The following is a 461,373-nucleotide window of genomic DNA, read 5'->3' as shown; positions in this document are numbered from 1 at the left end:
AGGCGCTCGTGGACCGTCTCGAACAGAGTCGGCGCCGTCGTCCCTTCGGCGACCGTTCCGCGCGGCAACGTCACTGTTCGCCGGTCGGCCGGGCCTTGTTCGGGGGTCGGGTCGATCACCGACGGCGGGACGAGCAGGGTCAGCTCGCCGGTCAGGTTCCGGCTGGTCGCGTCGTCGATCTGGATCGTCATGTTGAAGCCGCGCGAGACCCGCTTGGTCGGTTCCCACAAGGCTCGGGTGATCCGGGTGTTCTGCTCGGTGCTGGACGCGGTGGTCGACGTACTGCGGTCCGTTCCGACGCTCCCGTCGCGCGGCGCGTCCGTGGTGAACGATCCCCCGGCGTTGCCGCCGTACGTCCTGGTCCTCGTAATGCTTCGGCTCTGCTCGAGGTAGTTGTAGATCTGCAGGATCGTGAGCGCGTTGGCGTTCGCGTCGCCGCGCATCGTGATCGGGCCTTCGTACTTCAGGTTGATCCGCACCGTGACCTGGCGACCGCCGGCGGTCGGGTACTCCGTGACGAAACCGCGCGGGCTGATCAGGTCGTCGACGTGTCCGTGCCAGCGGAGTCCTGCGAGGTCACCGCGGAGTCCGGCTGTCAGGACAGGATCCTCGAGCGCCTGATCGTCGAGGGCCGCGAGCACCTCGCGATAGAGGTCGGTCTCGTGGCCGTCGGGGTCCTGGACCGACGACTCGTCGATCATCGCGGCACCCATCGTCGTCGTGTAGAACTGCGGCAGTTTCACCTCGACGTGCTGTTCGGCCAGGTACTTGGCGGCGGGCAGCAGCACGTCGAGCGTCGAGAAGGCCCCGGCGGTGAGTCCGACCAGCTTCCGCACGACCGGCGCCACCGAATTGTGCTGCGTGTCGGCCGCATACCGGGTCAGGACCGAAACCGCTGTCCGCTTGTCGAGCTCGAGCTTTCCGTCGCGCAGGCGTTCGACGACCTCGGCAACCTTTGCGGCCGGGAGAGCAAGCTTTCCGCGCCCGTAGAGCCGCAGGACATCGCGTTCCGGGATCGTCAGCATGACGGTGCCGTCCGGGAGCTCCACTTTCTCGGCGCCTTGCAGTTGGGCGGTGAGGGCGAGGCCGGCGACGAACTGGTAGTGCTGGCCGGTCCGGATGACGAGTCGTTCCACGCCGTTGATCTGCGTCTCGGTCCGGTTGTCCGACCGGCTGGTGGAACCGCTACCGGTCAGCGAGCCGCTGTACGACGTTCCGCCCGGCTGGATCGTGCCGTCGCCGCCGTTCACCAGCACACTCCCGCCGGCCGACGTACCGGTGCTGATCGTCGTGCTGCCCAGCGTCAGGTTGATCTCGCCGTTCACGGGGTTTCCGAAACCGATGTACTCGAGATTCCGCAGTGTCGAGGTGACCGTCAACCGGGCGCGGCCGCTGGTGATGCCGCGCTGCACGATCGCTTGCTTGGGATTCGACGGCACCGGGGTCACCAGCAGGCTGGTCCGGTACGGCGCAACCAGTAGCTCGGGTCGCGCCGCCAGGTTGCGTGGGTTGAGGAACGCGCTCAGGTGGTGCAACGCCGAACTGTCGGCACGCGCGAGCTGCGGAAGAACGCGAATCAGCCGCGCCACCGGGTTTCCGGCATCGATCGCCTGGAAGGTTGCTGACCGCAACAGCAGGGGATCGACGTCGCCGTCGATCGACATCGCCGGATCGGCACCGGTCGGACAGAACTCACTGTCGACGGAGAGCCGGGCGCTGCCTTCCGCTTCGGCGATCGGTGTCGACTCGTCGGTCAGTTCGGTGACGACGAGGTTGTGCGCGACCTCGAAGACGGCGACCTTCGCCGTACTCTCCGTCAGCGAGACACGGTTGACCGTACTGCCTGCACCCCAGCTGATGACGCGGCCGAGCGACGTACGGGCGCCGGTCAGGCCGCCTTCGGGGTCTTGGCCGCTGTTCTGGGGCTTGTTGCCGAGCCCGGCTTTGAACTGCCAGGGCAGGCTGTTCGACCAGCTGCCGGAGCGACTGGTGGTGTTCGAGCCGATGTCGAGGTTGACCACGGTCTCACCGGTGGTGAGACCAACGAATTCGGACCTGCCCGGCAGGATCCGGATCCGGTACGTGTGCTGCTCCGGCGAACGGCCGGTGCGGTGCAGGTCGAGCCGGAACAGGATGCCTTCCTGGGCGGCGATGTCGTAGCCGGTCTCCAGGCGATGCCGCGACAGTTGCTGCGTCACCCGTTCGAGGTTCGCGAGCTGGCTCGCGGCGAGGACCGGGTCCTTGCCGCCGAGATCGCCCCTCGGGATCAGGCCCTTCCCGGTCAGATGCTCGAGGAACTGCTTCAGGACCTTGTCGGCGCCGGTCAGCTCCTGCACGAGCGCCGGACCCGCGCCGCGGATCCGGTTCATCCAGACCGGGAGTTCGAGCGGCTGCTCCTGCGGTTGCGGATCGCCGCGGAGCACCAGCCGCTTGTCCTTGCCGCACGTCGGTTGCCCGTCGTCGCCGCGGACGATCGCGGCCGCCGGTACGGGTACGCCGTACCGGAACGCCTCGTTCTCGGGCATCCGCAGTACGGCGTCGCCTCCGGTCGTCAGCGTGAAGGTGTCGCGCTTGTCGACCCGGTGGATCGTGAGGCGGTGCTCGAGACGGAGCTTCAGCCCGATGGTCGGCTGGACCCGTTGGACGCTCGGGTGGATCGCCACGTCCCCGGTGTTCACCGAGACGTCGTGGCCGGTGCTGCGGCCTACCTTCCCGCTCGGGCCGAGATCCCAGGGTGAACCGTGCAGGTCATGTATCGGCATTCCGTCCGCCGAGATCGCGTACGAGTCGCCGGCCGATCGGGTCACGCCTCCGGACGTACCGGAGAAGCCGACGCGGAGACGCTCGATCTTGTGGTCCTTCGAGCTGTCGCCGAGCAGCGTGACCTGCTCCCACACTGCGGTGGTTTCCAGTTGGGCGTACGCGACGACCCGGCCACCGCTGGTGATCGGCCGCGTCAGCCCGCCGGGCCGGGTCGCCTCGGCCAGGCGACCGGGGGCGTCCTCGGTGAGCAGGCCGCGCAACTGGTCGTGGCCGATCCGGTCCAGCCGCCCCAGTCGTTGCCGTAGGCCCGTAATCGCGCGGTCGGCCAGTTCGGTCAGGCCGTCGACCCGGGAGGCGACGTGTTCCGGAAGGTCGGTGTTACGTTGTCCGCCGGTTTCCGCGATCGTCACGGTGTCCGTCGGCGGGCCGACCGTGTACGCGTGGCTGATGCCGAGATCGAGCGTGTCCGTCGTGCCGGCCACCACGTGCGGCTCCGACCAGGCGCCGACGGCCGACGTACGGATCCGCCAGGACCAGCGCGGTCGGTCGGAGCGGAAGCGGAGGATCTCGCCCTGTATCACCTCGACCGATCCGGGTAGCCCGTACTCGGTCGCGCCGCCGGTCGTGCTCTGACCGAAGTTCTTCGAGTACTCGATGCTCGGCGAGACGATCTGCGCAGCGGCCTTGAGCGGGTTGTGGTCCGGCAGCGCGGACAACACCGGGCCGAGTTTCAGCGACCCGTTGAAACCGTACGACTGAGTGGTCGTCGTGGCGAGGCCGGTGCCGCCTTGGACGAGTTGGCCGAGCTGACCTTCCTCGAACTTCACCGGATGATTCAGGACCTCCCGCAACCGGTTCGGGTCGAGGGTGAGTTCGAACTGGGTGAGCTCGGAAACGTCTGCTCGCGGGTCGTTTCCTACCGTCAGGACGAACCCGCCCGGCGAGAGCAGGGGGCGGGTCTCCGCGCGGAGCATCCGGTGCAGCAGTTCCGGGGTGTAGCGGAACGTGTTTCCTGTTGCGGACAGCGCGTGATTGAGTTCGTCCGCCAGGAGTGTCAGATGTGGGAGGTCGCCGGAGACGATTGCCGTCTGCAGAACGTCCTTCGAGGGCAGGCTTTCAGCGAGACGCTGCTCGTACAGGGCTTCGGCTTGCTTCGCGGTCACCAGCGTCGCGGCGTTCGGGTTGTCGCGGAACGTCTGCCAGGCTTCGCGTGCGCGATCACCTTCGCGCGCTGCCGTCGTACAGGCCGCGGCGATCACGATGTGACGGTCGTTGCCTGCGGCACCGGTCTCCGTACGTGCGGCGGCTCGGGTGATCAGCTCGGTTTGCTCGCGCTGGATCGCGTTGACGCGCATCAGCGCGTATGTCGGCCAGTCGATCGGGATCTGCTTCTGCTGGAGCAGGCGGGCGGGAACAGCACGGGCCTGATCGGCCGTCAGAGTCCGGAGGAATTCGACGCGCGCCTTGAGGGCGTTGGCAGGCTTGCGTTCGGCGGCGGAGACCACGTCGGCGGCGATGTCGGTGAGGAGCTTGCCGACCGTGGCGTGCGCGCGGATCTGCTGCAGGGACAACGGGCCGTACCGGCCGGCGGTCGACAGGTGGATCCGGGCGGCGATCAGCGCGGCGTCTTCCGATTCAGCGCTCGGCTTGTGGTGCAGGCCCGGCGCCCAGGTCAGGTCGCTGAGGTTGCGGGCGTGGATCGGGTCGTGGTGGAGGACGGAGTCGCTGACCGGTCGGTCTTGTGGGCCGCCGAGCCGGATGTGCGGGTCGACGCCGAGCTTGTGGAGGGCATCGGCGTACTGGGTCAGCGTGGTCGAGATCGCTACCAGTACGCCGCTCAGCTCGTGGAGTTCGGTCGGTTCGCCGTTGTCGTAGCGCTTGAGCAGCCGTTGGCGTTCGGCGTCGAGGCCGGCGAGTTTGTTCAGCAGGCGGCTGAGTTCGGCGGAGCCGTGGTCGTCACGGCGTTCGGAATCGACGAACAGACTGAGTTCGGTGCTGGGAGCGGGGCGGGTACGGGGTGTTCTGCCGGCGATCGCATCCGCGATGTGGCCGATCTCTTGGGCGGCGTCGGCGGCAGCAGCGCGTTCGCGGTCGAGCTCGTCGGCGGCGCGTTGCTCGGCGCCGCGGTCGCGTTCGGCGAGGTCGGCCTTGACGCGCATGCGGCGGCGCAGGTACCTCGCGTAGAACGTGACGGGCTGGAAGGCGCCGGCCGCGGCGGCTTGCCACAGGTAGACCGGGTCGAGGTGGAAGCTCTCCACCATCCACGCCGCGACGCCGACTCCGGAGCCGGCGATCGCCGCGGCGCCAACGGCGTACCAGCGCCGGTTCGTGGTGGCTTCGCGGTCGGAGTGCAGTACCGGCGACCAGGGCGGGAGCGCGGGGATCGCCATTGTTCGCTGGGGTTCCGCGGTCAGGAGCTGGTCCAGTTGGGCCAGGAGCGGGTCGTTGATCTCGTCGGCCCGCGCCTGCACCTCGATGCGGAGCAGCTCCAGCCAGTTGTGCATCCGCCGGTCGAACGCGTGCCGGTTCGCTTCGGCGTGGAAGGCTTCGACGATGCCGGATACGGCGCCGATGGTTCCTAGGCGGGCGAGGGCTTCCAGCACGGCGGCTGTCGAGGTGGCGAGCTGTTGCTGTACGTAGACGCTGGTGACGCGGTGCGCCATCGGTACGACGCCGAGCAGGAGTTCTCGTACGGCGAAGTAGCGCTTGGCCGGAATCACGCCGCGGCCGGTGTGATCGGTCGGCGCCTCGAAGGCGAAGCTTGCCTTGGGCATCGGCTTTCCGAGTTGCTCGGCCAGAGCCTCCAGGCGGACGAGGTAGTCTGCCGTACTCCGCAACTCGTCGACCAACTGCCGCCAGCTCCGCCATTGGTAGTCGCGGGTACGGCGCTCGTCGTCGAGAGTCGCCTGATGCCGGGCGAACAGGTACTGCGCCGACCCGACCACCGCCACGGCCAGCCCGATCGTCGCCCCGACCACGACCGGCGAAACCACCATCGCCATCGGAATGGCAGCCGCCGCCACCGGAACAGAACTCCGCAACGGAAACATCCACCACGGCGTCGTCAGCGCGGGCACTTTCGTCTCCGGAACCCCCAACTCCCCCCGCCGCACAACCGGGCCGGTGGTCTGAAGGTGTTTATGGGCGGTGTGGATGGCGTTGGTGAGGGTTGCTCGTTGGGGGGCTCGGGTGGATTCGTCGAGGGTTCGGCGGTAGGTGCGGCGAGCGGACTTGACGACTTCTTCGCGGGCTTCGACATATCGGTTGACGACCGTGCGGAACGGGACCGCGACGACCGCGCCGGTGAGGACGGCGGCGGCCAGGCCGACCCGGCCGCTGCCGGCCAGTACGGCGGCGGAGGCGGTGCCGGTCGGAACGGTTTCCAGGAAGCCGAACATCAGGTCGGCGCGCAGGCCGGGGATCGACTTCGCGCCGGCGTCGATGGCGCGGCCGGCTCGCTGGAGGAGGCTCGGCTTGAGCGCATGCACGGCGGCCGCGAGGTCGTGCGGAAGGGCCGCGCGGAGATCTTCGTGCGCGACTACGCCCAATGCGTTGGCGAGCTCGGAGAACTGCCGTGCTGCAGCGCGGCCGTCCTGCTGCAGGAGCCAGCGAAGACGGTCGAACGCTGCTGCCACCGACTGCCGGTCCCTGGGGCTGATCGCGTGCCCGAGCGCATCGGCGTCGAGTCGCCCCAGCTCCGCGGCCTTGTCGGGTCCGTACCAGTTGACGAACTGCCGCAGCAGCGGCTGCTCGCGGAGAACGGTCAACCGACTCACCGAGTGACCCCGCTCCGGCGAGACCTCAGGCTGCTTCGCGAAGTGCTTGAAAAGCCCGTGCACGAACCGATCCACGGCAGGATCAGGCCCACTCGACGGCCGGCTCGCGAGCCTCGGCAGCTGGGTCGGAGTGAAGGCGGCTGGGTCCGTCCAACCGTCTTCCAGCTCGTCGGCCCTCGTCGAGCGGACCTCATGCTGGATGGCGTCGACCCGTCGCTGCAGGGCGGGAGACAGCTGACTGCCCAGTTTGCCGAGATGCTGCAGGAGGAGCCGAAGCTCCCGACGGTGGTGACGCGGCTGCTCGCCCTGCTCGATGCGAGCGACCAGATAGGCGACTTCGGCTTGCCGGCCGGCCAGAGGCACACCCCGGTACGCCGCCACCATCCCCGCGATCGCGTCCGCGAGCGCCCGCCCGACGACCTCGTCGCGTACCTGCGGCGACAAGGTAATAGTTGCCCAGTGCATCGAGTCCGCCGTACGTTCCCACCGGACCGGGCCGGCGTTGGTGAAGTCGCCGGCCACCTTCAGTTCGGCGGTCAGCTCCGCGCCGCCCCAGAAGGTGATCGTCAGCCGATTCGCCGCGATCGCGATCGCCCGGACATCATGGACCACGCCAACGGCCGCGGCGACCTGCGGCAGTGCACGCTCGACGGCGGACCAGACAGCGGCCGGGTTCGGCGTACGGCGTCCGTCACCGCGGAACTCGCTCCGGTGAATGCTCCCTGCACCGCCACGCGGCTGATCCCGATGCACCCGTCGATCACGACCGGTCGAAGCACGCTTCACGTTGTCGAACGCGGTCTGCAGCAGGCGGTCGGTGAGCTGAGTTGTCGCGGCTGCGCCCGGAAGCGGTTCGAGCCCGGTCGAATCGGTCGCGTGGAACATACCGCGCTCGGCCACGGTTCCTTGCAGCTCGACCGCCGGGTAGTAGCCGAGGGCATGCAATCGTCGCACGTACTCGTGGACCTGAAGAACGGTGTCGAGCGTCGCCGCGTCCGCCGCCGCTTCGACTGGTTGCACGGCGAACCCGACGTACCGGGCGCCGTCGATCTCGGTCGTGACCAGCCCGCCCGGAACCGGACCGTACCCGGTGCGAGCGGCGACGTACGCCCGCTCGAGCTCGGCGACCACGCGCTCGCGGGCCGCTGGAGTGTCCGGGTAGAGACTCGTGGCCGGACCATCCGTCGCGGTGGCCCAGTCGTACGACGGCGGCTGCAGGTCGTCCCGTGGCGCCGGGGACGTGCGGGGCTGACCGATCGGGGTGAAGGTGTGCCCGGCCGCCGCCCAGGCGATCCACGCGTCGACGACCTCCAGTGGATTGGTCCTGGACGGCTTGAAGATACCGAGGTCCGCGCCCGGCGGCAGCGGAATCGTGAGCGGGCGGACGCGGCCCACGTCGTACACCCAGAACCGTCCGTCGGCGTCGATGCCGAACTGCAGGTCGCCGATCGTCACGTTGTTGGCGACCATGAACGCGCGGATCTTCAGCAGGCTGTCGAGACTCGCCTGGGTCGCGCGCAGCGCATCCGGCGCGGCGAAGTCCGGGACGCTGACCCAGACGTCGCGACTGATCCGCGGGAAGCGATCGGCGACGAACGCGTCCCGCCCGAACGCGGTGGTGTAATGCACCGGAGCGATGACCTCGGCCGCACCAGGTTTCGCCAGCAGCCCCTCGATCCGGTCGAGCTGGGTGAAGAACGACACCTCGACGGTCGGCAGCGCGATCAGCACGACCTTGTCGTAGAACGCGAACGCCGCCTTCGACCCACCGATCCCGAGCAGCCGGCCGAGGTGCGACTCGAGCTCGATCGGCACGCCGGCCGGATTCTCCTTCGTGTACAGGACGAACGTACCGTCCGGACCGCACTCGACCCGACCGTCGGCCGCGGGAAGTGGCTGCGGGTCTAGCGTTTCCCAGCCGTTCGCTGTACGGATCGTGACGTCGACGCCCATGATGTCCGCCACCCGCTGCGCAAGCTCCCGCGACGCACCGTCGAGCACGATCGAGACACCTTGGTACAGGTCCGTCATCACCGCAAGGTGATGCGGCGTCAGCCGAGCACCCTCGATCTCGAAGTGGTTCCCGTCGGTGGCGGTGACCAGAAAGCGTTTGACCCGGGTTTCCGGCAGCACCGCCGCAAGCGCCTGCTCGTCGGCTGTCCCATTCAGCAGATCGTCGTACGACCTCTCGACGAGACCGGTCGTGAACGCGGGCAGACCCTCACCGTCGTACTTGTCGTCCACCGCCGGCCGAACCCGCGCGATGTTCGGCCCCGGACGCCCGGTCCGGGTACGCACGACGGGCGAGGCGTCGGACACCGGCCGGTTCCGGCGAATCGCGCGGACCAGGTCGCGGATGTACCCGAAGAGCGGTTCGAGTTCGTGCTGGTGGCGCGCGCCGGCGAGACGTTCGTTGCTGATGGCACCGATACGGTGAAGGACAGTACCGAACCTGCCGGCGAGTACGGCATTCCAGGCCTGAACGACGCGGGACGGCACCTCACCTTCGGCCAGTCGGGCGAGGAACTCCTCGGCACGGACATCCGGCGGCTGGTCGGCGTACAACTCCTCGATCTCCGCCGACAACTCCGGGACCAGGCCGCGGAGCTCGTGCACCTCGGCAAGCATCGCGGCACGGTCCTCCGGGCTGAAGAGCCGCCACCCGAAGTGCCCGACCACCTCGTGCCAGACGGTCGCCCGGATATCGTCCGGCGACTGGAGGTCCTGGGCGGACAGGTAGACGACGCCGGTCGCGTCCTCCATCCGGAAGTACCCAGGACGCCGACCGACCGCCGGCGCGATCCCGTGGCCCCGCACCAACTCGAGGTTGTTCGCTCCGACCACGAACCTCAGGGCGAGCTGGTCCGGCAGTCGCATCCCCATGCGGACCAGCTCTACGGCCTGCTCCACGGCCGCCACGGTCATCCCGCCCCGGACGGCCGACGCCTCGAGAAGCCGGGCACGTCCCTCCTCGCGGCGGGCGTTCTCGATCGCGGCCCTGATCAACTGGTCGCGGATGTCAGCGCTCTCGAGCCCGAGTCCGTGATCGGCGCGCGCGATCTGCTGGTACAGCGGGTCGTCGAGCAGTTCCTTGACGTCGGCCAGGTCGATCATCCGGAGGTTCCCGGTCTCGGGATCGACCAGCGGCTGCAGCTCGCCGGCCGAGTGGTAGCCGTCGTCGAGCAGCCGGGCCAGGTACTGGTGCAGTTGCAGCACGGTGTCGAAGGTGACCGCGCGACGGGCGCGTGCGACCTCCTCGACCGCATCCGGCCCGGACGGCTGCGGATCGTGCACCATCGCGCCACGGACCCGGCTCATCGCCATACCGAGGTAGCGCTTGTCGCCCACGTGTGCCCGCACGAGTCCGTACGGCGTCGGTCCGTACCCGGTGCCCGCGGCGGCGACGACTCCGCCGAACTCGTCCGCGATCTCCTGCCGTTGCTGCTCGTCGTTCCGGTCCGGGAACAGCTTGACGATCCACTCGCTGCCGTCGCGCCGGATCGAGTACACACCGGAGTTCTCGTCGAGCGTGACGATCTGTCCGGGCCGGCCGCTGGTGCTCAGCGGTTCCGACACGTCGGGCTCGCCCAGATCGGTCGCGTCGGCCCAGCCGTACGACGACCAGTGCTCCACGGGCACCCGATCCGGCGATCCGGCGATCGGGGCGCCGAGTTCGACGGCCCGGCCGAAGAGATCGTCGTACCGGCGCCAGCCGCGAACCTCGGCAAGCAGTTCCGCGGGTTCGAGCGTGCGTAGGCCAGGGCTTTCGAGAAGCGGCCGCAGACCTTCGATCAGCACCGAGTCGTTACCGGTCAGCTGCTTGATCGCATCGACGACCTGGTCCTGGTCGGCGGCCGAGAGACCTTGGTAGGACGTGGCGTTCTGCAGGACGCCTGGGATATCGGAGGCCGGTTCGTACCCGGTACCGGAATCGCCGGGAACGCGGCGGTTGCGGGCTGTGTCGTCGTGGAGTTCCGGTGTGGGGGCGGTGGTGTGGGTTACGCCGAGGGCGCTGAGCGTGGCCGCTTGGGAGGCCAGTTGGGCGGATTCGACGGCGGTGAGGTATTTGTTGCGGGAGGCAACAGTGGGATTGTCGATGTACGCGGCGGCGGCCTCCAGGGCGTCGGGGTGGCGGCGGAACAGTTCGTCCTGGTGCGATGCGTACAGCGACGCCTCGCCGGGGGCGCCTTGGCGGCCGGCTCGGTTCAGTGCCTGGATGGTGCCGCGCGGGGACTCGGCGTCGTGGAAGCCGACGCGTACGGCGAGTCCGCCGCTGACGGCTTCGCGGCCGTTGCGGCCGGTGAAGACCCGGGCGTCGGCGTCCGGGCGGTCGCCGTACTGGAACGCGTCCGGGGCCAGCTCGATGTCGATGCCGCGGCCCAGCACCTTGTTGCCGATGGTGATCGTGCCGCGTTCGCCGGCCTGCTTCCAGATCCTGCCCATCTCCGCGTCGAACGTACGGTCGGCGATGAACCCGGCCATCCGCTCGGCGTTCACCACCTCGATGCGGACGCCGGGGAGGTCCTTGAGACGTTCGTTCAGCAGTCGCTGGACGAGGGCGACCTCGTCGTTGTGTTCGGTGACGATCGCCTGCGGGCGGCCGGTCGACGGGTCGCCGTTCTTGGCCAGGTCGGCGATGGCCTGGTCCACGATCGCCCGGTACTTCTCCTCGATCGTCGCGAAGTGCTGTGGCGGGCGGGACTCCAGCTTCGGGTCGTTGAACCTGTCGATCTCGACGACCCGGCCGACCTTGTCCTTGCCGTACAGGTCACGGATCGCTTGCTCGGCCTGCTTCGCCGTACCCGACATGCCGCTCACATGCTCGTAGCTGTCGAGCAGCTTGCGGGTCGTCACCGCGTTGGTGTGGGACGGGTCCGCCCGTACCTCCAGGCCGTGCTGTGCTTCGAGGGCTTGCGCGACGTCGGTCCACCGCTGTTCGAGGAGCGTCTCGCGGTCGACCAGCGGTTCACCGGAGTGCTTGCTGACGATCAGTACGGTCTCTTTGTCGCCGATCGTCGCGCGGATGTAGTCGCGGCCTTCGCGTAGTCCCCAACGAGCCTGCGCTGCGTTCTCCAATCGCGTGACCTGCTTGGCGAACTGACGCGCCGCCGGGTCGACGCCGGTCAGCTCGGCGAGCTTCTGGCGACCCTCCGCGGTGAGTTCCGGGCCTTTGCCGTTGATCGGCTCGCCGCGGCTCGTCAGCCCGAGGTCGGCGTGGTCGAACTTGCCGCTGTCGAGGGCCCACTTCGCGAGCATCACCTGGGCTTCGGTCTTCGCCGACGCCTTGCCGGCCGCGCCGGAGCTGTGGGTGTAGCGCTGCGCGGCGAGTTCGACCGCGACGGCGTCGACCTCGTCGACGATCACGTCCTTGCCGGGGACCCGGTGGCCGCGGCCCATCGCCCAGCCGAACGACGCGACGTCGCCGACGTACACGGTCCGGCCGCGGGGCTTTCCGTACCGTACGGCGGGATCGACGTGGATGACGTCGTACCCGAGCGGCTCGAGGACCTTGCGGAACTTCGCGTACGCCTGCGCGGACAGGCTCCGGTTCGAGGTCATGAAGTGGACCGGTCGATCGGCGGCGATCATGCCGAGGGCCACCGCGGCGACGGCCGTCTTGCCTTCACCGGTCCCCATCTGAACGAGCAGATCCTCACGGAGGGCCAGTTCGGCGTGCAGCTGCGTCGACTTGAGCGCGAAGCCCCAGCCGTCTTCGGTGCGGTGGATGAGCTCGTGGATCGACAGCTGGAGCGCCTCGTCGCGGGTCACGTTCTCCCCCAGCGCGTCCTTGAGCACGTCGAGTTTGCCCTCGCTGAGGTGCCGGAGCTCGACCGGGCTGAGGCGCGACATGACGTAGTCGAGCTTCGCGGTCAGGTACGAGAGCCGGTGGGTCTCGGCGGCGAGCTTGGTGGTTGCTACTTCGGCTTCGGCATGCTTGGCCGCGGTCAGTTCCTCGTGCGCGGTCTTGTGGTGCGCTTGTGCTTCGGCCACGCGTTCGCGCAGTTCGACCGCGTGCGAGCTGTCGTCGGCCTTGCCGTGTTTGGATTCGTGCTTCTGGAGTACGCGTTCGGCGGTCTTCAGTTCCTTGTCGGCGTGCTTGGCCGCCTGCTCGGTTTCCTTGACCGCGCGCGCCTTTTCCACGGTGGCTTCGTGGTCGGCGTGCGCCGTGTTCGCGTTTGCCTCCCGGCGCTGGACCTCTTGCCGGTGTTCCTGCCGCTGAGTCCAGTCCTTCACCGCTTCAGGTTTGACGGGCCGGGCGGCGGTCGCCGCCTTTTCCTGCGTGGTTGGTTTGGCAATCTGTTCTGGTGTTTTGGCCGTCGCCGCTTCGGGTGCGGTGGCTACAGCGGCCTGCTGCGTGCTGGCGGCCGCGCCTGTTTCCGTACGTGACTCGGCGCCGGTGCTGTGGGAGTTCGTGTTCGCGACGTTCGTTTCAGCGTGCGACGACTCGAGAGCGGGTTTGACGGGCTGCTGGGGCGGGTCGGGCGGCCGGTGGTCGCCGCCGATGGTCGAGTGGTCGCGGACCGCTGCCACCTCGACGGGTTCGGCATGCGGTGGTATGTCGGTATGCGGGCTGTGGGACCCGCCGCCCAGTACGGCCGCGCCCATCACCGCCGACTTCCAGACCTCCTCGAAGGTGGGCAGCTTGTGCGTGACGACCAGCGAGTTGGCGGCCGGCATGCTCACCGCCATCGACGTGGCACCGGCGGCCCGGCGACCGAGGAACTGCAGTCCGCGCCCGTTCAGCGCGTCCACCTTCCGGGCGGCCAGCCCACCGAGCCGGCCCAGCCCGATGCTGCTCGCGATCGCCAGCGGCGTCGCCACCGCGGCGATCTCGGCGGACTTCTTCGTCTCGTCCCAGTTCCAGCCGTCCTCGTGGGTGCCGTCCGGCCCGGTGCGGCCCGACTGGTTGGTGAGTACGCCGTACGTCTGCGCGATCGTGTTCGGTGCCAGCCCGTACGCGCCCGCGCCCACGGCGGCGAGCGCCAGCCCGCGGACCACCCTGGCCGGGGTGAGCGCCGCCGTCTTCGCGGCCCGCGCGGTGAGTGCGGCGACCGCCTTCTTCATCGCGTTCTTCGCCCCGTTGTGGATGAAGTCCTTCAGCGCCTGGCGGAACGCCTGCCGCATCCCCAGCGAGATCGCCTTGCCGGCCGGGATCGCGAACATCAGGATGCCGATCGCGATCTGCGCGATGATCAGCACCTTGGTCCGGACGATGGTGTCCGCCTGGTCCCGCAGGTACTGCGCGAGGTCCGCGGCTGCCGCCGCGATCGACTCGGCGCCACCGAAGTCCTTGTCGGTGCCGTAGGCAAGTACCTGCGCCGCGAGTGCCCGGCCGGCCTCGCCGTTCCAGGCAGCACCGATCGCCGTCGACGCCTCCCGGCACCCGCCGGCCACGGTCGCCCGCAGTTCGGCGGCGATCGCGTCGTACTGCCGGGCGTACTCGCGGAGCGCGTCCTCGTCGCCCTGCGGCCAGTCGTCCGGGTCGACCCCGACGATCGCGCCGAGGAACTCGACGATCGGATGCCAGATGCTCACCTCAGCGACCCGGTGTCGGGGCGGGCGGCTGCGCGTCGGTCGGCAGCGGTTTGCCGTTCGGTAGCAGGCCGAGGTCGGCGGCGCGGAGCGCGTCCGCGTTATGCCCGTCGACCTGCGCCACCAGGTTGGCGGACGCGGAGACCCCGTCGGAGATGTTCATCAGGCTCTCCTGCAGCGACGTACCGGCGTCGATCAGCGCGGCCGCGCGGGCACTGAAGCCCTGGAAGATCTCGACCCCGGTCTCGTCACCGCCACAGGCCGATGCGACGGCTTCGTGGCTGATCCCGTTCAGTGCATGAGCGAGCGTTGCACCGCTGCTCGACCCGAGCTGCAGCAGCTTCTCGGCCGCCCGGTACACGGCATCCAGGTCGACCTCGGTCATGACAGCCGCTCCGCCAACTCGGCGTACCGGGTGGCCAACTTGGCGGCCATCATCGTACTGGCCTCGGACAGCGTTGCGAGGATCGCGGCGGCCAGACCTTGCGGGTCCTGGGTGCGGAGGACGTCCGGGTCGAACTCGAGCTCGCGGACGTCGCCGTGGGCACCGATCGTGACCTTGATCAGCCGGTCCGGCGAGACCGCGGTCGCGGTGAGCGTGTCGAGCTCGGCCTGGACCGCGTTCATCGCGGACAGCGAGCGTTCGAGCTCGTTGTGCAGGCCGAGCGCGGCCAGTTCCTGGCCGAGTCTGAACTCCGACGGTTCCATGGGACCAGGGTCCGGTCCGGAACGCGATCGTGGTCAGCCCTTGGCCACAAGGGGTCAGAACCCGTGGCCAGATCGGGCCGGGGCCTACCGTCGCGAACGTGATGACTGTCAGAGCTCGCTTGACCGCGATCGCCGCCGTCCTGTTGGTCGCGGGTGGTCCGGCGACTGCGTCCGCCGTACCACCGGCCGGAATGTGTCAGTCCGCCGAACCGGGCGGCACCCCGGTGAACAAGTTGCCCTGGGCACAGACCTGGCTCGCGCCGGAGCGGGTCCCGCCCGGCATCACCGGCCGCGGCGTGACCGTCGCCGTGATCGACTCCGGCGTGGACGCCGATCATCCGCAACTCCGCGGCGCGGTCCTGCCCGGCCGCGACCTCCTCACCCCAGGCGACACCCGGGCGAACTTCGACTGCGTCTCGCACGGTACGGCGGTCGCGAGCATCATCGCGGCCCGTCCGGTCGCGGGGATCGGGTTCCGCGGCATCGCGCCCGGCGCCCGGATCCTGCCGATCCGGGTGAGTGAACGCGATGCCAGCGAACAGCAGGGCGAGGCCGTCGACGCGACGGTGTTCGCCGGCGCGATCCGGTACGCCGTCGACGCCGGCGCCTCGGTCATCAACATCTCGCTGTCGATGTACGTCGACCAGAAGCCTGTCCGCGACGCCGTCCGGTACGCCGAGCAGCACGACGCGCTGATCGTCGCCGCGGCCGGGAACGCCCACGCCCAGCAGGGACCGGATCCGGTCACCTACCCGGCGGCGTACCCGGGCGTCCTCGGCGTCGGCGCGATGACGATCGACGGCAGCCGGCTGCCGAACTCGCAGGTCGGCCCGTACGTCGACATCTCCGCGCCGGGTGGGGGCGTACTCGCGGCGACCCGCGTCCGCGGCCACCGGTACTACGACGGCACCAGCTTCGCGGCGGCGTTCGTGAGCGGTACGGCGGCTCTCGTCCGTTCGGCCGATCCTCGGCTGCCGGCCGCGGCGGTGGCGCAACGACTCATCGCGACGGTGACGCCCGCGGCCGGACCGGCGGATCAGTACGGCGCCGGTGTGGTGAACCCGTACCGCGCGGTGCAGGACGTTATCGCGACGGCGAAGCCCGCGGTACTGCCGCGAGTCCGTCCCGTGAAGGTCGATGCGGCAGCGGAACGGCGTACCGCTGCTTGGGATCGTTCTGTGTCGGACGGTCGCCGGATCGCCTTGCTCGCAGGGGTCCTGGCCTTGCTGGCGCTGGTGGTGGCGGTCGTCGTACCGCTCGGCCGTCGACGCGGCTGGCGCACATGACAAAGCCCGGCCGCGTGGTGGGCCGGGCTTTGTCGAGGATCAGCAGCGGGTGACGGCGTCGGCCGCGGTGGCGTCGGCGCGCTTCATGCCGATCCACGACTCGTCCATCGCGTCGCCCCGGCGCCGCAGCACCAGGTTGATCTCCTCGTTGGCCTGCGTCCAGAGCCGCTGCACTTCCTGCAGTTGCGGCGAGCCCTGCTGGCTGCTCCATGCCGCGAGCAACTGCTGCATCGCGGTCTGGAACTGCCCCTGCAGCTCGGTCACCTTCTGGTTCGCGCCCACCATGTCGAGCGCGCCCTGCGCCATCCGGTCGAACGGGTAGTTGAGCAACATTGTTCCTCCTCAGAGAACGGTGGTGTCGATCGCGCTGCCGGTGCCGAGATGGCTGAACACCTGCTGGCTGTTCGCGTCCTGGGACTCGTAGGCCACCTTCGAGGTGGTGATGCCGTCGGACATGCCGTGCAGCTTCCGGCACAGCCTGTCCACCGCTTCGAGGTGGTTGTGGTGGCCCTGCCAGAACGTGTTCTTGATCTCGCCGTCCATCGGCGTCAGGCTGCTCATCGCGCTGTCGAGCGACGTCATCACCGCCTTCAGGGCGTCGCCGATCCGGGCGGCTTCGGTGGCCGTCCGCACCATTCGATCGAGTTCGGTCTCCACACCGGCCATGGTGTTCCTCCTTGCTGGGTTGCCGGTACGTGATCACCGGTCGGTGCCACGCTGGTCTTGTTCCTGACTGCGGTCAGATCCGCCAGAGGTCCTCGTCGAGGACGTCGCGCTCGACGGGACGGGCCACCGACCGCTTGCGTTTGCGGAGCGGTGGCACGCCGGCGGCGGCCCGCGACTCGCCGTTCGTACGTCCCTGCAGCTCGGACTGCACGCCGTGCCGGCGGAGCCGCTCTCCCTCGCTCTGCTCGGTGGGAACGTTGAAGCCGGGCCGCCGCCCGTTGGCCGCACCGGGTCTGACATCTCGTGGTCCGTTGCCTCCGGCCCCCATACCGCCGTTCTGCGGCGGGTACATCGGCGGCGTGCTCTGCTGCGTGGTCGGCGAAGCGGTTGCCGACTTTCCGGAAAGCGTCGGCTCGGCGCCGGCCGAACCGGCGACGGTCGCGGACTTCTGCACGGGCGTCGTACTGCGTTCCGTCGCGCCGGACAGGTGGCCCAGCGAACCGCCGCCACCACCACCGATCGGTACATGGCCCGAGCCCGTGACCGGTGGCAGCGACGTCTCCGGGTGGAAGGTCGGCGCGGTCGTGGTGCCCGCACTCCCGGCCAGCGCGGGCTGGTCGGGCAGCAAGCCGTCGGTCAGGCTCGGTGTCGTCGGCACCGTCGTGGTGGCAGTGGTCGTACTACTCGGGTCGACCAGTTCCTTCGCGTGCTGCGCGAGCGTGATCCACTTGTCGAGGTTCTCCGGCACCTTCCCGATCAGGTCGATCCCCTTACCGACGACGTCGATGACCTTCCCGGCCTCCTCGACCGGATCCTTCGCCTCCGGCTGCTTGTCGTCCGGCTTCTTGTCGTCCGGCGCCTTCTCGTCAGGCGCCTTGCCGTCGGTGGTCTTCGCCGAGTCGCCGCCGTTGGCCTTGTTCTGGCCATTCCCGTCCCCGGTGTCCTGCGTACGGTCCTTCGCGACGACCGGCCCCATCCAGTCGTGCTGACCGAACACCTGCTGCACGCCGTCCAGCGCGCGGACCAGCCCGTCCGACAAGAGGTTCATCTCGATCGCCGCCATGAACCCTGCGTCGTTCATCTCCCGCATGCCCGCCTCGACCACCGGTCCGTCGCCGGAGTTGGCCTTGGCCTTCGCGTCGTTCCAGTACTGCAGCAGGTGGTCCATCGTGCCGGCCGCGCCGTCGAGCATGTCGGCGGCGCCGTTCAGGCGCTGCGCCACCCCGGACGCCAGTTGCTGCCAGGTACGCAGGAAGTTCACGCCCGCGGTGACCTCGCCGCTGAAGCTCTGCCAGCCTTCGGAGCCGGTGCTCTGCTGCCAGATGGTGACCTTCCGCAGCGCGCCGTCGAGATCGCCGGACGCCTGGGTGAGCGAGGTACCGAGATTCGTCCAGCGTTGCGCGTGGGCGCGCCAGGTTCCGGACGGCTGCGCCTTGTACTCGGCGTACATGTTGTCGACGTCCCGGCGGCCCGCGTACGGACCGGCGGCTTCGAGGAAGAAGTTCATCGGGTGTTCCCCAGCATCAGTTGCTCGAAGGTCGGAACGGAGTCACCGGACGCGGGCGGCGGAACCGCCGGGGCCGTCTCCGCGGTCCGGTTGCCACGCAGTTGCTGGTGTTCCGGGTCCCAGACCTTCTTGAACTCGTCCGCGTTGACGTGGTCCTGGCCGTCGAACCGCTGCGCGATGTCGCTGGACAGCCGCTGGAACGCCTGCAGGCCGCGGTGGGCGCGATCGAGGTAGTACTCCGCGGCCGTGACGACCTTGCCGTACGTGTCGGCCGCTTTCTCACTGCCGTGGATACCGCCCTGCAGGTCGCCGCCCGTGTCGCCGTCGAGCCCGGGGACCTTGATCGCGCCGGCGTCCTTGCTGAACTGGTACAGCTCGGGTGCGGAAAAGGAGAGGTCGCTCATTGTTCTCCGTCCGGGGGTTGCGGGCACTCGACCAACTGGACGAGTTGGGTGTCGCCGCGGCGGCCGACGAGGCGGCCACGGCCTGGTGGGAGGGTTTCGGGTTTGACGGCGCCGAGCAGCGGGCCCTCGGACTTGTCGCCGCTGAGCAGCAGGCCGGGGGTACCGAGGTCGCGCATCCGGGCGATCAGCGGTTCGTAGACCGCCCGCCCGGCGCCGCCGCTGCGTCGGGTGACGACCAGGTGCAGACCGATGTCGCGACCGTGCGCGAGGTAGTCGATCAGGCCTCCGAGCGGATTGGAGGTCTGACCAACGACCAGGTCGTAGTCGTCCACCAGGACGTGGATCTGTGGTCCGGTCCATTCGCCGGACTGGCGGCGTTCGAGCACCGGGATCAGGTCGGCGACCATCGCCTCGACGCCGCGCGGTTCGGAGAACGTCCCCATCACATGTGCGCCGGTGAGCCGCAGCGATCGGCGGTAGTCGACCAGGATGATCCGCGCCTCGGTCGGCTCGTACCGCTCGGTGATCGACCTGGCGAGTCTGCGGAGGAAGCCGGTCTTCCCGGACTCGGTGTCGCCGAACAGCAGGAAGTGCGGGTCGGCCTCGAAGTCGATCGACGCCGGCCCCAGGTCGCCTTCGGCCAGCCCGATCGGTAGGCCCTCGGCCGGCGTTCTCCGCAGTACGGCGGCCAGTTCGTCCTCCTGCAGTTGCAGCGGGAGGAGCCGTACGCGCGGTGCCCCCGACACCGGCCAGGCCGCGGCGACCTGGGCCGCGAGGCCGGGGTCCGGGGTGGCGACGACGAAGTGCTGCGCCTTGTCGGCCAGACCACGCCCGGGCTTGTCGGCCGGTACGCTCATCGCGGCGCGGCGGTCGATCACCGAGTCGGACGGGTCACCCAGCCGCAGTTCGATCCGGGTACCGAACAGGTCGCGGATCGTGCCGCGCAGGTCGAACCAGCGCGAACAGCTCGCGATCACGTGCACGCCGTACGCGAGTCCGCGGCCGGCGATCTCACCGAGGGTCGCCTCGAGGTCCTCGAAGTCGGAACGCAGTACGGGCCAGCCGTCGACGACCAGGAAGACGTCGCCCCACGGGTCGTCGGAGAACTCACCGGCCGTCCGTCGTTCCCGGTACGAGGCCATGCTCTCGATGCCGTGCTCGGCGAAGTACCGCTCCCGTACGGCAAGGACCTGCTGTACCTCGGCGATCGTCCGGCGGACGGCGCCTACGTCGAGGCGCGGCGCGACGCCGCCGACGTGGGGCAGTTCGCGGAGCGCGGCGAGCGACCCGCCACCGAAGTCGAGACAGTAGAACTGCACCTCGCGCGGCGTGTGGGTGAGCGCGAGGGCCGAGACCAACGCGCGGATCGCCGTGCTCTTGCCACTGCGCGGACCGCCGACCACTACCGCATGGCCTGCCGCGGCACTCAGGTCGACCACGAACGGGTCACGGCGTTGTTCGAGCGGCTTGTCCACGAGGCCGATCGACACGCGGAGCTGCCCGCCTGCACCGGCAACGGTGAGGCCTCGCTCCGGATCGACGGTCAACACCGGCAGCAGGCTGGTGAGCGCCGGCGGATCGTCCAGCGGTGGCAGCCAGATCTGATGAGCCGGTTTCCCCTTGTTTTCCAGGCGATCCACGAGGATGTCCAGCAGCTTCTCGCCAACACCGTCCTCTTCCGGCTGTTCCTCTACCTCGGCTGCCGGCATGGAGACGTAGGCACTGGTGTACTCCGCTACGTCGTCCGGGGTGTCGCTGGAAACCATGCGAGTTGCCGCCCGGTGTACACCGGACACATAGGCCGACCGGAAACGCACCAGCGTCTCAGTACCGATCTGCAGGAAGCCGTGTCCCGGTGCCCGCGGCAGCTCGTACGCATCCGGGATCCCCAGCACCACGCGACTGTCCATCGCGGAGAACGTCCGCAGACCGATCCGGTACGACAGATGCGCGTCCAGACCGCGTAGCCGGCCTTCTTCCAGCTTCTGACTGGCCAGCAGCAGGTGTACGCCGAGCGCGCGGCCCAGGCGGCCGATCTGGTTGAACATGTCGATGAAGTCGGGCTTCGCCGACAGCAGCTCGGAGAACTCGTCGCAGATCACGAGCAGCGTCGGTACTTCGGGGAGGTCGGCTCCGGCCGCTCTCGCCAGCTCGTACTCGCGGACGGACTCGTAGTTGCCTGCCCGCCGCAGGAGCTCCTGCCGACGGATCAGCTCGCCACCGATCGCGTCGGACATCCTGTCGACGAGTGCGAGCTCCTCGCTGAGGTTGGTGATCACCGCGCTGGTGTGCGGCAGCCTGTCCAGCTTGGTGAAGGTCGCACCGCCCTTGAAGTCGACCAGTGCGAAGTTCAGGCTGTCGGAGGAGTGCGTGGCGGCCAACGCCAGTACGAGGGTCCTCAGCAGCTCGCTCTTGCCGGATCCTGTCGCACCGATCAGCAGGCCGTGCGGCCCCATGCCGTCCTGGGCAGACTCCTTCAGGTCGAGCTCGACCGGCGTACCGTCCGCAGTAACGCCGAAGCGCACGCGTAGGCGGTCTCTGTTCGGCCTGGGACCCCAATGGCGGGCAGGGTCGAAGCTGTACGGGTCTCCGAGACCCAACAGGTCCGTCAGACCGAAGACCGACGCGAAGCTCTCTTCCTCGCTGCCCGCAGACAGCCTTAACGGTGCAAGGAGACGAGCCAGGGCATCCGCATCAGCAATGGTGAACGTGTCCGCCTTACCGACCTCAGACTCGCCGTCCATGGTGACGCTGGTAAGTGCCCCGTCTTCGGCTATGTCCAGCAACACAGAAGAGCGGTCAAGCAGCCGCGGTGGTTGCGTAGCGAGGTCTATGACGCTGACCCCTTCGACACCGTTGCCTGTCATCAGGTGGTCAGAGCCGGCCACGTCACCGTCATCGATCAGTACGACTATGTGCGGACCGTCCACGCGGCTCGTACCAGCCGGGTCGAACCGGGGCCGCTGCGCCAGCAGGTCTCCGAGTACCGACTCCAGGTCCGGGACGCTCTTGCTGATCAGCCGGATCGGACCGAGTGCGTCGGACTTGTCCGGGTGGTGTGCGTGCGGCAGCCACTTGAGCCACTCCCAGTCCGCTCGTGCCTCCGGACCGATGACAGCTGTGATCAACAGGTCGTCAGGCGAATGGAACGTCGCCAGCTGTGCTACCAGGGCACGGGCCAGGCTACGAGCGCGGTCCGGGTCGCCGTCGACGTACACACGGGCAAAGCCACGCAACGCCATGGCTACAGGCAGTCCGGGTACGGAGGAGTACGTCGTGATGAAGCGACGCAGTGCCCCCGCCGACAGTGGCTCCAGCTCCTCCAGCGGGACCGTGTCGGGTGGAGCGACCGGTGTGGCCAGCGGCTGCGCTCCCGTACCGACACGGACGATGGCGAAGTCGGTGTCGTTGCGGCGTCGCTCCCAGAGGCGGTAGCTCTCCACCAACGTCCACAGCTGCGTCGGATCCGGATGCAGGTACGACAACGCCTTCCGCTGCTGTCCGACGGCTCGTCTGGCGCGGATCCGCTGCTGTGCCAGGTGCCTGAGATATCCGCGCCGGGCGCGGGCCATCTCGCGGCGCGGTGCGCCCTGCCCGGCGAACGCGACCGCGGCCATGCCCAGCGCGGACAGGCCGAACAGTCCGCCGACGATGTAGCTCATCTTGCCGCCACCGCCGAGCGTCGAGTACATCAACGCCATCGCGCCGCCACCGGCGAGCATCGGCACCATCATCACGTACTGCGACAGCTGCTTGCTCGCCGGCTGCGGCAACGCCGGCGGCGGATCCAGCGTGACGTCGCCGCTCGGCAACGCGGGACCCTCGCGCCGCGGCGGCCTGCTGACGATGACTGTCGACATGACTTGGACGCTAAGCGGCACGGCGGGCGTACAGGAGGCTGCGGCCACTTGCTGACTGTCCACAAGCTGCAAGCACCGGGCCGTGCGATGCCGTGCGTGCCACGGTTGCCGACGTGAGCATTCGTGGACTGGTCAAGGTCACCATCGACGCGCCCGAACGCCGCATCGACCTGGCACTGCCGGAGCGGTCGACGGTGGCCGAGGTGCTGCCCGGCATCCTCCGGCACGCCGGCGACGACCTCGCCGATCTCGGCGCACTCCAAGGCGGTTGGGTACTGCGCCGCCCCGACGGCGAGGCCCTCGAAACCCATCTCGACCTGGCCGGACAGGACGTCCGGGACGGCGAGATCCTGCACCTCGCACCGGCACACCAGCACTGGCCGGAGCTGGAGTACGACGACCTGGTGGACGCGATCGCGACCGACGCCCGGTCCAGCGGGCGCGCGTGGACGCCAGGTGTTTCCCGATGGTGTGGACTGATCGTCGGCGCGGTCGCGCTGCTGCTCGCCCTGTATCTCCAGCACGACGCACTGTTCGCGCTTGCCGGCGCGGGTGTGCTGATGGCCGTCGGTGTCGTCCTGTCGCGTGCGGTTGGCGAGCCTCTTGCCGCAGCGACGGCCGGCGCGTTGTCGCTGGTGTTCGCAGTAGTTGGCGGCGCAGCCCTGGTTCCAGGGTTTGGAACACCTCAGCTGACGGCGGGTGGTGCCGCACTGTTGCTCTTCGGCCTGCTCGGGTATGTCGGGATCGCTCGCCATACCGCAGTGTTTGTCGCAGCAGTCACCGCGGGCGTGTTGGCGGTCGTTGCTGGATGGCTCGCGTCTGCTGCTGTTGTAGCTGCCATTGCGGTCGCCTTGATTCCAGTGGCGGCACCACTGGCCATGCGGATCGGACGGCTACCTAAACCCGTTCTTCCGACCAGCACCGCGGACTTGTTGGCTGACGCGCCGCAACCACCACGTCGACTCGTACATGCTGCCGTACTGCGGTCTGCTGCTCTTTACACAGGGATCCTCGCCGGGCTCGCTCTTGCCCTCGCCTGCTGTCTCTACGTGCTGTCTTCTTCGACACCGGGACGAGTACTAGTAGTGCTGATTGTCGGCATCTGCTTGCTGCGGGCGCGGCTGCTACCCGTTGTGATGCATCGGCTCAGTCTGACCGGTACTGGTCTCGTAGGACTCGGCTGCTTGCTCGTGCAGTCGCCGTACAGCCTGTTGCTGTTCGCTGCGGTCGCGGCGTTCCTTGGGCTCTGGTACGCGCGCCACAAACCAGGGGCGTACTTGGCCCGGTACGCGGAGCTCGCCGAGATGGTGCTGGTGCTGCTGGTCGTACCGATCGTGCTGTGGGTCCTCGGGCTGTACGCGTACGTACGCGGGCTGGGTGGGTGACCGATGGCGTCCAAACGGGATCAGCTGCAGTCGCACCAGTTCGTCAAGCAGCGGATGACCCATGCGTTGTTGTTGCGCGAGACGGACCCGGAGTACCCGCCGTTCCGCCGCGGCATCGTGGCGATGATGGTCGGCATCGGGCTCGCCGTACTCGTACTGGTGGGCTGCGGCGTGTACGGGCAGCTGTCACCGGGCGGGAAGACGACGTGGAAGTCCGGCGACCGCGTCATTGTGGAGAAGGAGACCGGCACGCGGTACGTGTATCGCGACGGGGTGCTGTACCCGGCCGCGAACTACGTGTCGGCGTTGCTGCTGCTGAACAAGTACAGCGCTCCCTTGACGGTGTCGGCCAAGTCGCTGCTCGGTGTACCGCGTGGTCAGCGCGTGGGGATCCCGGACGCACCGGACTCGTTGCCGGCGAAGGGACGGCTGCTGTCGAGCGGCTGGTCGATGTGCGCCAAACCGACCGTGGATTCTTCGGGCAGTCCGTCCGTGCAGTCGGTCCTCCTGGTCGGCACTGAGCAGTCCGGTGTCGCCGCGGACTCCTTGCTGGCTGTCGGGCCGGGCGGCCATTACCTGATCTGGCACGGCTACAAGCACCTGATCCAGCAGCAGGCGACCGTGGCCGCAGCGCTCGCCTTGAACGACGAGGCATGGCTGCGGGTTCCGTCCGTGTGGCTGGACCTCGTCCCGTCCGGTCCCCCGCTCGGCCCGATCTCCGTGCCCGGTGCTGGGACCCCGTCCGCGCTGCTACGACCAGGGCGAGTCGGCACGCTGTACGTCGTACAAACCTCGACCGGTCAGGGACAGTACTACCTGCTGCAACGGGACAAGCTGGTAGCGATCACCTCTCTGCAGTACGACGTACAGCGGACCGCGCCCGCTACGCGTAAGGCGTACCCGGGTGCTGTGCCGCAGGCTGTTGCACTGGACCCGGCCGTGGTGGCACAGGTCTCGGGTGGTGTTGGTACGGCTCCCTCTGACTCTGCTTTGCCTCCCACCAGGCCGACGTTTGCGCGGCCGGACTCGTCTGACGTGTCTGCGTGCGCCGTGTTCTCCGGTGGTGAGTTCGTACCTCGGTTCACCCTCGCTGGTGATCTGCCGGCGACAGGTGACGCCGGGGTGACCGCAGGACGCGGACCAAGTGGTCTGCCGCTCGCTGATGTGGTCGTCGTACCGCCAGGGCACGGGGCCGTCGTCGAGTCGATGGCATCGCCTGCACAGCCCGCTGGGTCAGGAGCGCTGTCGTTCGTGAGTGATCTCGGGCGGCGATACCAGCTGGCCAGTCACGACGTACTCGGTGTTCTCGGCTACGACCAGGCGCCTGTGGTGCGGCTGCCCGCGGAACTGATCAGCCGGCTCCCTGCGGGTCATGCACTCGACCCGTCCGCTGCGACGTATCCGATCGGCCCCTGACAGATCTAGGAGGAACTATGGATATCGGAACACTGACCGTGGTGCCCGACGAGCTGCGGCAGTTCGCGGCCCTCGCGCCGCTCGCTACCGTCACGCCCGTTTCCGGCACGGTCCAGGCGACGCCGCCACTGGCCGGTCCGATGCCGGAGAGCGCGACCGTCGAGGCCCACGTCCGGTTCTGCGTCGAGCACACCGGCACGGTGACGCTGCAGGCCACCGACGGGATCGCCTCGCTGATCGAGTCGGCACTGTCGATCGCCGGCCGCTTCGAGTCCACCGACCAGGCGAACGCGACAGTGCACCGTGCACTCGCCGACGAGCTGCGGAGCTGACCATGGGCGCGTACTTCGGAATGGAACTCAACGCGATGGCCGCGATGCTCTACGGGCAGCGCGCGGAACCCTGGCACGCGGGCGCGGACATGTGGGGCTCGGCCTGCCAGCAGCTGCTCGCGACCCACGGCGACCTCGGCGCGGCCAACGCTGCCATCGCCACCTGGCCGCTCAGCATCGGCTCGATGTCGCAGCTGGCCTTCAACGGCCAGGTCGTCGGCAGCCTCGCGTCCCTCGGCGAGTGGGCCGCGTACACCGGCGCGATGTCCGCGGCGCTACGGCTCGGCGGTACGGCACTGAACGCGGCGCAGGCGGTGATGCCCGCACTGCAGAGCGGGTACGACACGGCCGTGTCGCTGAGCGCCGTGCCGATCATCGGGCCGTTCGCGGCGCAGGTCGCCGTCGGGCTGCAGCAGGTCGGCGCGGGGATGATGGAAGCGGTCGGGGTGGTCATGCAGGCACCGACCGCGGTGCCGACGCCGACGCAGGGATGGCAGGGGCCTGGCGGTAACGGTGCACCGGTGCCGGCCTCGCCTGCGCCGTCGGTGCCGGTGACGGACGTGCTGGATGCGGCAGGCAAGCTGTTCGACACGATGAACAAGGGCGCGACGCTGCTGACGACGGTCAGCGGACTCGCGTCCAGCGGTCTTGGTACGAGCGGTCTCGGCAGTAACACCAAGCTGCCGCAGCTGCCGGGGACGCTGATCCACCCGGACCTGCCGACACTGGCCGGTGCAACCACGACGATGCCGACCACGCTTCCCGCGACGGTCGGGGTATCCGCGGCGACGTCGGCCGCGGTGCCGGGCGGCGGTATCCCCGCCGCGGTGCTGGCCGGCTCGCTCGGCACCCTGACCAACTCGGTCCGGCCGGTCACGGGTGGGCTGGGATCAGCGGCAGGTGCACGAATCGCAGCCGGTACCGAGCCCGCGCTGGCAGGCAGTACGGCCCGCGCCACCGCGTCGGCCGCCGCCGCACGGGCCATGCCGGCGATCGCCCCACCTCCGGGCGGCGGCGGTGGCGGCGGATCGAACGAGCCCCGGTCCGGCAACAAGAAGAAGCGCGACGCTCTGCGCGACACCGGTGTCCAGCCCGAGCTGCAAGGCCGTACCGCGCAGGAAGCACCTGAGCAGTTCACCCTGCCGCCTGTGCGTCGCCGTATGGCCGCAGGTCCTGTCCTGGACGACGAGCTCTTCACATGACCACCGCGTCCACCTCAGTCCCACAGGTTCCGACCGCAGCCACACCGGTCGCAACGACGACTGTCACGAGTACGGTCGCTCCACCTCGTACTGTCCCGCCACGGCCACAGCCCCGCCCGCTCGCACGACCGCAGGTGCCAGTAGCTCCCGCACCTGCACCACCTGTCCCAGTCGTAGTGCCTTCGCCCGTCGAGGTTCGGCGGGTGCTTCGCGTACGGCCGGGGCAGATCGTGTGCTGGCAACTGGTGGCCGGTCTTGTCGCGGCCTCCATCGGTCGCGGCTGGCTGACCACTGCGCTCGCCGGACTGCTCGGAGTGGTCACCGTTGGCTTGACGGCGACCTGTCGGCGGGGCCTGTGGTCGTACCAGTGGCTCTCGTTGGCACTGGCGTACCTGGTCCGCGGTACGCGCTTCGTTGCACTGGAGGGCGCGCGCGGTGAGCTCGAGGACGGAGCAGGAACCATCGTCCGGTCCGAGGGCATCACCGTGCTGCTCGAGACCGACGTACCTCCCGAACTGACGCTGACCGAACTGCTGGACGAGCACACCGGTCTGCGGCTGAAGCTGCTGCGCCGCCCCGGTCGTGCCTGGATCGCCCTGACCGCGCTCCGGTCCACAGACCGTCCACAGGACACCGAGCTGGAACTGCTGCTCGCCAACACGGTCCGGCGGTTGACCAGGCGGCTCCGTCGCCGCAGCTTCCGGGCCGTACCACTCGGACCGGACGAGCTGACCGAGGTACTCGCCGGCCTGACCCCGGATCAGCTCACCGAGGAGTGGGATGCGCTCGCCGTCGGTCCACGCCGTTTCCGGATGTACGCCGTACCCGCGCACCTCGCTCTGGAACAGGCCGGTGCGGTGGCTGTGAGCACGTCCAGCGACCTGGAGCACGCCCTGGTACTGGCTCCCGCAGACGCTCCGCTGACGGCGGAGGCCGTACCGCAGACCGGTCGGCACCGGACGGCGTTCATCGCTGCCCTGCCCTGATACATCGGCTGTATCAGGGCCGCTGGACAGCCGCTGTATCGCCGCGACCGGCGCTGTATCGAGCGTGGACAGCGGCGAGATCCGCGCTGGACGGCGGGTCGGGATGGTTCTGGTGTTCACCACCGAGTCCGTCCGACTCACCGATCCCAGCGAGGTGTCCCGTGTCCCAGTCAGAGCCCGTCGAAGGCGCTGCCTACCCCCGTGCCGTCCGCTTCCCCCGTGCCTTGAAGTCCACCCCCTCCGGGTTGCGGCTCGCCCACCTGGGCGTCGACGCGATCGCCGAGCGCACCTACTTGGTGGTGCTCGAGCGGCCGTGCTGGACCGCCACCGAACTCGGCGAGCGGCTCGGCCTCGACGACGAGTCCACCCATGAGGTCATCCGGCACCTGACCGCTCTCGGCCTGCTGTCCCGGGGCAGCTCCGGCGATGTCGTCCGGCCGCTCAACCCGCGGCTCAGCCTGACCGCTCTGCTCGCGGAACGGGAAGCGGACCTCGCCCGGGTCACCCGCGACCTGGAACGCAGCCGGGTGGCCGCAGCTGAGATCGCCGGCGAGTTCGCCCGCCGGCACCCGGCGCCGCTCGGCGACGGCAGCGGCGCGCTGGACTGGGCCGGCAGCCCGGCCGCGGCCCAGCGCACCATCGAGGGCCTGCTCAAGTCCGCGTCCGGCGAGGTCCTGGTGAGTACGCCGGCGACGGCCGCCCTGGCCGACCCGATCGCGGGCCTCCGCGAGCTCGGCACCGGCGTGCTGGCCGCACCGGTTCGCTACCGCATCCTGGTGCCCGACGCCGCGCGTACAGACCCGATGCTGGCGCGGCGGCTGCAGCAGCTGACCCGCAACGGCGCCCAGGTCCGTACGGCGACCTCCGTACCGCTCTGCGCGATGATCGTCGACACCGCGACGGTGGCGCTCCCGGCTGACCGCACTGGTCGCGGAGCGGTCAGCATCCTCCGGCTGGCGGCAGCCGTCGGCGCAGTGACCGAGCTGTTCGAACGGGTCTGGCACGCGGCCACTCCGCTGCGCCAACCGACCGGTCTGGGTGACGCGTCCGGTCTGACCGTCCGCGAACGGGAGGTGCTCTCGCTGCTCAGTGACGGCGGCACCGATGCCTCCGCGGCCGCGCAGCTCGGCGTCTCGGTCAGAACGGTCCGGCGGATGGTGTCCGAGATGATGGCGCGTCTCGGTGCGCAGAGCAGGTTCCAGGCAGGCCTGAAGGCGTCCGAGCGCGGCTGGGTGGGTACGCGATGAGCCGCACGCTGCTGGTGTCGCCGGAACGTCCCGGTGCGTACCCGAGCATCGGTGCCGCCGTACTCGACGCACCCGACGACGCCGTCATCTCGATCGCCGCCGGTGTCTACCGCGAAACCATCGACCTCGCCGACCGTTCGGTGACGCTCTCCGCGAACAGCGACGACGTGGTCATCGACGCCACCACCTCGGCGGCCCCCGTACTGCGTGTGGCGGGCGGCCGGCTCACCCTGCGGGACGTGACCGTCCGGGCCGGAGACGCACCGGCGCTGCAGTTGGAGGGCGGCACACTGCACGCCGAGCGATGCGAGCTGTCGGCAGGCTTCGGTCCGGTCGTACAGGTGACCGGTCCGGCCGAGGTGTCCGTGTGGCACTGCCAGGTATCCGGCGGCGAACACGGCCTCGTGCTGGAGGACTGCACCGCGAAGATCGAGCACACCTCCGTGAAGGGGGTGTCCGCCGACGGCGTCATCGTCCGCTTGGGCGCAACCGTCGTACTGCACGACTGCCAGATCACCGACTGCGGACGCCGCGGCATCTACGCGTACCAGTACGGCCGACCGACCGTAGAGGCCTGTGAGATCACCGGTACGTCGGAAGCGGGTGTCCTGATCGCCTACGACTCCACAGCGGTACTGCGTCACACGGTGATCCGTGACGCCTCCGGGCCCGCCGTGGCGTACGGCCGACGCTGCAGAGGTGAGGTGGTGTCCTGTCGTTGGGAGAACACGGCTGAGCCGGCGCTGGAGCTCGCAGAGCCTGAGCTGGTTTCGGTGGAAGAGCTAGCCGTTCGTGTGACCACAGACGAACCCACTGGTGCGGACGTCGAGTCCCTACTGGCCGAGCTCGACGCCATGGTCGGCCTGGCAAGTGTGAAGGACGAGGTACGCAGCCTGATCGACGAGATCCAGGTCAACGAGTGGCGGCGACGCGCCGGGCTGCCGATCGGCAGTCTGAGCCACCATCTGGTCTTCGCGGGCGCCCCTGGTACCGGCAAGACGACCGTGGCGCGGATCTACGGCAAGCTGCTCGCGGCACTCGGCGTACTGCCGAAGGGGCAGTTCAACGAGGTGGCGCGGCGAGACCTGGTCGGGCAGTACCTCGGTCACACCGCCGAGAAGACCACCACTGTCTTCGAGGACGCGAACGGTGGCGTGCTGTTCATCGACGAGGCATACGCCCTGTCCCGGGCCGGTGCGGAGAACGACAGCTTCGGCCAGGAAGCGATCGACACCCTCGTCAAGCTCATGGAGGACCACCGTGACGAGGCCGCGGTGATCGTCGCCGGGTACAGCGACGAGATGCTGCGCTTCATGGACGCCAACCCCGGCCTGGCCTCCCGGTTCTCCAAGACGATCGACTTCGAGAACTACTCTCCGGACGAGCTCACGCTGATCGTGCAGCGCATGGTCGCGGCCCAGGAGTACGACCTGGAGGACAACGCCGAGCCCATCCTGCAGCGGCACTTCGCTGCCGTCTCCCAGGCCGCGAACTTCGGCAACGCCCGCGACGCCCGCCGGCTGTTCGACCGGGTCCGCAAGGCCCAGTCGCAACGGTTGCGCCGACTCGGCGGCATGCCCGGCATCAACGAACTGCGCACGTTGCGGCTCGACGACGTGACCGTAGCAGTCTCATGACACGGGCTCGAGCACGGCGACGTACTGCGCGAGCAGCGTTGACACTCCTTCGAGCAACTGGGGCTGCTCCCCGAGGGTGGCCTGTACTTCGCAGTGCGCCCACAGCGACGGCGCCACCCAGCCCCACTGCCACAGCTCGTACGTCCGTTCGTCCACGACCGCCAGCGGCGCAAGCCCTTGAACGCCGATGGCAAACCGGTCCGGCTCGTCCGGATGATTGCCGAGCCCAATGAACAACGGCAACAACCGGTACTGCTGCGCGAACGCAGTCACATCGTCCACCCGTACGAGCAAGCCGCGACGTACCAGCTCGTCCACGTGCGGCAGTGCTTCGTCGCCGGTGGCCTGGTGCGCCAGGTCCCACGTCTCGAACTCCGCGTCGCTCAGGTGCTCGGCCCTGCGGCCGACCCGCACCACGTTCGCACCGGCGCCATGTCCGACCGGGAAGATCACGGTTGCTCCTCTGTCGTGGCCAGGTCGAGGCAGGCGGCGCTGGGCGAGAGCAGCGCGTGCAGAGAGCCCAGTACGGCGCTGAGGTCCACCTCGTGTTCTTTACATGCGAGCAGCAGATTGGGAGACAGGTGAGACGACAGCCAGAGCCCGTACATCGCCTCCGTCATCGCGGTCAGCGGGAGTTCAGTCGTACCCGCTCGGAACAGCACGGGGGCCTCTGGGGTGTTTCCGAGGCCCAGGTGCAGCGGGAGCAGTCTGTGACGTGCTGCGAAATCGTCCGGGCTCGCCAGGTCCACCTCGGCCAACATGCCTTTGGTCAGCAGTTGGTCGATGCTGTCCGGGATCTCGTGACGGGTCAGCAGGTCAACGACACGCCCACGCTCCCACGGGCTGCGGTCGTCGGTCAGGCCGTGCGCCAGCGACCAGGCGGCGAACTCCTCGTCGGTCAGCCCGACGATCTCCGCACCCAGCCGCACCTGGTGGACGCGGTCTTCCGCGGTGTAGTACGTCCCGAGGCTGTGGCCGATCGGGAACAGCAACGTGGTCATACACGTCACAGTGGCAGCTGGCTCCTGCCGTGGGAGGTTGCTTGCAGCATGTGGCCAGAGTGTGTCCACAGCGGCCTGCGCCGCGGCAGACGACCTGTTCGCGCGGAAGGATGGAGAACGTGACAGACACCGTTCCCGGCTGTACCGACGTGGAGTTGGTCCGGTCCGGACTCCCTCAGGTGTACCGGTGCCTCCGGCAAGGGACCGTCGTCGGCGCGCTGGTGTACCCGGTTCGCGTCGACGCCGGTACAGCTGCCACGTTCGCGAAGCAGGCGAAGACACTGCAGGGCGTTGACCACCCACACGTGGCCAGGGTCTTGGAGGCAGGTCTGACCGACGGCTACCCGTACCTGATCACTACCGCGGACGCAGGAACGCTTGCGGACCGCTTGCGCGATCAGCTCCGGTCACCTGCAGACCTGGCTGTGCTGGGCCAGCAGCTCGCCGAAGGCCTGGCAGCGATCCACGCGGCCGGTCTGGTCCACGGTGGCCTCACGCCCGGGGCAGTGGTGATGCTGCCAGATGGCCGGCCACAGCTGTCTGCGTTGACGCTAGGGCTCAGCCAGCACACCGGCCACGCGGCCCTGAACTCTCCGAGCCAGCTGTATATCGCACCGGAGACTCTGCGGGACGGCACGCTCACAGCGTCCTCAGACCTCTACGCGCTCGGTGCAGTGTTGTACGCCGCCATCAGCGGGAAGCCTCCGCTTGCGGCCCGCATGGGTGAGACCGCCGGCGAACACATCCTGCGGGTCCTGAACGAGCCGCCTGCACGTCTCGACGTACTGCCGGACTCGTTCGCCGGGCTGATCGCGCGCCTGCTCGAGAAGGACCCGGCCAAGCGACCGGGGTCCGCCGCGGAGGTAGTAGCCGCGCTGACGGCGCTCGCGGCGTCGACAACGCCGATTCCTCCGGCGCGGCCGGTTCCCACTGTCACCAAAGCAGCGCCGGCGATGCCGCTGCGGCCGCGGCCGACCGTGCTGAAGCGCAAAGACCTCCCTTCGTGGCCTCAGGCAACCAACCCACCGGCGGCCCCGTCAGTCCCGCCGACACCACCGTCGACACCGCCGACACCGCCGCCTGCGCAACCGCAGCGGCAGTCCGTGGCTCCTCCGGCTGGGCCGCCGCCTGTCGTCGCGTCGCCTATTGTCGCGCCGCCTGCACAGCAGACCTCAGGTCCGGCTGCGCCGACGCCTCCCAAGCGCCGCAATCGGCTGCTGGTGGCCGGAGGCATCGTCCTTGCCGCTGCACTGGTGACGACGTTCGCCCTGGTCAACCGCAAGGACCAGGCCGAGGACCCGCCGATCAGCGCGCCCACCTCGACCCAGAGCACGCCCGTACTCGTCGTCACGCTCAACCCGCCTGCTGACCACAGCACGTACGTCGAACTGACCTGGAGCGGCCCGGCGGACGTGAACTACGCGGTCGTCGTCGCCCAGCCCGGCAAGCAGACCGAGACCACACTGGTCTACAAGCGAACCAAGTACCGGGTCTCTGTGGTTCCAGGCGTGCCGTACTGCTTCGCGATTCAGGCAACGGACGGGATCAACCCGGCCCAGTCGCAGACCCGCCCGATCCGCGACGCGCAGTGCGAGGGACGCTGATCAGCCGAGCAGGCTGCGCGCGTTGAGCGTCGTCCGGATCCGCTGCGACAACCGTCCCTCGGCCAGGCCTCGTCGTGCCTTCCGGACAGCGGACCACGCGAACTCCCGGTCCGGGTCGGAGTCCTGCCCCGACCAGAGCGCCCGGTCCAAACAGCCGGCCAACAACGTCATCGCCTGCGACACCGCACCGTCAGAGTCCCGTGCCACGTCCCGTGCGGTCGCAGCTGGCGTAACACGTATGCCGTGATCCCGGAGCAGATCACGGGCCTCCGCCCACGCTCCGAGCGTCCCGTGCCTGCGGCGACGCTGACGACGTACGGCCTTGGCCAGCGGGACTCCTAGCAGCCAGAGCAACGCCGCGACGACGAGTACGCCAACAAGGATCACCAATGCAGTCCAGCCCGGGAAGTGATAGGTCGTGGGGGCGTTCGGCCCGGGCAGCGTCGGCTCGGACTGGTGTTCGCGTTCGATCTCCTTCGTGGACGGCAGCTGCTTGCGTACAGTCTCGGCTGCACCGGCCAGACCGCCAGTGCCTGCCTTGGACATGGCCGTACCAGTCGGGTCCAGCGGCACCCAGCCGACACCTGTGACCGCCACCTCGGGCCACGCGAGCACGTCTCGGTTGCGGATCACGTACGTGCCGTCAGGGCTCGCGGTGTCCGGTTGCTTGAACCCGACAACCAGCCGCGCCGGCAGACCGAGCAGACGGGCCATCACGACGTACGCGGCCGCGAACTGTTCCGACGTACCGCGCTTGCTTTTCGTCAGGAAGTAGTTGAGCTGCGCGTACCCGTGGCCGGTCGGCAGGTTGTCGCCGGTGGCCAGCTTGTAGTTGGTGCGCAGGTACTTCTCGAGCACCAGTGCAAGCTCGAACGACGGCCGAACGTCGCCGGCGATACCGCGAGCCAGGTCGTCGATTCCGGTCGGCACCTCGCCGAGGTCGTCGCCGCTGGCCAGATCCGAGTCGACGCCCGCCGATGCCAGCGCGTCCACGTCGACTGTGGGCTCGGCCCAGTTCACGCGGTACTGCGACGGATTCGACTGCTCCGCGAGCAACGCCCCGGACGAGGGGTCGACCAGCAACGGCCGGTCGTCCACCACGGACAACGTCCGGCTCTGGCTAGGCAGCCACGGCAAGGACCAGTCGGCGAGCGCTACGTCCGCGGACTGCCGCCGTACGGGCACGGTCACATGCGAGTCGAGCGGTAGCTCGCGTCCAAGCCGCTGGAACTTCGGTGCGGCCGTCCACGTCACGCCGTCGAACCTGTCCAACGCAATGACCGGCCAACGATCCACAGGTCCGGTAGCGCGTGCCGTGAACACCACGGTGTCCGGAGAACGCAGCCGTGCAGCGATCTCGGTCAGCGGATTGCTCAGCACAGTAGGCGAATCCGGAGGACTCGGCTTCGGGAGGTGGACCGCTGTAGACGCCGGCAATGCCACACCGAGTGTGCTGGCACCAACTGTCATCGCAGCGAGCGCGGCGATCAGCCGGACCCAGGAGCCGCGGTCGCTAGGCCACTCCAGCAGGACCAGCGCACTGCAACCAGCCAGCGCCAGTCCCGCGATCAGCGCATCCACGCCGCTCACAGTGACGTACGCCTGGGAGAGGCCAGCGACTACGAGAGCAGGGAGCAGCGCCAGCAACCGGGAGCGTTGCAGGACGCGTGCACCGATCAGGCAGGCAAGAAGAACGAGCAGTGGTACGAATGCGACCAGGTCAGGCACCGGACTGGCCGGCCAGGTCGACTCCAGCGTCCGACGCCAGCCGGACGTCGCTGCATCCCACAACGACAGCGGGCGACGCGCAGCGCCAGGGATGACGGCGAACAACACGACCACGCCACCGGCCAGTGTCAGCGGGACCCGCCAGCGGGCGAGCTGCGGGCGGTGCAGAACCGATTCCTCAACCAGGTAAGCGATTACGGCGACAGCCAGCATCGGCCAGAGTACGGCCGTCGTACCGAACAGCGGCGAGAACAAGAGGCCGGCTACGAGTGCAGCCGCGAGCACACCGAGGATCGGTAACCGTCGGGTCATGCCGGTACGGCGTTCCAGGCGTCTACTGCGTTCTGAGCGTTGTCGGCGTGGATGAGGTGCACTCCGGCGGCAGTGTGCAGCGCTGACTGCTCATGCGTCACGTCGATGTACACCACGGGCCGGTAGCTCGACTTGAGGCTCGGTAGATCTAGGGCGTCACCGGTCAGAACCACGAGCGCTCCACCGTCCCTGGTAAGTGGGAGCGACTCCAGCAAGTTGGCTGTGGTCGCCGACTGCTCGACTGTGGCGAGCTCGTCGAGCAGATCGCTGACGGACTGTACGTCGTGATCCGTACCGCAGGGTGTGGTGAGCCGCAGCCGCTGGCCGTACTGTGCAGCGACAACCAGTACCGACGCAGCCACCGAGACAGCAGTGTCGAACTGCTCAGCGGTCAACACCGACGTACGCGTGTCCAGCAACACCTGCAACCGTGGCTGATCCGGGTCGACGTACTCACGCACCATCAGCCGCCCTGCACGCGCAGACGCCTTCCAGTGCACGTGTCTGACCTCATCGCCCGGTACGTACTCACGGAGACGGCGTAGGTCGATCGATCCGCGCAGCGGTCCCGCGGACACCGGCCCTTCGAAGTGGTGCCGCTGGCGGATCCCAGACGCCGTACGAGCGGCGTACCGCTTCGGATGCACCAAAAGCGTTGCAGCGCTACCGATCGACACCCGACACGACACCAGGCCGAACGGGTCCTGCCTTCGCAGTAGGAGCGGTCCCACTGACACAGGACCTCTGCGCGATGTCGGCAGCTCGTAGTGGTACGTCGCAACACCACTGGGCGCCAGGGCCGCTACAGAGACCTCGGACTGATGTGGGCCGGCGGTGTCAGCGGCAAGGAACGCCGGCTGTCGCCGAGAGGATTCGTTACGCACCACGAGCCGCGCCAGCGCCGGCTGCCCGCACTCCACCCGGTCTGGGTAAAGCACACGCTCCACCGTGACCTTAGGACGCCGCACTACAGTCAGCACGCTCACGAGGACCGCAGCAAGTCCCGCACCGGCCAGTACACGCAGCAGCGGGTACCCGAGCAGCTGTCCCGCGACCAGTAGAGCAAGAGAACCGCTCAGCACTCCCCAGGCTCGTAGCGTGAGCCGTGTGCTCATGACACGACGCCAAGAGCCCGTTTGAGGTCACGTCGTACCGGATTGCCCGGCGCAGGAGTGTCTTCGAGTACGTCGTCCACCACGCTCTCCGCCGTACGACGGGCCAACGTCGCGTCCGCGGTCAGCACCAGGCGATGCGCCAGAACAGGGTGGGCGATGTTCTTGACGTCGTCCGGCGTCACGAACGACCTGCCGTCCGTGGCCGCGATCGCCCGCGCAGCACGGACCAGAGCGATGCTGCCGCGCGGACTGGCGCCGTACCGGACCGCGCTGTGCAGACGGGTCGCCGCGGCGAGGCGGACGGCGTACGCCATCACGGCCTCGTCGACGTACACGGACTTGACCGCGGCTACGACCGCACGGAGCGTCTCCGGGTCGATCACCGGCTCCAGGTCGTCCGGCGTCGGGCCGGCGCCGTCCAGCGCGACCACCTCGACCTCGGCGTCGTGATCCGGGTAGCCCATCTCGATCCGGAGCAGGAAACGGTCCAGCTGCGCCTCGGGCAACTGGTACGTGCCTTCCATCTCGATCGGGTTCTGCGTGGCCAGCACCATGAACGGGTCCGGTACGCGATGCGTGTTCGCGTCCACGGTGACCTGCCGCTCGGCCATCACCTCGAGCAGCGCGGACTGCGTCTTCGGCGTACCGCGGTTCACCTCGTCGGCGAGCACGACGTTCGCGAACACGCCGCCCGGGTGGAACACGAACTTGCCCTGGCCCTGTTCGTACACCACCACACCTGTGATGTCCCCCGGCAGCAGGTCAGGGGTGAACTGGATCCGGCTCCAGCGGCCGCCGATGCTGCGCGCGAGGCTCCTGGCCAGGCTGGTCTTGCCCAGGCCGGGCAGGTCCTCGATCAGCAGGTGCCCGCCGGCGAACAGCGTCGACACCGCCAGCCGTACCACCTGCGGCTTGCCGCGGATCACGCGCTGCACGTTGGCGGCGATCAGCTCGTACGCCTGCTGCGGATCGATGTCTCCCACTACCTGTCCTTCCGTCGCCGTGCGGTACGTCGTACGACCGCGGCCGGAGCTACTGCCGGAGCGCCTGAGGTCGGAGTCGCCGTCGTAGAGCCCGCCGTACCGGTCGCGGTCGCACTACTGGAGTTGTTGCGCTCACGGGTGACGGTCTTGACCGTGAAGGTGAGCTGGAGCGCTGTGAGCCCGGTGTAGCGCGTGCTTCTCGTGGTGACGGTCCTGTCAGCCTGGCCTGTCGCTGAGACGACGTAGTGCACCAGCTGGCCACCGTTCAGGTTCGGGGCGGTCCAGGTCAACGTCACCGAGCCCTTTCCGGGTGTAGCAGTCACCTTGGGCGCAGCGGCCGGGCCGTACGGGTACACAGTCCGGGACGCCGCGGAGCGTGCCGACGTACCGGCACTGTTCTTGGCTGTCACCCGGTAGCTCACGGCCTTGCCCTTGGCCGGGTTGAGCGTCGTCGACGTCAGGTACGTCGGTACGTCGGTCTTGGAGCCGTCCGAGCCGAGCACGGTGTAGCCGGACAGCGTGTAGTCCGTGGTGCTTGGGGAGGTCCACGAGACGTCCACGGAACCGTCCGGCTTAGCAGTAGCCGTCACCTTGGTCGGCGGGCCCGGGGGCTCGGCGGAGCCGTTGATCGAGATCACCTTCGAGTCCACGGCCGGGCCGGTACCGACGCGGTTCGTCGCGGACACCGTGAAGATGTAGCCGCCACCGTTGAGCAGCTGGCCGAAGCTGTGGCTGCGAGAGCTCCCGGAGACGTTCACCGAGCCGGACGCCGGCAGACCGACGACGAACGTACCCGGCGCGACGCGGAAGCTCACCTTGTAGCTGGAGACCGCGGCGCCGTTCGCCCGGGCCGCATTCCAGGTCACGGTCGCCTTGCCGTCGCCCGGCTTGGCGGTCACTCCGCTCGGTGCGCCGGGAGCGGCCGCGGGTGGAACTGTCGGCTTCGTCGTCGGCTTGACGGTCGGCTTCGACGTCGGTCGATTGGTGGGTTTGTCCGTGGGCTTCGTCGTCTCGGTCCGGCCCGGTTTCCGTTCCGGCGGCGTGACGGTCTCGGTGGCGCGCGGCTTGCCGATCGTCACCTGGATCGGCGGCAGGATCGGGCGGTGGGTCGGGGTGGACGTCGGCGTACTGCTCGGGGTCGGCGTGTTCGTCGGCGTAGGGGTCGGCGTCGGCGACTCGGAGGCCGTCGGGGACACCGGCTTGTTGCCGCCGTCGACGTCCACCTCGCTGACCGAACCGTCGCCGTCGACCACGGTGACCACTTCACCGGTCTCGTCGTCGATGTACAGCCGCCCGTCCTGCCCGGCCGTGACCCGGGGTCCGCCCTTGTGGTCGCCCTTCTTCTTGCCGAGATCGTGCGTGTGCAACGGCTTGCCGTCCGCGGCGAACGTCCGTACGACCCGCTTGTCCGTGTCGAGCACTGCTACAGCCGCTCCGGTCGCTGCGACCGCGTCGTACCGTCCTGGTGGGAGGGTGATGCTCTCGGCAGCCTTGGCACCGGTAGCGTCGACAAGCAGCAGCCGCTGACCAGCCAGGATCGGGATGCGTCCGTTGACATCGGACTGCGCTACGACAGAGGTAGTCGGGAGAGCGCCGCTGACGTCCATCGGCTGCGCATGGCCGGCCTTGTCGCCGGTCAGCGGCGTGAGGGTGCGCTTGCTCAGGTTGGCGAACGCGGGCTTGCCCGCGACGCTCAACAGCGCTCCGGCGTCACCTGCCTGCGCAGGAAGCTCACAGGCCAGCGTGGTCGACGTAGGCGCCAGCTTGCAGAAGTGGTCCGCGTCGCGCAGCCAGAGCGCGCCGTCCGCGGTAGCGACCGCACTGGACACCACACTGCCCACGGTCACCGTCTGCTGCTGGTCACCGAGGCGGACGATCTGACCGTGTTGCCGGTAGATCAGGTAGGGGCCGCTCTGGGCCTCGATACCGATCGGTTCCTCCGGGATGCCGATCCGGACCGTGGTCTTCACCCGCAGGTCCGACTTGCCGAAGACGATCACGCCGTCTTCACGGACGACGTACCCGTTGGTGGCGCCCTGTACGACCTGGCTACCGGCCTCCGCCTGGACACCACGGACCTCGGCGTCGACGTTCTTGCCGCCGCCGTCGACCCGGAAGACCGCGCCGAGAGTGGCGTTGTACACCCAATGCCCGGCCTGCTGGAACGCCACCGCCGGGGCACCGCGGCCCAGCGCCGAGTACCCGATGAACGTCCCGAGGACCAGGGCCGCGATCGTCCACCACGCGACGGGGCGGCGGATCGCACGGGCGAGGCGAGTCATGAGGCTAACGTGCCTTTCCTTTGTCCAGCTGCGGTACAGCGGCGATACATCCGGCCGGTGGCTGACCTCAAGAGGCCACTGTGGAGCGGGCCGGGTCCTCAGGTTCGCCCAGGTCAGCCAGGGCTTGGCGGGCTTCTGCGGCAGTGGGGCCTTCCGGCAGGAGCCGCAGTGCGCGGCGGAAGTACTCCGCGGCCTGCTGGCGGGCACCACCACTCGCCTCGGCCATCGCCAGGTTGATCAGTACGGTCCCCTCGGCGTCCCGGTCGTCATGTACTGAGGCGATACCCAGGGCGGCTGTGAACTCGGTCCGTGCGGCGCTGATCCGGCCGGCCCGTGTCAGGGCGCTGCCGAGGATGTTGCGGCTGATGAGCTCGCCGTACCAGTCCTTGCTGTAGCTGGCCGCACCTGCGACGACAGCGACCAGCGGGGTCCAGTTGGGGACATCACCGCCGATCTCGACGTACTGGTGCAGTGCACTGGTCAGCAGCCATGCGTTGGTCACGTCCTCGTCCGCCAGCAACTGGCGGACAGCACCGGCGACCTCCACGTGCCGCGTGTCGAACCACTGGCGCGCTGCAGCCGCATGCTCTCCATCCAGCGCAGCCGCAGCGTCCAGCACGGTCCGTACGTACGCCTCGGGTCCGGCCTTCGGCTTCTCATCAGGTACGTTGGCCAGCAGCTCCTGCTGAAGTCCGCGGAGCTCCGGGCCCGGTTCAGTACCAAGCTCATCCACCAAGGCAGCCCTGGCTTTCTGGTACGTGGCCAACGCGTCAGCGCGGCGCCCTGCGTCCCGGTAGGCGACCAGGAGCCGTACCCAGTTCGTCTCGCGCAGCGGGTCTTCAGTGGTGAGGCTCTTGCACAAGGCCACTGCGTCGGCGAACCGTGCCGTACCGATCAAGGCATCAGCCAACCGCTCACGCACGGACCAGTGCAGCTCCGTCAGCCGAGTCACCTCCGGCTGGTGCTGGTCAGTGACGAGCCCCTCGTACGGCGTACCCCGCCAGAGCGACTGCGCCTCCTCCAGGTGCTTGAGCCCTGTACGGGCGTCCCCTGCCGTCAGGGCGTCCCCACCTGACGTCAGCAGCACCTGCATGCGATCGGAGTCGAGCTCGCCGGCCTCGACACGGATCCGGTACGCCTTGGAACGACTCTCGATCCGCTGACCGTCCACACCGAGCGGCGGGAGCGCCCTGCGGAGCTGCCAGATGTACGTACCGATGTTGCGCTCGGCCGACACCGGCGGCGTCTTGCCGGACCAGACCGTGTCGACGATCTCCCCGACACCGACCCAGGTGTTCGCCTTCACCAACAACAACGCGAGCAGCGCCCGAGGCTTGTCGGCACGGATATAGCGCACCGCATCGGTGCCATCGATCTCCACCGGCCCCAACACCCGGAACAACACCGCCGCACCACCTCCACACCCCTGGCCTCAACGAACCACTCCGACGCACCCCTCGCCCAGCCGGTTCCACACCCACCGCCCGCACTCCACTACAGAAGGTAGTTACCCACCACTCCTCCATCAAACCGGACCGGTGGGTCAGACTCCGCCGCTCGACCTCACAGCAGCGGGTGGCATCCCACCTCCGAGCAGGGATGCCACCCGCGTCCAACGGGGCTACCGGTCAGTTCACTCCGACCACTGGAACTGCCAGCCCGGAGCACACGGCCACTCCGGAGCACACGTCGAGTCCGGATCCCGGTACCACACGTCGGACACCGCGTACCCGTAGTGCCGGTACACGTTCTGCTTCTGGATGCACTCGTCCTGGGTCGCACAAGTGACGGTGTGAACGCTCTCGGTCTGCGCCTGAGCCACCGCCGCACCGCCGGCGACCACAGCCACCACGGCGGCTCCCATCGCCACCATCCGCCCGACCAATCTCATCAGCAAGAACCCTCTCACTCGACAATTAGTTGCCCTACGCAACACGACCGCGACCGTAGCGCCCCCCACACCCCCACGCAAACCTTTCGACACAGCCCGAAACAAACTTGCCCTAGGCAACCGAGGGTTTGCGAACCCGCCACCCCCTTGACTTCTTCTCCGGATCCTGAATACTTAGGTATATGCCTAAGTATTCGGCCGGGACCGACGACGCCGCCGACCTCGACCGGATGTTCCGCGCCCTGGCAGACAGCACCCGGCGAGCAATGGTGAGCCGGCTGACCCACGGCCCAGCCTCGGTCAGCCAACTAGCCGAACCGTTCGACGTCGCCCTACCCACCGTCGTCCAGCACCTACGCATGCTCGAGGACGCCCAGATCGTGTCGTCCGAGAAGGTCGGCCGCGTGCGTACGTACCAGCTCGTACCCGACGCACTGGTCCCGGCCAACGCCTGGATCGTCGCCCACCGCCGCCCGCAGGAGCGGCAACTCGATCGCCTGGGCAACCAACTCACAGGAGGACCGTCATGACCACTCACTCCCAAACCCACGCCACCTTCGTACTCGAACGCGACTACCCGGTCCCCGTGGACCGAGTCTGGGCAGCCTTCGCCGACCCCGAACTCAAACGCAAATGGTTCGGCAGCGACGACTTCATCTACACCGACCGCACCGACGACTTCCGAGTCGGCGGCACAACAACCGACGACGGCTACGACGGCGAGGGAGGCCCCTTCTCCCAATTCCACGCCACCTACACCGACATCAAACCCCACGAACGAATCGTCTACACCTACGACATGTGGCTGAACGGCGCCCACGCCTCCACCTCAATCACCACAATCGTCTTCACCCCCACCCCCACCGGCACCCACCTAACCTTCACCGAACAAGGCGTCCACCTGGACAACGTCCACGGCCCCGACGCCGCCTCCGGCCGAGAATCCGGCACCGCCACCCTCCTAGAAACCCTCGCCAAGGTCCTCACCCCAACCCCCTAACCCAAACCAGGCCGACGTCGGCGCCCGGAACCGACCACCTGCTCTTACGCCAGACATACAAGGGATCGGTAGGCCACGTGAGACTCGGACCCACAAACCCGGCGGTGAAGGGGCAATGATTCCGAGTGGCCAGCCTCGCTAGGCGTCAGAGGCCAGATTTGGAATACCTCTAGCCACTCCACCAGAATCGGCATCAGTCCGCACGAGGGGCGATGCGCTCGCGGATCTGTGTCACCTCCGCTTCATCGAGCGCCAGCCAGCCGATCTTCATCGCGATCAAGAGATAGGCCTCGATCGCGTTCAGGTGGATCGACACCTGCTCGATCTCATTGCCATCGGACAGTTCATCAGCGTGCTTGAGCCGCTGTAGAGCCGTCCTGGCAACGATGAGACCTGCGACGGCCGCCTCGTGTAGGGGCGACCGCATGCGCAGCGGGCCGCCTCCGTACATGAAGCACATCGCCTCGCCGCGCTTACTCGGACGCTCGGTGCCACTGGACGTTGTGTAGATCAGCTCGGTATCCGATGGGCAGTTCTGCTTGATCCAGGCCAGGACCGCCTGTTCGTCGAACGCCTTGCGCAGAAGCCGGTCGACGAACTCGATCAGCGAGTTCGCCGCCTGGGACACCGGATCGGCTGAGTGGGCCAGAGCATCCCGAGCGCCTTGGAGCTTTCTGCTGAGCATTGCACTCAGGTCCAGCACCATCTCCCGCACACCAGCCGACTGGCGTTGCTGGAGCTCGGCGGTGAGCTCCGCGAGGCTCCGATCGTCGGCCGCCTCAGGTGATGGGTCGAGCCGGGCGATATCGTCATGAAGCTCGACCAGAATGGCCAGCGCCGACCCTGCAAACACCTTGACCTGAGGCAGTTGCGAAAGCTGAGCCGGGCTCAGTGGCGCGACGCTGTTGTCAAGGGTCAGAGCGAACGGCATCCCGAACTGAAGCGCCCGGCGAATCGCGCCGACCACGGTCGCGAGGTCGTTCTGCAATGCCAGCCGCAGACGATCGTACTGCACCTCATTGAGAAGCAGTCGCAATCGTTCGTGTCCCGCTGAGGTGCCCAGCTCGTTTATCCAGAGCGGGATCCGGTCGGTATCGACCGATGCGATGGCCGCGCCCAGCTGCTCGATCCCGTCATCGCCGCCGGGTGGAAGACTGAACTCTTCAACCAAGGCAGTCAGACGATCTTGCCATGGCCGCTCATCGTTCTGATCAGTCAAAACAGCCGCCAAGGTCACAGACAGATCGATCAGGAAGATCGCCGCGTCGGTCAGGTCCAGAGTGGCCCTAAGTCCTTGCGGCAGTTCGGCCAGTTGCCCCGCCAACGCGGACAGTCCCAACGGCTCATAGGCCTGTATCACCTACCCCAACCTCCGCCCCGCGCCGCAGTCAGCGAAATGCTCCCTTGGATGTCAGAGCATAGGCGGAGATTTCGCCCGATGGGATCGTGTTCGATGCGGAGGCGCACCACCGAGCGACCTTCGCGTACGATCCGGCAACATCACAGCAGCACGCAGGGACCTCGAGGAGCGCAACCGCGAATCAACGCGGGGCAGGAGCCAGCAAGGAACACGCCGCGCCGGGCAGACAAGCGAATTGGCAGCTACGTTTGGATGCCGTACAACGAGGGATGCACAGGTCCAGGGGAGGCAGTGTGCAGCAGGACATGATTCAGGGCAAGGCGGTCACGATCCAGGAGGTCTTCACTGCACGGCAATACCGGCTTGACAGCTACCAGCGTGATTACACGTGGGGTCGCGAGGACATTCGCCGGCTGATCGAGGATCTTCGCACTAAGTTCATGAAGAGCTGGAGCCTGGAGCACGATCGCGAGGATGTTGCCCGCTACAGTCCATACTTCCTCGGGCCCTATGTCTATCACGACGACGCTCACATCACCTTCCTGGTAGATGGTCAGCAGCGGATCACGACGCTCCACCTGATGCTGATCTACCTGCGCGAGCTCCTCCACGCACAGGATCTCGAAGGCGAGGCAGCCCATCTCAGCAGCCTGATCCAGTCACGCAAGTTCGGCAAGCCTGTATACACGCTCGATATCCCAGACCGCGGCCCGTTTCTTGAGCAAGTGTTCAGCGCGCAGGATTACGCCCTGCCCGATAACGCGCCAAGTGACCTTCGCCGCCTTTGGGAAGGGGCGCGCGTACTTCAGGAAGAGTTTCCGGACGAGCTTCGCGGCGATGCGCTGCCGTACTTTGTGGACTGGCTGCTGGACGGGGTCTGCATGGTGGGCATCCGAGCGGCGACTTCCGAGCAGGGATGGGAGATCTACGAGTCGATGAACGACCGAGGAGTACGCCTCGGGCCGATTGATCTGCTCAAGAGTTTCCTGCTATCGAAGATCGGGGCCGAAACGAGCGGCGTTGATAAGCTCTGGCGGCAGATGGTCTCCGACCTGGCAGGGATCGATGTGAACGCGCCGAGCGAGTTCATCAAGACTTTCCTGATCAGCCGTTATGCAGACGTAAGCATGGAGCCGGGCGACAAGCCGACCGACGTCGAGCGCATCAATGGCCCATTCCACGCCTGGGTCAAGGACAATGTGGAACGTCTCGGCCTGCACAGGTCATCGGATTTCCGTGGCCTGGTTGACGATCTTGCCAAGTACTCCGAGCGCTTCCGGACGCTCGCAGCAGCGTTCACTGCCTATGACCGCGGGCTCCAAAGTGTCTACTTCAACGCATACAACGGCATCAAGTCCCAGGCTGCGCCCATCTTGGCTGCCGTCGAGCCGAAGGACGACTCCGCAATCTTCAAGACGAAGGCGCGGCTGATCGCCGACTACCTCGACCTCTTGTTCGCCCGCCGAATCGTTAACGATCTGCCCTCGTCGGGGCTCGACAGCTACGCGGCGCGCCTGGTCGAAAGGGTGCGTGGCGGCGTCAGCGCGGACAAGCTACGCACGATCCTTGCCGAGGAGGTCTCCGCGCTTGACTACGACTTCAAGAACATGAAGGCGTACGGCCTGCGGTCGAACAACAGCGGTCAGGTCCGGTACCTCTTGGCACGCCTCACCGGGTTCGTCCAGACTGGCTGTGGCTTGAGTGATGACATGGCCGCCTACCTGGACACCAGTCGCCCTTTCGAGATCGAGCACATCTGGGCGAACCACTTCGAGCGGTACCAACCGGAGACGAACACACGCGCCACGTTCGACGCGTACCGGAACCGCCTCGGCGCGCTGCTGCTCTTGCGGAAGTCGGATAACGCAAGCTACCAAGACCTCCCCTACGAGAAGAAGGTCGAGTACTACCAGCGCCAGAACCAGCTAGCAGGCTCCTTGCATACTGGCCACCGGGAGCGGAACCCGACCTTCAACAGATTCGCAAAGCAGTACAAGCTCGACAGATTGCTCCGCGCCTTTGCGAAGTTCGACAAGAAGGCGATTGACGAGCGTCAGACCCTGTACCAACGGTTGTGCGAAGTTATCTGGGACCCGGCCATATTCGGCGCCGTGCCGGCGCCCACTGCTAAACGGCCAGATCCGTCCCGCACGCGGACCCGGGCACGTTACGACGTCAGCGTCGCGGATCTCATCACCAAGGGTCTTCTTTCCGCTGATGCAGGGCTTGTCGGTCAGCGCCGCGGTCAACGTTTCCAGGCGCAGATCCTCGCCGACGGCCGGATCCAGGTGGCATCCGGCGAAACCTTTCGATCTCTGTCCGGCGCGGGCGAATTTGTCCTGCAGACCAAGGCATGCCCTGGATGGAACTTCTGGCAGACAGAGGTCGACGGTCGGCTGGTGCCCCTCATCGACATCCGCCGCGACGCCCTGGAGAAGGGCCTTGTCTGACACCTTCACGTGGACGGTTCGACGAGCTGGTAACGCCGGAGTCCAGGACACGAGCATTAGCGGTAGATTGGCGCGCTTGTGGACTGCTCGTTTACAGACCTCACGCCGAGCCCCAATTCCTCCAACGCGGGCACAAATCACACGGCGAGACGTCATCCCGGCGCGGACGACAGCCTAGCCCTGATCCTCCATCTCAAGACAACGAGCATCAGATGTTTGTTCGGTCGTGAAAATCGGCCAGGACAGGTCTTGGGAGACCTGGAGGAAGCACCTGGCGCATTGAGTCGATCAAGTTTTGATCGGCAGGGCCTACGGGCGGCTCAGTAGTTCTCCCGTATGTACGCATAGGTCCTGTCGAACAGTTGCCCCTTGACCGGGAGACTGTACTCCTTCAGCGCAGTTCGGAGCTCTCGGCGGACACGTTTGTCGCCGGCGTCGCTTTCGGTCCATCCGGTGTACGCAACCTCCACAACTATCCGGTCGATGCGAAAGACAATGTCCGGCACGATCTTGTGCAACCCCGGAGGTGTGTTCTCCTCGACGATCTGGGTCAGAGCCCCACTCTTCGGATCCGCCAGTCTCTCCAGGGCTTCGTCGTCACCCGACTCGAAGGCGCGGTCGGCGGCGACGACATCCTGCGCGATTCGCAGCGCTTCCTCGAGGAAGGACAGGGAATCCTCCACGTTCTCGATTGCCTTGGTGCGCAGCTTCTCGATGCGGTCCGCCAGCGACTGATACACCGGGCTCCCGGTCTCGGCAAGGCGGCGCTTGAGCCGAGCCTCAATCGAGTCCAGCACCTCCTGGTAGATGTCGCCTTCCTTCTGCTCCGGCGACTCTCGTCCTGTAATCTTCAATTGCTCCGCGATCCGCTTCACCAGCGCCAAGCCTGCGGCATCGAGTGTGACCGTCTTCGACGGCATTGACTTCACGCTGACCTCGGACATGTAGCCGTGGATCAACTCGGTAGTCTTTGCGCCGAGACGAGCCCACAGGAACGCTTTGGTGACGTCCTTTGGCCGGATCGACTCGTACACCTTTGCGAGCCAGAGGTACTGCTGCTTGAACGGAGAGAGCATCAGGTGCGGATCGAGGAACTCCCACACAGTCTGCAACGCAACGTAGGTCTCGATGAAGTCTGTGCGCTGGGCGCTCTCCTCCGGGATCCGCTCGTACGCCTCGGCGAGCGATTCAAACGACGAGTCTGTCGTGTCAATTCCCTCGAACAGATGTAGGAGGCGCGTGAGGTCAGCGACGAACTTGCCTGCCAGCCTCGAGGAATCAGTGATGTTGAGCTCGTCCTCTTCGCCTGTAGCCACTTGCGGTCCGGCGATCGCAATACCGATAGCTTTCGCAAGGCCGATGTAGTCGACGACACGACCGTAGTCCTTGCGCTGGCCGGTGATCGGATTCTTCCAGGGCCGGTTGGGACGCGTGATGGTCTGAAAGAGATTTGTCTCCTTGGCAGGCTTGTCGAGGTACAGCACGCCCTCGATCGGCGCATTGAAGCCGGTCATCCACTTCGCCGTGACGACGACGAACGACATCGGGTCGTCGACCTTCTTGAAGCGACGCTTCACCGCCTCCTCCTGCTCTGGCGTGAGCAGATACCGCTTGAACTCCTTCGGCGTGTCCTTGGAATCCGCGACGTGCATCACGACCCCGGCCTCGCGTGGCCGACCGTCTGGCATTACGGCTGATCGACGCTCCAGCTCAGTCTGAATGGCATGCGCGTAGGCGACGACGAGGCGCTGGTTGTAGGCCACCACCTGCGCCTTCTGGCCAAGCGGCGCGACGTAGGTCAAGAAATGGTCGACGATGTCGGTACACACAGCAGCGACGCGCTCCGGGTTGGAGAGGATCGTCTCGATGTGCGAGGCCTTGCCGGATAGATAGACCTTGTCGTCCTCATCCAGGTTCTCCTCGGCCGCGAGTTCCTCGAACGCCTCGTCCAAAGCCCTCTTGTCGAGGTTGAACCCGACCGCTCGTCCCTCGACGATCAGCGGCTTGGTGAATCCGTCGGCGATCGACTGTTCCGGCGTGTACCGCGACATCACGAAGTCCGGATCCGACGGATCGCCGAACAGCTTGAAAGTCGAGCGGTCCTTGTCCTCGATCGCGGTGCCTGTCGCGCCGAAAAACTTCGCATTCGGCACTGCCGCGCGCCACGCGTCGCCGAGCTTTCCCTCCTGGGAACGGTGCGCCTCGTCGACGAGAACGACGATGTTCGATCGGTCGTTGAGGTGGCCTGCTTCAGCGAACTTGTGCACCGTCGTGATGACGACGCCCGGCTCGCCTCTGCGGAGCCACGCGTGAAGCTCTCGCCTGTTGCTGGGCACCGTCATCCGGGGCATACCGGCTGTCTCGAACATCTCCGCTGTCTGCCGGACCAGATCCTTGCGGTCAGCGATCACAATCACTGTCGGCGCGTCACCGAACGTCGCCGTTACCGCCTCGTCGCGCAACAGACGAGCCGCAGCGAACGCCATCAACTCCGTCTTCCCGGAGCCCTGGTGATGCCAGATCAACCCACCCGGCCGGCCCGCAAGCACCTTGGCGTGGATAGCAAGCGCCGCCTCAAACTGCGGGTATCGCGGCAAGAACTTCACATCGATCTCGGACGCATCCCGTGCATGACGGAACATCACTAAGTCCTTGAGGATTGTCAGCACCGCCTCCGGCCGCAGCAAGAGCCGCGCCGCGCGCTCCACACGAGCCGGCCCACTTACTTTCTTCGGATCGTCCTCGGTCGACCCCCACGGTGCCCAGATCTCCGAGTCAGGATCCGGAACGGCACGGATCGGAGCCATCCGGAACTCGAGGCCCTCAGTAGCAACGTTGAAGAGGTTCGGCGCGAAGAAGTTCGGGTACTCCTCCTCGTAAACGTCGTGAATGTCCTTAGCGGCGTTTACCCACGAGACCGCGTGTCTCACCGGCGTCTTTGTCTCAGCGACCACGAGCGGGAACCCGTTGACGTAGTAGACGACGTCGAAGCGGCGAGGCTTGACGGCGCCTGCGATGGTGACCTCGTCCGCGACGGTGAATCGGTTGTTCTCCAGGTCGTCGAAGTCGACGAGCCGCCGGGGCACATGCTTGCCATCGATGGTCGGGAACGAGTGGTCACCGCGAAGCATCACGGTCAGCCGCTCGTTTGCCGCAACCAGCCCGTTGTGAGCATCCAAGGTCACTTGGTTGACCTCGTGCAACACGAGGTCTGCGGACTCGGGATCGTCCACAAGTTCCGGATTCAACGCGAGCAGAGCTTCGCGTGCCCAATCCTCGATGACGACATCGTGATCGTCACGAGGCAGCTCGTCGCCAGGGATGCATTCCCAGCCGGCCTCTTCAGCCCACTCCAGCAGGGATCGCTGGATCGTGCTGGCTTCGGTCCAGCCCATGTCAGGCCACCTTCTCCAGGAGTGCGTCGTAGGACTCCGGGATCTCGATGTCTCGATTTAGCAGGGCCTCGAGCAGCACCGACCTGAATGACCTGAGGCGGTTTAACTCGCCCTTGAGCGCGGTCAGCGCGGCCTCGAGCGCGCGGAACTCAGCAATTACGCGCAGCTGAATCGCCGGCTCTGGTAGGTACACGGGAGAGTCCAGCAATCGCGTGCGATTGAGCGTCCGGTTCCGACCTGCTCCACCAGGAGAGCAATCTCCCAAGAGCGACAGGCCATCCTGAGTTGAGAAGTAGTAGCGGAAGAAGTCAACGTCGCCGCCGTCGGCGCGCTGGTACGTGGGGAATCGATGAGAGGCGCAGTGACCGTGTACACCCGTCGGAACGATCGCAACTGCGCCTTCCCAAGCAAAGACAATGTTGATGACGAGATCACCCGGCTCTACCCAGTACACCTTCTTTGAGCCAAGGCCCTCTCCCGTGACGGGCTCCTTTGTGAACACACCACGCCCGTGTGAACGGATACCGATCTGCTTGTACAAGGCCGACGGCTCGACGACGACCGGGCGCTTGACCTCCGTAAGAACGTCACCCAGACGAATCGCGGGCGTCGTTTCGCTGAACTCCCGATATGTGGACGCTAGGTGCACGGCCCGCACGCCCGCCAAGTTTTCTACTTCAGTCGTCAGAGACCGCACGTGTTCGTCCACGGCGGCCATGACATCGACGATGCGGCGCTGCGTTCGGAGTGGGGGGAGCAGGACCTGCATCGCGCGAGCCCGGGTCGAACCGATGTGCAGGATGTTCGTGCCGCTTGCGGCGTCCCGAAACGCGCCGGACTCGAACGCCCACCGGCACCATTGAAGCGCGAATCCGATGTCCGAGACCCCTGGCACCGACCGATACCTCAATAGCGTGTTCTGAAAGCAGACGTCGCCCCGAAGTTCCTCGTTCCAGGCAGAAGCCATCCCAACAGCGTGATGGCTGGCGCTGCCTTCCGATACAAGGACGTCGCCTCGCTGCAGGCGGAAGCGTTGTCTTTCCTCCGGCGTGAAGTCCATCTGCTTGACGTCATCGAGAGCGAGGTGCCCGTTCCCGACGTTGGCCGATCGAAGATAGGGGGTCATGTTTGGTCCGGTCGCACGCCCAGGAGACCGCTGCCGCCCTATTTGGATCGAAAATGCCTCATCTGCCCTGACGGTTCGCCACTCAGTCACTCTGGAACCTCAAACATGTTCAGGTTGATCCCTGCAGCAGCGAGCCGCTCGAACATCAACGTCTCGGTCTCAACGCGCCTCTGGCGTGCGTCCGCATATGCGACGAGTGCCGTGCCGAGATCAGCGGTCTCCTCTGCCGCGACCTTGATGTACCGACCGATGTTGAGGTCGAAGCTATTCTCCCTGATCTCGTCGAACGGCACCAAGCGGACGTTCGACCCGCCGTCGGCTGGGTCCTCGCCGGTTCTGTACGCCTCGATGAGAACCTTGACATCCCTGTCAGTCATCCGATTCTGGTTCTTGCCCTTGTCGAAGCGGGCAGACCCGTCGACAAACAGCACATGATCCTTACGATCGGCTGGCTTCTGATCGCGGAAGATCAGCAAGCAAGCCGGGATCGTAGTGGAGTAGAAAAGGTTCGGCGGCAGACCGACGACAGCCTCGAGCACGTCCTTCTCGATCAGGCACTGCCGGATCCGTGCCTCCGCACCGGCACGGAAGAGAACACCATGCGGCATAACGATGCCAACGCGACCACTACCTGCCTTCATCGACGAGACCATGTGCTGGACGAACGCATAGTCGCCGTTGTTTGCCGGCGGCACCCCGCAGATGGCGCGCGGGTCGGAGGACCAGCGGTCAGCTCCCCAGTTGGACAGCGAGAACGGCGGATTGGCTATCACCGCGTCGAAGGTGCGGACCGCGCCGGTGGTGTCCTTGAACGCTGGCGAACGGAGGGTATCCCCGCGCTTGATGTCGAAATCCTCGATCTCGTGCAGGAACAGGTTCATCCGGGCGATCGAGGCGGTGGTCAGGTTGATCTCCTGGCCATACAGACGCAACGTGCGGTGATCCTTGCCTGACTCCCGCAGTTGGTTGATGGTCGCGACAAGCATGCCGCCGGATCCGCAAGCCGGGTCGTAGACTGACTCCCCCGGGTCGGGCTGGAGGATCCCGACCAGCAAGTTGACGACCTCGCGCGGCGTGAAGAACTCCCCGGCCTTCTTCCCGGACTCGTCGGCGAAGTTCTTCAGCAAGTACTCGTAGCCGGCGCCGAGCAGGTCGTGGGACACCGTTGACGGGTCGAGCCGGATCTGGTTGAAGGCCGTGATGAGCCCCAGCAGGGCCGACTCGGGGATACGGTCCTTGTTGCCCCACGACGCGTCTCCGAACACGCCTGCCAGCGACCGAGGATTCGCCTTCTCGATCCGCTGGAATGTCTTGGCGATCCCCGCACCGAGGTTGGCGATCTTCCCGGTGACCTCGCTCCACAACGTCCCTTGGGGCAGCTCGAACCGGTGGAAGTCGGCCTCGATCTCGTCGTCGAGGTCGTCGCCGTACTCGTCGAGCGCTTCATCGTGCTCGTAGACCCAGGTGTCGCTGATCCACTTCCAGAACAGCATCGGGAAGACGTAGGTCTTGAAGTCTGCCGGGTCGACGGGACCACGGAGGGCGTTCGCAGCGGCCCACAGCCGGGATTCGAGCTCTTGCTGAGTGATCGTCACAGAGATGAGGTCCTTCGCGGTGAGTCGGTACCCCAAGTATGAGGGAGGGCATCGACATGACACGGGAGATCGACACCGCAGGCAACGGCGCCTGCCTCTCGCTACTCTGACGGGCTGCGCGCAACTGGGTTGGGCCGGCTCCAGACGGCCGTGCAGGATCGGTTCACGCGAGCACTGCTGCCGGCTACCTGGTGCTGGCCGTGCTTGCCCAAGCCGGAACGTAGAGAGCCGCCGGGCAGGTCAGTGAACTCGGTCGGAGTTGCTGTCGAAGAACTGCAGCGCGGTGTCGAGACCCAGACGTCGATGTTGCGGTCGGCTGCCGCCACGCCCAGGCAGACCTGTTGACAGTTCACACAGACAACGCCGGTCCGCCTGGCCCGCCGTGCGGCCCAGATGCCGCCACCCGGCCGGAATCGGCGCCGGAGACCTCGATCCGGCGCAGCGAGGTGACCGGCGCGGCACGGCGTGTGTAGGCACCGGTCGGCCGCGTCGTCATGCCGATCGCCTGGTGCGGCCAGCGGTGGTTTACTCGGAGTCCAGGCGACCAGTTCGGCCTGAGCGGTGGCCCGGTCGGGAAAGATCCGGTCGGTGCGGAACTCGATATCAAGCGCCAGGCGGAGCCGTTCGATGCTCCTATGTTCGTCAAGCTGCAGTTGGTGTGATGTCCGTGGGAAGGTCTGGGGTGGTGAGTCGGGGCAGGTTGTTGTAGATCTCTCGGGCGATGTAGCGCTTTAGGCAGCGGATGATCTCGCGCTTGCTCAAGCCTTTGGCGGTGCGGCGTTCGACGTAGTCGCGTGTGGCTTGGTGGTGTCGTATGCGGACGATGGTGACGATGTAGAGCGCGCTGTTGGCTGCTCGGTCGCCGCTGCGGCTGAGTCGGTGCCGGCCGGTGGTCCGGCCGCTGCTGGCCGGCTGTGGTGCGACACCACAGAGCTTGGCGAAGGCGGCCTCGCTGTGGATTCGCTCGGCGTTGTCGCCGGCTGTGACGAGGAACTGTCCGGCGATCTCGACGCCGACACCGTGCAGTGCAAGGAGCTCGGGAGCAGCGGCGCGGACGAGGGCTTCGATCTGCGTGTTCAGGGTCTTGATTTCTTCGTCGAGCGACTTCCAGCGGCGGGCCAGGTCGCGTAGCGCCGTCTTCACTCCGGCCATCAAGAGCCGGCCAGGTTCGGAGATCAAGGCGAGGAGGTTGTCGGATTCTGGCCGCAGGCGCAGGCAGCGGTTGACCAGGGTGCGCTTGGTCAGCATGACCAGTTCGTCGCGTAGTGGTGAGGGTGCGCCGATCATGACGCCCCACAGCGTGTTGAAGGCCTGAGTGCGGGCCTTGACCGCGCTGGCACGGGTGACCCGTAGGGTCCGGATGACCTCGACGGTGCCGGACTTCGCCTTAGGAACCGCAGTCGATGTCTGGCCGAGCACAGCTCGAGCGATCTGCTCGGCGTCGAGCCGGTCGGACTTGCCGTCCATGCGCCGGGCCAGCCGGTTGGGCCGGTTGACCTCGACCACGCGAAGCGCCTGGGAGGTGAGGAAACGGGTCAAGGTTGCGCCGAAGGACCCGGTGCTCTCGACCCCGATCGCGACGATCGTCCCGTGGGTCTGTATCCACGCGAGCAACTCCCGGTAGCCGCGATCGTTGGCCCTGAACTCGTGGTGTCCCAGGAGTTGGCCGTGATCGTCGACGACCGCGGCGTAATGGGTGTGCTTGTGGGTGTCGATACCACCGATGACCTGGCTGATGGGTGGCTCGGCGACAGGCTGGATTGTCATGCTGGGATCCGCTCTTCCGTGAGGACTGTGCTGACGAATCTGACGGATGGAGCGAACCGGCCGGGCGGACGACAGGTCTGTGACGGGGCTTCTGATCCAAGCTCCTATCAGGTCAGTTCCGCCTGGCCGGTGCGCACCACGGCGCTGCACCGGAGCCGGCCGACAAATCGAACGCAGGACACCATGGTCATACCTTGGCCGGGGTCAGACCGGACCGGTGCAGCACCGAGCCAAGTCTTCACACACTTTGCCGGTGATGGGTGAGCGGGGTTGGGTGAGCCGGTGGGTGATGCCGTTGTCGCGGCAGACCCGGTCAAGCAACACTCCGCCGGCGGAGGCGGCGCGGCCGATGCGACCCATCACCGACATTCTCGGTCCTACCCGCCTCGTACTTCGCCGGCCAGGCGTGCAGGGTCTGCCGCGGCACCCCGAACCGCGCCGCTGATCACCGCCGGCACGGCCCGATACCTCTGCTCAGCCACGCTCATCTCCCGCATACCGGGAGTGTCAACAATCAACCGAGGCAACCGTCAACCATCAGCCGAAAACATGTAAAGCCTCAACCGAGGACGATCTGTCGTCCATCAGCCGAGGCCGTACAGGAAAGCGGTAGGCCCCGTGGGACTCGAACCCACAACCCGCGGATTAAAAGTCCGCTGCTCTGCCAGTTGAGCTAGAGGCCCTCAGTTGGTGAGGGGAACAGTGTGTCAGGTTTGGGTGGGGATTGCTTGGTGGGGGGCGGGGGTTAGGGGTTGCGGGTGGGGGTGGGGGGTGGTATGGATCGGAATTCGCCTGGAAGCGCCGGGTGCTGGCAGTCCTGCCGCGGGGGGAACCGACGGTGGGGTTGGGGGGATGGATCGTGTTGTTGGTTCGTGTTGTGGTGGGGTCGGTTGCCGTGGTGTTGCTTGCGGCGGGGTGCGGGGCAGATGGGAGCAGGTCGGCGGTGGGTGAGTCGGCGGGGCCGGTCAGTACGCGGGTTGCCGTGTCGTCGCCGGTGAGTAGTGCGCCACCAAGCGGGACGCCGTCGGTCAGCGCGGGGCCTGGGACCAGGTCCACCCAGACGGAGCCGGTCGCCAGGTCCACGCCGACGAAGAGGATCACGACGACGGAGGTCGTGGAGTTCCGGGTGATTCCGTTCAAGAAGAGGACGGTTACGGACGACTCGGTGACTAAGGGTGAGAAGAGGGTGCGTACGGCGGGGGTGAACGGGGCGCGGCGGTTGACGTATCGGGTGACGTATGTGGACGGGGTGCAGACCGCCAAGCGGTTGGTCCGGCAGGAGGTGGTTAAAGAGCCTCGGACGCAGGTGACGGTGGTCGGGACAAAGGTGGATGAGCCGGCTCAGTCGAATGACTGTGATCCCAACTACTCCGGGTGTGTGCCGATCGCGAGTGACGTCGACTGTGCGGGTGGGAGCGGGAACGGGCCTGAGTACGTGCAGGGTCCGATTGAGGTGATCGGGACCGACATCTACCGGCTCGACGCCGATCATGACGGGATCGCCTGCGAGTAGCTACCCGACCCGTGCGCCCTGCGGTCCGGTCTGGCGGCGGGTGGCGGTCGCCTCGAGGTCGACTGCGATGGCCGGGCGGACGAGGGCCTTGTGAAGGTGTTCCGGTTGGCGTGGCAGGTGGGGTGGTTGAGGGTGGTTCGGGGCGGTGGCGTGGAGGGTGCCGTTCGAGGTGGTGAGGGGGACGGGGATCGTCAGGGGTGGGTTGTGCTGCGGAGCGTCAGGTTGCCGGCGAGGTTGTAGGGAGTGGCCGAGAGGGGTTTGACCTCGGTCGACTCGAAGGTCATGACGGGGTGGGTTCCGGTCGAGACGGCGTCCTTGCGGAGTTGAGTGAATCGGCGGGGTTGCCGGTGTCCGGGCTGTTGAGGTCGGCGGTCAGCCAGGTGAGGTCGGGGCGTGCGCTGCCTTCGAAGGAGGTGGAGTGGGCGGCGGTGGAGCCGATCCGGGTGCGGGCCGGTAGCTGAGGCCATGCACGTACGACGGGACAACTGGGTCAGCCGATTACTCCGGTGGTGATTCGGCGGGGGGTGATGGTGAACATTGCGTCTTCGGGTGGGTTGGCTAGGTAGGCTGCGCGGTCTTCGGGTTGGAGGTACTTGGTCACCATCGCCTGCAGTAGGCCGGGGTCCAGGGGGTGCAGGGTGGCGGTGCCTTGCATGTTGACGTAGGAGGCGGTTGGGCCGGCGGCGGTTTGGATTGAGAGGGAGAGTTGGTCTGAGCCGGAGCGGAACAGTCTGGTTTTCTTGGAAGCAGAAGGTGTCATCACCTGGAAGCGGTTGTCGTCGGGCAGGTGGTGGAACCAGACCGGTGTCACGTGTGGGGACCAGCCGGGGTCGTCGATCGCGAGGACCGCGATCAGGGGGCGGGCCAGGAAGGCGGCTATTTCGTCGTTGGTCATCGTTCGAAAGGCCATGTCGGCAGCCTCCCACTCGGCACCGACATACTTCTTGCATGCTGACGTACGTCCTGAACTCGGAGGATCTGGCCGGCGTACGGTTTGCGGTCTCGCCGGTGGCGGAGATGGTGTTGTCGTTGCGGGCGTTGCGGGATCCGGGGCGGTTCCCGTTGCAGCTGGGGTGGGTGCGGGCCGTCCAGTCGCGGGCGAAAGAGCTCGACTGGGACGTACTGCGGTGGCTGGTCAACGACACCATGGGGAGCCCGGACTTTCTCACGCCGCGGCCGACGTCGCCGCTCACGCAACTGACCGACGAACTGGACATCATCGCCAACGTCGACCCAACCACGTTCTACCAGCAACTCACGGCAGTACACGGTGAGTTCCCGGAAGGTCTCAGCACCAACAGCGTCGTTGAAGCACTCAGTCACTACTGGCAGACGATGATGGCGCCGTACTGGAACCGCATGCGCACGCTGCTCTCCGCTGACATCAGCTACCGCGGCCATATCCTCACGCAGCACGGGACAGGCGCGATGCTGAACGGCCTGGGCCCTGCCATCACGTACGCCGACGGGCTGCTCAAGGTGGATCGAGTAGCCGAGCGAAGCCGTACCGAGGAGATCAAAGGACGCGGCCTGGTACTTCAGCCGACGCTGTTCGGACCACATGCGGTCATCCCGTTCGACCCTGGTGCCGACCCGCTGCTCGGCTATCCCCCGCGCGGTCAGGCGAACCTGTGGTCCGTGGTCGAGCCCCCGTCCCATCAAGATCTCGCGCAGCTGATCGGTACGCCCAGGGCCCGCATCCTCGACCTGCTGACGTACCCACGCACCACGACAGACCTGGCCGGCGAGCTACAGGTGACCCCGTCCGCGGTGAGCCAGCACCTCCAACTGCTGCGTCGTACCGGGCTCGTGGAACCGCACCGCACCGGCAAGCAGGTCCTCTACCGGCCGACCGAACTCGCCGCGTTGCTGACCGGGACCGACCTGAGCCGTTGACACCGCCGTAACCCACCGGCAATATTTGCGAAAGCGATTTCGCATCACCGAGCATCAACGTCGAGGCAGCCGACGTCCAGCCACTTCATCACGCCCCGAAACAGGAGTCGGCATGCGACGTACCCTTGCGCTCGCTTTCGCAGCGCTGCTCATCACCATCGGCACCATCACCCCAGCCCACGCCGCGACCCTTGCTCTCACCCCGATCACCCTTGGCAACGTGTTCACCGACGGCCAGCCGGTCAAGGTCGGCCTGAACACCGATGCATCGTCCGTCACGTGGTCCGCGGCCGACGTCAACGGCACGGTCGTGGCCACGGGAAGCCAGGCCGCCGCCAGTACGCTGCAGGTGTCCGTCGCCACCCGCGGCTGGTACCAGCTGACAGTCCAGGCGGGTACGGCGACCGCACAGACAACGTTCGCCATCCTCAGCCCGCTCAGTACGGCAGCAGTCGCCGGCCTGAGCACCAGCCGCGTCGGCGACTTCGAGAACACCGCCGAGGGCTGGACCTTCTACCCAGGCAGTGAATTCCCCGGCGCGACCGGGAGTTTCGCGCTCGACACCACCGACGAGCACTCGGGCAGCAGCTCCGGAAAGCTCTCCGGAAACTTCAGCGCCGGTGGTGCGTACGTCAGCGTCAACCGCCCGCTGCCGCTGACTGCCGCGACCAGCGTGAGCTTCTGGGCGAAGACGCCGAACCTGTCGTTCCTCACGTTCCGCATCACCGACTCCACCGGCCAGGTTCACCAGCAGCGCCTGACGTTGTCTGGGGCAACCGATTGGCAGCCGCTGAGTGTGACGAAGTTCGACGGCGGCAAGCAGTACGTGCACTTCGGCGGCACGAACGACGGCGTCTGGCACGGTCCGGCGAAGTCGATCGAGGTCGTGCTGGACAAGGGCGCGATCAGCGGCGCGACGAGCAGCAGCGTCAACCTCGACGACCTGACGCTCAACACGCTCGCGGCCACGCCGACGACACCGCTCGGCGACTACGAGAGCGCCGCGGAAGGCTGGTCGTTCTACCCGGGCAGCGAGTTCCCGGGCGCGACCGGCAGCCTCACCTACGACACCGCTTCGCCGCACGCCGGCGCCCAGTCCGCCAAGCTCAGCGGCGACTTCAGCGGTGGCGGAAACTACGTCGCACTCCAACGTACGCTCGTACCGATCGATGCCAAATCCCTCAATTTGTGGGTGAAATCCAGCCAACTCTCGTCGATCGGCCTGCGCGTGACCGACGCGACCGGTCAGGTCCATCAACAACGGCTGACGATCTCCGGCACCGGATGGCAACAGTTCAACGTCACGAGGTTCGACGCCGGCAGCGGATACCTGCACTTCGGTGGTGCCGACGACGGCATCTGGCACGGTCCGGCGAAGGCGATCATGCTGACGCTGGACAAGAGTTCGATCAACGGCGGCGGTACGACGGCCTCCGTCAACGTCGACGCGGTCGCCGCGACGACATCCCCGACGTACCAAGGCGCCGGTACGCACTTCGCCGGGACGTGGAGCACGGACCCGGTGCCGCTGCTCGTCCAGTCGGGGGCGCGGACCGCGCGCGACGAGGCGTACTGGTCGGCCGTCGAGAGCACCGTCGGCACCTACAGCTTCCCGGCGAAGTACACGTCGTACCTGCAGTCGTTCCAGTCCAACGGGCTCGACCCGTTGCTGATCGCGGACTACGGCAACGCGAAGTACGACGATGTGGCGAACAACGACGTCGACGCGCCGTTCACCGACGCCGGCCGGGCCGGCTTCGCGAACTACGCGGACAAGCTGGCGACACAGTACCCGCAGGTCCAGAACCTGGCGATCTGGAACGAGTGGGACGTGAACGCCGCCGGCCCGTCGAACTTTACCCCGGACAGCTACCTTGCGTTGCTCAAGGCAACGTATCCGAAGCTGAAGGCGAACCACCCGGGGCTGACGATCGTGGGCGGCGGTGACACCGACGTCACCCAGCAGGCGTGGTTCCAGCAGTTCTGCCAGCTCGGCGGACTGAAGTACCTCGACGTGGTGTCGATCCACCCCTACAACTACCTGAACGCGCCGGAGAGCCTCGGCACGTTCATCGACCAGGTGCGGGCGACGATCCGGCAGTACAACGGCGGCGTGGACAAGCCGATCTGGATCACCGAAGCCGGCTGGTACACCGGCGCCGGCAGCGCGGCGCCCGTGCCCGAGCCGACGCAGGCGATGTACATGGCCCGCGAGATGCTCAACGTCCCCGGACACGACGTCGACCGCTTCTACATGTACGACTTCAAGAACGACGGGATCAACCCCGCGGCTCAGGAGGACAACTTCGGCCTGATCCACAACGAGTCCGACGCTCTCGGCAAGTACACGCCTAAGCCCGCGTACGTCGCGTACTCCACCGCGGCGCGGCAGCTCCGTGGGGCGACATTCCTCGGGAAGGAGTACCCCGGGAACGGGCTGATCGACCAGGTGTACGCGGCCAACGACGGTACGCCGTTCCGCGCGATCTGGGCCGCGAGCGGCTCGAACACGACCGTGACGGTGAACGCCACCGGCCCGGTCCAGGTCACCAGCCTGTACGGACTGACCACGACGCAGACGCCGAACGCGAACGGCCAGATCACCGTCACCGTGGGTGTCTGGCCGACCTACATCTCCGGAGCAACCGTCACCTCGATCACCGCACCGTAGCTGTCCACGCCACCCTCCCGGTCGGAAAAGGCCGGGAGGGTGAGCTACAGTCGATGCTGTCCGCGGGAGCTCGCAGGGAGTGGGCTGAGAGGGTGACTGGCCGTCGCCGACCGCTGAACCTGACTCGGGTAATTCCGGCGTAGGGAGGAAGCATGGAGTCGGTGTGGGTGAACGGTACGACGGTCGACGTGCCGCCGGACAAGTCGGTGGCGGAGCTCGTCGACGAGTACTCCGACCGCAGCACCGGGATCGCGGTCGCGGTGAATCAGAGCGTGCTGACCAAGGCCGAGTGGGCACGCACCACGTTGCGTCCAGGTGACCGGGTCGAGATCGTCAGCGCGACGCAGGGAGGCTGAGATGGACGATCCACTGGAGCTCGGCTGGCGGACGTACGCCTCCCGGCTGATCATGGGCACCGGCGGTTCCGCCAACCTGGAAGTGATGGAAGAGGCATTGATTGCCTCCGGCACCCAACTGACCACGGTCGCGATGCGCCGCCTCGGTACGGGCCACGAGGGCTCCGTGCTCGACGTACTGAAGAAGCACAACATCGACGTACTGCCGAACACCGCAGGCTGTCACACCGCAGCCGAGGCCGTACTGACTGCGAAGCTGGCCCGTGAGGCGCTGGAGACCGACCTCATCAAGGTCGAGGTCGTGGCCGACGACCACCTGCTACTGCCTGATCCGATCGAGCTGCTGGATGCCGTGGACGCCTTGGTCGCGGACGGTTTCACCGTTCTCCCGTACACCAACGACGACCCGATCCTGGCGCGTCGCCTCGAGCAGGCGGGCTGCGCGGCGGTGATGCCGTTGGCCGCACCCATCGGTTCCGCGCTCGGCATCCGCAACCCGCACAACATCGCGCTGATCGCCGAGGCGGCGAACGTCCCGGTGATCGTGGACGCCGGTATCGGTACGGCGAGCGACGCCGCACTGGCGATGGAGCTCGGCTGCGACGCGGTGATGCTCGCGACCCCGGTGACCCGCGCGGAGAAGCCCGCGCTGATGGCCGCCGCGATGCGCGACGCCGTCTCGGCCGGCCGCAACGCCCGCCTCGCCGGCCGGGTCCCGCGCCGCTGGCAGTCCGCGCTCGCGTCCTCCCCTACAACCGGCCTGCCAACGTTCTAGCCTCGCTCGCGTCCAGCGGACGATCCAGCAGTACGGCGGTCAACGACAGCGCGAGCTGCTGATTCGGTTGGAGCGCCAACGGTTCGTCCCACGCGAGCGCCGGGCACGCACCGACGTACGCCGTCGTCCGCAGGAACCACGGCCACACCCGCTCGGGCTGTACCAGCAGCAAGCTGACATCGCCTTGCACCAATGCGAGCCACGGACTCGACGACCCGAAAGCCGCCTCGACACCGGCGCCGTCCGCGCTCAGCACGGTCGTCTCCACGAGCGGCAGCCGCCAGAAGATCCCGCCGTACCCGGCACCCTCGCGGCCGGTCGTCGACGGGCTGTCGATGCGGATCGAGCCGTACCGGGCCGTCAGCACGCTCCGCCAGTCGAGCCGCCAGCCGCCGAACGCGAACGCCCCGGTGAGACGCCGCTGCTCGACAAGCTGCGGCCGGCCCTGCTCGTCGTACCAAGTGATGTCGTCGATCAGCTCGCGGTCGTCGATCGTCACGCCGCGGCTGCGTTGCTGCCCGTGGTTCGTCAGCAGGGTGGGACCTTGCCCACGTACGTACGTCCGGGCGCCCCAGTGCGACGTCCCGTTGACCTCCGCGACGGCGAGCGAGACGCCGTAATGGTGGCGGTGGTCGACCGGGCTGGCCTCGGTCAACGGATGGCCGCCGAGGGTCCGGACGGGATGCAGGTACGGCCGGGGCGCGTGTACCTGCGGCATCCGCCGGCCGAACTCGTACCGCGCGAGCATGCCCGCGGAACTTCCCAGCTCGTAGATGTCGCCTTGCTGCTGCCACCCGATCCGGTCGTCCGGCGTCGCGGACCGCCGCGCCTGCGGCACCGGCCCGGTACTCGCCCGGACCGCCAGCCGCAGCTCCGGTACGTCGGCCACCGCGCCGGCCGGCCCCGCGATCGACGCGAGCAACCGCTGCCAGGCGAGCTCACCGAGATCCTTCTGCGGCACCCGTACGGTCGTCAGCGACGGTACGGCGAACCGTGCCAGCCCGATGTCGTCCATCCCGGTCACGGACAGGTCGGTCGGTACCGCGACGCCGACCTCGTTCAGCCGGGCCAGCAGGCCGAACGCGACCAGGTCGTTGAACGCGACGACCGCCGTCACCCGCGCCTCGAGCACCCGTTCCACCGCGGCGTACCCGTCCTCGATCGACCAGCCGCACTCGAGCCGGACCAGGTCCAGCCCCGGGATCTCCCGCTCGGCGACGTCGAGCGCCTCCAGCCGCAGCCGGTTCGAGGCGCTCGCGGCCGGGCCGGACAGGAACGCGAGCCGCCGGTGCCCGAGCCCGACCAGGTGGTCCACCACGATCCGGACGGCGCGGCCGTAGTCGACGACGACGGACGACACCTTTGCCGGGCCTTGCCGGTTGACCAGGATCACCGGCTGGACCTGAGGCAGCAGTTCGACCAGCCGGTCCTCGTCCATTCGCGGCGAGACCATGATCAGCGCGTCGCAGCGGCGGCGCGCCTCGATCGCGATCGCCGCCTCGGCCTCCGGATCCTCGTCGGTCTCGGCGACCAGCACCTTGTACCCGGCCGCGGCGGACGCGTTCGTGATCCCGCGCAGGACCTGCTGGAACAGCGGGTTGCCGAGGTCAGGGACGACCAGCGCGACCATGTTCGTCCGGCCCAGCGACAGGCTCCGGGCCAGGTCGCTCGGCCGGTAGTTGAGCTGCTCCGCGGCGGCTCGTACCCGCTCGACGATCTCGGGTGCGACACTGAGACGGCCGTTCATCACCCGCGACACGGTGGCCCGCGACACCTCGGCAAGCCGCGCCACGTCGGTGATCGTGATGGTGTCCTTCGGTGTCCGACCCACCCCGGCATCCTCCCTGATGGAAACCGGTTTCTCAACCCCCGATCCGGGGCGACGTCCGATCAGAAATGGCCGTAGACGTGATTGGTCTGGATGTGCGCCTGCGAAGTACTGCCGGGGATATTGGCATACAGGTCGCACCAGATCTCGTCTTCGTAGAGACCAAAATGGAATGCGCCACCGAGCGGCGCTGTCGGCGAGGTCTGGACCGCGAACCCGCCGCCCGGCGGGTACGCCACGATCGGATTCGCCGAGTACTTGTCGAACGTACCGGTGAATGCGACGCGCGGTTTGTTGCGCAGGTAGTAGTCCCGACCCGAACACTTGATGTCGACAGAAGCCCCGTGATCAACCCAGTACTGCGGGTCGTCGATGGTCACGAATCCATTGATCGTGAGCTTGACGCTGATGGTTTCCGGCGTTGTCGTGTGATCACGGACGATGGCAGCACTGAGATTCCCCCACATCTCAGTAACCTGCCCAGCCGAAGCCTGTGCCTGAGGAACGAGCCCAGTCATCACCAAAACGACAGCGCCAATGCCACCACCCAGCATTCGACAGAATCGGGTACCGGCTTTTTGAAAGGGGATCGACGCGGGCTGGCTATGAGCACGCCGGCGCAGGGCCCGAACTACGACCTTCCGATCAAAAGACGTGATTCGTCCGAAAAACCGCATGTGAACCACTCCCAAGGATACTTGCATACAAATCGCACCAGATGTCATCCCGGTAGTATCCGCCATTGAACAGATTGCCGAGCGACGAGTTGGTCGAAACATGGACGGCAAATCCGACCCCCGGACCGGTAGGCCACGATGTCTCTGCCGAATATTTGGCAAACCTCTCGCTGAACACGATTTTCGGTCGAGAGGATACCAATAGGCCGTTCCCGGACACTCGATGCGGACAGACGCGCCGTGGTCGATCCAGTCCTGAGGATTGTCGACTGTCACGAAGCCGTTAGTTCTCAGCTCCACGCTGGTGGTTTCCAGCACGGTCCTGTGGTCACGGATGAAGGCGACATTGAGATCCCCCCATCTCCGTGATCCGACCACCCGACGCCTGTGCCTGCGGGACAACCGCCGCCATTGCCAGAGCGGGTCCTCCAGACCCTACCAACGATGCGGGCAGGCCAGCCGGAAATTGCTGAGTGAAAGACGAAGAGAGCCGCCTCCTTCGACTCGTAAATTAGACCGTCCGGCCGTTCATGGAGTGCCGCACTCGATCCGAGTCAAGGATTGGCAACTCATTCGGAACCGTTGATGGCCGACAGCGCGGACTCCTGGCGTCGTCTGACGATCATGAAAGTGCGAAATCTCGAGGCCGAATTTCCATCAAAACCACCAGTTGACAAAATTTGTCCGCGTGTTGGTTTGCGCAGTATTGCCGGGAATATTGTTTACCTTCAGCGTGCACCAGATCTCGTCCTGACCGTCATTGCGGCTCGATGTATTGACGTCAAATAATCCACCGCGGGGCGCGATCGGTGCGGAATGCACGATGAACCCGCCTCCAGGTAGGTACGCCACCAGCGGATCCGCCGAATTCTTGTCGAACACCTTGTCGAAGACAGTCTTCAAGGCACTGGAATTGTCGTAGAGCGCCAATCCGTAGCACGTAACATGTACGGAAGCGCCGTGATCGAGCCAATACTGGGGATCGTCAACCGTCACGAAACCATTGATACTGAGCTGGACGCTGACGGTTTCTGGAGTGGTTCTGTGATCACGAATGTAGGAAGCATCGAGGCCGCCCCACGTCTCGGTGACCCCACCTGGCATTGCATGCGCCTGAGGAATGACAGCCGCCGTCGCCACGGCGAGACTGCCGATACCAACTCCCAAGATTCGGGCTAGTCGCCCCACAAATCTGCGAGTGACAATCAAGAGAAGTATCTCCTTTCAGTTAGAACCATCCGTAGATGTGATTCGTCTGGGTATGAAGCTGCGCGGTACTGCCGGGAATTCTGCCCACAGACAAGTCACACCAGATCTCGTCCTCGCCTCCATTGATGGCGCTTCGATTGACATTGAAAGCGCCACTGTCAATTACTGCCGTAGGCGATGCGTGGACCATGAATCCACCACCAGGTGGGTACGCCACAAGAGGCTCAGCGGAGTTCTTGAAGAACGTCTTGCTGAATAGCATCACCTTTCTCGAGCCACCATAATTTCCGTATGACCAGCCAGTGCAGGTGACAGACACGGTCGCTCCATGGTCGATCCAATATTGCGGGTCATCGACCGTCACGAAGCCATTGACGCTCAACTTGACGCTGACAGTCGTCGGTGTGGTCGTGTGGTCATGAACAAAGGCGGCGACCTCCAGTTCACCCCACGTCTCGGTGACCCCGCCCGGCGTAGCGTGCGCCTGAGGAATGCCCGCTCCGACCGCCACCGCAAGGGCGCCGACGGCGACACCCAATCTGCGCGCCAGCTGACCGGTGCTCTTTCGAGGGAACATCAAGGGACGACCTCTTTCGAGCTTGGACCGGACATTTCGCCGACCTGTGGTTGGCAGCGGGCGACACCCTCGCAGGATCTGCTTGAATCTCACTGAAGGCGCGATGAACCGTGGACGGAGGAAACGGGTGACTGAACTGGAATACCCGCAGGTCCGGGGCGTTGCCCCTGGCAACGGTTACAGCCATGTGGTGACCGGAACCGGCCAGTGGGTGGCGGTGTCCGGGCAGCTGGCACTGGATGCGGACGGCACGCTGGTCGGCGCCGGCGACGCGGGCGCACAGGCTGAGCAGGTGTTCGCGAACCTCGAGCGCTGCCTGGCCGCGGCCGGTACCACGTTCGAGAGCGTGGTGAAACTGACGTTCTTCCTCACCGACGTCAGCCACCTGCCGGCGATCCGCACGGTCCGCGACAAGTACATCCCTGGCCCGAAGCCCGCGAGTACGGCGGTACAGGTCGCCGCGCTGGCCGTCCCCGGCGCCCTACTCGAGATCGAGGCCTACGCGATCATCTGAGCAGGTCGACCGCGCGGCGGGCGGCTTCGCCGATGGCGGCGTCGACGCGGGGCTGGCGGAAGTCGCCGCGGGCGGCGAGCGTGAACACCGCGATCGCGAACGCCGCACCGCCGGGGAGCGTGACCACGCCGACCTCGTGGCGGAGTGCGCCGAACGTTCCGGTCTTCCCGGCGACGCGTACCTCGTCGTGCGGGAAGCCGGACGCCAGCCGGTGCAGGAAGAGCTGCCGGTGCATCGTCGCCTTCACGAACTCGGTCTGCTCCGGCGACAGCAGTTCGCCCGCCCACAGCCGGCGCAACAGCAACGTCAGGTCGCGGGCCGTACTCGCCGAAGCGTTCGCGGCCTCGTACACGCCGGCCGGGTCGGTCCGGTCGTTGTCCGCCAGTACGGCGAGGGCGGCGTCGGGGTCGTTGGTGCCGGTACGGCGTTGCAGGTCGCGCAGGTTGCCCGCAGTACCTCGGCGTACCCATGTCCTGTGCAGGCCGAACTCCGTGAGCATCACGGCCAGGCGGCGGAGGCCGACGAGGTCGAGCAAGGCGTCCGCTGCGGCGTTGTCGGAGACGGTCATCATCGAGAGCGCCAGGTCGCGGAGCGATGCCGTGACCGGGTCCGCGAAGAGCGAGAGGCCGGTCGGGCCGGCGGTCTTGTTGGTCGGGACGAGGGTGTGTTGCTGCCGTGCATCGAGTTCACCCAGGTCCACCAGGCGGCAGAAGCCGGCGAGCAGCGGGAGCTTGTAGACCGAGGCGAGTGGCACGATGCCGTCGGCGTCGAGTTCGATCGTTGCGTCGGGGTCGTCCAGCGCGACCGCGTGCAGCCAGCCGCGGACGCCGGCGTCGTCGAAGACCGAGCGGATCCGGGCGTTCACGAGGCGAGCGCTTCGGTGAGGCGGTCGATCACGTCGTTCGGCCGGAGGAACGGCGTACGGGTCCGCGACCAGACGAGCCGCAGCCGCAACGGCAGCGGATCCCCCGCCAACTGATGCCTCCGTACGCCGGGCGCGTTGAGCGACGGATCTGCCGTCACCACGATCGCCTGCCCTGCGGCGGCCATCGCCAACCCGGCCCGCTCGTCCGTCACCACCACGGTCCCACCGTCCGGCCGATGCAACGCCAACGTATCCAGGAACAAGTCGCGAGCCGCCGGCGCCTCACCCCGCGATCGCACCGCAACCGGCAACCCCTGCAGCTCGCGCAGCGCCACCACGTCCCCAGCTACACGGCCGTCTGTCGGGACGAGGACCCAGGTTGGGAGGAGGGAGACCGGGCCCGCTTCCAGGCCGTCGAGGACTGTGGGGTGTTGTACGACGGCCAGCGTCAGGCGGCCTGTGGTCACCTGGTTGACGAGGGCGGTTGTTGGGGCGCTCACCACCGTGACGCGGCTGCCTGGGATCACCTCGCCTGCGGCCTTCGCGACTGCGGCGCCGGCCGAGGGCGGTACCTCTGGTGCGAGGCCCAGGCGGATCTCGGGGCCTTCCGGATCGCGGGCGACCGCGGCCTGGTGGAAGTCCTCGAGCGAGGTGAGTGCTCGGCGGGCGTACGGGAGTAGGGCGACGCCTGCTGGTGTGAGTTCGACCCGACCTGCGCCGCGTTCGAACAGCTTGGCGCCGATCAGCGCTTCCAGGCGGCGGAGGCCCTGCGACAGGGGTGGCTGGGTGATGCCGACGACGCGCGCGGCGTCGCCGAAGTGCTGCTCCTCGGCGAGTGCCACGAAGATCTGCAGGTGCCGTTCAGTCAGCATCAGGACCTGGCTGACCTGCGGTTATATCTTCAGACAATTGGCACATGCGTAAGAGCATATTCGACAGGGTCCTCGGCGCTCGCCTTGACTGAGGTGACAGGACGAGCAGAGGAGACAGCGTGAAGGTGAGTCGAAGAGGCATGCTGACCGGCGCGGCAGCCGTTGGCGCAGCAGGTGTGATCGGTCTAGAAGGACAGGCAACAGCTGAGGTCGGGCGCGAGCCGGTGGAGTTGACCTGGTTCGGGACGCATGCGTGGCAGATTCGGTGTGGGAAGAATGTCGTGCTGACGGATCCGTGGCTGACCCGGTTCAAGACGGGGACGTTCACTCCGGAGGGTGCCGATCCGAAGACCAAACTTGTGATCAAGCCTGAAGTTATCGACAAGCACCTGACCAGCGCGGATGCGATCCTGGTTCACCACGGGCACTACGACCACATGACCGACGTACCGTACGTCGCGAAGAAGACCCAGGCGACCGTGCTCTGCACCGAGACGCACGCGAACCTGCTGCGCGCGATGAAGACGCCGAACGACCTGGTCTCACCGGTCCGCGGCGGCGAGTACCTCCCGTTCGACGGCTTCACGATCGAGGTGTTCCCGTCGCTGCACTCCTGCGGCGGCAAGCGGCACACGTACGCGTACCCGGGCTACCGGTACGACGTCCCGCCGCGCCCACGCGTGATCGAGGACCTGGTCGAGGGCGGCACGCTGGCGTACGTGATCACGATCGGCGGCCTGCGGATCCTCAGCCTGAGTACGGCGAACTTCGACCCGAACGCGCTCCGCGACCTCCAGGTGGACGTCGTACTCGCGGCCCCCGGCGGCGAACCCGGCATCACCGACCGCCTGCTGCGCACGATCAAGCCGGTCCGCAAGGTGATCGCGACCCACTGGGACGACTTCGACAAACCCCTCGACGACCCCGGTATCCCCTGGACCGACCTCACCCCACTACGCACGTCCGCACAGAAAGCAGACGCCGAGTTCGCCGTCCTCGACCACCTGCAGAAGCTCACGCTCTGACGCGGTAGTGGTAGCGCGAGACGGTGTGGAAGCCGAGGCGTTCGTAGAGGGCTCGGGCCGGTGCGTTGCTCTCGACGACCTGTAGCCAGACGCGGTCGACGCCCAAGGTGATTGCCTTGTGCAACAAACCGTGGATGACCGCCTGGGCGAGTCCTTGGCGGCGGTGCTGTGGGTCGACGGCGAGGCAGTACAAGCCCGCCCAGTCGTTGACCAGGGCGAGCCGGCCGATCGCCTTGACCGGTTCGCCGGACGGGATCACGGCGTACAGTGCCCGTGCCCGGTTCAGGATCTGCCGGGCGGCGGCCTGCGCCGCGGATCCGCCGCGACCGTCGACGGCCCACCAGAAATCCATCCAGGCGTTGTCCGGCGCCGCGGATATATTCACCGGCACCGTCGGTTCTCCGAGCTGAGCCAGCACGTCGGAGACCTCGGCGCCCATCACCAGCGTCGGGTTGCGGAGCTCGTACCCGCGCGCCGCGAGCCGGTCGTCGAGGTCACTGGGCTGAGCCGCCGGACCGACCTGGAAGGACGTCGCGATGTCGTGCGCGGCATACAGATTCTCCACGTATTCCAAGGCTTTGCCGAGGTCGAACGGCGTGCTCTTGGGCAGCACCGAGTTGGCTCGCAGCGTGACCCCGGCGTTGCGTCGGACCAACCAGCCGTCCAGTTCGGTGCTGTGCGCGGCGGGCCAGCCTTGGTTCATCAGGGAGTCGATGCGAGCTGCGGCGATCACTCGATCAAGCGTAGAACCAGCCGGATCGAATTGCAATCAATTGGATAATTATTCACGATCCCGAGCGGACGGCCGCAACCGCCTCCGCGAGCAGTTCGATGCCCTCGACAACTTCTTTGCGACTGAGTGACCCGTACCCGAAGACCAGCCCGGCCGGCCCGTCGCCGCCGACCCAGTACGGCTGCAGCCCGTACACCCCGAGCCCGCGTGCCAGCGCCGCCGCCCGCAACGCCTCCTCGGACACGTCCGGCGGCAGGTACGCCATCACGTGCAACCCGGCCGACACCCCGACCGGCTCCAGCTCCGGCAGCCGCGCCGCCAGCCGTTCGACCAGCGTGTCCCGCAGCTCCCGGTACCGCGGCCGCATCCGGCGCAGATGCCGGTCGAACTCACCGCGTGCGACGAAGTCCGCGAACGCCAACTGGTCGAACACCGGCGACCCGCGATCGTCCATCAGCTTCGCCTGGGTCATGGGCTCGACCAGCGCCGACGGCAGGATCAGCCACCCCAGCCGCAGACCGGGCGCCAGCGTCTTCGAGGCGGTCCCGGCGTACGCGACCCGGTCCGGTGCCAGCCCCTGCAGCGCACCGATCGGCTCCCGGTCGTACCGGTACTCCGCGTCGTAGTCGTCCTCGATCACCAGCCCGCCCCACGCCACCAGCGCGGCCCGGGTCTCCGCCGACGCCACCGCTCCGGTCGGGAACTGGTGCGCGGCGGTCACGAGTACGACGTCCGCGCCCGACCGTTCCAGCGCGACGACGTCGATACCGGTCTCCAGCACCGGTACGCCGACCACCTCTAATCCGACCGCCTCCGCAACCTCCCGCAGATCGTTGTCAGACGGATCCTCGACGGCCAGCCGGCGACGCCCCGACGCGGCCAGTACCTGCAGCAACAGCCGGGACCCCTGCGCGAACCCGTTGCAGATCAGCATGTTCTCCGGCCGCGCCGCCGTTCCGCGCACCCGGTTCAGGTAGTCGGACAGCGCCGTACGCAGCTCGATCGTCCCGCGTCCGTCGATGTAGGCGAGGCTGCGGTACGGCGTCTCGTTCAGCACGCGGCGTACCGATCGGAGCCACGCGGCGCGCGGGAACCGCGACACGTCCGGCCGGCTGTACCGGAAGTCGATCCGCGGCGGCCCGGCCTCCGGCGGTCTGGCCGGCGACGGCGAGACCACGGCGATGTCCGCGACCTGGGTGTAGCCACCGCCCCGGCTGATCAGGTACCCCTCGGCGACGAGCTGCTGGTACGCCTCGACGACCACGCCGCGGGACAGGCCGAGGTCCTGCGCGAGCGCCCGGGTCGACGGCATCACGGTGTCGGCGCGCAGCAGACCGCCCCGGATCCGGGTCCGGATCGCGCTCTCGAGCTGCTGGTGCAGCGGCACACCGTTGTCCCGCTGGAGCTCGACCAGGAGTTCGCCGGCTCCGGAACTGGTCCTCATTCGGCTCACAGAACTGGACCTTATCGGCGGACCGGCGCGCTGTCAGGGTTATCAGCAGAAACCGATTGGAGAGTGAGAGCGATGACCTACCTGACTGCGGGTGACGCCGGCTACGACGAGGCACGAACCGTCTGGAACGCGATGATCGACCGGCGGCCGGCGGTGGTCGCGCGCTGCTCGACCACGGCGGAGGTTGCCGAAGCGGTCCGGTACGGCCGGGCGCACGAGCTGGAGATCGCGGTCCGTTGCGGCGGGCACAACATCGCCGGACTCGCCGTACCGGACGGTGGACTGATGATCGACCTGACCCCGATGAACGCGGTCCACGTCGACCCCGAGCAGCAGCGGGCATGGGTGCAGGGCGGGGCGCTGCTGGGCGAGCTGGACAAGGTGGCGCAGGAGTACGGGCTGGCGACCACGGCCGGGAACGTCTCGCACACCGGCGTCGGCGGGCTGACGCTCGGCGGCGGGATGGGGTGGCTGGCGCGCCGGTTCGGACTGGCCTGCGACAACGTGATCTCGTACGAGGTGGTGACCGCGGACGGCTCCGTCGTGACCGCGAGCGCGGCGGAGAACACCGAGCTGTTCTGGGGGCTGCGGGGCGGCGGCGGGAACTTCGGGATCGTCACGTCGTTCGAGTTCCAGCTGCACGAGGTCGGCACGCGGGCGCTGATCGTGGAGTTCACGTACCCGGCGTCGGCCGGTTTCGAGGTCCTGCGGGGTTGGCGGGAGCTGAACGCGCAGGCGCCGCGGGAGGCGACGTTCACGGCGAGCATTGCCGCCGATTCGGTGACGGTCGGGTACGTGTGGGTCGGACCGGGCGGTGACGAGCTGCTGCCGGCGTTCCGCGCGCTCGGGCCGGTCACCGACGAACTCGTCGAGGAGACGACGTATCTGGAGCTGCAGACCCGGGACGACAACGTGCAGGGCCACCGGTACCGGCGGTACTGGAAGGGGCACTACTTCAAGTCGCTGCCGGACGAGGCGCTGCGGGCGCTGCTGGCCAACCCGGGTGTCGGCGCGAGCCTGCAGGCGTACGGCGGCGCGATCGCCGAAGTACCGGACGGCGACGCGGCTTTCAGCCACCGCGACACGCTCTTCGAGTTCGTCACCGCGACCCGTTGGGAGGACCCGTCCGAGGACGAGACCCGGATCGGGATGCTGCGCGAGTACGCCGCGACGCTGGCCCCGTACGCGAACGGCGCCTACGTCAACACCCTCAACGAGGACCCCATCCAACGAGCCTTCCCACCGGCGAAGCTCGAACGCCTCGTCGCCCTGAAAACAACGTACGACCCCCACAACGTCTTCCACCTCAACCAGAACATCAAGCCCGGCGAGCCCTCCACCGAGTCCGCTGCCTGACTGGTACCCCTGGGGAGTGGATTTCGAGCGGGTCTTCGCGGACGTCGCCCGGACGATCGAGGGCGCCGGCGTCGTCATCATGGCGATCGGCCTCGCGGTCGTCCTGGTGCGGTACTGCTACGACGTGCTGCTCCGGAAGACCCCCGGCAGCTACCAGCAGCTGCGGGTGAACCTCGGCCGGGTGATCCTGCTCGGCCTGGAGATCCTGATCGTCGGGGACATCATCCGGACGATCATCGTCGAGACCTCGGTCCAGAGCGTGCTGGTGCTCGGGCTGATCGTGGTGATCCGGACAGTGCTCAGTTTCGCGCTCGAAGTCGAGATCTCCGGGTCGTGGCCGTGGCAGGCGCGCCGCCGGGACGCGGCATGATGGGTATGTGACTACTGAGTTGACGCCGGAGTTGGCTGCGGCGATCGAGGATGGGTTCGCGCGGCGGGATCGGGCGAACATGGGGCCGACGATCGCGTTCTTCGAGAAGCTGCTGGCCGAGCATCCGGACAACCCGTACGTGCTGTACGAGGTCGGCGGGTCGTACGACACCGCCGGGCAGGAGGAGACCGCCGTCGGGTACTACGAGCGCGCCCTGCCGGGGCTGAGCGGGGAGACGCGGCGGAAGTGCCTCCTGCAGTACGGCAGCACGCTGCGGAACCTCGACCGCTTCGACGAGTCGCTGGCGATCTTCAAGCAGGCCTGCGCGGAGTACCCGGAATCGGACTCGCTGCGCGTGTTCAAGGCGCTCACGCTGCACGCGGCCGGCCACCAGGACAAGGCTCTCGCCACGCTGCTGCTGGTGATCGCGGACAAGGTCGACACCGCAGACATCAAGCGCTACGAAGCGGCGATCCGAGGCAACGCGGACTACCTGGCCAACCTTTAGGCCTTGCGGGCGACGCCGCCGTAGATGGCGTCGCGGACGCCCGGCTCCGGCTCCTCGTCGACCCGGCCGCCCGGAATGTGCCAGTCGACCAGCCGGACGACGCCGGGGTCGAGGATCTCCATCTCACCGAACAGCGACGAGATCTGCGCGACCGACCGGAACGCCAGCGTCGGGAACGCGTGCTTGACCTTCTCCATCAGCTCGGTCACCAGGACGTCGACCGCGCCGCCGTCGCCCGGGTTGCACGCGTGCGTGATCGCCAGGTACGACCCCGGCGGCAGCGCGTCGACGTACTGCTGGGCGATCCGCAGCGTCTCGTCGTAGTCCGCGATGTGGTGCAGCATCAGCGCCATCACCAGCGCGACCGGCTCGCCCGGCGACAGCAGGTCGGCGATCGTCTGGTCCGCCAGCACCTCGTCCGGCTTGGTCAGGTCGGCCGCGACGAACTGCGTCCGGTCGTTGTCGAGCAGCAGCGCCCGCCCGTGGGCGACCACCGACGGGTCGTTGTCGACGTACACCACCGAGCAGTCCCGGTGCGCCCGCTGGGCGATCTGGTGGGTGTTCTCCGCGGTCGGCAGGCCCGAGCCGGCGTCGATGAAACGCCGGACACCGCGCTCCTCGGCGAGCCAGGTGACGACCTCCTTGAGCCAGCGCCGGTTCGCCCGCGCCCACTCCGGGGCCTCCGGCGCGATCTTCATGATCTGCCGGTACAGCTCGCGGTCGGACTCGTAGTTGTCCTTGCCGCCCAGGAAGTAGTCGTAGACCCGCGCCACGCTCGGCCTGGTGGTGTCGATGCCGTGCGCGATCAGCCCACTCTCGTACATCGGCTGATCGGTCACGCTCATCTCCTCGCATCAGGGCTACTACGAGCCTAACGCACAGAGAGTCAGCGTTTCACCACGGCGTGTTCAAAGCATGTAAAACCTCGACACGCAAGGGGTTCTCAGCACGCGCACGCGATCCCGCGCGGCGCCGTCAGCGGGTCGGATTCGCGCCGCTCGATCCCGTCCGCGGTCTCGACCGGCAGCCCTTCGCGGACCCAGTACTCGTACCCGCCGATCATCTCCTTCACCGGGTACCCGAGCTTCGCGAACTCGAGCGCGGCCCGCGTCGCCCCGTTGCAGCCAGGCCCCCAGCAGTACGTCACGACCGCGACGTCGGCCGGTACGACGCTAGCCGCCCGGGCCGCGATCTCCCGCGTCGGGAGGTGGACGGCACCCGGCACATGCCCCTGGTCCCAGCTCTCCTGGCTACGGCTGTCGATCAGCACCCACCCCTGCACCCCGGCCCCGACGTCCGCGGCGACATCGGACACATCCGTCTCGTAGGCCAGCCGACCGGCGAAATGCGCGACGGCGGCCTGATCGATCTGCTTGGTCATGACGCCAAGCCTGAAAGATTCCGCCGGACGACAACAGTGGCAGAAATGCCCTACTACATCAAGATTCAGCCACGGGTGATCTTGGCTCGCGCCCGGGCCACCTTGATCGCCTGCTTGAGCGTCTCCACGTCGTACGCCCCGTAGTGCCGCTGGCCGTTGACGAAGAACGTCGGCGTACCGGACACGCCGCTGGTGTCCGCCGACTCGACGTCCTGCGCGACCCGGGCCGCGGCCACGTGCCGCTTCACGTCGTCGTGCAGCCGATCGGCGTCCAGGCCGAGCTGTTCCGCGTACCCGATCAGGTCCTTCGGCTGCAGGTTCTCCTGGTTCGCGAGCAGCAGGTCGTGCATCTCCCAGAACGCGCCCTGCGCGGCGGCCGCCTCCGCCACCTCCGCCGCGATCTGGGCCCGCGGGTGTACGTCGGACAGCGGCAGGTGCCGCCAGACGAAGCGCAGGTCGTCGTCCTGCAGGACGTCGCGGACGATCGGCTCCGCGCGCCCGCAGTACGGGCACTCGAAGTCGCCGTACTCGACCAGCGTCACCGACGCGTGCTCCGGCCCGCGGATGTGGTCCCGCTCCGGGTCGACCGGGTCGGTCAGATCCTGCAGCTGCTCCGCGTCGCCGAGCAGCGCGAGCGCCTTCTTCGGCGGGGACAGCAGCTTGGCGGCGCGGAACACCACCCAGGTCAGCGCGGACGCGACGACCACCGCGGACAGCAGTCCGACCTTGGCCTCGGCCAGCTGCGGCCCGTCGAACGCGATGGTTGCGATCAGCAACGACACGGTGAAGCCGATGCCGGCGATCGTGCCGCTGCCGAGGACGGCGGCCCAGCCGACGCCCGGGCGGATCCGGCCGCCGGTGACCCGTTCGAGCAGCCAGGACACGGTCGTCACCGCGACCGGTTTGCCGACGACGTACCCGAGCAGGATGCCGAGCGTGATCGGCGACCTGAACGCGGCCCCGAGGAAGTTCGCGTCGATCGTGACACCGGCGTTCGCGAGCCCGAACAGCGGGACGATCAGGTAGCTGGTCCACGGGTGGTACAGGTACTGCAGGCGCTCGTTCGGCGAGATCGTCGTGGTCAGGCCGACGGTCGCGGAGCGCGCCAGCTCCGGCGTCGGCTGCTCACGGAACAGCCGGAACAGGCCGGTCGCCTCCTCGAGTTCCTCCCGTCCGGGCGAGTACGCCGGGGCGGTCAGGCCGATCGCCAACCCGGCGACCACGGGGTCGACGCCGCTCTTCAGGAGGGCCGCCCACATGAGTACGCCGAGTACGACGTACACCCAGGGCTTGCGAACCTTCAGCACCGCCAGCGTCAGCACGATCGCGAACGCGACGATCGCCAGGACCAGCGGCATCAGCTTGACGTCCTCGCTGTACACGACCGCGATGACGACGAGCGCGAGCAGATCGTCGACCACGAACACGGTCAGCAGGAACACCCGCACCCGATCCGGTACGCCGCGCCCGACCAGCGCCAGCAGCCCGAGCGCGAGCGCGGTGTCCGTCGACATCGCGACACCCCAGCCGTGCGCGCCGTCGCGGCCCGCGTTGAACGCCAGGTAGATCAGGACCGGCGCCACCATCCCGGTGATCCCGGCCAGCATCGGCAACACGAACCGTGACCGCTCGCGCAGATCCCCCAGGTCGAACTCCCGCCGGGCCTCCAGCCCCACCACCAGGAAGAACAGCGTCATCAGCCCGCTGTTGATCCAGTCCCGCAGGTCCAGCCCCAGCTCCCGGTGCCCCACCGCGATCGACAGGTCGGTCCGCCAGAACGCGTCGTACGTGCCCGGCGCGACGTTGGCCCATACCAACGCCACCACGATCCCCGCCGCCAGAACCCCCGAGCTTCCCGCCTCGGTCCGCAGGAACGCCCGCAACGGCGCGGCGAACTCTCTCCGCCAGTCAGTCCGCCCACCCAACAGACCAGCCACGTCCGCCATACGCACACTCTAAACGGAGCGAACAGTTTCCCGGGGCGGCTAACACCTTCGGGTGTCCGGGCTGCATGATGTGCGTGCCCTACTGCAGTCCATGCCCTGGAGATTCCAGTGACTGAGCCCGATCTCGCCAACTCGGCGGACACCTTCGCCCGGCTGGCGATCGAGCTGCACGATGCGCCGGGGGTGGAGGAGACGATCGAGGCGGTGGTGCAGTTCGCGCAGCAGGCGTTGAGCTGTACGCACGCCGGCGTCGCGCTCTACACCCGCGGTTCGCAGGCCGAGATCGCCGCCGTGACCGATCCGGTCGTGACGCGGTACTACGAACTGCAGATCGCCGCGGAGAGCGGTCCGCTGATCACCGCGCTGCGTGAACGCAGTACGGTCCTGATCCGCGACACCAGCACCGACGAGCGCTGGCCGGACCTCGCTGCCTCGGGCATCCGGAGCGTTCTGGACGTACCGCTGGCAACCGGTGACGCACCTCGCCATCCGGTCGGCGTCCTCGGGCTGTACAGCGACGAGCCGGACGCGTTCACGGCCGACGACGAGGCGATCGCGCACATCCTCGCGCAGCACGCGTCCGTCGCGGTGGCGTCGGCGCGGCACGAGGAGACGATGGCGCAGGCGGTCGACGCGCGGAAACTGGTCGGGCAGGCGATGGGGATCCTGATGGAGCGCTTCGACGTGGACGGCGACCGGGCGTTCGCGATCCTCAAGCGGTACTCGCAGGACACCAACACCAAACTGCGCGACGTTGCGCAGCAGCTCATCGATACGCGCAAACTCCCGCACTGAACCCGAACCTGACACCGTTGTCCGCATCCCACCGGCGGCAAACCGTTGCATACTGCGAGGTGAGCCTGACGCCGGGACTTGTGCGGCCAGTACCGCGGACCGGGTCACGTCCCGGCGTCTCAAATCTGGCACGGCTACGCTGGCGCAATGGGTGAGTGGCGGCCGTTGGCGGGGCCCTCGCGGCAGGTGGCGCTGGAGATCCTGCTGGACGGGCCGCTGTCGCGTGCCGAGCTGTCCCGCCGGGTCGGCCTCTCGCCGGGCAGCCTGACCCGGTTGACCAAGCCGATGGTCGTGTCCGGCCTGCTCGTCGAGGTCGAGGGCGGTCCCACCGACGCGCGCGTCGGCCGGCCCTCGCAGCCGCTGGACCTGGACGCGAACGCGCACCACTTCGTCGGCGTCAAGCTCACCGGCGACTCGGCGATCGGCGTACTGACGACGCTGCGCGCGGACGTGCTCGCCACCGTCGAGCGCCCGATCACCGACGCGACGCCGTCAGCGGTCGCCGAGCTCGTCCTCGAGGTCGTGGACGAGCTGCAGGTGCAGGTACCGGGTGGCCGGGCGCTCACCGGGCTCGGCGTCTCGATCGGCGGCCGGGTCGCGAACCGGTCCGAGGTCCGCTGGGGCCCGTACCTGAACTGGATCGACGTACCGTTCGGGGAGATCCTGGCCGCGCGCACCAACGTCCCGATCGTGCTGGCGAACGACCTCACCTCACTGACCGAGGCCACGCACTGGTTCGGCGCCGGGCGGAACTCGGATCGCTTCATCCTGGTCACGGTCGGCGCCGGCGTGGGCTACGGGCTGGTCGTCCACAACAAGGTCGTCGAGAGCCCCGACGTTCAGCTCGGCCTCATCGGGCACTACCTGCTGCTGCCGGACGGACCGCCGTGCGAGCGCGGGCACCGCGGCTGCGCCCTCAGCCTGTTGACGGTCGGCGCCATCACGAGCCAGGTGGGTACGGCGCTGGGCCGGACAGTTGGGTACGACGAAGCGCTCGACCTCGCGGCGAAGGGTGACCCCGCCGCGCGCGAGATCGTCGGCCGCGCCGGTCGCGCGCTCGGCAAGCTGATCGCGGCCGCGGCGAACTTCACCATGCCGGAGCTGGTCGTCCTCGGCGGCGAGGGCGTCCGGCTCGCCGAGGTCGCGCGCGAGGACCTGCTGGCCGGTCTGCACGCCGACCGGCATCCGTCGGCGGCCGAGCTGCCGATGGTGCAGCAGCCCGCGGACTTCAGCGAGTGGGCCCGGGGCGCGGCGGTGGTGGCGATCCAGACCTTCGTGCTCGGGATTGAGTAACTGCCTATTTCGCGATAGTCAGTTACACTTACGGTCATGATGAGGCGATGGCTGGAGGGCTGGCGGCTGTGCCGCGGCCTGGAACCGGTGATCGAGTACGACGACGCGTACGCCGCCGTGCTGCGACTCCCGGGGCGCGAGCGTGAACTGTTCACCCGTACGGACGACCCGGCGACGGTGGCTCGGCTGGCCTCGCAGTTGCCTAGCGACACCTGGTTGACCGTGACGACGCAGGCCGGCGAGAAGGTGGCCGCGCAACTTCTGGCGGCGGGGGCCAGGCCGTTCGAGGAGCACAAGACTCTGATGTCGATCGACCTGCGCCGTCATCCGCGGCGGGTCAGCACCTATCAGCTCGTCCGCTCGAGCGACGGGCCTTTGGAGTACGTGCGCCTGCTGGCTCCGGATGGCGCGGTCGCGGCTCACGGGATGATGGCCGTCGTCGGGTCGGGCGCGGTGATGCACGACATCCAGACCGACCCGGAGCATCGGCGGCGCGGGCTGGGGAGCGTGGTGATGGGCGCGCTGGCCGAGCGTGCGGTCGCGCGCGGCGCGCAGACCGGGCTGTTGATGGCGACGGCCGACGGCTTCCACCTCTACACGAAGCTCGGCTGGGCGGCCGAGGCGACGATGGTGACCGCGTCAGGTGTTCGCCTTGGCCCGGTGGGCGGCGACCTTGGTCCGGTTCTGACAGGCCGTTGAGCAGAACCGCTGCGTGCGGTTCCGGGTCGAGTCGAGGAAGAGTTCGTCGCAGCGTACGGCCTCGCAGCGGCGGACCCGTTCGAGTTCGTCGCTGCCGAGCAGCGTCGCGACGGCGGTGGCGAACTCGGCGAGCCAGCCGTTCGCCTCGTCGGGGGGCCCGAAGTGCAAGTGCCACGGCTCGCCTGCGGTGCGGGTCAGCCGTGGCGCCGCGTTGGTCTTCGACAGCAGTTCGTTGACGAGCGTGGCGGCGCGGTCGACGTCGGGCAGGGCGGTCAGCGCTTCGTACAAGATCTTGGCGCCGGTCTCGTAGGCAGCCGGATCCACCTGCGGGACTCGCTTGGTGGTCAGCCGGAGGACGTCTTCCACCGCCTCGACCGACGGCGCGGTCGCCGGGCGGCCTCGGCGCATGGGTGCGCCGAAGGTGTTCGCCAGCGCAATCGCCGCCGTCAGCGAGTCCCTGAGATGGTCCGTGGCTTCCACAGGATCCAGTATCGGCGAAAAGTTCGGCGGACCGGGCCAATTCATTCACCGGGATGAGCAGCGTCATACCAGGGTCGTAGTCGGCGCGGGCAGACATCCGTCCGCGCTCCGATGATCCGAATCGTTGCCGGAAACAACAATGACTGCCATGTACCTGGTCCAGTCCCACCACCGCCCGGTCACCCGTGGGATCGCCGGACTGTCCGAGGCGGTCGTCGACCTGTCCGCGGTCCGGGAGAACGTCCGCAGCTTCCGGGAACGTGTTCCGCAGCAGCTGATGGCGGTCGTCAAGGCCGACGCGTTCGGGCACGGCGCCGTACCGGTCGCCCGCGCCGCAGTCGAGGCCGGTGCGTCCTGGCTCGGCGTCGCGCAAGCCGGCGAAGCGCTGGAACTGCGCGCGGCCGGGATCCGCGTACCGATCCTGACCTGGCTGTACGACGCGGCGGAGCTCGTGTTGCTCCGGGATGTCGATGTCAGCGTCTCGACCGTCGCGGAGCTGCAGCGGGTCGTATCCACACCATCGGTTCGGTACGTACATCTCAAGCTGGACACCGGTTTGCACCGCGCCGGCAGTGCACCTGACCAGTGGATCGAGCTCACCCGAACGGCGGCGCACTACGAGGCGCTCGGCGCCGTCACGGTCCGCGGGATCTGGTCCCACCTCTCGCACGGCGCTTCCGCCGACACCGTGCAGAGCAGGTGGCAGCTCCAGTTCCTGCGGGCTGGGGTGCGGCTCGCGCGGCGGGCCGGGCTGCGGCCTCAGGTCGTACATCTCGCGAACTCGGCCGGGGCGGTCACGCTCGACGCGCCGGACACGGACCTAGTCCGGATCGGCGCCGGTCTGTACGGGATCGACGAGCTGGACATGGGGTTGCGGCCGGCGATGCGGCTGATGAGCAAACTGGTCCAGGTACGCCGGATCCGCGCAGGCGAAGGCGTCTCGTACGGCCACGACTTCATCGCCCAGCGAGACACCACAATCGCCCTGATCCCCCTCGGGTACGCCGACGGCATCCCCCGCGTCGCCAGGCCGGCGAGCGTGCTGTGCCGGGGGGTGCGGATGCCGGTGGTCGGGCGGGTTGCGATGGACCAGTTCGTGGTTGATGCAGGCGACCTTGCGGTTGAAGTTGGCGACTCGGTCACGGTGTTCGGGGACGGTTCCGCGGGCGAGCCGACCGCGCAGGACTGGGCGGACTGGGCGGGCACGATCCCGCACGAAATCTACTGCGGAATAGGAAGCCGGGTTCCGCGACGGTACGAGGCGGTGGGACGGTGAAGATCGCGGTGGTGATGGGTGGTGCGAGTCCGGAGCACCAGGTATCGCTTGCCAGCGGCAAAGGAATCGTGAAGGCGGTCGAACTGCTCGGCCACACGGCGATCCCGATGGTGATCGATGCCGACGGCAACTGGGTCGACGGTCAGCACGAGGCGATCGAGATCCTGCAGGCCTGCGACGTCACGATCCCGGCGCTGCATGGCGAAGGTGGCGAGGACGGCCGGCTGCAGGGATTCTTCGAGCAGCTGCACATTCCGTACGCCGGCAGCGGTGTCGCCGCCAGCGCGGTCGGTCTGGACAAGCAACTGACCAAGGCGATCCTGCAAGCGCACGGCATTCCGGTCACGCCGGGCGTCATGTTGCGCGGCACCGAGCTGACCGACACCGAAGCGATGCTGCAGAAACTGAAGGTGGCCGGCCTGGACTTCCCGCTGTTCGTGAAGCCGGCGAGTGGCGGGTCGAGCTTCGGCGTCACCCGCGCGACGAACCTCCCGACCCTGTTGACCGCGATCGCCGACGCCGCGCCCGACGTACTGGTGGAGCGGGAAGTGGTCGGCCGCGAGATCGACGTTGCGGTGATGGAGTTCCCGGACGGGCGGATCGACACCGCTCCGGCGTTGGAGATCCACGCCGATCCGGACCAGCCGTTCTTCAACGCGACCGCGAAGTACGACAGCAGCGCGACGCGGTTCGTCGTACCGGCACCCATCGACGACGTACTGGCCGCGCGCCTGCGTACTACCGCGATCGAGGTGTTCGAGGTGCTCGGGTGCGCGGGGCTGGCGCGGGTCGACTTCTTCGTACCGGGCGACGGGGTGCCGGTGGTCAACGAGATCAACACGTTCCCCGGCTTCACGCCGGCGTCGCAGTTCCCGCGGATGTGGGCCGCGGCAGGGATGTCGTACGTCGAGATCGTCGACAATCTGATCCGTACGGCGGTGGCGCGCGGATGACGGTTCTCCCGGACACCGTGCTGCTCAGCGACGAGCGGATCACCGCGATCCCGGCGATCGAGAACGGCGAGCCGCTGGTCGACCTGTTTACCAGAGGATTGTCGACAGTCGGACAGCAGTTCGCGCGGGAGAGTGTGGCGGATCGGCTCGCGGTCGCGGACACGTTCCTGCCGGCTGGTATTCGGCTGCACGTCGTCGAAGGGCTACGGCCGGTGGAGAGTCAGCAGGAGATCTACGACAGGTACCGGGCCGAACTCGAGCGGCTCCATCCGGGGATCTCGGACCGCGACGTCCACGTACTGGCCAGCCGGTTCGTGTCACCGATCGAGGTCGCGCCGCATGTCGCCGGCGCGGCCGTGGACCTGACGCTGATCGGAGCGCACGGTCCGCTCGACCTCGGTACGCCGATCGACGCGACCCCCGAGCAGAGCGACGGCGCCTGCTTCTTCCCGGCGCCGAACATCACCCGCGAGGCACGGACGAACCGGACGCTGCTGGCCGACGTACTGACAGCGGCCGGCTTGGTGAACTACCCGACCGAGTGGTGGCACTGGTCCTACGGCGACCGCTACTGGGCCTTCACCGAGCACCAACCGAGCGCACTCTACGGACCGTCGGCACGCGTTGATAGTTGTCGCCTATGAGTTGATAGGTAGCGTTGCTTTGACTGGGGGCTACTGGCGACGGAATGTTGTATACATGACTAGTGAGGTTGCGGTCGCTGCCCCCGTTCGTGCTCAGCGGGTTCGCGAGATTGCCACGGAGCTTGGTGGTCTGCGGGGGGCGCTGATACCGATCCTGCATGCGGTGCAGGAGGAACTCGGGTACGTCGATCAGCCTGACGTCGCGGTGATCGCCGACGTACTGAACCTCGCCGTCGCCGAGGTCCACGGTGTTGTCACGTTCTACAAGGACTTCCGCCGTACTCCACCTGGTCGGACCACGGTCGCCATCTGCCAGGCCGAAGCGTGCCGCGCGGTCGGTGCGGTTCCGCTCGCCGAACACGCCCAACAGTCCATTGGGTGCAGCTTCGGCGAGACCAGCGTCGACGGCCGGGTAACCCTCGAAGCGATCTACTGCTTCGGCAACTGCGCACTCGGACCAGCTGTTCAAGTAGCCGGCAAACTCCACGGGAGAGTGACGCCCGCCCGCCTGGACGCCCTCCTCGGGGAGGCCCGATGAAGGTCTACGTACCGAAGGACTCTGCTGCTCGGTCTGTGGGAGCGGACGAAGTCGCTGAACGGATCGCAACAGCTCCAGGGGTGGAATTGGTGCGGACTGGGTGTCGGGGGATGTTGTGGTTGGAGCCGTTGGTGGAGGTGGAGACGGAACGCGGGCGGGTGGGGTATGGGCCGGTGGGGGCTGAGGATGTGGATGGGCTGGTGGCCGGCGGGATGCTCGGCGGTGCGGAGGTCGGGCCGTACCTCGGGCTGGTGGAGGAGTTGCCGTGGATGCGGCGGCAGGAGCGATTGACGTTCGGGCGGGTGGGGGTGGTTGATCCGCTGTCGACGGCGGACTACGAAGCACACGGTGGGTTGGTGGGGCTGCGGAACGCGTTGGCTTTGAAGCCGCGCGACGTGGTCGAGAGTGTGGTCGAGTCCGGGTTGCGCGGACGTGGTGGGGCGGGGTTTCCGACCGGGATCAAGTGGCGCACCGTGCTCAACGCGGACGCCGACCTGAAGTTCGTCTGCTGCAACGCGGACGAGGGCGACTCCGGCACGTACGCGGACCGGATGCTCATCGAGGGCGACCCGTTCACCCTGATCGAGGGGATGACGATCGCCGCGTACGCCGTCGGCGCCGCGGAAGGTTACGTCTACCTGCGATCGGAGTACCCGGACGCCGTCGCGACGCTGAAGGCCGCGATCGAGCAGGCGCGGGAGGTGGGCTGGTTGGGGCCGGACGTGCTCGGCTCAGGGTTCGGCTTCGACCTGCAGGTCCGCGTCGGCGCCGGCGCCTACATCTGCGGCGAGGAAACCTCGATGCTGGAAAGCCTCGAAGGAAAACGCGGCATGGTCCGCGCCAAGCCGCCGATCCCTGCCCTACAAGGACTTTTCGGCCGTCCGACGGTGGTCAACAACGTGTTGTCATTGGCAACCGTTCCGGTGATTCTCGCCGACGGCCCCGACGCCTACAGCGCGTACGGCACCGGCCGGTCCCGCGGCACCAGCGTGTTCCAGCTCGGCGGGAACGTCGCCCGCGGCGGAATCGTCGAGACCGCCTTCGGCATCACCCTCGGCGAACTGGTCGAGGACTTCGGCGGCGGTGCGGCGTCCGGCAGGCCGGTACGGGCGGTCCAGGTCGGTGGTCCGCTCGGCGCGTACCTGCCGGTCGACCGGTTCGGGCTGCCGATGGACTACGAGGCGTTCGCACAGGCCGGCGCGATGGTCGGGCACGGCGGGATCGTGGTGTTCGACGACACCGTGGACATGGCCGCGATGGCGCGGTTCGCGTTCGAGTTCTGCGCCGCCGAGTCGTGCGGGAAATGTACGCCGTGCCGCGTCGGCGCGGTCCGCGGCGTGGAGACCATCGACCGGATCGTGGGAGGAGAGGAACGGCAGCAGAACCTCGTTCTGCTCGAGGACCTGTGCGACCTGATGACCGACGGCTCGCTCTGTGCGATGGGCGGCCTGACCCCGATGCCAGTACGCAGCGCCGTCCGCCACTTCGGAGAGGACTTCGAAGCATGACTCTGCTCAAGGAACCCGACTTCGGCACGCCCGCCCGCGCGGGTGCCGCCAACGTTGAGCTGACCATCGATGGTGTCACCCTCAAAGTGCCGCCGGGAACGTCCGTTTTGCGAGCCGCGAAGGAAGCGGGGATCGACGTACCCAAGCTGTGTGCGACCGACAACCTGGAGGCGTTCGGGTCGTGCCGGTTGTGCGTGGTCGAGATCGACGGGATGAAAGGCACCCCGGCCTCCTGTACGACGCCGGTCGCCGACGGCATGGTCGTCCGTACGCAGAACGACCGGCTCGGCAAACTCCGCCGTGGCGTGATGGAGCTGTACATCTCCGACCACCCGCTCGACTGCCTCACCTGCTCCGCGAACGGCGACTGCGAACTCCAGGACATGGCCGGCGTCACCGGCCTGCGCGAGGTCCGGTACGGCTCCGGCGTCGCCGCCGGCGCGAACCATATGGACGCGCCGACCGACACCTCCAACCCCTATTTCGACTTCGAGGCGTCGAAGTGCATCGCCTGCTCGCGGTGCGTTCGCGCCTGCGACGAAGTACAAGGCACGCTCGCCTTGACGATCGAAGGGCGCGGGTTCGACTCGAAGGTCGCCGCCGGCGCCGGAGTGCCGTTCTTCGAGTCGGACTGCGTGTCATGCGGCGCGTGCGTGCAGGCGTGCCCGACCGCGACGCTGCAGGAGAAGTCGGTGGTCGAGCTCGGAATGCCGACGCGGACCGTGCTGACCACCTGCGCGTACTGCGGCGTCGGCTGCTCGTTCAAGGCCGAGCTGCGCGGTGACGAGCTGGTCCGGATGGTGCCGTACAAGAACGGCGGCGCGAACGAGGGCCACTCGTGCGTGAAGGGCCGGTTCGCGTTCGGGTACGCCGGCCACCCGGACCGGGTACTCGAACCGATGATGCGCGAAACGATCGCGGACGAGTGGCGGACAGTGTCGTGGGACGAGGCGATCTCCTTCACCGCACGCCGGCTGCGCGAGATCCAGGCCGGGCACGGTCCGGGGTCGATCGGCGCGATCACTTCCTCGCGGACCACGAACGAAGAGGTGTACGCGGTCCAGAAGCTGGTGCGGGCCGTCTTCGGGAACAACAACGTCGACACCTGCGCCCGAGTCTGCCACTCGCCGACAGGGTACGGACTGAAGCAGACCTTCGGGGAATCCGCCGGCACCCAGGATTTCCGTTCCGTCGACGAGTGCGACGTGATCCTGCTGATCGGCTCGAACCCGACCGACGCGCACCCGGTGTTCGGCTCGCGGATGAAGCAGCGGCTCCGGCAGGGGGCGCAGCTGATCGTGATCGACCCACGCCGGATCGACCTGGTGCGCTCGCCGCACGTCGAGGCGGCGTACCACCTCGAGCTCGCACCCGGAACGAACGTCGCGATCGTCAACGCGCTGGCCCACGTCGTCGTCACCGAAGGTCTGGTCGACCGGGAGTTCGTGAACAGCCGGTGCGAGGACTTCGAGGCGTGGGAAAGGTTCATCGCGCAGCCGGAACACAGCCCCGAAGCGGTTTCCGAGATTACCGGCGTAGCGGCGGAGAAGATCCGCGCAGCGGCCAGGCTGTACGCGACCGGCGGAAACGCCGGAATCTACTACGGTCTCGGCGTCACCGAGCACAGCCAGGGCTCCACGATGGTGATGGGCATGGTCAACCTCGCGATGGCGACCGGGAACATCGGCCGGCCGGGCGTCGGCGTGAACCCGATGCGCGGCCAGAACAACGTACAGGGCTCCTGCGACATGGGCTCGTTCCCCCACGAGCTGCCCGGCTACCGGCATGTCTCCGACGACGACGTCCGCGACATCTACCAGAAGCTCTGGGGTACGCCGATCCTGAACGAACCCGGGCTGCGGATCCCGAACATGTTCGACGCGGCGATCGACGGCTCGTTCAAGGCGCTGTTCGTGCAGGGCGAGGACATCGCCCAGTCGGACCCGAACACGCAGCACGTCCACGCCGCACTCGGCGCGCTGGAACTGCTCGTCGTCCAGGACCTGTTCGTCAACGAGACCGCGAAGTTCGCGCACGTTCTGTTGCCGGGGACCTCGTTCCTGGAGAAGGACGGCACGTTCACCAACGCGGAGCGCCGGATCAACCGGGTCCGCCCGATCATGGCACCGCGGACCGGGAAGCAGGAGTGGGAAATCGTGTGCGAGCTCGCGCAGGCGATGGGCTACCCGATGCACTACGACTCGGCCGCGCGGATCATGGACGAGATCGCGCTGACGACGCCGACGTTCGCGGGCGTCTCGTTCGGGAAGCTCGACGAACTCGGGTCGATCCAGTGGCCGTGCAACGTCGAGCATCCGGAAGGTACGCCGATCATGCACGAGGACGAGTTCACCCGCGGCAAGGGCCGGTTCATGGAGACGATGTACGTGCCGACGTCGGAGCGGTCGACGCGGAAGTACCCGTTGATCCTGACCACCGGGCGGATCCTGTCGCAGTACAACGTCGGCGCGCAGACCCGGCGGACGGCGAACGTCGCCTGGCATGCCGAGGACGTACTGGAACTCCATCCGCACGACGCCGAGGTCCGCGGAGTGACCGACGGCGATCTCGTCGCACTGTCGAGCCGGGTCGGGCGGACCGAACTGCGCGCGCGGATCTCGGACCGGATGCCGGTCGGCGTCTGCTACACCACGTTCCATCATCCGGTGAGCGGCGCGAACGTAGTCACCACAGACAACTCGGACTGGGCCACCAACTGCCCCGAGTACAAGGTCACCGCCGTCCAGGTCGACCTGCTCCCGACCTCACCCGCGACCGGCACGGTCCGCCAACCCGCCGCGGCCCGCCAACCCACATCAGCCCCCGAACCCGCGGCATCCCGCGAACCCGCGGCAGCCGCCGAGCCGGCGGTTGCCGGGGGCAACCGATGACCGTGGGCGTCCCGCCGTACGTCCGGCTTGCCAACGAGATTGCGGCGCAGTTCGCGCACCGCTCGCGTACGGACGCCGCGACGGCGATCGCCAACCACCTGCGGGCGGTCTGGGACCCGCGGATGAAGCAGGCCCTGATCGACCACGTCAACTCGGGTGCCACCGACCTCGACCCGGCCGCCGCGCTTGCGGCCCAGAAACTCCAGGCACTGTGACCGGCGGCACGTGCGCCGCCGGGCGGGGTCGGGTCGACAATGCCGGGATGGTTGGAGAGGGTTGGGGTGTGGAGGACAGGCCCGGGGTGACGCGCGCGCACCGGCATCGGGACGCGGTCGAGTGGGACGTGGCTCGACGGCTCGCGCATGCCGTGGCACGGCCGGGCGTGGTGGTTTCCAAGCCCCTCGACGACGCGGACGGGTGCGTGCTCGGTACACCGCTGGTCGCGCCCGTCGCCGTACCGCCGGTGGACCGGTCCGCGATGGACGGGTACGCCGTCCACGGCGACGGACCGTGGCGGATCATCGGCCACGTCGAGGCCGGCGCCGCGGATCCCGGAACGCTCGAACCGGGCGAGGCCACCGGGATCGTCACCGGTGCGACGGTGCCCGTCGGCGCGACGTCCGTCGTACGGACCGAAGACGTGATCGTCACCGGCGACCAGCTGGAAGGACCGGCCAAGGAGGGCCGGCACATCCGCCGCGCCGGCGAGGAGTGCCGCCCCGGCGATCAACTGCTCCCCGCCGGAGTAATCGTCGATCCGGCCGTACTGGGGCTCGCCGCGACCGTCGGCCTGAACCGCTTGACGGTCATTCCGAAGCCGACCGTCGCCGCGGTCATCACCGGCAACGAACTCGTCCACCGCGGCCCCTCCGCCCCCGGCCGCGTCCGCGACGCGATCGGCCCGATGCTCCCAGGCCTGATCACCCGCGCCGGCGCGCAGAACGGCGTACTCACGCATCTACGGGACGACCGCGACGAACTGGTGAAAACGATCCAGGAAACCCAGGCCGACGTTGTCCTTGTCTCCGGATCGTCAGCTTCCGGACCCGCCGACCACCTCCGCGCCGTCCTCACCGGCCTCGACGCGGAGCTGATCGTCGACGGCGTCGCCTGCCGCCCGGGCCACCCGCAAGCACTCGCCCAGCTTCCCGACGGACGCCTCGTCCTCGGCCTCCCGGGCAACCCGCACGCCGCGCTCGTCGCGTTCCTGACGCTCGGCGTCGCGGCCATCACCCGGATGCGCGGCCTCCCGCTCCCCGAACTCGCGAACATCGCCGTACCCGGCGGCATCACCTGCCACCCCACGAACACCCGTCTGGTCCCGGTCCGCCTCACGCCGCAAGGCGCCGTACCGGTCGGCCACGGCGGCGCGGCCATGCTCCGCGGCCCCGCGATCGCCGACGCGCTCGCCGTCGTCGCACCCGGCCCGTCCGAGGCGATCGCCGCCCGGCTGCTCCCGGTCGACCCGGGCACCAGGTGGTACTTCGGCTGAAATGTCGAGGTGACCGCGATGCCTACGATGTCCCGGGTATGAACGACTACGGAGTGACCGGTGCGACCACCGGTGTCGAGGTCCTGATGCACCTGCCGATCCACGAGCTGTGGTCCGGCGTTACCGCGATCGAGCGGTACGGCGAGTGGAGCCCCGAGTGCTACTACGGCGCGTGGCTCGAGCCCCGTGCACGTTTCGAGGCGCGGAACCGGTTCGCGGGTGGGCTGGAAACGTACGTGACCTGTACGGTCACCGTCTTCCAGGAGCCGAAGCGGTTCGGCTGGGACGTGTACGGCGGCGAGGAGCTTCCGCTGGCGCACTGGGAGTATGAGCTCGTGGATCGCGGCGCGGAGACGCTCGTACGGCAGACGTTCACGCACGGTCCCGGGGACAGCGGGCTGCGGATGGGCGTCGTGAAGTACCCGGATCGGGCTGCCGAGATCATCCAGGGACGGCTCGACGAACTGGCAGCGAACATGCGTACCACGCTCGCCGCGATGGAAACCGCCCTCAGCTGATCAGGACGCCTCGCTGGCTGCCTCCGGCGGCGGAGCGGTCCACAGGCAGTCGGCCTGGCCGGCGTCCAGCGCCTCCTGGTAGCAGCCGACCTTCCAGGTGATGACGTTCAGGCATTCGTTGAGCGCAGCGAGCTGCTCGCTCACGTAGTCCTGATGACTCTTCAGCAGCGCCAGCCGGTCCGCCTCGTTCCCGGGACCCTGCCGGACCAGGTCCGTGTACTTGCGGATCGTGTCCAGCGGCATCCCGGACGAGCGGAACTTGATGCACATGTCCAGCCACTCGACGTCGTCCTCGGTATAGACCCGCCGCCCGTTCGACTCCCGCCGTACCGCGCCCGCCAACAGCCCCTCACGCTCGTAGAACCGCAGCGCGTGCACACTCAGCCCGGTCCGCTCCGCCACCTGCCCGATACTCAAGCCAGCCATACCCTCACCTTAGATCAACGGTTTCAGCGCCGAGAGGGCTTGATGTACGTCGGCCTGCGTCGTGTAGATGTGGAACGACGCGCGGAGCTTGCCGTCGCGGACCGCCGCGCGGATGCCGGCCGCGGCGAAGGCCTCCTGCGCGCCGGGGAGGTTCGTACTGACGATCGCGCTGTCGGACGGTTCCAGGCCGAGGCCGGCGCGGAACTCGTTCGCGAGCCCGAGGTTGTGGCGGTTGATGGTCTCGACGCCGATCTGTTCGACCAGCTCGAGCGCGGGCGCGGCGCCGACGAAGCTGAACCAGGCCGGCGACTGGTCGAAGCGGCGCGCGCCGGGATCGAGCTCCATCGCCGGGCCGTAGTACGAGCCGTGCACGTCGCGGGCCGCGTACCAACCGGCCGCGGACGGGCGGCACCGCTCCTGCAACCGCGGCGACAGGTACCCGAGCGTGGCGCCGCGTGGCGACATCAACCACTTGTAGGTGTGGGTGATCAACGCGTCGATACCGTCCACGCGCAGCGGGAGCCAGCCCACCGCCTGGGTCGCGTCGATCACCACCAGCGCGCCGATCTGCTTGCTGGCGGCAACTACCGCCGGCAGATCGAGGACGGCGCCGGTCGACGACTGCACCGCACTCACCGCGACCACGTCGATCCCCGGCGTGATGGACGCGACCAGGTTCTCCGACGGTACGGCGACCACCTGGACGCCGCGATCCGCGTGCACCTGCCACGGGAACACGTTCGACGTGAACTCCACGTCGTCCGTCAGCACCTTCGCGCCGTCCGGAACCGCGTACGCGATCGGCGCCACCGCCGCGGAGACCGTACTCCCGACGAACACGTCGGCCGCGTCCGCACCGACCAGCCGGGCGAACGACTCGCGCGCCCGCGTCGTCGACTCGTCCCACGGCTCCCAACTGGTCGCGCCGACCCGCCAGTCGGCCAACGCAGCCTGCAACGCCTCCCACGCCACCCGCGGCGGCAGCCCGTACGACGCGGTGTTCAACCAGCCCGGCTCCGGATCCCACATGTCCATGCGCACCACCTTAGGCAGGACTTGACCTAGACAACGCTCTAGCTCCTAGCGTCGGGGCACCGACAACGAAGGAGCTGCAGAGATGCGATACCGCACGCTGGGTGCTACCGGGATCGAGGTCAGTACACACTGTCTCGGGGCGATGATGTTCGGCGCGGTCGGCAACCCCGACCACGAGGACTGCGTCCGGATCATCCACGCCGCGCTCGACCAGGGGATCAACTTCGTCGACACCGCGGACATGTACTCGGCCGGTGAGTCCGAGGTGATCGTCGGCAAGGCGCTCAAGGACCGGCGCGACGACGTCGTACTCGCGACCAAGGTGCACTTCCCGTTCACCGAGGGCCGCAACCGCAGCGGCAACTCGCGGCGCTGGATCACCCGCGCGGTCGAGGACAGCCTGCGCCGCCTCGGCACCGACTGGATCGACCTGTACCAGATCCACCGGCCGGACCACACCACGGACATCGAGGAAACCCTGTGGGTGCTGAGCGACCTGGTCAGCGCCGGCAAGATCCGCGCGTTCGGCTGCTCGGCGTTCCCGGCCGAGGACATCGTCGAGGCGTACCACGTCGCCGACCGGCGCGGGTACGGCCGGTTCCGGACGATGCAGCCGACGTATTCGATGATGGCCCGCGGCATCGAACGCTCCGTACTCCCGACGTGTCGCCGGCTGAACATGGGCGTGCTGACGTACAGCCCGCTCGCGTTCGGCTTCCTGTCCGGGAAGATCCGCAAGAACCAGCCGATCGACATGACGTCGGGCCGGGCCGCGATGGCCCCCGAGCGCTTCGACCCGACGCTGCCCGCGAACGCCGTGAAGTACGACGCCGTCGAGCAGTTCGCCGAAGTTGCCGACGGCATCGGTACGACGCTGCCCGAACTCGCGATGGCCTTCGCCACCACGCATCCCGCGGTCACCTCGGTCATCTCCGGCCCCCGCACCATGGACCAGCTCAACGGCCTGCTCAAGGCCGCCGACCTCACCCTCGACGACAAGACCCTCAACCGCATCGACGAGATCGTCCCACCCGGCACCGACCTGTACCGCGCCGACATGGCCTGGCAACCCCAATCCCTCAGCGACGTCGACCAACGCCGCCGCCCGTCGGCTGAGCGCTGATCCGCTTCGACGGTCGTATCGTGGGTGATGAACCCAGGGAGGGTGCCATGAGCTTTGACAGGCCCGGTTTGCCGCATCCCGGTCATGAGCTGGATCCCGCGGTCGAGGATGCCCTGCGTGAGGAGGGTGTCGAACTGACCGATGACGACGAGCCGGATGTCCCTGAGCACCCGGGTGGGCCGTCGGCCGGGCCGCAGCCGAACCCGCCACGCCGTCCACCGCACGACAGCGCGGACTGAGCTCTCGGCTACCGTGGCGGCCATGGGGACGCCGTGGCGGTGACGAGATGGCGGTGACGATGCGCGACGTCGCGCGCGAGGCCGGCGTGTCTCCGAAGACCGTGTCGAACGTGATGAACGGGTACCCGTACATCCGCGAGGAGACCCGGACCAAGGTGCTGGCCGCGATCGACGCGCTCGGCTACCGGATGAACCTGTCCGCCCGGAACCTGAAGTCCGGGCGGACCGGGGTGATCGGCCTGGCCGTGCCCGAGCTGAGCCTGCCGTACTTCGGTGAGCTCGCCGACCAGGTCATCGACGCGGCCGACGAGCACGGCCTGACCGTGATGATCGAGCAGACCGGCGCGGACCGGGACCGCGAGCTGACCGTACTCGCACGGCCGCGCGGTCACCTGGTGGACGGCCTGCTCTACAGCCCGCTCGGCCTCGGCCAGGACGACATCGACCAGCTGAAGTCGAACACGCCGATGGTGCTGCTCGGCGAGCGGATCTTCCACAGCCCGGTCGACCACGTGATGATCGACAACGTCCCCGCCACCAAGGCCGCCGTCGAGCACCTGCTCGCGATCGGCCGCCGGCGGATCGCTGTCCTCGGCATCCACCCCGGCGAGAAGGTCGGCACGGCCGCGATCCGGTACGGCGCGTACGCCGAGACGCTGGTCGAACACGGCCTCGAGGTACCGGCGGAGCTGGCGTTCCCGGCCGGCCGCTGGCACCGCTCGACCGGCGCGGAGGCGACCGAGCGGCTGCTCGCGTCCGGCCTCGACTTCGACGCGATCCTCGGCCTGAACGACACCCTCGCCCTGGGCGCGCTCCGGGTCCTGCACCAGCACGGCCGCCGGGTTCCCGACGACGTCGCGGTGGCCGGTTTCGACAACATCGACGAGGCCAGCTACAGCAACCCGACCCTGACCACGGTCGACCCGGGCCGCGCGGAGATCGCCCGGAAGGCGGTCGACCTGCTGGTCCGCCGGATGGCCGGCGACGACTCCGAACACCAGGAGATCGCCGCCCGGCACGAGCTGCACATCCGCGAATCCACGCTCGGCCGCAGCTGACGTCTTGACGCTCCCGGAGCCTCCGTGCGATCTTCTACACCGATGTACTACATCGGTGCAGAAGCGTCACCTGGAGGACTGAATGCCCTCTTACTCCCCTGGGCGTCGAGCAGTACTTGGTGGCCTGCTCGGCGCGTTCGCTCTGACCGGCTGCGGAACCCTCCGCGGCAAACCCAAGGTCCGGGAATGGAACCTGTTCGGCGGCGGCGACGGCGCCCGCCTGCTGCAGATCCATCAGCAGTACGTCGCCGAGCACCCGGACGTCGCGTTCCAGGCGCACACGCTGGCCTGGGGCCCGCCGTTCTACACCAAGCTCGCGATGTCCGCGGCCGGTGGCCGGGCGCCCGAGGTCGCGACCATGCACATGTCCCGGATCAAGGGCTTCAGCCCGACCACGATGCTCGACCCGATCCCCGTCGACCTGCTGAACGCCGCCGGGGTGCAGCAGTCCGACTTCCTGCCGGCCACCTGGGACCGCTGCGTGGTCGACGGCAAGCTGTACGCCGTACCGCTCGACCAGCACCCGTTCGTGCTCTACTACAACACCGAGATCTGCAAGCAGGCCGGGCTGCTCGGCCCGGACGGCAAGATCAAGCCGGTCAAGGGCGTGACCCCGTTCCTCGACATGCTCCGGGCGGTCAAGAGCGTCACCGGGAAGTACGCGGTCTCGGTCGACACCACCAGCCCGTGGCGGCTCTGGTACACGTTGTACGGCCAGCTCGAGGGCAAGTTCTTCAACGACGACGGCACCCGGCTGGTGCTCGACGACGCCAAGGCGCTCGAAGCCCTCGACCTGATCTCGAAGCTCGCCGCCGAAGGGCTCACGCCGCGGTCGGCGAACTACGCGGCGCTGGTCGCCCAGTTCAGCAACGGCGACGCGGGGATGAGCTTCAACGGCGAGTGGGAGGTCACGACGTACCAGACCGCGAAACTGCCGTTCAGCATGGCACCGTTCCCGGTCGTGTACGACGTACCGAAGTTCCAAGGGGACTCGCACACGTTCGTACTGCCGCACCAGTCGCACCGCAACGCCGACGACACCAAGGCGACCGTCGAGTACATCGCGTGGATGCTGAAGCACAGCGCGGAATGGGCGGCCGGCGGGCACATCCCGGCGTACCAGCCGGTCGTGAAGAGCCCGGAGTACCTGAACCTCAAGCCGCAGGCGGAGTACCGCAGCGTGGCGCCGGACGTGCTGTACGACCCGGACGCGTGGTTCAGCGGCTCCGGCGCCCAGCTGGAGAACGAGGCGGCGGCCGCGTTCAGCGGGATCGCGAGCGGACAGGCCACCCCGAAGGCCGCGCTCGCGCAGTTCAAGGCCGCCACCCAGAAGCTCCTCGACACCCCGTCCCCGGTCTGACAGGAGGACCCCCTGATGGAAAGAGCGGACTGGAAACAGCGCTGGGGCGGGCTGTTCTTCGTCGCACCCTTCCTGCTGCTGTTCGTCGTCTTCATGCTGTGGCCGATCGTTTCCGGCTTCTGGAACAGCTTCTTCAACACCAGCCTGGCCGGCGTCAAGCACGAGTTCCTCGGCCTGCAGAACTGGCGGGACCTGTTCGGCGACCCGGCCGTCTGGTCGTCGCTGAAGAACACGCTCGTCTTCACCGCGATGAGTACGCCACCACTGGTGATCGTGGCGCTCGTGATGGCGTTGCTCGCCAACCGCAAGGGTCTGCTCGGCTGGCTGCTGCGGTTCTCGTACTTCGCTCCGTTCGTGCTCCCGGCCACCGTCGTGACGCTGATCTGGGTGTGGATCTACCAGCCTGGGTTCGGCCTGGTGAACGGGCTGCTGACGGCGGGCGGGTTCGCCGAGATCGACTGGCTGAACACCGACAACCGCGCGATGCTGGCCGTGGTGATCACGACCGTCTGGTGGACGGTCGGGTTCAATTTCCTGCTCTACCTCGCTGCCCTGCAAGGGATTCCGGAGCAGGTGTACGAGGCGGCCGCGATCGACGGCGCGAACGGCCGGCAGCAACTGTTCCGGATCACGCTGCCGCTGCTGAGCCGGACCACCGGGCTGATCGCCGTCCTGCAGCTGGTCGCGTCGCTGAAGATCTTCGACCAGATCTACCTGATGACCAACGGCGGGCCGAACTACGCGACCCGGCCGATCATCCAGTACATCTACGAGTCCGGCTTCACCAGCTACCGGATCGGCTACGCGTCGGCGATCTCGTACCTGTTCTTCGCGATCATCGTGATCGTCGCGGTGGCGCAGTTCAAACTGTTCTCCGGCCGAGGGGAGTCGGCATGACCGCCGTGCTGGAGTCCGCGACGTCGGCCTCGCCGACGACCAGGCCCGCCCGCAGCGGACCGGTGAAACCGCGCTGGACGTTCGCCGGTACGGCGACCACCGTCGGCGCGGTGATCCTCGCGATCGTCTGGGTGGTGCCGTTGCTCTGGGCACTGGACACGTCGCTGAAGCCCGAACCCGAGACCACCCGCGCGCCGATCACGTGGTTCCCGCACTCGCCGACCACGGAGGCGTATCGCAGCGTCATCGCCCAGGGCGACCTGATCCGCTGGTTCCTCAACAGTACGGTCGTCTCGATCCTCGTGACGGCGCTGACGCTGGTCGTCTCGGTGCTCGCGGCGTACGGATTCTCGCGGACGTCCTTCCCGGGCCGACGGGTGATCTTCGGCGTGATCATCGCCGGCATCCTCGTACCGCCGCAGGTGCTGATCGTGCCCCTGTTCCAGGAGATGACCCGGCTCGGCCTGGTCGACACGTACTGGGGCATCGTGCTGCCGCAGGTCGTCGCGCCGGTGATGGTGTTCGTGCTGAAGAAGTTCTTCGACGGCATCTCCCGCGACTACGAGGACGCCGCCCGGGTCGACGGCGCGTCCCGGTGGCGGATCGTCTGGAGCGTGATGGTGCCGATGTCGCGGCCGATCCTGGTTGCCGTCGGCATCTTCACGTTCATCGGGGCCTGGAACAACTTCCTCTGGCCCTTCATCGTGACCACCGACCCGTCAATGATGACGATCCCGGTCGGCCTCGCCAACGTGCAGGGCTCGTACGGCCTGCGCTACGCCCAGATCATGGCCTCGGCCGTGCTGGGCGGTCTGCCCTTGCTGATCGTCTACGCCTTGTTCCAGCGCAACGTCGTCCGCGGTGTCGGCGACGCCGGGATCAAGGGCTAGACACCTATGACAGGAGCCACCTGGTGCCCTCTGCCACTCTGACCATCGACCCCGCGTTCACGATCGCGCCCGTGAACCGGCGGACCTTCGGGACGTTCGTCGAGCACATGGGCCGGTGTGTCTACACCGGCATCTACGAGCCCGGCCACGCGACCGCCGACGAGAACGGATTCCGCAAAGACGTCCTGGAACTGACCCGGGAGCTCGGTGTTTCCGTGGTCCGGTATCCCGGCGGGAACTTCGTTTCCAACTACCGCTGGGAGGACGGCGTCGGACCGCGGGACCAGCGGCCGCGCCGCCTCGACCTCGCCTGGCATAGCATCGAGACCAACGAGTTCGGGCTGGACGAGTTCAACCAGTGGTGCGCGAAGGCCGGCGTCGAGCCGATGATGGCGATCAACCTCGGTACCCGCGGTGTCCAGGAGGCGCTCGATCTACTCGAGTACACCAACCACCCCGGCGGCACGGCGATCTCGGATCTACGCGAGTCACACGGCGCGTCGCCGTACGGCATCAAGCTCTGGTGCCTCGGCAACGAGATGGACGGGCCGTGGCAGGTCGGCCACAAGACGCCGGCCGAGTACGGCCGGCTCGCGGCCGAGACCGCGCGGGCGATGCGGATGATCGAGCCGGAGCTCCAACTGGTCGCGTGCGGGTCGTCGTCGTCGAAGATGCCGCTGTTCGGGACCTGGGAGCGGGACGTACTGCGCGAGACGTACGAGTTCGTCGACTACATCTCGTGCCACGCGTACTACGGCAACGACGACGGTGACACCGCGTCGTTCCTGGCGTCCGCGGTGGACATGGACCACTTCATCGATTCGGTCGTCGCCACCGCGGACCACGTCGGCGCGGAGCTCAAGAGCAGCAAGAAGATCGGCATCTCGTTCGACGAGTGGAACGTCTGGTACGGCGAGCGCTCCCGCCGCACCGACGGGCCGGCCGACCAGTGGGAGGTGGCGCCGCGCCGGATCGAGGACGAGTACAACGTCACCGATGCGGTTGTCGTCGGCAACCTGCTGATCTCGTTGCTGCGGCACAGCGACCGGGTCGGCGTCGCCTGCCTGGCGCAGCTCGCGAACGTGATCGCGCCGATCATGACCGAGCCCGGCGGCGTGGCCTGGCGGCAGCCGACGTTCCACCCGTTCGCGATCACTTCCCGGCTCGCGGCCGGCCAGGTGCTCCGGCTCTCGACCGACTCCCCCACGGTGCACACGGACCGGTACGGCGACGTGTCGGCCGTGGACGCGGTGGCGACGTACGACGAGGGCAAGGTCGCGGTGTTCGCCGTGAACCGCTCGACCGAGGGTCCGGTCGAGGTCACGATCGACGTCAGCCGGACCGGTGTCACGTCGGTCGACGAGGCCGTGATCGTGCACGACGCCGACCCGCTGGCCACCAACTCGGCCGCGCACCCGGACCGCGTTACCCCACAACCGGCCGACGCGCGGCTGGTCGACGGCCGGTTGACGATTACGCTACCGGCGATCAGCTGGACAGCGCTTTCTCTGGCTTGATTGCCTCAGACTAGGTGCCCGTGAGCACTCAGTCCGACGTTGCCGAGACCAATCGGCTCGAAGCCTTCAGTGACGGCGTCTTCGCGATCGCGATCACCCTCCTCGTCCTCGAACTGCACGCCCCCGAGCTCGAGGAGGGTCAGCGGTTGTGGCCGGCGCTGCTGGACGAGTGGCCGCAGTTCGCGGCCTACCTGGCCAGCTTCGCGATCCTCGGCATCATGTGGGTCAACCACCACTCGATGTTCCGGCAGATCCAGCGCGCCGACCGCGGGCTGATGTTCCTGAACCTGTTGCTGCTGCTGTGGGTGACGCTGCTGCCGTTCCCGACCAGCCTGTTCGCCGAACACCTCGAGGACGACAACGGGCACGTCGCCGGCGCGGTCTACAGCACGACGCTGACGCTGGCCGCGATCGCGTTCAGCCTGATCTGGTGGTACGTGCTGCGCCACCACCTGGTCGAGCACACCATGTCCAAGGCGGAGATCCGCAAGTCACTGATCCGCTACTCGGTCGGCACCGTGATCTACGGGGCGACGATCGGGCTCTCGTTCGTGTCCGCGCAGCTCACCTTGGCGGTCGTGTTCCTGCTGGCGCTGTACTACGGGTTCGAGCAGGTCAGGACCCGCGGCGGAACTGCGTGATGTAGATGCCCGGGGCAACTTCGAGGCCGCCCGTCCTCGTGTAGCCCCGGGACAGGTAGAGGTTGACCGCCGGGGTGTTCGCGGATCCGGTGGAGACCTCGCTGACCGGGCGCGGCTCGAGTTCGTCCAGGTGGTCGAGCAGCGCCCGGCCGTGGCCGCGCCGGGCATGCCGCGGATCCACGATCAGCCGGGAGATCTCGACGGTGCGGTCGTCCGGCAGCTCGTACGCGACCGCGCCGACGAGCTGCGTACCGTCGTACCGGCCGAGCCAGAACTCGGTCGAGGCCATCAACTCGTGTAGATCCTCCTGCAGGGGAGGGATTCCGTCGAACCCGATCAGCTCCGCTTCCACGGCGTACGCGGCGTGCTGGATCTCCAGCAGCCGTTCGGCGAGGTGGCGGTCGGAAAGGTCGAGCGAGGTGATCACGGGCGCCAGGTTACGCGGCCTTCCAGTACCCCAAGGACTTCACGCGGTGCTTGGGGACCGCGAGCTCCTTGAGGACGTACGAGGTGAGGGCGCGAGTGGTCGTGGTGTCGCAGGCGATCCAGACGAACGCGTCCGGCGTGACGAAATCGCGGAGCTCGGTCTTGACGTTGGCGACCAGGTCCTGCCGCGGCACGGTCCGGAGGTCGTGGTGATCCGCAATCCGGAACGGCAGCTCGCGGTCCGCCTCGTGGGTGGTCTCGAACCAGATCGTCGCGGGCAGTTCCGGCGCGGCCCCGAGCAGCGAGTTGATCGCGGGCAGCGACGCCGGGTCGCCGACGACGAGCAGCCTCGGCGGCAGCGGATCCGGTACGTCGAACCCGGTCCCCTGCACCGTGGCCTCGATCGTGTCGCCGGGCTCGGCCTTGCGCGACCAGTCGCTCGCACACCCGTCGTGCAGCGCGAACTCCAGGCTGAACGTGCCGGCCTCGACCTTCGGGTCGACCAGCGTGTACGCCCGCTGGTGCGGTTTGCCCGCGTTCTCGAACCACAGCCGCACCCACATCGTCGGGTGGACGCCGATCTCCTCGAGTAGACCGCCGTCGGTGAAGTGCACCCGGCGATAGCGTTCGGTGACCTGCTCGGCACCTGTCACGGTGAAGGTGAAGTCCTTCGCGCGGAACAGCTTGAGCACCACGCCTTCCCAGCCGTGCCTCACGATGGACCTCCAGCGAGAATTGCAGTTGGCATTGCCGATAGCTGCCGCGTAAGTTAGCCAAGCCTAACCTAATCGATGTGGGGGATGTTTGTGAACGCGAGGGTGTTCCGGGACACGTACGGCGTACCGCACCTGCAGGCCGGGGACCCGCTCGCGCTGGTGTACCTGCAGGGCGTGAACGCCGCTCGCGATCGCGCTTGGCAGCTCGAGCTGGAGCGCCGGCGTTGCCTCGGGACGACCGCCGCGTTCCTCGGGGCGGAGGCGGTCGCGTGGGACGTGTTCGCGCGGCAGGCGCGGCTGGCGGACACGGCACAGCGGTGCTTCGAGTCGCTCGACGCGGAGACGCAGGAGTGGGTGTCGGCGTACGTCGACGGGGTGAACCACGCGCTGCCGGGCGGGGCGCTCCGCGCGCCGGAGTTCGCCGAGACCGGGCTGACGTTGCAGAAGTGGGAGCCGTGGACGCCGCTCGGGATCTGGCTCGCGGTGCACATCCTCTTCGCCGGCTTCCCGTCGAAGCTTTGGCGTACGCACGTCGCCTCGCTGCTGGGGGACGAGGCGCTCGAGTTGTTCTCGTCGGAAGGTCCGCATGGCGCGGGGAGCAACGGGTGGTTGATCCCTGGTTCGCACACCGCTTCGGGTTCGGCGATTGTTGCGGGTGATCCGCATCGGTACATCGAGAGCCCGGGGGTCTACCAGCAGATCCGGCTGACGTGCCCGGAGTACGACGTACTCGGGCTGGCGGTTCCGGGGATTCCGGGGCTGGCGCACTTCGGTCACACCGGGACGGTCGCGTGGTCGATCACGAACGCGATGGCCGACTACCAGGACCTGTACGCCGAGCGGCTCCGGCGGACGTCTACTCGTGTAGAGGCGTTAGGCCCGGACGGCTGGGAGCCGGCCACGGCGCACACCGAACTGGTGGAGGTCGCCGGCGCGGACCCAGTCGAAATCGAGGTCATCGAAACCGAGCGCGGCCCGGTAATCATGAACGCCGCCGGCGCGGACGGTAGCAGCGCCGACGGGGGTGGCGCGGATGGCGGCGCGTTCGGGGGTGGTGGCGGCGCGTTCGGGGATGTGGTGGCGGTTTCGTTGCGGTATCCGCCGCGGGTGACTGGGCGGCTTGGGTTCGAGGTGATGGGGCGGTTGCTGCGGGCAACCACTGTCGAGGATGTGGACGCCGCGTTCGACGAGTGGGTCGAGCCGGTCAACGTCGTACTGGCCGCCGACACCGCGGGTGGGCTGCTGCACCGGACGGCCGGGGTCGTGCCGCGGCGGGAGCGGTCGAACATGCTGCGCGTCGTTCCGGCGTGGGAGCCCGGGCACGAGTGGGACGGCTGGCTGGAGCTGCCGCGGGCCGACGTGGACGGGCCGGCCGTGATGGCCAATGCCCGTGAGCTGGCCGCACCGCTCGGAGTCGAGTTCGCGGCACCGCATCGCGCGGACCGGATCCGCGAACTGGTGAACGCGCGCACCGACTGGTCGGTCGACGACATGCCGGACATCCACCGCGACACCTACCTCGGCTCAGCCGGCTCCATCCTCGACCTGCTGTTCGGACTCGTCGACCTGTCCCCCCAGGCAGTTGCCCTCCGCAACGAGCTGCTCGGGTGGGACCGGCGGATGGACGCGGACAGTACGACGGCCTCGTCGTACGCCGCCCTCCGCAAGGCGCTGATCTCGCGGCTCACCGACCACTTCACGGTGCTGGAGGACGCCGACGTCGCGGACATCTTCACGCCGTGGATGGATCCGCTGACCCACGTCTCGTACGCACTCGAGAACCTGGTCGCGACGGACCTGATCCCGCAGGTCAACCTCCGCTGGCTCGCTCGCGAGGCCCTGGAAGAGGTTGCGGCGAACGGCCCGCGACCACCGTGGGGCGAGACGCATCAGCTCTCGCCGCTGCACGCGCTGCGCGGGCCGGTGTTCGCGGCGCACGAGGAGCCGATCGACCTCGGGCTGTCCGGCGACCATCACTGCGTGATGTCCACGTCGAGCATGCCCGGGTTGACGGACGTGTGCATTCGCGCGTCGGCGGCCCGGTACGCCTGGGACCTTGCCGATCGCGGGGCCAGCCGCTGGATCGTCCCGCTCGGCGCGTCCGGCGTACTCGGCGATCCCCATCACCATGACCAGCTCCCGCTCTGGCTGAACGGCTCCCTCGCACCTGCCACCGGGTCCACACAGCGTGAGGTTCCAGATTTCCGTGTCGCCGTCGACGGCTTCGGCACTGTCCGCATCGACGAGGCCGACCCAGAGCGCGATCTGGACCTGATCCACGAATGGGTCACGGCGGAGCGGGCGGTGTACTGGGGAATGCAGGCGCTGTCGCGGGACGAGATCGCCGCGACGTACCGCTTCCTGGACTCGGTGCCGACGCATCACGTGTACGTCGTGCGGCTGGACGACATACCGGTCGCGCTACTGCAGACGTACGACCCGCAGGCGGATCCGGCCGGCGCGGCGTACGACATCGAGCCGGGCGATCTCGGCGTCCACCTGCTGATCGCGCCCGGCGACCCACGCCCCGGCTTCACCGGCCACCTGATCGAGGCGCTCGCGACCTTCGTCTTCGAACATCTCGGCAACCCGCGCATCGTGGTCGAGCCCGACGCCCGCAACACGGCCGCGATCACCCGCTTCCACCGCAGCGGCTTCACCCTCGGCCCGCAGTCGAAGATCACCTACCCCGACGGCACCACGAAGGCGGCCCAGTTCGCGTTCTTGACCGTCAGTCCTTGACGGCGAGCACCGCGGCGATCAGGCGTTGGTAGTCGGTCAGGTCGTCGGGTTCGTCGTCGTTGCGCCACTCGACGGCGGGGACCAGGCCGGGCTCCAGGACGGTGAAGCCTTCGCCGTAGAGCGCGAGGATCTCGTCGTCGGTGCGCCAGCGGCCGCGGCCCAGGGAGCCCTGGAGGACCTGCTCCAACTGTTGGCTGCGGGGGTCGTTCTCGCTGCGGAAGTGGCTGATGAAGACGTGGCTGCCGGCGGCGATGCGGTCACGCCAGAAGGCGACGATCGCGGCCGGGTCCTCGTCGTCGTTGACGTGGTGCAGGACGGCGCTGAAGATGACGCCGACCGGCTTGCCGAAGTCGATCAGCCGGACGGTGTCCTCGTTCTCGATGATGCTCTTCGGGTCGCGCAGGTCGGCCTGGATGACGGTGGTGTTGTCGTTCTCGGCGAGCAGCGCGCGGCCGTGGGCAAGCACGATCGGGTCGTTGTCGACGTACACGATCTTGGTCTCCGGCGCGTACCGCTGCGCGACCTGGTGGACGTTGTCCGCGGTCGGCAGCCCGCTGCCGAGGTCGACGAACTGGCGGATCGGCGTCGTCCGGACGATCTGGTCGACCGCGCGGACCAGCGCGCCCCGGTTGTCGTACGCGATCACCCGGGAGCCGGGCAGCTCGTTGATGAACCGGTCGCCGAAGGCACGGTCGATGGCGAAGTTGTCCTTGCCGCCGAGCAGGTAGTCGTAGGTCCGGGCGATGCTGGGCTTGGTCGTGTCGAAGCCCGGGAACGGGGGCTTCTCGTCTGCGTCGGCCATCGCGCGGAGTCCTTCCTAGTGGTGACAGCAGTCACTCTATGCGAGCTCGAAACTACCTCGCTCCCGACCCCGGCCTGTCCCGCCGTGTCATCGAAATGTCATCGCTGCGCGGGACCGTGGGCGGATGAACGGTCATACCGCCTTTACCGTGGAGGTCCCGCTCCGATGACTGTCACCATGCTCAAGTTCCAGCAGGTCCCGGCGCACACCGGGCTCGCCGAGCTGCTCGCGTCCGCCGAGGACGAAGTGGTCGCGATGAACACGTTGTCCGGCCCGGTGTTCGGGCCGCGCGACGTCAAGCCCGGCGTGCGGTACCGGGCGATCTTCCCGGACCACACGCGGATCAGGCCCGCGGCCGGACTGGGTGCGCTCGCGCTGGCCGGGGTCGCGGTCCGGACGATCCCGCAGGTACCGATGAACGCGATCGTGATCGACGGATCGGTCGCCGTACTCCCCGCCGACACCACCAACGGCAGTGTCGCGGTACTGCGACTGACGAGCGTTGTCGTGACCGCGTTCGAGTTGTTCGAGCGGATCTGGCCGGACGCCGTACCGCTGACCGGCACCTACGTACCGGACGAGGCCGGCCTGTCGCTGCGGGAGCGGGAGCTGCTCCGGCTGCTGGCACTCGGCGCGACCGACGAGGTGACGGCGGCACAGCTCGGCATCTCGGTGCGGACGGTTCGCCGCACTGTGGCGCAGCTGATGAACCGTCTCGGTGCCCGGAGCCGCTTCCAGGCAGGCATGAAGGCCGCAGACCGCGGCTGGCTGCTGGAGGGCGCGTGGCCGGCGCAGAGCACTCTGGCCGACGACGTGATCACCGCCGCCGGCTGAGGGACGTACGAGTTCAGTTCAGTGTGTGCTTCGGTACCACCTGGTGGCCGGACGGACGGCGCTCGTGTGTGCTGGTCTGCGCGGTGGTCGCAGTGTCGTGCACCGCGTGGTCCGGGGTGCGTGGCGCCGGGCAGACAGGGCCGTGGTGGATCGGACCACCGCCCAGCTTCCGGCTCTTCCACTGCTTTTCTTCGTAGTCGTAGTAGGTGTCGACGCCTCCGACTGTCATCCGGTCCTCCCGTCAAACCCCCCGGTCCCCTGCTGGCTCATCCACAGTCGGTCACGAAGGACCCGGGCACAAGCGATTCCGGAAATCACCACGGATCAACACGCTCGAACGCCGAGTTCTGTTGGAATGACCCACAAACGTGCTGTTTGTCCGGTAAATCTCACACCGCGACGATCGCGACGCCGTGACCCGGCAACCAGAGGCCGTGGTCCACGACCTCCGCGGCGCCGAACGACATCACCAGGTACTCGGGTTCCTGGTCCAGCGGCACCAGCGCACTGTTCGCACTGAGGTTCGCGACCACCCGCAGGCTGCCGCGCCTGACCAGCAAGGAATTCTCGTCGAACTCGATACCGACGGAGCCGAGCGAGTCGTCCCGCAGTTCCGGCATCCGGGCGCGGAACTTCAGCAGATGCCGGTACCACTCGAGCACCTCCCGGTGCGGCGCCTCGTCCGGCTCGGACCAGTCCAGCACCGAGCTCCGCCAGGTCTCCGGGTCCTGCGGGTCCGGAATGTCTTCGGCGTCCCACCCGAACTCCGCGAACTCCCGCCGCCGCCCGGTGCGCACAGCGTCTGCCAGCGCAGGCTCCTGGAAGTCGGTGAAGAACCTCCACGGCGTCGATGCGCCCCATTCCTCACCCATGAAGAGCATCGGCGTGTACGGCGACGTGAGGACGAGCGCTGCGCCGATCGCGAGCTGCCCCGGGGTCAGCGCCGGCCGGTCGCCGAGTGCGCGGTTCCCGATCTGGTCGTGCGTCGACGTGTACGCCAGGAACTGCCCGCCGCGGTGCGTCCGCGGATCGACCGGGTGTCCCCACAGCTTGTGCCGGAAGGTCGAGTAGCTCCCGTCGTGCAGGAACACCTTCGTCAGCGTCTTGGCGAAGACCGCGGGATCGCCGAAGTCCACGTAGTACCCGAACCGTTCTCCGGTCAGCAGCGAGTGCAAGGCGTGGTGGAAGTCGTCGTTCCACTGCGCAGTCATTCCCTTGCCGCCCTGAGACACAGGGTCGACCGTGCGCGGGTCGTTCAGGTCGGACTCGGCCACCAGGCCAAGTGGTCGTCCTAGCTCCTTCGACAGGGCTGCTGTTTCAGTAGCGAGCTGCTGGAGGACGTGGACCGGGCTGTCGTCCACCAGCGCATGTACGGCGTCCAGACGCAGCGCGTCGATGTGGAAGTCGCGGAACCAACGCAGAGCGTTGTCGCAGATCCACCGGCGTACCTCGGTGCTCCCCGTGTCGTCCAGGTTGACGGCCGGACCCCACGGCGTGTCGTGGTTGGTGGTGAAGTACGGACCGAAGCTACCCAGGTAGTTCCCACTCGGTCCCAGGTGGTTGTAGACCACGTCCAGGCACACAGCGAGTCCTGCGTCGTGACAGCGGTCCACGAAACGCTGCAGCGCCTCGGGTCCGCCATACGGTGCGTGGACCGCATACAGGTCGACGCCGTCGTACCCCCAGCCGTGCACGCCGGGGAACGCGGCCACCGGCATCAGCGAGACCACCTCTACGCCCAGCACGGCCAGGTAGTCCAAGTGCTCCGCAGCGGCGTCCAGTGTGCCTTCGAGCGTGAACGTACCGATGTGCAGCTCGTAGAAGACGGCACCGCGTACGTCGCGGCCGGTCCAGCTGTCGTCGCTCCACTCGAAGCGGTCCGCCTCGAACACCCGGCTGAACCCGTGCACACCGTCGGGCTGCCACGGGCTGCGTGGATCCGGGAGCGGGTCGCTGCCGTCGACGGAGTATGCGTAGTCGGTGCCGTGGTGAGCCTCGACCACATGGCGTTCCCACCAGCCGTCGTCGACGAAGCGCATCGGCAGTACGCCGTCCCGCAGTACCAGGTCGACGTTGGTTGCCTTTGGCACCCAGACGCGGAACGTGTGCATGTCAGCTCCTGACCAGCAAGGCGACGGGCAGGTCCGCGAGTAGGTCGGCGATGCCGGCCGCGCCCGCGACTTCACGGCCGGTCAACACGTTCTTCCACTGGCCACTGGGCAGTACGACCGTGCTGTCACCCCAGCCGCCCAGACGCTGCAGCGCTGCGGGCAGCCGGGTCGCTACGGTGATAACGGCGTCGCCACGTGCGAACGCGACTGCGTGTCCGTTCGACGTCGGTAGTGGGGTGTAGCTCCCCGCGAACGCGTCCGGGTACTGCCTGCGGATACGAAGCGCTCTGGACGTCACCAGCAGCTTCTCGTCGGACAGGTCGTCCGGCTTGCCTCCTGCGTCCAGGTGCTGCAGCCGCTCGATGCGGCGTGCGTAGTCCACCGGGCGGCGGTTGTCGGGGTCTACGAGCGACAGGTCGACCAGCTCGGTCCCCTGGTACACGTCGGGTACGCCGGGCATCGTCAACTGCACGAGCTTCTGTCCGAGTGTCGCTGCCCGTACGTAGTCGTTTTGGTTGTCCGTAAAGCGCCGTACCGCGTCAAGGACGGCCTGGTCGTGGAGGACCGCCGTGGCGAAGGCCGCGACGGTCTGCTCGTATTCCTCGTCCGGTGAGGTCCACGACGTGAGCCGCTTGGCCTCTCGGATCGCCTTCAACAAGTAGGCCTGCATGCGGTCCTCAGCGAGCGGACCGTCGTCCCAGGTGCCGAACAGGGTCTGCCAGAACAGGTACTCCGTACTTCCGTCCAGCAACGGACTGCGGTGGTCCTCGGACAGGCGGCGCCACTCGCGAATCGCCTCCGACCACGCGGCTGGCCGCTCCGACAGCACCCCCAGGCGAGCACGTACGTCCTCCGAGCGCTTGGTGTCGTGCGTGGAGAGCGTGGTCATCGTCTTCGGCCAGTGCTTGTTCAACCGGGACGCGTACGCGTGGAACTCCTCCGGCGAGACACCGAAGTGCTCCGGGTCCCCACCGACCTCGTTGAGCGACGTGAGCCGCAGCCACCGGTAGAACGCCGTGTCCTCGACGCCCTTGGCCATCACCGGACCGCACGTCTGCTGGAACCGTACGATCAGTTCGGCCCGCGCCTGCTCGTCGATCGTGCTGGTCTCCCGCCCGAGCAGCAGATGCAGTACGACGTCCAGCGTCGCCTGACGGTCCTCGTCGAGATTCGCCCGTGCTTTCTCGGCCGCCCGCTCCATGGCAGCAACGGCTGTGGCGGGCGCCTCCTCACCAGGGACGACGTACGCGCGGTAGACGTCGAAGTGGACGAGCAGCTCGGCCACAACCTCGTGGAACGCCCGCCTGGTGTGGTCACGCAGGCGCACGTCGTCCTGGCAGATGCGTGCGAGTAGCTCGACCAGGCGATGCACCTCGGCGTACTGACCGTGCTGGACGATCTCGCGCTTGGCCTCCTCCACCACCTGCCCGAAGTCGGCCGGTGCGCCGGTGAGCTCGGAGTGCAGTGCTGCCAGCGGTGCAGCACCCGCGGGGTCGATGAACAGACCGCCGACGCGGAGCAGCGCGTCGTAGCCGGTGGTGCCTGCGCAAGGCCAGTCTCTCGGGAGCTCCTCGTCGCCTTCGAGGATCTTCTCCACTACGACCCATGCGCCGCCGGTCCGCTCGGCCAGGCGGCGCAGGTACCCACGCGGGTCGGCCAGGCCGTCCGGGTGGTCGATGCGGTAGCCGTTGAGCTTCCCCTCGTGCAGGAGCCCCAGCAGAAGCTGGTGCGTCGCGTCGAAGACCTCCTGCGTTTCCTGACGTACTGCGGCCAGTGTGTCCACGTCGAAGAAGCGCCTGTAGTTCAGCTCCTCGTCCGCGACCCGCCAGTGCGCCAGCCGGTACCACTGCTCGGTGACGAGCTCCTCGATGGGCAGACCCTCAGTACCAGGACGCAAGGGGTACTCGTGGTCGTAGTAGCGCAGTACGTCGCCGTCGACCGACAGCTCGTTGTCCGCCAGCACCTTGCCGATCCGCTGCCCCAGGACGGCCATCAGCAACGGCTGGTTTCCCGCGCCCCAGTCGACGTCGAACCAGTCCGCGTACTGCGAGCCAGGCCCGAGCCGCAGTACCGACCACAGCGCCTTGTTGAGACTCTCCGGTGTCGGTACGGCGACGTGGTTCGGCACGACGTCCGCGATCGCGCCGAGCCGGTGCTGCGCCAGCCGCTCCGAGAGCCGGTCGAACGCGGGCCGGCCGCCCATCGGCTCGGACAGCCGGCTGTGGTCGACCACGTCGTACCCATGGGTGGAGCCGGGGGCCGCCTGGAGGACCGGCGACAGGTAGGCGTGCGAGATCCCGAGGCTCGCCAGGTACGGGACCATCGCCGCGGCGTCGTCGAAGCCGAACTCGGCGCGGAGCTGGAACCGGTAGGTGGCCTGCGGGACCTGGTTCATCCGGCGGCCTGCCTCGGGCGCGTCATCACCAGCGTGCTGCGGGCCTCCAGCTTCACCGTCGAGCCGGCCGCGTGCGCGTCGGTGTCCCCGGTGCCGGTCGGCGTGGTCGTGTCCACCACGACCGTCCAGCTCTCGCCGTACTCCTCAGGCGGGAGGAGGAACTCGACCGGTTCGAAGTTGCCGTTCAGCAACACCAGGAACGAGTCGTCGACCACGGGCTCACCCCGTGGATCGGGCTCCGAGATCGCGTCACCGTTCAGGAACACCGCGATCGCGCGGGCGTCGTCGCGCTGCCAGTCTCCGTTCTGCATCTCGGTGCCGTTCGGGGTGAACCAGACCAGGTCGCCGAGACCGTCGATTCCCGTGTCGCCGTGGAAGAACCTGCGGCGGCGTAGCACCGGGTGGTTGTTCCGTAGCTTGACGAGCGCCCGGGTGAACTCGAGGAGATGCTTCTGCGGCTCCTGCAGGTCCCAGTCGATCCACGAGAGCTCGTTGTCCTGGCAGTAGACGTTGTTGTTGCCCTGCTGCGTCCGTCCGAGCTCGTCGCCGTGCGCGATCATCGGCACGCCCTGCGAGATCAGCAGCGTGGTCAGGAAGTTGCGCTCCTGCTTGGCGCGCAGCCGCAGTACCTCGGGGTCGTCGCTGGGACCTTCGGCGCCGCAGTTCCAGGAGCGGTTGAAGCTCTCGCCGTCCTTGCCACCCTCGCCGTTCGCCTCGTTGTGCTTCTCGTTGTACGAGACCAGGTCACGCATCGTGAAGCCGTCGTGGGCGGTGATGAAGTTGATGCTCGCCAGCGGGCGGCGACTGTCGTCCTGGTACAGGTCGGACGAGCCGGTCAGCCGGGACGCGAACTCGGCCAGCGCGTACTTCTCGCCCCGCCAGTAGTCCCGGACCTGGTCGCGGTACTTGCCGTTCCACTCGGTCCACAGCGGCGGGAAGTTGCCGACCTGGTAGCCGCCGTCGCCGACGTCCCACGGCTCCGCGATCAGCTTCACCTGGCTCACCACAGGGTCCTGCTGGACCAGGTCGAAGAACGCCGACAGCCTGTCGACCTCGTGGAACTGCCGGGCCAGCGTGGCAGCCAGGTCGAAGCGGAAGCCGTCGACGTGCATCTCGGTGACCCAGTAGCGCAGCGAGTCCATGATCAGCTGCAGTACGTGCGGGTGCCGCATCAGCAGGCTGTTGCCGGTGCCGGTCGTGTCGTAGTAGTGCGACTTGTCCTGGTCGACCAGACGGTAGTAGGCCGCGTTGTCGATGCCTTTGAACGACAGTGTCGGACCGAACTCGTTTCCCTCGGCGGTGTGGTTGTAGACGACGTCGAGGATCACCTCGATGTCCGCCTCGTGCAGGGCCTTCACCATCGCCTTGAACTCGGTCACCTGCTGCCCGCGGGTCCCGGTGGACGCGTAGGCGTTGTGCGGTGCGAAGAAGCCGATCGTGTTGTAGCCCCAGTAGTTCGACAGGCCGATCTCCTGCAGATGGCCGTCCTGCGCGAACTGGTGGACCGGCATCAGCTCGATCGCGGAGACCCCGAGCTCCTTGAGGTGCTCGATGATCGCGGGGTGCCCGATGCCGGCGTACGTACCGCGGATGTTCTCCGGCAGGCCCGGATGCGTCTTGGTGAGACCCTTGACGTGCGCCTCGTAGATGACCGTCTCGTGGTACGCGTGGCCCGGCGGGCGGTCGTTACCCCAGTCGAAGAACGGGTTGGTGACCACCGAGAGCATCGTGTGCTCGCGGTTGTCCATGGTGTTCAGCTCGTCCGGCTTCGCGAACCGGTAGCTGAACAGCGACTCGTCGCCGTCGATCTGCCCGTCGACCGCCTTCGCATACGGGTCCAGGAGCAGCTTGGACGGGTTGCAGCGGTGGCCCTCGGCCGGGTTGAACGGGCCGTGCACCCGGAAGCCGTACCGCTGTCCCGGCTGCACGCCCGGCAGGTACGCGTGGTGCACGAAGCCGTCCACCTCGGTCAGCTGGACCAGTTGTTCGGTTCCGTCGTCGCCGAGCAGCGACAGGTCGACTCGTTCGGCTACCTCCGAGAACACCGCGAAGTTCGTCCCGGCGCCGTCGTACGTGGCGCCGAGAGGGTAAGGACGACCAGGCCATTTCTGCACCTGACGACAGTAGCCACCCAGACCCCCGGTAGCCGCACGGCGTCGGGTTTCGGTCCTGAGAATTCATCAGGTAAGGGCTTGCATGAAGTTGCAAGAGATGGAACGTCCCAATTTTCCTTCGATTCCGCTAAGCTCCAACGCTTGTGAAACCGCCTTCCCCCCGGCGGCCCGTCTTCCTGGATGCGACCGGGCGTCGTCGTCGAACGATCCGAAGAACCGGGGCCTTCCTGGCCGTGCCTACCCTCGGTTACCTGGTCCTCATGGGCAGTAGTTTGCTCGGCGGACCACGACTGGACACCCCGCTGATTCCCGCTCCGGCCGCCGTCAGACACCGGCCGACCAAGGCGCCGGTCGAAGCTGCGGCGGAGACGCCCAAGCCGACCTCCCCGACACCCACCGACGCACGGTCCGAACAGTCGAGTACGCCGTCCGGCAACTCGTCGACACCGCCTCCGTCGACGAGCACCACGACCCCGACCTCGGCACCGCCGACCATCGTGCAGACAGGTACACCGGTACCGCCCCCGTCCATCGCGCCGACGGCCGTGCCGACCGGTACGACGACGGCCCCGGGCCGCACCAACTCGCCGACAACGGCACCGACCACTGCTGCACCGACGGCCACGACGACGCACGGCAACAAGCCGACCGCCCCGCCGGGCAAGAACAAGACGCCCACCCCGTGAGCCGTCCGGCCGCGCGGCGGGCGAAGCAGGTACCACTCCGGACGCACTGGATCGTCCTGACCATGCTGCTCGTGTGCCTGTCGAGCATGCTGCTGCTGAACGGCTACACGCACCACATGTTCGGCGCGGCACCCGACGGCGCGGTCCGCTCGACCGGCGGGAACGCGGCCGTCCCACGGCAGATCGTCAACGGCGGACCGGTCATCGACGCCACCGCCGGCACACCTCGCTCCGTCTCGCCGAAGGCCCGCACCATCGCGATCACCTTCGACGACGGACCGGACCCGGTGTGGACGCCGAAGATCCTGGACGTACTGCGCGCGCAGCACGTGCACGCGACGTTCTTCGTGGTCGGCACGGAGGTCGCGGCACATCCCGACCTGGCCCGCCGGATCGTCGCCGAAGGCCACCAGCTCGCTGTGCACACCTTCACCCACGCGAACCTGTCGAACGCTGCGCCGTGGCGACGCTCGCTGGAGCTCAGCCAGAGCCAGTTGATCCTCGCCGGCGCCACCGGGGTGAGTACGACGCTGCTCAGGCCGCCGTACTCCTCGGAGCCGAGCGCGCTGACCGACCGCGACTGGGCAGCGCTGGAGCAGACCCGGAAGTCCGGGTATCTCGCGGTACTTACCAGTCAGGACAGTGAGGACTGGCGGCGTCCCGGAACGAACCAGGTGATCGCCAACTCGATGCCTCGCAGTACTGCGGGACAGATACTGCTGATGCACGACGCCGGTGGCGACCGCAGCGAGACCGTGGAAGCACTGAGTAAGCTGCTGCCACGGCTGAAGGCCCGTGGCTTCCGCTTCGCCACTGTGAGCGAAGCGGTTGGTCTACCGGACCCCACGCGCAAGGCCGGTCCCTTGGACCGGGTCCGTGGTCTGGTGCTCATCTGGGTGATGCGAATCAGCGACTGGATCCTGAGCGTCATCGGCTGGCTCTTGTACGCGGCCGGTGCGCTGAGCGTGCTACGGGCCATCACCACGGTCGTCGCAGCCCGTCGCCATGCACGGATGCGCAACTGGTCGTACGGGCCACCAGTGACGGAGCCGGTCAGCGTGATCGTCCCGGCGTACAACGAGAGCGCCGGCATCGAGGCAGCGATCCGCTCGCTCGTCGCCTCCGACCATCCGCTCGAGGTGATCGTCGTGGACGACGGTTCCACGGACGGTACGGCGGACCTCGTGGAGTCGCTCCGGATACCGGGCGTGCGCGTGATCCGCCAGGCGAACGCGGGCAAGCCCGTCGCGCTGAACACCGGCCTGAAGGCGGCCCGGTTCGAGCTGATCGTGATGGTCGACGGGGACACCGTGTTCGAGCCGGACGCGGTTCGCAAGCTCATCCAGCCGTTCGCGCATCCGTCTGTCGGTGCGGTGTCCGGCAACGCCAAGGTGGGTAACCGTGGCGGTCTGATCGGTCGCTGGCAGCACATCGAGTACGTGATCGGCTTCAACCTCGACCGCCGGCTGTTCGACCTGGCCGAGTGCATGCCGACCGTGCCCGGTGCGGTCGGCGCGTTCCGTCGTACCGCGCTGGAGCGGATCGGCGGGCTGAGCGACGTGACGCTCGCCGAGGACACCGATCTGACCATGGCGCTCTGCCGTGACGGGTGGCGGGTGGTCTACGAGGAGAGTGCGATCGCGTGGACCGAGGCACCCGCGTCGATGGGTGCGCTGTGGCGGCAGCGGTACCGCTGGTGCTACGGGACGCTCCAGGCGATGTGGAAGCACCGGGGTGCGATGGTGCAGCGCGGGCGGGCCGGGAAGTTCGGGCGACGCGGGCTCACGTACCTGATGCTGTTTCAGGTGCTGCTGCCGTTGCTGGCGCCTGTGGTGGACGTGTTCGCGATCTACGGACTGATCTTCCTCAACCCGGTGCGGGTGCTGTCCGTGTGGGCCGGCTTCGTGTTACTGCAGGTGGCGATGGGTTTCTATGCGTTCTGGTTGGACGGGGAACGCCCTGGTCCGCTGTGGACGCTGCCGCTCCAGCAGTTCGTCTACCGGCAGCTCATGTACCTCGTGGTCATTCAGTCGGTCTTCACCGCGCTGGCGGGTACCAGGCTGCGTTGGCAGCGCATGGAGAGGTACGGAAGTTTGCAGGCGCCAGTCGTTCGCTAACCTAAAGCGATGAGATTCTCACGGGGAGTACTTGTGGTTGCCGGCTTGCTGACCCTCACGGCCGGCGCCAAGCCATGCATCGTCGGCGGCACGGTAACCAGCACCAGCGAGGCGCCTTGGGTGATCGCGCTGAACACCACGCAGTCCAGCTCCTCCAGCGGGCGCTACTGCGGTGCTGCACTCGTGAAGCCCGACAAGATCGTCACGGCCGCGCACTGCATGGACGAGGCGACGTCGACGTACTACGCGGTGCAGGGCCGGGCCGACCTCGGTGACCCCACGGTCGGGCGCGTATCGGCGATCAGCAAGGTGTGGATCGCCCCCGGGTACAACACGAAGAACAACCGCTACGACGTGGCCGTACTGACACTGGCGAAGCCGTTCACCGGGGTCCCGGTGCTACCACTCGAGACCCGGGCGCGAGCAGACGCGGCCGGTGCAGTACCGACGGTTTACGGTTGGGGCGACACGCAGGACACCGGGCCTGACGAGACACTGCAGAAGGCCGCAGTACCGGATCTCGGCGACAAGACGTGCCTCGCGAACAAGAGCTACGTCGCCAACGGGTACGCCGCCGCGACGAACGTCTGTGCCGGGTACCTGCAAGGAGGCACCGACGCGTGCCAGGGCGACTCCGGCGGACCTCTTGTGCTCAATGGGCGTCTGCTCGGGGTGGTGTCGTGGGGGCAAGGCTGTGCGCAGCCCGGCAACCCCGGGGTGTACGCACAGATCGCACCCGTGGCCAAGGCGTTGCTGCAACACTGAGGGCATGACCGAACCCGTCCGCGTCATCAAGGCCGGTGACCTGGTCGCCGCCGACCCGACCTCCGGCATGCTCCGGATGCGGGCCTTCGAACTGCCGATCCTGTGGGCCGGCCAGGTCGTCACCGAGCCGGGGGCGATCTCCGGCTGGCACCACCACGACAAGAACGAGAGCAGCCTGTACATCGTCTCCGGTGTCCTGCGGCTCGAGTTCGAGGGCTCCGACGAGTACCTGGACGCGGTCGCCGGCGACTTCGTACACGTACCGGCGTTCACCGTGCACCGCGAGAGCAACCCCGGCCGCAACCCGTCGCTGGCCGTGATCGCAAGAGCCGGCGGCGGCATCCCCACCGTAAACGTCGACGCACCACGCTAGGCCAAGCCTGCCCGCCCAGCCAACGCCGTCACGCGCCGGCGAGCGGCACGTTGACGACCTCGCCGACCACGACCGTCATCGGAGTCTTGAGTGCCGCGGCATCGTCATTGGCTGCTTCCAGCTCTGGCGAGCGTAGAGCCGTCTTCAGGTGATCGGCGTCGTAGAAGTCGAGGTGTGCCGTCAGGTACAGGTCTGGATCGCCGGCGAGGCCGCGGGGCTTGGTCCAGCTGAAGGCGGATAGGTGTGGAACCTGCATGACGAGCGGTACATGCTTGGTGAGGTAATGCGAGTCGAACGCCTCAGGGTCGGCGGGTGTTGCGTACGAGATGGTGATCCGCTGCATGTGATCGGCTCCTTGTCAGTTCTGTGGCCAGGTCTTGGCCACAAGAGTCAGGACGTCATAGGTGGCGACCGGTTGGTCGTCTCCATTGGTGACGACGGCGTCCCATCGCACTTCGCCGTATTCGGCGGAATCGCGCGGTGTGATCTCCTTGACGGTCAAGGTGACTGCGATGCACTCGCCGGCTCTGACCGGCTTGATGAAACGCAGTCCGTCGACGCCATAGTTCGCGAGTACCGGACCCGGTGCCGGGTCGACGAAGAGTCCTGCGGCCAACGAGACCACGAGGTAGCCATGGGCAACGATTCCGCCGAACAGCGGGTTCTTCGCTGCGGCTTCAGGGTCGGTGTGAGCGTAGAACGTGTCGCCGGTGAACTCGGCGAAGTGTTCGATGTCGTCGAACGACACAATGCGTGGCGCGGAGGTGATGCTGTCGCCGATGCGCAGCTCCGCCAGACTCTTGCGGAACGGATGCCCGCTGTCGTTGTTGCGCGGAGCTCCAGCAGTCCATCGCCCAGTGATGGCGGTCAGCTGCCGTGGTGATGCTTGGACAGCGGTACGTTGCATGTGGCGAAGGACGGCGCGAACGCCACCGAGCTCCTCGCCGCCACCCGCGCGACCTGGGCCGCCGTGGACCAGAACCGGCAGCGGCGATCCATGGCCGGTCGACTCGCGACCGTTGTCGCGGTCCAGCACGAGGATCCGGCCGTGCCACGGCGCCAGACCGGCGACAACTGTGCACGCTACGTCGGTGTCGTACGTGACGAGCGAGCCCGCGAGGCTCCCCCGACCACGGGCAGCGAGCTCGACGGCCTCATCCACGGTTGAGTAGCTCAGTACGGTGCTCACCGGACCGAACGCTTCTACGTCGTGCGGCTCGGCTGCTCCACGGGCAGCACGTAGCAGGACCGGTGACATGAAGGCGCCGCGCGCAGCATCGCCGGCGACGGCGTCGACCCGGTCCGGTGCTCCACACACAATCTTGGCGGAAGTCGTCAATGCGTGGATCGCCTTGCGGACCTCGTCCCGCTGCGCAATCGAAACGAGGGCACCCATCCGGACTTCCGCGTCTCGCGGGTCGCCGACCCTGATCTCGGTCAGGCGAGCTCGGACAGCCTCAATCACGTCCTGTGTCATCGTGTCGGGCACGATGACACGCCTGATAGCTGTGCATTTCTGACCGGCCTTGCTGGTCATCTCGTCGACCACTCCGTCAACGAACAGGTCGAACTCGATGTCGTCGATCGTGACGTCTGGCCCAAGCATCGAACAGTTCAATGAATCGGCTTCGACACCGAGTTGCACGCCGCCGTTCACCACGCTGGAGTGGGTCCGTAGTAGGAGCGCGGTGTGCGCCGAGCCGGTGAACGCCACCGAGTCCTGCACAGTCAATTCGTCGAGCAGGCCGGCATAGCTCCCGGCGAGGAACTGCAGCGCTCCGGCGGGAAGAATGCCGGACTCGATGATCCGCCGAGCCACGAGCTCAGCAAGATAAGCGGTCTGAGCTGCGGGCTTGACGATCGTGGGCAATCCGGCGAGGAACGCGGGTGCAAGTTTCTCGAGCATCCCCCAGACGGGGAAGTTGTATGCATTGATCTGCACTGCGACGCCGGGCCGCGACGAGTAGAGGTGCTGGCCGACGAAGGAGCCGCCGCGCCCAAGTTGCTCAAGGCCACCGTCGACGACAACGGTGTCGTTCGGTAGCTCCCGGGAGCCCTTGCCGGCGTAGCTGAACAGCGTGCCGAATCCCCCGTCGATGTCGATGACCGAATCGCGGTGCGTCGCGCCGGTACACGATGACATCTCGTACAGCTCGTCCTTGACGCCGTTGGCCGGGTCGGACAGGTACTTCGCGAGTGTCTTCAGAAGTGCGGCGCGCTCGTGGAAGGTCAGGCTGCGGAGGGCCGGCCCGCCAACAGTGCGGGCGTACGTGGTCATCTCCCCCAGGTCCGGACCACCGTTGGTGATCCGGGCTACCTCCTGACCTGTGCTGGCGTCGAGCAGCGGCCGGCCCTCGTCACTTGCACGAAACCAACGCCCGGCGGCGTAGCTCTCAAGCGTCCTACTCACGTCGTCGCCATCCTCCGAGTTCACCTGGACACGCAGCAGTCGCCAACGCGAAATGCACGTCGGCGACTGCGCACAGGCTGCATTGCAGGACTGAAGCGCCGCTGAAGTCGTGGTCAAGCCCTGAGCAGGGTCATCTCAGCTGAAGCGTTCGTAGGCCGGTTGGGTCAGGAAGTCGACGTACTCGTCGGCGAGTGCGACCTCGAGGAACAGCGAGCGGGCCGCGGTGTAGCGGTCCGGATCGCCGAGCTTGGCGATCTCCTCGTCGGCGATCCGCTCGACCAGTTCGGTGGTGACGGTATCGCCGGTGTCCAGGACGACCTCGTTCCGCCGCCACTGCCAGATCTGCGAGCGCGAGATCTCCGCGGTCGCGGCGTCCTCCATCAGGTTGAAGATGCCGACCGCGCCGGTGCCCTCGAGCCAGACCGCCAGGTACTGCACGGCGACGCTGACGTTGTTGCGCAGGCCCTCCTCGGTTACCGCACCCGGCGTCGCGGCGACGTCCAGCAACTGCTCGGCCGTCACCGCGACGTCCTCACGGAGCCGGTCGACCTGGTTCGGGCGGTCGCCGAGGACCGAGTCGAACACCTCGCGGGCGGTCTCGACCATGCCCGGGTGCGCGACCCAGGACCCGTCGAAGCCGTCGCCGGCCTCCCGGGTCTTGTCCGCCTTGACCTTCGCGAACGCCACCTCGTTCACCGCCGGGTCCTTGCTCGGGATGAACGCCGCCATCCCGCCGATCGCGTGCGCGCCGCGCTTGTGGCAGGTCCGGACCAGGAGCTCGGTGTACGCGCGCATGAACGGCACGGTCATCGTCACGCTGTTCCGGTCCGGCAGCTGGAACGCCTTGCCACTGGTGCGATGCGTCTTGATCACACTGAACATGTAGTCCCAGCGGCCCGCGTTCAGGCCGGCGGAGTGCTCGCGGAGCTCGTAGAGGATCTCCTCCATCTCGAACGCCGCCGGGTACGTCTCGATCAGTACGGTCGCCCGGATCGTGCCGCGCGGGATCCCGAGTGCCTCCTGGGCGGTCACGAACACGTCGTTCCACAGCCGCGCCTCGAGGTGCGACTCCATCTTCGGCAGGTAGAAGTACGGTCCCTGGCCGCGGTCGAGCTGCAGCTGCGCACACGCCACGAAGTACAGAGCGAAGTCGACCAACGATCCCGAGGTGGGCGAGCCGTCCACCAGGATGTGCTTCTCCGGCAGGTGCCAGCCGCGCGGCCGGACCACGATCGTCGCCAGCTCGTCGTCCGGCTTCAGCGCGTAGCTCTTGGTGTCGGTGCTGAAGTCGATCTTCCGGGTGATCGCGTCCAGCAGGTTGAGCTGACCGCCGACCACGTTCTCCCAGGTCGGCGTGTTCGCGTCCTCCTGGTCGGCCAGCCAGACCTTCGCGCCCGAGTTCAGAGCGTTGATCGTCATCTTCCGGTCCGTCGGCCCGGTGATCTCGACCCGCCGGTCGACCAGCCCCGGAGCGGCCGGCGCGACCCGCCACTCCGGGTCGTCGCGCACGTCCTTGGTCTCGGACAGGAACCCCAGCTCCGTCCCGGCCGCGATCGCCGCGACCCGCTCCGCCCGGCGGCCGAGCAGCTCCCGCCGGCGCGCGTCGTACGCACGGTGCAGCGTCTCGATCAGCCCGAGCGCACGCTCACTCAGAATCTCCTCGTACCGATCGTGCAGCGGGCCGGTGACGTCGACTGACACTGGGTGCTCCTTAGGTGAGAACTACGATCTCGTGGTCCGTGATTCGGTATACCAACACGGTAATCCAGCCGTCGCGCTGCTGCACGTCCACCTCCTCCCGTGAGACGAGGAGCCGCGCCCGGGACGCGTTCACCCTGAGCGACACCGCGAACGGGCCCGCGGGCGTGAGCTCCTCCAGCCGGCCTCGCCACGCGCCGCCCTGGTCGAGGTTGACCAGGTGCAAGATGTGCCGGTCCCCTTGCCGGTAGAGCTGGCAGTCGAGTACGCCGGCGCCGTCGACGCGCAGCGGGATGCCGTCGTGGCGTACCAGGTTGGCGAGCAGCCGGCCGTGGTCCGGATGGTGGTGCTTCGCGTACTGCCGGTCGAGATCGGCCGCCAGGTACGCCGTCCGCCCACTGCGGACCAGCGCCGGTACGTCGGTCCGTGGTTCCGCCATCCACGACTTCTCCGGCGGGTAGATCGGGAACGGCGGAATCCAGGTCAGCGCTTTCCTGGCGTCGGTCTCCACCGCCTCGAGCTGCCCGCCGAACGGCAGCACGTCGGTGTCGCCGTCGAACACTTCCCGGTCCTCGATCCGCAGGTAGCTGTGTGAGTCGTACGTCTCCCAATCACCCAGCGAGCCGTCCCCGTAACGCTTCCCCTGATGCCGTACGCCGAGCAGTTCGCCGACCGCCCAACGATCCCGACGGTCGCCCCACTCGTCGTAAAGCCCCGATTCCCCAGTCACGACAAGCTTCCCACCGCTGGCGACATAAGCCTCCAGTTGAGCGCACTGCTGGTCCGTCAGCACGCCCACGTTCGGCACAATCAGCACCTCGAACCGCTGGTCTACTTCATTGGTAGGCAAGTACGGAACCCGCGCCCTGACCAGCGCATCCGCCCATCCCCGGTAGGGCAACTGACTGACCTCGACCGGCTCGCCCTTCCCATGGAAGTCCACGCTGAGCTGGCTCCACAGCAACCCGACACTGGCAACCGGCTCACGATCGACCAAGTACTCCTCGTGCTCCGCATGCCACTCGAACAACGGCTGCGCGGTCGCGTACTGCCGCCGGTCCTCGTGCACCGACCCGATGTGGTGCCACCACGGCTGGATCCCGCCGGCCCAGCCCTCGATCGCCCACATCCGGGCCTCCGGCGCGGGTTTGCTCCCGAGCCGGAACGTCGGCGTCCCCGCGTCGTACATCGCCGTACTCTCGGGGATCAGCGTGTCCCACCCGAGCATCCCGTGCAGCCGTTTTCCGGAATCCGCGTTCGCCTGGAAACCGGACTCGTCGTGCCGCCACTGCGAGTCCAGCATGAAGATCCGCGCCCGCCGGCAGATCTCCGCGTCGTCCCGCAACCGTTTGCTCTGTGCAACGACATCGCCGCCGTTCATCCCGATCCACAAACAGTCCGGGCCGCCGGCCGCGGTCGTCACCGCGTTGTTCAGCTCCCAGACGTCGAGTCGTCGTTGGTAGCTCCAACGGATCCAGCGCTTGTACAGCGAATCCTCCCAGTCGGCCGCTTCCGGGAGTTCCTGCCCGAAGCTGTCCCGGCAGTTCGGGCAGTAGCAGATCGAGTCGCGGCCGAGCCCGCTCCAGCTGTTGTCGGTAAGCCCGTCCGGTGCGGTCCGCTCGATGATCTCCTCGAGGATCCCGGTCAGGAACTCCCGGTAGTACGGTCCGGTCACGCAGGCGACGTACAACTCACCGGCCCGGTAAGGGTTGCCGTCGGCATCGATCGCGAACCAGTCCGGATGCGCGTCGTACAACGGCTGATGCGCCCGGTTCGAGTCCATCCGCGCCAGCACGGTCAGCCCGTCCGCACGGGCCAGTTCGACGATCTCCCCGTACAGGTCACGGTCGCCCAGGTACTCCGCCCGGTGCTGCAGCTCGAACCTGCTCGGGTAGTACGCGACGATCCCGCCCGCGTTGACGATCACCCCCTGTACCTTCGTGCGGCGCCACTGCTGCCGCCACCATTCGGCGTCGTACCTTGCCGGGTCCTTCTCGGTCAGGTTCGTCTGCGCCCAGCGGAAAGTCCTTTGGTACCAGGGCTTCACGACAGTCCCCGGACCGCATCCCCCGCACCGGACAGGTTCTCCAGCAGCATTTCCGAGTACTTCCGGCTCAGCACGACGCCCTCGGCGCCGCCGGCGAACGCGGCCAGCGTCGCGTCCCGCACGGACTCCCGGGTGCACCGGGTCAGCTCGCCCTCGTTGTCGTCCCAGTTGATCTTGGTACCGACGTCCCGCGGCTTCTCCAGCCCACGCTGCTGGGCGACCCCGACCGGGATGTCGATGTCGATGCCCGGGTAGATCTTGCTCTGGCCGCCGACCCCGGCGACGGCCCGCTCGGTCTCGCGCCGTACGTAGTCCGCGCTGAAGCCGGTCCGGGGCAACTTCTCGTACGCACCCTCGTCGAGCTGCAGCAGCTTCATCATCAACGGGTACACGTCTTCCGGCTCGGCGTCCGCGAACAGCGCACCGCAGATGCTCTTCACCCAGGTGAAGAACCGCGGCCCCGCGCAGTTGTTGTAGATGACCACCTTGATGAAGTCCGAGAACTTCGCCATCTCGGTGTAGTCCTGGTCGGCGCGGTAGAACGGGCTGAACGAGATGTTGTGGTAGACGTGCCACCCGACCTGCACCTCGGGGGAAATCGCCTTCGCCACACCGTAGATGTCGCGGTACAGCTGCCGCTGGCTCTCGGTCCACAACGTCTGCCAGGCCAGCACTTCGGGGAAGTTCAGCAGGATCCGCCAGAACGTCACGAACGCGCCGTCGACCGGTCGCTCACCCGCGCCGACCCGCTGGTTCCAGTCGACCAGCTCGCGGTACCCCTGCATCGCCCGATTCACGTCGATGCCCCGTTCGCGCGCGACCGCCCGGCAGTGCGGGCAGAAGCAGCCGATCTCCGAGACGTCGACCGTGCCCTGCATCAGCATGTTCAACGGACCGGGGCGCTCCGAGCACCACGCCAGACCGTCGAGCTGATAGCTCTGCACGTAGTCCTCGACGAACCCGAGATGCCAGTTGCGGTAGTCCGGGTTGTTGAAGCACGGCCGCCGCCCCGGCCGCCCCCACGCGTCCACCTCCAGCACCTTGGCGAAGTTCGGGTACGTACGCAGCTCGCGGGCGCCGCCGCTCTCCTCCATCCAGGCGAACGACTGCATCCCACGCTCCCGCGCCTTCGGGATCACCTCGCCGAGCAGGTCCAGCTCCGGATGCTCGGGCGCGCGGCCGACCGCGCCGAGCACGGTGTTCCCGTAGTACTGCGGGTGCGGCGTCGCGTAGTTCCCGCCGACCCAACCCAGGTCGTACTCCTGGCCGCCGTGGTCCGGGATCGGATGGCCCGGGATCTGCCGGCCGCCGGTCCCCCGGGTCCAGGTCGGCGTGGCCAGGAACAGCGCGTTCACCGCGCCGCGTTCGGCCAGGATGTCGAGTGTCCGGTCGACGCCTTCGTCGACGAACGAGATGGCTCCGATCTGCATGGCAACGAGCCGGTCCGGCACGGTGCTCACCCCTTCATTCCTGTCATCGTGATGCCCTGGATGAAATAGCGCTGCGCAAAGAGGAAGACAGCGATCACCGGCACGACCGAAACCGTCGCACCGCACATCAGCAGACTGACCTGGGTGAAGTACTCGCCCTGGAACTGGGCGAGCGCCACCGGCAGCGTCTGCAGGTTCTCGGAGTTGATGTAGATCAGCGGACCGAACAGGTCGTTCCACGACTCGAGGAACGTGAACACCCCGATCGCGGCCAGCGCGGGCTTGGTCTGCGGCAGCATGATCCGCCAGTAGATTCCGAACGTGGACGCCCCGTCGATCTTCCCGGCGTCCTCGAGTTCCTGCGGCACGGTCAGGAAGGACTGCCGCATCAGGAACGTCGCGAACACCGGCGTGAGTACCTTCGGCACCCACAGCGGGTACTGCGTGTCCACCCACCCGATCTGCCGGAAGACGATGTACTGCGGGATCAGGTAGGCGATTCCGGGAATGATCGAGGTGGCCAGCAGCACCATGAACGCGGCGTCCCGGCCGGCGAACCGCAGCCGCGCGAACGCGTACCCGGCCATCGACGCGACGATCAGGATCCCGATCACGTTCAGCCCGGCGAGCTTGACGCTGTTCCACAGGAACACCGGGATCAGCTCGAACACCTGCCGGTAGTTGTCCCAGTGCGCGTCGGTCGGCAGGAACTTCGGCGGCACGCTCAGGACCTTGGCCTCCGGCCGGAGCGACGCGCTGATCATCCACACCAGCGGCGCGAGGAAGACGACCGCGAACAAGGACATCACGACGTACTGCGATGTCTTCGAGACGATTCTCATGTGTAGAACACCCACCTCTTCTGCAGCTTCCACTGCAGGTAGGTGACGGCCGCGATCACCACGAACAGGATCCAGGCCATCGCCGAGGCGTAGCCGACCTTCCCGTAGCTGAACGCGTTCTGGTAGATGTTGAAGATGTAGACGCTGGTGGCGTGGCCGGGCCCGCCCTTGGTCATCACGTAGATCAGGCCGAACACCTGGAACGACGTGATGAACTGCGTGATCAGCAGGAACAGGAAATGCGGTGTCAGCAACGGCAACGTGATGAACCGCAGCCGTTGCCACGCGCCCGCACCGTCGATCCGCGCGGATTCGAAGTACTCGTTCGGCAGGCCCTGCAGACCGGCGAGCAGGATGATCATCGGGTAGCCGATGCCCTGCCAGACGCTCACCATGATCACCGCCGGCATCGCCCAGCTCGAGCTCGACAGCCATTGCGGGCCGTGGATCCCGAGCTGACCGAGCAACCCGTTGATCACCCCGTCGTCCGGCTGGAAGAACCAGAACCAGACGAAACCGATCGCGACCACGTTGGTCACGTACGGCGCGAAGTACGCCGTCCGGAAGAACGCGACGCCACGGATCGGGCGGGCGCACAGCAACGCCAGCACCAGCCCGATGCCGATCGTCAGCGGAATGCTCGCGAGCGTGAAGTACACCGTGTTCTCGAACGTCTGCAGGAACAGCGGATCCTTGCCGAACAGGTCCACGAAGTTGTGCAGCCCGACGAACCGCGGCGCGGAGATGCCGTTCCAGTCGGTCAGCGAGGCGCCGATCGAGACCAGGATCGGGAAGAACTGGAACGCCACCACCCCGACCACGATCGGGCTGATGAACAGCCAGCCGGTGAGGTTCTGCTTGCGCCGCGCCCGCCGGATGTCGGCCCGGTGGACCGGGCCGGCGGTGTCGCGCGCCATCGTGATGGTTGCCATCGACAATCAACCCTTCAAGGCGTTCTCCACCTGTGGCTTGACCTGCTGCAGGACGTCGGCGACCGGTTTCTCGCAGTTGTAGGCGGGGTCCAGCGCGGGCCGGTACAACTCGCGGGCACCGATCGTGTTCTTGGTCTGGTTGGTCGCGGTCAGGTGCTTCGCCGCCTCGGCGAACAACCCGATGTGCGCCGGCGCCTTCCCGTTCGGCGCGAGCTGCGCCGCGGCCTTCAGGTTGATCGGGGTAAATGCACCGCCCTGCAACAGGATCTTGCCGCCGTCCTCACTCGCGAGGTACTTCAGCAGGTCCCAGGCCGCATCCGGGTTCTTCGCCTTCTTCGGGACGCAGAACACGATCACGCTGGACTCGGTCTTCTGCTCGACGTCGGCCGGCGGCGGAGCGACGTCCCAGGTGAAGTCCTTGACCGTCTGCCGCAGGTACGGCACGGTGCCGAAAGTCGCGAACATCATCGCGAGCTTGCCCTGGGCGAACAGCTGGTTCTGAGCGTTGTCCTGCTGGAGCGCCGACCACGGCGGCTGGACCTTGTCCTTGCAGGTCAGGTCGGTCGCCCACTGCAGTGCCTCGGCCTCCTTCTGCCCGGACAGCGTGAACTGCGTGCCGTCCTTGGAGAAGATGCCGGTCTCGCTGCCGTGGTTCACCGTGAACGTCTGCTCGTAGCCGGTGTCCAGGTAGACCAGCGCGCCGTACTGGTTCTTCGCCGGGTCGGTGAGCTTCTTCGCCCGGTCCTCGAAGTCGGACCAGGTCCAGCCGTCGCGCGACCAGGTCGTCGGCGGCAGCGGTACGCCGGCCGCCTTGAACAGGTCGACGTTGTAGAAGATCAGGCGCGGCTGGTAGCCGAGCACCCATGCGGTGTGCGAGCCGTCCGGCTGCACCGGGAAGTCGAACGTCTCCTTGGCGAACTGGGCCGTGTCCAGCTTGTCCTTCTCGATGTACGGCTTCAGGTCCAGCAGCGCGCCCTGCTGGGAGAAGCCGCGGACGAAGTCGTCGTTGATCCGCATCACGTCCGGCGGACTGCCACCCGCGATCAGCGTGCGCATCTTGGTGTCGTACTCCTGGGTCACCGCGGGCTGGATCGTGACCTGCGTCCCGGACTGCTTCTCGAACGCCTGGATCGCCTGCTCCAGCGGGTTGCCCTTGACCTGCTCCCAGTTGAGGAAGGTCAGGCCCTTCTTGCCGCCACCGCTCGCGCTGCCGTTGCCACCACAGCCGGCCAGTAACCCAGCGGCGGTCAGTCCCGTCAGTCCGGCGAGAAACCTGCGGCGGTCCAGGGAGGGAAGTTGTGTCTGCACCGGAATCTCCCATCCACTTAGGGATGAATACGTATACACTCGGCTCTGAATACGTATACACAGCTCAATCGGAGTGGTCAACGGCTCGGACGGACACTCTTGAGTAGGGTTCACATCCTGGGATCGAGGGGAGGCACAGATGTCACGACCACCGACGAGCCGCGATCTGGCACGCCTGGCGGGGGTGTCGCAGGCGACCGTGTCACGGGTGCTGAGCAACAGCCCGAAGGTGACCCCGGAGACGCGGGCGCGGGTCCTGCAGGTACTGAAGGACGCGAACTACACACCGAACGCGCTAGCCCGCGCGATGAAGACCGGCCGCACCGACACCATCGGCGTCTTCATGACCCGCGTGACCAGTCCGTTCCACGCCGAGCTGCTCGACGAGATCGGCCGGGTGCTGAGTTCACTCGGCCTGCACATGATCCTGTGGAACATCGAGCACGACCCGGAGGAGACCGTGGCCGAGGTGCTGCACCAGCGCCTCGTCGACGGATTCGTACTGACCTCGGCGACGTACGACTCGAAGCTGCACACGATGGCGCTCGCGTCCGGGACCCCGACAGTGCTGCTGCACCGCGGCATCGACGACCTGGACTGCGACCAGGTCGTCGGCGACAACTGGCAGGGCGCGTACGACGCCGGCCGCTACCTGGTCGACCACGGGCACACCGACATCGGGCTGGTGACGCTGGCCCCCACCGGGAACACCTCCCGCGACCGCGATCTCGGCTTCCGGGCCGCGCTCGCCGACGCCGGCGTGAAGATCAAGCCGAGCAACGTGGTCACAGTCGCAGTGCCGCACGCTGCCGGGCACGCCGCGGCGGTCAAGCTGCTGTCGCGGAAGAAGCCGCCGACCGCGATCTACACGGTCACCGACCTGCTCGCGTTCGGCATCCTCGACGGTGCGCGGGCGAGCGGCGTCCGGGTGCCCGACGACCTCTGGGTGATCGGCTTCGACAACACCGAGATGGCCGCCTGGGAGGCGTTCGACCTGACCACGGTCGAGCAGCCGGTGCACGGCATCGTCGAGACCGGCATCCGGCTGCTCCGCGAGCGGATCGCCGACCCGGACCGCCCGACCGAGGTGGTGACGCTGCCCTGCCCGCTGGCGATCCGCGGCTCAACCGCGAACCGACACTAGTGCCCGTCCGGCGATCCGGCGCCGGCCCTAACCGAGCTTCGGCAGCACCTCGCGCAGCACGTCGGCGTGTTCTGCCGGCCGGGCGAGACCCATGTTCATCGTGTTGATGCAAAGGTGCGTCGCGCCCAGGTCGCGCCAGGCCTCCGCGAAAGCGCGCCAGTCCTGCTCGGGAACCGCCCCCAGGGTCAGGCGTGCCTCGATGCCGATCGACGCCGGGTCGCGCCCGGCATCCTCGGCCGCCTGCCGGATCAGTGCGATCTGCCGACGGGCGGTGTCGTTCGGGGCGGACTGCGGCATCCAGCCGTCCCCGATACGGCCGGTACGGCGTAGTACAGCGTCCGCCGTCCCGCCGAACCAGATCGGGATCTCGCGGCCGGGCAAGGGATTCAGGCCGGCCTCGTCGACATGGTCGAACTTGCCGTCGTACGAGACGACCGGATCCGCCCAGAGCCTGCGGAGCAGCTCGACCTGTTCGGTGAGCCGGGCGCCGCGCTTCTCGAACGGTACGCCGAGCGCGTCGTACTCGACGCGATTCCAGCCGATCCCGACCCCGAGCCGCAGCCGGCCGCCGCTCAGCACGTCGACCTCGGCCGCCTGCTTCGCGACGAGCGCGGTCTGCCGCTGCGGCAGGACGAGTACGCCGGTGACCAGCTCGAGCGTCGTCGTGATCGCCGCCAGATACCCGAACAGCACGAAAACCTCGTGGAACAAGGACTTGTCGGTGTACCCGGTCCAGCCCGGCCGGTTCGCCGGATCCGCGCCGAGGACGTGGTCGTAGGCCAGCACGTGGTTGTACCCGGCCGCCTCCACCGTCGTCGTCCAGTCCCGGACCACGGCGGGATCCGCCCCGATCTCGAGCTGCGGAAACACCGCGCCGATCTTCACATCGCCTCCAACAGGTCGATCAGTCCGTTCACCGCGAGATCGAAAGGCTCGGTCGAGCCGGCCGCACGGGCGAGTACGTACCCACCCTGCAGTACGGCAGCAATCGTGGCCGCGGTCCGCTCCGGATCGAGCGACTCCGGGTACTCGCCGTTTCGCTTGCCTTCAGCAACCACTTCCGCGAGCTGTTCCCGCAACCAGGCAAAGGTTTCCGCGATCGGTTTCCGCAGTTCCGGATCCGCGATCACGTCGGGATCCGCGGTCAACCGCCCGACCCGGCACCCCTTCAGCACGTCCCGCTCGCGACCAAGGTACGCGCCGATCCGCTCCCCCGCGGTACCCGCACCGCCGAAGTGCTCCGCGGCCGCGGCCCGCAACTCCGCCGCCGACCGCTCGATCGCCACCTTCGCCAACTCCGCCTTCCCCGCGAAGTGGTGATACATACTCCCCTGCCCGGCCCCCGCCTCCCGCTGAATAGCCTTCGGCGAGGTCCCCACATACCCCCGCTCCCACAACAACTCCTGCGTACTACGAATCAACCGCTCAACCGTCTCCACCCCCTCACTGTACCCAGAGGTACAGCAAGCGATCTCCACAAATCACTTGCCTCAAGGTAACTGCGCAGTCACACTCTGCTGGGGGACCCCGGACAGCCGGGGCAGTTGAATACTTGGGGGAACACGGATGGGGACCGTGGTACTGCGGCATGCCCGCTTGATGATTCTTGTGCTGATGATCACCGGACTGCTCGGGCTCCGGCCCGCGGAGGCGGCGGTCCGCGCGGCGACGGTGGATCCGGACGGCTTGGCGGATGCACTGCTCGGCGGCTACATGGTGGTCACGGACAAGGAGGAACCGAAACATCTGGTGACCAGTGCGGAGGCCCTGGACTGGCGGGCCGCGCATCCGGCGGCGACCGCCGACGAGATCAGTGCGCATCTGGCCGCCACCGAGACCGTGATCGACACGAAGGTCGCCGACTATCTCTGGACCCGGAACGCCGCCGAGGCGGTAGGTGCCGCGATCGAGGCGATCCGCAAGGCGCCGGGCGCCGAACCGGCCGGGCCCAACGTCGCGAAACTGATCTACTCGATCGTCGGGACGAACAACCCGTCGCAGTCCGGCAAGGCTCCGGACCGGATCAGCGGGGCGCAGCAACAGATCGCCTGGAACGCGGAGTACTCGACGGCGCAGACGAGTGTCTGGGCAGCCGTCGCGCAGACGGCTCGCGCGGACGCCGCCTTCAACAGCGGCTGGAACGCGACGCTTGGCTCCCCGCTGCACGTCAGCGCGGCGGCGAGCGGAGTCACCCTGGCCGGCACGGATCAGTTGAAGAACACGCTGGACTTCCCGAAGATCCTCGACCAGCAGGGACATCCCGACCAGTACAAGCTGGCGACGACCGAGCAGTTCAGGATCCTGACCGACAAGTTGTACGAGGCCCGCAAACAGGACCTCGGCACCCTCGAGGAGGCGGTCAAGGACAGGCCGGCCGGTACCTCGATGCCGGAGCCCACGCCGGAGCAGCGCGCCGAGGCGAAGAAGGGCGCGGAGGAACGGGAAGCGAGGATCAACGACGCGAAGGCCGGCCTGACCGGACTGGCGTTCCTGGCCGGTGTGGTCGACCAGGACCTCGCCCGGGAGATCAAGTTGTTCGGCGACGGCGCGATCCAGATCGCCCAGGCGGTCGACAAGGTGATCACCTCGGCTCAGCTGGTGAACACCGCGTTCTCGCTCGCCGCGGTCGGCCTGACCGGCAACTTCATCGGCGCGATCAGCACGCTGGTCACGTTGTTCGCCGGTGCCGGCTCGGACGTCAACAAGAAGATCCTGGACGCGATCACGGCGCTCAAGCAGCAGATCGCCGATCTGCAGGTCCATCTGGACAAGCAGTTCGACCGGATCGACCGGAAGCTGAACGGTTTGTACCTCGCGATGATGGGTCAGTTCGCCCGCATCAACGACAACGTCAAGGACGTACAGGAGCAGGCTGGTTCGATCTCGACCAACCTCGCGAACGTCGAGAACCAGCTGCAGGTGCTCGGAGTCTCGTTGATGCGCGCGATCCAGGCGCTGGCCGAAGGCAAGCTCTGGGAGACCACGGACGCGCTGATCGACTACAGCTACTACCGGCCGGGCAGCTCGCTCACCAAGGATCAGTATCTGCAGGGCGAGACCGCGTTCTACACCGCCGGCACGACAACGGCCGCCTCCGACACGTTCGTCGTACCGGAAGACGCGTACTCCGATGTGAACGCGAAGGTCGGTGAGGTGCTGGACCAGTACGGGCCGTACGGATCGATCTCGTTCCTCGGCGCCTACGCGAAGAAGAACCTCGACCCCGGCTTCCAGGAACAGGGACGGGTCGGCAACTCGTCGGTCTGGGAGATGGCCGCGAACGGGTACAGCCTGCTGTCGAGCCAGAACCCGGCCCTGGCCAAGGGCGTCCTCCCGGCCCGTGCCGGCTTCGTCATCACCGCCGGCCGCGACATCCGGGACTACGCCCAGGCGTTCAGCGCGCCCGGGCCTGACGGTACGACGAATCCGCTGTTCGGCCGGCTGCTCGGCAACTACACGGCACAGACCGTGAACCTGGCGAACGCGATCCAGAACCGGGAGTGGAAAGTCCGGGACGGAAAGGAGTACGGGCTGTTCGACGGCCCCGAGCAGTCCGTCCCGACCGACGGACTCGTCAGCCCGCAGAACACGCCGAAGTGCGGCGGAGGTGCGAACCTCCTGACACCGGAGAACGTGAGCGGCAAGGATCTCGCCGCAGCCGAGCAGTTCGCCCGGTACGCGCACCCGCAAGGCCCGAAGTACGACGTCTGCTGGAGCGCGGACTGGATCAACAAGGACGAGCGTTCGCACATCACTGGGCCGTTCCTGATCACAGTGCGCTCCGCGGATCTGCAGGTGAAGTTCACCGAGAGCCTGACCTGGCCGGGCAGCCCCATCAAGGTCGCCCGCACCACGACGAAGGTCGTCGAGGATCACGTCGACTACCAGACCTGCAAGCAGTACTGGCAACAAGGGCCGCAGGAGTGCGGCCCGGTTCTGGAGCCGACGCAGCCGCTGCTCGACAACTGGGAGAAAGGCGACCGTACGACATTCCAGAAGGATGCGGCTGTCGACGTACCCGCCGACGCCGAGGCCGATGCCGTGGCGCGGATGACCGAGTTCCTGAAGGGCAAGCGGATCCAGCACTACCAGGAAGCCGCCGACGCCCTGCGAACGGATCCGGCCGCTTCGGCCGACCTCAACCTGACGGTCAAACTGCTGCGGGCCTACACCCAGCTGGGTTTCCCGCGGGCCCTGGAGACCGACGACACCTTGCGCGCCCTGCTGTTCGGCGATCACTCGATCTACACCGACAATGCGGACGAAGGCTTCACTGTCGCGGCACTGCTCGACGCGGCGGCGAGCAACCTGGCCGCGGGAAAGCCGCCCGAGCAGCAGGATCAGCTGGAGGGTACCGACGCCTGTCAGCGGCTGCCCGGGCTGCAAGGCAAGGATCCGTTCGCGGCCTGCCTCAGTTGGAGCGCCGCCGTACGGCTGAACCGGCTGGCCGGCGTGTATGCCGCGCACTTCAAGTCTCGCTGGCAAGGCGTCGACGAGACGCTGCCGCTCGTCCAGACCGCGATGCGCAATCTGCGGTTGGTCACGGACACCGTCAACCCCGGTTCGGCACCGGGCGCACCGGCCGATGACCTGCCGGTGAGCTCGCCGGCACTCGCGACCTGGTCGCCTGCGACGCCGTCCGCGACGACGCCCGCGCTGGACGACACGCCTGCCGTGGTCACGTTCAAGGGCGTGCAGTTCGCACTGTGGCGCGGCAAGGACGACGGACTGTACCTGTCGTCGACAGCCGACGGAGTGTCCTGGAGTGACGCGGTACAGGTCCTCTCGGGACGTACGACAACGGGCCGCCCGGCGCTTGCCGTACAAGGCGACACGTTGGTTGCGTCGTGGACCGAAGGCGGCGGAGTCTTCACCGCGACGAGTCCCGACGGCGTCAGCTGGTCGGCGCCTGCCCAGGTGACCAACCAGTCCGCCAAGCTCGCAGCAGCCGGCGCGGCAGGACCGGCGCTCAGCACACTGGGCAGCAAGGTGTTCGTTGCCTGGGCCGGCGGATCCGGTGTGTCGATCGCGTCCAGCACAGACGGCCGCACTTGGTCGGCTCCCGTCGCCGCCGGTGACGCACACACCGGAGTCAGCCCGGCGCTGGCGACGTACGCCGGCCGGCTCGTCCTGGTCTGGCAGGAGGCCGGCGTGTTGAAGTCGGCGTCCAGCCCGGACGGCGGTAAATGGGTGCCCGGCGCAACCATTGGCGGCTCCAACGGACCGGCCACGCTGACAGCCGGCGACGAGTTGTACGTCGCCTGGAAGGGGGCTGACGGGTTCCGGGTCTCGGCAACGCCGGACGGTTCCACCTGGACACCGGCGGTCGGGGCTGACGGTTCGGGAGACACCGCGCCGGCGATCAACGCGTTCAACGGCAGGCTGTGGCTCAACTGGGCGGGCGGCGCCGACCGGCTGTGGTCGTCGTACGCGAGCCGGATCCAGCTTCCTCGGATCGCCACCTCGATCGCCTTCGACGGCCGGCCACGGATCACCAACGGTGCGGCGGCCGAACTGCGCGCCAAGCTGGCCGAAACCTCAGTCGGCGCGCTGGCCCGACGCTCCGTGGCCCTGACCCTGGGCACCGGGGCGAACGAGCAGACGTGCTATGCCACGACCGATTTCACCGGCCGGGCACACTGCACGATCGACAAGGTCGACCAGCCGCTGAACGGTCAAGGCACGGTGCCGGTGGCGGCGTCGTACTCCGGTGACCGTGGACACGATCGCGCGGTCGCGCGGGATACGGCGCAGCTCGAGTACGTCACCGGACGGGCGTTCGGGCTGTCGGCGACCGTGAACCTGGCCCTGGTCAAGCTCGACCTACCGCCTGCGCCGGACACCGGGGAAGTACGCACTACCGGGGCCGGGGTGACGGCGCCTGCATGTACGGCCACGGTGTCGGCGATCGTCATCACCGCGAGCGCATTGTGCGCCAAGGTCACGACGGCGACCGGACCGAGCACAGCGACGGCGGTCAGTACGGCGGACAGCGTCCGGATCGGGATCCCCGGTCTCGACGTGATCGAAGTGTCCGGCTTGATCGCGACGTCGACGAGCACCTGCAGCACGGCGACCGGTACGACAGCCTTGACGCTGAAGGTCGCGGGCAAACCGGTAGCCGTGACCGGTGCGCCGAACTCCGGGATAGATCTCGGTGGCACTGCCCGGCTGGTGATCAACGAGCAACTGCCGGTGCAAGGCGCTGACCACGGGCTCACGGTCAACGCCGTTCACCTCACTGCCTTGGGAGGCACGGTGGACGTGATCGTCGGATCGACGACCAGCGCCGCACACAACTGCGGCTGACGAGATCGTTGCCCCCACCGCTACTGGCCGGTGGGGGCAACAGCCGTCAGCTGACGGTGACGATCTTGGTTGGGCTGTAGGTCGTGGCGTGGTCGGCGTCGGCGGGGAACCAGACGCGGTAGGCGATCTTGCCGCGGGCGGCCGGCTTGATGCCGAAGGCGTACTTGCCGGAGCTGCTCAGCTTGACCGATGCGATCGACTTCCAGACCTTGTTCCCGTACTGCTGGAGGTAGACCACCTTGCCTGCGTGCGCCGGGGTCACGTAGCCGCTGAAGGCGGTGGTCTTGCCCAGCCTGATGGCCGTCGGAGACAGCACCGCCGAGATGGCCGGGCGCACCTGGACGGTGAGGTCGGCACTGCGAGTGCCCATCAGGTCGGCATTACCGGGGAACGTCAGCATGTAGACCGACGAGACCGTCGGCTTGGTGGTGACCGCAAGCGTCCCGGTGGACGACGTCTTCAGCGCCGCAAGCAACGTGAACTTCGACGACGTCTTCGGCCGAACGTAGACGTTCACCGGCAGCCCGGCGTACACCTTGTTGTCGATCCGCACCGTACTGCCCTTGATCGTGACCGCCCCGCCGTACGTGATCAACGTCGACGTAGCCGCAATCCCCGACTTCATCCCAAGCAACTGCTTGACGGCAATCGGGCTGTAGTGCCCAGTCCGGTCCACAACCCACCCGGCGTAGGTGTAGGTCGTGTTCTGCGCCAAACCGGTGTTCTTCACCGCGGTCCCGCTGCCCGCGTACACCAAGGTCCCGGTCGTCGGCGTCGGGGCCTTGCTCCCGACATTCCGCCGCACGATCACCTGGTCGAGGTCCGGCGTGGGCGGAATCGTCCACGACAGGTTCGCTGCCAGGTAGGCGCCGCTACCGCTGAACACAGTCAGCTTCTGCGGAGTCAGGTCAACCGTCGAGAACACACTGCTCCACCCTGAGTCGCGGGAGTTGGGGGCGAACGCCCCGAGCGTCACAGTGATCCGGTACGGCGTGGCCTCGGTGAGCGGTGCGTTAGGCGTGATGGTCGCCTTGCGGCTCGTGGCGTCGTACGCGACCGTACTCGGCACGACGGCGCCGGTCTTCCCGTTCTGCAGGAACACCGTGTCCGAGGTGATCCGCGCCGGATCCATGTCGTTGGCGAACGTCACGGTCGGCGTGCTGGTCAACGGAGCACCGACACCGAGATCGGCCGGTGCCACATCCCGGACCGGGTACGAGTACTCCAGCCCGAGTCCCACCGAGCCGCCCTCGCTGACAGTCAGCGTGTACGGCCGCGTGTCGCGGGAGCCGTTGTAGTTGCTGACGGCGATGTACGTGTCACCTGGCTGCACTGCGACGGTGGTCTTCACCGTGAGCGGCCCCCAGCTCGGCGGGTTGGTGTCGGGATACGGCTTGATGTCCCCACCCAGCGCGTAGAGGTTGGAGTCGAGGACTGCGAGCCGCGGACCGAAGTTCGACGTGTACTTGTCTTCGTTGAACTCAGGGCCGGTCAGGCTCACCGTCAGTTTGCGGGCGACGTCCGAACTCACCTTGTACCAGTCGGTCTCGCCCTCGGTGTTGATCGTCGCGCTGACCGATCCCAGTGAGATCGGGGTCGCGCGAGCCGGCTGGTCGTTGCCGTCCGGAGCGTTGACGGGAAAGTCGGGCGCCCACTTGCCGCCCAGGGCCGCGTACGCGTCGACGATGCCGTGACCGTAGTACGGGTCGATGCCACGCGGGCCGGCGTCGCGGGCGAGGCTCTCGACCCGCTGCGCGACCTGGGCGGGCGTGAACGTCGGCCACTTGTTCTTCACCAGCGCCGCGATGCCCGCGACGATCGGCGCGGAGCAGGACGTGCCGGTGCAGTACCAGTACGGCTCGTACCCAGCCGGAGTCAGCGCCCGCGAACCGGTGGTGAGGATGTCCACGCCCGGCGCGGCGACATCCACCCAGTCGCCGTACGAGCTGAAGTCGGTGAGCACGCCGCCTGCGTTGGTCGCGGCGACTGCGATCACCTCCGGGTACGACGCCGGGTACTGCAGCGCACCGTCCCCGTCGTTGCCTGCGGCCACGACCACGGTGACGCCCTTGGCGTACGCGCGAGCGACGGCGTCGTGCAGAACCGGGTTGTCCTCGGGGCCGCCGAGGGACATGTTGATCACCTTGGCACCGTGCGCGACCGCCCAGTCGATGCCCTCGGCGATGTCCGCGTCGGACCCGGAGCCGTCGGAGCCCAGTACCTTGACCGGCATGGCCTTGACGTTCCAGCCGACGCCCGCGACGCCGATGCCGTTGTTCGCGGCGGCAGCGATGATGCCGAGCGTCATGGTGCCGTGGCCGTGGTCGTCGACCGGGTTCGGACGGGTGCTGGAGACCGCGTTGTAGCCGGGGACCAGGTGCCCGACGAGGTCCGGGTGGCCGGCGTCGACACCGGTGTCGAGGACCGCGACGATCTGGCTGCCGGTCGACTTGGACAGGTCCCAGGCCTGCGGGACGCGGACGGTGTTCAGGTACGTCTTCTGGTCGGTCGCGTAGTACTCGTCGTTCGGGACGGCGGAGATGTGGCGCTTGTAGTTCAGCGAGGCCAGCTCGACCGTCGGGTCGGCCTTGACCTTCTTCAGCAGGTCCGGCGCGGGCAGGTCACTGGTCAGCTTCACGACGTTCGAGCTCACCGAGTCGTCGGCCGTCGCGCCGTACCGCGACACCGCGGCCCGCCGGTTCGCGGCGGTCGCCTTCGGCTTGAACTTCACCATCACGGAGTGCGCGTCGTACTCCGCCTTGTGCTTCCCCGCCGCGAACGGCGGCCGGTACGGGCGCGGCTCGGCCGCCGACCCGCTCGACCCGGTGACGACCACCACGCCACCCGCGATCATCGCCGCAGGCATCACCAGCCGCAGCAAACGCTTACTGAACACCACAACTCCCAAGGGCTTCGAAAGGGGCGGAACAGACCGATTCGGTCTGGTCCTAAATCGTTGGAAGACCCCTCGGCGTTACAGCCCCATGATTCCGGCGTGTGCCGGGCGGCGTGGCTGGGGCGGTTGCGGCGCGTCCGTGCGCAGAATGGCTCGGGTGACCAAAGTCTCCCGGTGGGTGCATGCGGTGATCGCGGCGGTCATTCTCGTGTCGCTGGTGATTCAGTTGGTGCTGCTCTTCACCGGTGGCGCGGACGCGAACTCCGGAGACAGCGGCACAGCGGTCGGGCTCGGGACGCGGTTGTGGCGGCTGTTCAGCTTCTTCACGATCCAGAGCAACCTGATCGTGCTCGGGGTCGCGATGGCTCTGGTACTGCGGCCTGCGCGGGACGGCGCGTTCTGGCGGGTGTGCCGGCTCGACTCGCTGCTCGGGATCGTCATCACCGGGCTGGTGTTCGCCATCGTGCTCGCCCCGCAGGTGCACCTGACCGGCGCGGCCCTGGCGGCAACGATCGGTTTCCACTACATCTCCCCGTGGACGACGCTGGCCGCGTGGCTGTTCCTGGGGCCGCGCCCACGCCTGACGTGGCGCGCGGTCGCCTTCGCCTTCATCTGGCCGGTCGCGTGGCTGATCTACATCTTCACGCAGGGCGCCTTCTCCCACTGGTACCCGTACCCGTTCCTGAACGTCACCACAATCGGCCTAGCCACAGCCCTCCGCAACGCCACCTTCGTCCTGATCTTCGGCTTACTACTAGCCGCCGGCCTCAAAACCCTAGACACCAAACTCCCCGCCCGCACGTGAGAACCATCCAAATCGAGCCCTACGACGCGGAGTGGCCCGAACGGTTCACCAACTCGGGACTGCTCTACGCACAGCCCTGGGTGACGTAGCCCCTCGCATCGACCACATCGGCTCCGCGTACCCCTGGAGTCGCTCGGCTACGTCTACCGCGCGGCGTACACCGAAGCCAAAGTCCCCTGGTTCTGGCAAACCATCCAACGAGCCGACACCTGGTCCCAACAATCCGCCCGGGAACCCGCCCCCACCGACGCCTGACAAAGACCGCCGTCACCAGCCGATCCGCGCGCTCAGCCCGGCGGGTTGTTCCCACCGCTGGCGGGTTGTTTCACCGCTGACGGGTTGCAACCCGCCAGCGGTGACATAGGCTGCCACGCAAGACCTCCCCAGCTGCTGAAGACGCAAGAGACAGCCAGCCGCACAGCGACGCCCTTTGCGGTGACCCACCTGCTCTCACGCACCACAAACACCCCCGCGGTCGCGCAGCACGCCACGACGACCTCCTCGGCCGCCGGAGGCGCAAAAGAACAGCCGCCGCGGAGCGGTGTCCTTTGAGGTTCTCCAGCCGTGCTATTCACCACAGCACCTCGCGGCGGCTGCCCCAGCCCGGCAGGACCTTCCCGGCCGCGCCGCAGGCGCCATAGGAACTGCCGCCGCGGAGCGGTGTCCTTTGGGGTTGTTGGAGGGATGTCACAGCTGGTGGATGGGCGGTTGCTGGTGGGGACCGATAGTCTCGGGCGCCATGAGCACCTGCGTCGCCATTGCGGTGATTACCTTCAGGCGACCTGCTCTGTTGCGGGGGTTGTTGACGAGTTTGCAGGCGCAGGAGCTGGGTGCGAACTCGGACTACTCGATCCGGATCGTCGTGGTGGACAACGACGCGGAGGGGTCGGCGGCGCGGGTGCTGGAGGAGTTCGGGGACGGTACGCCGTACCCGATCGAGTCGGTGGTGGAACCGGAGCCGGGGATCCCGTTCGCCCGGGAGCGCTCCGTCGAGCTGTGCTGGAACGACGACGCGCTGATTTTCGTGGACGACGACGAGGTCGCGCCGCCCGGCTGGCTGCAGACCCTCCTCCAGGCGTGGGAGACCACCGGCGCCGACGTGGTGACCGGCCCGGTGAAGGGCAACCTGCCGCAAACAGCACCGCAATGGAACGCGTACAGCGACGTCCACGACTCCACCGGCCGGCACACCACCGGCGAGGAGCTCCGCAAGGCGTACACGAACAACACCCTGGTCAGCCGCCGGGTGTACCACGCCGTCACCCCCGGCTTCCACCCCGCGTTCCGGTATACCGGCTCCAGCGACCTGCACTTCTTCCTGCGCGTGCACCGGGCCGGGTTCCGGATCGTCTGGTGCGAGGAGGCGTGCATCGCCGAGGAGGTCCCGGAGGCGCGGACGACGCTGCGCTGGCTGGTACGCCGGGCCTTCCGCTCCGGCAGCGGCGACACGATCAGCCGGTTGCTGATCCGCCCGGGCGCGGTCAGCTACGTACTCGTCCTGGCCTATGCTTCGGCCCGGGTGATCTCGGCGTTCGGGCTCGCCCTCGCCGGGCTGCTGCTCGGCCGGAAGACGCACCTGCTGAAGGCAGTCCGCCGGTTCTTCTCGGGCGTCGGTAGTCTCGCCGGGATAGTTGGGATCAACCATGACGAGTACCGGGAACGGCACGGTTCGGCCGACGGTGGCGGAGCTGTGCCGGGCGATCTGGACCGTGGAGCGCGACCTGGAGCTGCTGACGTGGCAGATCAGGGGGATGCATCCCTGGCCGATCATCCGGATGCGCGTCTTCCATGAGCTGACCCGCCGCAGCGGCATCCACGGCGCACCCCATCCGGTACGCCGGTCGCCGTACGACAAGGCCGCCCTGGTCGCGAAGCACGTCAGCGGAATCGTCACCCGCAGCCCGTTCCCCGGCCGGTACGACGCCCTGGTCGTCCCGCACCCCAGGAAACCGAACGGTGTCGAGATCTACACCGACGAACTCCGTACGCTTCTCGGCGGCAACGCGCTGATCCTGGACTCCGGGATCAACGGCGTACCGCTGAAAGGCAGCAAGAACCTCGACTTCTTCACGTCGGCGGCCGGCGCGCTGCACCGCCGCACGGTCGACGACCGCGGCATCCAGCAAGCCCTTGAGAAACAGACCGGTGTCCGGGTCCCGATCGGTGCGCTGCTCGCCCGCGAGATACCGAAGCACACAAGGCTGCGGGCGCTCTACCGCGTACTGCTGAAGAAGCACCGGATCAAGACGGTCTACCTGGTCGTCGCGTACTTCCACCAGCACATCGTCGGCGCCGCCCGCGACCTCGGGATCCGGGTGGTCGAACTGCAGCACGGCGCGATCAGCCCGTTCCACCTCGGCTACAGCTACCCGGGCCGCCCGGTGGTCGCGGATCAGCCGGACGAGCTGTGGTGCTTCGGTTCGTACTGGACCGACGTCGCGGACCTCCCCGCAGGCATGCGCACCGAGGTGATGGGCGCCCCGTTCCTGCCGAAGCCCGGGCTCAAGAAGAAGCATGCCGTGTTCCTCTCCCAAGGCACGATCGGTGCCGAGCTGATCCGGACCGCGGCCGCGGTCGCCCAGCAACACCCCGACCTCGAGGTCCTGTACCGCCTGCACCCGAGTGAACGCCGTGAGGACTACACGATCCCCGAGACCGTCCAGCTCTCCACAGGCGGCAGCACGCTCGACCTGCTCGCGACCGCGACGTACCAGGTCGGTGTGTCCACCACAGCGCTCTTCGAAGGCATGGCTCTCGGCTGCCGTACGGCTGTAGCTGACCTACCCGGCCACGAGTACTTGGAGCCCGCTATCGCCAAGGGCCACGCCCTACTGATGCAGGACCCCGCCCAGCTCACTCAGGCACCGCTCTGCGACGACCCGAGCAGCTACTACGCACCCAGCGACCTCTCACGGCTCACGGCCCAGCAGCCCTAGTAGGCGGTCCTGTAGCGGGGCATCCGCTGGTACGGGTACCTCGGGGCCGTACACCTCGACCGCACCTGGCGTGCGGTACTTCGCCATCAGCTCCGGCGGGACCGCGACCGCGGTCGCCCAGAGCCGTTCGACGTCGAGCGGGTCCATCAGCTCGTCCTGGCCGGTCGCGCGGGCCAGGTCCCAGCCGTGCAGCACGAGGTCGTCGGAGACCACCTCGTCGATGTGCCGCTCGGTCGTCATCGGGCCGGCCGGCGTGTCGGTCTCGGTCAGCGCGGCCACCGGGTCGTCGAGTACGTCCTCGATCGCGGCCCGCGCCTCCTGGAACGCGGTCAGCGGGTCGTCCGAGGGCTCTAGCTTGCGCGCGACCGGCGTCAGCATCACGCCGTGCATCGTGACGACATGCTCGACCACGTCCCGCGCCGTCCACTTGGCGCACGGTGACTGGTTCCCCCACTGGTCCGCCCGGACCGCCGCGACCTTCCGCTCGAAGGCCTCGGCCCGCCGGCGGTACCGCTCCGCGATCTCGCCCATGCAGGCATCGTGCCGAACTGTCCATGGGGCCGTCTAGCGTCCGGGGCATGCGGATGGTGGAGCTCGGGCGGACAGGTTTGAAGGTCAGCGAGCTCGGGCTGGGGCTGGCCTCGCTCGGGGGGATGTTCGCGGCGGTTCCGCAGGAGCAGGCGGTGGCGACGATCGACCGGGCCTGGGAGTTGGGCGTACGGCTGTTCGACACCGCGCCGGTGTACGGGTACGGCCTGTCCGAGCAGCGGGCCGGGCTGGCCTTGCGCGGGCGGCCGCGGGACGAGTTCGTACTGGGTACGAAGGTCGGCCGGCTGATCGAGCCGGGCGGGCGGGATCCGCAGCCGATCTGGGCGGAGCCGCCGCCCGGGATCGGGCCGCGGCTCGACTACTCCTACGCCGGTACGATCCGCTCGTTCGAGGCGAGCCTGGAGCGGATGGGGATCGACCGGGTCGACGTACTGCACGTCCACGACCCCGAGCTGGGCGCGTCGGCCGAGACGTTCCGCGCGTTGTACGAGCTGCGCGGGCGCGGTACGGTCCGGGCGATCTCGCTCGGCGTCAACCACGCCGACGTCGCCGCGCGGTTCCTCCGTGAGACCGACGGCGGCCCGGACCTGATCCTGCTCGCCGGGCGGTACACCCTGCTCGACCAGTCCGGTGCGGACGAGCTGCTGCCGTTGTGCGAGAAGTACGGCGTCGCGGTGCTGGCGGCCGGGGTGTTCCAGGGCGGCGTACTCACCGAAACGGCACACGGCACGCCGCCTGGGTACGCGCGGGTTCCACCGGAGGTGCTGCGGCGGATCGACGTACTGCGTGAGCTCTGCCGGGCGTACGACGTACCGCTGCCGGCCGCCGCGCTGCAGTTCCCGCTGACGCACCCCGCCGTACCGGCCGTCCTCGTAGGCGCGCGCAGCCCACAGGAGATCGCGGACGCGGCGGCGTGGCATTCACAGCAGATCCCAAAAGCGTTCTGGACCGCATTAAGGTCAGCGCTATGAGGTACATGCTGCTGCACAAGACCAACGACAACCTGGAGGCCGGCATCCCGCCGGATCCGGAGATGCTGGAGCGCGCGGACGCGGTGCTCGAGGAGATGCGCCAGGCCGGGGTGCTGGTGCTCGGCGAGGGGCTGATGCCGAGCTCCCGCGGCGCGCGCGTGACGTTCCCGGTGCCGGGTCAGCCGCGGGTGATCGACGGACCGTTCGCGGAGACCAAGGAACTGGTCGCGGGCGTCTCGATCATCCGCGTCGACTCGAAGGAGGAAGCGGTCCGCTGGGCCCTCCGCTTCGCCGAGGCCGACCCCTACACCCCGATCGACATCCTCGAAATCGCCGACTAGCGCTCTCAGGTGAGGTTGGTGGCTGCCCAGGTCGGGATGTCTTCGTGGCGGATGGCGGCGGCCATCAGGTCGGGGAACTTGTCGGGGGTGCAGGCGAACGCGGGTACGCCGAGTTCGGCCAAGGCGGCCGCGTTCTCGGCGTCGTACGACGGGGAACCCGAGTCGGCGAGCGCCAGCAGCGCGATCACCTGTACGCCGGACTCGACCAAGGAACGCGTCCGCCGCAGCATCTCCTCCCGTACGCCGCCCTCGTAGAGGTCCGAGATCAGTACGAGCACCGTGTCCGCGGGCTTCGTGACGAGCTCCTCGCAGTACGCCAGCGCCCGGTTGATGTCCGTACCGCCGCCGAGCTGTGTCCCGAACAGCACGTCGACCGGATCCTCCAGCTGGTCGGTCAGGTCGACGACGGCCGTGTCGAACACGACCAGCGACGTCCGCAACGTCCGGATCGACCCGAGCACCGCGCCGAACAGCGACGCGTACACGACCGACTCCGCCATCGACCCGGACTGGTCGATCGCGAGCACGATGTCGCGCTGCACGCTGTGGTTCCGCCGCGCGTACCCGACCAGGCGGTCCGGCACGATCGTCCCGAGCGTGGGCGAGAAGTGCTTGAGGTTGGCCCGGATCGTCCGGTCCCAGTCGATGTCCGAATGCCGCGGTCGCGCGGTCCGCCCGGCCCGGTCCAGCGCACCGGTCACCGCCGCCCGGGTCCGCTCCGCGAGCCGCGCCTCGAGCTCCGCGACGACCCGCCCGACCACCTCGCGCGCGGTCTGCTTGGTCTCCTCCGGCATCACCTCGTTCAACGCGAGCAGCGTGGTGACGAGATGTACGTCGGGTTCGACCGCGCCGAGCAGCTCCGGCTCCATCAGCATCCGGGTGATCCCGAGCCGCTCGACCGCGTCCCGTTGCATGACCTGTACGACCGTGCTCGGGAAGTACTGCCGGATGTCACCGAGCCACCGCGCGACCCGCGGCGCCGACGACCCCAACCCGGACGCCCGCTGGGTCCCCGAGCTCTCGCCCGCGTCGTACAACGCGGCCAGCGCGGCATCGACGGAACGGTCTTGGGACGACAGCGTCGTACCCGTCTCCTCTTCCGCCTCCGAACCAAGAACCAGGCGCCACCGGCGCAGACGCTCGTCGTTCATGCGACCCCCAGCAATCGCGCCACGACCGGCAGCGCAAGAGCAGCCAGCTCGGCGTCCAGCTCGTTGTCATCAGCAACAACCGCCGTAGCGGGATCGGCCAGCACCCGCGCCCGCGACCCGATCGACCGGCGCTCCGGCGCCGCGAACGTCCCGAACGTACGCCGCAACAACGGCAGCACCTCGACGAACGCATCGTCCGGGATCCCGCCCAGCCAGGTGTCCACCAACGCCAGCAGTCGCTCGTCGTGCACCAGCAACAACCCGCCACCGGCGAGGAACCCCTCGACGTACCCGGCCGCGTCGGCCGTCGGCGTACCGGGCGACAAGGACCGCCCGAGCCGCAGCTCGACCTCACGGTCCGGCAACCGCGACGTGTCCAGCATCAACCGCGTCAACCGCCCCCGGATCATCGGCGGCACGGACGCCCGATCGCTCAACCCTTGCAACGTGTTCAACCACTCCGTACGGACGTCCTCGGCGAGCAGCGCGGTCGCGTCCTGGACGCCGTCGATCAACTCCTGTACGGCGGCAGCGGCATCCGGGTCCAGTCCGTGCACCGTTCGCGCGAGGCCCGCGCACACCCGCGACACCATCCGCCCCGCGACGGAGGCGAGTCCGGCGGTGTCCGTTCCGCGTACGTCGCCGTACCGCGAAGCTCGCGCCAGCGAGGGGAGCGCCGCCATCAGGTGCCCGACGTCGGCGTCGGCCGCGGCGCGGGTGTCGATGCCTTGCAGCAAAGGAGGTAGCGCGTCGGCGAGGTCAGCGAGCAGCGACCTCTCCAGCGCGGCGGTCACGTCGGCCAGCGTGGTCGAGTCGGCGGCCTTGAGCATCACGGTCGTCGCGGCACCGAGCACCGTCGTACCGTGGGCGCCCGCGGCGACGAGTTCCACCTCGAGCCCGGGATCCCATGCCAGCCGCCACATCTCGCGGAACGTGCCCTGCGCGCGACGTTCGTCCACGGTCGGTACGCCCCAGTCAACGCCGAGGATCCGCAACCGGTGCAGCAGTCTGGACTTGTCCAGGTCGTTCGGCTTCCGTAGGTCGAGCTCGATCACGCGCTCGGCCGCGTCCCGCTTCATCCGCAACCGTCGCGCATGCGCCGCGAAGTCTGCCGCGACCGGCGCCTGCGGCGTCTCACCGGGGACCGACCCGAGCAGCTCTCCGACGACCGCCTCGCGGGTGACGAGATCCAGCAGTACGTCGTTCCCGCCGCAAAGGACTGCCCGCGTGGCCTCGGTGACTTCGCTGAGGCCCGCGAGTGGACGTTCGCGCAAGGCCGCCAACGTGTCGGCGAGACGGACCGCTTCGATCACGTGCGCGCTCGACACCGGGAGGTCCTCGTCGCGCAGTACCTGGGCCACCTTCGCGAGCCAGCGCGTGGTGATCTGGTCGGGCGCCGTGAACAGATGGTGGTACCAACCAGGCGACGTGATGCCGGCGCCGTACCCGCTCGTCGCCGCCAGCCGGCCATGCGTCCACGGAACCCAGGTGCAGGCGACACGTCGCTTCGGCAGACCCTTCAGGATCCGCTGGTCATGTGTTGCCGGAGGCAACGGTAGTTCGAGGGCCGGCACATGCCAGGCGCCGCAGACGACGGCGATCCGTTCGAATCCTTCCCGTTGCGCCTTGCGGATCACGGTCCGCATGTACGCCTCGCGTTGCGCCTCCCGTCCGGTCGCTTCCTCGCCGTGACGGAGTTCGCGCATCGCGTCGGCGATCACCGTGAACGGTTCGGCGCCGTCGCGGCGGGACTCGATCACGTCGTCCCACCAGCGCTCCGGGTCGTCGTACCCACCCGCCGCGGCCAGCGTTCCAAGAGGGTCTGTCGAGGACGAACGTCCGCCCGCCGAGGCGAACTGCTGCGCCGCGGGCAGGTCGCAGAACCGCACCGGCACCCCGGCGGCCAGTCCGTACCGGATCGCCTGCCACTCCGGGCTGAACACCGCGAACGGCCAGAACGCGGCCCGCGTCGAGTCGTCGACGGCGTACGCCAGGAGAGCGACCGGCGGCTCCATCTCCTCCGACGCCGCCAGCTCCACCAGCTTGTCGGCCTCCGGCGGGCCCTCGATCAGGACGATGTCCGGCGCGAGCTCCGCCAGCGCGGCCGCGACCGCCCGCGCCGACCCCGGCCCGTGATGCCGGATCCCCAGCAAATGAAGGGTCATCCGGAGATCTCTCGGCAGGCCCGGTAGAACGGCGCCCAGTCGTCGCGTTCGCGGACCACGGTCTCCAGGTACTCCGACCAGACCACGCGATCAGCCGACGGGTCCTTGATCACCGCGCCGAGGATGCCGCCCGCGACGTCGGTCGGACGCAGTACGCCGTCGCCGAAATGCGCAGCCAGCGCGAGGCCGCCGGTGACCACGCTGATCGCCTCCGCGGTCGAGAGCGTGCCGGACGGGGACTTGACCGCCGTCCGGCCGTCCTCGGTACGGCCGGAGCGCAGCTCGCGGAAGATCGTGACGACCCGGCGGATCTCGTCGAGGGCATCGTCCGGCTGCGGCAGTTCGAGCGCCGAGCCGAGCTGGGCGACGCGCCGCGACACGATCTCCACCTCGTCCTCGGCCGAATCGGGCAGCGGCAGCACGACGGTGTTGAACCGGCGGCGCAGCGCGCTGGACAGTTCGTTGATGCCCTTGTCCCGATCGTTGGCAGTGGCAATGACGTTGAAACCCTTACGGGCCTGGACCTCGGTGGCCAGCTCGGCGATCGGCAGCGTCTTCTCGGACAGGATCGTGATCAGCGCATCCTGTACGTCGGACGGCATCCGGGTGAGCTCCTCGATCCGGGCGATCTTCGCCTCGGTCATCGCGCGCTGCACCGGACTCGGGACAAGCGCTGCCTCACTGGGGCCTTGGGCAATCAACTGGGCGTAGTTCCAGCCGTACCGGATCGCTTCCTCGGCGGTGCCCGCGGTGCCTTGCACGAGGAGGGTCGAGTCGCCGCTGATCGCAGCCGCCAAGTGTTCGCTGACCCAGGTCTTCGCGGTGCCCGGTACGCCGAGGAGCAGCAGCGCGCGGTCCGTCGCGAGCGTGGCGACGGCGACCTCGACGAGGCGGCGCGGGCCGACGTACTTCGGGGAGATCTCGGTCTCGCCCGCCTTCCCGCCGAGCAGGTAGGTGACGACCGCGCTCGGCGAAAGATCCCACGCGGGCGGGCGCGGTTTGTCGTCGTTCGCGCGCAGGGCCCGCAGTTCGTCGGCGTACTCGACTTCCGCGTGCGGGCGCAGTACCTCGGTCATTTCAGCTCCTCGTACATTTCACGACGGAAGTTCAGAGTCTCCACCAGCCGGCGCCGCCAGGTGTCTTCGTCGCCGGGGGCTTCCCTGGTGATCGGATGGTCGAGTACGTCGGGTGGTACGGCCCGCGCCGCGATGCTAGCGAGCCGTGCCCAGGCGCGGATCGTCCCCACCTTGGCCAACTGGTCAAGAATCATCTCGGCCAAGGGCGCAGGCCAAGGAACCGGCAGTCCACCGACCAGTTCCGCGACGTCCACGGTGTTCCGCAGTACGTTCACCGCCTGAGCCCACTCGTCGGCCGGCAACAGCCGCAGGAGCTCCGCCGGATTCCGGCTACCGGTATTCGCGGTTGCCGCCAGCAACTGCCGGGCCCACTCGACGGAACGCTCTCTGATCGCGGCCTCGGTCCACGCTGACTGCAGCACGTCCGGGGCGCAGCCCTCAACCGGCGCTTGGAGCCAGGTGAGGTCCATCTCGGACAGTGGTGTGTCGGCAACGATCTGGTGGAACCACCATGCGCGCTTGCCAATGCCCTCCGGGTTCTGCGAGTCGATGCCGTCTCGCTCCATCGACTGTGTGAGGGTGCGCGGGAGATCGACCGCGAGCACGCCTTGCGTCGGCGTCAGGTGTGCATGCAGCCGAGCAGCCATGCGTACGCCGTACTGCGACCCCGGCAACCGGGCGAGCATTCTCGCCGCGACCCGGCGTACCTCTCGCGAACGATCGTCGAGCGCGGCCTCGAGAAACTCCTCGTCCGCCAACGAAAGCCCCTCCGCGAACAGCCCGAGGAACTCGGTCCGCGTCAACGCTGCTTCGTTCGGCCACACCTCCGCCAGCTCCACCCGCGCAGCTGCCGGGTCCTGCCGGCGCAACGAGCGCAGCCACGTACGTCGCTGCACCGCGTTGCCGTGCGTCCAGGCCTCGGGATCGTTGCTCTCGGCATCCGCCGCGTACAGGAACCGCCACTCCGGATTCAGCTCCGCCAACCACCGTGCCCGCCGACCGGCCGCCGCGATCACCAGCGGCCGGTACTCGGGCCTGGTACGCGCGAAGTCCGCCAGCGCCGGGAGATGCTCCGGCGGCACACCCCATCCGTACCCGTCGGCCGCCTGCAACCACTCGCCCAGCGCCCTCGTCTGGAATCCACCGAGCATCGCCGCCAGCCGCCGTACCGCTCCGGGCCGCGGCAACGGGCGGTCCTCACCACCCGCGGACTCCAGGGGCGTGAGGTCACGCAACGGCTTCCGGCCGGCGCGTTTGTACAGCGTCGCGAGCGCCGCCGCGTCGAGCAGGCCGCCGTCGCCGAGCCGCTCGCGTACCTGCTCCGGCAACTCGTCGAAGTCCGCCGGCCGACGGTCCGTACCGAGCAGCATCGAGCTGACCAGCCCGTCCCAGCCCTTCACAGCGTCACCGGCCGGTCGTTGTGCCAGCAGGTCATCGGACGGAGGCCGGCGCGGTTCCACTCGGCGGCGACCGTAACCGCGTCACCGGCCGAGACCGCGAGCAACTTCAGCGGATCCCAGCCGCTCTGGATCTCCAGTCCGTCGCCGGTCTCGTCCACCAGCGCCCAGCCATCACCGTGCCGTGCGGGGCGGACATCTTCGAGGACCAGTGGCCAGCGTTCGTTCCACGGGTCCGCGGCGAGGGCCTCGACGTACGACGCCAGCGCCTGGCGGACGGTGAGACCGGCGGGGCGCGGGGCCGGGGTCCGCGGATCGGTCTGGGTGAGCAGCGCCCGCATCGGAAGGGCGCCGGGGTAGTACGAGAGATCGCCGGGGACGTACTCACCGGGACGCGCCGGCAGCGGGTCCAGCGGCCGGCCGGCGGCTGCGAACGTGAGGATCAGCCCGATCCGCCCAGTAGTTGCCCCGCGCAACCATACGCGCCGGACGGTCAACCGGTCGTCGGGTTCGACGACGCGGCCGAGCATCAGCCAGTCGTCGTGGAGCTTCTCGCCGTCGGCCAGTACCCGGGCGGTTTCCGTCGGCCAGCCGATGCGCGTCTGCACGGTGTCGGCGAGCGACGGCGGGAGATCCGGGAGGTGCGCGTGGGCCGCGACGATCAGGTGGATGAGCGAGAGCTCCTCGAGCAGCTCACCCGGCCAGCCGTGACCGCGTCCGACGACGGCTGCCGCGCGGCGTACGGCACCTGCGACGCCCGGCGCCTGCGCGTCGACCATCCGCGCGGCGAGCCGGTGCAGCTCGCCGTACGCCCGCTGGTCGAACCCGCCCAACCCCTGCCGCACCTGGTCGTCCAACCAGCCCGCCAACTCGGCGAGCCCCGCCGAAACCCGATCTGCCCGCCGCGCAGCCCGCTCCTGCGCCGCCACCGGATCGGACACCTCCCCCGGCTTCCGCTCGGCACGTTCCGTCCGCTGCTCGATCCACCCGGACACCCACTCGGGCTCGTCCCCGGGCGTGACCTCGCCCCGCGCCCACAACACCATCAACCCGAGCGCGTGCTTACAAGGAAACTTCCGCGAAGGACAGGAACACTTGTACGCCGGCCCGGCCAACTCCACAGCTGTTTGGTACGGCTGCTTTCCGCTGCCCTGGCACAACCCCCACAGTGCGCGATCGCTCGCACCGGTGCCCGTCCACTTCTCCAGCCGGGCCAGCCCCTGACCGGCCTTCGCGGACGCAGGATCAGACGCCAGCCCCAGCACCTGCTCCACGTCCCACAACCCCACGCCACTCCTCCCACCCGCCACTACCCGAAGCATGCCACCCACCCCCGACAGACGACCGCCTCAGGTGCCGGGTCGCCACGCCATCACAATCCGCCCGCCGAGCGCCTGGCTCGCCTCGCGTGCGGGCTGCGGGACGGATTGTGATGGCCCTCAGGTCCGCCACTCGTCTCAGCCGAACGGCTGCCGGTGGTGGTGTTCCTCGGGGTAGCCAGTGGTGTGAGTCGGGGCGTGGGTCTGGTGGGTGCGCGCCGCGCCGGGGTGCTCGTCCGGGTGGGCCGCCGGTGGGGTGGCCGCCCCCGGTGGCTCAGCCGATACCGCGGTGGTGGGCGCCGCGGGTGGGCGGGGAGTGTCGGAGAGGTTGTCTCGGATTGTGCCGAGGAGGCGGTGTTCTACGGCCTCCAGTTCCGCGATGCGGGTGCGGATCTCCTGTTCCTCGGCGCGGGCCTCGGCCAGGAACTGGTCGGCCTCGGTCCGAGCGATCGTACGCAGGGTGTCGGCCTCTGCGCGGGCTGTCGTACGGACCGATTCGGCGTCGGTGCGGGCGGTTTCGCGGAGGTGGTCGGCGGTGCGTTGGCTGGCGCTCAGGACGCTCAACTCGTAGCGGCGGAGTTCGTCGACGAGTTCGCCGGCGGGGCGTTGGGAGTCGAGGATCGTGGCGGCCGGGTGCGGGATGTCCGTGTCCGGAAGGGTGTTCTCGAGGGCCGCGATCTGCTGGTCGACCCGGGTGAACAGGTCCGCGACGTCGGTCCGCATCTGCCGGATCGTGTTCGCCGCCGCCTGCACCCGCTCGCTCGCCTCCCGCTCACGTTCCCGCGCCGTACGTTCGGCCGAGGTGATCACGTCCAGCGCAACCATCGCAGCGCGCTCCGCCGGATCGTCCGGAACTGTCACAGCTTCTTCCTCCGAGTCAGCGGCACCCATCGCGACCGTACGGCGGAGCGGAACCTCGCGGATGAACAGCATCGCCAGCAAGCTCACCGCGGCCGCGCCGGCGGCGATGACGAAGATCCGCCCGGTGGCATCGCCGTACGCGTGCCGCACGATCTCCTGCACCGGCCCCGGCAGCGCGTTCACGTCGAGGACGCTGCCGGACCCGCCCTGCGCAGCGGCCGCCGCGGCCGGCCCGAGATCGCGCAGGTGTTCGGTGATCAACGTGGTCACCCGCGTCGCCAGGATCGCGCCCAGCACCGACACCCCGACCGCACCACCGAGACTCCGGAAGAACGTGACCGTCGCCGACGCGGCACCGACCTCGCTGACGTCGACGGTGTTCTGCACCGCGAGTACCAGGTTCTGCATCGTCATGCCCATGCCGATGCCCATCCCGAGCATCCCGAGGCCGACGTACCAGTACGGCGACTCGTGGTCGATCGTGCCGAGGACGCCGAGGCCCGCCGTGAGGAAGAGCCCGCCGATCACCAGGTACCGCTTCCACTTCCCGAACCGGGTGATCAGCTGGCCGGAGCCGACCGACCCGAGGAACGACCCGAACATCATCGGGATCGTCAGCAACCCGGCCTCGGTCGCGCTGTACCCGCGGGCGACCTGGAAGTACTGCCCGAGGAACACCGCGCTGCCGAACATCGCGATCCCCACCGCGAGGCTCGCGACGATCGCCAGCGCGGTCGTCCGTTCGCGCACCACCCGTACCGGTACCAGCGGCTCGGCCGCGTGCGTCTCGACCACGACCGCCAGCAGGGCAAGTACGGCCGTACCGCCGAGGTATGCGCCGGTCTGCCAGGACCACCACGGGAAGTGCTCGCCCGCGAACGACACCCAGATCAGCGGCAGGCTGGCCGCGCCCGCGATCAGGATCGCGCCGAAGTAGTCCATCCGCACGCGACGCTTGACCACCGGCAGGTGCAGGAACTTCTGCAGCACGATCAGCGACACCACGGCGAGCGGTACGCACACGTAGAAGCACCAGCGCCAGCCGAGCCACGAGGTGTCGACGATCACGCCGCCGACGAGCGGACCGCTGACGGTGGCGAGCGCCATCACGGCGCCCATGTACCCGGAGTACCGGCCGCGCGAGCGGGGTGGGATGGCGGCGCCGATGATCGCCTGCGCGAGCGCCATCAGCCCGCCCATCGCCAGACCCTGCAGGACGCGAGCGCCGATCAGGAACGGTACGTTCTGGGACGCGCCGGCCAGCCCCGAGCCGATCACGAACGCCACGATCGCGAGCTGGACCAGCAGCTTCTTGCTGATCAGGTCGGACAGCTTGCCCCATACCGGCGTGGACACGGTCATCGCGAGCAGGCTGGCCGTGACCACCCAGGTGTACTGCGTCTGCGTACCTTCGAGGTCCGCGATGATCGTCGGCAGCGCGTTGCTGACGATCGTCGAGCTGAGGACCGCGGTGAACAGCGCCGCGAGCAGCCCAGCGAGGATCTCGAGGATCTCCCGGTGCGAGAGCTCGGCGTTGCCGGTCGCGGCGGCCGGTGGTGCGGGAGGTGCGGGCTCCTCCGGTTCGGCGAACCTGGAGCGGTAGTGCGTGGTCTGGGTGGCAGACATCAGCTTCCGTTTCGTACGGCGGGTCGCGTCGACCGGGGCAGCGCGGTACGCACTGTCCCGGGGCGGAAACGGCTGACTTGGGGTCCTCACCCAGCCCGATATTTGGTTGCAACTACCAACTTTAATCCCGCACCGTCAGCAACTGTTCACCGGGAGCCATCAAACAGTTGTCGGATGAATTATGAGACGGGCTCTCCTCGGAAGGCGATTTCCCCCGTACGATCCGGTGCTTGTTGAGTAATCAACACCCGGTCTCCGGCGGAGCTGTCAGGGCCCGCCGGAGACCTTCTCACCCCGAACGCCACCACCAGCCCGCCCTCACCCGAACGCCGACCCTCACCCGAACGCCGATCAGCCCGTCCTCAGCCGAACGCCGACCAGCCCGCCCTCACCCGAACGCCGCCACCAGCTCGCCCAGGCACTCCAGCGACGGCCCCACTGCGGTCAGCAGGTTCCCAGGGGCAGTCCTGGGCGGACTGAACGGTCCCATCCACAAAGCACCTTCGGCCGCTTCACAAGCAGTCCCATACACGACAGTCCACGCCGGCGACCCGGTCGTCATCTCCACCACCGCCGCCTCGAAGTCCCCGATCGCCCGGCCCAGAACCGGTTCGAACCCGGCCTCACGGCAGGCAGCGACGAGGTGGTCGCGCAACCACACATCGTCGGCCGGCAGCCGGAGCGGAAGATCGGCGAGGTCGACCAGCTTCACCCCGTCATCCGATCTGTACGCGGTCGGCACGAGAACGGAGAGCGGATCGCGCCACAACTCCACTACCCGGAGATCGGCGGCTGCCACATCTCCGCGGACGAATGCGACATCAAGCGAGCCCGAACGTAGCGCGGTCAGATACTCCGCCGTGGTCCCAGAACTAAGTTGGATGTCGAGGTCCGGGGTGTTCGTGCGGAGGGTGGTCAGGCCGCGTTCCAGGCGAGCGCGGAGGCCGGGAGCGGTGCCGATGCGCAGTACGCCGGAACGGCCGGAGGCGAGCCCGGCGGCGACCTCCCCCGCGTGATCCGCTGCGGACAGGACGGCGCGGGCCTCGCGGAGCATGCGTTCGCCGTCGCCGGTGAGGCGGACGTGGCGGGACGAGCGGTCGAGAAGTCGCAGGCCGAGTTCGCGTTCCAGCCTGGCGACCTGCTGGCTGACCGCGGGCTGGACGATGTTCAGCCGTTCGGCGGCCCGGCCGAAGTGCAGTTCCTCGGCGACCGTGACGAAGTACCGCAGCTGCCGCAGCTCCATCGAACACCCCCGGCGATCACGATTCCTTATCGCTGCCCAGCGTAACTGCGTCTGGGTCGGCGGCCCGGTCGCCCGTTGACTGGTGGACATGAGGATCGGACTGTGGATCGACGAAGAAGGCAAGACCATCGACGAGATCGGCGCCGCCGCGAAGGCCGCCGAGGACGCCGGCATCGACCGGATCTGGTTCAGCCAGCGGCTCGGCTGGGACGCGCTGACGCTGATCGCCGGTGTCGCGCCGTACACGACGACGATCGGGTACGCCGTCGGTGTCGTGCCGGTGTACCCGCGGCACCCGCTCGCGCTGGCGGCGCAGGCGCTCAGCGTGCAGGCGCTGACCGGCAACCGGCTGACGCTCGGCGTCGGCTCGAGCCACCCGCACATGGTCGAGGGCATGCTCGGCCTGTCGATGGAGCGCCCGGCCGCGTACGTCCGCGAGTACGTCGAGGCGCTCGGCCCGCTGCTCACCGGTGCGCCGACCGAGTACGCGGGTGAACGTGTGACCGCCCGCGGCCAGGTCACCATCCCCGGCACCGAGGCGCCCGAGCTCGTCCTCGCCGCGCTCGGTCCGCGGATGCTGAAGACCGCCGGCGAACTCACCGCCGGTACGACGACGAGCTGGGCGACCCCGAACGTGATCGAAGGCTTCATCCGCCCGACGATCGACCGGGCCGCAGCCGCTGCCGGCCGCCCTACACCACAGGTGGTCGCGGGTACCTGCGTCGCGGTCACCGACGACCCGGACGCGACCCGCGCCTGGATCCGGGACCACTACGGCGTCGCCGGTTCGATGCCGTCGTACCGCGCCGTCCTTGATCGCGGCGGCAACGCCGGCCCCGAGGACACAGCGGTCGTCGGTGACGAGGACGCCGTGGCGAGGCAGCTCCAGCAGTACAAGGACGCCGGTACGACGGAGTTCATGTTCTGCCCGGTCGGTACCGGCGCGGAGGTCGAACGGACGATCGCGTTCGCGCTCGACTACGTGTAGAGCGGGAGATCGGCAACCTGGTTGCGAAAGCAGTTTGCTGAAACCCCTTTAAGGAAAGGGCTTTCAGGCTAGGAGGAACGGACCGAGCTGTGGTCGACCCAGACGAGATGACCGTGGTGACTGACGAGAACCTCGTCGGTCCCGGCCGTCCCGGTCCGGCGGCCGAGTTCCTGGCCGGCGATCCAGCGACCACCGATCAGGATCTGCACCGCGATCGGCCGCGCCGGGGAAGGGGCTACGGGCATGGCACCTGCTTCGGGACAGGGGCGGATGATGGAGGAGGAAGGTTTGAGGGGCTGGTTTCCCAACCAGACGCAAGCCTACAACCGCACAATGACCGACCGTTAGCGGTAACTCGAAATCGTACGGAGCCTCATGTCTGCACTGATGCCGCGACTCCGTCGCGGCGGGTCATGGGGCTGTAACTCCCGTTCTTCCCTCGTCGCTCCGGTCGCTTCGCTCCCTCCGCTCCTCAGTCCAGAACGGGAGGCCCCATGACCAGGCCCATCTTCGTAGTGCAACTGCACGATGCCAGGCGCTTGCACTACGACGTACGGCTGGAGGTGGACGGGGTGCTGAAGTCGTGGGCGGTGCCGCGCGGGCCGTCGCTGGATCCGATCGTGAAGCGGCTCGCGGTGTTCACCACGGACCATGATCTCGAGTACGCGTCGTACGAGGGCGTGCACCGGGACGCGCAGTACGGCAGCGGTGCGGTGATCGTCTGGGACGCGGGCGTCTACACGAACCTCACCCGCGACGACCGGCGCCAGCTCGTCGACCCGGCGGAGGCGATCGAGCGCGGACACTTGAAGGTGCAACTGCACGGCGTCAAGCTGAACGGCGCCTGGGCATTCACCCGGACGAACGGCGACTGGCTGCTGGTCAAGGTGAAGGACGCGGACGCCGATCCGGCCCTCGACCTGACCGTGGCCGAGCCGCGTTCCGTGCTGAGTGGTCTGACCATCGAGGAGATGGCCGCCACCTGAGTCCACATCCGGCCATCCGGTTTCACGTTCCACGGCTTGACCGTCCGCGACCCGCTTCCGACACTCGTGCGTAGTTGTGCCCACCTCACCGCCCCGGAGGACAACAATGCGCACTCCCGCCGCCCTACTGTCCGGCGTGCTCCTGGCCGCCCTGCTCCCGCTGCCGGCCCGCGCCGCACCACCCACGGTCTGGACCCACAACGCGTCCGACCGGCTCTTCCCGTACGACGCCCGCCCGGCCGGCGCACCGACGACGATCGACCTGTACGCCGCCCGCAACGAGACCGAGGCCGCCCAGGTCGCGATCCGCCCGGCGGCTGCCGTCCAGAACGTCTCGATCACGACCACCCCGCTCACCGGTCCCGGCGGCGCGACGCTGACCGACATCACGGTGCGCCGCGAGTACCTGCACCCGGACGTCGTACCGATCGGATCCAACGTCGAGATCCAGGGCACTGGTTCGGCGTACTACGACGCGCTCGTCGAGAACACGCCGCGGACGCTGAACGCCAACGTCACCCAGCCGTACCACTACAGCGTCCACGTCCCGACCGGCGCGACGCCCGGCGTCTACACAGGCTCCGCGACCGTGCAGAGCAGCGCCGGGAACACCGTCGTACCGGTACGCGTCACGGTCTATCCGTCGACGATCCCACCGACCAATCAGTCGACGTTCCGGATGAACAACTGGACGACGTCGGCGGGCTGGGACTACACCGGCACGATCAGGGCGATCCCCCTGCAGTACGGCGTACAGATGTACGACGAGAACTGGTGGCGGGTGATCACCGCGATGGCCCGCGACCACGCGAAGCACCGGAACAACGTGGTGTTCGCGGACTTCCAGGCGCTGCTGATCCCGAACACCACGATCGATGCTGCGGGCAACTACTCGTTCGGCTGGCAGTCGTTCGACCGCTTCATCAAGATCTACCAGGACGCGGGCGCGCTGCAGTGGATCCACACCCCGCACCTGATGAACGCAAGCGGCTCCGGTCACGGCCCGCAGCTCGAGATGCTGCAACGCGCGGCCGACGGATCCACCCAGATGGTCCCCGTGCCGACAGGCACTCCCGTGGCGACGGCGTACCTGGACAAGCTGTTCGGCGCCCTCAAGCAGCACCTCGACCAGCTCGGGCTGACCGACGTCTTCTACATGAGCGCGAACGACGAGACGACCGTCGCCGCGGACCGGGACGCCGCCAACTGGTTCTACGACATCTACCGCCGGCACTTCCCGAACCCACGGCTGAACGAGGCCCAGCTCTCGATCATGAACCCGCCGACGAACGTCACCGCGAACACCCCACTGCTGGACCTCTACGAGAACAACGCGGGCTACTTCCAGAACGACAAACTGAACGGCAAGGAGCTCTGGCTCTACAACTGCACCGTCCCACGCGGCACGTACCTGAATCGCTTCATCATGTCGTACCTCGCCAGCACCCGCCTCACCCCGCTGCTCGCCTGGAAGATCGGCGCTGTCGGCTACCTGCACTGGGGCTGGAACTACTGGTACGGCGGTAACGAGACACCGATCGACACGTTCGACGGCGCCCAGACCGGCGACGCGTACCTGGTCCGACCGAACAAAGCCGCGTACGACATCTACGACAGCATCCGCAGCGAGGCGCAGCTCGACGGGATCGAGGACTACGAGCTGTTCACGCAGCTCGCCGCGACCAAGCCCGTACTGGCGAAAGCGCTCGCCAACTCGTTGCTGACGAACTCGTTCACCGCGGACAAGTCCGGCGTCGCCTCGGACACCGTGCACCGCCAGGTCCTCGACGCACTCGCCGCGGGCGGCCCGGACCAGGTCTATCCGTACGCCGACGACTTCGCGAACGGCTCGCAGTCGTGGCAGCCGAAGGGCGGCACCTGGTCCGTCTCCGGCGGCGCACTCACCCAGACCGACACGTCCCAGTGGAACTACGTGGCCGGCCTGGAGGCGCGGGCGTACGGGAACGTGGCGGCCTCCGTCGACCTGCAGATCCGCGGCGTGAACACGAATGGCGGCGACACGAACTGGGCCGGCCTGGTGATCCGCAGCCAGAACCCGACCGACTTCGACACCGGGTACCTCGTTGCCCAGCGCAACAATGGCGAGGTGTTCGTGTACCGCAGCGGCAAGACCATCGCCTCCGCTGCCGCGCCGTATGTGAAGGGTCAGTTCAACCGGCTGCGGGTGGTTGCGCGCGGATCCAGGATCACGGTGTATGTCGGGACCACGCAGGTGCTGTCGGTGACCGATCCGTCCTTCACGGCGGGCGGATTCGGGCTCGCCAGCGGCGGCGTGAACGTTGCCTTCGACAACGTACGGATCAACCCGGACGTGAACCCGGCCGAGGGTGCCGCGGTCACCGTGTCGTCGACGTACGACCGGGACGGCTGGAGCGCCGGCGCCGCGGTCGACGGCCGGCGTACGTCGGACGCGTCGTCGATGGGATGGACGAGCGACGTCGGTCCGAGCGCAACCTTCAACCTGGATCTGGGAGCGGTCCGGTCGATCGGCCGGGTCGACCTGTACCCGCGGACCGACAGCGGCAACGTCGGCGCCGGGTTCCCGGTCGACTACACGGTCGCGGTGTCGGCGGACGGGTCCGCGTGGACGACGGTCGCGGACCGGAAGGACCAGGCGCGGCCGAGCGGCGTCCAGACGGTGCCGTTCGCGGCGCGGGACGTACGGTACGTGCGGGTGACCGGTTCGCGGTTGAGTCCGGATCCGTTCGGGGCGACGCGGATGCAGTTCGCCGAGGTGGAGGTCGCGGGCGGGAACCTCGCGGCCGGCCGGGCGGTGAGCTCGTCGACGTCCTCGGAGTACCCGAACGAAGGCTGGCTGCGGTCGAACCTGACCGACGGCGCGCGGCAGTCGCGGCTGTGGAACACGATGGGCTGGACGAGCGAGTCCGTACCGGCCGGGTCGGCGCAGTCGGTCCGGGTCGACCTCGGTGGGCCGAGTCTGATCAGCCGGGTGGAGCTGTACGGGCGGTCGGACGGCGCGAGTACCGGGCAGGGTTTCCCGATCGACTACACGGTCGAGACGTCGCTGGACGGAGTCACCTGGACGACTGCGGCCACGGTCAGCGGTGCGCCACAGCCGGGTGCGGCTCCCGTGACGCACACCTTCCCCGCCGTCTTGGCGCGGTACGTGCACGTGCGTGGGACCCAGCTGCGGCCGGACGGAGAAGGCGGCTACCGGATGCAGTTCGCGGAGCTGGAGGTGCGGTGACGGCTCACCAGCCGTTGATGTGCAGGACGTCGTCCAACGGCTGACGCGGCGCGGGCTTGAAGCTGGTCCCGATCGAGTACGCGGTCGGGATCAGCACGGTCTGCCGGATGTCCTCTGGGAGACCGAGCAGCTCTTGGACCTCCTGCTCGTACGTCAGGTGCAGCGTCGTCCAAGCCGTACCGAGACCGCGGGCCCGCGCTGCAAGCATGTAGCTCCAGGCTGACGGCAGGATCGACCCCCAGAGACCGGACTGGTTCCCGGCGGGCAGTGTCTTCGCCTGGAGGCAAGGGATGACCAGCACCGGCACCTGCCCCATCCGCTCACCCAGGTAGGCCACACTGTCCCCGACCCGGCGCTGCACGGGCCCTCGCTCCGGGTCCTCCGCGTGGAGCTTCCCGGCGGCACCAGGACCGGCCAAGTACTGCTCCACAGCCCGCCGGTAGTACTCACCAACCGCGGCACGCTTGTCGGCGTCTGTGATCACCACCCAGTGCCACGTCTGGCGATTGCTCCCCGACGGCGCCTGCAGCGCAATCTCGATGCACTCCTTGACCACCTCGAGCGGCACCGACCGCTCGAGGTCGAGCCGCTTGCGGACCGTACGAGTCGTGGTCAGCAGCTCGTCGGGATTCAGGTCGAGTGTGTAGGTCACGTGGTCGATGCTCTCACTCGAAGGGAGCCGGGTCGCCGGCGCCGACGCGGACCACCTCGGCGACGTCGTCGGAGAAGTCGACGACCGTGGTGGGTTCGATGCCGACCTCACCTTCGATGACGGCGTCGATCTGGTTGTCGAGTTCTTCCTTGATCTCCCAGCCCTGCGTCATCGGTTCCTCGTGACCGGGAAGCAGCAGCGTGCTGGAGACGAGCGGCTCGCCCAGCTCGGCGACCAGCGCCTGCGTGACCACGTGGTCCGGGATGCGCACACCGACCGTCTTCTTCTTCGGGTGCAGCAGCCGCCGCGGGACCTCCTTGGTGGCCGGCAGGATGAACGTGTAGCTGCCCGGCGTGGCTGCCTTGATCGACCGGAACACCGCGTTGCTGATGTGTACGAACTGCCCGAGCTGCGCGAAGTTCTCGCACACCAGCGTGAAGTGGTGCCGGTCGTCGAGCTGCCGGATCGTCCGCATCCGGTCGATCCCGTCCCGGTTCCCCAGCTGGCAACCGAGTGCGTAGCACGAGTCGGTCGGGTACGCGATCAACCCGTCCGCGCGCAGCAGCTCCACCACCTGCCCGATCGACCGCCGCTGAGGGTTCTCCGGATGGATATCGAAATACCTGGCCATGACCGCCGAGCTTAGGCTATTTCAGCAGCGTGAGCGCCGTGCTGAAGGCCGAGTCCCGGCTGCCTGACAGCTCGGCCGGTGTGAACACCGGGCGGCGGATGTCCGGCGGGATCCCGGCGCCGTCGTACGTCGTCCCGCGCGCGGTCAGGTACTCCTCGTTGGGCAGGATGTACTTCCAGCCGTTCGGCAGGGTTCGGTCCATCGTGTCGGAGAAGACGCCCTGGGTGTTCTCGCCGACCCGGATCGGCCGCGGGGTTCGGTTCATCATCGCCATCGTGAAGGTCTCGCCCGCGCTGACCTGCGAGCCGCCGGTCAGGAGCACCATCGGCCCGGTGAACCGGGATCGCCGCGACGGCACGACGTACGCCGCCTGTGGCGCGGTGAACGCGGTCGGGTCGGCGGGATCGTTGCGGTTCCGTTTGGCGTAGGCGAAGTACGGGTGGGCGGTCAGCCGGCCCGCCAGGTCGAGACCGAGTTGGTCCGACCCGCCGCCGTTCAGGCGCAGGTCGAGGATCAGCTTCCGCGGCCGGGTCGCCAGGATCGTGTCCAGCGTCCGGTCGAGCACAGCCCGTTCGGCCGGGTAGTGCGGGGTGTCGCCGTACCCGAGGAAGCCGATCACCCGTAGGTACCCGATCCGGCCGGGCAACTCGGCGTACCCGATCAGGTCGTTGGCGTACGACGTGTAGTGGACGCCCTTCAGCGCTGTGTGCTCGATGTACGGACGGATGACCGTCTTCTCCATCTCCAGACTTGGAAACGTCGTCCCCGGCCGGACGCCGACGAAGACCTGATCCGGCGTACGGATGCCGGTATGGGCGTCACCCAGCGGCCGGATCATCGCGGTCAGGATGTCGTAGAGGCCCGCCTCCGACGTCACCTGTGGGCGGTACTTCGCCCGGACCGCGTCCCAGTCGATGCCTTTGGCCGCGAAGAACGGGTAGTTCTCCGCGAACGTGGTCCAGAACTGGTCGAAATCGGCCAGCGGACCGGTTGCCCCCGGCTTCGAGCACTGCGCCGGGAGCTTCGCCAACCGGCGCAGATGCTTGGTACCGACATCGCCCTCGAGCCGCATCGCGGCGCGATCCCGGCGGGTGGTGAACGTGAACGACTGCTCGCCGTCCGCGGTGAAGCTGTCTCCGGCCCAGCTGTACTCCGCAGCCTCCGGCGTACAGCTGATGCTGGTGGTGTCGTAGAGCCTCGCCTTGTTGTTGTCGACAGCAACGATCGTGCCGTACCCGTCCAGCTGCCAGATGCCGTCGCGCGCCGACGCCGCAGTCGCTGCCGACGAAACCGACAACGGCGCCGCGACCAGCCCGGCGGCGACTCCGATAGCGATCAGTGAACTTCGGGCGGGGGTTCTCGATCTCATGAAGTCAGCCTGCTCGCGGCCGGATACCGCGACCAGCGGGCAACCACCCCATCCAGGGGTGGAGCTAGCACTACTTCGCCAGACCGATCGGCAGCGCGGTCACCACCAGGTTGTCCTCGTAGCCGCCGCGAGATGCGTCGTAGGCGCCGGTGCAGGTGATCAGTACGAGCCGATGGTCGACCGTCTGGTCGAAGGCGCCGCTCTTCGTGGCGAGGGCGTCCTTGCGGACCGATTCGATCGACGTGACCCGGTACGACGCCACGTGTCCGGAGCCGCGCAGTACGACGACCTCACCGCGTCGTACGCCGAGCAACCGGGCGAAGAACCCGAGACCTTCGGTCTTGGTGTCGACGTGGCCGGCCAGCACGACCGAGCCGTACGGGTCACCGGCCTCGGCGCCGCCGTCCCACCAGCCGACGTTCTGCGCCTTCGCGGGGACCTGGAGCAGGCCGTCGACAGTAGTTGCCGTGAGCACCGATGCGCTCGCGCCGCCGGGCAGCACCACCTGCTCCGGCACGAACCGGATCCGCTGGCTCGGCGCCGGCGTACCGATCCGGCCCGGCGGCGCGGACAGCGACGTACTCGGCTGCGGGACCGGCGGCGTACCAGCGGTCTCGAAGCCGAACGTGGTCGTGGGCGCGGGCGCAGCGCTGCCCACCCCGGCCGAGCACCCGGCCAGGGCGAGGCAGCACAGCGCCGTACCCAGCAAGCTCCGCTTCAGCGACGGACCACCTTCCGGCCGGTCAGCACCGCGATCCCGAGCAGCGCGACGAACGCCAGGACCCACAGTCCGGACTGACCGGCAGGGCTCTGCACCTGGTTGAGCCCTGCCGCCTGTCCACCGGTTCCGGTGTTCACCACGTGCGGCTTGTCCGACCCGGTCGCCGGCACCTTGATCGTGCCGAGCGCGACCGTCATCGTCTTCTGGCTCGGCGCACCGATCGCGAACACCCGGGTCAGGTAGCCGGCCTTGACCGGCAGGTCGAGCGGCCCGAGTACGACCGGCGAGGTCGCGCCGGTCGGCACGATCTCCACCTTGTACGTCGCGGCCGGGACGACCACGTCGAGTGATTCCCCGTTCGCGACGTTCTGGAAAAGTACCTTTCCGTTCACCCGAATGTCAGCCGGACCTACCGCGGCGTCATGGGCGACCCGCAATCCGGCCTTGTCCTTCGGCACCGCGGCGAGTTTGTTCGGGTACGTCGTCAGCAATGGCGCGCCGGTCGGCGACACCGGCTGGTGAATGACCACGTCCAGACTGGCACCGGCACCGGCCGTGACCTCGCGCTGGATCACCACCGTACTGCCCTGCTTGGCGGTGACCATCCGCTTCCCGGCTGCTACCGCGAACGGCCCGACCAGCTTGCCACCGGTCACTCCGGTTGCGACCTGACGCCCGTCCACGCTGATGTCCAAGGTCTTCCCGGGCAGCCCCTGGACGAAGTACAGGTTGGCGCCGGCAGCTGCCTCGGCGGGTGCCGGGAGTGCCACCGGAGCTGCCGCGACCACTGCCGCGAGTAACAACGGAAGCACTCTTCGAATTACCGAACCGTGAATTCTCGAAACATTGCCGTGCACCGCCCGAGATTGCCCGGACACACTCCGTCTCCGCATTTGTCTCCCCCTCTTCGCGTACCGGAAAATACTGCGAGAATTGCCCGTCCCCATGAATTCGGGCGTATCCTAAACACCTGTTCGACCCGGCCGCCAGGGGTACGCGGAAGTCTTGTAAATCAGGCGGCCCAGGTCCGTCTGCTGGGGGTGACATCGGGGGTGCAGAAGCGGGCCCGATATCTGGCCACGGTCGCGCTGGTGCTGGGGTACAGCGCGACCGTGGCCTGTTCCGGCTCCGCCGGACCGACCGCGCCGAGCCCGGGGCTCGGCACCGAGCGGCCGTCGACGCCGGCGCCGGAGACCAGTACGAGCGGGCAGACCAAGCCCGGCGTGGACCTGACCGTCGTACCGCACCGGGACGGCTCGTTCGACATCACCGAGAACGTGCTGCTGCCGCAGTCGACGAACATGCTGCAGCTGCAACTGCCCTCGTCCGGCGACCAACTGCCGGGGATGATGTCGCCGACCAGGCCGCGGGTGACGAACCTGAAGGTCGTCGCCGACGACCAGCCCGTGCCACTGCAGACCACCACCGTGCCGGGCGCCGACCTGATCCCGTTGACCGTCGCGGCATCGAAGCTGCAGCTGACGTACCGGCTGTCCGGCTCCACGGTGTTCGCGTCGCCGTCGGAGACGAACCGCGCCGGCGCGGCGATCCGGCCATTGACCGCGAACACCGACGGCTCGCTGCCGACCGACATCACCGTCACGTCCGGGCTGCTGAACGCGGTCTGCCCGTTGCTGAGCGAAACGCGCTGCGCTGTGGGCGATCCGCCGCACCTGACGATCCAGTCGGGCATCCCGGCCGCCAAGGCCCTCGTGGTACTGCAGCTCGATCTGCCACGCTGACCCCTATGAGTGATGAACGGATCGCGCTGGGCACCGCCCGCGGACGGTGGGTCCTGGCGGCGACGGCACTGGGGTCGGGGATGGCGTTCCTGGACGGGACGGTCGTCAACGTCGCGCTGCCCGTGATGGGCCAGGACCTCAATGCGGACATGGCCGGTCTGCAGTGGATCGTGAACGGCTACATGCTGATGCTCGCCTCACTGGTGCTGCTCAGCGGCTCGCTCGGCGACCGGCTCGGCCGGCGGCGTACGTTCGTGGTCGGGGTGATCTGGTTCGCGGTCGCGTCGGTCGTCTGTGCGTTCGCGCCGAACCTCTCGGTGATGATCGCGGGCCGGGTGTTGCAGGGCATCGGCGGTGCGCTGCTGACGCCGGGCAGCCTGGCGATCCTGCAGACGACGTTCCAGCACTCCGACCGCGGCAAGGCGGTCGGCACCTGGTCCGGCCTGACCTCGGTCGCGGCAGCCGTCGGTCCGTTCGTCGGCGGCACGCTCGTCGACAGCGGGTACTGGCAGCTGATCTTCCTCCTCAACGCACCGATCGCGCTCGTCACGGTCCTCGTCACCCTGCGGCATGTGCCGGAGACCCGCGACGAGGAGGCCGGCGGCAAGCTCGACTTCACCGGCGCGATCCTCGCGACGATCGGCCTGGCCGGGCTCACGTACGGCCTGATCAGTGCCGGCGACCACGGCTTCACCGATCCGATGATCCTGACCAGCCTGGCGATCGGCGTCCTCGCCTTCGCCGGGTTCGTCGAGGCCGAACGGCGCAGCTCGCACCCGATGCTGCCGCTGAACATCTTCGCCAACCGCCGCTTCACCGGCGCGAACCTGGTCACGGTCGTGGTGTACGGCGCACTCGGTACGGCGACGTTCCTCGTCGTGGTCTACCTGCAGACGGCGCTGCACTACTCGGCACTCTGGGCGGGCGCGTCCCTGCTGCCGATGACGCTGCTGATGTTCACGTTGTCCGGGTACGCCGGCGGGCTGGCGGACCGGATCGGCGCGCGGATCCCGATGACGGTCGGCCCGGTACTGATGGCCGGCGGCTTCCTGCTGATGCTGCGGATCGACGCCGGCTCGAGCTACGTCGCCACCGTGCTGCCGGCCGTCGTACTCCTCGGGCTCGGCCTGGTCGCGACGGTGGCGCCGCTGACCGCGACCGTGCTGTCCTCGGTCGAGGACCACCACGCCGGAATCGCGTCCGGTGTGAACAACGCGGTCGCCCGGTCGGCGCAGCTGATGGCGGTCGCGGCGATCCCGATGGCGGCCGGCATCACCGGCGACTCCTACCGCAACCCCGTTGCCTTCCACAACGGCTTCGGCAACGCGCTGATCATCTCCGCGGTGCTGGCCGCGGCCGGCGCCGCGATCGCCTGGTTCACGCTCGGCACGCCTGGACAGCCACGCGAGGTGCACCACCACCCGCACTGCGCGCTCGAGGCGCCGCCGTACGCAGACAGCAAGAACTGATTTGTCGACTTGTTCCCAGCGGTTTTAAGATACGGTCGTGCTAAAACAGAACAGCTCGATGCCCAGGGTGTGGCTGCGGGCGGCGTTCGGCGCCGTCGCGATGGGAGTCGCACTCGGCTGCGCGGGGGCGGTCTCGGACCTGGTCGGCAATCGGTACGTCCCGGCGGCAGTGTGTGCACTTGTCGCGGTGCTGCTGATCCGCCCGTACCGGCGCCGGACAGAGCTCGGGCTGGTGGACGCACTGCGCGGCTTCGTCACCGGGGTGGTGGTGACCGGCGGCAGCGCGGTCCTCGTGCTGGGAGCCGGAACCCTTGCCGGGTGGATCTCCTGGGGCCGCCTCCACCTGGGTGACCTGCTCGTGTTCCTGATCACCAACGCGGTGATCGCGACTCTGCTCGAGGCGTTCCCCGAGGAGATCAGCCTGCGCGGTCACACCTGGACGGCACTGCGTTCGCGCTACCGCGGGGCGATCGCGGCCATCGGTACGACGTTGCTCTTCCTCGTCGTGCCGGGGTTGTCGTCGCTGGTTCAACTGATCCTGAGACCGTCGTCGACCGAGCTGAGCCTGGTGCCGGCCGGCCAGGACCCGGTGACGTACCCGATCCTGCTGACACTGTTCGGTTTCACCTTGATCGCGGCCCGGCAGGCGACCGGGTCGTTGTGGACGAGCATCGGTACGCACCTGACGTTCCTCACCGTGAACCGGCTCACCATCGACGGCGCGACCCGGGACACCGGCTGGTCGGCCGACCTGGCGAGTCCCGACGTACTGCTGCTGATCCCCGGCTACCTGTTGCTCGCGGCAATTGCCTACCGGATCCTCGGTACGGCGAGGTACCGGGCGCGGCTGTCCGGGTCGAGGCGCTCGATGGCGTAGCGGAGCATGGTCCGCGGCATCCGGCCTGCGTACTCGTCGAGGAACACGCGCAGCTCGGCCTCGTCGACGCGCTTGCCGGCCTCGCGGAGCATCCAGCCAGACGCCTTGTGGATCAGGTCCTCGCGGTCGCCGAGTACCTCGACGGACAGCTTGTACGTGTCGGCGGTCTGCCCGCGGTTGATCAGGTACTGCGTGGCAACCAGCGCGATCCGCCGTTCCCACAGCGACGTCGAGCGGACGAGTTCGTACAGCGGGTCGCGGGGCTTGTCGAGCAGGTATCCGCCGACGACCTGCGGGGCGCTGCAGTCGACGAGATCCCAGTTGTTGATGTACGCCGTACCGCGCAGGTAGATCTCGTACAGCGCCCGCAGCTCGGCCGGGTCCGCCGTACGGGGCTTGAGCGCTTGGGTCGCACGATCGGCCAGCAGACACAGGATCGTCAGGCGATGCTCGTGGATCGGGCTGGTCAGCGCCTGCTCGAGCTCGTCGAGCGGCAGGCCCGCGCGCAGGTACGGCTTGAGGATGCCGCGGATCGTCGAGAGCTTCACGCCGATCATCCGATCGCCGTGACCGTACTCACCCGGCCCGAGCTTGAAGTACCGCGCGAGGATCCCGGCCGTCGCCGGGTCGGCGGCCGCGTCGACGTCGGCGAGCAGTTGCTTCGTGCTCATACCGCCTTGTCTATCATCGGTTTGCTTGACTCTGACAGCGCTTACACCGCCGGAGGTCACGCTCCGGGGTCATCGTCGACGCAACCGTTGTGACGCCTGCGCGATCAGGCATACGGTGTGTGGGCAGGGCAGTTCCATTTCCGCCAGGACCCGCGTTCGTGGCGCTACCCCGGGGGAGACCCGCCCGTGACCAGCATTCCCGAGCCGCGGGACGGCATGATCAAGACCACCTTCGACGCCGTCACCGACGAGCTCGAACCTGGCGTGCTGCTGGTCCGGATGTCGGGTGAGATCGACATCGCCAGCACCGAGTTCGCCGCCGAGGCGATCCGGGCGGCGGTCGCGCCGCCGGCCCGGCTGGTGCTGATCGACGTCTCCGCGGTCACGTTCTGCAGCTCGGCCGGCCTCGGCAACCTGGTCGAGGCCCGCAACCTGGCCGGCCGGCACAACATCACCCTCGCACTGGTCGGCGTCGGCCGCCCGGTGGACCGCCCGCTCACCGTCACCGGCCTCGGCGGCCAGTTCCGGATCTACGGCACGGTCGCGGAGGCGCTCGCCGATCGCTGACCCGGCCGGGCCGGGGTGGAATCGATTCCAGGTGTGCGCTTAGGGTGCTGCCGTGATCGTGCACACCATCGAGGACACCTGCCTGGTGTACCTGCTGGCCGACCCGGCGACCCGGTCCGCCGTCGCGATCGACGCCGGCAGCGGGCGCTGGCTCGAGCGGCTGGCGTCGTACGGCGTGGACGTGGTGACCGACGTACTCGTCACCCATCACCACCGCGACCAGGTCGAGGGACTGCCGTTACTGGCGGCCACGGGGACACGAGTCTGGGTGCCGGAGAACGAGGTCGAGCTGATCGCGGACGCCGACCATCACTGGCAGCGACGAAACCTGGCGAACGACTACGATCTGCACACGGATCGGTTCTCGTTGCTGTCGTCGGCGCCGGTCACGGGTGTCATGAAGGACTACAGCACGTCTGAGATCGGGCACCTGTCGGTACGGACATTGCCGACTCCCGGCCATACGCCCGGCAGCGTCAGCTACCTGATCGATGGCTACGCGTTCACGGGCGACCTCATCCACAGTCCGGGGAAGGTGTGGTCGGCCGCCGCGCTGCAGTGGTCGTACGTCGGCATGGAGGGCGCCGCGATGACGATGGCCTCTCTGCTCCAGCTGCTCGACCACCAGCCACGGGCTTTGTTGCCGAGTCACGGCACCCGCATGGACGACCCACTGGCCGCCGTGACAGCCACGTGTGCGGCGCTGCAGGACCTCGTCACCGTACGACTCGGGACACCGAGCGGTTTACCGGCCAAGCTCGAGGATCCGTACGTCGAACTCAGCCCGCACCTGCTGATGAACCGGACCAGTGAGTCCCGCAGCTACGCGCTGCTGAGCGACTCCGGTACGGCGCTACTGATCGACTACGGCTACGACTTGACGACCAGCATCCCCACCGGCGGACCGCGACACGTCGTCCGGCCGTGGCTGCCGAGCCTGCGCGCACTGCAGCGGGACTACGGCATCGAGCGCGTCGAGGTCGCGATACCGACGCACTACCACGACGACCATGTTGCCGCCTTCAACCTGATGCGCGAGGTGCACGGCACCGAGGTATGGGCGTCCGCTCCGGTCGCGCACGTCCTCGAGAACCCGGCGCACTACGACCTGCCCTGCCTCTGGTACGAGCCGATCCCGTGCGCGCAGCACGTTGCGAACGGCGCCGCGATCCGCTGGCGTGAGTACGAGCTGTCGATGCACGCGTTGCCTGGTCACACGCTCTACGCCTCGGCCATCGAGTTCGAGGCGGACGGCCGGCGAGTGCTGGCGACCGGCGATCAGCAGACCGGGAGCTGGTCACCCGATGGCGTCGCGGAGATCCCGAACTTCCAGTACGCGAACGCCTTCGCGGCCGAGGACTACGTGGCGTCGGCCGCGCTCTACCAGCGGCTGCAGCCCGAGCTGATGATCTCCGGGCACTGGGACCCGCGGGCCGTGACACCGTCATACCTGGACGAGTTGACGCGGCTGGGAGACGAGGTCGCCCGCGCGCACCGGGCGTTGCTGCCCCCGTCTGACCCGGTGTTCACGGGCGCCGTGCGCATCTCGCCGTACCGGGTCGACGCGGTGAACGGGCGGCCGTTCAGCGTGCGAGTCAGCGTGCCGGCCGACCTCGTGGTGCCGCCGGGGTGGGAGTGCCGGCGCGTCGACGCTTCCGAGTTCGTGGTGGTCCCGCGGGTGGATCAGCCGGTACGCCGGGCGCGGATCGCGGCCGGGATCACACGGGACGGGATCTACCTCGGCCAGCTGGCCGAGGCGCTGGTCGACGTACACCTTTCCTGAGAGGAACCCTGTGGACTACACCGTGGACGTCGAGAAAGCGTTCGCCACCGTCAGCCGGAACGGGAGGGAGCTGTTTCGGCTGCGGTTGTTCGCCTCGCTCGACACGATCGGTGGGCTCGACGAGAGCTCGTCGCTGGAAGTCGAGTCGGTGAGTGACGGCGTGTGGCGGGTGACCGCCCGCAGTTCGGTCTGGGAGAGCAGGGTGACGACGACGCGGTTCCTGCCGGACCGGATCGAGACGCAGACGACGGTGACCGGTCACGGCCGGCTGACGGACGTACATCTGCTGGGCGGTCGGCGTACTCCTCGCGGGTTCCTGCCGAGCGGGTCGGGGCTGCGGGAGGTTTACTCGCCCAATCCGGACCATCCGACGCGGGTCCTCCGGGAGGCGGTCGAGCCGGCCACGATCAGCGTGTGCGGCGAAGGTGGCGAACCCGGGATCGAGCGCTGGTTGTTCACACCAGCACCGTGGTGCTTCGCGGCGACGGCAGGCGCCGCGGAATGGATGGGCTTCAGCCTGGTTGCCCCGGTCGCGGAGCAGAACTTCACCAGCTACCACTATCAGCCGGTGACTGCTGGGTTCAGTCTGCAGCTCGACTACGAGGGCCAGACTGCGGTGGACGGGACCTTCACGACACCGCGGCTCGTCGTACACCTCGGTGGTAGCTCACCGGAGGACGTGCTGGTGGAGCATCGCGCCTTGCTGGACGCTGCGGGCGTCGTGCCAACGCGTGCTGCGGAACGGCCGCCGTGGTGGTCTGGAACGATCTTCTGCGGCTGGGGTGCTCAGTGCGCGCTGGGGGTCCGGACTGATCAGCCGCCGCAAACACTGGCGACGCAGGCGAACTACGACTCGTTCCTGACGACACTGGCCGAGCACGGGATCGTGCCGGAGACCGTGGTGATCGACGACAAGTGGCAGGCGTCGTATGCGACCTGCCGGCCCGACCCGTCGAAGTGGAGCGATCTGAAGGGCTGGATCGCCGGACGGCACGCTGCCGGACAGCGCGTGCTGCTGTGGTGGAAGGCGTGGGACGAAGAGGGCGCCCCGGTCTCTGCCTGCGTGACTGATCCGACCGGCGCGCCGGTCGGGCTCGACGCGGAGGCGCCGGACTGCATCAATCTCATCACCGACGCTGTCACGTACATGCTGTCCGCTGACGGCCTGGACGCCGATGGGTTCAAGATCGACTTCACCGCGCGGACACCGTCCGGTTCGTCGTTGCAGCACGCGGGACCTCGCTGGGGTACGGCCTTGCTGCACGAGCAACTCCGCCTGGTCCACGACACCGCGAAGCGGGTCAAGCCGGACGCCCTGGTGGTCACCCACACTCCGAACCCGGCATTCCTCGACGTGACGGACATGATCCGGCTGAACGACGTACTGCACGACCACTCGGCCGAGCCGGGATATGTGGCTCGTCACATGCGCTACCGGGCCGGTGTGGTTCGTTCCGTACTGCCCGAGCTGGGCGTGGACACCGACGGGTGGATGATGCCGACACACGCGGAGTGGCGTGGCTACCTGGAGATTCAGGACTCGCTGGGAGTGCCTGCGCTGTACTACGTGGACGGCACGGACACCGACCGCTACGACTTCCGCTCTGATGACTTCGACGCTGTCAACGACACGTGGAGCCGGTACAGGGCGGGACTGAGGATTTAGACTGCGGGCCATGAGTCCCCGGGGGCAGGCCGCGCGTGCGGTGTCACAGCCGGTGCGCCGTCCGACCGTGCAGGACGTCGCACGGGAAGCCGGGGTGTCTCCGTCGACGGTGTCACGGGCGCTGCACACCCGCGGCTACGCGTCGCCCGCCGTACGGGCCAAGGTCCGCGCGGCGGCCGAGCGGATCGGGTACGTCACAGACCACAACGCGCGCAACCTCCGCAGCCGTACCTCGACGTCGATCGGCGTCTTGATCTCGGACTTGCGGAACCCGTTCTACGCGGACCTCGCGGCCGGCATCGAGGAGGAGCTCCGCGCGGCGGAGTACCAGATGGTGCTGGTCAACGACAACGGCGACCCCGCGGAGGAGATGCAGGCCGCCGAGACGCTGCTGGCGATGCGGGTGCCCGGCGTGATCGTGACGCCGGTGACCGCGAAGTGCCCGCAGGTGCTGCAGGACAACGGCGTGCACGTGGTCTGCGCGGACCGGGAGCTCGGACGGTCGAACAGCGACCTCGTCCTGAGCGACAACAAGAGCGGTTCGGAGGCGCTCACCGAGCACCTGATCGCGCTCGGCCACACCCGGATCGGGATGCTCATCGACGAGACGAAGTGGTCGACCGGCGCCGGGCGGCTGGCCGGCTTCCGGGCCGCGCACGCCGCGAACGGTCTCGAGATCGACGAGAACCTGATCGCCTACACCAGCTTCGACGCGGACGCGGCGCGGCGGACGACCCGGAAGCTGCTGAACGACCACGAGGTCACGGCCGTCATCTCGGCGAACAACGTGCTCGCACAGGGCGCATTGGCCGAGCTGAAGGACCGCAGGATCAAGATCCCGCGGCAGATCAGCCTGGCGGCGTACGACGACGTGCCGTGGATGTCGCTGGTCCAGCCGGCGCTGACCACGGTCGACCAGAGCACCGTCGAGATGGGCCGCAGCTGCGCCCGCCTGCTGCTCGCCCGGATCCGTGGCGAACTCCCGGCGCGCCGCCGCCTGGTCAAGGTGCCGGCCCGGCTGATCGTCCGCGGATCGACCGGTCCCGCGCCGCGCTGAGTTGTCCACAGGCGGCTCGCCGACGTCTTGACGACGTGTCCGTCGGGCCCTTACGGTTCCTGCAATCCGGAAATGTGGCATCGATACCACATTCCGCCGCTCGTCCCCTGTCGACGTGAGGAGCAACCAATGAAGCACCTGCGCCTTCCCGTGGTGCTCGTGGCCGGTGCGCTGGCCCTGACCGCCTGCGCCGGCGTCGGGAAGAAGGATGCCGGCGGCGGGAGCAGCGATCAGAGCTCGGCCGGCTCGACCCCGACCGGAACCCTGAAAATCATGGGTTTCGGCGGCGACGACGAGGTCGCGCAGTCGCGGGTCACCGCGTTCAAGACCGCCTTCCCCGGTGTCACCGTGCAGAACAACAAGGGCGACTTCGACGCCCAGCAGTTCCTCACCGCGGTGTCGAGCGGCAACCCGCCCGACGTGGTGTACATGGACCGCAACCTGATCGGCACCTATGCCGCGAAGGGCGCGATCCAGCCCCTGGACGACTGCATCAAGAATTCTGGAATCGATACCACACAATACCGGGAAGCCGCGATGAACCAGGTCCGGCTGAAGGACAAGACCTACGGCATCCCGGAGTTCTCCACCGTCTCGGCGAACCTGGTCAGCGAGACCGCGCTGAAGTCGGCCGGTGTGTCGGTCGCCGACATCCAGACCACCGACTGGGACAAGCTCGAGGCGACCGCGAAGAAGCTCTACAAGGCGAAGAACGGCCGTCCGTCCCGGATCGGGTACGACCCGAAGATGCCCGACTTCTTCCCGCTCTGGGCGATGGCGAACGGTACCGAGCTGGTCAAGCCCGGCGGCGAGCCGAACCTCAACGACCCGAAGGCCGTCGAAGCACTGCAGTACACGATCAAGCTGATCGACGACCAGGGCGGCTGGTCGAACTTCAAGACCTTCCGCGACACGTTCGACATCTTCGGCGCGAAGAACCAGTTCACCAAGGACCAGTTGGCCGCGTTCCCGATCGAGAACTGGTACGTGAACGTTCTCCTCGACGCCCGCGCGAACGGGTTGAAGCTGCAGTCGACGCCGTTCACCGACCGGCAGGGACAACCGATCAGCACCGCCGGCGGCTCGGCCTGGGTGGTCCCGAAGGGTGCGAAGAACCCGAACGCCGCCTGCCAGTGGGCGAAGACCATGACCTCGGTGGAGACCTGGCAGAAGGCGGCCGAGGCCCGGATGCAGACCGTTGCCAAGGACAAGACGTTCTTCACCGGTCTGTTCACCGGTAACAAGGTGGCCGACGACAAGATCAAGGCGGAGTACCTGAAGCCCACCGGTGACGCCGGTTTCGACGCCGCGATCAAGAACTACTACGACGTCCTCGACACGGCGAAGGCGCTGAACCCGTCACCGGCCGGCGCCGAGATCGACGCCGCCTGGAAGAGCGCAGTGGCCAAGGCGCTGGCCGGCTCCGCCACCCCGCAGGCCGCTCTCGACCAGGCACAGAGCGAGGCCAAGGCCGCCTTCGACAAGGCCAGCCAGGGCTGACATGACCACGACTGTCGAGCGTTCGGCGAAGCGCGAGCAGACACCGACCGCGCCTCGCCGGCGACCGAAACGCAGCCCGCTGGCGAAGCGCGAGGACCGGGCCGGCTGGCTGTTCGTCTCGCCCTGGGTGATCGGATTCCTGATCTTCACCGCGGGACCGATGATCGCCAGCCTCGTGCTGTCGTTCACCGACTACCAGATGATCCAGGCACCGCACGCGGTCGGGCTGGACAACTACCGCGAACTGTTCGACGACCCACGGGTGCTCAAGTCGCTCAGCAACACGTTCGTCTATGCCGCGATGTTCGTTCCGCTCGGCACGATCTTCGCGCTGGCACTGGCCATGATGCTGCAGCGGGTAGGTAAGGCCGGCGGCTTCTTCCGTACGGCGTTCTACCTGCCGGAGATGACGCCCGCGGTCGCTGCGGGCGCGATGTTCCTGCTGCTGCTCAACGGCCAGCAAGGACTGATCAACAAGGTTCTCGGCTGGTTCGGCATCAACGGACCGAACTGGACCGCCGATCCGAACTGGCTGAAACCGTCGCTCGCGATCGTCAGCCTGTGGACCGTCGGCGGCACCGTCATCATCTACCTGGCCGCGCTGAACGGCGTGCCCAAACAGCTCTACGAGGCTGCCGAGCTGGACGGCGCCGGTCCGGTGACCCGGTTCTTCCGGATCACCGTGCCGATGATCTCCGGAGCGCTGTTCTTCACGGTGATCACGCACACCATCGCGGCGATGCAGATGTTCGACCAGGCGTACACGATGTTCTACGGTCCGCAGCAGAAGGCGACCGCTTCGGACGAGTCCCTGGTGTACATGGTCTACCTGTTCCAGAACGCCTTCCAGTTCTTCAAGATGGGCTTCGCCTCGGCGATGGCCTGGCTGTTGTTCGTGATCATCATGCTGATCACGTTCGTTCAGGTCCGGATCGGCAACCGGTACGTGTACTACCACGGGGACCGCTGATGACCATCGCCTGGAAACGTCTTCCGTTCTTCGTGTTCCTCGCCTTGGCGACGGTGGCCTTCGTGTATCCACTGGTGTGGCTGGTGTCCGCGTCGCTGAAGCCGCGGTCACAGGTGTTCGACAACCGGCTGATCCCGGCGATCTTCCAGCCGTCGAACTACGTCCAGGTCTGGGACGCCGCACCGGTGCTGCGCTGGCTGCTGAACTCGCTGACGGTCGGCTTCATGGCGGCCGCGACCGTGACGCTGTCGAGTGCGCTGGTCGCGTTCGGGTTCGCGTACTTCCGCTTCCGCGGGCGGAACGTCGCCTTCGGCATCCTGTTGTCGACGATGATGCTGCCCGGCGCGGTGACGATGATCCCGGTCTACCTGATCTGGAACAAGCTGGGCATGATCGACACCCAGATCCCGCTCTGGGCACAGAACCTGTTCGGCTCCGCGTTCTACGTGTTCCTGCTCAGGCAGTTCTTCCTCGGCATCCCGCGCGAGCTGTTCGAAGCGGCCAGGGTCGACGGCTGTAGCTACTTCGGGCTGTTCCGGCGGATCGCGTTCCCGCTGTGCAAGCCGGCCCTGGTGATCGTGTTCGTCTTCGAGTTCAAGGCGAGCTGGTCGGACCTGCTGAAACCACTGATCTACCTGCAGACCCCGGACTACTTCACGATGCCGCGCGGCCTGAAGCAGATCATCGACTCCTTCGCCCTCTCGGGCCACTACGAGTGGGAGATCGCCATCGCGGCGAGTGTGCTCGCCGTGTTGCCGATGATCGTGCTGTTCGCCTTCGGCCAGCGGTACATCCTGGACGGCGTGGCCACGACCGCGCAGAAAGGTTGAGTGTGACCCAGCAACAGCCCGTCCTCGCTCTCGACGTCGGTGGCACCAAGCTCGCCGCCGGTGTCGTCGCCCGCGACGGCACCGTGCAGTCCTACTGCCAGGTCGAGACCACGGTCGACGAAGGACCGACAGCGGTCGTCAAACGCCTGCTCGACCTCGGCGAACAAGCAGCAACCGAAGCCGGCATACCCCTCGCCACCCTCCCCGGCAACACCGTCACCCGCCGAGCCCCGGGTCCACCCGCGGCCGCGGGTCCGATCACGGGCGCGGGGCCGCTTGCGAGTGCGGGGCCGCTCACGAGCGCGGGGGCGGTCGCGGGTGCCGGCGCGCTTGCTGCGGTTGGGGTCGGGTGTGGGGGGCCGCTCGAGCCGTCGACCGGGGTGATCCTCGGGCCGCCGGGGCTGCCCGGCTGGGACGCGGTGCCGCTCGGCCGGCTGGTGGCGGAGCGGTTCGGCCTCCCGACGTACGTCGAGAACGACGCAACCGCGGCGGCACTCGGTGAATACCGATGGGGCGGCTGGGGTGTCGAGAACCTGGTCTACCTGACCGTCTCGACCGGCTTCGGCGGCGGCATCGTCACCTCCGGCAAGCTGTTCCACGGTGCCGCCCGGCAGGGTGGCGAGCTGGGGCACGTGGTGATCGACTGGCAGGGTCGCCAGTGCGGCTGCGGCGCCCGCGGCTGCGCGGAGGCGTACGTCTCCGGCACGTCGATCGCCCGCCGCGCCGCCGAAGCGGCCGCCGGAACGGACTCGCCCCTCGCCGGTCTGCAGCCCACCGCGAAGGACGTCGCGGAGCAAGCACGTGCGGGCGATCCGGTCGCACGCGCGGTCTGGGACGAGACCACGGCCATGCTCGGACGGATGGTCGCCGTACTGATCAACGTCTGCGAACCCGAACTCGTCGTCCTCGGCGGCGGTGTCACCCGAGCCGGCGCACAACTGCTCGACCCGGTACGCGAGGCCGCGCTGCGGCAGGCGATGCCACCGGCCGCGCGGGCGTGCGACGTCGCGCTGAGCCGGCACGGTGATGCGGTCGGGGTGCTCGGCGCAGCCGCCATCGCTTACGAACGCCTGGGGGAATCATGAGCACCCGACTGCAGGGCCTGCTCGACGGACAACTGGACCGGCACTCAGAGGTTGCCGCGGCAATGCGCGCCCAACTACCGGAGATCCAGGGCGTGGCCGACGAGCTCATCCGGCGGCTTGCCGCCGGCGGAGTGCTCTATACCCTCGGCAACGGCGGCTCAGCGGCGGACGCGCAGCACCTGGCCGGCGAGCTGATCGGCCGCTACCTGCGAGAACGCCGACCGCTGCCCGCCGTTGCGCTGATCGGAGATGCCGCGGTCGTCAGCTGCATCGCGAACGACTACGCGTACGACGACGTCTTCGCCCGGCAGGTCACCGCTCTCGTCCGGCCGGACGACATGGTCGTCGGATTCAGCACGTCCGGGACCTCGCCGAGCGTGGTGCGAGGCCTCGCGGCCGCGCGGGCCAACGGAGCCTGCTCCGTGGCGTTCACCTCGGTCCGCGGCGAGGACCTCGCGGCGCAGGCCGACCTGGCGGTCGTCGTACCGGCCGAGGAGACCGCCCGGATCCAGGAGATGCACGTCCTCGCCCTGCACCTGGTCAGCGAGCTGGTCGACCGCTGGGCGTCCGAGCTCGAGGAGCCGTCATGAGAGGCCCGCTGCACATGATCGGCAACGCACACATCGACGCGGTGTGGCTCTGGCAATGGCAGGAGGGGTACCAGGAGGTGCGCGCGACGTTCCGCTCCGCGCTGGATCGCATGGACGAGTATCCGGACTACGTCTTCACGGCCGACTCCGTCGCGTACTTCAGCTGGATCGCGGAGCACGATCCCGGACTGTTCGAGCGGATCCGCAAGCGGGTCGCCGAGGGCCGGTTCGAGATCGTCGGCGGCTGGTGGGTGGAACCGGACTGCAATCTCCCGGGCGGCGAGGCGTTCGCCCGGCACGCGCTGTACTCGCAGCGCTGGCTGGCCGAGCACCTCGGCGTGATCGCGACGGTCGGGTGCAACGTCGACCCGTTCGGTCACAACGCCAACCTGCCGCAGCTGCTCAGCAAGGCGCGGCTCGACTCGTACGCGTTCCTGCGCCCGCAGGCCCACGAACTGGAGCTGCCCGGCCAGAAGTTCTGGTGGGAGTCGGCGGACGGCTCGCGGGTGCTCGCATACCGGATCCCGCACGAGTACTGCTCACCTGGCGGCGAGATCTCCGGGCATGTCACGAAGGCGCTCCAACAGTTGCCGGTGACAACCGAACCGCTGATGGTGTGCTACGGCGTCGGCAACCACGGCGGTGGCCCGACGATCGAGAACATCGAGTCGATCAAGCAGCTCGCCGAGCGTGACCTCTATCCGGACCTGTTCCCGTCGACCATGCGCCGGTTCTTCGACGAGGCACGCGGCTTCGACGATCTGGCGGTGCACCCGACCGAGCTGCAACCGCACGCCATCGGTTGCTACGCGGCGCACTCCGGCGTGAAACGGCAGAACCGGTTGGCCGAGCAGGCGCTGCTGGCGGCCGAGAAGTGGTCCACCGTCGCCTCGGCGGTCAGCGGCATGCCGGATGCGACCCGCGAGCTCGGGCACGCCTGGAAGCAGGTGCTGTTCAACCAGTTCCACGATATCGCCGCGGGCACTGCGATCGAGCCGGCGTACGACGACGCGCGCGACCAGCTCGGCGAGGCGAAGTCGATCGCCGCGCGGCTGGCGAACCGTTCGATCCAGTCGATCGCGCGGCAGATCGACATCCCGGCCGAGTCGGCGATGGTGCCCGTCGTCGTATTCAACCCGCACGCGTGGCCGGTGGCCACAACCGTGGAGCTCGAGCTCGGGTACCCGGCTCCGTTGCGGGGCGCGATCGAGCTCCGCGAAGGCCTCGACGGGCCGGTGCTCGACGTCCAGGAGGTCCGGTCCGCGGCGACCGCGAACGGGCGCCGCCGGATCGCCTTCCGCGCATGCGTTCCCGCGCTCGGATATCAGCTGTTCACGATGCGCCCCGGCGACTCGTCGTACTACCTCGGCGCCGCCGCCGACGATCGGCTCACGCTGGACAACGGCGTGGTGCGGGCGGAGCTCGACCGGCGGACGGGCTGGCTGAAGACGCTCGCGGCCGGTGACGGCCCGAATCTGCTGGCCGCCGGCGTGCCGCACGCCCAGGTGATCGACGACGACACCGACACGTGGAGCCACGGAGTCCGGTCGCTGTGGAAGACCAGCGGTGTCTTCGCGGTCCAACGCGTGCGGCGGCTCGCGGACGGCCCGGTGCGCCAGCTGATCCGGGTCGAGTCGTCGTACGGCGAGTCCCGGCTCGTCGAGGAGTTCGTCCTCGATGCAGAGTCGGCCGCGCTCGAGATCCGGGTGACGGTGGACTGGCGTGAGCGGCTGAAGGCGCTCAAGTTGTGCTTCCCGTTCGCCGTCGCGGACGCGGTGGCGACGCACGAGATTCCGTACGGGTCGTTGGTCCGCGAGCAGAACCGCGAGGAAGTGCCGTCGCACGCCTGGGTCGACGTCTCCGGCAACGGCGGCGGCGTCGCAGTACTGAACGACGGCAAGTACTCGTTCGCCGTCGACGGCACGGCCGACGGCCGATCCGTGCTGGCGATGACGGCCGTCCGGTCGCCGGTCTACGCGTGGCACGACCCCCGGCAGTTGGACGACGACGGCGTGTACGAGTACCTCGACCAGGGGATCCAGCGCTTCACGTACCGGCTGCTGCCGCACGCCGGGGACTGGCGCGCGGCCGGCGTGGTCCGCGGCGCCGCCGAGCTCAACCAGCCGGCTACCCCGTTGATCGAGTGCTTCCACGACGGTCCACTGCCACCGTGCCGCTCCTACCTCGGCGTGACGGGCAGCGACCAAGTCGTCGTCTCGGTCGTCAAACGCGCCGAGGACAACGACGGCGCCACGATCCTGCGCGCGTACGAGATCGCAGGGGCCGCCGCCGAGGTCACGATCGACGTACCGTTCCTGAACCGATCGGTCCAGACCAGCTTCGGTCCGTACGAGATCAAGACGCTACGACTCCCCGCGGACGCCGGCGCCGACGCGACCGAGCTGGACCTGATCGAGTGGGACCCGACGCAACCACCACCGATCGGCTGAGCCCGTGCAAGTACGCCTGGAGTCTCCGGACGGATCGCCGCTGAGCGACGACGGCTGGAGCGTGGAACTCAACGTCAGCTCAGGTAGCCCCCAGCTCGTACGTCTGCGCGTACGGTTCGACGGACCGGAGCCGGTCGACACGCGCATCCGTTTCGAGGTGCCGGTGCCGGACGGTCCCCCGCACTGGTTGATCCCGGGGCTCTTCTATGGCGCCAACCGTGATCCGTCCTGCATGCGTCTGTACCCGCGGTACGCGCCGGGCGAGCTCGACTCGGCGACGCTGACCGCGGACCAGTGGGCGTTCCGCGCGGACCGCGCGGCGACACCGGCCATCTTTGCCTGGGGCAACGAAAGCGGCGTCGCGCTGACCGTTGCCGCCGACACGTCGCTCGGCCTCAGCGGACTCGGACTAGGCGCCAGGCCCGGGCGACCGGCGTCGATCTGGGTCTCGCTGCCCTACCGCGAAGAGCCGTTCAGCTACGTCGGCGAACCGCGCGGTGTCGCGCCGCTGGCCCAGGCGTACACCTGGCAGCCCGGCGAGAGCCATGAGCTCGATGTCTGCCTGTGGACACTGCCGGCCGACCGGCACAGCTACGCGCCGATCCTCCGCAGCCTCCGTGACCGGGAACGGGCAGCGCAGCCACCGGTCACACCGTGGATCGACATCGCGCAGGCGGCCGAGTTGACGTCGTACGGCCTCTGGCGCTGGCACTACCGGGAGGATCCGGCGGTGCTCATCGAGACCGCATTGTTCGACCGCGAACTGGCCGCGGACCTGGGCGATCGCGGCGACCGGCTCGCGATGCACGTCGCCTGGGTCAGCGGGATCCCGTACGCACACGGCTTGCTGCGCCACGGCCGGCGCGTCGGCAACCAGACGTACGTCGACGCGGGGACGGCCGTCATCGACCACATCACCCGCAACCTCACGCCGGCCGGCACCTTCTTCGGTACGTGGTACGCCGAGCACGGCTGGAGGGGGTCGTGGACGCCCGTGCCCGGCGGATTGCACGCCCGGACGTTGGCCGAGGCGACGCTGTTCACGATTCGCGCGCTGACGGCCGAGCCGATCGATCACCCTGACTGGCGGGCGGCAGCGCTGAGCAACCTCGAGTTCGCCCTGTCCGCACAAGATGCCGAGGGCAACTTCGGCAGCCTGTACCACCTCGAGACCGGCGAGGTGTTGTCCCGTAGCGGAGCCGCCGGGCTCACCTGGGTCGCCGCGATGGCCGAAGCGTACGAGCTGTTCGGCGACGAGCGTTACCGTACGGCGGCGCTCCGCGGTGGGCGGTACTACGCGTCCTTCGTCCGTTCCGACAGTCTGTGTGGCGCGCCGGAGGACGTGGACCTCGCGCCGACATCCGAGGACGGTTACGCGGCGTTGTTCGCCTACGTCGGGCTGCACCGGATCGACTCGGTGCACGAGTGGCTCGAACTGGCCCGGTATGCCGCCGATTGGATGCTGACGTTCCGCTACAGCTACGACGTACGGTTCGCTCCCGACACGGTCCTCGGCGCGTACGGCTTCCGCACCCGCGGCGCCGACCAGGCCAGTCCGTCGAACCAGCATCTGCACAACTACGGCCTGATCTGCACAGCCGAGTTGGCGACCCTGTCCGCGCTGACCGGTGACGACAGCTACGCGGTCTCGGCCGCCGAGCACCTGAGGTTCGCCCGCCAGTTCGTGGCCCGCCGTGACGGCGACTTCAACGCCCGCCGGGGCATGGTCACCGAGCGGTACTACCAGACCGAGTGTTTCGGCCCACCCGGCGCGCTGCTCACCCTCTCGCACTCCTGGTGTATCGGCGTCCTCCTGCTGGCCTGCGAAGACGTGCTGACCCGCAAGGACCTTCCCGCCGTCGAATGGTGAGCGTCACACCCAGGAGCTGCCAGAACCGCTCGGTAAGTGCAGTCCGTCGCCAGGTTGACACGCCGGGTGGTGAGCTCGGTGTCGCGGCCGGGCGGTACGCCGGTCCCGGTCGCCGCGGTGATCCCGATAGCATCGACCTGCTGTCCCACCGACGCCGAGTGCCGTCACCTGCACGACCCTAAACCGGCGATGCGATAGCTTTCGGTGTCTCCGACGAAGGAAAGTCATGGGTGAGCTAGCCAAGATCGTGGTCGTCGTACCGACCTACAACGAGCGGGAGAACCTGCCCGTGCTGGCCGGGCTGCTGTCCGACCTGAACCTGCCCGGCCTGGAGCTCCTGGTTGTCGACGACAACTCCCCCGACGGTACGGGCGACGTCGCCGACGAACTGGCGAAGGAGTCGCCGGAGAAGGTCGGCGTACTGCACCGGACCGTGAAGGACGGACTCGGCCGCGCGTACGTCGCCGGGATCACCCGCGCGCTCGACGAGGGTGCCGACATCGTCATCCAGATGGACGCCGACCTGTCGCACCCGGCTTCGGTCATCCCGACCATGGTCGACATCCTGCGTACCACCGACGCCGGCGTCGTGATCGGCTCCCGGTACGTCCCCGGCGGCTCGGCCGCCGCGGAATGGGGCTGGCACCGGCGGGCACTGTCCGCGTGGGCGAACTTCTACGTGAACGCGATCCTGCGCCTGCACGTCAAGGACGCCACGGCCGGTTTCAAGGCCTGGAAGGCGGACACCCTGCGCTGGATCGACGTCGCCTCGATCGCCAGCAACGGGTACTCGTTCCAGGTCGAGATGAACTACCGCACGGTCAAGCGCGGCCTCAAGATCGCCGAAACCCCGATCCGCTTCGAGGAACGCACCGAGGGCGTCTCCAAGATGTCCCTCAAGGTCCAACTCGAATCCGCCCTGATGCCCTGGAAACTCCTCTTCGGCCGCTCCTGACCGACTGCTGTACAGCGGCTGTCCGGCGGAGCGCGTACGCCTGCGGGTCAGCCGTAGCCGAGCTCGTGCAGCCGGGCATCGTCGATGCCGAAGTGGTGCGCGATCTCGTACACGACCGTGATGTTCACCTCATCCACCACGTCCTCGACGGTCTCGCAGATCTTCAGCGTCGGATTGCGGTAGATCGTGATCCGGTCGGGGAGCACGCCGCCGTAGTAGTGCCCGCGCTCGGTCAACGGGATGCCCTCGTAGATCCCGAGCAGCTCCGCCTCCCCCGCCGGCGGCTCGTCCTCCACGAACACCGCCACGTTGTCGATCAGCCCCGCGAGCTCCTCCGGCACCTCGTCCAGCGCCTGCGAAACCAACCGCTCGAAGTCGGCCCGGCTCATCTCGATCACCCCACCAGTATCTCGTTTTGGAAGCTGGCGCGGTCTCCTCTATGCTTACGGCTGTCCCTGGAGCTTCGGCTCCCGCGGGTCCGAGTCCCCATCGTCTAGTGGCCTAGGACGCTGCCCTTTCAAGGCGGTAACGCGGGTTCGAATCCCGTTGGGGATACGGCGAAAGCCGGTGCAAAACCTAGCTCGAGGATGCTGTAGGATCATCGAGTCGCAAGGCCCAGTGGCGCAGTTGGTTAGCGTGCCGCCCTGTCACGGCGGAGGTCGCGGGTTCGAGTCCCGTCTGGGTCGCCAGGAGAAGGCGGCGGTGTCCAAACACCGCCGCCGAACTTTCTCCCCGGTCAGGTAGCTCAGCCTGGTAGAGCGTCCGCCTGAAAAGCGGAAGGTCGGCGGTTCGAGACCGCCCCTGACCACCACTTCTCTCGCTGCTTGAGGGGGAGCTTTCTCCACATGGGACAGGCGCCCGACAACCTCGTCGCTCTGCTTCTCGCCCGCGGCTAACTCACGCGCTCTCACCCATCCGTTCAGTTGCGAGCTGGCGCTGCCTACACCCCAGACGGTATGACGTGACTCCATCGTGCTGACGGGGTTGCGGGTCGGGAGCCGATGTCAATTCCTACCTCGATCAGGAGCCCAGTGCAGACACCGCATTCTGGGTCAAGGCCGCGATGGCGGTGAATGGCTGCGGCCTCGCGATCTCGAAGGCGGGTGAATCCTCTCAACCGGACAGATGACGGATCCGGGCACGAGTTAGCGCGACGCCGAGGCTCGCGTTCGATCACGGGCCGAGTCGCCGCGTACGGTCTCGCTGGTAGCAGGCGCCCAGGTCGTCGAACCTCTCGGCGAGGGCGGCAAGTCCCCGGGCATCGCCGTTTGCTAAAGCTTCGGCGCGCTGAACGAGAGCCATGGTCACTGGATTGCTCGCAGAGTGAGCCCGCGCCGAGGCCAGCCGCCGGTCAAGATCCGAAACCCTGATCAAGGCCGCTGCTTCGGCCCACGCGGCGGCATACCACGGTCTCCACATCAGGGCGGTCGGGCTCGCGGTCCAAGTCGGGTCGCCCAGGTCAGCGGCGAGCCGTGCCCAGGCCTCATGAGGTCGATTGCGATCCAGCAGGAGCCAGGCGTCCAAGGTCGGTGCCCATCCGACGTCCGGACGGTCCGGCGGAGTCAGCGGCCCGTCAAGAAGATGCTCGGTGACGCCTCGCCAGATCTCACGCTCGCTGTCGTCGCCGAGGAGGCCATGCGCCAGAGCAACCGAGTATGCACCGACAGCCAGCGTCGAGGCGCGGTGTTTGCCGGCCCGCGTCCACGAGGCGAGGAAGCGGTCTCCGCGTTCGGTGGCTCCGACCAGGTCTCCTACAAGGACGTCGACCTCAAGCCGACGGGCAAGCGGAGGGTGGACGTAGTCGCGGTAACAGGGGAGGGCCGCGAGGCGCTCGGCGAACGACGTCGCGCCCGGAAGGTCCCCCGCAGCCAATGAGACCTCACATCCCATCAGTAAGTAGTCGTTGAAGGCGTATGCCGTGGCCGCGCTTAATGGCAACGGATCTATGAGGACGCCGCGGGCCTGCACTGTGGCGAGCGCATCCGTGTAGTCGCCGCTCAACAGCTGGCTGTAACAGATGCGGTCGAACGCAGCCGACCCGACGACCGGCTCCCCTACAGCAATCGCGTGATCGGCTGCGCGCCGTAGCGCTGCCACCGACTGAGGATGATCGTCCACCGGACACATGGCAGTGACCGCCAGGACCGTGGCCTCGGCCGCCGAACCGGGCCGCACCAGCCGCCGCGCCTCCGCGAGCCAACTTTCGATCTCGCCTTTCTCGGGTGGATTGGCCATGATCCCCGAGTGGAAGGCCGCGTAAATCACCGACCAAGCGAGTGCGCCACCAGCGGCGTCTGGATCCGAACCCAAGGCTGCTGCTTCCGTCGCCTCGTCCAGCAGCCGCAGGGCTTCGTTACCTACCAGTCGAGCCGCGGCAGCCCCGGCGGCTTTAAGAAGGAGACTCGCGCGATCGTTGGCGTCCGTCACCGCGGTGGCTGCCACGGTCTCAAAGCGTCGCTGCGCCTCCTCCAGCCGACCCCGCTGTACCAACAGCTCTGCGAAGAGCTCGCCGAGGTCCCTGACGTCTATCGGTCGGGTGAGCGCGACACGAGTCTCGACGGCGAGCTCGTCGAACCGCTCGCACCACGCGTCGTCATGCGCGACCGGCCCTAGCGCGTGCAGGCCACCCGACAACCATCGCGCGTGGCTCCGCTGCACCTCACTAGCCCCGTCCGCCAGAAGGTCTGCAGCGTATTGCCGTACGACCTCCTGAAAGTGGTACCGCGTCGGGTTGCCGGGTTCGACGTACAGCAGGTGCTGGTCGGCCAGCGTCGCTAGAACACGTGCAGCATCCGCGACCGCGTGCTCGGGCCATGCGACCGTGTGTGCGGCAGCGACGGTGAACGGCGCAGCAAAGACGGAAAGCGCTGCGAACAGCTCCCGGCAGGCGTCGTCGAGCAAGTCGACGCTCCAGCTGATGGTGGCGCGGAGAGACCGCTGACGCGCCCCGTCTCCGGAACCGAGCAGCTGCAGAGGGTCTCCGAGTGCGGCCGCCAGCCCGTCCAGGCCCAGGAGGGGGTATCGAGCCGCAGCAAGCTCGATCGCCAAGGCCATCCCCTCGAGCTGGCTGCACAGCTCCGCCACTCGTGGGTCGTAAGGTACGGTCGCACCCGCTGCTTCGGCGCGAATGCGGAAGAGCTCGCTCGCGTCATCCGCTGCGAGACTCGGCAGCTCGTATACCCATTCGTTCGGCGACCGGAGCGGCGCGCGGCTGGTCGTCACGATCGATAGTCGAGGGCAGTCCTCGACGAGCCGGGCCAGATAGCTCGCCACCTCCGGTAGCAGGTGCTCACAATTGTCCACGACCAGGATTCCGTCCGAGCGACTGAGCCGGTCGGTCAACGTGTCGCCGAGCGATTGTCCTGGTGGCTCCACGACCCCAACCGCCGCGGCCACCGCCGCCACGACGACTTCTGGCGCGGCAACCTGGCTGAGATCGACGAACCACGCGCCATCGGGACGGGCGGTGGCGACTTGCTCCACGGCATGGATCGCCAGCCGGGTCTTCCCGACGCCGCCCGGCCCAGTCACGGTCACCAGGCGGTGGGCCTCCACACAGGTACGTAGCTCGGCTGTCTCCGGGCTGCGCCCCACGAATCGGTTGGCCGAGCTGGGCCAGCGGTGGAGGCACCGCGGTCTCAGAAGGTTAAGCTCTTCGGCCCGCCGCGCCAGCGCACGTCGATCGGGCACGCCGAGCTTGCGGATGAGTGAAGAGACATGTGACTCGACGGTGCGTACCGACAGCGAGAGTCGCGTTGCGATCTCAACATTCGTCAAGTGTCCGACTACCAGGACGAGAACGTCGCGCTCTCGGTCGGTCACTCCCGATATCGGAGCCATCGCAGTCGTCATCCTTCAGAGTGTTGCGCGTCCAAGCGCCGTTGACCAGCGACGCCAGCCGTGCCATCTGAAGCGCAGGCTGTGCCACCTAGACAGGATCCGTGGTGGGCACGGATGCGGGGCTGCACTAGTAGCGCGACTCTCGGCTCGCAGAAGCCAGCAGGACGAGATCCCGGGAGGCACGATGACATTCGACGCACTTGCGTACAAAGAGACGACCAGGAGGCAGTGGGAGGATGCCGCTGAGGCCTGGCACCGCTGGGGACCGACGTTGGAGAAATGGCTGGGCGAGGCCACCGCGGCGATGCTGGACGCCGCCGGCGTCGCTGCTGGCTCGCACGTGCTGGATGTCGCCGGCGGCGCGGGCGGCCAGGCTATGTCGGCTGCTCGACGGGCCGGGTCGGTCGGTCGGGTGACGGTCACCGATACCTCACCGAGAATCCTGTCATACGCCCGACGTACGGCCGACGCGGCTGGCTTCTCGCAGATCACGACATACGAGGTGGACGGCGAGGAGATCGACAGCAAGTGGTGCGAGGAATTCGATGCAGCGATCTGCCGATTGGGGCTGATCTACTTTCCAAACCGGGTAAGGGCTCTGCAGGGCATCCGATCCAGCCTCATTGACGGCGGGCGCTTCGCGGCCATCGTCTACTCAACTGCCGAGCGGAACGGCTTCTTCTCCACGCCATTCGCGTTGATCCGGAGCCGCGCCGGGCTGCCCTCACCATCTTCTGATCAGCCGGGTCCGTTCTGCCTGGGCGAGCCGGCCGCGGCGCGTCAGACACTTCGTGACGCCGGATTCCACGACGTGAGGGTCGATACAGTCGTCGCGCCATTGCTGCTCCCGTCGGCCGCCGACTGCGTGCGTTTCGAACGCGAGTCCTTCGGTGCTCTCCATCACATGCTGTCGGGCTTGAAGGAGCCTGAACGGCAGCAGATCTGGGTGGACGTCGAGTCGGCGCTGCAGGTCTACGAGACGAAGGCGGGGTTCGTCGGTCCGTGCGAGCTCCACGTCATCTCGGGTGCGCGATGAGCAGCGGTTTCACTGTGGCCGCAGTCCAGGCGGCGTACGTATTGCTCGATCGGGATGCCACGGTCGCACGCGTAGAGCAACTAGTGACCGACGCTGCCATGACGGGAGCGGAGCTCGTGGTGCTACCCGAGGCCTTCGTCCCCGGGACGCCGCTGTGGATCGACAGCGGCCCGATCTGGGCCGGCGACGGCCCGTGGTACGCAAAGCTCGTTGAACAAGCCGTCGTCGTGCCCGGTCCAGTAACCGCGGCACTCGGTGCGATCGCCCGAGCCAATCGGGTTCACTTGGTGATCGGGGTGCAGGAGCGGGAGCCGTACGGCACCACTATCTACAACACTGTTCTCTACTTCGGCGCCGACGGCCGGCTGCTCAACAAGCACCGCAAGCTCGTCCCGACCGGTTCCGAACGGACCGTTTGGGGTCAGGGCGATGGCTCGACCCTGGACGTCGTACCGACGCCGCTGGGTCGACTGGGCGGGCTGACCTGCTGGGAGAACTACATGCCGTTGGCGCGGTTCCACCAGTATGCGCAAGGCGTGGAGGTGTGGCTGGCACCGACCTTGGCTCGCGGTGACGGCTGGGTGGCGACCATGCAGCACATCGCTCGCGAGGGCCGGATGTGGGTTGTCGGAGTCAATCCCTGTCTGCGATACGACCAGATCCCGGCCGACCTTCCGGACCGGAGTCGGATCGCGCCCGAGCCCGCACCGGGTGACGGAGAATGGATCGAGCCTGGCAACACCTTGATCTGCGACCCCAGCGGGCAGCTGGTCGCCGGACCCTTGCGGCATGCGGAGGGGATCCTCACCACGAGGATCGACCTCACAAAGGTGGCCGAGCTCCGCCGGCTCTTCGACGTGTCAGGTCACTACCACAGGCCGGACATTTTCAGCCTCACAGTGGACACGCGGCCGAGGCCAGCCATCACGACCGTGACCGCTCCCCAACCGTCAGAGACCGATGACGGCCAGAACAGTGATCGCGGAGGGGCGTCGTCAGCACACCGACATATCGGATGATGTGGAGTTGCGCACTATGTCGATGTGGATGGTCGCGTTTCATGACGAGCTTGCTGGCCGCCGCAACGAACTCGGAGGCCGCCGATTGTCGGCCGCGCCAGCCACTTGAGTGAGCTGCCAGCGGTCATCGTCGACCTCTCACAGCAACATCGCGCCCTGCCCGCACGGATGCCTAACGTGGGCGCCAGGCCCAAGACGCGGAGGAATTCCGTGCTTGCTCCCTCGGACTTGCCCTCGCCGAGGAGGGAAAACCGACCTCCTGCCGGGTGTCGGCCTCAAGCTGAGCGTTCTTGGCCGCAGCCGTGGCCTGCGCCAAGAACCCGCGGGCATGGACGAGTTGGTGTCGCATCCCGTGCTGGCGTCCCTGTCGGAACAAACTCGTCGACTTGCTTCAGCCCCGCCAAGTAGGGCGCTGGTCAGAATCGATCCGCCATAGACGATTGTTGCCGATGGCTTCATTGGCAGCTGAAGCGAGAGCGACACCGCACCGGCGGGTGCCCCAGCAACAGCCAGTGCCAACTGACGGCCCGGCAACCACGAGGAACTTTCCTTCCCAATCGCCCGGCGTTCGGGCTGTGGATCTAGGGTGCGAGGCATGACACGGTATGTCGACGAGGATATGAGTGGTGCAGAGTTTCGGGAGTGTGATCTCACCGGGGCGCGCTGGATCGGTGTTGTCATGCAGGACGCGGTGATTGATGGGCTCGTCACGAATCTTGTGGTGAATGGGGTGGAGGTCAGCGGGTACGTCGAGGCGGAGCTTGATCGGCGTTATCCGGTGCGGGAGTTGATCCGCTCCGACGAGCCTCGGGAGCTGCATGAGGCGGCCCGTCAGTTGCACGCCGGTTGGGGCGCCACGGTCGAGCGGATGCGCCGTACACCGGGGATCGAGCGTCGGAGCGTGAACGACGAATGGTCGGCGGTGCAGACGATGCGGCACCTGGTGTTCGTGCACGACTCGTGGTTCCGGCGATGCTGCCTCGGGTCGACCGAGCTGTTCACGCCGATGGGTATCGGGCCTGACGTCGAGCCTTACCGGGAAGGGCATGGGATCGACCGCTCGCTCGATCCGGCGCTCGACGAGATCGTGCGCGTACGGGACGCACAGGCCGCCGAGCTAGAGGCGTGGCTCGAGGAAGTCACCCCCGAGCAGCTCGCCGCGCCGGCGCCGGTGCCCGAAGACGACGTATGGCCGCCGTACGCCCGCGGTCGCTCGGTCGGCCGGTGCCTTCGCACAGTCCTCAACGAGACCTTCGAACACCACGGCTTCTGCGTCCGCGACCTCGCGCTGATCGAGGCACAAGACGCCGAGTAGGACTCGACGAATACCTCGATCGGGGCCCGGATTTCTCCCAGTTGTCCGCGAGTCGTGTGGCTTCAGTTGGCTTCAGGTCGACTTCGGTACTACGGTAGAGCTACGGTGTAACTACGGTCAATCGCCAGTTTGTCAGGAGCAATGGGGCGAGGGAACCGCGTAGCAGGGCCCAGCCGTCGCAGACGGGAAGGCTTTCGGGTGACCCCCGGAAGCGCAGTACAGCAGGGCTCGGTGAAGTCGGTAGAGCGGGGTGTAGGGTCCGGCGGTCCTGGACGCCCGCACTTGGTTGACCATTTTCGGGAGTGACAAGTGGCCCCTTCTCCAGAGGCCGTAAGACTCGCCAGGCGGCTCCGCGACCTGCGGGCGTCGGAACGACTCACGCAGAAGGAACTGGCGCGAGCGCTCAGCGCCGAGGTCCGGATCGCGGTGGCGACGATCAGTTCGTGGGAGTCCGAGACCAATCCGAAGCTGCCGCCGGAGGAGCGGCTGCGATCGTACGCGCTGCTCTTCGGGACGAACCCCGTCCCGAGCCGGGTGCCGCGCGAGCAGGACCTGACACCTGCCGATCGCGAGCGCTTCAACACGCTGCACCGCGAGTTGGTCAACCTCCGCGACGACATCCGCCACCAGCAGACCAGCGCGCCGTCGTCGAACAGTTCGTACACCTTCGACTTCGAGTCCGGCCGGATCACGCTGATCTGCCCGGAGGTCCCCGAGGACGGACGCTCGAGCCTGGGCCAGGAGGACAACCCGAACTTCACGAAGCTGTACAAGTACGCCGACCTCGACGCGCTGATCGAGATGTGGGGCCATGTCCGCGCCTCGAACCCGGAGCTCAGGGTCCGGCACCGCCTCCCGTCGGAGGTCAGCGCGGACCACCTGTCCGGCCACCTCATCCTGATCGGCGGCATCGCCTGGAACCGGGTGACCAGCCGGCTGCTGCGGGTCCTGGACAACCTTCCGATCCGGCAGCTGTCCGTACCGGATCTGGCCGACGGCGAGATCTTCCGGTCCCGGGACGGCCGCGAGTACCGGCCGGTCTGGGAGGAGAGCAAGGACCCGGAGGACGACGCGCCGACGCGGGCCGAGCTCGAGGCGGACCAGGCCCAGGACGCGTGGCGCGGCGACACTCGCCGCGAGCTCGTGGAGGATGTGGCGCTGTTCGCACGGCTCCCGAATCCGTTCAATCACAGCAGGACCATCACGATCTGCAACGGCGTCTACAGCCGCGGTGTGCTCGGCGCGGTCCGGACACTGACCGACGACTCCGTACGCGAACGCAACGAGGCCTACCTGGCGGATCGGTTCCCAGGTGGCGTCTTCGGTTTGTTGATGCGGGTCTCGGTGGTCAACGGCGAGGCCGTCACCCCGGACCTGGAGATCGCGGACAACCGGCTGTTCGAGTGGTCGCCGGAGGATGAGGCCGAATGAGCTCCCAGGCCCGGCAGATCCAGTCCTCGCACCAGAACCTGCTCTGCGACAGCTCGGCTTCGCTCACCGCGACCGCGAACACCCTCCCGGACGCGATCGTCGTACCGGCCGCGCGCCGGGCGTCGGAGCTGCAGCCCGTCATCTCGCTGGCCGCCCGGCTGGACATACCGCTGCTCATTCTCTGCAGCCGGGATGCACAGGTCGGACAGGTCGTCAGCCGCGTACGGAAGACCTTCCGCGCGCAGGCCCTCGTGATCGAGGTGCCCGAGAACTACCAGCCGCCCTGCCCGGAGCCGCTGACCTCCGCGCAGCGGTTCCACGACGTCTCGGCCAATCGCTCCAGCGACCTCAGCGCGAAGCGCAACATCGGCCTGCTGCTCGGCCGGCTGATGGGCTGGAAGAAGATCCTGTTCATCGACGACGACATCAGGGCACTCAATCCGCTGCACGTCCGGCGGCTGGCAAGCAGCCTGGACAGGTATCCGGTCGCGTCGATGGCCAGCCGGGAGTACCCGGACAACTCGGTGGTCTGCCACGCGCGGCGGATCGTCGGGTTCAAGCAGGACGTGTTCGTCAGCGGCGCCACCCTTGGCGTCAACCTGCAGGCCCCGAATCTCTCGTTCTTCGCCGATGTCTACAACGAGGACTGGTTCTTCTTCGCCCGGCACGCCGCGGAGCGCGCGCTGGCAAAGACCGGCGAGGTCAGCCAGCTCGCGTACGACCCGTTCGCGGATCCGCAGCGGGCCGCCCGGGAAGAGTTCGGCGACCTCCTCGCCGAGGGGCTGTACGCCACGCTGGAAAGCGGATCGCAGAGCTTCGACGACCACCTGCTGACCGCGATGAGCCCGGGGCACTGGAAGGAGTACAAGGAACTCCGCCTGCACACGATCCAGCAGACGATCACCCGGCTCGACCAGGTCGGCAGCCGGCTCACGACCGACGACTACGACCGGATGCGGGCGTCGCTGACCACCGCGGGCGAGCTGGCGGACCGGATCTCCCCGGACCTGTGCGCGGACTTCATCGAGAGCTGGCAGAAGGACGAGAAGCGCTGGCAGGGGATGTTCCAGAAGCTGCCGTCGACGTTGAGCCGGCGCGATGCGCTCGCGGAGCTCCAGCTCACCACGTGGACGTCCTGCGGGTACGGGCTACCGACCGAATCGCAGGCGGATCTCGCGGCGGCCGGAGCCGTCTGCTAGCAGCTGGCGTTCGCCGGTGGGGCTGAAGCCGAGGCGGTCGTACACCTGACGTGCGACCGCATTGGTGTCCAGCACCCAGACCCGCCATTCGGTGACGGCCGGTTCCTCGGCGGCGAGCTGGCCGAGGATCGCCCGGAGTACGCCGTTGCGGCGGTACCGCGGGTCGACCCAGACCGACTCGATGTGCCGCTCGTACGCCGGTCGGCCGGCCACCCGGACCGAGCTCGCCAGCCCGACGATCCGGGCCGCGTCCCGGGCCACCACCCAGTGCATCCGGGTGAACCGTTCGCGCCAGCCGGCTTCACCGACGCCCACCTCGTCCTCGTAGTCGGCGAGGTACGCCGACGGCGAGTCCTTCAGCGCGCGGAGGCGAACCTCCCGGGCGAGCGGCCAGTCATCGGCACCGAGCATGGCGAGTTCCAAGGTCCCGGACCCCTTCGGGAGATGGACAGCTTGTGCATCCATACCAGTGTCGCCGTTTCGCCCGATCACCAAACCGGCGCGCGGACAATGTCACACCGAGGGACCGGTTTCAGCGGCAGATCGCCTGGTCGACGAACGCGTCGACGGACGCGTCGGGGTCGGTCCTGAAGTTCGGCGTGACCGCGACGGTGACCTGCCGCCGGGTGTCCTCGGTGGCGTACGAGTAAGCCTGGTACGCGAGCGCGTCGCCGTCGTTGCCGTACACCTCGACGCCGCACGCGGTCCGATGCCAGGACAGCCCGAGGCCGTACGTACCGCCCCTGCAGGAGGCGCCGAGCAGGCGGCGCTGCACCTCCTCGCCGTACGTCCGGCCGGTGACCTTCTGGATGATCTCGCCGACGAGCAGGTAGTTCGTGTTCGAGCAGTCGAACCGCGTTGCAACAGGCAGCTGTACGTCCTCCACGTACAGCTGCCGAGTGTGGTTGCTGTGGGCAAGTTAGGCGGCGGCGGTTGCTTCGGTTAGTTGGTCTTGGGTGGGTTGGAGTTGGGGGGTGGCGAGGGTGAGGAGGACGTTGGCTACTGCGAAGGCGGCGGCTGCGAGGAGGCCTCGTTCGTAGCCGGACTGGAGAGCCTGGAGTTGAGTGGCGCCGTGGGTCAGCTCGTTGGTGGTGTGGGTGATGGAGAGTGTGGTGACGATCGCCAGGCCGAGTGCGCCGCCGACCTGGTACATCGCGTTGACGACCCCGGACGCGGCGCCGGCTTCTGCGGGCCGTACCTCGGAGACCGCGTTGATCTGGCCCGGTACGCCGACCCCGATGATGCCGAAGCCGAAGACGATCAGGCCGGGGAGGAGCTGGCTCGCGTAGCTGCCGGTGGCGTCGGCCTGCGAGAGCAGGAGCAGACCACCGAGGCTCAGGACCGCACCGCCCAGCTGCACGGTGCGCGTACCGAGGCGCTGTACGAGCTGTGAGGCGAGTACGGCGCCGACGATCGCCGCGCCGCCCATCGGCAGGAAGTGGATGCCTGCCTCGAGTGCGCTGTCGCCGCGGACCTGCTGCAGGTAGATCGCGGTCAGGAAGAACATCGAGAGGAAGCCGGCGCCGTTCAAGGCCAGCGAAGCACCGGACACACTCAACGCCCGGGAGCGGAACAGCCGCAGGGGTACGAGCGGCGCGGCCGAGCGAGCCTCCACGAAGACAAACGCGGCCAGCAGGATCACGCCCGCGGTCAGTACGCCGATTACCTCGAACGAACCCCACCCGGAGGGCTCCGAGCGCACTACGCCATAGACAACAGCCATCAGCCCAGCAGTGCCAAGGACAGCACCAAGTGTGTCGAACGTTCGACGGCCGACGCTGTGGCGCAGATCCGGCACGAAGAACGGGATGAGTGCGACCAGGGCGATCACGATCGGGACGTTGACGAAGAAGACCCACTGCCAGCTCAAGGAATCGACCAGTACGCCGCCCGCGACGACACCGAGCGTGCCGCCGAGACCCGCGAGGCCGCCCCAGACGCCCATCGCGATGTTGCGTTCGCGACCGTGGGCGAACGTCATCGTGAGGATGGCCAGTGCTGCCGGTGAGAGCAGCGCGCCGCCGAGGCCCTGAACCGCCCGCGCGCCGATCAGGAACTCGGGCGAGTTGGACAGCCCCGCGATCAGCGAAGTCGCGCCGAACAGGACGAGGCCCGCGGTGAAGACCCGGCGCGGGCCGAGCAGGTCGGCCATCCGGCCGCCGAGCAGCAGGAATCCGCCGAAGAGCAGGGTGTACGCGTTGATCACCCACTGCAGGGAGTCGGCGGAGAAGTGCAGGTCCGCCTGGATGTGGGGCAGCGCGACGTTCACGATCGTCACGTCGAGCACCACGATGAACTGCGCGAGAGCCAGCACCGCCAGGGTGGCCCAAGGACTGCGTCGCATCGCCGTACCTCATTACCGAGAGTCAGGTCTACGCCGTATGTATACGGCGTAAGCTTACGCAGTAGACACTAGGTCTACGGTGTAGACTTGTCAACGTGATCACCAAAGAGACCGCCCGCCGGCTCGATCCGGAGCGGGTCGTGGACACCGCGCTGGCCATCGCCGACGACGAGGGGCCGGCCGCTGTCTCGTTCCGGAAGCTGGCCGCCCAGCACGACGTCACCCCGATGGCGCTGTACCGGCACTTCAAGGACAAGGACGACCTGCTCGCGGCGCTCGGCGACCGGCTGCTCGACGACGTCGTACTACCCGACCCGACCGACGAGCCGTGGGACACGCAGCTGCACGCACTGCTGACCGCGTTCGTCGACGCGCTCCGCGGGCACCCGCGGCTCGCGGACCTCACGCTGGCCCGGATCCTGGTCGCCACGCCAGGTCTCGCCTTGGCCGAGCGCGCGCTCGAGCTACTGACCGAAGGCGGCTTCTCCGTCGACGACGCGGCCGAGGTCGGACGGCAGTCGATCTGCTCGCTGATCTCGCTGGTCACCACGGATCCGATCGCCCGCGAGGTGAGCGACCCGGAGGCCCGGGAGGCCTCGTTGCGCCGCAAGCGGGCGTCGCTCGGCGCGCTCTCGCCCACCGAGTACCCGCTGATCACGTCGGCGGCCGGCGCGCTGATCTGCCCGTCGTCGAGCGAACGGTACTACGCGATCGGCGTCGACCTGGTCGTCGCCGGCGTCCGCGGCCTCCGGGATCAGCGACGCTGAGACCGGGTGTCTGAGCGACACGAACCGGCCGGAGAGGACTACGCTCCGAGACGGAGCGATACCACTCTCTATGGAGGTACATCGATGGCGGGGAAGTTCGAGCTGTACCAGGACAAGTCCGGTGAGTACCGGTTCCGCTTGAAGGCCGGCAACGGCGAGATCATCGCGACCAGCAGTGAGAGCTACAAGACCAAGGCTTCCGCGCTGAACGGGATCGACTCGATCAAGAGGAACGCCGCCGACGCGAACGTCGACGACCAGACCGACTGAAACCGCAGGAAAACAAGGGGTTCTCCGCCACCGGTGGAGAACCCCTTCAGTTTTCAGACCCCTTCGGAGAACACCACTCCGCGAATCTCCACGCCGAGTCCCTCGATGCCCGCGTCCGGGATCATCGCGGCCAGCTCGCAGGCCCGTTCCCGGGACGCGACGTCGATCAGGTAGTACCCGCCGAGGAACTCCTTCGACTCCACGAACGGCCCGTCGGTGACCGCCGGTACGCCGTTGCGCACCTTCACCACTGCGGACTCCGACGGCTGGGTCAGCGCGACCGTGCTGTGGAACTCGCCGGACGCCTTGATCGTGTCCATGAACTTCTGGTGCCCGGCGCCGATGGCCTGCTGCTCCTCCTCGGGCAGCGCCTCGAGCACGTCGGTGTTGATGTTGAGGATCAGTAGGTACTTCACGATGTCTCCTTCGGACCCGGCCCCCGCCGATCGGGTGCCTTCACCCATCAGTACGGAGCGGGCCGGTGCGTCTTGACATGCGTCTGCGGTCAGGAGCAAATTCCGTCCCGGAGGTAGCTTGCCAGATCGGCGGAGGTCAGCTGCCCAGCCCGTTTGGTCGTCTGCATCACGTACAGCCAGCGCGGATCCTTGCTGTCCGCACGTGCGCTCGACAGGTACCACACGGTCTGGCCGGAGGCCGTCCACTGGTCGTAAACACCGTCACGGTCGAAGTCGCATCGGAAGTGTCCGCGTTCACCGAAGTAGTCCGTGTTGAAGATATTCTGGAAGGCGTAGAGACCAGTTTCCGTCTGCGAGTATGCCTTGGCCCGGGTCTGCGTAAAGATGTTGTTGCCGACATTCATTCGGTCGGACGGAGTGCCGCGCAGCCATACCCCCAGCTCGCCTTGCGAGGCGACAATACTGTTCCAGCGAATGTCGAAGAACTCGCCGGCCGGGCCACAGTTGTAACTCCCGCCACCACAATTCTTCAGTGCATGCACATCGAAATCCTGCCCATATTTCGGCCCATTGAGATCATGGTAACCAGGCGCAAGAATCAGATTTTGGTACGCCAGGTAGCCCGTTCCGGGGTCACCGGTAGCGGCGATCGAGTGGGTGTTGTGGTAGAACTCGTTTCGCTCGATCCGCGCATACGCCCCGGTTCCCACCACAACGCCGTAGCCGGCGGAGCCCGCACCATCGGTCGGATGCTCGTTCCGGTAGATCGCATTGTCATGCACCCACGCCATACCGGCCGATCTACTCATGCGCTGCTTCCCGTCGAGCACTCTGATCGCGGCCCCACTCCATCGATAGAGCTCGCTGTCCTTGATTTCGACGTTGGTGCTCGACTCGATGCTGATGCCGTGCGAGCTCGGTTTGCCGATAGCATCCGCCGGCTGCTTCAGCCCGCCGTCGAGCCGGATTCCGCTGACCAGTACATAGTCCGCGGTCGTGGTGTCGTAGTCGTTGCCGATCAGGAACAGCGTGTAGGGCGAGGTGGTCGTGAACAGGCGCGGTCCGCGCGGATAGGCAGGCGATCTTTCGCCGAGGATCTGCACGGCTGGTGCAATCAGGATGTCTCGCAGACCGCTGAGGTTGAGGTTGACGCCGGGTGCGATCCGCACCCTGGCGCCTGTTGTGCGGACCCCCTGAAGAAAGAGGCTCACCTGGCTGCTGTCAGTGATGTCATACACCGGAGCTGAAGACTCCAAATAGCCGGGCAGCTTTGTCCAGTTCGACCAGGTACCCGAGATCTGCCACCGCTGATAGACCGCTCCACCTGGATAGGCGCCGAACACCTCGACCGAGCCGCTGCTGTTGGTCGCTGCGGACACCGAGTTCAGCAGGCCGCCTTGGCCGAAATCGACCCACCCCGACCAGCTACTCGAATTCGGGGCGGTCTGCGATTCCTGGAAAACAAGGTACTGACTGTTGGTGCCGAACAAGTTCAGTCGTCCATCGGCGCCACGAGCGACCGCGATCGATGTCAGCGTTCCGTCCATCAGCGACCAGCCCGACCAGTTGTTTGTGTTCGCGGCGGTCTGCGACATGTGGAGGATCCGTCCGAGGTCGTCGAGGCCGAACAGCTCTACGCGTCCATCAGCGTTCGCCCCGGCGGCCACCGAACGAATGTTCAGGGGTTGCCCGGGCTGGCCGGCGAGTTCCCACGCCCCCCATGTATCGGAACCAGGTGAGATTTCGCTCCTCCGGAGCACGTAGCCCTGGTCAATGGTGATGAAGAGGACCAATCTGCCATCACCGTTAGGCGCGACCGCGATCGATTGTGCTGGTGCGCCGGGATACAGCATCTCCGTCGCGGTCTCCCACATGTTCGAGTTGGGCGCCAGCTGCTTCGTGCTGAAGACTCGTCCGCCGCCGTTCACGCCGAACAGCTCGATACGCCCGCCTGCATTCGTCTCGGCAGCTACGGATCGCATCTGCACCTGGCTGACCGTCTCCCAGCCACTCCAGGTGTGCGAACTGTCCAGCTCGCGACGGTGCGACACGAGATCGTGCGAATCTGAGCCGAACAGCTCCAGCCGGCCGTCGGCATTCCGCGCCGCAGCGAGAGTTCCGTGGCTCCAGAGCACGCTGGCCTTGGCCGGCTGCGCAGATACCAGCACCGGCGCGAACAATCCGCCGAGTCCGACTGCTGCCGTCAGGAGCACCACAAGGGCTTTACGAACGGCGCCGGTTCGCGCCGAGCCTAACTCGAGCATGAGATCACCTTCCGTCACTTTTAGTCACGTAAGTGAGAGCGGTTGTTCCCCGTGACTACGCTGCTGCGAAGGTAGGCGTCAGGCATGGATCATGCCTGATAGGCAGCTGAATCGCGCTGTTGCGGCCGCCGGTGCGAGCGGCATCCGCTGGACACTCGTAGCGAAAATCGACCCTCAGATCGTAACGGAGAGTAATTATGATTGTCGCTGGCTCGCCCTCGCCCAGTGACATCGCCCGCGGATACCGTCGGGTCGTGCTGAGTCTCACAGATGTCCAGGCCGCCGCCGACCGGCTCGCCGGGGTTGCGCACCGTACGCCGGTACTCACCTCGCGGACGCTCGACGAGCGGGCCGGGACGCGGGTGTTCCTCAAGGCGGAGAACTTCCAGCGGATCGGGGCCTTCAAGTTCCGCGGCGCGTACAACGCGATCAGCCGGCTCGATCCGGAGCAGCTCGCCGCGGGCGTCGCGGCGTACTCGTCGGGGAACCACGCGCAGGCGGTCGCGCTGGCAGCTCGGCTCGCCGGTACGTCGGCGGTGATCCTGATGCCGGCGGACGCGCCCGCGACGAAGCTGGCCGCGACCCGCGGGTACGGCGCCGAGGTGGTGACGTACGACCGGTACACGCAGGACCGGACCGCGCTGGCGCAGGAGCTGGCGGCCGAACGCGGGCGGACGCTGATCCCGCCGTACGACCACTACGACGTGATGGCCGGGCAGGGCACGGTCGCGCTCGAGCTGATCGAGGACGTCGGGCACCTCGGCGCGCTGCTCGTCCCGGTCGGCGGCGGCGGACTGATGGCAGGCTGCGCGACCGCGGCGACGATGATGTCACCGGGGATCCGGATGATCGGCGTCGAGCCCGCGGCGGGCGACGACCACGCCCGCTCGTTGGCGGCCGGGGAGCGGGTACAGATCGACGTACCGCGGACGATCGCCGACGGGCAGGCGATCGCGACGCCGGGCGAGCTGACGTTCGCGGTGAACCGGAAGCTGGTCGAGTCGTTCGAGCTGGTCAGCGACGCGGAGATCGTGGCCGCGATGGCGTTCGCGTTCGAGCGGCTGAAGATCGTGCTGGAGCCGAGCGGGGCGAGTGCGCTGGCGGCGTTGCTGGCCGGCCGGATCCACGGGCTGTCGGAGCGCGTCGGAGTGGTGCTGTCCGGCGGGAACGTGGGCCTGGAACGCTTCCGGGAACTGCTCGAAACTAGCTGAACGCGCAAGGACTTTAGGGTGCCCTGGCCACCCTCTGTGCCCGTTGTCACAGAAAGCCACTGGCGAATGTGACCGGGGTCACATCGAAGCTGTGAATTGCCGCCTGCGCCCCGCTCAGACGCGCTCAGGACACCTGGTGTTCACCCAGGCTTGTTGAGCCGTCAGAGGCCCTTTCAGGGCCTTTTGAGAACGACATTGTGGATCTGAGGGTTTGCGTCGTGATCGTTCTGTTATACAGTCGTCGGCGGTTCGGTAACCAACACGAACCGCACACGAGTCAACGCCGAGCTCCGCCAGGCTCGTGTGCTCCCCTCGAATACCAATGGCGGAGGTGGGGGACCCAGGAAGTTGGGTCTCGACCGTGAGTGGTCGAAACCCTGGGGTGAAGTCCGCGGGAGCGGACCGGGCTATGAATCCCAGCCCGAACCCGACAGCTAACTTCACAGGCGTCGGGAGACAACCATGCCCGTCACTGCCCGACGGACGTCGCTTTCGCGCGCCGTCAACGCTGAGTCCAGTACTGACCGGCCCACCGGCCGGACCCTGGCGAAGCACCGCCGCTCCTCCCGTCCGGGGACGCCCCGGGCCGCAGCCGCCGTCCTCTCGGTCGGCCTCGCCGTCGGTGGTGGAGCCGCACTCAGCCTGACCACGACCGCCGCCCCGGCGTCCGCGTCGACGACCGCCATGACCGCTGCCCAGCAGCGGGGTCACACCAGCATCCCGAGCCGGCCCCTCCTCCGGCTCGGTGACTCCGGCCCGACCGTGAAGTACGTCCAGAAGGCCCTGCACCTGGGTCCGGACGGGTACTTCGGCAGCAGCACCGTCCGGATCCTGAAGAAGTTCCAGACGTCCTGGGGCCTGAAGGCCACCGGTTACACGGACAAGAAGACGTGGGGCCGGCTGACCTACGCCGCGAAGCACAAGGTGCTCTACGGCAACCACGCCGCGGCGACCGGTACGACGACGTTCCGGGCCAAGGTGCTCCGGGAGGCCGCCAAGCTCAAGGGCACGCCGTACCGCTACGGCGGCACGACCACCCGTGGCTTCGACTGCTCCGGTTACACCGGCTACGTCTACAAGTACGCGGGCAAGAAGCTGCCGCGTACGGCGCGTCAGCAGTACGCGGCGACCAAGCACATCAGCCGCAGCGCCGCGAAGCCGGGCGACCTGGTGTTCTTCCGCAACGGCGGCGGTGGCGTGTACCACGTCGGCATCTACGCCGGCGGGAACATGCTGTGGCACTCCTCGAGGCCGGGCCGCCCGGTCGCGAAGGCGAAGATCTGGACCAGCAGCATCGCCTTCGGGCGCGTCTGAGTCCTGACCGGCCGGCGCCCTTCCCCCAAGTGGGCGCCGGCCGGTCGTCAGCGTCCTGTCCCCCCAGGCACGCTGACCCGAAACCGGTTCGAGCCGTCGATCCCCCACCCCTCCGACGGCCGGACCGGTTTCTGTCTATGCTGACCGGCGTGAAGCGCCTGACCGTGGGGTTCTGGATCGTCGCGGTCGCGTTGGAGAGCTACGGCACTATGCACGCGATGTCGGACAAGGCGCGTGCGGCCGGGAAGCCGTTCTGGCGGGTCCTGTTCTCCGGCCAGGAGTTCTTCATCTGGCACAGCGCCCCCGGGTGGTACTACCCGGTGCTGATCGGGCTCACGGTCTTCACCGGAGCCCTCACCGCCGTGTACGTCTTCTCGCGCGACTGATCAGTCGAGCAGACCGGCCTCGTACGCCAGGATCGCCACCTGGACGCGGTTCGACGCGTCCAGCTTCACGAGCGCCCGCGAGACATGGGCCTTCACGGTGGCCTCGCTCATGAACAGCTTGCGGCCGATGTCGGCGTTCGGCAGGCCGCGGCCGACCTCGACCAGTACCTCGCGCTCGCGTTCGGTGAGCTTGCCGATCCGCTCCTGCGCGGCGCGCTTGCGGTCCGCCCGCGGATCGCCGGCGAAGTGCCCGATCAGCCGTCGCGTCACCGCCGGCGACAGCATCGCGTCCCCGGCCGCGACGACCTTGATCGCCTGGACGAGTTCGCGCGGCGGCGTGTCCTTCAACAGGAACCCGCTCGCCCCGGCCTGCAACGCCCGGAACACGTAGTCGTCCAGATCGAACGTCGTCAGTACGACGATCCGCGGCGGGTCCGGCAGCGCCTGCACCTCCCGGGTCGCGGCCAGCCCGTCCAGCCGCGGCATCCGGATGTCCATCAGTACGACGTCCGGCTGGTGTTGCTTGACCATCGCGGCCGCGTCCGCGCCGTCCTCGGCCTCGGCGACCACCTCGAGGTCGGGGTCCGACTCGAGGATCATCTTCAGCCCGGCCCGCACCAGCGCCTCGTCGTCAACGATCAGCAGCCGTGTCATCGTTCTCCTTCGTCCACGAGCACTGGCTCGCTGTCCTGCCGATGGTCGTCCCACGGTATCCAGGCCTCGACCTGCCAGCCGCCGTCCGGCGTCGGCCCTGTGGACAACCGGCCGCCGGTCAGCTGCACCCGCTCGCGAAGGCCGACCAGCCCGGCGCCGGCGCCGGGCAGCAGTGAACCAGCAGCCACCGGCCGTACGTTCGTCACCCGGACCGTCACCCCGGCGCCACGCGCGCCGTGTACCTCCACGTCGGTCGCCGCGCCACGGGCGTGCTTGTGGACGTTCGTCAGCGACTCCTGGACGACCCGGTAGACCGTGCGCCCGACCAGTACCGGTACGTCGTCCGGCAGCGTACCGGCGTACCCGACGGTCACGCCCGCGTCCCGCGACGCGGTGATCAGCCGCTCCAGGTCGGACGCCTTCGGGATCGGGGCCAGGTCGGCGCCGGCCACGCTGACGTCGGTCCGCAGTACGCCGAGCACCTCGCGGAGGTCCTCCATCGCCTGGCGGGCCGTCTCGCGGATCAGCCGCGCGGAGCCCTCGACCTTGTCCGGGCCGACCGTCGGGTTCACCTCGAGGCCGCCGGCGTGCAGCGCGATCAGCGAAACTTTGTGCGCGAGGACGTCGTGCATCTCCTGGGCGATCCGGGACCGCTCGCCCAGGCGGGCCTGCTCGCTGCGCAGCTCACGTTCGGCCTCGGCCCGCTCGGCGCGGTCCCGCAGCGATGCCATCAGGTCGCGGCGGGCGCCGACATACGCGCCGACAGCGACCCACGTGCCGACCAGGAACGGGCCGGTGAACGCGGACACCCAGATCTGGTTGCGGTTGCCCAGGGCATGCAGCACGTAGGCGGCGTACGCGGCCAGACCGAGGACGGCGAGTGCGTAGTCGCGGCGTCGGATCGACAACGTCAGCAGCGCGAGACCCATCGGGACGAAGATGCCCCCGGTGAGCATCGCGAGCACGGCGATCGCGGTGACGGTCACCGGAAACCGCCGGCGCCAGAACAGCGCGACCGAGGCGACGATGCCGGCACCCAGGACGTACCAGTCCTTGGGGCTCCAGCCGCCTCCGCCGGACGCGGCCTGGGCGACGATGCTCAGCAGGCTGAAGCCGACGTAGAGGATGTCGCGCAGTCGCGGGGCATGCCTGATCCACCAGGCGTACCACCCGCGCAACCGTCGCATTCCGTCACTGTAGTTCGACCGGCGACGCGATCACGTCCCCCTTCCGGGTGGGTTCGGGCGCCGGACGGACAACTTTCGTAGGGGGTCGGAGCAGCCGGTCGTCCGATGTGCCGAGGGGGTCGGTGACGGTTGACTCGACGTCATGATCACCGTCGAGAACCTGACCAAGCGCTACGGCAGCACCACGGCTGTCCAGGACGTCTCGTTCACCGTCCAGCCGGGGAGCATCACCGGCTTCCTCGGGCCGAACGGCGCCGGCAAGTCCACCACACTGCGGATGCTCACCGGGCTGACGCCGCCGTCCTCGGGCACCGCCACCATCACCGGCAAGCGGTACGCCGACCTGCCGAACCCCGGCCGCGTCGTCGGGGTGATGCTGGACGCCGCCGCGCAGCACCCGGGCCGGACCGGCCGCGAGACCCTGCTGCTGAACGCCAGCCTTCTCGGCGTGCCGAAGACGCGCACCGACGAGATGCTCGAGGCGGTCGGCCTCAGCCACGCCGCGAAGCGCCGCGTCGGTCAGTACTCGCTCGGCATGCGGCAGCGGCTCGGTATCGCGAGCGCCCTGCTCGGCGACCCGGCCGTACTGATCCTCGACGAGCCGGCCAACGGCATGGACCCGGAAGGTATCCGGTGGATGCGCGGGCTGCTGCAGGACTTCGCCGCGCGGGGCGGCACCGTGATCCTTTCCAGCCACCTGCTCGGTGAGGTCCAGGCGACCGTCGACCGGCTGGTCGTGATCGGCGGCGGCCGGATCGTCGCCAACGGCTCCCTGGAGGAGCTGCTCGCCGGTTCCGGCACGCTCGTCCGCGGCCTCGACCCGGCCGGTCTGCGGACGGCGCTGACCGCCGCCGGTCTGCCCGTCGAGCCGGCCGGCGACGGTCACGGCGGCGCGCTGCGCGTCGACGCCACCGCCGAGCAGGTCGGGCGCGCCGCCGCCGCTGCCGGTCAGATCCTGCTCGAACTCCGCCAGAGCGACGGTGCCGGCCTGGAGGACCTGTTCTTCCAGCTCACCGCCGCGCCCGCCGCCGCCTGAACCCACCTTCTTCCTGGAGACCTTGATGACCACCGTGACCGACGTCGCACCGGCGACGAACGCCAAGCACCGCAGCGAGGTGGCGACCAGCCTGCCGCCCGCCCGCGGTCAGTCCTTCCTGAAGCTCGTCACGATCGAGCTCCGCAAGTCCGTCAACACCCGCAGCGGCCGGGTGCTGATCGCCGCGATCCTGCTGGTCGCTCTGGCCGCGCTCACGTGGCAGGCCACCCATCTGCCGTCTCGGGGCGCCGGATTCGACGGGTTCCTCGGGGCCGCGTCCACCGGGGTGATGCTGTTGCTGCCGGTGATCGGCGTGATGGCGATGACGTCGGAGTGGACCCAGCGGACCGCGCTGACCACGTTCACGCTGTCGCCGCGCCGGGTCCGGGTGCAGCTGGCGAAGTTCGTCTCCGCGGTCGTGCTGAGCGTTGTCGTGATGACCGGCGTCGTAGCGGTGGCGCTCGCCACCACGGCCCTGACCGGTGCACTGACCGACCGCACGATGTCGTACGCCGATCTCGGCGGGCAGCTGCTCGGGGCGTACCTGACCGTCGCGCTGAACGTCGTGATGGGTGCCGCCTTCGGTGCGGTGATCCCGCAGACCGCGGTCGCGCTCCTGGCGTTCTTCATCGCGCCGACCGCCTGGTCGCTGGCCGGCCCGGCGCTGTTCAAGGACAACGCGAACTGGCTCGACGTGTTCGGGGCACTCGGCCGGATCGCGGAGCGTGACCTGCACGGAATGGTGCCGGAGACGCTTACCGCGGTGGGGGTCTGGATCGTCCTGCCGACCGTCGTCGGACTGTGGGCAAGCTCACGTCGCGAAGTGAAGTAGCGGCGTCCGAACGCGGCGGGGTGGGCCGGTTTGAGGGGATCGGCCCACCTCGCCGATGCTGTCATCGGACCTCTTCGGGGCCGGGCGAGGGGGCGGTGCGTGTGTCGATCCTCAGCTCCGGGTATCCTTGAACCACGATTACTGACGACTGATCCGTGGGCGCCACGCAGCGTACCCGGTTGACTTGTGCGAGGGGGTCGACGCTATGGGGCGCGGCCGTGCAAAGGCCAAGCAGACGAAGGTCGCACGCGACCTGAAGTACCGCACCTGGGACACCGACTTGGACCAGCTCAAGCGAGAGCTGTCCGGTGACCAGGGGGGCGACCGTTCTGCGAACGGCGACAACGACGGCGACGACTACGACGCCGACGACTACCACCCCCGTCGGTAAGCAACAGCCCGGCTGAGCTGCTCAGGCGCCCTCTTCGGGGTGGCTGAGCAGTTCACAGTGCGCCGACGTGTTCCATCACAGCAGCATCACCCTGTGGCGGGACCAGCGAACCAGCCGCCCGAGGCGTCGGACGGCTGGGCTCCGGACCCGCCCGCAGGTGGTCGGCTGATCAACTGGCGTCAACACCTCGCCCGGCTCGGCTGCTCCTGACGTCAAAGCCTGGTCCGGTTGGGCTGGTCCTGGCGTCAACGCCTCGCCTGGTTGGGCTGGTCCTGGCGTCAGCGCCTGGTGCGGCTGGGCGCTTCTGGCGTGAGCGCCGTGGCCGAGTGGGCTGCTCCTGGCGTCAGCCCCGCTGGGCTGGTCGGCGCTGTTCTCCGGCCTGGTCTTTCGGCTGGACCTAGTGCGCGTAGCTGCCTTCGAGGGTGACGGTGCCACCTGCTGTTTCGGTGACCTCACCACAGACCCAGGCAGGGATGTCGCGGGCCGCCAGGGCCTGGATCGCGGCGTCGGCCGCCGACGGATCCAGTACGGCGACCATCCCGGCGCCCATGTTCAGCGTCTTCTCGAGCTCCGGCAGCGCCACGTCGCCGAGCAGCCCGACCAGGCCGAAGATCGGCGCCGGCGTCCACGTCGACCGGTCGATCCGGACCGACAACTGGTCCGGGATCACCCGTGCGAGGTTCGCCGCAAAACCACCGCCGGTGATGTGCGACATCGCGTGCAGCGGCCGCTCGTCGGCGCCGTTCAGCTCCTGGATCAGCTCCAGGCAGTGCTTCGCGTACACCCGCGTCGGCGTGAGCAGCACCTCGCCGAGCGACGTACCGAGCTCCGGCACCGTCCGGTCCAGCGTCCACTTCGCGCGGTCGAAGAACACGTGCCGCACCAGGCTGTACCCGTTCGAGTGCAGCCCGGACGACGCCATCGCCAGTACGACGTCACCTGCGCGTACCCGCTCCGCGCCGAGCACCTCGTCCGCCTCGACCACACCGGTCGCCGCGCCGGCCACGTCGTACTCGTCCGCCTCCAGCAGGCCCGGGTGTTCCGCGGTCTCGCCGCCGACCAGCGCCGTACCGGCCTCGACACACGCCTCCGCGATGCCCTTCACGATCTGCGCGATCGTCTCCGGCACCACCTTGCCGGTGCAGATGTAGTCGGTCATGAACAGCGGCTCCGCGCCGCACACGACCAGGTCGTCGACGACCATCCCGACTAGGTCGAACCCGATCGTGTCGTGCTTGCCGAGCTTCTGCGCGATCGCGACCTTCGTCCCGATCCCGTCCGTCGACGTGGCCAGCAGCGGCCGCCGGTACGACGTCAGCGCGGTCGCGTCGAACAGCCCGGCGAACCCGCCGAGCCCACCGACCACCTCCGGGCGGGTCGCCTTCGCCACCCACTCCTTCATCAGCTCGACGGCCCGGTCACCGGCCTCGATGTCGACCCCGGCGGCGGCGTAGCTCGCCCCTTCGCTCACTGTTCTGCTCTCCCTGTCTTCCGGCTGCGATTACGGCCGGCTGAGCGCGTCGGCCGCGCCGGCGCCACCGGACACCGTGGCCAGACCGTCCGCGTCGGTCCGTACCGGGTCCTCCAGCAGGTGCTTGCCGAGCTGCTCGGGATCCGGCAGCGCGACCGGGTACACCCCGTCGAAGCACGCCCGGCAGAGCCGGTCCATCGGCACCGTGGTCGCCTCGACCAGACCGTCCAGGCTGATGTAGCCGAGCGAGTCGGCGCCGAGCGAACGGCAGATCTCCTCGGTGTTCAGCCCGTTCGCGATCAGCTCGGCGCGGCTGGCGAAGTCGATCCCGTAGAAACACGGCCACTTCACCGGCGGCGCGGTGATCCGTACGTGGATCTCCTTCGCGCCGGCCTCGCGCAGCATCCGGATCACGGCCCGCTGGGTGTTGCCGCGGACGATCGTGTCGTCGACGACCACCAGGCGCTTGCCCTCGATCACCTCGCGGAGCGGGTTCAGCTTCAGCCGGATGCCGAGCTGGCGGATCGTCTGGCTCGGCTGGATGAACGTCCGGCCGACGTACGCGTTCTTCACCAGGCCGGAGCCGTACGGGATCCCGGACTCCTCGGCGTACCCGATCGCGCCCGGCGTACCGGACTCGGGGGTCGCGATCACCAGGTCAGCCTCGGCCGGGTGCTCCTGGGCCAGCTTGCGGCCGATCTCGACCCGGGTCGAGTAGATCCGCTGGCCGGAGATCTGGGTGTCCGGGCGGGCCAGGTACACGAACTCGAACAGGCAGCCCTTCGGGTCCGGCTCGGCGAACTTCGTCGACCGGAGGCCCTCGGCGTCGATCGCGACGATCTCGCCCGGCTCGACCTCCCGGATGAAGCTCGCGCCGACGATGTCGAGGGCGGCCGTCTCGCTGGCGATCACCCAGCCGCGCTCCAGCCGGCCCAGCACCAGCGGGCGGATGCCCTGCGGGTCGCGGGCCGCGTACAGGGTGTTCTCGTCCATGAAGATCAGGCTGTAGGCGCCCTTGACCTTCGGGAGGATCTTGGCGGCGGCCTGCTCGATGGTCAGGTCCGGGTAGCCGGCCAGCATCGAGGTCAGGATGTCGGTGTCGCTCGAGGCTCCGTGCTTGGCGTTCGCCTTCGCGTGGTCCACCTCGGCGTCCAGACCGAGATCCAGATCACCCTCGCCGTTCAGACTCGCGGCGAGTTCGCTGGTGTTCGTCAGGTTCCCGTTGTGCCCGAGCGCGATCGAACCGGTCGCGGTGGACCGGAACGTCGGCTGCGCGTTCGCCCACACGCTGGACCCGGTCGTCGAGTACCGGCAGTGACCGATCGCGATGTGCCCTCTGAGAGACGCCAGCGTCGCCTCGTCGAAGGCCTGGCTGACCAGCCCCATATCCTTGTAAACCAGGATCTGGCTCCCGTTACTGACCGCGATCCCCGCCGACTCCTGCCCCCGATGCTGCAAGGCGTAGAGCCCGAAGTACGTCAGTTTGGCAACCTCTTCCCCCGGCGCCCAGACCCCGAAGACGCCACAAGCGTCCTGCGGACCCAGATCCTGCGGGTCGAGTTCATGAGTAAGCCGACCATCGCCACGAGCCACACGAGCAGTCTACGGGACGCTCGGGCTTGCCCCGTCAGTCACCAGCAGATGGCGCAGGGCTTGTCGCCTGTGTCAGCGGCAGAAGCAGGCGTCGGAGCAGCGACCACTAGGAGCAGAGCGACACTGACCACGGTCAGCAACTTCTTGATCACGTATCGTCCCTTCAGAAAGAATCCGAACCAACATTGACTGCTCAATGTCGACGCACTCTGTATATGGTCGGTTCCGACAAGTTCTGGAGGAGAAGGATCGTGCTTGAGCCGCTGGGGGTGGACGAAGCCACTTTCGCGGTCTATCACGCCCTTCTCAGCCACCCAGACAGTACGCCTGAGCAGATTGCCTCGCTACTGCAGAAGCCGCTGGCGGATGTCCAAGCACTGATGGACAAGCTCCGCCTGCTTGAGCTTCTGGTGCCGACCTGGACCAATCCGGATGGGGAGCACGCCGTCCATCCGCGCGTCGGCCTGTCAGGCCTAGCCGAGAGGCGCCGTACTGAGCTGAACAAGATGCTGGGCGAACTCAAGGAGGCAGAGGCCTCGGCGGAGGTGATCGCCGAGCAATACAACGAGTTGCTGACCTCCCGCAGTACTGGTGATGTCGAAGTTCTCAAGGGCCGCGCCAACGCGTCCAGGCGGATTGAAGAACTCGCCCTCAAGACGCGAGAGACCTTCTGGGGGCTGATACCGGCGCACTTCGACGAGACCATGCCCGCGTCGGAGAAGTCCCCGGACACAGAGGTGCTCAGGCGCGGCATCAAGATGCGAACCGTCTACCTGCAGAGCATGACTGAGTCGAAGCAAGCGCAGGGGTATGCCGCGACTATCCACCGGCTCGGCGGCGAGGTGCGTGTCACGCCGACGCTGCCCATGCGCCTGCTGCTATTCGACGAGGAGGTCGCGGTCATGCCGATGGATCCGGAGAACCCGACCGCAGGCGCCGTCATTCACCGCACCCCAGCCGTTGTCTCCGTGGCCCTCGCGCTGTTCGATGCGTACTGGTCCCGCGCGACCGAGATGTTCGACCCGGACGACCGCGACGACGAAACGCCGCTCACCCCGCACGAGTCCGAGGTCCTCCGCCTCCTCGCAGGTGGCGCCAAGGACGAGCAAGTAGCCCGCCTCCTAGGCATCTCCCTCCGCACCGCCCGCCGCATCACCGCCAACCTCTCCGAACGCCTAGACGCCGCCAGCCGCTTCGAACTCGGCGTAGCAGCCGCGAAGCGCGGCTGGGTTTAGCAGCGTTGTTCGACTCCTCAGGCCTGACAGAGGACTTGATCGCCCTCTACAAGACCCTGCTGCAGCGGCCCGACCTTGGGCGCGCGACGCGACTGAACGAGCTTGCTGACGAGCTCGGCCGGAGCGAGGGGGAAACGAGCCACGATCTGCAGAAGCTGCGCGACTTGGGCTTCGTGGTTCCGAGTTGGATCGAGGGGATGGAGTATCCACTGGATCCAGCACTGTCCTTCGGGCGCCTTGCAACATGCCGGCAGCAGGAGATCGACGCCCTGACCGAACAACTTCGCGCGGACCAACTTGCTGCAAGCCGGTTCACCGCAGACCTGGCGAACTACCTCGTCCAGCGAAGGACTGGCGATGTCGAGATACTGGAAGGACGCGAACTCGCCAACCAACGAATGCTGAGGTTCCGGCCACAAAAGTCAGTGTGGGGAATTGCCCAGGACACGCCAACAACAAATTGGAACCCTGAGACATTCACCGACCGGCAACATCTCGAGCGAGGCGTTGAGATTCGGTACATTTATCCAGAATCTTACTGGAAGCGGCCAGGGGTACGGGAAATTCTGGAGTTCATCACTGGTCTTGGCGGAAAGATTCGCATTGCACCATCCATTCCATTTCGTCTGACGATCCTGGACTACGAATCGGCAGTGATCGGCATTGACCCAGAAGACACCTCTCGCGGCGCTGCCATCCATCACAGTCGCGCCGTTGTACGGATGGCGATGGAACTGTTTCTGAGCTACTGGGACCGCGGGTTCGAGCCGTTTACTGAGGAGCTGTGGGCTCGGGACGGTGGGATCAGCGCTCAGGAGGCTGAGTTTCTTCGGCTTCTGGTGCATGGGGCGACTGATGAGCAGGTGGCTCGGAAGCTTGGGGTTTCTTTGCGGACTGTGCGGCGGATTGCGGCGAAACTTAGTGAGCAGGTGGGGGCTTCGGGGCGGTTTGAGTTGGGGGTTCGGGCGGCGCAGCGGGGGTGGGTGGAGTAGTTAGCCCCAGTCCCAGGCTCGGGTGTGGTGGCGCATTGTTGCTCCTTCTGGTTGTTGGTTGTGCGCCGCCCGAAACTCCCGCCGGACGGAAGTCAAACAGATGGGGTTGGGGGCAACAACGAGTTCACGTGGCCGGGGGAGGTCGTTGGCCGGGGGCGGCCATGGGCGTGACCGGCAGGAGGACAGGACGTATACGTCCACTACTCGTCGCGGCACGCTGGGGTTTCCGTTCATTTGCCCGGTCGAGGCCGATACGTCCTGTCGTCGTGATCGGGCGACGCGCTGGGCCGGGCGTCGGCGAGGCCGAGTTTGCGGTAACTATTCGGCACCAGGCGCCGAATAGTTACCGCAAACAGCTCGGCCAGTCCCGGGGCGACCGAGCGCGCGACCCGGCCGGTCCGCGAGCCGCCCGAGTGCGCGGCACGGCCGAGTGCGCGGCACGCCCGAGTGTGCGGCACGCCCGAGTGTGCGGCACGCCCGAGTGTGCGGCACGCCCGAGTGCGCGGCACGGCCGAATGTGCGGCACGGCCGAATGTGCGGCACGGCCGAATGTGCGGCACGGCCGAGTGTGCGGCTCGGCCGGGGTGGAGTCGGGCGAGCGGAGTGGGTTAGACGGTTTTTAGGGCGGCGAGGAGTTTTGTGAGGGAGTCTCGGGCGTCGCCGAAGAGGAGGGTGGTTCGGGGGTCGTAGAGGAGTTCGTTCTCGATGCCGGCGAAGCCGGGGCGCATGGAGCGTTTCAGGAAGATGACTCGTTGGGCTTCGTCGGCGTTCAGGATGGGCATGCCGTAGATGGGGGCCGACGGGGTGTTGCGGGCGGCGGGGTTGACGACGTCGTTGGCGCCGACGACGAGGACGACGTCGGTGGTCTTGAAGTCGCCGTTGATGTCGTCCATCTCGCGGAGTTGCTCGTACGGGACCTGGGCCTCGGCGAGCAGTACGTTCATGTGGCCGGGCATCCGGCCCGCGACCGGGTGGATGGCGTAGTCGACCTTGACCCCGCGCGCCTGCAGTTCCTCGACCAGGTCACGCAAAGTGTGCTGCGCCTGCGCGACGGCAAGACCGTACCCGGGCACGATGATGACCTTGTTCGCGTACCCGAGCAGGATCGCGACGTCCTCCGGACCACCCGAGATCACCGGCCGGTCCGATGCCGTACCAGCACCCAGCGTCGACCCACCACGCACGGCACCGAAGAGGATGTTGAACACGGACCGCCCCATCGCGTCCGCCATCAGCTTCGTCAGCAACGTACCGGCCGCGCCGACGAGCGTGCCCGCCACCAGCAGCAGCGTGTTGCCGAGTACGTAACCGCCCGCCGCCACCGTCAACCCGGTGAAGGCGTTCAGCAACGAAATCACGATCGGTACGTCAGCTCCCCCGACCGGCAGCACCAACATCACGCCGATCGCGAGACCGACGAGGCAGAGCAGTACGCCGACCCACACGCGCGGGTCCGACACCAGCCACACGCCGAGCGCGATGCCACCCAGCAGCGACGCGACGAACAGTACGGGCAGACCGGGGAACGTCACCGGCCGCGTCGTCATCAGCTCCTGCAGCTTCGCGAACGTCACCACCGACCCGCTGAAGCTGATCGCACCGACGAGGATCGTGAACGCCGTGGCGATCGCCGCCACGGTCGCGTCCGCCGAGACCTCGCCGAGTTCGAGCAGCGCGACCAGAGCGGCCGCGCCACCGCCGACACCGTTGAACAAGGCAACGAGCTGCGGCATCTGGGTCATCTGTACGCGCCGCGACCCGACCACACCGCCGATGGTGCCGATGATCAGCGCGATCAGGATCGGCGCCAGGTGGTTCGGCTTGTAGGCGGCGAACGTGATCAGCACCGCGAGTACGGCACCGGCCGCGCCGATCAGGTTGCCGGACCGTGCGCTACGCGGCGACGACAGCGCCTTGAGCGCGACGATGAAGCAGACCGCGGAGACCAGATAGCCGATCTGGGCCCAGGTGGGGATCACTTCTGCAGCTCCTTCTTGCGGGCCCCCGGACCTTTGAACATCTCGAGCATCCGGTCGGTGACCACGAATCCACCGACCATGTTCACTGTCGCCAGTACGACGGCCAGCAGCCCGACGATCATCACGATCACCGAGTCGGTGGCGCCGGTGACGATGATGGCGCCGACCAGGATGACGCCGTGGATGGCGTTCGCGCCGGACATCAGCGGGGTGTGCAGGGTCGAGGAGACCTTGCTGATCACCTCGACTCCGACGAAGGCCGCGAGGACGAAGATCGTCAGCAGCGCGATCGATTCACTCATGCCTGCGGTCCTTCCAGAACGGCGCGGGTCGGCTCGTGCAGGATGCTGCCGTCGTGGGTGACGCAGCAGCCGCGGACGATCTCGTCGTCGAAGTCGGGGTCGAACGCGGCGTCCCGGGTCATCAACCGGATCAGGTTCGCGATGTTCTGGCCGTACAGCCGGGACGCGGGGCCGGCCATCTGGGACGGTACGTTCGCGCCGCCCCAGACCAGTGCGTCGCCGATGGTGAGTTCGGTACCGGCGACCGAGCCCTCGACGTTGCCGCCCTGCTCGGATGCGAGGTCGACGACGACCGACCCCGGCTTCATCTGCTCGACCATCGACCGGGACACCAGCATGGGCGCGGTCCGGCCCGGTACGGCGGCGGTCGTGATCAGCGCGTCCGCCGCGGCGACGTACGGCGCGAGCAGCTCACGTTGCAACTGCGCGCGTTCGGGAGTCATCTCGCGGGCGTAGCCGCCCGGTCCGTCCAGGGTGCCGAGTTCGAGCTCGATCGGTACGGCGCCCATCGACGCGATCTCCTCTGCGGCGGCGGTGCGGACGTCGTACGCCTTGACGACCGCGCCGAGGCGCTTGCAGGTGGCGATCGCCTGCAGGCCGGCGACACCCGCGCCGAGGACCAGGACCTGGGCCGGCGGGACGGTACCGGCGGCAGTCATGTTCAGCGGGAAGAACCGCGGCAGCCGTTCGGCGGCGACGATCGCGGCCCGGTACCCGGCAACGAGCGCCTGCGAGGACAGCGCGTCCATCGACTGGGCCCGGGAGATTCGCGGGATCAGTTCCATCGCGAACGCGGTCAGCTTGGCCCGCATGGCGGTCCGTACCACATCCGGCGGGTTGGTCGGCAGGAACGACATCAGCGCCGTACCGGCGTGCAACCGCTGCAGGCGTTCGCGTTCCAGCGGTTGCACCGAGGCCACGATGGTGGCGGCGTGGTCGGCGCCCCAGGCAACCTCGGCGCCGGCCTCGCGGTACTGGTCGTCGGAGAACAGGGCGCGTTCACCGGCGGCCGGCTCGACCGCGACCTCGTACCCGAGCTCGATCAGTTTCGCGACATGTTCCGGCACCAGCGCCACCCGGCGCTCGGCCGGTCTGGTCTCCCGTACGACTGCGATCTTCACTCGCCGAAACCTATGCCAAACTGTGGGTCGCCGGAAAGCCTCATCACGACTGCTCGGACAGGTTTCGCAGCAAGAGGGCCTCGGCGAGGCAGACCTTGCGGAACTCGGCGAGGTGCAGGCCCTCGTCGATGCCGTGCGCGCGGGTGTCCGGATCCTCGACGCCGGTGACCAGGATGGTCGCCTCCGGGAAGGCCTCCTGGAACTCGGCGATGAACGGGATCGAGCCGCCCATCCCCATGTCCACCGGCTCCACACCCCAAGCCTCCTGGAAGGCCGAACGGGCCGCCTCGTACCCGGCGCCGCGGGCGTTCACGCTGCACGGCTGACCGGTCTGGCCCTCGGTCACGGTGACCTTCGCACCCCAGGGCGCATTGTTTTCCAGGTGGTCTTTCAAAGCGGCGCTGGCTTTCACGGCGTCGTCACCGGGCGCGACCCGCAGGCTGACCTTGGCCCGGGCAACCGGTACCAACGTGTTGCTGGCCTCGGCGACCGACGGCGCGTCGATGCCGACGATCGAGACGGCCGGCCGGGTCCAGAGCCGGTCGACGAGCGAGCCGGAACCGGTCAGCCGGACGGAGTCGAGTACGGACGACTCGGCGCGCAGCCGGTCCTCCGGGTAGACGACGTCCGCGGCCCGTGACGCGTGCAGGCCGTCGACCGCGACGTCGCCCTTGTCGTCGTGCAGGGTCGCGAGCAGCCGGCACAACGCGGACAGCGCGTCCGGGATCGGTCCGCCGAAGAGGCCGGAGTGGACGGCGTGATCAAGCGTTCGGACCTCGACGTACGACTCGACCAGGCCGCGCAGCGACACCGTCAGCGCCGGCCGCCCGACCTCCCAGTTGCCGGAGTCGGCGATCACGATCGCGTCCGCGGCCAGCTCGTCGGCGTACTCGTCGAGCAGCTGCAGCAGGGTCGGCGAGCCGATCTCCTCCTCACCCTCGACGAACACCGTCACACCCACCGGCAGATCGTTGCCGAAGGCCCGTACGGCGGCGAGGTGCGCGGCGATCCCGGCCTTGTCGTCGGCGGCGCCCCGCCCGTACAGGCGGTCGTCGCGCTCGGTCGGCACGAACGGCTCGGAGGTCCACTGCTCCACCGGACCGGTCGGCTGGACGTCGTGGTGCGCGTACAGCAGGACGGTCGGACGCCCGGCCGGCGCCGGCTTCTTCGCGATCACGGCCGGCGCACCGTCGCCGGCGCGGACGATCTTGACCGTGAACCCCTCGGCCTCGAACAGCGCCGCGGTCGCCTCGGCGGACCGCTGGACGTCGGCCGCGCGGGCCGGTTCGTAGCTGACCGACGGGATCCGGATGAGGTCCTCGAGGTCGGCACGGACACTGGGCAGAACGCGGTCGATCGCCGCGGACAGATCGGTCATGAGGCCTACGGTACGGCGTCTGTTCCCGAACCCGACGCCCAGTTCACCTGGTCATGTCAATAACTGCCGTCTTACTCTGAAACTCTCGAAGGTTTCCGCCCAACCGAAGAGGATCTCATGAGCAGACTTGCGATCGTCAGCGCCCTCGCCGTCACGGCCGCCGCCCTCGTCCCCGCCCTTCCGGCGAGTGCCGCGATCAGTTGCGACACCTCGACCAGCGGGGGCTCCACCTTCTACGACGGGCCGTCGGCGTCCTACAAGTACGACGCCCGGTTCAGCAACAGCGCGAGCATTCCGAACCTCAGCACGTACACCCCGCAAGGCGCCGGTACTTGGTACGACTGGGACGGCTCCGGCAAGAACCTGCTCTTGGTCGCGGCGTACCGCGACGGCGCCGACTCGGAGATCTACGGGATCGATCCGTCCACCGGGTCCACGGTCGGCGTGGTCGCGATCGCGGAGTCCCACGTCGGCGGGATCACAGTGAGCAAGGGTTGGGCCTTCGTGTCCGGTCAGGGCAGCAGCATCCGGAAGTACAGTCTGACCGAGCTGCGGGACGCCTTGAAGGCCGCGGGTACGCCGTACCTCGCACAGGTCGGGACTGCGCGGGATGTGGCCGGGGCGTCGTTCATCGGGAGCTACGGGGACTCCTTGTTCGCGGGGACGTTCAATGACACCGGCCGCGGGACCATGTACGAGTACAAGATCGCGGACGACGGCACGCTGACCACGGTGGCCGGCGCGTGGGAGGTACCGACCAAGACGCAGGGACTGACCGTTACTGCGAACCACTTCATCTACAGCACGTCGTACGGGCGTGGGAATCGCAGCAACATCTACGTGGTGAAGCGCGGTCAGAAGGACCTGGATGCGGCCGCACTGAGCTGCTTCCGGGCGCCGAGCATGACCGAGGGCATCACGGAGTACAACGGGACGGCCTACCTGGTCTACGAGTCCGGTTCGTACCTGTACGCGTCGGACCCGGCGACGTTGAACGTGATCCCCCGCATGCACAAGGCAACCATCAGCTCACTGACGTCCCTGGTGCCTTAGGAGTACTTCGCGGAGTCCAGCACGTCGGTCCGGGTCTTCTCGTCGTTGGCCCGGACCTGAATGTGCAGCAAGGTGTTGTTGCCGACCAGCCGGTACTGCTCGACGATGCCCGGACTCGTTCCGCAGCTGAGCTGGAACGTCGCAGAATCGCTCTGCACGTCCGACCTGCTCACAGTGCAGCCTGACGGAGGCGTGACACTTCTCGGCACCGCTGCCGCGTTCATGACTCCTAGGAAGACGCCCTCTGTCGCAGCGTCTGTCTGCCATTTCGCGGTGTTGCTGCTGACCAGCAGAGACTGTCCGTCAGCAACAGCCTTCTGCCCCCACGCGCGCGGGACATCCACTGTGAGCTTGTCGTTCTTCACCTCGACAGGGCGAGTCAGGACGTACTCGTAACCCCCGTATCCGCCTGCTGCTGCTAGGACTACTGCGGCGAGGGCTGTGAAAACGCCTGCTCGGCGGGAGCGCCTGGGCTTGCTGGGGACTGTCGGCTCGTTGGTGCTGGCCAAGGCGGTTGCCTGGTCGACCGGTGCGCTCGTTCCTGTCGGCGCGGGCATCTCTGCGGCCGGCACCAGCCGCGCGGGGACCTTGCCAGTCGTGTGCGCCTCGCGCAGAGCGTTGAGGAAGCTGTCGAGGTCCGGCCAGCGCTCGTCCCGGTTCGGTTCGAGTGCACGCCGTACGACCACGTCGATCGCGTCCGGCACGTCCTCGCGGATCGTGGTCATCGACGGCGGTGGTGCGTCGATCTGCATCACCGCACCGAGGCTCGCGACCCCGTGCGGCGCCTGGCCGGTGAAGGCGGCGTACGCGACCGCGCCGAGCGAGTACAGGTCGGCGCGGTGGTCGAGACGTTCGCCCATCACCTGTTCCGGTGCGACGTACGCCGGGGTGCCGCCGGGCATGGTGATCCGGGAGACCTCGGCGAGCGACTTGCCCAGGCCGAGGTCGGACAGCATCGCGCGGTCGCCGCTCGGGTCGGTGCGGAACAGTACGTTGGCCGGCTTCACGTCCCGGTGCAGGACGCCGCGCGCGTGCAGGTGCTTCAGGCCGCGGCCGACCTGGGTGATGATCCGGACCGCCTCGGCGAACTCGAGCGGGCCGGCCTTGATCCGGTCCGCGAGCGTGCCGCCGTCGGCGTACGTGAGCACCATGAACGGACGGCCGTCGTCGGCCTCGCCGATGTCGTGCACGCCGACGACGTACAGCGAGTCGACCTTGCGCAGGAACCGGCCCTCGGCCAGGAACCGGCGCCGGACGTCCTCGTCCTCGACCCAGTTCTCGGACAGGACCTTGACCGCGACCTCGGCGTCCAGCTGGTCGTCGCGCGCCAGCCAGACGGTCGCGAAACCCCCGGCACCCACCCGGCGGACCAGGGAGTACCGGCCGATCCGGGATGGCTGGTCCATGGCGCAATTATGCTCGATCCGTCCTGCGACTCGTTCGCTGGAGTGAACAAAGCGGCATTTCCGGGCGTCACAGTCCCCGACAGCGGGTGGCCGGGCACCCGCCCCGACCGTGGTCCGCCGCACGGTCCCGTACCGACTGTGACCCCGACCACGAACGTTCCGAGGAGATCGCCGATGCGAAGGCAGAACGGCCGTCTGGCCGCCCTGGTCGCAGCTGTCGCCGTCGCCGCCGTCGCGGGCGGTGGGGCGCTCGCGTACCGCCAGGGCCCGCGGGCCAACGCGGAAGGCGCAGCCGCCGCCCCGCTGTCGACGTCCGCGTCGACCGCCCGGACCACGCCGGCCACAAGCGCCGGCAGGACGACGCCGACGCCGACACCTTGGACAGCCACCGCCGGACCGGTGAAGACCAAGATCGACCTGAAGAAGCTGCCCACCGGTCGCGCACCACAGATCACGTACCTCAGCGGCCGCACCATCCGCGGCGGCGCCGGCGAGAACGTCACGGTCCCCGGAACCACGGAGATCCAGGAGGTCGCCCGGCTCGGCTCCTCCTCGCTCGCCGTCGTCACCAAGGGCTTCGGCAACGAGATGCTCACGCTGGACAGCACCGGCAAGATCACCCGCCACACGCCCGACATCACCCAGCTCGTCACCACGGCAGACGGCAGCGCGGCCGCGTACGCCGGTACGAAGCTGAAGGACACCGGCGAGCAGCTCCCCGGCGTCACGATCTACGCCGCGCAGGCAAACTCCCAGTACGACCTGCAGATCACCGTCCCCGGCATCTGGAACACCACGCTGCACGCGTACGTCGACGGCAAGGTCTACTTCGACGGATCAGCAACGCAGGACGGCCCTACCGTCCTGTACGAGTGGACTCCGGGCGAGCCGAAGCCCGTGATCCTCAAGGCCGTACCAAGGCCGCTCGCGGTGTCCAGCGCCGGCACGGCCGCTTCACTGACCACTATTGCCGACCAGAGCAGCTGCAGCAGCCTGCTGACTGTTCCTACCGGCAAGCGGCTGTGGCGGACCTGCGACTACATGATCACAGGCTTCACGCTGGACGGTGCGACTGTCATCGCGGGCTCGAAGTACCAGGACGGGTACGGCGACGGCATCACGGCCGCACTGGACGGCAAGAGTGGGGCCTTGCTGCACGAGTGGTCCGGCGTCTTCCGGCAGGCGGTCCCCGAGGACGACCAGCACCTGCTACTGCTTGCCGACGACGGCGAGGGTACGCCGGCCTCGATCGTCCGCTGCACCATCTCCACCGGCGCTTGCGAGTTGGCGACGCAGCCGGCCAAGGGCAATCTGCTGATCGGCGCCTGAGTTGACGACTCCGGCCTCGCGTTCGTCCGTCGGTCGGTTGATCGCTGTCGTGGTAGTCACGGCCGTGGTTGCTGTCGCTGTCGGCGGGGCGATTGCCGCCCGGCAAGGTCCGACGACAGGGACGGCGCTGGAGGCCGCACCACTGGGCGGCACCACGAGCAGCACGCCGACCGCGACGCCGAAGTCCTCGCCGAAACCGTCCGCAAAGCCCACGCCGAAGCAGACACCGGCTCAGACACCGACGCAGACCCCGTCCGCCCAGACGACACCGTCCTCCTCCGGTCCGGTTGCTCTCGAGGCGGGCAAGCTGGCTCAGGGCAACGGTCCGCAGCTGACCTACCGCTTGGACCGGACCGTACTCGGCGCCGGCAAGGAGCAGAAGGTCCCCAGCTCGGGCAGCCTGATGGACGTGGCCCGCCTGGGCAGCAGCGTGCTCGCGACGACCGCCGGCGGCGAACTGCTGAAGGTCGACTCGGGCGGTGCGGTGGTACGTCGTACTCCGCATGTCATGACGCTCACCGGCACACCCGATCAGTCGGCCGTGGCGTACGCGACCACGCCACCGGTGGTCGTAGGCGAGCAGACGTACGGCTCGACGCTCTACGCGGAAGGCAGCTCACAGAGGTCCTTGGAGCTCCCGGACGTGCAGAGCATCTACGTACTCGCCTACGCGAAAGGGACGGTCTACTACAAGGCCTCCGTCAAGGGTGCCGAGCGGACGCTGAAGCTCTACACCTGGACTCCAGGCGACGCGAAGGCCGTCCTGGTGAAGACGGTCGCCGGTGACGCGATGGCGGTCTCTGACGACGGCCGCTTGGCCTCCGCGCTGTCGGACAACGGCTGCTCCACGGTGGTGGAGATCGCGACAGGTAGGAAACGGTTCAAGACCTGTGACTACAGGGTCTCCGGGTTCACTCCGGACGGCTCTGTCGCGATCGCTACACCCGCGTACGGCGACAGCTACTGCAGCAACATCATCACTGCGCTGGACTCGCGTAGTGGTGCCGTACAGCGCCAGTGGAGCGGTTGCTTCTACCGGGCTGTCGCAGAGGACGAGCAGCACGTCCTGATGGTTGCTGTCGTGGCCGGTGGTGGCCAGGACCCGAACACCAAGAGCACCGTGGTGCGCTGTTCGCTGGACACGGCCACATGTGAGCGGGCAACCGCCGTCGTAGCGGCCAAGCAGATCGACTTCGCGCGCGGCTAGTCTGCTTTGGGCAGATGTCCCTTCAGGACAAGGGCCTTCAGGGCAGACTGCACCTATGACGATTGCTGTGCTGGCTGACATTCATGGCGTGCTGCCTGCGCTGGAGGCGGTGCTGGCCGAACCAGACGTGCAGGCGGCTGACCTGGTCGTGTTGGCCGGGGACATCGCCAGCGGGCCGCAGCCGGTGGAGACACTCGACGTGTTGACCGGCCTGGGCGAGCGGGTGGTGTGGGTACGCGGGAACGCGGACCGCGAGCTGGTGGAGATGGTTCGCGGGACGTTCGTCGGTGAACCACCGGACGCGGTCAGTCCGTGGGCAGCTGCGGAGTTGCGGGCGGATCAGGTCGAACTGCTGGCCGGGCTCCCGTTGACCGCGACGATCGGGGATGTGCTGTTCTGTCACGCCACGCCCCGCGACGACATCGAGATGGTGCTGGTGGACAGCCCGATCTCCCGTTGGGCGCAGGTGTTCACCGGACTGCCCATGGAGATCAGGACGGTCGTCTGCGGCCACACGCACATGCCCTACGCACGCCAGGTCGACCGGCGCCAGGTGGTGAACGCAGGCAGCGTCGGCATGCCGTACGGCGCTCCTGGTCCCACGTGGGCGCTCCTGTCCGAGCACGGCGCACAGCTGCGCTACACGCCCATCGACGTCCACAAGGCAGCAGACCGGATCGTCAGCGAGTCCTCGTACCCCGGGCGGGAGGAGTGGGTGGCGGAGTACCTGCTGCATACGTACTCCGACACGGAGGCGCTCGAGGCATTCAGGCCGCGCACTGAGGGCTCAGGGGGTTGAGCGGTTACCGTCAGGGGGTGTTCGCGCGCCGGCGGAAGCATTTCGGGACTCCGGCCGACAAGGCGACGTATGCAACCCTGCATACCGCCTCGTTGGCCAGCCCACACCTGCGCGAAGGCCTGACCCCTGCCGCGGCCGGCAAGGCCAGCCGCCATCTGCGGGACCTGCTGGGTACGGCGGCCATCGCGATCTGCGACTCGTCCGGCGTACTGGCCTGGGACGGCGTCGGCGGACCGTACGAGAGCAACCACCGCCGCGACGCCAAGGACCTGGCAGCGCCGACGCTCCGCTCGGGCCGTACCGCTGTACTGGGCGCACACGACGTGGCATGCGGGGACCCGCAGTGTCCGATCCGTACGGCAGTCGTCGCCCCGATCGTGACCGAAGAACGAGTCGTTGCGGTGCTGGTCGCGTACAGCAACAGCACGTCGGCCGCGCTCGTCCGGGCGACTGAAGAGGTCGCTCGGTGGGTGTCAGGGCAAGTAGAACTGGCCGAGCTCAACAAAGAGCGGACGCGCGCCATGGAGGCAGAGCTACGCGCGCTACGCGCTCAGATCAGCCCGCACTTCATCTACAACGCCCTGGCCGCTATTGCGTCGTTCGTCCGTACAGACCCGGAGCGGGCGCGTGAACTGCTCCTGGAGTTCGCTGACTTCTCCCGGTATGCGTTGCGGCGCGGCGGCGAGTTCACGACGCTGGCGGACGAACTGCGCAACGTGGAGCGATACCTGGTGCTGGAGCAGGCTCGCTTCGGCGAGCGGCTCAAGGTGTCGTTGCAGATCGCTCCCGAGGTGCTGCCGGTGGTCATCCCCTTCCTGGTGGTACAGCCCCTGGTGGAGAACGCGGTCCGGCACGGCCTCGAGTCCGGGGCCGGATCGATCACGATCCGCGCCCGGGACCGGATCAACGAGGCTGAGATCAGCGTCGAGGACGACGGCGCCGGCAGCGACCCGGAGGTGATCCGGGCGGCGCTGTCCGGCGGTTCCAGCAGCGACTCGGTCGGCCTCGGGAACGTCGACGCGCGGCTCCGCCAGGTGTACGGCGACACGTACGGCCTGGTCGTGGAGACCGCGCTGGACGCCGGGACCAAGGTGACGTTCCGGATCCCCAAATACTCCTCAGGGGTGCATGCGTCCCCTTAGAGTTCGCTCTATGGCCGACTCTCCCCTGCGCGCGCTGGTTGCGGACGACGAGGAGCCTGCGCTGGCCGAACTGGTGTACCTGCTGGGCCAGGATCCCCGGATCGGCGAGATCCGGACCGCGTCGAACGGCCCGGACGCGCTGAAGATCCTGCAGGCGACCGACCTGGACGTGGTGTTCTGCGACATCAAGATGCCCGGGCTGGACGGGATCGACCTGGCACGGGTGCTGTCCAAGTTCGCGAGCCGGCCGCAGATCGTGTTCGTGACGGCGTACGACGAGCACGCGGTGGCTGCGTTCGACCTGGAGGCCACCGACTACGTGATGAAGCCGGTCCGGCAAGAGCGGCTGGCGGAGGCTGTACGCCGCGTGGTCACGCAGGGCGCACCGACCGCGCTGCAGTCACCGGACGAGACCGAGGACGAGGTGATCCCGGTAGAGCTCGCGGGCATCACCAGGTTCGTCCAGCGCTCCACCGTGCGGTACGTCGAAGCCCAGGGCGACTACGCACGGCTGCACACCGGCCAGAACTCCCACCTCGTACGCATCCCGTTGAGCACGCTGGAGGAGCGCTGGCACGACGCGGGCTTCACGCGGATCCACCGGAGCACCTTGGTCGCTCTACAGCATGTGGACGAGATGCGGGTGGACGGCGGCCGCTGCTCGGTACGAGTCGGTGACGACTGGCTCCCGGTCAGCCGGCGGCACACCCGCGAGCTGCGCGACCTCCTGGTTCGTTCCCGATGAGTACGCCGGAGGGACCGCGCCGAGTCCGCGTCACCAGCCCCCGGGCGAGCGCAGCCCGCCGTCCACTGACTCCTACTGGCACACGCGAGATCGACGAGCAGACCCGGCTCGGCCAGGTATACATGCAGTCTCTGGTGCAGTCACAGCTGCGTCTGACGCTCGCTGTCATCGGCGGCGTGCTGCTGATCCTCGGCAGCATTCCCCTCTTGTTCTGGCTGGTCCCTCCGACGCGCACCCTGTCCGTACTGGGTCTCCCACTCCCTTGGGTGATCCTGGGCATCCTGGTGTACCCCGTGGTGTACGTCGCGGCGCGCATCTACGTCCGCAACGCGGAGCGGATCGAGGCGGAGTTCACCGAGTTCGTAGGGCGGCAGTAGCAGATGTCCTCCGCGATCAGCGTGGCTGCGATCGGCCTGGTGGTACTGGCGACGATCGGCATCGGGCTGTTCGGTCTGCGGATCTCTCGTACCACCAGCGACTTCTACGTCGCCAGCCGCGCGGTCTCGCCCCGCTGGAACGCGTCAGCAATCAGCGGCGAGTACCTGTCCGCTGCGTCCTTCCTGGGCGTCGCAGGACTGGTACTGGTCAACGGCGCAGACATGCTGTGGTTCTCTGTCGGGTACACCGTCGGCTACTTGATGCTCCTGGTCCTCGTAGCCGCTCCACTACGCCGGTCCGGTGCCTACACGTTGCCGGACTTCGCAGAGACCCGCTTCGAATCCGCGGCCGTACGACGGATCTGTGCCGGACTCGTGGTCGGTATCGGGACGCTCTACCTGCTTCCGCAACTGCAGGGCGCCGGACTGGCCGTGCAGACCGTTACGGGTGCACCGCCACAGGTCGGCGCAGCCGTCGTCGCAGTCATCGTGGTGATCAACGTCGCCGCGGGCGGGATGCGGTCGATCACGTTCGTGCAGGCGTTCCAGTACTGGCTCAAGCTCACCGCACTGGCCGCGCCGATCTTCGTCATCCTGCTCCTGTGGCACCAGCCGACCGGCGTCCTCGATTCACTGCACGGCGCGGCGGCCGAGTGGGCCGAGCCGCTGTCCCGGGCGGGCGGCCGCGACCATCCGCTGTACGCGACGTATTCGTTGCTCTTGGCCCTTTGTTTCGGGACGATGGGCCTCCCGCACGTCCTGGTCCGCTTCTACACCAACCCCGACGGCCGCGCGGCTCGTCGTACCACCGTCGTCGTGCTGGCGTTGCTCGGCCTGTTCTACCTCTTCCCGCCGATATACGCCGTACTCGGCCGGACGTTCGCGCCGGACCTGGTCAGCACCGGCGGGGACACCGTCGTACTCGAGCTGCCTGGACGCGTTTTCCCCGGTACCGCAGGGGATCTGCTCGGGGCGCTCGTCGCGGCGGGCGCGTTCGCGGCGTTCCTGTCGACGTCGTCGGGGCTGACCGTCGCGATCGCGGGCGTGATCGACCAGGACCTGTTGCGGAGCCGGCTGCACCGCTGGACGGCCGGGGACTACGTCGCGGTGAACAGCTTCCGGATCGCGGCGCTGTTCGCGATGGTCGTGCCGTACCTGGCGTTCACGGTGACCGGTGCGCTGAGCCTCGCCGACACCGTCGGACTCGCGTTCGCGCTGGCGGCGTCGACGTTCTGCCCGTTGCTCGTACTCGGGATCTGGTGGCGGCGGATGTCGACCACCGGCGCCGCGGCCGGGCTGGTCGTCGGCGGGATCGCGGCCAGCGCGGCCGCCCTGGTGAACGTGTCCGGCGCGCCGCAGGGCGGCTGGCCGCGCGCGCTCGTCGGTCAGCCGGCCGCGTGGACGATGCCGCTCGCGTTCGTCACCGTCATCGTCGTCTCGAAACTCACCCCGGACCGGATCCCGGCCGGCACCGCCCGCAGCATGGTCCGCCTGCACACCCCCGAAGCCGTCGACGTCGACCGCGGACCTGCACCACTCACCAACCGCTCGTCCAGCGCCTCCCGCCCACCGCGCCCCACCTGACGCCCGCCGCCGTCGGCGGGATGGTGAGTGGTGGGCGTCCGCCGTTCGTCGTGCGGTTCCTACCGTTCGTCGCAGTTGAGTGATCCACCGAACGACTGGTGTGCTCCGCTGAGCGACCGGTGCGCGCCGGTGCTGTCACCACGGGCGTGACCCAGGCCACAGTACGGACAAGCCGGCTCCGAACCGCCCGGCGTTGTCCCCGTTGGAGGCCTGCGATGAGTGAATCCACTCGCGATCCGGACCTGTCGTCGTACCGGGATGTCCAGCTCTCACCGGACTTCTCCGAGCTGCGCCGCCGGTTCCGCCGTTTCGTGTTCCCGATGACCGCACTGTTCCTGGTCTGGTACTTCGTCTACGTCCTGCTCGCCGACTACGCACACGGCTTCATGTCGCACAAGGTCGGCGGGAACATCACCGTCGCGCTGCTGTTCGGCCTCGGCCAGTTCGTGTCGACGTTCGCGATCACGCTGATCTACGTCCGCTGGGCGGACCGCCGGCTCGACCCGGACGCCGAGAAGCTGCGTCACCAGATCGAGGGAGCACCGCAGTGACCGCCCCACTGATGTTGCCGCTGGCAACAGTAGGCAACCCGACCGTGAACATCCTGATCTTCGCGCTGTTCGTGCTGGCCACGCTGGCGATCGTGTTCCGGGCGTCCCGGAACAACAAGACCGCGGCGGACTTCTACGCCGGCGGCCGGTCCTTCACCGGCCCGCAGAACGGCATCGCGATCTCCGGCGACTACCTGTCGGCCGCGTCGTTCCTCGGCATCGCCGGCGCGATCGCCCTGAACGGGTACGACGGCTTCCTGTACTCGATCGGCTTCCTGGTGGCATGGCTGGTCGCGCTGCTGCTGGTCGCCGAACTCCTCCGGAACACGGGCCGGTTCACGATGGCCGACGTACTGTCGTTCCGCCTCAAGCAGCGGCCGGTCCGGATGGCGGCCGCGATATCGACCCTCGGCGTCTGCTTCTTCTACCTGCTGGCGCAGATGGCAGGCGCCGGGGGTCTCGTTGCACTGCTGCTCGGCGTCGACAGCAAGACAGGTCAGAGCCTCGTGATCGCCGTGGTCGGCATCCTGATGATCACGTACGTGCTCGTCGGCGGCATGAAGGGCACCACCTGGGTGCAGATCGTCAAGGCCGTCCTGCTGGTCATCGGCGCCGGACTCATGACGCTCTGGGTGCTGGCGAAGTACACCTTCAACCTGTCCGGTCTGCTGGGCGCGGCGGTCGACAAGAGCCCGGCCGCCGGCGAGAAGCTGCTGAGCCCCGGCCTGCAGTACGGCCACACCGGCGTCACAAAGCTGGACTTCATCTCGCTCGCGCTCGCCCTGGTGCTCGGCACCGCCGGCCTGCCGCACGTACTGATGCGGTTCTACACCGTGCCGGACTCGAAGGAAGCGCGCCGCAGTGTCAGCTGGGCGATCTGGATCATCGGCATCTTCTACCTGTTCACGCTGGTGCTCGGGTACGGCGCCGCCGCGATCGTCGGACCGGACCGGATCAAGGCGGCCCCCGGCAAGGCGAACTCTGCCGCGCCGCTGCTCGCGTACGAACTCGGGGGCGAGGTGCTGCTCGGGATCATCTCGGCAGTCGCGTTCGCGACCATCCTCGCGGTGGTGGCCGGGCTGACGATCACCGCGAGTACGTCGTTCGCGCACGACATCTACGGCCAGATCATCAAGAAGGGCCAGATCAGCGGCGACGGCGAGGTCCGGGTGGCGCGGCTGACCGCGGTCGTGATCGGCATCGTCGCGATCGTCGGCGGCATCTTCGCGAACGGGCAGAACATCGCGTTCCTGGTGGCGCTCGCGTTCGCGGTCGCGGCGAGTGCGAACCTGCCGACGATCCTGTACTCGCTGTTCTGGCGGCGGTTCAACACCCGCGGTGCGCTGTGGAGCATCTACGGCGGTCTGGCCTCGACGATCATCCTTATCGTCTTCAGCCCGGTCGTCTCCGGCAAGGTCGACGCCAAGACCGGCAAGAGCCTGTCGATGATCACCGACACCGGTGTCGACTTCCACTGGTTCCCGCTGGACAACCCCGGCATCATCTCGATCCCGCTGGCGTTCCTGCTCGGTTGGCTGGGCACCGTCACCAGCAAGGAGCCGGTCGACGTCGACCGCTTCGCCGAGATGGAGGTCCGCTCCCTCACCGGTGCCGGCGCCGAGAAGGCGGTGTCGCACTAGAAGAGACCTGTCAGGCAGGCCCTGCTGAATCGACGCGAACCTGCCTGACAGCCCTACCCCCGCCCCAGAGACGGGCCCGGCACCCTCCCGCCCGGGCCCGTCTCTTGTTGCTCAGAGGTGGAATTCGAGGGTCGGCCAGAGTTCGTAGAAGGCTTCGCGGGAGGTGTTGCCGCGGACTTCTTCGGTGGCGTGCAGGCGGCCGTAGGTGAAGGGGTTGCCGCCTTCGGCGTAGACCTCGAGGGCGAGGCGGTGGAGGAGTTCGCGGGAGACGACCGAGTCCTGGTGTTCGCCGAGGATTTCCTGGACCTGTTCGGCGCGGGCGGCCAGCTCGGTGGCCTCGTCGGCCAGGACAGGGACGGCGGATTCGGCCGCGTAGCGGAGGCGTTTGGCGGACTTGCGGACCTCGTGGAGTTCGTGGTCCTGCTCGGCGACGGTCTCCGCCTGCTGCGAGCGGCGTACCGCCTTCCGCATCCGCTTGCAGTCGTGGGTGAGCAGGTCCCCGATCTGCTTGCGGGCCTTGCGGTCGTCGCCGGTGATCGGGGGCTTGGCGATCAGGTCGTCGAGCGCGTCCAGCAGCCGGAAGTACCGCGGGCTCTCCAGCGCGGCGAGGGCGGCGGCGCGGCCGTCGCGGTAGACACCGCGGAGGTGGTCGTCGATGCGGCCGGCGACGCGGCCGATGACCAGCTCGACGGGTTGTTCGGCGACCTCGGCGGCGAAGTGCTCGCGTTGGACCTCGGCATCGCGGGCGGCGCCGAGTTCACCGGCCAGCCATTTCAGTTCGGCCCGGAGCTCGTCGCCGGCGGCGCGGTCGACCACCGGACGGTACGTCGCCAGCGCCGAACGCAGCCGCCGGGTCGCGACCCGGAACTTGTGGATCGAGTCCGGTACGTCCCGCCGTACCTCGGGGTCGCGGTCCCGGATCGCCTGCACCTGCGCGCCGGCGTACGCGCGGAACAGGTCCGACGTCAACGGCTTCTTCGGCAGCTCGAACGGGTCGTACCCCGGTACGCGATCGCCGAGCGCCCGCGCCAGCTTGCTCGGCCCGCTCGCGGGCCGGGCGCCTGCCCGCAGCAACAGGTCACCCGCATCGGACAGCAGCGCGCTGTCGCCGCCGACCAGCTCGACCTCCCACTCGCGCCAGCTCTCCGGCTCGCCGCCGGTGACGGTCGCGGTCACCTGGTCGTCGGCAACCTCCGCGAGCACACCACCGTCGGCGTCGAGCAGCCGATGCACGATCCGCCGGGTGTTCAAGGTGACGACCGGCAACAGCGGATGGTCGCGCACATGGACGCGGACCGTACGGACGACCGCGATCGGCACGCTCCGCGTCGAGCGGCCGAGCGGGTGATGCACCTCCAGCCGTTCGCCCGACGAGACCGGGAGCTTCACGTGCCAGCCGTCGTCCTCGCCGCCGGTGCGCCGCCGCAGCGTCACCTTGTGCGCGGCCAGGTCGAGGTCGGCGGTGTCGTAGTACACCGCCTCGAGGTCGAGCTCGACCGGTTGCGCGACGCTCGCCACCCCGGGCAACTCGTGCAGCGCCGGCAGGATCACGCTGTCGTCGACGTCGTACTTCGTCTCGATCTCGAGCTGCTCGGTGGGGGCCATGCCACTTGTTTACCAGGCGTTCATGAACGCGCCCTGAGATCGTCGACCAATCGTTGCAGATCGCGGTCGACCGGGGCGCCGACGGTGGCCCGGAGCTGGCGGCGCCGGTTCCGGTTCAACGCACCGCAGATCACGGCGATCAGGATCAGGAAGGCAATCATGTCCGGCCCACTCCCTTGAAGAACGTGTAGTGAAAGGTGCCGCCGGGCTCGGCGGATCTCGACAGGTCGCGAATGCCGGCGGCCCATTCGGCAGCGGTCAGGAGGCCTGCGGCGACGGCGCGTTCGCGGACGGACTCGACCATCGCGATGAAGGTCTTGCGGGTGAACCCGTCGACGAGGTGCGGCAGGTTCTGGTCGGCGTACACGGTCCGCGGCTCGGCCCGTACGTCGGCGTACCCGGCCTGTTCGAGCAACGGCTGGAGGCGGCGCCCGATCAGCGAGTCACCGCCCGCGGCGGCCTGCAGGTCGACGAGGCAGTCGATGACGGCCTGCGCCCGCGGGCTCCGCGGATGGAAGAACGCGGACCCGTGGTCGCCCTCGATGACGGTGATCGTGCCGCCCGGCTTCAGCAGACCGCGCAACCGAACCAGCGCGGCGACCGGATCGGCGAGGTGTTCGAGGACGAAGCAGACGAAGACGTGGTCGAACTTCTTGTCCGGCAGCTCGTGGAGATCCAGCAGCCGGAAATCGACCTCGGCGAGCGCGGCGACGCGGGCCTTGGCCTGCGCGAGCGATTCCTCGGAGATGTCGATCGACACGAGTTCGATGGCCGGGCTCCGGGTAACGAGCTGGACGGTCTGCGCGCCGACCCCACAACCTGCCTCGAGGACGCGGCTGCCAGGTGGGTACGTCGTACCGCCGTGCAGCAGGTCGGCGAGCGTACCGGCCTGGTCGGTCAGGCGGCGGGTCTCCGCCGGGGTGTAGCCGTGGACGTAGTCGGTTCCCATACCTCAACGGTCGCGCCACAATGGTCCTGTGAACAGGTCCAATTCAGGGATAAGTGGCCGGTCCAAAGGATCGGACTTCCTGCAGCTCGACCCGGCCGAGGCACCGGCCGGCGGGCTCGCCGACTGGCTGACCGACCGCCTCCGGACCGCAATCTCGATGGGCCATCTGCCGGTCGGCGCGCGGCTGCCGTCGACCCGCACCCTGGCCGCGGACCTGGGCATCTCCCGCGGCGTGGTCACCGAGTCGTACCAACGGCTGACCGAGGACGGCCACCTCGCCGGGCGGGGGCGAGCCGGGACGATCGTGGTTGCCGTCCCGCTGGCGAACCGAACGACAGGACGTAGTCGTCTACGTACACCGCCTCGCCCGCCTGGCGCGACCGACGCAGCGGGCCGAACCGCGGACACCTCCTGTCGTTCGGTACCGGACCTCGACATCTTCGACAACCTCCGGTCCGCCCCGGCCCGGATCGATCTGACCCCTGGCGTGCCGGACCTGGCTGCCTTCCCCCGAACGGCCTGGTTGCGGGCCGAGCGGGCGGTGCTGACAGACCTGGAGGCGGCCGAGTTCGGGTACGGCGACCCGGCCGGGACCCCGGCGCTCCGGCGGGCGGTGGCCGGGTGGCTGGCGCAGTACCGCGGGATCGCGGCCGACCCGGAGGACCTGATCATCGTCGCCGGTGTCGCTCAGGCGATCGCGATGGTCGCGCAACTGCTCGGCCGGCACGGTGTCGACGAGATCGCCGTCGAGGATCCCGGCTCGCTCGGATCCCGCCAGCACCTGCAGGGCTGGGGCATGCGGACGCCGCCGATCCCGGTCGACGAGCGCGGCCTGCAGGTCGACGTACTGCGGAAGTCCGGCGCGTCCGTGGTGATGGCGACACCGGCCCACCACTTCCCGACCGGAACGGTCCTCGACGGCGAACGCCGGCGCGAACTCGTCCAGTGGGCCACCGACGGCGGGCTGGTGATCGAGGACGACTACGACGCCGAGCACCGGTACGACCGCCCGCCGGTCCCCGCACTCCGCGCGATGCTCCCGGACCAGGTGATCTACGTCGGCAGCGTCTCCAAGCTGCTGGCGCCCGCGCTGCGGATCGGCTGGATGCTGGCACCCCCGCAGTACAAGGACGAACTCATCGGCCGCAAGCGCCTCGCCGACCTCGGCAACGCGGCTCTCCCGCAGCTGACCCTCGCGCAACTGATGGAGTCCGGCGAACTCGAACGCCAGCTGCGGTTCCTCCGCCGCCGGCATCGGACCCGCCGCGACGCGATGGTCACCGCGATCCGCAACCACTTGCCCACCGCAACCATCCACGGCGCCGCCGCGGGCCTGCACCTGACCATCACGTTCGACGAGGGCGACGACACGACGCTGGCCGCCGCCGCGCTGCAACAAGGCGTGAAGTGTCACCCGCTCTCCTGGCACTGCCAGCTCCCGCACGCGCCCGGTCTGGTCCTCGGGTACGCCGCCCGCACCCCGACCGAGATCACCGAAGCGATCGCCACGATCGCGAAGGTCTGCTGAGCAGGTACAGCAGGTACGGCGCACCGAGAAACGCCGTCACCACACCGACCGGCAGCACCGTCGGCGCCACCACGGTCCGCGCGATCAAGTCGGACGCAACCACGAGCAACGCCCCGATCGCTCCTGGGACAAGCAGTCCGGTACGCCGTGGAGCCAACTGCGGCGCCACCAACGCCACGAACCCGATCGGCCCGGCCGCCGCCGTCGCGAACGCCGCGAGCCCCACGCCGAGCGCGATCAACGCACCACGCGCCAGCTCGACCCGCACTCCCAACGCCCGCGCGACGTCGTCTCCGAGCTCGAGCAACCGCAGCTGCCGCGTCAACACAACCGCCGCCGGCAGCCCAACGCCGACCGTCCCGCCGACCAGAACGACGTCCGACCACGACCGCCCGGCAAGACTCCCGGCCAGCCACATCGACGCACTCTTCGCGGTGTAGATGTCCGCGAGCGTCAGCAGGTACGCCGTCAACGACCCGATGATCGCGGTCACGCCGATCCCGACGAGCACCAACCGGTGGCCCGCGATCCCGTCCCGATACGCGAGCAGGTACACACTGATTGCCGCCAGCAACGACCCGAGCAGGGCTCCGAACGGGATCCACCCGCTGCCGAGGACGGTGATCATCAGGACCGCGGCCAGCGCCGCGCCGGCGTTGATGCCGATCAGGTCCGGGCTCACCAGCGGGTTCCGCGCCAGCCGTTGGAAGATCGCGCCGGACACCGCGAACGCCGTACCGACGCCGATCCCGACCAACACACGCGGCAGCCGATTGCCGACGACCACGTCGTACGTGATCAACGTCCCGTGCCCCGCGAGCGTTCGCAGTACGTCGGCCAGGGACAACGCGAAGTCGCCCTGGGTCAACGCGAAGGCTCCGACCACCAATGTGCACAACCAGGCGGCCGTCGCGACCGCGAAGCCCTTCACAGCGCGGCCGTCCGCCGGCGCCGAACCAGCGCGATGAACAGCGGGGCGCCGACGATCGCGGTGACGATCCCGACCTGCAGCTCGGCCGGCCGAGCGACGAACCGTCCGACAACGTCGGCCAACAGCAGTACCGCCGGGGCGAGCAGCATCGACAACGGGAGGATCCGGCGCTGGTCGGGCCCCAGGAGCAGCCGCGCGACGTGCGGTACGGCGAGCCCGAGGAACCCGATCGGCCCCGCGATCGCGGTCGCCGTACCGGCGAGAACGACCACGGCCAGGCCGGCGAGTACGCGGACCAGCAGCACCCGGGTGCCGAGCGCGCGGGCGAGGTCCTCGCCGAGCGCGAGCTGGTTCAGCGACCGGCCGAGCACCAGCGCAAGACAGGTGCCGACGGCAACGAACGGTACGGCCTGCGCGACGACGGAGCCGGAGGCGAGCGACAACGACCCGACCACCCAGAACCGGTACTCGTTCAGCGTGGAGAGGTCCGTCAGCGTCGCGACCGACGTGAGCGAGCCGAGCAACGCGGAGATCGCTGCCCCGGCCAGCGCCAGCTTCACCGGCGCCGCGCCGCCGATCAGGTACACGACGACCGTCGCGACCAGCGCGCCGCCCAGCGCGAACCAGACGTACCCCGTCAGACTGTGGACGCCGAACACCCCGATCGCCGCGACGACCGCGACCGCGGCGCCGGCGTTCACGCCGAGGATCCCGGGGTCGGCCAGCGGGTTCCGGGTGACGCCCTGCATGACCGCGCCGGACAGTCCGAGTGCGGCGCCGACGAGCAGCCCGGCGACCGTCCGCGGCAATCGCAGGTACCGGACCACTCGATCGGTGTCGCTCCCGCTGAAGTCCGCGAACGCTCGGTACACCTCGCCAGGTCCGATCCACTGGTTGCCGACGCACATCGACAGCACGACCACGACCGCGAGCAGGCCGACGAGGCCCGCAGCCCGTTTCACTTCACCAGGTCGGGATGCAGGAGGTGGCCGAGGTTCTCGGTCGTGTACGCGCCCCGGACGCCGGCCGAGTGGTTCGCGAACAGCCACGGGATCACATGCTTCGAACGCACCGCCTTGAGGTTCGCGAACGCCGGGTTGGCGAGCATCCTGTCGACGTCCGGCTGGGCGGCCGCCGGCGTCAGCGACGCGTCGCAGCAGCCGCTGATCAGTACGTAGTCCGGGTCCCGCCTGATGAACTCCTCGACGCTGATCTTCACGTTCCGCTTCGAGGTCAGGTCGGCGAACGCGTTCACGCCACCGGCCTGCCGGATCAGTACGGTGCCGAAATCCGGGCCGCCGGACACCGTCATCCCGCCGCCCTCGAGCCCCGGCCGGACGATCGCGACGGTCGGCCGCGGCGTATCCTTGACCGCCTCCGCGACGGCGGCGATCCGGCGTTTCTGGTCGGCGATCACCTGCTCGGCGCGGTCCTCGACGCCGAACAGCCGGCCGAGATCGCGCAGGTCGGCGTACACGTTGTCCATCGACACCGTCGACGGGTCGATCGCCTCGTCGCCCTTGCCGTCCGCGGTCGGGCACAGCGGGCTGAAGATCCAGGTCCGGACGCCGAGGTCGGCGAGGCTCTGCCGGCTGCCGAAGCTCGCGTCGCTGCCGGCCGCGCTGAACACGTCGTTGAAGCCGGACAGCACGAAATCCGGATTCAGGCTGAGCAGTTCCTCGCGGCTCGGCAGGTTCTTGAAGTACTTCGCCTTCGACTGCGCGGCCGCGTACTCCGGCAGCACCTGGGCGTCCAGGTACGCCGTACCGACCAGGCGGTCCGAGATCCCCAGCGCGTGGGCCAGCTCGATCGCCGGCTGGTACGCAGCGAACACCCGCTCGGGCGGCTTGTCGGCGGAGACCTCGATCCCGCAGTTCTTCACCACAGCCTCGCCGGGAGAACTCTCGGCGGCGGACGGCGCGCAGCCGGCCAGCAGGGTCAACGACAAGGCAACAGCGAACACACGTACGACGGCCATGGGCGGACCGCTCCTCCAGCACCTCGTGGACGGGTCAGCGCCGTGGCCGGTCTCCTGGCTGACGGGTACCGCGTCCACCGGTCTGACCTTCCCAGCCGCACGCGGCCAGTGGTCCTCTCGCGAGCCGACTGGTGCACATCCCGATCACAGTGGCGAGGGCCGCGCCGGTATCGCACCGGCTTCCCGAACACCACGGCGCGGCCACCCTAACACCCGCGACCGGGTCGCAGATACCCAGGCTCAGTGGGTGTAGACCGATGCCATCGCGAGCGCGAACTGGGTCATCACGTCCGGGTTGATCGCACGTGCCGGGAGGGGGACGAAGTCGACCAGCTTGTCGTCGCCGACCCGGATCGTGGTCCGGCCGGTTGCCGTGTCGACGTACCCTTCGTCGCCGAACGGGATCGACTGCGAGGTCGCGGCCTTGCTCAGCGGGGCGATCAACGCCTTCGCCTGCGGCGTGTGCCGTACCGAGGTGGTCAGCAGGCCCGACGCGGTGATCCAACCGCAGACCGGGTCGCCCTGTGCCGTCTCGCTGTCGCGCCGCGCGGTCGGCCGCGCGCCCAGTACCTTCTCCGCCGCGGAGGACCCGCGGTCGCAGTCCGGGAGCGTGACCACCGGGTCCGCCGTCGGTACGTCCACCGCCTGCTGCGCGACCTCCTGCGCGAGTACGACGTACTTCGCGAGCGTGGCCTTCGGACCGGCGACCTTGTACAGCTTGCCCCCGACCAAGAAGACCACGAACGTACTGGCTCCGTAGCCGCCGTCACCGACCACCACCGGCTTCACCGGCTCGCCCTTGTACGCCTTCTGCGTCGCGGCCAGCGTCGCCGCGGTCGCCGGCAGCACCGAGGTCTCGACGTTCAGCACCGGACCGTTCGGGAAGTTGCTCAACGTCAGCTGACAGACGTCGTACGTCGGGATGCCGAAATCGGTCGGTGTCGCCTTCGTCTGGACGTCCACCGCGGGCACTGCGAGCGTGGTCCGGACCAACTCCTGATCCAGCTTCATGCACACGGTCTCCGCGGGCGTCGCCGAGGCGGTCGGCGTCGGCGTATCCGAGGGGGTCGCCGACGGGGTGTCCAGCGAGCTCACCGACACCAGCGGCGGGACGCTCGGCGCAGTCTCCTGCCCGGGACCACCGCAGCCAGCGAGCAGTACGACAGCCAGGCCAGCGGCGATCAAGGTACGCATGATGCCCCGAAGCCTAGCCCGCGGTCCGGAGCTCTCTTTCCCGTACGGCGTGTTCATCGGTGCGGGCGTCGTACCGCCAGAACTCGCGCAGCCACGCGGCGGTCCCGATCACCCCGACGACGCACAGGGCGCCGCCGCTGACGATCGCGGTCCGGACCGTGGTGAGGTCGGCGACCAGGCCGGAACGGGCCTGACCGCCGAGTGGGCCGAGCGAGTAGCCGAGCATCTCGATCCCGGCCAGCCGGCCGCGCATCTCGTCCGGGATGGTCTGGTTCCAGATCACCGAGCGGAACAGCACCGAGACCATGTCGCAGGCTCCGGCGAGCGCGAAGAAGCCGATGGCGAACCAGATGTTCGGCGCCAGCCCGGCGATCCCGACCGCGGCGCCCCAGCCCATGGTCGCGAGTACGACGGCCCGGCCCTGGTGGTGCACGTGTTTGGCCCAGCCGCTCGTCAGCGAGGCGCACATCGCGCCGATCGCCTCGGCGCTGTACAGCAGGCCGAGCAGCTTCGGTTCCTTCAGGATGTCCGTCGCGAACGCCGGGAACAGCACGATAGGCATCGCCAGGAACATCCCGACCATGTCGACCAGGTACGTCGCCAGCAGGTCCTTGCGGCGGAACGCGTACACGATCCCGCCGCCGATCGCGCGCAGGCTCGGCGCCGTGGTGTGCTCGCGTGAGCGGTACGACCCGAGCCGGGCGTACAGCAGCGTGGCGAACACGATCCCGGCCAGCTCGACCGAGAACGCCCAGGTCACGCCCACCGAGCCGACCAGGACGCCACCGAGCGCCGGGCCGGCCAACTGCCCGACCTGGGAGGTCAGTGAGCTCAGCGCGACCGCGGCCGGGATCTCCTCGTGCTTCACCACCCGCGGGAGGAGCGCTTCGCGCGAGGGTCGCTGCAGCGACGAGGCGACGGCGTTGAGCGCGCCGCAGACGTAGATCAGCCACACCTGCGGGTGCGCGAGCAGGGTGTTCGCGACCATCAGCGCGGAGATCACCACCTGGGCGATCCCGGTCCCGACCAGCAGTTTCCGGCGTTCCACGTGGTCCGCGAGCGCACCGCCGTACAGGCCGAACACGATCAGCGGGACGATCGTCACCAGGCCCATCGCGCCGACCGCGAAGTTCGATCCGGTCAGCTGGTACAGCTGGTACGGCAGCGCGACGTACCCGACCATGCCGCCGAGGAAGAAGACCGAGCCGGCCACCAGCAGGATCCGGAAGTCGCGGGAACCGCGCCACGGGGTCAGATCGACCCGCAACCGGGCCAGCCGGGTACGAAGACTCACCGCACCATGGTGACAGGTCCGACCGGTAAGGACGAACCTGATTTCCGGCCACCCTTTCGAGCAGGATCGAAAGGATCCGGGAGCGACCCGGGGGCGTCCTAGCGTGACAACCGATTGGTTGCCCAGGGCGTCAATCTCGGAGGCCGGGGAAACCCCGGCCGAATCTCGGGAATCGGAGAACAACCGCATGATCTCGATCAAGTCGGCCGGCACCCGGCTGCTCGCCACCCTCGCTGTCGGCGCGGCCGCCGGTGCCACCCTGCTTGTTCCTTCCACGGCCCAGGCCGCGGGCACGGCGACCGCCGCCGTCCCGGCCGTGCTCAAGTCCGGCGAGTACCTCAAGCCGGGCCAGTACCGGCGCTCGTCGAACGGCATGTACACGCTCATCATGCAGACCGACGGCAACGCGGTGCTGTACAAGGGCCGCACGGCGCTGTGGGCCACGGTGACGAACCGCAAAGCCTCGAGCCTGATCATGAAGCGCGACGGCAACCTGGTCGTCGTCTCCGGCCGGACGACGATCTGGGCTAGCAACACCGCCGGCAACACCGGCGCCTTCCTCGCCGTCCAGGACGACTCCAACCTGGTCATCTACAACAGCCGCAAGAAGCCTGTCTGGTACCGGCACATGGTGATCGGCACGCTCGGCTCGGGCCGAGCGCTGCAGGTGTACGACATGCTGTTCTCGACGAGCCGGGTGTTCCGCCTGCAGATGCAGACCGACGGCAACCTCGTGATGGTCAAGAACGGCAAGACGCCGGTCTGGTCGACCCGGACGGTCAGCAAGGGTGCGTTCGCGGTCATGCAGACCGACGGCAACCTGGTCGTCTACAGCGCGGCCAAGCGCCCGCTGTGGTCCAGCAAGACCGTCCGTAAGGGCGCCGTGCTGCAGATGCGGAACGACGGGCGGCTGGTGATCGTGTACGGCCGCACGGCGATCTGGTCGACCTCGGCGCACTGATCCTCGGCGAACCCGACTCGGGCCGCGGCACTGCAGGGGAGTGCCGCGGCCCTGTCACGTCAGCGGCAGCAATTCGGTCAGGTCAGTGCGTTCGCCGCTGGCCCGGAGCTTGCCGGTCATTCGGGCCTCTGCCCAGGTCACGCGGCCGAGCGCGACGTCGATCCACAACTCCGGCGGCATCTCGATCACCGCTCCGGGTGTACCGCGGGTGTGGCGCGGGCCTTCGATGCACTGCACGGCGCCGTACGGCGGAATCCGTACCTCCACCGCGTGCCCCGGTGCCTTCACGACCAGGCGGTTCAGCAGTTCCTTGGTGAGCAGCTTCAGCTCGGCGCGTTCTGCCGTACCGTCGTCGTATCGCTGCAGGGCCTGCTGAAAAGCGGTGTTCGACATCTCCACGACGAGCCAGCGTACGCGGCGGTTTGCGGTGACGCCCCTCTCGTCGGGGATAATCGGCCCGGAGAGAGGGAAGCGAGGTCGGGATGCTCACGCCCAGGCACCAGGCGCTGCTGATGACGCTGGCGGGAATGACCGTCGGCGTAGTGGCCTTCGGCACGGTCGTCGCCGTCAACGGCGGCAACCCGTTCACAGCGCACGACACGCCGGTGGGCATCGTCAGCCCGATTCCGTCCAGCACCCCGGCCCGCGGCGACGGGCTCCAGGCCGACGGCCTGCAGTACGTCGTGCAGAACTTCGGCACCGACGACGACCCGGTGTCGGCGGAGGTCCCGGCCGGCTGGAAGAGCGCCCAGAGCGGTACCCGGCCGAAGTTCCTCGACCCGACCGGGGTCTGGCAGCTCCGGTTCGACACCCGGGGCAGCAAGCAGACGCCGGACCAGCTGGTGAAGAACCGCGAGCGCAGCATCGACGAGCAGGACCTGCAGGTGCTGAGCCGCGACAACGGCCTGCTCGTCTACACCTACGTCGACAAGACCCGCGGGCCGCGGATGGGCCTGTCGCGCTGGATCTCGCTCGACGGCGGCAAGACGTCAGCCGTCGAGATCACCGTCGGCGGCCGCCCCCAGGACGAGGCCGGCCTACGCGCCGTCCTCCAGCACGCGGTCGACACCCTCAAGGTGCCGGTCGACCCGGGCAACAACCGCCCCAACTAACACTTGATGTCGGCGGCCGGTGTGTTGCCTTGCACGAGGTAGCTCTCGACGACGTTCTTCACGCAGGCGTTGCCGGACAGGTACGCCGTGTGACCGTCGCCGTCCCGCGTCACCAGGATGCCGTTCTCCAGCTCGTGCGCCAGCCCGACGGCCCACTCGTACGGCGTCGCCGGGTCCCGCGTCGTACCGAGCACCATGATCGGCTTCGAACCGGCCGCCTTGATCGGGTGCGGCTTGTTCGTCGGCTTCACCGGCCAGTTCATGCACGCCGTCGACGACCAGGCCATGAACTCGCCGAACCGCGGCGACGCGGCCTTGAACGTCGGCAGGCTCGCCTGGATCTGCGCGATCGAGGTGACATCCGGCCGGTCGCTGCAGTTGACCGCGATCTGCACCTCGTTGGAGTTGTCGGCGTACCCGGACGGCTTGCGGTCGGTGTACTCGTCGGCGAGCGCGAGCAGCCGCGCCCCGTTCCCGGCCAGGCCGTCGGCGACCGCGTCCTCGAGCCGCGGCCAGAAGTCCTTCAGGTACAGCGGGTAGACGATGCCGAGCACGACCAGCGCCTGCGTGACCTGGCGCTGCCCGTCACCCGGCAACGGGTGCTCGTCGCTGTTCTTGATCAGCTGGTCGACCTTCGCGAGTACCTCGTTCTTGCTGCTCCCAAGTTTGCAGGACCGCTGCGCGCAGTCCTCCGCGAACGCGTCCAGCGCCTTGTCGAAGCCCTTCGCCTGCGCGATCCCCATCTGCTCCGACGAGATCGCCGGGTCGACGGCGCCGTCCAGCACCATCCGGCCGACGTTCTTCGGGAACTCCTCGGCGTACGTCGCCCCGAGGTACGTGCCGTACGACATGCCGAGGTAGTACAGCTGCGGGTCGCCGACGATCCCGCGCAGTACGTCGATGTCGCGGGCCGCGTCCTTGGTGTTCACGTGCGGCAGCAGCGCACCGGACTGCTTCTCGCAGCCGGCCGCGAACGTCTTCGACTGCTGGTCCAGGTCCGCGACCTCGGCCGGGGTGTCCGGGCTGCCGTCCGCGGCGATCATCGCGTCCAGTTGCGCGGTGTCGAGGCACTTCACCGGCGTCGATTCGCCCACGCCCCGCGGGTCCCAGCCGATGATGTCGAACTTCCGCAGCAACGACGCCCCGAACAGCATCGGCGCCTGCGCGGCGAACTCCTGCCCGGACGCGCCCGGACCGCCCGGGTTGATGAACAGCGTCCCGATCCGGCCGCCGCGGTCCTTCGCCAGCACCTTGCGGGCCCGCAGCTCGATCGTCTGCCCGGCCGGCTTCGTGTAGTCCAGCGGTACGAGGATCGTCGCGCACTGCTGGTTCGAACCGCAGCGTTCCCAGTCCGGCTTCTGCTGGTAGAACTTCTCCAGCCCCGCCGGGATCGGCCCGACCGGCCCGCTCGGCGGATTGCCGCCGACGGTCGGCGCCGTACCGTCACCGCCGCCCTGCGCGCGGCTCGCCACCCCACACCCACTCGCCAGCACCGCAAGAGCTGCCACCAGTACGGTCGACCTGCGGAATCTCACTGCGGGCTTTCTCCCTCGTCGTCATGATGCAACCGGCGACGCCGCCGCGGCTTCCGCGGCCGGCGCTCTTCCTCGGCCGGTGCCGTTTCCTGGTGCTGGGCCGTGTTCTCGGGCTGGGTTTTCTCGGGCGGGGCCGTTTTGCCGGGTACTACGGGCGGTGCGTCCGGGGTCGTCGTACTCGACGCCTCGTACTGCTGCCGCGGCGAACACACGTCCGCCCGGCTGCACGCACAACGCCGGCCCGAAGCCGCCAGCCGGACGACCACCGTGTCGCTCGGAACGTTGTGCCCGACCACCACTCCATCACCCGCGGGGGTCTCCACCACGGTTCCGGTCGCCGGGGCCTTCGCGTTGAACTCCTGGTACAGCGGGTGCTCGTACTTCAGGCAGCACATCAACCGCCCGCACGCACCGGAGATCTTCAACGGGTTCAGCGGCAGGTCCTGGTCCTTCGCCATCCGCACACTGACCGGCTCGAAGTCCTTCAGGAACGTCGCACAACACAGATCCCGCCCGCACGGCCCGATCCCGCCCTGCAACCGCGCCTCGTCCCGCGCCCCGACCTGCCTGAGCTCGATCCGCGCCCGCAACGCCCGCGCCAGATCCCGTACCAGCTCCCGGAAGTCCACCCGGTGCGGCGCCGAGAAGTACACGATCACCAACTGGTCGATATCCGCCCGCCGGTCGACGAAGTCGATCCCGACCACCTTCATCGGCAACCCGTGCTGGCGGATCGTCCGCTTCGCGATCACCCGGGCATCCGCCCGCCGCTGCCGGTTCTGCTCGTCCCGCTCCAGATCGGCCGTACTCGCGATCCCGGCACACAACGGCAGCCCGCCGACCTCCTCGGTCACGAACTGCGGCGCCCAAACACACTCAGCAACCTCAGGCCCGTCATCGGTAGGCACCAGCACCTTGTCCCCCACCCGAGGCCGAAACTCCCCCGGATCAAGGTAATAAAGCCGCCCGTACCGCTCGAACGACACCGCCATCACCATACCCACGCCGCCAGACTACTTGCAGACCCCCGCGTACAAGCAGCCCCGCGCGCGCTCCGCAGCCCGACAAGCAACCCTGCGCGCGCTCCGCAGGCGCTAACCTCGTCGCTCCGCTCCTCACACGCGCCCGCTCCACGCACCCCACCCACCCCCGGGCTAGCGCCCGGCCCATCAACCTCCGGCTACCGCCGGGTGTTTGCGGCTGGCGCCGCGGGTTGCGGCTGGCGCCGCGGGTTGCGGCTGGCGCCGCGGTGTTGCCGGCTGCCGCCGGCTCTTTTTGCGAGCTGGCGCTCGCGAGCGACCACCACCGCCGGCGCGAGCAGTCCTGCGACGACGAGGCCTGAACTCATCGAGCGCCGTACGAGCCACTCTCAACCGGCATCTACCGGTCGGACGTGCATGGGTGCCGGACGAGCAGTTCCACCAGGATCAGCATTCCCGTCACAAGGGTTGGCCTCTTCCTCGAACGGCGACCTAGCTTTCACCCGCGAGCGGCAGCTCGCAACAAGCCGGCGGCAGCCGGCAACACCGCGGCGCCAGCCGCGAACCCCGGCGGTAGCCGGAACTTCCACGGCGGTAGCCGGAACCTGCCCGGCGGTAGCCGGAAGCAAATGCTCCGGGCGGCAGCCCGGGGGTGGGTGGGGCGTGCGGAGCGGGCGCGTGTGAGGAGCGGAGCGACGAGGTTAGCGCCTGCGGAGCACGCGGGGGCTGACTGGCGCGGGGCTGCTGTTCGTGTGCGGGGCGGCTGTCAGTTGGTGGTGGTGCCTAGGACTATCAGGAAGAGGAACAGGAGGATGGTTCCGAGGGTCAGGACTGAGCCGACGATTACGCCGGCTATGGCCATTCCCTTGCCTTCCTGGTTGCGTTTCTTGATCTGGGAGAGGGCGATGATGCCCAGGACGATTCCTACCGGGGCGGACAGGCCGATCAGGAGGCCGGCCAGGGAGCAGATCAGGGAGGCGGTGGCGAGGCCGTTCGTGCCGGGGGAACCGGTGTAGCCGTAGCCGCCGTAGACGCTGGGGCTGTACGGGGCTTGGCCGTACTGCGGTTGGCCGTACGGCTGGGCGTACTGCGGCTGGGCCGACTGACCGTAGCCAGCCTGCTGGCCGTACTGCGGCTGCGCCTGGCCGTACTGCGGCTGCGCCTGACCGTACTGCGGCTGGGTCTGCCCGTATTGCGGTTGGCCGTACGTGCCTTGGGTGGGAGCGGGCTGGCCGGGGGCGGTCCAGGGTTGTTGGGACTGCACGGGGAGAGGGGTGGTCGCGTCTTGCGGGCGGTCCTGGGGTCGGTTCGGGTCCGCGCCGTACGGTGGCTGAGTCACGCTGCTCCCATGTGCTGTGTTTCGCGCATCGTACCGGTTCGGGAGGGTTGCCCTGGGCAAATGCCTCAGCGGTGGCTGTTCTTCACCGTCCCGGTGAGCTTCTGGTTGCCGGGGCCGTACGCGACGCAGAAGACGCGGCGGTCGCCGGAGTCCCAGGTGTACTTGTCCGGCGTCAACCAGTTCAGGTAGAGCTCGGACTCGTCGCGGGACTTGCCGACGTAGCTGCCGAAGGGCCGCGTACAGGCCTGGTCGGCGTCCTTGTCGATGGCCTTGTCGCCCGGGTACGTGCCGTCGGGCAGCGAGACGATCGCGATCAGTTCGGCGTCGTGGGCTTCCGGGCAGGCGCGGCGCTCGACCTCGTCGTCGACGTTGGTGTCGTCGAAGCATTCGCCGATCATCAGCTCGTCGATGTACGCACTGTTCGAACTCGGGTCCGGTGCGCCGGAGTCGTCGGTGCCGGAGGACGCGAACGCGATCAGCAGCCCGATCACCGCGATGTACCCGATCGTCACCAGCGAACCGATCACCACGCCGGCGATCGCCATACCCTTGCCGGCTTGCGGGCGGCGGCCGAGTTGGACGAGCGCGATGATGCCGAGTACGACGGCGACCGGTGCGGACAGGCCGATGAAGATGCCGCCGAGCGCGCAGGCGAGCGCTGCGACCGCCAGCCCGTTCTGCCCACCGGAATCACCCGAGTACCCGTACCCGTACGCCGCCGGCGGCTGCCCGTACGGCGACGGATACTGCCCCGGCCCGTACCCGTTCCCGTACGGCGTCTGCCCGTACGGCGGCGGGGGTCCGTACGCTCCCGGCCCGGCCTGCCCGTACGGCGACTGTCCCGGCGCCGCCCACGACGTACCGGACTGCTCTTCCGGCCGTCCGTACCTCGGAAACACTCGAGTCGGATCGTGCGGAGTGTCCTGCGGCCGGTCCGCGTCCGGAGGTGGCTCGAAAGGTGGCTGAGTCACGTCGTCCCCCACAATCCCCAGCGAGCGCCAGAGCTAACGTTGCGCTCCGCGCATCGTACCGGTCAGGTGGGTTCCTGGCATCCCCAAGAGACAGAGGACGTTGCCGTCAGCAACCTCGCGGTTCTCCAGCACCACGTAGTACATGTCGAGCTCGGAGTGCTCGTAGGGCTTCCCCACGAAGTCGACGAACGCCCCGGCGCACTGGTCGGTGGCCGCGGCCCCGGTCTGCGCGGCGGTCAACCCGACCAGCGCCGCCTGGACCTTCGCGTACGCCTCGCCGGTGTGCGCCTGCGCGCAGTCCGCGATCCGTACGACCCGCAGCGCGTCCGACTCCAGGTCCGCGTCGAAGCAGCGGCCCACGCCGACCTGCGAGATCGACACGGTGCGGCCGATCCCGCGGCGGTGTTCGGCGACCAGGTTGAGCGTGACCGCGGTGCCGATGGCCAGCACCCAGCACAAGGAGACCAGCAACGCGGCGTACGCGAGCCGCTTGCCATGCCCGCCGAGGCGCTTGATCCGGCGCAGCGCGATCGCGGCCAGCAGTACCGCGAACGGCACCAGCCCGGGCAGGCTGACCGCGAAGGCCGCGATCGCGTACCCGTCCTGCCGTTGCCGGACCGGGTCCGGGATGCCCTCCAGCCAGGACTCAGCCGACGGCAGCGGCTGCCGCGCAGGCTGGATCGGGGAGGGCGGCTGGTTCATCACGGTCCGTTCGGGAAGGCGCCGGGCACATCGCCCGGACACCCAGTCATCGGACCCACTGGTCTCGGTGTTACACCGCCTGCCCAGTTATCGGACGTGAATCACACCTCAGCGGAGCACTCGGCGCGGAATGTTGAATCCGTCACTACGCCCTTCGAACAGCGACACGGTCATCGCCTCGAGCGCGACCAGCGGCGCGACGTTCGCCTCGATCGCCTCGCGGCACATCGCGATCGCGTCGATCCGCCGTACCGTCTGCTCGGGGGTCGTCCGCGCCCCGAGCTGCTCGATGTTGCGCTGCAGCTCCGCGTTGATCAGGTCGCTGCCGGACCGGGTCTGCACCACGAGCACGTCCCGGTACAGCGCCATCAGGTCGACCAGCGACCGGTCCAGGACGTCGCGCTCCCAGCGTTTCGCGCGAGCCTTCTGCTGGTCCTCGAGCTCCTTCAGCGCCGCGTTCGCCTCGCGCGGCTTGGCGCCCTTCGTGCCGACGCCGAGCGCCTGTTCGAGGGCGGCGCGCTCCTTCTCGTCGACCTTCTCCGCGCTGGCCTTGGCCTCTTCCTTGGCCGCGTCGACGAGCTGCTGCGCCGCCTTCAGACAGGCGCCGAGGTCGCGCAACGAGAACGGCACCTCCAGCACCCGGGTCCGCCGGTCCCGTACTTCGGCGTCCCGCGCGAGCGCCCGCGCCCGGCCGATGTGCCCCTGCGCGGCCCGGGCCGCGAACCACGCCAGGTCGGCGTCGACGCCCAGCGTCGCGCTCAGCATCTCCGCGACCGCCGTGACCGGAGGCGTGCGCAGCACCAGCAGGCGGCAGCGCGAACGGATCGTCGGTACGACGTCCTCGACGGTCGGCGCGCACAGTACCCAGACGGTCCGCGGCGCGGGCTCCTCGACGCTCTTCAGCAACGCGTCCGCGGCCTGTTCGGTCAGCCGGTCCGCATCCTCGACGACCATCACCTGCCAGCGGCCCTGCGTCGGGCTCATCGCGGCCCGCCGGACCAGCTCGCGCACCTCGCTGACCCGGATCGACAACAGCTCCGTACGAATCAGCGACACGTCCGGATGCGCCCCGCTGAGCGCCGTACGGCAGTCGTTGCACTGGCCGCAGCCGTTGTCCGCGCACTGCAACGCCGCGGCGAACGCACGGCCTGCGTTCGACCGGCCGGACCCGGGCGGTCCGGTGATCAGCCAGGCGTGTGTCATCCCGGCGACGGCCGCACCGGATTCACCACGCAGTACTGCGGATGCTCCGTCCACGGCACGACGCAGTACGGCGACCGCGGGCTCCTGCCCGACCAGGTCGTCCCAACCGGTCACGGGGCCTCCCGGTCTGGACTGAGGAGCGGCGGGAGCGAAGCGACCAGAGCGACGAGGGAAGACCGGGAGCAACAGCCCCGGGACCCGCCGCGACGGAGTCGCGGCATCAGTACTGTCATAGGCCCACCTTCGGGAGCATTGGTTGCAGCCGCGCGCGGATCTGCCGGGCGATCTCCTCGCGGTCCTGGGACGCGTCCAGGACCAGGTAGTGCTGCGGCTCGGCGGCGGCCAGTTCGAGGAACGCGTGCCGGACGCGCTCGTGGAACTCGTCGCCCTGCGCCTCGATCCGGTCCCGTTCCTTGAACCTGCCGAGGCCGCTCTTCGGCGGCAGGTCGAGCAGGATCGTCAGGTTCGGCCGGAGATCGTTGGTCGCCCAACGGTTCACCCGCTCGACGTCGGACACGTCGAGATCACGGCCGGATCCCTGGTACGCCAGCGCGGAGTCGACGTACCGGTCGGTGATCACGACCGCGCCTGCCTTCAGCGCCGGTTTGATCACCGAGTCGACGTGCTCGGCCTTGTCGGCGGCGTACAGCAGGGCCTCGGCGCGGTGCGAGATGTCGCCGGTGGCCGGGTCGAGGACGATCTGGCGCAGGGTCTTGCCGAGCTCGGTCGCACCGGGCTCGCGAGTCAGCAGCACCTGTTGCCCCTGCTCCTCCAGCCACTTCACCAGCAACGCCGACTGCGTCGACTTGCCCGCACCCTCGCCACCCTCGAGCGCGATGAACAACCCGGTGGTCGGATAGTCACCACGGGTCTTGCCGAAACTGCGCCGTACGTCCCGCCAGAACGGCACCCCCGGCCGGTCGTCCATCTGCCGCCACGCGAGCAGGCCGATCACGCCTGCCACCACCGCGGCGATCACCATCGTCATCGAGGCGCCGTTGTACGTCGCCGAGTGGCCGGCGATCGTCCAGGTGTGCCGGCCGATCGCACCCGCCACGAACGGCGCGATCGCCAGCGTGACCGCGAGCACCGTACGGACCGCGGACTGCACGAACGCGAACGTCCGGCCACGGACCGCGTCCGGCACCTCGAGACCGAGCAGCGTGTACCCCGAGACCCACGAGCCGCCCGCACAGAACCCGAGCAGGATCGCGATCATCGTGGCGATCTCGATCTGCTGGATCAACGCCAGCCCGGCCAGGCAGATCCCGGACCCGACCAGCCCGGCCGCGAACAGCCGGCGCCGGGACAGCCCGGAGAAGATCCGCGGCCCGAACCCCATCCCGAGCGCGAGACCGCCGAACACCGCGCCGAAGAGCAGGCCGTACCCGGGGTCGCCGGCGCCGAGGTCCTCGACGTACGTCCGGCCGAGGCCGACCACCACCGCGCCCGCCGCGAACGCCCCGGAGATCCCGACCACCAGCCCGCGGACCACCGGCGTGCCGGTGACGTACGACCAGCCCTCGACCATCGTCCGCCACAGCGTCGGGTGGTCCTCGTGGTCATGTACCGCGCGGCCGATCTCGGCGACCGACACGATCGCGAACGCGGACACCGCGAAGGTTGCCGCGTTCACGTAGATGGCAAGGTCGATCGAGAAGTCGCCGGCCCAGCGGGTGACCAGCGTGATCGCGGTGAACAGCGCCGCGGCCGGGAGGGCGGAACCGTACGTGGTGATCAGGCTGAGCTGGTTCGCCGCCTCGAGCCGGTGCCGGGGCACCAGGTTCGGCACGCTGGCGTCCTTGGCCGGGCCCCAGATCAGGCTGACGATCTCGATCAGCACGGTCGCGACCAGCAGCCAGGTCAGCGTGTTCACGATCGGGATCGTGACGAAGAACGCGGCCCGGACCAGGTCGCCGAGGATCATCGTCCAGCGCCGGTCCAGCCGGTCCGCGACCCAGCCCGCCACCGGTCCCATCACCAGCGCCGGCAGCACCCGCAGGAACAGCACGCCACCGATCGCGAAGTTCGCCAGCTGGTAGTTGTCGCCGGCGAACGACTTCGCCATCGCGGTCAGCGCCAGCAGCCCGATCCAGTCACCCAGACTCGACAGCCCGAACGCGATCCACAGCCGCCGGAACGCCCGGATCCGCAACACCGCCCGCACGTCGTGCGCCGGTGCAGGATCGGTCAACGGGTCATAGGCCTCCGGCACACCGCAAGCCTAGTGGGACGCATGGACAGCCCGTCGCACTGCGTCTGGCCCGGCAACCGGCGCACGCACGACCACGACCTGGCTCACCACGACCACCCGGCGGCTAGCGCGCGGCGACCAGCGCCTCGCGCAGCGCGTCCAGCGCGACCTTCAGCTCCGCGGCCGGCAGGTAGCCGAACCCCAGGCGGAACACCCGCGGCTCGTCCCCGAACCAGTCGCCATCCGCCAGCCGTACGCCGATCTCCGCCGCCGCCCGCTTGAACCTCCCAAGATCGACCCCGGCCTTCAACCGCACCACACACAACGCCCCAGCCGAGGGCCGAACCCACTCCACCAGGGCGTCGTTCGCTTGCACCCAGTCCTGGGTAATCAGAAGGTTCTCCTCAAGCCAGGTCCTTCGGTGGCTCAGGATGGCGGTTTCCTCGGCAAAGACTCGTACCGCCAGCGCCTCACACACCGGTGAGGCCGACACGACAGTCCCGAATTTCGCCGGCACCAACCGCTCGATCAACGAGTCGTCCGTGCTGACCACCCACCCGACCCGCAGCCCAGCCGCCCCATGACACTTGGACAACGAGGCAACGACCACCACCCGCGACCCCAGCCCGACAGCAGTCTCCGCAACCGGCTCGTCGCCGTACGACGCCGTCCGATAGGTCTCGTCGACCATCAGATAGGCGTCCGGGCAGATCACCTGCATCGCCGCGAGAATCTCCCGCAGAACCGCCATCGGCACCGCAACACCGGACGGATTCTGCGGCGTCGCCAAGCTGACCAGCTTCGTCTCCGAGGTCAGCTGCGCCCGCACCGCCTCGGCGGTCACCCGGTAGCCGTCGTCGAACCCGACCGGCACCACCCGCACCGATGCCCCCACGGTCTCGAATGCACTCCGCGTCATCGGGAACTCGGGCGCCGTCGTCACGACCTCACCCGCCAGCAGATACGCGAGCAGGAAGATCCCGTGCATGCCGCCGACCGTGACGACCACCTGATCGGCCCGTACGCCGTGCCGCTCGGCGATCGCGCTCCGCAGCCGCGCGTCACCGGCCGCCGTACCGTAGCCGAGCTCCAAGTCCGCCAGCTCCGGCGTCAGCAGGTCCGCGAGCCGGAGGTCCGGCCCGTAGCTCTCGCCCAGCTCGTACCGGGGCTGTTCGGCGGTCAGGGACATGATCTGGTGACGCGGAAAGTTCGGCATACCCACCATCGTTCTGCGATACCGCTGGCCGATGCAGAGCCAATCCGGCAGAATTGGTTCGCAGATGAGACCAATCGAGGTGGTTGACCGATTGGGCCGCTGGTCGTCCGGCCGCGGCCCGCTGTACGTGTTGCTCGCGTCCCGCCTGCGCCGGCTGATCGACGACGGCGAGCTCCCGCCCGGCGTACTCCTTCCACCGGACCGCGCGCTCGCCGGTGCGCTCGCGGTCGGCCGTACGACGGTGGTCGCGGCGTACGACCTGCTCCAGGCGGAAGGGCGGATCACCCGCCGCCAGGGCAGCGGTACGCGGGTGGCCGGCGTACCGACCGATGCGCAGGTGGAAGAGGCCCCGGTCGACCCCATCTTCCTGGACTCGCTGGAGGCCCGCGACGACGACGTACTGCTGGCCATCTGCGCCGCACCAGGCGATCCGCCGCCGCAACTGGCGGAGGCGTTCGCGAGGATCGCCCCGGAGCTCGGGGAGATCACTGACGACATCGGGTACTACCCGTACGGCCTGCCGGCGCTACGGCAGGCGCTGGCGGATCGCTACACGGCCCGTGGCGTGCCTACACGCATGGAACAGGTACTGGTCACGAACGGCGGTCAGCAGGCTCTCTCACTGCTGGCACACGCCCTGGTATCTCCCGGCGACCAGGTGATCGTCGAAGCGCCTACGTACCCGGGAGCGCTGGAGGTGTTCCGGGAGCAGGGCGCAGTACTGCGCGGGCTGCCTGTTGGACTGGACGGCTTCGAGACGGCCGTACGAGAGCGTCGGCCGGCCTTGGCGTATGTGATTCCGACGTACCACAACCCGACCGGCGCAGTGCTGTCCACACTGGCCCGTCAACGCCTTGCGGGGGCAGGTGTTCCGCTGATCGAGGACGAGGTGCCGGCCGACCTCGCGTTTCCCGGTGAGCCGGCGATGACACCGATCGCGGCGTACGGCGACACGGTGATCTCCATCGGCTCACTCAGCAAGAGCATCTGGGGCGGTCTGAGAATCGGCTGGGTCCGCGCAGCACCACCGCTGATCAACCGGCTGGCCCGGCTGCGCGCCGTACACGACCTAGGCGGCAACGTCCCGACCCAGCTGGCCGCAGTACACCTGCTGCCACTCCTGGACGCCCCAGAGCTCCACGAAACGCTCAAGAGCCGCCACGACCACCTGCACACCCTGCTGACCGAGCACCTCCCCACCTGGAAGGTCCCACCGGTAACAGGCGGCCAATGCCTCTGGGCTCAGCTCCCCTACGGAGACGGCACGTCCTTCGCCCAAACAGCCCTGCGAAACGGACTGGCCATCCTCCCCGGCGCCGGCCTGGACATAACCGGCAACAGCCAGCCCTACATCCGCCTACACTTCCGAGCCCACCCCACAGCCCTCACCGAAGCAGTCCACCGCCTCACCAAGGCCTGGCACACCTACAACCCCCCACCCACCCCAACCCACCCCCGCCCAACCATCGCCGTCTGAAGGCGGACCTGAGGGGCGGATCGCCAGGCCATCACAAATGGCGTTCGCGCGGGCCGGCCCGCGGGCGCGGGCGTGGCGGGAGCGATTGTGGTGGCCTGGGGGTCCGCGTCAGGCGGTGGTGAAGCGGAGGGTTAGGGCGGCGGGGGCCGTTTTCAGTTTGTCGCGGTCCGGGAGGGCTGGGCCGCAGGCGGCGGTGCCTACGCCGGTTTGGGCGAGGTCGATGGTGACGTAGGTGGTGTCGCCGGGGACCAGGTCCGCTGTGTGCTTGGCGGTTTCCAGGTCGTTGGTGGTCCAGTCGCGGACCGTGAGGCCGAAGAGCTGGTCGAGGGTCTCGATGCGCAGGCCGTCCACCGTCGCCCAGCGGGTGTCGATGCGCTGGCCGTTCTCCTGCGGGCGGACGTACGGCGTCTGCAGTTCGGCGACCGTGGCGGAGTACTTCCCGACTGCCGCGGCCTCCCGGGTGTCGACGTACGCCTCGTTCGGGCCGGTGCCGAACCACTCGACGCGCTCGGCCTTCGGCAGTTCGAACGTGATGCCGAGCCGCGGCAGCACCTCCGGGAACAGCCCTTCCGGTACGACGCTCAGCTCCAGCACAACCGCACCGTCGACAGCGGTCCAGCGCCACGTACTGCGCAGCCCCCACTGCAGCTGCGGCGGCGCGGTCCGGGTGACGACCTCCCACGCGCCGTCGCGTTCGCCCTGCGACACGATCCGGTGCTGCACCCGGTGCAGCCCTTCCTCACGCCACTTGGCCGCGACGCCGGGAATCGCGTCGTTGTCGATCGGCGCCCGCCACACGTCCAGCCGCGCGTTCCGCACCGCGCCGACGGTGATCCCGTCGACCCCGGTCGTACCTTCAGCCGGCGTACCGGCAACCACCGGAGCAGCAGTCGCCGGCTCGTCCAGGCGGATCTGACCCCAGGCGATCCGGTGCCCGGCGTCGGCCCACGGCGTCGACTCGGTCAGCTCGGCGGTCACGGTGACCCAGCACTCCAAGCGCTCACGCTGCTTCTCGATCCCCGGCGGCAGCTCGACCGTGACGGTCTCACCGGGTGCGATGACCGGCACCGGCAATCCGCCGGCGCCGACCAGTTCCCCTTCGACCTCGGCGACCAGCTTGAAGGTCAGGTGGCTGGTGTCGAGGACCTCGTACCGGTTGGTGATCGACACGCGGTTGCCGTCGGCAACGATCCGGAGCGGCTCGATCACCTTGATGTACTCGTGCATACCCGGCGACGGCGTCCGGTCCGGGAACAGCAGCCCGTCGCAGACGAAGTTCCCGTCGTGGATGGTCTCGCCGAAGTCACCGCCGTACGCGTACACCTCGCGACCGTCGATCGTGGTCCGCAGGCCGTGGTCGATGAACTCCCAGATGAACCCACCCTGGCAGCGCGGGTACTTCTCGAACACCTCGCGGTAGTCGAGCAGCCCGCCCGGCCCGTTCCCCATCGCGTGCCCGTACTCGCACAGGATGAACGGCAGGTTCCGGTACAGCGAGCTGTCCGCGCCGATCTCCGCGCAACCCTCCGGCGAGGTGTACATCCGCGAGTAGATGTCGACGAACTCGGCCTCGGTGTCGCGCTCGTAGTGCACCGGCCGCGACGGGTCCAGTTCCTTGGCCGCGTCGTACATGTCCTTGAGGTTCGAACCCATCCCGCACTCGTTCCCGAGCGACCAGATCACGATCGACGGGTGGTTCTTGTCCCGGTGCACGGTCCGCTGCATCCGGTTCACCAGATCGTCCCGGAACCGCGGGTCCATCACCGGGTTCGGCAGCTGCGGCGGCTGCGGCTCGTACCCGAACCCGTGCGACTCCAGGTCGCACTCGTCGATGACGTACAGCCCGTACTCGTCGCAGAGCGACAGGAAGTGCGGGTGCGGCGGGTAGTGGCTGGTCCGGACCGCGTTGATCCCGGCCCGCTTCATGATCAGTACGTCGTCGAGCATGTCCTGCTCGGTCAGCGTCCGGCCGCGGTCCGGGTGGAACTCGTGCCGGTTGACGCCGTTGAACAGCACCCGGTTGCCGTTGACGGTAAAGATCCCGTCGACGATCGCGACGGTACGGAACCCGATCCGCAGCCGGACGTCACCGCCCGCGGTCCGCAGTACGGCGTCGTACAACCGGGGCACCTCAGCGCTCCACGGCTGCACGCCGTCGACCCGTACGTGCTCGCCCGTTGCCACCGACAGGTCCAGCTCGGGCACGGACACGGTCCCAGGTACGTCCGACTCGACGAGCAGCGTGCCCGCGCCGTCGATGTGGTCCCACGCGGCCTTCACGAACACGTCCGTCGGCGCGTCGGGACGGAGCGCGAGCAGGTTTACCTCACGGAAGATCCCGGACAGCCACCACATGTCCTGGTCCTCGACGTACGAACCCGTCGACCACTGGTGCACGCGCACCGCGATCCGCGCTTCCTTGCCCGGAGCAACCAACGAGGTGACGTCGAACTCCGACGCCAGCCGGGACCCCGACGACCACCCGACGTACGACCCGTTCACGTACACCGCGAACCGCGAGTCGACGCCCTCGAACCGGAGCACGATCTTGGCCCCGGCGAAGTCGGCCGGCACCGTCACCGTGCGGACGTAGTCGCCGGTCGGGTTGTCGGTCGGCACGTACGGCGGCTCGAGCGGGAACGGGTACACCACGTTCGTGTAGGCCGGCTTGCCGTACCCGTTCAGCTGCCAGTGGCCCGGGACCGCGAGGGTGTCCCAGCCGGCGGTGTCCGGGTCCTTCAGGTCGTCCGGCGCGTCCGCCACGGTCGGGGACAGCCGGAAGCTCCAGTCCCCGCTGAGCGGCAGCCGCCCGGAGTCGTCGTCCAGCCACGAGCGCGGGGGGAGAACGTTCTCCCCGGAAGCAAAGTCCTCGACGTAGTGAGTCACAGGAGTCGACCTTAAGGCCTAACTGTTCACAACTCCACACCGATCAACAGATATGGACAGCGATGACCGCTACTGGCAATCCTGGCAGACACCGACCAGCGCGACCTGCTCCGGCGCGAGGTGGAAGCCGAGCTCGCGGGCCACCTTCTTCCGGGCGGTCTCGAGGATGTCGCCGGGAGCGTCGTACACGGTGCCGCACTCGGAGCAGCGCAGGTGCAGGTGCCGGGGCGCGAGATCGCCGGCCAGGTGGTACGTCGTCCCCGCCCGGCCCAGGTGGACGTGCGTGACCAGCCCGAACTCGCCCAACGCGTCCAGCGCGCGGTACACCGTCGCCCGATGGATCCCCGGCCGCAGCTGCTCGGCGCGTTCGCCGATCTGCTCCGCGCTCAGGTGCTCCTCGGTGCCGGCCAGCACCTCGACCACGGCGAGCCGGGCCGGCGTCACCCGCTCACCGCGTTCCCGCAACCGCTGCGCGCTGACCTCGACCGCACTCGTCATCCGCGCTCCTCGCAAAATCCGCTGGTTGTGACCCCATCCAATGTACGTTCCGTCTACTACGTCCATACAGCCTGGGGAACTCCGATGAGTGATCAGCCGAACGCGGTCGCCCGGCGCGGCCCCGCCGTCCTGCGCGGCACCGCCCAGAACGTCCAGTACCGCAGCGAAGGACGGATGGACCAGAACTCCGTACAGATCCTGACGTTCCGGCTCGAGCGGCGTGACGAGGTCGGCACCCAACTGCCGCCCGTCCTCGTCGAGCTCCGCGGTCTCGCCCTCGAGGGTCAGCTCGTCGAAGGCGAGAACGTCATCGTGACCGGGAAATGGCGGAGCGGTCGCGTCGTCGCGAACAAGGTGCTCAGCGAGGTCACCGGCGCGCTGGTCCGCGCCCGGAAGCCGCCGTTGTGGCTGGCGGTTCCGGTCGGGATCGCATTCCTGGTGTTCTTCGCGCTCGTCGTCTACTTCATCGTCCGCGGCTTCAGCAGCTTCGGCAGCTGAGTCTCAGGACTTCTTCGCCGGCGCCTTCTTGGCCGTCGTCTTCTTCGCGGCGGTCTTCTTGGTCGCCGTCTTCTTGGTCGCCGTCGCCTTCTTGGCGGCGGTCTTCTTCGCAGCCGTCGTCTTCTTGGCCGCCGTCTTCTTCGCCGTCCGCTTCACCGGACCGCGGGCGCGCTTCTCGGCCAGCAGTTCGGCCGCGCGGAGCAGCGAGATCGTCTCGACCGAGTCGTCCTTGCGGAGCGTCGCGTTCGTCTCCCCGTCGGTGACGTACGGGCCGAACCGGCCCTCCTTCACGACCACCGGCTTCTTGGACTCCGGGTCCTCACCCAGCTCCTTCAGCGGCGGGGCGGCGGCCCGGCGGCCACGCTGCTTGGGCTCCGAGTAGATCTTCAGCGCCTCTTCGAGCGTGATGTCGAACATCTGCTCCTCGGTCGACAGCGACCGCGAGTCCGTGCCCTTCTTCAGGTACGGCCCGTAGCGGCCGTTCTGCGCAGTGATCTCGTCCCCGGACTCCGGGTCCTTCCCGACCACCCGCGGCAGCGACAGCAGCTTCATCGCGTCGTCGAGGCCGATCGAGTCCAGCGTCATCGACTTCAGCAGCGACCCGGTCCGCGGCTTGGCGCTCTTCGGCGCGTCCTCCGGCAGTACCTCGGTCACGTACGGCCCGAAGCGGCCCGCCTTCGCGACAACCTTCAGCCCGGTGTCCGGCGCGCTGCCCAGCTCGTGCTCGACGCCCGACGGCTGCTCCAGCAGCTCGCGTGCCTTGTCGACGGTCAGCTCGTCCGGCGGCAGGTCCTCCGGTACGTTCGCGCGCCGCTCGTCCTTGTCCTCGACGTACGGCCCGTACCGGCCGACGCGGACGACGATCCCGCTGTCGTCGCCGCCGACCGGGAACGTGGACATCTCCCGGGCGTCGATGTCGCCGAGGTCGGTGACCATCGACTTCAGGCCCTCGAGCTGGTCGTCGCCGAAGTAGAACCGGGACAGTACGCCCTCGCGCTGCAGGTCACCGGCCGCGACCTCGTCGAGCACGTCCTCCATCGTCGCGGTGAACGCGTAGTCCACCAGCCGGGTGAAGTGCTCCTCGAGCAGCCGGACCACCGCGAACGCCAGCCAGGCCGGAACCAGCGCCTGACCCTTCTTGTAGACGTAATTGCGGGCCTGGATCGTGCCGATGATCGAGGCGTACGTCGACGGCCGGCCGATCTCGCGCTCTTCCAGCTCGCGGATCAGCGTCGCTTCGGTGTACCGCGCCGGCGGCTTGGTCTCGTGCCCGGACGCGATCACCTCGGACGCCGGCAGTACGTCGCCCTCGGTCACGTCCGGCAGCCGGGTCTCCTGGTCGTCCGTCCCGGCGGACGGGTCGTCCGCGCCCTCGACGTACGCCTTGAGGAAGCCGTGGAAGGTGATCACCCGGCCGGACGAGGTGAACTCGCACTGCTCGCCGGTCGAGGCGGTCGCGTCGATCTTGATCGAGACGCTGTTCCCGACCGCGTCCCGCATCTGGGACGCGATCGTCCGCATCCAGATCAGCTCGTACAGCCGGAACTCGGCACCGGACAGACCGGTCTGCGCCGGAGTCTGGAAGACCTCGCCGGCCGGGCGGATCGCCTCGTGCGCCTCCTGGGCGTTCTTCACCTTGGAGGTGTAGACCCGCGGCTTGTCCGGCAGGTACGACGCGCCGTACAGCTCGCGGACCTGGGCCCGGGCGGCGGTGATCGCGGTGTCCGACAGCGTGACGCTGTCGGTACGCATATAGGTGATATTGCCGTTCTCGTAGAGCCGCTGGGCGACCTGCATTGTCTGCGACGCGGACATGCCGAGCTTGCGGCCGGCCTCCTGCTGCAGCGTGGTGGTACGGAACGGTGCGTACGGCTTGCGGGTGTACGGCTTGGACTCGATCGAGCGGACCGTGAACTGCGACTCCCGCAACGCGGCGGCCAGCGCGGTCGCGGTCTGCTCGTTCAGGTGGACCGTGTTCGCGCCCTTGAGCTCACCGGTCGAGCTGAAGTCGCGGCCCTGCGCCACCCGCTTGCTGTCCACCGAGACCAGGCGGGAGGGGAAGTACTGCGGGTTGCGGTTCTCGCCGGCGTCCAGCGTGGCGTCGAGGTCCCAATACGACGCGCTGCGGAACGCGATCCGCTCGCGCTCCCGGTCGACCACCATCCGGATCGCGACCGACTGCACCCGGCCCGCGGACAGCCGCGGCATGACCTTCTTCCACAGCACCGGGGAGACCTCGTACCCGTACAACCGGTCCAGGATCCGGCGCGCCTCCTGCGCGTCCACCAGGTCCTCGTCGATGTCCCGGGCGTTGCCGACCGCGTCCTGGATCGCCTTCGGCGTGATCTCGTGGAAGACCATCCGCTTGACCGGGACCTTCGGCTTCAGCTCCTCGAGCAGGTGCCACGCGATGGCCTCGCCCTCGCGGTCCTCGTCTGTCGCGAGGAAGAGCTCGTCGGCGCCCTTGAGCAGGTCCTTGAGCTTGCGGATCTGCGCCTTCTTGTCGGCCGGTACGACGTACAGCGGGTCGAAGTGCTCGTCGACGTTCACGCCCAGCCGTGCCCACGGCAGGCCCTTGTACTTCGCCGGGATCTCGTCCGCCCCGCTCGGCAGGTCGCGGATGTGGCCGAAGCTGGACTCCACCACGTACCCGGACCCCAAGAAGCCGGCGATCATCCGCGCCTTCTTCGGCGACTCGACGATCACCAAGCGGGTTCCCGCCGCTGTCTTCGTCCCTGCTGCCCCTGCCACTGCGCTCCCTACTCTTCTCGTCCTGCTGACAACGCCCCTCGTCCGACGCCTGTTCCCCCGAGCACAGACCGACCCTGCCCGAGGACAGGGTACGGCCGACGGCAATGCAATTTCTCAACGCACGGTAACCGCTGACGGCCCCTCTATGCCTCCGAGGGTGCCAGAAAGTGTCGAACGCCCCATCGTTACGGCGCGTCGCGATCCCACCACAGTGTGCCCCCGGCGACCGTTACGAGCGTACGCCGTCTCAGCGGACGAACCGTACCTCGGGAAATTTCGGGGAGTCGCCGCGGAGCAGCAGCGCGGGCCGGCGGCGGAGTGTCAGGTCGAAGTACGCGGCCAGGTACTCGCGTTGGGCGAGCACGCTGCGGGCCGGCTTCGCGCCGCCGACGAGCGCCTTGATCACCGACGAGACGATCGGGTCCTCGCCGTAGATGTCGTGGAACAGCTGGGAGAAGATGAACTGGTAGTCGGTGAACGCCTTCTGCTTGGTCCGGGACAGCGCCAGGTTGAGCCGGCCGCCGCGTTGCTTCGACCAGAACTGTGCCCACGACTTGTCGTAATAGTCCTTGCCCGGGGCGGTGCGCTGCGTCTCGTCGGACGCGAACAGCAGGAACGGACGGTCCAGTCCGTGCTCGGCGACGTCGCCGAGCGGTCCTTTGAGGCGGTCGTCCTGGAGGGTGCCGTCGAGGTCGGCGCCGGCCAGGATGCGCTCGTCGTTCAGCATCGTGTCGCCGGTGGTGTAGCCGCCGAGCCCGAAGCCGAACATGCCGATCCGGCGCAGGTCCAGGCCCTCACCCAGGCCGTCCGGGAGGTCCTTGCCCTCGGCATCTACATTGTCGCCGCCGGCGATCCGCTCGAGCTGGTCGAGGACGAACCGGGCGTCCTTGGTGCGGGTGTCGACGGCGGCGCGGATGTCGGACGGTTTCGGCGGTTCCGCTTCGGTTGCTCCGGGGAGGAAGCGGCCGCCGGGGTACTCGACCGGGGTCTCGTGCGGGTGGTCCATGGTGACGACGACGTACCCGCGGCTGGCCAGGTCCTCCACCTGCGCGGTGTTCACGAACCGGCTGTACTGGTAGCCGGGCGAGAACAGTACGACGGGATGCCGGAGCCGCTGCACCGGTACGTCGACCCGTGCGTGGGTGAGCGTGTTCCCGAAGTCGAACGACCCGGTCGGCAACGCCAGCCCGTAGTCCCCCGTCCACGCGTCATCCACCTCGACCGCGGTCCGCGCCGGCATGTACTTCGCAAACGGCGCCGCCGCATCCATCCCAGCCGGATACCAAAAACTGACCATCAACTCCCGCTGCCCACTAGGCATACTCGGATCCACCCGCCCCTGATCCACCAGGTGCACCGCGGTGGTCCCGATCACCTTCCGCCCCGAAGGCCCCGGCAACCTGAACCGCACCGGATGAAAGTCCGGATCACCTTGAGCACGAAAGGTGGTGGGGTCGAACGGTGAGGCGTACGCCGACCCCGCGCCAACTGCCGTCATGCCGGCCGCGAGGCCGGCCAGTAGGCCGGTGGTCAGCAGGTGGCGCCGGCTCAGACCCTGCCCGCTCAAGCCGCCGGGGCGGCCGGCGCCGTCGGCGCCGTGGGCGCCGGGCTCGGCGTGGCTGCTGGGGCCGCTGGGGCTGGTGGGACGTGAGTTCGCCATGCGACTCATCGTCATCTTCTCGTTTCTCCCCGTGATGGCGACACCGTCTCAACTTGATGAAGCTGACCTGATGACAATCCGCGTTCAGTGAGCTTCAATGTGCGCACCCTTGTTCATTGATGCGTGAAGTGAGGCAGTGATGAGCATCTTTGTCCGCATGAAACGTTCAGTAGTCGCCCTGGCGTTACTAGCCGGTGCATTCGTGTACACCGCCGGTCCCGCCCGGGCCGCCGGCACCACTCTCGGTGACGTCACCGCCTTCTCCGCCGATCAGGCGACGTACACCCTCACCGCCGGCCCCGCGAAGGTCCGCGTCGTCTTCCTGAAGGACGATGTGTTCCGGCTCTGGATGGCCCCCGACGGCAACTTCACCGACCCCGCCAACACCGGCGACGGCTCGAACATCGTCACCAAGACCGACTACGGCACCCCACACACGACCTGGCGCGACCGCGGCAGCTACTACTCGCTCAGTACCGGCAAGATCGAAGTACGAGCCCAGAAGCAGCCGCTCGAGTTCTCCGTCTACCGCGACAACGGCCAGCTCGTCTGGTCCGAGGCCGCACCGCTCTCCTGGAACGACACGTCCACCACCCAGACCCTGGCCCGCGGCGCCGACGAGCAGTTCTTCGGCGGCGGCATGCAGAACGGCCGGTTCTCCCACCGCGACCAGACGATCAAGATCTCCCGGGACTTCAACTGGGAGGACGGCGGCAACCCGAACGCGTCGCCGTACTACATGAGCACCGCCGGGTACAGCGTACTCCGCGACACCTTCAGCCCCGGCAGCTACAGCTTCACCAGCCCCGTTGCGACCACCCACGACGAGAAGCGTTTCGACGCGTTCTACTTCATCGGCGACCTGAAGACCTCGCTCGACCGGTACACCGAGCTGACCGGCCGGCCGTTCATGCCGCCGATCTACGGGCTCGAGTACGGCGACTCCGACTGCTACAACCGCGGTCACTACGGGACCGACCCGGACCCCAGCAACGACTGGAAGGTCAACCCGGACAAGGTGACCACGCTGGACGCCGTCAAGGTCGCGCAACGCTTCAAGGACGAGGACATGCCCGGCGGCTGGATGCTCGTCAACGACGACTACGGCTGCGGATACTCGGCCAACACCGACTCCGAGCAGGTCGACGGCACCTGGTGGGGCAAGCGCGACATCCCCGCGTTGAAGCAGACCGGCGACGAACTGCGCGCCCGCAACCTCCAGATGGGCCTGTGGACACAGTCCAACCTGGACCGGCAGCCGGCCGAGGTCGGCGACGCCGGCGTCCGGATCCGGAAGCTCGACGTCGCGTGGGTCGGCCCCGGGTACCGGTACGCGCTGAGCGCCTGCGACACCGCACACAACGGCATCGAGCAGTACAGCAACGCGCGCGGCTTCGCGTGGATGGTCGAGGGCTGGGCCGGCGCCCAACGCTGCGCGGTGCAGTGGACCGGCGATCACAGCGGTTCGCTCGATGCGATCAAGTGGCAGATCCCCGCGATCACCGGCTCCGGCAACTCCGGGATCGCCTACAGCGCGGGCGACGTGGACGGCATCTTCGGCGGCAGCGCCACCTCGTACGTGCGCGATCTGCAGTGGAAGGTGTTCAACCCGGCGTTCATGAGCATGTCCGGCTGGTCGACCCCGGCGTACAAGCAGCCGTGGGCGTACGGCGATCCGTACACCTCGATCAACCGCAAGTACCTGAAGCTCCGCGAGCGCCTGCTGCCGTACTTCTACACGTACGCCGCGGAGGCGCATCGCACCGGCGCTCCGCTGAACCGGTCGCTCGTGCTGGAGTACCCGGACGACCCTCGCACCTGGGACGACACGACGAAGTACGAGTTCCTGGCCGGCAAGGAGTTCCTGGTCGCGCCGATGTACGGCGCCGACGAGGTTAAGAACGGGATCTACCTGCCTGCGGGCCGGTGGATCGACTACTGGACCGGTCGCGTGTACCAGGGTCCGACGACCGTCAACGGGTACCACGCGGCGCTCGACACGCTGCCGCTGTTCGTCAAGGCGGGCGCCGTCGTACCGATGTGGAAGTCCGGCATCAACAACGCCGCCGAGCAGCAGCCCGGCGACACCGTCAGCGTCGACATCTACCCGTCCGGCAAGTCCTCGTTCGCCATGTACGAGGACGACCGGGTGACGCGCTCCACGAAGTCCGCCACGCAGACGTTCTCGGTGAACGCACCGGAACAGGGCCGCGGCGACATCACCGTCAACATCGGCCCGAGCCTCGGCACCTACGACGGCAAGCCGGCAGCTCGCCCGTACGACCTGACCCTCCACACAGGCACCGCCCCGCACAACGTCTTCGTGGATGGCAAGGCTGTCACCTGGTCCTACTCGAACGGAGTGATCCGGATCCCCACCGGATCGATCCCCACCACCCGCAACGCCGTAGTACTCATCACCGGCGCCTCCGCGGTAGGCGGCCCCGACGTCACGAACACCTTCGGCACCCCCGAGCTGACCACGCCGTCGCTGTGGAACGCCCCAGGTCAACCGACCGAGGTCACCGCGTCCTTCCGCAACGGCACGAACACGACGGTCCGCGACGTCCGGCTCGACGTACAGGTCCCGTCCGGCTGGTCCGTCAGCGGCAAGAACACGTTCTCCCAAGTTTCGCCCGGCCAGAGCGTCACCACGAAACTCCAGGTCACGCCCGGCACCGACGTGAAACCGGCAACCTTCACGCTGACCCTCAATTCCTCGTACGTTGCCCAAAGCAAGAGTTATTCGAACACCGCCAGCGGTACGGCACAGTTGCCGTACGCATCGTTGTCGCAGGCAGCGAACGTGGTCGGAGTCAGTAATGCGTCGACGTACAAGCAAGGCAACTTCGACGGCTCCGGCAACAGCTTCAACGGCGAAGCGCTGGCCGCGGCCGGATACACGCCAGGTGCAACGGTTTCCGTCCAGGGCGCGAACTTCACCTGGCCGAGCGGTGCACCCGGTACGCCGAACCTCGTGAAGAACCAGTCGGCACCGATCCTCGTCTCCGGAACCGGCTCGCACCTCGCGCTCCTGGGCGCCGGCGCAAGCCTGAACGCCCGCGGAACGGTGACGATCATCTACACCGACGGCACGACCTCCGAAGGTACGTTCCAGCTACCGAACTGGTGCTGCCAGGACCCGACCACCGGCGGCGCGAAACTCGCGGTCTCGGTGAAGGGCCGCTACACCGCCGCGGGGTTGAGCAACACCACAACGGACTACCGGGTCTTCTACACAGCCGTACCGCTCGACCCCGGAAAGACGGTCAAGGCGATCAAGCTCCCCGGCGGTGGACTGGGCTTCTTCGCCGCCACGATCGCCGACAAACCGTTGCCCCCGGCACCGAAGGGCGACAACTGGGTCAGCGACCTGGAGTTCCTCGACTCCACCAACGGCTGGGGCCCGGTGGAACGCGACCACAGCAACGGCGAAGACACCGCAGGCGACGGCGGCCCGATCACCCTCGACGGCGTCCAGTACGCGAAGGGCCTGGGCGCCCACGCCCCGTCCTCGGTCTCCGTCCGCCTCGGAGGCAACTGCAAAACCTTCACCAGCAAGCTAGGCATCGACGACGAAATGGAAGACCGCGGCAAAGTCACCTTCAAGGTCCTCACCGACGGCACCACCAAATACACCTCCGACCAACTGACCGGCACATCCCCCACCGCCACCACCACAGTCGACGTAACCGGCGCCCAAACCCTAACCCTCCAGGTAACCGACGGCGGCGACGGCAACACCAGCGACCACGCCGACTGGGCCGAAGCCAAACTCACCTGCAACCCGTAACAGGCAGAGTTGGGGAGGATTCTCCGCCCGGATCGGGAAGAGATCCTCCCCAACCCCAGCAATCGGTGGGTGCGAGAATGCGTTTCATGCAAGAGCTGACGCGGAATGCGGTGGAGGCCCTTCGGGTGGCGTTCGGGGTGGCTGGGTACACCGTGGACGGGGTGGCCGGGCGGCTGGGGGAGCGGGCGAACGGGGCGTTGGCGCGGAACGAGACGGCGGCGGCGGTTCGGCGTACGGCTTCGGGTGATGCGCTGGACACGATGATCCGGTTGTTCCTGTTGCAGCGGCCCGTGGAGGAAACCCTTGTAAATAAGGCGTTTCCAGGGGTTGATTTGGTTGCTCTTGGCATCGTTGGGCGTAGCGGGGGTGAGGTGAAGGCGCTGCTCGACATCCGGCCGTTTGCGGATGAGGAGCGGGAGTGGTGGGTGGTGGCCGACCTGACGCCAGGGTTGGACGGGCGGCGCGAGGTGATGCGGTCCGACTATGTGTTGGGGATCGCGCCGGCCAGTCTCAGCCTGGTGCAGTTGACGGTACCGGTGAAGGTGGATCGGGCGCTTGATGTCGGGACCGGGTGTGGGGTGCAGTCGTTGCACCTCGCGGGGCGGGTCGGCCGGGTCACAGCTACCGACGTGAACCCACGGGCCCTGCAGCTCGCTCGGGCGACCGCAGCGCTCAACCACGTCGACCTGGACCTGCGGGACGGCAGCCTGTACGAGCCGGTGCGGGGTGAGCGGTTCGACCTGATCGTCAGCAACCCGCCGTACGTGATCTCACCGCCCGGCGGCGATCTGACGTACCGCGAGACCGGGTTCACCGGCGACGCCGTCGTCGAGCAGCTCGTCAAGCAAGCGCCCGAGCACCTCACCGACGGCGGCTGGTGTCAGCTGCTGGCCAACTGGACCTGCGTACGCGGCGAACACTGGCAGGACCGCCTTGCCGCCTGGACCACGGACCGCGCGGCCTGGGCCGTCCAGCGCGAGCAGCTCGACACCACGGAGTACGTCGAACTCTGGCTGCGCGACGCCGGCCTCCACGGCACCCCGCAGTACACGACCAGGTACGACGAATGGATGCGCTACCTCGACCAGCAGGACGTCGAGGCGATCGGCATGGGCTGGATCACCCTGCACAACGTCGCCGGATCACTCGACGCCGAAGCCTGGCCGTACGAGATCGAGCGTCCTATCGGACCGCACGTCCTGTCCCGGTTCGAACGCCGCGAGGGGCTACCGAAAGATCTGACCGCCCTGCACCTGCGAGTCGCCGACGACGTGATCCAGGAGACGACCGGCCGGCCCGGTGCCGACGACCCGGCGACGATCGTGCTGAGAAGACAGCGCGGGATGCGCCGGGCGGAGCAGGTCGACACGATCATGGCCGGTTTCGTCGGCGCCTGCGACGGCGACCTGAGCGCCGGGCAGATCCTCGCGGCCCTCGCCGACCTCACGGACCGCCCGGTGGTCGACGTACTCTCGGACTACCTCCCGCAGGTCAGAAACCTTGTCGTAGAAGGGTTCCTGGACTACTGACCACGACGCCGGCGCTTCTCGGCGTACATCCGCCGATCGGCCTCGGTCAGCAGCTCCGCCACCGGCGTACCGTCGGTACTGCTGGCCTGGCCGACGCTCACCCGCAGCATCGCGAACCACGGCTCCTCGGCCCGTCCGGCCTCCCGGTCCGCGGCGTTCTTGATCCGCTCGACCAGCTCCGGCGCGCCGCGCTCGTCCGGATTGTCCAGTACGACGACGAACTCGTCCCCGCCCGCCCGCGCCACGACGTCCTCCGCACGGCACTGTTCGGTCAGCAACGCGCCGACCCGGCGCAGTACCTCGTCGCCGCTGGCGTGCCCGAAGCTGTCGTTGATCACCTTGAGGTTGTCGACGTCGATCGCCACCACCGCGACCGAACGCCCGGAGTCGCGCGCGACCGACATCCGCTCGTCGAGCGCGCGCCGATTCCCCACGCCGGTCAGCGGATCCTCGCGGGCGGCCCGCCATTCGGCGTCGTGCCGGATCGAGAGTTCGTGGTTCGCCAGCGCGCTGCGGACGGCGTACAGCCCGCGCAGCCGCTCCGCCCACCAGCCGCGGCTGATCGCGCGCGCGTACTGCAACCCGGTCGACGCACCGGCATCACCTGACGCGGCGATGACCTGTACGACCGTGTGCCGGACCAGCGCCTCGACCGGCGGATCCGACGTCACCGGCAGGTCGCCCGCCGCGCGGTCCGCGGCCTCCAGCGCGTCACCGGTCCGGCCGAGCGTCAGGTACGCCTTCGCCAGGTACGTGCCCGCGATCGCGGCCAGTTCGAGGTCGCCCAGCTTCGCCAACTGGTCGCGGCAGTCCTTCAGGATCACCGCCGCCTCGTCCGCGTCCGCGTCGGCGTTGCTCGCCGCCAGCCACATCCGCCCGGCCATCGGCCAGTACCCGAGCAGGTCCGCGGCGACGATCACCTCGACCGCCGCACCGGCCCAGCGATGCGCGGCGCGCCGGCGTTCCTGGATCTCCTCGTCGTACGACGTGTCGCCGAGCCGCTCGAGCTCGTGGGACCAGCGCAGGTTCGACTCGGCCAGGTTCAGCCGGGTGATCGCGGGCGACTCGGGCAGCCCGAGCGGGTCGTGGTCGCCCTCGGCGGCCAGCTCGAAGTGCGGGATGCACAGCTCGTACAGCCGGAGCAGGTCGTAGGCGTACCCGAGGCCGGTGTGCCCCCAGCCGGCCAGCCCGAGGTCGCGCGTCCGGGACAGCGCGTTCTCGGCGGCGACCAGGTCCGCGACCGAGTCACCACCTTCGCCGGTCCGGATCAGCGTGACGATCCGGACCGCGATCGCGTTCGCCTCCCAGCCGGGCTCGTCGATCGCGCGGGCGACCCGGATACAGCCGTCGACCGCGTCCAGCGCCTCGACCGCATCGGTCGCATGATGCGCCGCGACCGCCCGTACGTACTCCGCGGCGGCCCGCTCGTGGCTCGGCCCCGGGTCGAGCTCGGCCAGCAATGCGTTGATCTCGGCCATCGCGTCGACCGCGTTGCCCGACTGGGCCCGCGTCATCGCCGCCGCAATCCGCGCCGTCACCCCCGACGTCTCGCGCACCACACCCCCCACTTCACTTCGTCCGGTGCTTGTCCTCGTACAGCCGCCGGTCCGCCTTCGTGATCAGCTGCTCGACGCCGAGCCCTTCGGCCGTCGCGGCGTACCCGAGGCTCAGTCCGAGCCGGCGCAGCCACGGTTTCTCCGTGGTCGCCGCGATCGCCTCGACCGCGACCCGGATCCGTTCGGCCAGCTGCGCACCACCCTTGGCGTCCGGCTGGTCGAGTACCACGAAGAACTCGTCGCCGCCCGATCGAATCACGGCATCGGTCGCTCGCGCCTGTTCTACCAGGAGATTTGCCACAACCTGCAGCAATTCGTCACCGCAGGCGTGGCCGAACGTGTCGTTGACGATCTTCAGATCGTCGACGTCGATCGCGAGCAAGGTGACCGCGCGGCCGGAGTCGCGGGCCGCGGTCAGCCGTTCGTCCATCGCGCGCCGGTTCCCCACCCCGGTCAACGGGTCCTGCCGGGCGGCGTGCCATTCGGCGTCGTGCCGGGCCGGCAGATCGTGCGCGGCGAGGGCGTGCCGGACGGCGTTCAGCGCCCGCTGGCGTTCCTTCCACCAGCCGCGGGCGACCGAACGCGCGAACGCCAGCCCCGCAAGGGCTCCCGGCGTACCGTCGATCGCGTCGATCTCCGAACGGGTCTGCAGGACCAGGATGTGGGTCGATGGGTCGGCCAACGGAATCAGGTCGTCGGCGGCACGGTCCGCGGCCTCCTTCGCCGCGCCGGTCCGGCCGTCGGCGCGCAGCGCCCTGGCCAGGTAGGCGCCGGCGATCGCGAGCCGTTCGGTCTCGCCGAGTTTGCTGATCTCGTCGCGGATCTCGGTCAGGTCCTCGACCGCCTTCGCCGGGTCCTCGCCGGTCGCGGCCGCCGCGAGCCAGAGCCGGGCGCTGAGTCGCCAGAACTCCTGGGACTCGTCGTCGACGATCACCCGCTCGGCCTCCCGGGACCAGTACGCCGCGGACGCCAGGCGTTCCTCGATCTCCCTTGTATACAAGGGATCGCCGAGGCGCTCGAGTTCGTGCGCCCAGCGCAGGTAGGTTTCGGCCAGGTTCAGCCGGTCGATCGCGAGCGACTCGGCGAGCTCGAACACGTCGGCGTCCATCCCGGTGGCGAGCTCGTAATGCGGAATGCACAGTTCGAAAAGGCGTAGTACGTCGTACGCGTACCCGAGGCCCGTGTGCGCCCAGGAGATCAGGCCGGCGTCCTTCGTACGGCTCAGCGCCGCCTCGGCCGCGACCAGGTCGTTGACGGTGTCACCGCCGCGACCGCTGCGGGCCAGGTTGATGATGCGGATCGGGAGCGCGTTCGCCTCCCAGCCGGGCTCGTCGATCGCGCGGGCGACCTCGATGCAGGCGTCCACCGCGCGGAGCGCCTCGTCCGCGTCGCTGGCGTGGTGCGCCGTGACACCTCGTACGTACTCAGCCGCCGCCAGCAGGTAGCTCGGTACGCCGCCCAGCTCGGCCCGGATCGCTTCGATCTCGGCCGCCGCGCTCGCATGCCCACCGGACTGGGCCGCGGTCATCGCGGCGGCGATCCGGCCGGTCAGCGCCGTACCGCCCCGGCCCGCCGCCACCTCGCCATTCCCCATACCCGCCGACGGCCCTTCCCTGATCCGACACCCGCCTCTCGGGCCGGACCGCCCATTGTGACCACCCACCCCACGTCCTGTCACGACCCGATCCAGCCACCGACCACCTAGTGCCACATTCCCCACACACCGCGTCGCAGCCTCAAACGTTCAGCTGCGCGCGGGAACAACCAAAAGGGTCTGGGAACAAGCAATTGCTTGTTCCCAGACCCCAGCGGGTGTTCAGCGACTAGCCGGCTGCTTGTTCCGTGGTGGCGGCGTGGAGGCGGACTGGGAGGGAGTCGACGCCGTAGACGATGGAGAAGTCGCGGAAGCGGAGTTGTTCTTCGGGGACGGCCAGGGCCAGGTCCGGGAAGCGGTGGGCGAGTGCGGTGAACGCGGCGCGGAGTTCCATCCGGGCGAGTTCGGCGCCGACGCAGCGGTGCATGCCGTGGCCGAAGGCGAGGTGCGCGGAGGAGACCGTACGACGGGGGTAGAAGTCCTCGGCGTCCGACCCGAAGACACCCTTGTCGCGGTCCGCGCCGGACAGCGACACCGCGACCAGGTCGCCCTTCTTCACCTGCTGCCCGAACAGCTCGTGGTCGTGCCGCGCGAACCGCGGGAACGCCACCTGGACGACGGTCAGGTACCGGAGCAGCTCGTCGACGATCACGTCGACGGCGCCCGGCTCGTTCCGGATCCGCTCGAAGTTCTCCGGGTCGCGGAGCAGTACCAGCGTGCCGAGCGCGAGCATGCTGGCCGACGTCTCGTACCCGCCGAGGAACACCCCGTCCGCGAGCCCGCCGAGCTCGACGTCGTCGATCGCGTCGCCCTTGTCGCGGATGATCGACCCGATCAGCCCGTCGCCCGGGTGCGCCCGCTGCTTGCGGACGATCTCGAACAGGAACTCCCGCGACTCCGACGCCGACCCGAACAGCCCGATCCCACCACCGGACATGTCGAACCGGGCCGGCCCGAGCGCGCGGAACCGGTCGCGGTCCTGCTCCTCGACCCCGAGCAGGTCGGCGATCAGCAGGAACGGCACGTTGAACGCGAAGTCCGAGACGATGTCGGCGACCGGGCCCTTGGCGTCCATCAGGTCCAGCTGGTCGTTGACGATCTTCTCGATCGCCGGCTCCAGCCGGGCCAGCTTCCGCTTGGTGAACTCCGGCGTCAGCAGCTTGCGCAGCCGGGTGTGGTCCGGCGGGTCGGTGAACCCGAGGCCGCCGATCCCCTCCGACGGCTTGTTCGGGTCGGAGCCGACCAGCGGCCGGATGTCGTGGCTGTAGTCCTCCTCGTTGGAGAGTACGTACTTGGCCTCGGCATGCCCGCTCACCACCCAGACGTTCAGCCCGAACAGATGCGCCAGCTTGTGCACCGGCTCGGTCTCCCGGACAGCGGCCAGCTCCGGCACCGGGTCCAGCCCCTGCCGGCGCAGCGGCATCGACACCGAGCTGGGGAACATCCGCATCTTCGACAGGTCGAGACCACCCTTGCGGGTGCTCCTGTTGAGGATCCGGCTGCCGACCCAACGCTTCAGGTATGTCGCAACCATGACTTCTACGCGCCCTCTCTCAACTGCGCCCCCGAACGGCTCTTGCACTCAAAGTTAACGTCGTCAGGGACCAGATCTGATGGTGTTGGCACTACTCGGGTAGTGGCGGTGGCACCACCATGGGAGGGGGCCATGGAATGCCAGCAGAGACCTTGTCACGGACCGAGCCTCCACTGCCACCTGACACCACCTGTACTCCGCCCTGGACCGCGACATGCCGTTCCTCGGGGAGGATTCAGGGAAATCCCAGACGAAAGTCGGATGCCTTGTCCCCCACCGGGTAGTTGCCTCTGACGACGTCAAGCTCAGAGATAGTACGGCGTGACGATCCGGAACACCTCGGCGAGCTTTGTCTTGACCTGCTCGCGTTCGGGGATCCGTGTGAGTTTCTTCGCATCGCCGACCCGGAGTCCGTGCTCCGCGAGCACGTACACCACGCGCAGCGTCCGGATCGTGTTGGTCACCTCGGGGGTGATCCCTTCGGCCGGCGGGTTCGACAGCGCCCGGATCGCCGGGTCGAGCCAGTCGGTCGCGTCGGTACCGGTCAGGTCGTCACGGGTCAGCGTGGCCGCGAGCGCGTACCCGAGCCGGTCGTCCTCCATGTCGCGCAGCACGTACGGCGTGGGCGTCAGCAACCGCCCGATCCCGAGCCGGAGCATCTGCACCGGCTCGACGGCCGCGTGCAGCCCGAGCGTCCCGAGCAGGTCGGCGCCGTGCGCAACCGCGTGCAGCCAGCCGAGCTTCTCGTCGTACCCGCGCAGGTCGTCCTCGGCGACGTACCACCGCTCGAACGGCGGCACCCACGACGGCTCGAACACTCCGGCCGTGACGATCGCGTCCAGGATCAGCGGCGCGAACGTCCGCGCCTGCACCTCGGCGTCCGCGAACCGCGGCAGCATCGCGTCCCCGAGCTCGCGCAACTCCGGCCCGGACAGCACTCCACGCCTGATCCAGGTTGCCAGCGTCGAGTACGCCTGCCGATCCCGTACCACCGGATCGGGCGACCGCAGCATCCCGACCAGTTCGGCCACCAACTCCCCCAGCGGCCGTCCTTCCGGTACGGCGAACCCTGCCTCCCGCACCTGTGCCCAGTCCGTCATGCGCCGCAGGCTAAACGCCACCAGGACCACCTGGCTACCTGAATCGGAAACAGAGCGGCCCGTGGAGTTCCGGTGAAGTACCGGAGCTCCACGGGCCGGTGCGGCCGGGACCCCTCAGCCCGGCCGGGCCACGCCCCGATCAGGGCCCCTCAACTCTGACCGGGGTTGTCTTCGTTACGCGTCGCGCTTGCTCGCCGACAGCAGGGCGAGGGTCATCAGCACCGCGGCCCAGCCGGCGAAGTACAGCAGCGCCCACCACGGGCTGAGGGCGTACTGCGCGTCGGCCTGCGGACCGTTGACGCCGAAGTCCTGCCCCTGGTTCAGGAACGAGGCCGCGTTCTGGAACGGCGACCAGCGGGACATGTCGTCGCCGACCTTCGGGATCAGGTTGAACAGGTTCTCCACCAGCAGCGGCCAGAGGATCAGGATCGCGACCGCCCCGGCGCTCTGCCGGATCAGGATGCCGATCGCCACCGCGATCACCGCGGACAGCGCGAAGACCAGCCCCTGGCCGGCCAGCAGCCGCCATTCGGCCCCGGTGTTGATCGACAGGTCCGCACCCTTGGCGAAGATGTTGCCGATGCCCCAGGCGCCGAACGAGGCGACCAGTCCGACGACCGCGGAGAGCGCCGCGACCACAGCGGTCTTGCCGAGCAGCAACGACGCCCGCTGCGGAACCGCCTGGAAGCTGGTCCGGATCGTGCCGAACCGGTACTCGGTCGTGACCGCGAGGGCAGCCATCACCATCATCACCATCTGGCTGAGCTGCGCTCCGCCCTGGGTGAGGCCGATCGTGACCGTCCCCTTGGTGAACGCACTGGCCAGCGTGGCCAGCCCGAGCGTCAGCACGGCGGCGACGATCATGCACCACCACGGCGAGCGGGTCGAGAAGAGCTTGATCCGCTCGACAGTGATCACCGACATGTCAGTTGTCCTCCTTCGGACCAGCGGCCAGCTCAGCCGCGTTCGGCCCGTCCAGGTGCGTCACAGCGGCGACGCCCTCCTGCGCGTGGTACTGGACCGAGTCTCCGGTCATCTGCATGAACGCCTGCTCCAGCGAGCCGCGCTGCAGGGTCAGCTCGTGCAGCACGATGCCGTGCTGCGCGGCCGCCTCGCCGACCTGGTCGGTGCTGATGTCGCCCTCGACGAACAGCACCTTGCCCTCGTTCTCGACGTCATCGATCCGGGTCACCCACTGCTGCTGGCTGAGCGCGGTCGCGAACTGGTCGAGCTGCGGCGACCGGACCTTGACCGTGGTCCCGCTGGCCCGGTCGACGAACTCCTGGGTGCTGCTCTGCGCGATCAGCTTGCCGCGACCGATGACCACCAGTTCCTCGGCGGTCAGGGCCATCTCGGACAACAGGTGGCTGGACACCAGTACGGTCCGGCCTTCGTCGGCGAGGCGGTGCATGAAGTTCCGGATCCAGACGATGCCCTCGGGGTCGAGGCCGTTGACCGGCTCGTCGAAGAGCAGGATCTCCGGGTCGCCGAGCAGGGCGCCGGCGATGCCGAGGCGCTGCGACATGCCGAGCGAGTAGTTGCCGGCCCGCTTGCCGGCCACCTCGGTCAGGCCGACGATCGCGAGCACTTCCTCCACGCGGCTCTTCGGCAGCTTGTTCGACGCGGCCATCCAGGACAGGTGGGCACGGGCCGAACGGTTCGGGTGCACCCACTTCGCGTCCAGCAGCGCTCCGACCTTGGTCAGCGGGCGGTGCAGGTCCCGGTACCGCTGCCCGTCGATGGTCACCTCGCCGGAGGTCGGGGTGTCGAGGCCGAGGATCATCCGCATGGTGGTGGACTTGCCGGCGCCGTTCGGGCCGAGGAAGCCGGTGACCTTACCGGGTTTGACCTCGAAAGACAGGTTGTCAACGGCAACTGTTTCGCCGTATCGCTTGGTGAGGCCCTTTGCCTCGATCATCGCCGTACTCCTCGTTCGGTGGCGTTGAAGTGTTCCCGGTCGTGTCGTGATGAGATCAGTATCGAGGTCCACACCGGGCTGAGCATCGGACCCCGGGCGGATCCGGTGTGTCCACCCGTGGGTTGATTCTGCCGCCGGGACGGCCGGCTGCCATCGGTTGAAACCCTGACCCCGACCCCGACGATCCCCCATCTCACGGGTGAACACATCAGCCGAAAGTCGACCTACGCCGTACTTCCGGCTACCGGAAAAGTTGGAAGTGACTCCCGAACGGGTCAGTCCACCGGTACGCCGTACAGCACCAGGTTGTCGCTGTACCGCCTGGTCTTGTGGTCGAACGGCCCCGTACACGTGACCAACGCCAGCCGCGGCTTCACCGCGCCGTGGAACAGGTCCGCGGGCAGCGCGCTCTGCTTGTACGTACGGCGCGCCACGATCTTGTACCAGTGCACGTCGCCGTCCCCGGCCGTCACCGCGACCTTCTCCCCGATCGGTACGCCGGACAGCGACGCGAACACCCCGAGCCCACGTGTCGTGTCCACATGCCCCGCGAGCAACACGGTCCCGCCCTCCGCCCCGGGTGCGGCGCCCGCGGCCCACCATCCGACGTCGGCCGACGCCGGTACCTGCAACTGACCGTCGGCGCTGGTCGCGACCGGCCGTACGGTCGCCTCGAGGTACCCGGGCAGCTTCACCTTCACCGGAGGTACGGCGGCTTCCCGGTCCGCGACCGCCGTCCCGGAATCCGGCACCTCGCCCGCGTTGTGCACCCGTCCGCCGAACATCATCACCAGCCCGCCCGCGATCGCCGCGATCCCGATCAGCCGCCGCTTCACCGAGATCGACTTGCCGACCAGCAGCAGGATCGCCCCGATCGCGAGCAGGATCAGCGCGGCCCGGGTCTGTGCCTTGGACTTGGCGGCCTGCTGACCGCCGTCACCGGTCGCCACGACCGGAGTGCCGGATCCGGTACTGCACTTCCCCGCGACCATCCGCAGATCCATCTCGATCACCGGCTTGGCCCCGTCCGCGACCGATTCCACGGCCGGCGAGGCGTTCTTCGGCAGGTCGCCCTCGACGAGCGTCAGGTACTGCTGATGGGTCGCCCGCTGCAGCGCGAGCCACGCGGCGTCGTACCCGGGCTTCTTTCCCTTGGCCGCGAGCGCGTCGAGCTGCTTGCGCTGCGCCAGCGACGGCACCGTCACCAGCACGATGCCGAACCGGGTCGCGATGTCGAGCTCCTGCGCCGCGAGCTTGCGGTGGTCCCGCTCGATCTGCGCGCCGGCCTTACGGACACAGGAGGTCCGGGCCTGCGTGGTCGCCGCGTGCGCCGCCTCGATGATCGTCAGGTTCAGCTGATGGGCGCTATAGAGGTACGACGCATCCGGCGACGGAGTCGCCGCCCTGGCCGGCTGCACCGTCGCCAGCACCCCGACCAGCACGAGCAGCAGCAAGGCTGGTAGTCGTCGAGGCACCCCTACCTCCCAGCAATTCTGTCGTACGTCGACAGTAGTCGGCGGGCGCGTCCCCGGTCCATGCGAAACGGCCCGCCGGTCGGAACCGGCGGGCCGTTCAGGAGGTACTGCTGAGGTATTGCTGACGTACTGCTTACGCGGCTGCCTTGGCCTCCGCCGGGGTGTCGGCGATGACCGACTCGCGACGCTTGGAGACCCAGACCGCTGCGATCAGGATGACCAGCGCGACCACCGCGATGACGATCCGCAGCGCGGTGTTGGTGTTGTCGCCGATCGTGGACATCCCGACGACGGCCGGAGCGATCAGCACCGAGACCAGGTTCATCACCTTGATCAGCGGGTTGATGGCCGGACCCGCGGTGTCCTTGAACGGGTCACCGACGGTGTCACCGATGACGGTGGCCTCGTGCGCGGGCGAACCCTTGCCGCCGTGGTTGCCGTCCTCGACCAGCTTCTTGGCGTTGTCCCAGGCACCACCGGAGTTGGCCAGGAAGACCGCCATCAGCGTGCCGGCACCGATCGCACCGGCCAGGTAACCGGCCAGCGCCGGCGCACCGAGGCCGAAGCCGACCGCGATCGGCGCGGTCAGCGCCAGCAGACCCGGGGTCGCCAGCTCGCGCAGCGAGTCGCGGGTGCAGATGTCGACGACCTTGCCGTACTCCGGCTTGCCCGTGCCCTCCATGATCCCGGGGATGTCGCGGAACTGGCGACGGACCTCGTAGACCACCGCACCGGCGGCGCGGCCGACCGCGTTGATGGCCAGCCCGGAGAACATGAACACGACCGCGGCACCGAGGATCAGGCCGACCAGCGTGCCCGGGTTGAACACCAGCGCGTCGGCCTCGAACTTCGCGTAGTTGTCGGCCAGCGCGGACCGGATCGCGTCGGTGTACGAACCGAACAGCGCGGTCGCGGCCAGGACCGCCGTCGCGATCGCGATGCCCTTGGTGATCGCCTTGGTGGTGTTGCCGACGGCGTCCAGCTCGGTGAGGATCTGGGCCGCCTCGCCGTCCACGTCACCGGACATCTCGGCGATGCCCTGCGCGTTGTCGGAGACCGGGCCGAAGGTGTCCATCGCGACGATGACGCCGACGGTGGTCAGCAGACCACAACCGGCCAGCGCGATCGCGAACAGCGCGACGATGCCGGAACCACCCACCAGGAACGCGCCGTACACGGCCGCCGCGATCACCACGGCGGTGTAGACGGCGGACTCGAAGCCGACCGAGATACCGGACAGGATGACGGTCGCCGCGCCGGTCAGCGAGGTCTTGCCGACGTCCTTGACGGGCTTGTCCTCGGTGCCGGTGAAGTAACCGGTCAGCGCCAGGATGATGGCCGCCAGCACGATGCCGATGATCACCGAGACGGTCGCGATCAGCCGCGGGTCGCCGTCGGTGTTGGCGATCGGCGTACCGGCCGCACCGGTCAGGTCCTTGAAGCTGCCCGGCAGATAGACGAACGCCGCCACCGCACACAGGATCGCGGAGACGACCGCGGAGATGTAGAACGCGCGGTTGATCGTGCGCAGCCCGTTCTCGCCGGTCCGCGGGCGGGTCAGGAAGACACCGATGACCGCGGTGACGGCACCGATGGCCGGCACGATCAGCGGGAAGATCAGGCCCTGCTCGCCGAACGCGGCCTTGCCCAGGATCAGCGAGGCCACCAGCATCACGGCGTAGGACTCGAACAGGTCCGCGGCCATACCTGCGCAGTCACCGACGTTGTCACCGACGTTGTCGGCGATCGTCGCGGCGTTCCGCGGGTCGTCCTCGGGGATGTTCTGCTCGACCTTGCCGACCAGGTCCGCGCCGACGTCGGCGGCCTTGGTGAAGATACCGCCGCCGACCCGCATGAACATCGCGAGCATCGCGGCGCCGAAGCCGAAGCCTTCGAGCACGGTCGGGGCGTCACCCTTGAAGAGCAGCACCACCAGCGCGGCACCGAACAGGCCGAGGCCCACGGTCGCCATGCCGACGGTTCCACCGGTCCGGAACGCGACCCGCATCGCCGGGTCCCGGCCCTCGTCCCTGGCGGCCGCGGCGACCCGGACGTTGGCGCGCGTCGCGAGCCACATACCGAGGTAGCCGATCAGGGCCGAGAAGCCCGCACCGACGAGGAAGAAGACCGACCGGAAGATCTTGAGCGTGGTCTCGTTGCCGCCGTCGGTGTGCGCCGGCAGCAGGAACAGCAACAGAAACGCGACAACGGCAAAGATCGACAGCGTCCGGAACTGCCGGTTCAGGTAGGCGGAAGCGCCTTCCTGGACCGCGGCGGCGATCGTCTTCATGTTCTCGGTGCCATCGTTCGCGGCAAGCACCTGGCCCCGGAAGACCATCGCAATGGCGACCGCGAGGATCGCGATCACTCCGACGACGATCACCAGTGTGGTGTTGCTCGACGAAAGATCCACCGCTTGTGCAGCAAGCAGCGCGGACATCCGTCCTCCTTGTAGGCAACCCATGCAGGTCTGACGGCCCCCGTCTGCCGCAACCGAAGGGTTGGGGAAATACGACACAGCGCCAGGGGACTGGCGCGGTGGGTTACTCTAACGGGTTCCCGACCAGACCTGACGACAGGGTGGTCTACGCCATAGAAGACCGAAACGGCAAGCCCCGTGCCGGAACCCGGGCGGGACTGTCACTCAAGGTAGTAACGGAGTCACGTTTTCGCTTGATCAGATAGCGGATGCGACGTCCGGGTGGATGTCGAACACCTTGGTCAGGCCGGTGATCCGGAAGATCTTCAGCAGTCGTTCCTGGGTGCAGACCAGGGACAGGGATCCGTCATGGGTGCGCACCCGTTTCAGCCCGCCGACGAGGACGCCGAGACCGGTGGAGTCCAGGAACTCCACGCGTTCCAGGTCGATCACGAGGTCGTAGACCCCTTCGTCGACGAGCGCGGCGATCTTCTCGCGGAGCTTCGGTGCGGTGTAGACGTCGATCTCCCCCGCGACCTCGATGACGGTCCGCCCGCCCTCGGCGCGCGCGGTCAGCGACAGATCCACTTCGGCCTCCGATTCCCGTCCTGTGCCTCATGGTTCACTGGCATCCGCTCGTGAACTGCTGCATTCAACCATGTACGGACCGTGAGTGAGACCCGTCACCGAAAACTCTTTCATCTCGGCCCGGGGAAGTCGATTCCCGTCCGGAAAAAGCCCTGTGCATCGGAACGTGCATTCTCAGCTCACACTCAGCGAACAGCTGTCCGTACCGGCGACTAGGCTCCCGGTATGCGTGAGGCGGCAGCTGTTCTGAAGAGCCTGGCCGCCGGTCGGGACGACCGGTTGACGCATGTCGAGTCCGTCCCGCCCCGGCTCGGGCAGACCTGCGACTGGCCGCGCTGGGTCCCGCCCGAGGTCCTCGACCAACTGAGGGACGCCGGCATCACGGCCCCGTGGACGCACCAAGTCGCGACGGCCGAGGCGGCGTACGGCGGGAAGCATGTGGTCGTCGCTACCGGTACGGCCTCCGGCAAGTCGCTGGGGTACCTGCTGCCTGCCTTCGCCACGTTGAGCATCGCGCAGGCCGCCTCGCCGCATCGGCGGACTGCCTCGGTGCTCTACCTGTCACCGACGAAGGCCCTGGCCCACGACCAGCTCCGCGCGGTCTCGTCGTACACCGTGCCTGGGCTGCGCGCCACGACACTGGACGGGGACTCAGAGCTCACCGAGCGGGACTGGGCGCGCGACTACGCAACGTACGTGCTGAGCAATCCGGACATGCTGCACCGGTCGGTCCTACCGAACCACCAGCGCTGGGCGCGGTTCCTGGGCTGCCTGCAGTACGTCGTGGTCGACGAGTGCCACCACTATCGCGGTGTGTTCGGCGCACACGTGGCCGGTGTCCTACGGCGGCTGCGACGGGTCTGCGCGCAGTACGGGGCCCATCCGATCTTCGTGTGCGCATCTGCGACCGTGGCCGAGCCTGCGCTGTCCGGAGAACGTCTGACGGGGCTGTCGATGGTGGAGGTCGTCGCGGACGGCTCTCCACGTGGCGGGATCGCCTTCGGCCTGTGGGAGCCTCCGCTGACCTCGATGCACGGCGAGAACGGCGCTCCGGTACGCCGATCGGCGACGGCCGAAGTGGCGGACCTGTTGAGCGACCTCGTCGTCACAGGTGTCCGTACGGTCGCCTTCGTCCGGTCACGACGTGGCGCCGAGACTGTCGCCATGACGGCCCGGGAGAACCTGGCCGAGGTCGACCCGGCGCTGACGGACCAAGTGTCGGCGTACCGAGCCGGTTACCTGCCCGAGGAGCGCCGGCGGCTCGAGGGGATGCTGCAGAGCGGTGAGCTCACCGGAGTGGCTGCGACGAACGCGCTCGAGCTGGGCATCGACATCGCGGGCCTGGATGCCGTACTGCTCTCCGGCTGGCCCGGGACGCGCGCATCGCTCTGGCAGCAGGCAGGACGGGCCGGTCGTGCCGGTGGGGATGCGGTGGCGCTGCTGATCGCGCGTGACGATCCGCTGGACACCTACCTCGTGCGGCACCCCGCGGCGATCTTCGGGCGTCCTGTCGAGGCGACGGTGTTCAACCCCGAGAACCCGTACGTTCTCGGTCCGCAGCTGTGCGCGGCGGCGCAGGAGATCCCGCTGACCGCTGACGACTACGAGATCTTCGGTGCCACCACCGAGTCCGTCATCGCACAGCTCGTCCGGCAGGGCTTGTTGCGGGAACGGCCGCACGGGTGGTTCTGGACGCGGCAGGAGCGGGCCGTCGACGCAATCGACATCCGCTCCGCCGGCGGGAAGACGGTACAGATCGTCGAGGACCGGACCGGGCGCCTGCTCGGCACGGTGGACGGCGGGTCGGCGCACTCGTCGGTCCACGAGGGCGCGGTCTACGTGCACGCCGGCGAGTCGTACCTGGTCCGCTCGCTGGACCTCGAGGAGCACGCGGCCGTCGTGGAGCAGGCCTCACCCGACTACACGACGTTCGCCCGGGACGTCACCGAGATCGGCATCCTCGCCACCGAGGAGACGTGCGCCTGGGGTACGGCGGAGCTGTCCCGCGGCTGGGTGCAGGTGACGAGCCAGGTCGTCTCGTACCAGCGCAAGCTGATCGCGACCGGCGACGTACTCGACGAACAGCCGCTGGACCTGCCGGAGCGGACGCTGCGGACCAAGGCGGTCTGGTGGACGATGCCCGACAGTGTGGTCGAGTCGCTCGGGCTCGCCGACGTACCGGGCGCCGCGCACGCCGCCGAGCACGCGTCGATCGGGCTGCTCCCGCTCTTCGCCACCTGTGACCGCTGGGACATCGGCGGCGTCTCCACCGCCCGGCACGCCGACACCGGCCGGCTGACCGTGTTCGTGTACGACGGCCACCCGGGCGGCGCCGGCTTCGCCGAACACGGGTACTCCGCGGCGCGCGAGTGGTTGACCGCGACACGCGACGCGATTGCACACTGTGAATGCACGGATGGATGCCCGTCCTGCGTACAGTCGCCGAAGTGTGGGAACCAGAACAACCCACTCGACAAGAGCGGCGCCGTGGCGCTGCTCACCGCATTGCTCAGTAGTGAGGCCTGAAAGAGAGAGGCGGGCACCATGGCCGTTCTCGGAATTGTTCTGATCGCCCTGGCGGTGCTGTTCGGGCTGGGCGTCTCGGTGTCGTCGACCGCGTCCACCAAGCTCGAGGTGTTCGGCGTCGACTTCGGCGTCTCGGTGCCGACGGTGTACTTCCTCGGCCTGATCACCGGCGTCGCACTGCTGGCCGGCCTCTGGCTGCTGAAGAAGGGCCTCGCGCGCGGCTGGCGCCGCCGCAAGGAGATGCGCGACCTGCGCAGCCAGGCCGCGACCACGTCGAGTAGCACCGTCGGCGGTGAGATCACGGAACGTGACGACTCTGCCGATCTCCCGAGCGAGGCCGCCGGCGACGCAGAGGCGCCTGGCGACAGCCGGCTGGCGACCGAGCAGGAGCTCGCGCCGGACCCCAGAGACACCCGGCAGCCACGATGACAACTCCGTTGCCTACAGCATCAACCGTGCACTGAATTCCCTCGCATTACTGTAATATCTCGAATATCTCTCAGCCGTCGCACAGCGAACCTGCAGGCCGATTTCGATGCCTTACGCAACGACTTCGGCCTGGCAGTTTGTTGCCATTGGCATCAAGTTTCACGAGATCGGCATAACCTCCACGCCCGGACCTGTGCATTACTGGTTGTGGCGTCAACGTCGCGCTGAGTCATTGCCGGCGTTACGGCTCTCGCACGGGGTCCCGACGACCTGACGCCGAGTGATAGCACGACCTCTGGAGGTTGTCTTGATCATCCGAAAGCTGTTCAGCCGCACCGGCGTGGTGGTGCTCGCGGTCAGCGTCGCCATCGCCACGGCCATCCCGGCCCAGGCCGCGAACCCGGCACCCAGCGGTTCGCAGGCTCCGGGCGTGACGGTGGGCGTGGCCCAACAGATCGCCACCCGTTCCGACACCCGCTACTGCCTGACGTTCGTCGCGGCCGACAAGGTCCCGATGGCGGTCATGATGGCGTGTGCTCCGGGCAAGGAGGGCAAGACCCAGGAGTGGATCTACACCGAGTCCGGACAGTTGCAGGTCGCGATGAGCAAGAGCGTCGGTGGCGCCCTTGCGAAGACGGGAGCCTGCCTGGACAGCGGAGCGGACCTGGCCAAGGTGCCGGCCGCAGCCCCACTGCTGGTGCTGCCCTGCCGTAGCGGCGACGGGCAGAAGTGGTCCTACGACGAGAGCTCCGGCACGTTCGTGAACGCTGCCAGTGGTCTCGCCCTGACGTCGCTGCTTGGCAAGGGGAAGGCCAAGCAGGCGCAGCCGACGGGCAGCATGAGTGTCGCCAGTACTCCGATCGAGGCCTGGAGCGGACTCCCGGTACCGAGCCTGGACATCCTGGGCGCCGTACTCGCTCTGGTGAACGCCCTGCTGGCATCGCTGGGCCTGGCCCTGCCGCTGCCGATCGCGGGCGCGGCCGCCAGCCTGCTGTCGCTGCTGCGTCCGCAGCTGCCGATCCCGGCGCAGATGACGACGCTGCCGAAGCAGATGATGCAGCTGGCACAGAGCTGAGGTAGGACAGGCCCCCGAGCCAACGAGAGGACGGCCGGCCCCGACATCGTCGGGGCCGGCCGTTTCTTCTTCTCCTGTGTCGGGGGCGGCGCTCGGGGAATGAGCCCGGAATGCCCGCTGCTTGCGCGTCAGCGGGAGCCCGGTGTCGTCACCGCCCCGGTCGTCACCACCAGCACCAGCAACCCAGCAGGTCGTCGACCAGGCAAGCAACTCCGTGGAGAAGTCTCACGTCTTTTCACCTCCGATCAACTGAAGCGAACGGCAAAACGGTAGCTCCACTGCTCACCCTGTGTATCTACTCAACTACCTGTTGCCATAGAACCTTGAGCGACCTTTAACTCTTCCGCAATCCGTCGCGTGGGATCCCGGCTTGACAGCGGCTCGGCTGGTTGCAGCTGGCAAACGTTCGACCCAGGGTTGGGAAAAAGTCTTCACATAGTCGTCCGAGGATGCCAATGTTTGACGGCACGCCTGCTGGACCACTCTCGCAAGGAGCCCTGATGCGATCACTCTCGCGGTTGACGACCGCCGGCGTCCTCGGCGCCGCGGCCCTCGCCCTGCTCACCGGCTGTCTCGGAACGTCGGGATCCGGCGACAGCGGCGGCCAGGACGCGAACCGGAACGCCGACGCCAAGAAGGTCGAGCTGACCTTCGGCTCGAACTCGGTCAAGGGCGGCAAGAGCAGCGCCGGCGCGACGTTCATCTCCGACGTGCTGATCCCGAAGTTCGTCGCCGAGCAGAAAGGCAAGGGCGTCGACGTCACCGTCAAGTTCCAGGGTGACGGCTCCGACGACGAGGTCTACAAGCAGAAGCTGTCCCTCGACCTGTCGAACAAGTCCGGCCCGGACCTGTTCCAGATCGACGGCATCTGGGTCGGCGAGTTCGCCCAGGCGAACTACATCAAGCCGCTCACCGACACCGTCGGCGACGCCGCGAAGGTGAACGACTGGGACGGCTGGAAGCAGATCCCGGACTCGGTCCAGGCGCTCGGCAGCTACAACGGCCAGCGATACGGCGTACCCGGTGGCACCGACGGTCGCGTGCTGTACTTCAACAAGAAACTGTTCGCCCAGGCCGGCCTGCCCGCGGACTGGCAGCCGAAGTCGTGGGACGACATCATCTCCGCGGGTCAGGCGCTGAAGAAGATCTCCGGCGTGACGCCGATCCAGATCAACGCCGGTACCGCGATGGGCGAGGCGACCACCATGCAGGGCGTGCTGCCGCTGCTGGTCGGCACCGGCGCCACCGTGAACTCCGACGGCAAGTGGCTGGGCAACACCTCGCAGCTGCGCCAGGTGCTGGACTTCTACCACCAGGTCTACTCGACAGGTCTCGGTGATCCGGTGCTGCAGAAGGAGGCCAAGGGCCGGGACAAGTCGTTCGCGGAGTTCGCCGCGAACAAGATCGGCATCCTGCTGGAGAGCGACTACTTCTGGCGCAGCGTCGTCGAGCCGAAGGAAGGCGTCGCGAAGATGGCCGACCGGGACACCGCTGTCGGCTGGGCGTTGATCCCGGCGAGCAAGCCCGGTGCCGGGGTGAAGGGCCAGGACTTCGTCTCGATGTCCGGCGGCGGCGCGACCGTGATCAACCCGAACACGAAGTACCCGCAGCAGGCCTGGGAGTTCCTGCAGTTCATGAACTCCGCCGAGATGGTGAAGGAGTCGCTGGCCGGCGCCGCGAAGATCACCCAGCGGTCCGACGTGAACAGCGAAGTGCTGAAGAGCGACCCGATGCTCAGCTTCGTCGCGGACAAGGTGCTGCCGCTCACGCAGTACCGTCCGGGCCGCGCGGAGTACCCGAAGATCTCGGCGGCCCTGCAGCAGGCGACCGCGGACGTGGTCGCGGGCAAGAGCACCGACGCCGCGGCTTCGGCGTACCAGAAGGCCGTCGAGGCTGCGGCCGGCGGCAAGGACAAGGTGTCCAGTAACTGATGACTTCCGTTCCCGCACCCGCGCAGGGGCCAGCTCCTGCGCGGGGCCGAGCCCCGGCCCGGGACGTCGCGGGGCTCGGCGTCGCCCGCGCGCTCGGCTTCCTCGCGCCCGCACTGTTGCTGATCGGCGCGTTCCTGATCTTCCCCGCGCTCTGGACCATCTACATCGGCGTCACCAACTACCGGCTGACCGGCGTCGAGGCGGTGTCGCCGTCGATCGTCGGCCTGTCGAACTACACCCGTGCGCTGAACGACGCACTGTTCCACAACGCGCTGTGGCTGACGTTGTTGTTCGTACTCGGTTCGGCGATCATCGGGCAGAACGTCCTCGGCTTCACGCTGGCCTGGGTACTGCGGCGCGCGCGCCCGGTGGTACGTCGTACGGTCGAGGCCCTGACGCTGCTCGCGTGGATCCTGCCGTCGACCGTGGTCGCGTACCTGTGGGTCGCGTTCTACGACCGTGACGGCGGGACTCTCAACGGGATTCTGGGTACGCCGGGGACCGCCTGGCTGATCGACTACCCGATGCTCTGTCTCGTCGTGTTCAACACGTGGCGCGGTACGGCGTTCTCGATCATGCTGTACTCCTCGGCGCTGCAGGCCGTACCGCCGTCGCAACTGGAGTCGGCGCGGATGGTCGGGGCGTCCGGCTGGCAAACGCTGCGGGACGTGGTGTTCCCGCACATCCGCGGGCACGTGCTGACGAACACGCTGCTGATTTCGCTGTGGACCGCGAACGACTTCTCGCCGTTCCTGCTCACCAAGGGCGGTCCGAACCACGCGTCCGAGACAGTGCCGGTCTACATCTACAACGTGGCGTTGCAGGGCGGGGAGCTCGGGTACTCCTCGGCCATCTCGTTCCTGCTGCTGCTCGCGAACCTGCTGGTCTCACTGGTCTACCTGCGGTTGCTGCGGAGGCGCTCATGACGTCGTTCGTGCTGCGCCGGATCGGCTTCTACGTACTGATCTGCGCGATCACGCTGTTCTTCGCCGTACCGATGCTGTGGATCGCGTCGGCGCCGTTCGACTCGTCCCCCGGTCTCGGCGTGCGCTGGCCGCACTGGACGCTGGAGAACTTCCGCAAGACGCTCGACCACCCGTACGCGATGCACTCGATGGTCAACTCGCTGCTGATCTGCATCACCACCGCGCTGGCGGTGACGTTGTTCGCGGCGCTGGCGTCGTACGCCTTGTCCCGGGTGCGGATCCCGGGGCGGGACGCGTTGCTCTACGGGCTGCTGCTGCTCTCGTCGGTGGTGACCGGTACGGCGGCGATGGTGCCGATCTTCGTGATGATGTTCCAGCTCGGGCTGATCGACTCGCGGTTCGGGGTCGCGCTGGTGATGACCGGCGGGTTGTTGCCGGCGGCAATCTTCATCCTGAAGGACTTCGTCGACGCGGTGCCGAAGTCGTACGAGGAATCGGCGCGGGTGTTCGGTGCGTCCACCCTGCAGATCCTGCGCGACGTCGTACTCCCGGTCGCGCGGCCCGGCCTGGCCACCATCATGGTCTGGGCGTTCGTCAACTCCTGGGGCAACTTCCTGGTGCCCTTCCTGCTCATCCGGTCGATCGACAAGCAGCCCGGTGCGGTGCTGATGCAGACCCTCACCGACGAAGGCGGCAGCGTGAACCTGCAGGTGCTGCCGGTGTTCTCGCTGTTGTTCTCGATCCCGGTCGTCGTGCTGTACCTGCTGGTGAACTCGCGTTACGGGTTCCGCTTCCACGGAGGGATCAAGAGCTGATGGCGGGCATCGACATCGAAGGCCTCGCGACCGTCTACCCGAACGGCGTCCGCGCCGTCGACGGGCTGGACCTGCAGGTGGCCGACGGCGAGTTCTTCGCCCTGCTCGGTCCATCGGGCTGCGGTAAGACCACGCTACTGCGGACCATCGCCGGCCTGGAGACGGCGTCTTCCGGCAGTATCCGGATCGACGCTGCCGACGTCACCCGGTCGGAGCCGGGCAAGCGCGGGGTTGCGATGGTCTTCCAGGACTACGCGCTCTTCCCGCACATGAGCGTCGCCGAGAACATCACGTACCCGCTGAAGGTACGGCGAGTAGCCCCAGCCACCCGCGCTTCGGTCGCCTCTCGTACTGCCGGCGAGCTGTCGTTGGACGGCCTGCTCGAGCGCAAGCCCGGGCAGCTTTCGGGCGGCCAGCAACAGCGGGTCGCGCTGGCCCGCGCAATCGCCTCCGAAGGCAAGGTCCTGCTACTGGACGAGCCGTTGTCGAACCTCGACGCCCGGCTGCGGTTGGAGGCGCGTACGTTCCTCAAGAAGCTGCAGCGCGATCTGGGCATCACCACGGTCTTCGTCACCCACGACCAGGCCGAGGCCCTGGCTCTCGCCGACCGGATCGCCGTGATGGAATCCGGCAAGCTCCGCCAGCTGGGCTCGCCCCGCGAGGTCTTCGCGCGACCTGCCAACACCTTCGTGGCCAACTTCATCGGCTCGACCCCGATGAACCTTCTTCCTGGCCGAATCGCCACCGGTGGGTCGGACACTGTCGGTGTGGTGTCGGTGGCCGGCGGCTCGTTGCCAGCGACAACCTTCTCCACGCCGGCCGGCGTGGAGGTGACCGTCGGCATCCGCCCCGAGTATCTGACCCTCACCACCAACGACGCCACCGGCCTCCGCGGCACCGTTGTCGTTGCCGAGAACCTGGGTACCCAATCGCTGGTCACGGTCGACTGCGACGGCACGCTGGTAGGCGTAACCGTTCCCGAGGAAGAAGAACCCGACGCCGGCGCCCCCGTGACTCTCACCGCCCCCGCCAATCGGGTCCTCCTGTATGACCGGGAAACCGGCGAACTCCTGGACCGACAACCGGCCACCGTTGCCTGACCTCTGGAGGCTCAACTGATGGCAGTCACGTCCTACCGGCGGCGCTGGACGCTAGATGATCGTGCCGAGTCTGTCTGGCATTCACTGCCGGTGGACATCCCCGCAGACTGCCCCGGGCTCCTTGTCACGCTGACAGTCCCACCGGTCGACGGCGCCGTCATCGACATCGGGTGCGAAGGCGCCGCCGGCTGGCGCGGCTGGTCCGGCGGCGCGCGCCGTACGTTCGCCATCACCCCCGACGCCGCCACGCCCGGCTACGTCCCCGGCGAACTCGAACCCGGAACGTGGTGGATCGTGCTCGGGCTCCACCGGATACCCGTCGAGGGCGTCGAACTTCTGGTCGAGGCTGTCACCGGTCCGGTGGAGACGATCCCCGGCCTGCAGGAGTACTTGGATGCAACGGCTGCCATCGCCGTACCCCCGCGGCCACCACGCCGTACGCTGCCTGCCTCACGCGGGCTCAAGTGGATCGCCGGCGACTTCCACGCGCACTCGCTGCACTCGGACGGCTCCACCCCGATCGCCAACCTCGCCGCCCTCGGCGTCTCCGCAGGCCTCGACGTACTCGCCGTCACCGACCACAACACCGTCGCCCACCACGCCGAACTCCCGGCGCTCGGCAACCGCTTCGGCATCGGCCTGATCCCCGGTCAGGAGGTCACGACCGACACCGGCCACGCCAACGCGTTCGGCGAGATCGGCTTCGTCGACTTCCGCCGTCCCGCCGCCACCTGGGTCTCGGAGGTCGCGGACCGCGGCGGCCTGCTCTCGATCAACCACCCGCTGGGCGGCGACTGCTCGTGGCGCCACCCGCTCCCCGAACACCCTTTGTTGGCCGAAATCTGGCACTCGTCCTGGCTGGACCACACCTGGGGCGGCCCGATCGCCTGGTGGGACGCGTGGGACCTCGAGGGCACCATCCCGATCGGCGGCAGCGACTGGCACAACCCAACCTCCATCACCCCACCCGGCACCCCCACCACCTGGATCGCAGTTGACGCCTCAGCCGAAAGCCCCACCGAACTAACCGCCGCCACCCTAGAAGCCCTAGCCGCCGGCCGAACCGCCCTCTCCTGGTCCTACAACGCTCCTGTCCTCCTCCGCGTAGAGGACGAACTGATCGCCATCGACGCACCCAACACCCTCGTCATCTCCCCCGACGGCACCCGCCACCCCGTCACCACCGCGCAAACCCACCTCCCCGCCACCCCCGGCCCCCACCTCCTAATCACCCACACAGGCGAGTTCCTCTCCACCTGCACCTAACCCAGCCAACCTCCGCCGGCCGGGCCAGCCACCCCAGGCCCGTTCGGCACATACATCCAGCCCATGGTCGGTGGGTGTTAGGTGGTTCGAGGCGGGGGTAGGGCGTCGAGTTGGTCCAGGAGCCAGCGGGGGCCGGTGGGGGTGGCGCCGGTGGGGGTCAGGCGTTCGCGTAGGCCGCGGTCTGCGGTGACCACTGTGATCTCGGGACGGTGCGGTTGGGCAGCTACTTCGGTGGTTACGTTCACGATGGTGTCGTCGCCGGAGCCTGGTGCGAGGACCACCCGGACCGCACCTGTGTCCGGCGCGTCCTCGCCCGACACGGCTCGGCAGGCGGCGCCCTCGAGCACCACGATTACGTCGGTGTCAGGCAACCGTTCCGCCAACGCGGCAAGCCGAACCAGCAACCGCCGCGCCGCCCCCACCCGATCCCGCCACCACCCGTCCGGCCTCGACCCAACAACGTTCGCCGCATCAACCACGACCACCCGACCACGCCCGGCATCCATCGCCCCAGTCTCCACCCTCGACGAGCAAACCGGCCGACACCGCCGCCCAGTTCCTGAGCGCCGATCGGCCGAGGCTGTCAGTCGAGGAGCCAGCCGTTCTGTTCGGCGATCTGCACTGCATCGGAGCGAGTACGGGCGCCGGTCTTGCCGATCGCTGACCAGAGACGCGTACGGACCACGCGCTCCGAGACGTCGAGCTTCCGTGCCATCAGTGCGACGGAACCGCCGTTGCGGGCGGCCCGAAGCGTGTCGGTCTCGTCCTCGTCGAGCGGAGTCTCGGAGTACCTCAGGTTCTCGGCGGCGAGGTTGGCGTCGACGACCCGCAGCCCGAGGTGTACCCGGCGTACCGCATCAGCCAACTGCGGCGCCGGGCTCCCCTTCAACGCGAACCCCTTCGCCCCGGCGTCGAGCCCGCGGCGCATGTGCACCGGGCGGCCGTACGTGGTGAGCATGACGACCCGGCACTCCGGCATCGACGTACGCAGCTCGGTGGTGACGGTGATGCTGTCGTTGCCCGGACCGCCGGCGTCCAGCAGCGCGACGTTCGCCCGGTGCCGTTTGGCGGCACCCACGACGTCGTCGGATCGGTTGAGCTCGGCAACGATCTTCAGATCGCGCTCACGCTCCAGACCGCTGCGAAGCAGGCCTCGACTGAGAATCTGGTCATCGACCAGCAGCAGCCGAATCGGGTCGGGCAAGCGAGCCTCCGAGGTAACCGTCCGGGCGCCGGGGAAGTACGTCCGGGAGATGAGCAGTACTCGGTTCCCGATCATGGAACGCACCCGCGGACGCCGTCCACATCAACGCGGCATCTCTATCAGATTGCGACCAGATCGCGACCACAGCAGTACTCGGCTCGCGAGATGGCTGACGATGCAGCCTCACACAGGGCCCGCTCGAGCGCTCGCAGTCAGCGTTGGACGAGCTCGTCGCAGCTCCAGCTGAAGCGAGACCTCCACAGTTACTGCGGTGGAAGTCACCTCGCAGGACGTGAGCTGAACGTCGTTGGCTGCTGCCGTTCGTGCTGCTGCCACACACGGCGATGCAGTTCGCGCCGACGTCAGCCGTGCGGGTCCGCCGGGAGTTGCTGCAGGCAATTCGTCTGGCTCGTCGTTGGCGACTAAGGAGTTGGCGGCACTCAATGCGGTGAGGTCGGCTGCGGCGGTGACCTTGTGGCGGGCGGTGGAGATTGCTGCCCAGAGGATTGCGATGGTGAGGGCCGTGAAGAGGATGACGCACGCGAACATCACATGAAGCGTCGCGCTGCCACGCTCGGAATGGCTTCGGTTGGAGGAGGCTCCGGTGGTTGGCGGGTGTTGGGTCGCGGCGAGGTCGGTTGGGCTCATGAGGTTTCCGGTTCGGCTTGCAGGGTGGCGGTTGCGGTGAGGTTGGTCGGAGCGATGGAGGTGAGGAGTGGCGGGAGGTGGGTGGGCGTGGTCGTCACCGTCACGTGGACGTCCGATTGGTCGCGGGTAATGGTGATGGTGGCGGTGGGGACCGTGCGGTGGCCGATCGCTTGCGCTTGATCGAGAGGCTCACCCCGGGCGACTGCGCGCGCTACGTCCCGGGCAGCGTCGATACAGCGGATGTTCAGTACAACGAGGCTGATGACCCAGATCCCCAGCAACAGAAGCGAAATCAACACCGGCAGAGCAAGCGCCATCTCAAGCGTCACCCCACCAACCTCACGCCCCCGACACCGACCACGCCGACCGCAGTCGGCCCGAGTCGACCGCCGACCACGATCGGCCCGAGTTGGCTGGTGAGTGCGCTCGGCCCCGGTTGAGCGATCAGCACAGTCCGCCCGAGCTGACCGCTCAGCCTCCTCAGCCCGGGTTGAGCAGTGAGCAGGGTCGGCCCGGGTTGCGAGGGCGGCGTCAGGTGCGGGGGTGGGTCGTGAGGCCGGCGGAGGCGCGGGGACCAAGAAGATGGTTGCGGGGTGAGTGGGCATTGGTGTCCTTGGGTGGCGGCCGGCCGCGGAGGGACGCAGGTCGGCCGCCGGATCGTGGGGTGGGCGGCGCGTCGGATCAGAGGCTGGACCGGCGCGTCAGGTCGAAGGCGAGCGAGCGCGTCGGGTCAGGCGTTGGCGATCCCGTCGGGTCAGACCCGGGCGAGCGCGCGGGTCGAGCCTGGCAAGCGCGCGGGTCCGGCGCTGGCGAACGCGTCGGGTCTGGCATGCCCGGGCGCGTCGGGTAGTCGTGAGCGGCTCGGCGGGTTGGGGGCGGGTAGCCAACTCCGGTCGGGGTGGGCGGGATGGCTGGGTTATAGGTGGACGCCTTCTACGCCGGCTAGTTTCAGGGCGTAGTTGATGATTGCTTTGAGGGCGGTTTGCATCGCGGGCGATCTGAGGAGGGCTACCAGCACGCCGCCGAGGGCGCATGCTCCGACGATGATGATCGCGTACTCGGCTGTGATGGCGCCTCGTTGTGTCTGGCGCTTGCGGGGTGTGGCGGCTTCTCGGTTGCGCATGAGGGCTCCTGGTCAGGGGTGGGGTAGGTAAGGGATCAGGGCGTCGGTAATGGTGGGGACGATCGACAGAACGACGAAGGCGGGAAGGAAGCAGAGGCCGAGCGGGAGGGCGGCTTTGGTCTCGGCGGCTCGGGCTTGCTGGTCTGCGGTGTGGTGATGGGTACGCCGGGTTTCGTCGGCGAGATGTTCGAGAGTTTTGGTGAGTGGGGCGCCGGAGCGGAGCGAGCGGGCGATCGCTCTGGCCATGGGTTTGCAGGCCGGTTCGGTGTCCAGCAGGGCCCAGGCCTTGGTTGGGTCGGCGCCCAGGGACAGGTGGTGGGCGATCTTGGTGAAGAGGTCGGCCAGGGGCCCGGGTAGGGCTTCGGCTACCAACTGAAGAGCGTGTTGGGGTGGGCGGCCGGCTCGTAGGCATGCGGTCAGGAGGTCTATGGCCAGGGGTAGGTCGCGCGCGATTCGGAGGTTGCGCTGCTTGGTGGCGGCTGGTTCGAGGCGGGAGATCGCTCGCGGGATGGTGACGTACGCGATCGCGGCTGGAAGTACGCCCCAGGGGAGGCCGACGAGTACCAGCATGGCTAGGGCGATCGCGGTTGCGGCCAGGCGGTGGGAGCGCGGTGGTCTGGGGGTGGTTCGTGGACGAGGTGGAGTCAGGCGGCGGAGGTTAGGTCGGGCCGGCAGCACGAGGTAGGTGCCTATGGCAACGGCTGCGGCGCTCAGGACTGGGGGCATGGGAATCAGCTTCTGGGGGTGGCTATTCGGGTGGTCCAGTGGAGGCCTACGGCGGTTAGGGCAAGGCCTGTGGTCAGGCAGAGCCAGCCGGGTGGGGTGGCGGTCAGGAACGTCAGGGGGTGGGCGCCTAGGGCGTAGCCGAGGGCGATGCCGGCGGCGGGGAGGACGGCGAGGATTCGTGCCGTGGAGCGGGCGCCTGCCAGGCTGGCTTCGGTTTGGCGGTGGATGGATTCGTCGGCTCTTAGTGCGTCAGCCAGGCGTTCGGTGAGGGTCGCGAAGGTGGCGCCGGACTGTTCGGTGACTCGCCATGCGGCGGCGAGGGCACGGAGGCTTGCGGCGCCCGGAGTGGCGGAAGCGCGGGTCAGGGCAGCGGGGACGTCGGCGCCGAGTTTGGCCGCGGCGTGGACTGGTTGGAAGTCGGGGCTGATGGAGGCGGCGCCTTCCAGGGCTGCGATCGGTGGGCGGCCGGCGGAGAGGTCTGCGGCCAGGACGTCCAGGGCTTCGATGATGTTCGTACGGCGGGCTGTGGTGGTCTTCTCCCGGTGGTAGTGGGCTCGTTGGGTGGCGACGAGAGCCAGTACGGCGGTGGTCGCGAGGAACGAGACGAGGGCTTGGGTGCCGAGGATCACTGTGACTACGGCGGTTGGGAGGACGAGGAGCCAGATTCGGGTTGATCGGGGGCGTAGGTGTCGGCTGGGCAGTTCACGGCGAGCCGGCCGGAGAGGCTTGTCGGGTCGGGGATTCGTCAGGCGATGGAGGCCGGGCGGCGGGGGCAGGGCGAGGGTGGTTGTCAGAAGTGTCAGGAGGGCGCCTGCGGCGGGAGCGGTCATGGCGTTGTCGTGAAGACGTGAGCCGCTGTTGTGGGAGCGGTCATGGGGTTCTCGTGAAGAGACGGGCGGCTGTCGCGGAGGTCGTCATCGGTTCTCGTGAAGAGACGGGCGGCTGCTGAGGGAGTGGTCATGGCGTTGTCTCGAGGACGTGGGCGGCTGTTGTGCGAGGGCAGTCATGGGGTTTCTCGTGAAGACGTGGGTGGTTGTTGCGGGGTGGTCACGGGGTTGTGGTGAAGAGGTGGGCGGCGGGGTGGACGGTGTGGGTGTTGTTGGGGTGGAAGGTGACTGCGGGGTGGGTGGTCAGGGGTGCGCCTGGGGATTTGCTGAGGGTGTGGATTTCGGCTACTCGGCGTTGGCCTGACGGGGCGCGGGTGAGGTGGATGACGGCGTGTAGGGCTGAGGCGGCTTGGCTGTGGATCGCGGACTGGGACAGGCCTGCAAGTGCGCCGAGGGCTTCGAGGCGGGTGGGGACGTCGGCGGCTGAGTTGGCGTGGATGGTGCCGCAGCCTCCTTCGTGGCCGGTGTTCAACGCGGTTAGAAGGTCTACGACCTCGGCGCCTCGGACCTCGCCGACGACCAGGCGGTCGGGGCGCATGCGGAGGGCTTGGCGGACCAGGTCGCGGAGGGAAATCTCGCCTGCGCCTTCGATGTTGGGTGGGCGGGCTTCTAGGCGGACGACGTGCGGGTGGTCGGGGCGGAGTTCGCCGGCGTCTTCGACGAGGACGAGGCGTTCGGCGGGATTCGTCAACGAGAGCAGGGAATTGAGCAGCGTGGTCTTGCCGGTGCCGGTGCCGCCGCTGATCAGGAAGGCCAGGCGGGAGTCGAGCAGGTTGCGGAGGATCTCGGCGCCGGCTGGTGGTAGTGCGCCGGCGGTGATGAGGTCGTCGAGGGTGAAGACCTTGCGGGAGGGAACGCGCAGGGACAGGCAGGTGCCGGGCGCGGCGATCGGGGCAAGGACTGCGTGGAAGCGGGTGCCGTCGGAGAGGCGGACGTCGACGTACGGCGTGGAGTCATCGAGGCGGCGGCCTGCTGCGGCGGCGAGGCGGACCGCCAGGCGGCGTACGGCTTGTTCGTCGCCGGTGCGGATCGCGATGAACTCCAGGCCCTGGCCGCGGTCGATGTAGACCTCGTCCGGGCCGTTGACCAGGATGTCGGTGATGCCGGGCTCGCCGAGGAGGCTGTCGAGTGGGCCGGCGCCGAGAGCTTCGCGGCGGAGGGCGCTGACGACGGCCAGGACCATGGCGTCGCCGCAGATCGTGCCGTCGGCGCGGAGAGCTGCGGCGACATGCACAGGTGTCGGCTCGGCGCCGGTCAGGGCGAGGGTGCCGCGAACGCGGTCGAGGAGGTCGGCGGGGACTACGGCTGTGCTCACGTGGCCTCCGAACGGGCGAGGAGGTCGGTGGGAACTGCGGCGGTGGTCATGTGGCTCCGGGGGGACGGGGAGATCGGTGGCGAGTGCGGCGGGGTCCATGTGGGGCGGGCGAACGAAGAGGCCGGTGGGGTGCACGGTGGGGTTCTGTGGGGCGCGCGACGAGGGTCGGGTGGCTGCGTGAGGGCGAGCAGGTCGGGTGGGGAGCGCGGCCGGGGTCAGCTGGCTGCGTGAAGGGCGAGAAGGGCGGTGGCGAGGGCGGCGGGTCCACGTGGCGCTGCGCCGACGAAGAGGTCGGGGGGTGCGCCGCGAGGTCAGGCTGGCTGCGTGAAGAGCCGGGAAGTCGGTGGGGATGGCGGCCGGGTCAGGTGGGGTGCGTGAAAGGAGCGCAGGTTGGTAGGGAGGGCGGCGGGGGTTAGGTCGGCTGCGTGAACGGCGCGCAGGTTGGTGGGAGGGCGGCGGGGGTTAGGTCGGCTGCGTGAACGGCGCGCAGGTTGGTGGGAGGGCGGTGGGGGTTGGGTCGGCTGCGGGTGGGGGCGGGGGTTAGGTGGGGTGGGTGGGGGTGAAGAGGGTGAGGAAGTTGGTGGCGGCGCGGGTTAGGGGGCTTCGGGGGTGGGGGGTTAGGCGTCCGGCGTCCATTGCTGGGGGGATTTTGGGGTCGAGGCCCAGTTTTGTTGCTAGGGGCAAGGAGAGGTGGGTGGCTACGTCGGTGGGTGACAGGCCGGGGCGGGAGGCGCGGGCTACGACGCGGACGTCGCCGGCTACGGAGCGGAGCGGGCCGGAGAAGCGTTTGGCGGCGGCTACCGAACGGACGTCGCACGGGACGACGAGGAGTGTCGCTGTGGCGCGGACGAAGCCTTCCTCGACGGCGGGATCGGCGCGTCTCGGCAGGTCGAGGACGACCAGATCCGTACTGCGCTGGGCGGCGCCGATCACCGAGCCCATCGTGTCCGGTGGCAGGACCGTGACGTCGGACCGATCCCACGAAAGCACAGTGAGGCCGTCGACCGAGGGCAGTGCGGACCGGAGCGCCGCGGCGCTGACGCGACCGGAGGCGTTCAGGAGCTTGGGCCAGCGGTCGCCCGGATCGCGTTCGATGCCGAGGGCAAGCTCGATGCCGCCGCCGAGCGGATCGCCGTCGATCAACATGGTCCGGAAGCCCCAGCGGTTGCCGAGCAGCGCAACCGCGGCGGCCAGGGTGGTCGAGCCCGCTCCCCCGCAGCCGCCGACGAACGCCAGCGTGACGGCGGTGCGGGTGCCGCCGTCGAGGGCGTCGGCCAACTGGCCGGCCAGCAACGGCTCGTCGGCGGGCAGCCGGCAGACCAGGTCGGCGCCGATGTCGAAGGCGGATCGGTAGAGGTCGTCGCCGTCCGCGGCCGAGCCGACCACGACGACGCCCGGACGATGGGCGGGTTGTAGCAATGCGAGGGGCTCGGCCAGGTCGCGTCCGATCACGACCAGCGAACCCCGGTGCCACTGCCGGCGCAGGTTGGTCAGAGTGTTCTCGACGTGCGGTGTGACGGAGGCGGCCGCGGCGAGCCGGAGGAAGTCGTCGAGCAGGGTTTCGTCGGTAGTTGCCATCAGCACCGATGGGCTTGGCGGGTTCGTGTCCATGCCTAGAACATGCCGGTTTTCGGGGGTTCCCGGACACGGCATCGAATCCCTGTGGACAAAGGGTTGTCGGGTTTCCGTCAGCAGCGGGAACCCGCCACCACGAGCCGGCGACCAACCCGACGCGAACGGTTACCGTTCCTTTCGAAGCGTCTTTAACTAAATTTCACCGGACCGCTTCCGTCCCATCGCTCCGGAGGAACCTGATGAGTCGATTGCGCACGCTCGCAGCCACCGCCACCGTCGCGGTCACCGCCCTGATCACCGCCGCCGGCGTCTCTCTCGCGACCCCGGACACCACGGCGGCCAACGCAGCCACCGCGGCGCCACAGGCGACCAGCGGTGGCGTCAAGACGGCGTACTTCACCCAGTGGGGGATCTACGCCAACGGCTTCTACCCGAAGAACCTGATCACCACCGGCGCGGCCGCTAAGCTGGACTTCCTGAACTACGCCTTCGCCAACATCGATCCGGCCGGCCACACCTGCTTCGAGGCCAACAAGGCCGCCTCGCAGGACGAGAGCAACCCCAACGCCGGCGACGGCGCCGGTGACGCGTTCGCCGACTACGGCAAGTCGTACAGCGCGGACATCAGCGTCGACGGTGTCGGCGACGTCTGGAACCAGCCGATCCAGGGGAACTTCAACCAGCTCAAGAAGCTCAAGGCGAAGTACCCCAACCTCAAGATCCTGATCTCGATCGGCGGCTGGACCTACTCGAAGTACTTCTCCGACGCAGCGGCCACCGACGCGTCCCGGAAGGCCTTCGTCAGCTCCTGCGTCAACATGTTCCTGAAGGGTGACCTACCGGTCGTCGACGGCTTCGGCGGCGCGGGGTCCGGGGCCGGCATCTTCGACGGTGTCGACATCGACTGGGAGTACCCGGGCTCGCCGAACGGCCATGTCGGCAACCACTACAGCGCCGCCGACAAGCAGAACTTCACGTTGTTGCTGGCCGAGTTCCGCGCGCAGCTCAACGCGTACGGCAGCCAGACCGGGAAGAAGTACTACCTGACCGCGGCGACGCCGGCCGGCCAGGACAAGATCGCCACGATCGAGACCAACAAGATCGGGCAGTACCTCGACTACAACAACGTGATGACGTACGACATGCACGGCGGCTGGGAAGCCACCGGGCCGACGAACTTCCAGGACCCGCTGTACACGGCGCCGAACGACCCGAGCAACCCGATCCCGCCCGGCCAGGGCAAGTACTCGATCGACTCCGCGGTCAAGGCGTGGACGACAGGAGACCCGGCGTACGGCATCCCCGGCGGGTTCCCGGCGAACAAGCTGAGCATCGGATATCCCTTCTACTACAGGGGATGGAAGGGTGTGCCGGCCACCGACAACGGTAAGTACCAGTCCGCTACCGGTCCGGCTGACGGGCATGCGCTGAGTGGAAACGTGCCGGGTGTGTCGTTCTACAAGGAACTCACGGGCTTCGTGGACAACCCGTCGGCCACGCACTTCGACACGACAACGCAGTCCAGTTGGTTCTACAGCAACGGCACGTTCTGGTCGGGTGACAACGCTCAGTCGATCAAGGCGAAGGCTGACTACCAGCACTGCAACGGCCTGGCCGGCGCGATGATGTATTCGCTCGAGGCGCTGGACACGGGCGTCACGCTCTTCAACAACGTGGTCGATTCCGTCAACGCAAGCACCGCAGGCTGCTCCGGCCCGACGCCAACTCCCACGCCGACGCCGACGCCGACACCCACGCCGACACCCACGCCGACACCGACACCGACACCAACGCCCACCCCGACTCCCACGCCGACGCCTCCGACGGCCACCCCGTGGGCGCCGAACACGGCGTACGCGACCGGTGCGCTCGTGACGTACGACGGTGTCACCTACAAGTGCATCCAGGGGCACACCTCCCTGGTCGGCTGGGAGCCACCGAACGTCCCCGCACTCTGGGGACGGGTCTGATCACGTAACCGCCCACTGATCGGAGCACCATGAAACGCATCTCTCTGGCGATAGCAGCCATCACCGCGGTGGTCGTCGCCTTGCTGACCGCACAGGCGGCCAGCGCGGCAGGAGTCACCGCAACGTTCACCAAGACGCAGGACTGGGGTACCGGCTTCGAGGGCAAGGTGACCATCACCAACGGCACCACCAGCTCTCTCAGCACCTGGTCTGTCGCCCTGGATTTCCCGTCCGGCTACACCGTCACCAGCACCTGGGACGCCAACCACACCAGCAGCGGACAGACGCACACCTTCACGCCGCCCAGCTGGGCCGGACCGCTCGCACCCGGCGCTACCGCGAGCTTCGGCTTCAACGGCAGCCCCGGCAACTTCCCCGGCCTCGCCGCGTGCCGCTTGAACGGCGGCTCGTGCTCGGGTGGCGGTGGCGGCACCGTTCCCGGTGCGCCCACCGGGCTCTCCGGCACGGCATCGGGTACGTCGGTAAACCTCAACTGGTCGGCCGTATCCGGTGCAACCAGCTACAGCGTCTACCGCAACGGTACGAAGGTCGGTACGCCGACCGGCACGTCCTACACAGACTCCGGCCTGACGGCGAACACGTCGTACACCTACCAGGTCAGCGCGTCCAACAGCGCCGGCGAAGGCGCGAAGAGCAACAGCGTCTCCGTGACGACCGGCGCCGGTGGCGGCAACACCGGATCTCCGCAGGCCGCGCCGTACCTGTACATGGGTTGGGGTGACCCGCCAAGCCCGGCGACCGTGATGAACGCGACCGGTATCAGGGCGTTCACCATGGCGTTCGTACTGTCGTCCGGTGGTTGCAACCCGGCCTGGGACGGCAGCCGGCCGCTGCAGGGCAGTGCCGACGCCAACGCGATCGCGGCGATCCGCGCGGCCGGCGGTGACGTCGTACCGTCGTTCGGCGGCTGGAGCGGTAACAAGCTCGGCCCGAACTGCAGTACGCCGGAAGCGCTCGCCGGCGCGTACCAGCAGGTGATCAACGCGTACGGCCTGAAGGCGATCGACATCGACATCGAGAACTCCGACGAGTTCGAGAACGAGGCCGTGCAGGACCGGATCCTGACCGCGCTGAAGATCGTCAAGCAGAACAACCCGGGCATCAAGACGATCGTCACGTTCGGTACGTCGACGACCGGCCCGACGTACTACGGCAACCGGCTGATCGACCAGTCGAAGGCGCTCGGCGCGAACATCGACGTGTTCACGCTGATGCCGTTCGACTTCGGCAGCTCGAACATCTACAACGACACGGTGGCCGCTGAGCAGGGCCTGAACAACAAGCTGAAGTCAACCTTCGGCTGGACCACCGCGCAGGCCTACGCGCACCAGGGCATCTCCGGGATGAACGGTCTGTCCGATCAGCAGGAGATGACCACCACCGCGACCTGGCAGAACATCACCAACTGGGCGAAGAGCAACGGGCTCGGCCGGCTGGCGTTCTGGTCGGTGAACCGCGACCGCGGTTGCGCCGGCGGCGGTGTGGTGTCCAACTGCAGCGGTATCGCGCAGGGCGACTGGGACTTCACCCGGATCACCGCAGGGTTCTGAACGAGATCGGCTGGGTGCGGCGGGCGACCGCCGTACTCAGCCGGCCTTGATCGCGGAGACGATCAGGCCGTTGCGGGCGTTCTGCCCGAGGGGCTTCGACGGGTGCAGGCCGTCGCGGAGCAGGCGGGCCAGCCGGTTCGGGCTGGAGGCCAGGTGCTCGGCCCAGTGCACGATCCGCAGGTTGTCGTAGCGGCGCGCCGCGTCGGCGAGCTGCAGGTTGATCCAGGCGCTGTTGCGTTGGTCGGCGACCTTGATGTCCGGACCGAGCCCGGTCCGGGCAGCCTGGACGTTCACCCAGTACACGGTCCGGTCGTCGCCGGCGATCTGCATCGTCCGGTCGATCTGTGCCGCGACCGCGGGCGGCGCGAAGATGTCGTTGGAACCGACCGACATCAGGATCCGGTGCGGCAGGCCGTACTCCTGCGCCCAGGTGTCCAGCGCGTCGACGGCAGGCGTCGCCGGCCGCCCGGCCCAGTTGTGGACGGCGATGTTGATCCCGAGCTGGGACAGCTGCCGGGCCAGCGCGGGTCCGTCCTGGACGGCGATGCTGTCGCCGAACATGAAGACTCCGTCGGTCTCCCGGGTGCGCCGGATCTGTGCCTCGTTCGAGATCGCGCGGGCGAAGCCCTCCCAGGCGCTCAGCACGCCGGACCCGTAGGCACCGGCGGAGATGACGGCAGCGCCGGACGTCGCCTCAGCGGTACTCGCCGCAACCGTCGACGCAGCCGCCGCCGTCCCGGCCGCGAACAGCAGCCGGCGACTCGGCCGGAATCCTCCCAGACGCTTCCCCACGGAGGAAAGGGTGCGGCGAACTACCCTCCGACTGCAAGTCGACACCATGAAAATGGGACGAACGCTACGGAAGTGGATGCCCGACCGGTCAACCGGTCGTCACCGGGCGGGACCGGAAGAACGTCCGGAACCGCTCCGCGGCGGGCGACAGCGGCGTACTCAGCCGCCACGACATCCCGATCTCCCGCTGCGCCTGTACGCCGGCCAACGGAACCGAGACCGCGCCACTGTCGTTCCCGCGGACCGCACCGGCCGGCAGGATCGCCACCCCGAGGCCCGCGCCGACCAGGCTGTCGATCGTCGCGAGGTCCGTCGCCTCGAACGCCAACTGCGGCGTGAACCCGGCCTCGCGGCACAACCGGTCCGTGACCCGCTGGAACCCGAACCCCGGCTGCAGCCCGACGAACGGCTCGTCCCGCGCCGCCTCCAGCTCCACCCGCCGCCGCGAGGCGAGCGGATGACCGGGCGGAACGTGCAGGCACAGCCGCTGCCGCTCCAGCAGGTGCCAGCCGAAGCGCGCCGGGTCGGGCCGCGGCGCGACGATCGCGATCTCGGCCTCGCCGCTCTCGAGGTCCTGGACGATGTCGTGCGCCGGTTCCTGCCGGAGTTCGAACTCCACCCGCGGCGCCGCCGCCCGGAACGCCTTCAGCAGATCCGGCATCAGGCTCGTCGCCACCGAGTGCAGGAAGGCGAGCCGGACCGTCCCCGACTCAGGATCCAGCAACGCGTCGATCCGCCGCTTGGCGGTGTCGACGGCAGCCGTACCGGCACGCGCCGCCTCCAGCACGAGCCGCCCGTACGGATTCAGCCGTACACCGCGCCTCTCCCGTTCGAACAACGGCACCCCGAACGCCCGCTCGACGCGCTGCAGCGACCGGGTCAGATTCGGCTGGCTGGTACCGAGCGCGGTCGCCGCCTCGGTCAGGTGCTCGGTCTCGGCCAGCACCACGAACCACCGCAGATCCTCGACATGCATACTGAAATCGTATCGATTTCCGCTGAGATCGACATTTTACGTATCGCTCGAACAGTGCGACCGTCGAAGACATGCACCAGTCCGTCGCACGCCAGACCGGGTACCTGCCCGGCGACCCGGAGTACCGCAAGCTGTCCGTCGCACTCTTCGCGGCCGGGCTCGCGACGTTCGCCCTGCTCTACAGCACCCAGCCGCTGCTCCCGCAGCTGGTCACCGCCTTCCACGTCTCCCCCAGCCAGAGCGCGTTCAGCGTGTCGTTCGCCACGTTCGGCCTCGGTCTGGCGTTGCTGGTCGCCGGTCCGGCGTCAGAGGTTCTCGGCCGCACCAACCTGATGCGCTGGTCGGTGGCCGCGACGTCTCTCTTCGCCCTGCTCAGCGCCTTCGCCCCGACCTGGCACACCCTGCTTGCCCTAAGAGGTCTGCAGGGCATCGCGATGGCCGGGCTGCCCGCAGTCGCCATGGCCTACCTACGCGAAGAGGTGCACCAGGAGAGCCACGCACGAGCGAGCGGCCTCTACATCGCCGGTACGGCGGTTGGCGGTATGGCGGGCCGCCTGATCGCAGGAGCGTTGTCGGACGTCGGCGGCTGGCGCTTCGCGACCGGCGGTATCGCCGTCGTCGGCGTGCTGTGCGCGGCAGTCGTCTGGGTACTGCTGCCGGCGTCGCGGAACTTCCGCCGCAATCCGGCGCGGCTGTTCTCCAGCAAGGTACTGCGGGATCCGGCATTGCTGGCGCTGTACGGGATTGCGGCGACCGGTGTGGGGGCGTTCGTCGCCGTCTACAACGGCGCGGTCTTCCGGCTGTCGGGTTCACCGTACGAGCTGAGTGCCGGCGCCGCCGGGCTGGTGTTCTGCGTCTACCTGCTCGGGTCAGCCGGGTCCGCTACCGCGGGGACACTCGCCGACCGGTACGGACGGCGCAAGGTGGTCCCTGTCGGCTGCTTGATCACGCTGGCCGGCGTGGCGATCACCCTGGCGGCCCCGCTGCCGCTGATCGTCATAGGGCTGGCTGTGATGACGGCGGGCTTCTTCGCGGTGCACGGCGTTGCCAGCGGGTGGGTGCCGGCACGGGCACATGCGAGCGGAGTCGGGACCGGCCAGGCGTCGAGCATGTACCTGTTCTCGTTCTACCTGGGCTCATCTGTGTTCGGAGGACTTGCCGGTACGGCGTGGAGCCGGGCGCAGTGGACCGGGGTCGCCGGAGAGGCCGCCGTGCTCTTCGCGGTCACGCTGGTCCTCGCGCTACTCCTCAAGAACGTTCCCACCAAGGTGCAAAACTAGCCAGGTGACCAAGGCGACCGATGCTGCTGACCAGTTGGGGCTCACCTACGAGGTGACCAGGCACGGCCGGGTGAACTCGCTGGAGGAAGCCGCGGCCGCGCGCGGCATCGAGCCGGCCCGGCTGATCAAGACGATCGTCGTACGGCTGGCCGACGACGACTACCGGTTCGTCCTGGTGCCGGGCGACCGCGAGATCGCGTGGCCGAAGTTACGGGCGCTGCTCGGCGTGAACCGGATCTCGATGCCGGACAAGGACACGGCGTACGACGTCACCGGGTACGTCCGCGGGACGATCACGCCGCTCGGCAGCACGCACGACTGGCCGGTGATCGCAGACGAGCGGATCACCGGCACGATCTCCATCGGCGGCGGCGACCACGGCGTGGGCATCACGGTCGACGCCCAAACGCTCACGAAGGCCCTCAAAGCCACCGTGGCCGACGTCACCGACTAAACCAGAAGGCCCTGCTGTCCTGCACGAAGGCCGGCCTGGAAGCGGGTCGTGGCGTCCAAGGCACGCAGAATGCGTTGCATTCGGCGCTCCACTGTTCGCTGGGCGACTCCCAGGCGACGGGCGATGGCCTGGTCAGTGAGACCCGCGGCGGCCAGCGAGAGTAGCTGCTGATCTTCTGACGTCAACGGGCCGTCGCAGCCTGCAGGGCTCAGCGGGCTGGCCTGTTGCCACAACAGGTCGAAGAGACGGAGCAGAGCGTCAAGCAGACTTGACGGGCCAAGCTCAATGACCACCTCTGCGCCGGTCGGCAGGAGTGCTGTCCGGCGGTCGACGACCACGAGCTTGAGCGGAATATCGCGCAGTATCCGGCAGCCGGACGAGCGGGCGGCCGCCAGATCAGCAGGCGACGAGAGCGTGGCCATGTCGTAGATCGTCCGGCAGGTCACCCCGTGCCGCGGCGACACCAGCAGCTGATCCAGGACGAGTACTTCGTCCCGGGCGCACTGCTGCGCCTGGTACAACCGCTGCGCGATCGCCTCGGCTCCGCGGATCACCGTGAACGCGTCGGGCTGCCGGAACTCGGCCGTGAGCGTCGCAGCGCCCAGCCGGGCCTCCACGATCGCGGCCTGCTTCCGCAGCGCGAGCAGCTCGACTGCCGCCTCCGGTACGGCGGGAACGTACCTGGCCGGACGGCCTGGCGTACGGGACGCCAGGCCGAGCGACAACAGCGATCGTAGGTGCCGGCCGACCCGGTTGGCGGGCCAGCCGACGTACGGGGTGAGGTCGGTCGCAGTGGACTCCGGGCGGGCCAGGAGCGCCCGGTAGAGCTGCTCGTCCTCCGAGCAGACACCGAGCGCCGCCAGCACCGGAGCCGGTCGATAGCTGTGCATGATCAGGGCAGGCCGTGCACGTGGCCGCCGACCTGGGACGCGAACTGGTTGCCGTTCGTCGCGTCCCAGTTCGTCGACCAGGTCATCGCCCCACGCAGCGACGGCCACGGAGAGCTCGGCTTGTACGCGCCGCACCCGGTGCCCTTGGTCAGGCAGTCCAGCGCGTTGTTGACGACCGTCGGCGAGACGTACCCGCTCCCGGCCGCCTGCGACGACGCCGGCAGACCGAGGCCGACCTGGTCCGGTCGCAGCCCGTTCTGCAGCATGATGCAGGCCTGGGCGGTGATGAAGTCGACCGAGCCCTGCGAGTAGACCTGGCCGTTGCAGCCGTTCATCGAGCCGGAGTTGTAGTACTGCACGTTGACGATGGTGAGGATTTCCTTGATCGCCAGCGCCAGCTTGAAGTACTCCATCGACGTGCTCTGCATGTCGATCGTCTGCGGCGCCATCGTGATCACCAGCCCGCTGCCGAACTGGCTCTGCAGGCTCCGCAGCGCCTGACCCATGTACTGCGCGTTGACGCCGTTCTCGAGGTCGATGTCGATCCCGTCGAACCCGTACGTGCGCAGGACCGACAGCGCACTCGAGGCGAAGTTGGCCGCGGCGATCGAGTCGCCGACGGAGATGCTGCCGTTCTGGCCGCCGACGGACAGGATGACCTTCTTGCCCGCGGCCTGCTTCGCGGCGATATCAGCCTTGAACTGAGCGACCGTGTAGCCGCCGAGGCCGGCACTGTCGAGGTTGAAGGTGATGGCACCGGGGCGAGCTGAGTCGGCGTCCGCGAAGGCCACGGCGATCAGGTCGTACGCGGCCGGTACGTCGGAGATCTTCTGCACGGTCGCGCCGTTGTTGAAGTTCTGCCAATACCCGGTGAGCACGTGTGCGGGCAAGCTGCCGCTGCTCGACCCGCCTTCGGAGGTGGTGCCCGACACGGAGGCGCCGTACGGCGAGCAGTTGCCGCTCGGGTCACACGCCCGCACCTTGAACGAGTACGTCGTGGCCGCGGCGAGACCGGTTGCCGTCCACGACGTGACGTTGCCGACGCTCGTGGCAGCCCCGGTTCCTCGTACGACGTCGTAGTGGTCGATCCCGTTCGCGTCGGACGCGGCCGACCAGTTCAGCTGAAGCGAACTCGAGGTCGGGCTGCCGACGGTCAAGCCACCCGGCGTCGACGGCGGCGTGGTGTCCTGCGCTCCGCCCGGCCCGTCGAGTACGACGTCATCGGCCTGGTACGCGGGCAGCGCATACCAGCTGTGGACGTAGATCGTGACGGTGGAAGCCGTCGACGTGAACGGCACGGTCAGCTGGGTCCAGCCGGAGCTCGTCGTCCAGGTCGAAGCACCACCGACCACGCCGAGGTAGACGTTCGAACCCTTGACCCAGGCCGACAGCGTGTACGCCGTATTGGGCTGGACCGCAATCGACTGCGAGCACTGCGCGATGTCGCTGGAGCTCGGCGTCGCGGACAGGGCGTACGAACCGGAGTGCGGGTCGGACGTGGTGACGCCGCCGGCCGGGCAGTTCCAGCCGGACAGCGTGCCGGTCTCGAAGCCCGAATTGGTGACGAGGTTGGTGGCCGCGGAGGCGGAACCGGGGACCAGGAAGGCCATGACTACGGCGATCAGGCTGATGACGACCGCTGCCTGGGGGCGGTGTGCAGGCGGTTTCATGCCTAACAAACTGTGACCAGTCAATTACATTGTCAAGACCCTGCATAAAGTGGGAACGCTCTCACGCGCAGAAAAGCGAGAATCTTTACAAGCTCTTGGCCTGACGGTAGAAAGGCGACGGCCCCCGGCGGGGGGGTGACCGGGGGCCGTCTTCGGCCACGGGCTCGGGGGGAGGAGCCGGGGGCCGTTCAGGAGGCGACAGTCTGCCACTGTCAGGGGGTATGTACCCCCCAAGACCAGGTTTCACACATCTCGATTCGATTTCAACCGACGGCGTGTCACCCAGGTGCTGATCCCGCCCGATCGGGCGCTCGCAGCCAGTGTCACTGTCACACTGCTCACCAGTCTAACGGGATACCGGCCCACACAAAAGCCCGGGTCCCCCGGGCGTTTCGCCGGACTGCATATCCTCGTCTCCATGGCGGACCCGGACACGGCACGAGCGGCGGCTTTCTTCGATCTGGACAAGACCATTCTGGCGCGGTCCAGCACGCTCGCGTTCTCGCGGCCGTTCTACGCCGGCGGGCTGATCAACCGGCGGACCGTGCTGCGCAGCGCGTACGCCCAGTTCGTCTACCTGCTCGGCGGCGCCGACCACGACCAGATGGAGCGGATGCGTGAGTACATCTCGGCGATGTGCACCGGCTGGGACGTCGCGACCGTGAAGGCGATCGTCGCCGACACCCTGGACCACATCGTCCGGCCGATGATCCACGCCGAGGCGGTCGACCTGATCGAGCAGCACCACCGGGCCGGCCGGGACGTGGTGATCGTCTCCTCGTCCGGCGCCGAGGTGGTCGAGCCGATCGGCGCGATGCTCGGCGCCGACAAGGTGATCGCCACCCGGATGGTCGTTGCCGACGGCAAGTACACGGGCGAGATCGCCGAGTACGCGTACGGTCCGCACAAGGTGACCGCGATCGAGGCGCTGGCGGCGACCGAGGGCTACGACCTCGCGACCTCCTACGGTTACTCGGACTCGATCACCGACGAGCCGTTGCTGGCCGCCGTCGGGCACCCCTTCGCGGTCAACCCGGACAAGGCGTTGCGCCGGGTAGCGGTCGAGCGCGGCTGGCCTGTCCTGGAGTTCGCCGAGCCTGCGGAGCACACTGGATTCCCTACCGTCCGGCGACCCGCCCTGGCGGCCGGCGTGGTCGCGGCGGTGGTCGCCGGAGCCTTCCTGCTGGCGTCGCGCCGACGTGCCCGGAGCAGCTGAAAGCTGAAGATAGCTTCATTGTTCTCAACTCCATGAAGACGCCGCATCCCCTTCACAGAAAGGGGTTTCAGGAGTACAAAGGAATCAACAAAGGGCCTTCGGGTCCGGTAGAGATTGCACGACAACCCAGGCACCCACGCGGCGACCAGCCCATCCCAAAGGGGCAGCGCGACCCAGGCTCAGTCCTGAGGCGGCAAACCGGTGCACGCATGGTAACCCGGGCGACGTGCCAGCGACGGCGTTCTCCCCGTGAGAGCGCCGTTCGCACGCTTTTGAACAAGCTCAGGAGGCCGCTGCCAGCGGTGAGAGTTCGGCACCTTTTGTCACTACTTCGCAGGACCGCAGCAACCAATCACGAACGCCGGTCAAACCTCGCGCTGTGTAGTCGGTGAGGGCCGATGGATACGTTGCCCGCAACACATAGTGACCACCTTCGGGCACCGTGACCGCGACCGGATCGATGCCTCGGGCAACCAACAGGCAGCGTTCGGCGGCCCGGGCAACGAGCCCGTTGGCAATCGGGAACGGGCGCAGGACGGCCAGCTCGGCGTGCACGATCGCGGCGACCACCAGCCCCGGAGCCTTGGTCGGCCGGGTGAGGTTCTGCGCGAGAGCGCTCAACCGCTCCCACATCTCGTCCGCGGCGGGCGCCGGCGGCAGCCCCGGGATGTCGTCGGGCGCCGGTTCCGCACTGGTCCGCAGGTGGCCCAACTGGTCCGCTCCGACCAGGTCGGCCGCCGCCAACTGGTGCAGTCTGGTCCAGACCTGCACCGGCGCCTTGTCCGCCTGGGACGCGAGCGCCATCAGCTCACCGGTCATCCGCACGGCCCCCGAAGCGAGCCCGTCCGCGTCACCTCGCCGTACGTCGTCCACACCCGACGTACTACCGGCCAGTGCGGCCGAGGCGTGCGCGCCGCGCAGCAGCGCCTCCGCGGTCATGTCCGAACCGACCCGCCGCAGCCCGCGGTCCCGGAGCAGCACGTCGACCGCGTCCCGGGCCGCCTGCGCCGCCGACCCGACCCCTTCCAGCCCCGCCAACGGCTCGAACACATCAACACTCATGCCCTGACTCTAAGAGGTCCCGCGAAGAGGTGACGCCTGCTACGCGCCGCCCCACGGCGCACTGGGCGGCGTTGTCGTCGGTCGACAGGGCTCCGCCCTGCCTCCCTCCTCCGCCTTGCCCAGCACCCCGTGGGACGTCGCTCGCGACGGCGTCACCTCTTCGCGCGACCTCTAAGATGACGGAGCATGGCCCCCAAGTTCAGCGTCGTCGTCCCGTGCCATGCCTCGCGGGCGTGGTTGCGGCCGTGTCTGGACTCGGTGCTCGCGCAGTCGTTCACCGACTTCGAGGTGATCGGGGTGGACGACGCCGACCCGGACGGGTCCGGCCGGATCCTCGACGAGTACGCCGCGGTCGACCCCCGGGTGCGAGTGCTGCACCTGGAGGAGAACGTCGGCCTCGGTCCGGCCCGGAACGCCGGGCTGAAGGAGTGCCGCGGGGAGTACGTGCTGTTCCTGGACGCCGACGACGTCTACACGCCGGGGTCGCTGGCAGCGATCTCCAGGCGGATCGACGACACCGACCGGCCGGACATCGTGATGTTCGACTACGAGCGGGTCTTCTGGGACGGCCGGGTGCTCGGCAGCCAGCGACACGACGCGTTCGCGCGGGAGGGCGCCGGGGTGTTCACGGCCGCCGAGCGGCCGATCTTCCTGACCTTCCTCGAGGTCGTCTGGAACAAGGCGTACCGCCGCGAGTTCCTCACCCGGCACGGCTTCGCGTTCACGTCCGGCTTCTACGAGGACGCTCCGTGGACGTACTCGACGATGCTGACCGCCGAGCGGATCGCGACCCTCGACCGGATCGTCGTGCATTACCGCCAGCACCGCACCGGCGGCAACATCCACGCCACCAGCGGGCGCCGGCAGTGGGACATCTTCGACCAGTACGACCGGGTGCACGCGTTCATCCAGTCCGACCCGGAGCTGACCGGCTGGCACCGGTTCGCGTTCGACCGGTCGCTGGACCACATCCTCGCCGTCCTGGCGAAGCCCGAGCGGATCGACCCGGACGACCGCGCCGAGTTCTTCCACGCCGCGCACGCGTTCGCCAAGCGCTGGAAACCCGACGGCTACAGCGCCGACCGGACCGCGCGCGGGTTCAAGCGCTGGCTGCTGATCCACGACGACTACGCGACGTACTCGACGCTGAAGCTGAGCGCCCGGATGCTGCAGGTCCCGAGTCCGCGGAAGACCGTCGGCAAGCTGCTGCGCCGCGGCAAGCTCGACCCGAACCTGGTCGCGTACGCCGCGTACGGGTTCACGCAGTACGCCGGGAACCCGCGGGCGATCTACGAGAAGGCCGCCGAGCTCGCGCCGCACCTGCGTGGTGTGTGGGTGGTCGGCAACGAGCACCTGGCCGCGATCCCGGAGGGCGTCGAGTACGTCGTCGCGGGCTCCCCGGCGTACGAGAAGCTGCTCGGCAAGGCGACGTACTTCGTCAGCAACACCAACTGGCCGGCCGACCTGGACAAGCGCGAGGGCCAGGTCCACCTGCAGACCCAGCACGGTACGCCGCTGAAGACCGTCGGGATCGACCTGCGCCGCACGGGCACCGACCTGGATCTCGAGGAGCTGATGCGCGAGGTCGACCGCTGGGACTTCAACCTGTCCTCGAACCGGTACTCCTCGGAGATCTGGGAGCGGACGTACCCGGCGTACTTCGAGGAGCTCGAGTACGGGTACCCGCGCAACGACCGGCTGCTGACCGCCACGCTCGACGAGGTCCGGGCGATCCGGGCCGGGCTCGGGTACGACGACTCGCAGCTGGTGATCCTGTACGCGCCGACGGCCGGCGACGGGCTCGACCCGGCCCAGCTGGCCCTCGCCGCCGGGCCGAACGCCCACGTACTGTTGCCCAAGGCACCGGTCGAGGACCTGATGCTGGCCGCCGACGTGCTGGTCTCGGACTACTCGTCGATCACCTTCGACTACGCGAACCTGGACCGCCCGATCGTGCTGCACGTCGACGAGGACAGCCGGCAGAGCACGTACTTCGACGTCACCGAGTTCTCGCCCGGCGTGGTGGCACGCTCCGCCGGCGAGCTGTTCGCCACCCTCCGCAGCGGTACGTTCGCCGCGCCGGAGGCGGCCAAGCACCGGCAGTTGTTCCGGGAGAAGTTCTGCGAGTTCGACGACGGGCACGCGGCCGAACGGGTGGTCCGGCGGGTGTTCCTGGGCGAGACCGACGTACCGGCGATCGTGCCGCTGGCGGACCGGACTCCCGCACCGTCGGCGTACTTCGTGCATAATGGCTGACATGTCGATCAGCCTGAAGCCGTCCCACGCCCTTCGCGTGCGCTTCAGCCTGCGACGACGACGCACTGTCTAGAGGGCGTCTCCGACACCTCAGCCTGTTCCGGTCGCGTCTCCCCTTGAAGGACTCTGTCATGTCCGCACTGCTGCCTGTCCTGTCCCAGAGAATCCAAGCCGCCGCGGCCGCGTTCGGTACGTACGATCCCGAGCTGCGGTCGAGCACCAGACCCGAGTTCGGCCACTACCAGACCAATCTCGCGCTCCGGATCGGCAACGAGCTGAACCAACCACCGCGGGAGATCGCCGCGCGGCTGGTCCAAGCCATGCAGCTCGACGACCTCTGCCACAAACCGTCGATCGCTGGGCCAGGCTTCATCAACCTGACGCTGCTGCCGCAGACGCTGGCGAAGGCGGTGAACGAGCCGCAGACGTTCAGCAGCAACGGTCAACAGGTCGTCGTCGACTACTCGCAGCCGAACGTCGCGAAGCAGATGCACGTCGGCCACCTCCGGTCCACGGTGATCGGCGACGCGTTGTGCAACGTACTGACGTACGCCGGGTACGACGTGATCCGGCAGAACCACGTCGGCGACTGGGGCACCCAGTACGGGATGATGATCGAGCAGCTGCTCGAAGAGGGCATCGCGGCGGAATCCCTCGATCTGGAGGGATTGCAGCACCTGTACGAGCGGAGCCGGAAGCACTTCGATGCCGATGGCAACTTCGCGGACAAGGCCCGGCTCAGAGTGGTCGCACTGCAGTCCGGCGATCCGGAGACCCGGGCAATGTGGCGGCACATGGTCGAGGTCTCACTGGACGACTTCGACAAGGTCTACGCCCTACTGGGCACCAACCTCACCAGACAGGACATCGTCGGAGAGAGCGCCTACAACGACGACCTCCCCCGGGTCGTCGCCGAACTGGACGCCCAAGGCCTCCTGACCCAGTCGGACGGTGCCATGTGCGCTTTCCTCCCAGGGTTCCAGGGCCGCGACGGCAGTCCGCTTCCGGTGATCATTCGCAAATCCGACGGAGGCTTCGGCTACAGCGCAACAGATCTGGCCGCCGTACGCCACCGGGTCAGCACCCTGCACGCCGACCGGATCGTCTACGTGGTCGACCACCGCCAAGCACTGCACTTCGACATGATCTTCACGCTCGCAAGAACAGCCGGCTGGCTTAACGTTCCGGCAGAGCATGTCTCCTTCGGCACCGTACTAGGACCGAACGGAAAGCCCTTCAAAACAAGAGAAGGCGGCACGGTAAAGCTCGTCGACCTGTTGAACAGTGCCGTGGAACGTGCTGCGAGCGACGGCCGGGAGGCGACGGCACTGGCCGTCGGGATCGGCGCCGTGAAGTACGCCGACCTCTCAGCGACCGGGGCAACGACTACGTGTTCGACCTGGACCGGATGGTCGCGATGACCGGCAACACCGGCCCGTACCTGCAGTACGCCCACGCCCGGCTCACCAGACTCCTGTCGAAGGCTGTGCCATCAAAGGAGGTCACGGTCCTCACAGAGCCGGCAGAGCAACGGCTGGCATTGCTCCTCACCGGCTTCGCCACCACGGTCGAGCAGGTCGCCGAGACGCTCCAGCCGCACAGACTCTGCACCTACCTGTACGACGTGGCGTCCGCGCTGTCGGTCTTCTACGAGCAGTGCCCGGTGCTGAGCAGTGAAGGCGAGACGAGAGCAAGCCGGATCGCCCTCTGCACGGCAACCCGGAAGGTGTTGCAGGATGGACTCGGCCTGCTGGGGATCGAGGCCCCCGACGCGATGTAGGAGGTACCGCATGCTGCCGTGGTCCGTCGAGTACAAAGGACGCCTGGACCAGACGACGTACACGAGTGAGCTGCTGCGCGGGAACCCGCTCGGCGACCCGCACGAGCGGCCGGTACTGGTCTACCTGCCACCGGGGTACGACGAGTCGGACGAGCGGTACCCGTCGATCTACGTGACGATGGGCTACACCGGTCACGTCGGCATGTGGTTCAACCGCACCCCGTTCCGCCAGCCGTACCCGGAGCTCCTCGACGCGATGTTCGCCGAGGAGGGTGCGCCGAAGGCGGTCGTGGTGTTCGTCGACTCGTGGACGAAGTACGGCGGCAGCCAGTGCCTCGACTCGCCCGGGACCGGGCAGTACCAGTCGTACCTGTGCGACGAGATCGTGCCGTGGATCGACGCGACGTACCGGACGGTCCCGGGCCGCGACCACCGCGCAATCACCGGGAAGTCGAGCGGCGGGTACACCGCGATGGTCACGCCGCTACTGCGGCCCGACGTGTTCGGCGCGCTCGCGACGCACGCGGGCGATGCGCTGTTCGACGTCTGCTACCGGCCGGAGTTCCCGGTGCGGGCACGGACGTTGCGGGACAAGTACGACGGCAGCTTCGAGAAGTACTTCGAAGTACTGGAGACCCGGGCCGGGCGGACCACGATGGAGGACCTGCACCTGCTGGAGATGTACGGCTACGCGTCGGCGTACTCCGCCGAGCCCGACGGGACCGTACTGCTGCCGTTCGACGACCTCGGCGCGATCGTGCCGGAGGTGTGGTCGCGGTGGATGTCCTTCGACCCGGTGGAGATGGCGAAGCAGGAGCAGTACGCCGAGGCGCTCCGCTCGCTGCGGGCGGTGTGGATCGACGCCGGCCGTCAGGACGAGTACTACCTGGACCTCGGCGCGACCGCATTCCACCGGGCGGCGCGGGAGGCCGGCGTACCGGACGGCCGGATGCACTTCGAGCTGTTCGAGGGCACCCACGGCGGGATCGAGTACCGGTACCCGATGGCGGTTCGCTGGCTCGCGGAGCAACTCCGTTAATTGGCGTGCCGTGGCCCGGCGGACGCCGTACCTTCGAGCCATGAACTGGCCGGATGGGATCGCGGCGCGACCGCTGACGCTGGACGACGTCGAGGCGTGGGCGGAGCTGCACGCCGCCAAGGAGAAGGCCGACCAGTACGGCGAGAACTTCAGCGCCGAGGATCTCGCCGAGGACCTGCAACGCCCCGGCCTCGACCTGGAACGCGGCAGCATCACGCTGTGGTCCGGCGACCGGATGATCGGGTACGGCATCGTCCGGGTCGCGCAGGCCGTGGTCGACGTCGACCGGGTGCACACCGACGGCACGATCCACCCGGAGTGGCGGCGGCGCGGTCTCGGCACGCTGCTGATGCGATGGCAGATCGACCGCGCCGGTGAACTGCACACCGCGACCCATCCGGAGGCTCCCGGGTACGCCGCCGCCGGCGCCGCCAGCACGAACGCCGGCGCGACCGCGCTGCTGCAGGGCCTGGGCTTCAAGCCGGAGCGCTACTTCTTCGACATGCGCCGCCGGCTCGACCAGCCGGTCCCCGAGGTGGCAGTACCGGACGGCCTGCAGCTGACGTCGTACGACGCCGCCCACGACGAGGAACTGCGGATCGCCCACTACGAGGCGTTCTCCGACCACTGGGGCTGGACGCCGCCGACGCCCGACCTCTGGCGGTCCCGGTCGATCGGATCGCGGGCGTTCCGCGGCACCCAGTCGTACTACGTGCTCGACGGCGAGACCGTGGCGTCGTACGTGAACTGCTTCGAGTGGGAGGCCGACACCGAGGTGACCGGCGTCCGCGAGCTGTACATCGGCCAGGTCGGCACCCGGCGCGCGTACCGCGGCCGCGGGCTGGCCCGCGCGGCGCTGGCGAAGGCACTCGCCGAGGCCGCACAGGCCGGCTACCAGCGGGCTGCGCTCGGCGTCGACGCCGACAACCCGACCGGTGCGCTCGGCCTGTACGAGAACCTCGGCTTCACGACCCAGCAGAAGTTCGTCAACTTCCAGTTGCCGCTGGCCTGATGTTCGCGTTCCGGTGGAACAGGTTGTCCGGGTCGTACGTCGCCTTGATCGCGGCCAGCCGGTCGTACTTCGGGCCGTACGACGCCCGCACCCGGTCGTCCACGTCCACCAGGTCGCTGATCGCGTTCACGTAGCTCCCCTTGCCCCGGCTGACTGGCAGCATCGCGTCCCAGAACGACCGGGTCCAGGCCCGGTCGTGCTCGAGCAGTTCCGGCGTCGGGCAGACCGCGACGATGAAGACGCCGTAGCCGGGCCTCCTGCTACCGCTGAACGCGGTCGCGTCGTCGGGCACCTTCGAGTAGGCGCCGTCGAGTCGGTAGGCCAGCATCACCGAGCCGGGTGACTGCTTCTGCGGTACGTACTCGGTGATCACCGCGATCGCCTCGTCGGTGAAGTCGTCCAGGTAGAAGCCCTTGTCGTAGGCGTGGAAGCCCCACCCGTTCGCCTCGTCCAGCATCTGTTGCAGGCCGACGTACGGCATCGGGCTCGCGAACTCGAACAGCGGCGGAACCGCCGTCCGGATCTCGTCCAGGACACCGGCGTGCTCCTCGGCGGACCCGAAGCCGATCACGATCAACGCGTAGCCCGGCCTGAAGTGCAGTTCCTCCGGTACGAACGGCGCCGGCGGCGCGCTGATCGCACCGACCACGATGTTGACGTCGTCCGGCAGGTTCGGGATCACCGTACGCGCCGTCCGGAGCACGTCGGCACCACGGTCGAGATCCCAGAACGCCAGACCGAACTGGACCATCGGCCCGGCCTCGTGCAGCCGGAACTCGAACTCGGTGACCACGCCGAAGTTGCCGCCACCACCGCGGACCGCCCAGAACAGGTCCGGGTTCTCGTCGTCGGACGCCCGGCGGATCTGCCCGTCCGCGGTGACGATCTCGACCGCGGTCAGGTTGTCGATGCTGAGCCCGAACTTCCGGGTCAGCCAGCCCATTCCGCCGCCGAGCGTGAGCCCGCCGACACCGGTGTGACTGATCATGCCGGCCGGTGTCGCCAGGCCGTACTCCTGTGCCGCCGCGTCGAGCTGACCGAGCAGCGCGCCGCCGCCCGCGCGGGCGACCTTCGCGACCGGGTCGACCGTCACCTCGTTCAGCAGGCTGAGGTCGATCATCATCCCATCGTCGACGCCGCTCGAGCCGCCCGGGTTGTGCGCGCCGCCGCGGACCGCGATCTCCAGGTCATGATCGCGGGCGAACAGCACCGCCCGGCTCACGTCGGTCGCGGTCCGGCAGCGGGCGATCACGCCCGGGTGCTTGTCGATCGCGGCGTTCCACAGCCGGCGCGCGTCGTCGTACCCCTCGTCGCCCGGTAGCAGTACGGGCCCTTCCAGAGTCGAACGCAGCGCGTCGACCCCCATCTCCGCAAGCTGAGACATAACTTCCCCTCCCCTGGGTTGTTCCTGTCAGGATTCAGAGCCCGCGGGTTATCCACAAGGGATCGGAGTCCCGGTTGAGCGGGAAATACTCCGGGTGTCACACTCGGCGGCGTGAGTGACGAGGAGATCCTGCAACGGTTGCCGATCGCGGCAGCGGTCGTTGCCTTGCGCGACGACCGGGCGGACACGGAACTGGCGCGCCTCGGTGCGTACGACGAACGCGACCAGGGGCAGGTGGACCGCTGCCTGCAGGTGTTCCTCGCCGGTCTGCTCCGCTCGACCTGGGAACGCGGCTGGGCGCCCGCCGACGTGGCGCAGCACGGGCGCCGCAACCTGGACGCCGGGGTGGAGCCGTTGTTGCTGGCCGCAATCTCGGCGGAACACGTGACGTACAAAGCCGCCACGATCGATCCGAACTGGCTCGCCCAGCTGACGGACCTCGGCGTGCCGCAGCCGTTCACGAAGCTGAGCCTGACGGACTGGAGCGCCACCGCACGGGTCGGCCGCTACCTCACCTTGCACCACGCCCTGTCGCTGGCCGGTTTCCTGCAGACGCTGCCGGTGCTCGCCCGGCTGTACCCCCTGCCCGGTACGCCGGTCCGCCACGCACAACCCGTCGTACCGGCGAACGGGAAGATGCTCGCGCGGATCCGGGCCCTGCTGGCGAAGGCGGAGGCGACCGAGTTCCCGGACGAGGCGGAAGCACTGTCCGGGAAGGCGCAGGAGCTGATGGCCAAGTTCTCACTGGACCATGCGTTGCTGGAGGCTGCGGAGGAGGAGCTTCCGGACGACTCGGCAGGGCGCCGGCTGTGGGTGGATACGCCGTACGTCTCGGCCAAGGCGCAGTTGGTCGGCGCGGTCGCCGCGGCGAACCGGTGCCGTACGGTCGTGATCGAGGACCTGGCCGTGGTCACGATCGTCGGCGCGGAGGTCGACCTTCAGCACACCGAGATCCTCAGCACTTCCCTGCTCGTGCAGGCGAACCGCGCAATGATTGCCGCGGGCAAGCACATCGGTCATCGCGGCGAGTCCCGGACGCGGTCGTTCCGGCAGTCGTTCCTGATGGCGTACGCGCAACGGATCGGTGAACGGCTGGAGCAGACCGCCGCCGCGACCCAGGCCGCCGTACCCGAAGCGGACGCGGGCCGGTTGCTGCCGGTGCTGGCGAAACGCGAGGAGCAGGTGGACGCGTTGTTCACCCAGCTCTTCCCGAACACGAGGACCCGCCGGACGCGGATCACCAACGGCGCCGGGTGGCACGCCGGGCTGACCGCCGCCGACCAGGCCCAGCTCGACGCCCGTCGGCAGGTACGCCGGTGAAGGCGCACCGGACGTCGATCGACGGGGTGCTGCGGATCGAGCTCGACGTCCAGCCGAACGACGACGGCTGGTTCAAGGAGAACTTCCACCGCGCGAAGCTCGCCGAGCTCGGGATGGACGTCGTACAGCACAACGTCGCGTACTTCGAGGAGTCCGGCATCGTCCGCGGGATCCACGCCGAGCCCTGGGACAAGTACCTGTCACCCTCGTCCGGCCGAGTGTTCGTCGCGATCGTGGAGCTGCGCCCCGGTGCCGCGTTCGGCCGGGTGGAGACGTTCGAGCTCGGCACGGCGGACGCGCTCTACGTGCCGCGCGGCGTGGGGAACTCGTTCTGCACGCTGACGCCGCACACGACGTACAACTTCCTGGTGAACGAGCACTGGTCGCCGGAGCGGGTCGCGGTCGACCCGTTCGACCCCGAGCTGGCGATCGAGTGGCCCGACCTGGAGCTCAAGTACACCGCGAAGGACGCGGCTAACCCTTCGCTGGCTCAGCTGCGGGCCTGAGACCGCAGAGCACGATGTCCAGTAGGCGGTGGGCCTGCTCGGGTGGCGTGTCGGGTGAGTGTGAGATGCCGCCGACCAACCGCATCACGTCCGCCAGCTCCAGCTCCGGCCGGACGTCACCGGACGCCTTCGCCTTGTCCAGCAGCAGATTCCCGGCCTCCTGGACGTTCAGCTTGCAGGCCTGGAAGAACGGCGACTCCCTGCCGATGGCAAGCACCAGCTCCTGCCAGAGGCTCTTCTTGGACAGGCCGTACCCGACGAAGCTGCGCAGCCACGCGGCCAGCGCATCGAACGGCGGGAACTGCTTGTCGAAGTCGTACGCACGGTCGACGAGGGACTGGATCTCGTCGACGTAGACCGCCTCGAGCAGCGCCGTCCGGTTCGGGAACCGGCGGTACAGCGTGCCGATGCCGACGCCGGCCCGGCGGGCGATCTCCTCCAGCGACGTGTCGGTGCCGTGCTCGGCGAACGTCTCCCGGGCGGCCGTCACCAGACGGTCGTAGTTCCGGGCCGCGTCCGCACGGGTCGGCCGCGTGCACGGCAAGGGTTGCGACGCCATCCAACCTCCTCCCAGAGGGTTCGCCCACAATATCGCTTGCAAAGCGGAGGATGCCTCCGTATTGTATCCGGAGGAAGTCTCCGCTTTCTCTCTCAACTGTAGCCCCTCTGGGGTAAGGAGCACTATGTCGGCAACAACCGCGGCGCCGGCCGGCGCCGATTCCGGTACGCCTGCCCGGCGTCCCGGGGTAGTACTCGCAGTCATCCTGGTCACCCAGCTGATGGTGATCCTCGACGCCACCGTGGTGAACATCGCGATGCCCCACATCCGGGAGGCGTTGCACTTCAGCCCGTCCAGTCTGTCCTGGGTGCAGAACGCCTACGCGCTCGCGTTCGGCGGTCTGCTGCTGCTCGGCGCGCGGGCCGGCGACCTGCTCGGCCGCCGCCGGGTGTTCGTCACCGGCGTCAGCGTCTTCACGCTCGCCTCGCTGCTCGGCGGTCTCGCCCCGAACGCCGAACTGCTGCTCGCCGCCCGCGTCCTGCAGGGCATCGGCGGCGCGATCGCGGCCCCGGCGGCGCTCACGCTGCTGATGCTCACCTACCGCGAAGGTCCCGAGCGGATGAAGGCGCTCGGGTACTACAGTCTGATCTCGTCCGGCGGCGGCAGCGTCGGGCTGGTGCTCGGCGGCATGCTCACTGAGTGGGCGTCCTGGCGGTGGGGCCTGTTCATCAACGTCCCGATCGGGATCGCGCTGGTGTTCGCGGCGCGCCGCGTACTGACCGAGACCGAGCGGGAGACCGGCCGGTTCGACCTGGCCGGCGCGCTCACCTCGACGCTCGGCATCACCTCGCTGGTGTTCGGGTTCATCCGGGTCGCCGAGAAGGGCTGGTCGTCGCCGGAGGTACTGGTCGCGTTCGCGGTCGGCGTCGTCCTGCTGGTCGCGTTCGTGCTGATCGAGCAGCGGGTCAGCCACCCGATCGTGCCGCTGCGGCTGTTCCGTTCGCCGGTGCGCTCGGCGTCGTACCTGACCATGCTGCTCGTGGTCGGGACGATGTTCGGGATGTTCTTCTTCATGACACAGTACCTGCAGGGTGTGCTCGCGCTGAGCCCGCTCGCGGCCGGGCTGGCGTTCCTGCCGATGACCGGTCTGCTGTTCGCCGCGTCGCGGATCGTGCCGAAGCTGGTCGCGCGGATCGACAGCGGCAAGCTGCTGCTGGCCGGGTCCACGCTGGTGACGCTCGGAACCATCTGGCTGACCCGGCTCGGGTCGCACGGTGCGTACCTGCACGACGTGGTCGGGCCGATGGTGCTGTTCGGAGCGGGCGCCGGGATGATCTTCATCCCGCTGGTCGGCCGGGCCATCGCGGGCGTCGCACCCGAGGACTCGGGCGCCGCGTCCGGCATGCTGAACGTCGTCCAGCAGGTCGGCGGTGCGCTCGGCCTGGGCATCCTGGTCACGATCTTCGGTACGGCCAGCCGCAACTCCACATCGCGGATCCCCCGCGAGGTCCTGGTCGACGGCGTCCACGCGGCCTTCATCGGCTCGCTGGTCTACGCGGCAGTCAGCCTGACGATGATCATCCTCACCGTCCGCCCCTGGACCTGGCTCCGCCCGACCCCGAAGCCCGCCGAAGCGGTCGCCGCCGACTGACCGCGCGCCGGAGGCCGAGCCAGCCGCGGGGGGCGTGTCCGCGCGGCGGGGGCCGTGAACAGGTTATTGCCGGGGCCCGGCCCCCATTACCTGTGCACGGCCCCGGCTGGTGGCTAGATCGAGGCGGCGCCGTCGACGACCAGGACCTGGCCGTTGAGGTTGGTGTTGTCGAGGAGGAGCAGGCGGACCAACGGGAGGACGTCTTCGGGTTCGGTCAGGCGGCCGGTGGGGGTGCGGCGGGTGATCTGGTCGAGTTGGGTCTGGCCGAGAACCGCGGACATCTCGGAGGCGAAGAAACCGGGAGCGATGGCGTTGGCCAGGATGCGGCCGCCCAGTTCGCGCGCGAGCGAACGGGTGGCCGCGTCCATTCCGCCCTTGGTGGCGGAGTACGCGACCAGCCCGGGGTAACCGCGCTGAGCGCAGATCGAGGTGATGTTGACGATCCGGCCTTTGAGACCCTTCGCCAGCATCCGGCGAAGTACGAACCGGGTCAGGATCAGCGGCGACGTCAGGTTCGTCTGGATGATCTCGGCCAGGTGCTCCGCGGACGTGTGGACATGCAGCGAGTCCTGGCCGATCGCCGCATTGTTGACCAAGGCATCGATCGGCCCCAGCGTGGTCTCCACCTCACGAACGAAGGCCTGCCCGGCCGCGGCGTCGTTGACGTCGACAGAGCCGTAGTGCAGGTGCTCCGGGTACTTCTCGCCGAGCACCGTCAGTTCAGGGGTGACGGTCCGCGCGAACGCGGCGACCTTCAGGCCGGCGGCGAGCAGGTCGGTGACGATCGCCAGGCCGAGGCCGCGGGACCCGCCGGAGACCAGCACGACCGACGCGGGCGGCACCACAGTGTCAGACATCGCTCTTCAGGGTTTCCTTCTGGGGGATCTCGTCGAGGAACTTGATCCGTCGCGGCACGCCGTAGTCCGGCAGCCGGTTCGAGCACCACTGGACCAGGTCCGCGTCGGTGATCGGGCCGAGCGACCGGTTCGGTACCACCTCGGCCGCGACCATCCGGCCGACCAGCGGCGCCTTGCGCGCGAACACCCGCGCCCACGAGACGCCGGGGTGGCCCATCAGCACGTTGCGGACGATCCCGGCCGAGACCTTCGAACCGCCGACGTTGATCTCGTCGGTGTCCAGCCGCCCGGTGATCAGGACGCGGTCGCCGTCGTACTCGACCCGGTCGCCGGTGTGTACGGCGCCGACCAGGCCCGCGCCGTGGTGCGGCGAGCGGATCACCAGCTCGTCGCGCTCGACGCTCAGCACCGGCCGCTCCGGGTCGGGGTCGCGGTCCAGCCAGGACTTCGGGAAACCGGCCTTGCCGTCGTGTACGACGATCGACGCGCCGACCTCGGAGGACGCGTAGATCCAGGAGATCCGGGTCGTCGGGAAGATCTCCCGGAGCTGGTCGAGGATCGCCTGGTCGACCGGTTCGCCGCCGAGCGTGAGCTGTGCCAGCGGTACGGCGGCCAGCGCGTCGGCGTCGCGGTAGATCGCCTGCCGCCAGAAGGTCGGCGTACCGGACGCGGCCGTCACGCCGTGCTCGGTCGCGATCGCCGGCCAGTCCTCGAGTTCGTGCGGCTCGATCACGACCAGGCCCTGGTCGGGCTGGGTCAGCGAGAGCGTGACGACCTGCCACCACGCGTACGTCCCCGGCGAGTACGGCAGGAGCCAGGTCCGCGGCGGCTGATCGCCGGTGACTGTGGTCAGGGATTCGAGGGTGTGGCCGATCCGCTTCGGGCGGCCGGTCGAGCCGGACGTCAGCAGCCAGGCGCGGCCGGACTCCTCGACCCGCCGTAGCCTGGCCGGGGTGACTGCCCCATCGGGCAGCACGATCGCGAAACCGGACTCGCCCAGCTCCTCGCGCATCCGCTCGTCGACCCGGGACTCGGTCGCGACCAGCAGCTCGGTGCCGTGCACCGCGTGGTGCCGGAGCGCGGCGAGCGCGTCGCCGCCGTTGTCCACCAGTACGGCCGCGGGTGACGGGAGCTGCGGCAGCTTGTGCAGCGTCCGCCAGGTCAGCCGCTTGCCTCCGACGACGACGGTGTTGTCGTCGCCGATCAGGGCGGTCGTACGCCGGTGGCCAGTCATCGGCGCAGTCACGCCGACTGGAGTTGCTCGATGAAGTCCAGTACGTCGCCGACCGTCGCGATCCGGCGCAGCCCAGGGGCGTCGAAGTTCAGCTCGTCGCCGAGCTCGTCCTCCACCCGGAGGGCCAGCTCGGAGAAGTCCAGCGACCGGAACCCGATATCCCGCAGATCCGCCGTGTCGTCGGCCGGCAATGCGCGGCCCTGAGCCGTCATCACCTCACCCATCAACTCCCTGACCCGACTCCGATCCACCGAACTCATAGTCCCGAAGCCTAGCGCCGGACCTCCCGCACTCACCAACGCTCCGTGCGCCGGACCCGTCACGCTGCGCCGCGCCCGGCGCGCCCGCCTCGGAGGGGGTTGATGAGTGCTGGCGGTCCGTCAAGCGTTTGATCCGCGAGCGAAGCTCGAGCCAGGCCAGGACGATCGCCGGGCCGGCCGCTGCCAGGGCCGGGAGCAGAACCTCTTCGACTGGCACTCCGGCGATGTGGAGAGCGAGCATCGGACCTCCCGAACACTGCGTGGCCTGGGAGATTACCGAGTGTAAACGGGATGATCGCGGGGGTAAACGGCTGACGGACCTTGTCCGGCTCCTACACTGTGCCGGGTGATCAGACCGGGAAAGCGTCGTGCTGCCGGGCTTGGGAGGCGGAACGCGGCGCTGGTGAGTCTGCCCGTGCTGCCCATCGCCTGGTTCGTCGCGCTGCAGGCGCACCCGGTGTGGATGCCGGCCGCGTACCTCGGCTACCTGCTGGTCGTGATCGTCGTACCGGGCACGATGTTCTGGCGGCGGTTGACCGGCGGCGTCGGCTGGCTGGCCGCGGACGTCGTCCTGGGCACGGCGTTCGGGCTGGCCGTCGAGGCCTTGGTCTACCCGCTCGGGATGCTGTTCGACATGCCGTTCGCGGCGCTGCTGATGCCCGCGCTCGCGTTCGGGATGTGGCGGGCGCTGCCGCGCCGCAAGCTGCCGGAGCGCCCGACGCCGTGGTGGTCGATGGCAGGTGTGATGCTCGCGGTCGGCGTCGCCGCCGCCTGGTTCGTCCGGGTCGGCGCGCACCTGATTCCGCTGGACGGTCCGGAGGCGCTGCGGCCGAACTCCGACGCTCCGCACAACCTCGCGATCGCGGGTGAGGTCACGCACCACTTCCCGCCGCGGATCCCGTACGCCGACGGCGGGTGGTTGACGAGCCACTGGGCGGCGTACGAACACCTCGCCTCCGCGCACTGGATCACCAGCGTGCCGCTCGACGTACTCACGCACCGGATGGCGCCGTTCCTGTGGATCCTGCTGACCGTGCTCGGCGCAGCCGCGGTCGGGATGCTGCTGACCGGTCGCGCGGTGGCCGCCCCGATCGCCGCCGGGCTGGTGGTCGCCGGAGGCGATCTCGTCGCGTGGCCGTGGGCGGTGTCGGACCGGGTGTTCGCGGACGGGCCGTTCTCGCTGGGCCAGCTGACCAATCCGCCGCAGGCATTCTCGACGGTGCTGTTGTTGCCGTTGATCGCGGTGACGACATTGCTGTTGCGGCGACGGCCCGGTACGACGCGTGGACAGCTGTTCCGGTTGTTCGTCACGGCCGGGGTGCTGGTCGCGGCGCTGGCGTTGACGAAGGCGACCACGCTGCCGGTTTATGCGACGGGGCTGGCGGTCGCGTGGATCTACCTCACGGTCCGCGCGGGGCGGTTGAACCTGCGCGCGTTGGTGCTCGGCGTGGGCGTTGCGGCGGCGTACGCGTTGACGTTCTTCTTCGTACTGCGCGGCGCAGCGTCGACGGTGCGGTTCGATCCAGGGGCGGCGTTCGAGAGCCTGGCGGATCGGATGGGCGGCGGTGGCGCGGTTCCGGTGATCGCGGCGGTGGTCGTGATCGGGTGGGTGCTACCGATCGTCGGGGCGTTGCTGATCAAGCGGCGCGACGTGATGGTGATGTTCCTGCTGGCCGGGTTCGTGGCCGCCGTACTGCTGGCCTCGCTGCTGGCGGATCGTGGGGACACCCAACTGTTCTTCGTACGGACCGGGTTCGTGTTCGGCGTCCTGCTCGCGACCTGGGGACTCGGTTCGCTGGAGCGGCGGCAGTACTGGATCGCCGGCGTCGCGGCCGCGATCGGAGTCGCCGCGATCTACTGGGGCCGGCACCAGACGCCGCGTACGTGCACGTCGGCGAACTGCTTCGGGCAGGGTCTCGCGGTGACGCTGGTGATCGCGGCGCTCGGGATCGGTGTGTTCGGGCTGGTGCTGCGCGGTTCGCGTCGTACTTGGGCGGTGATCGCGGTGGCCGTGCTGCTCGGTACGACGGTGTCGCCGACGGTGGCGTCCGTACGGCGGTTCGCGAACCCGCCGCTGACGTCGTACGAGTCCATCGCGCCGGGCGGGATCGAGGCGGCTCGGTTCATCCGCCGCAACTCCGGGTCGGACGACCGGATCGCCACCAACGTGCACTGCCACCAGGCGCGGGCGTCGCACTGCCAGACCGGGTCGTACTGGATCGCCGGGTACGCCGAGCGGCGGGTGCTGGTCGAAGGATGGGCGTACCAGGCACGGGTCGACGACAGCTATCCGGCCGGGGTGCAGGGACCGTACCGGAACCAGGACCTGCTGGAACTGAACGACGAGGTGTTCAGCAACCCGACGCGGCAGACGATCGAGACGCTGCGGACGAAGTACGACGTGCAGTGGCTGCTGCTCGACGACCGGGTCAGCGCACCACCGAAGAACCTGGACAAGCTGACCGAGCTGAGGTTCCAGCTCGGCACGGTCCGCGTCTACCAGATCTACCCACCACCTCCAGCAAACCCGTTCCCGTCGATCCCACCCACCCCAACCCCGACCCGAACCCCGCCCCCGACGTTCCCCACCTCATCCACGAGCGGCTTCCCGACGGGGACTACATCCACCTTCCCGACCCCAACCATCCCCACCGGCACCCAACCAACGGTCCCGTTCCCGACCGGCACGTTCCCCACCAGCCTCCCGCCGTCCCCGACCAACCCCGGAGTCCCGACGCCGTCGACGACCTCGCCGGGGCTCCCAGGCCGGTAACGCTCAAGGGCCGAGCAGCGCTGCGGGGACGACAGCTATCCCGTCTTGACGCCGATAGGCCTCGGTCCCGGTGCAGATCACCATCGCGTCGACAAGATCGTCACCGATCTCGGACCGCAACCAGAGCAGGTGCTTCACGTCGTCGTCGGTCACGAACGGCGCGAGCTTGACCTCGATCGCCAACACTCGGTGATCGGCGCGTTCGACGATCAGATCCACTTCGTGATCGCCGTTCCTGGTCCTGAGGTGTCGCACGGCAGCCTCGGCCGCCTGGGCGTACACACGAACGTCGAGCGTGACCAGCGACTCGAAGAACTGTCCGAGCAGGACACCGTCACGGATCCTTGGATGCCCCTTGACCGCATCGTCGAGCAGCGCGGTGACTCCGACGCCGAGCAGCGCGGCCGCCAGTGCCGGGTCCGCGAGATGATGCTTCGGTGCCGAAGCCAGCCGGCTCAGCCGATTCCGGGTCGGCAACCAGGCGTCCACTGGATCGAGCAACCACAACTGGCTGAGCACATCGCGGTAGACCATGGTCGTCGTCTTCGCCGGCTTGTCGGTATCTCCGGCCGTCGCCGCGTCGAGAATCGCGTTGTACGAGGCTGTTGTGGCAGTTGCCGCAGCGTAGGCAGCCAACCATGCCCGCAAGGTGGCAGGCCGTCGCACCAGATGCCCTTGCTCGGGAAAGTCCCGCTCGACGATCCGATCGAGATACCCGGCAAGTTGGGCACGCCTGGGCCGGTCGGTGAGCGGCCGGATGCCGGGAAAGCCCGACCGGACGATCTCTTCGGTGTAGTCCGTCAACTGCAGTTCCGTCGTACCACGCACAGTCTCCCGGTGACCGGTGAGCAGACCACGCAGGCTGACAGTCGGCGACTCGACGCCTCGTTCCGACAGCGACATCGGGCGCATCCGCAACCGGACGATTCGCCCGGCTCCGGAGTGAGTAGGGGCGTCCACCGGGCTCGCGCTGCCGGTCAGTAGATAGCGGCCCGGCGTCGCGTCCCGGTCGACGCTGCGCCGAACCTGGTCCCAGACTTGCGGCTGTAACTGCCATTCATCCAGCAGAACGGGCGGATCGGCTCGATCCAGCCGATCCGGCTCGGCCTCGAGCAGCAGTCGCCGCGCGGGGTCGTCCAGCGCATAGACGGTGCGCGCCCGCCGGGCCGCCGTCGCGGTCTTTCCGACGCCCTTGGGGCCGTCGAGGGTGACGGCCGGCAGCCCAGCAAGCAATTCGTTCAGCTCAGCATCGACGACACGTTCCAGGTACTCTGCCACCTAACATAGACTACCGTTAGCAGAGGCTGAACACTACCGTTAGCAGACTGTAAACACTACCGTTAGCAGGATCTCAGCGGATCGACAGCGCCGGGATCGGCACGCTCTGGTTGGCGAGGCGGTCGAGGGCGGTGATCGAGTAGAGGTACGCGGTGCCGGGGGTGGCTGTGGTGTCGACGTACGACTGGGTGGCGCCGGTGGAGCGGAGCGTTGTGAGCAGGTTGCGCGCGTCGTTGTCCGGGCAGTGGTCGCCGCCCTTCAGTTCGCGCCGGTAGATCGCGTACGACGTCGTGTCCGCCGAGGTCCGCGACCACTTCACCTGGACGCCGTCGGCGGTACGGGCCGCGTGGACCGCGTGCGCCGGGAGCGGTGCGCGCGAGTCGAGGGCCGGCATCGCCGGGATCAGCGCCGGCTTCGAGTACCAGTTGTGGTTCAGCAGCGTCGTCGCACCGAGGCGATCCGCGCGGACGTCCTTCGCCGAGAAGAAGATGTTCCCCTGCACCTCGGGGATCGCGCTGTCGAACGCCAGGTGGTCGCTCAGCTCCTGCGGGTCCGACCAGTCCGGCGACTGCGTCGACGTACCGACCTTGTACGTCGCCTCGCCGATGTAGAGGTGCACGTGCGTACCGCGGACCTGATCGGCCCACCACGGCACGATCTTGCTGTAGTCGGCCGGTGCGAACCCCTGGGCCCAGTACACCTGCGGCACGATGTAGTCGATCCACTCCTCGCGGACCCACTTGCGGGTGTCGGCGGCGAGGTCGTCGTAGGTCTGCACGCCGGCCGTGGTGTCGGTGCCCTCCGGGTCGGTGGCCTTGTTCCGCCAGACCGCGAACGGCGAGATGCCGAACTTGATCCACGGCTTGATCGCGTGCATCTTCTGGCCGAGTTCCTGGATCAGCAGGTCGATGTTGTGCCGGCGCCAGTCCTTCAGGTCCGTGTAGCCGTCGTTGTACTGCGCGAACGTCGCCGCGTCGTCGAACGTCTGCCCGGCGACCGGGTACGGGTAGAAGTAGTCGTCGAAGTGCACGCCGTCGATGTCGTAGTTGGCGACGGCGTCCATGATCGCGTCCTCGACCAGCTTGCGGGCGGCCGGGATGCCGGGGTTGTAGTACAGCTTGCCGCCGTACGACACGACCCAGTCCGGGTGCAGCCGCGCCGGGTGCGTCGGGACCAGCGCGTTCAGGTCCGTACCCATCGAGAGCCGGTACGGGTTGAACCAGGCGTGCAGCTCGAGGTTCCGCTTGTGCGCCTCGGTGACCGCGAATTTCAGCGGGTCGTAGCCGGGGTCGCCGCCCTGGTGGCCGGTCAGGTACTGCGACCAGGGCTCGACCTTCGACGGCCAGAACGCGTCCGCGGTCGGACGTACTTGCAGGATCACCGCGTTGTGGTGCTGCCGGACCGCGTCGTCCAGCCAGCCGATCAGCTCGGCCTGCTGCTGCGCAGCGCTCAGCCCGGTCTTCGACGGCCAGTCGATGTTCACGACCGACGAGATCCAGCTCGCCCGGAACTGCCGGAGCGGGGTCGACGCGCTCGGCGTGCAGTTCTGCTGCTCCACGGCCGACGCCGTGCCGGTCAGCCCACTCAGCAACAGGCCCGCTGTCGCGCCGAGAACACCCATAGCTCGCCAGACTCTCATGTCACTCTCCGACCGTCGTTCTAGGTGAAGTCGAAAGATGTTTACACATCAGGACCCCCGAAGAGAAGACGCTAGGTTAGGAGCATGCTGCGGACCGCGACCGACGACGACGTCGACCTCATCCGGACGTTGCGGAACCAGCAGGCGAATCGGGAGGTGAGCATCACCTCGCACGAGATCAGCGCCGGCGAACACGCCGCGTGGTGGGCGAAGACGTCGGTCGACCCGTCGCGGCGGGTGCTGATCTACACGCGGGACGGCGCGACCGCCGGGGTGGTGAACTTCTTCGACCTCGACGGTACGGCGGGCGCGTGGGGGTTCTTCCTGGACGCGGACGGGCTGGCCGAGCGCGGCGAGACGCTGCCGGCGTGGATCGAGATCATGCGTGAGGCGACCGCGTACGCGTTCGACGAGCTCGGTCTCGACGTACTCACCGGTGAGGTGCTCGAACACAACGCCGTGGTCCGGCAGATGAACCGGCGCTTCCGGTTCACCGAAGGCACACCGGAGACTCGGTACGCGGACGGTCGCGAACTCACCGTGATCCCGATCAGCCTGCGCAAACAAGACCGTCGAAACCAGGGGAAAGCATGAACAACACGATCGAGATCGGGGATGTGCCGGTCGGGCCGGAGCATCAGCCGTTCGTGATCGCGGAGATGTCCGGGAACCACAACGGCGACCTGGAACGGGCGCTCGACATCGTACGGGCGGTTGCGGAGTCCGGCGCACAGGCGCTGAAACTGCAGACGTACACCGCGGACACGATGACGCTCGATCTCGACCTGCCGGCGTTCCGGCTGCCGGCAGAGCACGAACTGTGGAGCGAGGCGCGGCTGTACGACCTGTACGAGGAGGCGCACACGCCGTGGGCCTGGCACGAGCCGATCTTCGAGCTGGCGGCGTCGCTCGGGCTGGTCGCGTTCTCGTCCGCGTTCGACAGCACCGCGATCGACTTCCTGGAGAAGCTGAACGTACCGGCGTACAAGGTCGCGTCGAACGAGATCGGTGACCTCCCGCTGGTCCGCGGCATGGCCGAGACCGGCAAGCCGATCATCATCTCGACCGGTTCCGCGACGCTGACCGACATCGACGCCGCCGTTCGCGCCGCGCGCTCCACCGGCAACGAGCAGATCATCGTGCTCTCCTGCACCGCGAGCTACCCCGCACCCCCGGAGCAGTCGAACCTCCGCGGCATCCCGGTACTCCGCGACGCCCTCGACGTACAGGTAGGCCTCTCCGACCACACGATGGGCATCGGCGCCGCGGTAGCCGCGGTAGCTCTGGGCGCGACCGTCATCGAGAAGCACGTAACCCTCAAGCGGGTCGACGGCGGAGTCGACTCAGCCTTCTCCCTGGAACCCTGGGAACTGGAACTGCTGGTCGAAAGCACCCGGGTAGCACAGCTCTCCCTGGGCAAACCGGTCATCGGCCCCAAACAAGCCGAACAGAACGTCCTCCGCTTCCGCCGCTCCCTGTACGTCACCCAGGACGTCCGCGCCGGCGACCTCATCACCTTCGAAAACGTCCGCTCCATCCGCCCCGCCGGTGGCCTCGCCCCCGACCTCTTCCCCCAGGTAAACGGCCGCCCCTTCCGCACCGACGCACAAGCCGGCACCCCTCTCACCTGGGACCTGCTCTGATGTACCTGCTGTTCCCCGGGCGGCATCATGTCTTGACTCGGTTTCAGGGGGAGTTTTTGCGGGGGTTTGGTGGGCGGACTGTGGTTTGGGCCGTTACTTCGGCCAATCATCAGACGACCAAGCGGAATCCGGTGGGGTTCGATCGGCGGGAAGCCGCGATCGAGCGGTTCAGTGTGGTGGAGGGGATTCGGTCGTTGGTGGTGGGGGTGGTGGATACGCCGCCGACCGACGAGTTTGCCGAGGTGACCGTCAAGGCTGTGGAGGCCGGGACGGATGATCTCGTGCGGTTGACGCCGGCCAATACGCTCGTGGCCTGTTCTACGCCTGCTGTCAGCAAGCTTTACGAGCGGCTGGGGTATCAGGTGATCGGGGTCGAGCCGGAGGGGACGGCACGGCCTTGGGACGTCTTGCTGATGATTGCTGCTGGCAACAATTCGTGGAAATCGTTGGCGCATCCCGCGACTGTGGACGTGTTCGAGCGGTACGCGCTGGATGCGCATGTTGCGCGGTGTGTGAACGACCCGGTCGTGGGGGACGACGGCGGGTTGACGACGACGCGCGACTACAAGACGTACGCCGACGCGTTCGAGACCGCCGCGGACCGGAAATGGTCGCAGATCAAGGACTTCGTGCGGCCGGGGCGGATCCTCGACATCGGGTGCGCGACCGGCGCGACGCTGCAGCTCGTCGATCGGGATCCGCGGTTCCACGAGTCGGACCTGATCGGGGTCGAGGTCGCCCGGCACCTGTACGCGGAATGCGTACACAAGAAGGAGCAAGGCCTCTTCAGCAACCCGAACGTGTACTTCTACCAGCGCAACATGCTCGGCTCAGCGGTCTTCCCGCCGCGGTCGATCGACACCACGTTGACGCTCGCGCTCACCCACGAGATCTGGTCGTACGCCGACGGCTCGCGGCCGGCGACGGTACAGCGGTTCGCGGATGCGTTGTACGCGCACACCGCACCACACGGCGTCTGGATCAACTCCGACGTCTGCGGACCGGACGAGCCGGACCGTTCCGTCGTACTGCGGCTGGACGACAGCGACGGGGTGAACCCGGACGACGTGGCGGAGCTCGAGACGCTCGACGACGCGGCCGCGTACGTCGGCAAGCTGTCGACCCGGGCGCGGTTCTTCCAGTTCGCGGACGACTTCCGGCGGAATGCTCGCGTACCGTTCGAGTACGAGGTTCGCGGCGAGGGGATCGTACTCCGGCTCGCCGACGCGATGGACTTCCTGACCCGCAAGGACTACGTCGACAACTGGCTGAGCGAGACCCACGAACAGTTCTGCGGCCTGAACTTCGCCGGCTGGTCCGCGGTCGCCGAACGCACCGGCTTCACCATCGACCCGTCGTCCCACGCCTGGCGCAACGACTGGCTGATCACCAACCGCATCGCCCCGGTCGCCTCCATCACCACCCCCGACGGCACCCCGGTCGACTGGCCTGTCACCCATCAGTTGATGATCGCGCGGCGTTAACTCACGTCGAGGTGGAGGGTGCCGGCCAGGGGGCGGACGGCGAGGGTGTGGGCGCCGCGGGTGATGGTCAGCGGGAGGCGGCTGGAGAGGAAGGGTTCGCACTGGACTGCGTGGGAGGTGCCGTCGGGGGCGGTGGCGAAGAGGATCCACTCGGCCGGTTCCAGCGCGGCCATCTCCACGACCGCGGCCCAGCCGTCGTCGGAGACGGTACGGCGGCAGTCGACGTCCACGTGGTCGTCGGAGTCCGGGAGGTACCGGCGCAAGCTGAACGCGACGTCGCCCCAGTCCGGCCCGCGGACGACCAACATGTTGCCTGCGGCAACGGCAGCCGTGGCGGTGGTACGGATCGGTGACTCGTGCAGGTTCACGTACCCGCCGGTCGAGCGGGTCAGCATCACCACCCGCCCGCGCTCCGCGTGCGACACCAGGCGATCGCCCGCGGTCCACAGCAACACCTGCTCGCGACCCTCCGGCCCGCGCATCCGGAACGCGCGCGTCGTCCGTTGACTGAACGGGTCGTCCGGGTTGATCTCCGCGAGGATCGGCCCGATCGGTAGCCGAGCGGTGAAGTCGCGGCCGCGCACTTCGAGCGGCAGTTCCTCTTCACCACCCGACAGCGGCCGGCCGACGAACAACGACGGGTCGTCGAACGCCGCGCGCCCGTGCAGTACGAGCGCATCCGGCGTCTGCTCGACCGCGGTCAACCGGCACGGATCCGGCAACCGCCGGACCGCGAACGCGCCGTTCTCGCCCGGACCGGGCTGGATCCAGTTCGTCTCGTCGATCCACGCCCCGGGCGGCCAGCCCGGGCTGCCGGCCTTCTGCCCGCGCAGCCGGTCGCGCCGCCGGATCCCGCCGGCTCGCAGCCGGACGTCGAAGTGCGCCGGGCCGGCCGGGCACTTCGCGAGCAGTTCGCGGCTGACCCGGACCTCGAACCCGACCAGGTTCTGCTCGCCGCGGAGGTCGGCCGCCGGGTACCGCCGCAGCGGAAGCCGATGGTTCCAGCCCGCGACCATCAGGCCGATGCGGAGGTTCGACGGTTTGTCCTGCAGGTGCCGGAGCTCCGCCGTACCGCGGACCGACAGCTCGCCGTCGATCCAGGTCACCTCGCGCACGCTGGTCGCCAGCGTGAAGTCGGACTTGGTCAGCTGCAGGTGTTCCTCGGCCGTGTCCGGGTCGAGCGCGACCTTGTGCAGGAGTTCGAGATCGCCCGCGCGCAGGGCGTCGAACTGGAGCCGGGCGAGGCGCGGCGAGTTCGCGAGTACATCGTCGTCGAGCCGGTCGAGCAGCTCCGTGGTGAGCTCGACGAGGTGCTGCTCCTCCTCGGCCGGGACCGTACCGAACGCCGAGAGGATTGCGTGCAGGTCGATCTGCCGGAAGTGCGCGTGCACCCGGCTACGGATCTCCGGCAACGCGTCCTCGACCTGGTCCAGCACGAGACCGGCCGAGACGACCCGGTCGCGGATGTTCGCGAGCTGGAACTTCTGCTGGGTGATCGAGTCACCGGACTCCCGCTCGCGCCAGAAGTACACCGGCGCCGCGACCGTGTCGACGGTGACCGCGTCCAGGTGCGCCTTCAGCGTGACCGGGTAGTCCTCGTACCGGATCGCCGGGAACTGGTACCCGTACTCGTCCCAGAACGACCGCCGGTAGACCTTGTTCCACACCATCCGGTCCAGGACGAGCTGCGGCGTCTCGGAGATGTGCGTGGCGAGCCGGTCCGCCGTGAAAACCTGTCCGTGCAGCCAGGACGGGCGTACGCCGTAACTGTTGTTGAACCGTCGGGCGTTGCCGCCGGCCAGGTCCGACCCGGTCCGATCGAGCGCCTTGACCATCAGCCCGAACCCGTGCCGGGTCACCAGGTCGTCGCTGTCGACGAACGTGACGTACTCCCCCGACGCGTGCTCGACGCCGGTGTTCCGCGCCGGGCCGAGACCTGCGTTCGGCTGCTCGACGATCCGGAACCGCCGGTCCCGGCTGCAGAACTCCTTCGCGATCACCGCGCTGTCGTCCGGTGAACCGTCGTCGACCAGGATCGCCTCGAAATCCGCGAACGTCTGCCGCGCGATCGAGTCGAGACAGTCCCCGATGTATGCCCCCACGTTGTAGAACGGAACTACCACGCTCAGGCGTGGCGCGGTCATCTCTTCCGGAACTTGCGGACGAGTTTGCGGGCGACGACCTCGGGCTTGCGGACCTGGGCGGCGTGGAAGATGACGCGGGAGACGGCGTACGTCCGCGAGCCGCGGATCCGCTCGTGCGCGGCGCTCACCTTCTGGAGCTGCCCGCGGAGCTCGCGGATGCGGTTCTCGCGGGTCTTCATCGCCTTGTTCCGGAAGCCGAGGGTGCGCTCCAGCCCGTAGACGTGCCCCTTCAGCTCGAACAGCTCGTGCTTGGCCGCTTCCGCCTCCGCGAGCGCTGTCCGTACGTCGACCACTTCATTGGCGACCCCAAGCATGTCGTCCAACGCGGCCGCGATCTGCTTGCCGCGGGCAACCTGCTCGCTGGTCGCCGGAACGGTGTCGGGCGAAGTGGCCGGCGTCTGCTCCGGCGCCTCCACCCCAGACATCCCCAACCAGGCGGACACGAGATCGTCCCCCACCATCCACGGCGGCCAAGGATGCCGCCGCTGCTGCCCGATCAACCGCCCATGAAACCGCACCCACGCAGCGGCCAGCAGATCTTCCTTCCCCACACTGTCCTGGGCCACCCACCCCGAGACCCCGTGGGAGAAGGATTCGCCGTCATACACCACGTCATCCCACCGGAGCACAACCCGCGACTCACTCACCCAGTCGCCCAGGTCCGCCGCCAGCTTCCGGAACCCAGGCACATCCTCAGCCGCAGCCAGCCGGAACAACACACTCTCAACCGAAACACCCGAGGAGATCGCACTGGGAACAACGGAGGGGTCGAACGACAGCAACTCACCGGAAATACCCCCGCCTGTGGTCGTCAGGTCCCAACCCGTGAGGGTCTGGTCGGCGGTAAGGACTGCGGTTGCTGTTTCCGAGTAGATGTCGTGGGCGGGCTGGGCGCCGATAACGGCGAGCCAGCCGGTGGGGACTGCGCCGAGGTGGCCGGCTCGGGCGGCGGTGTCCAGGCCCTCGTGAGCGGGAGACAGAAGTGGTACGTCGGTCTGCTCCACTGCGGCGATCGCCAACCGGGTGGGGAGTTCACCGGGCCGGGCGCCGGCCGCGACGTCGGCGCGGACGTACGTACGGGACGCGAAGTCGGCGTACAGCTCAGCCGTCCACGGCAGCGCCGTACGGAACTGCTCGACCGACACCGGCCGAGTCGGATCGTCGTGCAGCGGCCGCCACTCGTCGTCACCGTGGCGTTCGTCGGCCGGTCGGCTGTCCAACAGGTTCAGCAGCGAGAACTCGTTCTCCAGCCCAAGCACAACGACCGCATCCGGCGCGGCAAGCGCGGCGACGGCGTCCAGCCGAGCGGTCCAGGAATGATCGGCACTGTCGTACCCGAGCACCCGATCCAACCCGTCCGACGCGATGATCACCTCGTACGGCGAGGTCTGCAATCCGTCCAGCGCGCCGGCGATCACCTGCAGGCACGGGCCGAAGTCCTCGCCCAACTGCTGCGCGTCCGCCACCGACCGCACGAGGATCGTCACGTCGGCCGAGTGCGCGAGCACCGACTCGATCAGCTGCGGCGCATGCGGCCCGAGGATCAGCGTCCGCCGGTTGGCAGGCACGACGTCGGTCAGCAACGCGGCCAGCGCCGGGCGCGACTCCGTACGATCGGTCCACGGCTGCATCTCGCCCCGGACGACCTGGACTTCAGACACGCTCTCTCCAATCGAACAGCGACCGCAGTTCCGCGGCGGGCATCATCCAGGGGCGACCGAGTTCGAGGTCGGTGGTCGCGCGGGCGGCCTCGAGGTCGACTGTCTTGCCGAGCATCTCCGGCCACAGCCGCTCGATCCGGCTCTGCCCGCCGAACAGCGGGTTCTCGCCGTCCATCTCCATCGGGTCGCCGTACACCGCGGGCTCGCAGCCGGCCGCGACGCCGTAGAAGATCGCCGTCGACAACCGGTTCGCGGCGACCCGCTTGTGCTTGCGCAGTTCGGCCAGCTGCTTGAACAGGAACCGCCGGTCGGTGCCCTCGTAGGAGAACCCGCGGCGCCCGAACGACACCACCCGGAACCCGGCGTCCTCGTAGAACCCGCGCACCTCGGGCCGGTCGTACTCGGTGTAGTACAGGCTGAACGTCACCGGACCGGGCTCGGTCTCGCGGATCTCGTCGATCAGCCGCTGGTGGTCGCCGTGGATCTTGCCGCCTTCCCACCCGTGGAAGAGGAACCACAACGTGCCCTCGCGCTCGACCGGCTCCTCTTCGTCGGACACCGGAGGCTCCGGCTCGAGCTCGGTCAGGTACAGGAACGGCGCACCGATGCTGTGGTAGTTCCGCCGCCCGAGCGAGTGCCCGCGACGACGCGGCGCATCGCTCCAGGTGAAGCGCCACGCGCCGTCGTAGAACTCGTGCACCGGGTTCCACCCGCAGCCGATGTTCCACCCGTGCTGCAGGTATCCACGCAGCCGCGGCGGATGGTCGAAGTCGAACCCGGCGTACCGGGACAGGATGTGCGTCTGACCGTAGTAGTGGTTGTGGTGATGCATCAGCGCACCTCGACGTGCAGAGTGCCGGCATGGGGTCGGACGGCGAGCGCGTGCGTCCCGCAATCAATTGCCAACGGCAACCGGCTGCACAGGAACGGCTCGCACTGGACGGCGTGCGCCGTACCGTCGGCTCTGGTGGCGAACAGGATCCAGTCGGCCAGCGCGGCCAACGGATCGACGGAGACCTGTACGGCGGTCACCGGGACGAGCGCTTCCACGTCGACGGCCACGGACCACCCGCCGTCGGCGGCGACCGTACGACGGCACGCGACGTCGAGGTGGTCGTCGGAATCGGCCAGGTACCGCCGCCAGCTGAACGTCACGTCGCCGCCGGCCGATCCGCGTACCACCAACTCCTTGCCGTCGGCAACAGCTGTGACGGCGGTCGTCCGGATCGGCGACTCGTGCAGGTTCACGTACCCGCCGGTCGACCGGGTCAGCGTGACCACGCGGCCGTCCACGACCCGCGACACCGCCGCGTCGCCCGCGGTCCACAACAGCACCTTCTGCCCGCCCTCGGCGTCGTGCACCCGGAACACCCGGGTCGTCCGCTGGCCGAACGGATCGTCGTGGTTCGCGGCGTCGAGCAGTTCCCGGACCGGCAGCCGCGCGGTGAAGTCCCGCCCGTCGACCTGCAGCGGGATCTCCTCCTCGCCGCCGACGACCGGCCGGCTCAGGTGCAGCGTCGGCTCGTCGAACGACGCCCGTCCGTGCAGGACCAGCTCGTCCTCGGTCTGCTCGACCGCGGTCAACCGGCACGGATCGGTCAACCGGCGCAGCGCGAACCAACCGTTCTTGCCCGGCCCCGGCTGGATCCAGTTCGACGCGTCGATCCAGGCGCCGGGCGGCCAGCCCGGACTGCCCGGTCCCTGCCCGCCGAGCATGCCGGTCCGCACCCGCCGCCCGGAACGCATCCGCACCTCGAAGTGCGCGGGAGCGCCCGTACATTCCGCGAGCAGCTCCGGGTCGAGCAGCACCTCGAACCCGACGAGCGACTGCGTCCCGTGCAGGTCGAGAGCGGCGTACCGGCGGACCTCCAGCGGGTACGTCGTCGTGCCGACGGCGAGCGCGATCCTGAGGGCCGACGTACGGTCCGTCTCCAGGTGGCGGATCTCCGCGGTGCCCTTGACCGACAGCTTGCCGTCGACCCAGCCGACCTCGCGGACGCTGGTCGCGAGCGAGAGGTCCTGGTCGCAGACGCCGTACAGCCGGCGCGGTACGGCGGCCTCGCCGAGGCCCGGGTAGTTGTACTCGAGCCGCCGCCCGCGCGACACCGCCCGCGCACCGCCGCGCAGCCCGCCGGAGTTGCGGAACACCGCGAGCCGGCGGAGCAGGTCGACGTCGCCGGAGCGGAGCGCGGCGTGCTGGATCCGGTCGTACCGGTGGGTCTTCGCGAGCACCTCCTCGTCGAGCCCGTCGAGGAGTTGGCGGGACAGGTCGACCAGCGCCTGCTCGTCGTCGGCGGGGACCGACCCGAACGCGGACATCAGCGTCAGTACGTCGATCTGCGCCAGGTGCGCGTGCACCCGCCGGCGGACCACCGGTACGGCGTCCTCGACCAGGTCGAGCACCATTCCGGCCGAGGTGACCCGGTCGCGGATGTTGCCGAGCTGGAACTTCTGCTGGGTGATCGACTCGCCGGACTCGCGTTCGCGCCAGTAGTAGACGGCCTGCGTGACCGTGTCGACGGTGACCGCGTCCAGGTGGGCCTTGAGCGCGATCGGGTAGTCCTCGTACCGGATCGGGGGGAACGTGTAGCCGTACTCGGTCCAGAACGAGCGGCGGTACACCTTGTTCCAGAGCATCCGGTCCAGGACCAGGTCGGGGAACTCGCTGACGTGCGTGGCGTGCCGGACCCGGGCGAACGGCTGCTTGTGCAACCACGACGGCCGGACGCCGAAGCTGTTGTTGAACCGGCGCGCGTTGCCGCCGGCGAAGTCCGAGCCGGTCCGGTCCAGCGTCCGGACCAGGGCGGCGAAGCCGTACGTCGACACCAGGTCGTCGCCGTCCACGAACGCGAGGTACTCACCGGTCGCCTCGCGGATCCCCGCGTCCCGCGCCGGACCGGGTCCGGAGTTGTCCTGCTGGATCAGCCGGAACCGGGGGTCCCGGGCACAGAACTCCTTCGCCACGACGGCGCTGTCGTCCGGGGATCCGTCGTCGACGAGGATCGCCTCGAAATCAGTCCAGGCCTGCCGTGCGATCGACTCCAGGCAGTCCCCGAGGTACTCGCCGACGCCGTAGAAAGGCACTACCACGCTCAACCGCGGCGTCACTCCGGTATGCCCTCCCTCGCCGTGGCTGACTGTTCAGGGTGTGTCGGCCGATCCCACGCCGTCGCGAGCAGGTGCTCGGCGGAGTGCCTCGGCGCGCCGGCGCGGAGGGTTCGATGTGGTTTCATCGTGCCCTTCGCGCCGGTGCGGCGAGGTGCCCGCCGAGTGCCGCGCAGTAGGCGTGGGATCGGCTGGCACACCCTTTACGTAGCGGCAACGAGGTGGACTGTCAGGAGGTTATGCACGGGTTCGAATCCGTAGCGGGCCCAGATGCGTTGGATGCCGGTCTGGTGGGTCTGGGTGGTGACCACGAGGCGGCGGGTCGTGCAGGCGTCCTCGATCGCGGCCAGCAGATGGCCGTACCGGCCGCGGCCCTGCTCGGCGGGCACGACGCCGGCGAGCTGGACCTCGGTCCACGCGGTCTCCTGATCGAGCGCCGCGAGCGCGAGCACCCGCCGGTCCGGGCCCCGCAGGACGACCGCGCCGGCCGCGGCGATCCGCCGCCGCGCCCATTCCTGCCGGCCGGCCAGCGCGAGCGCGCGGTCGAACACCGGGTCGGAGCAGTAGTGGTTGCCGGAGTCGCCGAACACGTCCGCGACCAGGTCGTCCACCAGGTCGTCGTCGACGTCGTCCTCGACCTGCGTGGTGAAACCGGCCAGCGGCGCGGGGCGCCGGCCCTTCCCGACGGGCAGCGCCCAGCAGCTGACCGTGTCGGCCAGCAACGCCTGGCGCGGACCGCTCGCGAGCGCCGCGAACCAGGTCGTCTCGCGGGCCGGGTAGCGGAGCACGATCACGTCGGCGGTCGACTTCTCGACCGCGGACAGCACCTCCGCCAGCGGCGTACCGGCCGATGCCGAGACCGACATCCGGTCGATCGAGACCCCGAACCGCTTCGCTGCGTCCACGGACGGCCGCACGGTCAGCTCACCAGCTTCGAGCGCGTCGTACCAACTCATAGGCCGCTGAGCTTAAGGCATCACGGCGACAACAGTGTTACCGGGCGTACAGCGGTGCACACTCAGCGGCAGAAATCCAGAGCTCTTGAACCGTACGACGACGGTCACCCGTCAGCACGTACGGTAGTAGCGCGCGACCTGCGCGAACGGAGGGACACGAGGATGGCACCCCAGCGGAACCACGAGCTTCCTGACGGCAATCACGTGATCGTGATCGACACCGAGTCGGCCTCCGGGCATCTGAGCACGATGCTGCAGCGGTTCCGCGAAGGCAAGACAGAGCCGATGGTCTTCGGTGACACCGGCGAACCTGAGGCCGTCATTATCTCCTTCGCCCAGTGGCTCGAGTACCAGGAACTGCTCGAGGACGCCGCCGCTGCCGCGCGAGTGGAGGAAACGACCCGGCAGAGACTCGAAACCACCCCACCCGAGGCCTACGTCCCTCGCGAACGCTCCCGCCTGCGGCTGAAGGGCGAGCAACCGGACTCCGATGGCTGACCCCTATGTGCTTCGCCTGCATCCCGATCTGGAGGCGGAACGAAAGGCTCTCGAGGCTGCCGCGGCGAAGGACCCGACCGGGCGCGATGCCAAGCTGTTCAACGCGCTGGAGGACGGCCTGGACGCCTTGGAAGAAGGCCGCGAGGCGGAGTTCGACGGCAAGCGCATGCACTCGATCCAAGACAAGTACGGCGAGATCGGCGACCATGCCGAGATCAAGATCGAGGTGGACGAGGAGTATGCGCCGAACGGGTACAAATTCGGTGCGTCGCACCGGCTGACATACCAGGAGGCCGAGGGGACGGCGCAGGATCCGAGGCCGGTCAGGCGGGCGATCGCATTCGAGCCACGCAAGGACGGCCAGCCCTTCGTCGTCAGCGGCCAGCGGAACGAGCGCGCTCTCAGCGTGGGCCTTGACGAGCTGGACAAGGCCAAAGCTGCCGAGGCGACTGGCGGCACGGCGCCGATTACGCCGGTCCGGATGCCGCTGGACACCGAGCTTGCGACCGCCATCCACGCCGGAACGAACCCGACGCATGAGAAGCGGGGCGTGACCAGGCCGGCGGAGACACCAGTGGCGACGAACGGCGCGTCACAGACACAAGCCAAGCAGCGTGGTCCTGGGGTGACGAAGAGCTGAGGTGATCAGGAGACTGCCGGAGTTCGCGCTCTGGGTCTCACACGGAGTGACACGTTGCGTTCGTGGCGCGATGGATTTCACATTAGTGTTACGACATGCGCGCGAGAGCGAGGCGGCGGGGGCCGCGGACCGCGGGGCCTTCCCTTTCCGGTCTGGTCGCCGGGTTGAGCGTCGCGCTCCTCGCGATCGTGCTGCTCGCGCTGCATTCGACCGCCTTCGAACTGGCCCGGTTCGTGCTGTTCACGGTGGTCGTGGTGACGCTGCCCGGGTTCGCGCTGTGGCGCCTGATCGGCGGATACGGGCGCAACCTGGTGGAGGACCTGTCCGCCGGGTTCGCCGTCGGTACGGCCGGCCAGGTGCTGGTGTATCTCGCCAGCGCCTCGATCGGACTGCAGGCTTGGTCGTGGGTGTGGGCGCCGGTTGTGCTGGTGATCGCGTTCGTCGACGGCGACGCCCGCGCGCGGGTCTGGCGGCGGGTCGAACAGCCGTTGCGCCCGCTGCAGGCGTGGCTGCTCGCGGCGTCGACGGCGGTGGTGCTGCTGATCGTCTACCGGCGTGGTCCAGGCCAGTTCCTCCCGGCGTACACAGATCCGCTGCGGGCCTACCCGGACCTCGCGTTCCAGCAGGCGTTGGCGGCGAGCGCGAAGTACGACGTACCGATCAGGACGCTCTGGCTCGGCGGCGAGCCGATGAAGTACCACACGTTCTTCCACCAGGCGACGGCCGCGACGCAGTGGGGGACGCGGATCGACCTGACCGACCTGATCCACTCGCTGAGCTGGCTGCCGCTGTTCGTCGCCGGATGCGGGCTGGTGTTCGCGCTTGCCACCCGGCTCGTTCCGATTGCGGAGTCCGGCGCGACCTGGGCCGGACCGCTGGCGGTGTTCGTCGCCGGGCTCGGCGGGGCGGTGCAGCCGTTGGCCGGCGCCGGGCTGGGCGGGATCTCGACCGCGGTCGCGGCGTACCTGAGCCCGACGCAGAACCTCGGCGTACTGATCGCGCTCGCGCTCTGCATCGTCGCGGTGGACCTCCTGCGCTCCGACGGGAAGCCGCGCAATCGATGGGTCTTGTTGATCCTGCTCGCGCTGGTCGCGGCCGGGGCGAAGTCGACGATCCTGCCGGTCGTCGGTGCCGGGTTCGCGTTCGCGTTCCTGCAGCTGGGGCTGGCGAAGCGGCGGACGCGGCCGGCGTTCCTCGGCGGACTGGTCACGCTGGTGGTGTTCGTGGCGGCGCTGATCACGATCTTCGGCGGCAGTACGTGGGGTACGCAGATCAAGCCGTTCGAGACGTTCGTGCAACTGGCGCCGTACCCGATGCTGATCTCGAACCCGCATGCCCAGTTGTTGTCTGGGGCAACGACCTTGCTGAGTTGGGTGCTGGCGGCGTCGGGGCTGTTCTTCCTCGGCCGCAAGTGGCGCGACACCGGTGCGGTGTTCCTGGCCGGGGTCGCCGTCGCCGGGCTGCTCGGGACGCTGCTCACGACCCAGTCGGGCGTGAGCCAGTTGTACTTCCTGCGTACGGCGTTCCCGATCGTCGCCGTACTCGCGACAGCCGGGCTGGCGAATCTCGTCGGGCGGCTCGGGGACCGGCGGGCCGTCGTACTCGTCGGAGCGGCCGGGCTCCTCGGGCTGGCCGGGTTCGCGGTCGCGCGGTCGGAGTCGGCGGACCTGCCGGGCATCAAGGGGCCGTGGTTGTGGACGCTGGCCGTCGTGGGGGTTGTCGCGCTGCTCGTCGCGGTGGTGTGGAAGGTGGCGCGGCGGCCGGGCAACTTCTTCGTGGCGATGCTCGGCGCGGCGGTCGCGGTATGCATGATCGGCGCGGCGCTGGTGCCGTTGCAGGCGTTCGTGTCGGACAACGCGTCGAACCTGGTGTTCGCGCATCCGTTCCGCGGCGGGGCGACCGCGGCGGAGGCCGGAGCGGCGCAGTGGTTGCGGCGGAACAGCAAGCCGGGCGAGCTGGTCGCGACCAACGCGCACTGCATCATCCAGCGCGACGGCGTCTGCGACAGCCGGCACTTCTGGCTGGCGGCGCTGTCCGAACGGCCGGTGCTGATCGAGGGCTGGTCGTACTCGAACCAGGCGAACCGGATCGCGCTCGCCAACGACGGCAACCCGAGTCTGATCCCGTACTGGAAGCCCGAAGCGCTCGCCGCCAACGACGCCGCGTTCAAGGCGCCGTCAGCCACCACCATCGACCGGCTCAAGCAGGCCGGCGTCCGCTGGCTGTACGCCGACCACCGCGCCGGCGAGGTCTCGCCGGCGCTCCGCAACTACGTCCGCCTGCGACACGCCACCCTCGACGCCACCATCTACGAACTCAGATGAGCCCCAGCAGCGCGTCTGCTACTCGTTCGCGTCCTCGGCCGTCGACCAGCTCCCAACCTGCGCGTGCCAACCGCCCGCGTTCCACGGGATCCGTGAGAAGTCGTTTGAGCGTTTGATCCGCTGCGCCCACATCTGCCTGCAGCGCACTCAGCAGCCCCAGCCCGGCCGCCGCGCCGGTGCCGACCGCGCGCTCGTACCCCATCACCTGGTTGTCGACCACGCACACCAGACCGGCCGTTGCCCCGAGGCACAACAGCTCCCACGTCGACGTACCGGACGCGCTGATCGTCAGATCCGCCGCACGCACCCGCGCCGCCAGCTGATCGGTCGGCCCGATCACGTTCAGCGCCTGATGCGGCTGCAGCTCGACGTCGGCGATCCGCCGCGCCAGCTCCTCCCCCGGCGCAACCACGGTCGCCTCGAACCGAAGGCCAGTCGCCGCCAGCGCCCGGGCAACGTACGGCCCCGCACCGAACGCATCCGTACCACCGAAGAACGCGAACACCGTCGGCACCACGTTCGGCCGATCGGCGGGCGCGACCGCCGGCCGGAGGTCGAGGATCTCGTCGCGGATCATCACGTACGGCAGACCAGCCAGCCGGACCGAGCCCCGCGGCAGCACCGGACGGTCGAGCTCGGCCGCGAGGTTCTGGTCGACCAACACGTCGGCCTGAGCTCCGCGGAAGTCCCCGTCCACGATCGCCACCGTGGGCAGCCCACTCGCACGAACGGCCGCGTACACCGACGCGTCCAGGTCGTACGAGTCGAACACCACCGCGTCCAGCCCGAGCCGGGCAAACAGCTCCACGTGCTCATCGGCCGTCCACACCGCCGGCTGTACGTCGATCCCGCGCGCAGCGATCTGCTCTGCCGCCCACGGCACGGTGTGCGCGTCGCACACGAACACCAGCTCGACGCCGCGCCGCCGAACCTCCTCGGCCAGCGCCAGACAGCGCATCACGTGCCCGACGCCCCGGGCCGGCCCCACATCACATCGCACCCCGACGCGCTTCACGCCGACGACCGTACCGGGTTTCCGCGCTCGGACCGTGCCGGAGAACGTACGTTTGATCACGTTGCGTCGAGACGCGGATTGAGCACAGCCTTCAGCGGGCAGCTATTGTTTCGAGGTCCGCACCGCGTGTGCGCAGTTCGGAACTGTCCGTCAGAAGGGTCCCGCTCGCGTGTCAATCCTCACCGGCTCCGACATCCTGGTCACCGGCGGTACCGGGTCGTTCGGCCGGACGTTCGTTCGGCACGCACTCGAGCACCTGAACCCGCGGCGGATCATCGTGTTCAGCCGGGACGAGCTGAAGCAGTGGGAGGTCCGGCAGTCGTTCGGCGACGACCCGCGGCTGCGGTTCTTCCTCGGTGACGTCCGCGACCGCGCTCGGCTGCTGCGGGCGATGCACCGCGTCGACTACGTCGTGCATGCCGCTGCGCTGAAGCAGGTCGACAGCGGTGAGTACAACCCGTGGGAGTTCGTGCAGACCAATGTGATCGGTTCGCAGAACGTGATCGAGGCGGCGATCGACTGCGGCGTGCAGCGGGTCGTCGCGCTGTCGACGGACAAAGCGTCCAGCCCGATCAACCTGTACGGCGCGACCAAGCTGACCGCTGACAAGCTGTTCATCAACGGCAACCACTACGCGGCGGCGTACGACACCCGCTTCAGCGTCGTCCGGTACGGCAACGTGATGGGCAGCCGCGGCTCGATCATCCCGAAGTTCCGCGCGCTGCACGCGGCCGGGCAGTCGCTGCCGATCACCGACCTGCGCTGCACCCGGTTCCTGATCACGCTGCCGCAGGCGGTCGAGTTCGTCGTCGACTCGTTCGACCTGATGAGCGGCGGCGAGCTGTACGTACCGCGGATCCCGTCGATGAAGGTCACCGATCTGGCCGCGGCGATCGCGCCCGGGGCGGCCATGCACGACGTCGGCCTGCGCCCGGGCGAGAAGCTGCACGAGGAGATGATCAGCCCGGAGGAAGGCCGCCGTGCGGTCTCCCTCGGCAACCGGTACGTCCTCCAGCCCGACCTCGCCAGCTGGGGCTACCAACCGCCGGCCGGCGGTATCCCGGTCGCGGACGGCTTCCACTACGCCTCCGACACCAACGACCAGTGGTACTCGATCGAGGAGATCCGCAAAGTCCTCGAAACGGACTACTAGCCGTGCTGCCGTACGGGCGTCAGTCGATCTCCGCGGCGGACATCGAGGCCGTCACCGCCGTACTGCGCGGCGACTGGTTGACGACCGGGCCGACGGTCACGGCCTTCGAAGAAGCGATCTCGGCGCTGGCCGGCGGGCATCGAGCAGTGAGTTGTACGTCGGGAACGGCCGCGCTGCACATCGCGTACGCCGCCCTCGGCGTCGGCCCCGGCGACGAGGTCATCACCACCCCCATGACCTTCGTAGCCACCGCCTCCTGCGCCGCCATGCTAGGCGCGCGAGTCATCTTCGCCGACGTCGACTACGAAACCGGCCTACTGGACCCAGTAGCCGTGGAAACCGCTCTAACAAAACAGTCCAGGGTCATCAGCGCAGTCGACTACGCCGGCCAATCCGCCGACTACCCCGCCCTGCAGTCACTCGCGGACCAGGTAGGCGCAAAAACCCTCGCCGACGCAGCCCACTCGGTCGGCGGCTCAGCAAACGGCCGCCCCGTCGGAGACCTGGCCGACGTCACCACCATGTCCTTCTTCCCCACGAAGAACCTGACCACCGGCGAAGGCGGTGCGGTCGTCTGCAAGGACCCCGTACTCGCCCAACGAGCCCACGAGTTCCACTTCATCGGCCTGGTCCGCGACCCGTCCCGCTTCGAGCTCACCGACGAAGGCCCGTGGCACCAGGAGGTCCACGAGTACGGCGTGAACTACCGCCTGACCGATCTCGGCGCAGCCCTCGGCCTGTCCCAACTGCGCCGCCTCGACGAGTTCAAACGCCGTCGTACCGAGATCACCGCCCGCTACAACGCGGCCTTCGCCGGCGTGGACGGCCTCCGTACGCCGGGCCGGCGCGCGGGGGTCGACCCGATGTGGCACCTGTACCCGCTCCGCGTCCTCGGCGGACGCCGACGCGAGATCTTCGAACGGATGCGCGCGGCGGGGATCGGCGTACAGGTCAACTACATCCCCGTGTACTGGCATCCGGTCTTCGCCCGCCAGGGCTATCGACGCGGCCTGTGCCCGAACGCCGAACGCTTCTACGCCGAAGAACTCTCCCTCCCCCTCTACCCGGACCTCACCGACCCCGACGTCGACCGGGTGATCGAGACCCTGCTCAGTTTGGTTGGATAGCGTGATCGATGTGACCCGATCGAACCTGGTCGGCGGCGAGATGCTCAACTGGTCCGACCTGCACCCCGGCGACGCCCGCCCCGCAGCAGCCGGCCCCGCAGCCGCAGCGCTCCTGACCGCCACCCTGAAGCCTGACCACACAGTCCTGGTCGCCGGCCCGCACGCCGCCGAACTCGTCGGAGCCGTCGCGTCCCAGGTGACGTCTGTGGACTTGCTGGTCCGCTCGGCTCCGGATGCCGAGGAGCTGGCGGAGCTGATCGGGGAGACGAAGGGCGAGGCGTACTGCGGTTCGCTGGACCGGTTCGCCGAAGATACCCAGTACGACGTGATCGTGGCGTTGGACGGCCTGGAGCGACTCGTTGGGCCGGACACGGCCGGGTTCAGCTGGACCGACGCCTTGGATCGGCTCGTTGGTTTGCTCGGTCCTGAGGGGAAGGTGCTGTTGGGGGCGGCGAACGCGTTCGGGTTCGAGCGGTTGGTGCAGCCGGAGATCGGGGCGGCGCTTCCAAGGGACGAGGACTGGGGGCGGGACGTCGGCGACCGGGCGCCTGCTGGGTACAAGCGGGTGATGGCGGCTGTCGCGGGTGCCGGTCTGCAGGTGTCGCGGACGTACGCGGTGTTTCCCTCGCTGGTGCAGGCCGACGTCGCGTTGACGGAGGTGGACGGGCTCGCGGCGGTGGTTGCGGCGCGGGCTGTTGCCTCGCGCAACGATGGACCGGTGTTGATGGATCCGTACCGGGTGGTGCTGGACGCCGCGGAAGCGGGGGTTGCGTTCGAGTTGGCGCCGGCTTGGTACGTCGTGGTGGGTGTTGAGGCGCCGGCGGTACTTCCGGCGGGCGTCGTACCCGAAGGCGAAGGTGTCTTGCTTGAGGAGCACCTGATGATGGCCCTGCGATGTGATGACCAAGCGGAGTTGCGCAAGGTCATTCCTTCGTATGTGGCTTGGTTGGGTGCCGGCGGCTCGGGGTCGCCGGACAACGTGATCCTCGAGCGCCCGCTGACAGGCGTTGGCGGGGCGTCGTACCGGCTGTTCGGGGAGGCCCAGGAGCTGGATGTTGTGGCGCACCTGAGGCGGTTCGCGACGCGGGTGCTGGAAAGTGGCTCTCGGCAACCTTGGCCGGCGGCGGCGGATCCGCATCAGTTGACGGCGAGGCTCGCCTCGATGACGGGGATCACGGTCCCGGAGCAGGAGTTCTCCCCGGACGAGGTCGTCCGGCCGCGCGGCAGCGCCGAGCAACTGCGGACGGTGGCGCGCCTGGCCGACGAGTTGGCGGATGCGAGCGCCCGCGCGATCCTGTTCGAAGGGACGGTCAGCGGCATCCGCCGTTCGCGCCCGTACCGCATCGGTCACGCCGTCCTGAATCCGGCCCGGGTGATCCGCCGCCGGCTCAAGCGGGTGCTGAAGAAGGTACGGCGCTGATGCATCACGCCAACCACTTCTACGGGCACGCCAACATCATGGCGACGTACGCCGGGCTCGCGAAACCGCCGCGGATCTGGGGGTACCTGCAGCACGGCTGGAACATCCTCGACGGGTTCGCGTACGGCACGAGCTTCGCCCCCGGCGTACCGAAGTTCGTCTGGTCCGACAGCGTCCGCCGTCGCGGCCACGCGCTCGGCCTGCGCAACTACTCGGTGATCGGCTCCGTCTGGCTCTATCTGCTCAAGACGCACCCCGAGCTCGCCACCAAGGACAAGCGGGCCGCAGGCACCATCTTCTACCCGTTCCACGGCTGGGAAGGCCAGCACGTACTCGGCGACCACGGCCGGATCGTTGCCTCGATCAACGAGCACGAGACCGGCCCGGTGACCGTGTGCCTGTACTGGAACGAGTACGAGAAGCCGGCGATCCGCAACGTCTACAAGGACGCCGGGTTCCGGGTCATCACGCACGGCTACCGCGGCCTGCACTGGCGCCGTACCGACGCGAAGTTCCTGGTCAAACAACTGAAGGAACTCCGCCGTCACCAGCGGGTCGCCTCCAACCGGCTCAGTTCGGCCGTTCTGTACGGCGCTTCGCTCGGGCTGCAGCCGGGGGTCTACGGTGATCCCATGGTGCTGGAGAACGAGCACCCGTCGTTCGGCGGTCAGGCGCGGATCAAGCGGCTGTGGCCGGAGCTGGACCAGCCGTACGTCCCGGCCGAGGTCGCGGCGGCGTTCACCGACACCGAACTGGGCGTCGACCACGTCGCCGGACCGGCAGAGATTCGGGAGATGTTCCGATGGAACAGCTGAAGATTGGCATCGTCACGCAGGTCCGCGTGACGAGTACGCGGCTGCCGGCCAAGGTACTGCTGACCGTGGCCGGCCGTTCCTACCTGGAACACCACCTCGACCGGCTCAGCCGCACCGGCCTGCCGGTGATCGTCGCGACCACGACGAACTTCAACGACGACCTCGTCGTGCAGCTCTGCGACGAGGACGGCTTCCCGGTGTTCCGCGGCAGCGAGGACGACGTACTCAGTCGGTTCGCCGGCGCCGCCCGCGAGCACCACCTGGACGGGATCGTCCGGGTCACGTCGGACTGCCCGCTGATCGATCCCGAGATCGTTGCCGCGGGCGTCGATCGGTGGCGGGCCGAGAACGACCCGGACCTGTACCTCTCGAACTGCCTCGAACGCACCTACCCGCGCGGCATGGACTTCGAGATCTTCTCCGCGGCCCGGCTGTACGACGCGGAGCAGAACGCCACGCTGAAGGCGGACCGCGAACACGTCACGTCGTACCTGCACCAGAACCGCTCCGGCCAGATGCGGCTCTTGAACCTGCCGTGGTCCGAAGACGGATCGCAGTACCGGCTCACGCTGGACACCCCGGACGACTGGAAGTTGCTCGACGCCCTCTTCGAGGACTTCGACGCCAGCCACCTGAACTGCGCCGAACTGGTCAAGATCCTGGACGAGCACCCGGAGCTGGCCACGCTGAACGCACACATCGAGCAGAAGAAACTCGGCGAGTAGCAGGCCTGAGGCCGAGAGCTACGGCAGAATTGCCGTGATGACCACCAACGATCCGGCCGGGGACCCCGCCGCCGCACCAGTCGACGCCGCGCGCGCGAAGTCCTTCGGCGCCGTCGCGGCCGCGTACGACGCGGGCCGGCCGACGTTCCCGGCCGAGGCGCTCGGCTGGATCCTCGGCCCGGGACGCGGGCTGCAGGTGCTCGACCTCGGCGCCGGGACCGGCAAGCTGGCCGCGGTCGCCGCCGGGCTCGGTCACCACGTGATCGCGGTCGACCCGTCGCCGGAGATGCTCGAGGTCTGCCGCCGGCGGACCGGGCTCGACACGATGGTCGGTGCGGCCGAGTCGATCCCGCTGGCGCACGCGTCGGTGGACGCGGTGATCGTAGGACAGGCGTTCCACTGGTTCGACCACGCCCGCGCGCTGCCGGAGATCGCCCGGGTGCTGCGGCCGAACGGCGTACTCGGCCTGCTCTGGAACAACGCCGACACGGTGGTGCCGTGGGTGCGGCGGATCTGGCAGGTGGTGCAGGGGGATGCCCATCTCGGCGAGCACAGGGGGGGCGGCGACAGGTTCGAGCCGCTGCCGATTCTGGAGCAGTCGAACCTGTTCACGATGATCGAGCAGGCGCGGTTCCGGCACTGGCACGACCTGGACCGCGGCGGCCTGCGGCAGCTGGCGCAGTCGCACTCGCGGGTCGCCGTCCTCAAGGAGTCCCGGCGCGACCAGGTCCTGGAGCAGATCGACCTGATCTACGAACACACCGCCCGCCCGCCGGAGCCGCTGCGGATGCCGTACCTGACGGACTGTTTCCGCGCCCACCCGAGCGAGTTCGCGAACTACCGCCGAACCGTCGACGGCCCGGTCGCGCCGCATCTGTAGAACTTTTTGGTTGCGGTGGGTCACAAATGAGCAACTTGGGGCTAACGTGCACCTGGTTCGAGTCCGTTCAAAGGGGAACTCATGGACGAGGAGATGGTGCGCGAGCGTGACGCCCGCGCGTACGAGGCGGTGCACGACGCGGCCGACTTCAAAGAGCTGAAACGGCGCTACAAGAACTTCGTCGTACCGTGGACGATCGCCTTCATGGCGTGGTACCTGGCGTACGTCGCCTGCAACAACTGGGCGCGCGGCTTCATGAGCCACAAGATCGGCGGCAGCCACATCAACGTGGCGCTGGTCTTCGGCCTGCTGCAGTTCGTGTCGACGTTCGTGATCGCGGCGCTGTACGGCCGGTTCGCCAATCGCAGGCTCGACCCGTTGGCGCACGGCCTGAACGCCAAGTACAAGAGGGAGCGTCGCCGGTGAATCCCCTGCTCGTCCCACTGGCTGCCGAACCGGGCAACCGGGCGCTGACCATCTCCCTGTTCACCGCGGTCGTTGCCGTGACGCTCTACATCACCTGGTGGGCGTCCCGGCAGAACAAGACCGCGGCCGACTACTACGCCGGCGGCCGCTCGTTCAGCGGCGCGCAGAACGGCCTCGCCGTCGCGGGCGACTACATGTCCGCGGCGTCGTTCCTCGGCATCTCCGGCCAGATCGCCCTCTACGGGTACGACGGCTTCCTGTACTCGATCGGCTTCCTCGTCGCGTGGCTGGTCGCACTGCTGCTGGTCGCCGAGCTGCTGCGGAACTCGGGACGCTTCACGATGGCCGACCAGCTCGCGTTCCGGATGAAGCAGCGGCCGGTCCGCACCGCGGCCGCGACCTCCACGATCGTCGTGTCGATCTTCTACCTGCTGGCGCAGATGGTCGGCGCCGGCTCGCTGGTCGGGCTGCTGCTCGGCGTGAAGAGCGAGGGCCTGAAGGCGGCCGTGATCATCCTGGTCGGCGCGCTGATGATCATCTACGTGACGATCGGCGGCATGAAGGGCACCACCTGGGTGCAGATCGTGAAGGCCGTGCTGCTGATGGCCGGCACCGTCGTGATCACGTTCCTGGTACTGCTGAAGTTCCACTTCAACCTGTCCGACCTGCTCGGCTCGGCCGCGGCGAAGTCCGGCAAGGGCGAGTCGTTCCTGCAGCCGGGTCTGCTGTACGGCAAGGACCTGACCGGGCAGATCGACTTCCTGTCCCTCGGCCTGGCGCTGGTCCTCGGTACGGCGGGACTCCCGCACATCCTGATCCGCTTCTACACGGTGCCGGACTCCCGCTCCGCGCGGCGCTCGGTGCAATGGGCGATCGGCCTGATCGGTGTGTTCTACCTGATGACGCTGGCGCTCGGGTTCGGTGCGGCGGCGCTGCTCAACACCGGCAAGGGTTCGGCTGTGGCCGAGGCCAAGGGCAACGTGGCCTCGCCGCTGCTGGCCGAGTCCGTCGGCGGCGGCGCCGGGTCGCTCGGCGGGGCGATCCTGCTGGCGCTGATCGCGGCGGTCGCGTTCGCGACGATCCTCGCGGTGGTCGCGGGCCTCACGCTGACCTCGGCGTCGTCGTTCGCCCACGACCTGTACGCGAACGTCATCTCCAAGGAGAAGCCGACCGAGAAGCAGGAGCTGCGGGTGGCGCGGTTCGCGGCGATCGGGATCGGTGCGGTGGCGATCGCGCTGGCGATCCCGGCGCAGAAGCTGAACATCGCGTTCCTGGTCGCGCTGGCGTTCGCGGTCGCGGCCTCGGCGAACCTGCCGGCACTGTTGTTCAACCTGTTCTGGAAGCGGTTCAACACCTCGGGCGCGGTGTGGAGCATCTACGGCGGCCTGATCTCGGCCGTCGTGCTGGTGATCTTCTCGCCGGTCGTGTCGGGCAACGGTGAGAAGTCGATGATCACCGGCGCGGACTTCCACTGGTTCCCGCTGTCGAACCCGGGCATCGTGTCGATCCCGCTCGGCTTCCTGTTCGGCGTTCTCGGGACGTACCTCGGCAAGGACAAGTCGAGCGAGTCGCGGTACAGCGAACTGACCGTCCGGGCGTTCACCGGCGCGGGCGCGGAGGGCGTCGCCAAGCACTGACGTCGTACTTCTCAGGGCCGGCTCGCAGCGTGCGAGCCGGCCCTTTCGTTGTTCCGAGCCGTTGACGCCTGCGTAGCGGTGCCGTAACAATAAGCCACGCGCTGCGCAAGAAGTTAGCAATTCGGCGAAAGTTTTCAACTCTTCCCTGTCCCGCCCACCAGGAGAGGTCCCATGCGCATACCCAGCTGGCGGTTGCTGACCGCCTTGCTGGCCGCGAGTCTCGCGGCCGCACCACTCGTGTCCCCCGCCCAGGCCGCCGGAGCCGTCAACCTCGCGGCCGGCAAGCCCGCCTCGGCCAGCAGCGTCACGCAGAACTACGTCGCGTCGAACGTGACCGACGGCAACCAGAGCAGCTACTGGGAGAGCGCCAACAACGCGTTCCCGCAGTGGGTGCAGGTCGATCTCGGGTCGACGGTCGCGACCAACCAGGTCGTCCTCAAACTGCCGACCGCCGGCTGGGGTGCCCGCGACGAGACGCTCGCCGTCCAGGGCAGCACCGACGGCCAGAACTTCACGGACCTGTCCGCGTCGGCGGCTCGTACGTTCAGCCCGCCGAGCAACACCGTGACCGTCGACTACGGTACGGCGACCACGCGGTACGTCCGTGTCCGGATCACCGCGAACACCGGCTGGCCCGCGGGACAACTGTCCGAACTGGAGGTCTACGGACCGGCGACCGGTGACACCCAGGCTCCCACCGCCCCGGGCGGCCTGGCCTTCACCGAACCCGGCGCCGGGCAGATCAAGCTCACCTGGAACGCGTCGACCGACAATGTCGGCGTCACCGGGTACGACGTCTACGCGAACGGTCAGCTGCGGACCAGCGTGACCGGGCTGACGTACACGGACAACCAACCGGCGAACGTGTCGGTGTCGTACTACGTCCGCGCCAAGGATGCCGCGGGCAACCAATCGCCGAACAGCAACACTGTGACGCGGAACGGCAGCGGTGGACCGGGCAGCAACCTCGCGCTGCACAAGCCGATCACGGCGTCCGGGTACACGTTCACGTACGTTCCGCAGAACGCTAACGACGACGATGTGACGACGTACTGGGAAGGAAACGCCAACCCGGCCACGTTGACGACCCAGCTCGGCGCGAACGCTGACCTGAGTTCGGTCGTGGTGCGGCTGAACCCGGATCCGGTCTGGGGTGCGCGGACGCAGACGTTCTCGATCCTCGGGCGGGAACAGAGCTCGTCGGCCTTCACCACGATCGTTGGATCAGCCAACTACTCGTTCGACCCGGCGACCGGCAACTCGGTGACGATCCCGGTCAGTGCGCGGGTTGCCGACGTACGACTGAACTTCACTGGGAACACGGGCGCACCGGCTGGGCAGGTGGCCGAACTGCAGGTGCTCGGCGTACCGGCGCCGAATCCGGATCTGACGCTTTCCGGAGTTTCCTGGGCGCCGACCTCGCCGGTGGAAACCGATTCGATCACGGTCCGGGCGACGGTCAACAACGGCGGTACCGCTGGCTCAGGCGCGACCGCTGTGAATTTCTACCTTGGTACCACCAAGGTCGGTACGGCGGCCGTCGGCGCCCTCGCGGCCGGCGCGTCGACGACCGTCAGTGCCTCGATCGGGACCCGGGATGCAGGCTCGTACGCGCTGAGCGCGAAGGTCGACGAGGACAACACCGTTATCGAGCAGAACGACGGAAACAACACGGCCAACGCTTCGGGCCCGCTGGTGGTGACGCCGGTCGCCAGCTCGGACCTGGTCGCCGCCGCAGTCAACTGGACGCCGGGCAATCCGTCCGCCGGGAACTCCGTCTCTTTCTCGCTTTCCTTGAAGAACCAGGGCAGCATCGCGTCGGCATCCGGCGCGCACGGGATCACGCTCACGGTGCTGAACGGCTCGTCGGTGGTGACGACGTTGACCGGTTCGTACAGCGGATCGCTCGCGGCCGGTGCCATCACTCCAGCCGTTGCTCTGGGCAACTGGACGGCGGTGAACGGCCGGTACACGGTGCGCGTCGTACTGGCGGACGACGCGAACGAGCTGCCGGTGAAACGGACCAACAACACGAGTGAGCGGCCGTTCTTCGTCGGGCGCGGCGCGAACATGCCGTACGACCACCTCGAGGCCGAGGACGCCGCGGTCGGTGGCGGCGCGACCGTGATCGGGCCGAACCGGACGATCGGGGACCTGGCCGGCGAAGCGTCCGGACGGCGCGCGGTGACACTGAACAGCAACGGCGCGTACGTCGAGTTCACCACACGGGCCGCGACGAACAGCCTCGTCACCCGCTTCTCGATCCCGGACTCCGCGGGCGGCGGCGGACAGTCGTCGACCCTGAGCGTCTATGTCAACGGGACCTTCGCGAAGACGTTGCCGCTGACATCGAAGTACGCGTGGTTGTACGGCGCCGAGGCCTCGCCGAACAACTCGCCCGGATCGGGACCGGCGCGGCACATCTACGACGAAGCCAACCTGATGCTCGACCAGACCTACCCGGCCGGGACGAAGATCCGGCTGCAGAAGGATCCGTCGAACGGTACGACGTACTCGATCGACTTCGTCGACACCGAGGCGGTCGTTGCTCTGGGCAACCCCGGTGCCGGGTTCGTGACGCCGGCCGGGTTCACCCAACAGGACGTGCAGAACGCGCTCGACCAGGTACGGCAGGACAGCTCGCTGCAGGGCGTGTACCTGCCGCCGGGCGACTACCAGACGTCGTCGAAGTTCCAGGTGTACGGCAAGGCGGTCAAGGTGGTCGGGGCCGGGCCGTGGTTCACCCGGTTCCACGCGCCGGACACGCAGGAGAACACCGACATCGGCTTCCGGTCCGAGGCGTCAGCGAACGGGTCGACGTTCAGCGGGTTCGCGTACTTCGGCAACTACACATCCCGCATCGACGGGCCCGGGAAGGTGTTCGACTTCTCCGGTACCGCGAACATGACCATCGACAACATCTGGGTCGAACACATGGTCTGCCTGTACTGGGGTTCGAACACCGACACGTCGACGATCAAGAACTCCCGGATCCGGGACACGTTTGCCGACGGCATCAACATGACGAACGGGTCGGCCGGCAACACCGTCAGCAACAACGAGGCCCGCTCGACCGGTGACGACAGCTTCGCGCTGTTCAACGCCACGGACAACGGTGGCGGCGAGGTGCGGGACAACGTGTTCGAGAACCTGTCCGCGCTGCTCACCTGGCGTGCCGCCGGGTTCGCGGTGTACGGCGGTACGAACAACGTTTTCCGGAACCTGTACGCGGCGGACATGCTCACGTACCCGGGGATCACGATCAGCTCGCTGGACTTCGGGATCCCGATGAACGGTTTCGGCGCGACGCCGCCGACCCAGTTCCAGAACGCGTCGATCGTCCGTTCCGGTGGGCACTTCTGGGGCAACCAGGCCTTCCCCGCGGTATGGGTCTTCTCCGCCTCGAAGATCTTCCAGGGCATCCGGGTCACTGACCTCGACATCGTCGATCCGACGTACTCCGGAATCATGTTCCAGACGAACTACGTCAACGGCAGCCCACAGTTCCCGGTCGCCGACACGATCTTCACCAACACCACCATCACCGGCGCCCACAAATCCGGCGACGCCTTCGACCCCAAGTCCGGCTTCGCCCTCTGGGCCAACGAACTCCCCGAACCCGGCCAAGGCCCCGCCCGCGGCGAGGTCACCTTCAACAACCTGACCCTCACCAACAACACCACCGACATCCAAAACACCACCACAACCTTCACCATCCACCGCAACTAACCACCACCAACGCGGGGAGTGCGCCACCCACCACCGCGCGCACTCCCCACCTGCTACACCCACCCCCACCCCACCCATACCCACCACACGAGAGCCCCCGTCCCCGTCCCCGTCCCCGTCCCCGAGCATGCCCCGCCCCACCGGACCATCAGCCCCACGACACCGGGCCGCCAAGCGGACGGAGGGCCGCAGGACCGACAACCGGCCCCGGTCGCAGAACCGAACCCCGGATCGCAAAACCGGACCGAAGGCCGCACGACGCAGAACACCGGACGCAGGCGCGGCACGCCGGCCACAGCACGCCACCGCACCACACGAGGCGCGCTACACGGAGGAGGTACACGGGGCGCGCTGCTTGGGGTACGCGGGGCGCCGTACTCACGCCCAGGGCACATGACCCGAGCGCAGTACGCAGGCCAGGACATCAGCCTGCTACGCGAGGCACGGCCTCTTCCGGACGGAGTACACCGGCACGACACTGCGCGACCACTACGGCCTGCCCCGCCCGGCCGGCCGTACACCTGTGGACGCGAGCGCCGAACGAGGGCCCGGGCCGCGGACCGGGTACGTGAGCGCGGAGCGCAGGACGCAGGCCGACTACGCGCGAGGGGCGCAGGACGCGCGCGTCGCACGCGCGCGCGGGGCGCAGACCGGTACGCAAGACGCGAGCGCGGGGCGCGGTACGCAAGGCACGCACGCACGGCCGTGGCACCCGGGGCGCAGGACGCGGGGCGCCATAATCGAGCGCGGCGCAGGACGCAGGCCCGGTATTCCGGCGCGGGACGCAGGACGCGCGGTACACGGCACGCGGTACACGGTACACGGTACGCGGTGCGCAGGACGCGAGGGCGGTAGGCGAGGGCGATAGGCGAGCGCAGGACGCGGGACGCAGGGCGCGGGACGCGGGACGCAGGGCGCAGGGCGCGTCGTGGGGCGGAGCAGGCAGTGTTGTCGGGTCGTCGAGGGTTTGCTGCAGCGAGTGCGGGTGGAGTACGAGGTGCTGAGCGGCATCGCGTTCGGCGAGGTGGTTCGAGGGTGTGGACGGACTCTGCGCTCGACAGCTCACATGCATCGGATGACAACCTGCGCCACGGCGATCAGCGCGAACGGAACCTGGTCAGCACATCGCGCTGGGGAGGTGGGTGTCGTCGCCCCGCGGAGGAGCCTGGTCCAAGCAAGGCCGGCTCGGACGACGTCCGCCCGGCGGCACCGCCGCGCGGGTCACGTCCAGGCAGCACTCGCCGCGCGGGTCACGTCCAGGCAGCACTCGCCGCGCGGGTCACGTCCAGGCAGCACTCGCCGCGCGGGTCACCTCCAGGCAGCACTCGCCGCACGGCTCACCTCCAGGCAGCACCTGCCGCGGGGATCACGTCTGGCCGGTGACGGCTGCCGCGCGCCCGATGAAGGCGGCGACGGGGGGTGGATCAGACTGTGGCGGTGGCTTCGGTCCAGGGGTTGGTGGGGGTCGGGTCTTGGGCGGAGGGCTCGGGGTGGGGGTCGGAGGGGAGGGGTTCGCCCCAGATTGCGAGGTAGGTGGCGGCGCGCAATGCCTGGTCGTCCTGGGTGTCGGTTGGCGGGGTGGGGACTGGTCGGCGTGCGGGGGTGCGGCGGTGGGGTGGATCGTCGGGGGGTACGTCGGGCGTGGGGGTTCGGCCGACGTCCGGGTGGTCGGGGCGTGGCGACGGGAGGCGTGATGCGATCTCGGGGGGTGGTGCTGGGCGGGGTGGTGGGTCGGCCCAGGTTGGGCGGGTGACGTGGACGGTGTCGTTGGTGATGGTGAGGTGCCAGTGGCCGTTGTGGACGTCGGTGTGGTGGCGTCGGCAGAGCAGGGCCAGGTTCCAGACCGCGGTGACGCCGCCGTCGATCCAGTGGGTGAGGTGGTGGGCGTCGCACATGACGGGTGGGGCTCCGCAGACGACGCAGCCGCGGTCGCGGGTGTTCAGGGCGCGGCGGATGGGTTTGGTGACGAGGCGCTCGCAGCGGCCGACATCCAAGGGTTCGGAGTTCGAGCCGAGCACGATCGGGATCACGTTCGCATCGCACGCCAGCCGGCGGATGGCGGCCGCGGACAGGCCGTTGCTGTAGACGGTCTGCCCGATCGCGTCGGCGCTAGCTGTTTTGAGGTCGTCGAGGTCGATGGTGACGGTGATGTTCGCCTTCGCGCCGAACCCGGGTACGACCTCCCCGCAGGCCCCGCTGCCCTGAGCAGCTGAGCGAGCTGCCGCGGCACGGTCCGGCTCTCGCGGCGCGGCGCCGCTGCCCGGTGCGTGACTGGCCGTCGAGGTCGCGCCAGCTGCTCCAGCCGCATCAGTACCTGCCGCAGTACCAGCCGCCGCACCCGCCTCCCTACCTGTCGCCGTGCCTGTCGCCGTACCTGCTGCCGTACCCGCCGCCGTGCTCGCCGTGGTGGCCGGGGTGGTGGGGCGGGGGAGGGTGGGGGACGGGGTGCCGGTGTCGAGGGCGACCGCGGCCAGGGTGAGGGCGGTGGTGAGGGCGTCGGCCTGGCGTTTGGCGCGGGGGCGGGGGTCGGGGGCGCCGTCGACAGTCTTGTGGGGGCGGGCGCCGGTGGTGATCAGGGTGCGGAGGAGTTCGGCGTTCTCGTTGGCCAGGTAGCCCTTGAACTTCACACCGCGCTCGACCGAGCTCAAGGAGAGCGACTCGCGGGCGTAGGCCTTGTGTTCGTCGGGTTCGGGGCCGTCGGTGTCGAGGATGTCACGGCCCTGGATGGCGGCCTTGCGCAGCTGCGTCGGCGGCAGGTGGGTGAGGCGGGACAGTTCACGTTCGGCGACCTCCAGGTCGGCCACCGGCACCGTCGACGGGGTCTTCTCCAGTTCCAGCACGATCGCCTCGGCCTGGGCGGGGCGCAGTGCGACCTCGGCCAGTTGCGCGGACACCACCGGGTACTTCGGCAACGCCAAAGCCAGCTCCACGTCACGACGGGCCCGGTAGTGGTCGAGGCGGTAGCGGTACTCGAGGAACTGGACCGTGTCACGGGCGCCGACACGCTCGGCATACCCGGTCTTGTCCAGCGCCGCGATCAGCTCCAGCCGGTCCGTGTGCCGGCGGGCGAGATCGGCGTCGGCCTGGTCGAGAGCGCGCACCAGCTCGTCCTCGGTCATCACCTCCGGCGCCTTGTCCATACCCAAGACTCTAGACACAGCCTCCGACAGTTTTCAAAGCCAGAACCCCTTCAAAATAAAGGAATTTGTTGTCCACAGCTGTGGATCTTGCCTCAGGCAATCAAACGAAGCCGCATCAGCCGCTGAGCTTGTTTCGCGTTGCTCCGGTCAGCAACGGACGCGCGGTGGGAGTGAGGGCGTGGAGGGCGGTGCCTTGGGTTCGGTGGGTGGTTATCAGGCCGGCGGCTCGGAGGATTCGGGTGTGGTCCGAGGTGGAGGCCAGGGAGATGCCTAGGCGGCGGGCCAACTGGGTTGTGGTGGCGGGGTGGGTCAGGGAGCGGAGTACGGCGGCTCTGGTGCGGCCCAGGAGGTCGGCGAGGGCGTCGGCGGCGGTCGGGTCGGTGTCGGTGTCGGCGAGTTCGGTGCAGGGGTAGACGAGAACCGGGCGACGGTTGGGCGCGTCCAGGGCAAGACAGTTCGTGACCAGCGGGGACGGGTACAGCTCCAGCCCGCGGCCGTTCAGGTGGATGTCGGCGGTCCAACTCTCAGTCGGGCTGTACGTCGTGAGCACCGGACTGTTCCACTCGACATCGGGATGTAGCGACGACAGCAGGGTGTCGACTCCGCCGTGGAGCAAGGCTTGTGAGCGAATGCCGAGGTCGGCGCCGTAGCGACGTTGGAGTTCGGCCGACGACGGCGTCAGTACTTGCTGGTGAAAGTCCCGGACCGCGTTCCCCAGCGCACGACGCGAACCGGCGCGGCCTTCGAGCAATCCGCGCATGTAGCGGTCGATCTCGGGCGGCAACCACGGTTCGAGTTCGTCGCGGATGACGGAGGCGGGCGTCTCCATCAACGCCTCGACCGCCGCGTCCAGCCCCGGCGCCGACACCTCCGGCGTCAGGAAATCCGGGAACAATCCGCCGGCCGAGATCAGCTTGAACAGCGGCCGCATCGACCCCTGCACGCGCGGCGCCGCCGTACGACGCCAGCGCCGTACCTCAGGCGCCACCGACTGCTCCCCCAGTGCCCGCGCCGCGAGCGCGGCCTCCCACAGCGGGTGCGGCTCGACCGGGAACGTGACGCGGCCGAGGTCCGCCGCGGTGAAGTGGACCCGGATCATCTCCCGATTGTGACGGCCGGGAAGGCCCGCGCCCAGACCTCTTCGGCCAGAACCGAATCCGGTCGCGGCATCCTGTCGTACGCTCCGACGCTGGCCGCATGAAACGTCTCGCGCTCGTCACCGCTCTGCTACTCCTGTCCGCACCGACGGCCAACGCGACCACAGTCCACCGGCCGACGGAGTACGTCGTCTCGACCACGCCCGGCGACACCCTCGAGGGGATCGCGGTCACCCGCGACGGGACGATGTACGTGACCAGCGTCGGCACCGGCGCTGTCTACCGCGGCAACACCCGCTCGCCGAAGCTCACCCGGTTCCTCCCGCCCGGCAGCGACGGCCGTACGTCGGCCACCGGCATCCACGTCGACCGTTGGGGCCGGGTGCTGATCGCCGGCGCGAGTACGTCGAAGCTCTTCCTGTACGACGCTCGCGGCCGCCTGCTCGACGTACGACAGGCCGCGGACGGCTCGTTCCTCAACGATTTCACGATCGCCGGCGATGCGGTGTACGTGACCGACTCCGCGCACAACCAGCTCTGGCGCGCGCCGCTCACCGGCGACGGACTCGGCAAGCTCGAGCCGTGGATCACCCGCGACCGGATCCAGCCGACGCCGTACTTCCTCAACGGCATCGTCACCGACGGCAGGGTGCTGCTCGTCGGCGAACAGGGCCAGGACGTCACGTACCGGGTCGACCTTCGCACCAAGCAGGTCACGGTCCTCGACGTCCCGAACGGCATCCTGTCCGGCGACGGCTACCTGCTCGAAGGGCACCGCCTGTACGCCGTCTACAACGCCGGTGGTGGGAAGTACGTGACCCGCTTGGCGATCCTGAACGACGATCTCACGAGCGCGACGCTGATCGCGGACTCGAGTCCGGGCGCGGCCGGTGCCACTCCGACGACGATCGCCCGCGACCGGGGCCGACTGCTGTGGGTGAACAGCCAGCTCGACATCGCCCCCGGCACGCCGCCGTACACCGTCAGCGTCGTACCAGGTCTGCGCTGAGCGGCTCCGGCAACCAAGCGCTACAGGTCGTCGGTCACCCGGGCGAGGACCGCGCCGGCCTCCAGGACGAGATTCCGGTCGGCCTCGTCGAGGCGGCTGAGCAGCTTGGCGAGCTCCTCGGCCGCCTGCCGACCGGACGCCTCGACGGTCGCGGCGCCGGCGTCCGTCAGTACGACCGCGGTCGCGCGGCCGTCGACCGGGTCCGGTTCGCGCCGGACCAGGCCGGCCTCCTCCAGGCCCGCGACCGTGGTGGTCGCGGTCGGCTGCGAGCACGGGACCCGGGTGGCGATCTCACCGATCCGGATCGGCTGCTCGTCGGCGATCAGCATCAACGCCAGGAACTGGGTCGGATGCATCGCCGCGGTGGTCCGGTTCCGGCGCAGATGCCTGACGATCCGGTGCATGCTGACAAGCAGCTGCAACGCTTCCTGCGCCATCGCGATCACCTCCGTCGGGAAGCGCCATCCTGGCACAGTCATCCAAATTTCCTCTATCTCAGCAGCTTGATCTCGGGGTTGTAGAGGTCCAGCCAGGTCGCCAGTGAGAGGGTCTGTTCCAGTTGGCGGCGGGCCGTTGCGTCGGCCGTTTCGGCGAGTTTGCGGACGCCCTTGCGGTCCACCAATTCGAAGACGGGGTGCTGTGCGGCCAGCAGGTCGCGGACCTGGTCGGCGAGCGTCACGACGTACGCCGGGTCCTGGGTCTGCGGGTACGGCGACTTGCGCCGGTCCACGACCGACTGCGGCAACACGTCCTGGGTCGCGGCGCGGAGCAGGCTCTTCTCGTGCCCGTCGAACGTCTTCAACGACCACGGAGTGTTGTATACGTATTCAACGAGTCGATGGTCGCAGAACGGGACCCGGACCTCCAGCCCAACCGCCATGCTCATCCGGTCCTTGCGGTCCAGCAGGATCCGCACCATCCGGGTCAGGTGCAGGTAGCAGACCTTCCGCATCGCCCACTCGTCGTCGGACTCTCCGTCCAGCCGTTGCACCTCGCGGACCGCGTCGGCGTACCGATCGCGCAGATGACCGCCGAGATCGAGCTGCTCGAGGATGTCCTTGCGCAGTACGTGCGCCTGGTTCGGGCGCCGGCGCGACGCCAGGTACGCGATCCACGGGAAGATCGGCCGGTTCCGGACCTCGGGGTCGTGGAACCACAGGTACCCACCGAACACCTCGTCGGCCGATTCGCCCGACAGCGCGACTGTCGACTGCTCGCGGATCGCCGAGAACAACAGATACAGGGATCCGAAGATGTCGCCGCTGAGCGGAGCGTCGTTCGCGCGGACGACCTTCCGCCGGATCTCCGGGTCGGTCAGCGCCGCGTTGTCCAGCACGATGTCGGAGTGCTGCGAACCGACGAGATCCGCGACGTCGTGCACGTACGGCGTGTCCGGCGTACCACGCAACTCGTCCGGCTGGAAGTTCTCCTCCTGCCCGACGAAGTCGACCGCGAAGCTGCGGACCTTCCGCCCTTCCTCGGCGAGCTGCCCGGCCGCGAGCGCGGTGATCGCACTGGAGTCGAGGCCGCCGGACAACAGCACACACTTCGGTACGTCGGCCACGAGCTGGCGCCGGGTGATGTCGTCGAGCAGCTCGCGGACGCGCGCGACCGAGGTCTCCTGGTCGTCGACGTGCTGCTTGGTCTCGAGCCGCCAGTAAACCGTGGTGTGGACGCCGTTTCGGTCCACCGTCACCACGGTCCCAGGCTCGACCTCGTGCATGCCGGACCAGAGCGAGGCGCCTGGCGTCTTAGACATGGTCAGCATTTCGCGCAGTCCGTCGACCTCGACCACGGCCGGTACGGCGGGGTTGGCGAGGATCGCCTTCGGTTCGGACCCGAACAGGACGCCGTCCGCGGTCGGGTAGTAGAAGAACGGCTTGATGCCCATCCGGTCGCGGACCATCACCAGGGTCTCGTTCCGCGGGTCCCAGATCGCGAGCGCGTACATCCCGTTCAGGTGTTCGGCGAAGGCCGTACCCCATTCGACGTACGCCCGGAGGACGACCTCGGTGTCGGAGTCGGTCGTGAACGGGTGACCGCGGCGCCGGAGCTCATCGCGGAGCTCGATGTAGTTGTAGACCTCACCGCTGTAGACCATCCCGAGCGTGGCGCCCGGTACGTCGGTGGTCATCGGCTGCTCGCCGCCCGGGAGGTCGATCACCGCGAGCCGGCGATGGCCGAGCGCGATGTGTCTGGCGTACCAGGTACCCCGCGCGTCCGGCCCGCGACAGGACATCGTCTCGGTCATCGCGTCGACGACCGCCCGCTCGGCCTCGAGGTCCTGCCGGTACGCCACCCATCCGGTGATCCCGCACATCCGGTCGCTCCTCCCGCTCGAGAGATACATTCCATTCCAATGTATTTCTCGCGCTGAGTGACGCAAGTGTTCGTTTCCGTGAGCAAGGTCTCAGAGGTGTACGGCAACCACTCCGAGCGTGAACGCGGTCCCGGCGAGCCCGAGCATCGCGGTCGCCAGCCGGATCAGCCGCCGCTGCAATCCCGGCAACTCGGCGGCAGTCGCGAACACCCGCTGCGGCCAGTGCCGCCACGACACGTACCAGAAGATCCCAGTGGCGACGAGCAGCAGGATCCCCTTGACCATATGGAGCTGCCAATGGTTGTGGTTCAGCAACAGCAGGAATACCCCACTGACCGCGATCGCCGCGATCAGCCCGATCACCTTCCACCGATTGCCCGAGGCAATCACCGCGGTGAGCGCCTCACGCCCGTCCCGGTCGTCCCCGAAGTACTTCTTCAACTTCGGCTGCACCACGAACAACGAGTAGGCCATCCCGCCGACCCACGCCGCAGCCAGCCCCACATGAATGATCGCAAGCACGGCCATAGTCACACCGAAAAGGTAAGCCCACCCAGGTGCAGGTCACGTAACCTCGCGAGCATGGACCCCTGGCAGACGTTGACCACCGACTACGAACAACGCCGGACCAGGGAGGACTCGCTCGACCGGCTGATGGAGTGGGATGCGCAGCGTTCGATGATGGGATCCGTCGAAGGCAAGACGGTTCTGGACGTCGGCTGCGGGAACGGCGCGAAAGCGATCGAACTCGTCACCGGCCACGGGGCCGCGTCGGTCGTCGGCGTGGACATCGGCGCCGAGTTCACGCCGCCACCCGAGCAGGTCTCGTTCCACTCCGCGGATCTCTCGACGGTGGACGAACTCGACGCGCTGAAGGGCCGCCGGTTCGACGTGGTCCTGTTCCTGCAGAGCCTGGCCTACGCGCGCGACCGAGCCCGCACCCTCCGCGCGGTGCGCTCGATGATGAACGACGACGGCGTCCTCGTCGTGTCGATGGCGCACCCGATCCGGTACGCCGTCGAGCGGTCGGAGCGCGACGGGGTCGGCATCGGGGACGCGTACCACGCGGTCGGGCTGTACTCGTACCCGTCGCTGTGGAATCCGGAGATCACACTCACGCACACCACCGACACGTTCTCGACGATCCACAACTCGCTGACCGGCAACGGGTTCCGGGTCGAGCAGGTGCTCGAGCCACAGCTGTCCGACGAGAACAAGCTGCGCTACCCGCACAAGCAGGACTGGCTGTCGAAGTACATCGGCATCATCATCTTCCGCGCGCGGCCGGCATGAACGAGGTGCAGGTCCTGCACCGCTCTGGGCAGTGGCGTGCTCGGCGAGGGCGTCCAGTTGACCAAGCCGGCTGTGTTCGAGGGGGCGGTCGAGGGTTGGTGGTACGTGGATCTGGTGGAGATCGAGGGCACCGACGACGGGCTGGTGGTGCACGACCTGTACGCGGACCTCCTGTTCCCGCCAACGGCGAACCGCTACCAGGTGCTCGACCTCGACGAGCTGTCCGAAGCGCTGCGGGCCGGCGCCATCACCCCCGCGCAGTGCGCGACGGTACTCACCAACACCCAGAACTTCATCAACCGCTACCTACGCGGCGACGAGGAAGGACCGGTTGGCCCTTCCTCGCAGTTTCCACCTGCTGAAGTTGTGCAGCTCGAAGGGTTGCCGTCGTTCCTCTAGTCCTCGTCGGACTTGCCGGATTCCAGGTTGGTCTTGATCAGGTCCATCACCGTGGAGTCGGCCAGCGTGGTGACGTCGCCGACCTCGCGGTTCTCGGCGACGTCGCGGAGCAGACGGCGCATGATCTTGCCGGAGCGGGTCTTCGGGAGTTCGGAGACGACCATGATCTGGCGCGGCTTCGCGATCGGGCCGATCTCCTTGGCGACGTGGTTGCGGAGTTCCTGCACCACGTCCGGCCCGCCGTCGCCGGCCTCCGAGCGGAGGATGACGAACGCGGCGATCGCCTGTCCGGTGGTCGGGTCGGACGCGCCGACGACCGCGGCCTCGGCGACCTTCGGGTGCGAGACCAGCGCGGACTCGATCTCGGTCGTCGACAGCCGGTGCCCGGACACGTTCATCACGTCGTCGACCCGGCCGAGCAGCCAGATGTCCCCGTCCTCGTCCTTCTTCGCGCCGTCACCGGCGAAGTAGACGCCCGGGAAGCGGGACCAGTACGTCTCCTTGAAGCGCTCGTCGTCGCCCCACAGCGTGCGCAGCATCGACGGCCAGGGCTTGTTGATGATCAGGTAACCGCCCGACCCGTCCGGTACCGACTTGCCGGAGTCGTCGACCACGTCCACGCTGACGCCCGGGATCGCGCGCATCGCGGCGCCCGGCTTGCCGGCGGTGACGCCCGGGAGCGGGGAGATCATGTGCATACCGGTCTCGGTCTGCCACCAGGTGTCCACGACCGGAGCCTTGTTGCCGCCGATGTTCTCCCGGTACCAGACGTACGCCTCCGGGTTGATCGGCTCACCGACCGACCCGATCACCCGCAGCGTCGACAGGTCGAACTTCGCCGGGATCTCGGCGCCCCACTTCATGAACGTACGGATCGCCGTCGGGGCGCAGTACAGGATCGAGACCTTGTACTTCTGCACGATCTCCCACCAGCGGCCCTGGTGCGGGGTGTCCGGGGTGCCTTCGTACAGCACGGAGGTGGTCGCGTTCGCGAGGGCGCCGTACACGATGTAGCTGTGGCCGGTGACCCAGCCGATGTCGGCGGCGGTCCAGTACACGTCGGTGTCCGGCTTGAGGTCGAAGACGCCCCACTGCGTGTACGACGTACCGACCAGGTAGCCGCCGGTCGTGTGCAGGATGCCCTTCGGCTTGCCCGTACTGCCGGACGTGTACATCACGTACAGCGGGTGCTCGGCGTCGAACGCCTCGGGCGTGTGCTCGGTCGACTGCTTGCCGACGAAGTCCTCCCACCACAGGTCGCGACCCTCGACGATGTTCGTCTCCTGGCCGGTGCGCTTCACCACGAGTACGTTGCGGACGTCCGGGCAGTCGACCAGCGCGGCGTCTACCGCGGGCTTCAGCGCGGCCGGCGCGCCGCGGCGGTAACCGCCGTCGGAGGTGATCACGATGCGCGCGTCGCAGTCGAGGATGCGGTCCTTCAGCGCCTCGGCGGAGAAGCCGCCGAAGACCACCGTGTGCGGGGCGCCGATCCGGGCGCAGGCGAGCATCGCCACGACCGTCTCGGGGATCATCGGCATGTAGATCGCGACGATCTCGCCGGCCTTGACGCCCAGTTCGAGCAGCGCGTTGGCCGCCTTGCTGACCTCGTCCTTGAGCTGCGCGTAGGTGATCTCGCGGGTGTCACCGGGCTCGCCCTCGAAGTAGTACGCGACCTTGTCGCCGAGACCGTTCTCGACGTGCCGGTCGACGCAGTTGTACGCCGCGTTCAGCTTGCCGTCGGCGTACCACTTGGCGAACGGCGGGTTGCTCCAGTCCAGCACCTCGGTCGGTTCGGTCGCCCAGGTCAGCCGCTTGGCCTGCTCGGCCCAGAACCCCTCGAAGTCGGCCGCGGCCTGCTCGTAGGCGTCGGCCTTCAGGTTCGCGTTCGCGGCGAGCTCGGCCGGCGGCTCGAACCGACGCTCCTCGTGCATCAGGTTCGACAGTGCCTCGGACTGCGGTGGTTCTTGATTCGTCACGTCGACGGCTCCTCATCGCTGGCTTCGGCGCGCCGGCGCGCCCGGTTACCTTTCTACCAATGCAACCCCTTGCAAGGAACCGGGGTATCGCCCAGCCGCGCCGAATCTGCGCCAAACCGGGCCGTCCACGGGCCGGACGGGACCGGCGGCGGGACCGGCGGCGGGACCGGCGGCGGGACCGGCGGCGGGACCGGCGGCGGGACCGGCGGCGGGACCGGCGGCGGGACCGGCGGCGGGTTCAGCGGGCGAGCAGGGTGCGGTCGGCGGCGGTCGCGGCCGCGAGCAGCAGTTTCCGCCGGTTCGCCGCCTGCATCTGGGTCTCGGCGGTCCTGTTCACGCAGCAGTCACGGCCCCACAACTCGACCTCCACCAGCGCGTTCGACCGCCGGAACCAGATCCTCGACGTGACCATCCCGTGGAAGTCGTCGGTCGCCAGGAACGCGGCGTCACCGATTCCCGGCAGGTCGGAAACCATTGCACCGTTCGCAACCTGACTGTCGCGCTGACCGCCGTACTCCGCGCCCGCACCGTCCGCGCCGTGCTGCTTCTTGGTGTGGACGCTGAGGTGGATCGTCAGCTCGCGCTCGGTCGGACCTGGCTTGTACCCCGAGTACCAGTGCGCTCGGGGTTGTTTGTAGGACCACTCGCAGTACTTGTACGGAACGATGACATGCGACTCCTTCGCCTGCGCCGTACCAAGCTGTGCGCCGACGTCCGTGACCCGTACGGCAGCCTCGCGTGGCAGCAGGTCGCACGCGGTGAGGGTGTTGGGGTACCTCGCGTCGACCTTCGGCTGGCACCCGGACAGGACGACCAGGACCAGCACGATCGCGACCAGCCTCGGCGTCGGCATGCGGGCAGGTTAGGCGGCTCGGCGGGTCAATTCGGCGGAACCAAACGTGCCGGCGGTGCATCGGAGTTGATGTGAACCCGATGCAGCCGCAGACGCCGAACGTTGTCTCCGAGGAACGCCGGAAGATCTCCCGCGCCGCCCGCCGCCGGGTCCACGCCCGCGAACTCCGCATCCGCCGCACCCAACGCGAAGCCCGAGCCCAACTCCCCGCCGCCTAACCCCGGCCGCCCGTAGTCCTGGGTGGGTGGTGTGGTTGATCGGCCCGCTCCGCCGCCTGAGTCGGTTCAGGGCAGCTGCTCCCCGTACGCCCTACTGGTGGGCGGTGAGGAGTTTGGTGAGGATTGTGGTGAGGCGGGTGCGGTCGGTGGCCGAGAGCGGGCCGAAGATCTCGTCCTGCGCCTTGCCGACCAGCGTGGTCAGGCGGCGCTGGTGCCGCTTGCCGGCGGTGGTGATCGTGATGACGTTGCGGCGCCCGTCGGCCGGGTCCGGACTACGCTCGACGTACCCGTCGTTCTCCAGCTCGTTGAGCGCGGCAACAACATCGCTGCGGTCGATCGAACTGCGCCGCCCGAGTTCGGCCTGACTGGCCGGCCCGAACTCCACCAGCGTCGCGAGCAGGCGGAAGTGGTACGCCCGCGCACCTCCGGCGGCGAACGACTCGGTGACGATCCGGTGTGCCTGGGCCGCGCTCTGCGTCAGCAACCAGCTCGGCAATTGGGTCAGGGCGCTCGGCGTCTGCTCATCCACCCGCGCAGTCTAAGTCGTCAGCGGTTCGCCACCGGCGATCCCTTGGCCGAACCTACGAATTGACCGGCGCCGATTCGCGCGCGTCCAGGAGGTCGTCCCAGTGCTCCTCGGCCCATGCGCAGAGCACGCGCAGCGGTTCGAGCAGGCTGCGGCCGAGGTCGGTCAGCTCGTACGTGACCCGGCGCTCGTCGACCGTTCTGGTGATGAAACCGTCATGTTCGAGGGTACGCAGCGACTGGGTCAGAACCTTCGGGCTGACGCGAGCGAGCGGGACCCGGAGCTCGGAATAGCGGCGCGGACCGTCCGCGAGGCACGCCAGTACCAGCGCCGCCCACTTGTCGCCGCCCACCTTGATCGGGAGCATGCTCGACGGGCAGATCTCCTCGAACATGTCAGCGCGCAGGGCAACCATGCCGTCCAAGGTATCCAATCGGTAACCACCCCTCCTTCTACGGTCGCCGTACCACTTTCCCGAGGAGGTTGCGGTGAGCAAGATTCTGGTGATCGGCGCGCGCGGACGGGCCGGCTCGGCGGCGGTCGCGGAGGCCCGCGGGCGCGGGCACGACGTGACCGGCGTCGCTCGTACCGCGGGCGATTCGCTGGTTGTCGGCGATGTCACCGACGCGGAGCGGATCGGCGAGCTGGCGGCGGGGTACGACGCAGTGATCGCGGGGGTGTACGACGGCGGGAGCGATCCGGCGGCGTTCTTCCCGCGGGCGGCGCGGGCGCTCGTCGACGGATTGGCGACGGCGGGCGTCCGGCGGCTCGTCTGGGTCGGGCTGGCGTCGGTCGTGCCGACCACGGCCGGTCCACTGGTACTCGATGCGTATCCGGAGGAGTACCACTCGCTCTTCTTCGCGCACCGGGCGGCGCTGGACGTGTTCGTAGGGTCGCCCCTCGACTGGGTCTCGATCGCGCCGTCCGGGGACTTCGACCACGCCGACCCGTCCCGGAAGGGCCCGTATCGCGTGGCGCCGCCGGACGCGCGGGCGCTGATCTCGTACGCCGACTTCGCGGTCGCGCTCGTCGACGAAGTAGACCACCCGTCGCGACACCGCGAGGCGTTCGGCGTACTGGTCTAGATGGGTCGCTCGCGAGGTGCGGCGTACGGGCGATAGGTTCGGGGCATGGCTGGGGCCGAGGAGTACTTGGACAAGGCGTTGGCGATCGCGCACCGGGCGGCCGAGACGCAACTACCGGCGATCCGGGTCGCGGCCGGGCTGGTCGCGGACGCGCTCGCCGGCGGCCGGACGTTCTGGGTGTTCGGGACGGGCCACAGCCACACCCTGGCCGAGGAGCTGTACGGCCGCGCCGGCGGGCTGGCCGACGTACGCGCAATTCTCGAACCCGGGCTGATGCTGCACGAGGGTCTGCAGAAGAGCTCCCTGCTGGAACGGCTTCCCGGTCTCGCCGCGGTACTGCTGGAGGTCAATCCGCTGGCAGCCGGCGACGTACTGCTGGTCGCCTCGAACTCCGGGCGCAACGCCGTGCCGGTCGAGTTCGCCCTGGGGGCCCGTGAGCGGGACGTTCGGGTGATTGCGCTGACGTCGCTGGCTCACTCGAGCGCCACCACCTCGCGAGCCCCCAGCGGCCAGCGCCTCTTCGAAACCGCCGACGTCGTCATCGACAACTGCGGAGTCCCCGGCGACGCCCTCATCCCCATCCCCGGCACCCCAGAACCCACCGGCGCCACCTCCACCCTCGTAGGCGCCCTACTCCTCCAGGCCCTGACGGTGGAGGTAGTAACCCAGCTGACCAACCGAGGCCAACCCCCAAACGTCCTCCGCAGCCTGAACGTATAGGCCTCGCGTACGGTTAGCCCACGCGTGCTACGCGGCCGCTAGCCTCGTCGCTCCGCTCCTCAGACGCGCCCGCTCCACACACCCCACCCACCCCCGGGCTGCCGCCCGGACCCTCAGCTTCCGGCTGCCGCCGGGAGCCTTCCGGCTACCGCCGGACTTGCGGCTCCCGCCGCGGACTTGCGGCTCCCGCCGCGGACTTGCGGCTCCCGCCGCGGACTTGCGGCTGACGCCGCGGAGTTGTCGGCTGCCGCCGACGATTTGCGAGCTGGCGCTCGCGTGTGGCTGCCTGGCCGGCGCCTTTCAATAGGCCGACCGTGATGAATGGACCTGGAACCGAGAGCACGCCGTGAGCACCAGGATGCCCCCGGCTGACGCCCCCCAGACGCTTGCCGATGCCCCGCGCACTCGTTCTGCTCGTCAGTTAACCGTAGGCACCGGCGGCAGCCGGAGACGAATGCGCCGGCGGTAGCCGGAGGGTGGGTGGGGGTGTGTGGAGCGGCCGCGTTCGAGGAGCGGGGCGACGAGCTAGCGGCTGCGGAGTACGTGGGGGCCTGTTGCCCGGCTCAGGTGGCGCGGTAGGCGACGGTTATGTCGTAGCGGTCTGAGCGGTAGGTGGAGATGCCGAACTCGATGACCTGGTCGGTGGCGGTGCGGGGGGCCGAGGTGATGATCAGGCAGGGGGTGGTGTTGTCGATCTCGAGGAGTTCGGCGTCGGCGGGCTCGGGTGGGGCGGCGACGATGGAGGCGGACACCATGCCGAGGGTCACGCCGTACCTGGTGGCCAGCACCGTGTAGAGCGACTTCTCGGCGAAGTCGACCTCGTCCAGGCCGGGGTAGCGGTTCAGGGAGAGGGTCGTCCGTTCGATCGCCATCGGGTCGCCGTCGGCGGTGCGGAGGCGGACCAGGTGCAGGACGGGGGTGCCGATCGGTTCCTCGAGTTCGCGGGCGAGGTGTTCGTCGGCGGCACCGACGCGGTGTTCGAGGACCTTGGCGCCGGGCTCGATGCCGCGGTTGATCATGTCCTGGCTGAACGACGAGGCGAGCATCCGGGACGGCCGCGGTTCGGCGACGAAGGTGCCGCCACCGGGGCGGCGGGCGGCCAGGCCCTCGGCCACGACGCGGTCGACCTCCTGCCGGACGGTCATCCGGGCCACGCCGAAGCGTTCGGCGAGGACGCGCTCGGACGGCAGCACGGTGCCGACGGCCAGCGAGCGGGTGAGGTTCTCCAGAATCTCGCGAATCTGGTCACCCTTCGGGCGATCGGTGCGGAGCTCGGTGGGGAGCTCGGCGAGATCGCCGGGGTTGTTCCGTGGGCGGGCCATGAGCTCAAGTATCCCTGGGAATCTGGCCGGCAAACCGGTTGCCGACGTACGCGGGCCGCGGCGTGTCGTACCGCGCAGACCGTCCGCGACCCCGTTGTCCCGAACGACCATGTCAGCACGACTGTAACGTCCGCTGCCATCTAACGGCCAGTGACCGTCCACAGGCTCAGGCAATTCCCAAGCAGGGGTAGTTTTGACGCTATGACCCGGGCACAGTTCGTACACGAGACGTCGTCGACCGGTGAGTGGAAGCGGCAGGGCAACAGGTTCACCGGCCGGATCAGCCGGGAGTCGACATCCGCACCCGGCGAGGGTCCGGACGACCAGGGCCGTTGGCCTGTCGAGCCGGGGCGGTACCGGCTGGTCGTCAGCCTCGCCTGCCCGTGGGCGCACCGCTCGATCATCGTCCGCCGGCTGCTCGGCCTGGAGGACGCGATCAGTCTCGCGGTGGTCGACCCGGTCCGCGACGAGCGCGGCTGGCGGTTCACGCTCGACCCGGACGACCGTGACCCGGTGCTCGGCATCAAGTTCCTGTCCGACGCGTACCTGCGCACCGACCCGTCGTACGACGGCCGCGTGACCGTGCCGGCGATCGTCGACACGACGACGGGTGAGGTGGTCACGAACGACTACCCGCAGATCACGCTCGACTTCTCCACGGAGTGGACGGATTTCCACCGCGCCGACGCGCCCCAACTGATCCCCGCGGACAGTGCCACCAGGGCCGAGATGGACCAGTTGATCGACGAGATCTACCGCGACGTGAACAACGGCGTGTATCGCTGCGGTTTCGCGACCAGCCAGGAGGCGTACGAGGCCGCGTACGACGCGCTCTTCGCCCGCCTCGACGTACTCGAGGACCGGCTGCAGGACCGTACGTACCTCCTCGGCGACACGTTCCGCGAGGTCGACGTCCGGCTGTTCACCACGCTCGTCCGCTTCGACGCGGTGTATCACGGCCACTTCAAATGCAACCGGCAGAAGCTGACCGAGTTCCCGAATCTGTGGGCGTACGCGCGCCGCCTCTACCAACTCCCGGGCTTCGGCGAGACGGTCGACTTCGACCAGATCAAACGGCACTACTACGTCACCCACGAGAACATCAACCCGACGCGGATCGTCCCGAAGGGCCCGGACCCGCGCGTCTGGACCGCCTAGGCAGCCAGCGCACCGACCGCGGCAGTCACAGCGGATCGCAGCTGCGCTCGGGTCGCCCCGGCACGCGAGCGCAGGTTGATCGCGTACGCGAGCAGCGTGAGCATCTCCGCCGCCCCGGCTACCTCGACCCCGGACCGTAACTCCCCGTTGCTCTGAGCAACCTTCAGCGCCGCCGCCAACGAGTCCCGCAGTACGGCGTGATGCTCGGACAGCACCGCGCGGACGGCGTCCGGTGGGCTTTCCGTGTTCGCGTTCGCCATCATGCAGCCCCAGCCGGCGTACTCCCCCGACAGCCGCAACCGCAGCAGCTTGTCGAAGAACGTACGGACCGCGACCAGCCCGCGACCGTCCGCGGCCAACTGGTCGAACATCGGCCGCGACCGGTGTTCCAGGTACCGCCGGGCGGCCGCCGCGTAGAGCGCGTCCTTGCCGCCGAACGCGTTGTAAAGGCTGGACCGGCTCAGCCCGGTCGCCGCGACCACGTCCTGGATCCCGGTCGCCGCGCTCCCGCGCCGCCAGAACAGCTGCTCGACCGCGACCAGCGCTTCGGCCTCGTCGAAGTGTTTGACATCGGGCATACCCAGCATCATATCTTGGAACGACCGATCCAAGATGAGGAGTCCTGATGATCGACGTACTGGTGCTCGACGTCAACGAGACCCTGACCGACATGGAACCGCTGCGGGACGGGTTCGAGGCGGCCGGCCTGCCCCGGCACACCCTCGACGAATGGTTCGCCGCGATCCTGCGCGACGGTTTCGCACTGACCGCCGTCGGCGCGTACGCCACCTTCCGCGACCTGGCCACCGAACTCCTGGAAGCACACCTGACGGCCGCCGGCATCGAACCGACGCCGGAAACGGTAGGGGACGTACTTTCCGGATTCACCCGGCTCCCACTGCACGCCGACGTCGCACCCGGGCTGCAGAAGATCCACGAGGGCGGCATCCGCATCGTCACGCTGACGAACGGCGCGGCCGCGATGTCCGAGAACGTGTTCCGGAACGGCGGAATCCTGCCTTTCCTCGAACACCGTCTCGACGTCACGGCACCACAGCGCTGGAAACCACATGCCGATGCGTACCGGTACGCCGCCGACGCCTGCGGCGTGCCCGTGGAACGGATGGCGCTCGCGGCCGTACACCCGTGGGACATCGACGGCGCCCGCCGCGCCGGTCTGCAGGGCTACTACATCGACCGCCGGAAAACGCCGTACCCGCAAGCTTTCCAGGAGCCGGATCTGACCGTGCCCGATTTCGAGGCGCTGGCGGTCGAGCTGAGCAGGTAAAATAGCGGCCAGGGTGTGCCGGGAAGTCTGGTCGGCGTCCGTCCGACCGACCCCGAAAACGAAGGGCCGACATGAGCCAGCACCCTTGGATCCGGCAGAAGAAGCGGGCGTTCCCCCGTGTCCTCGGGCGGGAACGCGCGTTCCTCGCCGACACGCTGCGGGCCGAGACCACCGGCGGACTGTTGTTGCTCGCGGCCACGGTCGTCGCGCTGGTCTGGGCGAACTCACCGTGGCAGGACGCGTACCACCACGTGCGGGACGTGCAGCTCGGTCCGCTGACGGTCGAGGGCTGGGCGTCGGACGGCGCGCTGACGCTGTTCTTCTACCTCGCCGGTGTCGAGCTCAAGCGCGAACTCGTGGTCGGCTCCTTGTCCAAGCTGAGCGAGGCTGTCGTCCCGGTGGTCGCGGCGGTCGCCGGAATGGTGCTTCCGGCAATCATCTACGTGGTGGTGAACCTGCTCAGCGCCGGCGGCAACCCGCACGGCTGGGCGGTGCCGACCGCGACCGACATCGCGTTCGCGCTGGCCGTCCTCGCGATCGTCGGCTCGTCGCTGCCGAGCGCGCTGCGGGCGTTCCTGCTGACCCTCGCGGTGGTCGACGACTTCGGCGCGATCCTGATCATCGCGGTGTTCTTCTCGCACGGCTTCCACCTGCTGTCGCTGCTCGCGGCGCTCGTCCTGATCGTGCTCTGGTACGTCCTCCAGCGCCGTCGCGTCCGGACGCCGTTCCTGTACGTACCGATCGCGATCGGCGCGTGGTGGTTCATGCACGAGTCCGGGATCCACGCCACGATCGCCGGCGTCGCGCTCGGTCTGGTCACCCGGGTGGTCGCGGACCCGGACGAGCAGGAGGCGCCGGCCGAGCGGATCGAGCACCGGCTGCGGCCCTGGTCTGCCGGCGTCGCCGTACCGCTGTTCGCGCTGTTCGCCGCGGGCGTCACCTTGAGCGGTGGCGCCGTACGGGAGATGCTGACCGACCCGGTCGCGATCGGGGTGGCCGCCGGGCTGTTGTTCGGGAAGGCGATCGGCGTGTTCGGCGGTTCGTGGCTGACCGCGCGCTTCACCCGCGCCGAGCTGAACTCGGACCTCGCTTGGCGCGATGTCGCCGCGGTCTCGGTACTGGCCGGGATAGGTTTCACCGTCGCGCTGCTGATCGCCCAGCTCGCGTTCGGATCGGATGCGGCCCAGATCGAGCGCGCGAAGGCCGCCGTCCTGGTCGCGTCCGTCCTCGCCGCGCTGATCGCCACCCTGCTCCTAGCTCGCCGCAACCGCGCGTACGCGGATTGACCACGTCGACTGACGGTAGGGTCGGGGCTGTCCGGAAGGAGTTGCGATGTCGATGAACGGGGACGACGAGCCCACGGTCGGCCAACTGGTCGCGAACGTCAGCAAGGAACTGTCCAGCCTGATCCGCAGCGAGGTCGAACTCGCGAAGACCGAGCTGAAGAAGACCGCGGTCGCGGCCGGGACCGGAGCGGGGATGTTCGCGGCGGCCGCGTTCCTCGCGCTGCTCGCGGTCATCCTGCTGTGCATCTCCGCGGCGTACGGGCTGGTCGCGGCCGGGTTGCACCCGGCGATCGCGTTCCTGATCGTGGCCGGCGCGTTCCTGCTGATCGGTGCGGTCCTGGTGTTCATCGGGATCCGCGCGCTGAAGAGCGCGAAGGGCCCGACCCGGACGATCGAGACCTCGAAGGAGTCGGTCGAGGCGCTGAAGGCGATCGGCAAGGGACACGACGACACCACGGTCGCACTGCCCGAGCCGGGCGTACGGCGCTGAGCCCGGCGGGCGTCGTCGACCTGCTGGTCGACGGCCCCTGGTCGCACTCACTGGTCGCGGCCAACGGGGCCCGGTTCCACGTCGCCGAGTGTGGCGCGGCGGACGATCCACTCGTCCTGTTCCTGCACGGCTTCCCGGAGTTCTGGTGGGCCTGGCGGTACCAGCTGCCGGTCGTCGCGGCCGCCGGGTTCCGCGCCGTCGCGATGGACCTGCGCGGGTACGGCGCCAGCGACAAGACGCCGCGCGGTTACGACCCGTACACCGCGGCCGCTGACGTGTCCGGCGTGATCCGCTCGCTCGGCGCGGCCGACGCCGTGGTCGTCGGGCACGGGTGGGGCGGGTTCATCGGGTGGTCGGCGGCCGTACTGGCGCCGCGTCAGGTACGCGCGCTCGCCGCGGTGTCCGCGCCGCACCCGCTGCTGCTGACCCGGTCCGGGCAGCGGAAGGCTGTCACCCGGACCGCTTGGTTCCAGCTGCCGGTCCTGCCGGAACGCCGGCTGCTCGCGCAGGACGGCGTACACATCGAGCGGCTGCTGCGAGCCTGGGCCGCGCCGGGCGGTACGTTCCCGGACGCGGAGGTGTCGCGCCGGTACCGTTCAGCGCTGCAGGTCTGGCCGGCGCCGCACTGCGCGCTCGAGTACCACCGCTGGTTCGCGCGATCCCGGTTGCGACCGGACGGGCGCAAGTACTCGGCCAGGATGCGTACGCCGGTCGGCGTCCCTGTACTGCAACTCCAGGGCGCACAGGACTCGGCGGTATCGCCGACCGCGGTCACACCCCCGGACCTGGTCGCCGCACCGCTCCGGCACGAGCTCATCACCACTGCAGGGCATTTCCCGCACGAGGAAACACCCGAGCTGTTCAACGTCCTACTGCTCGACTGGTTGGTTGCTGCAGGCACCTAGGTGCAGGACTGGGTCGAGACGTCCTGAGTCGCGGTGGTGCCGGTGCGGGCGTCGGTGGAGACCTGCTGGGCGGTGAGGACGTAGCCGGTGCGGTTGTCCTCGACGGAGGCCGCGAACACCACCCCGTACACCGTGCCCTTCGCGGACAGCAGCGGGCCGCCGGAGTTGCCCGGGCGGACCGAGGCCCAGATCGAGAACGCGTCCCTGGTGACCGTCTTGTCGCCGTAGATGTCCGGGCCGCGGAGCCGTTCCTCGGAGCGGATCCGGGCCGGCTCCGCGTCGAACGGGCCGTTCTCCGGGTAGCCGAGCACGACCGCTGACGCGTCCGCCTTGCCGCCCAGGTCGAACGACAGCGGCTTCAGGTTCGGGTCGTTGAGCTTCGGGAGGTAGAGCACCGCGATGTCGGTCTCCGGGTCGAACACGACGACCTTCGCGTCGTACTTCTTCCCGTTCAGCTCGACCTGCGGCGAGCTGACGCCGGCGACGACGTGCGCGTTCGTCATCACGCGCTGCGGGGCGTACAGGAAGCCGCTGCCCTCGAGACCGCGCGAGCAGTTCGCGACCCCGGTCACCTTCGCGATCCGTGAGTACGCGTCGCGGACCGGCTGCTGCCGGGAGATCGCGCCGTCCGGCGGCTGGGTCTCGCGGATCCGTTCCGGTACGAACGGGTCGAGGAACCGTGGGAACAGGTCGGTGTTCACGACGTCGTTGAACGACTGCAGCGCGCGGTCCGCGCTGGCCGGCAGTACCTGGTCGACCTTCGCGAGCACCGACGAACCGCGGACCGCCGACGTCACGCTCGGGATCCGCGCACCGCTCACCGCGACACCGAGCACCCACGCGACGATCAGCACCGACGCGGCCGCGAGCGCGGCACCGCCGAGCGCGTCCAGGAACCGGATCGGCTTCCAGGACAGCCGGTTCCGCACCCTGGTACCGATCATGGCCCCGAGTGTTCGCCCGATCGCGGCCAGCAGGACGACGAGCACCAGCGCCGCGAAGGACACCGACACGCTCGGGGAGAAGTGGTCCAGCACCTTCGGCACACCCCAGACGCCGAGCCCGGCGCCGACGAGCAGGCCGACGGTGGCGCACGCGCCCAGCACGAAGCCCTCGATGTACCCCGAGATCGCCACCAGCGCGGTGACGATCAGCAACGCCCAGTCGAGCTTGCTCACTCCGCATCCTCCGGCTCAGGCCTCCGCGCTCGGCCGAGGTCGTGCTCGATCGCCGTCATCCGGCGGACGTCCTCGGGCCGGCGCCCTTCGGTGCGCCAGGCCGCCTCGACCAGCCGGTCGGGCAACGGTACGACGTTCGAGGGGTCCCAGTCTCGGTACCAGCCGCCGAGCAGCAGCAATTTGTCCAGCAGCCCGGCGGTGAATCCCCAGATGTAGAGGTCGCCGATGGTGAACGCGGGCCCGGTGAAGCCGCTCGGGTGCAGGCAACTGATCCGGTTCGCCGGGTCGGCGAGCGCGCTGATCGGCACCTCGTGCACCGACGCGACCTCGGCCGGGTCGACCACCGCGACCGGTGACGGGTCCCGCCACCAGGCCAGTACCGGCGAAACGCCGAAGTTGCTCACCGGCACCCAGAGCGCCGGCCAGATCGCGAACGGTACGACGCCGTCCGGGTCCAGGCCGGTCTCCTCCTCGGCCTCGCGCAACGCCGTCCGGACCAGACCGGTGTCGCCGGTACCGTCCTCCGGATCCGCGCCGCCGCCCGGGAACGCCATCTGCCCGGCGTGCTTGCGCAGCGTCCAGGCCCGCTCGGTGAGCAGCACCTCCGGGCCGTCGTTGCCGTCAGCAAGCAAGATGAGTACGGCCGACTTCCGCACCGACGGGTCGTCCGGGGGCAGGAACCGGGAGAGCAGGTTCGGGTCGACGTCCTGCGACGCCTTCTCGAGCGGCCGCAGCCAGTCCGGGATCTCGCTCACCGGGTCACTCCGAGCTTGTCCTTCAGCAGTTGGTCGAGCTGCTGCTGCGACGTCAGTACGCCGCGATGCACGTACGCGACCGCGCCGTTCCCGTCGACGAACACGGTCAGCGGCGGGCCGCCGACCTTCAGCGCGCGCTGGATCGACTTGTCCGTGTCGACGAGGTGCGGGTACGCCAGCCCTTCCTCGCCGGCGAACTTCACCGCGAGCTCCGGGCGCGGGTCGTCGTAGTCGATCCCGAGCATCTTCACCTTGCCGGACTTCGCGAGGGCTGCCAGGTACGGCGCTTCCTCGCGGCACGGGCCGCACCACTGCGCCCACACGTTCAGCACCAACGGGCCCCGCAGATCCGCCAGCCGTACGTCCGGCCCGTTCCCGAGGCAAGGCAAACTCACATCCGGCAACCCGCCACTCACCGGAGGCTTCGACGGCGTCACCGGACAATCCGCCAGTCGCCCCGCCCCAGCCTTCCCAACAGACGGCGCCCCAGCCCCATCAGCCCGCTGAGACCCACACCCCGCCAACCCCACAACCAACAAAACCACCGGCACAAGCACCGCCGCCACGCGCCGCCTCCGACCAAACGCCCGCAGGCCGCGGAGCGGCGTGTCTGCGGGGGTGCCGCCGGGCGGGCAGATGGTGGGGGTGACGGAGGTGGGGCTCATGCTGGGGTTTTCACCAGCTTGGCGGCGGCTTCGGGGTCTACGGGGCCGGTGCCGTAGGAGGGGCACCACTGGGCGATGGGGCAGGCTCCGCAGGCCGGCTTCTTCGCGTGGCAGCGGCGGCGGCCGTGGAAGATCAGGCGGTGCGACAGCATCGTCCAATCCTTCTTGGGGAACAGCTCGCCGATGATGTGCTCGACCTTGACCGGGTCCTCCTCGGCCGTCCACCCGAACCGGCGGACCAGCCGGCCGAAGTGCGTGTCGACGGTGATCCCGGGCACGCCGAACGCGTTCCCGAGCACCACATTCGCGGTCTTCCGCCCCGTACCGGGCAGCTTCACCAGCTCCTCGAGCTTGCCCGGGACGACCCCGTCGTAGTCGTCGACGAGCGCCTGACCGAGCTTGATCACGCTGTTCGTCTTCGCCCGGAAGAAACCGGTCGGCTTGAGGATCGCCTCCATCTCGTCCCGGTCGGCCTCGGCGTACGCCTGCGCGGTCGGGTACTTCGCGAACAGCGTCGGCGTCACCTTGTTCACCGTCACGTCGGTGGTCTGCGCCGACAGGATGGTGGCCACGAGCAACTCGAGCGGGGTGGTGAAGTCGAGCTCACAGTGCGCGTCCGGGTACGTCTCGGTCAGCACCTTGTGCATCTTCCGGGCCCGGCGGACCAGCTGGGTGTGCGTCTCGTCGACGTACACGGGGGCCTTGCGGGGGAGCTTCAGCGGGACCGCCGGCAGCGGCTCCGCGACACGCGGGGATGGCATGGAGGCAAGCCTACGTGGCGGTGCCGACACCCGAGGGGCTACGGTTTTGGGGCGACCGGGTGTACACATATCGGTCGACGGACGTGGCGGATCCCACGTCCGGAGTCGTGGTCGAAGGTCCTAGGAGGCCAAAAGTGGATGCCGCAGTGCTCCGACAGGCACCGCTGTTCAGTCAGCTCGACGACGAGGCGGCCGACGCGCTGGCAGCCTCGATGACCGAGAGCCGGCTGCGCCGCGGCCAGGTGCTGTTCCACGAGGGCGACTCCGGTGATCGGCTCTTCGTCGTCGTCGAGGGCAAGGTCAAGCTCGGCCGGACCTCCGCCGACGGCCGGGAGAACCTGATCGCCGTCCTCGGGCCGGGCCAGATGTTCGGTGAGCTGTCGCTGTTCGACCCGGGCCCCCGGTCCGCGACCGTGACCGCGGTCACCGACGCCTCGCTGATGTCGCTGACCCACGACGAACTGCTCCGCTGGCTGGACGGCCGCCCGGCGGTCGCCCGCGGCCTCCTGCTGCAGCTGGCCGGCCGGCTCCGCAAGGTCTCCGACGTGGTCGCCGACCTGGTCTTCTCCGACGTACCGGGCCGGGTCGCGAAGGCCCTCCTGGACCTCGCCAGCCGCTTCGGCCGGACCGCCGACGACGGCGTCCACGTACACCACGACCTCACCCAGGAGGAGCTCGCCCAACTGGTCGGCGCCTCCCGCGAGACCGTCAACAAGGCCCTAGCCGACTTCGCCTCCCGCGGCTGGGTCCGCCTGGAGCCCCGTTCCGTCGTACTCCTCGACGTAGACCGCCTCCAACGCCGCGCCCGCTAACCGTTCAGGTAGTCCAGTTGGGCTCGGACTGAGCGTTCGGCGGCGGGCCAGAGGGATTGGTCTACGTCGGCGTAGACGTGTTCGACGACCGCCTCGGGGGTGGTGTGGCCTGCGGCCAGCGCGGCTCGGACCTGGTTGAGGCGTTCCTCGCGGTGCTTCAGGTAGTACGTGAGGACGGCGGTCGGGTCGTCGATGACCGGGCCGTGGCCGGGGAGTAGGCGGAGTACGTCGGCCGGGGAGTTCGCGAAGGCGCGGAGGCGCTCCAGGGAGTCGAGGTACGGGCCGAGGGCGCCGTCGGGGTACGCGACGACCGACGTACCGCGGCCGAGGACCGTGTCGCCGGTGAGCAGCGAGCCGTCCTGCGGGAGCCAGAAGCAGACCGAGTCCATGGTGTGGCCCGGCGTCGGGAGTACCTCGATGCGCAGGTCGCCGGCGGTGATCACGTCGCCCTCGGACAGGCCGTGGGCGTGGTCGGTCGGGATCCGGAACTCCGGGTCCACAGCCCGGACGCCGCAGCTCGCCTGGTTCGCGAACCACGCGGCGCCTTCGGAGTGGTCCGGGTGCTTGTGGGTCAGCAGTACGACGGCCACCTTGCCGGCCGCTTCGAGTACGGCGCGGAGATGGTCCTCGAGGAGCGGCCCTGGGTCGACGACGACGGACTGCTCGCTGTCCGGGGCGCGCAGGATCCAGGTGTTGGTGCCGTCGAGCGTCATCAGGCCAGGGTTGTCGGCCCGGACGAGGGTGGCGTAGTCGGTGACTTTCATGTGGTCTCCAGGTAGGCCTGATCGCCGTCGACGCGCACCGTGGGCATGATCGTCCGGATCTCCCGCTCGCCGGCCGCGGCCAGGATCGCCGGTACGTCGCCGTACTGCGAGAGCTCGTGGCAGCAGATGTACGTCGGGGGCAGCATCAGCATCTCGCCCGCGTCGACGGCCCGTACGGCGTCCGCGGGGCGGATCCAGGTGACCTGGTCGGACTCGCTGGTCACGTCCCGGGTCACCTGCCCGGTGGGGAGCGCCGCGACGAAGAACGCGGTGTCGTACCGCTTGGGTTCGAACTCCGGGGTGATCCAGTGCGCCCACGGCCGGAGCAGATCTGCTCGCAGCACCAATCCGCGGCGGTGCAGGAAGTCGGCGAACCCGAGCGCGCGACTCTCCAACGCGACCCGGTCCGCCTCCCAGTCGTCCCCGGTCGTGTCGTCCACCACAGCGTCAGGCGAAGGCCCGGCCAGCAGTACGCCGGACTCCTCGAACGTCTCCCGCACCGCCGCCGCCACGTACGCCGCTGCCGTCTCCGGGGTGCAGCCGAGCCGCTCCCCGAACCACTCCGGCGAGGGCCCGAACCAAGAGTCCGCCACGGTCGAGTCGACCGCATCCACTCGCCCACCCGGAAACACAGTCATCCCCGCCGCAAACGCCATACTCCGCTGCCGCCGCAGCAGATACACCTCAGGCCCGACCGAGTCACGGAGCAGCACGACGGTGGACGCCGGCCGCGGGTCGGTCGGCGTCCGGGTGCCGTGGGCGTACTCGAGCGCGACCGTGGCCATCCGGCCGGTCAGCAACTGCGACCGCAGGTCGCGCATCACCGGTCGGAGTTCCGCGGGACGATCGGCCGACGCCCGCGGATCAGCTGACCTCGACGATCAGTTCGACCTCTACCGGGGCGTCGAGGGGGAGGACGGGGACGCCGACGGCGCTGCGGGCGTGTTGGCCGGCGTCGCCGAAGACCTGGCCGAACAGTTCGGAGGCGCCGTTGGCGACCTGCGGCTGGCCGGTGAAGTCGGGGGTGGAGGCGATGAACGCGACCGCCTTGACGATGCGTTTCACGTTGCCCAGGTCGCCGATCTCCGCCTTCACGGCGGCCAGCGCGTTGAGGGCGCACTGCTGCGCGCACTCGCTGGCGACCTCCGGCGTGACGGCGTCGCCGACCTTGCCGGTGGCGATCAGGGTGCCCTCGCGGAGCGGGAGTTGACCGGACGTGTACACGAGGTCACCGGTGCGGACCGCCGGCACGTACGCGGCGACCGGCTTCGCGACCTCGGGCAGCTTCAGGCCGAGCTCGGCGAGCTTCTCCTCGGGGTGGTTCATTTGTCCTCGATCTCCCGCTTGAAGTAGGCGACCAGGTTCTCCGGGTTCATACCGGGGACGACCTGGACCAGCTCCCAGCCGTCCTGGCCGAAGTTGTCCAGGATCTCCTTGGTCGAGTGGACCAGCAGCGGCGCGGTGAAGTACTCGAACTTCTTCATAACAGGGGACTCTAACGGTGTGGTGTGGACCACGTCCTACCCTGGGATGTATGGCGCGACTGCACGTGGTGACCGGCAAGGGCGGCACCGGGAAGACCACCGTCGCGGCCGCCATGGCGCTCGCCCTGGCGGAGCAGGGCAAGCGGGTACTGCTCTGTGAGGTCGAGGGACGCCAGGGTCTCGCCCAGCTCTTCGACGTACCACCCCTGCCGTACGTGGAACGCCGCATCGCGCACGGCCCCGGTGGCGGCGAGGTGTACGCGCTGGCCGTCGACGCCGAGGCAGCCCTGCTCGAGTACCTGGACATGTACTACCACCTCGGCCGCGCCGGTAAGGCCCTGGAGAAGGTCGGCGCGATCGACTTCGTCACCACGATCGCCCCCGGGCTCCGGGACGTACTGCTGACCGGCAAGGTGTACGAGGCGACCCGCCGCAAGGCGCACGGCCGGCTCGCGTACGACGCTGTCGTGCTGGACGCTCCGCCGACCGGCCGGATCGGGCCGTTCCTGAACGTGAACCACGAGGTGGCCGGCCTCGCCAAGGTCGGGCCGATCCGGAACCAGGCGGACGCGATCATGGGCATGCTCCGCTCCGACGTCACCCGGATCCACCTGGTCACGCTGCTCGAGGAGATGCCGGTCCAGGAAACCCTGGACGCCGCCGACCAACTGGAGAAGCTGGATCTGCGGATCGGGTCGATCGTGGTGAACATGGTCCGCAACAGCCCGCTCGACGACGACACGCTCGCCCTTGCGGTGAAGGAGAAACTGCCCACCGCCGAACTCACCCGCGGACTGAAGGCAGCCGGCATCACGATCGGCGACGACCTGGTCGAGACCCTCGCGACCGAGGCGCACGACCACGCGATCCGGGTCGGCCTGGAACGTGAGAACCGCGACCGGATAGATGCCCTCGGCAAGCAGGTGACCGAACTCACGCTGCAACCGGACGGCATCGACCAGGGCACCCTGCTCGACCTGGCCGAGGAGTTCCGCCAATGACAGAACTCGATCTGGATGCGTTGATCGACGATCCGAAGACGCGGATCGTGGTCACCTGTGGGGCGGGTGGTGTCGGCAAGACGACGACGGCCGCGGCGCTCGGGCTGCGGGCGGCCGAGCGCGGACGGAAGGTCGTCGTACTGACCATCGACCCGGCCAGGCGGCTGGCGCAGTCGCTCGGGCTGACCGAGCTCGACAACACCCCGCGCGCGGTGGCCGGTGCGAACCCGACGAACGGCGGCCGGCTGGACGCGATGATGCTCGACATGAAGCGGACGTTCGACGACGTCGTCCTGCAGCACGCGACGCCGGAGAAGGCCGAGCAGATCCTCGCGAATCCCTTCTACCAGGCGCTTTCCTCGTCGTTCGCGGGCACGCAGGAGTACATGGCGATGGAGAAGCTCGGCCAGCTGCACCACCAGGCCGAGCGGACCGGCGACTGGGATCTGATCGTCGTCGACACCCCGCCGTCCCGTTCCGCGCTCGACTTCCTGGATGCTCCGGAGCGGCTGGCCTCGCTGCTCGAAGGACGCTTCCTCCGGCTGCTGCTCGCCCCCGCGCGCGGTCCGTTCAAGCTGATGTCGGCCGGCGTCAACATGGCGATGTCGGTGCTGAACAAGGTCCTCGGCGCCCAGGTGCTGACCGACGTACAGACGTTCGTCGCCGCGTTCGACACGCTCTTCGGTGGGTTCCGCCAGCGCGCCGAGCAGACCGTCGCGTTGCTCCGCGAGCCGCATACCGCGTTCCTCGTGGTCGCCGCCCCGCAGAACGACGCGCTGCGCGAGGCGTCGTACTTCGCCGAGCGCCTGCGGGCGGAGGGAATGCCGCTCGCCGGCGTCGTACTGAACCGGGTGACGAACTCGCAGGCCCCGGAACTCTCGGCGGAGCGGTCACTCGCCGCAGCCGAGAAGCTCGAGGAAGCGGACAAGTCACCGCTGACCGCCGCCGTACTGCGGTTGCACGCCGACAAGATGCAGCAGGTCGTCGGCGACCACAAACGGGCGGACCGCTTCCGCCGCGGCCACCGCGCGATCAAGACCGTCGAGGTGCCGGCCCTGGCCGACGACGTGCACGACCTGGGCGGTTTGAGAACGATCGGCGACCTGCTGACCGCCTAGCGCGGACCGCCGTGCAGGCAGTCCGGTCTGCCTGCACGGCGGTCCTGAAGACCTCATCCGATCTGCCGGACCTCCTGGGGCCAGCCGCATGCCTCGGCAATTTTGCCGGCCCACACCTTCGCAGCGTCGTCGTCGGGGACGTCGACGATGCTCAGCCCGCCCAGGAACTCCTCGGTCTGCCCGAACGGCCCGTCGGCGAACTTGAGCGTGCCGCTCGTCGCGTCGGCGCTGAAGGCCTTGTCGATGTCTTCTTCCAGCCCACCGGCGAACACGTACACGCCGGCGTCCTTCATCTCCTGCACGACCGCCTTGGCGAGCGGACCGCGCCCCCGGAACCACTCCTCGCTGTGATCGCCCACCCACTGCTGGTTGAAGTAGATGATGTATTGCGCCATGTCCGGTCCTTTGTCTCAGCAGCGGACTCCCTGCCCGCGTCACCAGGTCCACGAACAGCACATGCCGGATCCGACATTGCCGGCTGGGTTCACCCACAGCGAACAGCTGATCGGGCGGGAATTACTTGCTTACACCCCTGGTTGAGCCTGTCAGACTCAATCTTTGGATAAGGGTGTGACAGCGTGACCGATACGTTGAATCTTCCGGTACTGCCGCTGGACGACGTCGTGGTCCTGCCCGGGATGGTCGTGCCGGTCCGACTCGCCGACAGCGAGGCGCGGGCGGCGATCGATGCCGCGCAGGCCTCGGGCGCGGACCAGGTGCTGCTGGTGCCGCGGCTGGACGGGAAATATGCCAAGGCCGGAGTGCTCGGCGAGATCGAGCAGATCGGCCGGCTGCCGGGCGGTGCCCAGGCGGCCGTGATCCGTGGGGCCCAGCGGGTCCGCATCGGCGCCGGGACGACCGGCCCGGGTGCGGCGCTCTGGGTGGGCGCGACGGTGATGCACGAGATCACCGACGAGCGCTCGGCCGAGCTGGCCCGTGAGTACAAGACCCTCACCACCTCCGTGCTGCAGCGGCGCGGTGCGTACCAGGTGATCGACTCGATCAAGCAGGTCGAGGACCCGTCCGAGCTGTCCGACCTGGCCGGCTACGCGTCCTACCTCAGCAACGACCAGAAGTCGTGGCTGGTGGAGAACGCGAACGTCAGCGAGCGGCTGGAGAAGCTGATCGGCTGGGTGAAGGACCACCTGGCCGAGCTCGAGGTCTCCGAGACGATCCAGAAGGACGTCCAGGAGGGCATGGAGAAGCAGCAGCGGGAGTTCCTGCTGCGCCAGCAGATGGCCGCGATCCGCAAGGAGCTGGCCGAGCTCGACGGCAAGGCCGAGTCCGAGGAAGAGGACTACCGGGCCCGCGTCGAGGCCGCCGATCTGCCGGAGCACGTCCGCAAGGCCGCGCTCGCCGAGGTCGACAAGCTGGAGCGCACCTCCGAGCAGTCCCCCGAGGTCGGCTGGATCCGCACCTGGTTGGACACGGTTCTCGAACTGCCGTGGAACGAGCGGACCGAGGACAGCTACGACATCCGCGAGGCGCGGGCCTTGCTGGACGCGGACCACGCCGGTCTGGACGACGTGAAGCAGCGCATCACGGAGTACCTGGCCGTACGGCGTCGTCGTGCGGACCGTGGTCTCGGTGTCGTCGGCGGTCGCCGCAGCGGCGCCGTACTGGCGCTGGTCGGTCCTCCTGGTGTGGGTAAGACCTCGCTGGGTGAGTCCGTGGCGCGGGCGATGGGCCGCAAGTTCGTCCGGGTCGCACTGGGCGGCGTACGCGACGAGGCCGAGATCCGTGGCCACCGCCGGACGTACGTCGGCGCGCTGCCGGGCCGGATCGTCCGCGCGATCACCGAGGCGGGTTCGATGAACCCCGTCGTACTGCTGGACGAGATCGACAAGGTCGGTGCGGACTACCGGGGCGACCCGACGGCCGCCCTGCTGGAGGTCCTCGACCCGGCGCAGAACCACACCTTCCGGGACCACTACCTGGAGGTCGAGCTGGACCTGTCCGACGTGGTCTTCCTGGCCACGGCGAACGTACTGGACTCCATCCCGGCGCCGCTGCTGGACCGGATGGAACTGGTGCAGCTGGACGGGTACACCGAGGACGAGAAGGTCACGATCGCCCGTGACCACCTGCTCCCGCGTCAGCTGGAGCGGGCGGGCCTGACGGCGGACGAAGTGGTCATCCAGGACTCGGCGCTGCGCCTGCTTGCGGGCGAGTACACCCGCGAGGCCGGCGTCCGGCAGCTCGAGCGTGGCATCTCCCGCGTCCTGCGGAAGGTGACGGCAAAGCTCGCCCTGGGTGAGGACCTCGGGCAGCTGACGATCGGTTCCGGTGACCTGAAGGAGTACCTGGGTTCGCCGAAGTTCACGCCGGAGTCGGCGGAGCGTACGGCGCTGCCGGGTGTGGCGACCGGACTCGCGGTGACCGGTGCGGGTGGTGACGTGCTCTTCGTCGAGGCGTCGCTGGCCGACAAGGAGACCGGCCCGACCGGAGTCACGTTGACCGGGCAGCTTGGTGACGTGATGAAGGAGTCGGCGCAGATCGCCCTGTCGTACCTGCGCTCGCACGGCGCCGAGCTGGGCCTGCCGGTCGGCGACCTGGCGGAACGGAACGCCCACATCCACGTACCGGCCGGTGCCGTCCCGAAGGACGGACCGTCGGCGGGTGTGACGATGACAACGGCGCTGGCATCGCTGCTGTCCGGACGGCCGGTCCGTTCGGAGGTCGCGATGACCGGTGAGGTGTCGCTGACCGGACGGGTGCTGCCGATCGGTGGCGTGAAGCAGAAGCTGCTCGCGGCGCACCGGGCCGGGTTGACCACGATCCTGATCCCGAAGCGGAACGAGCCGGACCTGGAGGACGTACCGGCGTCCGTGCTCGCGGAGCTGACCGTGCACCCGGTGAGCGACGTCCGCGAGGTCCTGGACCTGGCGCTGGAGCCGGCCGAGGTTCAGGCGCACCAGTACGCCGCATAGCACCGCAGCACAGAAAAGGCCCGGGCGTGTCGCCCGGGCCTTTTCCTCCTTTTGGATGAACTTTGTCCAGCAGGTGTGACCGAACTCATAGCCACGGCGGTAACCCAAACGGGCGATCCCGTAGTCTCTATAACCATGCGCGTCAGGGAAAAGGGCGACCGGGGAGTCGTCCAATCTGTGGTTCTGTTCCTCGGGGTGAGCGTGCTGTCGGGGGCGTTGGCTGCCGGTCTCGCGATCCCGCTGGCCGGCCTCGCCGGGTTCACTACGGAGAAGACATCCACGACGCTGCAGGACCTGCCGCAGCAGTTCGACGAAGTACCGCTGAAGCAGAAGAGCACGATCCTGGCCGCAGACGGATCGGTGATCGCGACGCTGGCCGAGCAGAACCGGGTACCGGTGAAGCTCAAGGACGTCGCGCCGATCATGCAGAAGGCGATCGTCGCGATCGAGGACGACCGCTTCTACGAGCACGGCGCGCTGGACCTCAAGGGCACGCTGCGCGCGCTCGTACAGAACCAGTCCTCGGGCTCGGTGCAGCAGGGCGGTTCGAGCATCACCCAGCAGTACGTCAAGATCAGCCTGGTCGAGAAGGCGAAGACGCCGGCCGAGGTCGCCGCCGCGACCGCCGACAACTACCAGCGCAAGGTCGCCGAGCTGCGGTACGCGATCGCCGTCGAGAAGCAGTTCTCGAAGAACGAGATCCTCGAGAAGTACCTGAACCTGGCGAACTTCGGCGACGGCGCCTGGGGCATCCAGGCCGCCGCCCAGCACTACTTCTCGGTCAACGCCAAGGACCTCACGCTGCCGCAGGCCGCGATGCTGGCCGGCCTGGTGAAGAACCCCACCGGCTACGATCCGACCAACGACCCGAAGCGCGCCAAGGAACGCCGCGACGTGGTCATCCGCCGGATGCTGCAGCTGAACGTCATCTCGGTCGCGCAGGCCAACTCGGCCCTGAAGACCCCGGTCATCGACCCCAACAAGGTCCGCCCGAACAAACTCGGCTGCGCCAACGGCCCGTACCCGTTCTACTGCGAGTACATCCAGGCCCAGCTCGAGGCCAACCCCGCCTTCGGCAAGACCAAGAAGGACCGGGAGTACTACATCAAGACCGCGGGCCTGACGGTCAAGACCTCGCTGGATCCGAGGATCCAGGCGGCCGCGCAGCACTCGATCAACGCGCACAGCAAACCGACCGACTCCGCGATCGCCGCGATCACGATCGTCGAGCCCGGTACCGGGCTGGTGAAGGCGATGGTGCAGAGCAAGCCGTACGGCGGGAAGCGGAACCAGACGTCGTACAACTACAACGTCGAGAAGTCCTACCCCGGCGGGTACGGCGGTTTCCAGAACGGTTCGACGATGAAGGCCTTCACGATCGCGGCCGCGATCCAGAAGGGCTTTCCGCTGAACTACAAGATCAACTCGCCGAACCAGATCGACCTCAGTGGCAAGAAGTTCAGCACGTGCAACGGGACCACCGAGGCCCCGGACTACACACCGAGCAACTCCACCAAGAACGTCGCTGAGCCGACCATGATCCAGGCGGCACAGAAGTCGACGAACACGTACTTCCTCCTGCTGTCGCAGCAGACCGGCCTGTGCCCGATCGCGAAGATCGCAGCCTCGCTGGGGATGTACGACGCACAGACTGGCGACGCGTCGACCGCCAAGCCGCTCGAGCAGGTCGTGTCGATGACGCTCGGCGTCGGGTACGTCACCCCGGTCCAACTCTCCAGCGCCTATGCAGCGTTCGCCGCACGGGGTATGTACTGCTCGCCCTGGCTCATCACCTCGATCAAGGACGCTTCCGGCAAGGCCATGCCTACCCGTGGCGCGGACTGCAAGCAGGCCCTGGCTCCCGAGGTGGCGGACGGCGTCAACGCCGTGCTGCACCAGGTGATGGAGCCGGGCGGTACCGGTCAGCACCTGAGGTTCGGCAACAGCGACCTGGCCGGCAAGACCGGAACGATCACCGCGAACAAGGCGGTGTGGTACGCCGGCTACTCCACCAAGCTGGCCGCCGCGGCGGTCGTGGCGGATGCGTCGGTGCCGTACAAGAACCTGATCGGCCAGACGCTCAACGGCGAGAAGATGTACGACGCATCCGGTTCCGGCACGGCGGGTCCGCTGTGGGAGACGGCGATGCAGGGCGCCCTCCAGGGCTACCCGACCACGCACTTCACCGCACCGAGCCCGGTGGTGTCGCGCGGCAACGTGAAGGATCTGCCGTTCGTGAACGGGATGAACCCTGATGACGCGGCGAACAAGCTGAAGCAGATGGGCTTCCAGGTGGCGATCGCGTCGGGGACGGTGAACTCCGAGGAGACGGCCGGGACCGTCGCGTACACGGACCCCCGTCAGCGGGACGGCGCGCCGGAGGGCTCACTGGTGACGATCTACATCTCCAACGGCAGCAAGAAGAACCAGCCGGGTGGTACGAACACGCCGAAGCCGCCGACGACGACCAACACCATCAATCCGAACTGCCCACCGTGGAACCCGAAGTACCCCAACTGCGGTGGCGGTGGCGGCGGAGGTGGTGGTGGTGGCCGCGGCCACGGTTAAGCAGCAGGGCCTCGTCCGGTGGCGGACGAGGCCCTGTTCGTTCAGGCGCCGAGTTGGCGTTTTACTTCGGCGGAGACGACGGCGCCGTCGGCCTTGCCCTTGACCTTGGGTTGGAGGGCGCCCATCACCTTGCCGATGCCGCGCGGGCCGAGTTCGGCGGCGCCGGTCGCGGCGATGGTTTCGGTGACCAGGGCCTTGATCTCGTCCTCGGTGAGCTGCTCGGGGAGGTACTCGGCGAGGATGTCCGCCTCGGCCTGTTCCTTGTCGGCGAGCTCGGCGCGGCCGGCGTCGCGGTAGGCGACGACCGACTCACGGCGCTTCTTGGCCTCGGAGCTGAGTACGTCGACGATCTCGGTGTCGCTGAGCTCGCGAGCCTCCTTGCCGGCCACCTCCGCCTTGGTGATCGCGGTGAGCGCCATCCGCAGGGTCGACTTGCGGATCTCGTCGCGCGCCTTGAGGGCGGCGGTCATGTCGTCGTGCAGGCGCTGCTTCATTCCGGAGTTGGACATACCTGAGATTGTGGCAGGCTGGTGAAATGAGTATCGCGAGGACCGCCCTCAAGACCACAGGCGTGGTCACGGCTCTCGGCGCCGCCTGCGTCGCGTACGCGGCCGGCATCGAGGTGCGCTGGTTCACCCTGCGCCGGTTCACCGTACCGGTGCTGCCGGAAGGCACAGCGCCGCTGCGCGTGCTGCACCTGTCCGACCTGCACCTGATGCCGGCGCAGGAGCGGAAGATCCGCTGGGTCAGCGACCTGGCGGCGCTCGAGCCCGACGTGGTGGTCAGCACCGGCGACAACATCTCGCACGAGGACTCGGTCCGCCCGCTGCTGCGTGCGTACGGCGAGCTGCTCGATCTGCCCGGCGTGTTCGTGTTCGGCTCGAACGACTACTGGAAGCCGCACTTCAAGAACCCCGGGAAGTACCTGCTGCCCGCGAACAAGCAGCGGCACAAGCCGCACGGCCCCGACCTGCCGTACGAGGAGATGCGCCGCTCGTTCACCGGCGCCGGCTGGACCGACCTGAACAACGCGAAGGCCACGCTGAAGGTGAACGGCCTGCGGCTGGACTTCGCCGGCACCGACGACCCGCACATCAGGCGCGACCGGTACGACGAGGTCGCCGGGGAGATCGACCCGAGCGCGGACCTGTCCATCGGCGTCACGCACGCGCCGTACCAGCGGATCCTGAACGGTTTCGTCGGCGACGGCTACCCGCTCGTACTCGCGGGCCACACGCACGGCGGCCAACTGGCAGTCCCGTTCTACGGTGCCCTGGTGACGAACTGCGACCTCGACACCTCCCGCGTGAAGGGCCTGTCGACGTGGGGCCACCAGGGTCGCCAGGCCGCTCTACACGTCTCCGCCGGCCTCGGTACGTCGCCGTACGCACCGGTCCGTTTCGCTTGCCGGCCGGAGGCGACGCTGCTCACTCTCGTCCCACGGATTAACCCGATTTCGTCCGGACGCTGAGCCCATGTAAGCTACTCGCGACTTCGGGCTGTGGCGCAGCTTGGTAGCGCGCTTCGTTCGGGACGAAGAGGTCGCAGGTTCAAATCCTGTCAGCCCGACCACCATCGAGGGTCAGTCACTGAGGTGACTGGCCCTCGATGCGTTTCGGATGTTCGGAGGTGCGGTGGTGAGCGGGGCCGATCACTACGAGGTGCTGAACGTCGAACGGACGGCGAGCGCCGCGGAGATCAAGTCGGCGTACCGCAAGCTCGCTCTCCAGGTGCACCCGGACCAGGGCGGCAACGCGGCGCTCTTCCGGCTCGTGCAGGAGGCGTGGAACACGCTCTCGGATCCGGCGAAGCGGGCCGCGTACGACCGCTCCCTCGACCGCTCCGCCGACCGCTCCGCCGACCGTCAGGCCCCAGCACCCCCGCCACCACCGCCGCCCGCCCCCGAGCCGCAGTGGACGTGGTCGACCGACCAGCCCTGGTCCACCGACCACTCCGGACCTGAAGAGCCTGTGGTGACCGAGCCGATCGGTCCGGTCCTGATCTACCCGACCTTCGGCCAGTGGCGGATCCCCGGCCTGGTGGCACTGCTCGTCTACACCGGGCTGATCGTCACGATCCTCGCCACCACCAGCTACCACGGCTTCTGGGACTATGCGTTCGCCGTCGCGACCGCCTCGATGCTCGTGGTCGCTCTCCCCCCGCACTGGAGCCGCCGGATCCCGCTGCACCGCCTGTTCAAGGGCATCGGCGTGCTGACCGCGGTCGGCTACCTGGTCGCGCTGTTCGTCGACCCGGACCTGAACGGGGCGGGCCGGGCGCTTGTCGTCTCGGTCGCCGCCGGCATGGTCGTCGTCCGTGTCTGCACCGGTCTCTGGTCGAAGAACCACGCGCTGGACGTCGCGATCGACCGGGACGCGTCGTTCGAGTTCAACGTCTGGGGCCGCCCGGGTGAGCCGCTCGTCAACGACGCACTGTCCGCGCCGATCTCGTCGTACGACGTCCTGCTCCAGCGGCGGACCGCGAACCTGCTCAGCCCGGTGCTGAACGCGCTCCCCGCCGCGAAGCTCATACACGGCGCGCAACTCGAGGCGATGGTCGTCGACCACCTGCTGCTGAACGGTCACCGGGCCGCGCTGATCCTGTCGCAGGTCGCCCCGCCCGGGACGTACACCGTGGACCCGTACGGCGGTCTGCAACTCGACGGGCAGCCCGTCAACAGCGCGGCGCCCGCGCTCGAGCTGGCCGTCGAGGCATGGCGTGGCCGGCTCCGACCGGTCGACGTACGCGGGTTCCTGATCCTGCACCCGGAGCCGGACGGCCGGATCTCGGCGCAGCCGCGCGCCGACGCCGCCGTCACCTGCCTGTCGGCGCGGTTCGCGGCCCGCGACCTGACCTCGTGGCTGGCGCCCGAAGGCGGCAAGGTCGACCGCAAGGTGCTGTACGACATCCTGCGCCGCGCACCGTACGGCCTACGCTGAAGACGTGCAGCGGGTTGAGCTGGGTGAGGTGGAGTACGAGGTCGCGGCGAAGGACATGCGCGGCTGGGTCGAGGAGCGGGTCGCGGGCAAGGCCGAAGACCGGCTGTTCCTGCTGAGTCATCCACCCGTCATCACGTACGGCCCGCGTACGGTGCTCGACGACCTGCCGGTCGAAGCGGCCGGGATCCCCACGGTGCCGGTCGACCGTGGCGGCTTCGCGACGTACCACGGCCCCGGCCAGCTGGTCGGGTACCTCGTCGTCGACCTGCACCAGCGCGGCCCCGTCGACATCGTCCGGTGGGTCGAGAACGGCCTGATCGACGCGCTCGGCTCGCTCGGCTTCCCGCTGGTCCGGCGGGACACGCCGAAGGGCGCGAGCAGCCTGGTCGGGGTGTGGACCGCCGACGGCCGGAAGCTGTGCTCGATCGGGATGCGGATCCGGCGCGGGGTGACCAGCCACGGGTTCTCGGTGAACGTCGCGCCGGACATGACCGTGTTTCACACGTTCACGAGCTGTGGGCTGCACGACGTGACGATGGTCTCCCTCGCCGAACTCGCGGCCGAGCAGGGCAAGCCCGCGCCGAGCGAAACCGAGGTGCGCGATGCCATCGCTAACTCCCTGGGAGCCCGATAACCTGCCGCAATGAGCCAGGAGGACGACGGCGACCGGATGCCGGACGATCTGGAAGCCGTGCTGGAGGCCGCCGACGACGAGGCCGAACAGGCCCGCCGGCCGGGGCGGTACGACGCCCCACCGTTGCCGCCGGCCCTGATTCTGGCCGTGGTCGGGCTGCTCTGCGGGTTCGCCACGATCGCCGGGGTCTGGCTGAGTGAACGCAGCTGCGAGCGGTTCCGGGACACCACGAACTGCGGGGCGCTCGGCCTCCCGCTGCTGGTGCTGATCGTGGTCGTCACGATGGTCCTCGGCGGGCTCGCGCTGAGCCGGCTGGCGATGCCGCACCCGCGGCTGATCCCGTTCCTCGGCGTCGCGTTCATGGTGGCGCTGGTGGTGGCGTTCCTGACCGGCCGCCTTGACTCACCGTGGATCCTGGCGGTCGTACCGGTGCTGACCGCCATCACCTTCCTGCTCGCCAACCTCGTCGCCCGACTGCTGGAGCGTGCCGATGCCTGACCTGCCCGTCTACGAGTGCCCGCGGACCACGTCGACCCCGAGTCTCGACGGCACCCTGACCGACCCGGCCTGGGCGGCCGCGCCGTGGACCACCGATTTCGTCCCGATCCACGACGGCCCGGCACCGCGGTTCCGGACGCGGGCGAAGCTGATGTACGACGACGAGTACCTGTACGTCGGCGGTGAGCTCGAGGAGCCGCACGTGTGGTCGACGATGACCGAGCACAACAGCAGGCTGTACTACGAGAACAACTTCGAGCTGTTCCTCGACCCGGACGGCGACGGCCAGAACTACTACGAGTTCGAGATCAACCCGCTCGGCACGATCTGGGAGCTGACGCTGCCGAAGCCGTACGTCGACGGCGGCGTCCCGATCGACCCGACGAACCTGCCCGGGCTGCGGACCGCGATCCACGTCGACGGCACCCTCAACGACCCGTCCGACACCGACACCGGCTGGACGGTCGAGCTCGCCGTCCCGTGGGCCGACCTGGCTGCGTACAACGAAGGACGTGCGACCCCGCCGAAGCCCGGCGACGAATGGCGGATGAACCTGATGCGCTGCGAGTACCCGCACGAGGTCGTCGACGGCGCGTACGTCAAGGGTGAAGAGATCGAGTTCTGGGTCTGGTCACCCCAAGGCATCGAAGACATGCACCGCCCGGCTACGTGGGGTGTGCTCCGTTTCTGACCCCGTGACACGGTGTTAACACGGGCGGGAGAGAATGAGGTACGTGAACTTGGGGGGCTCCGGCGAACCACACGGACTGGAGGCGGACCAGGTCGTCAGCGCGATCGAGCGCGCGTGTGAGAGCGACCTACGGACCGCCCTGCGGCTCGTTGCGCGCTACTCCGCGTACTGGTGGTCGAACGGGCTCCAGGACGAGGCTGCCGCAGCGGCCGAGCGTGTACTCAGCATGCTCGGCCGGACCGTCCCAGTCGGGCTCGACGAGGAGTACCTGCTCGCCGTGATCCACGGCGCCGCCTCCGCCGAGCAGGAGCAGCTGGAGCTGGCCCAGCAGATCGTCCTTACGACCACAGGCCCGTTCCGGTACTCCATAACCGTGCTGCTGTGGTCACTCGTCTTCGGACCCTTCGAGCCGGCCGCTGTGGTCGAAGAGGTGCTGGAGCGGAACGAGAGCGGTGACGCGTGGGCCCGGGCCGCTGTGGAGCTCTGCAGGGGATACCCGGGTCTGACCGTCCCTTCAGCGCCCGGTGAGGCCGCACAGTCGTTGCGTACGGCGCTGGGGCGGTTCCGGATGCTGGAGGACCGCTGGGGCATGTTCCTGGCGCTCAGCGGGCTCCGGCAGGTCGTAGACGAGCCCCTGGACGTGACGACCGAGGCCCTGGAGCTGGCTGAGCAGCTGTGCCTCGCAGAGGAAACCGCACTGCTGCTGTGTGACCGCGCTGACCTCTACAGAAGGCTGGGCAAGCTGGAGGATGCTCACGCGGACTACAGCCGGGCCCTGTCGATCGGAGAGAGCGCAGACCTCCCGGAGACGGTCGCAGCAGCCCGGATCGGCCTGGGACGTGCTGCGCGCGGCTCAGGCAACCTCCCGGCGGCACGGGCGCACCTCGCTGCCGTACTGACGATCCCTGAGCTGGACGACGCGCACTTCGAGGCCCTGCACGAACTGGCCGCCCTGAACGCGTCCGAGGCGTCGGCGTAGTACGCGACCACATATCGACGTGGCTCCGCCTGTGGCGCCGCCCACATCGCGAGACGGCGTGCGGCTGGTTAGAGTCGGAGCGAATCCGGACCGACACCTGCAACGGAGCAGCTGATGGACAAGACGTACGGGTCGCCGCGGGAAGCGGTGGCGGACATCGGCGACGGGGCCAGCCTCGCCGTCGGCGGTTTCGGGTTGTGCGGCAACCCGATGCAGCTGATCAGCGCGCTGCACGACAAGGGGGTGTCCGGGCTCAGCGTCGTGTCGAACAACTGCGGTGTCGACGACTGGGGACTCGGCATCCTGCTGGCCGACAAGCGGATCGCCAAGATGACCTCGTCGTACGTCGGGGAGAACAAGGAGTTCGCCCGGCAGTTCCTGTCCGGCGAGCTGGAGGTCGAGCTGACCCCGCAGGGCACGCTGGCCGAGAAGCTCCGCGCGGGCGGCTGCGGGATCGCGGCGTTCTACACGCTGGCCGGTGTTGGCACCCAGGTGGCCGACGGTGGGCTGCCGCAGAAGTACAACGCCGACGGGTCGGTCGCGAAGGCCTCCGCGGCGAAGGAAACCCGGGACATCAACGGCACGACGTACGTCCTGGAGGAGTCGATCACCACCGACTTCGGGCTGGTGCACGCGCTCAAGGGCGACACCCACGGGAACCTGGTCTTCGACCGGAGCGCCCGGAACTTCAACCCGCTGGCCGCGATGGCCGGCCGGGTGACGATCGCCCAGGTCGAGGAGCTGGTCCAGCCTGGTGAGCTGGACCCGGACTCGATCCACCTGCCGGGCGTCTACGTCCAACGTGTCGTTGCCGTCGGCAAGGACATCGAGAAGCGGATCGAGAAGCTGACCGTGCAGAAGCAGGGGGCCTGACCATGCCACTCACCCGTGAGCAGATGGCCGCCCGCGCCGCCGCCGAGCTCGAGGACGGCTCGTACGTGAACCTGGGCATCGGCCTGCCGACCCTGGTCCCGAACTACATCCCGGACGGCGTCACCGTGGTCCTGCAGTCCGAGAACGGGATCCTCGGCGTCGGGCCGTACCCGGTCGAGGGCGACGAGGACCCGGACCTGATCAACGCCGGCAAGGAGACCGTCACGACGTTGCCCGGGGCATCGTTCTTCGACTCGTCGCTGTCCTTCGGGATGATCCGCGGCGGCGCGATCGACGCCGCGATCCTGGGCGCAATGCAGGTGTCCGCGACCGGCGACCTGTCGAACTGGATGATCCCCGGCAAGATGGTCAAGGGGATGGGCGGCGCGATGGACCTGGTGCACGGCGCGAAGAAGGTGATCGTGCTGATGGAACACGTCGCGAAGGACGGCTCGCACAAGATCCTCGCCGAGTGCGACCTGCCGTACACCGGCCGCGGCGTGGTCAACCGCATCATCACCGACCTCGCGGTCCTCGACGTCACCCCCGACGGCCTGCAGCTGGTCGAACTCGCCGACGGCGTCACCTTCGACGACCTGCAGTCGAAGACCGGAGCACCGATCAAGCAGTAATCACCAGCGGCTCGGGCCGGAAGTCATCAGATCTGGGGACGTACCGGACCACGGGGTGCGGCGACGCTCGAACTCGACCGAGTTCGAGGAGGCCGCACACCATGGTGAACCACAGCTGGTCCGAGCCGCCGGTGCTGACCGACGGGCCGTACGCCGAGAGCAAGGAGTACTGCCTGAGCTCGTCAGCCTACGAATACCGTTTCCGGCATCGCCTGCCGCCAGAGGACGGGACGTGGACGCCCGCACAGGTGCTGGCCGAAGAACGCCGGAACGTACGTCCCAAGGGCACGCAGTACCTTGCCCGGATCCGCCGTGCCGATGGTGTTGTCGATCAGGTTCTGCGGGACGGTGAAGTGGCGCTGGAACCACGGGATCAGGGCCTGGTGGTCGATGAAGCTGTAGTGCCGGCCGTTCGGCAGGTTCAGGTCGCGTTTCCAGCCTGAGGAGTGGTCCCAGAACAGGCCCCAGGACGGGTCGGTGCGGTGGTCGTGCGGGCCCGGGCCGATCGCGCCGGAGCCCATCAGCAGGAACGGCCGGTCGGTGCCCTTCGCGACGGTCGGGCAGTCGGCGGGGTCGTCGTACCCGTAGCCGAGCTCGCCGTCGAGGTCGATCGCCGCGCGGACCCGCGGGTCGGAGACCAGCAGGTCGATCGAGCTGAGGCCGCCGGCGGAGTGGCCGTACGCGCCGATCCGGTCCAGGTCGAGGACGTCGGCGAGGCCCGCCGGGAGCCGGCGGCGTTCGGCGTCCGGGTTGTCGTGGCGGGCGAGCCGCTCGAGGCAGTCGAGGACGAAGCGGAGGTCGTCGTACCGGGTGTTGCGGGCGCGGAGGGCGTACGGGGCGGGTGGGAGGGTTTGCAGCTCGACGCGGTTCCCGGGGAACTGGACGGCGGCGGCCTCGTAGGTGTGGTCGACCGTGACGACGACGTACCCGTGGCTGGCGAGCTCGGCCACGCTGATCGAGGCGAGTCCGCGCGGTACGCCGAAGCCCGGCGAGAACAGCACGACGGGCCGCCTGCCGGGCAACGCCGGCGCCATCAGCCCCGCGTGACTCCGCGCACCTACCCAGTCGACCGTCCCGACCGGCTGCTGCAGCGCGGCGGCCGCACCCTCGGCGTACACCTCGGCAGTCAGCGGCGGCAGGTACGCCGCGGGCGCAGCGGCGCGCCGCGCCGGATACCAAACACTCACCATCAACTCCCGCGGCCGCCCACCCACAAACGGGTCCTCCCGCCCCCGATCCACCAGATGCAACTCCGCAGTCCCCACAACAAACGCCCCCGCAGGCCGAGGCAACCGAATCGGCACACCTGAAGTGGAGGCGGCGGCCTTGAGTGGTGACGCGACCGCAAGTGGAGTGAGGAGGGCTGTGGTCAGGAGTGATCTGCGGTTGAGCATGGACTGACTGTGCACGAACGTGGACTGTGCGTTCAGCTGGCGAAAGACACCTGTGATCCTTGGCGAAAGTCGGGTATGACGGGGACCGTGGAGTTGGACGTGGTGGTGGTCGGCGGAGTAGGCATCGACACGATCGTGCGGGTGCCGGGCCTGCCGTTGGCGGATGTGGACACGGTTCCGGTGGAGCCGATCGAGACGTACCTGGCGCACACCGGGCACGGGGTGGCACTCGGCTGCCACCTGCTCGGGCTGAACGCGGGACTGGTGGACGTGATCGGCGACGACCCGGAGGGCGCGCGGATCCGGCGGGAGTACGACGACCTCGGCATCCCGCTGCGCGTCGTCCTGCACCCGAGCGGTACCCGCAGATCGGTGAACCTGGTCGCCCCGGACGGCCGAAGGCTCTCGATGTACGACGGCCGGCACCCGGCCGGCCTACGCGTCGACCCGAACCTGTGGCGCCCGCTGATCCGCCGCGCCGAACACGTACACGTCTCGATCATGGACTTCGCCCGGGACGCCCTCGGCGACGCGATCGCCGCGGACCGGTCGATCTCCACCGACCTGCACGACTGGGACGGCCGCAACGACCACCACAAGGACTTCGCGACCGCGTCCGACATCGTGTTCGTCTCCAAGACCGCACTGCCCGACGACGGCGTCGAGTGGATCCTGGCCAACGGCCGCGCCGACGTGGTGATCGCGATGGCCGGCGCCGACGGCAGCTACCTGCACGTCCGCGGCGAGCAGCCGCGGCACTTCCCCGCCGTCAACCTCCCCGACCGCCCGATCGTCGACACGAACGGCGCCGGCGACGCGTACGTCGCCGCCTTCCTGGCCCGCTACCTCGACGGCGCCCCCTGGCCGGAAGCCGCCCAAGCAGCCACCATCGCCGCCTCCTGGGCCTGCACCACCCCCGGCACCCACACCAACCTGATCACCGCCGAAACCCTCGCCGTGCTCAGCCGCGCACTCTGATCAGGCTCGGGTCATCGGGGGGTGGAGGGTGGTGGCTGTGCCGCGGTGGAATAGTTGGGCGGGGCGGCCGCCGTCTCGGGTTGTGGTGGTGCCTAGGGGGGCGACGAAGCCGGGGGTTTTGGTGACCTTGCGGTGGAAGTTGCGGGGGTCGAGCGGCGTGCCCCAGACGGCTTCGTAGACGCCGCGTAGTTCGGAGATGGTGAACTCCGGCGGGCAGAACGCGGTCGCCAGCGGTGAGTACTCCAGCTTCGCGCGGGCCCGTTCGACGCCGTCGGCGAGGATCCGGTCGTGGTCGAACGCGAGCCGGCCGGCCTCCCGTACGTCGATCCAACTCGCGGAGGCGGCGTCCGAGCCCGCGACCGGCGCCGGCAGATCGGGGACCAGGGCCAGATACGCCACGCTGACGACCCGGCCGCGCGGGTCGCGGTCGGGAGCGCCGTAGGTCGCGACCTGTTCGAGATGGATGCGCTCGGTCGGCAGACCGGTCTCCTCCGCGAGCTCGCGGCGCGCCGTCGTCTCCAGGTCCTCGTCCGGGCGGACGAATCCGCCCGGCAGCGCCCACCGGCCCTCGTACGGCGGGATGCCGCGGCGGATCAGCAACACCTGGAGGCGGCCGTCGCGGACGGTCAGGATGACCAGGTCGGCGGCCAGGCCGAGCGGCACGAAGTCCATACCCGGCATTCTAATCGTCACCTTGACGAGAAGTCACCTCGACCCTTATCGTCATAGTGACGACAAGGAGAGCAAGAGATGGCAGACATCACCCGGTTCCGCTTCATCAGCCACCTGCGGGCCAACCCGACCACCCACGTCCGGCACCTGCGCAACGGCAAGGTCGCGCACGACGGCGCCGGCCAGGCGTTCTGGTTCCGGGCACTGAACTCGTCGCTGAGCGAGATCCCGGTCGACGACCGCGAGCAGCCGCTGCTGTTCCACGGGCGGACCCAGGACTTCCAGGACGTCGTCGTCCAGGCGACGGTCACGTACCGCGTGACCGACCCGGCGCTGGCGGCGAGCCGGCTCGACTTCGGCATCGACCCGGACAGCGGGCTGTGGCGGTCCACGCCGCTCGAGCAGCTCGGCGGTCTGCTCACCGAGCTCGCCCAGCAGACCGCGCTCGACCTGCTCGCCCGGATGACGCTGACCGAGGCGCTGTCGGAGGGCATGACCGCGCTCCGTACGACGGTCGGCACCGGGCTGCGCGAGGACCAGCGGCTGACCGGGCTCGGAATCGGCGTCGAGGACGTCCGCGTGGTCGCCGTACGAGCAGAACGCGACGTGGAGAAGGCACTGCAGACTCCTACCCGCGAGATGGTGCAGCAGGCGGCCGACAAGGCGACGTACGAACGGCGTGCGCTCGCGGTCGAGCGGGAACGGTCGATCGCGGAGAACGAACTACAGAACCAGATCGAGCTCGCCCGCCGCGAGGAGCAACTAGTCAACCAGCGCGGTCAGAACGAGCGCACCCGCGCGACCGAGGCCGCGGCGGCCGGCCAGATCGAGACACAAGCCGCGGCCGGCCGGCAGCGCGCACTGGCCGAGGCGGAAGCCGACGCCAAGCGCGTGATCGGCGCGGCGGAGGCTGCGGCCGAGAAGGCATTGCTCGACGCGTACGCCGAACTCGACCAGGGCACGATCCTCGCGATGGCGATCAAGCAGGGCGCACTGCCGGAGATCGGCACGCTGAACCTGACTCCGGATCTGATCACCCCGCTGCTCACCAAGCTGGCCGAGTCCCAGTGAACGAGCGAAGCGAGTTCACCATCAAGCACAGCGCCCTCCGTGCCTCGTCCGCGCCCGGAGCGAAGCGAGGACGCGGATGAGCCTTCCACCGAGGGCCGTCGTCGTGCACCGGGCGACCGAGCTGACCGAGCTCGTCGCCCGGCACGGGACGCGACAGCAGGCCGGGTTCTTCCTCGCCGGGCGCGGGCGGGACCTGGCCGAGCTGGACGCCCGGCACCAGGCGCAGCAGGACGCGTTGGCGACGGTGTCCGCCGCGATTCCACTGGACTGGCGACGTGCGGTTGCCGAGCGCAACGACCTCGACCGGTTCGGGTTCGGGCCGGAGGACGTGGTGATCGCGGTCGGGCAGGACGGGCTGGTCGCGAACGTGGCGAAGTACCTGGACGGTCAACCCGTGATCGGGATCAACCCGGAGCCGGCCCGGAACCCCGGTGTCCTCGTACCGCACGAACCTGCTGCTATTACCGAACTCTTGGCGTCCCAGCAGATCGCCGAACGTACGATGGTTGCCGCGAGCACCGATGACGGGCAGCAGCTGCTGGCGTTGAACGAGGTGTACGTCGGCCACCGTACGCACCAGTCCGCCCGCTACCGATTGTCCTCGCCGGACGGACTACCCGAACGGCAGTCGTCGTCCGGCATCCTGGTCGGTACCGGTACCGGCGCGACCGGTTGGTGCCGGTCCGCCTGGCAGGAGCGGCGCAGTCCGTTGGCGCTACCAACGCCAACGGATCCGGTCCTCTGCTGGTTCGTCCGCGAGGCCTGGCCGTCGCCGGCGACCGGTACGGACCAGACCGAAGGGTTGCTCAAGGCACCGGACTCGCTGACGATCACAGCCGAGGCCGACCTGGTCGTCTTCGGCGACGGAATGGAGTCCGACACGTTGAGCATCAGCTGGGGTCAGCGGGTCTCGGTCACCGTCGCGGACGTGAGGTTGCACCTCGTCGTCTAGATCTCCTTCGACGGCTGGATGATCAGGTGCGGGAGGTTGACGTCGCGGGGGCGGGACACGACGTACGAGATCAGGTCGGCCACCTCGGTCACCGGGACCGCGGGGAGGGTGGCGCGGAGGTCGTCGACCATCGCCTGGAGTTCGGGTGGGAAGGTGTCGGCGAGTTCGGTGGCGTCGATCATGCCGGGCTCGAGGTCGGTGACGCGGAGGCCTTCGGGGGCCAGCTCGGCGCGGAGCGTGCGGGTCAGGTGGCTGACGGCGGCCTTCGAGGCGCCGTACACCGCCATCCCGGGGTTGATGCGTTCGCCGGCGAGGGACGACACGTTGATCAGGTCCGTCGTACGGGTCGCGGCCGCGCGCTTCAGCGCGGGCAGGAACGCGTGGGCGACGTTGATGACGCCGGTCAGGTTCACGTCGACGGTACGGCGCCAGTCGTCGAGCGGGCCGTCGGCGAACGGTACGACCCGCATCAGGCCGGCGTTGTTCACCAGCAGGTCGACGTCGCCATACTCCTGCTGTACAAGGGCTGCCGCCGCGGCGACGGACTCCGGCGAGGAGACATCGGCCGGTACGACGAGGGCCGTACCGCCGGACTCGGCGATCTGCGCGGCGACCTTCTCCAGGCGGTCGCGGCGCCGGGCGAGCAACGCGACGGACGCACCGTCGGCGGCGAGGCGGGTGGCGACGGCGGCTCCGATACCGCTGGCGGCGCCGGTGACGAGGGCGATTCGGTTGGTCATGGCTCCAGGCTGTCGGCGGCCGGGTAGGCGCGGAAGATCCGCTGCGACCATAGGTCCGGCAGTCCTACCCAGCGACTTGGGATACTGGGCGGGTGAGCGCGCTCGGAGAGTTCCTGCAGAGTCGGCGGTCGAAGGTACGGCCCGACGAGGTCGGGTTGCAGCCTGGACGGGACCGTCGCGTCAGCGGGTTGCGCCGCGAGGAGGTCGCGCTGCTGGCGAACGTGAGCGTCGACTACTACGTCCGGCTGGAGCAGGGTCGCGCGGGGAATCCGTCGACCGCCGTACTCGCAGCGGTCGCGGACGCGCTCCGGCTGAACCAGACCGAGCGGGATCACCTGCGGCAGTTGGCCTGCTCGGCGCCGCCCGCAGTACCGCCGAAGACCGCCGTACGGCCGCAACTCCGCGCGATGATCGAAGCGATGCACGACCTGCCGGCGATCGTGGTCGACCGCCTGAGCAACGTGCTGGCCTGGAACGCCGCCGCACTGGAGGTCGTGGCCGCCTTCGAGGACGGTGCCGAGCGCAACCTGGCCCGCCAGTACTTCCTGGATCCGAGCGCCCGCGAGTACTACGCCGACTGGCAAACGGTCGCGCAGGACGCCGTCGCACTACTCCGGCGGGCATCGGCCGAGTACGCCGACGACACCGAGCTGACCGCGCTCGTGGCCGAGCTCCGAGCCGCCAGCCCGGACTTCGACCGGTTCTGGACGTCCAACGACGTCCAGAACCGATCCCACTGCCCCAAAGTCCTCAACCACCCAACCGCAGGCCAACTGACCTTCACCCTCGAGTCCCTACAGCTCCCGGGCGACGACGGCCAGCACGTCATCACCTACACGCCGGCAGACCCGGCCACCGCGGCGTGGCTGAGCCGAAGTCACTCGCCGTTTGCGGTGTCGTAGACGGGGATTGTTACCCAGCGGAAGCTGACCGGGTCGTTGAAGTTGGACTTGACCTCGCCGCGGGACTGGATGACTGTGGACAGGCCGTTCGCGTGGCCGACGGCGTACAGGTAGGCCTTCTGGGTGTCCTTGTCGACGGCGAGCAGCAGGCTGCCGTAGTTGCCGCAGCCCATCGCGGACAGGGTCTCGAAGCCCTGCCACGACCGCGTCCGGACCTGCTTCACGACCGGCTTCATCGGGGACGCCGACGGGATGCGGATCGTGTACAGAGCCCCGCCGCGGGTGTTCGCGAGGAACGTGTCGTACGTCGGCGTCTTGGCGATCAGCGTCATCGTCTTCACGGCCGAGAAGCCCTTGTACGAGCCGGTGGCCTGCCACCCCTTCGACCCCATGTTCCAGCGGAACAGCACACCGTCGTTGCGCAGCGCGTACGACGTCGACCGGTAGAACTTCTTCGGCGCGTTGTCCGGGCTCTCGTACTCCGAAGTCTCCAGGAACGTGAAGCTCCCCCAGCCGCCGCCGACGCGGGACAGCGACCGGTTGTCGATCGTGCCGTCGCCGTACACCTGGTAGTAGCTGTAGTAGAGCGAGTCGCCGATCACGACGTACCCGTAGCGGTCGGTGCCGGAGATGTCCGGCTCGATCGTCTGGCGTGCGCTCAGCCGGATCTGTCCGGGCTTGAAGACACCGGCGTCGGTCCAGTCGTCCGGCACCGTCGGCGGTGTGGTGGCCGTCGGGTCGGAGAAGTGGTGGCCGCCGCTCGCGGTCACCCCGCCCTGCCAGACGAAGCAGGCGTTGGCCTGTGCGGCGGTGATCTTCCGGTTCGTACCGGGCACCGTGGCGCCCGGCTTGGTCGGGTCCGGTTTGGCGGCCGCCTGTGCGTGCGCGGCGGCCGGCAGCAGAGCGGTCAGCGCGAGTACGGCACTTCCGGTCAGGGCAGTCAGTCGTCGGTTCATGTCGTCGCCCCCTTTCACGCTCCTTGATACCGGGCGGCGACAGAAAGTTGCGGACGATCAGAGATCCGCGTAAGCAGCCACCAGAGTGGCGGCGTCGTGCTCCCAGTTCAGTTCGGTGGCGGCTTTGCGGATGCCTTCGGTGTATGTCGGGTAGTCGTCGATCACCGAGCGGACCGCTGCCGTGAGGGAGGCCGGGTTGCCTGGTTCGTACAGGCCGCCGAGTTTGTAGCGGGTCACGACCGCGCGCAGTTCGGGCAGGTCCGCGGCGACGACCGGGACGCCCGCGCGGACGGCGTGGAAGAGTTTGTTGGGGAGGGCGAGGCGGTGGTTCTCGCACGTGTTCGTCAACGTCACCAGCGAGATCCCGTACGCGCGAAGCGTGTCGTCGACCTCGTCGATCGAGCGTTCGGGCACGGTTTCGACCGGCCCGAGGTCCAAGCGGTAGTTGGGATCCACCGACCCCATCAGCACCGTACGGAACGGCGCGAGCTGACGTGCCGCCTCGACAACGGTCGGCAGGTCCCGCCCGGCGCCGACGCGACCCGCGTACAGCAAGCCCTCAGGACGAGCAGGGGCGGGCGGTACGTCGTCCGCACGCGGGAACGTGTTCCGTACGACCCGCACATCCGCCAACCCGCGTGACCGCAACCGCGCAGCGATCCCGTCCGACACCGTGAACACCACGCGCGCCTGCGACGCCAGCGAGACCTCGTAGCGCCTACCGCGAGCACGCCACAACGGCGTAGGACGACCTGGCAGCGCCCGGTCGAACCACAGCTCGTGGCTGTCGTACACCAGCGCCGCCGACCACTTGGCGGCGTACTCCGCGGCAAGCTCCAGCGTGTTGAAGTCGTGCGCATGCACCACGTCGACAGGCCCGGCCGCAGCGACTCGAGGAGCCGCAGCGATCCGCCACTGCTTCTCGGTGCGTGAGCGATGCTCCGGCAGCAACAGCCACCGGCCGAACCGCTTGGCAAGCACCTTCGGACCGGTATGACCGTGCCCGACGGTCAGCCCGCCGTTCCCGGACCGGAGCCCGGAAGAGCGGGAGACGGACTCCACCGTGACGCCCGGCCCGACCTCGAACCCGTCCGGTACGTCCCGGCCGATCACATGCAACGTGTGACCGGCCGCGGCGAGCGCCGTCGCCTCCCGCAGGATCCGCGAGTCCCCGGCGATCGGGGACTGCGCGATCATCAGAATCCGCACTTACTCGCTCTCGTCCTCGTACGTCAGCTCGTTGTTGACGAACGGCAGCAACTCCGCGACCGACTTCCGCCCGTCGTGCAGGTCGCGGACGTACGACGGCCCCGCGTCGGCGATCTTGCGGGCCGTGTCGCGCTCCGCGACCAGCCGTTCGATCACCTCCGCCAGGTTGTCCGGCGTCGCCTCGGCGATCGGCAGTTCGGCCGGCAGCAGGTCCCGGACCGGGTCGGCGATGTGCCCGACCGTGACGCGGCCGGCCGCCATCGCCTCGCACGCGAACACGCCGTACGAGCCGAGCAGGAACTGGTCGACCACGATGTCGGCGCTCTTCACCATCTCGGCGAGCTCGGCATGCGGCAGACCCTGGACCCGGTTGTACTTGATCAGCCCGCGCGCATCCAGGTCGGTCAGCACCGGGTCGACGTACGCCGAACCCTTCAGCGCCGAGGCCGACGGTGCGTGCAGCACCACCGGGACCTCACGCTCGAGCACCGGCTGGGTGGACGCGAACTCCTCGACGTCGACGGCCAGCGGCAACCAGATGCCGTTGTCGACGAACTCGAGCAGGTCGGGCGTGGTCACGAAGACCGGCCCGCGGTAGCCCTCGAGGTGCTGGCGCATCAGGTTGTTCGCGGCCTGCAGACGCTTGGTCAGCTCGTCTTCCGGGTTCCGGAACGGCGAGTACTTGTACTGCGCCCGGTGCTGCGCGGGATCGCGGATCTCGGACCCGTGGAACACCAGCCCGTGCCGGATCCCGGCCGCGTCCAGCATCGGTACGTCGGTCGTCCACATCTGCCCGCGCTGCTGACCGAACATCGGCCGGCCCGCCTCGAACAGCACGTGGGTGACCTCGCGCAACGCGTACGCCGTCAGCTCCAGCTGCCAGCGCAGGTCCGACCGGTACTGCCGGTACGTACCCGTCCGGTGCACGCGGAAGTCGAACGCACCGCTGCCCGTCGTCAGCGACTCCGCCTTGAGGTCAGGTACCTCCCGCTCGAGCGCGGTCGCCCACAGCCAGCCCTGGCCGGCGGTGTTCACCGGTCCGACCAGCAGGTGCCGCCCGGTCTTCTTGATCTTGCCGCCCGGCCGCGTGACCTCGAGCTCGCGCTCGGTCAGCTCGCCGTACACCGCACGCAGCTTGACCTTCTGCCCGGCCCACGACACCTCTTGCTGGTACGCCGGATCGGCGACCCGCTCGCGGTAGGTGTCCAGGTCACCGAGGACCGTACGGACCTTCGCCGCCAGCCCGTGCGCGTCCGCCGCGGTGAAGACCTCGCCGATCTTGGTGCGGTCGACGAACTCCTTCATGCTCGGCATGTCGCTGACCACTACCGGCAGCCCGGCGAACGCGTACTCGAACAGCTTGTTCGGCAGCGCCATCTCGTGGCTCGGGTAGCGCAGGATCGGGATCAGCCCGACGTCGGCGGTGCGCAGGAACGCGACCACCTCGTCCGGCTTCACCGGGTCCAGGCAGTGCAGCCGGTCCTGCACCTCCAGCTGCACGGCCTGCGCCTGCAGCTCGCGGACCGCGTCGGTCGCGACACCGGGCACGCACACGACGGCCAGGTGCACGTCCGGCAGGTCCACCAGTGCCTGTACGGCGGTGTGGATGCCACGGGCCCGCGTGACGCCACCGCTGTACACGACCAGCGGTACGTCGGAGGCCAGGCCGAGCTGGCTGCGAATGTCGGACACCTCGACCGACACGTCAGCAGGGTTCGGCGTGTTCATCACCACGATCGGCTCGTGGTCGAGCTTGTGCTCCGCACGCAGCCGGGTCGCGATCGCCGGGCTGACGGTGATCACCCGGTCCGCGTCACCGATGTACTCGGCCTCGTGGTTGGCCCAGGCCGCGATCGAACGCCGGGTGCGTGCGCCGTACTGCGAGAGGCCGGCGACGTACTCGTGCGCGTCGTACACGACCTTCAGGTCCCGGCCGCGCAGCTTCGCCCGGCCGGCCGCGCGGGTCGCGACGCCGATCACGTGCATGTCGTGCGCGTGCACGACGTCCGGCTCGAGCCGGTCGATCAGGTCGCCGAACGCGATCTCCAGGTCCAGCGCCTCCGGGTGCAGCTTGCGCCACGGAGCCGGCCACGGCATCCGGTGCAGGACACCGTCGTACGCGCGCCAGCTGAACTTGAACGGCGCGTCGGCCTTGTTGCCGACACCCTTGCGCACCCAGGCGGCCCGTTCGGCCGCCTTCCAGCGCGCCCTCCGGAGCAGCCGGGTGGCCACGCCGGCCTTGAACTTGAGCGGATTTCCCTGGCCCGCCTTGGCCCGTGCGATCGCGTGCCCGGAGTCGGCCTTGAGCTCCTTGAGCTCGGCCGCGATCCGCTGGCTCCGCGCCACATAGGTCGAGCGGTACCGATAGCCCACCATCGGCGGCCGCCAGTCGCGACGCGCCTTGCGGCTTCGTTTCCGTTCCTCACGCAGTGCGAAGGGCACCGCCACCCGGACGATCAACGCACCGTCGAGCATCTCTCTCGACGGGAGGCCGCTGGCCGAGACGCCGAGCACAGTTACCTCTGCTCCGGTCTCGGCCAGTGCTGCGGCCTCTTTGCGGACCCGGCTGTCGTTGGTGACGTCGTTGGCGACCATCATCACGACCCGCAGGTCGGCATGTGTCACTGGCTGACCGACCTTCCGATCACGATGCGCCGGACACCCGCCCACTTGGCAGCGTCGGTCCGGTCACGACCGTCGACGAGCACCTGGACACCCGGCAGGTCCGCCGGGCCGAGCTGCGCGTACTCCGCGTGGTCGGCCTGCAGCACGGCCGCGTCCACCGGCGAGCCCAGCGTGTACGGCGTGAAGCCGAGCCCCTGGAGCTCCTCGTCGGTGTACATCGGGTCGTGCACGAAGACCTCGGCGCCGCGCGCCTTCAGCGCCTCGACGGCCGGGAACACGCCGGAGAACGCCGTCTCCTTCACGCCACCACGGTACGACGCACCGAGCACGACGACCTTGGCGCCCTTGAGCTCACCGAACGCGCCCTCGAGCAGGCCGATGGTGTAGTCCGGCATGCCGGCGTTCGCCTCACGGGCAGCCCGGACGACGGTCGCGTCGGGGTCGGTGTACAGGTACAGCCGCGGGTACACCGGGATGCAGTGCCCGCCGACGGCGATCCCCGGCCGGTGGATGTGGCTGTACGGCTGCGAGTTCGACGCCTCGATGACGGCGTGCACGTCGATGCCGTTCTGGCCGGCGAACCGGGCGAACTGGTTCGCCAGGCCGATGTTCACGTCCCGGTAGGTCGTCTCCGCCAGCTTGGCCAGCTCCGCGGCCTCGGCCGAACCCAGGTCCCAGACGCCGTTCGCGCGGTCCAGGTCCGGACGCTCGTCGAAGTCCAGCACGGCCTCGTAGAACGCGGTGGCGCGCTTCGCGCCCTCCTCGGACAGGCCGCCGACCAGCTTCGGGTACTTGCGCAGGTCCGCGAAGACGCGGCCGGTCAGCACCCGCTCCGGCGAGAACACCAGGTGGAAGTCGGTGCCCTCGGTGAGGCCGGAGATCTCCTCGATCATCGGCTTCCACCGGTTCCGGGTGGTGCCGACCGGGAGGGTGGTCTCGTAGCTGACCAGGGTGCCCGGGGTGAGGTGCTGGGCCAGCGAACGGGTCGCGTTCTCCATCCAGCCGAACTCGGGCTGACCGGTCTGCTCGTCCACGAACAGCGGCACGACCACGACGACCGCGTCGCTGTTCGGGATCGCGTCCGCGTAGTCCGTGGTCGCCCGCAGGCGGCCGTCGGCCACGGTCTCGGCGAGCAGTTCCTGCAGATGGGCCTCGCCCGGGAACGGCTCCTGGCCGGCGTTCACCAGCTCGACGAACTTCTCGTTGATGTCGACGCCGACGACCTGATGGCCCTTGGCGGCGAACTGGACCGCCAACGGCAGTCCGATCTTGCCTAAGGCAACAACACTGACACGCACAGCAACTCCACTAGGTTGTGATTCTTCATCGGGGGCCCCGGAGCAACCGCTCCATGGGGTGCTCGACGAACTTGTACAGCACCGCCGAGGCGAAGATCGAGAGGACGAGTACGCCGGCGTACCAGGTCAGGTTCGACCAGCCGATCGGGCCGGCGATGCCGTGGTACTCCTTGATCGCGTACAGGATGGTCGCGTGGACCAGGTAGAACGCGTACGACCACTGGCCCAGCGCGACCAGCGGCTTGCTGCGCAGCAGTGACCGGCCGCCGCGGATGTCGCGCGCGGCGACGGCGAAGATCAGGAAGCCGTACAGCAGCGTCAGGACTTCCTTCTGGCACAGGCCCATGGTGACCGCGCCCGGGACCTGCGTCGGGTGCGAGCCGGAGTACCAGAGCAGGTACAGACCGCCGCCGGTGACCAGGAACGCGAACCAGACCGGGATCCGCGGCTTCCACCCGGACCGCAGCGCGATCGCCAGGCCGATACCGAACAGGAACGCCACCGAATGCAGGATCGGCTGTGGCAGCACCGGTACGTCGGCCTTGTAGTGGAACAGCGCCAGCCGGTACGCCCCGCCGACGACGATCACCGCGACGCACAGGATCAGGCCGCCGGCCACCTTCAGCTTCTGAGTGGCCCGCCAGACGAACGGGAAGTACGCGTAGAAGAACGCCTCGACCGACAGCGTCCAGCCCGCCGGGTTGCCGCCGTACAGGATGGTCGGGTTGTTCGACCAGCCGTGCAGCAGGAACGCCGACAGCACCAGCACACTGACCGAGACCGGCTTGATCCAGGACATCCCGGCCGGCGGGTCGACCCGGTAGAAGACGAAGAACGCCGCCACCAGGGTGAGGATGTACAGCGGGAAGATCCGGGCGAACCGGCGCCGGTAGAAGGTCCGGATCTTGGTGCCCGGCTGCGCCGACCAGGTCAGCACGAAACCGGACAGGACGAAGAAGAACGTGACGCCGGAGGTGCCGTACTTCAGGAAGTCGAAGATCGGCAGCGGCGCCAGGTTCGTCATGTGATGGCAGAACACGAAGAAGGCCGCCCACCAGCGAAGGCCGGTGAGCGACTCGACTCGTGGCAACCTCTTGCCGGGAGCCGGCGGTGAGGTACTGACCGGCGCGCCTGGAGACGGGGTCGTGACAGCGGCCGACCCGGGGGCTTCCTGGGTCGGCGTCGTCTGGTCTTCTTCGGCGGCCTTCGTCATGTGGTTACTCCGCGAGAGTGGCGACGACACGCTCTGCAGCGTGACCGTCGCCGTACGGCATTGGGCGTCCCCCCGTGGGAGCCGGCCGTGCAGCCAACTGGGGCAGCTTACTCACGTCGGATGTCAACACGTTCCATCCGTCCGCCAGCGTCTCGACCCATTCGGTCTCGGTACGCAGCGTGGTGCACACGCGGCCGAGCAGGAAGGCCTCCTTCTGGAGACCGCCGGAGTCCGTGACCACACCGGCCGAACCGAGGACAGCCTGGACCATCTCCGGGTACGCCAGCGGCTCGCGGACGTGCAGCGAACCGTCCGGGCGCTCCAGCTTGATGCCGTGCTCCGCGCACTTCGCGACCAGCCGCGGGTGGGCCAGCAGCAGCACCGGCGTACCGGCCGCGGCCAGCCCGTCGACGATCGCGGCCAGCCGCTCCGGGTCGTCGGTGTTCTCGGCCCGGTGGATCGTCGAGACGACGTACTCGCCCTGCTTGAACGGACCGTCCAGCGGCCTGCCCTGGACGGCGTCCCGGACCCGGAAGCACACGTCGGTCATCACGTCACCGACCAGCCGCGACTTGTCCGTCAGGCCCTCGTTGGCCAGGTGGTCCATTGCCACCTGGGTCGGGGCCAGCAGCAGGTCCGCCGCGTGGTCCGTGAGCACCCGGTTGTGCTCCTCCGGCATCAGCCGGTTGAACGAGCGCAGCCCGGCCTCGAGGTGCGCAACCGGCAGGTGCATCTTCACCGCGGACAGCGCACCGGCGAGCGTCGAGTTGGTGTCGCCGTACACGAGCACCCAGTCCGGCTTGTGCTCGTCCAGTACGGCGTCCATCGCGGCCAGCATCGCGCCGGTCTGGACACCGTGGCTGCCGGACCCGACGCCCAGGTGGACGTCCGGGTCCGGAATCCGCAGGTCGGCGAAGAACACGTCGGACATGTTCTTGTCGTAGTGCTGCCCGGTGTGCACGATCACGTGCTGGTGATCGGTCGCGGCGAACGCCTCCGCGACCGGCGCCAGCTTCACGAACTGCGGACGCGCACCGACAACGGACAGAACCTTCACTGGGTCTCCCCGGCGACAGCCACGGTGCGGTCCTCGGTCGCCGACTGCAGAACGGCCTCGGCCACCCGGACGGTCGTCAGACCCTGCTGCAGCGTGACGATGTCGGCTTCCTTGCCGAGCACCGCGTCGCGGAACTGCTCGTGCTCGGTCTTCAGCGGCTCCGGCTTGCTGATCGCGTACCGGACCATGTCGCCCTCGCTGACACCGCGGAAGTGCGCGACGTCGTCCCATGCGGTCTGCACGGTGCCGTTGGCGTGGAAGGTCAGGTCGGCGGTCAGGGTGTCGGCGATGAACGCGCCCTTCTCACCGGTGACGACGGTGAGCCGCTCCTTCATCGGGGACAGCCAGTTGACCAGGTGGCTGGTCACGGTGCCGTTGGCCAGCTTGCCGGTCACCGCGATCAGGTCCTCGTACTGCCGGCCGGACTTGTGGGCGCTCTGCGCGGCCACCGTGACGAACGGCGACTGCGTCACCCACGCGGTCAGGTCGATGTCGTGGGTGGCCAGGTCCAGCACCACGCCGACGTCGGCGATCCGGGCCGGGAACGGGCCCTGGCGGCGGGTGGTGATCTGGTAGATGTCGCCCAGCTCGCCGGCCTCCAGCCGCACCCGCAGCGCCTGCAGCGCCGGGTTGTACCGCTCGATGTGACCGACCGCGCCGACCAGCCCGGCCGCCTCGAACGCCTTCGCGATCTCGGTCGCCTCGGACGAGGAACCGGCCAGCGGCTTCTCGATCATCGCGTGCACACCGGCCTCGGCCAGCGCCTTCGCGATCTCGGCGTGGTACTGGGTCGGCACCGCGACCATGCAGTAGTCGAGCTTCTCGGCGATCAGCTGCTCGATGTTCTCGTGCACCGGACGACCGCCGGCGACGTTGAACTTGTCACCACCCGGGTCGGCGACCGCGACCAGGTCGACGCCCTCGAGGGACGCCAGCACCCGGCCGTGGTGCCGCCCCATCATGCCCAGGCCGATCAGGCCCGCACGCAGGTTCGCCATCGCTCACGCACCCGCCTTCGCCACGGTGTTCACCGCGGCCACGATCCGGTTCAGGTCTTCCTCGGACAGCGAGGGGTGGACCGGCAGCGAGAGCACCTCGGCCGCGGCCTTCTCGGTCTCCGGCAGGTCCAGCTCACGCTGGAACGACGGGAGCCGGTGGTTCGGGATCGGGTAGTACACGCCGCAGCCGACGCCGTACTCGGTCCGCAGCGCGTTCGCGAAGCCGTCGCGGTCCTCGGTCACGCGGATCGTGTATTGGTGGTACACGTGCGACGCCTCGGCGGCGACCGCCGGGACGCCGACACCGGCGAGGTTCGCGTCCAGGAAGGCCGCGTTCTCCTGCCGCTGCTTCGTCCAGCCGCCGACCTTGGTCAGCTGCACCCGGCCGATGGCGGCGTGCAGGTCGGTCATCCGGTTGTTCAGGCCGACGACCTCGTTCTCGTACTGCTTGAGCATGCCCTGGTTGCGGAACAGCCGCATCCGGCGCTCGAGGTCGGCGTTCGCGACCGAGTTCATGCCGCCCTCACCGGACGTCATGTTCTTGGTCGGGTACAGGCTGAACATCGCGAACTCGCCGAAGGTGCCGACCGGCGCGCCGTTCCAGGTGGCGCCGTGGGCCTGCGCGGCGTCCTCGTAGATCTGGATGCCGTGCTTGTCGGCGATGGCCTGCAGCGCGGTCATGTTCGCCGGGTGACCGAACAGGTGCACCGGCATGACGGCCTTGGTCTTCTCGGTGATCGCGGCCTCGACCGCGGCCGGGTCCAGGCAGAAGTACGTCGGCTCGATGTCGGCGAACACCGGCGTGGCGCCGGTCAGCGCAACGCTGTTCGCGGTCGCGGCGAAGGTGAAGGACGGGACGATGACCTCGTCACCCGGGCCGACACCCGCGGCCAGCAGGCCGAGGTGCAGACCGGAGGTCCCGGAGTTGGTCGCGACGCACGCCCGGCCGGAGACCAGCGCTGCGCCGAACTCCTGCTCGAACGCCGCCACCTCGGGGCCCTGGGCCAGCATGCCGGACTGCATCACCCGGTCGACGGCCTCGCGCTCCTCCTTCCCGATGATCGGCTTCGCGGCCGGAATCGGCTGCACCATCAGTTCTCCTCCTGTGTTTCGTCGGCCGGCCGCAGCCGTCCGTCGGTTTCGATGTACATCTCGCCCGTGTTCGGGCACTTCCACTCGCCGTCCCCGACGGACAGCAGCGGAACCCCGGCCTTGCCGACCCACTTGAGCCGGCGCGCCGGGACCCCGGCGACCAGCGCGAAGTCTGGCACGTCCTTGGTCACCACCGCACCCGCGGCGACGGTGGCCCAGCGGCCGATGGTGACCGGGGCCACGCACACGCTGCGCGCTCCGAGCGAGCAGCCTTCCTTCATCGTCACCCCGACCGGTTCCCAGTCGTGCCCGCTCTTCGGCGTACCGTCCGGATTCACCGCGCGCGGGAAGTAGTCGTTGGTGAGCACCACGGCCGGGCCGATGAACACGCCGTCCTCGAGGGACGCCGGCTCGTACACCAGCGCGTAGTTCTGGATCTTGCAGTTGTCGCCCATCCGGACCCCGGTCCCGACGTAGGCACCGCGGCCGACGATGCAGTTCTTGCCGAGGACCGCGTTCTCGCGGATCTGGGCCAGGTGCCAGACCGACGAACCGTCGCCGATCTGGGCGCTGTCGTCGACGTCGGCGGATGGCGCGATGCGGGACGTCACAGGATCTCCTTAGTGATGAGCCAACTTCTCAGTACTTCGGCCGAGCGGCGCCCGTCGTGCAACTCCGCCACGAAGGTGGGACCGGCGGACGCGTGCGCTGCGGCGGCCTCACGATCGGCGAGCAGACCGGAGACGACATCACCCAGGGTGTCGGGATCCGCCTCCACGATCGGTACCTCTCGCCCGGCCAGACTACGCACCCGCCGGCGCACGGATTCACCGACGTACGAAACCACGATCCGCCCGGCTGCCAGGGCCTCCACGGCCGCCACGCCGTACAGGCCGATGTGCAGTTGGTCGACAACGATGTCGGCGCTGCCGACGACGGCCGGCATCTCGTGGTTCGGCACACCGGTGATCCGCCGGTACTCGATCAGGCCGCGCTCCTGCAGCCCACTGAGCACCTCGTCGATCTCCTGCGTGCCTTTGAGTTTCGCGTTCGACGGGACGTGCGCGACGACCGGCTTGTCTCGTTCGAACAGCGGTCGCGCGGCCTGCTGCCACGGCTCGGGATCGATCGCGACCGGCAACCAGTGGGCGGTCGGTACGTCGTCCAGCAGATCGACCGTGGAGACGAACACCGGCAGGCCCAGCGACTCGACGAGCTCCGCGTGCCGGCGCGCCTGCGGCTCGAGCCGGTCGGTCAGCTCGTCACCCGGGGTGAACGGCGACCAGCGCTCGCGCTTCGCGTGCCGGCTGGGCAGCCGGATGTCGGAGCCGTGGAACAGCAACGCGACGTCGATGCCCTTGTCCCGCAGTGCGGTGATGTCGGCCTCGGCGTCCGGGTAGCCGCGAGCGCCGAACAGCGGGCGCAACGACTCCACCATCACATGCGTGTACTGCTCGACGTACTGCTGCTGGGCGCGCTGCCAGCGGGGCTGGCCGAACCAGGCCAGCGGCACGCCGTAGTCGTTCTTGAACTCGAACTGGCCCTTGCGTTGCAGGGCGAACGAGACGGCGTCGACGTCCGGCAGGGTCTTCGCGGCCTGTGCCCAGGCGTGCCCCTGCCCGGCGGAGTTGGTCGGTCCGACCAGCATCCGCACGGGCGTCGTCGCTACCGGCGGGAACGCCGGCAGTTGCGCATACGAGTACCGCAAGCCGCGCAGGCGCCGCCGGACCGCTCCCGCGGTCCGGGCCAGAGGCGCCGGCAGGTGCTCGCGGATCGTACGCGTCACCGTCACTGTGTCACCCATTACGTAGTAGGTGCCTTCATCATGTCGAGCTCGCGGCGGGCCGCCGGCAGACCGAGCACCACCGGGGTGCTGGCCTTCCGCTGACCGAGGTTCCAGCCGGCCCAGATCGCCCCGGCGTCCAGCGCGATCACCACGTCGGCCTGGTCGATCGTGCTCAGCACGTCGCGGCGGCTCAGCACCCGGTCCCAGTACGTCTTGCCGAGATCGCTGGTCGCCCGCTGCCCGCGCAGGAACTTCACCGGCCTGGATCCCTTGATTGCCGGAGGCAACATCTTCCCGGCGACCTTCCGAGCTTTCCGCGCCCGCCACTCGACGGCCTTCACAACCCGCTTCGCCCCGGTGGGCCGCGGCTTCGTCGCGGCAGGCTTGCTCACCGGTACCTCGTCGGCGGCAGCAGCTACCTGAGCGGCGGCCGGGGCCACCTTCGCCTCGTCCTCGACGACGGTCTCGGGGTCGGCGACCGCTTCCGGGGCGATGACGGCGTCCGGGGCTTCGTCGGTCGGCTCGGTGGCCGGTTCGGGTTCGGGGGCCGGCTCGGACGGCATCCGGCCGGGGCCGATCAGCGTGAAGGTGTTGACCTTGTCGGCGACCCACGCCGACGGGGCCACCCAACCCACCACGTCGATGGTGAGGTTCTGGTCGCCGAGGTCCTCACGGACCTGGTCGAAGTACGTCGGTGGGAGCCGCCGCGTGGACAGCAGGACAACCTTGTTCATGCCGCCACCTTCTTCACACTCGCGGCGAGCGCTTCGATCCGCGGATCCAGCTGCAGGTCACGCCGGTACGACGCACCGAACTCGCGCGCCTTCGCCCGGATGCCCTCGTCCGCGGTCCGCGCCGCGTGCGCCGCCTCGGTCAGCGCCGCCGCGATCGCCTCCGGCGTCACGTCCGACACCGGGAACCACAGCGGATGCCCACGCAGTACGTCCGACGCCGCGTTCTCCGGGTCGTGCACCGACACCACCGGCAACCCGGTCGCCAGGTACTCGAACACCTTGCCGCTGGTCACGTACCGCCCCTTGCCCAGCATCAGCAGCTGCGCGTCGAACTCGTCGTACGCCTTCGCGATCTCGGCCTTGCCGACCGGGCCCTCGTAGCTGACGCCGGCGTCCGCGGCCGCGTTGATCGTCGCGAGCATGTCCGCCCGCGGCTGCGCGTAGTACCCGAGGTACCCGTAGATCTTCGCGTGAGCGCCCTCGAGCTCCGGCGACTGCTCCTTGGCCAGTTGCCAGCCCTCGACGAACTCCTTGAGCGGCACCTTCGGCGAGACGGTACCGACGTAGCCGAAGACCAGCGGGCGATCGGTGACCGCGCCCCGGTCCTGCGTGTCCGGCACCAGGTCCGGGTCGAACCCGTTCGCGACCGTGTGCATCTTCGACGCCTGCGCCGGGTAGAGCTTCTCGTGCCACTCCTTGATCGGGTCGTTCACGAACCAGACCTCGCGCGCGGACTCGACCAGCTTCTTCTCCCACTTCGCGGCCCGGCTGCCCGGCTCGTGCAGCCGGTCGCCGGTGAAGACGTCCAGCAGCCACGCGTCCCGGTAGTCCATCACGTACGGCACCTGGAACTTCTTGTGCAGGTGGTACGCGGCCGTGAACGCGACGTGCGGGTTGGCGGTGGCGACCGTCAGGTCGACCTTGTGCGCCTTGTGGATCTGTTCGGCGGCCTTCTCGATCACCGAGCGCCAGGGGCCGTATCCGCTTTCCGGGAACGGGATCTGGTCCTGCTTGGTGCGCCACTTGGCCCAGAGCTTCGGGTTCGCCGCACGGCGCTTGGACCAGCGGCGCAGGTCGGCCTCCAGGATCGGCCACTCGAACGGGACCCGGACGACCTCGACGGACGGGTCGACCCGCTCCTCGAGGGTCAGGTCCGCGCCGGTGAAGCGGAAGAACGTGTCGCGGTCGGCCGTCAGCACGGTCACCTTCCAGCCGAGCGCGGCGAACCGGTTGGCCGTGGCCAGTGCCCGGTAGACACCGCCGCCCCGGCAGGGCGGGAAGCCCCAGGCGACGTACAACAGGTGTGGGCGGTCGGTCATGCAGTCCCTCTTAAGAGATTGAGAATTGCGTCGGCCAGTTCGTCGTACGGCGTGGTCGTGGGCAGGTGGTCCGCCGCCCACTGCAGTGCGTGGTCACGCAGCTTCTCCAGCTCACCGGGATCCGCGGACCAGCGCCGCAGGGTCTCCGACGCCTCCGCCACCGAGTCCACCAGGACTCCGCCACCGGACTCCTCGATCACCTTCGTCTGCCGGGGCAGCCGGGTGGAGAGGACGGGAAGACCGCTGGCGAGGTACTCGTAGATCTTCGACGGCATTGCTTCGATGAAGGCCGGGGTCGGCTGCAGCATGGCCAAGCTGGCCCAGGCGCCGTGCGCGATCCGCCAGGCGTCGGCGGGTGGCTGGCGTCCGTGCAGCCGGACCCGGCCACCCAGGTCGGGCTGCGCGATCCGGGCCTCGATCTGGTCCCGGTCCGATGGTGCGACCGGGCCGACCAGGTCGAGGGACCACTCCGGCGCCGCGGCGACGGTCTCGACCATGTCGAACAGACCACGGCTGGTGCGCAGGTCGCCGACGTACACCGCGCGTGGTGCGCCGGTCGGCGGGGACGGGGCCAGGAAGCCGTGGTCGGGAAGGTTCTGCACCACCAGGCGGTGCTTGGCCTGGTGCGGCGCGAGGTGCGAGTCGGCGACCACGGTCAGGTCGGCGCCCGCGGCCAGCTTCGAGCCGGCCCGAACGATCAACCTGGCCGGCAGCCCGGCCGGGCCTTGCGCCCAGGCCCGGTCGGCGAGCAGCCGCTCGTAGTCCTCGTGCACGTCGACGACGAGCTTGCGCCGCCGCAGCGTGGTGACCAGCCGGGTGACCGGGATCATGTCCGGGTCGACCGTCATCACCACCTTGGCCTTGGTCCGCCAGGGCAGTACGGCGGTACGGGCCAGCCGCTGCACCAGGTTGCCGCGTGGTCCGGCGTGCACCGTGGCGCCGGCCGGTCCACCCTCGGCATCACCGAGGCCCCACAGCTCGACTCTCAGGTCGCGGTGCTGCAGGGCCGCGGTGATCTTGTGCAGGCGCGCATCGGCCACGTCGTGGCCGGTCGTGATGATCCCCACGTCCGGCGCCGTGCTGCGAGACATCGCTCAGAGGTCCTCGAGTGAGACAGCTTCTTCTTCCCCGACCTGCAGGAACTTGGTGTAGGCCTGGATGACCTCGTTGGGCTCGCCGCGCATCATCAGCTTGCCCTTGTGCAGCCAGATGCAGTCGTTGCACATCTCGCGGACACTGCTCATCGCGTGGCTGACCAGGAACATCGTGCGGCTGTTCGAGACCAGTTCGGCCATCTTCGCCGCGGCCTTCGTCTTGAACGACGCGTCACCGGCGGACAGGGCCTCGTCGATCATCAGGATGTCCGGGTCCATGTGCACCGCGACCGAGAACGCCAGCCGGCTGAACATGCCGGACGAGTACGTCCGCATCGGCATCTCCATGAAGTCACCGAGCTCGGCGAACTCGGCGATCTCCTCGTACCGGGCCGCGATCTCCTTGCGGCTCAGGCCGGCCGCCAGGCCGCCGAGCACCACGTTCTCCTTGCCGGACAGCGCGGCGTTGAAGCCGACGCCCAGCGACAGCAGCGTGGAGACCCGGCCGTGCACCTCGATCCGGCCTGAGGTCGGCGGCAGGATGCCGGCGATCGAACGCATCAGCGTCGACTTGCCGGCGCCGTTCGCGCCGATGATGCCGATCGTAGTGCCGTGGTTCACGTCGAACGACACGTTCTGGACGGCCTTGACCTCGCGGACCGCCCGCTCGCCGCGGCCCAGCCGGACGATCGCGCTCTTGAACGTCGGCACCCGCTCGAACGTCGTCCGGTAGGTGATCGACACGTCCTGCACCTTGACGGCCGGAACCGTGGACTGCGACTTCTGCATCGGCTTCTTCTCGGTCTCAGAGACGGACAACGAAATCACGCTCCCTCGACATGAAGAACAACGCTCCGACAGCGAACGCCAGGACTGCCCAGAGCGCGCCGGCGATCCACAACTTCATATCCGGCACGTGCCCCTTGACGAGCAGGTCGGTCCAGCCGCCGAGCAACGGGTAGAGCGGGTTGTACTGGATGAAGCCCTTCAGCCGCGCCGGCGCCTGCTCGGCGAACCACAGCACCGGGGACAGGTACAGCCAGATGCGCACGAAGTACGGCAGGAAACTCGCGGTGTCCCGGAAGTACACCTGCAGAGCGGCGAAGATCATCCCCATACCGGCGGCGAAGACCGTCAGCATGACCAGGAAGATCGGGGCCAGCAGCATCTGCCAGTGCAGCTTCTGCTTCATCAGCACGTGGATGATGATGTACACCACCAGCGTCGGCACGAACCGGAAGAACGCGGTCCGGACCGCCGACAGCGGTAGCAGCATCCGGGGGAACGACTGGTTCAGCAGCAGCTTGCCGCCGCCGACGACGCTGGCCGCGCCGGCGGTCATCGCCCCGGAGAAGTAGTAGAAGGCGAACAGGCCGCCGCACATGTGAGCGAACCGCAAGCCGGCATCCACCCTGGCGCTGCCGCCCGCGATGATGTCGGTCAACAGGTAGTACACCAAGGCGAGGAGCAGCGGGTTCAGCACCAGCCACACCTGTCCGAAGAAGGTGTTCGTGTGCGCACCCCGGATGTTCGTCCGGGACATCTCCGCCGCGAACTCCCGCCGCTGCCAGAGCGCCTTGAAGTACGGGCGCAGTGCCGGCAGACCGACCTTGTGCGGTTCGTACACGTGCACCGACGGGTTGAACTCCTCGTCGACGCTAGTCGCGTTCATTCAGGCGATGCCTCTCTCTGCCGGAAGTTGGATCCACGCTGGCCGATCACCTGGGGTTTCGGCGGTTGCCGGCCGGGGTACGGCGGTGTGCCACGCAGACCGGAAAGCAGAGTAGCGGATCCGCTCGGACGCCGACGACACAGCGGTCCTCCTTAGTGAGCAACGACGTACGGACGGCAACCAAACGTCGTTCCCCGCTGCATCCACAACACCTGCGTCGTCCTTCGCCGATCGTTATCCGGAATATACATTTGACAGCCAGCGACGGCCAAAACGCCTTCCAGGCAAGTCAAATCGCGGTCAATTCATCGGTACGACGCTACCCGCAGGCCGGAAGTTGACGTGACCCGGCACACCAGGTGCTAACAGCGGCACCCCGGGAGCTGCGGACGCGGGCCGGACGTGACACGCAACAGCACGTCCGAACTCCCCATGGACAGCCTCACCATCCACGGAGCACCCGCCCGCACCTCCCGGGGTTCCACCATCGGCGCGATGACCAGGGCGGCGGTCATCGGCCTACCGAGGCCGTTTCGGGAGGACAGCGCTACGCGGAATCCCTGCAAAGATGCCTTCGCGCTGGGGACGGCACACCTGACACGACGGGCGGCGGCACACGGCGGAATCGGTCGCATCGGGCACTCCTCCTGATCGGCCTCACGATGGGAGATGCCACAGTTTGTACACCCTCCGGCACAGCCGGTGATGGCACGGAAGTGCGAGGGCACCGATGCGCCGGGATCGAGACCCAACCGAAACAGGCTCCGCTGACGCGACAGCGAACAGAGGCCAGAATTGGAACAGCAGCCCGGCGGCGCTCAGGTGGTCCGTCGCCGGGCTGCTGGACCTCAATTCTCGCTCACAACTGCGCAGAAGTGGTGGCCAGATGGTGACACGGCACAAGAATGCTGACAGGACAACAAATATCGCTGCGTGCATGTGCGCCGACACGGACAGTGGCTTCGGGGTTGGATCGGCCCCTCTAACCTGGAGGGACGGTAGCGGGCGGTGACAGCAATCGGCAGGGAGGGAAGGGTCGTGAGCACAACGGACACGGAGCGTGCCGACCATTTGAAGGTGCTCGGGCTCAACGACGACGAGATCAAGGTCTACCAGCACCTGCTGCGGACCGGGCCGTCGTCGATCACCGAACTGGACGACGCCGTCCCCGACCGGCAGGCGCCGATCGACAGCACCCTCGGCGGGCTGGTGCAGGCCGGTCTGGCGCGCCGTTCCGGCTCCGACCACTCGCGGTACCTGCCGGTCCCGCCGGACGCCGGCCTGGAGGCGATGACGCTGCGCCGCGAGTCCGAGCTGAAGCAGGCCCGGATCGAGGTGCTGAACGCGTACGACGAGTTCCGCCGGACCGTGCACAACGAGTCCACCACGCACCTGATCGAGGTCGTCACCGGCAGCGCGATCGTCGAGCGGATCCACCAGATCAAGGGCAGCGCGCAGCGGGAGATCCTCGCCATCGACTCCCCGCCGTACTACATCGGCGGCCCGAACCAGGAGGAGATCGACCACCTCAAGCGCGGCGTCGGCTACCGGGTCGTGTACTCGCCGGAGTCCGTCGAGGTGCCCGGGTACCTGACCGAGAACATCCTGCCGTGTGTGGAGGCGGGTGAGCAGGCGCGGGTACTGCCCGACGTACCGGCGAAGCTGACGATCATCGACGGCTCGATCGGGTACGTGTCGATGTCGGTCCGCGACACCGACGTGAACCGCTCGCTGCTGATCATCCGCCCGAGCAGCCTGCTGACCGCGCTGATCGGGATGTTCGAGCTGTGCTGGCGCAACGCGCTGCCGCTGCACGCGTCGGTAGGTACCGAGGACGACCGCCTGGAGCCCATCGAACGCCGCCTGCTGGCCCTCCTGGCCACCGGCGCCGCCGACGACACCATCGCCCGCACCCTGGGCATCAGCCGCCGCACGTTCTTCCGCTACCTGGAACGCCTGATGAACCGCACCGGCGCCAGCACCCGCTTCCAGCTAGCCCTCCACGCCGCCCGCGAGAACTGGCTGTAGTTGACTGAGGGGCCGTGTGAGGCCCCTCACTCGTCACGCCTCGGCGGGGATGAATTCCTTGGCTACTACCTCGGCGATCTGGGCCGTGTTGAGGGCCGCGCCCTTGCGGAGGTTGTCGCCGCAGACGAACAGTTCGAGCGCGTTCGGGTCGTCGAGGGACTTGCGGATCCGGCCGACCCAGGTCGGGTCGGTGCCGACCACGTCCGCCGGCGTCGGGAACTCGCCCTCGGCCGGGTTGTCGAACAACAGCACGCCCGGCGCGTCCCGCAGCACCTCACGAGCCCCGTCGGCGTCGACCTCCTGCACGAACCGCGCATGCACCGACAGCGAGTGCGTCGTCACGACCGGCACCCGTACACAGGTAGCGGACACCTTCAGATCCGGCAGCCCGAGAATCTTCCGCGACTCGTTCCGTACCTTCAGCTCCTCCGACGACCACCCGTCGTCCTTCAACGACCCGGCCCACGGCACGACGTTCAACGCCAACGGAGCCGCGAACGGACCGAGATCGTTCCCGACGACCCGCCGCACATCGCCCGGCGTACTCCCGAGCTCACGATTACCCGCCACCTTCGCCAGCTGGTCGTACAACGCCTCGATCCCGGACTGGCCAGCCCCCGACGCGGCCTGGTACGACGCGACGACGAGCTGCTCGAGCTCGTACCGGTGATGCAACGCACCCATCGCCACGATCATCGACAGCGTCGTGCAGTTCGGGTTCGAGATGATGCCCTTGGGACGGTTCCGCGCGGCCTCGGCGTTCACCTCCGGAACCACCAGCGGTACGTCCGGATCCATCCGGAACGCCCCCGAGTTGTCCACCACGACCGCACCCTTGGCGGCGGCGATCGGCGCCCAGTGCGCGGACACCTCGTCCGGTACGTCGAACATCGCCACGTCGATGCCGTCGAAGGCGTCCTCGCTGAGCGCGATCACCTCGACGGTCTCGCCGCGGACCACGAGCTGTTTGCCCGCCGAGCGCTCGGAGGCGATCAGCCGGATCTCGCCCCAGACGTTCTGTCTGGTGGAGAGCAGGGCCAGCATCACCGTCCCGACGGCGCCGGTCGCACCGACCACCGCCAGCGAGGGCAGGCCCGTCCGGTCCTCGATCGTGTTCTCCACAGCGCTCACAGGGGTCACCGTCCCGTTCCTCCGTACACGACAGCCTGGGTGTGCTCGTCGTCCAGATCGAATGCGGTGTGCGCCGCGGTCACGGCAGCGTCCACCAGGTTCTCGTCCACGACCACCGAGATCCGGATCTCCGAGGTGGAGATCATCTCGATGTTCACGCCGGCGTCGGCGAGTGCGGAGAAGAACTTCGCGGATACGCCCGGGTGCGAGCGCATTCCGACCCCGACGACGGAGACCTTGCCGATCTGGTCGTCGTACAGCAACTGCTCGTAGCCGACCTCGTCCTTCATCCGGGCCAGCGCGGACATCGCCCGGGCACCGTCGGCACGCGGCAGCGTGAACGAGATGTCGGTACGGTTCGTCGCCACCGCGGACACGTTCTGCACGATCATGTCGATGTTGGTGTCGGCACCGGCGACGGTCTCGAAGATCCGGGCCGCCTCGCCCGGCTTGTCGGGCACCCCGACCACGGTGATCTTGGCCTCGCCGCGGTCCTGCACGACACCCGAAATGATCGCCTGTTCCATCTGATCCAGTTCCTTCGCATCGACGACCCAGGTGCCTTCCTTCTGCGAGAAGGAGGAACGCACGTGGACGGGGACGTTGTAGCGCCGCGCGTACTCGACGCAGCGCAGGTGCAGCACCTTGGCGCCGCAGGCGGCCATCTCGAGCATCTCCTCGTAGGAGATCTTCGGGATCTGCTTCGCGGCCGGCACGATCCGCGGGTCCGCGGTGAAGATGCCGTCCACGTCGGTGTAGATCTCGCAGTACTGCGCCTCCAGCGCGGCGGCCAGGGCGACCGCCGTGGTGTCGGAGGCACCGCGGCCCATCGTGGTGATGTCCTTGGTGTCCTGGGCGACGCCCTGGAACCCGGCCACGATCGCGATGTGGCCCTCGGTCAGCGCTTCCTCGATCCGGCCGGGCGTGATGTCGATGATCCGCGCGTTGCCGTGTGCGGACGTGGTGATCACGCCGGCCTGCGAGCCGGTGAAACTGCGTGCTTCGTAGCCCAGGTTCGCGATCGCCATCGCCAGCAGCGCGGCCGAGATCCGCTCACCCGAGGTGAGCAGCATGTCGAGCTCGCGCGGCGGCGGCAGCGGCGAGACCTGCTGGGCCAGGTCCATCAGTTCGTCGGTGGTGTCTCCCATCGCGGAGATGACGACCACCACGTCGTTCCCGGCCTTCTTCGTCGCGACGATCCGTTGGGCCACGCGCTTGATGCAATCGGCGTCGGCGACCGAAGAACCGCCGTACTTGTGTACGACGCGTCCCACAGCGTTGTCTCCTCAAACCACTGGTTGCGGTACGCCGTGCGGCGTTGCACCAGGCGTAGTCTCATCGGTCATTCTAGCCGTGACCTGCCCGTTGCCTACCGGCTGACCAGCACCCGGTCCGGCAGATCACCGTCCAGACCGAACGTTCCCCGACCGGGCGCACCGCACACCGGAAATGGTCCTTGTTCATATAAGCCATCGCTGAAATAATTGGCGGATGCATGCGTTCGACATCCTCGGCGACCCGGTTCGGCGCCGGATCCTGGAGCTGCTCGCCGAGGGCGAACTGCCGGCCGGCAGCATCGCCGGCACGATCGGCGCGGAGTTCGGGATCAGCCAGCCGGCCGTCTCCCAGCACCTGAAGGTGCTCCGGGACAACGGCTTCGCGACCGTGACCGTCGACGGCACCCGCCGGCTGTACGCGGTCGACCCCGAGCCGCTGCGGGAGATCGATACCTGGCTGGACCGGTACCGCAAGTTCTGGATGAACCGCCTGGACGCCCTGGAGACCGAGCTGCACCGTGGGCGCCGCCAATAACCTTTGCGGGATCGACTGCATCTGGTTGGTATGCGGAACATAGTGGCCAGGCTGTGCATGTCCGAGGACGGCATCGTGGAGCGGCCGGAACAGTGGCTGCCGCGCGCTGCGCTCGGCCAGCTGATGCCTGCTGGGGGGACCGTGCTGTTCGGCCGGCGGACGTTCGAGCGGTACGCCGGTTCGCTCGGCGGACTCGAGTACACCCGGAACCTCGTCGTGGGCTCCCGGCCCGTGGTCGCGCACGCGGATACGGAGCTGCTCCAAGGGGAGCTCCGCCGGGTACTGACCGCGCTGAAGTCGGTACCGGGCGACGACCTGCAGGTGATCGGCAGCCTCACGCTGGTCCGCTCACTGCTCAAGTGGCGCCTGGTCGACGAGGTGTCGCTGCTGATCCACCCCGTCGCCGCCGGCCGCGGTACGTTGCTGGACCGTCGGCAGCTCCGACTGATCTCGATGTGCGCCCGCGACGGCGGCGTACTCGAGGCGAACTACCGAGTGCGTTACGCGGCGACCGCAGTACCGTCGACGACGCTCATGTCCAGCGGCCGGTGGGGCGGGACGCGCAGCAGGGACAGGGTCGCGAGTACGGCGAGACCGGCCGCCAGGACCCACGCGTAGCGAACGCCGAACGCCTCGACCACCGCACCTGCGACGGCCGAGCCGACTGCGGAACCGACCATGCCGCCGCTCTGCGCCCACCCGAAGATCTCGGTGTGCGCGGGCTGCGGCGTGAGCTCACCGACGCGCTCGTAGACGGCTGCGATCGTCGGAGCGATCAGGCAGCCGGCCGCGAACATCATGACCGCGAGGACCACAACGGACTGGGTCACGAAGATGCACCCGGCGACCAGCGTGGCGAGGGCCAGCATCCGCCGCCAGACATAGGAGCTGTGCCTGCCAGGCAGGGCTCCATTGATGACACCTCCGCTCACACTGCCGATCGCGGCGACCATCTCGAGTACGCCTGCGATCAGCCGGTTACCGTGCTGGTCTGCGACCGCGACCATGCCGAGGGACATCGCGGCGAACCCCATGACAAGGCAGGCCCACGCTAGGAGCAGCGGCGTACGGTGCTGATGGAACAGGAGCTCGCGGGCTGTCGGCCGTCGGACTGAGCTTTCACCGTGAGCAGTAACGGGTTGCTGGAGGACACCGAACCACCAGATGCTCGCGGCTGCGGTCACAGCGCAGGCCAGGAGCCCCGCACGTGGGCTCGCGAAGCTGACGATGACCGCACCGGACATGGGGCCGATGACGAACAGCAGCTCTTGTGCGGTCGCGTCCAATGAGTAGACAGCCCGCAACCGCGAACCGTGGACGATCCGCGGCCAGTTCGCACGTAGGGCTGAGGTGACCGGAGCTACGCAGACTCCCGCGATGGCAGCCGCCACCGGGAGCAGGCGATACCAGCTGTACGGCAGGAGCGCGACCACTGCCATCGAGGCGCCCCAGGCCATGCCCGTGCCAATGACAACCTTGCGGGCGCCCTTACGGTCGGCCATGCGGGACCACACAACGCTGGCGACCGCCGTACCGACTGAGTAGGCGCCGGCGACCACACCGGCCCAGCCGAAGTTGCCGGCCGCGTCCTTGGCCAGGAACGACAGCGGGACCATCGTCGCCAGCACCGGCAGCCGCGCGATCAACGCCGAGCCGAGCAGCGCCATCACGCCACGGGTCTTCCAGAGATCGCGGTACGCCGACAGGTCCATAACGTGCATTGTTTCCTGACATCGATGTCGGCCGCTTCAGGAATTCTCCCTATCTCATTTTGTCCACGGTTTATGCGAACATGTGTTCGTGTCCCCAGGTGGCGCGGCGACGATCCTGCATGCCGATCTGGACGCGTTCTACGCGTCGGTCGAGCAGCGCGACGACCCACGCCTGCGCGGCCGCCCGGTGATCGTCGGCGCCGGCGTCGTGCTCGCCTGCAGCTACGAGGCGAAGGCGTACGGCGTCCGGACGGCGATGAACGGCGGCCAGGCGCTCCGCCGTTGCCCCGGCGCGATCGTCGTCGAGCCGCGGATGTCGGCGTACTCCGAGGCCAGCAAGGCCGTGTTCAAGGTGTTCGAGGACACCACGCCGCTGGTCGAGGGGCTGTCGATCGACGAGGCGTTCCTCGACGTCGGCGGCCTGCGGAAGATTCGCGGGACACCGGTGGAGATCGCGACCCGGCTGCGGGCCGAGGTGCTGTCCCGGGTCGGCCTGCCGATCACCGTCGGGGTGGCGCGGACGAAGTTCCTGGCGAAGGTGGCCAGCGGCGTCGCGAAGCCGAACGGCCTGCTCGAGGTCGCGCCGGACGGCGAGCTGGACTTCCTGCACCCGTTGGACGTCTCGCGCCTGTGGGGCGTCGGCGAGGTCACCGCGGAGAAGCTGCGCAGCCGCGGGCTGACCAAGGTCGGCGACGTCGCGATGCTGCCCGAGGCGGCCCTGGTCGCGATGCTCGGCCGCGCCTCCGGGCGGCACCTGCACGCCCTCGCCCACAACCGCGACCCACGCCCGATCGAGGTCGGTCGCCGACGGCGTTCGATCGGCTCGCAGCGCGCGCTCGGCCGGTCACCGAAGTCCCCGGCAACTCTCGACGCGATCCTCGCCGGCCTGGTCGACCGCGTCACCCGCCGGATGCGCTCGGCCGGCCGCTCCGGGCGGACGGTCACGTTACGCCTCCGCTTCGACGACTTCACCCGTGCGACCCGCTCACATACGTTGCCCCAGGCAACAGATCAGACGCGGGCAGTTCTCGTCACCGCAAGAGCTCTGCTCCGGGCCGCGCAGCCGCTGATCACGACGCAGGGCCTGACCATGATCGGCATCTCGGTGGGCAACCTGGAGAACGAAGCCGCCCTGCAACTCGCGCTCCCGTTCGACAAGGCCGCGAACAACGAACTCGACACCGCCCTCGACCTGGTCAAGGACAAGTTCGGCACCAACGCGATCACCCGCGGCGCCCTCCTCGGCAAGAAGCCGGGCCTCGAGATGCCGATGCTGCCCGATTAGCTGTACCGACTCATGATCTCGGGTAGCCGATCTCGGCGATGCTTTCCTTCAGGTCGGTGAGGCGGCGTTCGCGGTTCAGTGACGTGACGACGTACTCCGTCAACGGCATCAACGCGTACACGTACCGGATCGGCTCGAGGTCCAGCGCGACCTCGTAGTACTCCTCCGCGAAGGTCAGGTACGCCTCCGGGCGGCCGTCCGCGATCAGGTCGAACAACTGATCCGCACCGTCGCGGTCCGCGTTCTCGACCGGCCCACACCGCCAGGCGTCGTCGTCCGTGGTGCGCCAGAAGCACACGGTTGCCCGCGGCGTGCCGTCCTCGTTGAAGGCGTTGTCATCCCGCTGCTCGTGGAACACCTCCGGGATCCCGTCGAGCAGTCTCGGCCACGGCTTCATCCCGTTGACGTACGGCGACAGCGGCGACTCGTGGTCGAACCCGTACCCGAACACCCCGTCCGGCGAGAACACGATCGAGTACTCACCGCCGGACCCGTCCCGCATCAGCGCGGCCTCCTCAGTGGCAGACCACCGCGCGTCGAAGTCGTAGTACCGGGTGCTCGCGTCCTCGTTCAGCACCAGATCAAGCACCGCGAGCGCCCGGCTCACCCGCCGTACGACGTCGGGCTTCGGCAACCGCTGGACGAGTTCGAGAACAGACATCTCGCCATTCAATCCCAAGACACGTCGATGTAGCGCCCTGCGTACCCCATGATCTCGGTGCGGAAGCCGGCGGCCTGCTTCATCCGCCGCCGCACCGACCGCCCACGCCCGATCGGCAGCACCCGGTAACTCCCGTCCCGCTCCGCACGAACCGGCACCCGGTCCGCCGGCACTGCCTCGGCAAGCCACACCACGACCCACGGAACCTTCGACTTCCAGCTGATCCGGACCAGTGAGACGTCGGCCCACGGCAGCGTCAGCTCACGGCGACCGCGCCGCATCGTCAAGCCGTCCGCAGCCAACCGCAGATTGACCGGGCCGCGGATGACGACAATCCAGGTCCGCACCGCGACGTACAGGAAGACCACGAACAGGACATCGAGGATCACGGTGGTCACTGGGTACTTGCTGAGGTCGAAGAAATCGCGAGGCAGCAGGGCCAACGCCAGCAGCGTCGCGATCGGCGCGGTGATCACCGAACGCACCCGGGACGCACTGAATTTCGCGTACGTCTGTTCCTCCACAGCGGGCCTCCTGACCGTCGTCGAGCCCTCACCCTATGGGCGGCGGACCCCCGCGTGGGGCGGTCAGGAGCAAGCTGTGGATAACTCCGTCAGCGGCGCTGCACGGCCTCTTCGGCGACCTCGACCAGTTCGCGGTCGGTGGCCTCGGTCTCGGCGTCGTGGGCCGGCTCGAGCCGGTCGTGCGCGATCAGCGACTGGATGGCCCGCAGTACGGCGCTGGCGGCCGCGCCCCAGGTGGAGACGTACGAGAACTGCCACCACCACAGCGCCTCGACCACCCGGCCGTCCTCGTAGTGCGCGAGGCCGTGCACCAGGTCGGTCGCGATCGCGGTCAGGTCGTCGGAGAGCCGGTTGACGGTGATCTCCGGCGGAGCCGCGTACGGGTCGAAGACCTCGGCGTACTCGTCCAGGCCCTCGAACAGCACCGCGAGCCGGTCCCGCATCGCGTCCAGGTCCGGGTCCGGGCCGGCGTCGCTCTCGAAGCGCTCCTCCGGTACGAAGTCCTCGAACGCGCCGAGCCGGCCGCCGGCCAGCAGCAACTGGCTGACCTCGAGCAGTAGGTACGGCAGCGAGGCGAGGCCCTCGTCGACCCCGTCCTCGTCCGGCTGCGCGGCGATGTCGCGTACCGAGATCAGGAAGCTCCGGACCTGGTCGGCGATCTGCTCGGCGAACTCGGTCAGGTCCTCGCTGTCGGTGGCCAATGCGCGTTCCGCAATATCGGTTGGTTCAGTCATCGATCGATCGTCGCCCTTCAAACGCCCGTCCGAGTGTGACCTCGTCGGCATACTCGAGGTCACCGCCTACAGGAAGTCCACTAGCCAATCGGGTGACGCGCAAGCCCATGGGCCGCAGCAGGCGGCTCAGGTACGTCGCGGTCGCCTCACCCTCGAGGTTCGGGTCGGTGGCCAGGATGATCTCGGTCACCTCACCGCTGGCCAGCCGCTGCATCAGCTCCTTGATCCGCAGCTCGTCCGGCCCGACGCCCTCGATCGGCGAGATCGCCCCGCCGAGCACGTGGTACCGGCCACGGAACTCGCGGGTGCGCTCGATCGCCACCACGTCCTTGGCCTCTTCGACCACACAGATCAGGCTCAGGTCGCGGCGCGGGTCCCGGCAGATCCGGCACTGCACCTCCTCCGCGACGTTGCCGCAGATCTCGCAGAACTTGACCTTCTCCTTGACCTGCACGAGCACATGCGCCAGCCGCCGTACGTCGGTCTCGTCCGCGGCCAGCAGGTGGAACGCGATCCGCTGCGCCGACTTCGGACCCACACCCGGCAAACGTCCCAGCTCGTCGATCAGGTCCTGAACGGCCCCCTCGTACACGTCAGCCCTGGTTCTGACCGGCGTCGCCGGCCGAGCTCCCCGGGTTCACAAACCCGACACCCCGCCCCTGACCACCCGCACCCGGGGCGCCGCTCGCGCCCGTGCCCGGGTTGGCGCCCGTGCCCGGGTTGGCGCCCGTGCCCGGGTTGCCGCTACCGCCCGCGTTCGGGTTGCCCGCGCCGCGCTCACCGGCACCGGGGGTGCCACTCGCGCCTGCGCTCGGGTTGCCCGCGCCGCGCTCGCCCGCGCCCGGAGCGCCGGGCTCGTCACCGGCCTCCACCGCGGGCGGGGTCGCGCTCGGCAGCCCGAAACCGGCCGGCGCCGACGGCGCTCCGCCACCGAACCCAGGGATCCCGCCGTCGCCGAAGGCCCCGCCGAGCCCACCGGCCAGCGGACCCATCGCCGCGGCCGCAGCCTGCTTGGCATTCTCGGAGGCGTCCCGCACCGCGGCAACGATCAGATCGGCCAGCGTCTCGGTGTCGTCCGGGTCCACGGCCTCCTTCTTGATGTCCAGACTGAGCAACTCGCCCGTACCGGACACCAGCGCGGTCACCAGACCACCGCCGGCCGACCCCTCGATCTCCTGCTCCTCGAGATCGGCCTGAGCCTCCATCAGCTGGTTCTGCATCGCCTGCGCCTGCGCGAGCAGGTTGGACATGTCGAAGCCCCCAGCACCGCCACCGTCGAACACCGCGATCTCCTCGGTCCGAACCCGCTACCTTGACGCCGGCCCAGACACACCCGAAGCCGGAGCCTCAACACTAGCCGGTTCCCCCGACAACCCCACCCGCACCCGGAAACCGCCCTGTCTCCCCCAAGTTGTCCACAACCCTGTGGGCAACCCCGTCCACAGGGTTGTGAACATGTGGATACCCACCGTCACACCCCACCCAGACCTGTGGACAACTCTGTTGGACCGGCCTCAGGTGCGTGCATCCAGGACCTGGGTGACCGTGCCTTCGCCGAGCTCGGATGACTCAGTTAGGTTCTTCCAGAATGATCTGCGCGCCGAGCGTCTCTCGAAGCAGATCGGTATGCGACCGGGAGTCGTCTTCGAGGACCATGTCGTCCTCCCCGATCACATCCGCCTCCTCCTCGGGCGTCAGCCGTACCTCAGGTGCCGCCGAAGCCGCAGCCGCCGCCAGCCGAGCCTGCTCGGCAGCCACAGCCGCCTCAGCCGCCCGCCGCTTACTGCCCGCCTGCTCCCGCCGATCCCCATCCTGCTTCTGCCCGGCCCGGCCCCCCACCTGCTGCTTCCCGACCCGCTGCCCGCCCTGCTGAGCGGCCCGCTGGGCGGGATGCCCGATCGGCCCCTCCTCCCAAGGCTCCTCCGGCGGTACCTCGTCGTACTCAGAGTCCGGCGGCTCCCGCAAGTCAACAGCAGCCCCATTCCCCCACTGCCCACTCCGAGCCCCACCAGCCACCGCCACACCGCCGCCTGTACCTCCGGCGTTGGCCGCTCCCGCGGTCCCAGCCCCGCCACCAGCACCAGCACCAGCACCAGGACCAGCACCCATGCCAGCAGCACCCGGCGCACTAGAAGCCCCGAACTCACCAGACCCCGCCGCAGCCAACTGAGCGTCGCCAGCACCCCCACCACCGGACTCCCAGTCACCCGAGCCCGCACCACTCGATCGCTCACCGCCGACGTCACCCGCTGCAGAACCACCAGACGCAGCAACCCCAGCTCCACCGGCATCGCCGCGTCGACCTACACCAGGAACTCCAGCAACCGCTCCGCCAACGGCAGGACCAGCAGCGTCAGCACCTCCAGCATCAGGTCCGCTGCCACCGGGCCCGGCGACGCCCTGGCCCTCTGCACCGGCACCACCGGCCCCAGAACCGCCAACACCCGGCCCACCAGCACCTGTTCCACCAGCACCTGTTCCACCAGCACCTGTTCCACCGGCACCTGTTCCACCGGCACCCGGTCCACCGGCACCTGTTCCACCGGCACCTGTTCCACCGGCACCTGTTCCACCGGCACCTGTTCCACCGGCACCTGTTCCACCGGCACCCGGTCCACCGGCACCCGGTCCACCGGCACCCGGTCCACCGGCACCCGGACCACCAGCACCCGGTCCACCGGCACCCGGACCACCAGCACCTGGCGCTCCGGCAGCACCTGCTCCGGCGGTACCTGTTCCGGGCGCGTCTTGGGCTGTTGGTGCGCCGGTGTGGCCCGCGGCGCCAGGGGCGCCTGGTTGCGGGCTGGTCGGCTGTGGACCTGGGCGACCGCCTGGCCCGCCGCTGGGTCCGCCGGCGCCTGGGTCGGTCGACGGGTCGACGACTGCCTCGACGCGGCGGTTGACGCCGATCGTGTCGATCATCGCCTGACGCAGAATCTCATCGCTGCCGGAACGCGCGAAGCTCTCCCGCGCCCCCGCGTTCACCAGACCGAGGGTCAACGTCTGCTCGTCGATCGCGATGACCTGAGCGTTCTGACTCAGCATGATCCAGGCGAACCGCCGCTTGGCCTTGACCGCCTCCAACACCTCAGGCCACAACCGCCGAATATCCGCGAGCCCAACGGTCCCGCCCGCCGGCGCCGCACCGGCACCCGGAGCAGCGGCCGGAGGGTTGGCGGCCGCCGCGCTGGTCGCATGAGCAACAGTCGGAGCCGAACCCCCACCGCCGGAAGATCCAGCCCCGGAGTGCGACGACTGCCCCGAGGGCTCATCTCCCCAAGCGCCCGTACGCCCGCCAGACGAGCCACCCGCCGCCGGAGCACCTGCTCCACGTCCACGACCCGCAGGTTGTCCGCCCCCACCGCCAGCGGCCGCCGGACCGCCTCCGGTAGTCGACGAACCGCCCGCCGCACCAGCAGACGACTCGCTACCCGGTCCGAGGCGCGTCTCAGCCGCGTCCACGTGACCACCTGACGCGCTGCCGTCCGCTCCACCAATGGACGTAGGACCGGTAGACCCATGGCCCAACCCGTCGCTCGCCCGTCCACCACCGGTCGGCGCCTCCGCACCAGCCGGGCCGCCAATGCCCGGTCCATCAGCACCAGCCCCGCCGTCGCCCGAGGCGCGGCCCGCGCCGGTCCGGCTCTCGCCGGCGCCGGTCAGGGTGTCGCCAGCGCCGGTCAGGGTGTCGCCGGCGCCGGCCGTGGGTCGGGTGCCTGCGGCAGCGCTCGGCTCGGGTTGGCTGGAGGCCGGGCGGGAGCCGGCGCTCGCGGCTGCTCGGGCGGCTGCACGGCTCGAGGCTGCGTCGGCAGCTCCGGCTCCGGTTGCGTCCGGTTGCGGGTACGACGTCGTACCAGCTGCCCCGGCGGCTTCCGGCGTACCGGCTGGGACTCCGATTGTCAGGCGGCGTTCCATGCGGTCGAGGCGGGCTTGGATGCCGTTGGTGGAGTCGTCGGCGCCAGGCAGCAGGACCTTGGCGCAGATGAGCTCCAGCTGCAGCCGCGGCGCCGTCGCGCCACGCATCTCCAGCAGGCCGGCGGCAACGATGTCCGCGGCCCGAGTCAGCTCAGCCGGGCCGATCCCGGCGGCCTGGGTCTGGAGACGCTCACCCTGATCCTCCGCAGCCTCGATCAGCCCGGAAGTTATAGCGGTCGGTACGGCGGACAGTACGACGAGATCCCGCAGCCGCCGCAACAGGTCCTCCGCGAACCGCTTCGGGTCCTGTCCGGTTTCGATGACCTTCTCGACCGTCTCGAACACGGCGGCGCTGTCGTGCGCCGCGAACCCGTCCACGCACGCGTCGAGCAGCGAGTCCGGCGTGAACCCGAGCAGCGCCACCGCGAGCTCGTACGTCACGCCCTCCGGCCCGGCTCCGCCGATCAGCTGGTCGAGCACGCTCAGCGAGTCACGCACCGAACCGGCGCCGGCCCGCACGACGAGCGGCAGCGCGGCCGGCTCGATCGAGACGCCTTCGGACGCGCAGAGGGTCGCCATGTAGTCGGCGAGCACCTTCGGCGGCACCAGCCGGAACGGGTAGTGGTGCGTCCGGGACCGGATCGTCCCGATGACCTTGTCCGGCTCGGTGGTCGCGAAGATGAACTTGAGGTGCGGCGGCGGCTCCTCGACCAGCTTCAGCAGGGCGTTGAAGCCCTGCGTGGTCACCATGTGCGCCTCGTCGATGATGTAGATCTTGTAGCGGCTCTCGACCGGCGCGAAGAACGCCCGCTCACGCAGGTCGCGGGCGTCGTCCACACCACCGTGCGACGCCGCGTCGATCTCGATCACGTCGATACTGCCGGGTCCGCCGCGGGCGAGGTCGGTGCAGGACTTGCACACCCCGCACGGCTCGGCGATCGGGCCTTTCTCACAGTTGATCGCGCGGGCGAGGATCCGCGCGCTGGTGGTCTTTCCACAGCCGCGCGGGCCGGAGAACAGGTAGGCGTGATTGACCCGGTTGTTACTCAACGCGTTCCGCAGCGGGGCGGTGACGTGTTCCTGCCCGATCACCTCCGCGAAGGTTTCCGGGCGGTACCGGCGATACAAGGCAAGAGGCGCTTCCACGCCGCAACCCTAGCGCTGCCCCCCGACACTTCCCGCCCACGCCCGCACCACACTCACGCCCCGCACCACACCCACACCCGCCCACACAACGCCCACACAACGCCCACGCCGTGCCCACGCCCGGGCCGGGTGGGCGTCCGTGCCACACCCGCGCTGCACCCACCCCATGGGCCGGTTCATGCCCGCGCCACGGCCGGCGGCCAGCTGGGCTTGGGGCGGCCTACGCTGGGTCGATGACGGCTGGGGACGATCGGCAGCAGGAAGTCATAGTTCGCGCGCGGGATCTGCTGCCCGCGGACGAGCGGATCCTCGCGGTGTACCTGGTCGGCAGCTACGCCACCGGGCTGGCCGACCGCTTCAGTGACGTCGACGTACACCTGGTCGTCACGGACGACAGCATCGACTGGTTCGAGCAGCACTGGGACGACGTACTGCGTAAAGTCGCCGGACCGACCGTTCACACCGACCGCGTCCCCGGGCTGATCGGCGGGCTGGGGATCACCGCCGACTGGCTGCACGTCGATCTCTTCGCGCACCCGCTCGCGACCTTCGACCGGTTCCAGTACGACGGCGCGCGGGTGCTGTTCGACCGGGACGGGACGCTGTTCCCGGACGGCGACCTCGCGCCAACGGGCGGCCGGCCGGGCGAACCGTATTGGCCGGCAGTCAACGTGGGGCTGTTCTTCTACTTCCTCGGCAATCTCGTCACGGTGCTCGGGCGGGACGAGCGGATCGTCGGCAACCAGGGCGTCGGCGTCATCCGCGACCAGCTCGTCGCGCTGATGCTCGCCGAACGCGGCGTGCGCCGGACCGGCGGAGTCAAACGCCTCAACCCGCTGCTGTCCGACGAGCAGCGCGCCACCCTCGAAGCCGTCCCGTCGGCCGGCACCGAGCCGTCCGACATCATCGCGGCCAACCAGTACCTCTGCCGCCAGTTCATCACTCGCGGCACCGCGCTGGCCAAGCTCACCGACAACCCTTGGCCCACCGAGTTCGTCGAAGCGACCCTGCTACACCTCCGCAATCATTTCGGCGTCGACTTCTCCTGAACCAGGTGCCGACGGCAACAAACTATTTCAGGTGGTAGTTGGCGAACCGAGTGCGCAGGTCCTTCTTCGAGAACTTGCCGACCGAGGTCTTGGGCACCTCCTCGATGAACTCGACCGCGTCCGGCAGCCACCACTTGGCGACCTGGGGACGTAGGTAGTCGAGGATCTCCTCGCCCGTCACGGCCGAGCCCTCCTGGAGCACGACACATGCCAGTGGCCGCTCGTCCCACTTCGGGTGCGGCACGCCGATAACGGCAGCCTCCTTCACCGCCGGATGGGCCATCAAGAGGTTCTCCAGCTCGACCGAGCTGATCCACTCGCCGCCCGACTTCACCAAATCCTTGGTGCGGTCAACGATCCGGACAGATCCGTACTGGTCGATCGCGGCGACGTCGCCCGTCTTCATCCAGCCGTCCTCGGTGTTCAGCTGTGCACCGTCGTCGGGCTGGTAGTACTCCGCGGCGATCCACGGGCCGCGCACCTGCAGCTCGCCGGTGGCCTCGTCGTCCCAAGGCAGCGCGGTGATCGAAGCGGGCTCGACGATCCGGACCTCGACGCCGGGCAGCGGCAGACCGGCCCGTGCCCGCAGGTGGGCCTGCTCCTCCTCGGGAAGGTCCATGTTGCGCGACGGGACGTGGGACGCGGTCGCGACCGGGCTCGTCTCGGTCATTCCCCACGCTTGCAGGATCGGCCGGCCGAGCTTCTTCCGGAAGGCCTCCGACAGCGCCTCCGGTACGGCGGAACCACCGCACGGGATCCGCCGTAGCTTCGGCAGCTCGACCCCGTCCAGCAACGGCAACAGCCCTTGCCAGATCGTCGGTACGCCGGCCGACAGCGTCACCTCCTGCTCCACCAGCAGCTTGAGGATCCCCTGCGGGCTCATGTCCGGCCCCGGGAACACCAGCGACGCGCCCGCCATCGGAGCGGCATGCGCCAGGCCCCACGCGTTCGCATGGAACATCGGCACCACCGGCATCACCGTGTCTGTCTCGGCCAGCCCGATGCCGGCGTTGGTCAGCACGCCGATCGAGTGCAGCCAGGTGGACCGATGGGAGTACACGACGCCCTTCGGGTTTCCGGTCGTACCGCTCGTGTAGCACATCGCGGCGGCCTGGTTCTCGTCCGCGACGTGGAACTCCACCGGTGACGCGGCCGCCACCAACTCCTCGTAGTCGTGGAACCGCGGGTCGTCCGGGACCTCGGTCCCCGGCGCGCCCGCCGGCAGGTCGTCCATCACCACCACGTGGCGCACCTGCGGCATCCGCTCGAGCAGCGGTAGGAACAGGCCGAGCAGCGAACGGTCGACGAACACGACCTCGTCCTCGGCATGGTTCGCGATGTAGACGACCTGGTCCGGGAAGAGCCTGATGTTGAGGGTGTGCAGCACCCGGCCGGTGCACGGCGCGGCGAAGTACAGCTCGAGGTGGCGGCCGGAGTTCCACGCGAAGGTCGCGACCCGGCCGTCGGAGCTGATCCCGAGCGTGTCCAGCACCCCGCCGAGGCGTCTGGTCCGATCGGCCCACTCGGCGTACGTCAGCGTGGTCGGCGCCGGACCGCCGGTATGGACGGTCTTGTCCGGGTAGAACTGCTCGGCCCGGCGGAAGATCGTGTCCAGCGACAGCTGGTAGTTCTGCATCAGACCCTTCATGAAGCCACTGTGCCAGCCGCGCTGCACCTTGACCATGACCTCGACCGGACTTTCTCCGGAACTCGTCCGGAACTGGAGCCGCAGGCAACAACAAACCGAAGACATTCGCGCCGGACAGATGACACGACATACGTGTCGTGTAATATATCTGGCATGAAGGTTGTCGAGGAGTTTCGCTATCTGGTGCTGGCGATCCAGCGCGAGGGCAATCGGCTGCTCGCCGCCGAGTTGCGCCCGCTGGGCATCACGCCTTCACAGGCAGAGGTTCTGCGGGTCCTCCGCGACCACGGCCCGATGACGCTGAACGCACTCGGCGGCCTGCTCGTCTGCGAGACCGGCAACAGCCCGAGCCGGCTCGTCGATCGCCTGGTCGCCCAAGGCCTGGTGAAACGGGGCATCGACCAGGTCGACCGGCGCTACCTCACGCTCAGCCTGACGGCTGAAGGCCGGGCACTGCACCGCCGCATCGTCACCGCGGAGAACCGGTTGCACCGCACCCTGCACGACAATCTCGCCGGCCAGGCGCTCGACGAGACCATCAGTACGCTCCGCTCGCTCGCCGACGCCTTTCCGACCGGGGCCGCGCTGGCCCGGCGCCGGGGTCCCGCACTCGCCCACCAGGAGAACTAGTCATGGAACAGGCCACCGAAACCATCCACGCCGGCCAGGCAGCGATCCGGCAGGTGCTGCTGGACGCCCTCGGTCTGCCGGAGTGGAACGAGGCGTTCATCGCCATCGACGGCCCCCGCGAGACGAACCCGGGGACTCGCTACGCGCTCCGCGTGCGCCCCGGCTTCTCCGGTGAGCTGCAGTACACGGTCGTCGAGGCAGACCGGGTTGAGATCGTCTGGCAGGTCCCGGGCTTCCGTGAGGTCGGCACGTGGACCATCGGCGCGGACGGCCGGGTCACCCACACGTTCGACCAGTCCGGCCCGCTCGCTCACGTCCTACGCCCGGCGTATCGGAACATCGCCACCATCCGGCTGGCCCGCCTCGCGAATCGCGTGCGCCAGGTGCAACTCGCACATACCGCCTAGGCTCAGCTTCATGCTGACGGAGATCCGCGACACGAGGCTGTACGTCGATCAGCATGGTGACGCGGACGCCCCGCCCGTCCTCTTCATCCACGGTGGTCCAGGCGCAGGCTCGTACGACTTCTTGAAGTTGCAGGGCGAGCGCCTCTCTCACAGCTTCCACCTGATCGGCGTCGACCAACGCGGTGTACAACAGTCCGACCCGCTCACCGGACCGGTCAGTGAGCTCGACCTGGTCGCCGACTACGAGGCGCTGCGCGAGAAGCTCGGCATCGCTCAGTGGTCGGTCATCAGTCACTCGTACGGCGGCCGCATCGCGCTGCGGTACGCCGCGATGCACCCGGACGCGATCAGCAAGGTCGTCTTCGAGAACCCTGGCTGGGACATGGTGCTCGCCACCGAGACCCTGGTCGGGCGCGGCACTGCCCTTGCTTCCCGGCGCCGAGCTCCCGCCGCACACCGGTCCAGCGACGAAGGCCATGTGGGACGAGCGGGTCGCACTACTCGCCCAGCTCGGTGAGCGCCGCATGGAGATCTACACCGGCCCGGGCGGTCGCGGCCTGCAGCTACCGGCCGACACTGAGATCGCAGACGAGTTCCACGAACGTTCTGGTCGTTTCTCGGAGCAGATCACCAGCTCAGCAACCTTCGGCGACGACGTACTGCAATACTTTGCTGAGCTCACGCAGCCCGCCCTCTTGATCAAGGGCGGGTACGACCCGGCGACAAGCGCGAAGGAGATCCAGCTGTTCCGCTCCGACGTACGGCAAGGCACGTACTACTACGCGGCCGGCGTCGGGCACTTCGTACATGCGGAGCAGCCGGATCTGTTCGCACAGCTGGTGACCGAGTTCCTCAGCTGAAGGCGAGCGGGACTGCCCGCTTGTGCGCCGTACGGCGGTGTGTCGCGATGATCGTGCTCGCGGCCTTCTCGTCGACCTCGTGACCCTCGAGGAAGTCGTCGATCTCGTCGTACGTCACGCCGAGCACAGCCTCGTCCGGGACGCCAGGGTTGTTCGTCTCCAGGTCCGCCGTCGGGACCTTCCCGGTGATCTCAGGCCCAGCGCCGAGCCGCTCGCCGACCGCACGGACGCGCCGCTTGCTCAGTCCGGACAGCGGCGTCAGGTCGCACGCGCCGTCGCCGTACTTGGTGAAGAAGCCCATCACGGCCTCGGCCGCGTGATCCGTACCGACCACCAGACCGCCGCGGGCACCCGCCACGAGGTACTGCGCGACCATCCGCTGGCGGGCCTTGATGTTGCCGACATGGAAGTCCTCACGGTCGCCGAGGCCGGAGTGCCGGACCGACTCGACCATCGCGTCCGTCGCGGGCTTCACGTCGACGGTGAGCGTCTCGTCCGGCTTGATGAAGTCGAGCGCGCGCTGGGCGTCCTCCTCGTCCGCCTGCACGCCGTACGGCAGCCGCATCGCGACGAACGTCGCCTGACGGCCCTCCGACCGCACCCGCTCCACGGCGAGCTGGCAGAGCCGCCCGGCGGTCGAGGAATCCACGCCGCCGCTGATCCCGAGCACGTACGCCGTCGCGCCGGTCCGCCGGAGCCGGTCGGCCAGGAACTCCACCCGCGACTCGATCTCGCTGTCCACGTCGAACGCCGCAGGCACATCGAGCTCGGCGATGATCAGATCCTGCAGGTAACGGCTCTCGGGGTTCATCAGGCTCCTCTTCGATCTGGGAGCCCTAAGCCTAGACATGAGGATTCCCCGCGCACCCGGAAGAGCTCACTTACCCTTGCTGCCTTCCGGCCCTGGGGGGATTGGGCGAGATACCGCCACGCGGGGAACCAGCAAAGAGTGTACGGGATGAGGCTCGCCAACCGGGAATCGGACTCCTACCCTCGGGCACATCACCGCACAGGGGGTAAGTACGGATCCGGCAGGCCAAGCTGCCGGTGAACGATCTGCGGGCGAGCACCGACTGGTACCGGCGCGCGCTTGATCTCGAGCTCGCCGCCGAGTTCCACGAGGCCGGCGTACTGCGTGGGGTCGCACTGGCGGACCGGGAGACCGGGATCGTCGTCGCGCTCCGGGAGCGGACCGCGGTGCCGGGCGCGCCGTCGGTCGAGGGGCTGGACGTGTTCGCGCTGGAGGTCGATGCGCCGGAGTCGCTGCACGCGCTGGTGGCCCGCTGGGACGAATTCGGGATCGAGCACACCGCGATCCTGGACAGCGGACCGTACGGGCTCGGCGTCGACGCGCTGGATCCGGACGGCATCCACGGACGGTTCCTGTGCGGGAACCCGATCGGGCAGGGCGGGTTCCACGGGTTCGACTTCACTGACGCCGGGCCGGCGGTGTACGACGTACCGCGCTCGCTCTGAGCGAACACTGCTGCGGATCGGCCGCCGACGGTCCAAGCTGACTGCGTGACGGATCATCAATTTGGGCGCTTCGGGATCACGACAGGCTTGACCAGCAGCGCGGAGTCGCTCGCGGCAGCGCGGACAGCCGAGGAGCTGGGGTGGCCGGTCATCTGGCTGTCCGGTGGGCCGCTGCCTGGACTGCAGACCATCAGCGATCTGGTCGAAGCTACGTCGACCATCAAGTTCGTGAGCGGCATCTTGGCGGTGGTGAAGTACAGCGCAGCCGAGGTGGGTACGGCGTACGCCGCTCTGGAGCAGGCTGCGCCGGGTCGGTTCACGGTCGGTCTGGGCGGTGCGCACGGTGCTAATCCGATCGCCAGGCTCAACGCCTACCTGGACGAGCTCGACGTACCTGTGGAACGCCGGGTGCTCGCTGCGCTCGGCCCGCGGATGCTGGAGCTCGCTGCCGAGCGGACTGCCGGCGCGTACCCGTTCTTGACGAGTGCTCCGTACTCCGCCGAGGCGCGGAAGGTTCTTGGTCCGGACAAGCTCCTGGCCGTCGGCCACCTCGTAGTGGTCGAGACAGACGCCGAGAAGGCCCGTGCGATCGCCAGGGACACCATCAGCTTCTTCACGACAATCCCCGGGTACGTCGCTTCGCTGCAGCGCCAGGGGTTCAACCAGAGCGACCTGTCCGAGCTCCCGGACCACATGATCGACGCACTCGCCGCGTGGGGAAGTCCTGCCGACATCAAGGCCAAGCTGACCGAACACCTCGACGCCGGCGCCGACCACGTCGCAGTGAATGTCATCACCGGCGTCACCGGGCCACAGCCGGTAGAGCAGTGGCGAGCCCTGGCGCCAGTACTACTCGGCTAGCTGCTTCTCGTAGAGGCGTGCGGTCGACTCAAGCTTGTCGTACCGGTACGGGCGCGCCTCACCTGTCGCCTTGAACCCCTGGCGCTCCCAGAACCCGGTAGCGACCTCCGCGTTCGTGTCGACGACAGCCAGCCGCAGGGTCCGCACCTCGGGCCAGCTGCTCTCGACGTACGCCTGCACAAGGCCGTACGTCGTACCGCCGTACCCACGCCCCTGCTGCCCGGCGTGGACCTGGAGCAGCCCGATGAACGCCGTGCCGTCCTGTGGAAACCCCTGATCAGGTCGACGACAGCCACAAGCCGCTCCCCGTCGAACGCCCCCAGTACGACCTTGGCCTCCTCGGCCACCCCCTCCGGCCGCATCATCAACAAACTCTGCGCATCCGCCGCCCCCGGCGGATACCCCGTAATCCGCTCCGTGTACCCCGGATCCGCCTCGATGAGCCCCTGCACCGCATCCAGGTCCCCGGGCCCGATCACCCGCAACCCCAACTCCACCACCCACCCGACCCTAGCCCCCGCCCCGATTTCGGATTCCCCACCCCGCCCGGTATCCTCTTCGCTTGGAGGATTCGCCTAGAGGCCTAGGGCGCACGCTTGGAAAGCGTGTTGGGGGCAACCCCTCACGAGTTCGAATCTCGTATCCTCCGCCATACTTCCCGAGTGAATGAGCCGCAGGTCAGGGCGCGGTTTCAGACTCCCGGAGGGCAGACAACAGCCGGGGCGGCTCCCCACATCTGAGAGCTGCCCCGGCGTCGTTGGTCTCAACGACAGTCTGAACACGCCCCTCGGGCAGGCTCAGAACCCGCTCCGGCTCCTCGCCTTCCGCCTCAGCTTGGCCTTCTTCTTGCGCTTCTTGGTCTCGGCCGCCTCCCACAGCAACCCTCCGACCCTCACCGCGATGTCCATGCGGATCTGCTGAGTGATGGGCTGGTACCGCGTCGCCATCGATCAGGAGGACCAACCCATCAGGTCATCACGGCCCGCTCCGGCACGGCGAGCAACAACAGCACCATTTTCGGACTGACCACTTCGCCGGTCCGCTTGGCGAACACCCATCCCTGGTCTTTCCAGAGCTGACGAGCGGTCGCCCTTTCAGCGGCCTGCGCCGTCCGGTGCTTTTGGAGAATCTTCGTCAGCTCGGGCGGCAGGCCGATCGTCCGGCGCCCCGCCCGTGACTTCGTCGGCGCCGTGTCCGGCCGCGCTTTCTGCTTGTTAGGGCAGAATCCCGGCTTCTGTCCACACGGCTCACCGTCACACCCATGCTTGTATTTCGGACGATTGGGGCCACGACGAACCCTCAGGACACCGGTCTTCAGATCGATGTCCGTCCACTTGAGCCCTAGCGCCTCTCCTTGACGCAAGCCGAGTGACCAGCGCGATTGCCCATCGGGCACTGTTCCTCCGCTTGTTCGCCTCTTCCAGAATTACCGGATCTCGCTCACGAGTACGGGTCAATCTCGTCCTCTCCCTCCAGGTCAAGGCGCGGCGGAACGGCCTTCTCCGCATGATTGGGGACAGTCAAAGGCACCGCGCCTCTCGGCCCACCGAGCGACGTCCGGATGGTTCGGTGCGCTTAATGCGCGGTACCAGCGCTCGACCCGTTCCTCTGCATCTTGGTGTAGAAGCGCTCTAGGTGCTCGGGCTGCAGCTTGTTCAGCTTGGGCCGCACCCAGGCCTGGGACGAGATGCACCCACACCGCGACCTCATAAGCGTCGTACGAGCCGCCCCGAAGGTTCGGCCGAGCGATCGTCAGCCAACGAGTCACCCATTCGCCACGGCCCGGCTCGCCGTTGTCCCTGACGCCCATCGTGACTCGGTCATGCCAGTAGCCATCGGCGCCCTCGTAGATACTCGATCGACCATCAGGGTTCTTGGGCCGCTTCTTCTTGTTCTCCATGTCGCTCCCTCCTAGGCGGCGCGGCGATCCGCGCCGGCCTTGATCCGAAGTCGGGCGACTTTCTCCACCGTCAGGGGCAACAGGGCCGGCGACGATCGAAGTGCCGGCGTCGAAGATGTCCATCCGGGCAAGGTCTCCTTCCGTCCGCACCGACAGGCGGTTAGCGCTCTCAGGCACGGTCATGCGGTCTCTCGGCTGTGGATGTCATCGGCATCGAAGAGGTCGGGGACGGCCCTGGGACCCAAGCCGTACCAGCGGTGGAAGGCGTCGGTGAAGTCGCGGCGGAAGTAGCCCTTGGCTTGTCCGGTCGGGAATTGGATGGTGGCGCTTCGGATCTCGAACTCGCGGAGGAGGTTGCCGAGCTTCATGCCTGTGAGGCCGTCTTTGCCGATTGTTGCCCAGGGTGTTTCGGGGTCGGCCTCATCGATCAGCAACGTGGGCGGGTCGCGCGGCGCTAGTCCGATGGACGATATGCCGCCGACGCCGATGAGTTCACAGTCCTCATCGGCCGGTGTGACATACCCTTGACCATGTCCAGCAGCCGCGACTTCCCGCAGCGCCGTTCGGGTGCCCGGATCACCAGTCGGGCGCGCAGTTCCAGGAGGGTACGGCGTGTGGTGCGGCGATCCACAGCACCACTGCGGTCAGGGCCGATGTGCTCGGCAAGATCACGTAGCGGGTGATGACGCGCGCTACATCGTCCAGCAGCTTGGCGCCGTCGATCTCGTCGGGCGCCGTGTCTGGGGTAGTCATGCAGCGATCCCTTCGGCGCGGAAACCGCCACCGATAGCGGTTCTGATGTCGCGGTCGGTTTGGGCGGCCTGGTAGCCGACCTCGGTGAGTGCGTTGATGGCGTCGGCCTGGTCGATGGCTCCGGCCGCGACCATCCGCACGACGCCTACCTTTTGGGGCGCGGCGCGGACGGCATCCAGGTGGGCGTCTAGGGGCTGGCTGGGGTGGGAGATGCCCCCGCCTGGTTGAGTCGCCGGGTTGGGTTTGCGAGGCGGTGCCCGGTTTGCCGGCCTAGGGGGCAGGCATGCGGCGACCAGCGCGAGGGGCATCTCCTGTGCGGCAGCGGCACCTGCGGTGGTGGATCGACGGCGGGACGACGACATAGGCCGTCGGGAGTCAGCCTTGGTTCAGGGTGCGGTCAGAACGTGAACCTAATGTGCTCGAAGAAGGCATTCGTGCCACTCGGCCTGCGGACGAACCATCGGGAGGCACCTTGCAGTGGCTGAAAGGACTTGTGCCGCGACTTTCGCGACCTGTCTGGCTGGTGCTTTTTGCGATGGGAGTTTCGGACCTGGGTGCCGGTGCTACGGTGCCCCTGCTCTACCCCTATCTGCACGAGATCCGCGGGCTCGATCTCGCGCTCGTGGGCTGGCTGGTCACGGCCCGAGCCGGTGGCGCTGTGATCGGCTCGGCGCTCGGCGGCATCTGGATCGATCGGGTCGGAGCGAAGGTGGCAACCGTCGCGAGTCTGGGTGTCGGCGCGCTGTGTACGGCTGGGATCGTGTTTGTGCACGACGCGCTGAGCGGTGCGATTGTGCTGATCCTCTACGGCATCTTCATTGCGATGGCGGGTACGGGGTTCAACGTGGTACTGGCGACGACCGGCGAGCCTGCCGAACGACCGCAGACGTTCGCGGTCGCCTACCTGATCGCCAACGTCGCGGGTGCCGGTGGCGCGGTGCTTTCCGCCGTCCTCCTGGAACGATTCCGCGCAGAGGTGGCATCCGTCGTGCTGTACGTCGTGGATGGGCTGACTTTCGGTGTGCTGGCCGTGATGCTCGCCGTGGCTCTGGAGTATCGCGAGGCAGAGCTGCCCGCGTCGCCTCCGGAACCAGGTGCGAGGCGTGGCTACCGCGCCGTTGCCCTGGATGTCCCTCTACGGTGGCTGGCAGGGATCATCTTCCTTCTTGTTGCCGTCGGCTTCTCCCAGCTCCAGGTCGGCATTCCCGGGCTGGCCACGGCCGAGCACTTTTCGCTGGGCGGATTGAGTGCCGTGTTCGCCGTCAACATGCTGGGCGTTGTGGTTCTTCAGTTGCCTGTTCAGCGGATCAGTTCGCGCTGGAGGCGTACGACGTCTCTCGCTGTGGCGCTCGGCATCATGACGGCCGCCTGGGCACTCGCACAGTTGGCAACGCAGTTCGGCATCGGCATGCTGATCGCCGCCGGTCTTGTGTTCTCCGGTGCCGAGGTCCTTCTGTCGCCTGTGTTGTCGACGCTCGTCAACGATCTCGCGCCTGCGGAGATTCGGGGTCGCTACAACGGCGTACAGACGATGGCATGGACCAGCGGTTGGTTGGCCGGCACCGCAGTCACCGGAGCGTTGGTCGGCAGCGGCCATGCTCACATTCTGTTTCCGATTCTGATCCTGGCCGTCGCCCTGACCGCCTGTGCAGTGGCGCGGCTACGCAAACGGCTGCCGGTCAGCGCGGACCAACCTCCCGCGGTACCCGTCGAGGTGCAATGAATCAACGGAGGCACTTGTGAGGGCCGTCCCGGTCTTGTCCGGTCAGTGGTCGCCGGGGGTTATCAGGCCGGTTTCGTAGACGAGGACTACGGCTTGGGTGCGGTCTCGGAGGGTTAGTTTGGCGAAGATTCGGGCGGCGTGGGTTTTGACCGTGGCTTCGCTCAACGTCAGGGTGGTGGCTATTTCGGCGTTGGAGAGGCCTTGGCCCATGAGGGTCAGGACTTCCAGTTCTCTCGGGGTGAGGGTGGAGAGGTCGCGGTGGAGGGCTGGTTGTGGGGTGGCGAAGCGTTCTACGAGGCGGCGGGTGATTGAGGGGGCCAGTAGGGCGTCGCCGGTGGTTACCAGGCGGACGGCGGCGGCCAGGTGTTCGGGGGTGACGTCTTTCAGGAGGAAACCGCTGGCGCCGGCGGCCAACGCGGCGTAGACGTACTGGTCGAGATCGAAGGTCGTGAGGATCAGGACCCGGCACTGGGTCGGGGTCGCGGCTATGCGGCGGGTGGCTTCCAGGCCGTCCATGGTGGGCATGCGGATGTCCATCAGGACGACGTCCGGGTGCAGGCGCCGTACGGCATCCACCGCTTCGGCCCCGTCGGCGGCCTCGCCGACTACCTCGATGCCACGGGCGGTGAGGATCATGCGGAAGCCGGTACGTACGAGCGCCTGGTCGTCGGCGATTACCACTCGGGTCATGGGCGCTCCAGCGGAAGCTTGGCGCGTACGCGGAAGCCTCCGCCAAGGCGGCGCCGGGCGTCGAACTGGCCGCCGTACACAGCTACTCGTTGCTTGAGGCCCAGCAGGCCGCGCCCGTCCCCCTCGGGAGCAGGTGGCCGACCACCGGTCAGGACACTGGTGCCTGTGTTGAGCACCTCCACCCGCAGCGCGTGCTCGGCGTAGCGGACAGTCACTTCGGCTTTGACCCCGTCTCCGTGCCGCAGTGCGTTGGTGAGTGCCTCTTGGATGATGCGGTACGCCGTGACGTCCACGCCGGTCGGCAGCGAGCAGGCCTCGCCGGAGATCCGTACGTCGACGGCCAGGCCAGCGAACGCCATCCGGTCGATCAGCTCCGACAACCGCGCCAGGCTCGGCTGTGGAGACAAGACGTCACTGTCGCCCTTAGGAGCGAGCACTCCGAGCAGGTGTCGCAGCTCAGCCATGGTGTCGCGTCCTGCGGCCTCTACTGCGAGCATGGCCGCCTCTGCGTCCAACGGAGCGGTAGCCAGCACCTGCCGGGCCGCACCGGTCTGGATGACCATCACGCTGACGTTGTGGCTCACGATGTCGTGCAGGTCGTGGGCTATGCGCGCTCGTTCCGCGTCGACAGCGCTCTGAGCTGCTGTCTCGCGCTCACGTTCCAGCAGCCACCCACGCTCCTCGAGAGCTCGCGTGTGCGCACGCCGCGCTTGTACGTACGCGAGGGCGAACGCAGCGGCAACCACGGTCGGCAGCGCGACAAGGAACCACATCACGAGACCACTGTCCCAAACCCGCCCCGAAGACCGCATCATCCGACGGGCGCACGGCCGTACATCTGCAGGATGACTGCCCGCGGACATTAGCCCGGCAGGCTGACGTCAGGACATGCCCTGCAGCCCTAGCGTGATCAGCATGACGGAGGAGAACGCACAGGTAGTCGTACAGCTCACAGCAGTACGCAAGGAGTACGGCGAATCGGTAGCACTCGACGGAGTGTCGATGGAGATCCGAGCCGGCGAGGCGGTCGCCGTCATGGGCCCGTCCGGCAGCGGCAAGTCCACGCTGCTCAGCATGATCGCCGGGCTCGACCGGCCGACCGCGGGCTCGGTCGTTGTGCACGGCGACGACCTGGGAACGCTGGACGAGAAGGGGCTCGCGTTGTTCCGGCGGCGCCGGATCGGAATGATCTTCCAGTTCTTCAACCTGCTGGACGATCTGTCGGCGCTCGACAACGTCGCCCTGGCGGCACAGCTCACCGGTACGTCGGCCGCGCCGGCGCGCAAGCGTGCCCTCGAGCTGTTCGAGGAGCTGGGCATCACGAGCCGCCGCAACACGTACCCGGCCCAGCTGAGCGGTGGAGAACGCCAACGCGTCGCGGTGGCCCGCGCACTGATGAACCGGCCGGCAATCCTGCTCGCCGACGAACCTACCGGTGCGCTCGACTCGCGCGCCGGTGAGCAGGTGATGGACCTGTTGATCGACCTCAACCAGATCGGTCAGACCCTCCTGATGGTCACCCACGACGAGCAGCTCGCGACACGCTGCGCCAGCCGCGTCATCGACTTCGCCGACGGGCAGATCGCCGACGAACGCAGCCTGGAGCGTACGGCGTGAGCGCCGTATGGCCGGTGGCGCGCGCAGCAGTACGGCGGCGTCGGGTGCAGACCGTGGTGATCGGTGTGGTCGTACTGCTGTCCACAACGATGATCGTGGTTGCGTTGGGTCTGCTGGCTGCGTCGAGCGGTCCGTTCGACCGGGCGTACTCGCGGCAGAGCGGTGCGCACCTGGTGGTGTCGTACGACCGGAGCAAGGTCAGCGACAGTGAACTGACGGCCAAGGCGTCCGCTGCCGAGGCCTTCGCCGGGCCGTTCGGGGTGACGACGCTCGACCTCGGTTCGACTCCGAAAGGCGATTCGGACTCCTTGGTCACGGTGGGGCGCGCGGACCCGAACGGACCGGTCGACCGGCTCAACGTGTGGAAGGGACGCTGGGCGGACAAGCCGGGCGAGATCGTACTCAACCGGAACCCCACAGACACCGGTGGACGTGGAGAGACGACGCTCGGATCGAGCATCGCCGCACCCGGAGGAGCACGGCTGACCGTTGTCGGATTCGCGTACAGCGTCAGCCAGTCGGCCGACGCGTGGGTCACCCCGCAGCAACTGGCGTCCCTCGGACCGACGTCGACACAGATGCTGTACCGCTTCACGCACGCTGCCACGAACGCAGAGGTGTCGGCCGGCCAGAACGCGGTGACAGCCGGTCTCCCGGCGGGAGCGCTGGTGGGGACACAGTCGTACCTAGGGCTCCGGGCACTCGCCACTGGTGAGCCGAACACGTTTGTACCGTTCCTGATGGTGTTCGGCTGGCTGGGGCTAGCTGTGGCAGTACTGATCGTGGCGAACGTAGTCAGTGGTGCAGTAGTAGCCGGCTTCAAGCACATCGGTGTACTGAAGGCGCTGGGCTTCACACCGACACAGGTGATGGCGGTCTACCTGGCAATGATCTCTGTCCCCGCGATCGCCGGATGCGCGATCGGCACCGTACTCGGCAACGTACTCGCGGAGTCCTTGCTGACAAAGGCGTTCGAGAACTACGGGGCGAACGGCACCACCGTGCCGATCTGGGTGGACGCCGCCGCGCTGGTTGGCGTACCAGCCTTGGTTGCCCTGTCCGCTCTGCTGCCGTCGCTGCGGGCCCGGAGCCTGTCGGCCTCGCAGGCGATCAGCGCAGGCAGTGCGCCGCGGGCCGGTCGAGGTCTGCGCGTGCAGCGTTGGCTCAGCGGTACCAGGTTGCCGCGGCCTGTCAGCCTGGGGCTCGGCCTTCCGTTCGCACGGCCGGCACGTACGGCGCTGACGCTGGCGGCCGTACTGCTCGGTGTCACGAGCGTGACCCTCGCAGTAGGGCTCGGCAAGTCGCTGACCACGTACCAGACCGCCGCCAGCCGGGTCGGTGCGGTTGACCTGGCGATGTTCGCGCCGGCCGCGCTCGGCGGGACGCCTCCTCCGGGCGCCGACGCCCCACCGGTGGCAAAGCTGACCGATGCCGCCGACGAGGCACTGCTGCGATCGATTCCAGGGGCGGTGTCGGTAACGCCGAGCACCGACCTCGGGATGCGGCTGGCTGGTACGCAGACGGACGTCCGGGTGTCGTTCTACCGCGGGGACGTCGAGCAGGTGGGCTTCCGGCTCCTCGACGGTCACTGGTTCGACGGCGCCGCGCAGGTGGTCGTGTCCGAGCGGTTCCTGCGCCAGCGTGCACTTGCCGTCGGGGACACCATCACGCTGCAGTCGGAGGGCAAGAACGTGCAGGTGCGGATCGTCGGCAAGGCACTCTACAACTCGGGCGACGAGATCCTGTCGAACTGGGACACTCTCAAACTGATCGCTCCTACGCAGCGGGCCAATCTGTACGAGATCAACGTGAAGCCTGGAACGAATCTGGATGCCTTCGTGAAGGCCGCGCAGGCAAAGGATCCGGGACTGATCGAGACCGACGGACAGGAATCGGGCAGCTTCGTGGCGATCGTCATCGCGACAGTAGTACTGCTCACCATTATGTTGGGGACCGTTGCGGCGCTCGGGGTGTTCAATACTGTCGTACTCAATACGCGTGAACGGCGTCGTGATCTGGGGATGCTCAAGTCGATCGGTATGACGCCCGCGCAGGTCACGGCAATGGTCGTGGTGTCGATGACCGCGCTGGGTGCTGTCGGAAGCTTGCTGGGCATTCCACTGGGGATCATCGCGCACCGCCTTGTCGTACCTGCGATGGCCAACGGTGCCCAGGTCGAACTCCCCGCCTTCATGCTCCGCGTCTACCCCGCGGGCCTGCTGGCGCTCCTCGTCCTAGCCGGCATCGCGATCGCCGCCGCCGGCGCCTACTTCCCGGCCCGCACCGCCGCCCGCACCACCATCGCCCAAGTCCTGCACAACGAATGAAAACTGTCGGAACCCGTTGATAGAAAGGGATCCATGACGCCGGAACGACCTCAGCTGGATGAGGTTGTGGCGGTGTTGGAAGGGCTTGGGTATGGCGTGACGGATGCGCGGTACGTGCAGGTCACGGTGCAGTTGACGCCTGCGGTCGAAGGGCGGATCGGTGGGCGGGTGGTGCGGTGCATGGCGGTGAGTGCGCAGCTCAGATCGCATCAGGGGTACGAACTGCGGGAGGTGGATCGGCACGATATGCGGTTGCTTGACGGGCTTGGGTCGGGCTGACTTGGGGTATGGATCAGGTCGTTGCGAGTAATCGGGTGGTCTGGGAGCGGGCCTCGGTCAAGCATGTCCGGGAATACGACGAGTTGCTCGAGGAGGCTCGCGGGGAGACGTTGTTGGTGCCGCGGGAGCGGGAGCTGTTGGCGGAGGTGCTGGCAGCCGAGCCAGTTGTCGTGCACTTCCAGAGTGGGACCGGGCTGGATGACGTCGGGCTGGTGAAGGCCGGCGCTCGGCGGGTGATCAGCGTGGACTACAGCTCCGTCGCGGCGGGTGCGGCGCAGCGGCGGGCACGGGAGCTGGGCGTCGACTGCCGGTACGTCGTGGCGGAAGTGCCAGGCGTACCACTGAAGGATGCTTCGGCGGATCTCCTGTACACCGGCAAGGGCGCGCTGATCTGGATGCGGGACATCGACGCGTGGGCGCGGGACGTGGCGCGGGTGGTACGACCGGGTGGACACCTGTTCGTGTACGAGGCCCACCCGGCCGTACCGCTGTGGACGTGGGACACCGACGAACCCCGGATCCGTCCGGACCGGAGCTACTTCGCCGAGTCGCACATCAACGACACGTACCCGGCCAACGGTGCGCAGGAGTGGCAGTGGACGCTCGGCCAGATCGTCACCGCGATCACCGCGGCCGGCCTGCACCTCAAGATCCTCGAGGAGTACGCCGAACCGTTCTGGCGACCGCAGGACGACACCCGCGCCGCCGCATGGGAAGGACGGCTGCCCAACTCCTACGCACTGCTGGCCCAGAAGCCCTTATAGATAAGGCAGTAGCTCTGCCTCCTCACGGTCCAGATGGGCGTTGAGCTGAGCGATCAGCTCATCCACCTGGTCCAACGAGACCTCGTCCTTCAACTGGTCGAGCAGTACTGCGATCTGGTCGTGCTCCTTCTGCAGTACGGCGACCGCATCCGCAAGCTCCGGGTGCTGCTCGACCAACCCCGGGAAGAGCATCGTCGACTCGCCCGTGTGGTGGTAATGCAGGCCCTGGCAGAGCGTCAGGCAATTGATGCGCAGCTGAGCACCGAGCCCCACGCCGCCGGACGTGGCGATCTCGTGGCGGATCAAGGCCAGTTCCCGCCGGAACGCGGCGTGGATGTTCTTCAACGCCTCGGCGAACGAACCGCTCCGCCCGCCAGGTGGCCCGCCAGGGATCAGCGCGACGACAGGGATCGTACGGGTGACGCCTGCCTGATAAGTACCCCACCCGGCGTCGGCCTCCACCAGCCGGGCGAAGACCTCGTCGCGCTCGGCACCCTGCAGTACAACTGCAGTTGCGGGGTAGCTGAAGAGGCCGACGTCCACGCTGACCTGGGGGTTGACGCGCAGGTTGTGGTACCAGGCCGGGTGGTTCGGGCTGCCGCCGGCCGAGCCGACGACGAGGACCCGGTCGCCGTCCGGGTAGTAGCCGAGGATCGCCGTCCGCGGCTCGCCGGACCGCGCACCTGTGGTTGTCAGGAGCAACAACCGGGCGTGCTCGAACGGTCCGCCGACCTGGCCGGCGTTCGCCTTGAACTCCTCGATGAGTCGTGCAGTGAAATCGTTCAGGATTCGCTTCTCTCTCTGGTGTCGGGTTGAAACGCAGGACATCAGAGAGAACGGGCGGGGCCCGCGCGGCGCTCAGAACGCAGCCGGGGACCCAACTCGGTAATGGCTCGAAGCCGACCCGGCAGTCACGTCGGTGATAGTACACGGGTCCGGGCAGGAGACAATGCCGACGTGTCCCTGTCCGACCGGCTCGTCCAGGCCGGGGTCGAGCTCCTCGAGGAGGACGGCCTCGGCGAGCTCACGCTGCGCGCGATCGCCCGCCGTACCGGTGTGTCGCACGGTGCGCCGCGGCGGTACTTCCCGACCCACAACGCGCTGCTGGCCGCGATCGCCGCGACCGGGCTGCGGGATCTGGCCGCGCGGCTCGGGTCGCGTTCGGAGGCGCCGCCCGAGGAGCAACTGGTCGCGGCCGCGCGGACGTACCTGGAGTTCGCGGCCGAGCGGCCGGGGATGTTCGACCTGATCTTCCGGCACGACCTGCTGGCCGGTGCCGGCGGCAACCTGCGCGCGACGTCGCTGCCGCTGTTCCGGACCTTCGTCGACCTGGTCGCCGAGCTCCGGCCCGACGACGCGGAACTCCGGGCCACCGCCCTGTGGACGAACCTGCACGGTCTCGCGACGCTGCGCGGGACGAACGCGCTCGAGCTCCTCGGTACGACGGACCTCGAGCCGATCATCCGGTATGTCGTGCACAGCCACGTGCGCTGATTCGCCTACCGAACGTCGCCGATTGCGTGCGATACGTCGTACTCCGGGAATTTCGCCGAAAAATCCCCACAAATGCTGTAACGAGCGGCACACGCCGCCGATAAGACGGGTGAGCGACCCGCGGGGGGCCGAGGGGAAGCTCCGGTGTTTCTTCGGGACCACCGCATGTGAGGGGGGCCTCGCAGGTGCTCACCCGGGGCGGGGTGAGCACCTGTTCGAGGACTCAGGACGCCAGCGCGTCGTACACATCTCGTACGAAGTATGTGTCCGCCAGCGCGTCGTGAATCGCGTAAGCCCGTTGGTCGATCCCGACCACAGCCGCCATCTCCCCAACCTCAGCAGTCGGCGCCGCCTTCGTTCGCCCCAACAACTGGCTGATCACACACACCAGCCGGAAATCCCACGGCACATCGGCTGCATCCCGCGGGACCAGTCCGTTCTGGTGCATCAGGTGCAGTACGTCGGTTGCGTCCATCCACGGCGCCGCGCCGACCCAGACCGGCTCGTCCGCGGTCAGCTCGGCCATCAACTCCGCCGCCTCCCGGCCGCTGCACACGTTCTCGTCGGATCCGTTCAGCGACGGGTGGCGGTGGAACCTGCTGATCTCCAGCGCCCGCTCCGTCGACACCGACAGGTCGAGGTCGTTCAGCGCGATGAAGCGGTTGTACGCAGCCTCGCGGCCGTCGTCCTCGCGTCGGATGACCGCGAGCTGCCAGATCTGGCGGCCACCAGGGAGCCAGGGTTCCCGGACGCTGGTGGTCTCCAGATCTACGAACAGGATCGGCATCAGCCCTTGATTCCTACGTTTGCCATGCCTTCTACGAAGCGTTTTTGGGCGAAGACGAACAGGACGATCATCGGGAGGGTCGCCAGGGCGGTGCCGGCCATCAGGTACGGCCATTGGATTTCGGCTGGGTTCTGGGAGAAGATCGCCAGCCCGAGCTGGAGCGGGCGCATCTCGTCGGAGGTGGTGATCATCAGCGGCCAGAGGAAACCGTTCCACGCGGCCTCGATCTGGAAGACCGCGATCGTGATCAGCGCAGGCTTGATCAACGGTGTCATGATCCGCCAGAAGATGCCGAACTCACCCAGCCCGTCGACGCGGGCAGCCTGCGCCAGCTGGTCGGGCAGCGACACGTAGAACTGGCGCGCCAGGAACGTGAACAGCGGCGCCGCACCGAGCGGGATGATCAGACCCCACCACGAGTTCAACCAGCCGATCCCGCCCTGCCCCAGGATGTTGTTGCCACCGAACAGCGGGATCGACTTCACGATCAGGAACAGCGGCACCAGGATGATCTGGAACGGCACCAGCAGCAGCACGATGAAGTAGTTCAGCAACACCTTGCCGCCCCGGACCGGCAGTTTCGCCAGCGCGTAGCCGGCCGTCGTACAGACCGCCAGCGTGAACGCTGTCTCGCCGACCGCGATGAACAAGCTGTTCCGGAAGTACCGGAGGAACGGCGCGGTCTGCATCGCGTCGACGAAGTTCCGCCACCGCAACTCCTGCGGCAGCCAGTTGAACTTCGCGATCTCGAGGTTGCTCTTGAACGCGGTCAGCAGCATCCACACGAACGGCACGATCATCAGCAGCGCGCCGACGGTGAGTACGACGTACAGCACGATCCGGCCCGCCCGGACGGCCGGCGGCTTCGCGGTACCGACCGCGGGCAACGAAACGCTAGTCATTGGTATCCGCCTTCTGGAGCAGGCGTCCGGCGGCGATGAAGATCGCGATCACGATCATCATGATCACCGTCTCGGCGGACGCGTAGCCGAGTTTCAGGTTCTGGAACGCGTTCTGGTAGATGTCCATCACCAGCACCCGGGTCGACGAACCCGGGCCGCCCTGCGTCATCACGTACACCAGGTCGAACACCTGGAAGGTGCCGACGATCGACGTGATCAGTACGAAGAACTGCACCGGTCCGATCGCCGGCCAGGTGACGTTGACGAACCGCTGCCAACGGCCGGCGCCGTCCAGCTGCGCCGACTCGACCAGGTCGCGCGACACGCCCTGCAGCGCGGCCAGGTAGATGATGATCTTGGTACCGAGGCCCTGCCAGATCCCGACCACCATCAGCGACGGCAGCGCGGTGCCCGGGTTGGCCAGCCACTGGTTCGGCGCGAACCCGAACAGGCTGAGGAACCCGTTGGCCAGGCCGGATCCCGGGCTGTAGATCCACAGCCAGATCGTGGCCACGGCGACCGTGGCGGTGACCGTCGGGATGTAGAACGCGGTCCGGAAGAAGCCGAGACCGCGGATCTTCTGGTTCAGGCCGATCGCGACCGCGAGCGAGACCACCATCGAGATCGGGATCACCACGATCGCGTACAGCACGGTGTGCCACAGCGACGCCCCGAAGTTGGGGTCCCGGAACAGGTCGGCGTAGTTGCGGAAGCCGACCCAGTCGAAGGAGTCGCCGAAGCTGTAGTCGGTCAGGCTGAGGACAAGAACGGACAGCACCGGGAGGACGATGAAGACGCCCGAGTGCAGCAGCGCCGGCGCGAGCAGCGCCCAGCCGGCCCGGACCTGATTGCGGATCAGCGCGCGGCTGTCCTTGGACGGCGCCGCCTTGCCGGCGGTCGCGAGCGCGGGACGTTCGAGAGTTGTGCTCATCTGGACTGTCCTGCCAGGTTGTGCAGCACCTTGGCGGGATCCTTCTCGCCAAGAACCGCCTGGGTGAGCTGGATGTCGAAGTTGCCGCGCATCTCGAGCCAGTTGCCCGGTACTTCGTTCTCGTTGACCGCGTACACCAGGCCGTCCGCAACGAACTGGCTCAGCGGGTTCGACTTGGCCTGCGGCGAGTTGCTGGCGTCCTTGTACGCCGGGACCTTCTTGTTCAGCTTGGCGATGGTGTCCAGGCTGGACGGTTTCGTCAGCGACTGGATGAACGCCCAGGCCGCGTCCTTGTGCCGGCTCCGGGACCCGATCGAGGCCAGGTCGCCACCGACGTACTCGATCTGCTTGCCGCTGTCGAAGCGGAAGAACTTGAGGTCGTCGCAGTTCTTCTGCCCGATGCCGTCGGCGGAGCAGTCGACACCGCCGTTGACGATGCCCATCGCGGCCTCGCCGGTCAGTACGAGCGGCTGCTGCGCCGCGTTCGTCTGCCCGTACGGCTGGACGTGGTTGATCATCGACTTGATCCAGAGCAGCGTGTCGAGGCCGGCCTTGTTGTCGAAGTTCGGCTCTCCCTTGACGTAGAGCGGCGTACCGGTCGAGGCGAGGAAGGTGGTGAACGACTGCCGGAAGCCGGTCGCGGACGCGAGGTCGAAGCCGCTGCGGGTGATGTTGCCGTTCTTGTCCCGCTTGGTCAGCTTCTCGGCGTCGGCCTTGATCTCGGCCAGCGAGGTCGGCGGCTTGTTCGGGTCCAGGCCCGCCTCGATGAAAGCGCTCTTGCGGAGCGCGACGGCGCGGGCGTCGGCGACCAAGGGGTACGCGTACAGCTTGCCGTCGTAGGTCACTGCCGGGATCAGCGCCGGGGTGCTCTTCTCCTTGATGAAGTCGGGCGTCACGCCGTACTTGCCGAGGTCCTGGAAGATGTTCTTCGACGCGAACGGCTGCACCCAGCCGACACCGGTGACCATCACGTCGTACGGAATGCCCGCCGCGATCGAGGTGGACATCTTCTCGTTCAGGTTCTTGTACGTCGCGAAGTCCGGCTCGACCTTCATCTTCGGATAGGTCTGGTGGAAGTCGTCGACGACCTTCTGGAACGCGTCACGCCCCTTCGTACTGGGCGGGAACGACGGGATCAGCACCCGCAACGTCCCGGTCGCCTCGGCCGGCGGCACACCGTCCGTACTCTTGTCGATCACCCCGTTGCCACAACTGCTGACCACAACGCTGAGCGCTGCGGCCAGCAGTGTCAGTCCCACTCCACGTCTCACCGGGCAACTCCTTCGCTGACGTTCTTCAGCCAGGCCCGGGTTCAGCCGGGCCCAAGTGCAGCGAAAGTATGGGAAAGGGCTTTCCCCGTCAATACCTCGGCGCTCGAATGATCACATTCGATCAAGACCAGAACTTTCCCGATCAGAATTCCGCGCGCTCAGCGGGATGTCTCGGGACCTTGGCGTTGCACGGCTGGGGTCGTGGTCCCGGTACCTCGTGCGCCCTGATGATCCGAACTCAACCGACTGGCCGACGTCAACGGCGGCCCAGACAGACCGGCCCGCGCCGCAGCCGCAATATCCGGCGGAAGCCCCGCCGGACTCCCCGGCCCCTGCGGACCACCCGCCCCCCGCTGACCGTCTTGGTTCTGTTGGGGCTGGCGGTCCTGGGCCGGCTGGGCGGTTTGCTGTTGTTGCGCCTGCGGCCCGCGCTGTACCTGCTGAGACGGCGCCGGCATCTGCCACTGCTTCTTCAGCTGGGTCATCACCTTCGACCCGGCGACGGCCGCATCCACACCGATCTTGCGCCGCGGGTCTGGACCAGTGCTCTCGGGAAGACTCGCCACCCGGCCGAACTCCGAACTCATCGCCTTCGCGATCTGGCCGATGGCCTGCTGCCGCTGGTCCTCGGGGATCATCCCGGGCAGGCGACTGTTGTCGTACATCGCAGCAGCGGCGACCTGGAACTTCTGATCAGCAGGTACGACGGCCAGCGCCGCGATCACGTCCTTACCGTCCATCCCGGCCTTCTGCCCGACCGTTTCGGCGAAGCCCTCGGCTGCGGGCGTGAACTCCTTGTAGACCTGAGGGCTCCTCACCTTCTCGATCCCCGGCGCAACATCGTTGATTCCCAGGTCCTCGATGTACTCGTCCAGCACCTGGTGCGAGTAGAGCTCGGTCACGCCCTCCTCGAGCGGGCGGACACCCGGAGTGTGTGCGAAGGCGGGGTACGACTGCGCGTGGTCCCGACCCTCGGACGACAGCATGTGCACGTTCTCGTGCAGCACGACCCGCATCGCGTCGCGATAGCCGCGCAGCTCGGCCGGATCCTGGTTGTGCACCCGATTGTTGCGGAACATCTCCTGGAGCCGCTCGTCCACGTGCGCCGGGTTGTACGAGATCGAGTTGTCCCAGTTCGCCGTACCGCCCAACTTCGACCCGCGTGCGATCGGCGCGCCTAAGCGTCTGTTCCAGGAGGAGTGGTGCGCACCGGAGACCCGCACGGCGGCGTTGGCCTGCTCGCGCATCAGCTCCCGGAAGGTGGTGACTTTCATCGCAGCTGGATGCGCAGAGCGTCCGCGAGCATTCGGAGGACGTGTTCCATGGAACCGATGGCGCCCGCCTCCTCCGGGGTCGCGTTCTCGATCCCCATGAGAGCCTCGATACCCTTCTCGGCGCGGGCAAGGCGTTCGGCGTCGGTGCCGTCGTTGCGCTCGGCTTCGGCGTAGATCGTGCGAGCATGCATGAGGAGCTCGGACGGGCGTTCATCGGAACGGTTGGCGAGGACGTGCTCCGTTCCGGAGATCTCGAGGAGGGCGTCTTCACGGTCGTCCTCGTCGTCGATCTGGGCTGCCAGCTCCCGCAGCCGCGCGATATCCGCAGGCTGAATCTGGTCGCTGTGCCCGCTCATGATCAGCTCGGACACCCGTTTGTACTCGACCTCGAACTCGGCGTACTCCACGTCGCCCTCCCCGATGGTGGTGCAGTCCTCCGAATTTACCTGTTGGTACGGACCTCTGCAGCGCCGCAGGACGTGCGGATGTTGAGGGTCGGTAGGAGGCTGAGGTGCTGGACGGGGGTGTTCGGGGACTGGATCTTGCGGAGGAGCAGGTCGCACGCGGTTTCGCCCAGGGCCCGGCGGGGTGGGCAGACTGCCGTCAGAGGTACGACGGCCAGGGCGGCGGTGACGTCGTTGTAGGCGATCACCGCGAGGTCCTCGGGGACGCGGAGGCCGAGGTCCATGGCGCGTTCGACCAGGCCGGCGCCGTGTTCGTCGGAGTGCACCAGGACGGCGCGGCTGCCGAACGACTCGCACTCGGCCAGGAACGCGTCCAGCTGGGCGACCGCGCCCGGGTCGTCGCCGCGGGCCGGCAGATCGACGGGCGACAGGAACACCTCGACGCCGAGCGTCTTCGCGGCCGCCTCGATGCCGAGCCGGAGCCAGTACGCCGTGACTGTGGCCTGCAGGTTGATCGCGATCCGGCGGTGGCCGAGCGCGACGAAGTGCCGCAGCGCCAGCATCGCGCCGTACGCGTGGTCGGTGCGGACGTGGTCGTACTCGCGGTGCACCTGCGGGAACCCGAACGCGCGCTCCATCAGCACCACCGGTACGTCGATGTCGTCCAGCCGCGCGTCCATCCGGTCCGCGTCGCCGTCGCCCAGCGCCGTACTGAGCAGCAGCCCCGCGACGCCGATCCCGAGTACCTTGTCGAGCCGCTCACGCTCAGTGGCCATGTCGTACGAGGAGACGCCGAGCACCAGGCGGGCGCCGTACCGGTCGGCCATCGCCTCGGCGCCACGGATCACGTCGGAGTAGTACGACGTCGCGCTCGGTACGACGATGCCGATCGTCAGCCCGCTGCCGGGGCTCGACTGGTCGGCCGCGGCGGTCCCGATCGCGCCGCCGTGCACCCGGCGGAGCAGGCCGGCGGAGTCCAGTTCGGCCAGGTCCCGGCGTACTGTGATCGCGGAGACGCCCAGCTCGGCGACCAGATCGGCCACCCGGAGCCGTCCGTGGCGTCGCAGGCTGCGCAGGATCAGCTCGTGGCGCTCCTGTGCAAGCATGCCGCCCCCTGGTCTGGTTCGTGATTGTTCGTGATCATACGATCAGGACCCGCCCGTACGGAACGAGGAGACGATCGGTGGAGAAGGCCAACCGGACGAGCACGGTGCTGACCAAGCTGGCGGTCGTGGGCGACCTGCTGATGCTGCAGCTGGCGTTCCTGGTGATCAGCCTCGGCGTCCTGACCCTCTTCCCGGCCGCGTTCGCGCTGCAGCGAGTCGTACCGGACGCGATCAGCCAGGAGCGGCCGAGGTTGATGCGGCGGTTCCTCGGCGAGTTCCGGCAGACCATGAAGCAGTACTGGCTGCCCGGGTTCGGCCTGTGGACAGGCGGACTGATGCTTGCGTTCGGCATCTCCTTCTGGGCGTACGCGTCCGGACCGGTACGGATCTTCGCCCTCGCGATCCTGGTGCCGCTGACCGGCATGATCCTGGGGCTCTACCTGAGCGGCCTCGCGATCCTGCCGCAGGCGTCACCCACAGCGACGATGAAGGAGCTGTTCCGGTCCGCCAACCTGTTCCTGCTGCGCCGGCCGCTGCCCGTGGCCGGTGGGGTCGTCGTACTGCTCACCTGGTTCGCCCTGGCATCACAGGTGCCGACATTGCTTGTTGTCGGCAGCGGTCTGGTCCCGGCGCTGACCGCGTACTGGCTGTCTCGACCCCGTCGCGAAAAAACTTCTGAAGACGTGTCAATCTGAGCCCTCCCAGTTCGACGTAGAGGTGTAAGGCCACTACGACGAACTCCAAGGAGAACCGGAATGTACGCGACGACCGACACCCTGGCGACGACGCCGGCCGCGCAGGGCGGCCGCTCGCGCTGGCTGGCCCTCTACACCCTCTGCGCGGGCATGCTGATGATCGTGCTCGACGTGACCATCGTGAACGTGGCGCTGCCGGCCATTCAGGACGACCTCGGCTTCAGCAACTCTTCGCTCGCGTGGGTGGTGAACGCGTACCTGATCGCGTTCGGCGGCCTGCTGCTGCTGGCCGGTCGCCTCGGCGACCTGCTGGGCCGGCGGAACATCTTCACCGCCGGACTGATCGTTTTCACCGCCGCCTCTGTGCTCTGCGGCCTGGCTCGCTCGGAGGAGATGCTCATCATCGCCCGGTTCATCCAGGGTGTTGGTGGCGCGCTCACCTCCGCGGTGATCCTGGGCATGATCGTGACGCTGTTCCCGGAGCCGCGGGAGCAGGCGAAGGCGATCGGGATGTTCGCGTTCGTCGCCTCCGCCGGAGGGTCGATCGGTCTGCTGGCCGGCGGCGTACTGACGCAGGCGATCAGCTGGCACTGGATCTTCTTCGTGAACCTGCCGATCGGTGCGCTGACGACCGTACTGGCGCTCAAGCTGATCGAGAAGGACAAGGGCCTCGGGCTCGGGCGCGGTACCGACGTACCGGGTGCTGTACTGATCACCGCGGCGCTGATGGTCGGCGTGTTCACGATCGTGAAGCCGGCCGCCGAGCTGGGCTGGACCGCTCCGCGGACACTGCTCCTGGCCGGAGTGACGCTGGTACTGCTGGCGGCCTTCATCGTCCGCGAGGCGACCGCCGCGAACCCGCTGGTGCCGCTGCGGATCTTCCGCTCCCGTACGCTGACCGGCGCGAACCTGATCCAGGCACTGTCCAGCTCCGGGATGTTCGGCATCTTCTTCCTCGGCTCGCTCTACCTGCAGCGGGTCCTGGGGTACGACGCTCTGGAGATCGGACTGGCCTTCCTGCCGACCACCGTGGTGATGGGGCTGCTGTCGGTGAAGTACTCCGAGAAGCTGGTGATGCGGTTCGGACCGCGCCGTCCGCTGATCGCGGGGCTGTCGCTGATCGTCGTCGGACTGGTCCTGTTCACCCAGGCTCCTGTCGGCGGCAACTACTTCATCCACGTACTGCCCGTGCTGGTCCTGCTGGGCCTGGGCGGCGGCGTCTGCTTCCCGGCGCTGATGGGCCTGTCGATGGCAGACGTGAAGCCCGAGGACGCCGGCCTGGCTTCCGGCCTGATCGGCACCATGGGCGAGGTAGGCGCGGCCTTGGGCCTGGCAATCCTGGCCACCCTCTCCGCCACCCGCACCGCCGCCGTATCCGACGTAAAGCCCGCCCTAAACGCCCTGACCGACGGCTACCACCTCTCCTTCGCCGTAGCCGCCGCCCTCGTCGCAGCCTCCGTAGCCATCGCCCTGACAGTCATGCGCCCCACCAAGCAGCCGACTGCCGAGGAGACCGAAGAAGACCTCCTGCTCGAAGCCGCCTGACACTCAGCACGACGAGCTCCCCGCAACCCGGTGTGGTCGCGGGGAGCTCGTCGTTCAGGCCAACACCTTGTGCTGGTCCGACCAGCGCTTGAAGCGTCCGTCGTACAGGCCGCGAGGTGCGATGACAACCAGGCTGACGAGCGATACCTCCGAGACGCCTGTGAGGTGCTCACGCCAACCCTTCGCCTCGGTCAGTCCGTAAAGAAGGCACAACAGGACCGCCAGCCCAAGGAGCCTCATCGTCCGGCCCGGCCTACGCAACAACCACTGCGAATGGCGCCGATCAAGCTCGCGGACCTTGACCGCCCAGCGCCTCACGACTTGCCACACGTGTTCTCCCCCGCTCACGGCCGATGCCGGCCCGGCGCCTCGCTGTACCACCGCCACCAAGCAAGTCCCCGCCGGCGAGCTCCCACGGCGAGCAGGACCATCGCGACCACCACGAGCGTCCCGCCTCCCGCGATCAGCCCGACGTCAACGCGAGGCGTCGCCGGGCCAGTCGACACCCCCGCTCACTCGGAGGACCGGTGGCGGGTGATGGCGGCGGCGGTGAACAGTACGGCGGCTGCCGGTACGGCGATGTAGGCGCTGGTCTTGTGGCTGAGGATTGTCGACAGGAAGGCAAAGAGCCAGACGAGCAGGATGGAGAAGAAGACCACGGCTCTGAGGACCGGATGCTTGTCGAGTCTGGCGAGGGCGGCGCGGTGGGCCTTGGGGGCGATGCCGGCCGGCAGTAACAGCACGGTGAGGAGCGCGGCGAGCATGATGTCGCTCTCGTCGGGGGTGACGATCGCGTTCAGGATCGCCGCGAGCGGCAGACCAGAGCGAACACCCGCCTCGCGCGTGGTGACGCCGGCGCGTCGCGTTCGATGTAGCTGTCGAACTGCCCCATGTGTTTCCTCCCTAACGGATGATCGCATGGGTCGGGTGGTTCGGGTCAGGACGCGGTGCGGCGGCGTTGGATGGCGTAGCCGATGGTCGCAGATGCCACGCCGAGCGGGATGAGGATCAGGAGCGCCTGGACCGGGTGCAGCAGGTAGGTGAGTGCACCGAAGCCAAGGCACCAGAAGAAGAGGACGTTCACGAGGAGTCCCCGCAGTTGGTGTGAACGGGTCCATGCATCGAGCCGGGCGAGCAGACTGGGAAAGAACGAGAGTGCTGCGAAGAACGCGAAGCCGAGCTCGCGGTCGACGGTGACCACGCCCGGATGTGCTACGACGCCGATCATGCCCAGAACGGCCAGCACGCTGAACACCAATCGCTGTCTTGTCGGCGACGGGCGCAAACTGCGCTGAACGTACTGCGTGAACCGCCCCATGTTGTTCCTCCCCGGAGGGATGATCGCATGGGGTTGTCCACAGGGGGAATGGGACGGGTTTCGGGGTGGGGGGTGGGATGGGGAAGGATGTGGGGCCTGGCCGGGGCAGAATGCTCGGTGGTTGTTGGGCGTAGAGGGGAACGGACGTGGTGGTGCAGTCGATCGAGCAGCGGATCGCCGGCGAGTTGGAGGTC

The 461,373-nt window shown here is 68.3% G+C and carries 399 protein-coding genes, 6 tRNA genes, 1 other RNA gene, 2 pseudogenes and 3 riboswitches (2 of these 411 running past the window's edge); of the genes and pseudogenes, 194 read left to right on the top strand and 214 right to left on the bottom strand.

What is annotated here, in order from left to right:
- The 3 genes in view from ACFYRU_RS14890 to ACFYRU_RS14880 are tightly spaced (at most 1 nt apart) and all read right to left on the bottom strand, a layout consistent with a single transcriptional unit that may run on beyond the window.
- Positions 1 to 14,075: the 5' portion of a hypothetical protein gene (locus ACFYRU_RS14890; protein WP_387657933.1), read on the bottom strand. The gene continues 616 nt to the left of window position 1, outside the view; 14,075 of the gene's 14,691 nt are visible here — the first part of the coding sequence; the start codon lies at positions 14,073 to 14,075; its stop codon lies beyond the left edge, outside the window.
- 1 nt (position 14,076) lies between these two features.
- Positions 14,077 to 14,457, bottom strand: a complete 381-nt coding sequence (locus ACFYRU_RS14885) for a hypothetical protein (protein ID WP_387657930.1) — start codon at positions 14,455 to 14,457, stop codon at positions 14,077 to 14,079.
- Positions 14,454 to 14,780, bottom strand: coding sequence for a YbaB/EbfC family nucleoid-associated protein (locus tag ACFYRU_RS14880; RefSeq protein ID WP_387657927.1), 327 nt, complete (start codon positions 14,778 to 14,780; stop codon positions 14,454 to 14,456). The genes ACFYRU_RS14885 and ACFYRU_RS14880 overlap by 4 nt, the downstream gene beginning before the upstream one ends.
- A gap of 101 nt (positions 14,781 to 14,881) precedes the next feature.
- On the opposite strand from ACFYRU_RS14880, the gene mycP reads away from it, so the two are divergent.
- Positions 14,882 to 16,066 carry a type VII secretion-associated serine protease mycosin gene (gene mycP, locus ACFYRU_RS14875; protein ID WP_387658133.1) on the top strand — a complete coding sequence of 395 codons (1,185 nt, stop codon included), beginning with the start codon at positions 14,882 to 14,884 and terminating at the stop codon, positions 16,064 to 16,066.
- 39 nt (positions 16,067 to 16,105) lie between these two features.
- On the opposite strand, the gene ACFYRU_RS14870 is transcribed toward mycP, so the two are convergent.
- From ACFYRU_RS14870 to eccCa, 5 genes are all read right to left on the bottom strand, one after another.
- On the bottom strand, positions 16,106 to 16,399 hold the full coding sequence (locus ACFYRU_RS14870; RefSeq protein ID WP_387657924.1) for a hypothetical protein: 294 nt from the start codon (positions 16,397 to 16,399) through the stop codon (positions 16,106 to 16,108).
- Between the two features lie 9 nt (positions 16,400 to 16,408).
- On the bottom strand, positions 16,409 to 16,732 hold the full coding sequence (locus ACFYRU_RS14865; protein ID WP_387657922.1) for a hypothetical protein: 324 nt from the start codon (positions 16,730 to 16,732) through the stop codon (positions 16,409 to 16,411).
- A gap of 73 nt (positions 16,733 to 16,805) precedes the next feature.
- Positions 16,806 to 18,239, bottom strand: coding sequence for a hypothetical protein (locus ACFYRU_RS14860; protein ID WP_387657919.1), 1,434 nt, complete (start codon positions 18,237 to 18,239; stop codon positions 16,806 to 16,808).
- On the bottom strand, positions 18,236 to 18,643 hold the full coding sequence (locus ACFYRU_RS14855; protein ID WP_387657916.1) for a hypothetical protein: 408 nt from the start codon (positions 18,641 to 18,643) through the stop codon (positions 18,236 to 18,238). Before ACFYRU_RS14855 ends, ACFYRU_RS14860 begins: the two co-directional genes overlap by 4 nt.
- Positions 18,640 to 22,503, bottom strand: a complete 3,864-nt coding sequence (eccCa, locus tag ACFYRU_RS14850; RefSeq protein WP_387657913.1) for a type VII secretion protein EccCa — start codon at positions 22,501 to 22,503, stop codon at positions 18,640 to 18,642. Before eccCa ends, ACFYRU_RS14855 begins: the two co-directional genes overlap by 4 nt.
- Before the next feature lie 113 nt (positions 22,504 to 22,616).
- On the opposite strand from eccCa, the gene eccD reads away from it, so the two are divergent.
- The 7 genes from eccD to ACFYRU_RS14815 all read left to right on the top strand — a co-directional run bounded on the left by eccD (position 22,617) and on the right by ACFYRU_RS14815 (position 30,708).
- Complete coding sequence (gene eccD / locus ACFYRU_RS14845) at positions 22,617 to 23,888, top strand: type VII secretion integral membrane protein EccD (protein WP_387657910.1); 1,272 nt, start codon at positions 22,617 to 22,619, stop codon at positions 23,886 to 23,888.
- A gap of 3 nt (positions 23,889 to 23,891) precedes the next feature.
- A complete protein-coding gene (gene eccB / locus ACFYRU_RS14840; protein WP_387657907.1) occupies positions 23,892 to 25,304 on the top strand; it encodes a type VII secretion protein EccB in 1,413 nt (470 codons plus the stop codon).
- Between the two features lie 17 nt (positions 25,305 to 25,321).
- Positions 25,322 to 25,636, top strand: a complete 315-nt coding sequence (locus ACFYRU_RS14835) for a hypothetical protein (protein WP_387657904.1) — start codon at positions 25,322 to 25,324, stop codon at positions 25,634 to 25,636.
- Positions 25,637 to 25,638: 2 nt separating this feature from the next.
- A complete protein-coding gene (locus tag ACFYRU_RS14830; protein WP_387657902.1) occupies positions 25,639 to 26,838 on the top strand; it encodes a hypothetical protein in 1,200 nt (399 codons plus the stop codon).
- 203 nt (positions 26,839 to 27,041) lie between these two features.
- Complete coding sequence (locus tag ACFYRU_RS14825; RefSeq protein ID WP_387657899.1) at positions 27,042 to 27,824, top strand: type VII secretion protein EccE; 783 nt, start codon at positions 27,042 to 27,044, stop codon at positions 27,822 to 27,824.
- A gap of 161 nt (positions 27,825 to 27,985) precedes the next feature.
- A complete protein-coding gene (locus ACFYRU_RS14820) occupies positions 27,986 to 29,071 on the top strand; it encodes a LuxR C-terminal-related transcriptional regulator (RefSeq protein WP_387657896.1) in 1,086 nt (361 codons plus the stop codon).
- Positions 29,068 to 30,708, top strand: coding sequence for an AAA family ATPase (locus ACFYRU_RS14815; RefSeq protein ID WP_387657892.1), 1,641 nt, complete (start codon positions 29,068 to 29,070; stop codon positions 30,706 to 30,708). Before ACFYRU_RS14820 ends, ACFYRU_RS14815 begins: the two co-directional genes overlap by 4 nt.
- Here ACFYRU_RS14815 and ACFYRU_RS14810 read toward each other — a convergent pair.
- Both ACFYRU_RS14810 and ACFYRU_RS14805 read right to left on the bottom strand, forming a co-directional pair.
- A complete protein-coding gene (locus ACFYRU_RS14810; RefSeq protein ID WP_387657889.1) occupies positions 30,703 to 31,161 on the bottom strand; it encodes a hypothetical protein in 459 nt (152 codons plus the stop codon). The two genes, ACFYRU_RS14815 and ACFYRU_RS14810, sit on opposite strands and share 6 nt — an antisense overlap.
- Positions 31,158 to 31,709, bottom strand: a complete 552-nt coding sequence (locus ACFYRU_RS14805) for a hypothetical protein (protein ID WP_387657886.1) — start codon at positions 31,707 to 31,709, stop codon at positions 31,158 to 31,160. The genes ACFYRU_RS14810 and ACFYRU_RS14805 overlap by 4 nt, the downstream gene beginning before the upstream one ends.
- A 119-nt stretch (positions 31,710 to 31,828) precedes the next feature.
- Here ACFYRU_RS14805 and ACFYRU_RS14800 point away from each other — a divergent pair, with 119 nt between their 5' ends.
- Positions 31,829 to 33,313, top strand: coding sequence for a serine/threonine-protein kinase (locus ACFYRU_RS14800; protein ID WP_387657884.1), 1,485 nt, complete (start codon positions 31,829 to 31,831; stop codon positions 33,311 to 33,313).
- Here ACFYRU_RS14800 and ACFYRU_RS14795 read toward each other — a convergent pair whose 3' ends face one another.
- From ACFYRU_RS14795 to ACFYRU_RS14770, 6 genes are all read right to left on the bottom strand, one after another.
- Complete coding sequence (locus tag ACFYRU_RS14795; protein WP_387657881.1) at positions 33,314 to 35,353, bottom strand: transglutaminaseTgpA domain-containing protein; 2,040 nt, start codon at positions 35,351 to 35,353, stop codon at positions 33,314 to 33,316.
- A complete protein-coding gene (locus ACFYRU_RS14790) occupies positions 35,350 to 36,000 on the bottom strand; it encodes a DUF58 domain-containing protein (protein ID WP_387657878.1) in 651 nt (216 codons plus the stop codon). The genes ACFYRU_RS14795 and ACFYRU_RS14790 overlap by 4 nt, the downstream gene beginning before the upstream one ends.
- Before the next feature lie 464 nt (positions 36,001 to 36,464).
- Entirely contained in the window at positions 36,465 to 37,451 is a 987-nt protein-coding gene (locus ACFYRU_RS14785) for an AAA family ATPase (protein WP_387657876.1), read from the bottom strand.
- On the bottom strand, positions 37,451 to 39,733 hold the full coding sequence (locus tag ACFYRU_RS14780) for a fibronectin type III domain-containing protein (RefSeq protein ID WP_387657873.1): 2,283 nt from the start codon (positions 39,731 to 39,733) through the stop codon (positions 37,451 to 37,453). The genes ACFYRU_RS14785 and ACFYRU_RS14780 overlap by 1 nt, the downstream gene beginning before the upstream one ends.
- Positions 39,734 to 39,800: 67 nt before the next feature.
- On the bottom strand, positions 39,801 to 41,138 hold the full coding sequence (locus tag ACFYRU_RS14775; protein WP_387657870.1) for a BTAD domain-containing putative transcriptional regulator: 1,338 nt from the start codon (positions 41,136 to 41,138) through the stop codon (positions 39,801 to 39,803).
- Positions 41,139 to 41,366: 228 nt separating this feature from the next.
- On the bottom strand, positions 41,367 to 41,624 hold the full coding sequence (locus ACFYRU_RS14770) for a hypothetical protein (protein ID WP_387657868.1): 258 nt from the start codon (positions 41,622 to 41,624) through the stop codon (positions 41,367 to 41,369).
- A gap of 182 nt (positions 41,625 to 41,806) precedes the next feature.
- Here ACFYRU_RS14770 and ACFYRU_RS14765 point away from each other — a divergent pair, with 182 nt between their 5' ends.
- Entirely contained in the window at positions 41,807 to 42,154 is a 348-nt protein-coding gene (locus ACFYRU_RS14765) for an ArsR/SmtB family transcription factor (protein ID WP_387657865.1), read from the top strand.
- Complete coding sequence (locus tag ACFYRU_RS14760) at positions 42,151 to 42,624, top strand: SRPBCC domain-containing protein (RefSeq protein ID WP_387657862.1); 474 nt, start codon at positions 42,151 to 42,153, stop codon at positions 42,622 to 42,624. The genes ACFYRU_RS14765 and ACFYRU_RS14760 overlap by 4 nt, the downstream gene beginning before the upstream one ends.
- Before the next feature lie 193 nt (positions 42,625 to 42,817).
- On the opposite strand, the gene ACFYRU_RS14755 is transcribed toward ACFYRU_RS14760, so the two are convergent.
- Positions 42,818 to 43,984 carry a hypothetical protein gene (locus tag ACFYRU_RS14755; RefSeq protein ID WP_387657859.1) on the bottom strand — a complete coding sequence of 389 codons (1,167 nt, stop codon included), beginning with the start codon at positions 43,982 to 43,984 and terminating at the stop codon, positions 42,818 to 42,820.
- 293 nt (positions 43,985 to 44,277) lie between these two features.
- On the opposite strand from ACFYRU_RS14755, the gene ACFYRU_RS14750 reads away from it, so the two are divergent.
- The gene (locus tag ACFYRU_RS14750) at positions 44,278 to 46,434 is read left to right on the top strand and encodes a DUF262 domain-containing protein (protein ID WP_387657856.1); all 2,157 of its coding nucleotides are present in this window, start codon (positions 44,278 to 44,280) and stop codon (positions 46,432 to 46,434) included.
- A gap of 320 nt (positions 46,435 to 46,754) precedes the next feature.
- Here the strand turns inward: ACFYRU_RS14750 and ACFYRU_RS14745 are convergent, their stop codons facing one another.
- The 7 genes and pseudogenes from ACFYRU_RS14745 to ACFYRU_RS14715 all read right to left on the bottom strand — a co-directional run bounded on the left by ACFYRU_RS14745 (position 46,755) and on the right by ACFYRU_RS14715 (position 55,000).
- Entirely contained in the window at positions 46,755 to 49,829 is a 3,075-nt protein-coding gene (locus ACFYRU_RS14745; protein ID WP_387657853.1) for a type I restriction endonuclease subunit R, read from the bottom strand.
- Between the two features lies 1 nt (position 49,830).
- A complete protein-coding gene (locus ACFYRU_RS14740; protein WP_387657850.1) occupies positions 49,831 to 50,955 on the bottom strand; it encodes a restriction endonuclease subunit S in 1,125 nt (374 codons plus the stop codon).
- Between the two features lie 86 nt (positions 50,956 to 51,041).
- Positions 51,042 to 52,550: an N-6 DNA methylase gene (locus ACFYRU_RS14735; RefSeq protein WP_387657848.1), complete on the bottom strand. Its 1,509-nt coding sequence runs from the start codon at positions 52,548 to 52,550 to the stop codon at positions 51,042 to 51,044.
- Between the two features lie 349 nt (positions 52,551 to 52,899).
- Positions 52,900 to 53,046 (bottom strand): hypothetical protein, encoded by a 147-nt coding sequence (locus tag ACFYRU_RS14730; RefSeq protein WP_387657845.1) that lies wholly within the window; start codon positions 53,044 to 53,046, stop codon positions 52,900 to 52,902.
- Between the two features lie 146 nt (positions 53,047 to 53,192).
- Positions 53,193 to 54,467 (bottom strand): IS110 family transposase, encoded by a 1,275-nt coding sequence (locus tag ACFYRU_RS14725; protein WP_387657843.1) that lies wholly within the window; start codon positions 54,465 to 54,467, stop codon positions 53,193 to 53,195.
- Positions 54,468 to 54,660: 193 nt separating this feature from the next.
- Positions 54,661 to 54,814, bottom strand: a pseudogene (locus tag ACFYRU_RS14720) (IS481 family transposase); the annotation flags it as partial.
- Between the two features lie 113 nt (positions 54,815 to 54,927).
- Positions 54,928 to 55,000 (bottom strand) — tRNA-Lys (locus ACFYRU_RS14715).
- Positions 55,001 to 55,122: 122 nt separating this feature from the next.
- Between ACFYRU_RS14715 and ACFYRU_RS14710 the strand changes: the two genes are divergently transcribed.
- Positions 55,123 to 55,830: a G5 domain-containing protein gene (locus tag ACFYRU_RS14710; RefSeq protein ID WP_387657840.1), complete on the top strand. Its 708-nt coding sequence runs from the start codon at positions 55,123 to 55,125 to the stop codon at positions 55,828 to 55,830.
- A gap of 191 nt (positions 55,831 to 56,021) precedes the next feature.
- Here the strand turns inward: ACFYRU_RS14710 and ACFYRU_RS14705 are convergent, their stop codons facing one another.
- Positions 56,022 to 56,297, bottom strand: coding sequence for a YceI family protein (locus ACFYRU_RS14705; RefSeq protein WP_387657837.1), 276 nt, complete (start codon positions 56,295 to 56,297; stop codon positions 56,022 to 56,024).
- A gap of 23 nt (positions 56,298 to 56,320) precedes the next feature.
- Positions 56,321 to 56,740, bottom strand: a complete 420-nt coding sequence (locus tag ACFYRU_RS14700) for a pyridoxamine 5'-phosphate oxidase family protein (RefSeq protein ID WP_387657835.1) — start codon at positions 56,738 to 56,740, stop codon at positions 56,321 to 56,323.
- A 38-nt stretch (positions 56,741 to 56,778) separates the two neighbouring features.
- On the opposite strand from ACFYRU_RS14700, the gene ACFYRU_RS14695 reads away from it, so the two are divergent.
- The 4 genes from ACFYRU_RS14695 (at position 56,779) to ACFYRU_RS14680 (ending at position 61,528) form a co-directional block, all read left to right on the top strand.
- Entirely contained in the window at positions 56,779 to 57,726 is a 948-nt protein-coding gene (locus ACFYRU_RS14695) for a DUF5937 family protein (RefSeq protein ID WP_387657832.1), read from the top strand.
- A 112-nt stretch (positions 57,727 to 57,838) separates the two neighbouring features.
- Entirely contained in the window at positions 57,839 to 60,397 is a 2,559-nt protein-coding gene (locus ACFYRU_RS14690) for a glycosyl hydrolase (protein WP_387657830.1), read from the top strand.
- Positions 60,398 to 60,449: 52 nt separating this feature from the next.
- Positions 60,450 to 60,560: riboswitch (TPP riboswitch) on the top strand.
- Positions 60,550 to 60,753 carry a sulfur carrier protein ThiS gene (gene thiS, locus ACFYRU_RS14685; RefSeq protein WP_387657827.1) on the top strand — a complete coding sequence of 68 codons (204 nt, stop codon included), beginning with the start codon at positions 60,550 to 60,552 and terminating at the stop codon, positions 60,751 to 60,753. (Overlaps the previous riboswitch by 11 nt.)
- A 1-nt stretch (position 60,754) precedes the next feature.
- Positions 60,755 to 61,528 carry a thiazole synthase gene (locus ACFYRU_RS14680; protein ID WP_387657825.1) on the top strand — a complete coding sequence of 258 codons (774 nt, stop codon included), beginning with the start codon at positions 60,755 to 60,757 and terminating at the stop codon, positions 61,526 to 61,528.
- Here ACFYRU_RS14680 and ACFYRU_RS14675 read toward each other — a convergent pair.
- From ACFYRU_RS14675 to ACFYRU_RS14660, 4 genes are all read right to left on the bottom strand, one after another.
- Positions 61,503 to 63,359, bottom strand: a complete 1,857-nt coding sequence (locus ACFYRU_RS14675) for a DUF6807 family protein (protein ID WP_387657822.1) — start codon at positions 63,357 to 63,359, stop codon at positions 61,503 to 61,505. The two genes, ACFYRU_RS14680 and ACFYRU_RS14675, sit on opposite strands and share 26 nt — an antisense overlap.
- 59 nt (positions 63,360 to 63,418) lie before the next feature.
- Entirely contained in the window at positions 63,419 to 63,874 is a 456-nt protein-coding gene (locus ACFYRU_RS14670) for a hypothetical protein (RefSeq protein WP_387657819.1), read from the bottom strand.
- Positions 63,875 to 64,690: 816 nt separating this feature from the next.
- Positions 64,691 to 65,173 (bottom strand): hypothetical protein, encoded by a 483-nt coding sequence (locus tag ACFYRU_RS14665; protein ID WP_387657816.1) that lies wholly within the window; start codon positions 65,171 to 65,173, stop codon positions 64,691 to 64,693.
- Positions 65,174 to 65,261: 88 nt separating this feature from the next.
- Complete coding sequence (locus ACFYRU_RS14660) at positions 65,262 to 65,819, bottom strand: hypothetical protein (RefSeq protein ID WP_387657813.1); 558 nt, start codon at positions 65,817 to 65,819, stop codon at positions 65,262 to 65,264.
- A 127-nt stretch (positions 65,820 to 65,946) separates the two neighbouring features.
- On the opposite strand from ACFYRU_RS14660, the gene ACFYRU_RS14655 reads away from it, so the two are divergent.
- The gene (locus ACFYRU_RS14655) at positions 65,947 to 66,333 is read left to right on the top strand and encodes a RidA family protein (RefSeq protein WP_387657810.1); all 387 of its coding nucleotides are present in this window, start codon (positions 65,947 to 65,949) and stop codon (positions 66,331 to 66,333) included.
- Here the strand turns inward: ACFYRU_RS14655 and ACFYRU_RS14650 are convergent.
- Both ACFYRU_RS14650 and ACFYRU_RS14645 read right to left on the bottom strand, forming a co-directional pair.
- Entirely contained in the window at positions 66,326 to 67,198 is an 873-nt protein-coding gene (locus ACFYRU_RS14650) for a serine hydrolase (RefSeq protein ID WP_387657807.1), read from the bottom strand. The genes ACFYRU_RS14655 and ACFYRU_RS14650 overlap by 8 nt on opposite strands.
- Positions 67,195 to 68,070: a LysR family transcriptional regulator gene (locus ACFYRU_RS14645; RefSeq protein WP_387657804.1), complete on the bottom strand. Its 876-nt coding sequence runs from the start codon at positions 68,068 to 68,070 to the stop codon at positions 67,195 to 67,197. Before ACFYRU_RS14645 ends, ACFYRU_RS14650 begins: the two co-directional genes overlap by 4 nt.
- A 119-nt stretch (positions 68,071 to 68,189) precedes the next feature.
- Here ACFYRU_RS14645 and ACFYRU_RS14640 point away from each other — a divergent pair, with 119 nt between their 5' ends.
- Positions 68,190 to 69,095 (top strand): MBL fold metallo-hydrolase, encoded by a 906-nt coding sequence (locus ACFYRU_RS14640; protein ID WP_387657801.1) that lies wholly within the window; start codon positions 68,190 to 68,192, stop codon positions 69,093 to 69,095.
- Here the strand turns inward: ACFYRU_RS14640 and ACFYRU_RS14635 are convergent.
- Positions 69,085 to 69,828, bottom strand: coding sequence for a GNAT family N-acetyltransferase (locus tag ACFYRU_RS14635; RefSeq protein WP_387657799.1), 744 nt, complete (start codon positions 69,826 to 69,828; stop codon positions 69,085 to 69,087). The genes ACFYRU_RS14640 and ACFYRU_RS14635 overlap by 11 nt on opposite strands.
- A 52-nt stretch (positions 69,829 to 69,880) precedes the next feature.
- Positions 69,881 to 71,272 (bottom strand): PLP-dependent aminotransferase family protein, encoded by a 1,392-nt coding sequence (locus tag ACFYRU_RS14630; protein ID WP_387657797.1) that lies wholly within the window; start codon positions 71,270 to 71,272, stop codon positions 69,881 to 69,883.
- An 81-nt stretch (positions 71,273 to 71,353) separates the two neighbouring features.
- Here ACFYRU_RS14630 and ACFYRU_RS14625 point away from each other — a divergent pair, with 81 nt between their 5' ends.
- From ACFYRU_RS14625 to ACFYRU_RS14615, 3 genes are read left to right on the top strand one after another with little or no spacing between them, the layout of a single operon-like run.
- Positions 71,354 to 72,637 (top strand): FAD-binding oxidoreductase, encoded by a 1,284-nt coding sequence (locus ACFYRU_RS14625; RefSeq protein ID WP_387657794.1) that lies wholly within the window; start codon positions 71,354 to 71,356, stop codon positions 72,635 to 72,637.
- A gap of 16 nt (positions 72,638 to 72,653) precedes the next feature.
- A complete protein-coding gene (locus ACFYRU_RS14620) occupies positions 72,654 to 73,007 on the top strand; it encodes a DUF1622 domain-containing protein (RefSeq protein ID WP_387657792.1) in 354 nt (117 codons plus the stop codon).
- Between the two features lie 7 nt (positions 73,008 to 73,014).
- Positions 73,015 to 73,515 (top strand): tetratricopeptide repeat protein, encoded by a 501-nt coding sequence (locus ACFYRU_RS14615; protein ID WP_387657789.1) that lies wholly within the window; start codon positions 73,015 to 73,017, stop codon positions 73,513 to 73,515.
- Here ACFYRU_RS14615 and ACFYRU_RS14610 read toward each other — a convergent pair.
- The 3 genes from ACFYRU_RS14610 to nhaA (ACFYRU_RS14600) all read right to left on the bottom strand — a co-directional run bounded on the left by ACFYRU_RS14610 (position 73,512) and on the right by nhaA (ACFYRU_RS14600) (position 76,842).
- On the bottom strand, positions 73,512 to 74,354 hold the full coding sequence (locus ACFYRU_RS14610; protein WP_387657788.1) for an SAM-dependent methyltransferase: 843 nt from the start codon (positions 74,352 to 74,354) through the stop codon (positions 73,512 to 73,514). The two genes, ACFYRU_RS14615 and ACFYRU_RS14610, sit on opposite strands and share 4 nt — an antisense overlap.
- 104 nt (positions 74,355 to 74,458) lie before the next feature.
- Positions 74,459 to 74,896, bottom strand: coding sequence for a rhodanese-like domain-containing protein (locus ACFYRU_RS14605; RefSeq protein ID WP_387657785.1), 438 nt, complete (start codon positions 74,894 to 74,896; stop codon positions 74,459 to 74,461).
- A gap of 65 nt (positions 74,897 to 74,961) precedes the next feature.
- Positions 74,962 to 76,842 (bottom strand): Na+/H+ antiporter NhaA, encoded by a 1,881-nt coding sequence (gene nhaA, locus ACFYRU_RS14600; RefSeq protein ID WP_387657782.1) that lies wholly within the window; start codon positions 76,840 to 76,842, stop codon positions 74,962 to 74,964.
- A 108-nt stretch (positions 76,843 to 76,950) separates the two neighbouring features.
- Here nhaA (ACFYRU_RS14600) and ACFYRU_RS14595 point away from each other — a divergent pair, with 108 nt between their 5' ends.
- From ACFYRU_RS14595 to ACFYRU_RS14585, 3 genes are all read left to right on the top strand, one after another.
- A complete protein-coding gene (locus ACFYRU_RS14595; RefSeq protein ID WP_387657779.1) occupies positions 76,951 to 77,637 on the top strand; it encodes a GAF and ANTAR domain-containing protein in 687 nt (228 codons plus the stop codon).
- A gap of 147 nt (positions 77,638 to 77,784) precedes the next feature.
- Positions 77,785 to 78,930, top strand: a complete 1,146-nt coding sequence (locus tag ACFYRU_RS14590; RefSeq protein ID WP_387657776.1) for an ROK family protein — start codon at positions 77,785 to 77,787, stop codon at positions 78,928 to 78,930.
- A gap of 36 nt (positions 78,931 to 78,966) precedes the next feature.
- On the top strand, positions 78,967 to 79,629 hold the full coding sequence (locus tag ACFYRU_RS14585) for a GNAT family N-acetyltransferase (protein ID WP_387657773.1): 663 nt from the start codon (positions 78,967 to 78,969) through the stop codon (positions 79,627 to 79,629).
- On the opposite strand, the gene ACFYRU_RS14580 is transcribed toward ACFYRU_RS14585, so the two are convergent.
- Positions 79,570 to 80,109, bottom strand: a complete 540-nt coding sequence (locus ACFYRU_RS14580) for a CGNR zinc finger domain-containing protein (protein ID WP_387657771.1) — start codon at positions 80,107 to 80,109, stop codon at positions 79,570 to 79,572. The two genes, ACFYRU_RS14585 and ACFYRU_RS14580, sit on opposite strands and share 60 nt — an antisense overlap.
- A gap of 148 nt (positions 80,110 to 80,257) precedes the next feature.
- Here ACFYRU_RS14580 and alr point away from each other — a divergent pair, with 148 nt between their 5' ends.
- The 9 genes from alr to ACFYRU_RS14535 all read left to right on the top strand — a co-directional run bounded on the left by alr (position 80,258) and on the right by ACFYRU_RS14535 (position 89,929).
- Positions 80,258 to 81,385 carry an alanine racemase gene (gene alr / locus ACFYRU_RS14575; RefSeq protein ID WP_387657768.1) on the top strand — a complete coding sequence of 376 codons (1,128 nt, stop codon included), beginning with the start codon at positions 80,258 to 80,260 and terminating at the stop codon, positions 81,383 to 81,385.
- On the top strand, positions 81,382 to 82,338 hold the full coding sequence (locus ACFYRU_RS14570; RefSeq protein WP_387657766.1) for a D-alanine--D-alanine ligase: 957 nt from the start codon (positions 81,382 to 81,384) through the stop codon (positions 82,336 to 82,338). Before alr ends, ACFYRU_RS14570 begins: the two co-directional genes overlap by 4 nt.
- Complete coding sequence (locus ACFYRU_RS14565; RefSeq protein WP_387657763.1) at positions 82,335 to 82,982, top strand: M15 family metallopeptidase; 648 nt, start codon at positions 82,335 to 82,337, stop codon at positions 82,980 to 82,982. Before ACFYRU_RS14570 ends, ACFYRU_RS14565 begins: the two co-directional genes overlap by 4 nt.
- Positions 82,983 to 83,037: 55 nt before the next feature.
- Complete coding sequence (locus tag ACFYRU_RS14560) at positions 83,038 to 83,520, top strand: NAD(P)H-dependent oxidoreductase subunit E (RefSeq protein WP_387657760.1); 483 nt, start codon at positions 83,038 to 83,040, stop codon at positions 83,518 to 83,520.
- 131 nt (positions 83,521 to 83,651) lie between these two features.
- Positions 83,652 to 85,028 (top strand): NADH-ubiquinone oxidoreductase-F iron-sulfur binding region domain-containing protein, encoded by a 1,377-nt coding sequence (locus tag ACFYRU_RS14555; RefSeq protein ID WP_387657757.1) that lies wholly within the window; start codon positions 83,652 to 83,654, stop codon positions 85,026 to 85,028.
- Entirely contained in the window at positions 85,025 to 87,919 is a 2,895-nt protein-coding gene (gene fdhF / locus ACFYRU_RS14550) for a formate dehydrogenase subunit alpha (RefSeq protein ID WP_387657754.1), read from the top strand. Before ACFYRU_RS14555 ends, fdhF begins: the two co-directional genes overlap by 4 nt.
- Entirely contained in the window at positions 87,916 to 88,134 is a 219-nt protein-coding gene (locus ACFYRU_RS14545; RefSeq protein ID WP_387657751.1) for a formate dehydrogenase subunit delta, read from the top strand. Before fdhF ends, ACFYRU_RS14545 begins: the two co-directional genes overlap by 4 nt.
- Before the next feature lie 68 nt (positions 88,135 to 88,202).
- Complete coding sequence (locus ACFYRU_RS14540; RefSeq protein WP_387657748.1) at positions 88,203 to 89,411, top strand: molybdopterin molybdotransferase MoeA; 1,209 nt, start codon at positions 88,203 to 88,205, stop codon at positions 89,409 to 89,411.
- A 38-nt stretch (positions 89,412 to 89,449) separates the two neighbouring features.
- Positions 89,450 to 89,929, top strand: coding sequence for an SRPBCC family protein (locus ACFYRU_RS14535; RefSeq protein WP_387657745.1), 480 nt, complete (start codon positions 89,450 to 89,452; stop codon positions 89,927 to 89,929).
- Here ACFYRU_RS14535 and ACFYRU_RS14530 read toward each other — a convergent pair whose 3' ends face one another.
- A complete protein-coding gene (locus ACFYRU_RS14530) occupies positions 89,930 to 90,355 on the bottom strand; it encodes a MerR family transcriptional regulator (protein ID WP_387657743.1) in 426 nt (141 codons plus the stop codon).
- Positions 90,356 to 90,364: 9 nt separating this feature from the next.
- Positions 90,365 to 91,390 carry an aminotransferase class V-fold PLP-dependent enzyme gene (locus ACFYRU_RS14525; RefSeq protein WP_387657740.1) on the bottom strand — a complete coding sequence of 342 codons (1,026 nt, stop codon included), beginning with the start codon at positions 91,388 to 91,390 and terminating at the stop codon, positions 90,365 to 90,367.
- A gap of 82 nt (positions 91,391 to 91,472) precedes the next feature.
- Between ACFYRU_RS14525 and ACFYRU_RS14520 the strand changes: the two genes are divergently transcribed.
- The 8 genes from ACFYRU_RS14520 (at position 91,473) to ACFYRU_RS14485 (ending at position 99,115) form a co-directional block, all read left to right on the top strand.
- Entirely contained in the window at positions 91,473 to 92,513 is a 1,041-nt protein-coding gene (locus ACFYRU_RS14520; RefSeq protein ID WP_387657737.1) for an aldo/keto reductase, read from the top strand.
- A gap of 47 nt (positions 92,514 to 92,560) precedes the next feature.
- Positions 92,561 to 92,752: a hypothetical protein gene (locus tag ACFYRU_RS14515; protein ID WP_387657734.1), complete on the top strand. Its 192-nt coding sequence runs from the start codon at positions 92,561 to 92,563 to the stop codon at positions 92,750 to 92,752.
- A 47-nt stretch (positions 92,753 to 92,799) separates the two neighbouring features.
- On the top strand, positions 92,800 to 93,810 hold the full coding sequence (locus tag ACFYRU_RS14510; RefSeq protein WP_387657732.1) for a LacI family DNA-binding transcriptional regulator: 1,011 nt from the start codon (positions 92,800 to 92,802) through the stop codon (positions 93,808 to 93,810).
- A gap of 82 nt (positions 93,811 to 93,892) precedes the next feature.
- On the top strand, positions 93,893 to 95,170 hold the full coding sequence (locus ACFYRU_RS14505) for an extracellular solute-binding protein (protein WP_387657729.1): 1,278 nt from the start codon (positions 93,893 to 93,895) through the stop codon (positions 95,168 to 95,170).
- A gap of 15 nt (positions 95,171 to 95,185) precedes the next feature.
- Positions 95,186 to 96,067 (top strand): carbohydrate ABC transporter permease, encoded by an 882-nt coding sequence (locus ACFYRU_RS14500; RefSeq protein ID WP_387657727.1) that lies wholly within the window; start codon positions 95,186 to 95,188, stop codon positions 96,065 to 96,067.
- On the top strand, positions 96,064 to 96,957 hold the full coding sequence (locus tag ACFYRU_RS14495) for a carbohydrate ABC transporter permease (protein WP_387657724.1): 894 nt from the start codon (positions 96,064 to 96,066) through the stop codon (positions 96,955 to 96,957). Before ACFYRU_RS14500 ends, ACFYRU_RS14495 begins: the two co-directional genes overlap by 4 nt.
- 23 nt (positions 96,958 to 96,980) lie before the next feature.
- Entirely contained in the window at positions 96,981 to 98,474 is a 1,494-nt protein-coding gene (locus ACFYRU_RS14490; RefSeq protein ID WP_387657721.1) for an alpha-N-arabinofuranosidase, read from the top strand.
- Positions 98,475 to 98,494: 20 nt separating this feature from the next.
- Positions 98,495 to 99,115, top strand: a complete 621-nt coding sequence (locus ACFYRU_RS14485) for a TMEM175 family protein (RefSeq protein WP_387657718.1) — start codon at positions 98,495 to 98,497, stop codon at positions 99,113 to 99,115.
- On the opposite strand, the gene ACFYRU_RS14480 is transcribed toward ACFYRU_RS14485, so the two are convergent.
- Both ACFYRU_RS14480 and ACFYRU_RS14475 read right to left on the bottom strand, forming a co-directional pair.
- Positions 99,090 to 99,542 (bottom strand): GNAT family N-acetyltransferase, encoded by a 453-nt coding sequence (locus ACFYRU_RS14480; RefSeq protein WP_387657715.1) that lies wholly within the window; start codon positions 99,540 to 99,542, stop codon positions 99,090 to 99,092. The two genes, ACFYRU_RS14485 and ACFYRU_RS14480, sit on opposite strands and share 26 nt — an antisense overlap.
- Positions 99,543 to 99,552: 10 nt before the next feature.
- Positions 99,553 to 100,257: a siderophore-interacting protein gene (locus ACFYRU_RS14475; RefSeq protein ID WP_387657712.1), complete on the bottom strand. Its 705-nt coding sequence runs from the start codon at positions 100,255 to 100,257 to the stop codon at positions 99,553 to 99,555.
- A 90-nt stretch (positions 100,258 to 100,347) separates the two neighbouring features.
- Between ACFYRU_RS14475 and ACFYRU_RS14470 the strand changes: the two genes are divergently transcribed.
- Positions 100,348 to 102,999: a GNAT family N-acetyltransferase gene (locus ACFYRU_RS14470; protein WP_387657710.1), complete on the top strand. Its 2,652-nt coding sequence runs from the start codon at positions 100,348 to 100,350 to the stop codon at positions 102,997 to 102,999.
- Here the strand turns inward: ACFYRU_RS14470 and ACFYRU_RS14465 are convergent.
- Positions 102,989 to 103,801 carry an SAM-dependent methyltransferase gene (locus tag ACFYRU_RS14465; protein ID WP_387657707.1) on the bottom strand — a complete coding sequence of 271 codons (813 nt, stop codon included), beginning with the start codon at positions 103,799 to 103,801 and terminating at the stop codon, positions 102,989 to 102,991. The two genes, ACFYRU_RS14470 and ACFYRU_RS14465, sit on opposite strands and share 11 nt — an antisense overlap.
- 165 nt (positions 103,802 to 103,966) lie before the next feature.
- On the opposite strand from ACFYRU_RS14465, the gene ACFYRU_RS14460 reads away from it, so the two are divergent.
- On the top strand, positions 103,967 to 104,635 hold the full coding sequence (locus tag ACFYRU_RS14460; protein ID WP_387657705.1) for a LuxR C-terminal-related transcriptional regulator: 669 nt from the start codon (positions 103,967 to 103,969) through the stop codon (positions 104,633 to 104,635).
- A gap of 13 nt (positions 104,636 to 104,648) precedes the next feature.
- On the opposite strand, the gene ACFYRU_RS14455 is transcribed toward ACFYRU_RS14460, so the two are convergent.
- The 4 genes from ACFYRU_RS14455 to glgX form a co-directional block, all read right to left on the bottom strand.
- Positions 104,649 to 104,864, bottom strand: coding sequence for a hypothetical protein (locus tag ACFYRU_RS14455; protein WP_387657702.1), 216 nt, complete (start codon positions 104,862 to 104,864; stop codon positions 104,649 to 104,651).
- Positions 104,865 to 105,024: 160 nt separating this feature from the next.
- Complete coding sequence (treZ, locus tag ACFYRU_RS14450; RefSeq protein ID WP_387657699.1) at positions 105,025 to 106,746, bottom strand: malto-oligosyltrehalose trehalohydrolase; 1,722 nt, start codon at positions 106,744 to 106,746, stop codon at positions 105,025 to 105,027.
- A gap of 1 nt (position 106,747) precedes the next feature.
- On the bottom strand, positions 106,748 to 109,141 hold the full coding sequence (treY, locus tag ACFYRU_RS14445) for a malto-oligosyltrehalose synthase (RefSeq protein ID WP_387657696.1): 2,394 nt from the start codon (positions 109,139 to 109,141) through the stop codon (positions 106,748 to 106,750).
- Positions 109,138 to 111,255: a glycogen debranching protein GlgX gene (gene glgX / locus ACFYRU_RS14440; protein WP_387657694.1), complete on the bottom strand. Its 2,118-nt coding sequence runs from the start codon at positions 111,253 to 111,255 to the stop codon at positions 109,138 to 109,140. The genes treY and glgX overlap by 4 nt, the downstream gene beginning before the upstream one ends.
- 260 nt (positions 111,256 to 111,515) lie before the next feature.
- Between glgX and ACFYRU_RS14435 the strand changes: the two genes are divergently transcribed.
- Genes ACFYRU_RS14435 through ACFYRU_RS14420 form a run of 4 tightly spaced genes read left to right on the top strand, consistent with a single transcriptional unit; the run spans position 111,516 to position 115,196 of the window.
- Entirely contained in the window at positions 111,516 to 111,941 is a 426-nt protein-coding gene (locus ACFYRU_RS14435) for a hypothetical protein (protein ID WP_387657693.1), read from the top strand.
- Positions 111,938 to 114,058 carry a bifunctional polysaccharide deacetylase/glycosyltransferase family 2 protein gene (locus ACFYRU_RS14430; protein WP_387657691.1) on the top strand — a complete coding sequence of 707 codons (2,121 nt, stop codon included), beginning with the start codon at positions 111,938 to 111,940 and terminating at the stop codon, positions 114,056 to 114,058. Before ACFYRU_RS14435 ends, ACFYRU_RS14430 begins: the two co-directional genes overlap by 4 nt.
- A 9-nt stretch (positions 114,059 to 114,067) precedes the next feature.
- A complete protein-coding gene (locus tag ACFYRU_RS14425) occupies positions 114,068 to 114,823 on the top strand; it encodes a S1 family peptidase (protein WP_387657690.1) in 756 nt (251 codons plus the stop codon).
- Positions 114,824 to 114,827: 4 nt separating this feature from the next.
- Complete coding sequence (locus ACFYRU_RS14420) at positions 114,828 to 115,196, top strand: cupin domain-containing protein (RefSeq protein WP_387657688.1); 369 nt, start codon at positions 114,828 to 114,830, stop codon at positions 115,194 to 115,196.
- Between the two features lie 28 nt (positions 115,197 to 115,224).
- On the opposite strand, the gene ACFYRU_RS14415 is transcribed toward ACFYRU_RS14420, so the two are convergent.
- The 8 genes from ACFYRU_RS14415 to ACFYRU_RS14380 form a co-directional block, all read right to left on the bottom strand.
- Positions 115,225 to 115,539, bottom strand: coding sequence for an EthD family reductase (locus ACFYRU_RS14415; RefSeq protein WP_387657685.1), 315 nt, complete (start codon positions 115,537 to 115,539; stop codon positions 115,225 to 115,227).
- Between the two features lie 15 nt (positions 115,540 to 115,554).
- Positions 115,555 to 117,606, bottom strand: a complete 2,052-nt coding sequence (gene paaZ / locus ACFYRU_RS14410) for a phenylacetic acid degradation bifunctional protein PaaZ (protein WP_387657684.1) — start codon at positions 117,604 to 117,606, stop codon at positions 115,555 to 115,557.
- 135 nt (positions 117,607 to 117,741) lie between these two features.
- Positions 117,742 to 119,307: a malate synthase A gene (aceB, locus tag ACFYRU_RS14405; protein ID WP_387657681.1), complete on the bottom strand. Its 1,566-nt coding sequence runs from the start codon at positions 119,305 to 119,307 to the stop codon at positions 117,742 to 117,744.
- A 10-nt stretch (positions 119,308 to 119,317) separates the two neighbouring features.
- Complete coding sequence (locus tag ACFYRU_RS14400) at positions 119,318 to 121,351, bottom strand: beta-galactosidase (protein ID WP_387657678.1); 2,034 nt, start codon at positions 121,349 to 121,351, stop codon at positions 119,318 to 119,320.
- Entirely contained in the window at positions 121,348 to 122,811 is a 1,464-nt protein-coding gene (locus ACFYRU_RS14395) for a hypothetical protein (protein WP_387657675.1), read from the bottom strand. Before ACFYRU_RS14395 ends, ACFYRU_RS14400 begins: the two co-directional genes overlap by 4 nt.
- The gene (locus ACFYRU_RS14390) at positions 122,808 to 123,623 is read right to left on the bottom strand and encodes a carbohydrate ABC transporter permease (protein WP_387657672.1); all 816 of its coding nucleotides are present in this window, start codon (positions 123,621 to 123,623) and stop codon (positions 122,808 to 122,810) included. Before ACFYRU_RS14390 ends, ACFYRU_RS14395 begins: the two co-directional genes overlap by 4 nt.
- Positions 123,620 to 124,555 carry a carbohydrate ABC transporter permease gene (locus ACFYRU_RS14385; RefSeq protein ID WP_387657670.1) on the bottom strand — a complete coding sequence of 312 codons (936 nt, stop codon included), beginning with the start codon at positions 124,553 to 124,555 and terminating at the stop codon, positions 123,620 to 123,622. The genes ACFYRU_RS14390 and ACFYRU_RS14385 overlap by 4 nt, the downstream gene beginning before the upstream one ends.
- Positions 124,556 to 124,561: 6 nt before the next feature.
- Entirely contained in the window at positions 124,562 to 125,863 is a 1,302-nt protein-coding gene (locus ACFYRU_RS14380; protein ID WP_387657667.1) for an ABC transporter substrate-binding protein, read from the bottom strand.
- 139 nt (positions 125,864 to 126,002) lie between these two features.
- Here ACFYRU_RS14380 and ACFYRU_RS14375 point away from each other — a divergent pair, with 139 nt between their 5' ends.
- Positions 126,003 to 127,007 (top strand): LacI family DNA-binding transcriptional regulator, encoded by a 1,005-nt coding sequence (locus ACFYRU_RS14375; protein ID WP_387657664.1) that lies wholly within the window; start codon positions 126,003 to 126,005, stop codon positions 127,005 to 127,007.
- A gap of 27 nt (positions 127,008 to 127,034) precedes the next feature.
- Here ACFYRU_RS14375 and ACFYRU_RS14370 read toward each other — a convergent pair whose 3' ends face one another.
- Positions 127,035 to 127,892 (bottom strand): LLM class F420-dependent oxidoreductase, encoded by an 858-nt coding sequence (locus ACFYRU_RS14370; RefSeq protein WP_387657661.1) that lies wholly within the window; start codon positions 127,890 to 127,892, stop codon positions 127,035 to 127,037.
- Positions 127,889 to 128,446: a TetR/AcrR family transcriptional regulator gene (locus ACFYRU_RS14365; RefSeq protein ID WP_387657658.1), complete on the bottom strand. Its 558-nt coding sequence runs from the start codon at positions 128,444 to 128,446 to the stop codon at positions 127,889 to 127,891. The genes ACFYRU_RS14370 and ACFYRU_RS14365 overlap by 4 nt, the downstream gene beginning before the upstream one ends.
- A gap of 127 nt (positions 128,447 to 128,573) precedes the next feature.
- Here ACFYRU_RS14365 and ACFYRU_RS14360 point away from each other — a divergent pair, with 127 nt between their 5' ends.
- Positions 128,574 to 133,316, top strand: a complete 4,743-nt coding sequence (locus ACFYRU_RS14360) for a choice-of-anchor P family protein (protein ID WP_387657656.1) — start codon at positions 128,574 to 128,576, stop codon at positions 133,314 to 133,316.
- Between the two features lie 46 nt (positions 133,317 to 133,362).
- Here the strand turns inward: ACFYRU_RS14360 and ACFYRU_RS14355 are convergent, their stop codons facing one another.
- Positions 133,363 to 136,212, bottom strand: a complete 2,850-nt coding sequence (locus tag ACFYRU_RS14355; protein WP_387657653.1) for a S8 family serine peptidase — start codon at positions 136,210 to 136,212, stop codon at positions 133,363 to 133,365.
- 157 nt (positions 136,213 to 136,369) lie between these two features.
- On the opposite strand from ACFYRU_RS14355, the gene ACFYRU_RS14350 reads away from it, so the two are divergent.
- From ACFYRU_RS14350 to ACFYRU_RS14340, 3 genes are all read left to right on the top strand, one after another.
- Positions 136,370 to 137,017 (top strand): Pr6Pr family membrane protein, encoded by a 648-nt coding sequence (locus ACFYRU_RS14350; protein ID WP_387657651.1) that lies wholly within the window; start codon positions 136,370 to 136,372, stop codon positions 137,015 to 137,017.
- Positions 137,018 to 137,756: 739 nt separating this feature from the next.
- The gene (locus ACFYRU_RS14345) at positions 137,757 to 138,809 is read left to right on the top strand and encodes a glycosyltransferase family 2 protein (RefSeq protein WP_387657648.1); all 1,053 of its coding nucleotides are present in this window, start codon (positions 137,757 to 137,759) and stop codon (positions 138,807 to 138,809) included.
- Positions 138,769 to 139,953 (top strand): hypothetical protein, encoded by a 1,185-nt coding sequence (locus ACFYRU_RS14340; RefSeq protein WP_387658131.1) that lies wholly within the window; start codon positions 138,769 to 138,771, stop codon positions 139,951 to 139,953. Before ACFYRU_RS14345 ends, ACFYRU_RS14340 begins: the two co-directional genes overlap by 41 nt.
- Here the strand turns inward: ACFYRU_RS14340 and ACFYRU_RS14335 are convergent.
- Positions 139,927 to 140,484, bottom strand: a complete 558-nt coding sequence (locus ACFYRU_RS14335; RefSeq protein ID WP_387657646.1) for a TIGR03086 family metal-binding protein — start codon at positions 140,482 to 140,484, stop codon at positions 139,927 to 139,929. The genes ACFYRU_RS14340 and ACFYRU_RS14335 overlap by 27 nt on opposite strands.
- A gap of 47 nt (positions 140,485 to 140,531) precedes the next feature.
- Here ACFYRU_RS14335 and ACFYRU_RS14330 point away from each other — a divergent pair, with 47 nt between their 5' ends.
- On the top strand, positions 140,532 to 141,473 hold the full coding sequence (locus tag ACFYRU_RS14330; RefSeq protein WP_387657644.1) for an aldo/keto reductase: 942 nt from the start codon (positions 140,532 to 140,534) through the stop codon (positions 141,471 to 141,473).
- Entirely contained in the window at positions 141,470 to 141,814 is a 345-nt protein-coding gene (locus tag ACFYRU_RS14325) for a YciI family protein (protein WP_387657642.1), read from the top strand. The genes ACFYRU_RS14330 and ACFYRU_RS14325 overlap by 4 nt, the downstream gene beginning before the upstream one ends.
- Positions 141,815 to 141,819: 5 nt before the next feature.
- Here the strand turns inward: ACFYRU_RS14325 and ACFYRU_RS14320 are convergent, their stop codons facing one another.
- The 7 genes from ACFYRU_RS14320 to ACFYRU_RS14290 form a co-directional block, all read right to left on the bottom strand.
- Positions 141,820 to 142,965, bottom strand: coding sequence for a VWA domain-containing protein (locus ACFYRU_RS14320; protein ID WP_387657640.1), 1,146 nt, complete (start codon positions 142,963 to 142,965; stop codon positions 141,820 to 141,822).
- The gene (locus tag ACFYRU_RS14315) at positions 142,962 to 145,130 is read right to left on the bottom strand and encodes a DUF5682 family protein (RefSeq protein WP_387657639.1); all 2,169 of its coding nucleotides are present in this window, start codon (positions 145,128 to 145,130) and stop codon (positions 142,962 to 142,964) included. The genes ACFYRU_RS14320 and ACFYRU_RS14315 overlap by 4 nt, the downstream gene beginning before the upstream one ends.
- On the bottom strand, positions 145,127 to 146,206 hold the full coding sequence (locus tag ACFYRU_RS14310) for an AAA family ATPase (protein ID WP_387657637.1): 1,080 nt from the start codon (positions 146,204 to 146,206) through the stop codon (positions 145,127 to 145,129). Before ACFYRU_RS14310 ends, ACFYRU_RS14315 begins: the two co-directional genes overlap by 4 nt.
- Positions 146,203 to 147,606, bottom strand: a complete 1,404-nt coding sequence (locus ACFYRU_RS14305) for a DUF5691 domain-containing protein (protein ID WP_387657635.1) — start codon at positions 147,604 to 147,606, stop codon at positions 146,203 to 146,205. Before ACFYRU_RS14305 ends, ACFYRU_RS14310 begins: the two co-directional genes overlap by 4 nt.
- Positions 147,603 to 148,925 carry an SWIM zinc finger family protein gene (locus ACFYRU_RS14300; protein WP_387657633.1) on the bottom strand — a complete coding sequence of 441 codons (1,323 nt, stop codon included), beginning with the start codon at positions 148,923 to 148,925 and terminating at the stop codon, positions 147,603 to 147,605. Before ACFYRU_RS14300 ends, ACFYRU_RS14305 begins: the two co-directional genes overlap by 4 nt.
- Positions 148,926 to 149,060: 135 nt before the next feature.
- Positions 149,061 to 151,409 (bottom strand): MFS transporter, encoded by a 2,349-nt coding sequence (locus ACFYRU_RS14295; RefSeq protein WP_387657631.1) that lies wholly within the window; start codon positions 151,407 to 151,409, stop codon positions 149,061 to 149,063.
- Between the two features lie 388 nt (positions 151,410 to 151,797).
- Complete coding sequence (locus ACFYRU_RS14290; RefSeq protein ID WP_387657628.1) at positions 151,798 to 152,652, bottom strand: LysR family transcriptional regulator; 855 nt, start codon at positions 152,650 to 152,652, stop codon at positions 151,798 to 151,800.
- Between the two features lie 88 nt (positions 152,653 to 152,740).
- On the opposite strand from ACFYRU_RS14290, the gene ACFYRU_RS14285 reads away from it, so the two are divergent.
- Entirely contained in the window at positions 152,741 to 153,640 is a 900-nt protein-coding gene (locus ACFYRU_RS14285; protein WP_387657625.1) for a TIGR03564 family F420-dependent LLM class oxidoreductase, read from the top strand.
- A gap of 68 nt (positions 153,641 to 153,708) precedes the next feature.
- On the opposite strand, the gene ACFYRU_RS14280 is transcribed toward ACFYRU_RS14285, so the two are convergent.
- On the bottom strand, positions 153,709 to 153,885 hold the full coding sequence (locus tag ACFYRU_RS14280; RefSeq protein ID WP_238332220.1) for a hypothetical protein: 177 nt from the start codon (positions 153,883 to 153,885) through the stop codon (positions 153,709 to 153,711).
- A 249-nt stretch (positions 153,886 to 154,134) separates the two neighbouring features.
- Between ACFYRU_RS14280 and ACFYRU_RS14275 the strand changes: the two genes are divergently transcribed.
- On the top strand, positions 154,135 to 154,626 hold the full coding sequence (locus ACFYRU_RS14275; protein WP_387657622.1) for a DNA polymerase ligase N-terminal domain-containing protein: 492 nt from the start codon (positions 154,135 to 154,137) through the stop codon (positions 154,624 to 154,626).
- 106 nt (positions 154,627 to 154,732) lie between these two features.
- Entirely contained in the window at positions 154,733 to 157,855 is a 3,123-nt protein-coding gene (locus tag ACFYRU_RS14270; protein ID WP_387657620.1) for a discoidin domain-containing protein, read from the top strand.
- Between the two features lie 4 nt (positions 157,856 to 157,859).
- On the opposite strand, the gene ACFYRU_RS14265 is transcribed toward ACFYRU_RS14270, so the two are convergent.
- The 5 genes from ACFYRU_RS14265 to ACFYRU_RS14245 all read right to left on the bottom strand — a co-directional run bounded on the left by ACFYRU_RS14265 (position 157,860) and on the right by ACFYRU_RS14245 (position 161,998).
- Entirely contained in the window at positions 157,860 to 158,507 is a 648-nt protein-coding gene (locus ACFYRU_RS14265) for a nitroreductase family protein (RefSeq protein ID WP_387657617.1), read from the bottom strand.
- A 13-nt stretch (positions 158,508 to 158,520) separates the two neighbouring features.
- The gene (locus ACFYRU_RS14260) at positions 158,521 to 159,138 is read right to left on the bottom strand and encodes an L-threonylcarbamoyladenylate synthase (RefSeq protein WP_387657614.1); all 618 of its coding nucleotides are present in this window, start codon (positions 159,136 to 159,138) and stop codon (positions 158,521 to 158,523) included.
- A 16-nt stretch (positions 159,139 to 159,154) separates the two neighbouring features.
- Positions 159,155 to 160,507 carry a S41 family peptidase gene (locus ACFYRU_RS14255; RefSeq protein WP_387657611.1) on the bottom strand — a complete coding sequence of 451 codons (1,353 nt, stop codon included), beginning with the start codon at positions 160,505 to 160,507 and terminating at the stop codon, positions 159,155 to 159,157.
- A 70-nt stretch (positions 160,508 to 160,577) separates the two neighbouring features.
- Positions 160,578 to 161,216, bottom strand: coding sequence for a sortase domain-bontaining protein (locus ACFYRU_RS14250; RefSeq protein WP_387657608.1), 639 nt, complete (start codon positions 161,214 to 161,216; stop codon positions 160,578 to 160,580).
- A gap of 8 nt (positions 161,217 to 161,224) precedes the next feature.
- On the bottom strand, positions 161,225 to 161,998 hold the full coding sequence (locus ACFYRU_RS14245; RefSeq protein WP_387657606.1) for a DUF4397 domain-containing protein: 774 nt from the start codon (positions 161,996 to 161,998) through the stop codon (positions 161,225 to 161,227).
- Between the two features lie 282 nt (positions 161,999 to 162,280).
- On the opposite strand from ACFYRU_RS14245, the gene ACFYRU_RS14240 reads away from it, so the two are divergent.
- From ACFYRU_RS14240 to ACFYRU_RS14230, 3 genes are read left to right on the top strand one after another with little or no spacing between them, the layout of a single operon-like run.
- The gene (locus ACFYRU_RS14240) at positions 162,281 to 162,970 is read left to right on the top strand and encodes a hypothetical protein (protein WP_387657603.1); all 690 of its coding nucleotides are present in this window, start codon (positions 162,281 to 162,283) and stop codon (positions 162,968 to 162,970) included.
- A 5-nt stretch (positions 162,971 to 162,975) separates the two neighbouring features.
- On the top strand, positions 162,976 to 164,439 hold the full coding sequence (locus ACFYRU_RS14235) for a DHA2 family efflux MFS transporter permease subunit (protein WP_387657601.1): 1,464 nt from the start codon (positions 162,976 to 162,978) through the stop codon (positions 164,437 to 164,439).
- Between the two features lie 58 nt (positions 164,440 to 164,497).
- Positions 164,498 to 165,316 (top strand): type II CAAX prenyl endopeptidase Rce1 family protein, encoded by an 819-nt coding sequence (locus ACFYRU_RS14230; protein WP_387657598.1) that lies wholly within the window; start codon positions 164,498 to 164,500, stop codon positions 165,314 to 165,316.
- On the opposite strand, the gene ACFYRU_RS14225 is transcribed toward ACFYRU_RS14230, so the two are convergent.
- Positions 165,250 to 165,987 carry a DNA alkylation repair protein gene (locus tag ACFYRU_RS14225; RefSeq protein ID WP_387657595.1) on the bottom strand — a complete coding sequence of 246 codons (738 nt, stop codon included), beginning with the start codon at positions 165,985 to 165,987 and terminating at the stop codon, positions 165,250 to 165,252. The two genes, ACFYRU_RS14230 and ACFYRU_RS14225, sit on opposite strands and share 67 nt — an antisense overlap.
- 186 nt (positions 165,988 to 166,173) lie before the next feature.
- Between ACFYRU_RS14225 and ACFYRU_RS14220 the strand changes: the two genes are divergently transcribed.
- From ACFYRU_RS14220 to ACFYRU_RS14165, 12 genes are all read left to right on the top strand, one after another.
- Positions 166,174 to 166,554, top strand: coding sequence for an STAS domain-containing protein (locus ACFYRU_RS14220; RefSeq protein WP_387657593.1), 381 nt, complete (start codon positions 166,174 to 166,176; stop codon positions 166,552 to 166,554).
- A gap of 52 nt (positions 166,555 to 166,606) precedes the next feature.
- Positions 166,607 to 168,337, top strand: coding sequence for an MBL fold metallo-hydrolase (locus ACFYRU_RS14215; protein ID WP_387657590.1), 1,731 nt, complete (start codon positions 166,607 to 166,609; stop codon positions 168,335 to 168,337).
- 10 nt (positions 168,338 to 168,347) lie between these two features.
- Entirely contained in the window at positions 168,348 to 170,003 is a 1,656-nt protein-coding gene (locus tag ACFYRU_RS14210) for a hypothetical protein (protein WP_387657587.1), read from the top strand.
- A 10-nt stretch (positions 170,004 to 170,013) separates the two neighbouring features.
- A complete protein-coding gene (locus tag ACFYRU_RS14205; RefSeq protein ID WP_387657584.1) occupies positions 170,014 to 171,060 on the top strand; it encodes a LacI family DNA-binding transcriptional regulator in 1,047 nt (348 codons plus the stop codon).
- Between the two features lie 129 nt (positions 171,061 to 171,189).
- Positions 171,190 to 172,560 carry an ABC transporter substrate-binding protein gene (locus tag ACFYRU_RS14200; RefSeq protein WP_387657581.1) on the top strand — a complete coding sequence of 457 codons (1,371 nt, stop codon included), beginning with the start codon at positions 171,190 to 171,192 and terminating at the stop codon, positions 172,558 to 172,560.
- Position 172,561: 1 nt separating this feature from the next.
- Entirely contained in the window at positions 172,562 to 173,530 is a 969-nt protein-coding gene (locus tag ACFYRU_RS14195) for a carbohydrate ABC transporter permease (protein WP_387657578.1), read from the top strand.
- Entirely contained in the window at positions 173,530 to 174,360 is an 831-nt protein-coding gene (locus tag ACFYRU_RS14190) for a carbohydrate ABC transporter permease (RefSeq protein ID WP_387657575.1), read from the top strand. The genes ACFYRU_RS14195 and ACFYRU_RS14190 overlap by 1 nt, the downstream gene beginning before the upstream one ends.
- Before the next feature lie 2 nt (positions 174,361 to 174,362).
- On the top strand, positions 174,363 to 175,445 hold the full coding sequence (locus ACFYRU_RS14185; protein WP_387657572.1) for an ROK family protein: 1,083 nt from the start codon (positions 174,363 to 174,365) through the stop codon (positions 175,443 to 175,445).
- A complete protein-coding gene (locus ACFYRU_RS14180) occupies positions 175,442 to 176,035 on the top strand; it encodes an SIS domain-containing protein (protein ID WP_387657571.1) in 594 nt (197 codons plus the stop codon). The genes ACFYRU_RS14185 and ACFYRU_RS14180 overlap by 4 nt, the downstream gene beginning before the upstream one ends.
- Positions 176,032 to 178,485 carry an alpha-mannosidase gene (locus ACFYRU_RS14175; protein ID WP_387657568.1) on the top strand — a complete coding sequence of 818 codons (2,454 nt, stop codon included), beginning with the start codon at positions 176,032 to 176,034 and terminating at the stop codon, positions 178,483 to 178,485. The genes ACFYRU_RS14180 and ACFYRU_RS14175 overlap by 4 nt, the downstream gene beginning before the upstream one ends.
- A gap of 4 nt (positions 178,486 to 178,489) precedes the next feature.
- Entirely contained in the window at positions 178,490 to 180,355 is a 1,866-nt protein-coding gene (locus ACFYRU_RS14170) for a hypothetical protein (RefSeq protein WP_387657566.1), read from the top strand.
- Between the two features lie 226 nt (positions 180,356 to 180,581).
- Entirely contained in the window at positions 180,582 to 181,310 is a 729-nt protein-coding gene (locus ACFYRU_RS14165; protein ID WP_387657564.1) for a polyprenol monophosphomannose synthase, read from the top strand.
- A 47-nt stretch (positions 181,311 to 181,357) separates the two neighbouring features.
- Here the strand turns inward: ACFYRU_RS14165 and ACFYRU_RS14160 are convergent, their stop codons facing one another.
- Positions 181,358 to 181,708, bottom strand: a complete 351-nt coding sequence (locus tag ACFYRU_RS14160; protein ID WP_387657561.1) for a metallopeptidase family protein — start codon at positions 181,706 to 181,708, stop codon at positions 181,358 to 181,360.
- Positions 181,709 to 181,792: 84 nt separating this feature from the next.
- Between ACFYRU_RS14160 and ACFYRU_RS14155 the strand changes: the two genes are divergently transcribed.
- The 3 genes from ACFYRU_RS14155 (at position 181,793) to ACFYRU_RS14145 (ending at position 182,121) form a co-directional block, all read left to right on the top strand.
- A tRNA-Glu gene (locus ACFYRU_RS14155) sits at positions 181,793 to 181,865 on the top strand.
- A 57-nt stretch (positions 181,866 to 181,922) separates the two neighbouring features.
- Positions 181,923 to 181,999 (top strand) — tRNA-Asp (locus ACFYRU_RS14150).
- Positions 182,000 to 182,044: 45 nt separating this feature from the next.
- Positions 182,045 to 182,121 (top strand) — tRNA-Phe (locus ACFYRU_RS14145).
- 362 nt (positions 182,122 to 182,483) lie between these two features.
- Here the strand turns inward: ACFYRU_RS14145 and ACFYRU_RS14140 are convergent.
- Entirely contained in the window at positions 182,484 to 185,162 is a 2,679-nt protein-coding gene (locus tag ACFYRU_RS14140; protein WP_387657559.1) for an ATP-binding protein, read from the bottom strand.
- Between the two features lie 172 nt (positions 185,163 to 185,334).
- Between ACFYRU_RS14140 and ACFYRU_RS14135 the strand changes: the two genes are divergently transcribed.
- The 5 genes from ACFYRU_RS14135 (at position 185,335) to ACFYRU_RS14115 (ending at position 191,150) form a co-directional block, all read left to right on the top strand.
- A complete protein-coding gene (locus tag ACFYRU_RS14135) occupies positions 185,335 to 186,186 on the top strand; it encodes a class I SAM-dependent methyltransferase (protein WP_387657556.1) in 852 nt (283 codons plus the stop codon).
- On the top strand, positions 186,183 to 187,205 hold the full coding sequence (locus ACFYRU_RS14130; protein ID WP_387657553.1) for a carbon-nitrogen hydrolase family protein: 1,023 nt from the start codon (positions 186,183 to 186,185) through the stop codon (positions 187,203 to 187,205). The genes ACFYRU_RS14135 and ACFYRU_RS14130 overlap by 4 nt, the downstream gene beginning before the upstream one ends.
- Before the next feature lie 595 nt (positions 187,206 to 187,800).
- Complete coding sequence (locus ACFYRU_RS14125) at positions 187,801 to 188,520, top strand: DinB family protein (RefSeq protein ID WP_387657550.1); 720 nt, start codon at positions 187,801 to 187,803, stop codon at positions 188,518 to 188,520.
- Between the two features lie 309 nt (positions 188,521 to 188,829).
- Entirely contained in the window at positions 188,830 to 189,951 is a 1,122-nt protein-coding gene (locus tag ACFYRU_RS14120) for a hypothetical protein (protein ID WP_387657547.1), read from the top strand.
- Positions 189,948 to 191,150: a hypothetical protein gene (locus ACFYRU_RS14115; protein ID WP_387657544.1), complete on the top strand. Its 1,203-nt coding sequence runs from the start codon at positions 189,948 to 189,950 to the stop codon at positions 191,148 to 191,150. Before ACFYRU_RS14120 ends, ACFYRU_RS14115 begins: the two co-directional genes overlap by 4 nt.
- On the opposite strand, the gene ACFYRU_RS14110 is transcribed toward ACFYRU_RS14115, so the two are convergent.
- The 3 genes from ACFYRU_RS14110 to ACFYRU_RS14100 all read right to left on the bottom strand — a co-directional run bounded on the left by ACFYRU_RS14110 (position 191,100) and on the right by ACFYRU_RS14100 (position 193,494).
- A complete protein-coding gene (locus tag ACFYRU_RS14110; RefSeq protein WP_387657541.1) occupies positions 191,100 to 191,615 on the bottom strand; it encodes a GNAT family N-acetyltransferase in 516 nt (171 codons plus the stop codon). The genes ACFYRU_RS14115 and ACFYRU_RS14110 overlap by 51 nt on opposite strands.
- A gap of 67 nt (positions 191,616 to 191,682) precedes the next feature.
- Positions 191,683 to 192,036 carry a hypothetical protein gene (locus ACFYRU_RS14105; RefSeq protein ID WP_387657538.1) on the bottom strand — a complete coding sequence of 118 codons (354 nt, stop codon included), beginning with the start codon at positions 192,034 to 192,036 and terminating at the stop codon, positions 191,683 to 191,685.
- Positions 192,037 to 192,069: 33 nt separating this feature from the next.
- Positions 192,070 to 193,494 carry an MFS transporter gene (locus ACFYRU_RS14100; protein WP_387657535.1) on the bottom strand — a complete coding sequence of 475 codons (1,425 nt, stop codon included), beginning with the start codon at positions 193,492 to 193,494 and terminating at the stop codon, positions 192,070 to 192,072.
- A gap of 95 nt (positions 193,495 to 193,589) precedes the next feature.
- On the opposite strand from ACFYRU_RS14100, the gene ACFYRU_RS14095 reads away from it, so the two are divergent.
- Positions 193,590 to 194,261, top strand: a complete 672-nt coding sequence (locus ACFYRU_RS14095) for a TetR/AcrR family transcriptional regulator (RefSeq protein WP_387657532.1) — start codon at positions 193,590 to 193,592, stop codon at positions 194,259 to 194,261.
- Positions 194,262 to 194,345: 84 nt separating this feature from the next.
- Entirely contained in the window at positions 194,346 to 194,531 is a 186-nt protein-coding gene (locus ACFYRU_RS14090; protein ID WP_387657530.1) for a YegP family protein, read from the top strand.
- Between the two features lie 53 nt (positions 194,532 to 194,584).
- Here the strand turns inward: ACFYRU_RS14090 and ACFYRU_RS14085 are convergent, their stop codons facing one another.
- Positions 194,585 to 194,947 (bottom strand): YciI family protein, encoded by a 363-nt coding sequence (locus ACFYRU_RS14085; RefSeq protein ID WP_387657527.1) that lies wholly within the window; start codon positions 194,945 to 194,947, stop codon positions 194,585 to 194,587.
- A gap of 89 nt (positions 194,948 to 195,036) precedes the next feature.
- On the bottom strand, positions 195,037 to 197,211 hold the full coding sequence (locus ACFYRU_RS14080; protein WP_387657524.1) for a tectonin domain-containing protein: 2,175 nt from the start codon (positions 197,209 to 197,211) through the stop codon (positions 195,037 to 195,039).
- Between the two features lie 254 nt (positions 197,212 to 197,465).
- On the opposite strand from ACFYRU_RS14080, the gene ACFYRU_RS14075 reads away from it, so the two are divergent.
- From ACFYRU_RS14075 to ACFYRU_RS14065, 3 genes are all read left to right on the top strand, one after another.
- Entirely contained in the window at positions 197,466 to 198,422 is a 957-nt protein-coding gene (locus tag ACFYRU_RS14075; protein ID WP_387657522.1) for a threo-3-hydroxy-L-aspartate ammonia-lyase, read from the top strand.
- A gap of 271 nt (positions 198,423 to 198,693) precedes the next feature.
- Positions 198,694 to 198,885, top strand: a riboswitch (cyclic di-AMP (ydaO/yuaA leader).
- The gene (locus tag ACFYRU_RS14070; protein WP_387657519.1) at positions 198,885 to 199,736 is read left to right on the top strand and encodes a C40 family peptidase; all 852 of its coding nucleotides are present in this window, start codon (positions 198,885 to 198,887) and stop codon (positions 199,734 to 199,736) included. Its footprint overlaps the riboswitch before it by 1 nt.
- 149 nt (positions 199,737 to 199,885) lie before the next feature.
- On the top strand, positions 199,886 to 200,122 hold the full coding sequence (locus ACFYRU_RS14065) for a hypothetical protein (protein WP_387657517.1): 237 nt from the start codon (positions 199,886 to 199,888) through the stop codon (positions 200,120 to 200,122).
- Here ACFYRU_RS14065 and ACFYRU_RS14060 read toward each other — a convergent pair whose 3' ends face one another.
- Complete coding sequence (locus ACFYRU_RS14060; protein ID WP_387657514.1) at positions 200,123 to 200,776, bottom strand: response regulator; 654 nt, start codon at positions 200,774 to 200,776, stop codon at positions 200,123 to 200,125.
- Positions 200,773 to 201,963: a sensor histidine kinase gene (locus ACFYRU_RS14055; RefSeq protein ID WP_387657511.1), complete on the bottom strand. Its 1,191-nt coding sequence runs from the start codon at positions 201,961 to 201,963 to the stop codon at positions 200,773 to 200,775. Before ACFYRU_RS14055 ends, ACFYRU_RS14060 begins: the two co-directional genes overlap by 4 nt.
- A 142-nt stretch (positions 201,964 to 202,105) precedes the next feature.
- Here ACFYRU_RS14055 and ACFYRU_RS14050 point away from each other — a divergent pair, with 142 nt between their 5' ends.
- From ACFYRU_RS14050 to ACFYRU_RS14040, 3 genes are all read left to right on the top strand, one after another.
- Positions 202,106 to 202,999, top strand: coding sequence for an ABC transporter ATP-binding protein (locus ACFYRU_RS14050; protein ID WP_387657508.1), 894 nt, complete (start codon positions 202,106 to 202,108; stop codon positions 202,997 to 202,999).
- A gap of 25 nt (positions 203,000 to 203,024) precedes the next feature.
- Entirely contained in the window at positions 203,025 to 203,831 is an 807-nt protein-coding gene (locus tag ACFYRU_RS14045; RefSeq protein ID WP_387657505.1) for an ABC transporter permease, read from the top strand.
- 205 nt (positions 203,832 to 204,036) lie between these two features.
- Positions 204,037 to 204,222: a DUF3073 domain-containing protein gene (locus ACFYRU_RS14040; protein WP_132149106.1), complete on the top strand. Its 186-nt coding sequence runs from the start codon at positions 204,037 to 204,039 to the stop codon at positions 204,220 to 204,222.
- Positions 204,223 to 204,619: 397 nt separating this feature from the next.
- Here the strand turns inward: ACFYRU_RS14040 and purM are convergent, their stop codons facing one another.
- Entirely contained in the window at positions 204,620 to 205,693 is a 1,074-nt protein-coding gene (gene purM, locus ACFYRU_RS14035; protein WP_387657502.1) for a phosphoribosylformylglycinamidine cyclo-ligase, read from the bottom strand.
- 30 nt (positions 205,694 to 205,723) lie between these two features.
- Complete coding sequence (gene purF, locus ACFYRU_RS14030) at positions 205,724 to 207,286, bottom strand: amidophosphoribosyltransferase (protein WP_387657499.1); 1,563 nt, start codon at positions 207,284 to 207,286, stop codon at positions 205,724 to 205,726.
- A 251-nt stretch (positions 207,287 to 207,537) separates the two neighbouring features.
- On the opposite strand from purF, the gene ACFYRU_RS14025 reads away from it, so the two are divergent.
- A complete protein-coding gene (locus ACFYRU_RS14025) occupies positions 207,538 to 208,521 on the top strand; it encodes a LuxR C-terminal-related transcriptional regulator (protein WP_387657496.1) in 984 nt (327 codons plus the stop codon).
- Positions 208,522 to 208,556: 35 nt separating this feature from the next.
- Positions 208,557 to 209,513: a helix-turn-helix domain-containing protein gene (locus ACFYRU_RS14020; protein WP_387657494.1), complete on the top strand. Its 957-nt coding sequence runs from the start codon at positions 208,557 to 208,559 to the stop codon at positions 209,511 to 209,513.
- Positions 209,514 to 210,121: 608 nt separating this feature from the next.
- Here ACFYRU_RS14020 and ACFYRU_RS14015 read toward each other — a convergent pair.
- Genes ACFYRU_RS14015 through ACFYRU_RS14000 form a run of 4 tightly spaced genes read right to left on the bottom strand, consistent with a single transcriptional unit; the run spans position 210,122 to position 214,293 of the window.
- Positions 210,122 to 211,492, bottom strand: coding sequence for an NAD(P)(+) transhydrogenase (Re/Si-specific) subunit beta (locus ACFYRU_RS14015; RefSeq protein ID WP_387657492.1), 1,371 nt, complete (start codon positions 211,490 to 211,492; stop codon positions 210,122 to 210,124).
- A complete protein-coding gene (locus tag ACFYRU_RS14010; protein WP_387657491.1) occupies positions 211,489 to 211,794 on the bottom strand; it encodes an NAD(P) transhydrogenase subunit alpha in 306 nt (101 codons plus the stop codon). The genes ACFYRU_RS14015 and ACFYRU_RS14010 overlap by 4 nt, the downstream gene beginning before the upstream one ends.
- Positions 211,791 to 212,915, bottom strand: a complete 1,125-nt coding sequence (locus ACFYRU_RS14005; RefSeq protein ID WP_387657488.1) for an NAD(P) transhydrogenase subunit alpha — start codon at positions 212,913 to 212,915, stop codon at positions 211,791 to 211,793. The genes ACFYRU_RS14010 and ACFYRU_RS14005 overlap by 4 nt, the downstream gene beginning before the upstream one ends.
- A gap of 43 nt (positions 212,916 to 212,958) precedes the next feature.
- Complete coding sequence (locus ACFYRU_RS14000; protein WP_387657485.1) at positions 212,959 to 214,293, bottom strand: dipeptidase; 1,335 nt, start codon at positions 214,291 to 214,293, stop codon at positions 212,959 to 212,961.
- A gap of 117 nt (positions 214,294 to 214,410) precedes the next feature.
- On the opposite strand from ACFYRU_RS14000, the gene ACFYRU_RS13995 reads away from it, so the two are divergent.
- Positions 214,411 to 215,346: a hypothetical protein gene (locus ACFYRU_RS13995; protein WP_387657483.1), complete on the top strand. Its 936-nt coding sequence runs from the start codon at positions 214,411 to 214,413 to the stop codon at positions 215,344 to 215,346.
- Here ACFYRU_RS13995 and ACFYRU_RS13990 read toward each other — a convergent pair.
- Positions 215,343 to 216,752: a serine/threonine-protein kinase gene (locus ACFYRU_RS13990; RefSeq protein ID WP_387657482.1), complete on the bottom strand. Its 1,410-nt coding sequence runs from the start codon at positions 216,750 to 216,752 to the stop codon at positions 215,343 to 215,345. The genes ACFYRU_RS13995 and ACFYRU_RS13990 overlap by 4 nt on opposite strands.
- Before the next feature lie 174 nt (positions 216,753 to 216,926).
- On the opposite strand from ACFYRU_RS13990, the gene ACFYRU_RS13985 reads away from it, so the two are divergent.
- The 9 genes from ACFYRU_RS13985 (at position 216,927) to ACFYRU_RS13945 (ending at position 226,126) form a co-directional block, all read left to right on the top strand.
- A complete protein-coding gene (locus tag ACFYRU_RS13985) occupies positions 216,927 to 218,081 on the top strand; it encodes a hypothetical protein (RefSeq protein WP_387657479.1) in 1,155 nt (384 codons plus the stop codon).
- Positions 218,082 to 218,130: 49 nt separating this feature from the next.
- The gene (locus ACFYRU_RS13980) at positions 218,131 to 219,288 is read left to right on the top strand and encodes a hypothetical protein (RefSeq protein ID WP_387657477.1); all 1,158 of its coding nucleotides are present in this window, start codon (positions 218,131 to 218,133) and stop codon (positions 219,286 to 219,288) included.
- Positions 219,289 to 219,343: 55 nt separating this feature from the next.
- Positions 219,344 to 220,087: a metallophosphoesterase family protein gene (locus ACFYRU_RS13975; protein ID WP_387657474.1), complete on the top strand. Its 744-nt coding sequence runs from the start codon at positions 219,344 to 219,346 to the stop codon at positions 220,085 to 220,087.
- 17 nt (positions 220,088 to 220,104) lie between these two features.
- Positions 220,105 to 221,229, top strand: a complete 1,125-nt coding sequence (locus tag ACFYRU_RS13970; protein WP_387657471.1) for a histidine kinase — start codon at positions 220,105 to 220,107, stop codon at positions 221,227 to 221,229.
- A 10-nt stretch (positions 221,230 to 221,239) separates the two neighbouring features.
- The gene (locus ACFYRU_RS13965; RefSeq protein WP_387657468.1) at positions 221,240 to 221,974 is read left to right on the top strand and encodes a LytR/AlgR family response regulator transcription factor; all 735 of its coding nucleotides are present in this window, start codon (positions 221,240 to 221,242) and stop codon (positions 221,972 to 221,974) included.
- Positions 221,971 to 222,351, top strand: a complete 381-nt coding sequence (locus tag ACFYRU_RS13960) for a hypothetical protein (RefSeq protein WP_387657467.1) — start codon at positions 221,971 to 221,973, stop codon at positions 222,349 to 222,351. The genes ACFYRU_RS13965 and ACFYRU_RS13960 overlap by 4 nt, the downstream gene beginning before the upstream one ends.
- A 3-nt stretch (positions 222,352 to 222,354) precedes the next feature.
- Positions 222,355 to 223,935, top strand: a complete 1,581-nt coding sequence (locus ACFYRU_RS13955; RefSeq protein ID WP_387657464.1) for a cation acetate symporter — start codon at positions 222,355 to 222,357, stop codon at positions 223,933 to 223,935.
- Positions 223,936 to 224,150: 215 nt separating this feature from the next.
- On the top strand, positions 224,151 to 224,486 hold the full coding sequence (locus tag ACFYRU_RS13950; protein ID WP_387657462.1) for a DUF485 domain-containing protein: 336 nt from the start codon (positions 224,151 to 224,153) through the stop codon (positions 224,484 to 224,486).
- An 11-nt stretch (positions 224,487 to 224,497) separates the two neighbouring features.
- The gene (locus tag ACFYRU_RS13945; RefSeq protein ID WP_387658128.1) at positions 224,498 to 226,126 is read left to right on the top strand and encodes a cation acetate symporter; all 1,629 of its coding nucleotides are present in this window, start codon (positions 224,498 to 224,500) and stop codon (positions 226,124 to 226,126) included.
- Between the two features lie 111 nt (positions 226,127 to 226,237).
- Here the strand turns inward: ACFYRU_RS13945 and ACFYRU_RS13940 are convergent, their stop codons facing one another.
- The 3 genes from ACFYRU_RS13940 to ACFYRU_RS13930 are packed head-to-tail and all read right to left on the bottom strand — an operon-like array spanning position 226,238 to position 228,680.
- Positions 226,238 to 227,731: a CHAD domain-containing protein gene (locus ACFYRU_RS13940; RefSeq protein ID WP_387657460.1), complete on the bottom strand. Its 1,494-nt coding sequence runs from the start codon at positions 227,729 to 227,731 to the stop codon at positions 226,238 to 226,240.
- Between the two features lie 20 nt (positions 227,732 to 227,751).
- On the bottom strand, positions 227,752 to 227,892 hold the full coding sequence (locus tag ACFYRU_RS13935) for a hypothetical protein (protein ID WP_387657457.1): 141 nt from the start codon (positions 227,890 to 227,892) through the stop codon (positions 227,752 to 227,754).
- Positions 227,889 to 228,680, bottom strand: coding sequence for a methyltransferase (locus ACFYRU_RS13930; protein ID WP_387657455.1), 792 nt, complete (start codon positions 228,678 to 228,680; stop codon positions 227,889 to 227,891). Before ACFYRU_RS13930 ends, ACFYRU_RS13935 begins: the two co-directional genes overlap by 4 nt.
- 28 nt (positions 228,681 to 228,708) lie before the next feature.
- On the opposite strand from ACFYRU_RS13930, the gene ACFYRU_RS13925 reads away from it, so the two are divergent.
- Positions 228,709 to 230,208: a PLP-dependent aminotransferase family protein gene (locus ACFYRU_RS13925; RefSeq protein WP_387657452.1), complete on the top strand. Its 1,500-nt coding sequence runs from the start codon at positions 228,709 to 228,711 to the stop codon at positions 230,206 to 230,208.
- On the opposite strand, the gene ACFYRU_RS13920 is transcribed toward ACFYRU_RS13925, so the two are convergent.
- The 5 genes from ACFYRU_RS13920 to ACFYRU_RS13900 form a co-directional block, all read right to left on the bottom strand.
- The gene (locus ACFYRU_RS13920; protein ID WP_387657450.1) at positions 230,171 to 231,139 is read right to left on the bottom strand and encodes a FecCD family ABC transporter permease; all 969 of its coding nucleotides are present in this window, start codon (positions 231,137 to 231,139) and stop codon (positions 230,171 to 230,173) included. The genes ACFYRU_RS13925 and ACFYRU_RS13920 overlap by 38 nt on opposite strands.
- On the bottom strand, positions 231,136 to 232,101 hold the full coding sequence (locus ACFYRU_RS13915) for a FecCD family ABC transporter permease (RefSeq protein WP_387657447.1): 966 nt from the start codon (positions 232,099 to 232,101) through the stop codon (positions 231,136 to 231,138). The genes ACFYRU_RS13920 and ACFYRU_RS13915 overlap by 4 nt, the downstream gene beginning before the upstream one ends.
- On the bottom strand, positions 232,098 to 233,117 hold the full coding sequence (locus tag ACFYRU_RS13910; RefSeq protein WP_387657445.1) for an ABC transporter substrate-binding protein: 1,020 nt from the start codon (positions 233,115 to 233,117) through the stop codon (positions 232,098 to 232,100). The genes ACFYRU_RS13915 and ACFYRU_RS13910 overlap by 4 nt, the downstream gene beginning before the upstream one ends.
- A 26-nt stretch (positions 233,118 to 233,143) precedes the next feature.
- Positions 233,144 to 233,327: riboswitch (cobalamin riboswitch) on the bottom strand.
- Between the two features lie 30 nt (positions 233,328 to 233,357).
- On the bottom strand, positions 233,358 to 234,311 hold the full coding sequence (locus ACFYRU_RS13905; RefSeq protein ID WP_387657442.1) for a hypothetical protein: 954 nt from the start codon (positions 234,309 to 234,311) through the stop codon (positions 233,358 to 233,360).
- A 13-nt stretch (positions 234,312 to 234,324) separates the two neighbouring features.
- Positions 234,325 to 235,605, bottom strand: a complete 1,281-nt coding sequence (locus ACFYRU_RS13900; protein WP_387657440.1) for an MFS transporter — start codon at positions 235,603 to 235,605, stop codon at positions 234,325 to 234,327.
- A 187-nt stretch (positions 235,606 to 235,792) separates the two neighbouring features.
- Between ACFYRU_RS13900 and ACFYRU_RS13895 the strand changes: the two genes are divergently transcribed.
- Positions 235,793 to 236,566: a hypothetical protein gene (locus ACFYRU_RS13895; protein ID WP_387657437.1), complete on the top strand. Its 774-nt coding sequence runs from the start codon at positions 235,793 to 235,795 to the stop codon at positions 236,564 to 236,566.
- A 54-nt stretch (positions 236,567 to 236,620) separates the two neighbouring features.
- Here ACFYRU_RS13895 and ACFYRU_RS13890 read toward each other — a convergent pair whose 3' ends face one another.
- Positions 236,621 to 236,959, bottom strand: coding sequence for a sterol carrier family protein (locus ACFYRU_RS13890; protein ID WP_387658125.1), 339 nt, complete (start codon positions 236,957 to 236,959; stop codon positions 236,621 to 236,623).
- A gap of 89 nt (positions 236,960 to 237,048) precedes the next feature.
- Here ACFYRU_RS13890 and ACFYRU_RS13885 point away from each other — a divergent pair, with 89 nt between their 5' ends.
- Positions 237,049 to 237,678: a hypothetical protein gene (locus ACFYRU_RS13885; RefSeq protein WP_387657435.1), complete on the top strand. Its 630-nt coding sequence runs from the start codon at positions 237,049 to 237,051 to the stop codon at positions 237,676 to 237,678.
- Here ACFYRU_RS13885 and ACFYRU_RS13880 read toward each other — a convergent pair.
- The 8 genes from ACFYRU_RS13880 to ACFYRU_RS13845 form a co-directional block, all read right to left on the bottom strand.
- Complete coding sequence (locus ACFYRU_RS13880; RefSeq protein WP_387657432.1) at positions 237,675 to 239,213, bottom strand: alpha/beta hydrolase; 1,539 nt, start codon at positions 239,211 to 239,213, stop codon at positions 237,675 to 237,677. The two genes, ACFYRU_RS13885 and ACFYRU_RS13880, sit on opposite strands and share 4 nt — an antisense overlap.
- Positions 239,210 to 240,211 (bottom strand): stage 0 sporulation family protein, encoded by a 1,002-nt coding sequence (locus tag ACFYRU_RS13875; protein ID WP_387658123.1) that lies wholly within the window; start codon positions 240,209 to 240,211, stop codon positions 239,210 to 239,212. The genes ACFYRU_RS13880 and ACFYRU_RS13875 overlap by 4 nt, the downstream gene beginning before the upstream one ends.
- 748 nt (positions 240,212 to 240,959) lie before the next feature.
- Positions 240,960 to 241,532 (bottom strand): DUF4190 domain-containing protein, encoded by a 573-nt coding sequence (locus ACFYRU_RS13870; protein ID WP_387657429.1) that lies wholly within the window; start codon positions 241,530 to 241,532, stop codon positions 240,960 to 240,962.
- A gap of 65 nt (positions 241,533 to 241,597) precedes the next feature.
- Positions 241,598 to 242,503, bottom strand: a complete 906-nt coding sequence (locus ACFYRU_RS13865) for a DUF4190 domain-containing protein (RefSeq protein ID WP_387657426.1) — start codon at positions 242,501 to 242,503, stop codon at positions 241,598 to 241,600.
- Between the two features lie 33 nt (positions 242,504 to 242,536).
- Positions 242,537 to 243,205 carry a DUF4190 domain-containing protein gene (locus ACFYRU_RS13860; RefSeq protein WP_387657424.1) on the bottom strand — a complete coding sequence of 223 codons (669 nt, stop codon included), beginning with the start codon at positions 243,203 to 243,205 and terminating at the stop codon, positions 242,537 to 242,539.
- A 108-nt stretch (positions 243,206 to 243,313) separates the two neighbouring features.
- Positions 243,314 to 244,522, bottom strand: a complete 1,209-nt coding sequence (locus ACFYRU_RS13855; protein WP_387657421.1) for a DNA polymerase III subunit delta' — start codon at positions 244,520 to 244,522, stop codon at positions 243,314 to 243,316.
- Positions 244,523 to 244,637: 115 nt separating this feature from the next.
- A complete protein-coding gene (gene tmk / locus ACFYRU_RS13850; protein WP_387657418.1) occupies positions 244,638 to 246,623 on the bottom strand; it encodes a dTMP kinase in 1,986 nt (661 codons plus the stop codon).
- A gap of 103 nt (positions 246,624 to 246,726) precedes the next feature.
- Positions 246,727 to 247,818 carry a pyridoxal phosphate-dependent aminotransferase gene (locus ACFYRU_RS13845; RefSeq protein WP_387657415.1) on the bottom strand — a complete coding sequence of 364 codons (1,092 nt, stop codon included), beginning with the start codon at positions 247,816 to 247,818 and terminating at the stop codon, positions 246,727 to 246,729.
- A 64-nt stretch (positions 247,819 to 247,882) separates the two neighbouring features.
- Here ACFYRU_RS13845 and ACFYRU_RS13840 point away from each other — a divergent pair, with 64 nt between their 5' ends.
- On the top strand, positions 247,883 to 249,295 hold the full coding sequence (locus ACFYRU_RS13840; protein ID WP_387657412.1) for a PLP-dependent aminotransferase family protein: 1,413 nt from the start codon (positions 247,883 to 247,885) through the stop codon (positions 249,293 to 249,295).
- A gap of 108 nt (positions 249,296 to 249,403) precedes the next feature.
- On the opposite strand, the gene ACFYRU_RS13835 is transcribed toward ACFYRU_RS13840, so the two are convergent.
- Both ACFYRU_RS13835 and ACFYRU_RS13830 read right to left on the bottom strand, forming a co-directional pair.
- Positions 249,404 to 252,181, bottom strand: a complete 2,778-nt coding sequence (locus ACFYRU_RS13835) for a glycoside hydrolase family 2 TIM barrel-domain containing protein (RefSeq protein WP_387657410.1) — start codon at positions 252,179 to 252,181, stop codon at positions 249,404 to 249,406.
- A 69-nt stretch (positions 252,182 to 252,250) separates the two neighbouring features.
- The gene (locus ACFYRU_RS13830) at positions 252,251 to 252,679 is read right to left on the bottom strand and encodes a Fur family transcriptional regulator (protein WP_387657408.1); all 429 of its coding nucleotides are present in this window, start codon (positions 252,677 to 252,679) and stop codon (positions 252,251 to 252,253) included.
- 84 nt (positions 252,680 to 252,763) lie between these two features.
- Here ACFYRU_RS13830 and ACFYRU_RS13825 point away from each other — a divergent pair, with 84 nt between their 5' ends.
- Entirely contained in the window at positions 252,764 to 253,177 is a 414-nt protein-coding gene (locus ACFYRU_RS13825) for a hypothetical protein (RefSeq protein WP_387657405.1), read from the top strand.
- A 3-nt stretch (positions 253,178 to 253,180) separates the two neighbouring features.
- Here the strand turns inward: ACFYRU_RS13825 and topA are convergent, their stop codons facing one another.
- Positions 253,181 to 255,928, bottom strand: a complete 2,748-nt coding sequence (topA, locus tag ACFYRU_RS13820; protein WP_387657402.1) for a type I DNA topoisomerase — start codon at positions 255,926 to 255,928, stop codon at positions 253,181 to 253,183.
- 247 nt (positions 255,929 to 256,175) lie between these two features.
- A complete protein-coding gene (locus ACFYRU_RS13815; protein WP_387657399.1) occupies positions 256,176 to 257,588 on the bottom strand; it encodes an alpha/beta hydrolase family protein in 1,413 nt (470 codons plus the stop codon).
- Positions 257,589 to 257,745: 157 nt separating this feature from the next.
- Here ACFYRU_RS13815 and ACFYRU_RS13810 point away from each other — a divergent pair, with 157 nt between their 5' ends.
- Both ACFYRU_RS13810 and ACFYRU_RS13805 read left to right on the top strand, forming a co-directional pair.
- Positions 257,746 to 261,381, top strand: a complete 3,636-nt coding sequence (locus tag ACFYRU_RS13810) for an NPCBM/NEW2 domain-containing protein (protein ID WP_387657396.1) — start codon at positions 257,746 to 257,748, stop codon at positions 261,379 to 261,381.
- Between the two features lie 77 nt (positions 261,382 to 261,458).
- Complete coding sequence (locus ACFYRU_RS13805) at positions 261,459 to 262,910, top strand: methyltransferase (RefSeq protein ID WP_387657393.1); 1,452 nt, start codon at positions 261,459 to 261,461, stop codon at positions 262,908 to 262,910.
- Here the strand turns inward: ACFYRU_RS13805 and ACFYRU_RS13800 are convergent.
- The 9 genes from ACFYRU_RS13800 to ACFYRU_RS13760 all read right to left on the bottom strand — a co-directional run bounded on the left by ACFYRU_RS13800 (position 262,904) and on the right by ACFYRU_RS13760 (position 275,094).
- Positions 262,904 to 264,469, bottom strand: coding sequence for a diguanylate cyclase (locus ACFYRU_RS13800; protein WP_387657391.1), 1,566 nt, complete (start codon positions 264,467 to 264,469; stop codon positions 262,904 to 262,906). The genes ACFYRU_RS13805 and ACFYRU_RS13800 overlap by 7 nt on opposite strands.
- 10 nt (positions 264,470 to 264,479) lie before the next feature.
- Positions 264,480 to 266,060, bottom strand: a complete 1,581-nt coding sequence (locus ACFYRU_RS13795; RefSeq protein WP_387657388.1) for a diguanylate cyclase domain-containing protein — start codon at positions 266,058 to 266,060, stop codon at positions 264,480 to 264,482.
- 229 nt (positions 266,061 to 266,289) lie between these two features.
- Positions 266,290 to 267,594 (bottom strand): cytochrome P450, encoded by a 1,305-nt coding sequence (locus ACFYRU_RS13790; protein WP_387657386.1) that lies wholly within the window; start codon positions 267,592 to 267,594, stop codon positions 266,290 to 266,292.
- Positions 267,595 to 267,899: 305 nt separating this feature from the next.
- A complete protein-coding gene (locus ACFYRU_RS13785; RefSeq protein ID WP_387657383.1) occupies positions 267,900 to 268,694 on the bottom strand; it encodes a DUF2785 domain-containing protein in 795 nt (264 codons plus the stop codon).
- A gap of 174 nt (positions 268,695 to 268,868) precedes the next feature.
- Positions 268,869 to 269,618 carry a hypothetical protein gene (locus ACFYRU_RS13780; protein WP_387657380.1) on the bottom strand — a complete coding sequence of 250 codons (750 nt, stop codon included), beginning with the start codon at positions 269,616 to 269,618 and terminating at the stop codon, positions 268,869 to 268,871.
- 1 nt (position 269,619) lies between these two features.
- The gene (locus tag ACFYRU_RS13775) at positions 269,620 to 270,612 is read right to left on the bottom strand and encodes an ABC transporter ATP-binding protein (protein ID WP_387657377.1); all 993 of its coding nucleotides are present in this window, start codon (positions 270,610 to 270,612) and stop codon (positions 269,620 to 269,622) included.
- Positions 270,613 to 270,887: 275 nt separating this feature from the next.
- The gene (locus ACFYRU_RS13770; RefSeq protein ID WP_387657374.1) at positions 270,888 to 272,087 is read right to left on the bottom strand and encodes a DUF4142 domain-containing protein; all 1,200 of its coding nucleotides are present in this window, start codon (positions 272,085 to 272,087) and stop codon (positions 270,888 to 270,890) included.
- 133 nt (positions 272,088 to 272,220) lie between these two features.
- Positions 272,221 to 274,527 (bottom strand): sodium-translocating pyrophosphatase, encoded by a 2,307-nt coding sequence (locus tag ACFYRU_RS13765; RefSeq protein WP_387657372.1) that lies wholly within the window; start codon positions 274,525 to 274,527, stop codon positions 272,221 to 272,223.
- A 237-nt stretch (positions 274,528 to 274,764) separates the two neighbouring features.
- The gene (locus ACFYRU_RS13760; protein ID WP_130387202.1) at positions 274,765 to 275,094 is read right to left on the bottom strand and encodes an STAS domain-containing protein; all 330 of its coding nucleotides are present in this window, start codon (positions 275,092 to 275,094) and stop codon (positions 274,765 to 274,767) included.
- 225 nt (positions 275,095 to 275,319) lie between these two features.
- Between ACFYRU_RS13760 and ACFYRU_RS13755 the strand changes: the two genes are divergently transcribed.
- The 8 genes from ACFYRU_RS13755 (at position 275,320) to ACFYRU_RS13720 (ending at position 285,162) form a co-directional block, all read left to right on the top strand.
- Positions 275,320 to 277,620 carry a DEAD/DEAH box helicase gene (locus ACFYRU_RS13755; RefSeq protein ID WP_387657368.1) on the top strand — a complete coding sequence of 767 codons (2,301 nt, stop codon included), beginning with the start codon at positions 275,320 to 275,322 and terminating at the stop codon, positions 277,618 to 277,620.
- Positions 277,621 to 277,638: 18 nt separating this feature from the next.
- Complete coding sequence (locus ACFYRU_RS13750; protein ID WP_387657365.1) at positions 277,639 to 278,049, top strand: hypothetical protein; 411 nt, start codon at positions 277,639 to 277,641, stop codon at positions 278,047 to 278,049.
- 307 nt (positions 278,050 to 278,356) lie between these two features.
- The gene (locus ACFYRU_RS13745) at positions 278,357 to 279,124 is read left to right on the top strand and encodes a hypothetical protein (RefSeq protein ID WP_387657362.1); all 768 of its coding nucleotides are present in this window, start codon (positions 278,357 to 278,359) and stop codon (positions 279,122 to 279,124) included.
- 500 nt (positions 279,125 to 279,624) lie between these two features.
- The gene (locus tag ACFYRU_RS13740) at positions 279,625 to 281,055 is read left to right on the top strand and encodes an extracellular solute-binding protein (RefSeq protein ID WP_387657360.1); all 1,431 of its coding nucleotides are present in this window, start codon (positions 279,625 to 279,627) and stop codon (positions 281,053 to 281,055) included.
- A complete protein-coding gene (locus ACFYRU_RS13735; RefSeq protein WP_387657358.1) occupies positions 281,055 to 281,981 on the top strand; it encodes a carbohydrate ABC transporter permease in 927 nt (308 codons plus the stop codon). Before ACFYRU_RS13740 ends, ACFYRU_RS13735 begins: the two co-directional genes overlap by 1 nt.
- Positions 281,978 to 282,796 (top strand): carbohydrate ABC transporter permease, encoded by an 819-nt coding sequence (locus tag ACFYRU_RS13730; RefSeq protein ID WP_387657356.1) that lies wholly within the window; start codon positions 281,978 to 281,980, stop codon positions 282,794 to 282,796. Before ACFYRU_RS13735 ends, ACFYRU_RS13730 begins: the two co-directional genes overlap by 4 nt.
- On the top strand, positions 282,796 to 283,896 hold the full coding sequence (locus ACFYRU_RS13725) for an ABC transporter ATP-binding protein (RefSeq protein ID WP_387657354.1): 1,101 nt from the start codon (positions 282,796 to 282,798) through the stop codon (positions 283,894 to 283,896). The genes ACFYRU_RS13730 and ACFYRU_RS13725 overlap by 1 nt, the downstream gene beginning before the upstream one ends.
- 18 nt (positions 283,897 to 283,914) lie before the next feature.
- Entirely contained in the window at positions 283,915 to 285,162 is a 1,248-nt protein-coding gene (locus tag ACFYRU_RS13720; RefSeq protein WP_387657351.1) for a CehA/McbA family metallohydrolase, read from the top strand.
- Between the two features lie 77 nt (positions 285,163 to 285,239).
- Here the strand turns inward: ACFYRU_RS13720 and ACFYRU_RS13715 are convergent, their stop codons facing one another.
- The 8 genes from ACFYRU_RS13715 to ssd form a co-directional block, all read right to left on the bottom strand.
- Positions 285,240 to 285,668 (bottom strand): hypothetical protein, encoded by a 429-nt coding sequence (locus tag ACFYRU_RS13715; protein WP_387657349.1) that lies wholly within the window; start codon positions 285,666 to 285,668, stop codon positions 285,240 to 285,242.
- Positions 285,669 to 285,745: 77 nt separating this feature from the next.
- Entirely contained in the window at positions 285,746 to 286,366 is a 621-nt protein-coding gene (locus tag ACFYRU_RS13710; protein WP_387658120.1) for a response regulator, read from the bottom strand.
- Positions 286,367 to 287,010: 644 nt separating this feature from the next.
- Positions 287,011 to 287,343, bottom strand: a complete 333-nt coding sequence (locus ACFYRU_RS13705) for a TadE family type IV pilus minor pilin (RefSeq protein ID WP_387657346.1) — start codon at positions 287,341 to 287,343, stop codon at positions 287,011 to 287,013.
- 587 nt (positions 287,344 to 287,930) lie between these two features.
- Positions 287,931 to 288,137 carry a DUF4244 domain-containing protein gene (locus ACFYRU_RS13700; protein WP_387657343.1) on the bottom strand — a complete coding sequence of 69 codons (207 nt, stop codon included), beginning with the start codon at positions 288,135 to 288,137 and terminating at the stop codon, positions 287,931 to 287,933.
- Between the two features lie 12 nt (positions 288,138 to 288,149).
- A complete protein-coding gene (locus ACFYRU_RS13695; RefSeq protein ID WP_387657340.1) occupies positions 288,150 to 288,863 on the bottom strand; it encodes a type II secretion system F family protein in 714 nt (237 codons plus the stop codon).
- A gap of 5 nt (positions 288,864 to 288,868) precedes the next feature.
- Positions 288,869 to 289,492: a type II secretion system F family protein gene (locus tag ACFYRU_RS13690; protein WP_387657337.1), complete on the bottom strand. Its 624-nt coding sequence runs from the start codon at positions 289,490 to 289,492 to the stop codon at positions 288,869 to 288,871.
- A 418-nt stretch (positions 289,493 to 289,910) separates the two neighbouring features.
- A complete protein-coding gene (locus ACFYRU_RS13685) occupies positions 289,911 to 291,065 on the bottom strand; it encodes a TadA family conjugal transfer-associated ATPase (protein ID WP_387657335.1) in 1,155 nt (384 codons plus the stop codon).
- 540 nt (positions 291,066 to 291,605) lie between these two features.
- Positions 291,606 to 292,676 (bottom strand): septum site-determining protein Ssd, encoded by a 1,071-nt coding sequence (gene ssd / locus ACFYRU_RS13680; protein WP_387657332.1) that lies wholly within the window; start codon positions 292,674 to 292,676, stop codon positions 291,606 to 291,608.
- Positions 292,677 to 292,879: 203 nt separating this feature from the next.
- On the opposite strand from ssd, the gene ACFYRU_RS13675 reads away from it, so the two are divergent.
- Together ACFYRU_RS13675 and ACFYRU_RS13670 are read left to right on the top strand one after the other, a co-directional pair.
- Entirely contained in the window at positions 292,880 to 294,610 is a 1,731-nt protein-coding gene (locus ACFYRU_RS13675; RefSeq protein WP_387657329.1) for a glycosyl hydrolase family 18 protein, read from the top strand.
- A gap of 29 nt (positions 294,611 to 294,639) precedes the next feature.
- Positions 294,640 to 296,181 (top strand): cellulose binding domain-containing protein, encoded by a 1,542-nt coding sequence (locus tag ACFYRU_RS13670; protein ID WP_387657326.1) that lies wholly within the window; start codon positions 294,640 to 294,642, stop codon positions 296,179 to 296,181.
- A gap of 36 nt (positions 296,182 to 296,217) precedes the next feature.
- Here ACFYRU_RS13670 and ACFYRU_RS13665 read toward each other — a convergent pair whose 3' ends face one another.
- Positions 296,218 to 296,973: a hypothetical protein gene (locus ACFYRU_RS13665; RefSeq protein ID WP_387657323.1), complete on the bottom strand. Its 756-nt coding sequence runs from the start codon at positions 296,971 to 296,973 to the stop codon at positions 296,218 to 296,220.
- Positions 296,974 to 297,061: 88 nt separating this feature from the next.
- Positions 297,062 to 297,949 (bottom strand): LysR family transcriptional regulator, encoded by an 888-nt coding sequence (locus tag ACFYRU_RS13660; protein WP_387657320.1) that lies wholly within the window; start codon positions 297,947 to 297,949, stop codon positions 297,062 to 297,064.
- 71 nt (positions 297,950 to 298,020) lie between these two features.
- Here ACFYRU_RS13660 and ACFYRU_RS13655 point away from each other — a divergent pair, with 71 nt between their 5' ends.
- Complete coding sequence (locus ACFYRU_RS13655) at positions 298,021 to 299,229, top strand: MFS transporter (protein ID WP_387657318.1); 1,209 nt, start codon at positions 298,021 to 298,023, stop codon at positions 299,227 to 299,229.
- Positions 299,230 to 299,233: 4 nt separating this feature from the next.
- On the top strand, positions 299,234 to 299,683 hold the full coding sequence (locus ACFYRU_RS13650) for an aminoacyl-tRNA deacylase (protein ID WP_387657315.1): 450 nt from the start codon (positions 299,234 to 299,236) through the stop codon (positions 299,681 to 299,683).
- Here ACFYRU_RS13650 and ACFYRU_RS13645 read toward each other — a convergent pair.
- Entirely contained in the window at positions 299,680 to 300,573 is an 894-nt protein-coding gene (locus ACFYRU_RS13645) for a helix-turn-helix domain-containing protein (RefSeq protein ID WP_387657312.1), read from the bottom strand. The two genes, ACFYRU_RS13650 and ACFYRU_RS13645, sit on opposite strands and share 4 nt — an antisense overlap.
- A 2-nt stretch (positions 300,574 to 300,575) precedes the next feature.
- Complete coding sequence (locus ACFYRU_RS13640) at positions 300,576 to 302,243, bottom strand: chitinase (RefSeq protein ID WP_387657309.1); 1,668 nt, start codon at positions 302,241 to 302,243, stop codon at positions 300,576 to 300,578.
- A 418-nt stretch (positions 302,244 to 302,661) separates the two neighbouring features.
- Here ACFYRU_RS13640 and ACFYRU_RS13635 point away from each other — a divergent pair, with 418 nt between their 5' ends.
- Positions 302,662 to 303,459, top strand: coding sequence for an HAD family hydrolase (locus ACFYRU_RS13635; protein ID WP_387657307.1), 798 nt, complete (start codon positions 302,662 to 302,664; stop codon positions 303,457 to 303,459).
- Positions 303,460 to 303,741: 282 nt separating this feature from the next.
- On the opposite strand, the gene ACFYRU_RS13630 is transcribed toward ACFYRU_RS13635, so the two are convergent.
- Positions 303,742 to 304,521 (bottom strand): cell filamentation protein Fic, encoded by a 780-nt coding sequence (locus ACFYRU_RS13630; RefSeq protein ID WP_387657304.1) that lies wholly within the window; start codon positions 304,519 to 304,521, stop codon positions 303,742 to 303,744.
- A 186-nt stretch (positions 304,522 to 304,707) separates the two neighbouring features.
- On the opposite strand from ACFYRU_RS13630, the gene ACFYRU_RS13625 reads away from it, so the two are divergent.
- From ACFYRU_RS13625 to ACFYRU_RS13610, 4 genes and pseudogenes are all read left to right on the top strand, one after another.
- Complete coding sequence (locus ACFYRU_RS13625) at positions 304,708 to 306,777, top strand: CDP-glycerol glycerophosphotransferase family protein (protein ID WP_387657301.1); 2,070 nt, start codon at positions 304,708 to 304,710, stop codon at positions 306,775 to 306,777.
- A gap of 131 nt (positions 306,778 to 306,908) precedes the next feature.
- Positions 306,909 to 308,557: pseudogene (gene argS, locus ACFYRU_RS13620) on the top strand (arginine--tRNA ligase).
- 10 nt (positions 308,558 to 308,567) lie between these two features.
- Positions 308,568 to 309,596: an alpha/beta hydrolase-fold protein gene (locus ACFYRU_RS13615; protein ID WP_387657299.1), complete on the top strand. Its 1,029-nt coding sequence runs from the start codon at positions 308,568 to 308,570 to the stop codon at positions 309,594 to 309,596.
- 40 nt (positions 309,597 to 309,636) lie between these two features.
- Positions 309,637 to 310,608, top strand: coding sequence for a GNAT family N-acetyltransferase (locus ACFYRU_RS13610; RefSeq protein ID WP_387657296.1), 972 nt, complete (start codon positions 309,637 to 309,639; stop codon positions 310,606 to 310,608).
- Here ACFYRU_RS13610 and ACFYRU_RS13605 read toward each other — a convergent pair.
- Complete coding sequence (locus ACFYRU_RS13605; protein ID WP_387657294.1) at positions 310,583 to 311,992, bottom strand: FAD-binding oxidoreductase; 1,410 nt, start codon at positions 311,990 to 311,992, stop codon at positions 310,583 to 310,585. The genes ACFYRU_RS13610 and ACFYRU_RS13605 overlap by 26 nt on opposite strands.
- Before the next feature lie 111 nt (positions 311,993 to 312,103).
- Between ACFYRU_RS13605 and ACFYRU_RS13600 the strand changes: the two genes are divergently transcribed.
- A complete protein-coding gene (locus tag ACFYRU_RS13600; RefSeq protein WP_387657291.1) occupies positions 312,104 to 313,312 on the top strand; it encodes a DUF2786 domain-containing protein in 1,209 nt (402 codons plus the stop codon).
- A complete protein-coding gene (locus ACFYRU_RS13595; RefSeq protein WP_387657289.1) occupies positions 313,309 to 313,818 on the top strand; it encodes a dTDP-4-dehydrorhamnose 3,5-epimerase family protein in 510 nt (169 codons plus the stop codon). Before ACFYRU_RS13600 ends, ACFYRU_RS13595 begins: the two co-directional genes overlap by 4 nt.
- Here the strand turns inward: ACFYRU_RS13595 and ACFYRU_RS13590 are convergent.
- Positions 313,787 to 314,377, bottom strand: coding sequence for a TetR/AcrR family transcriptional regulator (locus tag ACFYRU_RS13590; protein ID WP_387657286.1), 591 nt, complete (start codon positions 314,375 to 314,377; stop codon positions 313,787 to 313,789). The genes ACFYRU_RS13595 and ACFYRU_RS13590 overlap by 32 nt on opposite strands.
- Before the next feature lie 124 nt (positions 314,378 to 314,501).
- Here ACFYRU_RS13590 and ACFYRU_RS13585 point away from each other — a divergent pair, with 124 nt between their 5' ends.
- The gene (locus ACFYRU_RS13585; RefSeq protein ID WP_387657283.1) at positions 314,502 to 315,968 is read left to right on the top strand and encodes an MFS transporter; all 1,467 of its coding nucleotides are present in this window, start codon (positions 314,502 to 314,504) and stop codon (positions 315,966 to 315,968) included.
- 113 nt (positions 315,969 to 316,081) lie between these two features.
- Here ACFYRU_RS13585 and ACFYRU_RS13580 read toward each other — a convergent pair whose 3' ends face one another.
- Genes ACFYRU_RS13580 through ACFYRU_RS13570 form a run of 3 tightly spaced genes read right to left on the bottom strand, consistent with a single transcriptional unit; the run spans position 316,082 to position 318,319 of the window.
- A complete protein-coding gene (locus ACFYRU_RS13580) occupies positions 316,082 to 316,825 on the bottom strand; it encodes an SDR family NAD(P)-dependent oxidoreductase (RefSeq protein WP_387657280.1) in 744 nt (247 codons plus the stop codon).
- Positions 316,818 to 318,059, bottom strand: coding sequence for an AMP-binding protein (locus ACFYRU_RS13575; RefSeq protein WP_387657277.1), 1,242 nt, complete (start codon positions 318,057 to 318,059; stop codon positions 316,818 to 316,820). Before ACFYRU_RS13575 ends, ACFYRU_RS13580 begins: the two co-directional genes overlap by 8 nt.
- A gap of 8 nt (positions 318,060 to 318,067) precedes the next feature.
- Positions 318,068 to 318,319 carry a phosphopantetheine-binding protein gene (locus ACFYRU_RS13570; RefSeq protein ID WP_141857424.1) on the bottom strand — a complete coding sequence of 84 codons (252 nt, stop codon included), beginning with the start codon at positions 318,317 to 318,319 and terminating at the stop codon, positions 318,068 to 318,070.
- Between the two features lie 346 nt (positions 318,320 to 318,665).
- Between ACFYRU_RS13570 and ACFYRU_RS13565 the strand changes: the two genes are divergently transcribed.
- A complete protein-coding gene (locus ACFYRU_RS13565; RefSeq protein ID WP_387657274.1) occupies positions 318,666 to 321,092 on the top strand; it encodes a hypothetical protein in 2,427 nt (808 codons plus the stop codon).
- A 3-nt stretch (positions 321,093 to 321,095) separates the two neighbouring features.
- Here ACFYRU_RS13565 and ACFYRU_RS13560 read toward each other — a convergent pair whose 3' ends face one another.
- Both ACFYRU_RS13560 and ACFYRU_RS13555 read right to left on the bottom strand, forming a co-directional pair.
- On the bottom strand, positions 321,096 to 322,370 hold the full coding sequence (locus tag ACFYRU_RS13560; protein ID WP_387657271.1) for an ATP-binding protein: 1,275 nt from the start codon (positions 322,368 to 322,370) through the stop codon (positions 321,096 to 321,098).
- Positions 322,371 to 322,443: 73 nt separating this feature from the next.
- Positions 322,444 to 324,009 (bottom strand): glycoside hydrolase family 10 protein, encoded by a 1,566-nt coding sequence (locus ACFYRU_RS13555; RefSeq protein WP_387657269.1) that lies wholly within the window; start codon positions 324,007 to 324,009, stop codon positions 322,444 to 322,446.
- A gap of 84 nt (positions 324,010 to 324,093) precedes the next feature.
- Here ACFYRU_RS13555 and ACFYRU_RS13550 point away from each other — a divergent pair, with 84 nt between their 5' ends.
- From ACFYRU_RS13550 to ACFYRU_RS13540, 3 genes are all read left to right on the top strand, one after another.
- Positions 324,094 to 324,603 (top strand): GNAT family N-acetyltransferase, encoded by a 510-nt coding sequence (locus ACFYRU_RS13550; RefSeq protein WP_387657266.1) that lies wholly within the window; start codon positions 324,094 to 324,096, stop codon positions 324,601 to 324,603.
- Positions 324,600 to 325,652, top strand: coding sequence for a pseudaminic acid synthase (gene pseI, locus ACFYRU_RS13545; protein ID WP_387657263.1), 1,053 nt, complete (start codon positions 324,600 to 324,602; stop codon positions 325,650 to 325,652). Before ACFYRU_RS13550 ends, pseI begins: the two co-directional genes overlap by 4 nt.
- Before the next feature lie 131 nt (positions 325,653 to 325,783).
- Positions 325,784 to 327,136 carry a class I SAM-dependent methyltransferase gene (locus tag ACFYRU_RS13540; RefSeq protein ID WP_387657260.1) on the top strand — a complete coding sequence of 451 codons (1,353 nt, stop codon included), beginning with the start codon at positions 325,784 to 325,786 and terminating at the stop codon, positions 327,134 to 327,136.
- Here the strand turns inward: ACFYRU_RS13540 and ACFYRU_RS13535 are convergent.
- The 5 genes from ACFYRU_RS13535 to ACFYRU_RS13515 form a co-directional block, all read right to left on the bottom strand.
- Positions 327,133 to 329,280 carry a glycosyltransferase family 2 protein gene (locus tag ACFYRU_RS13535; protein WP_387657257.1) on the bottom strand — a complete coding sequence of 716 codons (2,148 nt, stop codon included), beginning with the start codon at positions 329,278 to 329,280 and terminating at the stop codon, positions 327,133 to 327,135. The two genes, ACFYRU_RS13540 and ACFYRU_RS13535, sit on opposite strands and share 4 nt — an antisense overlap.
- The gene (locus tag ACFYRU_RS13530) at positions 329,277 to 330,941 is read right to left on the bottom strand and encodes a hypothetical protein (protein WP_387657255.1); all 1,665 of its coding nucleotides are present in this window, start codon (positions 330,939 to 330,941) and stop codon (positions 329,277 to 329,279) included. The genes ACFYRU_RS13535 and ACFYRU_RS13530 overlap by 4 nt, the downstream gene beginning before the upstream one ends.
- Positions 330,934 to 331,773: a hypothetical protein gene (locus ACFYRU_RS13525; RefSeq protein ID WP_387657253.1), complete on the bottom strand. Its 840-nt coding sequence runs from the start codon at positions 331,771 to 331,773 to the stop codon at positions 330,934 to 330,936. The genes ACFYRU_RS13530 and ACFYRU_RS13525 overlap by 8 nt, the downstream gene beginning before the upstream one ends.
- Positions 331,773 to 334,031, bottom strand: coding sequence for a glycosyltransferase family 2 protein (locus ACFYRU_RS13520; RefSeq protein WP_387657251.1), 2,259 nt, complete (start codon positions 334,029 to 334,031; stop codon positions 331,773 to 331,775). The genes ACFYRU_RS13525 and ACFYRU_RS13520 overlap by 1 nt, the downstream gene beginning before the upstream one ends.
- A gap of 218 nt (positions 334,032 to 334,249) precedes the next feature.
- Positions 334,250 to 335,002, bottom strand: coding sequence for an N-acetyltransferase (locus tag ACFYRU_RS13515; protein ID WP_387657248.1), 753 nt, complete (start codon positions 335,000 to 335,002; stop codon positions 334,250 to 334,252).
- Between the two features lie 162 nt (positions 335,003 to 335,164).
- On the opposite strand from ACFYRU_RS13515, the gene ACFYRU_RS13510 reads away from it, so the two are divergent.
- From ACFYRU_RS13510 to ACFYRU_RS13500, 3 genes are all read left to right on the top strand, one after another.
- Complete coding sequence (locus ACFYRU_RS13510) at positions 335,165 to 335,500, top strand: hypothetical protein (protein ID WP_387657245.1); 336 nt, start codon at positions 335,165 to 335,167, stop codon at positions 335,498 to 335,500.
- Complete coding sequence (locus tag ACFYRU_RS13505; protein ID WP_387657243.1) at positions 335,493 to 336,140, top strand: hypothetical protein; 648 nt, start codon at positions 335,493 to 335,495, stop codon at positions 336,138 to 336,140. Before ACFYRU_RS13510 ends, ACFYRU_RS13505 begins: the two co-directional genes overlap by 8 nt.
- A gap of 95 nt (positions 336,141 to 336,235) precedes the next feature.
- Positions 336,236 to 338,464, top strand: a complete 2,229-nt coding sequence (locus ACFYRU_RS13500; protein ID WP_387657240.1) for a hypothetical protein — start codon at positions 336,236 to 336,238, stop codon at positions 338,462 to 338,464.
- On the opposite strand, the gene ACFYRU_RS13495 is transcribed toward ACFYRU_RS13500, so the two are convergent.
- A complete protein-coding gene (locus ACFYRU_RS13495) occupies positions 338,457 to 339,539 on the bottom strand; it encodes a PseG/SpsG family protein (RefSeq protein WP_387657237.1) in 1,083 nt (360 codons plus the stop codon). The genes ACFYRU_RS13500 and ACFYRU_RS13495 overlap by 8 nt on opposite strands.
- 109 nt (positions 339,540 to 339,648) lie before the next feature.
- On the opposite strand from ACFYRU_RS13495, the gene pseB reads away from it, so the two are divergent.
- The 9 genes from pseB to ACFYRU_RS13450 all read left to right on the top strand — a co-directional run bounded on the left by pseB (position 339,649) and on the right by ACFYRU_RS13450 (position 351,391).
- Positions 339,649 to 340,632: a UDP-N-acetylglucosamine 4,6-dehydratase (inverting) gene (gene pseB, locus ACFYRU_RS13490; protein WP_387657234.1), complete on the top strand. Its 984-nt coding sequence runs from the start codon at positions 339,649 to 339,651 to the stop codon at positions 340,630 to 340,632.
- A gap of 2 nt (positions 340,633 to 340,634) precedes the next feature.
- Positions 340,635 to 341,759, top strand: a complete 1,125-nt coding sequence (locus ACFYRU_RS13485) for a DegT/DnrJ/EryC1/StrS family aminotransferase (RefSeq protein ID WP_387657231.1) — start codon at positions 340,635 to 340,637, stop codon at positions 341,757 to 341,759.
- A gap of 10 nt (positions 341,760 to 341,769) precedes the next feature.
- A complete protein-coding gene (locus ACFYRU_RS13480; RefSeq protein ID WP_387657228.1) occupies positions 341,770 to 343,179 on the top strand; it encodes a hypothetical protein in 1,410 nt (469 codons plus the stop codon).
- Complete coding sequence (locus tag ACFYRU_RS13475; RefSeq protein ID WP_387657225.1) at positions 343,179 to 343,994, top strand: hypothetical protein; 816 nt, start codon at positions 343,179 to 343,181, stop codon at positions 343,992 to 343,994. Before ACFYRU_RS13480 ends, ACFYRU_RS13475 begins: the two co-directional genes overlap by 1 nt.
- On the top strand, positions 343,982 to 344,719 hold the full coding sequence (locus tag ACFYRU_RS13470) for a cytidylyltransferase domain-containing protein (RefSeq protein ID WP_387657222.1): 738 nt from the start codon (positions 343,982 to 343,984) through the stop codon (positions 344,717 to 344,719). The genes ACFYRU_RS13475 and ACFYRU_RS13470 overlap by 13 nt, the downstream gene beginning before the upstream one ends.
- 37 nt (positions 344,720 to 344,756) lie before the next feature.
- Positions 344,757 to 345,599, top strand: a complete 843-nt coding sequence (locus ACFYRU_RS13465; RefSeq protein ID WP_387657219.1) for a class I SAM-dependent methyltransferase — start codon at positions 344,757 to 344,759, stop codon at positions 345,597 to 345,599.
- An 81-nt stretch (positions 345,600 to 345,680) separates the two neighbouring features.
- On the top strand, positions 345,681 to 346,025 hold the full coding sequence (locus ACFYRU_RS13460; protein WP_387657216.1) for a DUF485 domain-containing protein: 345 nt from the start codon (positions 345,681 to 345,683) through the stop codon (positions 346,023 to 346,025).
- Positions 346,022 to 347,662: a cation acetate symporter gene (locus ACFYRU_RS13455; RefSeq protein ID WP_387657214.1), complete on the top strand. Its 1,641-nt coding sequence runs from the start codon at positions 346,022 to 346,024 to the stop codon at positions 347,660 to 347,662. The genes ACFYRU_RS13460 and ACFYRU_RS13455 overlap by 4 nt, the downstream gene beginning before the upstream one ends.
- A gap of 171 nt (positions 347,663 to 347,833) precedes the next feature.
- Positions 347,834 to 351,391, top strand: coding sequence for a discoidin domain-containing protein (locus ACFYRU_RS13450; RefSeq protein WP_387657212.1), 3,558 nt, complete (start codon positions 347,834 to 347,836; stop codon positions 351,389 to 351,391).
- A 1,424-nt stretch (positions 351,392 to 352,815) separates the two neighbouring features.
- Here ACFYRU_RS13450 and ACFYRU_RS13445 read toward each other — a convergent pair.
- On the bottom strand, positions 352,816 to 354,531 hold the full coding sequence (locus ACFYRU_RS13445; RefSeq protein WP_387657209.1) for a DUF222 domain-containing protein: 1,716 nt from the start codon (positions 354,529 to 354,531) through the stop codon (positions 352,816 to 352,818).
- 115 nt (positions 354,532 to 354,646) lie between these two features.
- Entirely contained in the window at positions 354,647 to 355,630 is a 984-nt protein-coding gene (locus ACFYRU_RS13440) for an ArsR/SmtB family transcription factor (RefSeq protein ID WP_387657206.1), read from the bottom strand.
- Between the two features lie 98 nt (positions 355,631 to 355,728).
- On the opposite strand from ACFYRU_RS13440, the gene ACFYRU_RS13435 reads away from it, so the two are divergent.
- Positions 355,729 to 356,637 carry a superoxide dismutase gene (locus tag ACFYRU_RS13435; protein WP_387657204.1) on the top strand — a complete coding sequence of 303 codons (909 nt, stop codon included), beginning with the start codon at positions 355,729 to 355,731 and terminating at the stop codon, positions 356,635 to 356,637.
- A 20-nt stretch (positions 356,638 to 356,657) separates the two neighbouring features.
- On the opposite strand, the gene ACFYRU_RS13430 is transcribed toward ACFYRU_RS13435, so the two are convergent.
- The 3 genes from ACFYRU_RS13430 to ACFYRU_RS13420 all read right to left on the bottom strand — a co-directional run bounded on the left by ACFYRU_RS13430 (position 356,658) and on the right by ACFYRU_RS13420 (position 359,485).
- Complete coding sequence (locus ACFYRU_RS13430) at positions 356,658 to 357,116, bottom strand: MarR family winged helix-turn-helix transcriptional regulator (RefSeq protein ID WP_387657201.1); 459 nt, start codon at positions 357,114 to 357,116, stop codon at positions 356,658 to 356,660.
- Between the two features lie 11 nt (positions 357,117 to 357,127).
- Positions 357,128 to 358,957 (bottom strand): asparagine synthase (glutamine-hydrolyzing), encoded by a 1,830-nt coding sequence (gene asnB / locus ACFYRU_RS13425; protein WP_387657198.1) that lies wholly within the window; start codon positions 358,955 to 358,957, stop codon positions 357,128 to 357,130.
- A gap of 90 nt (positions 358,958 to 359,047) precedes the next feature.
- Positions 359,048 to 359,485 carry a hypothetical protein gene (locus ACFYRU_RS13420; RefSeq protein ID WP_387658118.1) on the bottom strand — a complete coding sequence of 146 codons (438 nt, stop codon included), beginning with the start codon at positions 359,483 to 359,485 and terminating at the stop codon, positions 359,048 to 359,050.
- 54 nt (positions 359,486 to 359,539) lie between these two features.
- Here ACFYRU_RS13420 and ACFYRU_RS13415 point away from each other — a divergent pair, with 54 nt between their 5' ends.
- Entirely contained in the window at positions 359,540 to 360,250 is a 711-nt protein-coding gene (locus tag ACFYRU_RS13415) for a class I SAM-dependent methyltransferase (RefSeq protein ID WP_387657196.1), read from the top strand.
- Between the two features lie 57 nt (positions 360,251 to 360,307).
- A complete protein-coding gene (locus ACFYRU_RS13410) occupies positions 360,308 to 360,649 on the top strand; it encodes a hypothetical protein (protein ID WP_387657194.1) in 342 nt (113 codons plus the stop codon).
- Here the strand turns inward: ACFYRU_RS13410 and acs are convergent.
- Together acs and ACFYRU_RS13400 are read right to left on the bottom strand one after the other, a co-directional pair.
- Entirely contained in the window at positions 360,646 to 362,580 is a 1,935-nt protein-coding gene (gene acs, locus ACFYRU_RS13405) for an acetate--CoA ligase (protein ID WP_387658115.1), read from the bottom strand. The two genes, ACFYRU_RS13410 and acs, sit on opposite strands and share 4 nt — an antisense overlap.
- A gap of 283 nt (positions 362,581 to 362,863) precedes the next feature.
- Positions 362,864 to 363,478 carry a hypothetical protein gene (locus tag ACFYRU_RS13400; protein ID WP_387657192.1) on the bottom strand — a complete coding sequence of 205 codons (615 nt, stop codon included), beginning with the start codon at positions 363,476 to 363,478 and terminating at the stop codon, positions 362,864 to 362,866.
- Positions 363,479 to 363,549: 71 nt separating this feature from the next.
- On the opposite strand from ACFYRU_RS13400, the gene ACFYRU_RS13395 reads away from it, so the two are divergent.
- Positions 363,550 to 363,696: a hypothetical protein gene (locus ACFYRU_RS13395; protein ID WP_387657189.1), complete on the top strand. Its 147-nt coding sequence runs from the start codon at positions 363,550 to 363,552 to the stop codon at positions 363,694 to 363,696.
- 91 nt (positions 363,697 to 363,787) lie between these two features.
- On the opposite strand, the gene ACFYRU_RS13390 is transcribed toward ACFYRU_RS13395, so the two are convergent.
- Together ACFYRU_RS13390 and ACFYRU_RS13385 are read right to left on the bottom strand one after the other, a co-directional pair.
- Positions 363,788 to 364,225, bottom strand: coding sequence for a MarR family winged helix-turn-helix transcriptional regulator (locus tag ACFYRU_RS13390; protein WP_387657188.1), 438 nt, complete (start codon positions 364,223 to 364,225; stop codon positions 363,788 to 363,790).
- 52 nt (positions 364,226 to 364,277) lie between these two features.
- Positions 364,278 to 364,637 carry a winged helix-turn-helix transcriptional regulator gene (locus ACFYRU_RS13385; RefSeq protein ID WP_387657185.1) on the bottom strand — a complete coding sequence of 120 codons (360 nt, stop codon included), beginning with the start codon at positions 364,635 to 364,637 and terminating at the stop codon, positions 364,278 to 364,280.
- A gap of 73 nt (positions 364,638 to 364,710) precedes the next feature.
- Here ACFYRU_RS13385 and ACFYRU_RS13380 point away from each other — a divergent pair, with 73 nt between their 5' ends.
- Together ACFYRU_RS13380 and ACFYRU_RS13375 are read left to right on the top strand one after the other, a co-directional pair.
- A complete protein-coding gene (locus ACFYRU_RS13380; RefSeq protein WP_387657183.1) occupies positions 364,711 to 365,307 on the top strand; it encodes an NAD(P)-dependent oxidoreductase in 597 nt (198 codons plus the stop codon).
- Between the two features lie 45 nt (positions 365,308 to 365,352).
- A complete protein-coding gene (locus tag ACFYRU_RS13375; RefSeq protein WP_387657181.1) occupies positions 365,353 to 366,027 on the top strand; it encodes a sugar isomerase domain-containing protein in 675 nt (224 codons plus the stop codon).
- Positions 366,028 to 366,590: 563 nt separating this feature from the next.
- Here ACFYRU_RS13375 and ACFYRU_RS13370 read toward each other — a convergent pair.
- Positions 366,591 to 367,349 carry a GntR family transcriptional regulator gene (locus ACFYRU_RS13370; RefSeq protein WP_387657179.1) on the bottom strand — a complete coding sequence of 253 codons (759 nt, stop codon included), beginning with the start codon at positions 367,347 to 367,349 and terminating at the stop codon, positions 366,591 to 366,593.
- A gap of 201 nt (positions 367,350 to 367,550) precedes the next feature.
- Here ACFYRU_RS13370 and ACFYRU_RS13365 point away from each other — a divergent pair, with 201 nt between their 5' ends.
- On the top strand, positions 367,551 to 368,507 hold the full coding sequence (locus ACFYRU_RS13365) for a glutathione S-transferase family protein (RefSeq protein WP_387657177.1): 957 nt from the start codon (positions 367,551 to 367,553) through the stop codon (positions 368,505 to 368,507).
- Here ACFYRU_RS13365 and ACFYRU_RS13360 read toward each other — a convergent pair.
- A complete protein-coding gene (locus tag ACFYRU_RS13360; protein WP_387657175.1) occupies positions 368,504 to 369,085 on the bottom strand; it encodes a TetR/AcrR family transcriptional regulator in 582 nt (193 codons plus the stop codon). The genes ACFYRU_RS13365 and ACFYRU_RS13360 overlap by 4 nt on opposite strands.
- Before the next feature lie 47 nt (positions 369,086 to 369,132).
- Here ACFYRU_RS13360 and ACFYRU_RS13355 point away from each other — a divergent pair, with 47 nt between their 5' ends.
- The 4 genes from ACFYRU_RS13355 (at position 369,133) to ACFYRU_RS13340 (ending at position 372,476) form a co-directional block, all read left to right on the top strand.
- Positions 369,133 to 369,795, top strand: coding sequence for a haloacid dehalogenase type II (locus ACFYRU_RS13355; RefSeq protein ID WP_387657172.1), 663 nt, complete (start codon positions 369,133 to 369,135; stop codon positions 369,793 to 369,795).
- A 71-nt stretch (positions 369,796 to 369,866) separates the two neighbouring features.
- Positions 369,867 to 371,081 carry a Na+/H+ antiporter NhaA gene (gene nhaA / locus ACFYRU_RS13350; protein WP_387657169.1) on the top strand — a complete coding sequence of 405 codons (1,215 nt, stop codon included), beginning with the start codon at positions 369,867 to 369,869 and terminating at the stop codon, positions 371,079 to 371,081.
- A 46-nt stretch (positions 371,082 to 371,127) separates the two neighbouring features.
- Positions 371,128 to 371,571: a phage holin family protein gene (locus ACFYRU_RS13345; RefSeq protein WP_387657166.1), complete on the top strand. Its 444-nt coding sequence runs from the start codon at positions 371,128 to 371,130 to the stop codon at positions 371,569 to 371,571.
- Entirely contained in the window at positions 371,568 to 372,476 is a 909-nt protein-coding gene (locus ACFYRU_RS13340; RefSeq protein ID WP_387658112.1) for an alpha/beta fold hydrolase, read from the top strand. The genes ACFYRU_RS13345 and ACFYRU_RS13340 overlap by 4 nt, the downstream gene beginning before the upstream one ends.
- Here the strand turns inward: ACFYRU_RS13340 and ACFYRU_RS13335 are convergent.
- From ACFYRU_RS13335 to nth, 4 genes are all read right to left on the bottom strand, one after another.
- On the bottom strand, positions 372,473 to 373,654 hold the full coding sequence (locus ACFYRU_RS13335; RefSeq protein ID WP_387657164.1) for a MarP family serine protease: 1,182 nt from the start codon (positions 373,652 to 373,654) through the stop codon (positions 372,473 to 372,475). The two genes, ACFYRU_RS13340 and ACFYRU_RS13335, sit on opposite strands and share 4 nt — an antisense overlap.
- Positions 373,651 to 374,409 carry an NUDIX hydrolase gene (locus ACFYRU_RS13330; protein ID WP_387657161.1) on the bottom strand — a complete coding sequence of 253 codons (759 nt, stop codon included), beginning with the start codon at positions 374,407 to 374,409 and terminating at the stop codon, positions 373,651 to 373,653. The genes ACFYRU_RS13335 and ACFYRU_RS13330 overlap by 4 nt, the downstream gene beginning before the upstream one ends.
- On the bottom strand, positions 374,406 to 374,804 hold the full coding sequence (locus ACFYRU_RS13325) for a TlpA family protein disulfide reductase (RefSeq protein WP_387657158.1): 399 nt from the start codon (positions 374,802 to 374,804) through the stop codon (positions 374,406 to 374,408). Before ACFYRU_RS13325 ends, ACFYRU_RS13330 begins: the two co-directional genes overlap by 4 nt.
- 266 nt (positions 374,805 to 375,070) lie before the next feature.
- Positions 375,071 to 375,835, bottom strand: a complete 765-nt coding sequence (gene nth, locus ACFYRU_RS13320; RefSeq protein WP_387657156.1) for an endonuclease III — start codon at positions 375,833 to 375,835, stop codon at positions 375,071 to 375,073.
- Positions 375,836 to 375,969: 134 nt separating this feature from the next.
- On the opposite strand from nth, the gene ACFYRU_RS13315 reads away from it, so the two are divergent.
- The gene (locus ACFYRU_RS13315; protein ID WP_141857382.1) at positions 375,970 to 376,647 is read left to right on the top strand and encodes a Crp/Fnr family transcriptional regulator; all 678 of its coding nucleotides are present in this window, start codon (positions 375,970 to 375,972) and stop codon (positions 376,645 to 376,647) included.
- Here the strand turns inward: ACFYRU_RS13315 and ACFYRU_RS13310 are convergent.
- From ACFYRU_RS13310 to ACFYRU_RS13295, 4 genes are read right to left on the bottom strand one after another with little or no spacing between them, the layout of a single operon-like run.
- Entirely contained in the window at positions 376,644 to 377,411 is a 768-nt protein-coding gene (locus tag ACFYRU_RS13310) for an MBL fold metallo-hydrolase (protein ID WP_387657152.1), read from the bottom strand. The two genes, ACFYRU_RS13315 and ACFYRU_RS13310, sit on opposite strands and share 4 nt — an antisense overlap.
- Complete coding sequence (locus ACFYRU_RS13305; RefSeq protein WP_387657150.1) at positions 377,408 to 378,232, bottom strand: NUDIX hydrolase; 825 nt, start codon at positions 378,230 to 378,232, stop codon at positions 377,408 to 377,410. The genes ACFYRU_RS13310 and ACFYRU_RS13305 overlap by 4 nt, the downstream gene beginning before the upstream one ends.
- 43 nt (positions 378,233 to 378,275) lie before the next feature.
- On the bottom strand, positions 378,276 to 378,737 hold the full coding sequence (locus ACFYRU_RS13300) for a RidA family protein (protein ID WP_387657147.1): 462 nt from the start codon (positions 378,735 to 378,737) through the stop codon (positions 378,276 to 378,278).
- Entirely contained in the window at positions 378,734 to 378,895 is a 162-nt protein-coding gene (locus tag ACFYRU_RS13295) for a DUF4177 domain-containing protein (protein ID WP_130386959.1), read from the bottom strand. The genes ACFYRU_RS13300 and ACFYRU_RS13295 overlap by 4 nt, the downstream gene beginning before the upstream one ends.
- A gap of 50 nt (positions 378,896 to 378,945) precedes the next feature.
- On the opposite strand from ACFYRU_RS13295, the gene ACFYRU_RS13290 reads away from it, so the two are divergent.
- Together ACFYRU_RS13290 and ACFYRU_RS13285 are read left to right on the top strand one after the other, a co-directional pair.
- The gene (locus ACFYRU_RS13290; protein ID WP_387657144.1) at positions 378,946 to 379,896 is read left to right on the top strand and encodes an ArsA-related P-loop ATPase; all 951 of its coding nucleotides are present in this window, start codon (positions 378,946 to 378,948) and stop codon (positions 379,894 to 379,896) included.
- Positions 379,893 to 381,014, top strand: coding sequence for an ArsA family ATPase (locus tag ACFYRU_RS13285; RefSeq protein ID WP_387657141.1), 1,122 nt, complete (start codon positions 379,893 to 379,895; stop codon positions 381,012 to 381,014). The genes ACFYRU_RS13290 and ACFYRU_RS13285 overlap by 4 nt, the downstream gene beginning before the upstream one ends.
- Before the next feature lie 53 nt (positions 381,015 to 381,067).
- On the opposite strand, the gene ACFYRU_RS13280 is transcribed toward ACFYRU_RS13285, so the two are convergent.
- A complete protein-coding gene (locus ACFYRU_RS13280) occupies positions 381,068 to 381,409 on the bottom strand; it encodes a YciI family protein (RefSeq protein ID WP_387657138.1) in 342 nt (113 codons plus the stop codon).
- Positions 381,410 to 381,592: 183 nt separating this feature from the next.
- On the opposite strand from ACFYRU_RS13280, the gene lon reads away from it, so the two are divergent.
- Positions 381,593 to 383,944, top strand: coding sequence for an endopeptidase La (gene lon / locus ACFYRU_RS13275; protein ID WP_387657136.1), 2,352 nt, complete (start codon positions 381,593 to 381,595; stop codon positions 383,942 to 383,944).
- Between the two features lie 135 nt (positions 383,945 to 384,079).
- Positions 384,080 to 386,512, top strand: coding sequence for a transglycosylase domain-containing protein (locus ACFYRU_RS13270; protein WP_387657133.1), 2,433 nt, complete (start codon positions 384,080 to 384,082; stop codon positions 386,510 to 386,512).
- A gap of 41 nt (positions 386,513 to 386,553) precedes the next feature.
- Here the strand turns inward: ACFYRU_RS13270 and ACFYRU_RS13265 are convergent, their stop codons facing one another.
- Positions 386,554 to 387,021, bottom strand: coding sequence for a GatB/YqeY domain-containing protein (locus tag ACFYRU_RS13265; RefSeq protein WP_387657130.1), 468 nt, complete (start codon positions 387,019 to 387,021; stop codon positions 386,554 to 386,556).
- A gap of 26 nt (positions 387,022 to 387,047) precedes the next feature.
- Here ACFYRU_RS13265 and ACFYRU_RS13260 point away from each other — a divergent pair, with 26 nt between their 5' ends.
- The 9 genes from ACFYRU_RS13260 to ACFYRU_RS13220 all read left to right on the top strand — a co-directional run bounded on the left by ACFYRU_RS13260 (position 387,048) and on the right by ACFYRU_RS13220 (position 393,758).
- Positions 387,048 to 387,983: a metallophosphoesterase gene (locus ACFYRU_RS13260; protein ID WP_387657127.1), complete on the top strand. Its 936-nt coding sequence runs from the start codon at positions 387,048 to 387,050 to the stop codon at positions 387,981 to 387,983.
- A 24-nt stretch (positions 387,984 to 388,007) separates the two neighbouring features.
- Positions 388,008 to 388,084 (top strand) — tRNA-Pro (locus ACFYRU_RS13255).
- Positions 388,085 to 388,149: 65 nt separating this feature from the next.
- Positions 388,150 to 389,451, top strand: a complete 1,302-nt coding sequence (locus tag ACFYRU_RS13250; RefSeq protein WP_387657124.1) for a J domain-containing protein — start codon at positions 388,150 to 388,152, stop codon at positions 389,449 to 389,451.
- A gap of 4 nt (positions 389,452 to 389,455) precedes the next feature.
- Positions 389,456 to 390,085 (top strand): lipoyl(octanoyl) transferase LipB, encoded by a 630-nt coding sequence (gene lipB, locus ACFYRU_RS13245; RefSeq protein WP_387657121.1) that lies wholly within the window; start codon positions 389,456 to 389,458, stop codon positions 390,083 to 390,085.
- 9 nt (positions 390,086 to 390,094) lie between these two features.
- Positions 390,095 to 390,583 (top strand): hypothetical protein, encoded by a 489-nt coding sequence (locus tag ACFYRU_RS13240; RefSeq protein ID WP_387657118.1) that lies wholly within the window; start codon positions 390,095 to 390,097, stop codon positions 390,581 to 390,583.
- A complete protein-coding gene (locus ACFYRU_RS13235) occupies positions 390,576 to 391,274 on the top strand; it encodes a carbohydrate-binding family 9-like protein (RefSeq protein ID WP_387657116.1) in 699 nt (232 codons plus the stop codon). Before ACFYRU_RS13240 ends, ACFYRU_RS13235 begins: the two co-directional genes overlap by 8 nt.
- A gap of 43 nt (positions 391,275 to 391,317) precedes the next feature.
- Positions 391,318 to 392,253: a tetratricopeptide repeat protein gene (locus ACFYRU_RS13230; RefSeq protein ID WP_387657113.1), complete on the top strand. Its 936-nt coding sequence runs from the start codon at positions 391,318 to 391,320 to the stop codon at positions 392,251 to 392,253.
- A gap of 114 nt (positions 392,254 to 392,367) precedes the next feature.
- Positions 392,368 to 393,126: a CoA transferase subunit A gene (locus ACFYRU_RS13225; protein WP_387657110.1), complete on the top strand. Its 759-nt coding sequence runs from the start codon at positions 392,368 to 392,370 to the stop codon at positions 393,124 to 393,126.
- Positions 393,127 to 393,128: 2 nt separating this feature from the next.
- Positions 393,129 to 393,758, top strand: a complete 630-nt coding sequence (locus ACFYRU_RS13220; RefSeq protein WP_387657108.1) for a CoA transferase subunit B — start codon at positions 393,129 to 393,131, stop codon at positions 393,756 to 393,758.
- A 182-nt stretch (positions 393,759 to 393,940) separates the two neighbouring features.
- Here ACFYRU_RS13220 and ACFYRU_RS13215 read toward each other — a convergent pair whose 3' ends face one another.
- Complete coding sequence (locus ACFYRU_RS13215) at positions 393,941 to 395,152, bottom strand: alpha/beta hydrolase family protein (RefSeq protein WP_387657105.1); 1,212 nt, start codon at positions 395,150 to 395,152, stop codon at positions 393,941 to 393,943.
- 75 nt (positions 395,153 to 395,227) lie between these two features.
- Between ACFYRU_RS13215 and ACFYRU_RS13210 the strand changes: the two genes are divergently transcribed.
- On the top strand, positions 395,228 to 396,130 hold the full coding sequence (locus ACFYRU_RS13210) for a carbohydrate kinase family protein (protein ID WP_387657102.1): 903 nt from the start codon (positions 395,228 to 395,230) through the stop codon (positions 396,128 to 396,130).
- Here ACFYRU_RS13210 and ACFYRU_RS13205 read toward each other — a convergent pair whose 3' ends face one another.
- The gene (locus tag ACFYRU_RS13205; RefSeq protein ID WP_387657099.1) at positions 396,131 to 396,802 is read right to left on the bottom strand and encodes an NUDIX domain-containing protein; all 672 of its coding nucleotides are present in this window, start codon (positions 396,800 to 396,802) and stop codon (positions 396,131 to 396,133) included.
- 78 nt (positions 396,803 to 396,880) lie between these two features.
- Between ACFYRU_RS13205 and ACFYRU_RS13200 the strand changes: the two genes are divergently transcribed.
- Both ACFYRU_RS13200 and ACFYRU_RS13195 read left to right on the top strand, forming a co-directional pair.
- Positions 396,881 to 397,873 carry an SPFH domain-containing protein gene (locus tag ACFYRU_RS13200; protein ID WP_387657097.1) on the top strand — a complete coding sequence of 331 codons (993 nt, stop codon included), beginning with the start codon at positions 396,881 to 396,883 and terminating at the stop codon, positions 397,871 to 397,873.
- Positions 397,874 to 397,949: 76 nt separating this feature from the next.
- Positions 397,950 to 398,825 carry a hypothetical protein gene (locus ACFYRU_RS13195; protein WP_387657094.1) on the top strand — a complete coding sequence of 292 codons (876 nt, stop codon included), beginning with the start codon at positions 397,950 to 397,952 and terminating at the stop codon, positions 398,823 to 398,825.
- Here the strand turns inward: ACFYRU_RS13195 and ACFYRU_RS13190 are convergent.
- Positions 398,822 to 399,565 carry an SDR family oxidoreductase gene (locus ACFYRU_RS13190; protein WP_387657091.1) on the bottom strand — a complete coding sequence of 248 codons (744 nt, stop codon included), beginning with the start codon at positions 399,563 to 399,565 and terminating at the stop codon, positions 398,822 to 398,824. The genes ACFYRU_RS13195 and ACFYRU_RS13190 overlap by 4 nt on opposite strands.
- 92 nt (positions 399,566 to 399,657) lie before the next feature.
- On the opposite strand from ACFYRU_RS13190, the gene ACFYRU_RS13185 reads away from it, so the two are divergent.
- Entirely contained in the window at positions 399,658 to 400,467 is an 810-nt protein-coding gene (locus tag ACFYRU_RS13185) for a helix-turn-helix domain-containing protein (RefSeq protein WP_387657088.1), read from the top strand.
- Here the strand turns inward: ACFYRU_RS13185 and ACFYRU_RS13180 are convergent.
- From ACFYRU_RS13180 to ACFYRU_RS13110, 15 genes are read right to left on the bottom strand one after another with little or no spacing between them, the layout of a single operon-like run.
- Positions 400,443 to 401,423: a hypothetical protein gene (locus ACFYRU_RS13180; protein WP_387657086.1), complete on the bottom strand. Its 981-nt coding sequence runs from the start codon at positions 401,421 to 401,423 to the stop codon at positions 400,443 to 400,445. The two genes, ACFYRU_RS13185 and ACFYRU_RS13180, sit on opposite strands and share 25 nt — an antisense overlap.
- A 57-nt stretch (positions 401,424 to 401,480) precedes the next feature.
- On the bottom strand, positions 401,481 to 402,632 hold the full coding sequence (locus ACFYRU_RS13175) for a glycosyltransferase (protein ID WP_387657083.1): 1,152 nt from the start codon (positions 402,630 to 402,632) through the stop codon (positions 401,481 to 401,483).
- On the bottom strand, positions 402,633 to 405,257 hold the full coding sequence (locus ACFYRU_RS13170; RefSeq protein ID WP_387657081.1) for a glycosyltransferase family 4 protein: 2,625 nt from the start codon (positions 405,255 to 405,257) through the stop codon (positions 402,633 to 402,635).
- Positions 405,254 to 406,555: a nucleotide sugar dehydrogenase gene (locus tag ACFYRU_RS13165; RefSeq protein WP_387657078.1), complete on the bottom strand. Its 1,302-nt coding sequence runs from the start codon at positions 406,553 to 406,555 to the stop codon at positions 405,254 to 405,256. Before ACFYRU_RS13165 ends, ACFYRU_RS13170 begins: the two co-directional genes overlap by 4 nt.
- A gap of 25 nt (positions 406,556 to 406,580) precedes the next feature.
- Positions 406,581 to 407,768, bottom strand: a complete 1,188-nt coding sequence (locus ACFYRU_RS13160) for an acyltransferase family protein (RefSeq protein WP_387657075.1) — start codon at positions 407,766 to 407,768, stop codon at positions 406,581 to 406,583.
- Positions 407,769 to 407,772: 4 nt separating this feature from the next.
- Entirely contained in the window at positions 407,773 to 408,825 is a 1,053-nt protein-coding gene (gene wecB / locus ACFYRU_RS13155) for a non-hydrolyzing UDP-N-acetylglucosamine 2-epimerase (RefSeq protein WP_387657072.1), read from the bottom strand.
- Positions 408,822 to 409,823 carry a Gfo/Idh/MocA family protein gene (locus ACFYRU_RS13150; protein WP_387657069.1) on the bottom strand — a complete coding sequence of 334 codons (1,002 nt, stop codon included), beginning with the start codon at positions 409,821 to 409,823 and terminating at the stop codon, positions 408,822 to 408,824. The genes wecB and ACFYRU_RS13150 overlap by 4 nt, the downstream gene beginning before the upstream one ends.
- A gap of 3 nt (positions 409,824 to 409,826) precedes the next feature.
- On the bottom strand, positions 409,827 to 410,918 hold the full coding sequence (locus ACFYRU_RS13145) for a DegT/DnrJ/EryC1/StrS family aminotransferase (protein ID WP_387658109.1): 1,092 nt from the start codon (positions 410,916 to 410,918) through the stop codon (positions 409,827 to 409,829).
- Positions 410,915 to 411,526 (bottom strand): acyltransferase, encoded by a 612-nt coding sequence (locus ACFYRU_RS13140; RefSeq protein WP_387657066.1) that lies wholly within the window; start codon positions 411,524 to 411,526, stop codon positions 410,915 to 410,917. The genes ACFYRU_RS13145 and ACFYRU_RS13140 overlap by 4 nt, the downstream gene beginning before the upstream one ends.
- Complete coding sequence (locus ACFYRU_RS13135) at positions 411,523 to 412,707, bottom strand: hypothetical protein (RefSeq protein ID WP_387657064.1); 1,185 nt, start codon at positions 412,705 to 412,707, stop codon at positions 411,523 to 411,525. Before ACFYRU_RS13135 ends, ACFYRU_RS13140 begins: the two co-directional genes overlap by 4 nt.
- A gap of 11 nt (positions 412,708 to 412,718) precedes the next feature.
- Positions 412,719 to 413,435, bottom strand: a complete 717-nt coding sequence (locus ACFYRU_RS13130) for a hypothetical protein (protein WP_387657061.1) — start codon at positions 413,433 to 413,435, stop codon at positions 412,719 to 412,721.
- Positions 413,432 to 414,754 carry a glycosyltransferase gene (locus ACFYRU_RS13125; RefSeq protein ID WP_387657059.1) on the bottom strand — a complete coding sequence of 441 codons (1,323 nt, stop codon included), beginning with the start codon at positions 414,752 to 414,754 and terminating at the stop codon, positions 413,432 to 413,434. The genes ACFYRU_RS13130 and ACFYRU_RS13125 overlap by 4 nt, the downstream gene beginning before the upstream one ends.
- Positions 414,751 to 415,845 carry a glycosyltransferase family 4 protein gene (locus tag ACFYRU_RS13120; RefSeq protein ID WP_387657056.1) on the bottom strand — a complete coding sequence of 365 codons (1,095 nt, stop codon included), beginning with the start codon at positions 415,843 to 415,845 and terminating at the stop codon, positions 414,751 to 414,753. The genes ACFYRU_RS13125 and ACFYRU_RS13120 overlap by 4 nt, the downstream gene beginning before the upstream one ends.
- Before the next feature lie 3 nt (positions 415,846 to 415,848).
- Positions 415,849 to 416,667 (bottom strand): ABC transporter ATP-binding protein, encoded by an 819-nt coding sequence (locus ACFYRU_RS13115; RefSeq protein WP_387657053.1) that lies wholly within the window; start codon positions 416,665 to 416,667, stop codon positions 415,849 to 415,851.
- Positions 416,654 to 417,520, bottom strand: a complete 867-nt coding sequence (locus tag ACFYRU_RS13110) for an ABC transporter permease (protein ID WP_387657050.1) — start codon at positions 417,518 to 417,520, stop codon at positions 416,654 to 416,656. Before ACFYRU_RS13110 ends, ACFYRU_RS13115 begins: the two co-directional genes overlap by 14 nt.
- Positions 417,521 to 418,558: 1,038 nt before the next feature.
- Here ACFYRU_RS13110 and ACFYRU_RS13105 point away from each other — a divergent pair.
- Positions 418,559 to 419,548 carry a helix-turn-helix domain-containing protein gene (locus ACFYRU_RS13105; RefSeq protein ID WP_387657049.1) on the top strand — a complete coding sequence of 330 codons (990 nt, stop codon included), beginning with the start codon at positions 418,559 to 418,561 and terminating at the stop codon, positions 419,546 to 419,548.
- A 33-nt stretch (positions 419,549 to 419,581) separates the two neighbouring features.
- On the opposite strand, the gene ACFYRU_RS13100 is transcribed toward ACFYRU_RS13105, so the two are convergent.
- Together ACFYRU_RS13100 and ACFYRU_RS13095 are read right to left on the bottom strand one after the other, a co-directional pair.
- Positions 419,582 to 420,679 carry an aspartate-semialdehyde dehydrogenase gene (locus ACFYRU_RS13100; protein ID WP_387657046.1) on the bottom strand — a complete coding sequence of 366 codons (1,098 nt, stop codon included), beginning with the start codon at positions 420,677 to 420,679 and terminating at the stop codon, positions 419,582 to 419,584.
- A gap of 5 nt (positions 420,680 to 420,684) precedes the next feature.
- A complete protein-coding gene (locus tag ACFYRU_RS13095; protein WP_141857346.1) occupies positions 420,685 to 421,953 on the bottom strand; it encodes an aspartate kinase in 1,269 nt (422 codons plus the stop codon).
- 217 nt (positions 421,954 to 422,170) lie between these two features.
- On the opposite strand from ACFYRU_RS13095, the gene ACFYRU_RS13090 reads away from it, so the two are divergent.
- The gene (locus ACFYRU_RS13090) at positions 422,171 to 422,491 is read left to right on the top strand and encodes an ArsR/SmtB family transcription factor (RefSeq protein ID WP_387657043.1); all 321 of its coding nucleotides are present in this window, start codon (positions 422,171 to 422,173) and stop codon (positions 422,489 to 422,491) included.
- Between the two features lie 30 nt (positions 422,492 to 422,521).
- Complete coding sequence (locus tag ACFYRU_RS13085) at positions 422,522 to 423,109, top strand: dihydrofolate reductase family protein (protein ID WP_387657041.1); 588 nt, start codon at positions 422,522 to 422,524, stop codon at positions 423,107 to 423,109.
- On the opposite strand, the gene ACFYRU_RS13080 is transcribed toward ACFYRU_RS13085, so the two are convergent.
- Entirely contained in the window at positions 422,992 to 424,203 is a 1,212-nt protein-coding gene (locus ACFYRU_RS13080) for an MFS transporter (protein ID WP_387657038.1), read from the bottom strand. The genes ACFYRU_RS13085 and ACFYRU_RS13080 overlap by 118 nt on opposite strands.
- 88 nt (positions 424,204 to 424,291) lie before the next feature.
- On the opposite strand from ACFYRU_RS13080, the gene dinB reads away from it, so the two are divergent.
- Positions 424,292 to 425,488 carry a DNA polymerase IV gene (gene dinB / locus ACFYRU_RS13075; protein WP_387657035.1) on the top strand — a complete coding sequence of 399 codons (1,197 nt, stop codon included), beginning with the start codon at positions 424,292 to 424,294 and terminating at the stop codon, positions 425,486 to 425,488.
- A gap of 10 nt (positions 425,489 to 425,498) precedes the next feature.
- Here the strand turns inward: dinB and ACFYRU_RS13070 are convergent, their stop codons facing one another.
- The 6 genes from ACFYRU_RS13070 to ACFYRU_RS13045 form a co-directional block, all read right to left on the bottom strand.
- Positions 425,499 to 426,149, bottom strand: coding sequence for a hypothetical protein (locus tag ACFYRU_RS13070; RefSeq protein WP_387657033.1), 651 nt, complete (start codon positions 426,147 to 426,149; stop codon positions 425,499 to 425,501).
- 8 nt (positions 426,150 to 426,157) lie between these two features.
- Positions 426,158 to 426,673, bottom strand: coding sequence for a hypothetical protein (locus tag ACFYRU_RS13065; RefSeq protein ID WP_387657030.1), 516 nt, complete (start codon positions 426,671 to 426,673; stop codon positions 426,158 to 426,160).
- 89 nt (positions 426,674 to 426,762) lie between these two features.
- A complete protein-coding gene (locus tag ACFYRU_RS13060) occupies positions 426,763 to 427,407 on the bottom strand; it encodes a DUF5063 domain-containing protein (protein WP_137252074.1) in 645 nt (214 codons plus the stop codon).
- On the bottom strand, positions 427,400 to 427,999 hold the full coding sequence (gene recR / locus ACFYRU_RS13055) for a recombination mediator RecR (RefSeq protein ID WP_387657026.1): 600 nt from the start codon (positions 427,997 to 427,999) through the stop codon (positions 427,400 to 427,402). The genes ACFYRU_RS13060 and recR overlap by 8 nt, the downstream gene beginning before the upstream one ends.
- Before the next feature lies 1 nt (position 428,000).
- Positions 428,001 to 428,690: a YbaB/EbfC family nucleoid-associated protein gene (locus ACFYRU_RS13050; RefSeq protein WP_387657023.1), complete on the bottom strand. Its 690-nt coding sequence runs from the start codon at positions 428,688 to 428,690 to the stop codon at positions 428,001 to 428,003.
- 286 nt (positions 428,691 to 428,976) lie between these two features.
- Positions 428,977 to 432,468, bottom strand: coding sequence for a DNA polymerase III subunit gamma and tau (locus tag ACFYRU_RS13045; protein WP_387657020.1), 3,492 nt, complete (start codon positions 432,466 to 432,468; stop codon positions 428,977 to 428,979).
- Positions 432,469 to 432,701: 233 nt separating this feature from the next.
- Here ACFYRU_RS13045 and ACFYRU_RS13040 point away from each other — a divergent pair, with 233 nt between their 5' ends.
- Positions 432,702 to 433,517 carry a nucleotidyltransferase domain-containing protein gene (locus tag ACFYRU_RS13040; protein ID WP_387657017.1) on the top strand — a complete coding sequence of 272 codons (816 nt, stop codon included), beginning with the start codon at positions 432,702 to 432,704 and terminating at the stop codon, positions 433,515 to 433,517.
- A gap of 22 nt (positions 433,518 to 433,539) precedes the next feature.
- Here ACFYRU_RS13040 and ACFYRU_RS13035 read toward each other — a convergent pair whose 3' ends face one another.
- Entirely contained in the window at positions 433,540 to 435,165 is a 1,626-nt protein-coding gene (locus ACFYRU_RS13035; protein WP_387657014.1) for a long-chain fatty acid--CoA ligase, read from the bottom strand.
- A gap of 153 nt (positions 435,166 to 435,318) precedes the next feature.
- Here ACFYRU_RS13035 and ACFYRU_RS13030 point away from each other — a divergent pair, with 153 nt between their 5' ends.
- Genes ACFYRU_RS13030 through ACFYRU_RS13015 form a run of 4 tightly spaced genes read left to right on the top strand, consistent with a single transcriptional unit; the run spans position 435,319 to position 437,062 of the window.
- Positions 435,319 to 435,795: a MarR family winged helix-turn-helix transcriptional regulator gene (locus ACFYRU_RS13030; protein WP_387657011.1), complete on the top strand. Its 477-nt coding sequence runs from the start codon at positions 435,319 to 435,321 to the stop codon at positions 435,793 to 435,795.
- A gap of 2 nt (positions 435,796 to 435,797) precedes the next feature.
- Entirely contained in the window at positions 435,798 to 436,202 is a 405-nt protein-coding gene (locus ACFYRU_RS13025; RefSeq protein ID WP_387657009.1) for an SRPBCC family protein, read from the top strand.
- Between the two features lie 10 nt (positions 436,203 to 436,212).
- Positions 436,213 to 436,719: an alpha/beta fold hydrolase gene (locus ACFYRU_RS13020; RefSeq protein WP_387657007.1), complete on the top strand. Its 507-nt coding sequence runs from the start codon at positions 436,213 to 436,215 to the stop codon at positions 436,717 to 436,719.
- Positions 436,679 to 437,062: an alpha/beta fold hydrolase gene (locus tag ACFYRU_RS13015; protein WP_387657004.1), complete on the top strand. Its 384-nt coding sequence runs from the start codon at positions 436,679 to 436,681 to the stop codon at positions 437,060 to 437,062. Before ACFYRU_RS13020 ends, ACFYRU_RS13015 begins: the two co-directional genes overlap by 41 nt.
- Here ACFYRU_RS13015 and nadE read toward each other — a convergent pair.
- Positions 437,055 to 437,873 carry an ammonia-dependent NAD(+) synthetase gene (nadE, locus tag ACFYRU_RS13010; protein ID WP_387657001.1) on the bottom strand — a complete coding sequence of 273 codons (819 nt, stop codon included), beginning with the start codon at positions 437,871 to 437,873 and terminating at the stop codon, positions 437,055 to 437,057. The genes ACFYRU_RS13015 and nadE overlap by 8 nt on opposite strands.
- A 36-nt stretch (positions 437,874 to 437,909) precedes the next feature.
- An RNA gene (ffs, locus tag ACFYRU_RS13005) (signal recognition particle sRNA small type) lies at positions 437,910 to 438,006 on the bottom strand.
- An 82-nt stretch (positions 438,007 to 438,088) separates the two neighbouring features.
- On the opposite strand from ffs, the gene ACFYRU_RS13000 reads away from it, so the two are divergent.
- Both ACFYRU_RS13000 and ACFYRU_RS12995 read left to right on the top strand, forming a co-directional pair.
- Complete coding sequence (locus ACFYRU_RS13000) at positions 438,089 to 438,538, top strand: VOC family protein (RefSeq protein WP_387658107.1); 450 nt, start codon at positions 438,089 to 438,091, stop codon at positions 438,536 to 438,538.
- Between the two features lie 45 nt (positions 438,539 to 438,583).
- Entirely contained in the window at positions 438,584 to 439,399 is an 816-nt protein-coding gene (locus ACFYRU_RS12995; RefSeq protein WP_387656998.1) for a TIGR03620 family F420-dependent LLM class oxidoreductase, read from the top strand.
- Here the strand turns inward: ACFYRU_RS12995 and ACFYRU_RS12990 are convergent.
- A complete protein-coding gene (locus ACFYRU_RS12990) occupies positions 439,388 to 439,579 on the bottom strand; it encodes a hypothetical protein (protein WP_387656995.1) in 192 nt (63 codons plus the stop codon). The genes ACFYRU_RS12995 and ACFYRU_RS12990 overlap by 12 nt on opposite strands.
- Before the next feature lie 384 nt (positions 439,580 to 439,963).
- Here ACFYRU_RS12990 and ACFYRU_RS12985 point away from each other — a divergent pair.
- A tRNA-Ser gene (locus ACFYRU_RS12985) sits at positions 439,964 to 440,051 on the top strand.
- A 315-nt stretch (positions 440,052 to 440,366) separates the two neighbouring features.
- On the opposite strand, the gene ACFYRU_RS12980 is transcribed toward ACFYRU_RS12985, so the two are convergent.
- From ACFYRU_RS12980 to ACFYRU_RS12965, 4 genes are all read right to left on the bottom strand, one after another.
- A complete protein-coding gene (locus ACFYRU_RS12980; protein WP_387656993.1) occupies positions 440,367 to 440,795 on the bottom strand; it encodes a hypothetical protein in 429 nt (142 codons plus the stop codon).
- 683 nt (positions 440,796 to 441,478) lie between these two features.
- Entirely contained in the window at positions 441,479 to 441,733 is a 255-nt protein-coding gene (locus ACFYRU_RS12975) for a DUF3631 domain-containing protein (protein ID WP_387656990.1), read from the bottom strand.
- A gap of 142 nt (positions 441,734 to 441,875) precedes the next feature.
- A complete protein-coding gene (locus ACFYRU_RS12970; protein ID WP_387656987.1) occupies positions 441,876 to 442,052 on the bottom strand; it encodes a hypothetical protein in 177 nt (58 codons plus the stop codon).
- Entirely contained in the window at positions 442,049 to 442,192 is a 144-nt protein-coding gene (locus ACFYRU_RS12965) for a hypothetical protein (RefSeq protein WP_387656984.1), read from the bottom strand. The genes ACFYRU_RS12970 and ACFYRU_RS12965 overlap by 4 nt, the downstream gene beginning before the upstream one ends.
- Positions 442,193 to 442,524: 332 nt before the next feature.
- On the opposite strand from ACFYRU_RS12965, the gene ACFYRU_RS12960 reads away from it, so the two are divergent.
- Entirely contained in the window at positions 442,525 to 443,775 is a 1,251-nt protein-coding gene (locus ACFYRU_RS12960; RefSeq protein ID WP_387656982.1) for an MFS transporter, read from the top strand.
- A gap of 42 nt (positions 443,776 to 443,817) precedes the next feature.
- Here ACFYRU_RS12960 and ACFYRU_RS12955 read toward each other — a convergent pair whose 3' ends face one another.
- Both ACFYRU_RS12955 and ACFYRU_RS12950 read right to left on the bottom strand, forming a co-directional pair.
- Positions 443,818 to 444,465, bottom strand: a complete 648-nt coding sequence (locus ACFYRU_RS12955) for a response regulator (protein WP_387656979.1) — start codon at positions 444,463 to 444,465, stop codon at positions 443,818 to 443,820.
- Positions 444,462 to 445,238 carry a sensor histidine kinase gene (locus tag ACFYRU_RS12950; protein WP_387658104.1) on the bottom strand — a complete coding sequence of 259 codons (777 nt, stop codon included), beginning with the start codon at positions 445,236 to 445,238 and terminating at the stop codon, positions 444,462 to 444,464. The genes ACFYRU_RS12955 and ACFYRU_RS12950 overlap by 4 nt, the downstream gene beginning before the upstream one ends.
- A 142-nt stretch (positions 445,239 to 445,380) precedes the next feature.
- Between ACFYRU_RS12950 and ACFYRU_RS12945 the strand changes: the two genes are divergently transcribed.
- From ACFYRU_RS12945 to ACFYRU_RS12930, 4 genes are read left to right on the top strand one after another with little or no spacing between them, the layout of a single operon-like run.
- Positions 445,381 to 446,082 carry an ABC transporter ATP-binding protein gene (locus tag ACFYRU_RS12945; protein WP_387656976.1) on the top strand — a complete coding sequence of 234 codons (702 nt, stop codon included), beginning with the start codon at positions 445,381 to 445,383 and terminating at the stop codon, positions 446,080 to 446,082.
- Complete coding sequence (locus ACFYRU_RS12940) at positions 446,079 to 448,409, top strand: FtsX-like permease family protein (protein ID WP_387656973.1); 2,331 nt, start codon at positions 446,079 to 446,081, stop codon at positions 448,407 to 448,409. The genes ACFYRU_RS12945 and ACFYRU_RS12940 overlap by 4 nt, the downstream gene beginning before the upstream one ends.
- 33 nt (positions 448,410 to 448,442) lie before the next feature.
- Positions 448,443 to 448,688: a nucleotidyltransferase domain-containing protein gene (locus ACFYRU_RS12935; protein ID WP_387656971.1), complete on the top strand. Its 246-nt coding sequence runs from the start codon at positions 448,443 to 448,445 to the stop codon at positions 448,686 to 448,688.
- An 8-nt stretch (positions 448,689 to 448,696) separates the two neighbouring features.
- Positions 448,697 to 449,452 (top strand): class I SAM-dependent methyltransferase, encoded by a 756-nt coding sequence (locus ACFYRU_RS12930; protein ID WP_387656968.1) that lies wholly within the window; start codon positions 448,697 to 448,699, stop codon positions 449,450 to 449,452.
- Here ACFYRU_RS12930 and ACFYRU_RS12925 read toward each other — a convergent pair.
- Entirely contained in the window at positions 449,447 to 450,280 is an 834-nt protein-coding gene (locus tag ACFYRU_RS12925) for a nitroreductase/quinone reductase family protein (RefSeq protein ID WP_387656965.1), read from the bottom strand. The two genes, ACFYRU_RS12930 and ACFYRU_RS12925, sit on opposite strands and share 6 nt — an antisense overlap.
- Positions 450,281 to 450,409: 129 nt before the next feature.
- On the opposite strand from ACFYRU_RS12925, the gene ACFYRU_RS12920 reads away from it, so the two are divergent.
- Positions 450,410 to 450,946, top strand: a complete 537-nt coding sequence (locus ACFYRU_RS12920) for a TetR/AcrR family transcriptional regulator (RefSeq protein ID WP_387656962.1) — start codon at positions 450,410 to 450,412, stop codon at positions 450,944 to 450,946.
- A 223-nt stretch (positions 450,947 to 451,169) separates the two neighbouring features.
- On the opposite strand, the gene ACFYRU_RS12915 is transcribed toward ACFYRU_RS12920, so the two are convergent.
- The 7 genes from ACFYRU_RS12915 to ACFYRU_RS12885 form a co-directional block, all read right to left on the bottom strand.
- Positions 451,170 to 451,733, bottom strand: a complete 564-nt coding sequence (locus tag ACFYRU_RS12915; protein ID WP_387656960.1) for a hypothetical protein — start codon at positions 451,731 to 451,733, stop codon at positions 451,170 to 451,172.
- On the bottom strand, positions 451,733 to 452,635 hold the full coding sequence (locus ACFYRU_RS12910; RefSeq protein ID WP_387656957.1) for a carbohydrate ABC transporter permease: 903 nt from the start codon (positions 452,633 to 452,635) through the stop codon (positions 451,733 to 451,735). The genes ACFYRU_RS12915 and ACFYRU_RS12910 overlap by 1 nt, the downstream gene beginning before the upstream one ends.
- Positions 452,628 to 453,566 (bottom strand): carbohydrate ABC transporter permease, encoded by a 939-nt coding sequence (locus tag ACFYRU_RS12905; RefSeq protein ID WP_387656954.1) that lies wholly within the window; start codon positions 453,564 to 453,566, stop codon positions 452,628 to 452,630. The genes ACFYRU_RS12910 and ACFYRU_RS12905 overlap by 8 nt, the downstream gene beginning before the upstream one ends.
- Complete coding sequence (locus tag ACFYRU_RS12900; protein ID WP_387656951.1) at positions 453,563 to 454,837, bottom strand: extracellular solute-binding protein; 1,275 nt, start codon at positions 454,835 to 454,837, stop codon at positions 453,563 to 453,565. Before ACFYRU_RS12900 ends, ACFYRU_RS12905 begins: the two co-directional genes overlap by 4 nt.
- Before the next feature lie 158 nt (positions 454,838 to 454,995).
- Positions 454,996 to 456,111, bottom strand: a complete 1,116-nt coding sequence (locus ACFYRU_RS12895; RefSeq protein WP_387656948.1) for a hypothetical protein — start codon at positions 456,109 to 456,111, stop codon at positions 454,996 to 454,998.
- A complete protein-coding gene (locus tag ACFYRU_RS12890; protein WP_387656945.1) occupies positions 456,108 to 456,518 on the bottom strand; it encodes a hypothetical protein in 411 nt (136 codons plus the stop codon). The genes ACFYRU_RS12895 and ACFYRU_RS12890 overlap by 4 nt, the downstream gene beginning before the upstream one ends.
- Positions 456,519 to 456,553: 35 nt before the next feature.
- Entirely contained in the window at positions 456,554 to 457,621 is a 1,068-nt protein-coding gene (locus ACFYRU_RS12885; RefSeq protein WP_387656943.1) for a substrate-binding domain-containing protein, read from the bottom strand.
- Positions 457,622 to 457,698: 77 nt separating this feature from the next.
- On the opposite strand from ACFYRU_RS12885, the gene ACFYRU_RS12880 reads away from it, so the two are divergent.
- Together ACFYRU_RS12880 and ACFYRU_RS12875 are read left to right on the top strand one after the other, a co-directional pair.
- Positions 457,699 to 458,316 (top strand): DUF624 domain-containing protein, encoded by a 618-nt coding sequence (locus ACFYRU_RS12880; protein ID WP_387656940.1) that lies wholly within the window; start codon positions 457,699 to 457,701, stop codon positions 458,314 to 458,316.
- Positions 458,317 to 458,376: 60 nt separating this feature from the next.
- On the top strand, positions 458,377 to 459,861 hold the full coding sequence (locus ACFYRU_RS12875; protein WP_387656937.1) for a DHA2 family efflux MFS transporter permease subunit: 1,485 nt from the start codon (positions 458,377 to 458,379) through the stop codon (positions 459,859 to 459,861).
- 54 nt (positions 459,862 to 459,915) lie between these two features.
- On the opposite strand, the gene ACFYRU_RS12870 is transcribed toward ACFYRU_RS12875, so the two are convergent.
- The 3 genes from ACFYRU_RS12870 to ACFYRU_RS12860 all read right to left on the bottom strand — a co-directional run bounded on the left by ACFYRU_RS12870 (position 459,916) and on the right by ACFYRU_RS12860 (position 461,107).
- Positions 459,916 to 460,101 carry a hypothetical protein gene (locus ACFYRU_RS12870; protein WP_387656934.1) on the bottom strand — a complete coding sequence of 62 codons (186 nt, stop codon included), beginning with the start codon at positions 460,099 to 460,101 and terminating at the stop codon, positions 459,916 to 459,918.
- 272 nt (positions 460,102 to 460,373) lie between these two features.
- A complete protein-coding gene (locus tag ACFYRU_RS12865) occupies positions 460,374 to 460,781 on the bottom strand; it encodes a hypothetical protein (RefSeq protein WP_387656931.1) in 408 nt (135 codons plus the stop codon).
- A 17-nt stretch (positions 460,782 to 460,798) separates the two neighbouring features.
- A complete protein-coding gene (locus tag ACFYRU_RS12860; RefSeq protein ID WP_387656930.1) occupies positions 460,799 to 461,107 on the bottom strand; it encodes a hypothetical protein in 309 nt (102 codons plus the stop codon).
- A 224-nt stretch (positions 461,108 to 461,331) separates the two neighbouring features.
- Here ACFYRU_RS12860 and ACFYRU_RS12855 point away from each other — a divergent pair, with 224 nt between their 5' ends.
- Positions 461,332 to 461,373 carry the 5' portion of a Tex family protein gene (locus tag ACFYRU_RS12855; RefSeq protein ID WP_387656927.1) on the top strand. It continues 2,469 nt past the right edge of the window, so the window shows 42 of its 2,511 coding nt (coding positions 1–42); the start codon lies at positions 461,332 to 461,334; its stop codon lies off the right edge, out of view.

This window comes from Kribbella sp. NPDC004536 (genome assembly GCF_042873835.1).
Taxonomy (GTDB): Bacteria; Actinomycetota; Actinomycetes; order Propionibacteriales; family Kribbellaceae; genus Kribbella.
The sequence above is the reverse complement of the archived record's forward strand: the minus strand, read 5'-3'. Positions and strand labels throughout refer to the sequence as shown.

What these genes read in the sequence shown, in the direction of transcription:
- ACFYRU_RS14815 (WP_387657892.1), top strand. Translation starts at nt 29,068, where the DNA reads ATGAGCCGCACGCTGCTGGTGTCGCCGGAACGTCCCGGTGCGTACCCG.
- ACFYRU_RS14375 (WP_387657664.1), top strand. Translation starts at nt 126,003, where the DNA reads ATGTCACGACCACCGACGAGCCGCGATCTGGCACGCCTGGCGGGGGTG.
- ACFYRU_RS14130 (WP_387657553.1), top strand. Translation starts at nt 186,183, where the DNA reads ATGAGCAGCGGTTTCACTGTGGCCGCAGTCCAGGCGGCGTACGTATTG.
- ACFYRU_RS14050 (WP_387657508.1), top strand. Translation starts at nt 202,106, where the DNA reads ATGATCACCGTCGAGAACCTGACCAAGCGCTACGGCAGCACCACGGCT.
- ACFYRU_RS13875 (WP_387658123.1), bottom strand. Translation starts at nt 240,211, where the DNA reads ATGGTGATGGCGGTGTCGTTCGAGCGGTACGGGCGGCTTTATTACCTT.
- ACFYRU_RS14435 (WP_387657693.1), top strand. Translation starts at nt 111,516, where the DNA reads ATGGGCAGTAGTTTGCTCGGCGGACCACGACTGGACACCCCGCTGATT.
- ACFYRU_RS14300 (WP_387657633.1), bottom strand. Translation starts at nt 148,925, where the DNA reads ATGCTTCGGGTAGTGGCGGGTGGGAGGAGTGGCGTGGGGTTGTGGGAC.
- ACFYRU_RS14295 (WP_387657631.1), bottom strand. Translation starts at nt 151,409, where the DNA reads ATGTCTGCCACCCAGACCACGCACTACCGCTCCAGGTTCGCCGAACCG.
- ACFYRU_RS13805 (WP_387657393.1), top strand. Translation starts at nt 261,459, where the DNA reads ATGCGTTTCATGCAAGAGCTGACGCGGAATGCGGTGGAGGCCCTTCGG.
- ACFYRU_RS13160 (WP_387657075.1), bottom strand. Translation starts at nt 407,768, where the DNA reads ATGACGAAGGCCGCCGAAGAAGACCAGACGACGCCGACCCAGGAAGCC.
- ACFYRU_RS13625 (WP_387657301.1), top strand. Translation starts at nt 304,708, where the DNA reads ATGGCCCCCAAGTTCAGCGTCGTCGTCCCGTGCCATGCCTCGCGGGCG.
- ACFYRU_RS13435 (WP_387657204.1), top strand. Translation starts at nt 355,729, where the DNA reads ATGAAACGTCTCGCGCTCGTCACCGCTCTGCTACTCCTGTCCGCACCG.
- ACFYRU_RS13840 (WP_387657412.1), top strand. Translation starts at nt 247,883, where the DNA reads ATGAGACCAATCGAGGTGGTTGACCGATTGGGCCGCTGGTCGTCCGGC.
- ACFYRU_RS13470 (WP_387657222.1), top strand. Translation starts at nt 343,982, where the DNA reads ATGGAACAGCTGAAGATTGGCATCGTCACGCAGGTCCGCGTGACGAGT.
- ACFYRU_RS14680 (WP_387657825.1), top strand. Translation starts at nt 60,755, where the DNA reads ATGGACGATCCACTGGAGCTCGGCTGGCGGACGTACGCCTCCCGGCTG.
- ACFYRU_RS14390 (WP_387657672.1), bottom strand. Translation starts at nt 123,623, where the DNA reads ATGAGAATCGTCTCGAAGACATCGCAGTACGTCGTGATGTCCTTGTTC.
- ACFYRU_RS13415 (WP_387657196.1), top strand. Translation starts at nt 359,540, where the DNA reads ATGGACCCCTGGCAGACGTTGACCACCGACTACGAACAACGCCGGACC.
- ACFYRU_RS13950 (WP_387657462.1), top strand. Translation starts at nt 224,151, where the DNA reads ATGAGTGAATCCACTCGCGATCCGGACCTGTCGTCGTACCGGGATGTC.
- ACFYRU_RS13630 (WP_387657304.1), bottom strand. Translation starts at nt 304,521, where the DNA reads ATGAGTGTTGATGTGTTCGAGCCGTTGGCGGGGCTGGAAGGGGTCGGG.
- treZ (WP_387657699.1), bottom strand. Translation starts at nt 106,746, where the DNA reads ATGCACACGTTCCGCGTCTGGGTGCCAAAGGCAACCAACGTCGACCTG.
- ACFYRU_RS13265 (WP_387657130.1), bottom strand. Translation starts at nt 387,021, where the DNA reads ATGTCCAACTCCGGAATGAAGCAGCGCCTGCACGACGACATGACCGCC.
- ACFYRU_RS13080 (WP_387657038.1), bottom strand. Translation starts at nt 424,203, where the DNA reads ATGGACCTGTCGGCGTACCGCGATCTCTGGAAGACCCGTGGCGTGATG.
- ACFYRU_RS14000 (WP_387657485.1), bottom strand. Translation starts at nt 214,293, where the DNA reads ATGACCGATCTGTCCGCGGCGATCGACCGCGTTCTGCCCAGTGTCCGT.
- ACFYRU_RS13450 (WP_387657212.1), top strand. Translation starts at nt 347,834, where the DNA reads ATGCGCATACCCAGCTGGCGGTTGCTGACCGCCTTGCTGGCCGCGAGT.
- ACFYRU_RS14225 (WP_387657595.1), bottom strand. Translation starts at nt 165,987, where the DNA reads ATGAGCACGAAGCAACTGCTCGCCGACGTCGACGCGGCCGCCGACCCG.
- ACFYRU_RS14010 (WP_387657491.1), bottom strand. Translation starts at nt 211,794, where the DNA reads ATGAGTGAATCGATCGCGCTGCTGACGATCTTCGTCCTCGCGGCCTTC.
- ACFYRU_RS14885 (WP_387657930.1), bottom strand. Translation starts at nt 14,457, where the DNA reads ATGACCGAGGTCGACCTGGATGCCGTGTACCGGGCGGCCGAGAAGCTG.
- ACFYRU_RS13655 (WP_387657318.1), top strand. Translation starts at nt 298,021, where the DNA reads ATGCACCAGTCCGTCGCACGCCAGACCGGGTACCTGCCCGGCGACCCG.
- ACFYRU_RS14060 (WP_387657514.1), bottom strand. Translation starts at nt 200,776, where the DNA reads ATGACACGGCTGCTGATCGTTGACGACGAGGCGCTGGTGCGGGCCGGG.
- ACFYRU_RS13225 (WP_387657110.1), top strand. Translation starts at nt 392,368, where the DNA reads ATGGACAAGACGTACGGGTCGCCGCGGGAAGCGGTGGCGGACATCGGC.
- ACFYRU_RS12865 (WP_387656931.1), bottom strand. Translation starts at nt 460,781, where the DNA reads ATGCGATCATCCGTTAGGGAGGAAACACATGGGGCAGTTCGACAGCTA.
- ACFYRU_RS14625 (WP_387657794.1), top strand. Translation starts at nt 71,354, where the DNA reads ATGACCTACCTGACTGCGGGTGACGCCGGCTACGACGAGGCACGAACC.
- ACFYRU_RS14860 (WP_387657919.1), bottom strand. Translation starts at nt 18,239, where the DNA reads ATGAACTTCTTCCTCGAAGCCGCCGGTCCGTACGCGGGCCGCCGGGAC.
- eccCa (WP_387657913.1), bottom strand. Translation starts at nt 22,503, where the DNA reads ATGTCGACAGTCATCGTCAGCAGGCCGCCGCGGCGCGAGGGTCCCGCG.
- ACFYRU_RS14705 (WP_387657837.1), bottom strand. Translation starts at nt 56,297, where the DNA reads ATGGCCTCAGCTACCGGCCCGCACCCGGATCGGCTCCACCGCCGCCCA.
- ACFYRU_RS13195 (WP_387657094.1), top strand. Translation starts at nt 397,950, where the DNA reads ATGAGCCTTCCACCGAGGGCCGTCGTCGTGCACCGGGCGACCGAGCTG.
- ACFYRU_RS13355 (WP_387657172.1), top strand. Translation starts at nt 369,133, where the DNA reads ATGATCGACGTACTGGTGCTCGACGTCAACGAGACCCTGACCGACATG.
- ACFYRU_RS13695 (WP_387657340.1), bottom strand. Translation starts at nt 288,863, where the DNA reads ATGCCCCCAGTCCTGAGCGCCGCAGCCGTTGCCATAGGCACCTACCTC.
- ACFYRU_RS12945 (WP_387656976.1), top strand. Translation starts at nt 445,381, where the DNA reads ATGACGGAGGAGAACGCACAGGTAGTCGTACAGCTCACAGCAGTACGC.
- ACFYRU_RS13180 (WP_387657086.1), bottom strand. Translation starts at nt 401,423, where the DNA reads ATGAACCGACGACTGACTGCCCTGACCGGAAGTGCCGTACTCGCGCTG.
- ACFYRU_RS13635 (WP_387657307.1), top strand. Translation starts at nt 302,662, where the DNA reads ATGGCGGACCCGGACACGGCACGAGCGGCGGCTTTCTTCGATCTGGAC.
- ACFYRU_RS12955 (WP_387656979.1), bottom strand. Translation starts at nt 444,465, where the DNA reads ATGACCCGAGTGGTAATCGCCGACGACCAGGCGCTCGTACGTACCGGC.
- ACFYRU_RS13035 (WP_387657014.1), bottom strand. Translation starts at nt 435,165, where the DNA reads ATGAAGGGTCTGATGCAGAACTACCAGCTGTCGCTGGACACGATCTTC.
- ACFYRU_RS13025 (WP_387657009.1), top strand. Translation starts at nt 435,798, where the DNA reads ATGGAACAGGCCACCGAAACCATCCACGCCGGCCAGGCAGCGATCCGG.
- ACFYRU_RS13570 (WP_141857424.1), bottom strand. Translation starts at nt 318,319, where the DNA reads ATGAGTTCGGTGGATCGGAGTCGGGTCAGGGAGTTGATGGGTGAGGTG.
- ACFYRU_RS14135 (WP_387657556.1), top strand. Translation starts at nt 185,335, where the DNA reads ATGACATTCGACGCACTTGCGTACAAAGAGACGACCAGGAGGCAGTGG.
- ACFYRU_RS13605 (WP_387657294.1), bottom strand. Translation starts at nt 311,992, where the DNA reads ATGTCTCAGCTTGCGGAGATGGGGGTCGACGCGCTGCGTTCGACTCTG.
- ACFYRU_RS14385 (WP_387657670.1), bottom strand. Translation starts at nt 124,555, where the DNA reads ATGGCAACCATCACGATGGCGCGCGACACCGCCGGCCCGGTCCACCGG.
- thiS (WP_387657827.1), top strand. Translation starts at nt 60,550, where the DNA reads ATGGAGTCGGTGTGGGTGAACGGTACGACGGTCGACGTGCCGCCGGAC.
- ACFYRU_RS13585 (WP_387657283.1), top strand. Translation starts at nt 314,502, where the DNA reads ATGTCGGCAACAACCGCGGCGCCGGCCGGCGCCGATTCCGGTACGCCT.
- ACFYRU_RS14740 (WP_387657850.1), bottom strand. Translation starts at nt 50,955, where the DNA reads ATGACCCCCTATCTTCGATCGGCCAACGTCGGGAACGGGCACCTCGCT.
- ACFYRU_RS13750 (WP_387657365.1), top strand. Translation starts at nt 277,639, where the DNA reads ATGGCCGTTCTCGGAATTGTTCTGATCGCCCTGGCGGTGCTGTTCGGG.
- ACFYRU_RS12925 (WP_387656965.1), bottom strand. Translation starts at nt 450,280, where the DNA reads ATGTCCTGCGTTTCAACCCGACACCAGAGAGAGAAGCGAATCCTGAAC.
- ACFYRU_RS14335 (WP_387657646.1), bottom strand. Translation starts at nt 140,484, where the DNA reads ATGGGCGAGATCGCGGAGCGGTACCGCCGGCGGGCCGAGGCCTTCGAG.
- ACFYRU_RS12935 (WP_387656971.1), top strand. Translation starts at nt 448,443, where the DNA reads ATGACGCCGGAACGACCTCAGCTGGATGAGGTTGTGGCGGTGTTGGAA.
- ACFYRU_RS13725 (WP_387657354.1), top strand. Translation starts at nt 282,796, where the DNA reads ATGGCGGGCATCGACATCGAAGGCCTCGCGACCGTCTACCCGAACGGC.
- ssd (WP_387657332.1), bottom strand. Translation starts at nt 292,676, where the DNA reads ATGGACACGAACCCGCCAAGCCCATCGGTGCTGATGGCAACTACCGAC.
- ACFYRU_RS13510 (WP_387657245.1), top strand. Translation starts at nt 335,165, where the DNA reads ATGGCACCCCAGCGGAACCACGAGCTTCCTGACGGCAATCACGTGATC.
- ACFYRU_RS13515 (WP_387657248.1), bottom strand. Translation starts at nt 335,002, where the DNA reads ATGAGTTGGTACGACGCGCTCGAAGCTGGTGAGCTGACCGTGCGGCCG.
- ACFYRU_RS13755 (WP_387657368.1), top strand. Translation starts at nt 275,320, where the DNA reads ATGCGTGAGGCGGCAGCTGTTCTGAAGAGCCTGGCCGCCGGTCGGGAC.
- ACFYRU_RS13555 (WP_387657269.1), bottom strand. Translation starts at nt 324,009, where the DNA reads ATGAGAGTCTGGCGAGCTATGGGTGTTCTCGGCGCGACAGCGGGCCTG.
- ACFYRU_RS13110 (WP_387657050.1), bottom strand. Translation starts at nt 417,520, where the DNA reads ATGAACGCGACTAGCGTCGACGAGGAGTTCAACCCGTCGGTGCACGTG.
- ACFYRU_RS13360 (WP_387657175.1), bottom strand. Translation starts at nt 369,085, where the DNA reads ATGCCCGATGTCAAACACTTCGACGAGGCCGAAGCGCTGGTCGCGGTC.
- ACFYRU_RS12930 (WP_387656968.1), top strand. Translation starts at nt 448,697, where the DNA reads ATGGATCAGGTCGTTGCGAGTAATCGGGTGGTCTGGGAGCGGGCCTCG.
- ACFYRU_RS13090 (WP_387657043.1), top strand. Translation starts at nt 422,171, where the DNA reads ATGCATGCGTTCGACATCCTCGGCGACCCGGTTCGGCGCCGGATCCTG.
- ACFYRU_RS13445 (WP_387657209.1), bottom strand. Translation starts at nt 354,531, where the DNA reads ATGGACAAGGCGCCGGAGGTGATGACCGAGGACGAGCTGGTGCGCGCT.
- ACFYRU_RS13040 (WP_387657017.1), top strand. Translation starts at nt 432,702, where the DNA reads ATGACGGCTGGGGACGATCGGCAGCAGGAAGTCATAGTTCGCGCGCGG.
- ACFYRU_RS13660 (WP_387657320.1), bottom strand. Translation starts at nt 297,949, where the DNA reads ATGCATGTCGAGGATCTGCGGTGGTTCGTGGTGCTGGCCGAGACCGAG.
- ACFYRU_RS13860 (WP_387657424.1), bottom strand. Translation starts at nt 243,205, where the DNA reads ATGAACCAGCCGCCCTCCCCGATCCAGCCTGCGCGGCAGCCGCTGCCG.
- ACFYRU_RS13975 (WP_387657474.1), top strand. Translation starts at nt 219,344, where the DNA reads ATGACGATTGCTGTGCTGGCTGACATTCATGGCGTGCTGCCTGCGCTG.
- ACFYRU_RS13895 (WP_387657437.1), top strand. Translation starts at nt 235,793, where the DNA reads ATGATCTCGATCAAGTCGGCCGGCACCCGGCTGCTCGCCACCCTCGCT.
- ACFYRU_RS12915 (WP_387656960.1), bottom strand. Translation starts at nt 451,733, where the DNA reads ATGCCGATCCTGTTCGTAGATCTGGAGACCACCAGCGTCCGGGAACCC.
- ACFYRU_RS14495 (WP_387657724.1), top strand. Translation starts at nt 96,064, where the DNA reads ATGACCGCCGTGCTGGAGTCCGCGACGTCGGCCTCGCCGACGACCAGG.
- ACFYRU_RS14340 (WP_387658131.1), top strand. Translation starts at nt 138,769, where the DNA reads ATGCATCCCTGGCCGATCATCCGGATGCGCGTCTTCCATGAGCTGACC.
- ACFYRU_RS14545 (WP_387657751.1), top strand. Translation starts at nt 87,916, where the DNA reads ATGACCGTGGGCGTCCCGCCGTACGTCCGGCTTGCCAACGAGATTGCG.
- ACFYRU_RS13060 (WP_137252074.1), bottom strand. Translation starts at nt 427,407, where the DNA reads ATGACTGAACCAACCGATATTGCGGAACGCGCATTGGCCACCGACAGC.
- ACFYRU_RS14090 (WP_387657530.1), top strand. Translation starts at nt 194,346, where the DNA reads ATGGCGGGGAAGTTCGAGCTGTACCAGGACAAGTCCGGTGAGTACCGG.
- ACFYRU_RS14100 (WP_387657535.1), bottom strand. Translation starts at nt 193,494, where the DNA reads ATGCGACGCAGTCCTTGGGCCACCCTGGCGGTGCTGGCTCTCGCGCAG.
- ACFYRU_RS13120 (WP_387657056.1), bottom strand. Translation starts at nt 415,845, where the DNA reads ATGTCTCGCAGCACGGCGCCGGACGTGGGGATCATCACGACCGGCCAC.
- ACFYRU_RS14330 (WP_387657644.1), top strand. Translation starts at nt 140,532, where the DNA reads ATGCGGATGGTGGAGCTCGGGCGGACAGGTTTGAAGGTCAGCGAGCTC.
- ACFYRU_RS13830 (WP_387657408.1), bottom strand. Translation starts at nt 252,679, where the DNA reads ATGACGAGTGCGGTCGAGGTCAGCGCGCAGCGGTTGCGGGAACGCGGT.
- alr (WP_387657768.1), top strand. Translation starts at nt 80,258, where the DNA reads ATGTACCTGGTCCAGTCCCACCACCGCCCGGTCACCCGTGGGATCGCC.
- ACFYRU_RS14590 (WP_387657776.1), top strand. Translation starts at nt 77,785, where the DNA reads ATGGGTGAGTGGCGGCCGTTGGCGGGGCCCTCGCGGCAGGTGGCGCTG.
- ACFYRU_RS14260 (WP_387657614.1), bottom strand. Translation starts at nt 159,138, where the DNA reads ATGGCCAGGTATTTCGATATCCATCCGGAGAACCCTCAGCGGCGGTCG.
- ACFYRU_RS14525 (WP_387657740.1), bottom strand. Translation starts at nt 91,390, where the DNA reads ATGGACATGTGGGATCCGGAGCCGGGCTGGTTGAACACCGCGTCGTAC.
- ACFYRU_RS14280 (WP_238332220.1), bottom strand. Translation starts at nt 153,885, where the DNA reads ATGCCCGTAGCCCCTTCCCCGGCGCGGCCGATCGCGGTGCAGATCCTG.
- ACFYRU_RS13990 (WP_387657482.1), bottom strand. Translation starts at nt 216,752, where the DNA reads ATGGACCAGCCATCCCGGATCGGCCGGTACTCCCTGGTCCGCCGGGTG.
- ACFYRU_RS14270 (WP_387657620.1), top strand. Translation starts at nt 154,733, where the DNA reads ATGCGCACTCCCGCCGCCCTACTGTCCGGCGTGCTCCTGGCCGCCCTG.
- ACFYRU_RS13500 (WP_387657240.1), top strand. Translation starts at nt 336,236, where the DNA reads ATGCGCGCGAGAGCGAGGCGGCGGGGGCCGCGGACCGCGGGGCCTTCC.
- ACFYRU_RS13590 (WP_387657286.1), bottom strand. Translation starts at nt 314,377, where the DNA reads ATGGCGTCGCAACCCTTGCCGTGCACGCGGCCGACCCGTGCGGACGCG.
- ACFYRU_RS13930 (WP_387657455.1), bottom strand. Translation starts at nt 228,680, where the DNA reads ATGGGAACCGACTACGTCCACGGCTACACCCCGGCGGAGACCCGCCGC.
- ACFYRU_RS12895 (WP_387656948.1), bottom strand. Translation starts at nt 456,111, where the DNA reads ATGAAAGTCACCACCTTCCGGGAGCTGATGCGCGAGCAGGCCAACGCC.
- ACFYRU_RS13550 (WP_387657266.1), top strand. Translation starts at nt 324,094, where the DNA reads ATGCTGCGGACCGCGACCGACGACGACGTCGACCTCATCCGGACGTTG.
- nadE (WP_387657001.1), bottom strand. Translation starts at nt 437,873, where the DNA reads ATGAACCCCGAGAGCCGTTACCTGCAGGATCTGATCATCGCCGAGCTC.
- ACFYRU_RS13610 (WP_387657296.1), top strand. Translation starts at nt 309,637, where the DNA reads ATGAACTGGCCGGATGGGATCGCGGCGCGACCGCTGACGCTGGACGAC.
- ACFYRU_RS14255 (WP_387657611.1), bottom strand. Translation starts at nt 160,507, where the DNA reads ATGAGATCGAGAACCCCCGCCCGAAGTTCACTGATCGCTATCGGAGTC.
- ACFYRU_RS14110 (WP_387657541.1), bottom strand. Translation starts at nt 191,615, where the DNA reads ATGGATGCACAAGCTGTCCATCTCCCGAAGGGGTCCGGGACCTTGGAA.
- ACFYRU_RS13645 (WP_387657312.1), bottom strand. Translation starts at nt 300,573, where the DNA reads ATGCACAGCTATCGACCGGCTCCGGTGCTGGCGGCGCTCGGTGTCTGC.
- ACFYRU_RS14565 (WP_387657763.1), top strand. Translation starts at nt 82,335, where the DNA reads ATGACGGTTCTCCCGGACACCGTGCTGCTCAGCGACGAGCGGATCACC.
- ACFYRU_RS13285 (WP_387657141.1), top strand. Translation starts at nt 379,893, where the DNA reads ATGACAGAACTCGATCTGGATGCGTTGATCGACGATCCGAAGACGCGG.
- ACFYRU_RS13890 (WP_387658125.1), bottom strand. Translation starts at nt 236,959, where the DNA reads ATGTCGAACACCGCTTTTCAGCAGGCCCTGCAGCGATACGACGACGGT.
- ACFYRU_RS13580 (WP_387657280.1), bottom strand. Translation starts at nt 316,825, where the DNA reads ATGTCTGACACTGTGGTGCCGCCCGCGTCGGTCGTGCTGGTCTCCGGC.
- ACFYRU_RS14695 (WP_387657832.1), top strand. Translation starts at nt 56,779, where the DNA reads ATGCTGACGTACGTCCTGAACTCGGAGGATCTGGCCGGCGTACGGTTT.
- ACFYRU_RS13845 (WP_387657415.1), bottom strand. Translation starts at nt 247,818, where the DNA reads ATGCCGAACTTTCCGCGTCACCAGATCATGTCCCTGACCGCCGAACAG.
- ACFYRU_RS13905 (WP_387657442.1), bottom strand. Translation starts at nt 234,311, where the DNA reads ATGCGTACCTTGATCGCCGCTGGCCTGGCTGTCGTACTGCTCGCTGGC.
- ACFYRU_RS13670 (WP_387657326.1), top strand. Translation starts at nt 294,640, where the DNA reads ATGAAACGCATCTCTCTGGCGATAGCAGCCATCACCGCGGTGGTCGTC.
- ACFYRU_RS14870 (WP_387657924.1), bottom strand. Translation starts at nt 16,399, where the DNA reads ATGTTGCTCAACTACCCGTTCGACCGGATGGCGCAGGGCGCGCTCGAC.
- ACFYRU_RS14420 (WP_387657688.1), top strand. Translation starts at nt 114,828, where the DNA reads ATGACCGAACCCGTCCGCGTCATCAAGGCCGGTGACCTGGTCGCCGCC.
- ACFYRU_RS13775 (WP_387657377.1), bottom strand. Translation starts at nt 270,612, where the DNA reads ATGATCGAGGCAAAGGGCCTCACCAAGCGATACGGCGAAACAGTTGCC.
- ACFYRU_RS13910 (WP_387657445.1), bottom strand. Translation starts at nt 233,117, where the DNA reads ATGGCCGTCGTACGTGTGTTCGCTGTTGCCTTGTCGTTGACCCTGCTG.
- ACFYRU_RS13385 (WP_387657185.1), bottom strand. Translation starts at nt 364,637, where the DNA reads ATGGTTGCCCTGCGCGCTGACATGTTCGAGGAGATCTGCCCGTCGAGC.
- ACFYRU_RS13960 (WP_387657467.1), top strand. Translation starts at nt 221,971, where the DNA reads ATGAGTACGCCGGAGGGACCGCGCCGAGTCCGCGTCACCAGCCCCCGG.
- ACFYRU_RS13210 (WP_387657102.1), top strand. Translation starts at nt 395,228, where the DNA reads ATGACGGGGACCGTGGAGTTGGACGTGGTGGTGGTCGGCGGAGTAGGC.
- ACFYRU_RS13955 (WP_387657464.1), top strand. Translation starts at nt 222,355, where the DNA reads ATGTCCTCCGCGATCAGCGTGGCTGCGATCGGCCTGGTGGTACTGGCG.
- eccB (WP_387657907.1), top strand. Translation starts at nt 23,892, where the DNA reads ATGGCGTCCAAACGGGATCAGCTGCAGTCGCACCAGTTCGTCAAGCAG.
- ACFYRU_RS14310 (WP_387657637.1), bottom strand. Translation starts at nt 146,206, where the DNA reads ATGACCGAGGTACTGCGCCCGCACGCGGAAGTCGAGTACGCCGACGAA.
- ACFYRU_RS13940 (WP_387657460.1), bottom strand. Translation starts at nt 227,731, where the DNA reads ATGGCCCCCACCGAGCAGCTCGAGATCGAGACGAAGTACGACGTCGAC.
- ACFYRU_RS13125 (WP_387657059.1), bottom strand. Translation starts at nt 414,754, where the DNA reads ATGACCGACCGCCCACACCTGTTGTACGTCGCCTGGGGCTTCCCGCCC.
- ACFYRU_RS13945 (WP_387658128.1), top strand. Translation starts at nt 224,498, where the DNA reads ATGTTGCCGCTGGCAACAGTAGGCAACCCGACCGTGAACATCCTGATC.
- nhaA (WP_387657169.1), top strand. Translation starts at nt 369,867, where the DNA reads ATGAGCCAGCACCCTTGGATCCGGCAGAAGAAGCGGGCGTTCCCCCGT.
- ACFYRU_RS14320 (WP_387657640.1), bottom strand. Translation starts at nt 142,965, where the DNA reads ATGAACGACGAGCGTCTGCGCCGGTGGCGCCTGGTTCTTGGTTCGGAG.
- ACFYRU_RS13070 (WP_387657033.1), bottom strand. Translation starts at nt 426,149, where the DNA reads ATGTCTGTTCTCGAACTCGTCCAGCGGTTGCCGAAGCCCGACGTCGTA.
- ACFYRU_RS14455 (WP_387657702.1), bottom strand. Translation starts at nt 104,864, where the DNA reads ATGACAGTCGGAGGCGTCGACACCTACTACGACTACGAAGAAAAGCAG.
- ACFYRU_RS13985 (WP_387657479.1), top strand. Translation starts at nt 216,927, where the DNA reads ATGCGAAGGCAGAACGGCCGTCTGGCCGCCCTGGTCGCAGCTGTCGCC.
- ACFYRU_RS14325 (WP_387657642.1), top strand. Translation starts at nt 141,470, where the DNA reads ATGAGGTACATGCTGCTGCACAAGACCAACGACAACCTGGAGGCCGGC.
- ACFYRU_RS14040 (WP_132149106.1), top strand. Translation starts at nt 204,037, where the DNA reads ATGGGGCGCGGCCGTGCAAAGGCCAAGCAGACGAAGGTCGCACGCGAC.
- ACFYRU_RS14045 (WP_387657505.1), top strand. Translation starts at nt 203,025, where the DNA reads ATGACCACCGTGACCGACGTCGCACCGGCGACGAACGCCAAGCACCGC.
- ACFYRU_RS14275 (WP_387657622.1), top strand. Translation starts at nt 154,135, where the DNA reads ATGACCAGGCCCATCTTCGTAGTGCAACTGCACGATGCCAGGCGCTTG.
- ACFYRU_RS13420 (WP_387658118.1), bottom strand. Translation starts at nt 359,485, where the DNA reads ATGGCCGTGCTTGCGATCATTCATGTGGGGCTGGCTGCGGCGTGGGTC.
- ACFYRU_RS12870 (WP_387656934.1), bottom strand. Translation starts at nt 460,101, where the DNA reads ATGAGGCTCCTTGGGCTGGCGGTCCTGTTGTGCCTTCTTTACGGACTG.
- ACFYRU_RS13365 (WP_387657177.1), top strand. Translation starts at nt 367,551, where the DNA reads ATGACCCGGGCACAGTTCGTACACGAGACGTCGTCGACCGGTGAGTGG.
- ACFYRU_RS13700 (WP_387657343.1), bottom strand. Translation starts at nt 288,137, where the DNA reads ATGCGCAACCGAGAAGCCGCCACACCCCGCAAGCGCCAGACACAACGA.
- ACFYRU_RS13200 (WP_387657097.1), top strand. Translation starts at nt 396,881, where the DNA reads ATGGCAGACATCACCCGGTTCCGCTTCATCAGCCACCTGCGGGCCAAC.
- ACFYRU_RS13305 (WP_387657150.1), bottom strand. Translation starts at nt 378,232, where the DNA reads ATGCGCGACCTGCGGTCGCAGTTGCTGACCGGCCGGATGGCCACGGTC.
- ACFYRU_RS13475 (WP_387657225.1), top strand. Translation starts at nt 343,179, where the DNA reads ATGCATCACGCCAACCACTTCTACGGGCACGCCAACATCATGGCGACG.
- ACFYRU_RS14190 (WP_387657575.1), top strand. Translation starts at nt 173,530, where the DNA reads ATGACCATCGCCTGGAAACGTCTTCCGTTCTTCGTGTTCCTCGCCTTG.
- ACFYRU_RS14745 (WP_387657853.1), bottom strand. Translation starts at nt 49,829, where the DNA reads ATGGGCTGGACCGAAGCCAGCACGATCCAGCGATCCCTGCTGGAGTGG.
- ACFYRU_RS13790 (WP_387657386.1), bottom strand. Translation starts at nt 267,594, where the DNA reads ATGGTTGCGACATACCTGAAGCGTTGGGTCGGCAGCCGGATCCTCAAC.
- ACFYRU_RS14865 (WP_387657922.1), bottom strand. Translation starts at nt 16,732, where the DNA reads ATGGCCGGTGTGGAGACCGAACTCGATCGAATGGTGCGGACGGCCACC.
- ACFYRU_RS14880 (WP_387657927.1), bottom strand. Translation starts at nt 14,780, where the DNA reads ATGGAACCGTCGGAGTTCAGACTCGGCCAGGAACTGGCCGCGCTCGGC.
- ACFYRU_RS14055 (WP_387657511.1), bottom strand. Translation starts at nt 201,963, where the DNA reads ATGCGACGGTTGCGCGGGTGGTACGCCTGGTGGATCAGGCATGCCCCG.
- ACFYRU_RS13765 (WP_387657372.1), bottom strand. Translation starts at nt 274,527, where the DNA reads ATGTCCGCGCTGCTTGCTGCACAAGCGGTGGATCTTTCGTCGAGCAAC.
- ACFYRU_RS13730 (WP_387657356.1), top strand. Translation starts at nt 281,978, where the DNA reads ATGACGTCGTTCGTGCTGCGCCGGATCGGCTTCTACGTACTGATCTGC.
- ACFYRU_RS14290 (WP_387657628.1), bottom strand. Translation starts at nt 152,652, where the DNA reads ATGGAGCTGCGGCAGCTGCGGTACTTCGTCACGGTCGCCGAGGAACTG.
- ACFYRU_RS13780 (WP_387657380.1), bottom strand. Translation starts at nt 269,618, where the DNA reads ATGTCGGTGATCACTGTCGAGCGGATCAAGCTCTTCTCGACCCGCTCG.
- ACFYRU_RS13535 (WP_387657257.1), bottom strand. Translation starts at nt 329,280, where the DNA reads ATGACCGCGCCACGCCTGAGCGTGGTAGTTCCGTTCTACAACGTGGGG.
- ACFYRU_RS13260 (WP_387657127.1), top strand. Translation starts at nt 387,048, where the DNA reads ATGAGTATCGCGAGGACCGCCCTCAAGACCACAGGCGTGGTCACGGCT.
- ACFYRU_RS13525 (WP_387657253.1), bottom strand. Translation starts at nt 331,773, where the DNA reads ATGCATCACCACAACCACTACTACGGTCAGACGCACATCCTGTCCCGG.
- ACFYRU_RS14180 (WP_387657571.1), top strand. Translation starts at nt 175,442, where the DNA reads ATGAGCACCCGACTGCAGGGCCTGCTCGACGGACAACTGGACCGGCAC.
- fdhF (WP_387657754.1), top strand. Translation starts at nt 85,025, where the DNA reads ATGACTCTGCTCAAGGAACCCGACTTCGGCACGCCCGCCCGCGCGGGT.
- ACFYRU_RS13300 (WP_387657147.1), bottom strand. Translation starts at nt 378,737, where the DNA reads ATGAACCACCCCGAGGAGAAGCTCGCCGAGCTCGGCCTGAAGCTGCCC.
- ACFYRU_RS14315 (WP_387657639.1), bottom strand. Translation starts at nt 145,130, where the DNA reads ATGACCCTTCATTTGCTGGGGATCCGGCATCACGGGCCGGGGTCGGCG.
- ACFYRU_RS12905 (WP_387656954.1), bottom strand. Translation starts at nt 453,566, where the DNA reads ATGAGCACAACTCTCGAACGTCCCGCGCTCGCGACCGCCGGCAAGGCG.
- ACFYRU_RS14560 (WP_387657760.1), top strand. Translation starts at nt 83,038, where the DNA reads ATGACTAGTGAGGTTGCGGTCGCTGCCCCCGTTCGTGCTCAGCGGGTT.
- ACFYRU_RS14205 (WP_387657584.1), top strand. Translation starts at nt 170,014, where the DNA reads ATGAGTCCCCGGGGGCAGGCCGCGCGTGCGGTGTCACAGCCGGTGCGC.
- ACFYRU_RS14235 (WP_387657601.1), top strand. Translation starts at nt 162,976, where the DNA reads ATGAGTGATGAACGGATCGCGCTGGGCACCGCCCGCGGACGGTGGGTC.
- ACFYRU_RS14690 (WP_387657830.1), top strand. Translation starts at nt 57,839, where the DNA reads ATGCGACGTACCCTTGCGCTCGCTTTCGCAGCGCTGCTCATCACCATC.
- ACFYRU_RS14345 (WP_387657648.1), top strand. Translation starts at nt 137,757, where the DNA reads ATGAGCACCTGCGTCGCCATTGCGGTGATTACCTTCAGGCGACCTGCT.
- ACFYRU_RS12970 (WP_387656987.1), bottom strand. Translation starts at nt 442,052, where the DNA reads ATGACTACCCCAGACACGGCGCCCGACGAGATCGACGGCGCCAAGCTG.
- treY (WP_387657696.1), bottom strand. Translation starts at nt 109,141, where the DNA reads ATGAACCAGGTCCCGCAGGCCACCTACCGGTTCCAGCTCCGCGCCGAG.
- ACFYRU_RS13740 (WP_387657360.1), top strand. Translation starts at nt 279,625, where the DNA reads ATGCGATCACTCTCGCGGTTGACGACCGCCGGCGTCCTCGGCGCCGCG.
- ACFYRU_RS14605 (WP_387657785.1), bottom strand. Translation starts at nt 74,896, where the DNA reads ATGACCAAGCAGATCGATCAGGCCGCCGTCGCGCATTTCGCCGGTCGG.
- ACFYRU_RS14770 (WP_387657868.1), bottom strand. Translation starts at nt 41,624, where the DNA reads ATGAGATTGGTCGGGCGGATGGTGGCGATGGGAGCCGCCGTGGTGGCT.
- ACFYRU_RS14165 (WP_387657564.1), top strand. Translation starts at nt 180,582, where the DNA reads ATGGGTGAGCTAGCCAAGATCGTGGTCGTCGTACCGACCTACAACGAG.
- ACFYRU_RS13995 (WP_387657483.1), top strand. Translation starts at nt 214,411, where the DNA reads ATGAGCAGACTTGCGATCGTCAGCGCCCTCGCCGTCACGGCCGCCGCC.
- ACFYRU_RS14805 (WP_387657886.1), bottom strand. Translation starts at nt 31,709, where the DNA reads ATGACCACGTTGCTGTTCCCGATCGGCCACAGCCTCGGGACGTACTAC.
- ACFYRU_RS14230 (WP_387657598.1), top strand. Translation starts at nt 164,498, where the DNA reads ATGCCCAGGGTGTGGCTGCGGGCGGCGTTCGGCGCCGTCGCGATGGGA.
- ACFYRU_RS14700 (WP_387657835.1), bottom strand. Translation starts at nt 56,740, where the DNA reads ATGGCCTTTCGAACGATGACCAACGACGAAATAGCCGCCTTCCTGGCC.
- ACFYRU_RS13205 (WP_387657099.1), bottom strand. Translation starts at nt 396,802, where the DNA reads ATGGACTTCGTGCCGCTCGGCCTGGCCGCCGACCTGGTCATCCTGACC.
- ACFYRU_RS13885 (WP_387657435.1), top strand. Translation starts at nt 237,049, where the DNA reads ATGCTCACGCCCAGGCACCAGGCGCTGCTGATGACGCTGGCGGGAATG.
- ACFYRU_RS14360 (WP_387657656.1), top strand. Translation starts at nt 128,574, where the DNA reads ATGGGGACCGTGGTACTGCGGCATGCCCGCTTGATGATTCTTGTGCTG.
- ACFYRU_RS13460 (WP_387657216.1), top strand. Translation starts at nt 345,681, where the DNA reads ATGGACGAGGAGATGGTGCGCGAGCGTGACGCCCGCGCGTACGAGGCG.
- ACFYRU_RS13675 (WP_387657329.1), top strand. Translation starts at nt 292,880, where the DNA reads ATGAGTCGATTGCGCACGCTCGCAGCCACCGCCACCGTCGCGGTCACC.
- ACFYRU_RS14760 (WP_387657862.1), top strand. Translation starts at nt 42,151, where the DNA reads ATGACCACTCACTCCCAAACCCACGCCACCTTCGTACTCGAACGCGAC.
- ACFYRU_RS13640 (WP_387657309.1), bottom strand. Translation starts at nt 302,243, where the DNA reads ATGAAACCGCCTGCACACCGCCCCCAGGCAGCGGTCGTCATCAGCCTG.
- ACFYRU_RS14645 (WP_387657804.1), bottom strand. Translation starts at nt 68,070, where the DNA reads ATGCTGACTGAACGGCACCTGCAGATCTTCGTGGCACTCGCCGAGGAG.
- ACFYRU_RS14780 (WP_387657873.1), bottom strand. Translation starts at nt 39,733, where the DNA reads ATGACTCGCCTCGCCCGTGCGATCCGCCGCCCCGTCGCGTGGTGGACG.
- ACFYRU_RS13815 (WP_387657399.1), bottom strand. Translation starts at nt 257,588, where the DNA reads ATGGCGAACTCACGTCCCACCAGCCCCAGCGGCCCCAGCAGCCACGCC.
- ACFYRU_RS13400 (WP_387657192.1), bottom strand. Translation starts at nt 363,478, where the DNA reads ATGCCGACGCCGAGGCTGGTCGCGATCGTGCTGGTCCTGGTCGTCCTG.
- ACFYRU_RS14500 (WP_387657727.1), top strand. Translation starts at nt 95,186, where the DNA reads ATGGAAAGAGCGGACTGGAAACAGCGCTGGGGCGGGCTGTTCTTCGTC.
- ACFYRU_RS14460 (WP_387657705.1), top strand. Translation starts at nt 103,967, where the DNA reads ATGACTGTCACCATGCTCAAGTTCCAGCAGGTCCCGGCGCACACCGGG.
- ACFYRU_RS13015 (WP_387657004.1), top strand. Translation starts at nt 436,679, where the DNA reads ATGTGGGACGAGCGGGTCGCACTACTCGCCCAGCTCGGTGAGCGCCGC.
- ACFYRU_RS13720 (WP_387657351.1), top strand. Translation starts at nt 283,915, where the DNA reads ATGGCAGTCACGTCCTACCGGCGGCGCTGGACGCTAGATGATCGTGCC.
- mycP (WP_387658133.1), top strand. Translation starts at nt 14,882, where the DNA reads ATGACTGTCAGAGCTCGCTTGACCGCGATCGCCGCCGTCCTGTTGGTC.
- ACFYRU_RS13795 (WP_387657388.1), bottom strand. Translation starts at nt 266,060, where the DNA reads ATGGGGAATGGCGAGGTGGCGGCGGGCCGGGGCGGTACGGCGCTGACC.
- ACFYRU_RS13310 (WP_387657152.1), bottom strand. Translation starts at nt 377,411, where the DNA reads ATGAAAGTCACCGACTACGCCACCCTCGTCCGGGCCGACAACCCTGGC.
- ACFYRU_RS13465 (WP_387657219.1), top strand. Translation starts at nt 344,757, where the DNA reads ATGACCACCAACGATCCGGCCGGGGACCCCGCCGCCGCACCAGTCGAC.
- ACFYRU_RS13150 (WP_387657069.1), bottom strand. Translation starts at nt 409,823, where the DNA reads ATGGCGAACCTGCGTGCGGGCCTGATCGGCCTGGGCATGATGGGGCGG.
- ACFYRU_RS13240 (WP_387657118.1), top strand. Translation starts at nt 390,095, where the DNA reads ATGAGCCAGGAGGACGACGGCGACCGGATGCCGGACGATCTGGAAGCC.
- ACFYRU_RS13290 (WP_387657144.1), top strand. Translation starts at nt 378,946, where the DNA reads ATGGCGCGACTGCACGTGGTGACCGGCAAGGGCGGCACCGGGAAGACC.
- ACFYRU_RS14080 (WP_387657524.1), bottom strand. Translation starts at nt 197,211, where the DNA reads ATGCTCGAGTTAGGCTCGGCGCGAACCGGCGCCGTTCGTAAAGCCCTT.
- ACFYRU_RS13345 (WP_387657166.1), top strand. Translation starts at nt 371,128, where the DNA reads ATGTCGATGAACGGGGACGACGAGCCCACGGTCGGCCAACTGGTCGCG.
- ACFYRU_RS14855 (WP_387657916.1), bottom strand. Translation starts at nt 18,643, where the DNA reads ATGAGCGACCTCTCCTTTTCCGCACCCGAGCTGTACCAGTTCAGCAAG.
- ACFYRU_RS13130 (WP_387657061.1), bottom strand. Translation starts at nt 413,435, where the DNA reads ATGAACAAGGTTGTCCTGCTGTCCACGCGGCGGCTCCCACCGACGTAC.
- ACFYRU_RS13935 (WP_387657457.1), bottom strand. Translation starts at nt 227,892, where the DNA reads ATGATTGCCTTCCTGATCCTGATCGCCGTGATCTGCGGTGCGTTGAAC.
- ACFYRU_RS14730 (WP_387657845.1), bottom strand. Translation starts at nt 53,046, where the DNA reads ATGACGACGCGGCCGACCGGTGCCTACACACGCCGTGCCGCGCCGGTC.
- ACFYRU_RS13020 (WP_387657007.1), top strand. Translation starts at nt 436,213, where the DNA reads ATGCTGACGGAGATCCGCGACACGAGGCTGTACGTCGATCAGCATGGT.
- ACFYRU_RS13430 (WP_387657201.1), bottom strand. Translation starts at nt 357,116, where the DNA reads ATGACTGTGCCAGGATGGCGCTTCCCGACGGAGGTGATCGCGATGGCG.
- ACFYRU_RS14630 (WP_387657797.1), bottom strand. Translation starts at nt 71,272, where the DNA reads ATGAGGACCAGTTCCGGAGCCGGCGAACTCCTGGTCGAGCTCCAGCGG.
- ACFYRU_RS14670 (WP_387657819.1), bottom strand. Translation starts at nt 63,874, where the DNA reads ATGACTGGGCTCGTTCCTCAGGCACAGGCTTCGGCTGGGCAGGTTACT.
- ACFYRU_RS14465 (WP_387657707.1), bottom strand. Translation starts at nt 103,801, where the DNA reads ATGGCCGACGCAGACGAGAAGCCCCCGTTCCCGGGCTTCGACACGACC.
- ACFYRU_RS14070 (WP_387657519.1), top strand. Translation starts at nt 198,885, where the DNA reads ATGCCCGTCACTGCCCGACGGACGTCGCTTTCGCGCGCCGTCAACGCT.
- ACFYRU_RS14660 (WP_387657813.1), bottom strand. Translation starts at nt 65,819, where the DNA reads ATGTTCCCTCGAAAGAGCACCGGTCAGCTGGCGCGCAGATTGGGTGTC.
- ACFYRU_RS14175 (WP_387657568.1), top strand. Translation starts at nt 176,032, where the DNA reads ATGAGAGGCCCGCTGCACATGATCGGCAACGCACACATCGACGCGGTG.
- ACFYRU_RS13030 (WP_387657011.1), top strand. Translation starts at nt 435,319, where the DNA reads ATGAAGGTTGTCGAGGAGTTTCGCTATCTGGTGCTGGCGATCCAGCGC.
- ACFYRU_RS13965 (WP_387657468.1), top strand. Translation starts at nt 221,240, where the DNA reads ATGGCCGACTCTCCCCTGCGCGCGCTGGTTGCGGACGACGAGGAGCCT.
- ACFYRU_RS13785 (WP_387657383.1), bottom strand. Translation starts at nt 268,694, where the DNA reads ATGACGGACTGGGCACAGGTGCGGGAGGCAGGGTTCGCCGTACCGGAA.
- ACFYRU_RS14765 (WP_387657865.1), top strand. Translation starts at nt 41,807, where the DNA reads ATGCCTAAGTATTCGGCCGGGACCGACGACGCCGCCGACCTCGACCGG.
- ACFYRU_RS14125 (WP_387657550.1), top strand. Translation starts at nt 187,801, where the DNA reads ATGACACGGTATGTCGACGAGGATATGAGTGGTGCAGAGTTTCGGGAG.
- acs (WP_387658115.1), bottom strand. Translation starts at nt 362,580, where the DNA reads ATGCACGAGGAGCGTCGGTTCGAGCCGCCGGCCGAGCTCGCCGCGAAC.
- ACFYRU_RS13215 (WP_387657105.1), bottom strand. Translation starts at nt 395,152, where the DNA reads ATGCTCAACCGCAGATCACTCCTGACCACAGCCCTCCTCACTCCACTT.
- ACFYRU_RS14415 (WP_387657685.1), bottom strand. Translation starts at nt 115,539, where the DNA reads ATGCAGCGGATCACCATCTCGTACGCAACACCCGCCGACCCTGAGGCG.
- ACFYRU_RS14530 (WP_387657743.1), bottom strand. Translation starts at nt 90,355, where the DNA reads ATGGCTGGCTTGAGTATCGGGCAGGTGGCGGAGCGGACCGGGCTGAGT.
- ACFYRU_RS13270 (WP_387657133.1), top strand. Translation starts at nt 384,080, where the DNA reads ATGCGCGTCAGGGAAAAGGGCGACCGGGGAGTCGTCCAATCTGTGGTT.
- ACFYRU_RS14285 (WP_387657625.1), top strand. Translation starts at nt 152,741, where the DNA reads ATGAGGATCGGACTGTGGATCGACGAAGAAGGCAAGACCATCGACGAG.
- ACFYRU_RS13370 (WP_387657179.1), bottom strand. Translation starts at nt 367,349, where the DNA reads ATGGCCCGCCCACGGAACAACCCCGGCGATCTCGCCGAGCTCCCCACC.
- ACFYRU_RS13615 (WP_387657299.1), top strand. Translation starts at nt 308,568, where the DNA reads ATGCTGCCGTGGTCCGTCGAGTACAAAGGACGCCTGGACCAGACGACG.
- ACFYRU_RS14795 (WP_387657881.1), bottom strand. Translation starts at nt 35,353, where the DNA reads ATGACCCGACGGTTACCGATCCTCGGTGTGCTCGCGGCTGCACTCGTA.
- ACFYRU_RS12875 (WP_387656937.1), top strand. Translation starts at nt 458,377, where the DNA reads ATGTACGCGACGACCGACACCCTGGCGACGACGCCGGCCGCGCAGGGC.
- nhaA (WP_387657782.1), bottom strand. Translation starts at nt 76,842, where the DNA reads ATGGCGGACGTGGCTGGTCTGTTGGGTGGGCGGACTGACTGGCGGAGA.
- ACFYRU_RS14140 (WP_387657559.1), bottom strand. Translation starts at nt 185,162, where the DNA reads ATGACGACTGCGATGGCTCCGATATCGGGAGTGACCGACCGAGAGCGC.
- ACFYRU_RS13575 (WP_387657277.1), bottom strand. Translation starts at nt 318,059, where the DNA reads ATGACTGGCCACCGGCGTACGACCGCCCTGATCGGCGACGACAACACC.
- ACFYRU_RS13735 (WP_387657358.1), top strand. Translation starts at nt 281,055, where the DNA reads ATGACTTCCGTTCCCGCACCCGCGCAGGGGCCAGCTCCTGCGCGGGGC.
- ACFYRU_RS14520 (WP_387657737.1), top strand. Translation starts at nt 91,473, where the DNA reads ATGCGATACCGCACGCTGGGTGCTACCGGGATCGAGGTCAGTACACAC.
- ACFYRU_RS13440 (WP_387657206.1), bottom strand. Translation starts at nt 355,630, where the DNA reads ATGATCCGGGTCCACTTCACCGCGGCGGACCTCGGCCGCGTCACGTTC.
- ACFYRU_RS14195 (WP_387657578.1), top strand. Translation starts at nt 172,562, where the DNA reads ATGACCACGACTGTCGAGCGTTCGGCGAAGCGCGAGCAGACACCGACC.
- ACFYRU_RS13220 (WP_387657108.1), top strand. Translation starts at nt 393,129, where the DNA reads ATGCCACTCACCCGTGAGCAGATGGCCGCCCGCGCCGCCGCCGAGCTC.
- ACFYRU_RS13810 (WP_387657396.1), top strand. Translation starts at nt 257,746, where the DNA reads ATGAAACGTTCAGTAGTCGCCCTGGCGTTACTAGCCGGTGCATTCGTG.
- ACFYRU_RS13085 (WP_387657041.1), top strand. Translation starts at nt 422,522, where the DNA reads ATGCGGAACATAGTGGCCAGGCTGTGCATGTCCGAGGACGGCATCGTG.
- ACFYRU_RS14425 (WP_387657690.1), top strand. Translation starts at nt 114,068, where the DNA reads ATGAGATTCTCACGGGGAGTACTTGTGGTTGCCGGCTTGCTGACCCTC.
- ACFYRU_RS14585 (WP_387657773.1), top strand. Translation starts at nt 78,967, where the DNA reads ATGATGAGGCGATGGCTGGAGGGCTGGCGGCTGTGCCGCGGCCTGGAA.
- ACFYRU_RS12910 (WP_387656957.1), bottom strand. Translation starts at nt 452,635, where the DNA reads ATGACTAGCGTTTCGTTGCCCGCGGTCGGTACCGCGAAGCCGCCGGCC.
- ACFYRU_RS13505 (WP_387657243.1), top strand. Translation starts at nt 335,493, where the DNA reads ATGGCTGACCCCTATGTGCTTCGCCTGCATCCCGATCTGGAGGCGGAA.
- ACFYRU_RS14200 (WP_387657581.1), top strand. Translation starts at nt 171,190, where the DNA reads ATGAAGCACCTGCGCCTTCCCGTGGTGCTCGTGGCCGGTGCGCTGGCC.
- ACFYRU_RS14115 (WP_387657544.1), top strand. Translation starts at nt 189,948, where the DNA reads ATGAGCTCCCAGGCCCGGCAGATCCAGTCCTCGCACCAGAACCTGCTC.
- ACFYRU_RS14535 (WP_387657745.1), top strand. Translation starts at nt 89,450, where the DNA reads ATGAACGACTACGGAGTGACCGGTGCGACCACCGGTGTCGAGGTCCTG.
- ACFYRU_RS12950 (WP_387658104.1), bottom strand. Translation starts at nt 445,238, where the DNA reads ATGTGGTTCCTTGTCGCGCTGCCGACCGTGGTTGCCGCTGCGTTCGCC.
- ACFYRU_RS14510 (WP_387657732.1), top strand. Translation starts at nt 92,800, where the DNA reads ATGGCGGTGACGATGCGCGACGTCGCGCGCGAGGCCGGCGTGTCTCCG.
- ACFYRU_RS13235 (WP_387657116.1), top strand. Translation starts at nt 390,576, where the DNA reads ATGCCTGACCTGCCCGTCTACGAGTGCCCGCGGACCACGTCGACCCCG.
- nth (WP_387657156.1), bottom strand. Translation starts at nt 375,835, where the DNA reads ATGCCATCCCCGCGTGTCGCGGAGCCGCTGCCGGCGGTCCCGCTGAAG.
- ACFYRU_RS12885 (WP_387656943.1), bottom strand. Translation starts at nt 457,621, where the DNA reads ATGCTTGCACAGGAGCGCCACGAGCTGATCCTGCGCAGCCTGCGACGC.
- ACFYRU_RS14505 (WP_387657729.1), top strand. Translation starts at nt 93,893, where the DNA reads ATGCCCTCTTACTCCCCTGGGCGTCGAGCAGTACTTGGTGGCCTGCTC.
- ACFYRU_RS13375 (WP_387657181.1), top strand. Translation starts at nt 365,353, where the DNA reads ATGGCTGGGGCCGAGGAGTACTTGGACAAGGCGTTGGCGATCGCGCAC.
- ACFYRU_RS14835 (WP_387657904.1), top strand. Translation starts at nt 25,322, where the DNA reads ATGGATATCGGAACACTGACCGTGGTGCCCGACGAGCTGCGGCAGTTC.
- pseI (WP_387657263.1), top strand. Translation starts at nt 324,600, where the DNA reads ATGAACAACACGATCGAGATCGGGGATGTGCCGGTCGGGCCGGAGCAT.
- ACFYRU_RS14515 (WP_387657734.1), top strand. Translation starts at nt 92,561, where the DNA reads ATGAGCTTTGACAGGCCCGGTTTGCCGCATCCCGGTCATGAGCTGGAT.
- ACFYRU_RS13715 (WP_387657349.1), bottom strand. Translation starts at nt 285,668, where the DNA reads ATGGATGCCGGGCGTGGTCGGGTGGTCGTGGTTGATGCGGCGAACGTT.
- ACFYRU_RS13190 (WP_387657091.1), bottom strand. Translation starts at nt 399,565, where the DNA reads ATGACCAACCGAATCGCCCTCGTCACCGGCGCCGCCAGCGGTATCGGA.
- ACFYRU_RS14830 (WP_387657902.1), top strand. Translation starts at nt 25,639, where the DNA reads ATGGGCGCGTACTTCGGAATGGAACTCAACGCGATGGCCGCGATGCTC.
- ACFYRU_RS13825 (WP_387657405.1), top strand. Translation starts at nt 252,764, where the DNA reads ATGAGTGATCAGCCGAACGCGGTCGCCCGGCGCGGCCCCGCCGTCCTG.
- asnB (WP_387657198.1), bottom strand. Translation starts at nt 358,957, where the DNA reads ATGTGCGGGATCACCGGATGGGTGGCGTACCGGCAGGACCTCGAGGCC.
- ACFYRU_RS13295 (WP_130386959.1), bottom strand. Translation starts at nt 378,895, where the DNA reads ATGAAGAAGTTCGAGTACTTCACCGCGCCGCTGCTGGTCCACTCGACC.
- ACFYRU_RS13280 (WP_387657138.1), bottom strand. Translation starts at nt 381,409, where the DNA reads ATGGCGCAATACATCATCTACTTCAACCAGCAGTGGGTGGGCGATCAC.